Source organism: Paracoccus sp. MC1862, assembly GCF_016617715.1.
Lineage (GTDB): Bacteria > Pseudomonadota > Alphaproteobacteria > Rhodobacterales > Rhodobacteraceae > Paracoccus.
The window spans coordinates 1,117,759-1,567,396 of sequence record NZ_CP067225.1 but is presented as its reverse complement, the minus strand read 5'-3'; the positions used below and the strand labels follow the sequence as shown (position 1 = coordinate 1,567,396).

Here is a 449,638-nt window from a genome sequence, read left to right as displayed (position 1 = left end):
GCGGTGATGATCCCCATCGTCATCCAGGTCGCCCGCAAGGCCGGCATTTCCGCGTCCAAGCTGCTGATGCCGTTGAGCTACTTCACCGTGATGGGCGGCATGATCACGCTGATCGGGACCTCGACGAACCTGCTGGTGGACGGCGTCGTCCGCGCGCGCGGGATGGAGCCCTTCGGCATCTTCGACATCGCCCCCGTCGGTCTTGCCGTCACGGCGGCGGGGGCCGCCTTCATCGGGCTGGTCGGCTGGCGCCTGCTGCCCGAGCGCGGCTCGATGTCGTCCTTCCTGACCGACAGGACGCAGATGAAGTATTTCACCGAGATCGCCATCCCCCAGGACAGCAATCTCGTCGGCATGAACATCGCCGAGGTGAAGACCTTCAAGCGCGAGGATGTGCGGGTCATCGACGTGCTGCGGGGGGACGCCTCGCTCCGTCGCCAGATGGGCGAGGTCGTGCTTGAGGCGGGCGACAGGGTGGTGCTGCGCTCGGGAATGGCCGACCTGCTGGAAATGCAGCAGGACAAGGACCTGCGCGCGCTGGACAAGCTGTCCTCGGTGCAGACCGAAACGGTCGAGGTGCTGATCTCGCCCGGCGCGCGGATGATCGGGCGGCGGCTGGGCGATCTGCGGCTGCGCCGCCGCTATGGCATCTATCCCATCGCCGCGCACCGGCGGAACCAGAACATCGGCCGGCAGCTTGACGATCTGGAGATCCGGGTCGGCGACACGCTGCTGCTGGAAGGCGCGCCCGAGGACATCGCCCGGCTTGCCGCCGACATGGATCTCGTGGACGTGTCGCATCCGACCACCAAGCCCTTCCGCCGCCGCCATGCGCCCATCGCCACCGCCGCCCTTCTGGGCGTGGTGCTGCTGGCCGCGCTGGACGTGGCGCCGATCATGGGGCTGGCGTTCCTCGCCTCGGCCATCATCCTGATCACCCGCTGCGTCGATGCCGACGAGGCCTTCGGCTTCGTCGAGGCGCGGCTGCTGGCCCTGATCTTCGCCATGCTGGTGATCGGCGAGGCGCTGGACGCGACCGGTGCGGTCAACCTGATCGTGGATGCGGTGGCGCCGATGCTGTCGGGTCTCAGCCCCTTCTGTACGCTGATCGCGGTCTATTTCCTCGGCCTCGTCATGACCGAGATCCTGTCGAACAACGCCGTGGCCGTGATCCTGACCCCCATCGCCATCGAGCTTGCCCTGCAGCTTGGCCACGACCCCCGCGCCTTCGTGGTGGCGGTCATGTTCTCGGCCTCGGTCGCCTTCGCGACGCCCATCGGCTATCAGACGCACATGATGGTCTACGGGCCGGGCGGCTACAAGTTCACCGACTTCATGCGGCTGGGCATCCCGCTGGACATCGTGACGGGGATCGTGGCCTGCCTGACGATCCCGCTGATCTGGCCGCTCTAGCCGTCCGGTCCCCCGGTTTGATGGTGTTCTCTTTCCTGGGGAATGGAAGGACGCGCCACGGGCGGGGTGCGCTACTCAGGCGCCGAAGCCGGTGCGGACGGCCTGCTCGGCCTCGGCAGCCAGGGACTTGCGGTCGCGGCCCGCGACCGGGACGGGGGGATGCAGGGTCACGGTGATCCGGCCCTGCCTCGGCTCTGCCAGCACGGCCAGGAGATGCGGGGCCAGGTCCATGTCGCCCCACCACCCGTAAAAGCGCGGATCGCGTCCGGGGGGCGCCTCGTAGCGCACGCTCACCGGCTGGATCGCCAGCCCATTCGGCAGGGCGGGATCGAAAAAGGCTTGGAACAGCGTCGGCTTGAACGGAAGAACCCGCCGGCCGTCGGTGCTGGTGCCTTCGGGAAAGAACAGCAGCCGGTGCCCCAGCGCGGTGCGTTCCGTGAACTCGGCCGCCTGCGCGCGGGCAAGGCGGGGGTCGCGGGTGACGAAATGCGTATCCGTCACGCGGGTCAGGATGTTGATGCCGGGCCAGCCCGCGACCTCGGCCTTGCTGACGAAGAACACCGGGGCCGCCGCGTTCAGCGCGAAGATGTCGAGCCAGCTTGAGTGGTTCGCGACTATTGCGCCCGGACCCTTCATCGGCTGCCCGAGCCTGCGCCACCTGAACCCCAAGCACCACAGGCACAGCCGGCAGACACCCTGCACCCAGGGGCCCGTCACAGGCCGACGGCGACCGGCGGCAAGGCATTCCGCCGCCCGCAGCGGCAGGATCAGCAGCACGCCGGCCAGCAGGACCGACAGCACCGCGCTGCCCCGCAGAAGAACAAGCACCCAGCCCAGCGGTGAGGGGCGCGGGGCCGCAAGCGGCGGCTTGCCGCGCCATGTGCCGGCGCGGCGCGTGGGCCTGTCCTCGGCATCGCGCGGGCTGGTCATGCGCCCTGCCAGCGGTCCTGGTAATAGCGCCGGTGCCGGTCGGACATTGCGGCGGTATCCATCAACAGGAACACGTCCGTCGTGTTGAAATCGTGGTCGAGCCATGCGCCCTCGCCGACGACCCCGCCCAGTCGCAGATAGGCCTTGATCAGGGCGGGCATGGCTGCAATCGCCGCCTGGCGGTTCAGGCTTTCCGGCGCCACCAGGTCCATGCGCTGGAAATGCGGCGGGCGTGCCACGGGGCGCAATTCGGGGGGGGCAAGGTGCCTGTGATGCAGCCATGACAGCGCCTGCGCCAGCGGCGCGACATCGGTGCCGTGAAAGCTCGCGACGCCGAACAGGATGTCGATCCGGTTGTCCAGGACATAATCCGCCAGCGCATTCCACAGCAGGAACATTCCCGAGCCGCCGCGGAACGCCGGGTCCACGCAGGACCGGCCGAGTTCCACCAGCCGCCGGCCGGACGCCTTCAGCGGCGACAGGTCATATTCGCTTTCGGAATAATAGCGGCCGAACCGCTCGGCCACGTCGCTGCGAAGCAGGCGGTAGGCGCCGATGACGTGATCGCCCGCCGCAGGATCGCGCCGGGTGTCAACCAGCATCAGGTGATCGACCATGGCATCGAACTCGTCCCGTTCCAGCCCCGCCTCGTGATCGACCATCGGCCCGTCGCCGCCAAGCTCTTGCACGAAGACGCGATACCGCAACCGCTGGGCCGCCCGCAGATCACTGTCGTCCCCACCAAGGCGCACGGCCAGCCAGCCAGGATCAGTCTTCATCGTGGCTTTTCCGACACAGTGAAAGGACAGGAATGTTGCCTGAACAATACAGGGCACACGAGCGGCGGAAATCCGCTTGACTCAATGAGCAGTTGTAACGACTTCATGAGCGCAATCTTGAATACATTGTCAGGAGACGTGATTGACCAATTCCAGTTCGATTTGGCGCCCATCCAGCACGAGCTTGCCCATTTCAGGGAAGTTTATCGTCACCTTGCCGCCGATCCGCGACTGCACCTGTCCCACGCCCCATTCCGGTGCGGCACGGTTCCTGACCAGCATGCCGGGTTCGAGGATCTCGACAGTCATCCGCGCCCTTTCGCGAGGTTTGGGCCTCAAGGCTACCGGACGATGACCTACGTCACAATCCCGTTGAGGCAAACCGGCCCTGCAACGGGCGCAGAACTGGCCGGCCTTGTCGCGGCCCGCTTGTGCCATGATCTCGTGTCGCCGCTTGGCGCCATCGGTAATGGTGTCGAGTTGCTGGAAATGTCGGGCGAACATTCCGGCATCGCCAATTCTCCCGAACTGACGCTGATCGGCGAAAGCGTGCGCGCCGCCCGGGCGCGGGTGCGGCTTTACCGGATGGCCTTCGGTCACGCCCCCCCCGACCATCGCGTGGCCGTGATGGAAATTGCCCAGCTTGCCCATGATTACGCCCGGGGTGCGCGCCTGACCATCGCCGTCGAGGCGGGGGGCGACACCTCGCGGATCGAGGCGCGGATGCTGCTTCTGTCGCTGATGTGCATGGATACGGCGATGCCCTGGGGCGGAAACGTGACCGTCATACGCGAAGGCGCAGGATGGCGCATGCGGGGGCAGGCCTCGCGCATGCGGGCGGAACCGGGGCTGTGGCAGTCGCTGGAACCGGCCAAGGGTCCGCATCCGGCGCCCGCGCCCTCCGAAGTGCATTTCGCCATGTTGGGAACCCTGGCCGCCGAACACGGCCGCCCGATCGCCTGGTCGCTGGATGCAGAAGGCGCGGCGCTCGGCTTCTGAGCCCGTTCAGCCCCGGATCGTCCCGTCTCCGGTCACGAGATACTTGAAGCTGGTCAGTTGCTCGGCCCCCACGGGGCCGCGGGCGTGCAGCTTGCCGGTGGCGATGCCGATCTCGGCGCCCATCCCGAACTCGCCCCCGTCCGCGAACTGGGTCGAGGCGTTCCGCATCAGGATGGCGGAATCGAGCCCGCGGAAGAAGCGGTCCGCCGTGGCGTCGTCTTCCGTCAGGATCGCCTCGGTATGGCCCGAGCCATGACGGCGGATATGGTCGATCGCCTCGTCCACCCCGTCCACCAGCCGCACGGCGATGATGCTGTCCAGGAACTCGCGCCCGAAATCCTCGGGGCGGGCGGGCAGGGTGCCGGGGAGGTCGGCCAGCTCGCCATCGGCCCGCACCTCGACGCCCGCGTCCAGAAGGTCGCGGAGCAGCACGTCGCCATGCCTGTCGCGGAAGGCGCGGTCGATCAGCAGGCATTCGGCCGCCCCGCAGATGCCGGTGCGCCGGGTCTTGGCGTTCAGCACAACGCGGCGGGCCTTGGCCGCGTCGGCGGCGCCGTCGGCATAGATGTGGCAGATGCCTTCCAGATGGGCGAAGACGGGCACCCGCGCCTCGGACTGGACCAGCCCGACCAGCCCCTTGCCGCCGCGCGGGATGATGACGTCGATCAGCCCCTGCGCCCGCAGCATGGCGGTCACGGCGGCGCGGTCGCGCATCGGCACGATCTGGATCGCATTCTCGGGCAGCCCGGCGGCGCGCAGCCCCTGCACCATGGCGCGGTGGATCGCGGCCGAGGAATGGATGCTGTCGGTCCCGCCCCGCAGGATGACCGCATTGCCCGATTTCAGCGCCAGGGCGCCGGCATCGGCGGTCACGTTCGGGCGGCTTTCGTAGATCACGCCCAGCACCCCGATGGGGGTGGCCACCCGTTGGATATGCAGCCCGCTTGGCCTGTCCCATTCGGCCAGCACCCGGCCGACCGGATCGGGCTGCCGGGCGACTGCCGCGACCCCTTCTGCGATGGCCGCGATGCGGGCAGGGTCCAGCCGCAGCCGGTCCACCATCGCGGGCGGCAGGTTCTTTTCGGCGGCATGGGACAGGTCGCGGGCGTTCGCCTCCATGATCCCGGCATCGGCCTCGCGGATCGCCGCTGCTGCAGCAAGCAGGGCGTCCCGCTTCTGCCCGGAGGGGGCCTGCGCCAGCACGGCCGCGGCCTCGCGGGCAAGCGCCCCCATGCGGGCGATCAGTTCGTCGGCGGATTCGTGCATGTCGTTCATCGTCAAGCCTGACCGGGACCCGTGGTCCGGCAGAGGTGCCACAGACCCCGGCGGAAAGCCAGTGTGCGGCAAGCGGCACGACAATGGAACGGGGAAAGTGCAGGCTTCTGTTGCCAGGTGCCTGCGAACCCCGCCTTACGCGGCTAAGCGCAAGGACTTAGGTTTCGATAACTCGAACTGCTTACGCAGCCAGAGCCACCGGAGCACGGTTGTCGTTGGCAACTGTACTTTTTGCACCGATGACGGTGGTAGCTCACCGAGACAAAGCAAACAGCTTTAGACGTTCGTCGATCCTGTTTCGGCCCCATTCGCCCCCAACGAGGGATGATCTGGTGGAGCCGCCGGGTACCGCCCCCGGGTCCGATCCGCTTATTACCTGCGCGTTTATGTCCATAGTCCGGGCGAACCCGGACGGGATCAATCTAGGAGGCTGCCGGGCCGCTTGCAAGGGTCCAGGCGGACATGGCCGCCACGAGGGAACGCCGGCAGGGCCGGGGCGTTGGGCGGGCATCCAGAAGGAAAGGAAAAAACATGATCCGCACCGGACTTGCCGCCCTTGCGCTGGGCGCCCTGGCCCTGCCCGCCCTGGCCGACACGCCGCCGCCCGCCGACGCGCAGCCGCTGTCGCGCATCGTCGCCACGGTCGAGGCGAACGTGGCCGACCTCGCCTTCATCGAGGACGTGTCATGGGACGACGACGGCTACTGGGAGGTCGAATACAGGACCACCGGCGGGCGGGAGGTCGAGATCAAGGTCGATCCGGTCAGCGGCCAGACCCGCTGAGGGCCGCCCGCCGTCAGTCGCGCCACTCGATCACGATCTGGGTCTGGGTGACGATGGCGGCGGGCTTGCCATCCCCGCGTGTGATGGTGGTCTGCCAGACCATCGTCGTGCGTCCCTTGTGCAGGGGCACGCAGCGCGCCCGCGCCGTGTCGCCAATGCGGATCGCGCGCAGGAAGTTCGTCTTGCTTTCCAGCGTCGTGGTGGTCTTGCCCTCGGGCAGGTTGATCATCGTCGCTGTGCCGCCGACATTGTCGGCCATCGCCATCAGCGCCCCGCCATGCATGACGCCGTTGCGGTTCGCCAGATCCTCGGTCACGGACAGTTCAGCCACCACTTCATCGGGTTCCGCCGAGATCAGCCGAAAACCCAGCAGTTCCGCGAAAGCGGGTTGGTCGAAAGCGATCCGGTCAAGTTCGTCGCGGGTCATCGGGCTGTCCTTTCCTGTCGAGCCGCTGCGAGGAAGATCGAAGCGGCACGCAAGGTCAAGCGCCCGGCTGCAGGATCGCATCGACTGACGCGGCCAACTTGTCCACCGCCTGCGCCAGCCGCCCGTCGATCTCGGTCAGGTAGCGTGTCCAGTCCATGTAGCCGCCAAGCGGCGCGGCCCCGTCCGAGATCCCGCGCAACCCGATCATCGGCAGGCCGAAGGCGAGGCAGGCCCGGCAGACGGCAAAGCTTTCCATGTCCACCATGTCGGCGCCGATGGGATCGTAGCCCGCGCCCGACACGATCGCCGCGCCGGATGACAGCCGCGCCTCGGGGATGCCGGGAATGCGGAAGGGGAGCGGCACCTCGGCCGGCAGATCCAGGCCCGGCGTGATGCCGGCCGGAAAGCCAAGGGCCGACACGTCCATGTCGCGATAGGACACCGAACTCGCCTGATAGACGCCTGCCTGCTCCAGATGCCGCGAGCCTGCGCTGCCAAGGCAGACGACCGCCTCGGGAAGCTCGTCCTTCGCCGCCAGTCGCGCCAGCGCCACCGAGACGACCAAGGCAGCCTCGACCGGGCCGATGCCGGTCAGCAGGGGCTTGATCCGCCGGCGCAGGGCAGGGCCGTATTCCTCGGGCGCGGCCATGACGAAGAGGATGCGGTGCCCGGCGATCAGGTCGGGATGGGGCTGTGCGTCGGGCCGGGCGTCCAGCCTGACAGGCCGCAGCGCGCCCAGACCGGCCGCCAATGGCTCGGCCGGGATCTCGGCCGAAAGATGGGGGATGTCGGACATCGCAAGCTCCTGCAGTCAGTGCTGAACCCCCGATTGGCAGAAACTTCGGGCCGGGGAAAGCGCGGGCCACGCCGCGTGAAATCTCACATCCGCGCCAGCCGCAGGCCGCCGGGCTCATGCCGCTTGCCCCTGTGGCGGCCCGCCGCTAGCGTCCTGCCAAGCATCAAAACCGGAGCCTGCCCCCGTGACCATTCTGCGCACCACCGCCATCGCGCTGGCCCTTGCTGCACCCGGCCTCGCCATGGCCGCCGACCCCGATCTGACCGTCTTCGACTGGGCGGGCTTCGAAGAGCCGGTGATCTTCCAGGGCTACATGGACAAGCACGGCAACAGCCCGACCTTCGCCTTTTACGGCGACGACGACGAGGCGTTCCAGAAGCTGTCTTCGGGCTTCCGCGCCGATGTGGCGCATCCCTGCAGCCAGATGGTGTCGAAATACCGCGACGCCGGGCTGATCGAGCCCTGGGACCCGGCCCGCATCCCTGCGGTGGCGGACATCGATCCGCGCTTCCTCGATTCCGAGGTGTTCCGGGATGCCGAGGGGCTGTGGTATATCCCGACCGACTTCGGCGCCACGGCTGTTGCCTACAACACGGAAAACGTGCCGGCCGAGGATGTCGCGACCCTGCAGGTCTTTGTGAACCCGGCTTATCAGGGCCGCACCAGCTTGCCTGATTCCGCCGACGATGTCTGGGCGCTGGCCTACCTGGCGACCGGCGTGACCGACTGGACCGAGGTCACGGACGAACAGTTCCAGGCCGCCGCCGACTGGCTGCGGCAGGCGCACCAGAACGTCACGGCCTATTGGGCCGACCCGGCGGAACAGTCGCAACTGATGGCCTCGGGCGCAGTGGACGTGGCCTGGTCCTGGAACGACGCGATCCCGCTGCTGCAGGCGGAAAACTATCCCATCGGCTTCCAGCGCGAGGCGGCCGAGGGCTCCTCGACCTTCTTCTGCGGTTTCGTGAACCTGAAGGGCGGTCAGGGCAGCGACGACAAGGTCTATGATTTCATCAACGCCTGGCTTGCGCCGGAAGCCGCCAAGGGCCTGCTGGACACCATCGGCTACGGCCACACCAACACCAAGGCGCTGGCGACCGTGGCGGACGATCCCCGCGTGATTGCGAACCTCAGTCCCATCGACGGGCCGGTGCTGGCCCAGACCCCCAACGACCCCGCCCAGCGCGAGCGGCAACTGGCCGAGTTCGAAAAGATCAAGGCCGGCTTCTGAGCCGCGCTTTTCCCCAAGTGAAAGGCGGCGGCCCCATGGACCGCCGCCCTGCATGACCGTCCCACCTGCATGAGAGATGCCATGAAACGCCGCGATTTCCTGTCCACCGCCGGCATCGGTTCCGCCGCCACGATGCTTGCCGCACCGGCGCTGGCGCAGGCGCAGCCCACGGTAAGCTGGCGCCTGACCTCGGCCTATCCGAACAGCCTGGAAACGCTTTACGGCATTTCCTCGCAGCTTTCGCAGCGCATCGGCGAGATGACGGACGGCGGCTTCCGCATCCAGGCCTTCTCGGCGGGCGAGCTGGTGCCGGGCCTGCAGGCGCTGGACGCGGCCAGCGACGGCACGGTGGAATGCGCCCATACGCTGGGCAGCTACAGCATCGGCAAGGACCCGACATGGGGCTTTGAAACCGCGCTGCCCTTCGGGCTGAACACGCGCCAGCAGACTGCCTGGCTGATGCAGGGCGGCGGGCTGGAGCTGATCAACGAATTCGTGGCCTCCTCCAACGTCCGGGTCATCCCCTCGGGCAACACCGGCGCGCAGATGGGCGGCTGGTATCGCAAGGAGATCAACTCGGTCGAGGATCTGCGCGGCCTCAAGCTGCGGATCGCCGGACTTGGCGGCACCATCCTGTCGCGGCTGGGGGTGGTGCCCCAGCAGATCGCGGGCGGCGACATCTATTCGGCGCTGGAACGCGGCACCATCGACGCGGCCGAGTTCTCGGGGCCGCTGGACGACGAGAAGCTGGGCTTCCAGCGGGTCGCGCCGCATTACTACTATCCGGGCTGGTGGGAAGGCTGCGCGAATGTCGGTCTCTACATCAACCTCGACGCCTGGAACGCGCTGCCCGCGCATTACCAGGCCGCGCTTGAGGCCGCCTGCGCCGAGACGCTGACCCATTGCGTGGCCAAGTATGACAACGGCAACCCGGACGCGCTGCTGCGGCTGATCCAGTCGGGCGCGCAGCTCAAGGCCTTCCCGGACGACGTGCTGGAGGCAGCCTTTGCCGAATCGCGCAAGCTTTACGCGGAATATGCCGAAAGCAACGAGAACTTCCGCAGGATCTATGAACCTTGGTCGGCTTATTGGCAGAAGCAGCAGCAATGGCTGCGGGTGGCCGAACTGCCTTATGACTATTTCAACTCCGGTCAGGTGAACCGCTAAGGCCCGGTAGGGGGCGGGTCGCCGCCCCTCAGTCCAGCATCTGCCCGTCCTGGTCGCGCAGGTCGTTATGGATGGCGACCGCCGCGCGAGTGCCGGTCCCGATGGCGAAGCCGATCTGGTCCAGCCCCTGGACTGCGTCGCCTGCGGCATAGATGCCGGGGATGGTCGTGCGTTGACGCTCGTCGGTGACGAAGCACTGGCCTTCCGCAAGCTCGATCCCCAGCATCACGCCCAGCTCGTTGCGCGTATGGGTGCCCAGCGCGACGTAAAGCGTGTCGAAGACCAGCCGCTGCCCGTCCTCAAGCGTGACCTGGACGCAGTCGTTGTCGAAGTTCAGCGCAGACATGGGCCTTTCGACGATGTCGACGCGGGCCTCGCCGGCCTGGTCGCGCTCGTCCTCGTCCAGCCGCATCCCGGTCATCGGGATCAGGGTGATGTCGCGGCTGTAGCTGCGCAGGAACATCGCCTCGGCCAGCCCGTGGCGATTGCCGCCAAGGACGCCGATGCGCTTGCCGGTCTGCTCATAGGCGTCGCAGATCGGGCAATAGCGCAGAAGACCGCGGGCCACCGCATCGGCATGGGTGGCCTCGTCCAGCGGCGGGCGATGGTTCACGACGCCGGTTCCCAGCATGACCGTCCGGGCGCTGACGCGGCCCTCGTCAGTCTCGGCCAGGAACAACTCGCCCTCGCGCGTGATCGCCGTGACCTCTCCGGGCAGCAGCGTCGCGCCATAGCGGGTGGCCTGCTCGCGCATGTCCTCCAGCAGGTTCACACCCGTCACGCCTTCGGGATAGCCCGGATGGTTGTGCGAGCGGGGGACCATCTGCAGCCGCCCCTCGCCCTTGTCCACGACCGCCACGCGTCGATGAAAGCGGCCAAGATAGATCGCAGCCGTCAACCCCGCGGGGCCGCCCCCGACGATGAGGCAGTCCAGCGGTTCGTCGGGCAGGGGCATCCGGTCGGTCATGTTCGCCTTTCCTGGCTCAACGCATCCGCAACGCGCCGTCGATGCGGATTGTTTCGCCGTTCATATAGGCATTTTCGACGATGAACGCGGCAAGGCGCGCATATTCCTCGGGCTCGCCCAGCCTTTTGGGGTTGGTGACCTCGGCGGCAAGGCTGTCCTGCACCTCTTGTGGCAGGCTGCGCAGCATGGCGGTGCCGAAGATGCCGGGCGCGATGGTGCAGATGCGGATGCGGTTGCGGGCGAGGTCGCGGGCGATGGGCAGGGTCATGCCGGCAATGGCGGCCTTGGACGCGGCATAGGCGGCCTGCCCGCTCTGCCCGTCGAATGCGGCGATGGAGGCCGTGTTGACGATGACGCCGTTCTCACCTTCGTGCCGGTTCTTCGACATTTCGGCGGCGGCAAGGCGCAGGACGTTGAAGGTGCCGATCAGGTTCACCTCGATGGTGCGGCGGAAGCTGTCCAGCTTGTGCGGCCCATCCCGGCCCACGGTCTTTTCCCCGATGACGATGCCTGCGCAGTTCACGCAGATGTCGATGCCGCCCATGTGGCCCACCGCCTGCGCAATGGCGGCGGCGACCGAATCCTCGTCGGTGACATCGGCGCGGGCGTAATGGGCGCCCATTGCCGCCACCGCCCCGGCGCCCGCCTCGTCGCGGTCCAGCACCGTGACCTGCGCGCCGCGCTGGCGGAAATGCTGCGCGGTCGCCGCGCCAAGGCCCGAGGCGCCGCCGGTGACGATGGCGCGGGCATTCGACAGGTCCATGGTTTCCTCTCCGGAAATGAACATCTGTTCAGATGCTAGGCCGCGCCTGCGGTGCGGGCAAGCGGGTCCGTCTTAACCATCCGTCAACCATCCTGACGGTAGACTTGGCGCAAAGGGGATCCCCGATGCGCCGTGTAGTCCTGCTGATCGTTTCGTTGCTGGCCCCCTGCGCCGGGGCTGCGGGGGATGGCACATGGACCCAGTTCGACGCCTGGAAGGGCGGTGCCCAGCTTGTCACCAACATCGAGCGGGGGCGGATCGTCTGGGGCTTCGGCCTTGGCCGCGACGACGGAGAGCTGTGGTCCCGCGCCTCGGCCCTCTACACCTGGCAGGTGGGCGACGACAGCGCGCCATGGAAACTGCGCGCCGGCCCCGCCCTGAAGGCCGAGGAGATCGCGTGGTGGCAGCGCGAGGACCATCGCTGGACCCGCTGCCTCGACGCCGAGGGCGAAAGCTGCGCGCGGCTGCAGGCCGGGATGCGGCTGTCGGCGGACCGCTGGGCCGAATACGGCCGCTGGGGCACCTTCGTGATGGCCGATTACACCGCCATCGACGATGCCGCGCTGCTGGTGGGCGGGCTGACGCATATGCCTTCGGGCCTGGGTGGACAGGTGTCGGTCTGGCACGAGGCGGGCGGAGAGGTGACGCCGACGCTGATGGCCTCGGCGCCCGTGACCCGACGGCTCCAAGTCCGGCTGGGCCACAAGTTCGTCGAGGACGAGACCTTCATCGGCCTCAGCTTCTCGACCTACTGACGCGGCCCGAGCCGGGGCTAGCGCCGCAGCATCTCCGGCCCGCCGGCGATCAGCGGATCGGGCGCGCCGATCAGGGCGTGATCCTTGCCGGCGTAATCCACCCGGCCCAGAACCGCCTGCATGGCCGCGATCCGGGCGCGCCGCTTGTCGTCCGACCGGATCACCGTCCATGGCGCCACCGGCGTGTGGCTGAGCGACAGGGTCTCGCCGATCGCCGCCGTGTAGTCGTCCCAGCGCCCCAGCCCGTCCACGTCGATGGCGCTGAGCTTCCACCGCTTCAGGGGGTCCTTTTCGCGGTCGAGGAAACGGCGCAACTGCTCGGCCCGGCCCACGTTCAGCCACAGCTTGACCAGGATGATGCCGTCATCCACCAGCAGCTTTTCGAAATCCGGCAACTGGCGGAAGAACTGCGCCCGCTGCGATTCCGAGGCGAAGCCGAAGACGCGCTCGACCGCGCCGCGGTTGTACCAGCTTCGGTCGAACAGCGCGATCTCTCCGGCGGCGGGAAGGCGGGCGACATAGCGCTGGAAATACCATTGCCCCGCCTCGCGCTCGGTCGGTCTCGGCAGGGCCACGACATGGGCCGAGCGCGGATTGAGGTTTTCGCGCATCACGTCGATGGTGCCGCCCTTGCCGGCGGCGTCGCGCCCTTCGAACAGCACGACCACGCGCTTGCCGCTGGCGATCACGTCGCCCAGCATCGTGACCATCTGTACCTGCAGGGCCTCGGCCCGGTCCTCGTAGTCGCGCCGGGACATCTCGTCGCGATAGGGATAGCTCGGGTCAAGGATGTCATCCGCGTCGGCCTTCTCGATCGCGCGGCGGATGGCGGCCGGGGCCTCGTCGCGGAAATACCGGCTGATCTGGCCGACAAGGGGGTTTTCCTGCGACGGAGCCGGCTTCTTCTTCATGTCATCCGCGTCCGATGTCGTTCAGGTCGAACGGCGTGGTCTGGTAGATCTCGTTGATCCAGTTGCCGTAAAGCAGATGCGCATGGCTGCGCCAGCGGTTCGACGGGCAGCCTGCGGGGTCGTCATCGGGATAGTAATTCGCGGGCACCCCGATAGGTTTCCCCGCAGCCACGTCGCGGTCGTATTCGTCCTTGAGGGTGCCGGAATCGTATTCCAGATGGTTGAAGATATAAAGCGTGCGATGCGCCGCATCCTCGACCAGGCACGGCCCGACGTGATCCGAGGCAAGCAGCGTCGTCAGTTCGGTCCGCGCGTCTATGTCCTCCTGCCGCACCTCGGTCCAGCGGCTGACCGGGATCAGCACGTCGTCGGAAAAGCCACGCAGGTAGGGCGAGGCGGGGGCGAGGTTGCGGTGGCGGAAGCAGCCGAAGGCCTTGGCGTCCAGCAGGCGCTTGGGCAATCCGTGGAAATGCCAAGCCATCGCCATGCCGCCCCAGCAGACTCCGAAGGTGGAATGGACATGGGTCCGCGTCCAGTCGAAGACGCGGCGCAGTTCGTCCCAGTAGGTAACCTCCTCGAAGGGCAGGTGTTCGACCGGTGCGCCGGTGACGATCAACCCGTCGAAACGCTCGCCCGCGGCCTCGACCTCGGCGAAGGCACGATAGAAGGACTCCATGTGGTCGGCGGCGGTGTTCTTGGATTCGTGGTCAGACATGCGGATCAACGACAGGTTGATCTGCAGGGGCGTTGCCCCGATCAGCCGGGCGAACTGGTTTTCCGTCTGGATCTTCTTCGGCATCAGGTTCAGCAGCGCGATGCGCAGTGGGCGGATGTCCTGCCGCGCCGCGCGGTCCGGGCTCATCACCATCACGCCCTCGGACCGCAGAATGTCGAAGGCGGGCAGGTTCTCGGGCAGGGTGATGGGCATCAGTCTTCCTTTCGGTCTTGCCGGTCGATCGCGGCGGCGATCAGATCGACGAAGTCTTGCGGGCCTGCCACACGGGCGATCTCGTCGGCCTCGACGATGACGCCGCGGCGGGCCATGGCCGCATAGCGGGGCTGCCGATGGGCCAGTGCGCGGGCATAGGTCCAGCGGATGAAGGCGTCGGGATCGACGGGGCCGGGATACGTGCGGCCATAATCCTTCCATGCGGCGGCGAGGAAGGCGGGCTGGTAATACATGGGCTTTGGCGCCTGGTCGAAGCGGTGGACGAGTTCCGAGGTATGTGCCTCGGTGCCGCGAATCCAGACCGGCAGCATCAGCGCGGCCAGCGCCCGCAGCACGGGATCGTCGGGGTTCTCGGGATCGACAACCTCGCAGATGGACCCCGAGGTATCGCAGACAAAGTGGCGGTAGCCGTAGATCTCTGCCGCGCGGGTGATGAAATGGTCCGAATCCAGCATCGCGGCGATTTCGGCGGCGCGGTGCTGGTCCTGCCGGCGCTTGTAGTCGTGGAAGGGCAGGCCACCCAGCGCCGGATCGCCCGGCTTGCCGAGATAGGTAGACAGCGGCGCGAGGTTGTCGAAGGTGATGTTCGACTCGATCCTGACCGAGTCCGTCATCAGCAACTCGCGCAGCAGCGGCACCTTCATGGCGTGGCGCTTGAAGTCATCGGCGATCAATTCGCCCATGTAGCGGGTGCCGATGCGGTAATCGACGCTGTAATGGAACCACGCGCCGGACCGGCGCAGCATCGACGCGACATGGGTCTTGCCCAAGCCCGACATCCCGAACAGCATCACCCGCTTTTCCGGGGCCTGAAGCCACGCCTTGCCGCTGGAATACATCTGCCCGCCCGTCCTGATCGCAACGGGCAGTTCCTAAGGGCCGTGGGGGGAAAGGAAAAGGCCCCGCAGGGGCGGGGCCTCTGGTCGGAATGGCGGCGGTCAGAAGCTGTAGCCGACCCGGACGCCGAAGCCGATGGCGTCGTTGTCGTCCATCGTGGCGACGTAGCGCTTGTTGCCGGTTTCGCCCACGCCGAGGTCCGCATCGCCCAGCTTGGTGTAGTTGATGCCGGTCGTGACCTTGAGGTTGTCCATCGTGTAGATCGCCGCCAGCGTGATCGCCTTGCGGCCGTCGGTCGGGGCCAGCGGAGAGGCGAAGCCGTCCTCGCTCGGCTCATACAGGAACGAGACCGAGCCGGCCCAGTTCTCGGTGAACTTGCGGCCGATGCCGATGGTATAGGTGATCGTGTCCTGGACCTCGACCAGCGGGACGCCTGCCCCGATGGGGATCGGGAACAGGAAGTTGTCCACCTTGAACTCCGACCATTTCACCCAGCGGACCGAGCCGAAGAGCAGCGTGTCGGCCGCAATGCCGGTCTGGCCTTCCAGCACCCAGCTGCGCGGGGTCTTGACCGTGTAGTCGCCCCGGAACGTCGCCGGCAGGGGGCCGCCGCTTTCGGTCATCCCGAAATCATGCTCGATCGGCGAGTTGTAGGTCAGCGACACGCGGGCCGCGATCGCGGGAATCTCATAGGCCGCGCCGACCACGTAGCCGACGCCCCATTCCTTGTCGATCTCAAGATCGTAGCCGGCGGTGGCCGCGTAGCCCGCGCCGTCCAGCCTCACCCCGCCATCGGCATGCGAGGCGCGGACACCCCCGTGGACCGAAAAGTTGTTCTCGAACCTGTAGCGCAGAAGCCCCGTGTAGGTGGTCGAGTTCACTTCCACCCGCGTGCCGCCCAGGACCGGCGATCCGTCGGGCGCCAGCGGATAGCGAAGGTCCGCGCCGAAGGGCTGTTCGATGATGAGCGCGGCCGACAGGTTCTCGTTGAACTGGTGCTTGTAGGCGAGGCCGAAGAAGCCGTAGCCCTGCGCCACGTCGCGGGTGGCAGCGCCCGCCACGTCGGTGCCGCGGACCGTGGGATTCACGCCGCCGAAGCTCAGTTCCGCGTAATTTCCCGGCTCGAACAGGATGCCGAGCGACTGGGGCGCCCGCTCGATTCCGCCGGCGAAAACCGGCGCGGCGGTCAGCAGCAATGCGGCGGTCGAGATAAATGTGCGTTTCATGATCTTTCCTCCCGAAAGTCCGCCTTTGAGCGGGTTCTTGCCTATCTTCTGCGATTTTCTGCCCGCTTCGGTCAATCAGCACCGACACATGACGCGGCGTATGGGGCGCGCATCCGGGCGCTGCGTGGCGCAACCGCCACGCTTGCATCCTTGCGAAGGCCTGCGATCATGGGGCATGAGCCGCGAACGCCTGCATTTCGCCATGCCCCGCCCGGTGCCGCCCGGCCGCTTCCGCCGCGTGCCTCCGGTGATGTTCCTTGCCGTTCTGGCCGCGCTGGAACTGGGCCTTGCCTGGGTGGTCGGCGCAGGGGCCTTCGCGCTGCCCGCCGGGGCGGGGCAGATGCTGGCCGGGATGATCGCCGCCATCGCTGCCTTCGCGCTCTTCGCCTATGGCTGCAAGCTGGCGCGCCGTCCTTCGGTGATGACGGAGGAACTGGCGATCCTGCCGGGCAGGGCAGGGGTCGGCGCCGCGATGCTGTCGCTTTACCTGTTGGGGGGGCTTGTCGGGGCGACGCTCAGCATCGGCGCCGGGCGATTGCTGCTGATCCTTGGGTTTCTTCTGCATGGCTGGACAGTCGTTGCCATGCTGCCCCTGCTGCGCGACGGCCCGCCCGAGCGCCGCATGGTCTCGCCGGACTGGCACCTGAGCCTTGCCGGTCTTGCGGTGGCGGCGCAGGCCGGGATGCTGCTCGGCTGGCCCGTGCTGGCGTGGCTCGGCATGCCCGCCGCCATCGGCGTGCCGCTGATCTGGATGCTGAGCGTCCGGCAACTGCTGCGCCTGCGCGTTCCGGCCCCGCTTCGGCCGCTGCTGGCGCTGCATCTCGCGCCCGTCCCGGTGCTGGCGACCGTGCTGCTGGCGGTCGACGCGACGACCTTGGGTGCGGCGCTTGCCTGGCTGGCGCTGGTCGGCGTGCTGGCGATGCTGGCCGGGGGACGCTGGCTGCTGGCGGACGGCTTCTCGGCCTTTTGGGGCGCCCCGGCCCTTGCCCTGTCGGCGACCGCCGCCGCCTGGGTCGCCCTGTGGATGGCTGCGCCCGGCGAGGCGCATCGCCTGATCGCGGGGGTGCTGCTGGTGCTGGCCACGCTGACCGTCCTGCCGGTTCTGGCGCTGGTCCTGCGTGAATGGATGCAGGGCCGCTTGCCCGCCCGGTCCAACGCCGCGATCGCCTGAGCCGCCGCTGGACTTTTCGCCCGGCGCGTGAAAGGGGAAACTGCCAAACGAAACCCTGACAGGATCATCCCCATGCAGATTCGCGAGGCGCTGACCTTCGACGACGTTCTTCTGGTTCCCGCGGCTTCCAGCGTGTTGCCCTCGACCGCGGATGTGACCACCCGCGTCTCGCGCAACATCCGCATGAACATCCCGCTGGTCAGTTCCGCCATGGATACGGTGACGGAAAGCCGCATGGCGATCGCGCTGGCGCAGGCGGGCGGCATCGGCGTGATCCATCGCAACCTGACGCCGGAACAGCAGGCCGACGAGGTCCGCCGCGTCAAGCGCTTCGAATCCGGCATCGTCTACAACCCGATCACCCTGTCGCCCGACCAGACGCTGGCCGATGCCAAGGCGCTGCAGGAAGAATACAACGTGACCGGCTTTCCGGTCGTTGACGCGACCAGCCGCGTGGTCGGCATCGTCACCAACCGCGACATGCGCTTTGCCAGCGACGACCGGACGCCGGTGCGGGTGATGATGACCTCGGACAACCTTGCGGTCCTGCACGAGCCCGCCGACCGCGAGGAAGCCATCAGCCTGATGAAGGCCCGCCGGATCGAGAAGCTGCTGGTCACGGACGGGCAGGGCAAGCTGACCGGCCTTCTGACGCTGAAGGACACCGAGCAGTCGGTCCTGAACCCGCTGGCCTGCAAGGACGACTTCGGCCGTCTGCGGGTCGCCGCCGCCTCAACGGTCGGCGACGAAGGGTTCGAGCGGTCCTCGGCCCTGATCGAAGCGGGCGTGGATCTGGTGGTCATCGACACCGCGCATGGCCATTCCGAGGGCGTGGCGCTGGCCGTCAGCCGGCTGAAGAAGGCCTTCTCGGATGTCGAGATCTGCGCGGGCAACGTCGCGACCGCCGAGGCCGCCCGCGCGCTGGTCGATGCCGGCGCGGATTCGATCAAGGTCGGGATCGGGCCGGGCTCGATCTGCACCACGCGCGTGGTCGCAGGCGTGGGCGTTCCGCAGTTGACCGCCATCATGGACGCGGTGGCGGGCGCGGGCGACGTGCCGGTGATCGCGGACGGCGGCATCAAGTTCTCGGGCGACTTCGCCAAGGCCATTGCGGCGGGCGCCACCTGCGCCATGGTCGGCAGCGCCATCGCCGGGACCGACGAGGCCCCCGGCGAGGTGATCCTGTACCAGGGCCGCTCGTTCAAGTCCTACCGCGGCATGGGCTCGCTGGGCGCCATGGCCCGCGGCTCGGCGGACCGCTATTTCCAGAAGGACGCGGCGTCCGACAAGCTGGTTCCCGAGGGGATCGAGGGGCAGGTCCCCTACAAGGGCTCGGTGGCGGCGGTCCTGCACCAGATGGTCGGGGGCCTGCGCGCCGCGATGGGCTACACCGGCAACGCCACGATCGAGCAGATGCGCGGGGGCTGCCAGTTCGTCCGCATCACCGGCGCGGGGCTGAAGGAAAGCCATGTGCACGACGTCCAGATCACGCGCGAGTCGCCGAACTATCGGCTGGGGTGATCGACAGGCTGTCGGGATTTGAACTGGTGCTCGCCTGACCATCCGAAGGGTCAGGCCAACGCTCTCGACTGGGCGGGCAGGAACGGCGATCCGCCTGATGCTTCCTCACGCCATCATGTTGCAGCAGCCCGGCTTGGGGCTGTCCGGTTCAGTTTCCGGCCTTTCGTCGAGCAACCCGGTTCTCCGTCATCAAACGTCCTGACCGATCCGGCCCTTCGCAAGCCGCTCCGGTCAGGGCCTGACCCCGGACGTGCGATTGCTGCATCTGCTTGCCATGTCCGAGGACGGGTGACATGGCACCGCGCCCTGTCTCGAACAGGTCCTGTGCGCCCGATCCGAGGGGACAGGCCGCCACTCTGCCGGCGCTACCCGGACAGCCCCGTGGATCCGGCCTGCTGCCATGAGCGTTCGACCGTGCCGGCGGGATGCAGCCTGCTTCGGTTGCGGCCGGCCGCAACGAACCACGAGGGAAGACGGCATGAGCAAAAGCGTTCTGATCACCGGCGCGCGATCCGGCATGGGGCGGGCGACCGCGCTTCTTCTTGCCCGAAGCGGCTACCGCGTCTTTGCGGGCGTCCGCGAGGGCGAGGCGGAACTGATGGATGCGGCGCGGGCGCAGGGTGCCGGGCTGACGACCGTGCGGCTGGACGTGCAGGACCCGGCTCTCGTGCGCGAGGCCGTGGCGCAGGTGGTCGCACAGGCCGGCGGCATCGACGTGCTGGTGAACAACGCGGGCTTCGGGCTGCTGGCCACGGTGGAGGACGGCACCGACGACGAGATGATCCGCCAGTTCGACGTGAACGTCTTCGGCCTGCTGCGGGTGACGCGCGAGGTCCTGCCCCACATGCGCGCGGCGCAGGGCGGCGTCATCATCAACATCTCGTCCTTTCTCGGGCGCATGGGGCTGCCGCTGCTGACCCATTACAACGCCAGCAAATACGCGGTCGAGGGGATCACGGATTCCCTGCGGCTTGAGGTGGGGCAGTTCGGGATCAGGGTGCATTCCGTCCTTGCGGGCCTGTTCGGGACCAATTTCGTGCGCAAGGGGCTGGTGGCCAATCCCGACACCACATCGGGGGATTCGCCCTACCGCGACCTCGTCGGGCATTTCGTTCCCGTCGTGGCCGCCGCCATCAACGAAGGGCCGTTGCCCCAGCCCATCGCCGAGGCCGTGAAGGCGATCATCGAGAACGAGCAAAGCGACATCGCCGTGCCCGTCGGCGCCGAGGCGGAAAGTTTCGTGCCCCTGCGCCGCAGCCTGCCGGACAAGGAGTTCGAGCAGCGCATCATCGAAACCTTCGGCCTGCCGACCGCCGGGGCGAAAGGCGCGGCGAAGGCCTAGGCGGCTGTTCTCTGCAGGACCGCTCTCAAGGTGGGGTGGTCACAAGTGACAATACGATCTTGACCCGCGAACCGGGGACGGCACTCTGCCCGGCATGGCCATCACTCGTTCATTCGCGCCCCGGCCCGCCTGGGGGTGGTGGCTTTGCGTCATCGTCGCCGGTCTGGCCGTTGCGGCGACGTGGTTCTTCAGCCGCTCGCCCGACCTGCAGCGCGGAGCGGCGCTTTACGCCGCGCATTGTGCATCCTGTCATGGGACCGGGCTGGAAGGGCAGCCCGACTGGAAGATCCCCGATGCGGAGGGGGTCCTGCCCGCGCCTCCGCATGACGAGACCGGGCATACTTGGCATCATGACGATGCCATGCTGGCGGATTACATCCGCCGCGGCGGTCAGGCGGTGTTGGATGACATGGGGGTGCCCATGACATCTGGGATGCCCGCCTTTGGCGACGTCCTGTCGAAAGATGACATCGCCGCCATCCTTGCCTTCATCAAGTCGCGCTGGCCTGAAAGGATGCGGGCGATCCAGGCCGGACGGAACGCCGATCGGGGCCTCACCGACGCGCTTTCCAGGCCCGGACGAGAGGAAGGTCCTCTGCCCTGATGAGCACCTGATCGCGGAAACCGCCCCTTTCCGGCTTGCAGGCGGCGTCGGGTCCGACGAATGCAGGAGAGTTGACGAAAGGACGTGGTGGCGATGCCGCAATCCCCTTGGGCGCAGGGTCTTTCACAAGCTTTCCCGGGCCTCGCCGTCTCGGCGCTGGTGGCCGCGACGGCGCAGTTCCTGTCGGAACATTACGCCGCGCCGGCGATGCTGATGGCCCTGCTGCTGGGGCTGGCGCTGAACTTCCTGGGCGAAGAGGGCACGCGCACGGCGCATGGGGTGGCGCTGGCCGCGCGCATGGTGCTGCGGCTGGGCGTGGCGCTGCTGGGGGCGCGGATCTCGGTCGAGATGCTGGTCCGGCTGGGCTGGCCGCTGGTCCTGCTGATCGTCACCGGGGTCATCGCGACGATCCTGTTCGCGCTGGGGGCTGCGCGGCTTTTCGGGCGCAAGTGGCGCTTTGCCCTGCTGACGGGCGGCGCGGTCGCGATCTGCGGCGCCTCGGCCGCCATGGCGATCGCGGCGGTGCTGCCGCGCCACGAGCGGTCGGAACGCGACCTCGTCTTCACCGTGCTGTCGGTCACGATGCTTTCCGCCGTGGCGATGGTCCTTTATCCGATGCTGTCCGGCTGGCTCGGTCATGACCAGCGCACCGCCGGCGTGTTCCTGGGCGGCACCATCCACGACGTGGCCCAGGTCATGGGCGCGGGCTTCACCGTGGGGCCCGAGGCGGGCGAGACGGCGGCGCTGGTCAAGCTGATCCGGGTGTCGATGCTGGCGCCGGTGGTGCTGGTCTTCTCGCTGGCGATCAGGTCCCGGCAATCCGCGGGGCGCGGGACGGATGCGCGACCGCCGCTTCTGCCCGGCTTCGTGGTCGGGTTCCTGGCGCTGGCCGCGCTGAATTCGCTGGGGCTGATCCCCGGGTCCTTGTCCGACATCGCCGCCAGCCTGTCGCGCTGGTGCCTGCTGATCGCGATCGCCGCGGTCGGGATCGGCACCTCGCTGGGCCGGATACGCGAGGTGGGGCCGAGCGCCGTTGCGCTTCTTGTCCTTGAAACCCTGTTCCTGGGCGGCTGGGTGATGACCGGCCTGCATCTGCTGAGGTGATGCGGCTGTCCACCGCCCCCGGACAGCCCGATGCGATGAAGCCCCCATCCGCCAAGGCCGATCAGCACCGCCGCGTTCCCGGCGGTCATGACCGTCAAGCGACGGTTCGGAAGGAGTGATGCGGGGAGATGGCGTCCGTCCGGAAAGGCTGCCCGCGATGCTGCCACTCGGATGCGACGATTGTGAGGCTATGGGTGCATTTCTCCGTATGCCGCGCGGCGCTTCTGGATCAGCAGGCCGGAACGCGGCGGTCATGCCGCGGCCGGTTTCCGGCAGGGCCTTGCCGGCTTGCCGCTCGCCTTCAAGGCGATATGCTGCAGGCGCATCAACCGGGGCGCCCGATGACCTCTCCGTTTCGCCGCCGGGTGCTTTACATTCCCGGCTTCGATCCCGTCCCGCCCCGCCGCTACCGCGAGCTTTACCGCAGCGAGGGCAAGGCGCAGGCGCGCATCTCGGGCTATCGGCTGGAGTTCGGGCCGCGCCGCGACTGCACCGGCTTCGGCTGGGGCGTGACCGGGCAGTTTCCGGCCGGAACCGGGCAGGCGGATGTCGAGGTGCTGGTCTGGGCCGATGTGGTGCAGGGCTCGATGGGGCGGTCGATCCCCGCGACCTATGCCCAGCTTCTGCGGACGGTCTGGACCTATGCCGGCTCGGGCGCGCTGTTCCGGCTGATGCGGCTGCGGCGCGGCCCGGTGATCGCGGCGCTTTACCCTATCGTCGTGCTTCTGGCGCAGCTTGCGCTGGCGCTGGCGCTGGGCGGCGTCCTGTGGTGGGCGGGCGGGCGACTGGTCCATTGGCTGCCGGGACTGATTGCCGGGCTGGCCGCGGCGGGGGCGGTCCTGTGGTTCTTCCGGCGGATCGACGGCCGTGTCTTCGCCTATTACCTGATGCACGACTATGCCTTTGCCGCGCAGAACGGTGGTGCCTATCCGGCGGTGCTGGAGGACCGCATCGCGGCCTTTGCCCGCCGCATCGCCGAGGTGCTGGACGGGGACTGGGACGAGGTGCTGGTAGTCGGCCATTCCTCGGGAGCCTATCTGGCGGTGTCGGTGCTGGCGGACGTGATCCGCTCCGGGCGCTCGCGGGCAGATGGGCGGCTGGCGCTGCTGACCCTGGGCCATGTCGTGCCGATGGCTTCGTTCCTGCCGCGTGCGGGGCGTCTGCGGGCGGACCTGCGCTTTCTTTCCGCCCGGCCCGAGGCGACATGGGTGGACGTAAGCGCGCCGGGCGATGCCTGCTGCTTCGGCCTCTGCGATCCGGTGGCCGTCTCGGGGGCCGAGCCGCCCGACCGGCGCGGGCCGCTGGTGCTGTCGGCGGCCTTCTCGCGGACGCTTTCGCCCGAGACGCGGCGCGCGTTGCGGCGGCGGTGGTTCCGGCTGCATTTCCAGTATCTGCATGCCTTCGACCGGCCGGGGGACTATGACTACTTCGCCATAACGGCCGGGCCGTTGCGGCTGGGCGACCGCTATGCGGGCCGTGCCCATTCCCCCGGCCGCATCGCGCGGGCGGTCAACGACTGGCCCGGCCGCAGCAGGGGCGCGCCATGATTGCGGCGCGCTGCCCTAAAAGCGGGGGTTTCACACCCCCGCACCCCCGTGGGGTATTTTTCCAGAAAGAAGTATCCTTCGCGCAGGAGGCGTGCCGGTGATCGCCCCCAAGCCCGGCAGCACCGAGGGGCGGGGCGGCGTCCTGCGTTACGCTCTCCGCTTTCGCCGCGATCTGTTGTCGGCTCTGCCGGCGCGGCTTTACCGGGCGTGGATGGCGGATTTCCGCAGCCCCTTGCTGCGGAGCGTCGTCTGCAACGACCCGGCGCTGGTCCGGCTGGTGCTGCAGACCCGGCCGCGCGACTTTCCCAAGTCGAACCGGCTGCGCGAGGGACTGGCGCCGCTGCTGGGGCAGTCGGTCTTCGTCACGAATGGCGCCTTGTGGGAACGCCAGCGCCGCATCATCGATCCGGCCTTCGAGGGCGGGCGGCTGGGCGAAACTCTGCCGGCGATGTGGGAGGCTGCGCTGGCGGTGATGCGGCGGCTTGAGGCCCGTGCGGGTGCCGAGATCGACATCGAGCCGGAAACCAGCCATGCCGCCGCCGACGTGATCTTCCGCACCCTGTTTTCGCTGCCGATCGAGGACGAGACGGCGGCGCAGGTCTTTGCCGCCTTCCGTGCCCATCAGGACGCGCAGCCGATCGTGAACCTCGCGGCGATGGTGCCGCTGCCCCCTTGGGTGCCACGCTGGCACGGGCGGCGCACCCGGCGGACGGCGGCGACCATCCGCAGCCTCATCGCCGGGATGGTCGCGCGCCGGGCGGCCGAGATCGCAGCGGGAACCGCGCCCGACGACCTCGCCACCAAGATCATGACGACCCCCGATCCGCTGACCGGCGAAGGCTTCACCTCCACCGAAATGGTCGATCAGGTGGCGATCTTCTTCCTTGCCGGGCACGAGACCTCGGCCAGCGCGCTCGGCTGGGCGCTGTGGCTGCTGGCGGCGGCGCCCGCATGGCAGGATCGCTTGGCCGCCGAGGCGCGCGAGGTGCTGGACCGGGGGATGCCTGACCTTTCGGCAGTGTCGCGCCTCAAGACCGCCCGCGCGGTGTTCCGAGAGACGATGCGGCTTTACCCTCCGGTGCCGATGATGGTGCGGGAAACGGTGCAGCCCGAGTGCTTCCGCGACCGCGAGTTGCCGCGGGGCACGCAGGTCGTGCTGTCGCCATGGCACCTGCACCGGCATGAGCGGCTTTGGGACCACCCGGACGCCTTCGACCCCGGCCGCTGGGAGACCCCGAACGGCCGGACCTGCGCGCGTTCGGCCTATATCCCTTTCAGCGTAGGGCAGCGGGTCTGTCCGGGGGCGGGTTTCGCCATGATCGAGGGGCCGCTGATGCTGGCCACGATCTGCCGCGACCTGCGGCTGGGGCGCGGCGCGGTCGACCCGGTGCCGGTCGCCCGGCTGACCGTGCGCGGGCGCGACGGCATCCGGCTGCGGATCGGGCGGCGCTAGCGCATGATCGGCACGCCTTCGGGCTGGCGCAGGCCCATCCGCAGCCCCGCGCCGATGCGGTGCGCCAGCGCCGACCACGCCCGCGCCGTGTCCCGCGGCAGCACCCGCAGCAGCGTCGCGTCAAACAGCATCAGCCAGTCGTCAAAATGCGCGGGGCGCACGTCGCCCGCGTCCCGGTGGACCTGCATCGGATTGCCGTCATAACCCCGGTCGTAAAGGATCGCGTTGCGCCAGAAGGCGGCGATCCGGTCCTCATGCGCGGGCCAATCGGTGACATGACGGGCGAAGACCGGACCCAGCACCTCGTGCCGGCGGACGGCGGCGTAGAAGGTCTGGACGACGCGGGCAATCTGTTCGGAGGTGACGTCGAAGCGCGGCGGAATGGTCATGCGCCCCATGTGGTCCCGAAGGGCGGGCGCGGCAAGGGTCAGGCCACGGGCAGCTTCCAGCGGCGTTCCAGCGCCTCGATAGCTGCAATCCGCCGCGGGATCGGCGGGTGCGAGGCGAGCCATGCGACCGGGCGGCCGCTCATGCCCGTCAGCTTGTCCAGCCGTGACAGCAGCGCCTTCTGGGGTTCGGTGCCGAAGCCCGCCTTGACCATCAGCGCGGCGGCGAAGGCGTCGGCCTCGTATTCATCCTCGCGCGACAGCCGGGCCGCCAGCGCCGAGGCAACGAGGCCGGCGATCCACAGGCCGACAAAGGGGATGAAGCGGCCGAAGGTCGTGGCCAGCACCATGCGGACGAGGTTCTGCCCGGCGAAATCCATCATCCTCCGCCGCGCATGGCCGTGGGTCACATGGCCCATCTCATGTGCGATCACCGAGGCGAGTTCGGCTTCCGTCACCCGCCCGGCGTCAAGCTGATCGAGGAAGCCGCGCGTCAGGAACACCCGTCCATCCGGCGCGGCCAGGCCGTTGACCGGCTTGATTTCGTAGACATGCGCCTTGACCCGCCCGATCCCCATGGCGCGGCCCAGCCTGTCCAGCGCCGCCGCAAGGCGCGGGTCCTCCAGCGGGGTCGAGTTCTCTGTCAGTTGCTGGCGCAGGCGCCAGGCCGACAGCAGCCACATGGCGACGGCGTAAAGGATGATGAGCAGGATCGGCAGCAGCTTCATGCCGCCAATCTGGGCGCTGCAGGGGGGACGATCAACGGCCTAGCCGAGAACACGCATCGCCCGTGTCAGCCCTTCCAGCGTCAGCGGCATCATCCGGTTCTCGAAGATGCGGGCGATCATGCCGATGGACTGGGTATGGCCCCAGTGGCGTTCGGGCACCGGGTTCAGCCAGACGTGATCCGGCCATGTCTCGCAGAGCCGGCGCAGCCACAGTTCGCCCGGCTCGGGGTTCCAGTGCTCGTTGGCGCCGCCGGGGGCGGCGATCTCGTAGGGCGACATCGAGGCATCGCCCACCACGATCACCTTCCAGTCGCGGCCATAGCGGTGCAGCAGGTCCCAGGTCGGGATCGTCTGGTCCCAGCGGCGGCGGTTGTCGCGCCAGACGGATTCGTAAAGGCAGTTGTGGAAGTAGAAATGTTCGAGGTTCCTGAACTCGGCGCGGGCGGCCGAGAACAGTTCGTCCAGCACGCGGATGTGGTCGTCCATGCTGCCGCCCACGTCCAGGAACAGCAGCACCTTGACGGCATTGCGCCGTTCGGGCCGGGTCTGGACGTCGATATAGCCGTGGTCGGCCGTGGCCCGGATGGTGCCGGGCAGGTCCAGTTCCTCGGCCGCGCCATGCCGCGCCCATTGCCGCAGCCGCTTCAGCGCCACCTTGATGTTGCGGGTGCCCAGTTCCACCGTGTCGTCGAAGTCGCGGAACTCGCGCTTGTCCCAGACCTTGACCGCGCGGCGGTGGCGGCTTTCGTCCTGCCCGATCCGCACGCCTTCCGGGTTGAAGCCGTAGGCCCCGAAGGGCGAGGTGCCCGCCGTCCCGATCCACTTGTTGCCGCCCTGATGGCGGCCCTTCTGCTCGGCCAGCCGCTCGCGCAGCTTGTCCATCAGCGCCTCGAAGCTGCCCGCGCCCTCGACGGCGGCCTTCTCCTCAGGGGTCAGCAGCTTCTCGGCCAGCTTTTCCAGCCATTCGCGGGGCAGGGCGGCCTCGCTGACCAGAGCCTCGACGGGGATCGTTTCCAATCCTGAGAAGCTTTCCGCAAAGGCGCGGTCATAGCGGTCGATGTGGCGTTCGTCCTTGACCAGGATCGCGCGGCCGACGGTGTAGAAGTCGTCCACCGACCAGCCCGCGACGCCTGCCTGCATCGCCGCCATCAGGTCCAGCCATTCCCGCAGGGAAACCGGAACCCCGTGGCGACGCAGCGTGTTGAGGAATGGGCGGAACATCGGCCTCAGCCCCTCATGGCGCGGTCGATGAAGATCGTCGCGAACAGCCCCAGAATGGCGAAGGCCAGCGCGTGGGCCGCAGCATATTGCAGGCGGTCCTTGACGTTTCCTTGCACCCGGCGGGCCCGCAGGTCGCCCAGAAACGCGCCGAGGACAATGGCGATGATGATGATCATGAGCCGCCCCCGGCGTGCAAAGGAAAGACGATCAGCGGCTGCTGTAGGCGAATCCTGAGGGGGTGACAACCCGCCGAGCTGCAACCTGGAAGGGTTGTTTTTTTTCCAACGCAATCGAGGCGGCAAAAAGCCAATGAAGCTTGCGTAATTCTCTCCTCAAGGATGTGCACTGGTTGCATCAACCACCTGAACATGCAGGGGTTTATATAACTTTATTGTTCTGTTTGCCGAAGGCTTGAGGCATAAGCGAGCTAAGCCTGTTCGGCCGCGTGTTTACCAGTTTTCCGGTTGTCGGAGTTACCAGTATGACCTTCTGCTCCTGCCCCACGCCGGGCGGCTGTGATACGACGTTCAAAGCCATCTATCTCGGCGACGTTCACAAAGATCAGTATATCGACCAATGGGAACTCATTCCCGGCGCTGAATCCGCTGCCTGCCTGAGCGGCACGACCTTCGGGTCCGGCGACGATCCGCTTGCGGGCAACATCGTCGATATCACCGTCACCCGTGACTGGAACCGGGATGGCAAGCTGGAAGGCAACAACCTCCTGGGCCATTACGATACCTTCAGCACCTCCCCCGCGGTCGACGTGCCGCAGCGGGGGACGGACATCGTCAAGCAGGTGGACAGCTTCAGGTTCGACGGTGTTTCGCAATACAAGGCGGTCATCACCTATACGGATGGCACCTGTGCCGAGGCGCTGGTCACCGTGATCCAGGACGATCTGGGCCGCACCTTCCTTGTTCCGCCGGAAAACGGCAAGGGGGTCGAGGCGATCAATGCCAAGCCCATCGCCTCGATCGAGCTGGGAAAGGCGATCCCGGACAAGGACGGCGACTACAATTACTGCCCGCCCGACAATCTCCACCCCGTTCCCTGCTTCACCGCCGGTGTGCGGCTGGCGACGGCCAAGGGCCAGCGCCCGGTTGAAAAGCTGTCGGTCGGCGATCTGGTGGAGACGGCCGACAACGGGCTGCAGCCGATCCGCTGGATCGGCAGCCGCAGGCTGGACGCCGTGGATCTCGCGGCCATGCCGCGGCTGCGGCCGATCCGCATCCGCAAGGGCGTGCTGGGCGACCGGCTGCCCAGGCGCGACCTGCTGGTCTCGCCCCAGCACCGGATGATGGTCCGCTCGGCCATCGCGCAGAAGCTGTTCGGCACGGATGAGGTGCTGGTCGCGGCCAAGCACCTGCTGGCGCTGGACGGGGTCGAGGTGGCCGAGGACGTCACCGAGATCACCTATGTCCATGTGCTCTTCGATCGCCACGAGGTGGTCTATGCCGAGGGCGCGCAGTCCGAATCGCTTTACACCGGCGAACAGGCGCTGCGGGCGATCGGCGAGGAAGCGCATCGCGAAATCCTTGCGCTGTTCCCCGAACTGGCCGACCGGGCCGGGGCTGCGCCGGGCGCACGGATGTTCCTGAACGGCCGGCAGGGCCGGAGCCTCGCCTCCAGCCATGCCGGGCATCCGCTGCAGTGACACCGCCCGACCGTTGACGGAAACCGGGGCCCTTCGGGGCCCTTTTTCGTTCAGCCCCTGTCGCTGCAATCGATGCGGTCACTAGCGACGGGGTTGAACAGCTTCACCGTGACGATTACCTTTGATCCAACACGATTTCGGAGGGCGTTACAGATGACGCCCAGGCGTCCCGCGGGTGCGGACGCGTCCTTGGCCATTGCGGCCTCGCTTGCCGTCACCCGCCAGCCCGACGAGGGGTCGCTTTACGCGGCCCTCGATCTGGGCACGAACAGTTGCCGGATGCTGATTGCCCGCCCGACGGGCAGTCAGTTCCAGGTGATCGACAGTTTCTCGAAGCCGGTCCAACTGGGACACGGCCTCGAGGCATCCGGCCGTTTGTCGGGTCAGTCCATGACCCGGACCGTTCATGCGCTGCAGGTATGCCGGCGCAAGATCGAACAGCATGGCGTCCGCCGGATGCGGCTGGTCGCGACCGAGGCCTGCCGCCGTGCCCGCAACAGCCGCGATTTCCTGCGGCTGATCCGGCGCGAGACCGGCCTGCCGCTGGAAATCATCGCCCCTGAGGAGGAAGCGCAGCTTGCCGTGATCTCCTGCGCGCCGCTGGTCAGCCTGCGGACGGAACAGTTGCTGGTGGTGGATATCGGCGGCGGCTCGACCGAGCTGGTCTGGATCGACCTGGGCGACGTGGAACCAGCCGAGCGTCCCCGCGCGATCATGCGGCTGGCGGACGGCTTCGGCGACCGCTCGCCGGGTTCGGCGCGGGTGGTGGACTGGATCAGCGTGCCGCTGGGCGTTGCGACCCTGCGCGACCAGTTCGACGACGTGAATGACGATCCCGCGCGCTTCGCCCTGATGAGCTGGCAGTTCGAGCAGATGCTGGAAAGCTTCGCCCCCTACGCCACGGGTTCGAAGGCCGACGACAAGTTCCAGATCATCGGCACCTCCGGCACGGTGACGACCGTCGCGGCCAGCCATCTCGGGCTAAAGCGTTATGACCGCACCAAGGTGGACGGGCTGACGATGACGACGGCGCAGATTGACCGGGTAATCCAGAACTATCTCGCGCTTGGGCCCGAGGGACGTCGCACCGATCCGCGGATCGGGCGGGAACGGCACGCGTTGATCATGTCGGGCGCGGCGATCCTGCAGACGTTGATGCGGGTCTGGCCCACCAACCGCCTGTCGGTCGCCGACCGGGGGCTGCGCGAGGGGCTTCTTTACGCGCAGATGGTGCGCGACGGGGTGCTCACCTCGGACGGTCTGATGGGGGTGGCGTGATGGCGACGGGATCGGGTGGCAAGGGTCGCGGCCCCGTGCCGGGCAGCCGGGCGGGCAAGGGCACGTCGGGGCGCGGCCAACGCGACTTGCGGGTGCGGGTCAAGACGGCCAAGGGGCGCAAGCTCTCCTCGACCCTCTGGCTGGAACGGCAGTTGAACGACCCTTACGTCGCCCGGGCGAAACGCGAAGGGTATCGCGGCCGCGCCGCCTACAAGATCCTTGAACTGGATGACAAATACGGCTTCCTCAAGCCTGGGGCGCGGGTCGTGGACCTCGGCTGCGCGCCGGGCGGCTGGTGCCAGGTCGCCGCAGGCCGGGTGAATGCCTTGGGCGAGGCGCGTGGCAAGCCGCAGGGGCGTGTCCTGGGCGTGGACCTGCAGGCGGTCGATCCGATCGCGGGGGCCGAGATCCATCAGCTCGATTTCCTGTCCGATGGCGCGGACGAGCAGGTCAAGGCCTGGCTTGGGGGTCGCGCGGATGTGGTGATGTCGGACATGGCCGCCGCGTCCTCGGGCCACAAGGGCACGGATCATCTGCGGATCGTGGCGCTGGTCGAGGCTGCGGCCGATTTCGCATTCGACGTGCTGGAAGCGGGTGGCACCTTTGTCGCCAAGGTGCTGGCAGGCGGGGCCGAGCAGGGGCTGCAGGCGATCCTCAAGCAGAACTTCGCCACGGTCGCGAATGTGAAGCCGCCGGCGAGCCGGTCGGATTCATCCGAGAAATTCGTTGTTGCAATGGGCTTTCGCGGGGGCAGGGAGTCCATCGCCCAAGAGCCTGCCGTGAATGCCTCGGATGAAAGCGCCTGAAGGCAGGGCGCCGGTCGATCACGCAGGTAGCCGCGGAATGGCCGAAGGCGGCTATTTTCCCAAGCAGTTCCACAGGTGACAACAGATTTCCATGGAAAGGCGGTGCGTGCTTCGGCACGAAGAAAGGTGGAATATTCCTGGACGGAGTGACATTCGCATTCCGGGCAGGGGCCGGGTGAAATTCGCTCCTTCACAGCAGGTTTCAAACCATCTGGTCAGGCTGTGCTGGCGGTTCACGGCGGCAACCGGCTCTGATGATGTGACCGCCCCCCGACGGCATCTGATGTGCCAAGGTGGGTCTGCAACGATCCACAAAGGGGAGCGGTCATGTCGGAGATTATCACGGTCGGGCTCGATCTGGCGAAGAATGTATTCCAGGTGCATGGAACTGACGGCGCAGGACGAGCCGTTCTGCGCAAGAAGATACGGCGAGGGCAGGTGCTGGAGTTTTTCAGCCAGCTGCCCTCTTGCGTCGTGGCGATGGAAGCCTGTGGCGGCGCTCACTTCTGGGGCCGGGAAATTGGCAAGCTGGGGCATGAGGTGCGGCTGATCCCGCCGGCCTATGTGAAGCCGTTTGTGAAGCGCCAGAAGAATGACATGGCGGACGCCGAGGCCATCTGCGAGGCGGCTATGCGACCCACCATGCGCTTTGTTCCGGTCAAGAGCGAAGAGACGCAGGCGCGGCAATGGTCTTCCGGGTCCGGGAGTTGCTGATCCGGCAGCGCACGCAGGCGATCAACGCATTGCGCGGCCATCTGACCGAGTTCGGTCAGATCGTGCCACAGGGAGCGGCCAACGCTGCGCGGCTGATCGCGATCGTGGAGGATCCGGATGGCGCTCTCCCTGCTGATGCCGTCCCCACGCTGAAGGCTTTGATCGCGGCACTCACGCATCTGGAGGCAGAGATCAGGAAGCTCGATGCCGAGATCGCCCGGCGCGCCAAGGAGAATGACGTCGCCCGGCGACTGATGACGGTGCCGGGCATCGGGCCGCTGATTGCCACGGCCATCGCTGTTCTGGCGCCGCCACCCGAGACGTTCCGCAAGGCACGCGACTTTGCCGCCTGGCTTGGTCTTGTGCCTCGGCAGCATTCGACCGGCGGCAAGCAACGTCTCGGAGCAACGACCAGAATGGGCGAACGATCCCTGCGACGCCTGCTGATCATTGGCGCCAACAGCGTGGTGATCAAACGTAACGTTCACAAGGAAGCGCAGCCCGGAACATGGCTGGGCAGCCTGCTGTTGCGCAAGCCACCGATGCTGGTGCGGGTGGCTTTGGCGAACAAGATGGCGCGGATCGTCTGGGCCTTGATGGCTCGGGTGGCATCTACCAATCTCCGGTCGCAGCGGCGTAAGCCGCCGCAGATCGCGAGGACGTCGGAGCGGAAGAGGGCAAGGAGCAGTTTGGCGCAACAGTTGTGAGACGGGATCGGGAAAACCAGTGTGCAACAGAGTGCCTATGAGCACGCGGCTTTGATCTGGACCCGACCTTCGAACACCATACGGGCCCTGCGGCATGGATCGCGCCGCATCATGAGGCCGGACACATGTCAGCACCCGACAACGCGCCAAGATCAGCTTCAAAATCCCTCTTGCGCTTGGGGCGGTTACACATGTTGCACAAATCCCTTCAGTGACTCATGTCGTGAGTCAGCATGGTAGCTGGTCGACATGAGCAAACCCACACGCCTGACCTACAAGACCAGGAACTGGCCGGCCTACAATGAAGCGCTCAAGCGCCGTGGCTCGCTGACGATCTGGTTCGACCCCGAGATGAGCTGGGAGGCGGCTGCGACAGGTCGACGTGGCCGACAGCAGACCTACAGCGATGCCGCCATCCAGACTTGCCTTTCCATGAAGGTGCTGTTCGGCATGGCATTGCGGCAGACGGCAGGGTTCGTCGAGAGCCTGCTTCGCCTGATCGGCCTCGACTGGACGGTGCCTGACTTCAGCACGCTGTCGCGGCGCCAGAAGACCCTGGCCGTCAACATCCCGTATCGGGGCTCCAAGGGACCTCTGCACCTGCTGGTCGACAGCACCGGGATCAAGGTCGAAGGCGAAGGCGAGTGGCACGCCCGCAAGCATGGCGGCCCGAAGCGGCGTATCTGGCGCAAGATTCACATTGGGATCGACGAGGAAACGCTAGAAGTCCGGGCCATCGAGATCACCGGGAGCCACATCGGTGACGCCCCGGTCCTGCCAGATCTGCTCAACCAGATCCCGGCGGACGAGGAGATCGGCAGCGTTACGGCTGACGGTGCCTACGACACCCGCAAGTGCCACGATGCGATCGCCGACCGCGGCGCTCACGCCGTGATCCCGCCCCGCAGGAACGCAAAGCCATGGAAGGCTGTCACGGCCGGGGCCGCGGCGCGCAACGAGGCTCTGCGATCTGCGAAATACCTGGGCCGCACGCTTTGGCGAAGATGGAGTGGATACCACCGCCGGAGCCGCGTCGAGACGAAGATGCATTGCGTGAAACTTCTGGGGCAACGCCTCATGGCGCGGGACTTCGATCGTCAGGTCGCCGAACTTCAGGTCCGGATTGCCGTCCTGAACGGCTACACCGCGCTCGGCATACCCGTCACTGAAGCTGTGGAATGAGTCTGTCCGGGGAAAGGGGGAACAACGGCCATCAGACCATTTGTGCAACAGAGCCGCGGCAACCGGATCGTGGAACCTTCCGGTATTTTGCGTCGCCTTTGGCGTGCCTGGGAATCCGTCAGTTTCGACGAAGGGGGTGTTCTTCGGCTCTGCCTCTCCTTGCGCTGATTGCCAGCAGTCCCTTCCGTGTCTTCAGATCTCCCCCGCCATTTCCGGCGCAGCCTTGCGTCACGCATGTGCCCGGAACGCTTCTGCCGGTCGTCCCGCAAGTGCCATCATGACGCGGTTCAGATGCGCGGTTCCGGTGAAGCCGAGATCCTCGGCGATCTGGGCAAGGCTGCGGGTGCGATCCGGCAGCAGGGCCACCGCACGTTCGACCCGCAGCTTGTAGATCAGGTCCAGCGCCGAGCAGCCCCGCTGCCGGCGGCAGGCCATGTCCAGCCCACCCGCCGTCGTGCCCAGCGCCTCGGCCAGATCGGCGATGGTCCGTCCGCGACCCATCTCTCGGCCCGCGAGTTCGCAATAGGCCTCGACCAGCGCGCGGCTGTCCTGACCGGGCAAGGCGGGGCTTGCGGGTTCCGGCCGGGCAGACAGGCGGTGCAGCGTGGTCGCAATCAGTTCCAGCCGGCAGGCAGCGGTTGCGCTGGCGATGGGGTCGCGGCCGCGCATTGCCAGTGCGGCGATATCGGCCGAAAAGGCATCGCTGGCCCCGCTGCCGACCACGATGCGGTTCGGCAGCGCCAGTCGCCGGCCCATGTCGCGCTGCATCAGCAGTGCCTGACCTGCCACGCCGGGCTGGGGATCGGCGGCAAAGGCGGTGCCGGCGGGCACGAAGATCACGCTGCCGGCGCCGTGATCCACCGCACCGCTGGGCAGGATGATCCGCATCACGCCTGCCGTGACACGGATCAGGCAATGGTCCCCGCGGGTCCGGCCGCGCCGGACGCCATCCGGCCGGGCAGCGCCCCCCCAGACAAAGCTGTCGAGCGGCAGCAGCCGCAGCCCGGTTTCGGGCGGCCGCGGCCGCCCGGCATAGGGCGTGATCGGTGCTGCGGGCTGCGGCAAATTCGCCGGCGGCGAGGGCGTGAACGCATCCGGCGCATCGACAAGGCAACCGGCGGGATAAAGGCTGTCGGTAAATGTGTTCGGGTCAGCGGACATCGGCCTGCCCCCAGATTCGCTATGTGAAAATATCGCACATAAAACGTTGATAAACCATGAACGTTCCCGGAAATTCTTTAAACGTGAACGATGGTCCAGCCGCGCATCCGGTTGCGGAACCAGATGCGCTGGCTTTTCGCATATTGACGCGTCGAGATGACCGCGCGCTCCGTCGCTTCGGCCAGCGTTGCGTGCCCTTCCAGGTGGTCCTTCAGCTCGGCCGCGCCGATCGCGCGGGTCCATTGCGCGCCCGCCTGCCAGAGGGGCAGCATCTGCCGCACCTCGTCCAGCGCGCCCTGCTGCAGCATCGCGTCAAAGCGCGCGGCGATGCGCCGGGCAAGCCGGTCGCGGTCCGTCTGCAGCACGAAGCGCTGCGCCCCGCCCGCCGGAATCAGCGGCGGCGGCGTTTCGGCCTGCCAGTCGGCAAGCCCCCGTCCGGTCGCGCTCAGCACCTCCCACGCGCGCTGGACGCGGGCCGGGTTCCGCAGGTCCAGACCCGCGCGGGTGCGCGCGTCCAGCGCCTCGATCATCTCCTCCAGCCCGCCACGCGCCAGCCATGCGTCGCCCTTTGCCCGGATCTCTGCGGGGACCGGGGGAATGACGGCCAGGCCCGAGGTCAGCGCCGACAGGTAAAGCCCGGTCCCCCCTGCGATCACCAGCGGGCGGGACCGGTCCAGCAATGCCGCGACCTCGGCCAGCCAGTCTCCGACGGAATAGCTGCGCCCCGGCGCGATATGGCCGTAAAGCAGGTGCGGGGCCGCGGCTTCATCCTCGGTCGAGGGGCGCGCCGTCAGCACCCGCCAGCAGGACCAGACCTGCAGGGCATCGGCATTGACCACCGCACCGCCAATCGCCCGCGCGATCCGCAGCGCCATCGCCGACTTGCCCGATGCGGTCGGTCCCGCGATCAGGACCGGGCGGCTCGGGTCGATGACGGCGACGAGCCGTTCAATCCGCGAGGGATCGTCTGACGCGGCGGAGGCGGTGTTGATCATGCGCTCTATCTGCGTCATTTTGCCGGCCGATGAAATCCGCGGGGGCCACAGCATGACCGAAACCGACCTGACCAACCCCGCGCCACCCTCGACCGCCGCACCGCAGGCCGTCGGCTATGACCGGGTCATGCTGAAGATCTCCGGCGAGGCGCTGATGGGCGACCAGGGCTACGGGCTGCACCCGCCGACCGTCGCCCGCATCGCCAATGAGGTGAAATCCGTTCATGACCTCGGCACCGAGATCTGCATGGTGATCGGCGGCGGCAACATCTTCCGTGGCCTGCAGGGTAGCGCCCAGGGGATGGAGCGGGCGACTGCCGACTACATGGGGATGCTGGCGACGGTGATGAACGCGCTGGCCATGCAGGCGGCGCTGGAAGCCGAGGGCATCCACACCCGCGTCATCAGCGCCATCCGCATGGACGAGGTGGCCGAGCCCTACATCCGCCGCCGCGCCATCCGTCATCTGGAAAAGAAGCGCGTCATCATCTTCGCGGCCGGAACCGGGAACCCGTATTTCACCACCGACACCGCGGCCACGCTGCGCGCCAACGAGATGAACTGCGAGGTGATCTTCAAGGGCACCAAGGTGGACGGGGTCTATGACAAGGATCCCAAGAAGCATGCCGACGCGGTGCGTTACGACAACGTGAGCTATGACGAAGTGCTGCAGAAGCATCTCAACGTCATGGACGCCTCGGCCATCGCGCTGGCGCGGGACAACAACCTGCCGATCATCGTCTTCTCGCTGGACGAGCCGGGCGGCTTCTGCGGCATCCTGGCGGGGAACGGCACCTATACGCGGGTGCACGAATAGGAACCCCGGCCCGCCGCGTTCGTTCTGCCTTGAAGCCAGAAACGAGGCGGCCATGTCCGAACAGATCCCCCTTTCCGACGACGCAAGCGCGGTCGAGCCGGAACTGGATGCCGCACGGCGCGACCATACGCATGAGGTCGCGCCCGATCTGGCCTATCGGCGCCTGGGCATTGTCAACGTGATCTTCGTGGGCCCCTCGGGCGCAGGGGATCGCGAATGGGTGCTGATCGACGCGGGGCTGACCGGGACGGCGGGCCTGATCCGCAGTGCCGCGCAGGCGCGCTTCGGGGAAGGATCGCGCCCCGCCGCCATTGTCATGACGCATGGTCATTTCGACCATGTCGGCGCGCTGGAGCAGCTGGCCGAGGAATGGGACGCCCCCGTCTACGCGCATCCGCTTGAACACCCCTACCTGAACGGCAGCGCCGCCTATCCGCCCGCGGATCCAAGCGTCGGCGGCGGGCTGATGGCGCGCCTCTCGCGTCTTTACCCCAGGTCGCCCGTGGATGTCGGCGCGCGCCTGCGCCCGCTGCCCGAGGATGGCAGCGTGCCGTTCATGCCGGGCTGGCGCTGGGTCCACACGCCCGGCCACTCGGTTGGTCATGTCTCGCTCTGGCGCGACGGGGATCGCGCCCTGATCGTGGGCGATGCCTTCTGCACGACAGGGCAGGAGTCCGCCTATGACGTTGCCCTGCAAGAGCCGCAGATGCACGGCCCACCGATGTATTTCACCATCGACTGGGAAGCCGCCGAGGAGTCGGTGAAGAAGCTCGCCGCGCTGGGACCCGAACTTGCCGTGACCTTTCACGGCCAGCCCATGCGCGGCCCCGAGATGCGCGCGGCGCTGCACCGGCTCGCGCGCGAGTTCCGGGCGGTGGCGGTGCCGGAAAAGGGCGAGTATGTCGCCCGCGCCCGCCGGGCCGGGGACGGCAGCGCCTACGAGAAAGCGTAAAGCTGTCTGCAACTGCGGCGGCAGTGCACCTATACAAACCCGTCCGCAAGCGGCTATAGAGCGAAAAAACTATCTGCGAGCAGGATTATGGCCGACGAGATCGAGATCGATACGGATGACCTTGAACGCCGGATGAAAGGCGCGATGGACAGCCTGCGGCACGAATTTTCATCCCTGCGGACGGGCCGCGCCTCGGCCAGCATGATCGACCCGATTACCGTGGACGCCTATGGCTCGCCCACGCCGATCAACCAGCTTGGGACCGTGAACGTGCCGGAACCGCGCATGGTCACAATCAACATCTGGGACAAGGGCATGGTCGGCAAGGTGGAAAAGGCGATCCGCGAAAGCGGCCTCGGCATCAACCCGCAGACCAACGGCACCATCATCATGCTGCCGATCCCCGAACTGAACGAGGAACGCCGGCGCGAGCTGACCAAGGTCGCCGCGCAATATGCCGAAAGCGCCCGCGTCGCGATCCGCAACGTGCGCCGCGACGGCATGGACCAGATCAAGAAGGGCAAGTCCAAGGGCATGGCAGAGGACGACCAGAAGTTCTGGGAATCCTCGGTGCAGGAACTGACCGACAAGATGATCGCCGAGGTGGACAAGGCGCTCGAGTCTAAACAAGCCGAAATCATGCAGGTCTGACATCATGGCCGAAGCAGCGCCGGTCATCACGCCCGCCTTCGCCAATGGCGCAGCCCGCTCCCGCCATGTCGCGATCATCATGGACGGCAACGGGCGCTGGGCCAGCGAGCGGGGCTGGCCGCGCCTCGTCGGCCACCGTCGCGGGGCCGAGCGGGTCAAGCAGATCGTCCGGGCGGCGCCAGACCTCGGCGTGAACTGGCTGACACTTTACGCCTTCTCGACCGAGAACTGGAAGCGCTCGACCGAGGAAGTGCTGGGCCTGATGGGTATCTTCGCCCGCTATATCCGGCGCGAGGCCGACGCCATGGCGGCTGAGGGCGTGCGGATGCGCTTCATCGGCGGGCGCGAGCGGCTGGACCCCAAGCTGCAGGCGCTGATGGCGGGGATCGAGGCGCGGACGGCGGGCAACTGCCGCCTGAACCTGACCGTCGCCATCAACTACGGTGGCCGCGACGAGCTTGCGCGGGCGGCGGCGCGGCTGGCCGGCAGGATCGCGGCCGGCGAGATCGCAAGGCCCGGCGAGGCCGACCTTGCCGCCTGCCTCGACACCGCCGGCCAGCCCGACCCGGATCTGGTGATCCGCACCTCGGGCGAGACGCGGACCTCGAATTTCCTGCCGTTTCAGGCGGCCTATGCGGAATACGAGTTCACGCCGGTGCTGTGGCCCGATTTCTCGCCGGCGCATCTGGCCGAGATCCTCGACCGCACCAGCCTGCGCCAGCGCCGTTTCGGAGCGGCATGAGGGGCCTGCGCCCACCGCGCGTCGCGCCACAGGGCCGCTGGCCCGATCTGGCCGAGCGGCTCGGCTCGGCGCTGATCATCCTTGTTGCCGGCACCGCGCTGCTGTTGCTGCCGGTGCTGGTGGCCAGCATCGGCATCTCGGTTCTGTTCGCGGCCCTGATGTGGGAACTGACCCGCCTCGTGGTCCCGGCGCCGCAGCGTGGCCGGGTGATCGGCGTCGGCCTGCTGTCAGGCCTGGCGATGGCCCTGACGCTGCTTTGGGGATCGTGGGGGGCGCTGGCCTTCATCCTGTCCCTTGGCCTCGGCACCCGCATCGCCCGGCGCGAGCTGCGGCTTGCCTATGTCGGCTTCAGCCTGATGATGGTCTTGGCGGCTTGGGGGCTGCTGTGGATACGCATCACCTTCGGCTTGGGCGAGGCGGTCTGGATCGTGGCCCTGGTCGTGCTGTCGGACGTGCTGGGTTACTTCGTCGGCCGCAGCGTCGGCGGCCCCAAGTTCTGGCCCGCCATCAGCCCGAAGAAGACATGGAGCGGGACTGTCGCCGGCTGGGCCGGTGCGGTGCTGTTGGGGATCATCCTCGTGATCCTCGGCCGGGCCGATCCCGGCGTGATCGTGATCGGCCCGCTTCTCGCCTTTGCCGGCCAGATGGGCGATATCGCCGAAAGCTGGATCAAGCGGCGGGTCGGCGTAAAGGACAGCTCGCGCCTGATCCCCGGACACGGAGGGCTGATGGACCGTTTCGATGCGATGGCAGGATCGCTCGCCGCAGCGACGGTGCTGGGCCTGGGCAACTGGCTGCCGATCGTGGGCTGAGATGCGCAGCGTTTCCATCTTCGGCGCGACCGGCTCGGTCGGGGAAAGCGCCTTCGACCTGCTGATGCGGTCAGGCGGACCCGCGACATGGCGGACGGTCGCCCTGACCGGCGGGCGCAACGTCGCGCGGCTGGCCGAGATGGCGCGCGCCCTGCGGGCCGAGATCGCCGTGATCGCCGACGAAGCGCTGCTGCCTGATCTGCGCGAGGCTCTGGAGGGGTCGGGGGTCGAGGCCGCGACCGGCACGACCGCCATCGCCGAGGCCGCCGACCGGCCTGCCGACTGGACCTTGTCGGCGATCGTGGGCGCGGCGGGGCTTGCCCCCGGCCTGCGGGTGGTCCAGCGCGGCGGCACGCTGGCATTGGCGAACAAGGAAAGCCTTGTTGCCGCAGGCCGCCTACTGATGGGCACCGCACAGCGCAGCGGCGCCACGATCCTGCCGGTGGATTCGGAACATTCCGCCGTTTTCCAGTGCCTTGAGAATAACAGTCTCGACCGGGTCGAGCTTGTCACCCTGACCGCCTCGGGCGGCGCCTTCCGCGACTGGCCGCTTGAGCGGCTGGCCCGGGCCACGGTGGCCGAGGCGTCCAGCCATCCGAACTGGGACATGGGCCAGCGCATCACCATCGACAGCGCCTCGATGTTCAACAAGGCGCTGGAAGTCATCGAGGCGCATGAGTTCTTCGGCCTGCCGGAAGACCGCATCGCCGTCCTGATCCATCCCGAATCCATCGTCCATGCGCTTGTCGCCTATATCGACGGCGGCACGCTGGCGCATCTGGGGCCGCCGGACATGCGCCATGCCATCGGCCATGCGCTGCACTGGCCCCGGCGCGAGAAGCTGCCGTTGCCGCGGCTGGACCTTGCCGCCCTGGGCAGCCTGACCTTCCGTGCCCCCTGCGGGACGCGCTGGCCGGCGCTGGCATTGGCGCGGCAGGTGATCGCGCAGGGCGGGGCCGCTGGGGCGGTGCTGAACGCGGCCAAGGAACAGGCGCTGGACGATTTCATCACCGGCCGCATCCGCTTCACCGACATGGCGGGGGCGGTCGCGCATGCGCTTGATCTCGCGGCGGGGCGGGCGGGCTTCGGGAACAGTCCCGACAGCCTGCAGACCGTTCTGGAATGGGACGCGCAAGCGCGGCGTGACGCCGCCGTGTGGCAGGCGGCGGCATGATCGGGGAAATCGCCGGACAGATGGGCGGCTTTGCCTGGACGGTCGCCGCCTTCATCATCGCGCTGTCGATCATCGTGGGCGTCCACGAATACGGCCATTACATCGTCGGCCGCTGGTCGGGCATCCGGGCCGAGGTCTTCTCGCTAGGCTTCGGGCCGCGGCTGTTCGCCCGCCGCGACCGGCGCGGCACCGTCTGGCAGGTCGCGGCGATCCCGCTTGGCGGGTATGTCCGCTTCCTCGGGGATGCGGATGTGGCCAGCGCCACCCGCGACGGCTCGGTCGACCCAAGGCTGGCGCGGCAGACGCTGGGGGGTGCGCCGCTCTGGGCGCGGTTCGCCACCGTTGCGGCGGGGCCGTTCTTCAACTTCATCCTGGCCGCTGCCGTCTTTGCGGGCGTGGTCATGTGGCAGGGGCTTGCCACCGACCGCGTGGTGGTGGGCGAGATCGCGCCCGCGCCCCCCGGCATCACCAACGACCTGCGGCCCGGCGACGAGGTGCTGGCCGTCGGAGGACAGCCCGTCACCGACTGGGGCGCGCTGTTCCGCCTGTCCGAGACGCTGCCGCCCGCGCCGCAGCAGCAGTGGACCGTCCGCCGTGGGGGCAACGAGATCACCGTCACCGCCCCCGATGTCGCGCCACCGCGCGTCTCGGGCGTGGGGCCGCGCAGCGCCGCCTCGGCGGTGGACCTGCGGCCCGGCGATGTGATCCTGGCGGTCGAAGGCCGGCCGATCACCCGCTTCACCGACCTGCGACCGACCGTCGAGGCCGCGCAGGGCCGCCCCGTCACCATGCGCGTCTGGCGCGAGGACGCCGGAGAGGCCGATTTTGTCCTTGTCCCCCGCGAACAGGACCTGCCCCGCGTCGATGGCGGCTTCGAGAAACGCTGGCTGATCGGCGTGACCGGAGGAGAGGGCTACATCCGCCCCGCCACCCGGACGCCCAACCCGTTCGAGGCGCTGTGGATCGGCACACAGCAGACCTGGGACGTGATCTGGGGCTCGCTGACCGGGCTGGTCGCCATGGTCACCGGGCAGATCGGCCGCTGCAACCTGTCCGGCGCGATTTCCATCGCCGAGGTCGCGGGGGACGCGGCCAGCTCGGGCGCGGGCAACTTCTTCTGGCTGGTCGCGGTGCTGTCGGCGGGCATCGGTTTCCTGAACCTGCTGCCGATCCCGGTGCTGGATGGCGGACACCTTGCCTTCTACACATGGGAGGCCGTGGCGGGCCGCCCGCCGTCGGCACGCGTCATGGATGTGCTGACCCGCATCGGCGTGGCGCTGGTGCTGGCACTGATGTTCTTCGGCCTCTCCAACGACATACTTTGCCGCTGAGGCGGGGGTTTGCTTTGACAGGACAGGCGGCAGGGGTTTAATCCTGCCGCAAATGCGGCCGGGAAAACCGGCGCGATACGCCAGGCGCAAGGGACAGGTCATGTGGGATCGCAGGATGGGCGCAAGCCCGGCTATCAGGGGCACGCGGGCGCTCGTCTCGGGACTGGCGCTGACGGTCATGCTGGGGATGCCGGCGGTCGCCGCCGTTTATTCCGAGGTGCGGCTGGAAGGCGCGCAGGGCGTCGATGCGGAAACCATCCTGTCGCTTGCCGACATTCGCCGCGGCGCCGACCTGTCGCTGGGCGATCTGAATGACGCGCAGCAGCGCCTGCAGCAGTCGGGCCTGTTCGAGACGGTCGAGATCGTCCCGCAGGGCAGCACGCTGGTCATCCGCGTCAGCGAATATCCGGTCATCGACGTCATCAGCTTCGAGGGCAACCGCCGCCTGAACGACGAACGGCTGGGCGAGATCGTGCAGTCGCAGTCGCGCCGGGTGTTCTCGCCCGCGCAGGCGGAACGGGACGCTCAGACCATCGCTGCCGCCTATGCCAGCGAGGGGCGCTATGCCGCCCGCGTCGATCCCCGCGTGATCCGCCGCCCCGGCAACCGCGTGGATCTGGTGTTCGAGATCCGCGAAGGCGACCTGACCGAGATCGAGCGCATCGGATTCGCCGGCAACCGCGCCTTTTCCGACCGCCGGCTGCGGAACGTACTGGCGACCAAGCAGGCGGGCATCCTGCGGACCTTCATCCGCCGCGACGTCTTCGCCCCCGAACGGACGCAACTGGACGAGCAGTTGCTGACCGACTTCTACCGCTCGCGCGGTTACGCCGACTTCCGGGTGCAGGCCGTGGCGCCCGAGGTCGCCCGCGAACGCGACGCGTTCTTCGTCACCTACAACATCTACGAAGGCCCGCGTTACACCTTCGGCAATGTCACCGTCGTCAGCGAGGTGCCGGGCGTGTCCGCCGACGCCTATGTGGCGCAGAACCGGGTTAGGCCGGGACAGGTCTACAGCCCGCAGGCGGTCGAGAACTCGATCCAGCGGCTGGAGGCCGTGGCCTTGCAGCAGGGCGCCAATTTCCTTGCGGTCGAACCTCGGGTGACGCGAAACCCGCGCAACCAGACGCTGGACCTGACCTTCGCGCTGACCCGCGGGCCGCGTGTCTTTGTCGAGCGCATCGACATCGAGGGCAACACGACGACGCTGGACGAGGTGATCCGCCGCCAGTTCCGCACCGTCGAGGGCGACCCCCTGAACCCGCGTGAGATCCGCAACTCGGCCGAGCGCATCCGGGCGCTGGGCTACTTCGCCGACGCGCAGGTGGAAACGCGCGAAGGGTCCAGCCCGCAGCAGGTGATTGTCGATGTCAACGTCGAGGAGCAGCCGACCGGCAGCCTCGGCTTTGGCGCCAGCTATGGCGCCAGCCAGGGCATCGGCTTCAACGCCTCGCTGACCGAGCAGAACTTCCTTGGCCGCGGTCAGACCGTTGCGCTGTCCTTCTCGACCGCCAGCGGCTCGCAGGGGTTCGATTTCAGCTTCATCGAGCCGTCCTTCCTGGCCCGCGACCTGCGCGCCCGCCTGTCGGCCTGGTACCGCACGTCGGATTACGACAACGCCCGCTTCAACACGCGCAGCTTGGGAATTTCGACGGGGATCGAGTTCCCGGTCAGCGAGAACGGGCGTCTCGAACTCAGCTATCGGCTGAGCAAGGACAAGCTGTATGATGTCGATCCCGTCGGCTTCGATCCCGAAACCGGCGAATGGATCGGCTCGTCCCCGATCCTGGTGGGCGAGCAGGGCGAGCGCGTCAGCTCGGCGCTTGGCTACAGCTACAATTACGACACGCGCGGCACGGGCCTGGACCCGCTGACAGCCTGGAAGCTGCGCTTCAGCCAGGATTTCGCAGGCCTCGGCGGCGATGTGGATGCGGTCACCACGACGATGCTGGCGGGCGTCGAAAGCCGCGCCTGGCGCGAGGAAGTCGCGCTGCGGGCCGAGTTCGAGGCGGGCGCGCTGGTCATGCTGAACGACAGCGAAAGCCGCATCACCGACCGTTTCCGCGGGACCGGCCGCATCCGCGGCTTTGAATCGAACGGCTACGGTCCCCGCGACCTGAATGCGCCCTACGAGGACGCGCTGGGCGGCAATTATTTCTGGGCCGCCCGCGCGGAGGCGCAGTTCCCGCTGGGACTGCCCGAGGAATACGGGATCAGCGGCGGCATCTTCGCCGATGCCGGTTCCGTCTGGGGGCTGGACAATGTCGCCGGTTACGGCCGCGACACCAACGACCGCGACGGGGACGGCAACGTGACCGAAGCCATCGACGGCAGCGTGGATGACAGCATGAACATCCGCGCCTCGGTCGGGGTGTCGCTGTTCTGGACGACGCCCATCGGGCCGTTGCGCTTCAACCTGTCCAAGGCGATCAAGAAAGAGGACTACGACAACACGCAGCCCTTCGACCTGTCGATCTCGACCCGGTTCTGATGCGCCACGGGCTGGGGCAGGCGGGTCTGGCGGCGGCGCTGCTGGGGGCGCTGCTCGCCCCGGCGCCTGTGGCAGGGCAGGAGCCTCCGCCCGCGCGGCCCTCGCCCTTCGGCTCTGCCCGTCCTCCGCAATCCCCGGCGCCGGTTCCACCGAATGACGCGGGCGATCTTGCCGGGCCTGAACTGTCCCGGCCCGCTGCACCCGGCGGACCTCCGCCTGCCGGCCCCGGTCCCGAAAGTGGCGCGCCCCTGCGGGTGGTGCCGCCCACTCTGCCGGCCGGGGGCGCCGCCGCCGCGCTGGGCCGGGCGGTGCTGACCGTGGACCAGGAGGCCATGTACCGCCAGTCGCGCTGGGGGATGCGCGCCCAAGCCGAACTCGCGGCCCAGTCGCGGCAGGTGGCCGCCGACAACGACCGCGCCTTTGCCGATCTGGTCGCCGACGAGGATGCTCTGACGGCCGCCCGTGCCACCCTGTCGCCCGAGGAATTCCGCCAGCGCGCCGCCCGCTTCGACGAACGGGTGATGGCGGTCCGCGCGGAACGCGAGGCCGCGCGCAATGCGCTGGCGGAGATGTCCGATCTCGACCGCGCCTTGTTCGCCCAAGCGGCCGCGCCTGTGCTGGGGCGGCTGATGACGGCACGCGGCGCGCTGGTGGTGCTGGACCAGCGCACCGTGCTGATCGCCGATGAGCGCATCGACGTCACTGCCGCCACCATCGCGGCGCTGGATGCCGAACTGGGCGACGGGCGCGAGATCGTGGCCGCCGCGCTGGCGCAGGCCCGCGCGCGCGAGGAGGCTGCCGAGGAAGAAAGCGCTGCCCCCGAACCCGGGGACGCGCCCGGCGGCTCTGCGGTGGCGCCCGCCGGAACGGCGCTGGACCTGCCCGAAGGCGCGCCCGCTGCCCCGCAGGACCCGCGCTAGGCGTGGCAAAGGGATCAGGCGACCGCCCCCTTGCCTTTGCCGGGCAGAGGATCGGCCTGCTCGGCGGCTCGTTCGACCCGGCCCATCAGGGGCATCTGCATATCACCCGCATGGCGCTGCAGCGGTTCCGGCTTGACCGCGTCTGGTGGCTGGTCAGCCCCGGCAATCCGCTGAAGCCGCAGGGTCCGGCACCCTTGGGCCAGCGGATCGACGCGGCCCGTCGGCTTGCCCGCGACCCGCGCATCCTTGTCACGGGGATCGAGGCGGGGCTGGGCACGCGCTGGACCGCCGACACCATCGCGGTGCTGCGGGCGCGTTATCCGGGCGTGCGGTTCGTCTGGCTGATGGGGTCGGACAACCTGATCCAGTTCAGCCGGTGGGACCGCTGGCGCGGGATCGCGGCTCAGGTGCCGATCGGGGTGATCGCCCGTCCCGGCTCGCGCACATCTGCCCGCACCTCGCGCGCGGCCCACATCCTTGGCCCGCATCGCCTGCCCGAAGACCAGGCGGGCCGTCTGGCGGACAGGACGCCGCCCGCCTGGGTGCTGGTCAACGTGCCGATGTCGGACCTGTCCTCCAGCGCCATCCGCCACGCGCGGCTTGCCGCCCATCGAGATGGACCCGCCGCTGGCACAACCGGGGCTGCCTTGCCAAGTCTTCCGGCCATTTGATAGGCACGAAGGAAATATTCGGAGCACAAGATGGCCGAGACCGCGCGCAACCCCGCCCCCTACGACTCTGCCGATCTGGCTCTGATCAAGCGGATCATCCCGCACCGCTATCCCTTCCTGATGATCGACAGGGTCCGGGACATCGTGCCCCATGAAGGCGCGGTCGGGATCAAGTGCGTCACCTCGAACGAGCCGCATTTCCCCGGCCATTTCCCCGACCAGCCGGTGATGCCCGGCGTCTTGATCGTCGAGGCGATGGCCCAGACCTCGGCGGTCGTGGTGGGCATCAGCATGAACATGATCGACAAGACCATGCTGACCTATTTCATGGGCATCGACGGCTGCAAGTTCCGCCGCATGGTCCAGCCCGGCGACGTGCTTGAACTGCATGTCCGGGTCAAGCGCTCCGGCGGCAAGATCTGGAAGTTCACGGGGCAGGCCAAGGTCGACGGGCAGATCTGCGCCGAGGCCGAGTTCACAGCGATGATGGCGCCAGCAGATGGCTGACACCGCCATCCACCCCTCGGCCATCGTCGAGACGGGTGCGGAACTGGGGCAAGGCGTCCGCATCGGCCCCTTTTGCCATGTCGGACCCGAGGTGCGGCTGGGTGACAGGGTCGAACTGAAATCCCATGTGGTCGTCGCAGGCGACACCAAAATCGGGGCCGAAACGGTCATCTTTCCCTTTGCCTGCATCGGCGGCATCCCCCAAGACCTGAAGTTTCAGGGAGAGCGGACCCGGCTTGTCATCGGCGCCCGCAACCGCATACGCGAATATGTGACGATGAATCCCGGCACGGCCGGCGGCGGCGGGCTGACGCAGGTCGGCGATGACGGGCTGTTCATGGCAAGCTGCCACGTCGCCCATGACTGTCGGATCGGCGACCGCGTGATCCTGGTCAACAGTGTCGCCGTTGCCGGGCATTGCGTGATCGAGGACGAGGTGATCGTCGGCGGGTTGTCCGGCATCCACCAGTTCGTCCGCATCGGCCGCGGGGCCATGATCGGTGCCTTGACGATGGTGACGGCGGACGTGCTGCCGCACGCGCTGGTGTCGGGGCCGCGCGGGCAATTCGAGGGGCTGAACCTCGTTGGCCTCAAGCGGCGCGGCGCGGATCGGGGCGACATCGCGGCGCTGCGCGATCTGCTGGCGGCGCTGGCGACGGGGTCCTTCCGCGACGCCGCGCGCGCCCGGGCCGAAGGCGAGGTCACGCCGATGGAGCGCGAGGTGCTGGACTTCATCCTCGGTCCCAGCGAGCGCAGCTTCCTGAAGCCCCCCGCATGACCGGCAGGACGGCGATCATCGCAGGCGAAGGGGCGCTGCCCGGTCTTCTGGCCGAGGCGCTGGATGCCCCGCTCGTCTACGCAATGGAAGGTTTTGCGCCGCCGATCCCGGCAACGTCCTTCCGGCTGGAACGGCTGGTCCCCTTCCTTGATGGCCTTGCGGACGAGGGCGTCACCTGCGTCGTCTTCGCCGGTGCCATCCGCCGACCCCGGCTTGACCCCGAGGCTTTCGATCCGCGCACCGCGACGCTGGTGCCGCGTTTTCTGGCGGCAATGCAGGCGGGCGACGATGGCGCGCTGCGCGAGTTGATCGCGATTTTCGAAGAGTGGGATTTCGAGGTCGTGGGCGTCACTGCGATCCGCCCTGATCTTGTCCCCGGTCCGGGCGTGCTTGTGGGCGAGCCCTCCGAGGCCGACCGGGCCGATGCCGCGCGTGCGGCCGAGATCCTGAGAGTGACAGGGCCTTTGGACATCGGCCAAGGCTGCGTGGTGGTGCAGGGCCTCTGCCTCGCCTTCGAGACGCTGCCGGGGACCGAGGCGATGCTGGATTTCGCCGCCGCACATCAGGGGCTGCGGCCGGTGGCGGCAGGCGGGCGCGGGGTGCTTTACAAGGCCCCGAAGCCGATGCAAGACCGCCGCATCGACCTGCCGGCGATCGGCCCCGATACCGTCGCGCAGGCTGCCCGCGCCGGTCTGGCGGGGATCGCCTGGGAAGCCCGGGGCGTGATGCTGCTGGAGCGCGAGGCGGCAATCGACGCCGCCGAGGCTGCGGGGCTGTTCCTGTGGGCGCGGGAGTGACGGGGTATTTGGGCCAGAAAGAAGCCCCTGCCGCCTGCTGCAAGGCGACAGGCAACGGTCGATGAAGGCCTTCCTGATCGCGGGCGAGCCTTCGGGCGACCGTCTGGGCGGGGCGCTGATCGACGGGTTGCGGCAGTTGGACCCCGCCCTTGAGCTTCAGGGGATTGGCGGCGAGGCGATGGCCGCGCAGGGGCTGCGCAGCCTGTTTCCCATGGCTGAGCTCAGCCTCATGGGCATCTGGGAGATCCTGCCGAAATACCGCGCGCTCAAGCGTCGGATCGCGGAAACGGCGCGGGCGGTGATCGCGGCGGCCCCCGATGTGCTGGTGACGATCGACAGTCCCGATTTTGGGCTGCGGGTGGCGCGGATCGTTCGGGCCGCGGCGCCGCAGGTCCGCACCGTGCATTACGTCGCGCCCTCGGTCTGGGCATGGCGGGCGGGGCGGGCGGCGAAGATGGCGCAGGTCATCGACCATGTGCTGGCCATTCTTCCCTTCGAGCCGCCGCTGATGCGGGCCGCCGGGATGACCTGCGATTTTGTTGGCCATCCAGTCGTGGCCGAGCCTGTTGCGACACCTGACGAGGCCGCGGCTTTCCGCGCAACCCATGGCATTGCCGCCGAAGCGCCGCTTGTCCTGTGCCTGCCGGGATCGCGGCGCGGCGAGGTCGAACGGCTCGGCCCCCGCTTCGACGAGGCGCTGATCCGGCTGCGCGACCGGGTGCCCGAGATCCGCGTCGTGCTGCCGACCGTTTCGGGCGTCGCCGACATGCTGGGCGGGATGGCAAGGCGCTGGCCGACCGCGCCGGTGATCGTGCAGGACCAGGCCGACAAGCGCGCGGCATTCGCCGCCGCCGATCTGGCACTGGCCGCCTCCGGGACGGTCAGCCTCGAACTGGCCGCAAACCGGGTGCCGATGGTGATCGGCTATGACATGGCGCCGATCAGCCGGGCGCTGATGGGGATGCTGCTGAAGACCGATACGGTGACGCTGGTGAACCTCGTCAGCGAGACCCGCGCAGTGCCCGAGTTCCTGGGCAAGCACTGCCAGCCCGGCCCCATGGCCAGCGCGCTGCTGCGCCTGCTGGACGATCCCGACGCCCGCGCCGAACAACTGGCCGCGATGGACCTGGCGATGCAGCGGCTGGGCCGCGGAGGAGAGCCGCCCGGCTTGCGGGCGGCGCGGTCGGTGATGGCGGCGGTTACAGCGCGGCGGTGATGATCGCCTCGACCCTGTAGTCGGGGGTAGCGAGCTTCGCTTCCCCCGTCGCGCGGGCGGGGCAGTGGCCCTGCGGCACCCAGGCGTCCCAGACGGCGTTCATCTCGGCAAAGTCGGCCATGTCGGCCAGCCAGATCTGGGCGGTCAGAATGCGCGTCTTGTCGGTCCCCGCCTCGGCCAGCAGCCGGTCGACCTGCGCCAGCACCTCGCGTGTCTGCTCGGTCACGCTGTCGCCGGGATTGCCCACCTGCCCGGCCAGATAGACGACGCCGTTGTGGACGACCGCCATGCTCATCCGGGGGCCGCATTCGATCCGCTTGATTTCCGCCATGTTCACGCTCCGTTGATAAGGCGCCAGAAGAATAGCGCCGTCATGCCGAAGCCCACCACCGCGATCAACCCGCGCAGGACGCCGACGGACATCAGCCGGGCGACAGGTGCGCCGGCGAGACCCCCGATGATGGCGCCGACGGCAAGGATCAGGCAGGGCAGCCAGGCGATCTGCCCGCCCCAGGCAAAAATTCCAAGGCTGATGGTGGACAGCGCAAAGGACAGCCAGGTTTTGAGGCCGTTCATGCTGTGGATGTCCGTCATCCCCCATAGCGAGAACAGCGCCAGAAGCACGATCCCGAGGCCGCCGTTGAAATATCCTCCGTAAAGCGCGACCGGGACCATGGTGCCCGCGCCAAAGGCCGTGACGCCGTTGCGGAAGCGCGAGGCGAAGGCCCGCAGTTGCGGGCCGGCAAGAAAGATCAGCGTCGCGGCAAGCAGCAGGAAGGGCACGATGGCCGAAAACGCCTCGTTCGAGGACACCAGCAGCAGCGCTGACCCGAGCGCGCCGCCCAGCAGCGTCCACAGCGTCAGCCGCAGCACGATGTCGCGTGGAATGCGGGCAATCTCGTGCCGGAAGCCGAGTGCGGCCGCGAGATAGCCGGGCAGGGCGGCCACCGTGCTGGTCGCGTTCGCCATGACGACCGGGACACCGGTGAAGACCAGCGCCGGAAAGACGATGAAGGTGCCGCCTCCTGCCACCGCGTTCAGCATTCCGCCGAGGAACCCGGCGACGAGCAGCAGAAGATAATCGGTCACGTCGCGTCCTTGCCCTGAAGTCGGCTCAGGGTGGCTAACCTGCCCGGAAACGGCAAGCGGACTGCGCGGGTGTTTCCGAAAGGCGAAACTTCGGGTGCAGCGATGACAAGGCTTTGATGCGGGCGGAGAACTTCGTCATGTGTTGCAACCATCCAGAAATGTCACCCTTGCTGGCAATTCAGGAATGTCACCGGGCGCCACGATGCCGGCAGCCGGGCAGGGCGGAGACCTCCGCCATCGCAGCCCTGACCGGCTGCCTTGAGCGGCCGTCGGATCCAGTGCTCCGTCTGGCGTTCAGTTCGTTCTGGCTTCGACCTGCGCTCGACGTGCCTTGACCAGCAGAGGTGTGCGACCAGGTCCGACGGTGCCCTTGGGCTTAGCCTGTGTTGAAACTCTCCGCATCGGGGCCGGTGGTTGTTCGGATCTGGCGCAGCGCTTCAGAGTGTGACCTGCGGGCAAAGACGGAGTTTCCCTGCCTTCTCAGGCCCGGATTGCGGTCATGAAGCTTCGGATGCCGATCAAAGCGACGATCCGCTTGATGTTGTAGGCCAGCACGTTCAGCGCCATTTCCGTCTTCACGTTGGGCAGTCGCCTGGTCAGGAAATGGGTCGCACCCATCCACGCCTTGATCGTGCCGAACGGATGCTCGACGGTGGATCGACGAAGCGTCATTGGCTCTGACGGGCCGCGCAACCTGATCTGCGCCTCTTCGATCAGATGCTCATGCTCCCATCGTGTGATCCGGCGTTCCTTGCCGGTAGTGCAGCGTGACCTGATCGCGCAATTGCCGCATTCGCCGGTCCAGTAGCGTCGCAACTGAAGGTCGTCTTCCTCGGTGGTGTAGCGATAACTCAGCGTCTCGCCTGCCGGGCAGCGGTAAACATCTGCCTCCGGCTCGTAAGCGAAGTCGGCCTTCACATACATGCCCTTGGCGCGATTGCCTGAGGTCTCGGGGCGCGGCACGGTCGTGGTGATGCCCCTCTCATGACAGAGGAGGATCTCACGACCGCTGAAGTAGCCCTTGTCCGCGAGCGCATGCAGATCGTCTCGCTGCAGGGCATCCTTCGCGGCTTGTGCCAGGGGCGCCAGAAGGTCTCGATCATGGACCTGATTGGTTACGTCGTGCGCCACGATCAGATGGGTCTCGGTATCAACGGCCATCTGGGCATTGTAGCCGACCATCCCACTGTTTTTGGCACTGGTGGCCATGGCGCGGGCGTCGGGATCGGTCAGCGAGATCTGCCCGTCGGGGGCTTCGGCCAAAGCCCTATCCATGGCTTGCAGATACTGGATCTGTTGGCGAATGCGACCATATCGCCGGGCAAGATGCGCCACCTTCTCGGTCCGGACCTCGCCCTCCTCCTGACGGTCCACCCTGACCATCTCCTGGATATACCGCTCGACGTCAGCCTCCAGATGGGCAATGCGGCTGGCGATCTTGCCCTTGGTGAAGTTGCGGTCGCGGTTGTTCACTGCTCTGAACTTGCTTCCGTCGATAGCGACGCAATCGCCCTTGAGCGTGCCGATCCGGCGACAAAGCTCCACGAACTGCGCGCAGGTCCTGCGGATGGCAGCGCCATTGTCACGCCGGAAGTCGGCAATGGTCTTGTGGTCCGGCACCAGGCGGCCGGTCAGCCACATCAGTTCAACATTGCGACCTGCTTCACGCTCCAGCCTGCGGCTGGACGGGATGCGGTTCAGATAGCCATAGATGAACAGCTTGAGCAGAACCGCGGGATGGTAACCGGGCCGTCCCGTTCGTGCCGGAGCCGATCGAGCAAAGCCAAGGCCTGGCAGATCCAGCTCATCGACAAAGAGATCGACAACTCGAACCAGATGATCCTCACTGATCCAGTCCTCGAGACGATCCGGAAAGAGAACCGTCTGTCCGCGCTCAACACCCTTGATGAAGCCCGACATGCTGATCCCCCACAGCCATGTCAAAGTCTACCATGAGCACGAGTTTTCACACAGCCTCGGCTCATAGCGGGTGCGCTGCTTGCCGACGCGCCGCGCCCTGGGCGGGTCCTGGTCCTGCTGGGTCTGGATGAAGGCCAGCACCTCGGTCAGGCGCTTGTTCTCGGTGATCGCGGCGTGGGTGACGCGCTGCTCCTTGTCGAACATCCGGCAGGGCAGGGACACGCCCCTGGCCCGGATCTCCAGCCGGCCGTCCGGGAACTCGTAGGTGTCGACGTATGTGCCGACCAGGCCGAGCGTCAGGTGGTTCGGTTCGAGGATGATGCGCTTCCTGTCGTAGGACAGCGCCAGCTGCTGGCCGACATGGCGTTCGTCGCGCAGGCAGAAGATGTCGCGGAGCCGCTCCGGCTCGACGTTCAGGGGACGGTGCAGATCGTCCGACCGGCGCGGGATGCGGGCGAAGCGGGTATTGAAGGCCGCGATGAAGCCGGGCAGGAACGTATTGCCGGCTGCCATGTCCGCGATCCCGGCAAGCCGCAGTTCCTTGACCAGACGGTCCTGCAGGGTGCGATTGGCGCGCTCGACCCGGCCCTTGGCCTGCGAGGAATTGGCGCAGAGGATCTCGATGTTCAGCTCGTTCAGCGCCCGGCCGAATTGCGTCATGCCATGGCCGCTGCGCGCCTCGGTGCGGTTCACCCGAAACACGCTGTGCTTGTCCGAATAGAAGGCCACGGGCCGGCCGTGCTCCTGAAGGTAGCCCTCCAGCGCATTGAAATAGCTGAAGGTGCTCTCGGAGGCGACAAACCGGAGATGCATGAGCCGGCCGGTCGCATCGTCGATGAACACCAGCAACGTGCAGGCGGGGCCCCGATCCTCGAACCAGCGATGCTCCGAGCCGTCGATCTGGACCAGCTCACCCAGGGCCTCGCGCCGCAGCCGCGGCTGGTGCAGCACCCGCTGCTGCTTGCGCGAGACCCATAAACCGTCTTCGATCATCCATTTGCGCAAGGTCTCGTGCGAGATATGGATGTCATGCAGCTCGGCCAGCTTCTCGGCCGCAAGCGTCGGACCGAAATCGGCATACTGCGTCCGAACGAGTGCCAGCACCTGCTCCCGATGAAGGGCAGACAGGGCGTTGTTCGGCGCACGTCCGCGCGCACGGTGGGCCAGCCCGGCCGGGCCATCCGCCCGAAACCGCGCCAGCAGCCGAAATACCTGCCGCCGGGTCAGGCCGAGCAGGCCGGCGGCGTCTTCAACCCGCAACCGGCCAGTCCCAACCTCCGACAGCACCTCGATCCGGTTCAGCTCGCGTTCGCTCATCACCAGCCATCCCATGTTCGTCCCCCGAGGATCATGCTTCAACCGGGGGAGAGTGACATTCCTGCTTTGCTCAGCGGTGACATTTTAGCTTTGCGCGTATAGCGTGATTTTTTATAAAGAATTTTATAGTCATGCTGTTTGTTTGGTCTGGAGAGAAAGATTCAGAATTTAAAGATTCAGAATTTGTTGCAGAGCTTCCGGTGACGGGATGGAGGCTGGAGTACAGGTGAATTCAACCACCTGCGTGATTGACCACTCGGTTGATCAGTCGTCTGGCGCGAATTCTGGTGCTTGAGCATGGCTGACGAACTTACCACGTCAAGCTGACGCTGGCCGTCTGCGGCTTTGATGATGGGTTGGGTAGCCCCTTCTGACGGCACTTGTGCCACTGTGGTCCGGACGGATCAGGGGGGTATGGCTATGAAGGAAGCATCGATCATCGGCGTCGACCTGGCCAAGCACGTCTTTCAGCTGCACGGTGCCACGGCCGAGGGCGAGGTCGTGTTCCGCAAGAAGCTGTCGCGCAAGCAGTTTGTCGCCTTCATGCGGGTGCAGCCCGGGTGCTGCGTGGCGATGGAAGCATGCGCCACGGCCCATCACTGGGCACGAACCTTGATGGGTCTGGGGCACGAGGTGCGCCTGATCGCGCCGAAGTTCGTCAAGCCGTATGTGAAGAATCGGAAGAACGACATGGCGGACGCCGAGGCGATCACGGAGGCCGCCAGTCGGCCGACGATGCGCTTTGTCGAGGTGAAGACGCCGGAGCAGCAGGGACTGGGCATGATCTTCAGATTGCGGGATCTGCTGGTCGGGCAGCGGACGCAGACGATCAATGCCCTGCGCGGCCATCTCGCCGAGTTCGGGCTCGTCACTGGCAAAGGGCGAGAGAATGTCGACCCGCTGCGGTCGGCCTTGGAGCGGGACGAGGAAGCCACGGATCTCCCTGTCGCCGTTCATCACATGGCGCAGATCTGCTTTGCCCAGATCGATGACCTGTCCCGGCGCATCGCGGAACTTGAGGCAGAGATCGCGGCGGCCAGTCGGCGCTCGCGGTTCTCTGCGCGCCTGCAGACGATGCCGGGTGTCGGCCCCGTCATCTCGATGGCGCTGGCTGCCTTTGCCCCGCCGATGGAGAGTTTCCGTCGAGGGCGCGACTTCCCGGCCTGGTTGGGGCTTGTGTCCAGACAGCACTCCAGCGGCAGCAAGCAAAGGCTCGGGCGCACGAGCAAGTCCGGCCAGCGCGACATCCGGCGCCTGCTGATCATCGGCGCGATGGCGGTGATTTCCGGAGCCAAGGCTCGGCCACGGGCGGAGAACTCCTGGCTGGGCCGTATCCTCGCCCGGAAGCCGAGAATGCTGGCGGCAATTGCACCGGCGAACAAGATGGCCCGCATGCTGTGGGCCATGATCACGAAGGATGACGAGTTTCGAGGGGGACCGCTTCTGGCGCATTGATGAGGAACCAGAAGCCCCACCTCGAAAGTGCGGCAGAAGCTGAAGCTTGTATGACATCGATCGAACGGATCAGGGCTGGGAAAATCAGTGTCACATGGAGAGCTTCGAGCTCGGTCTGATGTTTTGATCCTGACCCGCGGATCCCATACCGGCCAAGGGCCATGCGCCCCGAGAAAAGGCCTGACACATGGACGCATTCGTTCGTATCATTCCGGCTGAGGCGACAGCTCGCTAAACCCGGGGCGACCCACACAGGATGTGACCGCCCCCCGACGGCATCGCTGTGCCAAGATGGATCTGCAAGGATCCACAAAGGGGAGGCGGTCTCATCAGCGATCTGCTTCCGCACTCCCCCGGCGGCGCCCCGTTCGAGATCGCGACCAGCGAGCCGGGCTTTGCCCGCGACGAGGATGTGTCCCATCCGGGCGAAAGGCTGCAAATCCCCGGCCAGCCTGCCCATCTGCGCGGTCGGGTCGAGAAGCTGCTGACCACGCCGGACGGCTGAACCCCTGACACGCCCGCCAGGAGGACCGGCAAGCGCACTGCAGCCTTCGTCGGGGGCGGGAACAATTCAGGGCGCCCAGAATAGTTGCGCCGCCACAGACCCGTCAGGAGTCCCCCATGACTGAACGCGTCAGGAATCCGGGAATTGCGCTGCGGAAAGCGGACCCGCCAGGAAGACGGGCTTGATGACGGACGAGCCGGCTCGCGGCTGGCGCGTGCGTGGGCGCAGCCAAGGATGCTGGACGCCGCAGCACTCGCCGACAAGATGGCGCGCATGGTCCTGACCATGCCTTGGCAGGAGGGACATCGCCGAGCGGCAGCCTGTTCTGTCGGCGCCGCGGGCCGGATCGGTCCACCTGATCGTCAGGTCCGCTTCGCCCCGTCGATCGCATCGAGGACCAGCCTTGCGACCGGCTCGGCCGAGGCGGGGTTCTGGCCGGTGACCAGGTTGCCGTCGCGGATGGCGAAGGGCTCGAAATCCGGGCCGGCTTCGATCCTGGCGCCCAGTTCCTTCAGCCGCGTCGTCAGCAGGAACGGGACGGCATCCTCAAGGCCCACCGCCCGCTCTTCGCTGTCGGTAAAGGCGGCCACGCGGCGGCCGGCGACGACGGGCGTGCCATCCGCGCGGCGGGCGCCCACCAGCCCGGCAGGACCGTGGCAGACAGCGGCGACGACCTTGCCGGCCCCATCGAAGTCGGCCACCAGCTTCGCCAGCGCCTCGCTGTCGGGATAGTCGAACATCGTCCCGTGGCCGCCCGGCAGGACGATGGCGTCGAAGCCAGAGGTGTCCAGCGTATCGAACCGCGGCGTATCGGCGATGAGGGATTGGAACCCGGGGTCATCCAGGGCGCGTTCGACCGAGGCGTCATTCTCGCCAGCGGGCTTCATGCTGCTCGGGTCCACCGGCACCTTGCCGCCCGCGATAGAGGCAAGCGTCACCTCGGCGCCCGCATCGAGAAAGGCGTAGAAGGGCGTCGTCAGTTCCTCAAGCCAGAGGCCCGTGGGCTTGTCGCTGCCGGTCATGGTGGCGGCAGAGGTGGCGATGATGAGGATACGCGGTCTGGTCTGCATGGGGAGATGCCTTTTTCAACGGATCGCTTGAAAGCGGGGTTTGTGGCTGCATCATCCGGTACCGGATCGAAGTCCAGCACATGGCGGACAGGGCAGGTCAGCGGGCGCGGCTTCTGTCGCAGGGCGGCGCAGCAGTCCGGCCCCATGGTCAGGCCTGCGCCGTCATTCCGGCACCTTCTGGCCGATCGTGGCGGAAACGGCGGGCTTCTGCGGCTCGCTGATCGGCGCGGCTTCCTCGCCGGTCAGCCGCTCGGCCACCTCGGCCGCAAGCGTTTCCAGCAGCCGCAGTTCCTCGTCGTCCAGTTCCCGCACCTCGTCGTGGATCAGGCACAAGGCGCCCAGCACAACGCCGTCGGCCTGCCGCACCGGTGCGGCGGCCAGCGCCCGCGCGGACCAGCGGTGCAGGATCTGGTTTTCCGACAGGTTGGGGTCGCGCTCGATGTCGGGCACCATCAGCGGCCCGGCATCGGCCAGAAGCTGCGCCGACAGGGGCGCGCCTGCGGGCAGCAGGATCAGGTCCCGCCCGTCGGTCGTCCGCGCGCCGGGCAGGTCGCGGCTCGCGCCGATCACCAGTTCATGGTCGCCTTCGAGGGCGACGATCACCGCGGTCTTCATGTCGAACACATCGGCCGCCCGGAGCGCGTAGTCGTTCAGGTCCTCGCGCAGATCGGGGTCCTCGAGCTTCACGCCCCGAAGGGTCTCGTTCCGCAGCGTGGCCGCCTGCGGGTCCTGCACGACCTCGACCCCGGCACCCGCCGTGTCCTTTGCCAAGAGGGCGATGCGCCCCACGGCCTCCTTGATCGAGGCCACCACCGCATCGGCGCCCAGGGCCTCGCGCCGCTGCTTGTCAAGGGCGTCGGCCGGCACACCCCAGAGACCGAGCACGACCTTGACCTCTGGCCAGCGGGCGCGGATGCGGCGGGTGAGGTTCCGGGCGGCGGCGTCCGGCTCGCGGCTGAAGAAGCTCAGCAGGACGACCTGCACCCCTTCAAGATCAAGCCCCGCGACATAGCGCGAGGTGACGCTGCCAGAGGCCCGCACCACCGTTGGCAGCCCGTCAAGCTGCAGGCTGTGGGCCAGCATCTCGCAGGCCTGACGGTCGATCTCCCACTTGCCGGCGATGCAGGCGACGCGGGGGGCCGCGCCTTCCGGCAGGTCGGCGGGACGTTCGTCGCGGATATGTTCCAGCAGTTCGTCCATGCCGTTCGCGATCCGCAAGCGGTGCTCGGCGCGGGCGTTGTTGATATAGTCGAGGCTGGCCTGCCGCAGCACCTCCATGCCCTCGTCGTTGTAGAACTCGGTCACGGATTCCTCCTCGATCACGTCCTCGGCGATGTCGATGGCGTCGTCGGGGTCGTTGGCGATGAGGCGCTGGTAGATGCGCGTCTCGCGACTGAGCGCGGGACTGGACCCGAGCAGCGTTTCCAGGATGGACAACTGCGGGATATAGCGGCCCACGACCAGCAGGCAGACGGTCAGCGGCGTGGACAGGACCAGCCCGATCGGTCCCCAGATCGCGGTCCAGAAAGTCGCGGCGGCGATCAGCGACAGGACCGACAGCCCCGTGCTGGTGCCGTAAAGCAGCGGCTCGATGATGTTGTTCGACACCAGTTCCAGCACGAGGATCAGCCCGGCCGTCATCAGCACCATGTTCCAGCCCGGATCGACCGCAAAGGCGAGGCTGAGCGGAAACACCGCCGACAGGATCGGCCCGACATAGGGGATGAAGCGCATCACGGCGGCCAGCGTCCCCCACAGGATCCAGCCCGGCACGCCGATTGCCCAAAGTCCCAGCGCCATCGGGATCGCATAGGTGACGTTCACCACAAGCTGCATCAGCAGGTATTTCGAGATGCGCTTGCTGGCTTCCTCCAGCGCGTCGGTAGAGCGGTAGATGTTGCCGCCCAGCATCCGCAGCAGCCGGTCGCGCAGGTCGCCTTGGTCGAGCAGGATCAGCACCACGAAGACCAGCACGATGCCCGCCGTGGCGACCGGCGCAAGCAGCGGCGACAGCCACAGCATCGCGGTCGCGAAGGGCGAGACCGGCTCGGCGATGACGCGGACCCGCTGGGGCGCAATGTCGTTCTCTTCGCCGTCTCCGACGACCTCGGCCACTTCCTGCTGGACGGTGTCCACGGTCTGCAGCGCGCCTTCCAGGAAGCCCGGCCCTTCCATCTGCGCGCCCAGGTCCTTGATCTTGGCGCGGATGGTGGACTGATAGGTCGGCAGTTCGGCGCTGAGCGAGCGCACCTGCACCGCGACCACGGTGCCCAGCGCGCCCAGCACCGACAGCACCAGCCCCATGGCCAGCGCGACCGCAAGGATGCGCGACAGCCCGTGGCGAACCAGCCACTGCACCAGCGGTCCCAGCACGAAGCTGATGAGAAAGGCGACGGCCAGCGGGATCAGAACCACCTGCCCGAAGTAAAGGGCCGCGATCAGGATGGCCGCGATCACCAGTCCCGCGGCAAGGCGCAGGACATCGGTCTGCTGAGGCTGGGGCGACGGCTCGGCGCCGGGTGTTGGAAGGGGCAGGATCACATCGGCACCGCGCGGCTGAGAGCTTGTGCAGCCGCAACGCAATGTTGAAGCAAGTGGTTCACGCGCCACATTGCAGGAAAGACGCTTGCAGAGGGACGGCCCGCCTCACGTCAGGCAGGGTCATGGACCTGGCGAACCGGATTGGCAATGTGAACGTCGTCACCATCCTCGCCGCGGCCGATGACGCCCACGGCCGCAAAGGCTTCGTTACCCACCAACTTGTCAGAGAGCGACCTGAACGGCGGCGACTTGGACGTGTATCTCTGCGGCCCGCCACCGATGGTGAAAGCCGTGCGCCAGCACCTGAATGGCGCGGGCTTGACCCCCGTCAGCTTCCATTACGAGAAGTTCAATCCGATCGAGGCCCTCACCGAGGCTGCCGAATGAGCAGGCGTTTTGCCGGCAAGGTGATGGTCGTGACCGGCGCCGCGCAGGGCATCGGCGCACGGGTGGCAGAACGCGCCGCCGCCGAAAGGGCCGAGGTGCTGGTCGTGCACCGCTCGCCCCACCGCGACGAGGTGGGGGCAATACTTTGTCGATCAGGGCATCACCAAGGTCTTCACCGTCGCCTCCCACAATGCCGCGGGCCAGCAGATGATCGCGGCGCTTGGCAACGCCTTAACGGCGGCGGGCGGCGAGATCGTGGGGTAGGGGTTCACGCCCTTCCAGAAGAGCCAGAACTTCGGCCCTATCTCGCCAAAGCGAAATCCAGCGGCGCGCAGGCGGTCCATGCCTTCAATGCGGGCGGCAAGGCAATTTCCTTCGTCGAGCAATATGACAGCTTCGGGATGAAGGAGGCGCTGCCGCTGCATGGCGCGGGCTTCCTGACTTCGCTGCTCTACGTGGACGCACAGGGGCCTGCGGCCGAGGGCGTGGTGACGGCGCTGCATTATGTCTCCACCCTTGGGAACGAGGTCAACAGGCAGTTCGCCGAGGCCTTCAAGGCCAAGGCCGGGCACCCGCCCTCGGAATACGCGGTCCACTGCTATGACGCCACCAGTGCGCTGACCGAGGCCGTGAAATCCGGTGCGACCGACCGCGAATCTCTGGGCGCTGCGCTGCAGAAGACGAGCTTCGACGGACCCCGCGGCGCGACCGCGATCGACCCTGCCACCAACAACATCGTCCAGCCGATCTATGTCTGTAAGATGGTCGCGTGCGAAGGCGTGCGCAGACCCAAAAGGTGCTGGCGGAACTGCCCGCCGCGGCCGACCCGGCCAACGGCTGCCAGATGGCGCTGATGAACTGATCCGGTGGCCTGCCTGAAGCAAACGCTTCAAGGCAGGGCCTTTCCACTTGGGGAGGATACGCCATGCAGGCCGATCTCGGCCTCCAGGTGCTGAGGAGGCTGATCGCGCTTCAGCTTCCCATGCTGATGTTTCTGATGTCGGTTGGCCTGACGGTGATCTTCCGGCTGATGCACCTCGTCAATCTGGCGCATGGCTGGCTTTGCGCGCTGGGCGCCTATGCGGCGGCGACCGCAAGGCCGCGATCGGCTTCTGGGGCGGGCTGGTGGTCGCGCCGCTGGCGGTCACGGCGCCGGGCGAGGTGCTGTATCTGGTCTTCATCCGCAAAATGCGACGGGTGGGGCTGAGGGCGCAGGTGCTGGTGACCTTCGGCCTGATCTTCGTCGTGCTGGATCTGACGCGCATCAGCTAGGGCTCGTATGCCTTGTCCGCCGCGATCCCGGCCGTGCTGGACGGGCGGCTTACGATCCTTGGCGTCGAATACCCGACCTGCCGCGTGTTCGTAATCACGCTGTGGCTGGCGATATGGGGGCGCTGGCGCTGGTCTTGGGCCGCGCCCAGATCATCGAGATGATCCGCGCGGGTGTGAACAACGATTCAATGGCCGCCTGCATGGGCATCGACGTGGGACGGATGTGCTTCTGCGACAGCTGCGACAGCTGCGCGCTGGCCGGGCTGGCGGGCGCGGCGCCGCTGCTGTCGGTGACGCCCGACATGGGGCTGAAAATCCTGATCCCGACGCTGATCGTGATCGTTATCGGAAGGCTCGGCAGCCTGAAAGGCGCGATCGCGGGGTCGCTTATCTACGGGGTCGTGCAGACCTTCGGCGCGGTGCTGTTCCCGCAACTCGCCTCGATCCTCCTCTACGGGCTTCTGACCGCGGTGCTGATCCTGCGACCGGCGGGCCTGTTCCTGGCAAAGGGCTGATCCAATGTTCCGACACATGAGCCTGCGCTTCCGGATCACGGGACTTTTCGACCGGATCGTGGCGGCGATCCCGAAACCCGCCGCCAAGGGCATGATGGCCGGCATCCTTTTCGGCTTCGCCCCGTCGGCGATGGGCGCGATCGGGACCGCGCCGCTGATCTTTGCGGTGCTGGTCGTCACCTGCCTGGTCTTTTCGTGCTGCTGCCGCGCTATGCCGTGGTCGTCATGCTGGCGGTCGGCCTGCTGCTGGCCTGGCTGATCAAGGGCGTGCCCATGGGCGATGTCCGCGCCACGCTGGCCCGGCCCGCGCTGACTTGGCCCAGATTCTCGGCCCCGGCGCTGGCGGGACTTGCGCCGCCTCTTATCCTGACCACCCTGATGGGCCAGTTCCTGCCCGGCACGGCGATCCTGCGGGCCAACGGCTATGATGTCGCCGCGCGCCCGGTGGTCGCGCTCTGGGCGCTGGCCTCGCTGCCCTCGGGGCTGTTGGGGGGATCACCACGACGCCCACCCGGACATGGGCACCGCTATGCCGCGGTGGGCGCCTGCGGGGCGTTCTTCCTGCTGGACAGGCTGCTTGCCGGAACCATCGCGCAGTTGCTGAAGCATCTGCCGGTGGCGGTGATCGCGCTGCTGGCGGGCCTTGCCCTGCTGGGAGCCATCATGAAAAGCCTTGCCGAACGCTGTTCCCCGAGGGCAGCCCGGCCGACTGGCAGGCGGGGCTTCTCGCCTTCATGGTGACCACCTCGGGCGTGTCGGTGATGGGCATCGGTTCGGCCTTCTGGGGCGTTGTCGTGGGAATCGCCGCCGTCGGCCTTTCCGCGCTGGCGGCCCGGGTGAAGCGAGCATGACGACGCATCGGACAAGGGAAACGGAAACCATGACCCAGACGACCACAGCCACCGACAATCCCTGCATCATCTGCGTGGCGATTACCGGCAGTCTGCCGACCAAGGAGAACAACCCGGCGGTGCCGATCACCATCGCCGAACAGATCGAATCCACGCAGGAGGCCTTCGAGGCGGGCGCCACCATTGCCCACTGCCATGTCCGCGACGATGACGGAAAGCCGACCTCGGACCCCGAGCGGTTCGCCCGGCTGAAGGAAGGGCTGGAAAAGCACTGCCCCGGCCTGATCGTCCAGCTTTCGACCGGCGGGCGGTCGGGTGCCGGACAGACCCGCGGCGGCATGCTGCCGCTGCGGCCCGACATGGCGTCACTGTCGGTCGGCTCGAACAACTTTCCCACCCGCGTCTACGAGAACCCGCCGGACCTTGTGGACTGGCTCGCGTCCGAGATGCTGCGCTATGACATCAAGCCCGAGATCGAGGCTTTCGACCTCAGCCATATCGTGCAGGCGGCCCGGATGGCGCAGGACGGTCGGCTCAAGGGACCGCTTTACGTCCAGTTCGTCATGGGGGTGAAGAACGCCATGCCCGCCGACGAGCCGATCTTCGATTTCTACATCGAGACGCTGAAGCGCCTGGCGCCTGACGCGCAATGGTGCGCCGCGGGGATCGGGGCGGATCAGCTGCGGATCAACGAATGGGCGGTGGCGAAAGGCGGCCATACCCGCACGGGGATGGAGGACAACGTCCGGCTGGATCGCGACCGGCTTGCGCCGTCCAACGCGGCGCTGGTCCGGCGGGTGGTCGGTCTGTGCGAGCGCCACGGCCGCCCCGTCGCGACCTGGCAGCAGGCCCGCTCGATCCTGGGGCTGCGGGACGCCGCCTGATCCGACGGCGATGTGCTGTGCCAGCCGCAGCAGCATCGCCGCCTTGCCCGTGGAAGGGCGGAGCTTGCCTTCGGTGTGGTTGCAGGGTGCGGTCCGGTCTGACTGTTGCTCCACTTTTCCGGGGCCGAGGGGTTGGATCGGGATGGCTCTGAAAATCCCGTCTTGAGCATCAGTCGGCCTGATGGCGACAGTGGGGCGCATGACAGGCTGGTCGGGGTTCTGTCAGATTATGGAACGGCTTGCGAAGGTTTCGGCACAGGGCGATCAACAGGCGACAATGTTGCGGTTCTGGCTACGTGAAGCCGCCGGAAATCTTCCGCGTGCAGGCTCGGTCATCTTCGGAAAGCCGCTGGCAGGCTGAAGTTCGACCGGGTCCAGGAGAATGGAAAATTGGTGGGGCGGGAGGGGATCGAACCCCCGGCCAACGGCGTGTAAAGCCGTCGCTCTACCGCTGAGCTACCGCCCCGCTGCCGGTTCAATGAACCGTTGGCATGAGGGTGTAAAGGGCCTGCACTTGATGAATGCAGGGGGATGGATGGCAAGGCGGACCTGCAGCAATCCGGTCTGACGCCGAACAGGGATGCCCTGCAGGCCGCGGTTGGCGCTAATGGGGCATGATCAAGGCAGATCGGTCAAGGAAAAGGACCGCCTGCGCTGGCGCGGACGGTCCTGAATGATGGTGGGCGATAACGGATTTGAACCGCTGACATCTTCGATGTGAACGAAGCGCTCTACCGCTGAGCTAATCGCCCGGTGCCGCGCTAGATAGCGTCCTCGACTAGCGACGGCAAGCCCTTTCTGCGGGGGTCGCGGCCGGTGCCCGACGCCGCGCCGGAACCTCGATGCGTATGCCGTTTTCCCGCAATTCGACCGTGCATTGCGGAAAGAGGGCAGGGCCATGGCCTTGCCCCCGTCGGTCAAGCCTCGGGGCACGGTTCGGCCACGTCTTGATGACGCCGCAGGTCCGGGCGGGAGGGGGAACCTCGACCGCCACATGGGCCGGGCTGTCGCGCTTGTGCAGGACTCTGGTGGGGACAGCACCAGCTTGCGGCGCGGGATCGGAACGAGAGCTTTCTTGCAAGTCACCTTGCGGCGATCATGACAGAACCTGTCCTTCCGGCATTCTCGAATGCGGATAAGCCCGGAACCTGCTGCACGGCGGCAAACCATCAGGGTCGGAACAGATAGTTGAGCGATACGGGTTCCACAACGGATCGGCAGTAGCCGAAGCCGCATGGAATAAACTTTTCCTGCAGCGTGCAAACGGAAACACGCGCCCGATCGGGGCGCGTGTCTGCATTTTCATCACCGCTTTCGCAGTGGGTCAGTGTGCCGTCGGGCCGCTCAGGGGAAGGTCGGCGCGCAGGGCAGCAAGGCGCTTGACCTCGGCGGCCTCGTAAGCCGCCTCGTCCCATTCCACCGGCTCGGGCATCCGCACCAAGGCGTGGCGCAGCACCTCGCGGACATTCGAGACGGGGATGAGCGTCAGCCCCTCCTTCACGTTCGCCGGGATGTCGGCCAAGTCCTTCTCGTTCTCCTCGGGGATCAGCACCGTCTTGATGCCGCCCCGAAGCGCCGCGAGAAGCTTTTCCTTCAGCCCGCCGATGGGCAGCGCGTTGCCGCGCAGCGTGACCTCGCCGGTCATGGCGATATCCTTGCGGACCGGGATGCCGGTCATCACCGACACCACCGAGGTCACCATGGCCAGACCCGCCGAAGGCCCGTCCTTGGGCGTCGCGCCTTCCGGGACGTGGACGTGGATGTCGCGCTTGGAGAACTCGGGCGGGCTGATGCCCAGTTCGGGCGCAACCGACCGGACGAAGCTTGCGGCCGCGTCGATCGATTCCTTCATCACGTCGCCCAGTTTCCCGGTCGTCTTCATCACGCCCTTGCCGGGCAGCTTCAGCGCCTCGATCTGCAGCAGATCGCCGCCCGCCTGGGTATAGGCCAGACCCGTCACCACGCCGACCTGATCCTCCTTCTCGGCCAAGCCGTAGCGGTGGCGGCGGACGCCCAAGTATTCCTCGGCCTTCTCGGGTGTGACCTCGACCGACGTGACCTTGCCCTTGAGGATCTCGGTCACGGCCTTGCGGGCCAGCTTGGCGATTTCACGCTCCAGCGACCGCACCCCGGCTTCCCGCGTGTAGTAGCGGATCACATGGGTCAGCGCCTCGTCGGAAACCGAGAACTCGCCCTTCCTCAGACCGTTCGCCTTGATCTGCTTGGGCAGCAGGTGCCCGCGGGCGATCTCGCGCTTTTCGTCCTCGGTGTAGCCGGCCAGCGGGATGATCTCCATCCGGTCCAAGAGCGGCCCTGGCATGTTGTAGCTGTTGGCCGTGGTCAGGAACATCACGTTGGACAGGTCGTATTCCACCTCGAGATAGTGGTCCACGAAAGTCGCGTTCTGTTCTGGGTCCAGCACCTCCAGCATCGCCGAGGCCGGGTCGCCACGGAAGTCCTGACCCATCTTGTCGATCTCGTCGAGCAGGATCAGCGGGTTCGTGGTCTTGGCCTTCTTCAGCGCCTGGATGATCTTGCCGGGCATCGAGCCGATATAGGTCCGCCGGTGGCCCCGGATCTCGGATTCGTCGCGCACGCCGCCAAGCGAGATGCGGATGAACTCGCGCCCCGTGGCCTTCGCCACCGAACGGCCGAGCGAGGTCTTGCCGACGCCGGGCGGGCCGACGAGGCAGAGGATCGGGCCCTTCAGCTTGTCCGAGCGGTTCTGCACGGCAAGATACTCGACGATCCGTTCCTTGACTTTTTCAAGGCCGTAGTGGTCGGCGTCCAGCACCCGTTCGGCGGCCGCAAGGTCACGCTTGGTGCGCGACTTGACGCCCCAGGGCAGCGACAGCAGCCAGTCGAGATAGTTGCGGCTGACCGTGGCCTCGGCCGACATCGGCGACATCGACTTCAGCTTCTTCAGCTCGGCCTGCGCCTTTTCGCGCGCCTCCTTGCTGAACTTGGTCTTCTCGATCTTCTCTTCCAGCTCGGCGAGTTCGTTCTGGCCTTCGTCGCCATCGCCCAGCTCGCGCTGGATCGCCTTCATCTGCTCGTTGAGGTAATATTCGCGCTGCGTCTTCTCCATCTGGGTCTTGACGCGCGACTTGATCTTCTTCTCGACCTGCAGGACCGACATCTCGCCCTGCATCAGGCCATAGACCTTCTCAAGCCGCTCGGCGACGTCCAGCGTTTCCAGCAGTTCCTGCTTGCGGGCCACGTCGATCCCGAGATGCCCCGACACGAGGTCGGCCAGCCGGTGGGCGTCGCGTGCCTCGGCAACCGAGGTGACGGCTTCCTCGGGGATGTTCTTGCGGACCTTGACGTAACGCTCGAACTCTTCCGCAACGGTGCGGATCAGGGCGATGACGCTTTCGGCGTCGCCCTCGGTCTCGGCCAACGGTTCGGCAGAGGCCTGGAAATAGTCCTCGTTGGCAACGAATCCGGTGATCCGCACACGCTTCTGCCCCTCGACCAGCACCTTCACGGTGCCATCGGGCAGCTTCAGCAGTTGCAGCACATTCGCCAGCACGCCGGTCGTGAAGATGCCGTCGGTTTCCGGCTCGTCCACCGAGGCGTCCTTCTGGGCAGCCAGAAGGATCGGACGGTCCGCTTCCATCACGGCTTCCAGCGCGCGGACCGATTTTTCGCGGCCCACGAACAGCGGCACGATCATGTGGGGGAAGACCACGATGTCGCGCAGCGGAAGCACCGGATAGGTGGCCTGGGTCGTGTCGTTCATGAAGTATCCTTTCGTGCCCGGACCGGCGGCCCCCATAGAACAGGCAGCGCGCCGGGCCTGCTTGGGACATATCTAGGAACCGCAGGCTTCTGCTGCAATGGCCCATCCGGGGACGCTGCGTTCCGACTTTCGGGGCATTTTATCGACAAGGACGAGACTCAGCGGGGAATCACGATCTCGGCCCTGAGCCCGCCCAGCCGGGCCTCGCTCAGGCGCAATTCGCCCCCGTGGGCGCGGGCGATGTCGGCGGCGATGGCAAGCCCCAGCCCCGCCCCCTGTCCCCGGTCCTGGTTGCGGGCCGCATCCAGCCGCACGAAGGGCCGGACCGCTTCCTCGCGCCGCTCGGGGGGGATGCCGGGGCCGTCATCCTCGACCGCGATGCGCAGGCTGCGCGAGGTCAGGACGGCCTCGACCTCGGCCCGAGAGCCGTAGCGCACGGCGTTGCCGACCAGGTTCCCGACCGCGCGGCGCAGTGCCTGCGGACGGATGACGGCGGTGGCGTCGGCGCTGTCCGAAGCAAAGCGGGTCAGCCTGACCGGCTGGCCGCCGCGCTGCGCGTCGCCCACGATCCCGTCCAGGAAATCGCGCATCGCCACCGTCTCGGGTCCGCCGTCCTGCGCCTCGGTCCGCGCGTGGTCCAGGAAGGCGTCGATCATCGTCCCCATCTCGGCCACGTCGCGTTCCATGTCGGCGATCTCGTCGCGTTCCGGGGGCAGGTCGGGGCCGAGCATCGACAACCCCAGCCGCAGGCGCGTCAGCGGCGTGCGCAAGTCATGGCTGATCCCCGACAGCATCATCCTGCGCTGCTCGTTCTGCCGCTCGATCCGTGCCCGCATCTCGACAAAGGCGCGGCCGGCGCTGCGGACCTCTGACGCACCAGCGGGGCGATAGGGCTTGACCTGCCCCCGCCCGTAGGCGTCGGCCGCATCGGCCAGCCGCCGGATCGGCCGCAACTGGTTGCGCAGGAAGACCGAGGCGATGGCCGTCATCAGCAGCGACGTCGCCACCATCAGCACCAGCAACTGGTGCGGGTTGGAAGGCGTCAGCCGCCGCCGCGGCAGTTCCAGCAGGAAGGGGCGGGGGCCGCCGACCAGCACCCTGACCCGCCGCAGGTCCCACAGGTCCACAGCCTCGACCGCAGGCAGGCGCCGGTGCATCTCGGCGATCACCACCCGGCCCGAAAAGTCGTAGAACCGGCGCCGCTCCTCGATGCCCCCAGGCGGGGGCAGTTCCAGCGTCAGGCCCAGTGGCACCGCGATCTCCTGCCCGGCGATCAGCGCCTGTGGGCCGTCGGGGGCAGACAGCACCCGGTCGGTGACCAGCGCGACCTCGGCCGCGGCGGTTTCCACCATCTGCTGCGTCACATCCTCGAAATGGCGTTGCAGGAACATGACCGTGACAACCAGCGTGATGACCACCACCGGCAGGAACAGGATCAGCGCCGCTCGTCCGTAAAGGCCGCGCGGCAGAAGATGCTTGAGCCAACTGGAAACCATGCTTGCCTCGCTTGCGTCCGGCCCGGCGCCGGTCCAGCCTAGGGGGATGAGCGAGACAGCGAAAGTGCGGGTGCTGCGTGCCCCCAACCCGTCGGCCATGACCGGACCGGGGACCAACAGCTTCCTGATCGGCGAGGAGGAGGTGGCCGTCATCGACCCCGGCCCCGACGATCCGGCGCATATCCGGGCGATCCTCGACACGGCCGAAGGGCGGATCTCGCATATCCTGCTGACCCACGCGCATCTGGATCACTCGGCCGGGGTCGCGCGGCTGGCACAGGCGACCGGAGCGCCCGTCTTTGCCTTCGGCCCTGCCATCGCCGGCCGCTCTCCGACCATGGAACGCTTGGCCGCGACCGGGCTGGTCGCAGGCGGCGAAGGCATCGACACGGCCTTCCAGCCCGACATCACCCTGCGCCATGGCGAGGTCCTGCAATCCTCGGACTGGACCATCGAGGCCCTGCACACCCCCGGCCACATCGGCAGCCACCTGAGCTTCCGCCTGGACGACGCGATCTTCTGCGGCGACCTGGTGATGGGATGGAGTACGACGCTGATCTCGCCCCCCGAAGGCGACCTGGTGGATTTCCTGCGCTCGCTGGATCTGCTGGGGCGGCTCGCCCCGCGTATCCTCTACCCTGCCCACGGCGATCCGGTGGCCAATCCCCCACAGCGGCTTGCAGAGCTTGCCGCCCACCGCCGCGCCCGCAGCGCCCAGATCATGGCCGCGCTGAGCCTTGGCCCGCAGACCGCGCGTGACCTTGCCGCCCGCATCTACGACATCCCCCCCGCCCTGGTGCCCGCCGCCGAGCGCAACGTGCTGGCCCATCTGCTGGCCTTGTGGGACCTGGGCGCGGTCCTCTGCGAAGGCCCGCCTGCCGCAGGTGCGGTCTGGCGCATCGCCTGATGGCGAACGGATAAAATTCTTCCCGAAGCCTCTGGACGCCCCCGAACGCGGGTGCTAGATGCCCTCCCGTGTTCCGGCGTAGCTCAGCGGTAGAGCAGTTGACTGTTAATCAATTGGTCGTAGGTTCGATCCCTACCGCCGGAGCCAAAATCCAGACAACTTCAACGTATTACGATGCGAATGAAGTTTGTGTGTTGATTTCCACTCGGAACTGACCCGGGTTTTCCATCGAGAACTGACCCACCCTCAGGTTATGTTTCGTGGGTTAGGCTTGGGTCAAGGCATGGCCGGCCTCCTTGGTTTTCCTGGCTGCTGCGGCTGAGCTTGCCTTGAAGCGGAAGCTGTCGTTTCCGGTCTCCAGGATGTGGCAGCGGTGGGTGAGGCGATCGAGCAGCGCGGTGGTCATTTTGGCATCGCCGAAGACGGTGGCCCATTCGCTGAAGCTCAGGTTGGTGGTGATGACAACGCTGGTGCGCTCATAGAGCTTGCTCAGAAGGTGGAAGAGCAGCGCACCGCCTGAAGCGCTGAACGGCAAGTAGCCCAGTTCGTCCAGGATCACGAGATCGAGCCGGGTCAATCCCTCCGCGATCTGGCCCGCCTTGCCCTTGGTTTTCTCCTGCTCGAGGGCATTGACGAGTTCGATGGTGGAGAAGAAGCGGACCTTCCGGCGGTGGTGTTCGATGGCCTGGATGCCCAGGGCGGTTGCGACATGGGTCTTGCCGGTGCCCGGCCCCCGATCAGCACGACATTCTGCGCGCCGTCGATGAACTCGCAGCGGTGGAGCTGGCGCACCGTGACCTCGTTGATCTCGCTGGCAGCGAAGTCGAAGCCCGAGAGATCCTTGTAGGCCGGGAAGCGCGCGGCCTTCATGTGATAGGCAATGGAGCGCACTTCGCGTTCCGCCAGTTCGGCCTTCAGCAGCTGGGACAGGATCGGCACGGCTGTCTCGAATGCCGGCGCCCCCTGTTCGATCAGGTCGGTGACGGCCTGGGCCATGCCGTGCATCTTCAGGCTGCGGAGCATGATGACGATGGCGCCGCTGGCGGGATCATGACGCATGGCGGTCTCCGATCTGCGCCCGCAGGTCGTCATAGCGTTCGACATTGGCCTTCGGCTCATGGCGCAGGATCAGCGCCTCCGGTGTGTCGATGTTCGGGCCGCCGGTCGTCTTGCCATCGATCAGCCTGTGCAGGAGATTCAACACATGGGTCTTGGTCGCGACGCCTTCGGCCAGGGCCATTTCCACAGCAACCAGCACAGCCTGTTCATCATGCTGCAGGACCAGCGCCAGGATATCGACCATCTCGCGATCGCCACCGGGTCGTCGCAGCATCTGGTCCTGCAACTGTCGGAAGGCCGCGGGCAGTTCCGCGAAGGGCGCACCGTTCCTGAGGGCACCCGGCTTGCGCTGGATGACGGCCAGATAATGCCGCCAGTCATAGATCGTGCGAGGCGGCAGGTGATGGGACCGCTGGATCACCCGCCCATGTTCGCACAGGATCTGTCCCTCGGCGGCAACCACCAGCCGATCCGGGTAGACCCTGAGGCTGACAGGACGGTTGGCAAAGGACGCCGGCACGCTGTAGCGGTTGCGCTCGAAGCTGATCAGGCAGGTGGGTGAGACACGCTTGCTCCGCTCGACGAAGCCGTCGAAGGCAGGCGGCAGCGGCATCAGCGCGGCCTGTTCTTCGGCCCAGGCGTCGGCGACGGTTCCGGGCAGAACCCCGTGCGGGATCTCGCGCCACAACTCCAGGCAGCGCCGTTCCAGCCAGGCGTTCAGCGCCGCCAGGTCAGGAAAGTTCGGCATCGGCTGCCACAAACGAGGCCGGGCATCCTGAACGTTCTTCTCGACCTGTCCCTTCTCCCATCCCGCGGCAGGATTGCAGAACTCCGGCTCGAAGACATAGTGGTTGGTCATGGCGAGGAAGCGGATGTTGACCTGCCGTTCCTTGCCGCGGCCAACGCGGTCAACCGCTGTCTTCATGTTATCGTAGATGCCGCGACCCGGCACGCCGCCAAAGACGCGGAACCCGTGCCAATGGGCATCGAACAGCATCTCGTGGGTTTGCAGCAGATAGGCCCGAACCAGGAAGGCCCGGCTGTGTGCCAGCTTGATGTGGGCGACCTGAAGCTTCGTGCGCTCCCCGCCCAGAACCGCGTAGTCCTCGCTCCAATCGAACTGGAACGCCTCGCCCGGACGAAAGACCAAGGGGACGAAGGTGCCGCGGCCCGTCGTCTGCTGCTCGCGCTGCCGGTCCATCCGCCATTGCCGGGCGAAGGCCGCGACAAGGCCGCGACCCGGCCGTAGGAGCCGGTGAAGCCGAGCGCCACGAGGTCGGCATGGAGTTGCTTCAGCGTCCGGCGCTGCTTGCGTGACTTGCCGGCTTCCGTCTTCAGCCACGCCGCCAGCTTCTCGGAAAACGGATCGAGCTTGCTCGGCCGATCAGGCGTCGCGAACCTCGGCTCGATGGTCCCAGCGCTCAGATACTTCCTGATGGTGTTGCGCGACAGGCCGGTCCGCCGTGCGATCTCCCGGATCGGCAGCTTCTCCCGCAACGCCATGCGTCGGATGATGTTCAAAAGTCCCATGTGGATCACTCCATTACCCCCGCCGCGCTCCGCTTTGGGGAAGGTTCACATGGGTCAGTTCTCAGTGGAAATTACGCCCCTACCCGGGTCAGTTCCGGGTGGAAATCAACACTTGTGGCCATAGGTGGCTACGTCGTTGCCATGTCGCCGCCTGTGGAGGCGCTCATGCGCAAGATGGCGACGCTGCCGCGGACCGGACGTGGAGCCGTCGTCTTCATCGGCGTCCTCAGCATCGGGCTTTCACTGATCAACTGGGGCATCGCACTGATCTTCTGTGGTCTCCTGGTCAAGCAGATTGCCCGCCGCCCGGACATGCGCCTCGACTATCGTGCAGCCGGCGCGGCCGCGTATCTTTGCCTTGGTTGCGGCTTTACGCTGGGGATCTCTTCCTCAGCGGCACAGTTGCAGGCCAACTCCTCCAGTATTCCCGAGTCGTTGATGCCGATAACAGGTGTGATCGGATTCGATCAGACCATCCTGACATGGCAGAACATTCTGGTTGTCGTGATCATCACCATCGTCTCGTCGCTGGTCTGCTATTACTCGACGCCGGGAGCGGGGAAGGAAAAGACCGCGGAGGACCTCGGCGTGTCCCTGGAAATGGAGCGTGTTGAAACCAAGCGTCCGACTCGCCCTGGTGACTTTCTCGAGCACAGCCCGATCCTGACAATCCTTGTTGTCGCCCTTGCAAGTGGATGGGCCTTCAAAACCTTTTCATCGGGCAACCCGCTGATCACGATCTCCGGCCTGAACACCTACAACTTCGTCTTCCTCATGCTAGGGATCCTGCTGCACTGGCGTCCTCGGAACTTGATCGATACGTTTTCCCGTGCCATGCCCAGCGCCGCGGGTGTCCTGCTGCAGTTCCCCTTCTATGCGGGGATCGCACAGATCCTGACCAAGGTTACGAACGCACAAGGAGATTCCCTTTCCGACAGGATCTCGCACTGGTTCGTCGGCATCTCGTCAAGTGAGATCGGATTTTCCTATGTCGTCGGGATATATTCGGCCCTGATGGGCTTTTTCATTCCCTCGGCCGGCGGCAAGTGGATCATCGAAGCGCCTTATGTCATGACTGCGGCCAACGAGATAGGCGCTCATCTTGGCTGGACGGTCATGGTCTACAACATCTCCGAGACACTGCCGAACTTCATCAACCCATTCTGGATGCTTCCGCTCCTTGGCATCCTTGGCCTGAAATCGCGGGATCTCATCGGATATACATCGGTGCAGTTTTTCGTTCACGTCCCGATCATGCTGACGCTGGCTGCCGTGTTGATGCCGACATTCACTTATCTGCCGCCGCAGATGCCTTGACGGCCCGACTACGCATTGTTAGCGAAGGTGAAATCTCGTCTCAATACTGTGTTGTCAGACGAATGCGAACTCGTCTTAATGTTTGCAGCGGGACCAGCCTTTAGGCGATGCCCAACTGATGCCACTCGGCGAGAGCGGCGCCTCGGTTGGTCTTGTGGTGCTGGCGCTTGGAGAGGCTGCGGTCCTGGTTGAAATGGTTCGAGACGGAGGCCTGGACGGCGACGAACATCTGGAGGCTGCGCATGCGGCGGAAGCGGAGCATGGCTAGTTCTCGTCGCCTGAATGGCAGATATAAATTTTCGACGCGATTGTTCGCGTGCCGCTCCGAGTGCTCGGCCTTGAATTCGCGGCTGAACTCCCGTCTCGTCATTTGTGATCTCCAGTCCCTTGATCACGATCCTATTACCGTGCCCACGAAACCGGCAGCAGGTCATCGAGCGTGAGCTTGTCCCCGTTCATGGCCGACAAAATCAGACGCGGCGGCATGATGTCACCCAGAACAATCCTGGAGTCGCGAATTCCTATGTCCCGCCAGAAGGCTTTGACCTTCAGGCTTGGCTCGCACGATCCTTCGGTGTCTCGCGCCAGGATCCTATGGCGTCGAGTGGCGGTTTGCCTGCTGACCTTCCCCCCGGAAGCTTTCTCGCTGTGATGTAGAGTCTGCCCCCGCTGAAGGAGCAGAGGCGATGAGGAAAAGCCGCTTCACCGAGGCGCAGATCATCGGGATGATCAAGGAACAGGGTCAACGCACTGCGTTGACGGGACGGCGACGGCGGAGGTGTGCCGCAGGCACGGGCTCAGTCCGGCGACATGTCTCGCAAGCTGAAGGCACGATATGGCGGGATGGATGTGTCCGACGCAAAGCGCCTGAAGCATCTCGGGGACGAGAATGCCAAGCGGAAGCGTCTTCTCGCGGATGCCATGCTCGACAACGTCGTGCTGAAGGATCTGCTGGGAAAGAGATGACGACGCCAATGGCGCGGCGGGATGCGGCGCTCCGGGGGATGCGGGATCACGACCTTTCGCAGCGCCGGGCCTGCGCCCTGGTTGGTGTCGATCCGAAGACGGTGCGGCGCGAGCGGCCGCCCGACAACCCGGAAATCCGCAAGGCGATGGCCAAGATCGCCGAGAAGCGCCGCAGGTTCGGCTATCGCCGGATCGGCATCCTGCTCGAGCGCAAGGGCATGACCATGAACCACAAGAAGCTCTGCCGCCTGTATCGCGCGGAATGCCTGTCGGTCCGGCGCAGGCGTGGCCGCAAGCGCGCCCGTGGGAGCCGATCGCCAGTGCCGGAGGCCTTGCGCCCCAACCAGCGCTGGTCGATGGGCTTTCGTGTCGGACACCTTCGGAGCATCGCGCCGGTTCCGCGTCCCGGCCGTGAACGACGATTGCTGCCGTGAGAACCTCGCCCTGGTCGCCGACACCAGCCTCTCCGGCGCCCGCGTCGCGCGGGAGCGGGACGCGCTGCTGCGGCTCTACGGCAAGCCCGAGACCATCGTCAGCGACAATGGAACCGAGTTCACCAGCAAGGCCATTCTCAGATGGGCCAAGGACAACGGCGTCGCCTGGCATTACATCGATCCGGGCAAGCCCCAGCAGAATGGCTTCATCGGAAGCTTCAACGGCAGCCTGCGCGACGACTGCCTCAATGAGGAGATCTTCGGCAGCCTGGCCGATGCCCGCTGCAAGCTGGTCCTGTGGCGCTACGACCACAACAACGTCAGGCCGCATTCCTCGCTGGGCGGAATGGCCCCGGCAGACGCGCGCCGGGCACTTGAGCAATCCGTGAACTCCACGCCCGGCGCGCTTGCCCAGCTCGAAACCGACCAATACCAAACCCAGGGACTCTCGTCATGATCGAGAGAGGCCCAGAGGGAAGGTCAATCCCCGAAGTCGCCGGCGAGGTGCAGAACATGTAATTCCATCCGGCCCAGACAATGACAGAAGAATCAGATGCGGCATTACTGTCCGCTTTACCGGTGGCGGTATCGACAAAATGTGCAATCACCTGTTCCGCTGGAGCGACAAGGTGCGAACCATCGCCCCGGAGGCACTGCGCGCCGCTTGGCGCACTCGGATCGACGCGGCCAAACGAGTCCTTGATGGCTGATGAGACCTGACAATGCTGATGATCCGGCGGCAGGCAGATTTCGTCTCGGACCGGCCCAAGCGCTTCCTCGCTTGTCGCTCCTCCGATCATCTGTTTCAGGGGATGAACGATCAGTCGTTGAATGGCGCTGTCGTTCTCCAGTGAGTTCAGGGGAACCGTGAAGAACCACTCCGGAGCATCTGCAGGCCGCCAGCGCAGACCGTCGGAGTGGTATCTTACGCCCACACCATCTTCGTCCATGTTCTCGGCCTCGCCTCCGACGTTTGGAAAATTCTTACTAAAGTAGAACGGTCCCTCATTTGAACCCACATATCCGACCAGAACCTTGGCGCGTTTTCCATGATACCATTCGAGTTCGGACGTATTGCTGGATTTCTGAAATCCGATCGAGATCCAGCCGAATGTCTTCGCTTTCCAGTGGTCGCTTTTTCTGAGTTTGAAATAGTTCCCCCTCAGTCTCGGGCCCAATCTGGACCTTTCCCGGTTCTGTTCCGGTCTTCTGAGAGCGATGCTCACCAGGAAGGAGACTGGATATGGCAGCGACACGCAGCGAGGAGTTCAAGCGGGATGCGGTGCGCATCGCGCTGACCAGCGCTCTGACCCGGGACCCGGGGTCAGGTTGCGTCTGATCTGAGGATCGGGCTTTCGCCCTTGGGCAAATGGGTTCGGGCTGTCGCCGAGGAGGCCGGGGCTCCTGAACAGGACGCCGGTCCGGCTCGCGCGAGAATGAGCGTCTGCGCAAAGGGAACCGCATCCTGCGGGATTTGAGCCGGATCAGGAAACAGTCCGGGGGACTGTTTCCCGACGATTGAGTTCATGGCTGACTATCGCGGCAGCTGACGCGCAGGCGCCTGTGCCAGCTGATGGGGGGGAGAGATCGCGGGCTTCGGGCGTGGAAGCGCCGGCCGCCGCCATATCGCCGAGGGCCCGACATGGTGCTCCTGGCACATATCCGCGATCAGCACCGGTCAAATCTGGGCCGCTACGGTCGGCCTCGCATGACCGAGGAACTGAACGAGCTGGGTCTCGGTGTTGGCCAGTGTCGTGTCGGGCGCGTTCGTCGGAAAACAGTCCCCCGGACTGTTTTCTGACCCTCCTCACTGCGCCAGAACGGCATCCGGGTCGTTCGCAGCGAGCGGCGTTCAAGCGCACCACCGACAGCGATCAGGCCTTCAACATCGCGCCGCACCTGCTGCGAGCCAGGACTTCACCGCGAGGGGGCCGAACCAGAAATGGGCCGGCGACATCCGCCTCATGTCTGGACGCGTGAGGGTTGGGTCTATCTGGCGGCCATCCTTGACCTTTTCTCGCGACGCGGGGTCGGCAGGGCGATCAGGTCGCCTTGGCGACGGCTGAAGCAGGATCTGGCCCTGCGGGCGCTGAACATGGCCATTGCCCTGCGCAGGCCCCCGCCAGGATGCGTCCACCACACGGACCGCGGGTCGCAAACACTGTGCCCATGATTGCCAGAAGATCCTGCGCAGGCGCGAGATGAAGCCATCAATGAGCGGCAAGGGCAATGGTTATGACAACTCGGCCCTCGGGAGCTTCTTCAAATCGCTGAAGGCTGAACTGGTCTGGCGCCGCGACTGGCCCACCCGGCGCGAGGTCGAAATCGCCCTCTTGGAATACATCAACGGCCTCTCACAACCCGCGCCGCAAACACTCGGCACTGGACTGGAAATCACCCGTGGCCTTCGAACAAAGGGCTGCCTGACATGAGCACCTGACCGGAACAAAACCGGGACAGGTCCAGACAGCCCACGAGGGCTACGCGCCGCTATCGCTATTACGTCTCCAACCGGCTCATCTCAGGGCCGCCCGATTCGACCGCCTGGCGCCTGCCCGCGGCGATGCTGCAGACCGGTATCGCAACAGGTATCCGTACGCACTCCGCCCGGCTCCTGCACGAGCACAGGTTGCTCGCCGAATCCGGTATTCTTCGCTACCGCTCGGCTGAAGAACAATTGACGGCAAAGCGGATGCAGAGGCGCGACTGCTTGGATTGATCGCCGAGGGCCAGATCGCCTCCGACCGTCTCGCCCTCCGCTTGTCCTCCGGCGCTGTGGCGGCGCTCTGTGGCTTGGAGCCGGACGACCTTTGTCCCGACGCTCTGGACCTGGCCCTTGCCGTTTCTCTCTGCCGGCGTGGCGCCGGCGCCAAGGTGGTGATCGGTGAGTTCGCCCGTCAGCCGGACCCGAAGCTGGTCGGTGCGCTGATCCGCGGGCATCGCTGGCTCGGTGCCCCGCGTCAGGGCTAGGATCTCGGCCGGCTGGCGCTTGATCCCGGCATCTCCGCCGGCTGTCTGCGCGGGCATCTGCAGCTGGCCTTTCTCGCTCCCGCGATCCAGAGCGCGATCCTCGACGGCACACAGCCCGAGCACCTGACCCTGCACAGTCTGACGCGGCCTGAGATGCCGCCGGACTGGGATCAGCAGTATCCGCGCACCCGTATCTTCCCCGTCTGATCCGCTTCCCTGTTCCTCTCTGCCGCGTCCCTGATCGGGCGGAGCTTGTTCCCTGATGCTGCGTCACCAATTCCCTGTTCCTGCGGGCAGGGAATTCCCGTGCTAAGCCGTTGAAAACTGGAGATCAAACAGCTGCCTGATCCCGCGCCGCCTGCGCTTCTCTCGACAAATTCCCTGTAAATTCCCTGTAAACGGCTGCGGCGGCCGAAAACCGCACGACCGAAAACCCCTCCTGAGACGGGCGCGGGAGATGCGGAGATATCAGGGAGAAAGCCGCGTCTTGGTGCGCGGCGGACCTGCACAAGCCACGGAAATAGCGCAGGTCTTCCTGCGCCTCAGGCGTGAGGTAACGTCAGGTAAGGATGACTTGCTGTGCTGTCAGACAAATGCGAACTCGTCTTAACACTACTCTGCCAGGTTTTGTGGTAGTTCGGGGTGGTGCTCACGGGAGGTGCCGTGATGAGAGCAACCACAAGCCACTGGCGGGCTGCCTATGAGGCTTGGCTCGCACCTTTCCTAGCTCGGCTCGGCAGGGTCGAGCAGCGCCGCTGGGCACCGGTGTATCTTCAGGGGCTGCTCGGGCCGGGCGAGCGCAAGAGCGTCGAGCCAATGGCCGCTCGCGTAGCGCCCGGAGACGTTCAGCAGCTTCACCACTTCATCTCCACCTCGCCTTGGCGCTGTGAGCCGCTCGAGGAGGAGCTGGTGCGGGCCGCCGACCGGCTCGTCGGTGGTCCAGAGGCTGTGCTGATCATCGACGACACCGCCCTGGTCAAGCAGGGGCGACACTCGGTGGGGGTTGCGCGCCAGTATTGCGGCCAACTGGGCAAAAAGGCCAACTGCCAGGCCTTGGTCTCGCTCACGCTGGCGCGCTGCGAGGTTCCGGTCTGTGTGGGCCTGCGTTTGTTCCTGCCTCGCGCCTGGGCCGAGGACGCAGGGCGGCGCGCCCGTGCCGGTGTGCCAGAGGCGATCCCCGGCCGGCCCAAATGGCGGATCGCCCTGGACGAGATCAGTCGCATCCAAGTGGCTGGAGCGCGCTTCGGCGCTGTGCTGGCGGATGCCGAGTACGGCAAGGTGGCAGACTTCCGGCAGAAGCTCTCGGAGCAGGGTCTCACCTGGGCGGTGGGCATTCTGCCGACCCAGACGGTCTATCCTGCCGACGTCATGATTGCTCCGGCTATGAAGGTGGCAGAGTAGTGCTAAGCCGCGGCCCCTGCCGCTTCCCGGCATGGGCAGAGACCGTCGTCGGGCTGGATCGCATCAGCTTGCTTGATCCCGGGCTCGTCCAGCGATAATGCCGCTTGCACAGGAGGCGTGGCAGAGTGGTTTAATGCACCGGTCTTGAAAACCGACGTGGAGGGAACTCCACCGTGGGTTCAAATCCCACCGCCTCCGCCACTCGCCCCAGCGAACGCGTTCTCCCAGCTTAGCTTCGGCTGGGTTTTTGCATTGTTTTAGCACTACTCTGCCACCTTCATAGCCGGAGGTGATAGGGCACGGGCTTGCGGCAGTGGGGACAAAGCCGTGCAAAGGCGCTGAGTGTGGCCGCGAGTTGCCGACGCACCTGCGGCAAGGATGGGGTTGGGGGCGGCCCCGGTCTGGTGGGGGTTTTTTTCTCCAAGCCGCAGATGCTGGAGAAAGGCAAAGGCGATCATCGTCATGAGCGCATGATGGTGCAGGCCCCGCCAACTGCGGCCCTCGAAGTGATCGAGGCCGATCTCCCCTTTCATCTGCTGGTGCATCTGCTCGCAAACCCATCGACGCTTGATCAGCGCCGCCAGGCTCTCCAGAGCGACATCCTCCGCATGATTGCTCAGGTAGTATTTGCGCTCCCCGGAGGTCCGGCGCTCGCACACCAGCCAGGCGGTCTCACCGGGCAGGCGCCGGTTGCGCGAGATCACCGGACCATCGGCCACCCGGACCCGGAGCGCGGCAAAGTCGGCCCTGAGATCGCCTTTGGTGCCGCGCCGCCACGACAGGGTCCGCCAGCATTCGTTCGGCAGGGCGGCCACGACGGCCTGAACGCTGTAGGTCCGGGTGGAAGGCACCGGATGCTTGGGTGGCCGACCGGTCCGTCGCTTCATAGCCGGAGCAATCATGACGTCGGCAGGATAGACCGTCTGGGTCGGCAGAATGCCCACCGCCCAGGTGAGACCCTGCTCCGAGAGCTTCTGCCGGAAGTCTGCCACCTTGCCGTACTCGGCATCCGCCAGCACAGCGCCGAAGCGCGCTCCAGCCACTTGGATGCGACTGATCTCGTCCAGGGCGATCCGCCATTTGGGCCGGCCGGGGATCGCCTCTGGCACACCGGCACGGGCGCGCCGCCCTGCGTCCTCGGCCCAGGCGCGAGGCAGGAACAAACGCAGGCCCACACAGACCGGAACCTCGCAGCGCGCCAGCGTGAGCGAGACCAAGGCCTGGCAGTTGGCCTTTTTGCCCAGTTGGCCGCAATACTGGCGCGCAACCCCCACCGAGTGTCGCCCCTGCTTGACCAGGGCGGTGTCGTCGATGATCAGCACAGCCTCTGGACCACCGACGAGCCGGTCGGCGGCCCGCACCAGCTCCTCCTCGAGCGGCTCACAGCGCCAAGGCGAGGTGGAGATGAAGTGGTGAAGCTGCTGAACGTCTCCGGGCGCTACGCGAGCGGCCATTGGCTCGACGCTCTTGCGCTCGCCCGGCCCGAGCAGCCCCTGAAGATACACCGGTGCCCAGCGGCGCTGCTCGACCCTGCCGAGCCGAGCTAGGAAAGGTGCGAGCCAAGCCTCATAGGCAGCCCGCCAGTGGCTTGTGGTTGCTCTCATCACGGCACCTCCCGTGAGCACCACCCCGAACTACCACAAAACCTGGCAGAGTAGTGTTAGAGCGCCTAACAAAACCTTCTGATCTGGTTGAGGCAGATGAGGGCGCAGCCGAGGATTACGAAGGCCTCGTGGATGTCGGCGCGTCGCTCATAGCGGATAGTCAGACGGCGGAAGCGGTTGAGCCAGGCAAGCGTTCGTTCGACGACCCAGCGGTGGCAGCCCAACCTCTCGCTGCTGTCCACTGTCCGCCGAGCAATGCGGGGCATGATCGCGCGGGCGCGGCATTCGGACCGGCAACGATGGTTATCGTAAGCCTTGTCGGCGTGGAGCTTGTCGGGGCGCTTGCGCGGGCGGCCGCGACCGTGGCGCACGCCCGGCACGGCATCGAGGGTGGGCGCCAGCATCAGGCTGTCATGCCGGTTGGCTGGACTCAGGCGCACCCCGAGCGGGGTGCCTCTCCGGTCGACCACAAGATGGCGCTTCGTGCCTGGTTTGCCGCGATCCGTCGGGTTCGGGCCGATCTCGGTGCCCCCCTTTTGGCCGCCACGGCGGCGCTGTCGAGGGAGGCCCGGCTCCAGTCCAGATGTCCGGCATCCGATAGGCGCTCCAGCAGCATGCGGTGGAGCCCAGCCCAGATGCCGGCCGCTTGCCAGTCCCGCAGCCGGCGCCAGCAGGTCATGCCGGAGCAGCCGAACTCGCGCGGCAACATCTCCCAAGGGATGCCGGAGCGGAGCACGAAGAGGATGCCGGCCAAGGCCAGCCGGTCATCGCAGCGGGGACGGCCGCCCTGGGGCTTGGGCCGCGGCCTCGGCAGCAACGGCTCCAGCGCCGCCCACAGATCATCGGATACAAGGGGCTTGCTCATGTCCCCTAACGCACGAGAGGCGGTTTTGTTAGGCGCTCTTAGTGTTTGCAGCAGGGCCGTCTTTCAGGCGGCACCGAGCGGTGACGTCCCAGATGATGGTGTAGCTGGCGGTGGCCATCGGGTTTCTCGGTAGGGTCGGGTTGCTGAGCCAACCTGAACCGAGGGATGCCCCCCGATGACCAAACCGATGATGGACCTGCGCGCGCTCGTCGAGAAGAGCGGTGATGCGGACCCGGCTCGCGCGAGATGATCAGCTTTGCTGCCGAGCGGCTGATGGAGCTGGAGGTTGGCGCCAGGACTGGCGCCGAGTATGGCGAGAAAAGCGGCTTGCGGCTGGCGCAGCGCAATGGCTACCGCGACCGGGAATGGCGGACCCGTGCGGGCAGCGTCGAGCTGCGCATCCCGCACCTGCGGACCGGCTCCTACTTTCCCTCTTTTCTCGAGCCGCGGCGCTCGGTCGAGAAGGCGCTGACGGCCGTGATCCAAGAGGCCTATGTTCACGGAGGCTCGACGCGATCGATGGACGACCTCGTGCAAGCCATGGGCGGCACCGGCATTCGAAGAGCCAGGTCAGCCGTCTGTGCGAAGAGATCGATGAGCGGGTCGATGCCTTCCTCACTCGGCTGATCGAGGGGGGCGGCGTATACGCCGACGGCCCTACCTCTGGATCGACGCGACCCACCTCAAGGTGCGCCAGGGCGGTCGCATCGTCTACGCGGCCGTCACCATCGCGGTGGGCGTGAATACCGACGGGCGGCACGAGGTTCTGGGCATGGCGATCGGCGCGTCCGAGGCCGAGGCCGAGCCGTTCTGGACCGAGTTCCTCCGTGACCTCGTGCGCAGGGGTCTCGGCGGCGTGAAGCTGGTGGTCAGCGATGCGCATGCGGGCATCAAGGCCGCGACCGCGCGAGTCCTGTCCACTACCTGGCAGCGCTGCCGCGTCCATTTCCAGCGCAACGCTCTTGCCCATGCCGGAAAGAGCAGCCGCAGGGTGGTCTCCGCCTTCATCGCCACGGCCTTCGCCCAACCGGACCACGCCACGGCCAAGGCTCAGTGGCGGCTGGTAACGGACCAGATGCGCCCCAAGCTGCCGAAGCTGGCCACCCTCATGGACACGGCGGAGGAGGATGTGCTGGCCTACATGACATTCCCTGCCCAGCACCGCGCCAAGTTGCATTCGACGAATCCGATCGAGCGTCTGAACGGCGAGATCAAGCGGCGCACCGACGTCTTTGGCATCTTCCCGAACGAGGCTTCGATCCGCAGGCTCGTCGGCGCGATCCTGATGGAGCAGACCGAAGAATGGACCGTCCAGCGCGGCCGTTACCTGACGCTGGAAACGCTCGCGCCCGTCTGCGATGATGTCATGGTCAGCCTGCCTGCTGCGCAGAGCGACTGACCTGCTCGGCCCGCACCAGAGCGCGAGGCCCGCCACCAGCTACACCACGGGCGGGGATACCAAATCACCAGAAGCGCACCGTCTCGTGGCTGATCTCGATGCCGCGCTCGTGCAGCAGGTTCTCGACGTTCGTGAGTGAGAGTGGGAACCGGACGCAGAGCACCACGGCCAGTCGAATGACCTCAGGCGAGTCTTGAAGCAGCGGAAGGGACCACGCTGGTTCATGCCGGAAGGATAGGGCGGTCACTTCCGCTCGCGCAACCCGAGTTTGTCTGACAGTGCCCAAGCGAGCGATCAGACCGACAGCACCGAGTTATCGAAGCCGCCGTTTCGCCAAGCCTCCAACGCGTGGGCCAGCATGGGTCCCGGCACACCATCCGGGTGACCCTGGTAAAGCCCGGCGCGGGCCAGACGCTGCTGAAGCGAGAGCAACGTGTCACGGCTCCAGTTCTGCCCCTGTTCCGTCAGTTCGCGCAACAGGCTGCCGTCGTCGGAGGCCACTCCCAGCAGCAACTGGACCGCCGCGAAGGCGGGGTTGCGGGCCGTGCCGCGGCCCTCGTCCAGCAGTATCGCCGCCGCGCGATAGCCTCGAGGCTCGCCCTCGCGCGCTGCGCGCTCGAACAGGGGAAGGGCATCGGCGCGATCGCCGAACTGCCCTTCCTGCGCCAGTACCCCGAGGTTGAAGGTGGCGATGGCTGATCCGGCTGCCGATGCCTGCTGCATCAGGGCGATGCCACGCGCGCGATCCGCAGGGTTCGGACCTCCTTCCAGCAGCGCAACCGCGAGATTGATCGCTGCATCCGCACTGCCTGCGGCCGCCGCACGCTCATACAGGGCGTGCGCGCCCTCCGGGTCTTGCGCGATACCGTCGCCGCTTTCCTTCAATAGTGCCAAGCTGACCATGGCGCGCAGATCCCCCCGCTCGGCCGCCGTAGAGTAAAGTTCGACTGCCCGCTTCCGCAGACCGGCCGCAGCGAAAGCTCGGGCCAGGAGCGCCAGGTATTTCGCCTGACGGGGATCAAGCCGCATCGCCTCCTCGCAAGCCGCAATCGCTTCGGCTGCATTGCGGGCCAGCAACTCGAAGGGCACGCCCGGAGTCGTCTCGGTCCCGTCGCGGGGGTGGGTCCCCAGCAACTCGCACTGGCGTGCAGGACCGGGCCGGGTTTCGGTCCCAAGCTCTGCCAGCATCCGGCCTGCCTCGGCGGCATGCGGTCCTTCGGGATAGTTGCGGGCGTAGCTTTCGAACAGCGGCGCCAGACGGCTCCGCTGCGCGAGTTGCCAAAGCTGCTCGCCGCCTTCCTGATCCGGCTCCATGCTGCGACGTGCGGTGGTCAGATCGCCCGCATTCTGCGACAGCAGTGCCAGAACTTCATTCACATGGGTGCCGTCGGGATAGCGCTGGACGTAGAGACGCAGCAGTGAGGGGTCGACCGTGCGCGCTGCCACTTGATAGAGGATCGTTTCAGGCGTGGCGGTGGGGGGCGCGTCGTCGAAACGGAACTGCCGTGTCAGCGAGGAGCTTTCCCACGGGATCTGCTGGCCTCCGGTCCGTGCAATCACATCCTTCCGCACGGAGATCATCATCTCGCTGATGTCCTGGGCCGGCGTCCTGACATGGCTCAGCAGGGCTTCCGTGAAGGTCCCGTTGCGCCCTTCGCCATCATAGGCCACGGAGTCGGGTTGGGTCGCATAGGCAATCAGGAAATCCGCCGCGCTGCCGACGCGGGCTAGGCCGTCGCCGTCGGGCAGGCGCAGCGGATTGTCGCGGCAGGCGTCCAGCAGCACGATCTTCAGCCCGGGACTGGCCGACATGATGTCAAGGACACCATCCAACCGCACAGTCTGATCGATCGCCTGTTCGGGACGCGTCATGCGGAAATCCAGCGGCACCAGATAATTCCGGTCGGCAACCTGGAAGGCATGCCCGGCATAGAAGAACAGCGCCACATCCGCCGCCTTGGCCGCCACGCCGAAACGGGCGATCAGTTCTTCCATCTGTTGACGGTCGCGGTCAGTCCCCAGAATGACCTGGAAGCCCAGATCCTCCAGCGTTGCCGCCATGTCATTCGCGTCGTTGAGCGTGTTGTCCAACACGGGCACGCTGACATAGGCGGCGTTCCCGATGACCAGCGCGACGCGAGAGGCTGCCGCGGCCGGCCCGGCCATCAGCAGGACAAGGGCCAGAGACGCGAGGACGGCAGAGAAGAGGCGGCCGGGACTAAAGCCCGACCGCGCGCGCAAGCGTTGCATCGGCCTTGTCAACCGTGGCTAGAATGAGGCCCTCTTGCCGTGCATGTGCCCGGGCAAGCTCGGGATCCTCGACCCGCAGCAGTTCGATCTGCTTGACGATCTCGGTGCGGGCCGTGGTGATGGCGCGGCGGGCTTCGGTCAGGGCCTGCTGGCGGATGGCCCGGCGCTCGGGTTCGGATCTCGCGCCGGCAAGGCGGTTCAGCGCCCGGCTCCGCGACGCTTCGATATCCGTGCTGGCCGCGCGCAGGACGGCCGAGACGGTCTGCAACGACGGCGGCAGTTCGGCCGAAAGCTCGTCCAAGGCGCTGGAATAGCGATTCAGCGCGCGCGAAAGGCAGGCCAGCATGTCCTCGGTCTGGCCTTCGTTCTGGCTGCAGGCGTCGATCATCGTCCCGATTTCCTCGGACAAGGCCGCAAGACGGGTCGATGCGCCTTGCGGATCGGTGATGATCGGCAGGTTCCGGCCAAGGGACACGGGAACTGCAGCGGCGAGGGGGTAGATGGACAACTCGTCCGGGAAGTTCGGCGGAGGCGCGGGACGCACGGTTTGGGTCGGGCTTGGGTTCGATCCGCCGCTGACACGACCTGGAGTCAGTATCTGCAACCTGCCCGGCGCATAGGAGATATCATAGTTAGCTTCAGCCTCGCCATTCATCCTCGCGTCGGAGGCATCGATCCGATAGCTGCCGGGCGGGCTTCCTATCCTGCCATCGCTGGCCAGTCGGACACTGGAAATGACGTCGTCCTGCGCAAGGGTACCTTCGGAAAGACGCCAATCCAGGACCGGCGTCAGACCAAAGGGAATGACGCTGCCTTGCCCTTCGATGGTGATTGGACGCGGCGTGATCGTGAGGGCGCCGGGTGTGTAGGTGATGCGATAGTTCGTCTCGGCCCCGTCGCTCATGCGCGCATCCGAGGCGTCGATGCGGTAGGTGCCGACCCTGCTCTTGAAGGCGGTGCCGGGGCTGGTCAGCCGGACGCTGGTGATCTCGTCGCCCTGCACGAGGGTGCCGGAAATCAGGCGCCAGTCCAAGACAGGTGTTTCACCATAAACGCTTTCGCTGTCTCGGGCGCCTACTGCAATGCCCAACAAGGTGATCGGGCGCGGCGTGATGGTGAGGGCGCCGGGTGTGTAGGTGATGCGATAGTTCGTCTCGGCCCCGTCGCTCATGCGCGCATCCGAGGCGTCGATGCGATAGGTGCCCACCCTGCTCTTGAAGGCGGTGCCGGGGCTGGTCAGCCGGACGCTGGTGATCTCGTCGCCCTGCACGAGGGTGCCGGAAATCAGGCGCCAGTCCAAGACAGGTGTTTCACCATAAACGCTTTCGCTGTCTCGGGCGCCTACTGCAATGCCCAACAAGGTGATCGGGCGCGGCGTGATGGTGAGGGCGCCGGTCTCGTAGGTGATGTTGTAATTCGTTGTCACATCGCCGCCCTGGCCGGCGATCACGGCATCGCTTGCGGTGATGTCATAGGGTGAGCCTGCCACCCGTGCCCGTGCCGGGGCCCCGTCACTGGCCAGTCGCACCGAGGAGAGGGTGTCTGCGTATCGCAGGCCTCTCGGTGTCACGTCGTCGTTAGAGAAGCGCAGTTCGCGCCCGTAAAGCTTGGTCTGGTCGCGTGCCGTAACCGTCAGTGCCGCGCGCCGGATGGTCAGGCGCGCGTCGGAACTGACAATGCTATAGGTCACGCCGCCCGGCGAGGTGACGGAACCGGCCGCCCCGATGACGTAGGTTCCGGCGTTGCGCGCGCCCACCGGCAAGCGGAATATGTCTCCGACGGGCGGCAGGTCGCCGGGCGCGGCAAAGACATAGCGACCCAGTCCCCGGACAGTTCCACCGGGCGTGGGCAGTGCGTCGCCATAGGTCACGGATACGGACGTCGGGATGGCCCACAGCACCGGGTCGAGGCTGTAAAGCCGGGGATAGGCGTCGCTACCCCCGGGCGCCCAGACCCTCTGGAAATCCCAGGCGGCCAGCCGCCGGAAGCCGGTGGTGTCCTGCAGCTCTGCGGTGGTCAGCCCGGTGCCTCCCGCCGAAGTGGACTGGCCGGTGGCGTCGCGGTCCCAGAAGGACAGAGCAACAGTCCCCTCGTTGTCGGCTGCCACCAGACCGCCTTGGATCAGGGATCCACTGGCACCCGTGCCGGTGAGGCGCCCCGCGGCATAGGATTGGCGGATGCTGCCCTCATTGTAGGCGATCAGCCCACCCAGCCGCGCATCCCGCGTGCCGGCAAAGGCAACCGGCGCCAGCGAATAGGAATCCACGACCGTGCCGATATTCCTGCCGACCAGCCCGCCGATGTCCAGGGGTCCCGGGGCTCCGTCCAGCGTGGCCGCCACGCTGCCAGAGGCCCGCGCACGTTCGATCCGGCCCGAGTTCCCGCCGGCAAGGCCGCCCGCCAGAAACCATCCACTGCCGGAAAGGCTGATGGCGCGGGTCGAAAAGACGTCGCTCAGAAGGCCCGCGTTCGTGCCCGCCAGCCCGCCGACCGTGGCAACGGAGCGGGTTTCGGGCAAGTCCGTCAGGACAAGGTCAAGCAAGCCGGTGCTGAACGAGGAACGCACAATTCCCGCATTGGTGCCTATCAGCCCTCCGGCCTGCACGACCCCCGGAGTGTTCAGATCTATGGCCGTATCTGCCGAAGACCGCAGGATCGTGCCCCGGTTGTCTCCGATCAGCCCGCCTGCCACGAGTGCCGGGGATATGTCGTCCGCGTCCTGGGTGACGCTGATCGTGCCTGTGGCAGTGACGCCCTCCAGCGTGGCCCTGTTCACGCCTGCCAGCCCGCCGATCACCCAGTCGCCCACCCCGGTCTGGGCAAGGGTGGCCTGGGCGGTCGAATTGCGGATCGTGTCGCCGGCCTGAGCCGTTCCGACAAGGCCTCCGATGACAGAAGCCAGGGCGATATCGTCGAGTTCCGACAATCCGTTGAACGCCGATGCGATGCGGCCGGCATGGCTGCTATCCTCCATCGTCAACTCGCCGAGCGAACGTCCCAGCACGCCGCCGATCAGGACGGCATCGCCCGGCCCGTCGGCCTCGCCCGAGACTGACAACTCGACGCGAGACTGGGCATTGGTGATGCGACCATTTCCAAAGGCCCCGGCGATGCCACCGAAGGTGCCACCTGTGAAGACCTCTACGCCCAGGTTCGCCGTGAGGGTGCCAGTGACAAGGACGTTCTCGATCAGGTTGGGCCGCTCGCCCGCGATTGCGCGTCCGACGACCCCGCCCATCACGGGAAAGAAGGCGTCCGCGGCCCTCAGATCGATGTCGAGCAGGCGCAGGTTCGCGATCTCGGCGCCAGCAATGGTGCCGAGCAGTCCTCCCGTGTCGCTGAAGATGGTCTGGGTCAACCCGCTGATCGCCCGGCCCCTGCCGTCGAGGCTGCCCGTGAAGGGCGCCTCTTCGGTGCCGATGGGGGTGAATCCGGCGCCAAAATTCCAGGCGCCTGTGCTGCCGGCAGGAATGTCGGCGCCCAGGGCATAGTGGGCACCGGAGTAACCGGCCGAGCCCATCCCGGCCAGCCCGTAAGCATCCGCGATCACGTATCTGTCCGCGACCGTCCCGGACCCACCCTGGGCGCGCAGGAAGCCCGCGCCCTCCTCGATAAAGAAATCGGCGGCGGAAAAGCCTGGCAGGCTGCCCGCGTTCTGCCGCCACTGCGATCGCCCGGTCAGCTCGAAGCTGTCGACCCTGACGCTGTCGTCTGCCGTGACCAGAGGGGCCTGCAGGGTCAGGATGCCTTCGGAGCCAACGATCGGCGCCCTGAGGGCAAGCGCATTCTCGGCGGAGATGTCCAGACCGCCAGCGCTGCTCCATGTCAGGGCACCGTAGATGTCGATGTCGCGCCCGGCGCTCAGACGCGTCTCGCCGGGCCCGCTCCAGGACATGGCGTCATCGATCAGGATGTTGTTTCCTGCCGAAACGGCCAGGCCGTTGGCGTCCCTCCATGTCAGGGCACCGGCGATGTCGATGTCGCGTTCGGCGCTCAGAAGTGTCTCGCCGGGGCCGCTCCAGGACATGCCGTCATCGATCAGGATGTCGTTTCCTGCCGAAACGTTCAGGCCGTTGGCGTTGCTCCATGTCAGGGCACCGGCGATGTCAATGTCGCGCCCGGCGCGCAGAAGCGTCTCGCCCGGCCCGCTCCAGGACATGCCGTCACCGATCAGGAGGTCGTTTCCTGCAGAAACGTTCAGGCCGTTGGCGTTTCTCCATGTCAGGGCAACGGCAACGTCGATGTCGCGGCCGGCATTCAGGAACACTCGACCGGGCCCGTCCCAGGAAAGCGGCTGATTGACCAAGAGATCGTTCGAGGCGCTGAGTTCGAACCGGTTGATGTCCAGCCCCTCTCCGGGAGGAAAGGTAAAGCGCAGCGCCGTATCCACGACGATGTCGCCCGCATCGTTTCCGCCCCCCGCCGTCGACAGCACATAGCTGCCGGATCGCGCCAGCAGGGCATAGATCGTCGTATCAAGCACATGGGTGGGATCAGCGGGATTGTAGGTCCCGTTGCTGACGATGCGGAAGTTTCGTGGGTCAAACAGCACTGTCCCGGCCCGTCCTTCCGGTGCGCCGAGAAACACCTCCGAGCTGCGGATCGCCAGGTGGCCCTTGCTGGAAATCTCGGCAAAGCCGCCGTTGCCCCCGTAATCGCCCCCGCGTACCGAAACGCTGCCGCCGAAATGGGTCAGTGTATCCGACCAGACGATGATCCGCCCGCCGTCGGCATGCCCGAGCCCGTCTGCGACAAGACGGGTGCCCGCACCGATCGAATTGTGCTGTGCATGGGGCAGGGCACCCTTCTCCTGATAATCGCCGCCGATGCGGATGAGGCCGCCGCCAGCGGTCCCGCTGACGTCCAGAAGCGCACCGGCCAGTTCGATTTGATGGCCCGTGATGGTGATCTCGCCGCCGCGCTGGGGGCGTGCCATCGGCGGATCGGATTGCGTCATCCGGGGCAGCGCGGGCGCCACAGCCGCCGGCTTGCGGGTGCCGGTGGCGCGCACCTGTCCCGTCACCTTGACCTTGCCGCCACCTCCGCCACCCAGGACCACGCGGCCCGACCTGCCCGACACGGTCCGCGCCTCGGTCACGCCCGAAAGGTTGATCGCGTTGCGGGCCGCGTCGCGTGCCGTCGCGGCCCGGATCTCGATCGTGCCGCCGTCGGCCGAGACATGACCCGTCTGTTCGACCAGAGCCTGCAATTCGTCGCTCTGCTCGGGCGGCAGGGCCACCGACAGGAAGTCGTCTCCGCTCAGGTTCAGGGTCGCCCGTCGTCCCGCGCCCATCCCGACCGAGCCCAGCGGGACACGGATCACGCCGGAATTGCTGACTTGGCCGCCCAGCAACGCCGCATAGCCGCCGGGGATGATGTCGATGCGCCCCTCGTTCGCCACCCGCCCGGGGCGGTCGCCCGAGAAGGTCAGGCGGCCCGCCATGAAGTCGTCGTTCCTGATGTCCAGCGACGAGCCGACGAACCCCCCGGTTGCGATCCGGCCACCCGGGCCGACCACCATGCCGTTGCGGTTGACCACGAAGACCTGACCGTTGGCACCCAGAAAACCATCGATCCGCGTCGGCCGGTCGCCGGTCACGCGGTTCAGCAGGGCCGAGTCGCGCCCTGGCTGGTTCACCCGGACCGACGCACCCGTCCCGATATCGAAGCTGCCCCAGTTGATGATGGCGCGGCCGCTATGCTGGTCGACGCGCATGTTGTGGCGACGGGGGGTCGTGACCGTGACCTCGCCGCCGACGACACTGGGGTCGCTGGGCAGCGATTGTGCGACCGCCTCGTCCGGCACCAAGGCGCTGCAGGCCAGAAGCGCCGCCCACAAGCGGCGCCTGTGCCTAGAAGCGGTAGGAGCTGACGATCGTGAACCGTTCTGGGTCATCGTCATCATCGTCCCTGTTCCCTATGCCATATTCGAACCTGACGGAGGCGGACGAGTAGTTGGGATCGCGGAGAAGCTGGACATCGACACCGATTCCGAAGGAAGTGGCATTGATGCTGGACGCCTCGTCCAGGGTCGGGCTTTCCAGATCGACCATCCCCACGGCGGCAAACAGGTAGGGACTGACGATCAGCGGGCTGCCTGCGCGCTGGACGGGAAAGTTGCGGGCGACTTCGCTGCGGACGAACCAGCCGGAATCTCCCGTCAGGTCGCCCAGGTCGAAGGCGGACAGCCCTTCGGTCGAGGCTATGCCGAATTGTTCGCTGGACAGCAGGGGCGTGCCGAATGACGTTTGCGCCTGTCCCGCCAGCGACAGGCTCCAGTCTTGGCGGAAATCGCGAGCGTAGCTGAAGGACAGTTCCAGCTTCTGGAAGTCCGCGTCGGCTCCCCCGGTCGAAAGCGGCCTGTCAGGGGTCGCATCGCTTGCGGAACGCGCGCCCAACGCGTCAAGTCCGACTGACAGAATTGCCCCCGTCCGAAGCACGCTGCTGTCCGACAACTGCCAGTTGCCCTCGCCCGTCAGGCGCAGGACCCGCGTGCGATCCTCGTAAAGGGGAATGTCGCCTGCAATGGTTTCCAGATCCTGCCGGTCTTGCTGAATGTCCAATGCCGCCGTGACCGAGATGTTGCGCTTGACCGACCGTATCACCGGATAGAACAGCCTGAACGACAGGCGGTTGAAGTCGGAATCCGTGGCCACGGCGCCGGTGTCCGGACCGGTTCGGGAATTGGCCCCCTCGACGCCGAAGGTCAGCCCGTTGGTCCCCACCGGGAAGATCGCGCCGGCGGCAAGGGTGCGCAGCTTCGGCCCGTCGCCAAAGTAGCTGTCCGATCCCAGCCTGGGGTTGCCAGAAGCGCGCACGTAGAACACCTCGCCCCGGCCGAGATGATTGTTGAATTCGAGGCCCGTGCTGAAGTTCACTCGGCCCAAGTCCTTCGAGAAGCTGTTGTCCAGCCCGACGAAACCGGTGACCGAGCGGAACTGAGGGTTCAGGATGACGACGGTACCGCCGGGGCGGGCGCCCGTCGACAGCGCCGATCCCAGGGACACGCCAAACATGTCCCCAGCCAGCAGAAGCCGCCGCTCGATGTCGGGCAGGCGCAGCGATGGTCGGTCGACCAACGGCGTGGTCAAGGCATCAAGCCGGGCCCGCAGCGGCTCGGGCACCGTACTGGTATCCACCCGTTCGACAAAGCCGTTCACGACCGTCAGGCGCAGCGAGCCGCCGTCCTCCAGGGTCTGCTCGGGGATCACGACGCGCGACAGGACATAGCCCATGCGCGCATAAGCCGCCTCGAGATCCGAGGCGGCGGCGAAGATGTCGGCCACCACGATCCGTTTGCCCGTCAGCCGCTCGCGCAGGGCCCCGACTTCGGCCTCGCTGCCGGGCAGGGCGCCTTCGACCCTGACATCGGCAAGCCGGATCGTGAGCGACTCGGACCCGGGCGGCGGCGCGAGGCCGGGCGTACCGCTGAAGACCAGCGATCCGGTCATACGCTGCATGGGCGGCTGATAGCTGTCTTGGGTAACCTGCGCGGCTGTCTGTGCCAGTGCCGTGCCCGCCAGCAGACCCGCGCCAAGCAACCCCATCATCAGGGTCGACCGAGAAAGGGGGATGCTGTGCGTCGAGAAGGCCACGGGCTTACCTCTCAAGCTGTCAGGTAACGCCGATGTTATCACAATCTCCGGCCCACGCCTAATGATTCATGGGCACTGCGCCGCAGCCTCCGGCAGCCTGCGCGGCGGGCTCAACTCAGGGCTTGGAACTCGACGCGGCGGTTCTCGGCCGCAGCCGGATCGACGGGATTCGCCAGGAACCGCCTGCCCATTCCAAGCGCCTGCAGGCGCGTCTCAGCGATGCCGCAATCGCGGATCAGCCAGCGACGAACCTCTTCGGCCCGCAACCGTGACAGGTTCTCGTTATAGCTGTCGCTGCCCTTCGCGTCCGTGTGACCAACGATGCGGAACAGGCCCACATCGGATTGCCGCATGATCGAACACATTCTTTCCAGTGCCGGACGCTGATCCGGGGCGATGCTCGCCGAGTCGAAGGCAAAGCGGATGGCGACATTCACCTGCAACTCGGGCGCGAACTGGGCGAAGACGACCGTGCCGCCCGTATCTTGCGTTGTCCCAGCCAAGGTCGCCTCGGACCGGATCGTCTCTGCTTCGGCGGCCGCCGCAGGGGCGGCGGGATCGGGCGGCACGACGATCATGTCCAGACCCCGGGTCTTTTGACCGCTCAGGGTAGTCCGGTACATGTCCCGCTGCGCCTCGAAGCGCTGCAGGATCTGCGCGTCGGTCAACTCCTGTGCGGAAACCGGCACGGCGAGGAAGCACAGAACGACAGACAGCACCTGAGCAGGCAACGACATGGCAACCACCATGAAAAAACTGCGCCTCGGTGAATGAATTCTACGCTAGAATGGAGACGCTTTCAATTGATCCGTTCCGATAGGGGATCGATGCCGTGCTTGCGAAGGATCATCCGGTGAGCGGCCGCGCGGCCCGCGGTGAACTACGGGCCAGGGGGGCGGGGCTGACCCATCGTGGCCAAGTCCGCGACCGGAACGAGGATGCGATCCTGGTAGACCTCTCAGGCCGGGTCTGGGCGGTTGCCGACGGCATGGGCGGGCATGCCCTGGGGGCCTATGCGTCCGAACGGGTGATCGCGGCGCTGGAAACCATCCGCGACGACGAGGAAGCGGCCCCGGCCCTGGCTGCGCGACTTGCGCAGGCCGATGCCGACATCATGGCGCGCGGCCGGGACGAGGGACGGACGATCGGGGCAACGGCGGTGGCCGCCGTCATCCGGGAGGGGCGGGCGACCCTTGCATGGGCCGGGGACGCCCGCGCCTATCTGCTGCGGGACGGTCGCTTGGTCCGGCTGACGCGCGACCATTCCGTCGTGCAGGAGCTGGTCGATGGGGGCAGCCTGACGCCCGAGGGAGCACGGACCCATCCGCAGGCCAATGTCGTCACGCGAGCCGTGGGAACGGGGGGCGAGCCCGAATTCAAGGCGCTTGCGCTGGCCGGGGGGGACCGGCTGATGCTCTGCTCGGATGGCTTGACGCATGTGCTGCCCGACGCCGCGCTGACCGAGGCGCTGAATGCAACCCTTCCCGATGCCGCGCCGGAAAAAGGAACGCCCGCCGATGCCGCCTGCGCCCGGCTGTTGCGCCAGACGCTCGCCGAAGGGGCGCCCGACAATGTTTCAGTCATCGTCATCGACATCTCGGCACAATGACAAGGGGCGGCGTCCCGCCACGCCGGCGCGTGCCCGGCCGGTGCCGCGCGCCTTGCGCCCCGCGCCCGCCGGTACCTTGGCCGCGCCGATCATCGTCGCAATCGGCGTTGTCATCGGCGCCATCGCCTTTGCGGTCACGACATGGCTGCTGGACAGCGCCGACCAGAGCATCGAACTGCGCCTGTCGCGGCAAGAGGTCGAACTGGCAGCCCTGCGCGAGGAGCTTGCGGCAGCCCGGACCGAAAGGCTGGGCCTGCGCGCCGATCTGGCGCAGTTGCGCGACGATCTCAGCCTCGTGGCAAACCGCGCTCCGGTGGTGCCCGCGGTTCAGCCTGGGCCCTCTGTCGATCCCGTGCCATCCGATCTGGGCGACGAGAACTTCGAGCAACCCCCGACCGAGGCCCTGACTGAACAGATGAAGCTGGCCAAGGCCCGTTTCAACAAGGGCATCACCCAGCCGCGCAATTCTACCATGCTGGCAATTCTGGGGCAGCCGCGTAACAGCTATGGCACGTCCTGCCAGCCGGTGACCAATCCGCGCCTCAAGGCGCTGCTGCAGACGCGGCAGGTGGGGCCGATCACCGTCACCATGCTGACCCCGGCGCTCGACAGCCTGGAGCGGGTGCTTGCCCGGCTGAAGGAAAGCGATCCCGACATCCATGCCAAGCTGGGCACGGCCGGCGCGCTCTGTGCCCGGTTGATCCGGGGCTCGAACCGTTCGATTTCGAACCACTCCTGGGGGACGGCCATCGACATCACCCTGGAAGGACAGCTCGATCCCTTTGCAGATGGGGGCACGCAATTCGGCCTGTTGATCCTGGCCGAGTACTTCAACGAGGAGGGCTGGTTCTGGGGTGCGGCCTACAACAGCCGCGAGGATTCCATGCATTTCGAGGTCGGCGAGGAGATGCTGCGGAAATGGCAGGCCGAGGGGAAGCTGTAGGCGCTCCAATCGAGCGGCTGGCCCGGCCGGTCTTGGCCTATGCCGACCGCTTGCCGGTGGTGGCCGAGGACAGGGGCGCGCTGGTCGCCCAAGCCCGCGTACTGCTGGAACGGTTCGAGACCGACGCGCTGCGCCATGGCCTGCCGCCGCAGGCGGTGGCCGCGGCACGCGGCGCGCTGGCGCTGCTGCTGGAGGATGCCGGCGCGGCCAACCTCGCGCTGTCCGGCTGGCAGGGAGCCGCCCGGAGCCTTGGGGCAATCGACAGTGTCGCCCTGGCCGAGATCCTGCGGCGCGGCGGGCCGGGGTTGGACCCCGTGCGTGCGCTGATCGACGACTGCCTGGCACGGATCGAGGCCCGCCGGCAGGTGCTTGACCGCGACCTGCCGGCGGGCTGGTGGGGGATGGTGGCCGTTCTGGTCGGAGCATGGATCATGGTGGCCGTCGGATGGGCGTTCTGGGTCGAGAGCACGCAGGGACGGGCGCTGGAGCGGATCTTTCAGGCCGAACTGATCGCGGCGGGTCTCGATCGCGATGCGGTCTTTCCCGATCTCGCCGCCCGTCTGGATCGTGTGGACCTTGCGGCTCGGCAGGTTGCGGCCGGTATGTCCGAGGTTCGGCTGAGGCCTTGGGCGGGTCTGACGGGTCGGGATGCCGGCCGCCGCGCCGCCGCGACGCTGGCCGAGTTGCGCGCCCGTCATCTTCCAAGGGTGCTTGGGATAGCCATCGGGATGGCACTGGCCAGCGAGGGCGAGCCGGCGGCCGCTTATGACACGGTGCGTGCCTGGTCCGTGCTCTCCGGGGCGATGGACTGGCACCCTTCGTGGCTGGCCGGCTGGGCCGAGGATCGCGCGGCGGCCCAGCCGGTGCTTACGGGCCTTGCCCCGCATGTTCTGGCCCTGCTTACCCGCCCGGAAACCAAAATCCCGGGACCGGACGCCGAGTTGCTGGCCCAGGCGCGCGATCTTGCGGCCGAGGCGCCCGAGCCGGTTCGCGCCTATCTGGAACTGAGCCGGTCGCCGCAAGCGGCTGCCCTGCCGGCGTGGTCCCCGCTCGACGCAGTGCCGGCGCTGGGCACAATCGCCGAGCGGCGATCGGGGCGGGCCATTGGAACACCTCTGCCGGGGCTTTATACCGCTGCCGGCTGGGACATGGCGGCCTCTCGCGGCGCAGGCCTTGCGGTCGAGGCGGCACGCAGGGCCGCGGAACGGCTGTTCTCCGATCCTCTCCTGGTTGCCAATGACAGTCCCGATCAGGTTATGGCCCTGCTACAGGCGGCCACCCTGGACCGATGGGAGGCCTGGCTTGCCGACCTGCGGCTGCGCTCGTTCGACGATCGTCGGCGGGCGGTGCTGGTGTCGGGGGCGCTGGCGCAGCCTGACTCTCCGCTGAAGGCGCTGATTGCCGAGGTGTGGCGGCAGGCGGGCGGCACGGACCGCACGCGTCCCCATCCCCTGCAACTGGCCATCGCCGTGCGGTTCGGCCCCGAGATCCAGTATGTCGAGACTGGCCGGATTGCCCGGATCGCGGCGCGGTTCGCCGAACTGAACGTGGCGCTGGGCGCGATGGACAGCGATGCCGCGGACGCGCAGCGGCGCCTGCTGACGGCGCAGGGCCGGGTGCGGTCGATCGAGGCGCTGCGCGACGCCCCGCCCCTGATCGGACGGCTGGTCGAGGACACCTTTGCCGAGAGCACCGCGGCCGAGGTCAGCGATCTGACCAATCCCGTGACCCGCGCATGGCAGACCCAGGTGCTGCCGCTTTGCGCGTCGGCACTGGCGGGCCGATTTCCCTTTTCCGAAGGTCCGGATGCCGATCCCGCGGCCGTGGCGGCACTGCTTGGTCCAGGCGGCGGCATCGACCGTTTCCTGGGTGCCCATGCCGACCTGCTGGATCGCGAGGCCGCAAGCTGGCGCTGGAAGCCCGAGGCCCGCTTGGCCGGTCTGGACCCTGACAGCGCCGTCTTCCTTCAGCATGCGCTGGCCGTGGGGGCGGCGCTTGCGCCAGGCGCGCGGATCACCGCCGCGGCGCTGGCCGAACGCGGCCGCGCCACGCTGGTCCTGGGCGGACAGGGCGGACCGCTAGGGGCAGCGGGCGAGAACCTGCTTCTTGACTGGCCAGGACCACGAGCGGCCGAGGGCATCAGCGTCGATTTCTCGACGCCCGAGGGAGCGGCGCGTCTGGAGCAACCCGGTCCCTGGGGGCTGCTGCGCCTGCTGAGCCCCTTGCGGTTGCGCGAACGCGACGGGGGCCTGCGCTTCCTGATCGACCTGCGCATCGGGGGCGCCCGGCTGTTTCTGGAAATGACCTTCGACCGTCCGGCCAACCCCCTGTCCACCCGACAGCTGGCCCGGGGCCTTGCCTGTCCGCAGGTGCTGTAATCATTCGCTACTTCGCCCGCCTTGCGGCATACTGGACCCAGAGATCCGGCAAGACCTGCGGTCTCGGTCCCGGGTCCGGCCGCAGGAGGTCAGCATGTCATCCGCCCGCGAGATCACCGTCGCCATTCCCGCCATCAGCGAGTCCTTCAGCTTTGAGCGCATGGAGGGCGAGGAGGAGGTCTCGACCCCCTTCGCCTTCGATCTGCGCATTTCGGCCAAGACGCTGGACCTGAAGGCCGCGAGCGTCCTGGGGACTCGGGCCACCATCACCGTGGCCGGGCCCGAAGACAGCGAGCCGCGGCATTTCGACGGCCATGTCGCCGAGTTCGGGCTGGCCGAGATCCGCGACGACTTCGCCTTCTACCGGCTGCTGCTGCGCCCGGCTCTGTGGTTCGCCAGCCTTGCGACCGACAACCGCATCTTCCAGAACCTGTCGGTCCCCGACATCATCGAGGAGGTGCTGCGCGCCTATCCCGATGTCGTCACGGAAAAGCGGCTGGATGGCAGCTATGCGCCGCGGGACTATTGCGTGCAATTCGAGGAGAGCGACCTCGACTTCCTCCAGCGGCTGATGGAGGAGGAGGGGATCTTTTATTTTTTCGAGCATTCCGAAAACGGCCATGTCGCCGTGCTGGCCGATGCCAATGCCGCGATGAAGCCTGCGCCAGGCGCCGACGAGATCGCTTATGAGCCCGACAGCCCGACCGCCCCGCGCGAGGGGGACTACCTGACCGGCTGGGTGCCCCGGGCCTCGGTGCGGATCGGTGCATTTGCGCAGACCGATTACGATTTCCTTAAGCCCTCGGCGGACCTCCTGATCAAGGCCAGCAACCCCGAGGGCCATGTCGGCGATCGACGCGAAGTTTATCTCTATCCCGGCCGCCATCTGGACGTCGGGCGCGGCGACCGGCTGGCCGGCATTCGGCTGGAGGAGGCGCAGGCCGGGTTCGAGCGGGTCCGGGCCGAGGGGACCGCGCGCCCCTTGGGCCCCGGGCGGCGCTTCACCCTCGCCGGTTTCCCGCGCGAGGCAGAGAACGCGGCCCATCTGGTGCTGCGGGCCAGCTATCGGATGTGGGACGAACAGGTGCGCGCCGGACAGCGCGCGCGTGCGGACGACGGCGACCCCCTTGGCTACCGCGTCACCCTGACATGTGCGCCCGCCCGCATCCTTTTTCGGCCCGAACGGCGCACGTCGCGGCGGCCCATGCGTGGGCCGCAGACCGCGGTGGTCGTCGGCCCTGCCGGGGCCGAGATCCATACGGACGAGCACGCCCGGGTGAAGGTGCAGTTCTTCTGGGACCGCAAGGGGGCCCGCGACGCCCATTCTAGCTGCTTCGTGCGCGTCAGCCAGAGCTGGGCCGGCTCGGGCTGGGGTTTCATCCAGATCCCCCGCATCGGGCAGGAGGTGATCGTCGATTTCCTCGACGGCGATCCCGACCGCCCTATCATCACCGGCCGCGTCTACAATGCCGAGCAGATCCCCCCCTATGGCCTGCCCGGCAGCGCCACGCAGTCGGGCTGGAAGTCGAGCAGCTCTCCGGGCGGAGGAGGCTGGAACGAGTTGCGCTTCGAGGACAAGGCGGGTGCCGAGGAGGTATATTTCCAGGCCCAGAAGGACCATAACGAACTGATCAAGAACGACGAGACCCGCAGCATCGGCCATGACTGGATCGAGGATGTCGTCAACGACGCCACGCAATCCGTCGGCAACGACCGGCGCGAAAGCGTGGGCAACGACAAGTTCACCAGCGTCAAGGCGAACCGCACCGTTTCCATCGGCGCGGACGACACCGAGACGGTCGGCGCCCATCGCAGCCTCGATGTCGGCGCCACCGAAACGATCCATGTCGCGGCAAGCTCGACGGAAAGCATCGACGGCACCCACACCCAGACAGTGGGCAGCACCCAGACCGTCACCGTCATGGCGGCCCGCGTGGACAGCGTGATCGCCAGCGAAACCCGCAGCGTCGGGGCGGCGCAGACCAACACCATCGTCGGGCAGCGGGCCGTGACCGTGATGGCGGGGCAGACGCATGCGATCACGTCGGACGACGGATGGACCATTGGCGGCAACCGCACGGTCGGCGTGACAGGCAACGAGAGCGTCTCGATCACCCGCAACCGCGGGGAAAAGGTCGGCGGCGACGCGGCGCTGGAAATCACCGGCAAGCGGGCGACGCAGGTCGGCGGTGACGAGGGCCATAAGGTCACCGGCAAGATGGCCTTGGACGTAGGCGCTACGCTGGCGATCGTCGCGGCCGAGTCGATCGCGATCACCTGCGGCTCATCGGCCATCGTGCTGAAGAATGATGGCACCATAACCATCGAGGGCAAGGACATCACCGTGAAGGGATCGGGCGCCATCAACGTTCAGGCCCGTGGCGAGACGACGATCAAGGGATCGAAGATCAATCTGAACTGAAGACTGCGGCCAGCGCCTGCTCTGGCCCCCAGGGGTCGGCCGGAACCGGAGCAAGGCCGCGTCGCCACAGCAGCAGCGGCGGACCATCTTCAGGCGCGCCATCGGGCAAGGGCAGACGCTCCAGGGCCCTGCCCAGCGCCTCGGGCTCCGCTTCCGCCGTGGCGGCCAGCGCGGCCTCGCACCAGGGCTCCAGCGCCGGCACGCCGGGCAGGGCGTCGGCCAGCAGGAACAGGGCCAGGGGAAACGGCCGCCCAATCCGGTCCGCCGAGGGCAGGACCAGCCCCGCCGCGGCGCGCTTCCCGCCCTCGATCCGCAGCCGCAGCCCGCCTTGCGGCCAGTCGGTACGGCGGGCGAGATGGGCAGATGCCCAGGCGTCCCAGCGGCGTCGAAAACCCCCGGGCAGGCCACGGCCGACGAAATCGCCGCGAACCGGCAGTTTGCCCCAGAAGCCTGCCTGTGTGTTCAGAAGGTGTCCGGGCATCGGAAAGCCCCGAACATCCCGAGGTCGAACGGGTTTTCGACCGAAGCCGCCCGAAGTTCGAAGCTTGCGGCATAAGGACCTACGGCAAGACGCAGGCCGAAGACTTCGGGTTGCGCTGTCGGCGCAAGCCCGGCCTTCCGGATCAGCCGCAACCAGGCCCAGGCGCCGGTTTCGGTGATCAACGCTTCGCCTGATCCGTCCAAGGGAGTGAAGCTCAGCGAGATCAGGTTGGTACCGTCCTTGCCGGGCCAGGTCATCGGCACGGGGCGAGTGGGGTTGTTGAAGTAGACGATGCTTTGACCGTCCACGTCCAGCGTGACCCGTGCGGCGTTCGGGGTCAGGTCCTTGGCCTCCAGCGTGAAGGCCAGGACCGGACCCGCGCCGCCGGGAAACAGGGCGTCCCGCAGCGTGCGCGCCTGTTCGAAGGGCGCCAGAGTGCGGGCGTTCAGGCCCAGATCGGTCCGCCAGCGCCAAGGCCGCACGCTTGTGTCCACATAGGGGGCCAGCGTGTCGTTGGTGAAGCTATCGAAGCGGCCGCCGGGGCCGAAAAGCTGCTGGAAATCACTTACGGTCACGTCGATGATGGCGCCGGGGTCAAAGGGATAGCGCCCCGCCGTCGCCATGCGGCAGAAGGGCAGCACATCGGCCCGGAAGCGTGCATTCAACTGGGCGACGATCGCCTCGCGCGTGACGCTGATCGTATCGCCGGCAATCGAGGCAAGCCATGCGTTCACCGGGTCGGGAAGGGTGGCCGCGACATTCCGCAGGTCTCCGGTCAGTTGCGGCAGGCCGCCCCGCGACAGCAACGCCGCCTGCGGATCGGGGCTTGCCTGGACGCTCAGCAGTTCCTTGGAGAGGGCGCCCAGAGCGGCCTCCGCATCCGTGATCAGGGGCGGCTTGCCGTCCACCTCGGTCACGATCGCCTTCAGCGGCGCGAAATGGCGGGCGATCTCGGCGCCGGGCGGCGGGGGGGCGGCCCCGCCCCGGTCCCCGGCCACGTCTGCGACCTTGGTGCCGATCTTCGCGGCTTTGCCCAGGCCAAGTCGGCCGGCCATCTTCTTCAGCACGCCGGGATCGATCTCCGGGGCGCTGCCTTCCTCGGGCGGGCGGGTCAGGTCGGTCTCGGCGACCACAGCGTTCAAGAGCCTCTTCAGCGTGCTGTCGGGACTGGCGAGATCCTTGAGACTGGCGGTCGCGGTCGCCAGGTCCGGGATCGGCGCCAGCCGCACGTCGCGCAGGAAGCTGTCCCACTGGCTGATGAAATCATCCTGGTAAAGCTTCATCATGTCCGCTTGCAGCGTCTCGGCCGAGGCATCCGAGCTTTCCGCACATCCCCCGGCAAAGACCTCGCGGTCGTGCAGAGCCGCCTCTGCAGTCACCGGCAGCAGCGGCAGGACCGCAGCATGGAAACCCTGCCAGGTAAAAACCCCCGGAATGCCCTGCCGCAGGGTCTGGCCGGACAGCCGCGTCAGGACCTGCGTCGCCATCGGACCGGCTTTTTCTGCGGGAATCCACACGGGCAGGCCGGTGATCTCGGGCTCGGACCTCAGGCTGCGATAGGCGCGCACCGACAGCGGCACGGTGCAGATCGTCTGCAGGGCGGCCTCGACCAGTTCGGGATCAGCCGCGATGCGCGTCTCGTCGGTTCCCAGACGCTCCAGCGCGGCCAGTTGATGGGCGCGGGCGGCCTCGGTCGGAAACAGCGGCTCGGCGGCAAACCCGGGCAGAACCTGCTGCCACCAGTCTGCCAGCCAGACCCTGTCATAGGGTCCCAGCCCGGTCAGCATCTGATAGGCCTTCGTCGCACCCAGCAGGAAATCGGGATCGCGGATCTGTCGCCACATGGTTGCTTCAAGAAAGGCGACCATGCGCGGCTCGAGAAGGTTCCGGAGACCCCGCTCGTAGGCAAGATCGCTCGCGCGCGCGATCTCGGCCATCGCCGAGGGGCCGATCAGCGCCAAGGGTCCCCCCGGCACCTCGGCCCGCGCGGCCGCGATCCGGGTCACCGCGTCCAGCGCCACGGGAAGGTCGAGGGGCTCGGTTGGAGCCTGGCGCGAGGCGGCGTTGGCCAGCCGTCCGGACAGGTCGGCGAATAGGCTTGCCTGGTCGGCGACCGCGCCGGATTGGCGGGTGAAGTTGACCAGGAAGGCCAATCCCGCCAGCAGGACCAGCAGCGCCGCCACCGCCGCCGAGCCGCGCCAGATCCATGTCCGGCGCTCTTCGGCCCGGGGATCGAACAGCGCCAGCCCCGCCTCGCCGAAGATCACACCGGCCAGAAGATCGTGCAGGAAGAACGACCGCCGCTCGCCCAGCGCACGATGGATGGCCGGCGCCGGGGCCAGGCCGAAACCTGCGGCAATTCCCGCCACCATCCGGTCAAGGGGCGATCCCTCCTGCGTGGCCGAGGTCAGATAGAAACCGCGCAGCCAGGGCGCTTGCTCATAGCGGCTTTCCCCGAAGGTGGTGTCGATCAGCAACCGCAGGCGCGGCTCCAGGCGTTCGAACTCGGCCGGGAAGCGGAAGATCGCGGCGCGCTCGGGCAGGTCGGCATCCTCGGCCAGCCGCGCATCCAGGCGGCCTTCGAGCACGATTCCGAGGCTGCGGAACTCGCGGACGATCGCCTCGGGTTCGGGCTGCTGGTCCACGGCCAGGGTGGCGCCCCAGACCTGCGCCCGTTCGCGCGAGTTCAGCGCGCCGAAGAAGGCCTCGAAGCCGGGCAACCGGTCGGCCTTGGTCAGCATCAGGTAGACCGGAAGCTGCATCTGCAGCCGTTCGCCAATTTCGGTGAGGCGCTTGCGGATTTCGCGCGCATGATGGCGCAGAGCGTCTTCGGGGCCCAGAATCTCGTCCAGCGACAAGGCCACGATCACCCCGTTCAGCGCGCGCCGGCCGCGATGCTTCTTAAGCAGGTCCAGAAAACCCGCCCATTCCGCCGCGTCGCGCTCGGGCTCGCTGGACTGGTCGGTATAGCGGCCCGCAGTATCGACCAGCACCGCCTCTTCCGTGAAGAACCAGTCGCAGTTGCGCGTGCCCCCGACGCCTTTCAGGTCGTCGTCCAGGGCGATGGGAAACTTCAGCCCGGACTGGCGCAGCGCGGTGGTCTTGCCGGTGCCGGGAGGGCCGATGATGACATACCAGGGCATCTCGCGCAGGAAGCGTCGCTTGCCCAAGCGCGAACGGCCCAGGGTGGCCAGGATGTCCTGGAACTTGCTGCCGATCTCGGCCGCGGCATCGGGGGTCGGGGACGCGGGCGCGGGCGGGGCCAGTTCGGTGACGAACATCCGGTTGCGCCGTGCGGCGCGCATCTGCCCGATCAGCAGGATGACCAGCCACAGGACAAGGATCGTGCCCATGACAATGGCGCGCACTTCCGCGCTTTCCAGGGGAACGGCACCGCCGATCGAAACCAGCGGCCCGTAGAACCACACCCCGGCCGCCAGCAGGGCAAGGCCCAGGAAGGTCCACAGTCCGCGTGAGAGCAAAAAGCGGAACATGGCCTTCAGGACACGCATATCACTGCCTCTTCTCGATCCGGATCTCGATCCGGCGGTTGCGGGCGCGACCCTGCGGGGTGGTGTTGTCGGCCACCGGCTCGGCGTCTGCGCGGCCGGCGGCGCTGAGCAGCTCGGGCGGAACGCCGGCGGCCGCCAGGGCCTTGGCGATGTTCTCGGCTCGGGCCTCGGACAGTCCCTGGTTCGAGGCGAAGGGGTTCGAGCGCTGCACCGGCACGTTGTCCGTGTGGCCGCTGACCGCCACTCCGCCGATCCGGTGCAGATTGGCGACGATGGTCCGGCCGATCGCGTCAATGAGCGGCTGGTAGGTGGGATTGATCACCGCCTTGGCCGAACGGAACAGTTCGGGATCGCTGGCCTGCACGACAAGCACGGCAAGCCCCGGTGTCTCGCGTCCCTGCAGGGCGGAGCGCAGCGCCGTTGGCACGGCGCGTTCGAACTCCGGCAGCAGGGGGTCGACAACGGGGCCGGTCAGGACCAGGGGCTCGGCGTCGGTTCGGCGCAGCGGCCGGAAGATGGGGGCACGATCGGGCGGCGGCAGGGCCGAAGCCTGCACGAACAGTTCCTGCGCCTGATGCGACAATCGCATGGAGAGGCCGGCATGGATGGCCAGCGCCAGTGCCAGCGCCGTCAGCCACAATGTCCACAGCGGTATCGTGAACCTCCGAGGCACGTCAGGCGCCTCTACCCCTGCACCGTGAGGCGCAAGGGGCGCCGCCTCGCGCTCGGGGTCGCGCAAAAGCCGGGCGATCTGGCTCCGCAACGCCACAAGCGCGCCTTCGCCCGCACTGCCTTGGACGCGATACTTGCCGCGAAAGCCCAGGCACAGGCAGAGCCAGGCAAGTTCCAGCAGGTCGCGTTCGGCAACCGGATTGCGCATCAACGTCTCCAGCCGGTCGAAGAAGCGGGTGCCGGCATCGACCTCGCCGCTCATCTGCGTGACCAGCGGCTGGCGCGGCCAGCCGCTTTGTCCTCCCCAAGGCGTATTGAGCGCGAGATCATCCAGCAGCGCCGCGACGAACCAGGCGCCCTGATCGGCGCGGGCCAGTGGCATCCCCGCCGCGACCGAGGCCTCCCGTCCCTCGATCAGCACGGCCTGAAGTCGCGCCCGCAGCGCCTCGGGTCGGTCAGGAGGATTGGCCCGCTCGAGTTCGGGCGCGAGTTCAAGGAGCGTTGCATGCGCGGCGACCAGCGGATTGGGATGGGCCCGTCCGCGCCGCGCGCGCGGCGCGGCGTCGGAGCCCGCCTGCCATGAGGAACCGGTCGCCTTCCATCCGGCGGCGATCGGAGGCTGTGCCTCGGCAAGTGGCCGGCCCGCGCCGATGGGGCGGATGCGGGTGCGTCCGGGGTCGCCAAGGCCGAAGGGATCGTCCTGATGGCCCATTGCCGCCCTCCTATCTGCTGATCGCGTAGCAGTCGATCTCGGGCTCGCGTTCCAGCTTGCCCGAAACGCCCAGCACGAAGCCGGGCGATGTCTGCAGCCGCGCCCAGTGCTCGGACTTGCGATCCAGTTCAAGGCACAGCCGGTCGCCGTCGTAAGGGATCTCGCGCGGCTGCGAATGCAGCGGCTTCAGCGGGATGCCGGGCAGGCGCGAGGTCCAGAGCGTCTCGAATTCATCCGCCGCGCCAACGGTGACCTGCCGCGTGAACAACTGCATCAGTCCTTCGTCCGACATCTCGGAACCCACGCGCAGCACGATCCGACAGGTCCGCAGCATGTCGGGGTTGTCGATGCGGACCTTCCAGACGTTCTGGGCGTGGCGCGCGACTGGCAGGGCGCGGGACTTCGGCTCAACGTGGCGGAGCGACAGGATCAGCGAGCGCAGCGCGTCGGTCAGTGCCGCAAAGGCCGGCTGCGGATTGGCATGGTCGTAGTCGGGCAGGGGCGACAGCCCTCGCGTGGACGACCCATAGGTTGCCATCTGTCCGGCAAGTCCGGCGAGTTCCGCGAACAGGTCGGACGGATGCGCCAGATCTTGCGCCAGCAGGTGCTGCAGCCGTGGCCGCGCGGCATTGGCCAGTTCAAGGATCAGCAGGTTTTCGACTGAGCGGCCGGCGCCGCCCAGCACCATGGCCCCCTGCGCCTCGATGATGCGATCGAGCCCGGTCACCAATTCCTTCAGCAGCCCCGCATACCAGGGTGCAGCGCTCACCGTCAGCGCCGGCGGCAGCCAGCCCTCGGACAGGGCGACATGGCCATCGGCCGCCAGTCCCTCGATCCCGGCCAGTGGCAGGGTTATCGCCCCTTGAGTCGGTTCGCCCGGCAGGATCAGTCGCATGTTCAGACGGGCGATCTCGACCTCGGCAGGCTCGGCTCCACCGCGGATCTCGTCGGGCAGGGTCGTCCATTCGCCGCGCCAGCGCGCCCCGCCCGCCTCGGCATGGGCAGGATCGACCGCAGGGACGCCCGGCTGCCGGGGCGCGACCCCGAGCAGCACCGCGCCCGCGGGCGTTGCGCGCGCCACCGTCGCGGGCGCAGGCGCGGGGCAGTCGGCGGGGATGCGGAAGGCCGTGCCGTCGGGCAGGATGCCCTCGGCCTCGGTCAGGCCGACCTGCCCCGCGTCCAGCGCAGCCGCATCTAGCCGCAGCGTGACGAAGCCCCAAGCCTGCCGTGGCTGCGCGCGCAGCACCATCCGCAGACCGCCCTCGATATGTCGGTCCTGCTGCTGGAAATGCTGCGGCCGCAGGAACAGGCCCTCGGACCAGACGACGCGACTGCCTTCGGCCATGAGCTTTTCCTTTCAGGCCGGAGCCATCATCACGCCTTTTGGCCCGACCGTCACGGCAAAGCTGGCCTTGTCGGTGGGCGAGACGGCGGCCTTGGCCCGTACCGTCTTCCCGGCCGGGTCTCGATAGCCGCCCACCACGCCGACAGCCGTGGTCGAGGGGTCGAGGACCAGGGTCTTCGAAGCCGTCCCGCCCGGCGCCAGCGCGACGGTTTCGACCTTGACCAACTCGGCCCCAAGCGCCGTGGCGGGATCCTGCAGCGACAGCGCGTTGGCCGCGTCGAAGGCGGCGGTGCCGCGCAGCTGCAGGATCTGCAGCGTCAGCGGACGGTCGTCGCCACCGGGGCCGGGATTCGCCCCCGCCTGCCCCGATATGGCCAGATCGACCGAGCCCGGGGGCTTCGGCCCGCCGCCGCAGGCCGAGGTCAGCGCCAGGGTGGACAGCCCGCCCAAGGTGGCGCGGCGCGAAAGAAGACGGGGCATGGCGGTCATGGTTCCCTCCGGTCTGGTGTTTCGTAGGTGTCGCGGAACTCGGGGCCGACCTCGCCAAGGAAACGATCCTCGGCGGCGCGGGCCGTCTCGGCCCAGCGCGCGGCATAGGCTTTCCACAGCAGGGCGGGGCGTCCCCCCGCCAGCAGCGCGCGCAGTTGCCCCGTATCGGCCAGTTCGGCCTCGATCGCCTCGGGCGAGAAGCGGTCGATCATTCGCCGCAGGGCAGCCTGCATGGCCTTCCAGCTTCGCATCCGGTGGTCGGCCAGGTCGCGGAAGGCCTCGGCGATGGCGGCGTCCGGGTCCAGATAGCCCGGGCCGCGCGGCGCGACGAGGGCCGCCACCTGTTCCTCGGCCAGAGCAAGGAACTTCAGCGGGTTCACCTGCTGCGCTCCGATCAGCGTGGGCGCGACGCGCAGCGCCGCCTTTTCCTCAGATCGCGCGCGCAGGAGAGCCACCAGTCCTTCGGTCATCATGCGATAGCGGCGACCGAGTGCCTCAAAGTCCGGCACATCCGTCCCGTTCGGGTCCAGGCCCGCACCGCGCAGGAAAGCCGCCGCAGCCGCAGCCGACGCAGGCGTCGGCGCCTCGGGCTCCCGGTCCTGCAGATCGGTGACTGGCGAGACCCGGTCCCCCGGCTCGGTTGTCTCGGACCCCGACTTGACCGGCGGGGGCCCCCAGTCCCACTCGATGCCCCCCTTGGCCGCTTTCTCTGGCGGCGGTTCCCGCGAGGTGGTAAGGGGGTCCAGGGTGAAGGGATCATCAAGGCCCGGCAGCGTTGCCTCGGGAGTCCGGTTCTGCACAGGGATCGGGTGCTCGAAGGGGGGGGGCAAGTCCGCGGGGCGGGAAACGGGTGGCGGCACCTCCTGCGGATCGAAGAACGGATCGCGGCCGACGCCTGAATCCCGGGGCGCCTCAGGTGCCTGACCGAACTGGCCAAGCTCGACCCCGAGGATCAGGTCCCCCATCCGCAGCCTCATCCCGTCACGAAGCGAGGCCGAGCGCCCCTGGCCCAGCGGCTGCGGCCCCTCGTCAAGAAAAAGCCCGCCTGAACTGGTGTCGGTGACGGTGCAGCCGCGGTCGGTGACCTCTACCACGCAATGATGGCGCGAGACGAACATCCCCGGATCCTCAAGCCGCCAGTCGCAGTCCTCGCCCCGCCCCAGCACCGCCCGCCCGGACTCGAGCCGGAACGTGGCGAGCGGCTGGGGAACCGGGCTGGAGAGGACGGCAAGACTGAGGGTCATCGCAGGGCCTGCCTTTCATCCAGCGACATCACCAGATCACCCCGGTTTCCCGCCTTGCCCCCCGCAAGCCAGGCGGTGCGGCCAAGGGTCGGGCCTTCCCCCAGCAGGGAAGCAGGGATTTCACCCCCCGCCAGGACAAGGCGCAGATCGAAGCCGGTCTCCTCGCCCATGACGAAGCGCAGGACGTTGCAGAGAGCCTGTTGCGCCGAACCCTCGCCGGCCAGCGCCAGATAGTGCCCCAGCGTCAGCGGGCCCACTTGGATCTCCGCCCGCCCTTGCGGCTGGTAGATGCGCGGACCCAGGACGGCACTGCGGCCCAGACCGGCGTAGGCCAGCCCCAGACGGCTACTCAGGCCCGCAGGGATGGTTTGCCAGCAAGGCGTGAACTCCACCACCTGGACGGACGCGTCGAGCAGGTCGGACAAGACCTCCTCCAACCGCTCGGGGTTGCGTATCTCGCTGGCGAGGCTGGTGGCATGACGGAGTACAAGGTCAGGGTCGTCCAGCGCCTCGGTGATCCCCGGTAGGCCGATGCCCGCCAGAGCGGCGAGCATGATGGTCACCTGTCCACGGCCGCCATGATCGGCGGCGACGGCAGGCTGCGCCTCGGCGAAGGCGCGATAGTGGAATGCGATCATCCGGTGCTGCAGCAGGTTGCAGAATTCGAGAAAGGTGCGGTCGGCGCCGGGTTCCGGCGAGGGATCGCCCGGAAACCAGCGTTCGGACATGCGCTCAAGGATGCGGCGGCTGAGATGCAGAGGCATCGGACCCTCGGGGCCGAACAGCCCGGTGATCTCGACCGCGATCCAGGCAGGAGCGTCGCTTCGGCCGGGGTCCCATCCGGCGATCTCGCAAGCGGCAGGACCGAGCCGGATCTGCTGCCCCAGCCGGGCGGGCTCCTGCGCCGGGCCACCCGCCCGCCCGAAGTGGCGCTCGGGGGTTTCCAGCCACCGCATCAGCTCGAAGGCCTCGATGTCGGGCGGCGGGTTCGGTGTGGTGCTGTCCGGGGTCAGATCCGGGCGCGACAGCCGGGCCGCATCGGCCATGACATCTCCTCCTGTTTGCGGACAAGCCGGGTGCGCGTGCGGACAAAGGCATTGACCGAAGCATACCGAGCGAACAGCCGGTCCAGCAGCGCGGACAGCAAAAAATGGCTTGCGCCGGCCAGCAGGGTTTCGTCGATGTCCAGCGTGATCTCGGTGCCCCGTCCGAAGGCGAGCGGGCCGGGCAGGGCCAGCCGTTCGATCACCGGCCGGCTGGACACAGACGCAACCGCACGAGCGTGGCGGGCCAGCGCCGGATCGCCGCGGTCGGCGTAAAGCGCCAGCAGTGCATTCAGCGGCGCGCCCCCGCGCCCGGCCTCGGCCAGCGAAAGGTGGCTGGACGACAGTTGCGCCACCAGCCGCCATGCGGTGTCGTCCCCGGGGGCCCTGGTTGCGCCCGCATCCGCCGCGGTCAGCGCCGGCTGCGGGCGACGCATAGGGGCGATCAGATCGACGCGCAGGATCGGCTCTCCGCCCTCGGGGGTCAGGCGCGGCGTGTCGTCCAGGATCGGCAGGTCGCGGTTGGTGCAAAGCGCGCGGATGTCCAGCCGCCGGGGCATGGCGCCGGCGCTCTGCGAGACAGAGATCCACAGGTCGTCGCCCGCATAGGAGCTGCGCATCTGGCCGCGGCTGATCTCGTCGGTGGCAGGGCGGCGGGGGCGGCGTTCGGCCCACCACAGCGGGGCTTCGCCGGTGCGGGCCCGCGGCGCATGGACAGGGCAGAGAAGTCCCGAGTCCCCCTCGCGGTCGGCATCGGCGACACGGAGCAGGCGATAGATCTCGAAATCGCGGGTCCGGGCGCGGTCGGCATGGACCGGGTGGGCGGTCGCGCGGGGGTCGAGATCGACGAAGTTGCATTCCTTTTCGAACAGGTTGACCAGCGGCGTCGCGAAAAGCCGAAAGTCGCCCGCGTCCAGACCGGCCAGTTGCGGTTCGGGCCGCGACAGCAGCACGGCAAGGTCAAGCGCCACGCCGGGACCGCATTGAGCCGCGGCCGGGGAAATCTCGTTCAGACGCAGAAAATGAAAGCGCTCGGGCATCAGGAAATAATCCCGCAGCAGGCGAAATCCCTCGAAGCTCTGCCGGACGCGGGGGGTAAGGCCCTCATCATCGGCAACGCCGACCATGGCCGGCAGCGCAATGGCCTGCCCCGCCGCGCCGGGCCGCGCCGGGTGGGCGACCGCAGCGATGGCGCTGCCGTGGACCGCGTCGAACAGCGCGGCCGCGCGGGGACTTCCGGCGAAGCACAGGTCCAGCCGGTCGAGCGTCAGGGCGGAGAGGGACGTGGGCCCGGCGCCGCGCAGGATCAGGCGGATCGCGGCCTCGGCCCGGCTGGCTGGCACCCCGAGGCCCGCGGCGGCCAGAGCGCCGCGATCGGGAAGATACTCTGCCGCTTCCAGCGCGATCGGCCAAAGGGTGACATCCTGTGCCGTGGTATAGGTGGCGCGCGTGGTCAGCCCTTCGCGCATGACGGCGCACAACCGGCTGCCGCGGGGCACGCGGTGGCCTGCGGGCATGGCCTGGACCTGGGGGCCGGGCTGCAGCACGCCCATGCCCATGGCGGGCGCCGGCGCGGCAAGATCGGGCCACAGCGCCTCCAGTACGCCCGCCGTGAACCGCCGGCCCTCGGCCTCGATTTTCAGCGCCGTGCGCGCCGCCAGGAAAGCCACGCCTTCGAGCAGCCGCTCGACATAGGGATCGGGGCAGGGCACTGAATCCAGCGACAGGTTGCGGGCCACGTTCGGATGCAGCGCCGCGAATTCCGAGGCGAGCCCCCGGATATGGTCCAACTCGGCCTCGTAGGCGGCAAGGAAGGCGCGGTCCATCAGCCCTCCTCCAGCGCCGTCGCGGCGGCGCCCGTGTCGAGGTCGATGGTGGTCAGCAGGCGCAACCTTTCCGGCACCGGGGCCATCAGCAGCAGTCCCTCGATGCGGATGCGCAGGCCGACGCGGGCGCCGGGTTCGACCGTGACGCGGATGCTGTCGCGGCGCAGGCGGGGCTCGAACAGGGCCAACACCTCGCGCAACTCGCAGGCCAGCGCCTCGTGATCGAAATCGCTCGCCCGTCGCCCGGCAAAGGCGGGCACGCCGTAGTTCAGGACCGAGGCCCGGACATGGGGAAAATCGACCAGCATCTCGGCGGGATCCTCGGCCCCCCCGGCCATCCCGCGCGGGGCCATGCGGCGCTCCATGTCCGTCAGCAGATAGCGCACCTCGAACCGCTCGACCCCGAACAGGTCCTCGACGTCGCGGCGCACCGCCTCGCGCAACTGCTCGGGGGTCACGAAGACGCCCCGGTCCTGAAGCACCGTGCGGCGGTTGCGCAATTGCGCCAGGGCTGCCCAGTCCCGCGCGTCCTCGGGGGCAAGCCCCTGGGCATCGCCTCCTGCAGACAGCGCCTCCAGCCGTTCGGCGCCGATCCTGGGCCGCAGCGTGGCCTCGAGGCGGGCTATCTCGGCCGCAAGGCCGGGCAGGTCGTCGATCAGCCGGTCCCACAGGCTCGGCTGCACCGCCTCGCGCCGTCCACGCGGGGGCAGGGCGGTCCGGGGGCGTTCGTCCAGGGGTGGGCCGGGCATTTCGGCACTCCTGCGGGCGCGGCGGTCACTTGGCCGCCATCAGGTCGTATTCGACCTCGTGCTCGTCACCCTTCGAATGGTCGTCGGCCTGCAGAACATACTTGATCTTGATCTTCTCGAACGAGATCCCGACCTCTTCCGAGATCAGGGCGGCCGAGTCTTCCGAAGGCGAGTCCTGCTTCATGTCATAGCCAGAGATCAGGCAGTTGCTCATCGTGATCGTCAGGTAATCCAGATGCGCCTCGCCGGAATCCTTGCGGGCGGTGAAGACGATCTCGGGGAAGGCCTTGCCCTGCATGCAGGCCAGCGCGAGATAGGGCGAGGCGGCGTCGTACCACTTGCGCAGCGTCAGGTCGCTGACCGTCGCACGCCCGCGCACGCGACCGGAGCCGGTCGCGGCCGAGCTTTTCTGCGCGGCGTTCAGGCTGACGCCCCAGACGTCGATCTCGCCCTCGTGGTCGGCTCGTCGGGATTCGCCGTCGATGCCGTCGATCTTGAGGTATCCGGTGAAGGCCATGACAATGCTCCTGTTCCGGCAGGCTGGGGTTCAAGGGTGGCGGGTCCCCGCGGGGGCCGCGTCGGAGGTCCGGCGTCGCCAGGCCAGGAGCGCGGGCCGGGTGGCCCGGCGCGAGAGTGTCACGCGCCCTTGACCGAGGGCAGTTCCGACACCAGCCGCAGCGAGGCATTGATCCCTTCGAGCTGGTAATGCGGGCGCAGGTAGAAGCGGGCGGCGTAATAGCCGGGCCGGCCCTCGACGCTGTCCACCTTGACCTCGGCCTTGGCGAGCGGTCGCCGCGCCTTGGCCTTGTCATCGGCCATCGCGGTGTTCGCCAGGACATAGCGGTTGATCCATTCGGACAGCCACACCTCCATGTCGGCGCGTTCCTTGAAGGTGCCGATCTTGTCGCGGGCGATGGCCTTGAGGTAATGGGCGAAACGGCAGACCGGCAGCAGATAGGGGAGGTTCGCCGACAGCCGTTCGTTCGCCTGGGCGTCGGGATCGACCAGCCGTCCGGCCCTTGCCTCGCAATCCTGCAGGGACTGGGCACCCAGGAAGGCCGCGACATCGGTGTTCTTGCGATGCAGGATCGGCATCAGCCCGAGCCTTGCCAGTTCGAGTTCGCGCCGGTCATCGATGGCGATCTCGGTGGGACATTTCATCACCACCGATCCGTCGTCGCCGGGGAAGGTATGCACCGGCAGGTTTGTCACCGCGCCGCCCGATTCCACGCCGCGGATCTGGCTGCCCCAGCCATACAGCTTGTGGCTGCGGTTGATGTTCACCCCCATCGGGAAGGCCGCGTTCATCCAGACGTAATGGTCGTGCCGGCCGTCGATCTCCTCGCGGAAGTCGAAGCCCTTGACCGGGATCGTGTCGGGGCCATAGGGCAGCCGGGCCAGAACCCGCGGCAGCGTCAGCCCGATGTAACGCGCGTCCTCGCTTTCCCGCAGGCTCTGCCAGGCCGCGTAGTCGGGGGAAGAGGTCACCATCTTCAGGTCCTGCGGATTGGGCAGTTCCTGCCAGCTTTCCATGCGGAACAGCCGCGGGGAAGCGGCGGCGATGAAGGGCGCATGGGCCGAGGCGCAGATTCCCGACAGACTCCGCAGCAAGCCCACGTCGCGAGGGTGATGGCTGAATTCGTAGGTCCCGAGGACGGTGCCGAAGGGCGCGCCGCCGAAGCTGGAATACTCCTCGGTATAAAGCTTGCGGAACATGGGGGACTGGTCCCACATTTGTCCCTCGAAGTCCTCGAGCTGGTCGGCAAGCTCGTCCTTGGTGATGTTCATCACCCGGATCTTCATCATGTTGTCGGTTTCGGTGTTGTTCACCAGATAGTGCAGCCCGCGCCATGTGCCCTCCATCGCGCGGACCTCGGGGGCGTGCAGCACCTCGTTCATCTGCATCGTCAGAAGCTGGTCGATCCCGGCGATCAGCGACTTGATCGAGCGCACCGCATTGCCGCTGATCGTGGCGCTGCCCGCCTTTTCCCGTGCGGCCAGCGCGAGGTTGGCGACCAGCTCGCGCAGCTTGGCGCTGTCGTCCTCCCTGACGCGGAAATCCTTTTCCAGCAATGCGCCGAATTCGTCCAGGTCGACGGCTTCGACCTCGGCGGCGGTGTCGGCGGCCTTGAGTTCCTGTTCGGCCATGGCTCAGCTCTCGGACTTGTCGCCGCCCATCGCCTGTTCGGCGATGCGGGCCAGCAGGGGTTCATCGTTCAGAAGCTGGGCAATGCGCTTTTCGGCGCTGGACTTGCCGTCCATGTAGCTCAGCAGTTCCTCGAGTTTGCGGCGCATCTTCAGCAGTTCGGCCAGTTCGGGGATCTGCTCGGCTATGCGGTCCGGGGTGAAGCCTCCCATGTCGCGGAAGGTCAGATCGACGAACATCTCCTCGTCGGGTGCCTCCTGGCCGGGCTTGCCCGGCAGGCGGTTGGGGACGCGTGCGGTCACGCGCGGAGAGAGCGCCTCCATGAAGGACCGGAAGCGGCCGGCATCCACCTCGACGAAGCTGCGTTCGGCCGGCGGCTTCTGCGCCTCGCGCGACGTCGACTGGCCCGCCAAGTCCGCCATGACGCCCATGACGAAGGGCAGCTCGATCGTGGTCGGGCTGCCGTAATGCTCGACATCATAGGAGATTTGCACCCGCGGCGGGCGATTGCGTTCGATGACCTTTGACTTGCTCTCGCTCATTGCGGCTACTCCCTCTTGCGGCGGGTCCAGCGGTGTCGGGTCCATTGATGCCGCTCAGCGGCCCTTGTCCTCGGTGACGCCGGCGACATTGCGGAATTCCTTCATCCCTCCGGGGGCAAGTTCCTCGATCAGTTCCAGAAAGTTCATCGACACCATCCTCTTCATGCGTCGTGCCAGATGCGGCAGCGGCGAGGCCGGTTCGTTGCGTTCGTAGAAGTCTATGACGAGGTCGAGGCAGGTCTCGACCTCGCGGCGTGATGACAGCCGGGCGGGCAGGCCCATCGGCTGAGCGCAGGCACTGACCGGCATCTGCGCCGGTGCCGGCCCGACATTCTCCGGTTCTGCCGCATTGCCCGGGCTGCCGGAGGCGGGGGCAAGCTGGGCGGCCGGACTGGCCAGCGCCGCCTGCATCCGCTGCAGCATCTGGCGCAAGGCGGCAAAGCGGGTTGGGGGCTCGTCCCCGATGCGGGCGGCCAGCGCGGTCTCGAGCCGGGCAAGCGCCGCCAGCGCGGCATCCAGGCCCGTTTCCAGCACGGACACCGCTTCGGGCTCGAGGTCGCGCGAGGCGCGGCAGGCGGTCATCACCCGCGCCACCCGGGCCTCATGGCGCGCCGCGCGCTCGGCCTGTTCGGCCGGAGATAGCCCGGTCTTGCCCTCGGCCGCCAGAATGGCCTGGCTGACGGCGCCCGCGGCGAGATCCCCTCCCGAGACGACAGGCAGGCCGCGGGGCGCCAGCATCGTGTTGAAATCCAGATCGCCCAGGATCCCCGCATCGGAATTCTCGATCTGATACAGGGCATTGATGCGCCGCAGCGCCGACTCGCGCGGGAACTTGCCGTCGCGCAGGGCGGGATGAAGGTTGTCCCACCAGTCCTCCAGCGCGCCGCCCAGCAGGTTCAGCCCTTCGGCCAGCCCGGCGGGACCGTCGAGGTTGGTCATGATCCGCGCGGCGATGACCAGCAACCGCAGATCGCGCCCTGCCTCGGCCAGTGCCGCCGCATCCTCGAGCAGCTTCGCCCACTCCAGCGGCACGTCGCCGGTGTTGCCCTTGGCCACCTGCGCCGCCCTGACTGCCCGCGAGGCCCCGTCCAGCGCCCGCTCGAGCGCCAGAAACCTCGTGTCGTTGCGAAGATCCAGCCCGGCTGAGTCCGGGACGGACAAGGGCGCGAGAAACATGGCCGAAACCTTTATGTGCAAGGCCGTGTGTGCAGTTCCCCAAGCCTGCCGATCATCCCATGAATCAGGCTGTTACGCAATGAGTCCTGCAGAGTATCGAAACACGCCCTACTGTCGGGGACGGAGATCCAGCGCCCGGAAGGTGGCCGCCAGCACAAGGTCGGGCCGCGCGGCGCGGCGGGCCGCCACCGCCTCGGCGAACGAAGCCGCGGACTCGTCGCCGGGCCGCCGTTCGGGGAAGAGCGGCCCTTGGCTGATGAGGGCGAACAGCCCCGCCTTGCCGAAGTCCTTGTCGTTCACGGTAAAGCCGGCTCTTCCCCTGACTGCCTTGACCTCATCGGCAGTCCACAGCGCCCGGACGATGTGGAGTGCACCCGACGCCTGCCCGATCCGGTCGAGCCGCGTCTCCTCATCGGCAAGAGTGGGTCGCAGGGGGTAAACCTTTCCTGAATATGCAAGGGCAAGCCAGAGTTCGGCTCCCGGGGTCGCGGCCAGCGCCGTGGGAATAAGCACGTCGGCGACGGGATTGTCGCCGGGATGATAGATGCCGGTCAGCGAGGGTTCGGGACGGCGTGCCTCGGACAGGCGAATGGTGACGCCACCCTCCGGCAACCCGGCCAGGGCGGCCTGGATCCGGCACAGCTCCGGGTCCAGCGTCTCGATATCCAGCCGAAGCGTCCGTGCGCCAACCAGCGGACCTAGATCCCCGGCCAGCGCGGCTTCCGCGCCCGCGTCGGGCAGCGTGCCCGTGATCGTGACGCTGCCATCGTCCGGTACCCCGGCGTTAGGAATGTCGCTGGTCAGTGCGCCGCAAGCCGCATGGCGCGCCGACACCGCCTCGATCTCGGCAGCGGACAGCAGGACCGGTGCGGTCAGGTCCAGGCGCAGGGTCATGCCCGATTGGTGCGCCCAACTCTCCAGCCTCTCGGCAATGATGTCGCGTTCCTGGGTCGAGGCGGCACGCCCTGCGATCTCGACGGTGAGGTCCGTGACCGAGACGATCCAGTCCTCCAGTCCTTCCAGTTCCGGGAAAAGCCGCTCCATCGCTGTGGCCCAGCCCGGCGCCGGCATGCCGCGCGCCTCGGCCAGTGCATCCGGAGGCAGTGGGGCGCCGGTCGCCGACGCGACGGCACCCGCGATCCGGCCTGCCGTGGCCGTGTTGGGGGCATGTCCCGACAGGCGTGGCGCCGGGCTGGACGCGGCCTCGAGCCGCCAGGGCGCGGCCAAGGGCAGGTCGGGCCCGACAAGCGGCCGCACAAGGAGGATCGTGGCCGCCACCAGCAGGACCGCCGCCAGTCCGGCAAGCCACGCCCGGCCCAGTCCCCCGCCTTTCCGCGCGCGCTTGGTGCCCCGATCCCCGGTCGTGCTGCGTCCGCCGCGCGCCGGCGCCTGGGGCTGACCCTTGAGCAGCGAATCCAGCCGGGCCAGCACGGCGGTGGCCGAAGGGGCGCGGTCCGCCAGCTTCGGGGCAGACAGCCAGAGGATCAGCCCGGCCAAGGGCTCGGGCAGGCCAGACACGTCCAGTGGCTCGGACTTGCGGCGGATCATCTCTCCGGGCGTGGACCCGGCAAAGGGAATCTCTCCGCGCGCGGCGGCGGCCAGCGTCGCGCCCAAGGCGTAAAGGTCGCTGGCCGGCACGGCCTTGCCTTCGAACTGTTCAGGCGCGGCATATTCGTACTTGCCGGCGAACTGGTTGCCCACCACCGAGCGCGCGCGGCTGAAGGTGTCCTTGGCTATGCCGAAGTCGATGATCGTCGCGCCCTCGACTCGGTTATCGCGCAGGATGATGTTGTCGGGCGACAAGTCGCGGTGCACGACTCCATGGACGTGGGCGGCGGCGAGGCCCTCGGCCACGCGGTGCGCGATGATCAACAACTCGCGCGGGCTCAGCCTTCGGGCGTTCATGACCTCGGACAGGGCCGGACCGTCGATGAAGTCCATCACCAGGAACATATTTCCCTCGGCGGTGCGGGAGCATTCGCTGTAGCGCACCACGGCATCGTGGATGATGTTGCGCATCGCCTCTTCGCGGCGCATCAGTTCCAGATAGCCTTCATCGCCCGCGAACTGCGCCGACAATGCCTTGATGGCCACGATCCTGCCGGTCACGAGGCTGCACGCGCGATAAACCTCGCCCGTGCCGCCGCGGCCCAGGACGCCCTCGACAGTCCAGGTGTTGTTCAGCACCTGACCCGGGCGGAAGATGTCCCCAGGCAGAGACGGGATCATGATGGCGGCCCTTTCGCCCCTGCGTCCCGGCTTCGCGGTCCCGCGAAAATGTTTCCGGATGCAGCGGTTTTGAAATACACTTTCCGCAGGAACAGTTTTCTCTCGGCACCCGCCTCGCGCAAGCCCTGTTTCATTGCGTCGGCTTTTTGCTCTGCAGTTCTTTCGTCCCCTGTCCAAGGATGGCCGGAATGACGACCGTGACCCCCCGTATCCTTCCCCCTGGCTCGAGAGAGACCGTCAAGCGCAAGGAACTGGTGGGCCGGCTGAACCCGCTTTGCCTGCGGGCCTTTTCCGACGCGGCGCGAAAGGCCAAGTCCCGCGGCAATCCCTATGTCGAACTAGCTCATTTCATCGCTGCACTGGCAGAGCGGCAGGATTCGGATCTTGCCCTGATCGGCGCGGCGGCGGGCGTCGATGCGGCCCGTCTGGAGGGGGATCTTGCGCGTGCGCTGGACGCGCTGCCGCGCGGGGCAAGCGCGGTCGAGGAGTTTTCCGACCACATCTTCCATGCCATCCAGGAAGGATGGACCCGAGCCGCGCTGGAACGCGGCACCGATCAGGTGCGATCGGCCGACATCCTGATCGCCTGTCTCAAGACCCCTGCGCTGGAATCGCTGCTGCTGCGGATCAGTCCCGAACTCGGCCGCATCGACGCGGACCTCATGGCGCCGGACCTGCCCGGCATTGTCGCAGCCTCTGGCGAGGCGGAGCCCCCGGCGCTTGCCACTGCAGAACCGGTGGCGGCGCGGCAGGCCGACGGAGCCTTGGCGAAGTATGCCACCAACCTGACCGAACGGGCGCGGGCCGGCAGGATCGATCCGGTCGTCGGGCGCGACCCCGAGATCCGCCAGATCATCGATATCCTGATGCGGCGGCGGCAGAACAACCCGATCCTGACCGGCGAGGCGGGTGTCGGCAAGACCGCCGTGGTCGAGGGCTTCGCCCAGCGGCTGGCGCGGGGCGACGTGCCGCCGCAGCTTGCCTCGGTCGATCTGTGGCTGCTGGACATCGGATTGATGCAGGCCGGCGCCAGCGTGAAGGGAGAGTTCGAGAAGCGGCTGAAGGCGGTGATCGACGATGTCCAGTCTTCGGTCAGGCCGGTGATCCTGTTCATCGACGAGGCCCATACCCTGATCGGCGCGGGTGGCGCGGCGGGCACCGGGGACGCCGCGAACCTGCTGAAGCCCGCGCTTGCGCGGGGCGAGTTGCGGACCGTCGCCGCCACCACATGGGCCGAATACAAGCAGCATATCGAAAAGGATCCCGCGCTGACCCGCCGCTTCCAGGTGGTCCGCATCGAGGAGCCGTCGGAAGCCGCCGCGATCGAGATGCTGCGCGGAATGGCCGGCGTGCTCGAGGCGCATCACCGCGTCGAGATCCTGGACGAGGCGATCGGCGCCGCGGTGGCGCTGTCCCATCGCTACATCCCGGCGCGGCAGTTGCCGGACAAGGCGATCAGCCTGCTGGATACAGCCTGCGCCCGCGTCGCCGTCAGCCAGCACGCCACGCCGGCCGAACTTGAGGATCTGCAGCGCCGCCTGCAGGCGCTGGAGATCGAGGCGGGAATCATCGCGCGCGAAACCGCCGTGGGCGTGGACACCGCAAAGCGGCAGGCGGCCAATGACGCGGCCCGCGTAGCGGCGGAAGCCGACCGCGATGCCGCGGTCGAGCGATGGAAGGCGGAGAAGGCGCTGGTCGCGGATATCCTGCGGCTGCGGGCCGAGTTGCGCGGCGAGGGCGTGGCCCTGGACGGGGTGACGCCGGAACAGCGTGCGGATGGGTCGGAAGCGGGGGGCGAAAAGGCCGGGGTGCCGCCAGACGCCTCGCCCGCCCCTCTGCCAACGGAAGATCCGGGTCTGGACGGGCAGGGGGCCACTTCCCCCGACCCGGCGGCGCGCCTTGCGGATCTGCGCGCGAAGATGTCCGAGCTGGCCGGCAGGCAGGGCGAGCGGCCGCTGATCCTGCCCTCGGTGGACCGGCTGGCGGTGGGGGCGATCGTGCAGGACTGGACCGGAATCCCGGTCGGCCGGATGCTGGCCAGCCAGACCGAGCGCGCGCTGGGCCTGGCCGCGCTTCTGGCCGAGCGGGTCGTGGGTCAGGACCACGCGATGGAGGCCATCGCCAGCCGAGTCCAGACCGGTCTGGCAGGCCTTGGCGCGCCGGAAAAGCCGGTCGGCGTCTTCATGCTCTGCGGTCCCTCGGGCGTCGGCAAGACGGAAACCGCGCTGGCGCTTGCCGACGCGCTTTATGGCGGCGAGCAGAACCTCATTTCGATCAACATGAGCGAATTCCAGGAGGCGCATACCGTCTCGACCCTCAAGGGCGCGCCGCCCGGTTATGTCGGCTACGGCAAGGGCGGGGTGCTGACCGAGGCGGTGCGCCGCCGTCCCTATGCGGTCATCCTGCTGGACGAGGTGGAAAAGGCCCATCCGGATGTCCACGAGATCTTCTTCCAGGTGTTCGACAAGGGCAGCCTCGACGACAGCGAAGGGCGGCGGATCGATTTTCGCAACACGCTGATCCTGATGACCTCGAATGTCGGCACCGACGAGATCATGGCCCTGACGGATGCCGGCCATGCGCCGGTCCGCTTCGACCAGATGGCGGCCGCGCTGCGCCCGCCGCTGCTGAAGGTCTTTCCCCCGGCCTTGCTGGGGCGTCTGGTGACAGTCCCCTATCTGCCGCTGTCGGACGCCATGATCGAGACCATCGCCAGCCACAAGCTGCGCGCCATCGCCCGCCGCCTGCACGAAGCGCATGGGGCCGAACTGGTGGTCGGTGATGGTGTCATGGCGCAGATCCGCGCCCGCTGCACCGAGGTCGAGTCCGGCGGGCGGATGATCGACGCGATCCTGACCGGGACCCTGCTGCCCGAACTCAGCCGCCGGGTGCTTGAGGCGCGACTTGAAGGCCTCGGTATCGCTCGGGTCACGGTCACGGGCGGGACCGACGGCTTCGCTTACGATCTGGGCTGAACACCATGCAGATCCTCGACCAGACCCGCTTTCCCCATCAGATGGGCGCGGGAATGGACGTGGCGGGCCGCAGCTTCATGACGCTGACGATCAAGGGGAGCTTCGCCTTTCCCGACCGCGAGGGCGATCCGCCGCGGCCGCTGGAAATGCAGAGGCCGCTTGTGATGGCCGACGAATACACCGGCGCCCCCGGCTTTTCGGCGCCGCTATGGGAAAGCGACTTCGCCTTTCGCAAGCCCGCCTGCGACGTGGTGCTGAACGGCGCGGCCCATGCGCCCGGCGCCCGGCCGGTCGAGCGGCTGCGCGTGGGACTGGCCGTAGGGGGCTGGTCCAAGCAGTTCGACGTGGTGGGCCAGCGCGAATGGCGCACCATTGGCCCGGCGATCACGGCGACCCGGCCATATCCCTTCACGCGGATGCCGTTTTCCTATGACACCGCGTTCGGCGGCCCGGACCGCAGCCGCCCGCCCGGTCCGGACGTGCCCGTCTATGCCGCAAATCCCGTGGGCCTGGGCTTCGCGACCGCGAAAGGCGGCGATCCGGCGGGACTGGCGCTTCCCAATACCGAGGCGCCGGGAGAGGAGGTCGTCTCGCCCTATGGCAGCAGCTACCGGCCGATGGCGCTGGGCCCTTACGGGCGCGGCTGGCCGCTGCGCCTGCCCTTTGGCGGGACCTACGACCAGAACTGGGTGGACAATATCGCGCCCTTCCTGCCTCCCGACTTCGACGAGCACTACTACCAGATGGCGCCACCCGACCAGCAGATCACCCCACTTGCCCCGTTCACTCCGGTTGTTCTGGTCCATCTGACTTCGCGCGGGCGCGAGGCATTCCGGCTTCCCGACACCCGCCTGCCGATCCGGATCTGGCGCGGGACGGACGTCTGCCTGGAGGGCCAGCCGTTGCCCGACAGCCTGCTGATCGATGCCGAGGCGCGCGTCTTCATGCTGGTCTGGCGCGTCAGTGTGCCTGTCCGCCGCACCTTGGCTGAGTTCTCGCGCGCCTGGATCGGTCCACCGACCGAGGCCATGCTGCGGGCCGAGCGCGAGGGCCGGGGCTACCTGCGCCTGTCCGCCGTGCTCGGGGAGGAGGCCGAGCCATGATAGGTGTCCGCGCAGCCGGGATGGTGACGGCGGTGGGTCTGGACTGGGCCTCGTCGGCCGCCGCCATCCGCGCCCGTCTGGACGGCTTCGCCGAGACTCGCTTCGTCGCCGGGGGCGGCTGGCGGATCGGCGCGGCGGTGCCGCTGCCACGCAACTGGATCGGTCCGCGACGCATGGCGCATCTGGCCGCCGGGGCACTGGCTGACATCCTGCGTCAGGAGCCCGCGGCGCGGGATGCGGCGCTCATCCTGTGTCTCGCCGAGGAAACTCGCCCCGGCCGACCGGTCACCGATCCAGCCGCACTGCTGCGGATGCTGGCCGCGATCCTGCGCCTGCCCGAGCGGCGCACGCATGTGGTCCAGCATGGCCGGCCCTCGGGCTTCGTGGCGCTCGACCAGGCACGGCGCGTGATCGCCGGGGGACAGGCGGGTCAGGTGATCGTGCTGGGCATCGACAGCTACCTGACCGGCCCCGCCATAGCCCATTACGCCGGGCTCCAGCGGTTGCTGGAGGAGGGCAATGCCGACGGATTCATCCCCGGCGAGGCCGCGGCGGCCGTCCTGCTGGGACCGGGCGGCCCGTTGCGGCTGACCGGCCTGGGGTTGGCACGCGAGGTGGCATACCTCGGCAACGGCAAGGATAAGGACGGCGAGGACCTGCCCCTGCGCGGCGACGGCATGGCGTCCGCCTATCGCGCCGCGCTGGCACAGGCGGAAACCGATCTGGCCCATGTGGAATACCGCATCTCGGACCTGACCGGAGAGCAGCACTTCTTCAGGCAGGCCGCGCTGATGACCCTGCGGCTTGAACGGGGACGCAAGGCCTTCCAGGACCTGTGGAGCCCGGCAGAGAGCCTTGGCAATGTCGGCGCAGCAGTGGTGCCGGTGATGCTGGGCATGGCGCTGGCCGCCGCGCGCAAGAGCTATGCCCCCGGCTCGCCCGTGCTGATCGAGGCCTCGGGCGATGACGGCGCCTGCGGAGCGGCGGTGCTGCAAGAGGCGCGTGGCCCGATGCGACACGCGTCCATCGAGGACCGCTTCCGCGCGGAGGCCGCGCCATGAGCGGCGTCTTCGCCAACGGGCTGGAGATCAGCGGCAAGGCGGTGAACGCGAAGACCATCGCCGCCTTCCCCGACACCTGCTTCACCCCGCCCGAGAACCCCGCAACACCGCCAGGCGTGCCAGTTCCCTATCCGAGTTTCGGCATGGCCTCGGATACCGAGAACGGCAGCGGGACGGTGTTCATCGGCGGCAAGACGGTGAACATAAAGAACAAGTCGGATGAGGCGAAGACCTCGGGCACAGAGGCAGGCTGCGCGGCGAAGAAGGGTATCATCACCTCGAAGAACACGGGGAAGAAGTACTTCCACGCGTGGTCCAACGATGTGAAGTTCGACGGCGAGCCGGTGATCCGGTTCTCCGATCTGGCGACGCATAACCATGCCTCTGATCCGGGGCAGACGCCGCCTTTCCCCGAGATCTGCGCGGTCAATCCAGCCTTCGCCGACTGCGTGACGCTGCTCAATAAGCTGGACATGCAGTTGCACGAACATGGCAAGAAGACCTGCACGCATCCCGATCAGTCGGAGCATCCGCTCGAAAACCAGATGATGCAGAAATCGCGGGGCGGAATTAATTATGCCGCCTTTCCGGGATATCATAAGGACAAAGCGCCCTGCATCTGCATGCGTTCCTACAACCTGAACCCGGACGGCAGCCCCAAGAGTGGCGCGGGCAGCATGAAGGGGGCGCCGCATCCGATGAAGACCAAGGCCAACCGCGACCTGCTGAAGAAGACAGCCAAGCCGACCGTGCGCGAGTCGCTGGATGTGACCAAGCAGGCGTACGGTGATCACCATGACAAGCTGCAGCCCCCCAATGCCTCGAAAGATGAAAAGAAGGCCGCGCTGGAGTGCATCGAAGTGGTGATCGTGGCCTATCTGCAGAGCGTAGCCAAACCCAAGCAGAATGCCGATGGCACGACCAGCCAGCCATCGACGCAGGAGATCCTGAACACGCCGCTGAGGAGTTGAGAATGACCGATACCGACACCCCTTCGGACAATCCGCTGGACGACCTCGACCCTTCCGAGGTCCGCATCGAGACCGTCGACGCCTTCCATCTTGGCGGCACGCGCTACAGCGCAAGTTTCGAGCTGACCGATGTCGATTGCGAGTTCTCGCGCTCGTTCCTGCTCGACATCGACTTCGGCGAGACGCTGACCTTCACGATACGGCTGCAGATCGAGGACGCGATCAACTCGCATGCCACACTGGTCCCGGACCGACATGTGGTACTGGAACTGGGCGGGCTGGTCCATGACCTGACGCCGGCGGGTGACAGCGTTACCGCATTGCCCGAGGGGGTGCTGCGCCGGGTCTGGCATCTGGAGGGCGGCCCGCAATTCGTCTTTGGTGATCACGGCGTCGCCTATATCCGCGAGGTAGGCGCGGGCTGGAATTTGATCCAGCCCTACGATCTTGCGGTATTGCGCGATATACACGGCACCTCGGCCGGCGACGTGCATGCCTGCGGTCATGGCGGTTTGCTGCTGCGGCTTGAGGGGCGCGCTTGGGTGCCGCTGGAGATCCCGGACCAGCGCAATCTCTATGCGCTGGAGGTTTCGGCCGATGGCGCGCTGCATTTCGGTGGTGCTGGGGGCACCGCCTATGCGCTGGTCGCGGACGAGTTGATCGCGCTCGAGGCCGAGCCTTGGGACTATTTCGGGATACGCAGCTTCAAGGGCCGGCGCTACTGGACCGACCCCAGCTATGGCATCAGCGTGCAGGAGGGCCGCGCGCTGCGCCCGTTCCGCAACCTGGGGCAGGGCTTCTTTATGCATGCCTCGGCCGAGAAGCTGGTGATCTCTGGTTGGAAGGAGGTCTTCGTCTTCGACGGCCAGAATTGGGAGGGGTTCGAGATGGGCTATGACGGCAACATCTTCCTGCGCCGACTGGATATGGCGGATTACGGCGGCTGATCGAGGCAGCGGGTCAGATACCCCCTGACCCGCTCCCAATCCAAGTCCGCCACCCGCACCTTCTCCGCTCCCGGCTGCAACATCCGCACCACGAACAACTCCCCCGCCTCGGGGTATTCCGCGAACCGCGCCTCCGCCACCCGCAGCCCCTCGGCGCCAGCCACGCGCAACCCGTCCAGATGCGCCTCCAGCCGCTCCAGCAGCCGGGCAATGCGCAGGGCGTCCATTTCCGGGTTCTCCTCGGGGAACAGCATCGCCCGGTCATAGACCGTCCACAGGAACGCCGCCTGCTCGGCGTGTTGGCGCAGGATCTCGGGCAGGACGGGGGCAGGCGGGTACATCAGTTCAGGTTGATCGAGCCGCCCCGGATGCGGTTCGCGGCCGAGGCGTGGCTGACCAGATAGCTGCCGCGGATGGTGATGTGACCGTCCGCCTCCATCACGATCGATGCCTTGCCGCATCGAAGTTCGATCCGTTCGCGCGCGGTGATGCGCAGCGGCTCGCCGTCGCGGACGACGATCGTGCCTTGGGGGAGGGGGGTGACGATGCGGCCGATCACCAGTGGGCGGCTGGCGTCCCCGTCCTCGAAGAGAAGGGCGAGTTCGGCACCGATGTCCTCGGGTTCAAGGCGCACGAGACTGCGTGCGGGGATGGCTTCCGGCGACAGGTTGCCGGCAAAGACGACCAGTGGGCTTCCCTGCTCCAATCCCAGCAGCATCCCGATCACCACGCCGTCGCGAGCAGCCTCGCCGATCATGCCGCGTTCTCCTGTCCGGCAGATCCGAACATAGCACAACGATGAGGGCATTTCACCAGCGATCCTGGCTAAGATCCGCCTCACCAGTCTTGGGGAGTGTCGAGGTACCCGGTCTTCAGAGCGCAGAACGGCGTCAGTGATGGACCTCCTCATGCGTTGTCAGAGGAATGCGAACTTGTGTGCTGCCAGACGAATGCGAACTCGTCTCAGTGTTCGCGGTCGGGCGGGCCCTCAGGCCGCGCCGAGCTGCCGCCACTCAGCGAGAGCGGCGGCTCGGTTGGCCTTGAAGTGCTGACGACGAGAGAGGCTGCGATCCTGGTTGAAGTGGTTTGAGACGGAAGAGCGGACGGCAGCAAAGAGATGTAGCGTCTTCATCCGCCGGAAGCGGAGCATGGCCCGCTCTCGTCGCCGGAACGGCAGATGCGAGTTCTCGACGCGATTATTCGCATGTCTTGCCGAGTGCTGTCGGGCGCCTGCGCCGAGTTGCCGAAGGGCTGCCCCGTAGGAGCGCAGTCGGTCGGTGACGATCTGCTCTGGCCGGCCGTACCTGCGCATCAGTTTCCTCAGGAACTTCAGCGCTGCCTTAGAGAGTGTCCGGTCTTCTGTGTATGACTGACCCGGTCCATGCTTCCTGAGAGGAGCAAGGACGATGACGATTTCCAACGAGTTGCTGGACGAGTTGCTGAAGGGCTGCAAGCGGCCCGAGGATTTGCTCGGCGATGCCGGGCTGATGAAGGAGCTGAAGGTCCGGCTGATGGAGCGGATGCTTGGGGCCGAACTGACCGCGCACCTGGGCTATGAGGCCGGGGCCGAGCCGCCGCCCGACCAGGCCAACCGCCGCAATGGCACCGCGACGAAGCGGGTGAAGGGCTCGGATGGCGAGGTGCCGCTGGCGGTGCCGCGCGACCGGGACGGCAGCTTCGAGCCCGAGCTGGTCAGGAAGGGCCAGACCCGGATCGACGGAGTGGATGACAAGATCATCGGGCTCTATGCTGCCGGGCTTTCGGTGCGCGACATCCAGGCGCATCTCGAGGATCTCTATGGGCTGCGGGTGTCGCCCGACCTGATCAGCCGTGTCACCGATGCCGTGCTGGAGGAGGTCCGGGACTGGCAGCACCGGGCGCTGGACCGGATGTATCCGATCGTCATCTTTGACGCCCTGCGCGTCAAGATTCGCGATGCCGACAGCCGGATGGTGCGGAACAAGGCGGTCTACATCGCCCTGGGCGTCACGCGGGAGGGCGAGCGCGAGGTTCTTGGGCTTTGGATCGCCGACAACGAAGGTGCCAAGTTCTGGCTGTCGGTGATGAACGAGCTGCGCAACCGCGGCGTCCAGGACATCCTGATCGCCGTTGTGGACGGGTTGAAGGGCTTCCCGGAGGCGATCACCGCCGCCTTCCCGGAAACCACGGTCCAGACCTGCATCGTCCACCTGATCCGGCACTCGATGAACTTCTGCAGCTGGAAAGACCGCAAGGCGGTGGCCGCCGACCTGCGCCCGATCTATGAGGCCCCGACTGCCGAGGAGGCCGCCCGCCGGCTCGATGACTTCGAGGGGACATGGGCCGGAAGATACCCGTCCATCGCCCCGGCCTGGCGACGGGCCTGGGCCGAGGTGATCCCGTTCTTTGCCTTCAGCGCCGCGATCCGGAAGATCATCTACACGACCAACGCCGTGGAATCGCTGAACCGGGTGTTGCGGAAAACCCTGAAAACCAAGGGCTCGTTCCCGACCGAGGAGGCCGCAACCAAGCTGATCTTCCTGGCCATCCGCAACTTCGAGAAGGGCGGTCGCGCTGTCCGGGACTGGGTTGCCGCCCGCAATCAGCTGGCCATAATGTTCGCCGGCCGCCTCGACGCCTGACCGTATCTGAAAACCGCATGGGCCCGGTCAGATACACAGAGTTTCAGACACTCCCCTGCCTTACGATCGCGGGTCTTATCGCGGGTCTTGGTGACGACGGATTCCAGCACCTCGCCCTCGTGGACGACGGCCCGCCAGAGGTAGTGGGTGCGTCCGTTGATCTTCACGAAGACCTCGTCCAAGTGCCACTTCCATTGTGGACCAGACCGCATGGCCGAAGCACGCATTCTACGGATCTCGGCGGCATAGAGTGGCCCGAACCTGTGCCACCAGAAGCGGACGGTCTCGTGGCTCACGTCGATGCCACGCTCATGCAGCAGGTCCTCGACGTTCCGCAATGATAGTGGAAAGCGGACATACAGCATCACAGCCAGGCGGATGATCTCGGGCGAGGTCTTGAAATAGCGGAAGGGACTGCGCTGGGTCATGCCGGGCAGGGTAGGGCGGTCAAGGTCTCGCCGCCAGCCGGTTCCTTTGACAGCGCCCGCTGTCGCCAAGCGGATCCGGGAAATCTGCGAGATGCGTGTCCGGTATGGCTACCGCCGGGTCCATGTCCTGCTCGACCGCGAAGGCTGGGGCATCAACATCAAGAAGGTTTACTGAATTTACAGGGAGTTGGGGCTTCAGTTCAGGAACAAGACGCCGAAGCGGCGGGTGAAGGCCAAACTGCGCGACGACCGTGTCGAGGCAGTCGGCCCGAACGAGGTGTGGGCAATGGACTTCGTACATGATCAACTGGCAACGGGCAGGAAACTGCGCGTGCTGGCGGTCGTTGACACGTTCTCGCGCTATGTTCCCATTCTCGATGTGCGTTACAGCTATCGCGGCGAAGACGTGGTGGCGACCCTCGAGCGGGTTTGCCGGAAGATCGGCTATCCGAAGACGATCCGGGTCGATCAGGGCAGCGAGTTCGTCTCGCGAGACATGGACTTGTGGGCCTATCAGCGCGGCGTTGTTCTCGACTTCTCCCGGCCAGGGAAGCCGACCGACAATGCGTTCATCGAAGCGTTCAATGGCCGGTTCCGGACCGAGTGCCTAAACCAGCATTGGTTCCTGACCCTTGCCGATGCGGCAGAAAAGCTGGAGGCTTGGCATAGATACTACAACGAAGAGCGGCCATACGGTGCGATCGGCAACAAGGATCTGATCACGCTGACGAAATCGGGGGACGTCACCAGCCCGTCACCCTGAGCGAAGCTGGAAGACTCTGCCTTCAGGCGGTAGAACGTTGGGGAGCAGCGTATTTGCTGTCAAAGCTCGAACACAAACATGCGGAAGTCAGGCGAGCGTGTGAATACGTCGACAAAAATCGCGCTTGGAATGGCCACGAGGGTCGCGGCGGTTACAGCGATCCCGTCGGCACCGTAGTCTTCAATCGCCATCTCACTGGACAGGGCCAGGATGCAGGGCTCACCGGGCCCCAACTCAAACGGGGGCGGACTGCGCCCATTTTCAGGTGGTCGCTGGACACTTACCGTCCCGGAGAGAACCACCAGCACGTTTTCTGCCGACTGACCCGGGGCAAAGACCTGCCCGCCGGCCGGCACCGACACGATCGTCGATCCTGTCTCCAGATCGGCACGGATATCCTTAGGCAAGCGCGACAGCAGCCTGAAGCGGTCGATCCAGCTTTGCGTCGTCCGCTCTGCCGTCAGATCCTGATCATCTGCTGTTCCTCTTGCTGGCGGCCGGGTCGTTTCACTGCCCTCGGCGTCGGACTTGTTCTGCTCGATCTCAAAGGCGACCTGTGCCGTTGGCTTTAAGGCGGACTTGAACAGTGCAAGTCCCAACTACCGCGCCTTACATCTGCCGGTGGATCAGGCCATCTGCCCTCCCGCACCCGCTGCTCCAGCACATCCTGTTCCTGGCGGTCCTCTGACACCTGCCATGCCGGAAGCGAGAAGACGGTCATCAGCTTCATGTCGTAGAAGGTCAGCCAATACCCGTTCGTCTCGATGCTCTCGGTCAGGTCTTTTCGTTCCTGCACATGAGACGGAGCCAGTCTGGCCAGCTTCTTTCGCGATTTCTCGATCTCGCACTGGAACGAACCCAGGTACGCCCACATCCGCTCCCACTCGACTTTCTGCTGCCGGTCAGCAGGTCCGCGGATGATCATGTTCCCGGTCGCGCGGTCGCGGACGATATGATCGGGGTTGGGGATGATGTCATCTTCGGACAAGCCGAGTTCCCGGCATCGATCCCGGCTGGCCAGCTGGCCGTTGCGCAGGGCAATCAGGGCCTGATCATGCTCTGCCTGCCGTGCCGCCTCCTGCATGTCGAGGTCGCGCTGCAGCGCGATGACCTGTTGCTGGGCACGGACATTGCCTTTGACGGCTTGCACCCCCAGCGCCCGCATCGCGGCTTGGGCAATGGACAGAACCTCAGGTTCGCTTGTCCCCCGGATCTCGACCTCTCGCTCCAACTCCCGGCGCAGCATGTCATTCAGGGTATTGCTCGAGAACTTCGACTTGTTTTTGGCCCCGCGAGGCCGACCGGCTGGATTGCCCGATTTGCCCTTCTGGAAGCGCCTGTGCTTCGGCGGCTTGCCATAGCCCACTTCGTAATCGCCGTTCGTGGGCGTTCTGGGCGCATCCGTCATGAGATGAGCCGCCTGATGTCATCATCCGCGGCGCTGACCGCCTCCGTGCTTCGCGGCGAACTGCTTGCCGCAGCTGGGGCCGGGCGGTCGATCAGCACGGCCTCGTCATGAGCCCAAGCCTCATAGCGGGTCAGGATGATGTCACAGTACTGTGGATCGATCTCGCAGAGATGTGCCCGCCGGCCGGTCTTCTCGGCGGCAATGAGGGTCGAGCCGGAGCCTCCAAAGAGATCAAGGACGATCTCGCCGCGTGCCGAGACGTCCCGGATAGCATCCACGATCATCTGAACCGGCTTCACGGTCGGGTGCAGCCGAAGCTCCTCCAGATTGGCGCCGCGATACTGCCACACGTTCGTCCGGTAGCGCCCATGCTGGCCGAGTTCAAAGCTGTTGGTGTGAGACGCCGTTCCCTGCTTGTAGGCAACGATCAGTTCATGGCGCGAGCAGTAGAAGGTCCCCATGCCGCCACTGTCCTTGGCCCAGACGATCAGGTTCTTGAGTTCGCTATAGATGCCCTGAGCCGCGGCCATGATCTCACCCATGTGGCGCCAGTCCATGCAGATGAAGTGGATCGCGCCGTCTTCTGCATGGGCGACGAGGTTCGAGAACACCCGGCGCAGGAAGTCCGTGAACTCGGAGGCCGTCATCTCACCCGACGCCATTGCGAACTCCCGGTGCCGGATCGCCCCCTTGCCGCTGACATGGCCGTCGATCGGAACATTGTAGGGCGGATCGGTGAACACCATCCGGGCCTGCTCACCCTTCATGAGCCGGCCGACGACACCCGGATCGAGACTGTCGCCGCAGATCAGGCGATGGGGACCGAGCGCCCAGACGTCGCCCGGCTGCACCCGGGCCTCGACATCCTTCGGGATGGCGTCGTCGCGCGGGTCCTGGTCGGCTTCGGGCTCGGCTGCATCGATCAGCGCATCGATCTCGGCGATCTCGAAACCGGTCACGCCAAGGTCGAACCCGGCATCAATGCTCGCCAGTGCCGCCAGCTCTTCGGCAAGCAGCTCTTCGTCCCAACTGGCATTCAGCGCGAGCTTGTTGTCGGCCAGCACATAGGCGCGCTTCTGGGCCTCGCTCATGTGCTCGATGAAGACGCAGGGAACCTGGGCAAGGCCGAGGAGCTTTGCGGCCTCGACACGTCCATGTCCGGCGAGAATGGTGCGCGTCTCATCGATCAGGACGGGGTTGGTGAAGCCGAACTCGCGGATGCTGTCGGCGATCTGCCGCAGCTGCTTGCGGGAGTGCTTGCGGGCGTTTCTGGCCCAGGGCTTCAACTCGGCGGGCGGGAGATGCTCAATCCGTGGGGTTTTGGTCATCGTTCAGCCTCTCCTCCCTTGCCCATGCCGCGATGGCCTCCCGGTCGCAGAGACGCGCCCACAGGAAGAGCAGATCGCCATCGGATATCCCATGAGCCGTCGTTCTGTCGCCAATGAGGCTGGGAGGCCTGGCCACTGAGCTCCCAGTCTGGTTGCCGCTGTCGTGCATCGCCCAGAAAACTGTGGTTAAATCGGTGAGGCGGACGCCGGATTGACCACGAAGCTCCTCGCGACACTTGGCGAGCACCTGCTTCAGCTCCTGGAAATCGCCGGAGCTTCGGCTGCGATCGGCAAACTCGGCCACCACGGAAGAGAGCAGGAGCAAGGAGTCACGAACCGCAGGGGCTGCCCGGTTGCGTCGGGCGTCATCGAGAAAGGCTGGGCCGACCTGTCGCCACCGTGCCCGGAGCCGTGCAAGATCCTTCTCCCGCGTCACGTCACAGGCCCGCAGGACAGCCGTGAGGGTCAGGGCATCGTTCTCCGCCAGTGCACAGGCGGCCTTCCTCAGAAGGGCCTCATCCTCCGCCTTGTAGGGCGCGGAGCCAGCCGGGCGGCCCGGCGGTCGCTTCGATGGCTTGTATGAGTAACAAGAGGTGCTCATAGATCCAGTATGTGGCTGAGGCCCGGCGCTGGCTACAGGATAATATCTGTCTGCGGAGAAAAATCCTACAAGACGGGCAGGTCTCTCGATGTTGCCGTCGGGATCGTCTCCCTCCGACTGGACTTCCGGCCGACGCCGAGCGTGACTGACTGCACGCCCGGACCATCGCCGGGCTCTCTCCGGTACCAGCGACCGCAACGGTCACCACAGCCGGAAGAACCCGATGTCCCAGTCCCAGACCGCTCCGGCCGCAGCGCCGCGTACCGCCGCCTCGGTTGCCAGCCTCTCCAGTCTCGACCGTGCCGGGCTTCTTGGGCTCTGGCAGGAGCTCCACGGCGGCCGACCGCCACGGTCCATGAGCCAGCCGCTCCTGCGCAAGGTGCTGGCCTTCGATCTTCAGCTCGGCACCGTCGGCGGCTGGCCCCCGGCCCTCGCCGAGCGGCTCGAACACGCAGCCCGTTCGGACAGTCGCCCGAAGGCGGCAGTTCCGGTCGCCGGGGGGCGGCTCCTGCGCGAATGGAACGGCACCACCCATGTCGTGGAGATCAGAGCGGAAGGATACTTCTGGAACGGTCGCCCATGGCGCTCGCTCTCGGCCATTGCCCGCGAGATCACCGGGGCGCAGTGGTCGGGTCCGCGCTTCTTCGGGCTTGATGGGACAGGGCAGGACGCAGGGCAGAAGAGGCGGCGGACATGAGCTCGCCGGCCCCGGTCCGCTGCGCCATCTACACCCGCAAGTCCACGGAGGAGGGGCTCGATCAGGGCTTCAACACCCTCGACGCCCAGCATGAGGCCTGCGCCGCTTACATCGCGAGCCAGAAGCACGAGGGCTGGAGACTGGTGAAGGACCGCTTCGATGACGGCGGCTTCTCGGGCGGCAATACCGACCGGCCGGCGCTGCAGCGGTTGCTCGCCGAGGTCGACGCGGGCCGCATCGGCATGATCGTGGTCTACAAGATCGACCGCCTCACCCGCTCGCTTGCCGACTTCGCGCGTCTCGTGGAACGGCTGGAGGCGAAGGGCTGCTCGTTTGTCTCGGTGACGCAGGCCTTCAACACCTCGACCAGCATGGGGCGGCTGACCCTGAACGTGCTCCTGAGCTTTGCGCAGTTCGAGCGCGAGGTTGCGGGCGAGCGCATCCGCGACAAGATCGCAGCCTCGAAACGACGGGGATTGTGGATGGGCGGCACGCTGCCCTTGGGCTACGACCGCCACCCCGATGCGCGCGAGCAGGTGCTGGTGGTGAACCCTCTTGAGGCCGAGCAGGTGCAACGACTCTTCAATCTCTACGAGGAGACCGGCTGCCTCACGGCCCTGACGGACCAGGCAAAGGCGCTCGGAATGTGCACCAAGGCGCGCCGCAATCGCATGGATGAGGAGGTGGGTCAAAGACCCTTCGGGCGCGGGCAGCTGTATTATCTGCTGACCAATCCGGTCTACATCGGTCGCGTCCGGCATCGCGGCATGGACCACCCCGACCGGCATCCGCCGATCATCGGAGCGAAGCAGTGGCAGCGGGTGCAGGAGCGTGCCGGGCGGATGCGTGGGCAGGAAACTGCGGAGGGCAGCGCCTCCTCTCCGCTCATCGGCAAGCTGACCGATGAAGCCGGCGACCGCCTCACTCCGACCCAGACCACGAAGGGTTCGCGCCGCTATCGCTATTACGTCTCCAACCGGCTCATCTCCGGTCCGCCCGATCCGACCGCCTGGCGCCTGCCCGCGGCGACGCTGGAGACCGGGATCGCAACCGGCATCCGTGCGCACTTCGCCCGGCTCCTGCACGAGCACAGGTTGCTCGCTGAACCCGATCTTCTGCGCCACGGCTCGGCTGAAGAGCAATTGACAGCGAAGATTTTTGACGCGAGCGGCAAGTCCGAAGCGGAGGCGCGGCTCCTAGGACTGATTGAGGAGGGTCGGGTCGCGACCGACCGTCTCACGCTTCACTTGTCCTCCGGCGCTGTCGCAGCGCTCTGCGGTCTGGAGCCGCACGACCTCTGTCCCGACGCCCTGAGCCTGACCCTTGCCGTCTCCCTCTGCCGGCGTGGCGTGGGAGCAAAGGTGGTGATCGGCGAGTTTGCCCGGCAACCGGATCCGAAGCTGGCCGGCGCGCTGATCCGCGCCCACCGATGGCTCGGTGCCCTGCGTCAGGGCGCGGATCTGGGTCGGCTGGCCCATGACTCCGGCATCTCCGCCGGCTGCCTGCGCGGGCATCTGCAGCTGGCCTTTCTCGCTCCTGAGATCCAGAGCGCGATCCTCGACGGCACACAGCCCGAGCACCTGACCCTGCACAGTCTGACGCGGCCTGAAATGCCGCCGGAGTGGGATCAGCAGTACCGCCGCACCGGCATCTCCCCGGCTTGATCCGCTTCCCTGTTCCTCTCTGTTGTTTCCCTGATCGGGCGGCGCCTGTTCCCTGATGCTGCGCCACCAATTCCCTGTTCATGCGGGCAGGGAATTCCCGTGCCAAGCCGTTGAAAACCGGTGCTCAAACAGCTGTCTGATCCTGCCCCGACTGAGCTTTGCCTGATATTTTCCCTGTAATTTCCCTGTAAACGCCTGCGGCAGGCGAAAACCGTACGACCGAAAACCCCTCCTGAGACGGGCACGGAAGATGCGGGGATATCAGGGAGAAAGCCGCGTCTCAGTGCGCAGCGAGCCTGCACAAGCCACGGAAATAGCGCAGGTCTTCCTGCGCCTCAGGCGTGAGATGAAGTCAGGTAAGATGACTGGCTGGGGCGGTAGGATTCGAACCTACGGTACACGGTACCAAAAACCGATGCCTTACCACTTGGCCACGCCCCAGCAGTGCGGGGGTGTTTAGCGGTGCCTCACGGGGCGCGCAAGAGGGCGCGCACAAAAACTTGTGCCGGCCTGTACGGACGGTTATCGGCGCCGGATGAAACAGGTGGATGTCGTCATTCTCGGGGCGGGGGCGGCCGGGTTGTTCTGCGGGGGCAGCCTTGCGGGGCACGGGCTGCGGGTCGTGGTGCTGGATCATGCCCGTGCGCCGGGCGAAAAGATCCGCATCTCGGGCGGGGGACGGTGCAATTTCACCAATCTTGCGACCCGGCATGACACCTTCCTGTCGGATGTGCCGCGATTCTGCGCCTCGGCCTTGGCCGGGTTCAGGCCCGAGGATTTCGTCGCGCTGGTGAACCGCGCCGGAATCGCTTGGCACGAGAAGGCGCAGGGGCAGCTTTTCTGCGATGGACGCGCCACCCAGGTCGTGCGGATGCTGGTGCAAAGGATGGGACCGGCCGAGCTGCGGCTGGGCGTTGCCGTGACCGGCATCCTGCCCGGTGAACGGCTGCGGGTCGAGACCTCGGCGGGACCGATCGAGGCCGCGCATGTCGTCGTCGCGACCGGGGGCAAGTCGATTCCGAAGATGGGCGCGACGGGGATCGGCTATGACATTGCCGCAGCCACCGGGCACCGGGTCGTGGATACGCGCCCCGGGCTGGTGCCGCTGACCTTTGCCCGGCAGGACCTGGAACTCTCGGCGCCGCTGGCCGGGGTCGCGGTCGCGGCCCGCGCTTCGCTGCCGGCGCTGAAGGCGCCCCGCCGCAAGGCGATCAGCTTTGACGACCAGTTGCTGTTCACCCACCGCGGGCTTTCCGGCCCGGCCATCCTGCAGATCTCCAGCTACTGGCGGGCAGGGGAGGAACTGGCCCTGGACCTGCGTCCACAGAACGGGATCGCGGCGGCGCTGAAGCTTGCGCGGCGCGAGGGAGGCCGGGTTCAGGTTGCAACGGTGCTGGCCCGGATGCTGCCCGAGCGGCTTGCCGCCGCCATCGTCGATGAGGCGGGCCTTGAAGGCGCGCGGCTGGCCGATCAGCCCGACGTGCGGCTGGGCGCGCTGGCCGACAGGGTCCATGGCTGGCGCATCCGGCCCGTGGGAACCGAGGGTTATCGCACCGCCGAGGTGACGGTGGGCGGCGTGGACTGCCGCGATCTCGATGCCCGCAGCCTGCGCTCGCGCCATGTTCCGGGCCTGTATTTCATCGGCGAGGTCGTGGACGTGACCGGCTGGCTGGGCGGTTACAATTTCCAGTGGGCCTGGGCCTCGGGACATGCAGCGGCCAGGGCGATTCTCGGCGCGCCGATGGCCGCCGCGTGATATGATCGCGCCGCACCGGCGGGTGCCGGTGTTCGACGGGCGGGCCTGCTGCCTGTCCGCCCTTCGCCCGGCCGGCTTCGCGGACCGGGCGTCGCGTGTCACCGCGAGGGTGGAGACCGATCATGAATCCGAACAAGGAATTGTGGGAGAAGGGCGACTTCTCGAAGCTCGCCGAGACCATGCGCGGCAGCGCGGATCAACTGGTCGAGGAACTGGGCATCACGCCGGGGATGAAGGCGCTGGATCTTGCCTGCGGGGACGGCGGCACGGCGCTGCCCATGGCGCGGCGCGGGGCCGAAGTGCTGGGCGTGGACATCGCCCGCAACCTCGTGGCCGCGGCGCAGGCGCGGGTGGCGGCCGAAGGGCTGACCAACATCCGCATCATTGAGGGCGATGCCTGTGATCTGTCGGCGCTGCCGGACAACGCCTTCGATCTGGTGCTCAGCGTCTTTGGCGCGATGTTCGCGCCCTGCCCGCAGGAGGTCGCGCGCAGCATGGTCCGGGTGGCCAGGCGCGGCGGGCGGATCGTCATGGGCAACTGGATTCCGAACGATCCGACCATGCCTGCCCAGATCCTCAGGATGATGCAGGAATACGGCCCGCCGCCGCCCGAGGGGTTCATCCCGCCAACGGATTGGGGGATCGAGGCGAAGGTGATCGAGCGATTCGGACAGGCGGGCATCCCGCATGAGGCGATCGCCATGCAGCCGTCCATCAAGGAGTTCCGGCTGGATGGCCCGCCCTCGGCCCTGCTGGAGATCTTCCTCAAGTATTTCGGCCCGGTGATCCGGGTGTTCGAATGGCTCGGGCCGGGGCCGCGCGCCGATGAACTGCGCGGCAGGATGCTCGCGCTGATCGAGCGCGAGAATCAGGGGGAAGACGGCAAGACCCTGATCCGGGCGCGCTATCTGCTGGTGACGGTGAAGGTGCCGCAGGTTTCCTAGGGATCAGCCCATCACCGGGTCGGACTTGGCCAGTTGGTCAAAGCGCATCAGGCTGGCGATCAGCGCCGGCATCCGGTCCAGCGGCACCATGTTCGGCCCGTCCGAGGGGGCACGGTCGGGATCCTCATGCGTCTCGATGAAGACACCTGCCACGCCGATGGCCACCGCTGCCCGCGCCATCACTGGCGCGAACTCGCGCTGCCCGCCCGACGATCCGCCTTGGCCGCCCGGCTGCTGGACCGAGTGGGTCGCGTCCATGATCACTGGCCAGCCCGTCCGCGCCATGATCGGCAGGGACCGCATGTCCGCGACCAGCGTGTTGTAGCCGAAGCTGACGCCGCGTTCGGTCAGCAGGATGCGGTCGTTGCCGGTCGAGGCCACCTTGTCGGCCACGTTGCCCATGTCCCAGGGGGCAAGGAACTGGCCCTTCTTGACGTTGACCACCGCGCCCGTGCGGCCGGCGGCCAGCAGCAGGTCGGTCTGGCGCGACAGGAAGGCGGGGATCTGGATGATGTCCGCGACCTCGGCCGCGCGCAGGGCCTGCGCCTCGTCATGCACGTCGGTCAGCACCGGGCAGCCGATCCGGTCGCGCACGGCGGCCAGCATCGCAAGCCCCTCGTCGATACCCACGCCGCGCTTGCCCGACAGCGAGGTGCGGTTCGCCTTGTCGTAGCTGGCCTTGAAGACGAAGCCCGCGCCCGCCGTGGCGCAGGCTTGCGCCAAGGGTTCGGCGATGGACAGGGCGTGGTCCAGCGTTTCCAACTGGCAGGGACCGGCGATCAGGACCAGCGGCAGGTCGTTGCCGAATGTCACGTCCCTCACGGCGACGTGGCGCGGGGCGGTGCTCATGACGACACCTGTTCGCGCAGGATCGAAGCGGTCAGCGACATCATCAGATAGATCCCCGAGAAGATGAGAAAGGCCACGATCGTGTTCTGCAGCGCCTTGGGATAGGTCGCTGCGTCGGGCGGAACCGGAGCCACCGACAGCGAGAGATAGCGCACCTGCTTGTTCGCCTCGACCCGCGCGGCCTCCATCTGCGTGGCGGCTGCCGCCAGCAGTTGCTGCCGGGTGGCGAGGTCGCTTTCGGCGATCCGCAACTGCCCCGTGATCGCCGCCAGCGAGGCGCGGTTGCCGGTATTCTCGGTCAACTGGGCGCGGGTTTCCGCGATCATCTGCTCGATCCGGCTGATGTCGCCCTCGACGCCCTGCACCCGGCTCTGGTTCGGGCGGGGGTTGGACTGAAGCTGCCCCAGTTCCAGCCGCTTTTCGGCCAACTGGGTTTCAAGCGTGCTGATCCGCCCCATGACCGCGCCGCTTTCGGCCATCGGGTCCAGCACCCCAAGCTGCACCTGCAGTTCCTGGATGCGGTCCTGCGACTCCTGCACCTTCCGCTCGGCATCCGCATAGCTTTCGGCGGCACCCTTCATCTGGTCGTCGCGCAGGCGGGCGGACATCTGGTCCACCTGCCCCTCGGCATAGCGGATCAGCGCCAGCGAGAACTGCTCGGACAGTTGGGGGTCGGGGGCAATCACCTCCATGTTGATGACGCCCTCGGTCGGGTCATAGCCGATCTTCACCGACTGATCGTAAAGCTTGTAGGCCTGTTCCGAGGTGGCATCCTCGGGCAGGCGTAGCAGTGCGTCGACCGCCGGGTCCTGGAAGGCGCGGGTGAAGCCCAAGTCGTCGTCCAGCCGCAGCATCGCGCCCCGCGATGTCAGGTAGCTTTGCACCGACACGCTGTCGGGGTTGGTGGCCATGGGCGAGGCGCCCAGCAGGCCCGCCGATTCGCCGCCGAAGCCGCCATCGGCGGTCTGGATCAGGAACTGCGAATGGGTCGCGTAAAGCGGCGTCGCCTGGGTGAAGTAGTACCAGCCCGCGATCAGTGTCGGCAGGCCCACGAAGAAGGCCAGCCGCGCCATCAGGAAGGCCAGCCGCTTGCGGCGGCGGCGGGCGATGTCGCGCTGGATGCGGTAGATTTCCGCCGCGCGGCGTTCCTCGGTCAGCGCCTCGCGCGAGGGCAGTTCGGGACGCCGTGGCGGGCCGACCTCGCCGGGCGGGGGGAGGGGCACGATCTCGCGGCTGCGGCTGCGCTGGGGCCTTCCACCCGGCACGGTGGCCGGGGCGAGAGGCGAGGGCGCGGCCTGCGCCTCGTGGCCCGCGTCCGACAGGATCTTGCCGACCGCGCCGCGGTGGAAGGGGTCGATGCCGCGTTGGCGCAGGCGCAGCACGGCCTCGTATTCCGAGGAAACCTCGATCTCGTGCATGGCGGCGATGCGGGCGGCCATGCGCAACTGGCGCGAGGTCAGGTTCTCGGCCCGGATCGCGGCCAGCGCCGCGGCATCCGCTTCGGCCCCGGGTCCCGCGGGCGCGTTCGCCGCCTGTGGCGGGGTGGCCGCGTCGGCCCCCGGAAAGCGCATGCTGCCGAAGCCGTCGTCCGTGTCGGCAAAGGGCATCTCGGCGCCGGGCTGACCCTGATCTGCGGCCGGTCCCGCCGGTCCGGCCGGGCGGCCGCCCTTGTGCACCTCGACCCTGACGCCCGTGCGCGCAGGCTCTGCCTCGGCGCGGCGCGGGGCGGCATCCGGGCGGACGGCCGACCTTGCCGCTTCGCGGGCGGCGGCGATAGGGGATTCGGACGGGCTGAGATGAAAGCGGCGGACCTTAGGCGGTGTAGTCATAATACTGTTTGGCCTCGTCCAGGGAATCGAACATGTAAAGACGCCCGTCGCGCAAGACGCCCGCGCGGCGGCAGAATTTTTCCAAGGTGGCGGGCTGGTGGGACACCACCACCACGGTTGCGGTCTTCAGCCGGTCATAAAGCACGCTGCCGGCCTTGCGGTTGAATTCCACGTCGGTCGATCCCGGCATCCCCTCGTCGATCAGGTAGATGTCGAAATCCAGCGCCAGCAGCAGCGAGAATGTCAGCCGCGAGCGCATCCCCGAACTGTAGGTGCCGACCGGCTGGTCGAAATATTCGTCGATGTCGCAAAGCCAGCGGCAGAAGGCCGAAACGTAATCGGGGTCCAGCCCGTAGATCCGCGCGATATAGCGCGCGTTCTCGTTGGCCGAGAGCTTGGGGATCACCCCGCCCATGAAGCCTAGCGGGAAGGACACCCGGCAGTCCGCCCGGATCGTGCCCTCGTCGGGCTTTTCCAGCCCGCACATCATGTTGATGATGGTGGTCTTGCCGGTGCCGTTGGGCGCGAGGATGCCCAGCGACTGCCCCAGTTCCACCCGAAACGAGGCCTGGTCAAGGATGACCTTGCGCTGCGTTCCGGTCCAGAACGACTTTGAAACGTTGTCGAATTCCAGCATCCGGCGAAAAGGCGCATGAGACATCGGGCGCCAGCCGCCCGCTTTCAGGGACCGAACATAGGGCGCAGACGCCCTTATGTCCAATCATACGCAGCGGATCGTGAGAATGCGAGGTGTTATCGTCCCGCCGCGTTCCTATCTGAACCCGCATGACCGACCTGTCCCCGCCCCAAGACCTGCCCGTCGCCGCCGAGTTGCGCGGCTGCCGCCTTTGTGCCGACCGCTTCGCCCTGACCGCGACGGCCCACGCGCCGCGTCCCGTGGTCTGGTTCGCACGGGGCGCGCGGGTGCTGGTGGCCAGCCAGGCGCCGGGGATGCGGGTGCATCACTCGGGCCGGCCCTTCACCGATGCCTCGGGCCAGCGGCTCAGGTCCTGGATGGGGGTGGACGAGGCCACCTTCTACGACCGCGCGCGCGTGGCGATCGTGCCGATGGGCTTCTGCTTTCCGGGCTATGATGCCAAGGGGTCCGACCTGCCGCCGCCCCCGGTCTGCGCGGCGACATGGCGGGCGCGGGTGCTGGAGGAGTTGCAGCCCCGCGTCACCCTGCTGATCGGCGGCTACGCCATCCGCTGGCACTTGGGCCTGCGGGACGTCACCGCCGCCGTGGCGGGCTGGCGGGACCATGCGCCGCGGGTGTTTCCCTTGCCTCACCCGTCCTGGCGGAATACCGGTTGGCTGAAACGCAACCCGTGGTTCGAGGCCGAGCTGGTGCCCGAACTGCGCCGCACGCTGGCCGAGGTGCTGTGACGACGCCCCAGACCGAACTCGACCGCCTTTGCGCGCATGTGCCCTTCCACGACGCGGACCCGGTCCAGCGCGCGGCGGTCCTGCGGCGGCTGGCCGATACGGAACTGCACGCCGCCCTTGTGTCCGAGCCTGCGGGCGACCGGGCCGAGTTGCGGATGTTCGACCTGCCGGGCGGCGCGGTGGCGCTGGCCTGCGACGACGATGCGGCGCTTGCCGGGTTCCTCGGCGGGCCGGTCGCCCATGTTTCGCTACCGGGCCGGATTCTGGCGCGGGAACTGGCCGAGGCGGGGTTGGGGCTGCTGGTCAACCCCGGCCGCCCGTCCGAGATGCTGCTGGACGCAGGTGCGCTGGGCTGGCTGATCGCGGCCCTGGCCGAGGCGCCCGAGGCGGGCGAGGCTGCCCCCCGCCGCCTGACCGCGCCCCGCCCCAATGCGGTCGGGACGGTGGCCGAGCCGCTCGCCACCCGGCTGGGCGACATGGCGGGGATGGTGGCAGGCGCGGCGCTGGTGGGCGTGGACTGGCAGGACGGGCGGCAGGGGCACCTGATCGTCGTGGCCGGCGCCGGCAACCCCGACAGGCCGGCGATTGCCAAGGCGCTGGCGGAACTGATCGCCTTTTTGCCGCCGGTCGAGGGCGGCGTGGATGTCACCTTCGAGGACCTGCCGCTGCCGCAAGGCGCCGTGCGGATCGAGGCGGTGGCCGTGCCGAAACCCGAACCCAAGCGCCGCGATCCCGACGCCCCGCCCCGGCTGCGCTGACGCCTCACGTTACGGCAGCGTTGCTGTCCTTGCACAATCCTGACCAAATCAAATCGCGCTTCTGGCTGCGCTGACCTTCTCGCATTTCAGCCAAGCTGCCGCCTTTTGCTCTTGGCGATCTCGGCACGCTTGCTGCTTTCATGCGGTCGTTGTTTGGCGCTGACCGTTAGTAGCCCCGTGTCCGGTCCACCAGATGCAGCAGGGGCCGCCCCTCCATGGCGCGGCGCAGGTTCTCGGCGGCGACCGGCGCGGCAGTCGCAGGGCGGGTGTCGGCGGCGATATGCGGGGTCACCGTCACGCCCGGATGCGCCCAGAAGGGATGGCCGGGCGGCAGCGGCTCGGTGCGGAAGACGTCCAGCACGGCATGGGCCAGCCGCCCCTCGTCCAGCGCGGCCAGCAGCGCCTCGTCGTCCAGCACCGTCCCGCGTCCGGGGTTCAGCAGGAAGGCCCCTTGCGGCAGCATCGCCAGCCTCTGCGCATCCAGCAGGTTCCACGTCCCGGGCGTGTCGGGCAGCAGCGAGATCAGGATCTCCGCCCCCTCCAGCGCCTGCGGCAGCGCATCCGCCCCCAGCACCCGAATCCCCGGAACTGCGCGGCCCGAGGCTGACCAGCCCGTGACGGGAAAGCCCGCGCCCTGCAGCTTCTCGGCCACCGCCCGCCCCAACTCTCCCATCCCGAGGATCGTGACCGGGCGTTCCGAGGCCAGCGGCGGCACCAGCCCGTTCCGCCACTGCCCGTCCTGCAGGTAGCGGTCCATCCCCAGATGCAGCCGCATGGTCCAGCCGAGGCACCATTCCGCCATCCCCTGCGCCAGCCCCGGATCGACCATCCGGCACAAGGGCTGGGTCAGCGTCTTGTTGCCCACGATCCGCTCGACCCCGGCCCAGAGGCTTTGCACCACGCGGGCGCGGGTGAAGGGGCGGAAGTCCATCGGCTCGCCCGTGTCGGGGTAGCCCGGCGCATAGATCAGCGCGTCGAAGCTGGCCGGGTCGCCGTCGCGGCAAAGCTCCATCTCGGGGCAGGCGGCGCGCAGGGCGGGGGACCATTCGTCCCAGAGGCGCGAAGGGGCGGCGAAGAAGACGCGCATCACCGGGGCCTGTTCACGTGGGCGGATTGCACAAGGCCGAAGGCCATCAGCAGGATCATCAGTTGCGTGCCGCCATAGCTGACCATCGGCAGGGGCACCCCCACGACCGGCATCAGGCCCATGACCATCCCCATGTTGACCGCGAAATACAGAAAGAACGTGCCCCCGATCCCCAGCGTCATGAGGCTGGCGAAACGGTCGCGGTTGGTCATCGCCGAATAGATGCAGAAGGCGATGATGAGGGCGTAAAGCCCCAGCAGCGTGATCGAGCCGACGAAGCCGAATTCCTCGGCCAGCGTGGTGAAGATGAAGTCGGTGTGCTTTTCGGGCAGGAAGTTCAGCCGGCTCTGCGTGCCCTGCATGAAGCCCCGCCCCGACCAGCCCCCGGACCCCAGCGCGATCTGCGCCTGGGTGATGTTGTAGCCCGCCCCCAGCGGGTCGGTGGTCGGGTCAAGGAAGGTGTCGATGCGCCGATACTGGTAGTCGTGCAGCAACTGCCATTCCGTCCCGCGGCTGCGCATGACCGCGAAGACCAGCCCGCCCACCGCGCCGATCACGGCCGCGAAATACCACAGGCTGACGCCCGCCACGAACATCATGATGCCGCCGCCCGCGACCAGCATGACCGAGGTGCCAAGGTCCGGCTGCGCCAGCACCAGCCCGGTCGGCAGCAGGATCAGCGCGACCGGGATCAGCACCCACAGCGGCCGCGACACACGGGCAAGGTCCAGCCAGGCGTAATAGGTCGCCAGCACCAGCACGAGCGCGATCTTGCTGATTTCCGACGGCTGCAGCTTGATCGGCCCGATGTCCAGCCATCGCTGCGCCCCCATGGCATTGTGGCCGACGATGTCCACGGCCAGCAGCAGCCCGAGACAGACGACATAGGCCGCGACCGAGATCGAGCGCCAGAACCAGACCGGGGTGAAGGCCAGCGCGATCATGGCGACGAAGCCGACGGCGAAGCGTTCCACCTGCGGCTCGACCCAGGCCTCGGCCCGGCCGCCCGCGACCGAATAGAGCATCAGGAATCCGGTCGAGGCCACCGCTGCCAGAAGAAGGGTCAGCGGCCAGTTCAGATGCAGGATCTTGCGCCAGCCGGCCGGCGCATGGTCGGGCTTGTAGTCGAGATAGCTGCTCATGCCGCCCGCCTCATGCCCGCGCCCGCCCGGTGCCCGCCTGCGCCACGGGCGAGGGTGCAAGCCGCATCCGGCCCAGCATCTCGGCGATGCCGTCGCGCTGTTCGGACGGATAGGCGTCAAGGGGGGGCAGGCCCCCGGCCAGCGCGTAAAGCAGGATGTCCCGCGCGATGGGTGCCGCCACCGCCGAGCCGCCGCCGCCATGTTCCACAACGACCGACACCGCATAGCGCGGGGCATCGAAGGGCGCGTAGCAGACGAACAGCGCGTGGTCGCGGCGGTTCCAGGGCAACTGGTCGTTGCGGATGACGCCGCGGGCGCGTTCGGCCGCGGTGATGTTGCGGACCTGGCTGGTGCCGGTCTTGCCCGCCATCCGCCATTCCGCCCGCTGGATGCGCGCCCGCGCGGCCGTGCCGCTGCCGCCGTTCATCACCGCATCCATCCCGGCGCGGGCCGTGGTCAGATGCGCCGGCGACAGCCCCAGATCGGCAAAGACCGGATCGGGGGCGACCATGCCTTCCACGGCGCGGACGAGGCGCGGCCTGACCTCCAGCCCCGTCGCCACCCGCGCGGTCATCACCGCCAGTTGCAGGGGCGAGGCCAGCACATAGCCCTGCCCGATCGAGGCGTTGATGCTGTCGCCGACATGCCATTCCTGATCGTGGCGCGCCCGCTTCCAGGCGCGGTCGGGGGCGATCCCTTCGGCAATGGCGGACATGGGCAGGTCATGCCGCACCCCGATGCCCAGCCGCCGCGCCATGGCGGCGATGCGCTCGATCCCGATCTTCTGCGCCAGTTCATAGTAGTAAACGTCGCAAGACCGTTCGAGGCTGGCCACCGCCGCGACCGAGCCATGGCCGCCCCTGCTCCAGCAATGAAAGCGGCGGCCCGCGACCGTCGTGTGGCCGGGGCAGTGATGGCGGGTGCGGCTGTCGATCAGGCCTGATTCCAGCCCCGCCAGAAGCGTGACCATCTTGAAGGTCGAGCCGGGCGGATAGACACCCTGCACCGTCTTGTCGGCCAACGGCCGGTGGTCATGTTCCATCAGCGCCCTGTAATCGGCGCCGGAAATCCCCCGCACGAACAGGTTGGGGTCGAAGACCGGCGACGAGGCGCTGGCGAGGATGTCGCCGTTGCGCACATCCATCACCACGGCGGCGGCGCTTTCCTCGCCCAGCCGCTGGACGGCGAAGTTCTGCAGGCCCGCGTCCAGCGTCATCTGCACCGTCTCGCCCTGCTGGCCCTCGATCCGTTCCAGCTCGCGCATCTCGCGGCCGGCGCTGTTGACCTCGACCCGGCGGGTGCCGGCCTTGCCGCGCAGCCGGTCCTCCAGCTTGGCCTCGACCCCCAGCTTGCCCAACTGGAACTCGGGCAGCATCAGCACGGGATCGGGGTTTTCCATCTTCGACAGGTCATAGTCGGAGACCGGCCCGACATAGCCCAGCACATGGGCGAAATCGCCCGCGCGGGGATAGCTGCGCGACAGGCCCGCCTCGGGCGTCACGCCGGGCAGGGCAGGCGCGTTGACGGCGATGGAGGCGAACTGATCCCATGTCAGGCGGTCGGCGACGATCACGGGGGTGATGGCGCTGCGCTTGTCGATTTCCGCCAGCAGCGCGGCCACGGCGGTGTCGGTCATCGGCACAAGCTGCCGCAGCCGGGCAAGCACCAGCGCGGGGTCGCCCGCCTCTTCTTTCGTGATGGTGGCGCGGTAATTGGCCTCGTTCCCGGCGATGACGATGCCGTTGCGGTCGTGGATCAGGCCCCGCGCGGGCGGCAGCAGCCGGATCTTGATCGAGTTGCCGTCGGACAGCAGCCGGAACTCGTCGGCGCGGTCCAGTTGCATCGTCTTCAGCCGCCAGCCCAGCGTCGCCACCACGGCGGCCTGGATCGCGCCCAGCATCAGGGCGCGGCGGCGGATGCTGCTGCTGCTGTCGGAAATGTCGCGGGCGGATTTCTTCATGGCTCAGCCGAGTTCAAAGGCGCCGCGCCGGCTGCGGCGCAGCCCGAGGGCCGACAGCATCCCGGCGACAAGGGGATAGGCGCCGATCGTGGCGATCAGGCGCAGGACATCCTGCCCCGGCGGCGGCAGCGGCGCCAGCGTCGGAGGGACAAGGAACACAGTGCGGATCACCCGCTCGGCCAGCACCATCAGACCCATCAGCATCGCCACGCGCAGCCATTCAACCAGAAATCCCTGGTCGCGCCAACGCTGCTGTCGCTGCCGCGCGACTTCCGTCGCCATCACGGCGAGGGCCGCGCCAAGGCCGGGGGGCTGCAGGGTCAGGATGTCGGCGATCAGCATGACGGCGGCAATCGCCAGAACCGGCACCTGTTCGGGCCGCCGCAGCACCCAGGCGAAGGTCAGGGCGAGAAGCCAGTCCGGCCCCGGCCACCCGATCCGGCCCGGCGCAAGCGGCAGCAGCGCAACGACGATCAGCGCCAGCGAGGCCAGCAGATACAGGGTCAGGCCCAGAAGCTGGCGGTGGCGGTAGGGAACGGGCATGGCTCAGTCGCTCGCCTGCGCTTCGCGGTCGGCCTCGGGCGCGGGCGACAGGGCGGGGACGGGGGCGGTCGCCAGCGCGGCGGCCTGGTCGGTGGGGGTGGGGGCGGGTTGCGGCAGTTGCGGGCCGATCATCCCCGGCTCGGGCGGCAGGATCAGCACGCCGCTGTCCACCAGTTGCTCGGCCGGGTGGCTGCGCAGGACGCGCAGGAATTCCAGCCGGCCGTAGTCCGCCGCCAGCCGCACCCGCATCCGCCGGTCGGTGGTCTGGACGGCCTGCCCCACCAGCAGCCCCGGCGGGAACAGCCCGCCGTCACCGGATGTGATCACGCGGTCGCCGGGGCGGATGTTTTCCGGGCTTTCCATGAAATCCAAGTAGGGCAGGGCGGTGTTGTCCCCCGTCAGCAGCGCCCGCTGCCCCGAGGGCTGGATCGTCACCGGCAGGCGCGAGGAGGGGTCGGTCAGCAGCATCACCCGGCTGGTGGTTTCCCCCACACCCGAGATGCGGCCGACAAGGCCCAGCCCGTCCATCGTGGCCCAGCCTTCGAGGATGCCGTCGCGCGCCCCGCGGTTCAGCAGCACCGACTGGCGGAAGGCGGTGCCGCTGTCGGCCAGCACCACGCCCGAGACCCCCGTCAGCGCCGGGTCCAGCCGGACGTTGTTCTGCGCCAGAAGCTTGGCGTTTTCCTGTTCCAACTGGACCGCGGCCTCTTTCCAGGCGCTCATCCGCTGCAATTCGCGCCGCAATTCCTGGTTCTGCTCGTAGAGCCGCTGGTAGGACTGGAAGCTTGCGACCATGCGGCTGGCGGCCGTGACCGGCACCATCGCCCAGTCCATCGACGGCAGGAAACGGTCCACGACGGCCGCGCGCATCCGCTCCGCCCGCGGGCTGTCGATGCGCCAGAAGACGAAGACCGCCATCAGCACCATGACCAGCAGCGCCACGAGGATGCGGCGCACCGGCCTGGCATAGTCATAGCCGCGGCGGGCCATTCAGGCCGCCTCAGCTGTCGTAATCGATGACGTGGCGAAGCTGCTTTTCGTATTCCAGCGCCTTGCCGGTGCCCAGCGCCACGCAGTTCATCGGCTGGTCGGCAAGGCCGACCATCAGCCCCGTCTGCTCGCGGAGCGCAAGGTCCATCTCGCCCAGCATCGCGCCGCCGCCGGTCAGCATCACGCCCCGGTCCACGATGTCGGCGCCAAGGTCGGGGGGCGTCGCTTCCAGCGCGATCATCACCGCGTCGCAGATCTGCTGGACCGGCTCGGCCAGCGCCTCGGCGATCATGGCCTGGGTCAGTTCGACCTCTTTCGGGACGCCGTTCAGCAGGTCCCGGCCGCGCACCATCAGGGTGGCGCCGCGCCCGTCATCGGGCATCCGGGCGGTGCCGATCGAGGTCTTGATCCGCTCGGCCGTGCTTTCGCCGATCAGCAGGTTGTGGTGGCGGCGCAGGTAGTTGATGATCGCCTCGTCCATCCGGTCGCCGCCCACGCGCACGCTGCGGGCATAGACGATGTCGCCCAGCGACAGCACCGCGACCTCGGTGGTGCCGCCGCCGATGTCCACGACCATGCTGCCGGTGGGTTCGGTGATCGGCATCCCCGCGCCGATGGCCGCGGCGATGGGTTCCGCGATCAGCCCGGCGCGGCGGGCGCCCGCCGACAGGACCGACTGCCGGATCGCCCGCTTTTCGACGGGGGTGGCGCCATGGGGCACGCAGACGATGACCTTGGGCTTGGACAGCGAACCGCGCCGGATCGCCTTCTTCATGAAATGCTTGATCATTTCCTCGGCGCTGTCGAAATCGGCGATGACGCCCTCGCGCATCGGGCGGATCGCCTCGATGCTGCCGGGGGTGCGGCCCAGCATCAGCTTGGCATCCTCGCCCACGGCCAGGATCTGCTTCTTGCCGTCCTTGACGTGATAGGCCACGACCGAGGGCTCGTTCAGGATCACGCCCTTGCCCTTGACGTAGATCAGCGTGTTCGCGGTCCCCAGATCGATCGCGATGTCGGTCGAGAACAGACCGAAGAATGCCATGGTGAAGTCCCTTCCGTGCCTGCCCGGCCCCGCTTTTCGTTCTGCCCGACCTTGATGGGTCGGCGGCGGCCGCGGCCCCATATAGGCAACCGCGCAACTTCGGGAAAGCGGATTCACGCATAAGGTGAGACCGGTCGGCTGGCGCTTGTGCTAGGCTTTCCCCCACGGGTTCCAACGTAAAGGAGAGGACGCATGGCGAAGACGGTGCAACAGATGCTCGACGCGGCGAATGCCGTTGTGCCCAAGGTGGACACGACCGAGGCGCGGCGGCTGGTCGAGCAGGAAAACGCGCTGCTGGTCGATCTGCGCGACTCGGCCGAGATCGAAAAGACCGGCAGGCTGAAGGGTGCGGCGGCGGTGTCGCGCGGGATGCTGGAGTTCCGGGCGGATCGCGAAAGCAAGTATCACGACCCGGCCTTCGACCCGGCGCGGCCGATGGTGCTTTACTGCGGATCGGGTGGACGCGCGGCGCTGGCGGGGCAGACCCTGACCGAGATGGGGTATCACAGCGTCTACAACCTCGGCGGCTTCCAGCAGGCGGCCGATGCCGGGATGGAAACCGAGCAATAGAAAGGGGCGGCCTGCGCCGCCCCGTCCGGTTCAGTGGGAATACATGCTGACGGCCTTGGTGTCGGCATCGGGCGCGGTCTTTTCACGCCGCACCTTCAGCCGGTTCAGCGCGCCGACATAGGCTTTCGCGCTGGCGAGGATCGTGTCGGTATCCGCCGCCTGCCCGGTGGCGATGCGGCCGTCCTCCTCCATCCGCACGCTGACGGTGGCCTGGGCGTCGGTGCCCTCGGTCACGGCATGGACCTGGTAAAGCTGCAGCCGCCCGTGGTGCTGGAACATCGCATCGACGGCGTTGAAGGCCGCGTCCACCGGGCCGTCGCCCTGCCGCGTCTCTGTCTGTTCCCGGTCGCCCACGACCATGGTCAGGGTGGCCATCGCGGGCTCTCCGCCGCCGCAGACCACGCGCAGCTTCTTCACCTGCAGGTAGTCGCTGTCGGTATTGGCGCTGCTGTCCTGCATCAGCGCGACGAGATCGTCGTCATAAACCTCTTTCTTGCGGTCGGCGAGATCCTTGAAGCGCACGAAGACATCGTTCAGCTGGTTCGCGCTGATGTCATAGCCAAGGTCGGCCAGCTTGGCGCGCAGCGCGGCGCGGCCCGAATGCTTGCCCATGGCGATGTTGGTCTCGTTCAGCCCGATGTCGGCGGGCTTCATGATCTCGAAGGTCTCGACGTTCTTCAGCACGCCGTCCTGGTGGATGCCGGATTCGTGCAGGAAGGCGTTCTTGCCGACGATGGCCTTGTTGAACTGGATGGGGAAGCCCGAGACCTGCGCCACCCGGCGCGAGATGCCCATGATCTTCTTCGTGTCGATGCCGGTCGTGAAGGGCATGATGTCGTGGCGCACCTTCATCGCCATCACCACCTCTTCCAGCGCGGTGTTGCCGGCGCGCTCGCCCAGACCGTTGATGGTGCATTCGATCTGCCGCGCACCCGCCTCGACGGCGGCGAGGCTGTTCGCGGTCGCCATGCCAAGGTCGTCGTGGCAGTGGGTGGCAAAGATCACGCTGTCGGCGCCCGGCACCCGTTCCAGCAGCATGCGGATCAGCGCCGCCGATTCGCGCGGCGCGGTGTAGCCGACGGTGTCGGGGATGTTGATCGTGGTGGCGCCGGCCTTGATGGCGATTTCCACCACGCGGCAGAGATAGTCATGTTCCGTCCGCGTCGCGTCCATCGGCGACCATTGCACGTCCTCGCAGAGGTTGCGGGCATGCGTCACCGTCTGGTGGATGCGGTCGGCCATCTCGTCCATCGTCAGGTTCGGGATGGCGCGGTGCAGCGGCGAGGTGCCGATGAAGGTGTGGATGCGCGGCCTGCGCGCATGGCGCACCGCTGCCCAGGCGCGGTCGATGTCGGGGATCTGGGCGCGGGCCAGCCCGCAGATGACCGAGGTCTGCGCCTGCTTCGCGATCTCGCTGACGGCGGCGAAGTCGCCCTCGGACGCGATTGGGAAGCCCGCCTCGATCACGTCCACGCCCATCTCGTCCAGCATCTGGGCGATTTCCAGCTTTTCGGCATGGGACATGGTCGCGCCCGGCGACTGCTCGCCGTCGCGCAGGGTGGTGTCGAAGATGATGACGCGGTCGGGATCGCGGGTGTCGGTGGTGGTCATGGTGCTTCTTTCTGGCTGTCGGGGGAAGAAGCCGGGCGCTGCGCTTGACTGAGCGGCGGCCCGGCGGACCCGCTCAGCGCAGCGTAAGAAGCAGCAGACCGCGGAGATTCACGACCAAACGGGCGCCCGGCTGGGTGCCGGCGTCGATCGTCGTGGCCATGGGCATGATCCGCGTCATGGCGGCGACTATACCCGCCCCTTCGCGGTTGAAAAGGGGAAAGCGCGACTTTTCGCCTCAGCCCCGTCCCGGACCCCGCGCGCCGACCCGCGGAAAGTCGATCGCCGGGCAGCGGTTCTGCACCACCGTCATCCCGGCGGCACGGGCCTTTTCCGCCGCACCCTCGTGCATGACGCCGATCTGCATCCAGACCGTCTTCAGCTCCGGCAGGCAGGCCAGCGCCTCGTCCACGACCGGCGGCACGGAATCGGACCGGCGGAAGATGTCCACCATGTCCACGGCCTCCGATTCGGGAATGTCCGAAAGCGAGGCATAGGTCGTCTCGCCCAGAATCGTCTCGCCCGCATGGCCGGGGTTCACTGGAATGATGCGATAGCCCATCTCCTGCAGGAAGCGGGCGACGCCATGGCTGGGCCGCTCGGGCTTGGGGGACAGCCCAACGATTGCAATGGTCTGGGTCTCGGATGCGATGCGGGCGATGTCGGCTGCGGTCATGCTGCGTTCCCCTTGGGCTTTCCGTTTCATGGACAGGCCATGCTTCAAATGAAAAAGCGCCCGGTCGAAACCGGGCGCAAGTCGCGGAACGAGGGACAGTGATCTGAACGAGACCGTTCCGTGGTCAGGTTCATGATGTAAATGTGCATCATTCCGCCGAAGTTCCAACCTTCTCGCGAAAACGTGAAGATTCTATCTACCTATGCGTTTCCACTGGCTGGCGGCGCGGTCCAGGACGCCCTGCGGGTCGTCGCCAAGCCGCCGCCGCGCCTCGGGCGAGCTGGTCAGGTAAAGCGTCCGGCCGATGACGACGAACAGATCCGGCTGGCCGGCGCGACGCTCTCCTTCCGACAGGGCCACGGGGCAGTTGCCGCCGAAGGCGGGGGCATAGGCGCGGGGATCGGCCTCGAAGGCAGCGCGGTTGGCCTCATTGGCAAAGCGCCATTCATGTCCCTTCCAGTGGGTCGAGATCGAGGGCTCGCCGCCCACCACCCGGCCCGCATCGCGCAGGCTGACCGCGTCCATGCCGCCCAGCGCCTGCGCCTCTGCCGGGGCCAGCGGCGCGGCGGCCATGGCGGCGGCGGCAAGCAGCGCCAGAAGCGGCCGGGCAGGGCGCGGCGGTCGCCGCAAAGCCGATCCGATCAGGGAAACAGGCCGGGACTGCAAATGACGATCGACAAAGGACATGCGGTCGATGTCGCATCGCGCAGGCCGCCGCGCAACGCCGCGCCGCCCCGGCTCGCCGCAACGTGACGAGCCGTGCGGCCACCTCGCAACAGTCGCGCGTGACGTGATCAACCTGTGCTTGCGGCATACAGCGCAATGGCCGCCGCGTTCGACACGTTGAGCGAGCCGAAGCCGGCGGCGAAAGGTATCCGCACCACCCGGTCGCAGGTTTCGCGCGTCTTTTCCCGCAGGCCCGGCCCCTCGGCGCCCAGCACAAGGCAGATCGCGCGACCCGGCAGATCCGCCAGCGCCTCGGGCAGCGTGGCATCGCCCGTGCCGTCCAAGCCGAGGACGACATAGCCCATGTCCTTTAGCTCGGTCAGCGCTTCGGCAAGGTTCGTGACCCGCAGGTAGGGCTGGCGTTCCAGCGCCCCCGAGGCCGTCTTGGCCAGCGCCCCGGTTTCCGGCGCGGCATGGCGGGCGGTGGCGACCACGGCCCGCGCCCCGAAGACCTCGGCCGAGCGCAGGATCGCGCCGACATTGTGCGGATCGGTCACCCGGTCCAGCGCCACGACCAGCGGGCGGGTGCCCTCGGGGCCTTCGGTAGCGACATCGGCCAGCTTGCCCCATGCCAGCGGCCTGACCTCGACCGCAGCACCTTGGTGGACGCTGTCGGGGGCCAGCGGCACCTCGCGGTCGAAAACGCGGGCATCGACGATCTCGGGGGTCATTCCCGAACCCGCCACGGCATCCGCCAGCCGGTCGGCGGCGTTGCGCGTCAGCACCAGCCGCAGCCGCGTGCGGGCCGGGTTCATCAGCGCGTCCCGGACCGCGTGCAGCCCGAACAGCCACAGCGTTTCGGCCGCGGCGGCGCGTTTCGCGCGTTCCTTGTCGATGACCCATGTGGGCTTCTTCGGCCGGGCGGGGCGGGGGGGATTGGTCATGCGAACTCCTGTCCCACGGGTGATTGCAGCGGGTGTGGGCGGGATGCAAGCGCGCCCGTGCGGAAGCGCTTGACCAGCGCCCGCGCCGGGGCTAATCACCCCCGGCGTCGGGCGACGTGCTGCAAGGTGCGGCAGCGGACTGTAACTCCGCCGGGGAGACCCATGCCTGGTTCGATTCCAGGGTCGCCCACCACTTTCCTTTCAATAGGTTAGTGGTGTAGCGCACCCCCTGCTTGGCTGTGTAAGCACGAGGGTGTAAGCGCTTTGTAAGCATTCTTCTTAGAAGAATCACGAAACAGTGAGAAGCCGAAGCATCCGAGCTGACGAGCAGGGCGCGGGCTTCGGGTCACAGGTTGGTGTTGCGGGTGTCGTATGGGAGAGAGACCATCCTGAACGAACTATGCGCGACAGCCCAGTTCGACGCGCAGTCTCACTGATCGGCAACATCTTCTTCAGCGCCATGCGCCGGATGATGTTCAAGAGTCCCATAAGGATCACTTCACTGTCCTCGTCGCCCACCGTGCTAGGGAGAAGGGTCACATGGGTCGCATCTCATGGGAGATCAGGCGCCGTCTGGAGCGAACCCTTCAGGCTGGACCACAGGATCCTGAGAAACTGATACGCTGAACGGGCCTTGATCGGAGAAGGCTCATGAAGTCACGAGGTCTCTACCGTCGGCATTCAGTGCCGTTCAAGCTGCAGGTCTGCCAGGACATCCGCGCCGGGGTAATCGGCTGGCGCGATGCGCGGCGCACCCACCAGATCTCCGCCAACCTTATCCAGCTATGGCTGACGCAGGTCGACCGCGGCGAGTTGAATGATGAGGAGGCCGAAGCCAGCGTCATAGCCGACTGTGGAACCCGGATCTCCGCGCTCGAGCGCAAGGTTGGTCAGTTCACGATGGAACTGGATCTTGCGAAAAAACATCGTGCGTGCCGACCGTGAACGGGGTGCGCTCACGGAGCTTGCTCGAGACGGGTGGAAGAGCAGTGAACCGCCCGAGGCATGGAAGGACAGAAACCATGCGCGAAGATCAGCGGATCACGTGCCGATGGACAAAGCCCTGCCCAGTGATTTGGTCATAGATCGATAGGGCAGGATGAGCCTTTGGTTGCCAGCTCCGGCCGAACTCGATTGCGCAGGCTGCCGGGACAGCCGGAAAGATAGACAGATCGACGTCCATTCCGTGCTGGTCTTGGATTACGTCAAATGTCTTGCCGACGAGCTCCCGGAACTCGGCCAGATCGGCCTCGTTCCGAAGCTCGCTTGCCCCGAGACGGCTGCTCCGGATCTCCCAGATGGAGATCTCCTCTCCCTCCAGCGCGCTCAAGACGCGGTTATCGGACACGCCGGCCGTCACCGAAAGCTTGAGGACCACCTTCTTCGGGCCCTGCTTGCCGGGTGAGCAGATGAAATTTAGCGGCGGACGATCATTCGGCCAGGTCCAGCCCGGCTTGGGCTCTCGATGTCGACCATAGACCGAAACGGCGGACAGATCCGACATGAGACGACCGAGCTCCATCAGCACCGGCATCGGAGCAAAGCCGAAAACGGCAAGGTGCTCGAGGTCGCCATGGCTCTGATGATGTGACCGCCCCCCGACGGCATCTGATGTGCCAAGGTGGGTCTGCAACGATCCACAAAGGGGAGCGGTCATGTCGGAGATTATCACGGTCGGGCTCGATCTGGCGAAGAATGTATTCCAGGTGCATGGAACTGACGGCGCAGGACGAGCCGTTCTGCGCAAGAAGATACGGCGAGGGCAGGTGCTGGAGTTTTTCAGCCAGCTGCCCTCTTGCGTCGTGGCGATGGAAGCCTGTGGCGGCGCTCACTTCTGGGGCCGGGAAATTGGCAAGCTGGGGCATGAGGTGCGGCTGATCCCGCCGGCCTATGTGAAGCCGTTTGTGAAGCGCCAGAAGAATGACATGGCGGACGCCGAGGCCATCTGCGAGGCGGCTATGCGACCCACCATGCGCTTTGTTCCGGTCAAGAGCGAAGAGACGCAGGGCGCGGCAATGGTCTTCCGGGTCCGGGAGTTGCTGATCCGGCAGCGCACGCAGGCGATCAACGCATTGCGCGGCCATCTGACCGAGTTCGGTCAGATCGTGCCACAGGGAGCGGCCAACGCTGCGCGGCTGATCGCGATCGTGGAGGATCCGGATGGCGCTCTCCCTGCTGATGCCGTCCCCACGCTGAAGGCTTTGATCGCGGCACTCACGCATCTGGAGGCAGAGATCAGGAAGCTCGATGCCGAGATCGCCCGGCGCGCCAAGGAGAATGACGTCGCCCGGCGACTGATGACGGTGCCGGGCATCGGGCCGCTGATTGCCACGGCCATCGCTGTTCTGGCGCCGCCACCCGAGACGTTCCGCAAGGCACGCGACTTTGCCGCCTGGCTTGGTCTTGTGCCTCGGCAGCATTCGACCGGCGGCAAGCAACGTCTCGGAGCAACGACCAGAATGGGCGAACGATCCCTGCGACGCCTGCTGATCATTGGCGCCAACAGCGTGGTGATCAAACGTAACGTTCACAAGGAAGCGCAGCCCGGAACATGGCTGGGCAGCCTGCTGTTGCGCAAGCCACCGATGCTGGTGCGGGTGGCTTTGGCGAACAAGATGGCGCGGATCGTCTGGGCCTTGATGGCTCGGGGTGGCATCTACCAATCTCCGGTCGCAGCGGCGTAAGCCGCCGCAGATCGCGAGGACGTCGGAGCGGAAGAGGGCAAGGAGCAGTTTGGCGCAACAGTTGTGAGACGGGATCGGGAAAACCAGTGTGCAACAGAGTGCCTATGAGCACGCGGCTTTGATCTGGACCCGACCTTCGAACACCATACGGGCCCTGCGGCATGGATCGCGCCGCATCATGAGGCCGGACACATGTCAGCACCCGACAACGCGCCAAGATCAGCTTCAAAATCCCTCTTGCGCTTGGGGCGGTTACACATGTTGCACAAATCCCTTCAGTGACTCATGTCGTGAGTCAGCATGGTAGCTGGTCGACATGAGCAAACCCACACGCCTGACCTACAAGACCAGGAACTGGCCGGCCTACAATGAAGCGCTCAAGCGCCGTGGCTCGCTGACGATCTGGTTCGACCCCGAGATGAGCTGGGAGGCGGCTGCGACAGGTCGACGTGGCCGACAGCAGACCTACAGCGATGCCGCCATCCAGACTTGCCTTTCCATGAAGGTGCTGTTCGGCATGGCATTGCGGCAGACGGCAGGGTTCGTCGAGAGCCTGCTTCGCCTGATCGGCCTCGACTGGACGGTGCCTGACTTCAGCACGCTGTCGCGGCGCCAGAAGACCCTGGCCGTCAACATCCCGTATCGGGGCTCCAAGGGACCTCTGCACCTGCTGGTCGACAGCACCGGGATCAAGGTCGAAGGCGAAGGCGAGTGGCACGCCCGCAAGCATGGCGGCCCGAAGCGGCGTATCTGGCGCAAGATTCACATTGGGATCGACGAGGAAACGCTAGAAGTCCGGGCCATCGAGATCACCGGGAGCCACATCGGTGACGCCCCGGTCCTGCCAGATCTGCTCAACCAGATCCCGGCGGACGAGGAGATCGGCAGCGTTACGGCTGACGGTGCCTACGACACCCGCAAGTGCCACGATGCGATCGCCGAGAGCTATGGCTGAATTTGGGTGACGCGGCTTGATCAGGCGGCGCGGTGTTGATTTCCACTCGGAACTGACCCGGGTTTTCCATCGAGAACTGACCCACCCTCAGGTTATGTTTCGTGGGTTAGGCTTGGGTCAAGGCATGGCCGGCCTCCTTGGTTTTCCTGGCTGCTGCGGCTGAGCTTGCCTTGAAGCGGAAGCTGTCGTTTCCGGTCTCCAGGATGTGGCAGCGGTGGGTGAGGCGATCGAGCAGCGCGGTGGTCATTTTGGCATCGCCGAAGACGGTGGCCCATTCGCTGAAGCTCAGGTTGGTGGTGATGACAACGCTGGTGCGCTCATAGAGCTTGCTCAGAAGGTGGAAGAGCAGCGCACCGCCTGAAGCGCTGAACGGCAAGTAGCCCAGTTCGTCCAGGATCACGAGATCGAGCCGGGTCAATCCCTCCGCGATCTGGCCCGCCTTGCCCTTGGTTTTCTCCTGCTCGAGGGCATTGACGAGTTCGATGGTGGAGAAGAAGCGGACCTTCCGGCGGTGGTGTTCGATGGCCTGGATGCCCAGGGCGGTTGCGACATGGGTCTTGCCGGTGCCCGGCCCGCCGATCAGCACGACATTCTGCGCGCCGTCGATGAACTCGCAGCGGTGGAGCTGGCGCACCGTGACCTCGTTGATCTCGCTGGCAGCGAAGTCGAAGCCCGAGAGATCCTTGTAGGCCGGGAAGCGCGCGGCCTTCATGTGATAGGCAATGGAGCGCACTTCGCGTTCCGCCAGTTCGGCCTTCAGCAGCTGGGACAGGATCGGCACGGCTGTCTCGAATGCCGGCGCCCCCTGTTCGATCAGGTCGGTGACGGCCTGGGCCATGCCGTGCATCTTCAGGCTGCGGAGCATGATGACGATGGCGCCGCTGGCGGGATCATGACGCATGGCGGTCTCCGATCTGCGCCCGCAGGTCGTCATAGCGTTCGACATTGGCCTTCGGCTCATGGCGCAGGATCAGCGCCTCCGGTGTGTCGATGTTCGGGCCGCCGGTCGTCTTGCCATCGATCAGCCTGTGCAGGAGATTCAACACATGGGTCTTGGTCGCGACGCCTTCGGCCAGGGCCATTTCCACAGCAACCAGCACAGCCTGTTCATCATGCTGCAGGACCAGCGCCAGGATATCGACCATCTCGCGATCGCCACCGGGTCGTCGCAGCATCTGGTCCTGCAACTGTCGGAAGGCCGCGGGCAGTTCCGCGAAGGGCGCACCGTTCCTGAGGGCACCCGGCTTGCGCTGGATGACGGCCAGATAATGCCGCCAGTCATAGATCGTGCGAGGCGGCAGGTGATGGGACCGCTGGATCACCCGCCCATGTTCGCACAGGATCTGTCCCTCGGCGGCAACCACCAGCCGATCCGGGTAGACCCTGAGGCTGACAGGACGGTTGGCAAAGGACGCCGGCACGCTGTAGCGGTTGCGCTCGAAGCTGATCAGGCAGGTGGGTGAGACACGCTTGCTCCGCTCGACGAAGCCGTCGAAGGCAGGCGGCAGCGGCATCAGCGCGGCCTGTTCTTCGGCCCAGGCGTCGGCGACGGTTCCGGGCAGAACCCCGTGCGGGATCTCGCGCCACAACTCCAGGCAGCGCCGTTCCAGCCAGGCGTTCAGCGCCGCCAGGTCAGGAAAGTTCGGCATCGGCTGCCACAAACGAGGCCGGGCATCCTGAACGTTCTTCTCGACCTGTCCCTTCTCCCATCCCGCGGCAGGATTGCAGAACTCCGGCTCGAAGACATAGTGGTTGGTCATGGCGAGGAAGCGGATGTTGACCTGCCGTTCCTTGCCGCGGCCAACGCGGTCAACCGCTGTCTTCATGTTATCGTAGATGCCGCGACCCGGCACGCCGCCAAAGACGCGGAACCCGTGCCAATGGGCATCGAACAGCATCTCGTGGGTTTGCAGCAGATAGGCCCGAACCAGGAAGGCCCGGCTGTGTGCCAGCTTGATGTGGGCGACCTGAAGCTTCGTGCGCTCCCCGCCCAGAACCGCGTAGTCCTCGCTCCAATCGAACTGGAACGCCTCGCCCGGACGAAAGACCAAGGGACGAAGGTGCCGCGGCCCGTCGTCTGCTGCTCGCGCTGCCGGTCCATCCGCCATTGCCGGGCGAAGGCCGCGACCCGGCCGTAGGAGCCGGTGAAGCCGAGCGCCACGAGGTCGGCATGGAGTTGCTTCAGCGTCCGGCGCTGCTTGCGTGACTTGCCGGCTTCCGTCTTCAGCCACGCCGCCAGCTTCTCGGAAAACGGATCGAGCTTGCTCGGCCGATCAGGCGTCGCGAACCTCGGCTCGATGGTCCCAGCGCTCAGATACTTCCTGATGGTGTTGCGCGACAGGCCGGTCCGCCGTGCGATCTCCCGGATCGGCAGCTTCTCCCGCAACGCCATGCGTCGGATGATGTTCAAAAGTCCCATGTGGATCACTCCATTACCCCCGCCGCGCTCCGCTTTGGGGAAGGTTCACATGGGTCAGTTCTCAGTGGAAATTACGCCCCTACCCGGGTCAGTTCCGGGTGGAAATCAACAGGCTTACGCCGCTGCGACCGGAGATTGGTAGATGCCACCCCGAGCCATCAAGGCCCAGACGATCCGCGCCATCTTGTTCGCCAAAGCCACCCGCACCAGCATCGGTGGCTTGCGCAACAGCAGGCTGCCCAGCCATGTTCCGGGCTGCGCTTCCTTGTGAACGTTACGTTTGATCACCACGCTGTTGGCGCCAATGATCAGCAGGCGTCGCAGGGATCGTTCGCCCATTCTGGTCGTTGCTCCGAGACGTTGCTTGCCGCCGGTCGAATGCTGCCGAGGCACAAGACCAAGCCAGGCGGCAAAGTCGCGTGCCTTGCGGAACGTCTCGGGTGGCGGCGCCAGAACAGCGATGGCCGTGGCAATCAGCGGCCCGATGCCCGGCACCGTCATCAGTCGCCGGGCGACGTCATTCTCCTTGGCGCGCCGGGCGATCTCGGCATCGAGCTTCCTGATCTCTGCCTCCAGATGCGTGAGTGCCGCGATCAAAGCCTTCAGCGTGGGGACGGCATCAGCAGGGAGAGCGCCATCCGGATCCTCCACGATCGCGATCAGCCGCGCAGCGTTGGCCGCTCCCTGTGGCACGATCTGACCGAACTCGGTCAGATGGCCGCGCAATGCGTTGATCGCCTGCGTGCGCTGCCGGATCAGCAACTCCCGGACCCGGAAGACCATTGCCGCGCCCTGCGTCTCTTCGCTCTTGACCGGAACAAAGCGCATGGTGGGTCGCATAGCCGCCTCGCAGATGGCCTCGGCGTCCGCCATGTCATTCTTCTGGCGCTTCACAAACGGCTTCACATAGGCCGGCGGGATCAGCCGCACCTCATGCCCCAGCTTGCCAATTTCCCGGCCCCAGAAGTGAGCGCCGCCACAGGCTTCCATCGCCACGACGCAAGAGGGCAGCTGGCTGAAAAACTCCAGCACCTGCCCTCGCCGTATCTTCTTGCGCAGAACGGCTCGTCCTGCGCCGTCAGTTCCATGCACCTGGAATACATTCTTCGCCAGATCGAGCCCGACCGTGATAATCTCCGACATGACCGCTCCCCTTTGTGGATCGTTGCAGACCCACCTTGGCACATCAGATGCCGTCGGGGGGCGGTCACATCATCAGAGCCCGGGGGCGTGGTCCGGCAGGCTTGCGGATGTGGGGATCGGAGCCAGGCGAGCCATGGTGGAACTCGTCGCCGCGGCTGTGGGGCAGCAGGAGGCTTTCGCCGCGCTCCCCGACACTGGCCAGCTCCCGCGAGAGATCGGTGATCCCGTGCACCACCAGATGCACCACCTCGCCCTCGCGCTGGACGCGGGCCTTCACCGCGATCATGGGGGCGGAGAGGACGATACGGCGGTGAGCCTCGAAGACCTTGGTCCAGACCACGAGATTGGCGATGCCGGTCTCGTCCTCCAAGGTGATGAACATCACGCCCTTCGCGGACCCGGGACGCTGGCGGACGAGGACAATGCCGGCGGTCTCGAGCCACTGGCCGTTGCGGGCGTTCATGGCCTCAGTGCAAGGAATGATCCCGCGCCGACGCAGGTCCGCGCGCAGGAGGGCCACCGGGTGGTCGCGCAAGGAGAGGCCGGTGCGGGCGTAGTCCTCGACCACCTCGCGGCCCCGGCGCATGGGGCGTAGGGGTATGCTGGGCTCGTCAGCCTCCGGGACGGTCGTGCCTTCCCGCGCGGCGGCCGCAAAGAGCGGCAGCTCGGTCTCCCCCAAACCCCGGATGGCCCAGAGCGCCTCGCGGCGGGCAAGCGCGAGGCCGGGCTTGAGGCCATCGGCCTCGGCAATGCGGGTCAGCGCGGCCACCGGCACATTCGCGCGGCGCCAGAGATCCTCGACGGAAGCGAAGGGCTGGTCGGCGCGGGCGGCGATGAGAGCGGCGGCGTGGGCATTGGCCAGGCCCTTCACCATCCGCAGGCCCAAGCGGACGGCGAAGCGGGTCTCGTCGCCGGCCGGTTCCAGCGTGCAGTCCCAGCGGCTCGCGTTGACGCAGAGGGGGCGGATCTCGACGCCGTGGTCGCGGGCATCGCGCACGATCTGGGCCGGGGCGTAGAAGCCCATCGGCTGGGAGTTCAGCAGCGCCGCGCAGAAGACGTCGGGGTGCCAGCACTTCAGCCAGGCCGAGGCATAGGCGATCAGCGCGAAGCTTGCCGCGTGGCTTTCCGGAAAGCCGTAGGAACCGAAACCCTCGAGCTGGCGGAACGTGCGCTCGGCGAAGTCGGGATCGTAGTTGCGTTCGATCATCCCCGCGACGAGCTTGTCGCGGAAGGCCGAGACCCCGCCGGTGAACTTGAAGGTCGCCATGGACTTGCGGAGCATGTCGGCCTCGCCCGGCGTGAAGCCCGCGCAGACGATGGCGACGCGCATGGCCTGCTCCTGGAACAAGGGCACGCCGAGGGTCTTGCCGAGAACCTTTTCCAACTCCGGCGTTGGGTATTCGACCGGCTCCTGCCCCGCGCGCCTGCGCAGGTAGGGGTGGACCATGTCGCCCTGGATCGGACCCGGCCGCACAATCGCGACCTGGATGACGAGATCATAAAGGGTGCGGGGCTGCATCCGCGGCAGCATCGCCATCTGCGCCCGGCTTTCGATCTGGAAGGTGCCGAGCGTGTCGGCGCGCCGGATCATCGCATAGGTGCGGGGGTCCTCGGGCGGGATCGTCGCCAGGTCGTGCCGGATCCCCTTGTGATCGGCCAGGAGGTCCAGTCCCCGCCGCATGCAGCTGAGCATGCCGAGTGCCAAGACATCGACCTTCATGAAGCGGAGCGCGTCGATGTCGTCCTTGTCCCATTCGATGATCTGGCGATCCGCCATCGCCGCCGGCTCGATCGGGACGAGATCGTCGAGCCGGTCCTGGGTCAGCACGAAGCCGCCCGGATGCTGGCTCAGGTGCCGCGGCGCGCCGTGCAGTTGGGCCGCGAGGTCCAGGGTCAGGCGGATGCGGCGATCGGCCGGGTCGAGGTTCAGCTCGCGGATCTGGGCGTCGGTGACGCCCTCCGCCGACCAGACCCATATTTGCGAGGACAAGGCCCGGATCAGGTCCTCGGGCAGGCCCAAGGCCTTGCCGACGTCCCTCAGTGCCCCCTTGGCGCGGTAGCGGATGACGGTGGCGCAGAGGGCGGCACGGTCGCGGCCGTAGTTCTTGTAGACCCACTGGATGACCTCCTCGCGGCGCTCATGCTCAAAGTCGACATCGATGTCCGGCGGTTCGTGCCGCTCCTCGGAGACGAAGCGCTCGAAAAGGAGGTCGTTGCGGCCGGGATCGATGGAGGTGATGCCGAGGACATAGCAGACGGCCGAGTTCGCGGCCGAGCCGCGTCCTTGGCAGAGGATGCCGCGAGAGCGGGCAAAGCGGACGATGCCGTGGACGGTGAGGAAGTAGGGAGCATAGGCGAGCTTGCCGATCAACCCGAGTTCGTGGGTCAGCCTGGCGGTGACCTCCTCGGGGATGCCCTCGGGATAGCGCTCCCTTGCCCCCTCCCAGGTGAGCCGTTCCAGCGTCTCCTGCGGGGTGAGCCGCGGGTCGTCCCGCTCCTCGGGATACTGGTAGGCCAACTCATCCAGCGAGAAGCGGCAGCGTTCGGCGATCTCGAGCGTGCGGGCGAGGGCTTCCGGGTAGCGCGCGAAGAGGCGGTGCATCTCGGCCGGGGGCTTCAGGTATCGGTCGGCATGGCGCTCGCGCCGCAGGCCCAGGGCCTCGACGGTGGTGTTGTGGCGGATGGCGGTCACCACGTCCTGGAGGATGCGGCGCCCCGGTTCGTGAAAGAGGACGTCGTTGGTCACCACGCTCGCCACCCTCATGCGGGCGGCCAGCGCCGCCAGCTCGTGCAGCCGCAGCTGGTCGTTGGGGCGGCGGCGCAGGGTCAGGGCCAGGTAGGCCCGGTCCCCGAAGGCCTCGCGCAGGCGGCGCAGGCGCATCCCGCAGGCCTCGTCGGCCAGGTCCGGCACCAGGACGGCGATCAGCCCCTTGGCATGGGCTTCCAGGTCCGGCCAGTCGAGCCGGCAGCGGCCCTTGCCCGCTCGCCCCTTGCCGAGGGTCAGGAGACGGCAGAGGCGCGCATAGGCGGCCCGGTCGGTCGGATAGGCCAGCACCGACATGCCGCAGGCCAGGTCCAGCCGGCAGCCCACGACGAGCCGCACGCCGGTGGCCTTCGCCGCCTCGTGGGCGCGCACGATCCCGGCCAGGGAGTTGCGGTCGGTCACCGCCAGGGCCTCGAGGCCCATGGCGGCGGCGGTGGCGAACAGCTCCTCGGCCGAGGAGGCCCCGCGCAGGAAGGAGAACTGCGAGGTCACCTGCAGTTCTGCATAGCGCGGCCCGCTCATCCGAAGACCCCGTGGAGGAACCAGCGCTGCGAGCCGGTGGCGAGATCCTCGCCGTCGCCGGCGCGGTAGATCCAGTAGCGCTCGCCCGCGTCGTCCTCGACCCGGAAGTAGTCGCGCACCGCCGTCCGCTCGACATCGCGCGTCCACCATTCCCCGAAGATGCGTTCCGGGCCGTCGGCCCGCCGCACGCGCCGCCGCACGCCCTTCCAGGAGAACCACGCGGGCGGGTGGTCGGGCAGGAGCGCCATGGTCTCGATCGCTTCGGGCCGGGGCAGGAGGCGCGCAGGACGGGGCCAGTGGCCCGGCCACCCGTCGCCCGTCTCCTCCGCCAAAGCCGGGATGCGGCGCACGGACCGCTCGGGCACGTCGCTGGGGACGGACACGATGCGGTAGACGGCCCCCGCACCGACGCGGTTCACCAGGGTGTCGATCAGCCCGGCCAGATCGGGCGCAGGCTCCTCCAGCAGGCTCGCGGCCTGCCGGGCCTCCAGCGGCTCCGCCAAGGTGGCGGCCAGCACCATGATCTCGATGCCATAGCCCGGGTCGAGGATCTCGATGCGGGCGCAGAGGAGCCGGGTGAGGCGGCCGGGGTCGCGGACCGGCCGGGCGAGGCCGACACGCACCGTCTGCAGGTCGTTGTCGATCCGGTAGCAGAAGAGATCGAGCCGGCGGGCGCCCAGGCCGCGTTCCTCCATCTGTGCGCACAAGGCCAGGACGAGCTTGCCGATATACCTGGCGATGGTCTCGGCGGCGGCGATGGGTTCGGCGAAGACGCGGCGCACCTCGACGAGGCCTTCGGGTCGGACCGGCTCGATGGGCTCAGATGCCACGCCCAAGGCCTGGTCGATCCTGCGCCAGAGGCCCGGACCGAAGCGGCGCGCCAGGGGCGCGCGGGGCTGCCCCAGCAGGTCGCCGATGCGGGTGAAGCCCAGGGTGTGCAACCCGGTGACCGTGGCCGGCGGCAGCCGCAGCGCCTGGAGGGGCAGAGGCGCCAGTGCAACCTCGGCGGCCCCGGGGGCCGCGACGAGGGTGGGGGCGGCGGCATGCCGCGCCAGCGCATGCGCGGCGCCCCAGGTGTCGGCGACCGCCGCACGGGCGGTGACGCCAGACATCACAAGCCGCCCCACCAGCGCCTCCAGCATCGCCGCCTCGCCGCCCTGCAGGTGGTCTGCCCCGGTCGTGTCCAGGACGATCCCGTCGGGCGGATCGGCGGCCACCATCGGGGAGAGGCGCTGCATGACCCACAAGGCCAGGCGCTCGAGGCTGGCGGCATCTGCCGCGGGGTCGGCGGGCACGACGACGAGGCCGGGCACCAGGGCCTGCGCGGTGGCAATCGGCATACCGGCATGCAGGCCCAGATCTTGCGCGGCGGCGTTTGCCGCCGTTACCACCCGACGGTTGCCCACCCGGCCGGCCACGACCAGGGGCGCGTCATCCGGCGCTGCGTCCCCAGCGGTGCGCCGCAGCCGGTCCGTCGGCCAGTTCGGCAGGTAGACCGAGGCGACCCGTCTCATCGCAGCCCTCCAGTTCGACATCAAAGCTCTCGCCCGCCCGCGCCCGGATCAGCTCGACGAGCCAGCGCGGCCGCCCCAGGCCGGGCACCGGCAGGGGCGCCGAGGGCAGCACGGAGATCCGCCAGCGCGTCATCGCCGCCGTGGGCTGGCCGAAGTCACTGGCCTCCGCCGGACGCCGCCAGCGCCGCAGGGCGATGCCGAGCGTGCCGCCCTCGCGCGCCGCCAGGTGCAGCCGCCTGGAGGCGGTCATCGGCAGGCGCGGCGCCTCGGCCACGACTGCCGCCAAGCCGCCGTGCCGCAGCCCTTCCTCCATGCAGGCAAGCACGTCCCGTTCGTCCCCCGCCTCGACATGGATGACCCGGCCGGGCGGCAGGCCCGCCTGCGCCAGACCGGGGGCGAAGAGGTCCGCCTGGATCACGCACCAGAGCACCTGACCAGGCAGGCGTGCCGCGATCCCGGCGGCAAAGCAGGCCGCCGCCGCGCCGTCCACCGCGCCGTTGCCGCCCCCCGCCACCTCGTGCAGGCAGCCCAGTGCCAGGCCGCCACCTGGCAACCTGCGATCAAGGTCGGGAAGGCCGAAGGGGAGAACGCCCTGCACTCGCCCACCCGCACCCTCGATCCGGGCGATCTGCGCACGCAGTTGGGCGAGGGCAGGGGCTGAGGACATGTGCAGAAAGGCTCCACGGGAAGGGAAAGAACAACATCAATGTTCTTTGTTTGTTCCACGGAGGGAGCCCATGTCAATGAGAGCGACGGGGCCCATGCAGTGGCATACTGTCACGCTGATCCCGGCTCTGATGATGTGACCGCCCCCCGACGGCATCTGATGTGCCAAGGTGGGTCTGCAACGATCCACAAAGGGGAGCGGTCATGTCGGAGATTATCACGGTCGGGCTCGATCTGGCGAAGAATGTATTCCAGGTGCATGGAACTGACGGCGCAGGACGAGCCGTTCTGCGCAAGAAGATACGGCGAGGGCAGGTGCTGGAGTTTTTCAGCCAGCTGCCCTCTTGCGTCGTGGCGATGGAAGCCTGTGGCGGCGCTCACTTCTGGGGCCGGGAAATTGGCAAGCTGGGGCATGAGGTGCGGCTGATCCCGCCGGCCTATGTGAAGCCGTTTGTGAAGCGCCAGAAGAATGACATGGCGGACGCCGAGGCCATCTGCGAGGCGGCTATGCGACCCACCATGCGCTTTGTTCCGGTCAAGAGCGAAGAGACGCAGGGCGCGGCAATGGTCTTCCGGGTCCGGGAGTTGCTGATCCGGCAGCGCACGCAGGCGATCAACGCATTGCGCGGCCATCTGACCGAGTTCGGTCAGATCGTGCCACAGGGAGCGGCCAACGCTGCGCGGCTGATCGCGATCGTGGAGGATCCGGATGGCGCTCTCCCTGCTGATGCCGTCCCCACGCTGAAGGCTTTGATCGCGGCACTCACGCATCTGGAGGCAGAGATCAGGAAGCTCGATGCCGAGATCGCCCGGCGCGCCAAGGAGAATGACGTCGCCCGGCGACTGATGACGGTGCCGGGCATCGGGCCGCTGATTGCCACGGCCATCGCTGTTCTGGCGCCGCCACCCGAGACGTTCCGCAAGGCACGCGACTTTGCCGCCTGGCTTGGTCTTGTGCCTCGGCAGCATTCGACCGGCGGCAAGCAACGTCTCGGAGCAACGACCAGAATGGGCGAACGATCCCTGCGACGCCTGCTGATCATTGGCGCCAACAGCGTGGTGATCAAACGTAACGTTCACAAGGAAGCGCAGCCCGGAACATGGCTGGGCAGCCTGCTGTTGCGCAAGCCACCGATGCTGGTGCGGGTGGCTTTGGCGAACAAGATGGCGCGGATCGTCTGGGCCTTGATGGCTCGGGGTGGCATCTACCAATCTCCGGTCGCAGCGGCGTAAGCCGCCGCAGATCGCGAGGACGTCGGAGCGGAAGAGGGCAAGGAGCAGTTTGGCGCAACAGTTGTGAGACGGGATCGGGAAAACCAGTGTGCAACAGAGTGCCTATGAGCACGCGGCTTTGATCTGGACCCGACCTTCGAACACCATACGGGCCCTGCGGCATGGATCGCGCCGCATCATGAGGCCGGACACATGTCAGCACCCGACAACGCGCCAAGATCAGCTTCAAAATCCCTCTTGCGCTTGGGGCGGTTACACATGTTGCACAAATGGTCTGATGGCCGTTGTTCCCCCTTTCCCCGGACAGACTCATTCCACAGCTTCAGTGACGGGTATGCCGAGCGCGGTGTAGCCGTTCAGGACGGCAATCCGGACCTGAAGTTCGGCGACCTGACGATCGAAGTCCCGCGCCATGAGGCGTTGCCCCAGAAGTTTCACGCAATGCATCTTCGTCTCGACGCGGCTCCGGCGGTGGTATCCACTCCATCTTCGCCAAAGCGTGCGGCCCAGGTATTTCGCAGATCGCAGAGCCTCGTTGCGCGCCGCGGCCCCGGCCGTGACAGCCTTCCATGGCTTTGCGTTCCTGCGGGGCGGGATCACGGCGTGAGCGCCGCGGTCGGCGATCGCATCGTGGCACTTGCGGGTGTCGTAGGCACCGTCAGCCGTAACGCTGCCGATCTCCTCGTCCGCCGGGATCTGGTTGAGCAGATCTGGCAGGACCGGGGCGTCACCGATGTGGCTCCCGGTGATCTCGATGGCCCGGACTTCTAGCGTTTCCTCGTCGATCCCAATGTGAATCTTGCGCCAGATACGCCGCTTCGGGCCGCCATGCTTGCGGGCGTGCCACTCGCCTTCGCCTTCGACCTTGATCCCGGTGCTGTCGACCAGCAGGTGCAGAGGTCCCTTGGAGCCCCGATACGGGATGTTGACGGCCAGGGTCTTCTGGCGCCGCGACAGCGTGCTGAAGTCAGGCACCGTCCAGTCGAGGCCGATCAGGCGAAGCAGGCTCTCGACGAACCCTGCCGTCTGCCGCAATGCCATGCCGAACAGCACCTTCATGGAAAGGCAAGTCTGGATGGCGGCATCGCTGTAGGTCTGCTGTCGGCCACGTCGACCTGTCGCAGCCGCCTCCCAGCTCATCTCGGGGTCGAACCAGATCGTCAGCGAGCCACGGCGCTTGAGCGCTTCATTGTAGGCCGGCCAGTTCCTGGTCTTGTAGGTCAGGCGTGTGGGTTTGCTCATGTCGACCAGCTACCATGCTGACTCACGACATGAGTCACTGAAGGGATTTGTGCAACATGTGTAACCGCCCCAAGCGCAAGAGGGATTTTGAAGCTGATCTTGGCGCGTTGTCGGGTGCTGACATGTGTCCGGCCTCATGATGCGGCGCGATCCATGCCGCAGGGCCCGTATGGTGTTCGAAGGTCGGGTCCAGATCAAAGCCGCGTGCTCATAGGCACTCTGTTGCACACTGGTTTTCCCGATCCCGTCTCACAACTGTTGCGCCAAACTGCTCCTTGCCCTCTTCCGCTCCGACGTCCTCGCGATCTGCGGCGGCTTACGCCGCTGCGACCGGAGATTGGTAGATGCCACCCCGAGCCATCAAGGCCCAGACGATCCGCGCCATCTTGTTCGCCAAAGCCACCCGCACCAGCATCGGTGGCTTGCGCAACAGCAGGCTGCCCAGCCATGTTCCGGGCTGCGCTTCCTTGTGAACGTTACGTTTGATCACCACGCTGTTGGCGCCAATGATCAGCAGGCGTCGCAGGGATCGTTCGCCCATTCTGGTCGTTGCTCCGAGACGTTGCTTGCCGCCGGTCGAATGCTGCCGAGGCACAAGACCAAGCCAGGCGGCAAAGTCGCGTGCCTTGCGGAACGTCTCGGGTGGCGGCGCCAGAACAGCGATGGCCGTGGCAATCAGCGGCCCGATGCCCGGCACCGTCATCAGTCGCCGGGCGACGTCATTCTCCTTGGCGCGCCGGGCGATCTCGGCATCGAGCTTCCTGATCTCTGCCTCCAGATGCGTGAGTGCCGCGATCAAAGCCTTCAGCGTGGGGACGGCATCAGCAGGGAGAGCGCCATCCGGATCCTCCACGATCGCGATCAGCCGCGCAGCGTTGGCCGCTCCCTGTGGCACGATCTGACCGAACTCGGTCAGATGGCCGCGCAATGCGTTGATCGCCTGCGTGCGCTGCCGGATCAGCAACTCCCGGACCCGGAAGACCATTGCCGCGCCCTGCGTCTCTTCGCTCTTGACCGGAACAAAGCGCATGGTGGGTCGCATAGCCGCCTCGCAGATGGCCTCGGCGTCCGCCATGTCATTCTTCTGGCGCTTCACAAACGGCTTCACATAGGCCGGCGGGATCAGCCGCACCTCATGCCCCAGCTTGCCAATTTCCCGGCCCCAGAAGTGAGCGCCGCCACAGGCTTCCATCGCCACGACGCAAGAGGGCAGCTGGCTGAAAAACTCCAGCACCTGCCCTCGCCGTATCTTCTTGCGCAGAACGGCTCGTCCTGCGCCGTCAGTTCCATGCACCTGGAATACATTCTTCGCCAGATCGAGCCCGACCGTGATAATCTCCGACATGACCGCTCCCCTTTGTGGATCGTTGCAGACCCACCTTGGCACATCAGATGCCGTCGGGGGGCGGTCACATCATCAGAGCCCAGTGGCCAACGTCCAGTTCGAAGCCGACGCCGGCCTGACCGTCCGCTAAGGGCCGACCGGCACGGTGGGAGCCGGTCGTCCAAGCGATTACAGGTCGATCCCCTCCGAGAGGGAAAGCGCATCCTCGATGTCGACGCCAAGGTAGCGGACCGTGCTGTCCATCTTCGTATGTCCCAGCAGCAACTGGACTGCGCGGAGGTTACCTGTCTTCTTGTAGATCTGCGCCACCTTGGTTCGTCGCATGGAATGCGTGCCGTAGGCGCTCGGTTCCAAGCCAATCGACGAGACCCAGCCCCTTACGATTCTGGCATACTGCCGGGTCGAGAGGTGCGGGCTGCCATGGATCCGGCTCGGCCAAAGGAACTCGAGGCCGATCATCTCGGGGTCGCGGATCCAGCGCTCGAGGGACAGCCTGGTGGACTCGGTGATCTCGAACCGGACCGGCTTGCCCGTTTTGCTCTGGGTCATCGACGCGCGTTCCCTCACACGACCGGCGGCGAAGACATCGCGGACGCGGAGGCCTACGAGGTCGCAACCGCGGAGTTTGCTGTCGATGGCCATGTTGAACAGTGCGAGGTCACGTGCGTTGCCTGCCATCTCGAGGCGGACCCTGATGGACCAGACGTGCCGCGGCATGAGGGGCCGCTTCTGGCCGATGATGCGGCCCGTGTTCCAGGCGACGCTCGGTCGGCGGGCAGCAGGAATAAGGTCGGTGGACATGGGTATACCTCCTGGCCACCGGACCCGCCCGTCTTCGGTTACTCCGACCGCGACAGGATACCACGCGGGGCAAGATGTCCTCGCGTCGGGCGGAAAGCTGTCTGACGGCAGTGCGGCACGGCGGCCGCAGCATGGACACAGAGCGGACATTAGCCGCCGCCGCGGCAGCGTTTCACCGGAGCGACGCACGGGGCGGAAGCCGCTCGTCGGCGGTGCAGCGATGGCGAGCCATGACTTGGAATGGAGCGCATACTCAACAAAGCCAGTCAGCCGCATCCTGACTGCCAGCAAGAAGTTAGGTGACGCCCCTAGCTGCGCTCTGTTGCGCAAATCGACTAACGGGGGCGCCTCCCCTCCCCGCCGACGGCCTTATCCCACACCCTCTGTGACGGGTGTGCCGAGCGCGGTGTAGCCGTTCAGGACCGCGATGCGGAACTGGAGTTCAGCGACTTGGCGATCGAAGTCTCGGGCCATGAGGCGCTGACCCGGCAACTTTACACAATGCATCTTCGTTTCGACGCGGCTTCGGCGGGGTATCCGCTCCATCGTCGCCACAGCGCCCGGCCCAGGTAGTTCCACGCGCGCAGGGCCTCGTTGCGCGCCACGGCGCCGGCCGTGACCGCCTTCCTTGGCTTTGCATTCCGACGGGGCGGAACAACGGGTGAGCACCTCGATCCGCAATACCAGGTGACCGCCAAGACAATCGTCGGCAAACGGACCGGACGCCGCGCTCGAGGGATGCAGGAATCTGCGGCCGGTGCTACAATCGCCCGCATAGCAGGCGAGCCACGGTGATGAAGCTCCCCCAGACGCGCTATGCCCGGAGCGGCGACCTGCGGATCGCCTACCAGGCGGTGGGTCAGGGGCCCATCGATCTCGTCTTCGTGCCCGGATTTCTCTCGAACATCGACCTTCACTGGGAGGATCCGGGCTATGCTCATCTGCTGCGCCGCTTGTCGGGATTCACCCGGCTGATCCAGTTCGACAAGCGTGGCACGGGCCTGTCGGACGGGGTTGATCCTGCCCATCTTCCCGACATTGAAACCCGCACGGATGACGTGCGGGCGGTCATGGACGCGGCCGGAAGCGGGCGGGCTGCGCTTCTCGGCGCGTCCGAGGGTGCACCCCTGTCGCTGCTTTTTGCAGCGACCCATCCTGAGCGGTTGCGGGCGCTCGTGCTCTATGGCGGCTATGCCTGCTTCCACCGCTGGGTGAAGGACACCGAGGTGGTCGAGCGCTTCGTGACGCAGGCCGAAACGAGTTGGGGCCAAGGCAGGACGCTGCGGAACTTCGCCCCTGGGCGGGCGGTCGATCCCGAGTTTCAGGCTTGGTGGGCGCGGTTCGAAAGGTTGTCCTGCAGCCCCACCGCGGCGATCGCGCTGGCGCGTATGAACGCAGCCGTCGACCTGCGGGCAATCCTGCCCCGCATCCGGGTGCCAACCCTGATCTTGCACCGCCGTCACGACGCGCGCGTGAACCCCGAGGCGGCATCATACCTGGCACGGCATATCCCCGGTGCGGCGTTGCGCTGGCTGGAGGGGCGCGATCACCCGATCTGGACCGGTGACACGGACGCCGTCGTCGATGCCATCGAAGAGTTCCTGACCGGCACCACGCCATCGACTATGCCCGAGCGGAGCCTTGCGGCTCTCCTCGCCCTACGGGTGACGGGCGCATCCCGGCGGGCGCTTCTGGATGCTGAACTCTCGGAGCGCACTGCCGGATTGGACGCACGCCTTTCAGACGAGGCGCGATGCTTTGGCGGTTCCGTCGTCGCATCAGGGCCCGAGGGACGGCTGCTGCGCTTCGACGGGCCCTCGCGCGCGCTGGGTTGCGCCCAGATCCTGAACGATCTCGCGCGCTCGCTGGGGATCGGACTTGGTCAAGGCGTGCATGTGGGCGAGGTCCTGCCCGGCGAGGGCGCCGCCTCTGGCACCATGGCGCGCATCGCCCTTGCCATGGCCGGGCAGGCGGGCCCCGGCATGGTGCTGGTCTCGACCGTCGCCGCAGAGGTTGCGTTCGGCGCAGGCCAGCATTTCGCCCCGTCGGGAGAGGTTCGGATCGACGGCGCGTTTCTGACGGTCGAACGGCTCGTCCCCGAGCAGCATCTCGAGCCGGCGCGCCGCGTTCAGCGCTGCGACCCCGACCTCGCGCATCTCACCCAACGCGAGCGCGAGGTGCTCGCGCTGGTGGCCGAAGGGCTCAGCAACCACGAGATCGCCGGACGGCTGGAGCTTTCCGCGCACACAGTCAAGCGGCACGTTGCGAACATCCTTCTCAAGCTCGGCCTGCCCTCGCGCGCCGCCGCCGCCGCCCTCCTGGCGCGCAGCGAGCGGACCTGAGACTGGCCCGATCGGGCCATCGTCGTCATGGCCCTTCCGGCGCAAGCGGAACCCGGACCGCTTGGAGCAGGCTGCCTCCAACGCCGTCGTTCTCGCTGATCTCCGGCCCGACGCGGCGCCCGCGATGGAGGCTTGCCATGACCCGAATTCTCATCCTTGCCCTGATCGGCGCTGCGCTCCCGGCCGTGGCTCAGGAGGCCACCGACATGATCAAGAGCGCGGAGTCCGCCGCGCCGGCCGCGGTTGCCGCCGGGGCCACGATCCACGGCTTCGACGAGAGTGGCGCGATGACCACGCTGCGTGAAGGCAGCAACGGCTGGTGGTGCATGCCCGACAACCCCGTGACACCCGGCCCCGACCCGATGTGCGGCGACGCAAACGCGATGGAGTGGGTGATGGCCTGGATCAACAAGGTTGAGCCGCCAGCGGACCGGATCGGCTTCATCTACATGCTGGCCGGCGGAACGGATGCCAGCAACACCGACCCCTATGCCGCGGGACCGACGGAGGGCAACAACTGGATCGAGACCGGCCCGCACGTGATGATCGTGAATGCGGGTGACGCCATGTCGGGCTACTCCGAGGAGCCCAGCCCCGACACGACGATGCCCTACGTCATGTGGGCCGGCACGCCTTATGCCCATCTCATGATCCCGGTCGAATAGACATTCGGCTGCGGAGGCCTATTCCGAGGAGGATGCCATGCAGGGCACGACAACCGAGCACGTAAGCGCCGAGGGCCTGAAGCAAGCCATCGAGAACCGCGATGCCCGTCGGCTTGCCAGCTTCTACGCCGATGATGCCGAGGTCCGGATGATCGATCGCAACAACCCGCCAAGCCATCCGCGCGTGGTGCGCGGCCGAGCCGCCATCACGACCTACTGGGAGGACATCTGCTCGCGCGCCGTGACCCATGCAGTGGATTTCGCCGTCACCGAAGGTGACCGGCTGGCCTTCACTCAGTCCTGTGCTTATCCCGACGGCGCCAAGGTCTTCTGTATCGCGACGGTGGAACTCGGAGACGGAAGGATCGCCCGGCAGACGCTCGTGCAGGCCTGGGACGAGTGAGCTGCGCAAACCGGCGGAATACGACCGCGCCGGTGGCCTGATGAGCGGCTTCTGCAGCGCACCCGGGCGCACCATAGACCGCCCCGTCATTGGTCGGCTCCCTGTCAACGCCACCTGACACTCCTGGGTGCGAAGGAGCTGGCCACTGTCGCGCTCTTTCCTCAGGAGCGAAACGATGAAGTAGGGGCCTTAGCTGACTTCGGATGGGCGTTGGACGAATAATCGCTCTCTCCGCGTTGCGGCCGGACAGTGCTGCAGGGAACACGAAGGTCGGCTTCGGGGAAGTCGCACTGCGAGGCGAGGCTCGGGACGACCGTCGGCAATGGGCCGAGTCGCGCACTGCACCTGCATTCGCTGTGGCCGTCGCTAATGTCGCCAATGGGCCCCTCTCGTTGATGCTGCCAATGCCGAGAAAGGCTTCAGTGCGGGACCCAGTCGCCGCTCGTTGCGCCACCGCATCGACGATCCAAGCTGCAGCTCCTTGACCCTTGAACCGCTTTACCTCAACGTCTCATCATTCTTTGAGGGATTGATTCGATGAACGAGCCTCAGGCTCTGGCCGCCTTCGCAGCCCTGTCCCAGGACACGCGGCTGCGTGTCGTGCGGCGGTTGGTGCAGGCCGGTCCTGACGGCATGGCGGCCGGAGCGATCGGGGAAGCTCTCGGCGGCGCCAGCACCTCGCGACTGTCGTTCCACCTGAGCCATCTCGAACATGCCGGACTGATCCAGTCCCGGCGCGAGGGGCGCTTCATCATCTACAGTGCTGTCTATCCCGCCCTGGCCGGGCTCGTCGGCTTCCTGATGAAGGATTGCTGCCAGGACCATCCCGAGATCTGCGCCCCTGCCGTCGCCGCGCTGGAGTGCGCCTGCAATCCTAATATGGCGGAAAGCGCCTGACCATGGATGTCGTCATCTACCACAACCCGGACTGTGGCACATCACGCAACACGCTCGCCATGATCCGCAATGCCGGTATCGAGCCGCATGTCATCGAGTATCTGAAGACGCCACCCGCCCGGGCGCTACTTGTGCAGCTGATCACCCGCATGGGCATCACGCCGCGCGACCTGCTGCGCGAGAAGGGCACGCCTTATGCCGAGCTTGGCCTGGACGATCCTTCCCTGTCAGATGAGGCGCTGCTCGACGCGATGATGGCGCATCCGGTCCTGATCAACCGTCCCATCGTGGTCAGCCCCAAGGGCGTGCGGCTCTGCCGCCCCTCGGAAGCGGTGCTGGATCTTCTCCCGCCGCAACAGGCCGCCTTCAGCAAGGAAGACGGCGAACAGGTTGCGGATGCCCGGGGCAACCGCACCCGCTCTGGCTGACCCAAGGAACATTGCCATGACCTCTGCATGCCCGGCGAGCCGGCTTTCCTTTCTAGACCGCTACCTGACGCTCTGGATCTTCGCGGCCATGGTGATGGGCGTCGTGCTCGGAACGATTTTCACCGGCCCGCCGGATGCCTTGCACGGGATGTCGGTCGGATCGACCAACATCCCGATCGCCATCGGCCTCATCCTGATGATGTATCCCTCGCTGGCGAAGGCGCGCTACGAGGAACTGCACCAGGTCTTTGCCGACAAGCGCGTGCTGGTGCTGTCACTGGTGCAGAACTGGATCATCGGCCCGGTGCTGATGTTCGTCCTGGCAGTCATCTTCCTGCGCGACCAGCCGGAATACATGACCGGGCTGATCCTGATCGGCTTGGCCCGCTGCATCGCCATGGTGCTGGTCTGGAACCAGCTCGCACGCGGCGACAACCAGCATGTCGCGGGGCTGGTGGCCTTCAACTCGATCTTCCAGATCTGTTCTTCTCCACCTACGCTTGGCTGTTCCTGACCGTGCTGCCGCCGCTGTTCGGACTGGAGGGCAGCGTCATCGACGTGGGCTTCGGGACCGTGACCGAGGCGGTGCTGATCTACCTGGGCCTGCCGTTCCTGGCCGGGTTCCTGACGCGCCGCATCCTAGTCGCCCGCAAGGGGGAGCCCTAGTATCAGCACGTGTTCCTGCCCCGGATAAGTCCGATCACCCTGCTGGCGCTGCTCTTCACCATCGTCGCGATGTTCAGCCTCAAGGGCGGCGACGTGCTGCGCCTGCCGCTGGATGTGGTGCGTATCGCCATTCCGCTGGTCCTGTATTTCGCCATCCAGTTCCTGGTGAGCTTCGCCATGGGCCGGCTGATCGCCAGGGACTATCCGCGCACCACGGCCATCGCCTTCACCGCCGCCGGCAACAACTTCGAGCTGGCGATTGCCGTGGCCATCGCGGCCTACGGCCTGGCCTCGCCGGTGGCCTTCGCCGCCGTGATCGGTCCGCTGGTCGAGGTGCCGGTCCTGATCCTTCTGGTGAACGTCGCCTTGCGGCTAGGCAGCCGGTGGTTTCCCGAAGATGTGGTGCTGAAGGAGGCCCGCGCATGATCCCCGACCTGCCGAACCTGTCGCCCGCGGCCGTCCGCCCGCCGAACATCCCGACGATCCCGCGCGCCACCCATCCCCCGCGCATCCTCCTGCTCTACGGCTCGCTGCGGGAACGCTCCTACAGCCGCTTCGCGACACTGGAGGCCGAGCGCCTGCTGCGCCACTTCGGCTGCGAGACACGCGTCTTCCATGCCAATGGCCTGCCGCTGCCCGACGATGCCGAGGCCTCGCACCCGAAGGTGCAGGAGTTGCGCGAGCTGTGCCTGTGGTCCGAGGGCCAGGTGTGGACCAGTCCCGAGCGGCACGGTGCCATGACCGGCGTGATGAAGTCCCAGATCGACTGGATTCCGCTCTCCATGGGCGCGATCCGACCGACCCAGGGCCGCACCCTGGCCCTGATGCAGGTCTCCGGTGGCTCCCAGAGCTTCAACGCCGTGAACCAGATGCGCCTCCTTGGCCGCTGGATGCGGATGATCACGATCCCGAACCAGTCCTCGGTCGCCAAGGCTTATGACGAGTTCGACGAGGCCGGGCGGATGCGGCCCTCGAGCTATTACGACCGCATCGTGGACGTGATGGAAGAACTGGTGAAGTTCACCCTGCTGACCCGGGACCTGTCGGGCGTCCTGACCGACCGCTACAGCGAGCGGAAGGAAACAGCCGCGAAGCTGGAAGCACGGGTGGGCCTGAAGGGCGCAACCTGATGGTCGCGGCCCGTCGCTGGCCGGTCATATCCGCCCTCGGCATCGTCCAGATCCTGGCCTGGGGCAGCAGCTATTATCTGATGGCGGTGCTGGCCCAGCCGATCGTCAACGACACGGGCTGGCCGCTGCCTTGGGTGGTGGGGGCACTCTCGCTTGGGCTTGCTTGTGGGGGACTGGCCTCGCCCCTTGTCGGGCGCTGGATCGCCCGGCTTGGCGGGCGCCCGGTGCTGGCGGCGGGATGCACCCTGCTGACGGCAGGTCTCCTGATCTGTGCCGCAGCGCCGGGGCTGTCGGCCTTCTATCTCGGGTGGTGCGTCATCGGACTTGGCATGAGCGCCGGTCTCTACGACCCGGCATTCGCGACGCTCGGACGGCTCTACAGGGAGCAGGCCCGAAGCGCGATCACGGCCCTGACCCTTTGGGGCGGGTTTGCGAGCACGGTGAGCTGGCCCCTTTCGACCTGGTTGCTTGAGCAGTTCGACTGGCGCGGCACAGTGGCCATCTGGGCAGCCCTGCATGCGCTGGTCAGCCTGCCGCTGATCCTGTGCCTGGTGCCCAGGGAACCGCGAGTTCCGAGCGAGGTGCACCCGGAAGGGCGGGATGAACTGCGCCTTGGCGGAGCCGAAAGATGGGCCTTCCTGGTCATGGCGGCGATCCTCGTGCTGTCTGGCCTGGCGGTCACCATGATCTCGGTGCATCTGCTCACGTTCCTGCAGGCACAAGGACTGTCGCTTGCCGATGCCGTGGCGATCGGGGCGCTGCTCGGCCCCGCGCAGGTTGTCGCGCGCGTGGTCGAGATGGCGGGACGAGGCCGTCATCATCCGATCTGGTCGCTGCTTTTTGCCTGCGGCAGCGTTGCAGCCGGTCTCATCCTGCTGGCGCTTGATCTTCAGCTCCCGGCAGTGGCCATGATCCTCTACGGCGCGGGCAATGGCGTTTTCTCGATTGCACGTGGAGCGATGCCTCTGGCCCTGTTTGGCCCAGAGCGCTACCCGGCCCTGATGGGTCGGCTGGCGCGTCCCGCACTTCTGGCCCAGGCCGCGGCACCGGTGCTTGGGGGTGCCCTGGTGGGCATGCTCGGCCCCGGCGCGGCCCTTGCCATCATCGCGGCCTTTGGGGTGGTCAACTTCGCCTTGGCGATCAGCCTGTCGAGAGTATGCTCCGCCGGTTTCAGAGGCGCACGCAGCTAGGCACGCCTCTTCCGTGCCTGCGAATATGGCACAGGCTGGGGGTGGACGAATGGGAGCTAAGGGCGGAAAGCGGACGTTCGCTGTTGCGGCATTGCCCTCCCAGCATCTTGCGGAAGCGGACCGTCATCCTCGGAGATGCACGCACGCAGAGTTCCGGTCCGCTCACTGCACTGGCAAAGCAACCGCTGAAATGCGAGCGCAAGACTGAGCCCTATGCGTCCCGGGCAGGATCCGGGGCGCGCGGCCTCGGGCGCAGGACTTCGAGAGCATCGTCGCCGACATCTGGACTGGCGGATGGGGGCCATCTGCCGGTTTCACCCGGGACATTGCGGGTCTCAGACCCACGTTAACGGCTACCGGTCGCCACGAGGAGAGACTAAAAATGAACCCTGATTTCGCCTAGGTCCGATCTGCACCGGCTGGGCGCGCCTGGTTTTCAGGACCACAGGCGGGGCGCCCGCCAGCGCGCTTTTGGCCCGCTCTCCTGGCTAACCAATTTTCTCTGACTGAGTTCGGGGATCTGGTTCGCGTGCCAGCCATCGCCGGGCATCTCGTCATCGGCGCCCATTGTCGGGCTCTCCATGCGGCCAAGCGGAGTATTCCGGAGGGTCGCTACAGATGTGGGGTCCAAAAGTCGGCATTGCATCGCTCTCCTGGAGCAATTTTGTAAGCTGACGAAGCGATGACAAACTATTCTCGCAGCGCTGGTCGCCACGCCTTACCCGGCGGACGGGGAGCGCCTGGCCGCCACCAAGAGCACCGCAAGCAGGGCGAGCAAGCCCTGTGGAACGACAAGCGCGAGGTGTTCGGAGTTGAACAGTCCGGGGACGCGACGCTCGAAGCCGCCATCGCCACCCACGTAATTCCACAGGAAAAAGGTGGTCAGTGTCGCAGATCCCACCGACACGAGGGCGGAGCGCGTCGTAAGCGGAGTCACCAGCAGTTTCCGTCCCATCCAGGCGAGCAGAACGATCAGGAGGGCGCCGCCGAGCCAGGCAGCCAGCAGAATGGTCATGGCCTGTGGGCCTCCAATGCATGTCCGCTAGGGCCGGCAGGCGAGCTAACCGTGCCTCGATACCAATCCATGGTTAAGGCAGGGCGCGGCGCCACCCGCCGAATGCCCCCTGCAGCGGATGACCCATAGCCAAGCTGGATCGACCCTTCGGCTGCATGCGCTGCCAGTTCTGAGGACCTCAACTTGAGGCGCTCCAGTCGCGGGACCGCTTCGCCGCTTCACGCCGAGCATTCGTCGCAGTGATGCGGCCCTCCCGCGCAATCAGTTCGGCCCCGAGGGCCCTCCTGGTGCCGGCCTCGTCAAGCGAGGGCTCATTGGCCTCGAAGGCCAACTTGATCCGCGCCTCGACACGTGCGGCGGTCGCCTCGGCGAGCACCGGGCGGTGGAACAGCACGCGCCACCTCCGGCTCAAGTTCTCCGCTATTTCAGCAGCCATCGCAGGACCTCCTTGGCACCGCGTGGGCGCAGGGCGCGGATATCTTGAAGATGGGGATCGGCCAGCGCGGTTACATCAGCTGGGCACCGCCGATTGCAGAACCTCTGATGAATGCGCGAGAGAATCGTCTCCCAGGAAGCAGATGCTTCATCCCGTAGACCAGTAGCTGCCTTTGGTTTCGCCCCCCTCCTGGGACAGGCAGTGCCGTATGCCTGCCTTGGAGACTTCCGTTATCGGGCCGAAGGATCGGCAAGGCTGCCGCCATGGCGGATGACCTGGGAGGAGGTGACGAACAGGCACCGGCGTCGCCCATTAGCCGATATGCCGCATCGAACAGCCGCTATACTGTTAGCCAACGACCCAGCTCCGCGAAACCGGAACAGCACACCAGGACAACTCGGGATGGCTCTGGCAACACAATACGAGAAGCTGCTCGGGATCGGGGCACTGCTCGTGCTCGTGCTCGGCTGTTTCCTGGTGATCTCGCCCTTCCTGACGCCGATCATGTGGGCCGCCGTTCTGTGCTGGTCCACCTGGCCCGTCTATCGCCAGTTCGAAAGAGCCCTCGGCGGCAGGCGAGGTTCCGCCGCCGCCCTGATGACCCTCACCGCCTCGCTGGTCATTGTCGCACCCTTCGCCCTTCTGGTGGCGGCACTGGCCGAGAGCGTAGGCGACCTTGTCCGCGTGCTTGGGCGGGTGGTCGAGGAAGGACCGCCCGGGCCGCCGGCCTGGATCGGCGATTTCCCGATCGTTGGCGAGAGCATTGCCAGCTACTGGCAAGGCCTTGCGCTCGATGCGCCCGCCTTTCTTGCCGCGCTGAGACGCTTCACCGGGCCCGCTGCCGACGTTGCGATGGCAGGCGGAGCTTTCATCGGAGTTGGTCTTCTCGAACTCGCCTTCAGCGTCTTCATCGCGTTCTTCTTCTATCTGAACGGCCGTCAGATTGCGGCGTATGTGCGCCGGAGCACCGAGCGGATCGCTGGACACCGGGCGCGGCGCCTGCTGAAACTTGTCGGCGCGACGGTTCAGGGCGTGATCTTCGGTCTGGTCGGAACCGCCCTTGCACAGGGCCTGTTGGCGGCCTTGGGCTTCTGGATCGCCGGCATCGAGCCAGCCCTGCTGCTGGGCTTTCTCACGTTCGTTCTGTCGTTTCTTCCCGGCGGGCCGCCGTTCGTATGGGCCGGGGTCGCAATCTGGCTCATCGTCCAGGGCGACTTCTGGTGGGGCATGTTCGTCGTGGCCTGGGGGGCGCTGCTTATCAGCACCATCGACAACGTGCTGAGACCTTACCTTCTCTCCCAGTCCAACGATCTGCCGGTCGTGCTGGGCTTCTTCGGGTTCATCGGAGGCATCCTGGCCTTCGGATTCATCGGCATCTTCGTCGGTCCCGCGCTTCTGGCCGTGGGCTACAGCCTCTTTCTGGAATGGGCGAACACACCAGACGAGCAGGCTGAACCCTGACAGTTGACAAGGTTCCGCTCGATTGCATGTCCGGAAACTCAGGTATCTTCCGCGGACTGAGGGGCATCACGCAATGCTGACTGTGCGCCGTGTGCTTCGCGCCAGCAGGCACCGACCGCAATGGGAACTGCCATGCTCGAAGGGTGCGGACGACAGTTGGCAATGGCCGGGTCAGGTCCGGAGATCACCTTCAGCGTCGTCTGCCGGGGGCCTTCGTCGTCTTGTTCCCGCGTGGCCCGGACTGGACGGGGGTGTTGCTCCGGTTCTCCTCCTGGAGCTTGCGCCAGCGATCGACCCGCACCCGATCGAGCGTTCCGGCGGCAACTGCCGCCTGAACCGCGCATCCCGGTTCATGGGAATGGGTGCAATTCCCGAAGCGGCAAAGGGGCGCAAGCTCGGCAATCTCGGCAAACAGCAGGTCCAAGCCTGCGGAGATGTCACTGACATGCAGCGTCCGGATGCCGGGCGTGTCGATCACCCATCCACCACCGGCAATGGCATGGAGCGAGCGCGACGTGGTCGTGTGGCGCCCCTTGGCGTCCGCCTCGCGGATGCTGCCGGTCAGCTGCGCCTCTTCCGGTGCCTTCGCGGCAAGCGTGTTGAGCAGCGAGGATTTCCCCACTCCCGACGAGCCGACCAGGGCGACTGTCTGACCGGTGCCGCACCACGGCGCCAGCACCAGCGCCGCATCCGGCGACCTGGCATTCAGCGTCACGACATCCAGCCCGCGTTGCAGGCCCGTCACCTGCTCCCGGTAAGGTCCGGCATCCGCCACCTGATCCGCCTTTGTCAGAACGATCACCGGCGTCGTGCCGGCCTCGTTCGCAAGTGCCAGATAGCGCTCGAGCCGCGCAACATTGAGGTCGTCGTTGCAGGAGGTGACGATGAGAAGCGTGTCCACGTTTGCCGCGATCAACTGCGGAAACCGGCCACCCTCGGTGCGCCGTTGCAGCAGGGTCTTCCGCGCCAGCCGGCGGACGAGCATCCGGGTTTCCGGCTCCACCAGGACCCAGTCACCGACCGCGTGATCCGCCGTGTTGGCGTGGACGGGCAGCTTCAGCCGCACGGGTCCTGAAAGGGACTCGGCAGTCATGCGGGCCCGATGAACGGTCGCGATGCGCATCCTCGCGAAAGCGGTTTCCGCCGGGTCCAACTGATCGTCGAAGAACGCCGACCATCCGAGCGCCGCCAGGGACCGAGAGTGATACGAAGAATGGGTCACAGCCGGTTCAGTGAACCCGGCCTGTGCCGGATGCAAGGCCGGCCTTGCACAGGCAATGTAGGGGCGCGCCTGGCTGGACAAGAACCTCGTGGCTGAGGATGCCGCGGAAATGAGGCGGCCCGCACCAGAATACGCAACGCCCGAGCAGTCGATTTCATGACTTGTAAAGGAGACGGAACATTTTCTACCGGCAAAGGCCAAGATTTTAGGATTGACATGGAAGATCGTTACATCTATAGGAGCTAGGTCGATATTTGCTTGCCGAGCTTTGGTTGTTGCGCGATTGGCACCGCGCCCTGAACAGACCTCCCTTTCAAAAATCGCTATCCCCGTCCGTGACGCTTTTGCGCCACGGTCAGTCAACATGCCTCTGAAAGGGTTCATCATGACCACCGGCACAGTGAAATGGTTCAACGGCACCAAGGGTTTCGGCTTCATTCAGCCTGACAATGGCGGCGCGGACGCATTCGTCCATATCTCCGCTGTCGAGCGCTCCGGAATGCGTGAAATCACCGAAGGCCAGAAGCTCAGCTACGACATGGAACGCGACAGCAAGTCGGGCAAGATGTCGGCCTGCAACCTCCAGGCTGCCTGAATTGGCGTCTGCTTTCCTTGCGCAGGAATGCAACCGCGTTCCTGAGAGCAGGACACCGATGAAGGTCAGGCAATTTGCCTGACCTTTTTTCTTGCCGCTCGATGACACGAGCTTTCGGAGGTGAATGGCCATGACACCGACCCACAGCAGGCTGCGCCAGCAGGCGGAGATCGCCTTCGCCAAGGCCCAGTCGCAGTTCCTGGCGCGAGAGCGAGCCGTCGCGGAACTCGACGATACCGCAGCTGCCCGCAAGGAAAAGACCTCGCGGCTCAGGACAGCTCGCCTGGCAAGGGAAGTTGAAGACCGCGCGAGGGCCCCACGGCCCGCGCCGCAAAACGCGCCACAAGGGTCTGACCTTCAGGCCAACCACACTTCAGACAGGATACAGACTTGAGAACCGCGAAAACCAACGATCTTGCCGACCGCCGCAGCGCCGCTGCCGATGCGAAAGCCGCGCTCCTTCGCGCTTACCAAGCCACAAGGGACGCTGCCGAACCCATGCGCCTTGCGCGCCAGGAAGAGCTTCTGGCGATCGCCGTCGCGCGGGACGAGCGGCGCGAGGAGCGGGATCGGATAAAGTCCGAGGTGCGGGAGCGGCAGCAGGAGCAGGCGCGCGCTGAGGCCGAGGAGGCGGCATATCAGGATGCCGCTGCTGTTGCTGCCAGAGCCAAGATCGAGGCGCGTGAGAAGGATGACAGCCTGATCGCCCAGGTCATCAAGGATGATGCCGCACGCAAGGCCGACCGCGACCGCCGCTATGCCAATCGCAAGGCACGCCAGCAGTAGGGGTTAGTTTGTGCGTTGGGTTCCTGTGCCCGAGCTTCGGCATCTGGAACTCGCCACGGGCCAAGTCCCAAGCGTTCACCCCCTCGAACTGCTAGGTCCTGTCTGACGGCCTGAGGGTCCGCAGGTATTGGCGCAGGAAGGCGAGCTTCAGCATAGCGCCAAAGTTGACGGCGAGCTTCTCATGTCGGGTCGCGATGGAGCGGGAGCCTTTCAGCCATCCGACGCAGCGCTCGATCGCATTGCGCATGCGGTAGAGATCTGGGTCGAAGCGTCGCGGGCAGCCCCTGCCCATGTTGCCGCCTTGGCGGGATGGGATGACCGGCCGGATCCGGCGTCGGCGCAGGTAGGCGAAGACGGGTCGGCAGCTGTAGGCCTTGTCGCCCGCGAGATACTTGGGACGGGTGCGGGGGCGCCCTCGCAGGCCCGGGAGGCGGACGGTTTCCAGGGTTCGCTCGAAGGCGGACATCTCGTGCCGCTGCCCCGGGGTGAGCGTGAAGGCGAGCGGCGGGCCGGACCCGTCGGTCACCAGGTGGATCTTGGTGCCGATGCCCCCTCGCGACAGGCCGAGCGCATGGTGCTCCCGCTCCTCGGAGGCCCCTTTTTACCCGCTCCTGTGGCCGAACGGCTGGCCCGGATCGAGGTGCTGTCGATGCACCACAGGCCCAGGTCGATCAGACCTTCGACATTCAGCGTAAGCCGCAGGCGATCCAAAAGCCTGTCGAACAGCCCCTCGCGTCGCCAGCGGCTGAAGCGCTCGCAGACGGTCTGCCACGGTCCGTAGCGTTCCGGCAGGTCTCGCCACTGTGCGCCTGTGGCGAGCTTCCACATCAGCCCGTTCACCACCTGCCGATGGTCCCGCTAGCAGCCGCCACCACGCGGATCCGCACGGGGCATGAGGTCCGCAATCAACTCCCGCTGCGCATCGCTGAGTTCGTGCCGTCGCATTGCAGACCTCCGCCATGGTGACGTTCACCAAGGCAACTGCCCACGCCTCCTCTCGTTGCAGCGGCCGTCAGACAGGACCTAGCTGTCCGCCCGCAAGAAGAACTTCCTTCATACAGACGCGGCGGGTTTAACCCCGCCGCGCCGCCCTCACCCATATGGGACTACAGATACCAGTCACAGGGCGTTAACCGGACCTTGCTCTGTCACCCGGGGAGGATTCCTGACCTGCGGCGGGAAGATGACATTTGCTCCATTATCCTCCCATCCATACAGTCTGGTCCGGGTCTCATGGGAGACTCCGGTGAGCCTGGACTGCAATCGGTCGCGCTCCGGCGTGATGGAGGAGATTACCGGGACAGACTGACCCTCGAGCTTGCGGGAACCATTGGGCGCCGCGCCAGCTTCGGCCTCACACGAGCGGGCGAGGCACGCACCCGCCGGCCACGCCAGGGAGCCTGCCTTGCCCGACTATCTCACTCAGTTCCTGTCCGCCGATATCGGCCTGCCGCTGCTGGCCAGCCTGATCACCGGGGTGCTGATCGGCATTGACCGCGAGGTGCAGGGCAAGCCCGCCGGGCTGCGGACGCATGCCCTGGTGTGTCTCGCCGCGACCCTGCTGACGCTCGCCGCGGCGCAGCAGGAGCTGTGGACGCTGAAGCTTGTCCCCGGCACGCAGATCGTGTCGGACCCGACGCGCATGGCGCATGGCATCCTGACCGGGATCGGGTTTCTGGGTGCGGGAGTGATCTTCCGCGAAGGCCCCTCCGTCCACGGGCTGACGACGGCCGCCTCGTTGTGGATCAGTGCCGCGCTCGGGATCGTCTATGGCGTGGGGATGTTCGGGCTCGCCCTGATCGGCACGGCCGCGACGCTGCTGGTGTTGGTCGGGCTGCGGATTCTCTATGCGGTGCTGCCGCGCAGCAGTGGCCTGCGGCTGACAGTGGCCGTCCGTGATGAAGAGGGGCTCGACGTGGCCGGGCTGCGCCGACTGTTGCAGACACATGGCCTGCCTGACCAACCCCTCAGCCAGAGCTACGACGCGCAGGCACGAAGCACCACGTTCACCGCACGGACCTGGGGGGCCAGCCTTGCGGACCGTGACCGGCTGGCCGAGGCGCTGCGCGCTCATCCGGCAGTGCTGGGTTTCACCCTGATGCTGGCCGAAGACGCGGGGGCACCCGAGGTCGGAAGCTGAGGTGATGCATCAGTTGGCATGTCAGTGGCTAATCTGGTGCTGCGCCGACTGACCGCTCTCGGGAAAGCTGCAGTGCAGCACGGGAGAGGAGTGACCGCCGGGCACCAGTCCAAGTGCTCGTCAGAGTCAACTGACTTGCGAATGGCAGCCTCGGCCTTGGCTCCTCGGAATGTGTCGCCTTAAACTTTCTCTCGAGCCCTTGACTGAGGGTCTAAGACGGGGGCTGCTGCGGTAGCCATTTTGCGGTAGTTCATTCCATTGTGATCTCGACTGTCTGGTGCTCCGACGCGCTCTGCGAGTTGATGGTCGGAACCCGCAAGCCCGGAGACGAACCATGAGATCCCTTGGCGCCCTGTCGGCAATGGCAGCCGTCACCGCGGCGCTGATCGCAACGCCGGCGATGTCGGATCCCGGTCACGGCAAGGGGAACGGAGGACGAGGCGAGCACGCCCGTGCCGCGCACCATTGCCCGCCCGGCCTGGCCAAAAAGAGCCGGCCCTGCGTGCCGCCCGGAGCGGCCCGAAAGGATGACAAGCGCTACTATCCCCACGTGGGCGATGTGCTTCGGGTCGGCGACTACGTGGTTGTCCGAGATCCGCGGCGGCTGAACCTCGCGATCCGCGATGACTGGCGCTACTATCGCGATGGCGACCGGGCCTACCGGGTGGACCGCGACACCAGGAAGGTCCTTGCCGTCATCGAACTGATCGACGCCTTCACGAACTGAGGCAGGCCGGGCGGGCGCCTGCAGCAGGCGTGTTGCGATCCGGGGTGTGACCCTGCGGCGCCTCTTGTGATCCGGCTGGGATCACCCGCCGCCCGGTCCCTGCAGCCCGGGCGGCGGGATGGCATCTGCATCGGGGTCGCGGCCGTGCTTTCGGTCGATCAGGCGCATGATGGGCGTGACTGTCAGCCCGTGCATGAGGATCGAGATCAGGATCACCAGCCCTGCGATGGCCCAGAGGCGCTCGGGCCCCGCGACCTCCATGTGGTTCAGCCCGTAGGCCAGATAGTAGATCGAGCCCACGCCGCGGATGCCGAAGAAGGCAATGGTCAGCTTCTCGCTCCAGGACGCCCTGAGCCCAGCCAAGCCGATCAGCCCCGTTACGGGGCGGATGACCAGAAGGATGACCAGCGCCGCGGCGAGGTCCTGCCAAGCCAGCCCCGCCAGCAGACCCTTGGCCACGGCGCCCCCGAACAGCAGCAGAAGCACCATCATCGCCAGGCGCTCGACCTGTTCGGTGACGTCATGCATCTCGCGGTGGAAGTCGTGGCCGCGGTGGGCCGCGCGGAAGGTCAGGGCGGTGACGAAGACCGACAGGAAACCATAGGAGTGGATGATCTCGGTCAGCCCGTAGGACACGAAGGTGGCGGAGAGCGCGATCAGCCCGTCGCCGGTCTGCGCGAGCTTCGTCTCGGCCGGGATCCGGAAGGTGAGCCAGCCGAAGGCGCGGCCGATGAGGTAGCCGCCCGCGACGCCGGCGCCGATCTCCCAGAGGACGTTGTAGCTTAGCCACTTCAGCGCCCAAGGCTCTCCCGTCGTGCCCGCGAGGGCCAGGGCGATGGCCAGATGGACAAAGGGGAAGGCGGCGCCATCGTTGATGCCCGCCTCCGAGGTCAGGCCGAAGCGGACCTCGTCCTCCTCGCCCGTCCTGGGCGGGCCGACCTGCACGTCGGCGGCGAGGACCGGATCGGTCGGTGCCAACGCCGCGCCCAGGAGCAGCGCGAGCGGCCACGCAAACCCCAACCACGTTCCGGCCAGCAGGGTGATGGCACCAATGCTGAGGGGAAGGGTGACGAGGATCAGCCGCCAGGTCACCTGCCAGCGGTGCAGCCCGAAGACCCGGTCGAGCTTCAGCCCGGCCCCCATCAGCGCGATGATGACGACGAACTCGCTGAACCGTTCGGTGATCTCGGGATAGGCCAGCGGCGAGGGTTCCAGCCTGGCCCCCGGGAGCGAGAAGAGCGCCGCCCCCAGGCCGATGCAGACGACGGGCAGTGACAGGGGCAGCCGCCGCAGCGCCAGCGGCAGCCACGCCACCAGCGCAATCAGGAAGCCCGCGCCGGTCAGGATAAGGATATACGGGTCGGGTTGAAGCAGCGGGATCATGGCACCACGCGGGTCAGGGGTTCAGTCGTGCCGACAGCGGGCCTACTCAAACTGGAGGAACCTCAGTCGATGCTGATCGCCATGCATGCGTCAAGATCGGCGTTCAGTGGCCGCCGCCCCGGTGCCAGCGCGGCAGCCCGTGGGGATCCTTACAGTCCCGAAATGCCGATCGTGCCGGTGCCACTTGAACCTATGCCGCATTGCGGCCCCAGCCTTCCCGGTCTTCCCAGTCCTGTCCCATCTTCCTCCTTCTCGGATAGTGAGTGTGGAAAGGAAATCTGGTGCTGTCCCAACCCGTGCCGCTTCGCGGTGTTCCGACGAAGCTCGCGGCGCCACATGTGAATGGCCGGTGTGAGAAAGCTGCCATGCAGCATGCGATCAGACACGAACGGCAGCAATGGGCCGACTGCGCTTGGCAAAGGCACGAGGGCTGACGACGTAGGTGGGCATATTCAGGCGGAAGCGGGTCAGGCAGGCAGGGGGTGGATCATGGCGCGGGGGCGGCCGGCCTCTTCCCAAAGGAAAGCCAGCGTGATCGGCAGGCGGAAGCGGCGCGGGCCGGCTGCGCCGGGGTTCAGCCAGAGGGTGCTGCTGGTTTCCACAATGCCGGGCTTGTGTGAGTGGCCCGAGATCACGACGTTCCACCCCTCGGCTCCTGCATCAGCCTGCAAAGCCTTGCGGTCATGGATCATGTGGATCCGCAGGCTTCCGATCGTGAGGCTCACCGTTTCGGGCAGAGCCTCGGCCCAGGGGTCGCGGTCGATGTTGCCGCGGATTGCCGTCACCGGGGCAATGCGCGCCAGTGCGTCAAGATGGTTGGGATCGCCGATGTCGCCCGCGTGCAGGATGTGACCCACGCCTTCGAGAGCCTCCAGCGCTTCGGGGCGGAGCAGACCGTGGGTATCGGAGATGACGCCGATGCGCTCGCCCTGAGAGGACTGGCGGAGTGGTTGCATAGGGCGCTCCTGTTGGTCATCGCACGCCGGTGGCGTGTCAGCCCGTCAAGGTGACGACGTTGGTGCCGCGGCGGGCCGCGACAACGGTATGCTCGGATTGCACAACCGCCGCTAGCTGGCTGGCGAGAAACTCATCCTGGATGTCTTCGATGAGGGCGGTCATCTCGGCGTCCGTCGGTCCAGCGCCCGAAGACGTCGCGCGGTAGTAAAAGGCGCTGCGCGGCAGGTTCATTGAACTGGCCCCCGTTTCGACCGGACACTCAGGCATGACCATGGAGGCTTAGGCATATGCCTGAGCACGTGCTTATGTCTGAGATCGAGATCATCACCGACGGCGGTCGCCGTCGCCGCTGGAGCGCGGCCGAGAAGCTCCGCATTGTCGAGGAGACGCTGGACGAAAGAGCCAGCATCTCGGTGGTGGCCCGCCGCAATGGCGTTGCGCCGAACCTGCTCTATCGTTGGCGTCGCCTGATGCTCGAAGGAGGGAGTGTCGCTGTGGCCGAGGATGATGACGTCACCAGCAACAGGGTCGTCCGGCAGTTGGAGGACCGTATCCGGGAGCTTGAACGCCAGCTTGGCCGCAAGACCCTGGAGGCCGAGATCCTGCGCGAGGCCCTGGACAAGGCACGCTCAAAAAAACCGACCTTGCTGGCGCGGTCGCCGCTCAGGGACGATTTCCAGTGAAGGTCGTGGCCGACACCCTGGATGTGGCCCGTTCCAACCTGGTCGACCGGCTGCAAGGCAGGACGAAGCCGCGTCGGCGCTATCACAAGGCGCAGGACGCGGCGGTGGTGCCGAAGATCACGGCGCTGGTTGCGGCGCGGCCGACCTATGGCTACCGGCGGATCACCGCGATCCTGAACCGGCAGCTTCGATCGGAGGGGCTGGCACCAGCCAATCACAAGCGGATCTACCGGATCATGAAGGCTCACAAGCTGCTGCTGGCGCGGAAGTATTCCGAGCGGCCCGAACATGTTCACGACGGCAAGGTCATCGTGATGCGCTCGAACCTGCGCTGGTGCTCGGACGGGTTCGAGTTCACCTGCTGGAACGGCGACATCCTCCGCGGCGCCTTCATCATCGACGCCCACGACCGTGAGGTCATCGCCTGGCGCGCCGTCGTGAATGCCGGGATCAGCGGGTCCGACATCCGTGACATCATGCTCGAAGCCGTCGAACGCCGCTTCGGCACATACCGCGCGCCCTCGGTGATTGAGATGCTGTCCGACAACGGCTCCCCTTACATCGCCAGGGACACGCAGGTATTCGCCCGCCAGCTCGGGCTGAAACCCTGCTTCACCCCAATCCAGAGCCCGCAAAGCAACGGCATCTCGGAGGCTTTCGTAAAGACGCTGAAGCGCGACTACGTCCAGGTGACGCCGCTGCCCGATGCCCAGACCGTCCTCGGATTGATCGGAGGCTGGATCGAGGACTACAACAACAACCACCCGCACTCAGGGTTGAAGATGCGCTCGCCACGCGAGTTCATCGCAGCTCAAACCGCAACCGCCTGAGTGTCCGGCGAAACGGGGGCAAGACCATTCATGGCTTTGCAGGCATAAGCCTAAGCCTCCATGATGAGGCCTGCGTGTCCGGTCCAAAGGGGGGCCAGTTCAATGACGTTCAAAAGTCCCACTCTTGAAGGCTGTGGGATGCGTCCTCGGCCATATACTACATAGGGAACATAACCGGGACTATTTCGATACCTGGTTCAATTTAGGTAATTTCATATACCAGATTTATACCTGGTTTGTTTTATGCGTAATTTAGCATTGCAGGATGATGCCCCGAAGGAGAGAGTGAGCAGGCCCAATCCTCTTGGGTGTATGGATCGAGGGTTCGTTGCAGATGGTTATTGCATCGCATAGGCGTGTTCTGCCTTCCCATCTGCCCAGGGAGCCAGAACATGATCAATCCACATGACAAGCTTGTGCAGGGTGAATTCTGTTTTTGCCGTCGGTGGCTTTGACCTGCGCACTATGCTGCTGGACCCGGTTCCGGGAAATAAGTAAAGGACTGGGGTGACCTAATTCGTGATAAGTAAAGGCCCTCATGCTTCTTCTGGTCTCACAGGCTATGCCTACCCATAGCCGGCAGACATCTAGTCGTCTTGCCTGACGTCGTTGCCGCTGTGCTGATAATATGAATATCCCTTGGAACTGCATATTATCGGACAGGATAAACAATTCCGTTCACAGAGCCTTCCGTCGCGCTGTGACAGTATGAGCTGCTGCCATTGCTGAAGCATACCAGCGGAGGGATCGTCCAACTTACTCACCTGCGCCTAAAGACTAATGTCCACTGTGGGAACCGCTGCTGTGCAGGTGACTGCCCCGGCTGCGCGTAAGTAATCTTCTAGGAGGTGCCGTCCACCACCGCGTAAACTGTTTTTTGAGGAGGGGGCGGCGGAACAATAGAACGGCTAGGGTCGGTTGGAGACCACGCTGCCGAGAAGCCACTGCGTTCCTTCCTCATGGTCGCCGAAGACTTTCCGCGGCAAATCGAACCGACTATTGATCTGGAGAAAAAGGTTGAAAGTAGGCCAGCCACCTCATGCGCATTCTCCACACTGCGGACATCCATCTTGGCCACAGCCTCAACGGTTGGTCCCGGGAAGCCGAGCACCGGATCTGGTTCCAGCGACTGGCCGATGCCATCGAGCAACACGAGGTCGATGCGCTGCTGATCGCCGGCGACGTCTTCGACGGGCTGAACCCATCGGGGGAATCCCAGAGGCTCCTCTACGACGGGCTCGTCGAGTTCCGCAGCCGTCGGCCCCATCTCACCACGGTGATGATCGCCGGCAACCATGATCCGGCCTACAGGCTGGAAGCCCCGGGCGCGCTCATGGCCGGGATCGACGCCCATGTGCTCGGCACGGTGCGGCGCCGGGCGGATGAGATCGAGTTCGACCGCCACATGGTGCCGTTGCGCTGCTCTGCGGGCGAGATCCGGGCCTGGGCCGTGGCCATTCCCTTCCTGCGCCCCGCTGACCTGCCCGGCCTCAGCTTCGCGGATGCCGAAAGCGAGGGCTCACCGATCATCCGTGCCGCGGCCGAATTCCACGAGGCCATGGCAGATGCCGCACGCGCGACCTGTGGTGAACTGCCCCTGATCGCCATGGGACATCTCCACTGCGCCGGCGCGCGCGAGAGCGAGGGCGCCGAGCGGCGCATCCCGATTGGCGGCGAACATGCCGTGCCGGTCTCGGTCTTTCCCGAATGCTTCGCCTATGTGGCGCTGGGACATCTGCATGGTCCCCAGAGCCTCGATGGCGGCCGGATCCGCTATCCCGGCTCCTGCTTTCCGCTTTCCGCAAGCGAGATCGGGCACAGGCACGGGGCCACGCTGGTCGAGATCGGCGAGGATGGCATTACCCACCACCATATCGAGATCGAGCGGCCGGCAGCCTTCCACCGGATCAGCGACATTGAGCCCGCTGATCTGGCGGGCGCCATCGAGGCCCTTGATCTCGATCCGGACCTGCCGCGCGACCTCCAGCCCTTTGTCTATGTCACGCTGAAGGCGATGGGTCCGGCTGCCGTCGTCCTGCAGAATGCCGAGAACCTGCTTGCCAACCATCCCGTCCGCCCGGCCTCCATCCGGGTCATCCGGGAGGAAATCGAAGCAGAAGACGGCAACCAACTGCCCGGAACGCTTGCCGAGGTGAGCCCCGAGAGCCTCTTCCTGCCGGCCTTCCTGCAGGCCAACCAGATCGAAGCCGAGGATCGCCACATCCTGGCCTTCCGCGACGCCGCCAACCGGAGCGAGTGACCCATGCAGATCCTGGCCATTCGCGGCGAGAACCTCGCCAGCCTCGCCGAGCGTTTCGAGATCGACCTGACGGCGGAGCCCCTCCGCTCCGCCGGACTCTTCGCCATCACCGGCGAGACCGGGGCAGGCAAGTCGACGATCCTCGACGCCATGTGCCTTGCGCTTTTCGATGACTGCCCGCGGCTCAATGGCGGCGGTGTCGATGACGAGGTGCCGGACATCTCCGGCGTCGCGGTCAGGTCCAAGGACAGCAAGGGCATTCTGCGGCGCGGTGCCAGCCTGGGCTGGGCCGAGGTGGATTTCATCGGCCTCGATAGCGAGCACTACAGGGCCTACTGGGCGGCGCGGCGCGCCCATAACCGCGCGGACGGGCGCCTGCAGAACGTGGACCGCCGCCTGACCAGGCTCTCGGACGACCAGGTGCTCTCGACGCAACTGACCACCGTCAACAACGAGGTCGTCCGGCTGGGCGGCCGGACCTTCGAGGAGTTCCGCCGGACCGTGCTGCTTGCCCAGGGCGACTTTGACGCTTTCCTGCGCGCAGGCACGGCCGAGCGGGCCGCGACCCTGGAGAAGGTCACAGGCACCGAGATCTACAGGACCATCTCGAGGACTGTCTACGATAGGGCTGCCGCAGCGAAGGCGGCGCTGGAGACTCTGGAAGCGCGCCGGGGTGAGCGGAAGGTCCTCAGTGACGAGGAACGGGCCGGACTTGCGGCTGAGAACGCGGAACTGTCCGCCGCGCTTCAGGCTGACCAGGAGCAGCTCGCGGGCGTTCAGGCCGACCTGCGGCGCCACGCCGAGATCGAGACCGCCCGCCAGCGGCGCGATGCCGCCACCAGCGCCGCCGAAGCCGCGCTGCAGGCACAGGCCGGAGCCGCCGCGGACAGGGCCCGGCTGGAGGAGATCGACAAGGGCCTGCCGCTGCGCGACCGCAATGATGCCGTGGCGCAGTGCCGGCGCGATGCTGCCGGTGCCGAGGCGACGCTGAAACAGGCAGACATCGACCTGACCAAGGCTCAGGACGACTTGCAGGCAGCCCAGTCTGCCAAAGAGGCGGCCAGCAAGGCCCATGACGAGGCCGAGGCAGGCTTCAAGGGCTTTGGACCGGTCTGGACCGAAGCTTCGCGGCTCGACAGCGCCATTGAAACTGCTGCGTTGGAGCTGGCGGAGGCGGAAAGGCTGGAGGGCGCGGCCAAGGCCGAGCAGCAGAGCCGGTCGGCCACGCTCCGGTCACTGGGAGAGGAAGAGAAGGCGGCCCGCAGCAACCGGGATGCGGCCATCTCGAAGCTGAAGGACATGGCCGGGATCGAGCCGGTCGCGGCATCCTGGACGGACATCTCCGACTGCTTCGGCCGGAGGAATGCCCAGCGCGTTGAACGCGAGGCTGCCGAGGCGGCTCTCGAGGAGCAGAAGAAGCGCCAGCAGAAGGCCGCGGACGAGCACACGCTGCTGCAGGAGAAGGACCGAGAGGACCTCGCCGCCATCCAGCTCCATGACGAGCGGATTTCCGAGCTCACCACGGAGATCGAGGAGATCGAGAAGGCCGAACCCGCGCAGGAGGATGGAAGGCTGGGCAGGGCCGGAGACCATCTCGCCGGCATGCTCCGCGAGGCGCGCGACCTGCAGCGTGCCAGCGGGGAAGCCGCAACGGCGGCGGCCCAGCAGAAGGATGCCTTGGCCCTGGCCGGGGCAGAGGCTGCGCGTCTGGAGCAGATCAAGGAGAAGGGACTGAAGGCTGCGGGCGCCGTCGAGGCACTCCGGAAGCCCCTCGAGCGCGCCGAAGATGCGGCCTCGGCGGCCGCGGCGCAGATGAGGGCCGGTCTTGAGCAGGGTGAGCCTTGCCCTGTCTGCGGCGGGACCGAGCATCCCTTCCTGGCCGATCCCGGCCGGGCCGCGGCCGCCGAGGCCCTGCGCCTGGAGATGCAGGCCGCCCGCAAGGCACATGAGGATGCCAAGCAGGAATATGTCGAAGCCGGCCGAGCCAAGGCAGAGCACGAGGCCCGCGCGGCCCAGGCCCGGAATGCCGTGGTTGCCGCGGAGAGCCGTGCCGAGACGGCGCGCAAGGCCCTGGCTGCTGCGGCGGATAAGCTGGCAACAATGGATGCCGGGATCGCAGAGCCCGGTGATGGCTGGACGATCCAGGCGATCGAAGCCCTGCAGGCCAGTATCTCCGCCCGCCGGTCCGAGCTTCAGGAGGCCATCCGTAAGAGCACCCGGCTGCGGCGCAGCAGCGACGGGGAGCGCAGGACCCGCGATGTCTTGGCGGCCGGCCGGGACAAGCGTGCCGTCAGCATGGCGCAGCTCGCCCGCGACATCGCCGATGCCGAGCGGCAGATTGCCGTGCAGGAGGAGAAGATCGGCCAGGCCGGGATGATCATCGCCGGCCTTGATGACAGGCTCGCCCCCTGCCTGGATGTCCTCGGGCTCGAGGCTCCCTCCCTCGATGACCCGCAGCCGGGATCCAGGAAAGGCTGAAGGCCATGGTTGGGGCTTGGGATGCCAGCTGCAAGGCGCGGGATAAGGCCGAGAAGCACTTGGCCGAGCTGGGACCGAAGATCGCGAGCGCAGGGGCCTCGTGCGAGGCTGCGACCCAAGGCTTGGAGAAGGCCAGCGCCATGGCCAGCGGCCGGCGCGATGCTTTGGCCGGGCTGAAAAGCGAGCGGTCGCAGCTCCTTGATGGCGAGGAGACCGGCGCCCATCGCACCCGCTGGAACAATATCCGGCTGGAGGCGCAGGACGTGCGCGACGGCGCCGTCACGGCCCTGTCGGAAGCCGCCACGAAGCTCGCCACCGCCACTTCGCGGCAGGAGGGCGTGACCGCGGCCCTGGAAGATGCATGGCGGCGCGTCACCGCGGCCGAGAGCACCCTTGCCGAGGCCCTGCAGTCCGCGGGGCTCACGCCGGAGCGGCTCGCGGGCATCCTTGCCATGCGGTCCGAGGAGATCCGGGCACTGCGGCAGAAGCTGCAGGAGCTCGACCAGGCTGTCACCCGCACGGCGACGACGGCGCATGACCGCAGCCTGGACTACACGGCGCTGCTGGAAGCCGGGGTGCCGGAGCGCGATGCCGAGACGTTGCGTGCAATCTCCGGCGAGATCGAGACCGCCCAGGCCGCCCGGCGCGAGCGCATGGGCGCGATCAGCAACATGATCGTCACCGATGACCTGGCGCGCGCCAGCCTAGCGGATCTCGACCGCCAGATCGAGGCAGCGAAGCTGGAAAACGACACCTGGACGGCAGTGAACCATGCCGTTGGCTCGCGCTCAGGCGACAAGTTTGCCCGGATCGCCCAAGCCGTGACGCTGGGCATGCTGGTCGAGCGGGCCAACCAGCATCTTGCCGAGCTGAAGCCGCGCTATCGCTTGGCGCAGGCCGAGGGCCTGGCGCTGCATGTGATCGATGCCGACATGGCCGGCGAGGTGCGATCGACGCGCAGCCTCTCGGGCGGCGAGCGCTTCTTCGTCTCGTTGTCTCTCGCCCTGGCGCTCTCGCGCATGGGTGGGCAGGGCGGGATGCCCACAACCCTCTTCATCGACGAGGGCTTCGGCTCGCTCGATAGTGAAAGCCTCGATCTTGCGATCAATGCCCTGGAGCGACTCCAGAGCCAAGGGCGGACGATCGGCGTCATCAGCCATGTCGCGGCGATGAAGGAACGCATACCCGTTCAGGTGAAGGTCATGAGCCGGGGGAGCGGCCGGAGCACGGTCACCTTGGCCGCTGCCTGACGTCCTAAGTAGGACGCTAGGCTGACGTAGCCCACAGCCGGCAGGTTAGATGGTAACTCAGGCGGCTTGAACGTTTGCCTCAATGTAGGCGGCAATGTCGGTAATCCGATACCGAACGCCGCGGCCTATCTTAACATAAGGAATGCGGCGTTCAGCCCAGCGATCACGTTCGAGCCATTTCTTGGATACTCCGAGAATATTAGCGGCTTCCTCCTGAGTAACAAGGACCGGAAGCATTGCAGTCTTCGGGACGAGGTCGCCCTGCGCCATTTGCCGTCTCCTTCTATCGAGTATTCAATCTAAGTTCATATTAGGAGGGGGTCGCGGGAGAATGCAAATTGAAAGTGCGACGATTTTTCCAGGTTTATTTCAGGTTTATTTCAGATTTACTGTGGTATTTTGTTCAGGTTTCTTGGGTCGCCCGCCCTGCGCCAAGTCTGGGCAGCGGGCAGTGATTTCTTTCCAAACGGCTTGGAAGGTCTCGTATTTCTCGTTAGGCAGGTAGGTCTCGCGCACCCATTTTCGAGTCGGCCGCACCGTTCCTTCATGATAAATCGCGATAACCTCGTCGGCGATGTCATTTATTGTGAGCTTTTCACGCCTCGGACGATCTCGGCCATAAAGAGTCGTCAAAAGTGGACCATATGCACCCTCGTCGACGACAACCGGGCAGAAGAGGTAAGCTCCATACTTTACTTGCTTTTCCTCTAAAGTTTCCAGCTGCTCATAGCGGTCGGTGCATCCGTCGAGTCTCTCCATCCCCCATGTCGCCGACCCGACTGTGCAATCCATCAGGTTGATGCAGGCGCCCATCTCGATAGAAGTATCGGGGCACTGTATTAGTGCCTCGGAGGCGAGCACTACAAATCCATTTGGCATTAGGACGCCAAGTTGATCATTATTTGCCCATTCTTTTAGTTTGTGCCATACTAGGCGATTTGATTTCTTTATGTGATGAAGATAAGGACTCTTTTCTTCGGCATCCGTGATATCTGAGAATTCTACCACTTCAGCTTCGCGATAAATACCTCTAATTCCTAAAACAACTTCCTTTAAAGAAATCCATCCGGGAACATAAAACATTACACGTCATCCTTCTTAATCGGACGCAGGATGTGATCCTCGATCTTTTGTATGGCCTCTTGGAGTTCTTCGATCTCCACTTCGACATAGTCAGCGGTCACGTCGTTTCCGCTGATGTGGTTCGTCAGCTGCTTAATCTTGTAGATCGAGATATCCAATTTGCTTGCAACGCTGGAGAAGGTGCGTCTTAGATCATGAGCAGTGACGTCGATACCGGTCAACGACGCCATGCGACGGAAGGCTGGCCGCAGGTCGCTCGGAAGCTCACCGCTTATACTACTAAAGACATACTCAGGACCGGCGCGGCCTTTCCTGTTCTCGAGTAGGATCTTCAGTTCACGGGGCAGGGGAAATTCATGGTCTAGGCGGTTCTTTGTATCTGGGAAAGTCACCTTGCTCTGTCTGAAGTCGATACTGGACCAGCGAAGCGGGGGATAATTGTCCGGCTTCGATCCAAAGAGTTCTCCGATCCGGGCCCCAGTGAGCAGCAAGAAAAGTAGTGCATCGCGCATCTCGGCGCCATGCGGAAGGTCGTCTAAGCCAGTCTTCACGGCGTCGACCCATTCGGGAATTCTTGCATCGGGGATCCTGCCTTTAGCGGGACGCACGTCAGCCCACTGGTTGAGCCGGTTCAGCCTGGTGACAGGATTTACCTTGAGGATAGGGGGCTCGCCCTCGTCCACATCGGCTATGACATTGTTTATGACCGCTCGCAGGTAGCGAAAGGCGAGGTTGGCCTGCGCCGGTGATGCCCGGGTGACCGAGGCGTGGCGCTCCTTAACCATGCTCTCAGTGATCTCGACTAGCGGCTTGTCGAGCCAGTCCCCGAACCGGCGCTGCATCACGACCCGCACGTCGCGCTTCGTGCGCGCCTTCTTCTCGCCTCCCTTACCGACTCCCTTTTTCTTGGGGGCCGCGATGTAGGCCTCCATGGCGTGACGAAGCGTCTGGCCTCGACGTGCTTCTTCTTGCCTCACGGCAACTGGATCGACTCCCTGCGCGAACTCACCCGCGAGAATAAGCGCTTTCTTGCGCGCAGACTCTGGCGTCATGTCGTCAGCACGGGCGATAGTTATACGCCTGGTCTGGCGTCCTACCCGGCGTTGCATCACGTAGGACTTCGTCCCACCAGGCGCGATTCGCAGACCGAAGCCTCGTATCTCTGTGTCCCAGATGAGCACTTGCTTGCCTCCCTCGGGAATGCCAGGCAGCGTTGCGATGCTGGCTTTGGTGAGTTTCATCCGGTTGTCAGCCATGATCACCGTTTTGAGCTTGTAAGCGTATTGTAAGCACCAGAGGTAGAAGTTCCGGCGACTAGTGACGGACACTTAGAACAGGATTCTCTAAGGAATCAATCGAATGTCTGCTTACAGCAAGAACTTAGAAGTATGTGGTAATCACATGCAGCGGACTGTAACTCCGCCGGGGAGACCCATGCCTGGTTCGATTCCAGGGTCGCCCACCATTCTCCCTTTTCAGGCCGGGCAGATGGTGGCCGCTGATCGCCACAAAAGGGGATGCAGATGACGGACAGCACCGATCGCAACAGCCGCCAGGCCGAACGCGAGGCCCGCAAGGCCCGGCGCATCGCCGAACGCGAGGCGGTGCGGGTCGAGCGGCAGGCGGAACGCGCCGCGCGCACGAAGCCCGCGGACAAGGACCGCAAGGCCGCTGCGACGCCTCCGCCGGACACCGCCCTTGAAAGTGCCGACGCCAGCCCTGTCACGCCCGAGTTCGACATCCTCATCGTCGCACAAGGCGGAGGGATCGACCGGCAGGCCGCGATCCTTGCCGCCAGCCTGCGCCGCAACGCGCCGGGTTTCCGCGGCCGCCTGATTGTCGCCGAACCGCAGCCGGAAGGCGCGTGGTCCGGCACCGACCCGCGCATGTCGGCCGAGGCCCGCGCCGCGCTTGACGCCCTTGGTGCCGACATCCGCCCGCTGATCGCCCGCGACTTCGGCCGCAGCTACCCTTACGGCAACAAGATCGAGGCGCTGGCGCTGCTAGACCCCGGCCGGCCCTTCCTGTTTCTCGACAGCGACACGCTGATCCTCGGCGACATCGGCGCGCTGCCCTTTGATTTCGCCCGGCCTTCGGCCTCGATGCGGCGCGAGGGAAGCTGGCCCCAGCCCCCGGCCTATCGCCAGACCTACGCCTCGATCTGGCGCTCGCTTTACGACCGTTTCGGGCTGGACATGGACGGCGCGCTGGACCTGACCCAGCCCGATGAGCATTGGGAGCGGTTCCTTTACTTCAACGCCGGCTGGTTCTTCGGCGCGGACGGTCCCGAATTCGGCCGCCGTTTCCGCGACTGGGCGGTGGCCGTCCGCGACGATCCGGGCGAGGCGCTGGCCTGCCAGTCGCTGGACCCTTGGCTCGACCAGGCGGTGCTGCCGCTGGTGATCCACAGCTTCGGCGGCGGCCGCCCCGGCCCGGAACTGGCCGGACTGGACGGCGAAGTGACCTGGCATTATCGCAACCTGCCCCTGCTTTACGCCCGTGGACCCCAGCGCGCCATCGACGAGTTCGAGGCCATCGCCGCCATGCCCGGGATCGCGCCCCTGCTGTCGGGCTGGCAAGCGGCCGAGCGGTTGATCGGCGATGGCACCGGCCGTCGCAAGATCCGGCCGATGTTCACGGACACTCCGCCGCTCGCCCCGGAACGCGGCATCCGCAGGCGGCTGAAGCAGGCCGAACTCTGGTTCGACTGACCGGGGTTTCGAACGGTTGCAAATATCCCGGGCTTCCGAGCGCCCGGACCATCCGGCGGGTTGTTTTCAGGGAGGAAGGCCCCCGCCGCGGCGCGGTCCCGACGCGGCGGGGGCAGCGCCCGCTGCGGTCCTGCCGTTGCACCCCCGCATCCTCTTGCGCTAAGCCGAGCCGTCCTTCGACAAGGAGCCGACCATGCCCGATACAGACATCTCCCGCCGCGCCACCGTTGCCCGCAAGACGGCAGAAACCGACATCACGGTGACTGTTGATCTGGACGGGCGCGGCCGGTCCCGCAGCCGGACAGGCGTGGGCTTCTTCGACCACATGATCGACCAGTTGGCCCGCCATTCGCTGATCGACATCGACCTGCAGGCCACGGGCGACCTGCATATCGACGACCATCACACGGTCGAGGATTGCGGCATCGCGCTGGGGCAGGCGCTGGGACAGGCGCTGGGCACCAAGCGCGGCATCCGCCGCTACGGCAGCTTCCACCTGGCGATGGACGACGCCCTGATCCGCGCGGCGCTGGACCTGTCCGGGCGGCCCTTCCTTGTCTGGAACGTGCCCTTCTCGGCGCAGAAGATCGGCAGCTTCGACACCGAACTGGTGCGCGAGTTCTTCCAGGCGCTGTCCACCCATGGCGGCATCACCCTGCATGTGGACCGGCTGCACGGGCTGAACGCGCATCACATCGCCGAGGCCACCTTCAAGGCCGTGGCCCGTGCCCTGCGCGAAGCGGTCGAGCCGGACCCGCGCATGGGGGACGAGCTGCCCTCGACCAAGGGGGCGCTTTAAGATGCGCGTGGCCCTGATCGACTATGAAAGCGGCAACCTTCATTCGGCGGCCAAGGCGGTGGCGCTGGTCGGCGCGAAACGCGGCGCCGAGGTTCAGGTCACGTCCGACCCCGAGGTGATCGCCCGCGCCGACCGGATCATCCTGCCGGGCGACGGCGCCTTTCCCGCCTGCCGGGCGGCCTTCGACGCCGTCCCCGGCCTGCACGAGGCGCTGGAGCGGGCCGTGACGCAGCGCGGCGTCCCCTTTCTGGGCATCTGCGTCGGAATGCAGATGCTGGCGGACGAGGGGCTGGAATACCGCCCGACCCCGGGCTTCGGCTGGATCGCCGGCCGGGTGGAACGGATCGCCCCTTCGGACCCCCGCCTGAAGGTGCCCCACATGGGCTGGAACGACCTGATCCTCCACCGCCCGCATCCGGTGTTGGACGGCGTGCCTTCGGGCGGCCACGCCTATTTCGTCCACGGCTGGCATTTCGTCACCGAGCGCCCCGAGGACCTGGTCGCCTCGGTCGATTACGGCGGCCCCGTTACGGCAGCGGTGGGCCGCGACAACATCCTGGGCCTGCAGTTCCACCCCGAGAAGTCGCAGGCGCTGGGCCTTCGCATCCTCGGCAATTTCCTCGACTGGAGACCCTGAGCGTGGCCACGGGGCTTTTCCCCTTGGCTCACTCGCGGGGGGTTCCGGCAAGGAAGATTGAAGGGAGAGGTCAGCGGTCCGGCATGGCAGCGCGCAGCGACTCACTGCCCTCGGACTCGATCGGCTCGCCGAAGCGGCCAAGCATACGGGCCATGATCTGGTCCCGCGACTGGCGGTAAAGCGCCAGCTTCGCCTCGCGCGCCTCGGTGATCCCCGAGGGGTCCATGATCGGCCAGTATTCCACGTCCAGATGGAAATGCCGCGTCAGTTCCAGCGACTGGTGCTTGCTGGCGGGCGACAGCGCCACGATCAGGTCGAACTGCCCGAGGTCGTCGCCCCAGTCGCGCATGTCCTCGAAGCTGCGGGTGCGGTGGCGTGACAGCTCGATCCCGATCTCGTGGCAGACGGTGATGGCGAAGCCGTCGATCTCCATGTCGTTGTGAACGCCCGCCGACTGCACATAGGCCTGGCGCCCATAGAACTTCTTCATCATCCCCTCGGCCATGGGCGAGCGGATGGCATTGTGATCGCAGCAGAACAGGACCGAGTTCGGGATACCTGTCTTGGCCTCCACGGGGGTTATTCCGCCACCAGCGCGCAGATCAGGGTGAACAGTCGGCGCGAGGTGTCGATGTCCACCCTGGCCTTGCCGTCGAGCCGTTCCTGCAGGGTGCGCGCGCCTTCGTTGTGGATGCCGCGCCGGGCCATGTCGATGGCCTCGATCTGCGCGGGCGGAAGGCGCTTGACCGCGTCGAAATAGCTTTCGCAGATCTGGAAATAATCCTTCACCACCTGCCGCAAGGGACCCATCGCCAGGTGGAACTCGGCCAGCCTTTCGCCGGCTTCCGAGGACAGCTCGAACACCAGCCGCCGGTCGCGCACCGCCAGCAGCAGCGCATAGGGGCCATCCGGCGCGGGCTGGTCGGGGCGGCCGGGCAGGGCGAGGCTGTTGTCTTCCAGCAGGTCGAAGATAGCGACACGACGCTCCTGCTCCATCTCGGGTGTGGCAGGGGGCAGGGCGGAATCGTCGATCTCGACGCGGATCAGGCGATCGGTTGTCATCGGGCGTGCCCCTTGCTGCGCTGCCCCTGTGGGCGGGTGCCAAGATCACGGCAAGCGCGGGATCATTCAAGCGGGAAACACGTCAGCCCCGGTTCAGCGTGGCCAGCCGCGCCTCGATGGAACGGGCATGGGCGGAAAGCCCCTCGGACAGGGCCAGCCGGACCGCCGCCGGCCCGATGGCCGACAGCGAGCCGGGGTCCAGCCGCGACAGCGTCGTGCGCTTGAGAAAATCCATCACCGACAGCCCCGAAGAAAACCGCGCCGAGCGGGCGGTCGGCAGGACGTGGTTCGGCCCGCTGACATAATCGCCCGCCGCCTCGGGCGTCCAGCCGCCCAGGAAGATGGCGCCGGCGTGGTTGACCTGAGCGGCCAGTGCGTCCGGATCGTCCACGCAAAGCTCCAGATGCTCGGGGGCTATACGGTCTGACAGCGCCGCCGCCTCGGCCAGATCGCGGGTCACGATCACCGTGCCGTGGTCGCGCCAGCTTGCGCCGGCGATGGCGGCGCGGGGAAGGGTGGGCAGCAGCCGCTCGACCTCGGCTGCGACGGCCTGCGCCAGCGAGGGGTCCGGCGAGATCAGGATCGCCTGCGCGTCCGCGTCATGTTCCGCCTGCGCCAGCAGGTCCAGCGCCAGCCATTCCGGGTTCTGCGCCCCTTTCGCGATCACCAGCACCTCGGACGGCCCGGCGATGCTGTCGATGCCGACGCGGCCGAAGACCTGCCGCTTGGCCGCTGCGACATAAGCGTTCCCCGGCCCGGTGATCTTGTCCACCGGACGGATCGTCTCGGTCCCATAGGCCAGCGCCGCGATCGCCTGCGCCCCGCCGATGCGGTAGATTTCGTCCACCCCGGCCAACCGGCAGGCCAGCAGCACCAGCGGATTCACCTCGCCCCGCGGTGTCGGCACGCAGACCACCAGCCGCTCGACCCCCGCCGCCTGTGCAGGAATCGCATTCATCAGCACCGAGGAGGGATAGCTTGCCTGCCCTCCCGGCACATACAGCCCCGCCGACGAAACAGGCGTCCAGCGCCAGCCCAGCCGCGCGCCCGCCCCGTCGGTCCACATCGCGTCCTCGGGCACCTGCCGCGCGTGATAGTCGCGGATGCGCCCGGCCGCGAGTTCCAGCGCCGCGCGATCCTCGGATGACACCTGCGCCGCCGCCGCCTCGATCTCGGCCGGGGAAAACCGCAGCCCTTCGGCCGTCAGCTCCAGCCTGTCGAAGCGCGCGGTCAGTTCGACCAGCGCCGCATCCCCCCGCGCCCGCACATCCGCGATGATCGCGGCCACGGCGTCGCCCACATCGGCGGCATCCTCGCGCTTGGCCGACAGCATGGCGGCGAAGCGCGCCTCGAAATCGGCGTCGGTGGTGGACAGGAAGACGGGCATGGTCAGTCCTTTCGGCGGCTTGGCCCGCCAATTACCGTCCCGCGCCCCGGCTCTCAAGCCGATGCCCGCGACTTCTTTCTGGCCCGAATACCCTGGGGTGAGCCGCCAGCGGCGGCGAGGGGCGAAGCCCCTTCCTTCACTCGTGCCGCGGCATCTCGCCCGAGACCGCCCGATGCGGCCGGGTCACGTCGCGCAGATCGACGCACAGGCACTCGGCGTCGATGGCGATGGTCCCGTCGCCCGCGAAACTCAGCGTCACGACCCCGGTGCCGTCCTCGCCCGACGTCCAGGCCACGTCCAGCAGTGACATCACCGTGCCCGGATCGCCCCGGTCGATGCCATCATGCCGCACCCGCAGCACGTCCGAGATCACCAGAAGCGAGCGCACCCGCTCGAAGGGCCGCCCCTCGCGCCGCGCGGCCTCGGCATCCTCCCAGCGGAAGCGGGTCAGCAGCAGGCTGAAGCGCCGCGCCTTCCCGTCATGCGCCATGTCGCCGACCGTCAGCACCGCGTCCTGCACCAGCGTGGCAAGGATGCGCAGGTCGTCGGCGTCCTCGGCCCGGATGGCGACAGGGCCTGCGGGATCGGCGTCGGCGTAGCTGGCGTCAGTCATGGGCTGGCTGCTCCTTGATCCGTTCGATATCCGCGCCCACGGCGCGCAGCTTGCCCACGACCTTCTCATAGCCGCGATCCAGATGGTAGACGCGGTTGACCACCGTCTCGCCTTCCGCCGCCAGCCCCGCGAGGATCAGGCTGACGCTTGCCCGCAGGTCCGTCGCCATCACCGGCGCGCCCCGCAGCTTTTCCACGCCGGTCACGCGGGCGTGCCCCCCATGGACCTCGATCCGCGCGCCCATGCGGGCCAGTTCGGGGGCGTGCATGAAGCGGTTCTCGAAGATCGTCTCCTCCAGCACGCTGACGCCATCCGCCGTGCAAAGCAGCGCCATCATCTGCGCCTGCAGGTCGGTGGGGAAGCCGGGGAAAGGCTCGGTCACGACATCGACCGCGTTGACCCGCCCGTTCCGGCGGCTCACGGTCAGCCCACGCTCGGATTCGGTCACGCTGATCCCGGCCTCGTCCAGCTTTTCGCAGAAGGCCTGCACAAGTTCGATCCTGCCGCCGAGGCAGGTCACCTCGCCGCCGCAGATCGCCGGCGCGAGCATATACGTTCCCAACTCGATCCGGTCGGTCACGACGGGATGGGTCGCGCCCCCCAGACGCTTCACGCCCTGCACGGTGATGGTGGAGGTGCCCTCGCCCTCGATCTCGGCCCCCATCCGCCGCAGGCAGCGGGCGAGATCGACGATCTCCGGCTCGCGCGCCGCGTTGTTCAGGACCGTCGTGCCCCGTGCCAGAGTCGCCGCCATCAGCGCGTTCTCGGTCGCGCCCACGGACACCAGCGGAAAGTCGATCACCGCGCCCTTCAAGCCGCCCGCCGGCGCCTTGGCGTGGACATAGCCGTCGCGCAGGTCCAGATCCGCCCCCATCGCCTGCAACGCGCGCAGGTGCAGGTCCACCGGCCGCGCCCCGATGGCGCAGCCGCCCGGCAGCGAGACGACCGCGTGGCCATCCCGCGCCAGCATCGGCCCCAGCACCAGGATCGAGGCCCGCATCTTCCGCACGATGTCATAATCGGCGGTATGGCTGGTCAGCGCATGGCTGGACAGCGCCAAGACCTGCCCGTCCTGCAGGCCGGCCACCTCGGCCCCCAGCGAGCGCAGCAGCGCCGTCATGGTGCGGATGTCGGACAGCCGCGGCGCGTTGGTCAGCGTCAGCGGCTCATCCGTCAGCAGGGTCGCAGGCATCAGCGTGAGACAGGCGTTCTTCGCCCCCGCGATCGGAATCTCGCCGTTCAGCGGCCCGTTGCCGCGCACCAGAATCGTGTCCATCAGTCCTGCCCGTGCCCCTTGTGCGGGTTCGTCCCCGTCTCTGCGTTGTCCCCGGCTCCTGCGGGGTCCGACCTGTCGTCCCGTTCATCCGCAGCCCGGCTGCGCGCCTGCGCCTTGCGCCGCGCGAGGTTGGCGCGCAAGGCCGCGCCCAGCCGGGCCTCGCGGCTGTCTGCGGGATGGGAAGGGCGATCCTTGCTCATCCGGCCCTGTTAATTGCCGGGGGCCGTCCCGTCCAGCAGCCGCCGCGCAGGATCATGGCGGATTTCCGCGACTACCCCCTTGCGCCCCCGAGAGCTTGGGTCTAAATCGCCCCGCACGGCGCTGCGGTAGCTCAGTGGTAGAGCACACCCTTGGTAAGGGTGAGGTCGAGAGTTCAATCCTCTCTCGCAGCACCATCGCTTTCTCGGCAATTTCTGAAAGCCCTTGCGTCACCGGGCCTTGTGCCGTTTCTGGTGCCAGAACAAGGGCTGCGACATGACCGGACAAGTCCGTCATCCGAAGGTCGCGGGTGGAAGATTCTACGCCCGGATTGCTGTCCCGAAGGCGCTTCAACCAATTATCGGCAGGACAGGGCTGATACAGCCCATCGGCGGCGAGTGGAGCGGGGCCGTGCGGTTGCTGCCAGGGGCGGTTGCCGAACCCCGACGTCTGATCACCAAGCCCGAGCGGCAGGCCGGGCAGTCTGCGGAGGTTGCGCGATACCTGATTGTGCCAGCGCAGCTTGCCGCCTCGCACCACGCCCGGCATGATCGCCTTCATGATTTGGCTTGAAACGATCCGCGCCATGCGTCCGTCATGATTGATTGTTGCGGGCCAGAAAACGGAACACGAGGCAGGTGACGTCTGCGACGTGCCGCTGCATCCTCGGCTTCTTGAACTTGGATGCCAGACCGCCGAAGTTCGTTGTTCAGACTGGACGCTCAGGTTGGCAAGCCATGTGCGCGATGTCGGCGCCGCAGTCATGGGCACCTTCCCCGGCCCCTGGGCGTCCGGCTGGCAGGGCTGTTGTCAGCCTTCCATCAACCCGCGAATCCGCTCGTGCAGCGCCCGGCTGACAGGGATGCCGTCGCGCAGGTTGCGGGCGCGCTCGGCATGGCGGCGGCTGCCGGGAAGGCGGGCGCCCTGGTCCTCGATCGCGTCCAGCACGCTTTCGGCGGCGGCGAGATCGTCAGGCGTGGACAGCAGCGCGGGATCGAAGGCGATGATCAGCTCGCCATGGCAAGGGGCGGCATTCTGACCCGCATCGAACTCGGCCGACTGCCGGCTGGTGCGGTCGCCGATGAAGGGGCCTGCCATCAGCTCGATCATGGTGGCGAGCGCCGAGCCCTTGTGGCCGCCGAAGGGCAGCATTGCGCCGGACAGCACCTCGGCAGGGTCCGTCGTCGGGCGCCCCTCGGGGTCGAGGCCCCAGCCTTCGGAGATCGCCTTGCCCGCCTGCCGGTGCAGGGCGATGTCGGCGCGCGAGGCCGCCGTGGTGGCGAAGTCGAACACATAGGGCGGCTTCCCGGCCCGCGGCCAGGCGAAGGCCAGCGGATTGGTGCCCAGCACCGGCCTCGTGCCGCCGGCCGGGGCGACCCAGTCATGGGTGGGGTTCATCGACAACGCCACAAGCCCGCTTTCGGCGATCTCCTCGACCACCGGCCAGAGCGCCGTCGAGTGAAAGCCGTTGTTGACCGCCAGCATGGCGATGCCCAGCGCCCGCGCGCGCTCGATCAGGGCAGGCAGGCCGGCCAGGGCGGCGGATATGGAAAAGCCGAAGCCCGCGTCCACCCGGACGACTGCCGGCGTGACGGGGGTGACGAGGGCAACGGCCTCGCGGTCAAAGGCCGGATGGCCCATCGTCTCGAGCGTTCCGGGCAGGCGTTGCAGCCCGTGAGAAAGGCTCCCGTCGCGCTGGGCCTTGGTCAGTATTCCTGCCATGGCCGCCGACTGATCCTGTGACAACCCGTGAAAGGTCAGGAAGTCATGGGCAAGCCGGTATGTCTCGGCCTCGGAAAGCCGTATCTCGTCGGTCAAGGTCGATCATCCTCCATAACGGCTCATATTGCCAAGGTGCCGCGCGGGATGCCAGTTCACCCGGACAGGGGCCTGCCTTCGGCGCGGGTTCCGCCCGGCTCTGCTTGGGAACAGTTGAAGGACCGAGTTCATGGACATGCCCCTGTCATCCCGCCTTGGTCCTGCCTGGAACCGCCGGGGCGCCCTGTTCATGTGCCTCGCCATGGCGGGCTTTTCGGTCGAGGATGCGCTGCTGAAGCTCGCCGCGGGCAGCCTGCCGGTCGGGCAGGTGCTGATGACCTTCGGCGTCTTCGGGGTGATCGCATTTTCGGCCTGGGCGATAGGGTCGGGCGAGCCGCCCGTCAGCCGCGCCATGCTGCGGCCGGCGATGATCCTGCGTTCATTGTCCGAGATCGTCGGGCGGCTGTTCTTCATGCTGGCGATCGCGCTGACGCCGCTTTCGACCGCCTCGGCGATCCTGCAGGCGACGCCGCTGGTGGTCATGGTCGGCGCGATCGTGATCTTCGGCGAAAGGATCGGGCCGCGGCGCTGGCTGGCGGTCGCTGTGGGGCTGGCCGGCGTGCTGATGATCCTGCGTCCCGGCGCGCAAGGCTTCGGGTCGCTGTCGGTGCTGGCCGTTCTTGCCATGCTGGGCTTCGCGGGGCGTGACCTCGCGACCCGTGCGGCGCCGCCCGCGCTGTCCTTCCGGCAGCTCGGGGTGCTGGGCTTCATGATGCTGATCGTGGCGGGGCTGATCGCCCTGCCTTTCGGGCCGGCGCCGGTCCGGCCCGATGCGGCCACATGGTTGGGTCTCGTGGCCGCCTCGGTGGCGGGGATCGGCGCCTATACCTCGCTGACCATCGCCATGCGGACCGGAGAGGTCGGCGCCGTCACGCCCTTCCGCTATACCCGCCTCGTCTTCGCGATGATCGCCGGGATCATGGTCTTCGGCGAGCGGCCGGACCTGTGGACCGTCACCGGCTCGGTCCTGATCATCCTGGCCGGGATCACGGCCCTGCGGCTGAACCGCAGGGGCAATGCAGCCGCATGATCGGGCGGAGGGTCAGTGCCCCCATCGAAGGGAACTGCCGAAGGCAACCTGAAGGCCGAGCCTCTCGCAAACGACATCCCGCCACCACGGGAAAGGCGACGCCCTGCCGTTCCCGGCCGCCTTGGACAAGGTGCAGCGATTTCAACCGAAGAGCAGCCGTCGATGGGATCCCGTCGCCTCGCCTGGAACCTTCCTTTGGTGGCGATTGCAGTGGCAGCCCTGTCCGGCTGCGGCATGTGCAAAATGCATGGAGCGTGCCATGTATTTCCAATCCAACCGCTCCAGCCGGGATGGCATGGCGGCGGTCGGCAGCGTCGTGATGAACCGGGTCGCATCCCGCCAGTATGTCCGACCTGCCGGCGTCGGTTTCGAGGTGAAATTCGATCTCACCACGGTGATGCGCGCACCAGCCGAGTGAGCGCCTTCGTTTCGACGTGATGCCAAGCCCAAGGGCATTGCAAGGGGTGACAGTGCCTGCACCCTGCTTCCGGCATCTGGCCGCGAAGGGTCAGCCCGCTTCCCGGTCGAGCGCCTGGCCGCAGAACCCCTCCCGAAACTCCTCAAATGCTGCGTCCCGACCAGGCGCTCCAAGCGCAGCATACTTCTGCCGCAGGTCAACCGATGCTGCCGTGGGAAGCCGCCCGGCAGTTTCAACGGCCATTGGCCTTGTCACAGCCTTGCTCCAGTCCCGGTTCACCTTTCAGGGCGATGTATCAGCCTTCATGTGAACGCAGTGGCTGGTTCCAGAGCGATCCTCGCCGAACAAAGGCATCGACGTGCAGATCACTCCAGACAATCCGCTTTCACGCCTGAGCCGGTGCGCCCATGTGCGGTCCGCCCGCCGCCCTTGATGATCCGGCGCCTCGCGAAAGGGCCTGTCAGATGTGGTCATCAAGGCCCGAGGCCACCGCCTCGACCGCTTGCTCCAGCATCATGTCACACCGGTTGAGCTGCTCGCGCGAGACGAATTCGTCGGGCTTGTGGCCCTGCTCCATGAAGCCCGGCCCGCAGATGGCGGTGGGGATCTGCAGGCCGTCATGGAACAACCCGGCCTCGGTGCCGAAAGCGACCTTGATCGTCGGGTCGTTGTCGCCCGTGATCCGGCGCAGGAACCGGATCGCGGGGGAATCCTTGGCGGCGTTCAGGCCCGGATAACGGGACACGGCGGTTATGGCGATGGCGGCCTCGGGAAAGCTGTCGCGGTATGGCGCCACGATCCCGGCCGCATCCTGTTCGATCCTCGCGAGGATCGGATCAGGGTCGTCCTGGGCGATGTTGCGGATCTCGAAGTCGATCTCGCAGCGGTTCGGGACGATGTTCAGCGCCGTGCCGCCGGTCATGATCCCGGCGTGGATCGTCGTGTAGGGGATGTCGTAGCCGGGATCGCGCGGGCCGTTGCCGGCGATGTCCTCTTGCCGGGCCTGAAGCGCGGCAATGAACGCGGCACCCAAATGCAGCGCGTTCAGCGCCTGCGGGGCCAGCGCCGAATGGCCGTCGCGTCCGTGGCAGCAGGCGCGGAAGGCGGCCTTGCCCTTGTGGCCGGCGGCGATCCTCATGCCCGTCGGCTCGCCGATGAGGCAGAGCGCGGGGCGGTCGGGGCGGGCGGCCAGCGCCTCGATCATGCCGCGGACGCCCAGGCAGCCGATCTCCTCGTCGTAGGACAGGGCAAGGTGCAGGGGCGCCCGAAGATCCCGCCCCGCCGCCATCAGCGCAGCGCGCACCGCCGCGGCAAGAAAGCCCTTCATGTCCGCCGTGCCGCGCCCGTGAAGCCGTCCGTCCACCTCGGTCAGCGTGAAGGGATCGGTCGTCCAGTTCTGGCCCGTGACCGGCACAACGTCCGTGTGGCCGGACAGGACAAGGCCCCCCGGCCCCTCGGGGCCGACCGTCACCCACAGGTTCGCCCGCGATCCGTCGGGATGGGCGAAACGCTCGACCCGCGCGCCTGCGGGAACCAGCAGGTTTTCGACGTGATCCAGCAGCGCCAGGTTCGACTGGCGCGAGATCGTCGGGAAAGACACCAGGTCGCGCAGGATCTCGACTGTCGAGGGGACGGGCATGGGAGGCTCCGGGCTGATGCAGGGGCCATTGCTTCCGCAGCAAGGGTCGAAGTGCAAGCCGCCTTAGGAACAGCCTAACCAATGCGACGCCAGATCGTGGTTTTCGGCCTGTGCATCGCGCGGTTACATCCTTTGGGGCCATGAAGGACGCAGGGATGCCGGTTGAGACGACAGACACGCTTGTGATCGGCGCCGGGCAGGCAGGGCTCGCGATGAGCGAGCATCTGACGCGGGACGGAGTGCCGCATCTGGTGCTGGAACGGGACCGGATCGCGGAACGCTGGCGCTCGGGGCGGTGGGACTCGCTGGTCGCGAACGGGCCTGCCTGGCACGACCGCTTTCCCGGCATGACCTTCGACGAGGTCGATCCCGGAACCGGCCCCGACGACTTCCCGCACAAGGAGGTGGTGGCGGCCTATCTGGAAGCCTATGCCCGCAGGTTCCGCGCCCCCGTCCGCACCGGCGTCGAGGTGCGATCGGTCGAGCGGCTGGACGGACGCCCCGGCTTCCGGGTCGAGACCTCGCAGGGGACGTTCGAGGCGCAGCGTGTCGTCGCCGCAACCGGCCCGTTCCAGAAGCCGGTCATTCCGCCCGTGATCCCCGCCGACGCAGGCGTGGCGCAGATTCATTCCAGCGACTACCGCAACCCCGGCCAGCTTGCGCCGGGCGCGGTGCTGATCGTGGGGGCAGGCTCGTCCGGCGTGCAGATCGCGGACGAACTGCGCCGCGCGGGACGCAAGGTCTATCTGTCCGTGGGCCCGCATGACCGCCCGCCGCGCAGCTATCGCGGGCGCGACTTCTGCTGGTGGCTGGGGGTGCTGGGCAAGTGGGACATGGCCGCGCCGAAACCGGGGACCGAGCATGTCACCATCGCCGTCAGCGGCGCGCGGGGCGGCGAGACCATCGACTTCCGCCGTCTGGCGCAGGAGGGCATGATCCTCGTGGGCCGGACAGAAGGCTATGCGGACGGCAGGCTGGTCTTTGCGGACGATCTGGTGACGAACCTGAACAACGGCGACGCCAATCACGACGGGTTGCTGGACGAGGCCGACGACTATGCCCGGCGCAACGGCCTCGACCTGCCGGAAGACCCCGGGGCACGGCGCCGCTGGCCGGATGCAGACTGCATCGCCAGACCGATCCGCGAACTTGATCTGGCCGGGGCGGGAATCGCCACGGTCATCTGGGCCACGGGCTTCTCGGTCGATTACGGCTGGATGAGGATCGACGCCTTCGACGAACGCGGCCGCCCCATCCACCAGCGCGGCGTCTCGGTCGAGCCGGGCATCTATTTCCTCGGCCTGCCCTGGCAGTCGCGGCGGGGGTCGAGCTTCATCTGGGGCGTCTGGCACGACGCCAGGCACATCGCCGAGCAGATCGGCATCCAGCGCAAGTATCTCGACTATCATCAGGGCGCGGCCCAGCAGCAGCCCGACGGACAGCGCCGCGCCGGCTAGCACAGAGATTTCACAGCACCACGAGGAAGACCGCCTTGGCCCACACCCGTATCCGCAAGTTCAACACCGCCGACACCTACCCCGAGCAGAAGCTGGACAACGATCTCTGCCAGGCGGTGGTGACGCAGGGGGGCCGGACCGTCTGGCTGCGGGGGCAATGCCCGCAGAACCTCGACGATGCGCGGAACCTCGACAGCCACGATCCGGCCGAGCAGACCCACAAGGTCATGCAGAACATCCGCCAGTTGATCGAGGAAGCGGGCGGGCGGATGGAGCATCTGGTCAAGGTCGTCGTCTACATCACCGATGTTCGCCACCGCGAGGCGGTCTATCGCACCATGGGCGAATATATCCGCGGCGTGCATCCGGTCTCGACCGGGCTGGTGGTCTCGGCCTTGGCCCGCCCCGAGTGGCTGGTCGAGATCGACGCCACCGCCGTGATCCCGGAGTGAGCCGATGACCTTCTCGCTTGTCGCCCGCTGCGCCGGGACGGGGATGTTCGGCGTCGCCATCTCGTCCTCCTCGCCCGCCGTCGCGGCGCGCTGTTCCTATGCCCGCGCCGGGGTGGGGGCGGTCGCCTCGCAGAACGTCACCGATCCGACGCTGGGGCCGATGGCGCTGGATCTGATGGAAGGCGGTCTTTCCGCCGAGGACGCGATTGCCGAGGTGCGGCGCCGGGGCCGGTTCATCGAATACCGGCAGGTGCTGGCGGTGGACCGGAACGGGCGGACGGCCATTCATTCGGGGCCGAACTCGCTGGGCATCTGGACGCAGGCGCAGGCCGAAAACGTCGCCTCGGGCGGCAACCTGCTGGCCGATGACGGCGTGCCGCAGGCCATCGTGGACGGGTTCCTGTCCTCGACCGGCCACCTGGGCGACAGGCTGATCGCGGCGATGCGCGCGGGGCTTGCGGCGGGGGGCGAGGCCGGGCCGGTCCATTCCGCCGGCATGAAGATCGTGGACAGGGTCAGTTGGCCGGTCGCCGACCTGCGCTGCGACTGGACCGACACCTGCCCCATCGAGGCCGTCGCCGCGGCATGGGAGGTCTACAAGCCCCAGCTTGATGCTTATGTCCAGCGCGCGCTCGATCCCCGCGCGGCACCCTCCTACGGGGTGCCGGGCGACGAATAGCGGGCGCAGGAGCGCCTTGTCCGGCTCTGGTCTTTGACTTAGCGTGCCGGGCCGTGGCCGTCGCCGCGGTCCCCTGCGCCTGAAAGACCCGAGGAAAATGCCCGTTCGCTATACCTTGCGGCAACTGGAATACCTGGTGGCGGTGGGCGAGGCGGGCAGCATCGCCGCGGCGGCCCAGCAGGTGAACGTCTCGCCGCCCTCGATCTCGGCCGGGGTCTCGCATCTGGAAGAGGAACTGGGCGTCCAGTTGTTCGTCCGCCACCATGCGCAGGGGCTGACGCCGACGCTGGCCGGGCGCAAGCTGCTGGAACACGCCCGCATGGTGCTGCGCGAGGCGGCGGCGCTGCGCGACCTTGCGCGCGAGTTGTCCGGCTCGATCCGCTGGCCGCTGGCGATCGGCTGCATGACCACCTTCGCCCATGCCGTCCTGCCGGCGCTGCGGCGCAGCTTTGCCGAGGAATACCCCGAGGTCCGCATTTCGCAGGTCGAGGCCGATCAGGCGGAACTGTTCAGCCTGCTGCGGCAGGCGAAGATCGACGTCGCGCTGACCTATGACCTGGACCTGCCCGCCGACCTGCGCTTCTTCCCGATGATGGAGCTGCCGCCGCTGGTCGCGATGAGCGAGGATCACCCTCTGGCCCACCAGCCCGAGGTCTCGGTCGAGGAACTGGCCCCGCACCGGATGGTGCTGCTGGACCTGCCGCTGAGCGCCGACTACTTCCTGTCCTTCTTCGCCGACCGGGGCCTGCGCCCGAACATCACGGAACGGACGCGGGACATGGCGGTGCTGCGCAGCCTCGTCGCCAACGGCTTCGGCTATTCCATCGTCAACCTGCGGCCCCTGAACGACGTGGCCCCCGACGGGCGCCCGCTGCGCTTTCTGCCGCTGGCGGGCAAGGCGCGGGCGATGAAGATGGGGATGCTGGTCAGCACGGCGGTGGAACGCAGCCAGTTGCACCGGACCTTCCTTGCCAGCGCCAGCGAATGGGTCCGGCGCAACAGCCACCGCCTGTCCGGCGGCGGCCCCATGCCCGAGGATGCGTGAGCGGCCGGCGCGTCACCGGCCGCGCAGGGCTTATCGCGACAGCCAGGTGGTGAAGCGCTCGGTGATCTCGGTCTCGCGGTCCACCCAGAAGTCATGGGACGACTGCAGTGCATTCGCCATGTTGTCCTGGTTGGTGGGCAGAAACGGCTTCATCTCGGTGGTGCCATCCTCGAAGGTGCCGACCAGCGGGATCGACGACTTGCGGGCCGGGCCATAGGCGATCCATTTCGTCTGGTCCGCCAGCCGCTGGGTGCCGGTGGCAAAGCGGATATAGTCCATCGCGGCGTCCCGGTTCGGCGTCCCCTTCGGCACCGCGAACAGTTCGTATTCCTGCACCTGCCCGTCCCAGACGATCTTGAAGGGCTTGTTCTCGGCGGCGATGGCCGAGAACAGCCGGCCGTTGTAGGCGGTGGTCATGGCGACCTCGCCATCTGCCAGAAGCTGCGGCGGCTGCGAGCCGGCCTCCCACCAGACGACATGGGGCTTGATCGTGTCGAGCTTGGCAAAGGCGCGGTCGATGCCCTCGGGGGTTGCCAGCACGTCGTAAACCTCGGCCGCCGGCACGCCATCGGCCATCAGCGCGATTTCAAGGTTGATCTTCGGCCCCTTGCGCAGCCCGCGCTTGCCGGGGAACTTCTCTGCATCGAACAGGTCGGCGATGGTCGAGGGCTGCTCGTCCGTGAACTTGGTCGTGTCGAAGCCGTAGACGGTCGCGAAGACCATCGAGGCGACGGCGCAATCCGTCAGGGCGTTGGGCAGGAAGTCCTCGGCCGCGGGGGTGCCGTCAGGCGCGGGGGGCAGGGTGGAATGGTCGATCTCTTCCAGCACGCCCTCGTCGCAGAGGCGCACGGCGTCGGTATATTCAAGGTCCACCACGTCGATGGTGACGTTGCCTGCGTCCACCATCGACTTGATCGGTCCCGCCGGGTTGTCGGCCGAGGTCATGTTGACGGCGATTCCCGTTTCCGCGGTAAAGGGCTTGTTGTAGGCCTCGACCTGGCTTTTCTCGTAGGCGCCGCCCCAGCTCATCACCGTCAGGTCGGCATGGGCCGGAAGTGCCAGCGCGCAGAGCGCGGTCGCCTGAACCATCAGTTGCTTCATTCCTTGGTCCCTGTCCTTGGTCTGCTTGTTCGACCCATGTCGCGGCGCGTATCCGGGTCTTGAGGATGACGGCCATGGGCGGGCAGGCGGTCATGCTGTCCGCCCGGCCATTCCCGGATCATCCGAACTCTGGGGCCCAGGGGTAAATAAGCGTTTTCCGCAGCCTTGCTTCGGGGAAAACTAAGCTGCGCCTGTGGTCCTGCAATTGGCGCAGTGGCGTGCAGGACGCCAGGGCGAAGGCGGGACTGCCCGAAAGGCAGGCAGTCCGGGAACGGTCCCACGGGGAACCGCCCCGGTGCAGGCAAAAGCCGGGCGAATCAGCAGGGGCGGCGGATGTCCCGGCCGGTCGTGGTCCGGCGCCGCCCGGTCGCCGGGGCGATGCGGCCGGGCTTACTCGGCCGCCAGCGCAAGGCTGCGCTCGAAGCTCGCGGTGCGCTCGGCGATATACTGCATGAAGTCGTAGATCGGCCGTTCCAGATAGGACAGGTGCCCCGGCCGCGCCATCTGGGCGGACAGGCCGCGGAAGACCTTTTCGGTGCAGCCCCGGTCTTCCAGGTTCACCTCGTCCAGCAGCGCCTTGAGGCTGGCGATGTATTCCGGCGCCTTGGGGTCTTTCATGAACTCGGGCGACAGTCCGCCGCCGAAGGTGATGGCGACCTGCCCCGTGCCCTTGGGATGCAGCGACAGATACCAGAAATAGCCCGGCGTCAGGGTGATCAGATGGCTGGGATACAGCGTGATCAGCGCCGTGGTCTTGCGCCAGTGGCCGTCCAGCCGGGTGTTGTCGGGATGGGCGTTACCGATCGCCAGCGAGGCTTCCTTGGTGATCCAGTGATAGTTGAAGGCGCGCAGGCCTGGCGGGCACTCCATCTCTTCAAGCCTGGAATGGCCGCCCACGGTGTCGGCATGGCAGACCGGCAGGTGGTAACTTTCCATGAAGTTCTCGGCCAGCACCTTCCAGTTGGTGTCCCAGACATGGGTTTCGCGGAAGCACTGGACGTAGTTCTCCATCCCGTAGGGCGCGATCAGCCGCTCCAGTTCGCCCAGTTCGGACGCGACGCTGGGGCGGTCGTTGTCCAGCGTGATGTAGACCCAGCCCAGCCATTCCTCGCAGCGGATGCTGGGCAGGCCATAGTCGTGCTTGCAGAAGCCGGTGGTCTGGGCCATGAACGGCGCCCCGCGCAGCTTGCCGTCCAGCCCGTAGGTCCAGGCGTGATAGGGGCAGACGATGACGCGGGCGTTGCCCGAGCCTTCCAGCAGCGTGGACATCCGGTGCAGGCAGACGTTGGAAAAGGCGCGGACCTGACCCTCGCGGTCGCGGATGACCATGACCGGCTGGCCGGCGAGGTCGCAGGTGACGTAATCGCCGGGGTTCGCCAGCCCATCCGACCGCCCGACGCAGATCCATTCCTTGGAAAAGATCGTCTCGATCTCGCGCTGCAGGAAGGCGGGGCTGGTATAGACCGAAGGCGGCATGGCACGCGCGTCCTCCAGCGGGCGGGCGGCGGCGTCGAGCAGTTCGGCGACAGGCTGGTCCAGCGACATGGGGGCGACCTTTGTTGGCATGGCTTTGCGCCAGCTTGAACTTCCCCGAAAGAATATGAAAACTCATTTATCCTTCGCAGAAGGAAGGCAGGATATGGTCCGTTTCACGCTTCGCCAATGCGCCTATTTCCGCGCGGTGGCCGAGCAGGGGGGCATCGCGCAGGCGGCGCGGGTGCTGAACATCTCGCAGCCCTCGGTGGCGCAGGCGATCGACAAGCTCGAGGACGTGACCGGCCTTGTCCTGTTCGAGCGGCATCATGCGCGCGGGCTGACCCTGACGCTGCAGGGGCGGCTGTTCCTTGACCATGTCAGGCGCCTTGACGACGACGCCCGGCAGATGGAACGCGAGGCGCTGGCGCTTGCTGCCGGAACCTCGGGCGAGATCCGGCTGGGCGTCTTCTGGACGCTCGCGCCCTTCTATGCCGCCGGCCTGATCCGCAGCTTTGCCGAGGCTGCGCCGGGCATCGCGATCCGGCAGCAGGAACTGTCGCTGGTGCAGCTTGCGGATGGGCTGCGCGAGGGTTCGCTGGATTTCGCCCTGACCTATGACCAGGGGGCGCCTGCCGGGGGACTGGCGTTCAGGCCCCTGGCCGAATTGCGGCCGATGGCCGTCGTCGGCAAGGATCACCCGCTGGCCGGACGCGATGCGGTCGATCTGTCGGAACTGGCCGACGCGCCCTACGTGATGTTCGACGCACCCGGCAGCCGCAGCTATTTCGAGGACCTGCTTGCCGCGGGCGGCATCTCTCCGCCCATCGCCTATGCCTCGACCTCGATGGAGGCGGTGCGCTCTGCGGTTGCGGCAGGCTTCGGCTTTACCCTGCTGGTGATGCGCCCGCCATCGCCCCTGACTTATGACGGCGGCGAGGTCAGGACGCTGCAGATCCGCGACGACCTGCGGCCGCTGCGGGTCGTCCTCGCCTTTCGCGCGGTGGCCCATGCTGGAAAGATCGCCCAGCGCTTCGCCGACCACGCCGTTGCCTATTTCGAGACGCGCAATCTTCGAGGCTCATGAACCGGCGCCACCTGGCGGGGCGAAGGTCGGGCGGAGGGCAGAAAGAAGCCAGTCGCCGGGCATGAGGCGACGGAACTGCAGGCCGACTCGGGCCTGAACGAAATGGCGGGCAAGGCGGAATGATGGAAAGCTGGTGGCGGCCTTTCCTGCACGACCTCAGGCCGAAGAAACTGCACGCCGGGCGGACCCGGTCCTGCCGCAGGCTCGGGCGTGAAGCGAGATTCTTCTGCTGGCCTGGTGTGATCTGTCGCAACTGGAGACGATCGCCATCGCCACCCGGCGGTTCGCAGGGTCCGGCAGGGATACGTCGTTGTCCTTCAGCGCCCTGACGCAAGGTTCCCGCCTCTTGGGGTTGCTGACGGGGGGATGGGACCCGATCCCCGGACGGACCCGGACGGGCGTGTGCTGATCATTTGCACGGGGCTTCCGATGATCGATCGGGCGCTGTCGCTGTCGGCGCACGGCCACCGAGGGGGCTTGGGCCTGTTGCGGCGCGGCCTGCAGCCGGGCCAGCATGGCTTGGCCGTGCCCCGATCCTGTGACCGGGTGATGTTCCGCCAAGCGCCCCGGTCAGCGCCCTGTTCCGCTGGGTGGCTTCGGGTGATGGGGGGCGGCTTCCTGTCGGTCCATGCGGGCGGGGTGGGGTGACCGCCCGGGCGCGGCTGCCCGGTCACGCCGGGTGCATCGAGGGTTCCCGCCCCGCGTATCATCGACTGCCGCGGCATCTGCCGGGATGCGGTGCGCAACGGCTGGCCGCTGATGCGGGCGATGGTCGAACGGGGGGGCGGGTCCGGCTCGACCCGTTGCGGATCGGTTTGACGTCGCAATGGACTGCACCATCCATGACCACGAGGAACAATGTATCGAGGGCCTGTTTGCCATCGGTCCGACCTGACCCGCGGGCTTCTGGGAGATCCCCGGCATCCGCGAGCAACTCGCTGCGCTGGCGGCACGGATCGAGGAACGACAACGCGGATGACGGGCGGCAAGGCGGTCCTTTGTCGGACCTGCCGAAGAAGCTCGGTGGCAGGGCAGATATGTTCTGGATGCCTTCAGCATCCCTTCAACGGTGGCCAGAACTGGCAGTCAGAAGAGCCGATTGAACGGGGTGCGTGCTCATGGCAGGCATCGCGGCAGAGCCACGACGAAGGCAGGATTCTTCAGCCGGCCTTGACCTCGAAATTCAGGAAACGACATCGAGAAACGCTCTGCTGCAGAAATCGCTGTCACGCTGCATCGGGGATGGATTCGGGAGGTATTTCCTGCCTCGCGGCAGCGGTGTTGCGTGCTGAACGGTGGGGTGTTGCGCCGGGTAAGTTGTTGTAAAAGATTTGGAAAGAACCGAATGGCGGGTGCCGGGGCCGTGTTGCGGATTGACTTTGCGAACGGTCTCGGGTACACATTCGACATGCTGGAAGAGGTGGGCAAGCGGCCGGGTCGGTGAGACCTCGGGCCGCTTTTTCGTTTCTTGCTCGTGCGGACAGGCACCGGGGGCAGGGCATCACATAACATGGACATGAGTTTCGAGCCGGGGGACGGACCCTTGGCGGGACCGTTCGTTGCCGGGGGGGACGACGGGGCGCTTGGCGCGGGCGAGGCGATCGACGTCGCGGGCGAGATGTTTCGCGAAGTGGCCGAGGAGCTGCACAGGCTGAGGATCGGGCTGCGGGGCGGCAGCACCGATGACGTCAAGGACACCGCGAGGCTGGTGCGCGACCTGCGGGCCGCGACCCAGCTGGTGCTGGAGGAAAGGAACCGAGTTGACAAGCTTCGCAAGGAAGTCGCCGGAGATGTCGGGGCCGGCCGCCTCGACCTTGCCGCCGCACGAGACGAGATCGGGCGCCGCCTGGCTTGCCTCCGCCGGGCCGGAGGAGGTTGACGCCTTTATTTCCGGGCTGTCGGACAACGCCTTGGCCAGCCTGCCGTGGCTGTTCGAGTTCTGGGCCTTGCCGCACCAGTTGCCCCCCGCGGGCGACTGGAAGTCCTGGGTGATCATGGGCGGACGCGGGGCGGGGAAAACCCGCGCCGGGTCCGAATGGGTGCGCGCTCAGGTCGAAGGGGCGACTCCCGAGGCTTTGGGGCGGGCGCGGCGCGTGGCGCTGGTGGCCGAGACCTTCGATCAGGGGCGGGACGTGATGGTGATGGGGGACTCGGGGATTCTGGCCTGCTGTCCGCCGGACCGGCGGCCCGTGTGGGAGGCGGGGCGGCGGCGGCTTGTCTGGCCGAACGGGGCCACGGCGACGGTTTATTCGGCGCATGAGCCGGAGGCTTTGCGCGGTCCTCAGTTCGACGCGGCCTGGGTGGATGAACTGGCCAAGTGGAAGAAGGCCGAGGAAACCTGGGACATGCTGCAGTTCGCGCTGCGGCTGGGGGAGAACCCGCAGCAGGTGGTCACGACGACTCCGCGCAACGTGGGGGTGCTGAAGGCGATCCTGCGGAACCCGTCCACGGTGGTGACGCACGCGCCGACGGATGCGAACCGGGCCTATCTGGCGGAGAGTTTTCTTTCCGAGGTTCAGGCGCGCTATGCCGGGACCCGGCTGGGGCGGCAGGAGCTTGAGGGCGTGCTGCTGGACGACGTGGAAGGTGCGCTGTGGACGACCTCCATGCTGGAAGGGTGCCGGGTGGATGCGGCGCCTGCCATGGACCGGGTGGTGGTGGCAGTGGACCCGTCGGTGACGGCGGGGAAGTCCAGCGACGAATGCGGGATCGTGGTCGCGGGGGTCGTCTGCGAAGGGCCGCCGCAGGAGTGGCGGGCGTTTGTGCTAGAGGATGCCTCGGTGCGGGGCGGGCCTTTGGATTGGGCGCGAGCGGCGATCGCGGCGGTTGAGCGGCACGGGGCCGAGCGGCTGGTGGCCGAGGTCAACCAGGGCGGCGATCTGGTGGAAAGCGTGATCCGGCAGGTGGACCCTCTGGTGCCGTTCCGGGCGTTGCGCGCGGGCCGGGGCAAGGGGCTGAGGGCCGAGCCGGTGGCGGCGCTGTATGAGCAGGGGCGGGTGAAGCATCTGCGATCCGGGGCCTTGGGGGCGCTGGAGGACCAGATGTGCCGGATGACGGTGCGCGGTTATGAGGGGCGCGGCTCGCCTGACCGGCTGGATGCGCTGGTCTGGGCGGTCCACGAGTTGATGATCGAGCCGGCGGCGAGCTATCGGCGGCCTCAGGTTCGGGGGCTGTAGCGCACCTTGCTGCGCGGCTGAATGTGTAACGAGGCCAGAAAGAAGCCTTCTGGGTTTCGGCAGGATCGAAGGGGTCGTCCGTGGGGGCGGCCCTTTTTCATTGGATCAGGAGGCACGCATGGCGATGCGGTGGTTCGGGCGGCGCGGGCCGCGGGAAGACATGGGCGCCCCTGAAGGGGCCGCCGAAGAAAGGGTGGCGCCGGTCGCGGCGGTGGTCGAGGCCAAGGCGAGCGCGGCCGGGAAGGTGATGGCGGCGCAGGGGGCTGGGCGGGCGCTGTGGGGCGCGCGGGACATGGGGGCGCTGACGCGGGGCGGCTTTGTCGGCAACCCGGTGGGGTTCCGGGCGGTGAAGCTGGTGGCCGAGGCGGCGGCGGCGGTGCCTCTGGTCTGCCAAGACGCGGAGCGGCGCTATGAGGTGCATCCGGTGCTGGACCTGATGCGGCGGCCCAATCCGGGGCAGGGCCGGGCCGAGCTGTTCGAGGCGCTGTTCGGGCAGATCCTGCTGTCGGGGAACGGGTTTCTGGAGGCGGTGGATGTGGGCGCCTCGGGTCTGCCGGGAGAGCTGCACGTGCTGCGGTCGGACCGGATGAGCGTAGTGCCGGGGGCGGATGGCTGGCCGGTGGCCTATGAATACGCGGTCGGCGGGCGGAAGCATCGCTTCGACATGACCGGCTCGCCCGATCCGATCTGCCACATCCGCAGCTTTCATCCGACGGATGACCATTACGGGCTGTCGCCGATGCAGGCGGCGGCGGTGGCGGTGGATGTCCACAATTCGGCCAGCGCCTGGTCGCGGGCGCTGCTGGACAACGCGGCGCGGCCGAGTGGGGCGATCATCTACAAGGGCGCGGACGGGCAGGGGGTGCTGAGCCCCGACCAGTATGATCGGCTGGTCAGCGAGATGGAGCAGCATCATCAGGGTGCGCGCAATGCCGGGCGGCCGATGCTGCTGGAAGGCGGACTGGACTGGAAGCCGATGGGGTTCTCGCCCTCGGACATGGAGTTCCACGAGACCAAGCTGGCTGCGGCGCGGGAGATCGCGATGGCCTTCGGGGTGCCGCCGATGCTGATCGGGATACCGGGGGATGCGACCTATGCCAATTACGCCGAGGCGCACCGGGCCTTTTACCGGCTGACGGTGCTGCCGCTGGCGACTCGGGTCGCGGCGGGAGTCGCCTGGTGGCTGTCCGAGCATCTGGGGGTCGAGATCGACCTCAAGCCCGATCTGGACCAGGTTCCGGCGCTGGCCGAGGAGCGGGACCAGCATTGGGCCAGGGTCGGGGCGGCGGGCTTCCTGACGGATGCCGAGAAACGGGCGGCGCTGGGGCTGCCTCCGGTCGCGGGGGGCTGAGATGGAGGGGTCGAAGTTCATCGACCGCCGCTCGGTCTGGCACGAGCAGAAGCTGGAGGCGCAGGAGCGGATCATGGCGCTGCAGTTCGGGCAGGTGGACAAGCGGCTCGAACGGATCGAGGCGCTGATCGAGGGGCTGGAGGGGCGGCTGTGGATGACGGTCTACGGCGTCATCGCCGTGATCCTGACGCAGGCGGTCCAGTCGATCCTGCAATTCGCGGAAAAAGGGGTCTGAGGGATGCGGATGGACGATCTGGGGCTTGAGCTGAAGTTCGCGGGCGGCGCGCCCGTGCTGACCGAAGACCATGTGATCGAGGGCTACGCCAGCCTGTTTGGGGTGGCCGACCAAGGCGGCGACATCGTGGCGGCTGGTGCCTATGCGGCGAGCCTGGCGCGGCTGGCGGCGCGTGGGGACAAGGTGCGGATGCTGTGGCAGCACGACCCCGGCCAGCCCATCGGCATCTGGGAGGAGATCCATGAGGATGGACGCGGGCTGTGGGTCCGGGGGCGGCTTTTGCCCGAGGTGGCGCAGGCCCGCGAGGCGGCGGCGTTGATCGCGGCGGGGGCCATCGACGGGCTGTCGATCGGCTATCGCACCGTGCGGGCCGAGCGGGACCGCGAGGGCCGGAGGGTGCTGACCGAGGTCGAACTGTGGGAGGTCTCGCTCGTGACCTTTCCGATGCTGCGCGAGGCCAAGGTCGGGCGGAAGTCCGAGGATCAGGGTGACGAGGCCGGCGCGCTGGCCGAGGCGCTGCGGGCGGCCTCGGCCGCGCTGCGGGGCTGACACAAGGGATCGCGGCCGGGCGGCGGGAGGGCGGGGCTGGTGAGGCGTCCCGGACCCGCCGCCCTTGCGCTGCGAAGGAACCGGCCGGGCCATGCGCCCGTGCCGACGGCAGGCGGTCGGGACGCTGCGACCGCTTTTTCTGACGAGGAGAGACGGCGATGACCGAGGTGGATGCCGCGGGCGGGAGCGCCATGCCCGCAGGACTGAAGGGCGCGATGGCCGAGTTCGTGCATGAACTCAGGGCCTTCCGCGAAAATGTCGATGAAAAGCTGCAAGCACAGGACAAACGCATGACCATGCTGGACCGCAAGACCGCCTTCCGGGGCCGCTCGCCCCTGTCGCAGGCCGCCGAGATCGAGGCGCCGCACCAGAAGGCCTTTGCCGCCTATCTGCGCCGCGGCGACGACACCGGCCTGCGCAGCCTGGCGCTGGAAGAAAAGGCCATGGCCTCGGGCACGGACGGGGGCTACCTGGCCGTGCCGACCATCTCGGAAGCCGTGCAGGAGGTGCTGCGCACCACCGGCTCGCTGCGGTCGCTGGCGACGGTCGTGCAGGTCGAGGCCTCGGCCTACGAAGTGCTGATGGACAAGACGGACATCGGCGCGGGATGGGCCTCCGAGATCCCGGCCACGGTCGAGACCGACACGCCGCAGGTCGAGAAGATCTCGATCGGCCTGCATGAGCTGGCTGCGATGCCGAAGGCCACCCAGCGCCTGCTGGATGACGCCTCGTTCGACCTGGAAAGCTGGCTGGCCGAGCGCATCGCCGAGAAATTCGCCCGCGCCGAGGCGGCGGCCTTCATCAGCGGCAATGGCGCGGACAAGCCGCGCGGCATCCTGAGCGTGCCCTCTGCCCCCAACGCGGCGGCGAACGAGACGCAGGTGGGCTTCGTGGCCACGGGGGCGGCGGGCGATTTCGCCGCAGCGGCCCCGGCCAATGCGCTGATCGACATGGTCTATGCGCTGGGCGCGGGCTACCGGGCGAACGCAGCCTTTCTGATGAACAGCCGCCTGGCCGGCATGGTGCGCCGGATGCGCGACGGCGACGGGCGCTACCTCTGGTCGGACGGGCTGTCGGCGGGCGAGCCCGCGCGGCTGCTGGGCTACCCGGTGCTGATTTCCGAGGACATGCCGAACCCCTCGCCGGGGTCCAAGTCGGTCGCCTTCGGCGATTTCCGCAAGGCTTATACCATCGCCGAGCGGCCCGACCTGCGCATCCTGCGCGACCCCTACTCGGCCAAGCCGCATGTGCTGTTCTACGCGACCAAGCGCGTCGGCGGCGCGGTCGTCGATCCCCGCGCCTACAAGCTGCTGCACATGGGTAGCTGAGGACGCGGGGTGCGGGGTCGCGGCGGGCTGCCGGCCAGACCGGCACAGCCACTGTCCGCGCGCGCTGTGGCCTGCGGCCGCGCCGCGGCCCCGCCTTTTCACCAGCGGTTGCTATTGGAACGGGAGGTTTCAGGAATGTTGCTCGTCGAGGAAACCGCACCGGCACAGGCGTCGCTGCCCGTCGCCGCGCTGCGGGGCCACCTGCGGATGGGGTCGGGGTTCGAGCCGGTCGAGGATGCGACCGAGGATGCGGCGCTGGCGGGCTTCCTGCGCGCCGCCATCGCCACGGTCGAGGCGCGCACCGGCAAGGTGCTGCTGACGCGGGTGTTCCGTCTGCGGCTGGAGGACTGGCGCAATCCCTGCGGTCAGCCGCTGCCGCTGGCCCCGGCGCTGTCGGTCGAGTCGGTAGAGATGACCGACCATGCCGGGATCGTGACCGAGGTGCCGGCGGGCTTGTGGCGGCTGGTTCCCGACAACCAGCGCCCGATCTTGGCGCCGGCGGGGTCCAGCCTGCCGGCGGTGCCGATGGGCGGCTTCGTCACGGTGCGCTTTGCGGCGGGCTTCGGGACAAGCTGGGACCGGGTGCCGGGCGATCTGGCGCAGGCGGTGATGATGCTGGCAGCGCGATATTACGAGGACCGGGGGTTCGACGGCACGCAACTGGCGCTGCCGCATGGGGTCGGGGCGCTGATCGAGCGGTGGCGGGCTGTGCGGACCCTCGCGGGCCGAGGGGGGCGGGCATGAGCGCGCCCCGGGCGACGATACCGCTGGTGCTGGAACGTCCAGAACGGGTGGCGGACGGCATGGGCGGCTATCGGATGGAATGGCGGGCGCTGGGCATCCTTTACGCGCAGATGCGGGCGGGCTCGGGCGCCGAGCGGCAGGGCGAGGTCGGGGCGGAAAGCGTTGTGCCCTGGCGGATCACGGTGCGCGCGGCGCGGGCGGGCGATCCGCGCAGGCCGGTTGCGGGGCAGCGGTTCCGCATGGGCGGGCGGGTCTTCCGCATCGAGGCGGTGGCTGAGGCGGGTTCCGCCGGGCTGTGGCTGGACTGCCGGGCAAGGGAAGAGGGGCTGACATGAGTTTCCACGCATCCGTGGCCTTGCAGGCTGCGGTCTATCAGGCGCTTCGGGCTGACGTGGCGCTGGCCGAACTGGTCGGTGACGCGATCTTCGACGCGATGCCTGCGGCGCCTCCCAGCGGCACTCATGTGGCGCTGGGGCCCGAGGATGTGGCCGACGCGGGCGACATGACAGGGGGCGGGGCGCGGCACGATTTCATCGTGTCGGTGCTGTCGGGGGCTGAGGACACCGGCGGCTTCGGCCCGGTCAAGGCGGCCGCGGGGGCGGTCGTCGAGGCGCTGGAGGACGGCGCGCTTTCGCTTTCGACCGGCCATCTGGCCGGATTGTGGTTCGTCAGCGCGCGGGCGCGGCGGGCGGATGGCGGCTCGGGCCGCCGCGTGGACATGACATTCCGCGCGCGGATCGACCTGGGCCTGAAGGTGGCATGAGGAGGACTGGGTGATGGCGGTGCAGAACGGGCGCGACCTGCTGATCAAGATGGACATGACGGGCGACGGCAGCTTTGCCACGGTGGCCGGGCTGCGGGCGACGCGGCTGGCCTTCAACGCGGAAACGATCGACGTGACCTCCGTCGCCAGCGAGGGCGGCTGGCGCGAGTTGCTGGGCGGCGCGGGGGTGCGGTCGGCCTCGATTTCCGGGTCCGGGGTCTTCCGCGACGAGGCGACGGATGCGCGGGCGCGGCAGGCTTTCTTCGACGGCGAGGTGCCGCGCTTTCAGGTGGTGATCCCGGGGTTCGGCACGGTCGAGGGACCGTTCCAGATCACCGGGCTGGAATACGCTGGCAGCTATAACGGCGAGGCGACCTATGAGCTGTCGTTGGCCTCGGCCGGGGCGCTGAGCTTCCTGGCCGTGGCAGTGGTCGAGCCGTGAGCGTGAACCCGCATCGGGGCGAGGTGGCGGTGGTGCTGGACGGCCAGCGCCATGTTGCCCGGCTGACCTTGGGCGCCTTGGCGGCACTGGAAGGCGAGTTGGGCTGCGACAGCCTGCTGGGCGTGATCGAGCGGTTCGAGAGCGGGCGGTTTTCCAGCCGCGATGTGATCGCCGTTCTGGTCGCGGGGCTGCGAGGCGGCGGCTGGCAGGGCGAGGTGCCCGATCTGATGGTGGTCGAGGTGGATGGCGGGCCGGTGGGCGCGGCGCGGGTCGCGGCCGAGCTGATCGCGCGCGCCTTCCACGGGGCGGCATGAGCGGCGCGGGCGGCGGGGAGGCTGCCCGCGCTGGGGGGGGACTCGACTGGCCGGGGCTGATGCGCGCGGGGCTGCGCGGGCTGGGGCTGAGGCCGCGCGAGTTCTGGGATCTGACGCCGGCGGAACTGGCGCTGATGCTGGGGATCGAGTTCGGCGCGGGCGCGATGACGCGCGGGCGGCTGGGCGACCTGATGGCCGAGTTTCCCGACGGTTGAGGAATGGAGAAAGCGGATGGCGGACAGGGACGGCTTCGGCCGCGACGGGCTCGATCGTCTGGGCGAGCGCCTGGACCAGTCGGGCCGGATGACGGCGGCCTTCGAGGCGGAGCTTTCGAGGCCGGGACAGGTCATGGGGCAGACGGGGCGCGAGGTGTCCTCGCTGACTTCGGGCTTTGGCGGGGGCTTGCGTCGCGCCTTTGAGGGCGTGGCGTTCGACGGGGTGAAGCTGTCGGACGCGCTGAAGGGCGTGGCGCAAAGCATGGCGGACACGGTCTTTGCCGTGGCGATGCGGCCCGTGCAGCAGGCGATGGCGGGAGCGCTGGCGCAGGGGGTCAGCGGTTTCGTTGGCGGGGCGCTGCCCTTTGCGGATGGCGGGGCGTTTTCGCAGGGACGGGTTATGCCCTTTGCCAAGGGCGGCGTCGTGAGCCAACCCACGCATTTCCCCCTGCGCGGGGCGACCGGGCTGATGGGCGAGGCGGGCCCCGAGGCAATCATGCCGTTGCGGCGCGGCGCCGACGGGCGGCTGGGCGTGGCCGCGGCGGGGGGCGGACGGGCGGTGAACGTCACCTTCAACGTGACGACGCCGGATGTGGCCGGGTTCCAGCGCAGCCAGAGCCAGATCGCGGCGCGGCTGGGGCGGGTGATCTCTCGCGGCGAGCGGAACGGGTGAGCGGGGGCTTCGCCCCTGCTGCCCTTCGTCCTGCCTTGCTGGAAACGGCCTTGTGGGCCGTTTTCCGGCGCTCGGAAGCCTTGGGGTATTTGGGCCAGAAAGAAATACAGGTCGTAAGGAGTGGTGGCGACGATGGCATTTCATGAGGTGCGGTTTCCGGCCGATCTGTCCTTTGGCTCGATGGGCGGGCCCGAGCGGCGGACCGAGATCGTGACGCTGACCAACGGATTCGAGGAGCGCAACAGCCCTTGGGCCCATTCGCGCAGGCGGTATGACGCGGGGGTGGGCTTGCGCAGCCTCGACGATATGGCGGCGCTGATCGCCTTCTTCGAGGCACGGGGCGGGCAGTTGCATGGGTTCCGGTGGAAGGACTGGACGGACTGGAAGTCCTGCCTGCCGAGCCGGGCGGTCGCGTTCGACGATCAGGTGATCGGGCGGGGCGACGGGAACACCGTCGAGTTCCGGTTGAGCAAGCTTTATCGCTCGGGCGCGGCGGCGTATCGGCGACCCATCGTCAAGCTGGTCGAGGGCACGGTGCGGATGGGCATCGGCGGGGTCGAGAAGTTCGAGACGATCGACTTCACCTGCGATCATCAGACGGGCGTAATTGTGATGAAGGACGCACCGATGATGGATGCCCCCGTCACGGCGGGATTCGAGTTCGACGTGCCGGTGCGCTTCGACACCGACCGGATCGCGGTGTCGGTGGCGACATTCCAGGCCGGCGACGTGCCGCAAATCCCGGTGATCGAGGTGCGGATATGACCGCGACCACGATTGCGCGGGCTTGGGCGGTGAGCCGTTCGGACGGGCTGCAGCTGGGGTTCACGGACCATGATGGCGTGCTGTCCTTCGAGGGGATCGCGTTCCGGCCCGAGGCGGGGCTGACGGCGCAGACGCTGGTGCAGGGGCTTGGGCTGGCGGTGGACAACACCGAGGCGCAGGGGGTGCTGTCGGATGATTCCATCACCGCAGAGGACTTGGCGGCAGGCCGCTGGGACGGCGCCGAGGTGCGGCTGTGGGAGGTGGACTGGACCAATGTGGCGGCGCGGCGGTTGGTGTTCCGCGGCTCGCTGGGCGAAATCACCTTTGCGGCGGGCGCTTTCCGGGCCGAGCTGAGGGGCTTGGCCGAGGCGCTGAACCGGGCGCAGGGGCGGGTCTATCATCCGCGCTGCTCGGCGCTTCTGGGGGACGGCCAATGCCGGTTCGACCTTGGGCGAGAAGGCTTCCGGGCCGAGGGGGTCATCGAGTCGCTGGACGAGGGCGGTGCTCGGCTGAGGCTGCGCGGGGTGCCGGCCCATGCCTCAGGGTGGTTCGAGCATGGGCGGATTGCGTTTCTGGACGGCAGGGTGCGGGGCCTGACGGGGGCGGTCAAGATCGACCTCATGCCCGCGCAAGGAGTGCGGGAAGTCGAGCTTTGGGCTGCTCCCGGTGCGGCGCCCACCGTGGGGAACCGGGTGCGGCTGACGGCGGGATGCGACAAGAGGGCCGAGACCTGCCGGGGGAAGTTCCTAAACTTCCTCAACTTCCGGGGCTTTCCGCATCTGCCGCCCGAGGACTGGCTGATTGCGCCGCAGGCAAACAGGGGGCGGAGATGAGCCGGCGAGCGGTCGAACTGGCGCGGGGATGGATCGGGACGCCTTACGTGCATCAGGGCTCGGCCCGGGGGGCGGGGGCGGATTGCCTGGGACTGGTGCGGGGCGTCTGGCGCGGGCTCTACGGGACCGAGCCGGAAGCCGCGCCGCCCTATACCGCTGACTGGGGCGAGACGGGAAGGGGCGAGCCCTTGCTGGCGGCGGCGCTGCGGAACCTGGTGGCGGTGGCGCCGGATGCCCCCGAAGCCGTGGGCGAGGTACTGCTGTTCCGTATGAGGGACGGAGCGGTCGCCAAGCATCTGGGTATCCGTGCGGGAGTGGGCGAGGGGGCGAGCTTCGTTCACGCTTATGACCGGCACGGGGTGGTCGAAAGCCCGCTCTCCGCCCCGTGGCGGGCGCGGATCGTGGCGCGGTTCCGATGGCCCGGGCCGTGAGGCGGGCCTGAGGGCCGGCATTTCAAGAGACATGGGAGAAGGCGATGGCGACCATCCTTTTGGCGGCGGCCGGCTCTGCCGTGGGCGCGGGCTTCGGCGGCACCATGCTGGGGCTGACCGGGGCCGTCATCGGCCGCGCGGTGGGCGCGACGGTCGGTCGCGTGATCGACCAGCGGTTGCTGGGCGGCGGCGCGCGGTTGGTGGAAACGGGGCGCATCGACCGGCTGCGGCTGCAGACGGCGGGCGAGGGGACGGCGATTCCGCACGTCTGGGGGCAGATGCGGGTGCCGGGGCATGTCATCTGGGCCTCGCCGGTGACCGAGATCAGCCGGTCGCAGGACGCGGGGGGCAAGGGATCAGGTCCGCGCGTGACCGAGATCAGCTATCGGCTGAGCCTGGCCATCGCGCTCTGCGAGGGGCCGATCCTGTCCGTGGGGCGCGTCTGGGCGGATGGCGAGGAGGTCGCGGCGTCGGACCTGAACCTGCGCGTCTATCGCGGGGACGAAGCGCAGTTGCCCGACCCGGTGATCGCCGCGCATGAGGGCGAGGCCGCGCCTGCCTATCGCGGCATCGCCTATGTGGTGCTGGAGGACTTGGCGCTGGAACGCTGGGGCAACCGCGTGCCGCAGATGAGCTTCGAGGTGACGCGGGGCGTGAAGGGCGCGGCTTCGCTGGCCGAGAACGTGCAGGCGGTGGCGCTGATCCCGGGAACCGGGGAGTATGCGCTGGCGACGCGACAGGTTTCGATTGATCTGGGGCTGGGGGAGACTCGGATTCTCAACCGCAACACGCCGATGGGAGGGACTGATTTTCAGGTCTCGCTGGCGACGCTGGGGCGCGAGTTGCCGAAGGTGGGGTCGGTCTCTGTCGTTGTGTCGTGGTTCGGGGACGATCTGCGGGCCGGTAACTGCACCGTGCGGCCAAAGGTCGAGCAGACCGAGATCGACGGCGAGGAGATGCCGTGGCGCGCGGGTGGAATCAAGCGCGCCGAGGCAGCGACCATCGCGCGGAAGGAGGGGCGGTCGATCTACGGGGGGACTCCGGCTGACGGGTCGGTGGTCGAGGCGATCCGGGCAATCCGCGCCTCGGGGCGGGCGGCGGTGTTCTATCCGTTCATCCTGATGGAGCAGATGGCGGGGAACGGGCGGCCTGACCCCTGGACGGGGAACAAGGATCAGCCGGTCATGCCCTGGCGGGGGCGGATCACGAGTTCGGTGGCTGCGGGGCGCAAGGGCTCGCCGCAGGGGACTGCGGCGGCGGATGCCGAAGTGGCGGCGTACTTCGGGACCGCTTGCGTTGCGGATTTTGCCGAGAAGGACGGGCGGATCGTCTATTCGGGGCCGCAGGAGTGGGGCTATCGCCGCTTTATCCTGCATTATGCGCATCTGTGCCGGATGGCGGGCGGAATCGACGCCTTCCTGATCGGGTCCGAGATGATCGGGTTGACGCAGATCCGGGGGGCGAGCGGTTATCCGGTGGTCGCGGCCTTGCGGCGGCTGGCGGCCGAGGTGCGTTCGATTCTCGGGCCAGGGGTGAAGCTGGGCTATGCGGCGGACTGGTCCGAGTATTTCGGCCATCATCCGGGCGGGGGCGAGGCGGTGTTCCACCTCGATCCGCTGTGGGGCGACGAGAACATCGACTTTGTCGGCATCGACAACTACATGCCGTTGTCGGACTGGCGCGAGGGCGAGGGGCACCTCGACGCGCATTGGGTCGATATCCGCAATGTCGATTACCTGCGGACCAATGTCTGCGGAGGCGAGGGGTTCGACTGGTATTACGCCAGCGACGAGGATCGGCTGACGCAACTGCGGACGCCGATCACGGACGGGCAGGGCGAGCCGTGGATCTGGCGCTACAAGGACCTGAAGGGTTGGTGGTCGAACTGGCATTACGACCGTGGGCCGGATGGTGCGCGGTCGGCCGAGCCGACGGCCTGGGTGCCGGGGTCGAAGCCGATCTGGTTCACGGAATACGGCTGCGCGGCGCTCGACAAGGGGACGAACCAGCCGAACAAGTTCCTTGATGCCATGAGCAGCGAGGCGATGCTGCCTTGGTTTTCCGATGGGCGGCGGGACGATGCGATCCAGGCGGCCTATGTCGAGGCGGTCACGTCATACTGGGCCGATCCGGCGAACAATCCTGCCATGAAGGTCGGGCGGATGGTCGAGTTGTCGCGCGCCCATGTCTGGGCCTGGGACGCGCGGCCCTATCCGGCGTTTCCGGCGCGGGACGACCTGTGGTCGGACGGGCTTGCCTGGGAGCGGGGGCATTGGCTGAACGGCCGCGCGGGCGCGGTGCCCCTGGCCGATGTGGTGCGCGACATCTGCGAAGGGGCGGGGGTCGCGGCCTATGACGTGAGCGGGCTGCATGGGGTCGTGCGCGGCTATGCTGTCAGTGGGCCGGAGAGCGGGCGGGCGGCGTTGCAGCCGCTGATGCTCGCGCATGGGTTCGACGCGGTGGAACGCGACGGCGTGCTGCGCTTTGTCATGCGCGACGGGCGGGTGGATGCGGTGCTGGCCGAGGGCGAGCTTGCCGTCGCCGAGGAGTTGGGCGGGTTCGAGATCACTCGCGCCCCTCTGGCCGAGATGGTGGGGCGCGTGCGGCTGAGCCATGTCGAGACGGGCGGCGACTATGGCGCGCGGACGGCCGAGGCGGCCTTGCCGGACGGGCAGGTCCTCTCGGTGTCGGACAATGACCTGCCGATGGTGCTGACGTTGGCTGAGGGGCACGCGGTCGCATCGCGCTGGCTGGTCGAGGCGAAAGTGGCGCAGGATGCGGCGCGGTTCGCGCTGCCTCCGTCGCGGGCCGGTCTGGGGCCGGGCGATGTGGTGCGGCTGGCGGATGGCGCGGGGGCCGGAGACCGCTGGCGCATCGACCGGGTCGAGCGTGCCGGTGCGACTCTGGTCGAGGCGGTGCGGGTCGAGCCGGGGGTCTATCGGCCTGCGCCCCATGTGAGCGAGGGATTGCGCGGGAAGGCGCATGTCCCGGCGGGGCCGGTCTGGCCGGTCTTCTTGGACCTGCCGATGATGCGGGGGACCGAGGTGCCTCATGCGCCGTGGTTGGCCGCCACGGGGACTCCGTGGCCGGGGGCGGTGCGGGCCTGGGTGTCGTTCGAGGAGGACAGCGGCTGGCAGCCGAACGTGATCCTTCCCTCGCGCGCCGTCATGGGGGTGACACTGGGCGCGCTGCCTGCGGCGAGGCCGGGGGTTCTGGACCGAGGGCCTGCGCTGAGGGTGCGGGTGAAGGGGGGCAACCTGCGGTCCATCGGCCGCAATGCCCTGATGGCAGGGGGCAACGTTCTGGCGATCGGCGACGGCTCTCCGGGGAACTGGGAGTTGATGCAGTTCTCTGACGCGAAGCTGGTGGCGCCGGGCGAGTGGGAAATCTCGGGGCGGCTTCGGGGGCAGGCGGGGACGGATGCGCTGATGCCGGCGGAATGGCCGGCGGGCAGCGTGGTCGTTCTGATGGATGGCTCGCCCAGGCAGGTCGACCTGGACCCGGACGCGCGGGGGCAGTTGCGCCACTGGCGGATCGGGCCGTCGAGCCAGTCGCCGGATGACGAGAGCTATCGGCAGCGGTCGCTTGTCGTCGTGGGCGCTGGTTTGCGGCCGTTGTCGCCCAGTCACCTGTCGGTGAAGGACCGCGAAGTGACGTGGGTCCGGCGCACCCGGACCGGGGGCGATGGCTGGGATGCGCCCGAGGTGCCGCTGGGCGAGGCCTATGAGCGCTATGTCGTGCGGCTGGTGCGCGGCACGACCCTGCTGCACCGCGAGGAGGTCGCGCGGCCTGCCTGGGCGATCCCCGAGAACGTCTGGGCGCACGCGGCGCAAGGGGGCAGCTTCGCCATCGAGGTGGCGCAGCTTTCCGAAATCTACGGGCCGGGCCCGTCTGTCAGGAGGAACATTCATGTCTGAACAGGCAACGCTGCGTTGCGGGCTGCCGCTGTTGCAGCCCGCTCAGGCGCAGAAGCATGTCACGGTGAACGACGGGCTGATGCGGCTGGACGGGTTGGTGAACCTGGTGCTGCAGAGCGTCTCGGTGGCCAGCCCTCCGGTCGCGGTGACGGACGGGCAATGCTGGGCGGTGCCCTTTGGCGCTGGGGGCGCCTGGGCGGGGCAGGCGGGGCGCATCGCCATCGGCGCCAACGGCGGCTGGGTCTTTGTCCCGCCTTCACGCGGGCAGCGGGCCTTTGTCGTGGACCAGGGGCTGAGCGCGCTGTGGGACGGTGCGGCCTGGCTGCCGGGCGCGCTGACGCTGGGCGCCGCAGGCGGCGGCTTCAACGCCGGCATCACCACGGGCGAGGTCGAGATCACGGCGGGAGCCGGCTTGGGCACGGGCTTGTTCATCCCGGAGAACGTGCTGGTTCTGGGCCTCACTGGGCGGGTCATCAAGCCTATTACGGGCACGTTGACCAGCTGGATGATCGGGGTGGCGGGGGCGACGAACCGTTATGGCTCGGGGTTGGGATTGCCGCTGAATTCCTGGTCGCAGGGGCTGCTGTCGGCGCCATCCGCCGTCTATGCGGCACAGGAACTGCGGCTGACCGCAACCGGGGGCAACTTCGCCGGCGGGCGGGTCCGGCTGGCGGTGCATTGGCTGGCCCTGCGCGTGCCCGATCCGGTCTGAGGCTTTTCGTCGCCCTCAACCTGCCCTAAATGGATAGGGGCGACGAAAGGAACCGTGACATGGACGGACAGCCCTATGCCGACAGTCCCGAGGTGGTACACGCCTCGGTCTGGCACCAGATCCAGCGCGAGGCCGCCGAGGCGGCGGCGACAGAGCCGCTGCTGGGGGCGCTGATTCATGCGGGGCTGCTGCACCACCGCACCTTCCCGGCGGCGCTGGCCTATCGGTTCTCGCTGAAGCTCGCGTCCGGCGAGATGAGCGAGCAGATCCTGCGCGAGATCGCCGACGACGCCCACCGGCGCGAGCCCGCGCTGGCTGTCGCGGCCGAGGCCGACCTGCGCGCGGTTTACGAACGCGACCCTGCCTGCCACCGGCTGATGCAGCCGATGCTGTTCTTCAAGGGCTTCCAGGCGCTGCAGGCTTACCGGATCGGGCATTGGCTATGGGATCATGGTCGCCGCGACATGGCTTATTTCGTGCAGATGCGCTGTTCCGAGGTCTTCGGCGTGGATATCCACCCGGCTGCCCGGATCGGGACCGGGGTGATGATCGACCACGCCCATTCCATCGTGATCGGCGAGACGGCGGTGGTCGGCAACGACGTGTCCATGCTGCATTCGGTGACGCTGGGGGGGACCGGGAAAGAGGACGGCGACCGCCACCCCAAGATTGGAGACGGGGTAATGATCGGGGCCGGAGCCAAGGTGCTGGGCAATATCTCTGTGGGGCACCACAGCCGCATTGCCGCGGGCTCGGTCGTGCTGACCGAGGTGCCGCCCTGCAAGACCGTCGCCGGGGTGCCGGCGCGGATCGTGGGCGATGCGGGATGCAGCACGCCCTCGGACACGATGGAGCAGATCCTCGGGCTGGAAGGGATTGTCTAGGCGGCCCAGCGGTGGGCGGCGCTGCCGGTGAGGTCGGCCAGAGTGGTGTTTTCCGCAGCGAGCCGGGCGTCGAGGCCGCGCGCGATGCGATCGGCCAGCGAGAAACCCTGGTAGATCAGGGCGGTATAAAGCTGGATGGCTGAGGCGCCGGCCTCAATCTTGGCCCACGCTTGCTCGACCGAGCCGATGCCGCCGACCCCGATGATCGGCAGGCTACCGCCAAGGTGGCGGTAGAGGCGGGCGAGCATTTTCGTGGAGAGGTCGAACAGGGGGGCGCCCGAGAGGCCTCCGGCTTCGCCTGCGTGGCGCGAGGTCAGGCCGCCGCGGGTCAGCGTCGTGTTGGTGGCGATCGCGCCGTCGATGCCGCTGCCCTTCAGGACGGCGGAGAGTTCGACAAGCGCCTGTTCATCGAGATCGGGGGCGATCTTGACGAAGACGGACGGTTGCGCGCCGGAGGCATCGCGGGCGTCGAGGACGCCCCGAATCAGGGCTGCGAGGGCGCGGGCGCCTTGCAGGTCTCGCAGCTTTTCCGTGTTGGGAGAGCTGACGTTGATTGTCAGGAAGTCGGCCACCGGCGCGGCGAGGCTTGCGACATGGGCGAAGTCGGCGGCGCGGTCGGCGCTGTCCTTGTTGGCACCAATGTTGAGGCCGACGGGGACACCAGGGGGACGGTTTGCGAGGCGGGCACAGATCGCATCCGCGCCCTCGTTGTTGAAGCCGAAGCGGTTGATGATCGCGCGGTCCTCGGTCAGCCGGAACAGCCTCGGTTTCGGGTTGCCTGATTGGGGGCGGGGGGTGGCCGCGCCGACCTCGACGAAGCCGAAGCCCGCGCGGGTCAGGGGGCCGACGACGCGGGCGCTCTTGTCGTAGCCGGCTGCGAGGCCCACCGGGTTGGGCATGTTCAGCCCGGCAACGCGCGTCTCAAGGCGCGGCGAGGTGAAGGGCTGGCCCGGCAGGGGCACGAGGCCGGTCGCCAGCGCCTTCAGCGACAGATCATGGGCGCGTTCGGGGTCCAGACGGTGAAGGGCGGCGAGGCCCGCACGTTCGATCAGCCTCATGCCAGTTCCCCCGGCTCGTGGCCTTGCGGTCCCAGCGGGACGGGGCGGTGCCATCGGACGTCGGACAGCCGCAACTCGCGGTAAAGATGCGGGAACAGGGCGCGGCTGCGTGACGGTTCCCACCGCAGGTCGGGGGCGAGCGCCTCGGCGTTGCAGGCGAGGAGGGCGAGGTTTTCCTCGCCCGCGAAATGCTTGGCGAGGGTGGTGGCAAGCTGCTCGGCCGTCGAGAAGTGGATGTAGCCGTCCGCCACGTCCACCGGCGCGCCCGCGCTGCGGCCTTCGGCCTGCAAAGCGACCCATTCATCGGCGCGCAACACCTTGTAGATCAGCATGTTTCCTCAAGCGGCAGGGCCGCCAGCACGCCTGCGGCAATGCGGCGGTCAAGGTCGTTTTCCGGGCCTTCGTTCCACGGGCAGAAGCGCAGGCGGAAGGCGGACAGGCGGGGCGCCGGGTCAACGGCGGGATAGCCGATGCGGTCGAGCATGGCTGAAAGCGGCCCGGTCATGGACGATGCGGCTGGTGCAAGGGCAAGGCCGGTGCGGCCGAGGCGGCCCCAGTCGAAACGCGGGCCGGGGTCGGACTTGCGGCCCGGCGCCATGTCGGAATGGGCGATCACCCGATGCGGCGGGATGGACCAGCGGGCCATGATCGCAGCAAGCAGGGCCTCCAGCGCCGTCATCTGCGGATGCGGAAAAGGGCGGTCGCCGGGGTTCGCAAGCTCGATGCCGATGGAGTGCGAGTTCACGTCCTCGCGGTCCTGCCAGTTTCCGGCGCCGGCGTGCCAAGCCCGGCGGTCCTCGGGGACCAGCGACTCGGTCGTGCCGTCGGCGTCAATCAGCCAGTGGGCCGAGACCTCGGCTGCCGGATCGCAGAGCCGGGCGCGGGCCGAGACGAAATCGGCCATGCCAGTGTAGTGGATCACGATCAGGTCGGGCCTCTGCGCGCCGCGCCGTTCCCCGTGGTTGGGCGAGGGGAAGCTCATGCGCGCAGCGCGCCCGCAGCGCGATGGATCATCGCGGCAGCGGCACCGTCGCCGGGCGGAAGCTGCAGGCGTTGCCGTCGCCGTCCGGGTCGAGGCCAAGGGGATCGCGCTGCGGTCCTCCCTCTCTGCGGAAGGCGCTTTGGGCTGCGGCGGGCGTCGGATAGGCCGAGCAGTCGCCGGTCACGTCGGCCGTGCGGGGATAAAGCGGCTGGACATTGGTGGACAGTCGGCGCGACTGCACCGGCGCCACGGTCGCGCTTGACGGGGTGGTGACGACCACCGGACGAGGCGGCATCGGCGGCGGGGTCACGACCGGCTGCGGCAGCACCGTCCGCTCGCTGGGCAGCACCGCGCGGCTGCTGGGCAGCGAGGGCGGGCGCGGATCGATGGCGGGCGCCCCGCGCATCTGCACGCGACGCACCGGGGTCGAGGACGGCGTCACCGCGCGTTCAAGGATCTGGACGGGCGAGGGGCCTGCGATCTCGGCCGCAGTCAGGGCGCGGGCGGGCAGCGCGACGGGGATCACGCGCGGCGGTTCGGCCCGGTGGCCGGTCAGCGCAAGCTCGCGCGCGCGCAGGTAGTCGCCGTAAGGCGTTGCAAAGGCCTTGTAGTTCGGGTTCCAGCCCTGGTTCTCGCCCGAACAGGCGGCAAGGACGAGGAGAGGGATCAGGATCAGGGCGCGCATTCAGGTCTCCTCGTGGGGCGTCAGGCCCGAGCTTACCACCAGCGTTGGGGCTTGGCGACAAATCCGGCCGCGCGTTCCAGAACGGCGCCGTGGTTGAGCAGGTTCCCCTCGTCCCACGGACGGCCGATCAGTTGCAGGCCAAGAGGCAGGCCCTGCGCGTCGAGGCCGACCGGGACCGCAAGACCCGGCAGGCCGGCAAGGTTCACCGTGACGGTGAAGATGTCGTTGAGATACATCCTGACCGGATCAGCGTCCTTCATCTCGCCCAATCCGAAGGCGGCCGATGGGGTGGCGGGGGTGAGGATTGTGTCAATGCCCTCTGCGAAGGCTTGGTCGAAGTCGCGCCGGATCAGGGCGCGGACCTTGCGGGCGCGGTTGTAATAGGCGTCGTAGAAGCCTGCCGACAGCACATAGGTGCCGATCATGACGCGGCGCCGGACCTCATACCCGAAGCCCTCGGCGCGGGTCTTTTCATACAGTTCGGTGATGCCGTCGCCTTGGCCCAGCTTTGCCCGGCAGCCGTAGCGGACGCCGTCATAGCGGGCGAGGTTGGACGATGCCTCGGCGGGGGCGATGACGTAATATGCGGGCAGGGCGTATTTCGTGTGCGGCAGGCTGATGTCCACGATCTCGGCGCCGGCGTCGCGCAGCATCTCGGCGCCCTGCTTCCACAGCGCCTCGATCTCGGCGGGCATCCCGTCCATGCGGTATTCGCGGGGGATGCCGATGCGACGCCCGCGGATGTCGCCGGTCAGGGCAGCTTCGTAGTCCGGCACGGGGCGGTCGGCCGAGGTCGAATCCTTCGGATCGACCGAGGCCATCGCGCCCAGCATGATCGCGGCGTCGCGGACCGTCTTGGTCATCGGCCCGGCCTGGTCAAGCGACGAGGCGAAGGCGATTGTGCCCCAGCGGCTGACGCGACCATAGGTCGGCTTCAGCCCCACCGTCCCGGTGAAGGCCGCGGGCTGGCGGATCGAGCCGCCGGTGTCGGTGCCCGTCGCCGCAAGGCAGAGGTCCGCTGCGACCGCCGCCGCCGAGCCGCCCGAGGAGCCGCCCGGCGTCAGTTGCCGGTCATCCGTCTTCCACGGGTTCACCGCATTGCCATAGACGCTGGTCTCGTTCGACGAGCCCATGGCGAATTCGTCCATGTTCAGCTTGCCGAGCATCACCGCGCCCGCATCGAACAGGTTCTGGGTGACGGTCGATTCGTATTCCGGGCGGAAGCCTTCGAGGATGCGGGACGCCGCCTGCGAGGGCACGCCCTTCGTGCAGAACAGATCCTTGATCCCCACCGGAATCCCGCACATCGCCGGCGCATCGCCTGAGGTGAGCCGTTCGTCCGCCGCCGCCGCCTGCCGGCGCGCGATCTCGGGCGTGTGGTGGACAAAGGCGTTCAGCGCGCCAGCGCCATCGGCGGCGGAAAGGCAGGCGTCGGTCAGTTCGGCCGCCGTAATCTCGCGCGCGCGCAGGCGGTCGCGGGCATCCGTGATGGTCAGTTGGTTCAGGCTCATTCCACCACCTTCGGCACGGCAAAGAACCCCTCGCGGGCGTCGGGGGCGTTCTTCAGGATCGCTTTCTGCATATTGCCGTCCGTCACCACGTCCTCGCGCCGCTTTAGCCGCATCCGTTCGACGCCGGTCATCGGCTCGACGCCCTCGACATCGACCTCGTTCAACTGCTCCATGAAATGCAGGATGCCGTTCAGCTCGGCGGCGAGCGCGGGCAGCGCCTCGTCCGCGACCGCGATCCGCGCCAGATGCGCGACCTTGCGGGCCTCGGCTTCGGTGATGGACATGCGGGTTCCTTTCGCTTGGGCGCGGGTTTACCGCCGGTGGACCGGCCCTGCAAGCCGCGCTAGCCTGCCTCCCGAAACGCAGGAGGGGCAAGGATGAAACTGACTTGGCTGGGCCACGCGGGCTTCCGTCTGGAAATCGAGGGTGCCGTGATCCTGATCGATCCGTGGCTGACCGGGAACCCCGTGTTCCCCGCGGACCGGCGCGACGAGGCGGTGCGCGGCGCCACCCACATCCTGCTGACCCACGGCCATGGGGACCATACCGGCGACGCCGTGGCGCTGGCGAAGGAACTCGGCGTCCCTGTCGTGGGCATCGCCGACCTGATCGGCTACTGGGGCGAGTCCGAGGGGCTGGAGGGCATCGGCTTCAACAAGGGCGGCACGGTGGACCTGAACGGGGCGAAGGTGACGATGGTCAACGCCAGCCATTCCTCCTCGCTGATGGTGGACGGCAAGCCGGTCTATGCGGGGCACGAGTCGGGCTACATGATCCGGGGCGAGGGGCGGACGATCTACGTCTCGGGCGACACCGACATCATGGCGGACATGGCGTGGATGGCGGAACTGCACCGCCCCGAGATCGGCATCCTCTGCGCCGGCGGCCATTACACCATGGACATGGAGCGCGCGGCTTGGGCGGCGAAGCGGTATTTTGACTTCAGGACGGTCATTCCCTGCCACTACGACACCTTTCCCTTGCTGAAGCAGGACCCCGAGGTGATGCGCCGCGCCCTGCCGGGCGTCGATGTGCTGACGCCCGAGGTGATGGAGACGGTCGAGCTTTGAACCTGCGCCGCTTGGCCGCAGTGTGCCTGCCGCCATCCTGCGCCATGCTGGCCCTGTTCCAAGGGGAATGAGGTCGGCATGACGCAATCCATCATCTCGCGCCGGAAGCTGCTGGTGGCTGGCGGGGCGCTGGCGCTTGCGGGCTTTGCGGCTCCGCTGCGGGCGGGGAAGCCCGCGCTTCATGTCCTCAAGGACCCCGATTGCGGCTGCTGCACCGCCTGGGTCGATACATTGCGGGCCGAGGGGCTTGAGGCCACGGTCGAGGTGGTCAGCCTCGCGCAACTGCACCGCGTCAAGCGCGAGGGCGGCATCCCGGCGGAGCTGTCCTCCTGCCACACCGCAGAGGTCGAGGGCTACCTGATCGAGGGCCATGTGCCCGCCCGCGACATCCTGCGGCTGCTGGATGCGCGCCCGGACGCGATCGGGCTGACGGTGCCCGGGATGCCCTGGGGCTCGCCCGGCATGGGACCGGAATCGGAACGCGAGGCTTACGACGTCCTCCTGATCCGCCGCGACGGCGGGACCGAGGTCTTCGCGCATTACGCCGCCGCCTGAGTCTCAGCGCACCGAACGGATGGTGTCGCCAGGAAGGAAGGTCGGGGACAGGGCGATGATCCCGTCCTCGGGGCGCGGGTCCTTGCCCGCGACGATCCGCGCCGCCCGCCGGCCGATGTCCAGCCGCCGCGCGTCCGTCGTCGCCAGCCGCATCGGCAGCCCGTCCAGCAGATCGACGCCGTTGAAGCCCGCAAGGCCCAGCTTTCCCGGAATGTCGATGCCGCGTTCGCGCGCCCAGATCAGCCCGCCCGCGCCGATCAGGTCGTTGGAGTAATACAGGAAATCCAGCTCCGGCTCGCGCGCGAGGATGCGTTCCGTCAGTTCGCGCCCCTTCGCCAGCGACGAGCCGCCCTGGTAGTATTCCCGCGCAACCAGCGCCACGCCCGCCGCCTCAAGCGCCCGCTCGAACCCCGCGAGGCGTTTGCGCGCCCGGTGATCCTCGGGCATGTGGGTGCCGATGAAGCCGATGCGGCGATAGCCGGCGGCAAGAATATGGCCCGCCATCTCGGTCCCGGCGCGGTCGTGGCTGATGCCCACGGCGGTGTCGACGGGGGTGCCGTCCACGTCCATGATCTCGACCACCGGGACGCCCGCGCCTTCCAGCATCGCCCGCGAGGCCCGCGAATGTTCCAGCCCGGCGAGGATGATCCCCGTCGGCCGCCAGCTTATCATGTCGTAAAGCACCGCTTCCTCGCGCGCGGGACCGTAGTTGGTGACACCCACGACCGGCTGCAGCCCGGTGTCGTCGAGTTCCGCCGAGATCCCCCCCAGCACGTCGGGAAAGACCAGGTTCGACAGCGAGGGGATCACCACCGCGACCAGGTTGACCCGCTGGCTGGCCAGCCCCCCCGCGATCTTGTTGGGCACATAGCCCAAGGCGCGGGCCGCGTTCAGCACCTTTTCCCGCGTCGCCGCCGACACGTCGCCGCGGTTGCGCAGCACCCGGCTGACGGTCATCTCGCTGACCCCCGACGCGAGCGACACGTCACGAAGCGTCAGGGGACGGCGGCGGGGTCGGGATGCGGTCATGGAGGTGTCACCTGCGCGATCTGTCTTCCGTTAGCGCATGACAACCCCCTTCCGCAACCTTGCCTTCACGCGCGGCCTTGTGCGAGAAGGCAGGCGAGACCCCGTGGCTCAACTGGATAGAGCAGCCCCCTCCTAAGGGGCAGGTTGGAGGTTCGAATCCTCTCGGGGTCGCCAGACATCGCGGCGGATGCCGGCTTTCTCAAGGGTCTTTGGTCCGCTTCTTGCAGCATCTTTGGAAAAGATGCCTGTTTTCCCGGAATGGATCGTGAGCCTGCGTGCAGATTCCTTGCAGGACGCGGAAGCCTGTTCGGCGAGTTCTACGATGGAAACGGAAAAACCCCGGCCTGCCGGAAGGCGCAACCGGGGTCGGTGTTTCCGACAGCAGAGTATGCGTTTCATGCCTCCGCGCCCTCGATCGTCCCTTGGGGTTGGAACACATCGGCGGACGACGGCCCGCGTGAAGCTGGGGCGCAGCGCTGCTTGAGTATGATCTGGGTGTCCGGGCCGAGACAGGCGCCCGTGCGGGCGCGCAGCCCGACATGGGCGCCGGGGCCTTGCGCCACGGATGCGTCTCAAGAGGGCACGTCGCACCCCTGAGACGCAGGGCCGGTGCGTCAGCCCATCCGTTCCGATGCGTGCGAACCGGGCGAAGGGGGGAAGACCACCGTCTTGTTGCCGTTCAGGAACACCCGGCCGTTCACATGGGCATGCACCGCACGCGACAGGACCGCGGCCTCGACGTCGCGGCCGAGGCTCACGTAATCTTCGGGCGACTGCGCATGGGTGACGCGCACGGTATCCTGCTCGATGATCGGGCCTTCGTCGAGATCGGCGGTGACGTAATGCGAGGTCGCCCCGATCAGCTTCACCCCCCGCTCATAGGCCTGCTTGTAGGGATTGGCACCCTTGAACGAGGGCAGGAAGGAGTGGTGGATGTTGATGATCCGGCCCGACATCTTCCGGCACATCGCGTCGGACAGGACCTGCATATAGCGCGCCAGCACGATCAGTTCGGCCCCGGTTTCCTCGACCACCTCCATGATCCGGGCCTCGGCCTGAGGCTTGTTCTCAGGCGTGACCCGGATGCAGTGGAAGGGGATGTCGTGGTTCACGACGACCTTCTGATAGTCCATGTGGTTCGAGATCACCGCGACGATGTCGATCGGCAGCGCCCCGATCCGCCAGCGATACAAGAGGTCGTTCAGGCAATGGCCGAAACGCGAGACCATCAGGATGACCTTGCGCTTGCGGGCCTCGTCGAAGAACTCGGCCTCCATCCCCAGCCGGGACGCCACGGGCGCGAAGCCCTCGTGCAATTCCGCAAGCTGCTTGCCGGTCTCGCTCTGGAAGCTGATCCGCATGAAGAAGCGGCCGGTATGGGCATCGTCGAACTGGGCGCTGTCGGTGATGTTGCAGCCCTGTTCGGCAAGATAGCCCGCGATGGCGGCGACGATGCCGCGGGTGGACTGGCAGGTGACGCGAAGGGCGTAGCGGGACATGGGTTCTCAAGCCTCCGGGGGGTTCGGGGGAAGGATCAGGCGGTAAGGCCTTGCGGTTCGGCAAGCCCGTTGGCGCGGCAGCAGGCCGTCAGGGTGTTGGCCAGCAGGCAGGCGATGGTCATCGGGCCGACGCCGCCGGGAACCGGGGTGATCGCACCGGCGACCTGCACCGCTTCGTCGAAATCGACGTCGCCGACAAGGCGGGCCTTTCCGTCCCGCTCGACCCGGTTGATGCCGACGTCGATGACGGTTGCCCCCGGCTTGACCCAGTCGCCCCGGATCATTCCGGGGCGGCCCACGGCGGCGACCAGGATATCGGCGCGGCGGCAAACCTCGGGCAGATCGCGGGTGCGGCTGTGGGCGATGGTCACGGTGCAACTGTCGCCAAGCAGCAGTTGCGCCATCGGCTTGCCGACGATGTTCGACCGGCCGACGACAACGGCGTTCAGCCCCGACAGGCTGCCATGCAGATCGCGCAGCATCATCAGGCAACCCAGAGGCGTGCAGGGCACCATCGACTTCTGCCCCGTGCCCAGCAGGCCGACGTTCAGAACGTGGAAGCCATCGACGTCCTTGGCCGGGTCAAGGCGGTTGATGATCATTTCCGAATCAAGGTGATCGGGCAGGGGCAGTTGCACAAGGATGCCGTGAACCGCCGCATCGGCGTTCAGCCGGTCGATCAGCGCGATCAGATCGGCCTCGGGGGTGTCGGCGGGCAGGCGATGTTCGAAACTGCCCATCCCGACCTCGCGCGTCTGGATGCCTTTGTTTTTGACATAGACCGCCGAGGCGGGGTCCTCGCCCACCAGCACCACGGCGAGGCCGGGGGTGAGGCCGTGGTCGGAGTTGATCCGGGCGACATGGGCCGCCACCTTCTCGCGGATGCCCTGCGCAAAGTCGCGGCCGTCGATGATCTTCGCCGTCATGCCGCCACCTCGACCTGCCGCGAGATCGCGGTTTCCAGGGCGTGCCACAGCGACCCGGCAGCCGAGCGCATGCCGATGACCGCCAGCCGGTCCGGGGCGCGGCGGATGACAAAGACGCCGAGATGCTCCAGCCCGGTGCGGGCGGCGGAACCGGGCTGAAGCCGCTGCGGATCGAGGTTCACGAGCTTGGCCAGCAGATCGGTGATCGGCCGCTCGCCTGCGGACGAGCGGATCTCGAAGGCGACAAAGCCGTCGGTCTGCTCGGTCACGGACGCATCCGGGCAATCGGCGGCGACCCGGGCCGCGAAGTCGCTGTCCGCCAGCCCGTGCCCCTCGATCATCCACTGGTCTGGCCCGGTCCAGAAGGCCGAGACTTCCCCGGCCGCGGTCCAGCCGCCGGGCGCGGGAAGGCTCAGCCCCAAGGGCGAGGGCTGGGCCGCATCCCGCCGCCGCGCCACCGAAGCAAGCGCCAGTTCCGGGTTCTCGCGGATGCTCAGCGCGCCATGGCGCGCCTCGGCCGGCGCGGAACCGCCGGTGGCGCAAAGAGGGGAAAGGTCAGGCACGCGATCAGGCACGGAGGCGTTCTCCTTCGGGGTCGATGAAATGGGGACTGGTGACGCGCACCCGCACAGTCTGGTTCTGAAGCGGGTTGGCCGCAACGATCACCTCGCCCATGCGCGCCGCGCCGTCTTCCAGGAAGCCGAGGCCGATGCCGTGGCCCAGATGCGGGCTGTGCGCGCCCGAGGTGATCCAGCCCTGATCGGTCCCGGTGTTCCGCTCGGCCCCTTCGGTGAAGAGATGCGCCCCCGCGACCAGCGGCTCGGCCGGATCGACGGGCTGCAGGCCCACCAGTACACGCCGGTCATCGACCAGCCCGGCCCGGCGCGACATGACGGCGCCGATCGAGTCCTTCTTCGTGGAGACCATCCGCCCCAGCCCCAGCATCTGCGCGGTGGTCTGACCGTTCAGCTCGTTGCCCGCCGCATGGCCCTTTTCGATCCGCATGACGCCAAGCGCCTCGGTCCCGTAGGGGGTGGCGCCAAGGTCCGCGCCGGTTTCCACCAGCCGCGCCATCAGCGCGTTGCCATAGCGGGCGGGCACCGCGATCTCGTAGGCCAGTTCGCCCGAGAACGAGATGCGGAACAGCCGCGCGCGCAGCCCCCCGCAGACGGTCAGGCTGGCGCAGGCCATGAAGGGAAAGGCCTCGTTCGACAGGTCGAAGCCGTCCACGACACGTTCCAGCAGGCGGCGGGCATTCGGCCCGGCGACAGCGATCTGCGCCCAGGCGTCGGTGGTCGAGATCAGTTGCACGTCCAGGTCCGGCCACAGGCACTGGCGGCAGAACTCCATGTGGCGGTAGATCGTGCCCGCATTGGCCGTGGTCGTGGTGACGACGTAATGCCTGTCCGCCAGCCGGGCGCAGGTGCCGTCGTCCCAGACGATCCCGTCCTCGCGCAGCATCAGACCATAGCGGACCATGCCGACCTTCAGGCTGCCCATGGCATTGGCATAGAGGCGGTTCAGGAACTCGCCCGCATCGGCGCCCTGCACATCGACCTTGCCCAGCGTCGTCACGTCGCAGATGCCGACGCCCTTGCGGGTGGCCAGCACCTCACGGTCCACCGTCTCGCGCCAGTGGCTTTCACCGGGCTGCGGGAAATATTGCGCGCGCATCCACTGGCCGACCTCGACGAAGACCGCGCCCTGGGCGGCGGCCCATTCATGCGTCGGCGTCAGACGGCGCGGCTTGAAATGCCCGCCGTTGTCGCCGCCCCCCAGCGCTGACAGCGCGACGGGGGTATAGGGCGGGCGGAAGACCGTGGTGCCGGTCTGCGGGATGGTCTGGTCGGTCAGTTCCGCCATGACCGCCAGCGCCGTCACGTTCGCCGTCTTGCCCTGGTCGGTCGCCATCCCCAGCGTGGTCCAGCGCTTGAGATGCTCGACCGAGCGCATGTTTTCCAGATACGACAGCGCGATGTCCTTGACGGTCACGTCGTTCTGGAAATCCACCCAGGCGCGGCCCTTGCCGGGGACATGCCACAGGGGATGCAGGTTCAGGCCCGCATCCTCGGCCCGCGGCAGGCCGGGCAGGGGGGCGTCGATGCCGAGATCCGCCAGCGCGTCCCGCGCGGCCTCGGCCCCCGACCGCAGCGCGGCGGCGGTCGAGCCATGCCCGGCGGCGGCCCCGGCGGCGACCAGCCCCTCCGGCCCGTCGGGGGGCGGCAGGAAGGCTTGCGCCGCCTCGTCCCAGACCGGGCGGCCCCGGTGGTGCGAGGCCAGATGCACGTTCGGGTTCCACCCGCCCGAGACGCCGAGCGCGCCGCAGTCCAGCCATTCGGCCCGCCCGTTCCGCGTGACCTGAACCGCGCGCAAGCCGTGACGGCCCTTGCTGTCCGTGACCATGGCGCCCGCGAACAGCGGATAGTCGCCCTGCGCTGTGGCATTGGCACGCGGGTCGATCACGCCCGCGATGCTGATGCCCTTGCCCAGCAGGTCCAGCGCCGTCCGGTGCCCGTCGTCGTTGTTGGTGAAGATCGCCACCCGGTCGGCGGGGGCCGCGGCGTAGCGGTTGGCATAGGCCCGCAGCGCCCCCGCCAGCATCACGCCGGGGCGGTCGTTGTTGGCGAAGGGGATATGCCGCTCGGTCGCGCCGGCGGCCAGAACGGCGCGGCGGGCGGTGATCCGCCAGAGCGTCTGGCGCAGCTTGCCGGGGGCGGGAAGGTGGTCCGACACCCTTTCGAGCGCGCCATAGACGCCGGAATCGAAGACGCCGTAGACCGTGGTGCGGCGCATGATCCGCAGGTTAGGCAGGCTGGAAAGCTCGGCCTCGACCGCGGCGATCCACTCGGTCGCGGGGGCGTCGTTCAGCGGATGGGCTTCCGCCAGCAGCCGCCCGCCCAAGCGGAAGTCCTCGTCGGCAAGGATCACCCGCGCGCCCGCCCGCGCCGCCGTCAGGGCCGCCGCCAGACCCGCCGCGCCGCCGCCGGTCACCAGCAGGTCGCAATGCAGGAAGCCCTTGTCATAGGCATCGGGGTCGGGCTGGCCCGACAGCCGCCCAAGCCCCGCCGCGCGGCGGATGGCGGGTTCGTAGAACTTCTCCCAGAACTTCTGCGGCCACATGAAGGTCTTGTAATAGAAGCCCGCCGCGAAGAAGGGCGAGAACCAGTCGTTCACCGCCAAGAGGTCGCGTTTCAGCGAGCCGACATGGTTCTGGCTGCGCGCCTGAAGCCCGTCGAACAGTTCCACCACGGTGGCGCGGGTGTTCGGCTCGGACCGCGCGCCGCTGCCGATCTCCACCAGCGCGTTCGGTTCTTCGGACCCGGCGGTGAAGATGCCGCGCGGGCGGTGATACTTGAAGCTGCGGCCGACTAGCCCGACGCCGGTCGCCATCAGCGCCGAGGCGAGCGTGTCGCCCGGATGGCCGGTGAAGTCCTTCCCGTTGAAGCTGAAGCGCAGCCTGCGCGAGCGGTCTATCAACCCGCCGGATAGCCGGGTCATGCCGCACCCCCTTTCGCGCGCAGTGCCACGTCACGGGCAAGCTCGGCGCCCAGAACCTCATGGGTCAGGGTGTTGCGGGTGACGACCAGCCACGAGCGGTCGCCCTGTTCGTGGAACCAAAGTTCGCGATGCACGCCGGCCGGGTTGTCGCGCAGATAGACGTAATCGTGGAACGCGGGCTGCGCGCCCTCGGCCATGCCGTCGGGGCGGTCCAGCAGCGAGGCCGAGCCGAGGCAGAAGAACTCCTGCGCGTCGCGCGGGCCGAGAAGGGGGTGGGGGATAAGCATGTCAGGCTCTCAATGCAGATTGGGCGAGGCGCCCATGCCTTTTTCGTCGATCAGGTAGCCGCGCTCGAAGCGGTCCAGCCGATAGGCCTTGGCGGTGTCATGGGGTGTGTCGGTCGCCAGCAGATGGGCGAAGCAATAGCCGCTGGCGGGCGTCGCCTTGAAGCCGCCATAGCACCAGCCTGCGTTCAGGTAGAGGCTCTCGACCGGGGTGCGGTCGATGATGGGCGAGCCGTCCATCGACATGTCCATGATCCCGCCCCAGACCCGCAGCAGCCTTGCGCGCCCGATCATCGGCATCAGCGCCATGCCGGATTCGGCCACGTCCTCGATCACCGGCAGGTTGCCGCGCTGCGCGTAGGAGTTGTAGCCGTCGATGTCGCCGCCGAAGACCAGCCCGCCCTTGTCGGACTGGCTGACGTAGAAATGCCCGGCGCCGAAGGTGATGACCCCCGGAATGGTCGGCTTCAGCCCCTCGGAGACGAAGGCCTGCAGGACATGGCTTTCGATCGGCAGCCGCATCCCGGCCTGTGACATGACGCGGCTGGACGATCCCGCGACCGCCACGCCGACCTTGCCCGCCCCGATATAGCCGCGCGAAGTCTCGACGCCCTTCACGCGCCCGTTCTCGATACGGAAGCCCGTGACCTCGCAGTTCTGGATCAGGTCCACCCCTGCGAGGTCCGCGCCCCGCGCATAGCCCCAGGCGACGCCGTCATGGCGCGCAGTGCCGCCACGGCGCTGCAGCAAGCCGCCCTTGATCGGGAAGCGGGCGTTGTCGAAATTCAGAAAGGGGGTCATCCGCCGCACCTGGTCGCGGTCCAGTAGCTCCGCATCCGCCCCAGCCAGCAGCATCGCATTGCCCCGCCTGCGGTAAGCGTCGCGCTGGCCGTCGCTGTGGAACAGGTTCAGGATGCCGCGCTGGCTGACCATCGCGTTGAAGTTCAGAAGCTGCTCCATGTTCTCCCAGAGCTTCATGGAGAACTCGTAGAACGGCTCGTTCCCCGGCAGCAGGTAGTTGGAACGGATGATCGTCGTGTTGCGGCCGATGTTGCCGGACCCCAGCCAGCTTTTTTCCAGCAGGGCGATGCGGGCCTGCCTGAAGGTGGTGGCGAGGTAATAGGCGGTTGCCAGCCCGTGCCCGCCGCCGCCGACGACGACATAGTCATAGGCGGGCCGGGGGTCGGGGTTGCGCCACAGAGGGCGCCAGCCGCGATGGCCGCTCAGCGCCTCTTTGACAACCCGGTAAGCCGAATAGCGCAAGTCGGATCATCCTTAAGTCAGCAGGGTCTGCGAGGTTCGTAGCGCGGCGCGGCGCGCGCGGCTTGCACAGTGCGGACATATTCTTGTCCACCTCGGACGCGCGTGTTACTGGCGCGCCATGCGGATCGGTTTCATCCTGACGCCCGATCATGGGCTGATGTCGGTCGCCTCGGCGGTCGAGCCGCTGCGGGCGGCCAACCACCTGGCGGGCCGGTCGCTTTACCATTTCCAGTTCCATTCCGTCGCTGGTGGCTTTGCTGCCTCGTCCTCGGGCGGGGGCTTCGACACGCAGCCGCTGGCCGACGCCGCGGACGCCGGGCTGGACCTCGCGATGGTCGTCTCGGGCGGCAATCCGATGCTGCACGACGATCCCGCGCTGATGCGGGGGCTGCGCGGGCTGGCGCAGAAGGGGATGCGGCTGGGCGGGATTTCCGGCGGCTCGGCGCATCTGGCCAAGGCGGGGCTGATGGCGGGGCGGCGCTTCACCGTCCATTGGACCCATATCGACGCGCTGCAGGAATACGGCCCCGACCTGCTGATCGAACGCGCCCTCTATGTCATCGACCGCGACCGCTATACCTGCGCGGGGGGGGTGGGCGCTATGGACATGATGGGGGCGCTGATCGCCCGCGAGCATGGGGCGTCGTTCGCCCGTGAGGTCAGCGATTGGTTCATCCACCCCCGCCTGCGCACGGCCGACGAGCCGCAGCAGCCCGGCGCGGGACAGCGTTTCGACCTGCACCACCCGGCGCTTGAGGCGGCGGTGGAACTGATGGCCAGCCACCTTGCCGACCCGCTGGCGCCCGAGCAACTCGCGACGCTGTCCGGCGCCAGCGCCCGGCAGTTGCAACGCCTGTTCGCGGCCCGGTTCGGGCAGACGATGACGGGTTTCTACCGCGATCTGCGGCTGGCCAAGGCGGATGAATTGCTGCAGCAGACCGCGCTGCCGGTGCTTGAGATTGCGGTGATGACCGGGTTTTCCAGCGCCGCCCATTTCACCCGCTGCTTTGCCGACAGATACGGCACGCCCCCGGGCCGCAGGCGGCGGGCGGCGGAAGCGGTCTCTCGCCCGCCCGTCAGAGCACCTGGTTGAGAAAATCGCGCGTCCGCGGGTCCTTGGCGCTGGTGAAGAACTCGGCGGGCGGGCCGTGTTCGACGATCACGCCGCGGTCGGTGAAATAGATGTGGTCGGCGATCTCGCGGGCAAAGCCCATCTCGTGGGTGACGAGGATGCAGGTCATGCCCTCGGCGGCCAAGTCCTTGATCGTGACCAGCACCTCCTTGACCGTTTCCGGGTCCAGCGCCGCCGTCACCTCGTCGAACAGCATCACGTCGGGCCGCATCGCAAGCGACCGGGCGATGGCCACCCGCTGCTGCTAGCCGCCGGACAGCTCGCCGGGATAGTGATCCTCTTTCCCTTCCAGCCGCACCTTCTTCAGCAGGGCGCGGGCGCGGGCCTCGACCTCGGCCTTGTCCTCCTTCAGCACCTTGACCGGCGCCATCATCACGTTCTGCAGGGCGGTCTTGTGCGGGAACAGGTTGTATTGCTGGAACACCATCCCGACCTTGCGCCGCAGCGCCAGCTTGTCGAGTTTCGGGTCATGCACCTCCTGCCCCTCGACCTGGATCGAGCCGCCCTGGATGTCGTTCAGCGCGTTGATGCAGCGGATCAGGGTGGACTTGCCCGACCCCGAGGGGCCGATGATGCAGACCACCTCGCCCTTCATCACGTCGAAGCTGATGCCGCGCAGCACCTCGACCTGGCCGAAGGACTTGCGGACGTCGCGGATGCGGACGATGGGCTGGCTCTTGGTCCAGTTCGTCATCGGGAACCTCTCAGGTCTTGACGGCGAACCGCCGCTCCGGCCGCATCGTCAGGCGTGCGATCGGATAGCAGCAGGCCAGGAAAAGCAGCAGGGCGAAGCCGTAGAAAGACATCGGAAGCTCGGGATAGTTGCCCCCGGCCTCCATCGCCTGACGGGTCAGGCTGATGACCTCGTTCACGCCCAGCAGCGAGGCCAGCGGCGTGGACATGGCCATGGTCGCATACCAGTTCATCCACGGCGGCAGCATCCGCTTGACGCATTGCGGCAGGATGATCTGCCAGATGGTCTGCTGCCGGGTGAAGCCCAGCGATTCCGCGCCCTCCCACTGGGCGGTTGGCACCGACTGGACCGCGCCGCGCACCACCTCGGCGATGTTGGCCGACACCGGCAGGGCGAGGCCGATCACCACCTTGATCCAGCCGGGCAGGGGGATCGTCATGCCGAACGTCTGCACCTGAAAGGGCAGGCCCAGCAGGACGATGAACAGCAGCACCAGCCACGGCACGTTGCGGAAGAAGGTGACATAGACCTGCACGATGCCGCGCAGCACCCGGTTGCGCGAGATGAGGCCCATCCCGGCCAGCCCCCCCGCCATGGTCCCCAGCAGCATGGCAAGAACCGAGATCAGGACGTTGAAGAGGAACCCCTGGGTCAACAGGAACGGCGCCCAGCGGATCACCGCCTCGAAGGCCGAGGCGGCGTCGCGGCCGGACTGCGCCATGACCGCGAAGGGAAACAGCGCGGCAAGCGCCAGCAGCCAGGCCGCGGGGATCGAGGCGATCCAGCGCAGCATGAAGAAATCGTCCCAAGCCGGCCCGCGCGGGGCTGAAGGGCAGCAGCACCGGCAGCGCACCCCTGACCGGCGCCATCGGAACGGGGGTCTTACGCGCCATAGCCGGGAATCCTCATCCTGCGTTCCCATGTGCCCATGCCGGCCGAGACGATGCCGACCAGGCCCAGGTAGAGGACCAGCATCAGCAGCATCGTCGGGTTCTGCGCTGACGGATAGTCGTTCCAGATCGACACCGACTGGTAGAGCAGTTCGGGCACCGCGATCGCATAGGCCTGGTTCGTGGTCTTGACGAGGTTGACCAGGTTCGCGGTCAGCGCCGGCATCGAGATGCGCAGCGCAAGCGGGAAGACGACGTTGTTGCAGGTCATCAGCCGGGACATCCCCAGCGATTCCGCCGCCTCGCGGGTGGAATCGGGCACCGTCACCGCCCGCCCTGTCCCGGCGCGGGGTCGTGGCCGGGCTGGCCTCGGCGGGACTTGCGGCGGCGGGACTGGCCGCGCCGCATGTCGCGGCGGCATCGTCGCGCGAATGGTCGATGATCGCGATGGAGCATTTTCCCCCCTACAACCACCTGAAGGGCGGCGAGCTTGTCGGCCTCGACATCGACATCCTGACCGACGCGGCCCGCGATCTGGGCATAACGATGCGGATGCTGCCGCTGCCTTGGCAGCGGGCGATCCTCTCGTTCGAGACGGGCGCCGCGGACGGGCTGTTCCAGTTGACGCCGACGCCCCGGCGCATCCGCCATTGGCACATGACGGGGCCGATGCGGATGACGCGGCTGGTCTTCATGGTCCCGGCCGGATCGGGGCTGGCGGACATCGGCGGCCTTGGCGGGCTGTCCGGGCAGGTCGTGGGAACGGTCAACGGCTTCACCTATGGCGCCGCCTTCGACGAGGCGCGCGGCTTCATCCGCGAAGGCTCGATGGACGACGAGACCAGCCTGCGCAAGCTGCTGCTCGGCCGCGCGAGCGTGATCCTCGGCGGCGAGGCCAACCTGGTTCATGCGGCCGACAGGCTGAGGGTCCGGGACCGGGTGCGCATCCTTCCGACCCCGCTTGCGGAACAGCCGCGCTATGCCGCCTTCCGCCGCGATCCCGCCGGGGCTGGGAAAGCTGCGCTTCTGGGGACGGTCCTGCGGCAGATGACGGACGATGGCCGCGTGGACCGCATCCTGCGGCGGCATCGGCCGGGATGAGCGTGCCCCGGCGCAGCAGCGGCGGCATCGCGCGCAAGATCGCGCTGGCCAGCATCATCATCAGCGTTGCATCAGGCATCGGGCTGGGCGGGATCAGCGCTTATGGCGATTTCCGCCGCAGCTTCGCCTCGGCGATCGAGAACTCGGAACGCCTGCTCCGCGCCGCGCTGCCGCAACTGGAAAGCGCCTGCTGGGACCTGGACCTCGTGGCCACGCAGACGACGCTGGACCGGCAGGCCGAGGCGCCGCTGGTCCATTCCCTGTCCCTGCGGGATCTCGTCTTCGCGCCCGACGACCTGCGGACGGTCAACATCGGCCCGCTCGCGGCGCAATCCGACCTGGCCGCGGAACCCCGGTCGGCGCTGGGCCGGCTGGTGCCGCGGGACTGGCTGTCGGGGCGGCTGGAATTCGATCTCTCGGCCCCGCGCTCGCCCGAGCCGATCGCCCGGCTGAACGTCGATCTGTCCTTTGCCGGGCTTTACGACGAGCTGGGCCGCCGCGCGATCAGCGTCGTCGCGGTCACGGTCCTGCAGGCGCTGCTGATCGCGGGCATCCTGTTCGTGCTGATCCGCAGCCTCGTCATCCGCCCGCTGAATTCGTTGAGCCGGGCGGCGCGGACGCAGCGCGAGGGCGGGGGCTCCCGCCTGACCGGCAGGGCGGCCGGGCTGCTGTCCGAGGGACGCGACGACGAGATCGCCAGCCTCGCCCGCGACTTCACCCTGACCGTGACAAGAATGGAGCGTTACCGCGACAACCTGCGCGGAGAGGTGGAGCAGCGCACCGCCGAACTGGTGCTGGCCCGCAACGACGCGCTGGCGGCGTCCCGCGCGAAATCGGCGTTCCTCGCGAACATGAGCCATGAATTGCGCACGCCTCTGAACGCGATCACCGGCCTGCCGGAACTGCTGCTGGCCGAACGGCTTCCCTCGGCGGTGCAGCGCCATGTGCCGGACATGCGCAGCGCCGCCCGGCAACTGCTGGGCAGCATCGACACGGTGCTGGACCTGTCCAAGCTGGAAGCCGGGCGCATGATGTTCGAGCATGTCCCCTTCGCCCCCGAGGAGGTGTTCGACGAGCAGCACCGCCGGGGCGGTGCCCCGCGCGATGTAGTCGCAGGCGCCGGCGGCGAAGCCTTCGGTCTCGTCCTGCGGCGCGTCGAGGCTGGTCAGGAAGATCACCGGAATCCGCGAATGCTGCGGGTCCACCTTGATCCGCCGGCAGAGCGCGTATCCCGCCATCTCGGGCATGTGGACGTCCAGCTTCGCCAGATCGGCCCGCCCGCCCGCCGCCAGCCAGTCAAGCGCATCGCTGGCGCTGGTATGGGCGATCACGTCATAGCGGCCGCGCAGGATGTCGTGCAGCCGCTGGATGTTCGCGGGCATGTCGTCCACGACCAGAATGCGCGCCCGTTCCGTTCCGGCCTCATCGTCCGGGGTGGGCGAGCCGCCCTCGTTCCCGGCACCTTCCTCCTGCGTTCCGCCGATCATCTGCGAGGCCCGCGCAAGGCTTTCGAGGCTGGCCGAGACCGCCTCGTGATACGGGCGGCTCCAGTCGCGCAGGGTGGTCGCATTGGCGTTGCGCTGGAACAGCGACAGGCCGAGATGGGTTTCCAGCGCCCTGATCTGGCGGCTGACGGCCTCGCGGGTGACGTTCAGCTCGCGCGCGGCCTCGGAAAAGCTGCCCAGCCGGGCTGCGGCTTCAAAGGCGACGATGCTGGTCAGGGGCGGAAGGTTGCGCTTGAGCGACGTCATGGGCCTGATCCTGCGAGGATGCTTTTGAAGCAACCTGCCACCTTTATCCCGGGCGGCGGCCGCCTGCACCCTCTGCGCCGTCCTCCGTCACGCCTCGTTCAGCAGGGCGGCCCGCCCGACCGGCTGGTTTTCATGCGCCATGGTGTAGATGCGATCGAGGAACGCGCCCGCGTCGGGGCCGCGCACCGCCAGCTTGCCCAGCGTCGAGACGTCTAGCATCCCCCCGCCTTCGCGTACGAGGCGGACCCCGTCGGCGACCACCCCGGCAGAGTCGCCGCAACAAAGCGGCCGCCACCACAGGGCTGCCGGGATCATCTTCGCGCCTGCCGCGTGGTGCCAGCCGTCCATCGGCGTCAGCCGGTCATGGCTGTGCCGCGGACCGGCCGGCAGCCCAGCTTTTCCGGCCCGAAGGACAGGCGCGAGGTCGTGACCCCGATCTGCGCCACGCTGCGGCCAGCGAGGTGCATCGACGCCGGAAGGCCCGTCAGCGGAAAGCTCTGGCTTTCCTCATCAAAGCCCAGCTTCGCCCCGGCATGCAGCCGAAGCTGGTAGCCGGGGGTGGTGTCCGCGTCGATCAAGGCAAAGTCGCAGTCCAGCAGCTCAGGCCCGGCAGGGGATTCAACGCGCAGCGACTTCACCCGGCGGTTGCCGCGGGTTCCATGCGCCACGGCGATCGTCGCGCCCTCCACGATGCGCAGGCCCTCGGCGCGCAGTTCGGAAACCATTGCCTCGGGCAGCCGGGCCGCTTGCGGGATCACCACGACCGCGACGGGAACCCCGGCATCGTCCAGATCCAGCGCGGCCGCCGCCCCGTGCGGTATTCCGGCGAAGATCACCGCGCGGCTGCCGGGGGGGACCCCGTCATGCCGCAGCAGCCGCTGGACGGCCAAGGCTGTCACGATGTTGGGCAGGTCGTTGTTGCGAAAGACCAGGGGTTGGTCCTGCGTGCCCGCCGCGATGACCACCTGCGCGGGCCGATGCGGGAAAGCAGGTCGCCCTGCAGCACGGGGATGAAGTTGTCCGTGAACCAGCCGTTGCAGGTCGCCCCCAGCAGGACGCGCAGGGCCTCGCGCTGCCGCTGCAGCAGGTCGCCCGCATGGCGGCCCTGGGTCAGGGCGCCGCCGGTTTCCGGCTCGGAATCGACCAGAACGACCTCGACCCCTGCCTGCGCGGCTGTTCGCGCCGCCGCCATGGCGGCCGGACCGGCGCCCACCACGAGGACGTCGCAATGAAGGTTCTGCTTGCGGCAATCCGCCGGGGGCAGGGCGGTGGCGATGCGGCCCAGGCCCGCCGACTTGCGGATCAGCGGTCCCCAGTAGCACAGCCAGTCGGCCTTCCGAGGGCCGAAGAAGCTGCGGTAGTAGAAGCCCACCGGCATGAAGCCGCCGGAGCGGTCCAGCGCGCTGTTCAGGTCGCGGTCGGCCGGCGCGTTCGGCTCGGACCCGATCTGGACCAGCGTGTCGGCGTCCTGCCCGGCCATGGTCAGGGGGCCGCGCGGGCGGTGATACTTGAACGACCGCGACATGACCCAGCGGCCGGACCCCAGCAGCGCGCTGGCCACCATGAAGCTCGCGCACCGTCTGCGGATCGACGACCTCGATGCGGATTCCGGCGTGCCTGGCCATCTCGGCCGGCAGGTGAAAGCTGCGCATCGTCGCCTTGGAATGGGCCAGCGTCAGTTGTCCGCGCTGCGAGAACATGACGTTGAAGCCGAGGTCCAAGGACATGGTCTCGTGAAGCGCGAGGGCCTCCTTGCAGAAGCGGATCAAGGGCTGCGTCAGGTGGTTCGACCGGATCGTCGTGGTGTTCCGTGCCGTGTTGCCGCCGGCGAGATAAACCTTTTCCAGCACCGCGACCGACCGGATGCCGTGATGGTTCGACAGGTAACAGGCCGCGGCCAGCCTGTGCCCGCCGCCGCCGATGATGACCACGTCATAGGACGGTTTCAGCTCCGGCGTCGGCGGCAGGGCGCGAAAGGGTCTGTGCGTCGAGGACAGGCCATATCCGAGCAGTGCAAACGGCATCGGGCGCTTCTTCCCGTTGCGGGCCGATGGCGGCGGGGGCAGGCGCGTCTCAAGCAACGGATACTGCCCGCAGACCCCGTTTCCGTTATGGCTGCCCAATTGCAGCAGAGAGGCCCAAACGCGAACTGCCCCATCTGGTCCAGCTTCAGGCCTTCGCGGCGGCGGCCCGGCATCTCAGCTTCACCCGCGCCGCGGACGAGCTGAACTGCACTCAGGCCGCCATCAGCCAGCGGGTGCGCAGGCTGGAACTGAGTTCCGCCGGAAAGGCGTTCCTGCCGGGGATCATGCAGGCGCTGGACATCGCCGAGGCGGCGACGCGCGGCCTGACCGGACGCAGTCTGCACCAGGCGTTGACGGTTTCCGGGCCGATCTCGTTCCTGAACCTGTGGCTCGGCCCACGCCTGCCCGGCTTCCTTGCGCAGCATCGCGGGATTGCCCTGCAGTTGAACAGTTCGATCTGGACCGATCCGAACAGCGAGCTTGCCGACCTGAGCTTCGGCATCATGGACCCGGCCTGTCTGCCGTCCGGGACAGTGGTTCTGTGCGGAATTCGCTGGTGCCGGTCGGCGGGCCGCAGCAGGCGGGCAGGGCGGACGTGGATGAGCTGCCGCAGATCGAGGTGCAAGGGCGGCATTCGCTGTGGGACCTGTGGTGTCAGGGCATGCGCCGCGAGCGCCGCCCCCGGCTGCCGCCCATCCGCGTGGACAACGCGCTGTCGGCGGTCGAACTCGCCGCCGCGGGGGCGGGCGTGACGGTGATCTGCCCCAGCTATGCGGAACGGCCGGTGGCCGAGGGGCGACTGGCCGCGCTGCTGGGCGGGGGCGTCCCGGCCCCGCTTGTCCTCGGGATGAGCCGGAACCTGCACCGAAGGGAAACCGCCGCGGTCCGCGATTTCATGGCCTGGGTGTCAGTGTGCTTTCCGGTTGTCGAGGGTCAGGCCGCGCACGCCCGGAAGGGCGGGCGACTGGCCGGAAAGAACCCGCACGATGCGCTTCCTGGTCAGGTGGTCGTGATTCACGGCCAGCCGGTCCGGCCGCCTACCTGACGGCCGCCATCAACTGGATCTCGACCGGGGCGCCGCCTGGCAGCGAGGCGACGCCCACCGCCGCGCGGCTGCAGATGCCCGCGTCGCCAAGCTCTTGCCGCAGGAAGGCCGAGGCCGCGTCGGCCAGCCGGGAATGGGCGGTGAAGCCGGGTTCCGCGGCGATATAGACCGTCATCGACAGGATGGCATCCAGTTCCTCGCCCGGCTGCAGCAGGCTTCGCGCCGCGCGCAGGGCGTTGCTGCAGGCCAGGACCACGGCTTCGTGATTCTGCTCGACAGCCGCGTCGCTGCGGACCGGCCCCGGATAGGCCAGCCTGCCGTCGATGCGCGGGGTCATCCCCGCAGTCACGATCAGCTTGCCGCTGCGCCGGGCGGGGACATAGTCGCCCTGCGGGACCGGGGCGCCGTGGGCGGGCGCGGCGATCACGCGCGATACCGGTCCACGAGCGCGGCGATGCGTTTGACCGCGGAGACGGCCGCCGCGTGGTCCTGCGAGAAGTTCAGCCGGACCGAGCCGGGCGTTTGGGGGCTGAACTCGGTGCCGGGCGTGACGATCACATTGCCATGCAGCCGCAGCGCCTTGACGAACTCGGCAGGCCGGATGGACAGCGCGGGCAGGCCGGGGAACAGGTAGCTGCCCGCCTGCGGCACCCGCACCGAACAGCCGGGGATGTCCCGGAACAGCGCCACCAGGTCGTCGCGGATCGCCTGATGCCGGCGGATGCGGTCGGCCATCCAGCCCTCGGGCTCGTTGAACCAGGTCCGCAGCACGGCCTGGGCGTAGCCCGCCGCCCGCAACGAGACGATCGCCTGCAGCTTTTCCATCCGCGCGATGATCTCGGCCGGGCCGAAGGCCACGCCCAGCCGGTAGCCGCTGAGCGATTCCGTCTTGGACGGCCCCATGATGGTCACGACGTTTTCCGCCGCCCGGTTCGCCCGCAGATGGGTATAACTTGCGCCTTGGTAAAGCAGCCGCGAATAAAGCTGGTCCACGATCACGGTCGCGCCGTAGCGGGCGGCAAGAGCGGCGATGCAGTCGATTTCCTCGGCCGAATAGACGACGCCCGCCGGGTTGTTCGGGTTCGAGAACAGGAACAGCTTTGCCCCGTCCCTGAAGGCCGCTTCCAGTTCGTCGAGGTTCAGCCCGGCCTCGTGTTCGGCCGCGCCCGAACAGGCGATCCGGACGGGCACCATCTCGCCCTCGAAGAACTCGACCAGCTTGCGGTTGGCGAAATAGTCGGGCTGCACGATGGCGACCTTGTCGCCCCGCGCCACGGTCGAGGCCACCGCCAGGAACAGCGCCCCTTGGGTGCCGGGGGTGATGATCAGCCCGTCCGCCGCATCGACCGGGGCGCCGGTGAAATCCGCCAGCCTGGCGGCCAGCGTCTCGCGGATGTCCGACCGGCCGCGATATTCGGTATAGGCCTGCGCCCCGCCTTCCTCGACGCCTGCCGCAAAGGCCTGAAAGGCGCCGGGGGTGGGGGCGTGGGCATCGACATCGCCATGCGAGAAATCGACAACGGGGCCGTCCAGCGGCTCGCCCCGCAGGAAGTCCGCCCCGCGGGACTGGCGCACCTCCTGGCCGGGGGCGTTGTCGGTCGCGAGTCTGAGGAACTTGTCCTGGATGGTCATCTGCGGTCTCCGGAAGCCTGTGTCGGAGAGGACATATAGCGGCCGGGCAGAGACAAGGGAAACCTGCTTTCCTGCCTTCAGATGACAGGAAAACTCATGGGTACAAGGTTTCCTGAAACCTTCATTACCGTTGCCGACTGCGGTTCGATCGCCGAGGCGGCACCGCGCCTGAACCGCATCCCCGCCGCCCCAGCCCGGCGCCTGCTGGCGTTGGAGCAGGACCTCGGCCATCCCCTTGTCATGCGCTCGGGCCGGACCATCCAGCCCACGGCCAAGGGGCTGGCGATCCTGGGTCACGCCCGCGTGCTGGTGGAAGGGACGCGCGACCTGCGCGCGCTTGCCGCGCAGGACGTGCCCACCGGGCAATTGCGGCTGGGGGGACCGCGACTGCGCTGACGGGATTGCTGCCCTCGATCCTCATGGACCCCGGCGCGGGCTATCCCGCCCTTGGGTATTTCGTGCAGCCGGCCTCCTCGGCCGACCTTTATCATCGCGTGCTGGAGGGCGAGCTGGACGCCGCGATCATCGTGCGCCCGCAATTCGCCCTGCCCAAGACGGTCGGCTGGCTGACGGTGCGGAACGAGCTGCTGGCCTTCATCACCCCGCAGGACGCCGCCGGGGAGGACCCGCATCTGGCGATCGCACAGTCGCGCTTCATCCGCTGCGACCGCAACCAGTGGGGCGGGCAGCTTGTGGACAGGTATCTGCGCGGTCCCGACCTGACGGTTCGGGAATGGCCTGAACTCGACGCGCTGGATGCCATCGCCGCTTCGGTGGGCAAGGAATCGGGGGTTGCCATCGTGCCTGACTGGGCACCCCCCTTGGCCCGAGGGGCTGCGAATACGCAAAAGGCTGCTTCCGGGCGGCTACATATGTCGCACCGGCGTCATCTGGCATCTTTCAGGGGCGCGTCAGGCCGCGATCCGCGCCTTTGTCCGCGCCTGCAGCGGGATGGGGCGCATCGCATCTGCAGGCAGGATCCAGGCAGCCGATGCAACCTGTCGCGGGATCTGTGCCCGCAGGACAAGCGGAGGGTTCGCGGCGGTCGGCCTGTCCGTTGCGGGTTCCGGTCTTGCTGCTGCCGATCATCCTTGCGGCGCCCTGGCATTGCTTCTGGCACGGCTACCCATTCTGGCGGATGCCGCAGATGGTCCCGTCAAGCCGGTGCCGGATATGCGGGGAGTGACGGCAAGGAGCGCCCGATCGGGCCGCAGACGAAAGGGGCGCGGAGTCTTCTCCGCGCCCCTTGTGTTGTCCGGGTGCCGGGAAGCTCAGGCCTCGCCCATGCCCTCGGCGGGCTGGGGCGCGGCGCCCGAGCGGGCCTTTTCCTCGATCCGGCGGCCGATCTCGGCGTCGACGGATTTCCAGTAGTCGAAGGCGCGGCTCAGCACCGGCTCGCGGACGCCGCCCGCCAAGCTGCCGGCGACGGTGTTCACCAGCGCCTCGCGCTCGGCGTCGTTGAAGACCTCGCGCACCATGATGCCTGGCTGGGTAAAGTCGTCGTCGTCGGGGCGCAGGGTATAGGCGCTGCGGACCATGTCGCCGTCGGCCTGCCAGCCGTTGTCCACCGCGCCGGTCTCGTCCGACCACGGGCGGCCTTCGCTGTTGGGCGCATAGGTCGCCGCCGAACCCGAATGCAGATAGGGCATCGGCCCGTCGAACTGGTAGGTGTTCACCGGCACCTTCGGCTGGTTCACCGGAAGCTGGTGGAAGTTCGCGCCGATCCGGTTCCGCTGCGCGTCGTTATAGGCGAAGGCGCGGCCCTGCAGCATCTTGTCGGGCGAAAGCCCGATGCCCGGCACGGTGTTGCCCGGCGAAAATGCCGCCTGCTCGATCTGGGCATGGAAGTTTTCCGGGTTCCGGTTCAGCGTCATGACGCCGACCGGGACCAGCGGGTAATCCCCGTGCGGCCAGACCTTGGTCAGGTCGAAGGGGTTGATGCGGTAGGTCCTGGCTTCCTCGTAGGGCATGATCTGCACCGACAGATCCCACTGCGGGAACTCGCCGTCCTGAATCGCGTCGAACAGGTCGCGGCGGTGGAAGTCGGCGTCATGGCCCGACATCTGCGAGGCTTCCTCGTCGGTGAAGAACTTCATCCCCTGGCGGGTGTGGAAGTGGTATTTCACCCAGAAGCGGTCGCCTGCCTCGTTCACCCACATGTAGGTGTGCGAGCCGTAGCCGTTCATGTTGCGCCAGCTGCGCGGCAGGCCCCGAGGACCCATCAGGTAGGTCACCTGATGCGCGCTTTCCGGGTTCAGCGTCCAGAAGTCCCACTGCATGTGGTTGTCGCGCAGCCCGCTGGCCGCCAGCCGGCGCTGGCTGCGGATGAAATGCGGGAACTTCATCGGGTCGCGGACGAAGAAGACGGGCGTGTTGTTGCCCACGAGGTCATAGTTCCCCTCGGAGGTGTAGAACTTGAGGCTGAAGCCCCGCACGTCGCGCCAGGTGTCGGGGCTGCCCTGCTCGCCGGCAACGGTGGAAAAACGGGCCAGCATCTCGGTCTGCGCGCCCTTCTGGAACAGCGCGGCCTTGGTGTATTTCGATACGTCCTCGGTCGTCTCGAAGGTGCCGAAGGCGCCCGAGCCCTTGGCGTGGGGCAGGCGCTCGATGGTCTTCTCGCGGTTGAAATGCGCCATCTGTTCCAGGAAATGCACGTCATGCAGGACCAGGGGGCCGTCCGCGCCGACCGTCAGGCTGTGGCGGTCGCTGACGGCGGGCGCGCCTGTGGACATGGTCGAGGGAAACTTGCCGCGCTGGGTGTCATCGGACATCTCGTCTTCTTCCTTCTTTCGTTTGGCACTTCGGCTCTGCCACAGCAGATAGTTGAAAACCTGCGCAATTGCGAGGTTGCAGGCCCGGAAAGCGGCCATGCACGGCACGGTCAACTGGCCGTGGCCACAGGATCCAGCGGCCGGCAACCGCGGGCCGCGAAGACCGCTTCGTTTCGATACACGGCAATGTTTACGATTTCCGTCGGAGGAGCAAGCCGGGCAGGTCCGGAAAGACCCGGCAGGGCCGCCGCGTCATCCCGCCCGGACCTGCCGCAGCCTTGATGGACGACTGACGCATCCTGCTGATGTCCTTTGGGGGCAGATGCAGGGAGACAACGGACGCCCGGCGCGACTGACAGTTTCGGTTGCAGGATGACAAAGCTGCTTGCACTACGGTCGGGCAGGACAAGAGGCGCGCCGTTTCCGCCCGGCACTGCCGGGAAGGGATCGGTTGCGGAGGTCAGATATTCCAGACCATGGGGAACGAGGATCGTCGCTACGGGTTGCCCGCGCCAGACAGGCGACAGTCCATCCTGCATGGCGAGAGGCTGGTGCGGCAGCGGGAGCCCTGCTGCGGAGTCAGGGTCCGGGCGACACCCGTCCAGCGGGACATGGTGGCAGGGGCGGAGCATTCGACTGGGCAACCATCTGGTCGGCCCGTGGAACCGCCTGCCCTTCCTGCGGGCGAGGGGGCAGTCGAGGGCCTCCTTGCTGCTCGGTCTGGGTCCGGGCGATGCCAGCCTGCCGGGGCACCGGTCGCAGTATTCAGGCCGCCAGCCGCTTGGTCGGCTGGCGGAATTGTCTGCTCTTCCTGCGGGCAGGGATCAGGCGAAGAACTGCGCCCCGTTGGCGCTGATCGTCGAGCCCGAGATGAAGCCAGCATCGTCAGATGCAAGGAAGACAACGCAGCGGGCGATTTCCTCGGGCTCGCCCAGGCGGCCGACGGGGATCTGGGGGATGATGCGCTCGTTCAGCACCTTTTCATCGATGGCCCGCACCATCTCGGTCCCGATATAGCCAGGCGCCACGACGTTGACGGTGATGCCGGCACGGGCGCCTTCCTGCGCTAAGGCTCGGGTGAAGCCGATGTCGCCCGCCTTCGCGGCTGAATAGTTCGCCTGTCCGGCCTGGCCCTTCTGGCCGTTCACCGAGCTGATGTTGACGATGCGGCCGAACTTGCGGTCGCGCATCCCGTTCCAGACCCCGTGGGTCATGTTGAACACGCCGGTCAGGTTGGTGTCGATGACCTCTTTCCACTGCTGGGGGGTCATCTTGTGGAACATCGAGTCGCGAGTGATGCCGGCATTGTTCACCAGAACGTCCACCGGGCCGATCTCGGATTCGACCTGCCGGATGCCCTCGGCGCAGGCGTCATAGTCGGCGACCGACCACTTGAACGTCCTGATGCCGGTTTCGTCGGTAAAGGCCTTTGCAGCCTCGTCGTTGCCGGCATAATTGGCCGCAACCTCGTAGCCCGCCTCCTTGAGCGCCTTCGAGATCGCCGCGCCGATCCCGCGCGAACCCCCTGTAACCAAAGCGACCTTCGCCATCATCCCCTCCAACACTTGGCAAGTAATCCTCTTGCGTCCAAGGGTTATGAGAGGAAAGAATGTTACGCAAGGCCTTGGTCGAACTTTTGCCGGAAGCCTCAGCGCTGTGCCGCCGCATTCGGCGCGCGCCAGGGCGGAGAGATCGTCGGCGCGCCGAAATAGAAGCCCTGCAGGCAGTCGATTCCCAGCCCGATCAGGAAGGCGGCGTCATCGGCAGTTTCCACCTGCTCGGCCACGGTGAACATGTCGAAATGCGCGGCGATCGACATCAGTGCGCGGGTCAGCACCTGGTTGTCGGGATGCTCGGCGATCTCGCGGATGAACTGGCCGTCGATCTTGATGAGGTCGAAGGAGAAATCCCGCAGGTAGCGGAACGAAGTATAGCCCGCGCCGAAGTCGTCCAGCGCGAAGCAGACCCCGGCCTGCTGCAGTTCGCGCATGAACTGGCGGACCTGATCGGGCAGGCCCATGGCCGAGCTTTCGGTGATTTCCAGGATCAGCCGCTCGGCCACCGTTGAATTCTGCGCGATCCCTTGGCGCAGAACCCGCAGCCAGTCGGGGTAGCCGATGGACCGCGCCGACATGTTGATGGACAGCCGCAGCCCCGGTTCCTCGGACAATGAGCGCAGGCCCAGTGCCAACGAAAGGCAGTCTATCTGCCGCCCGAGTTCGCCCAGTTCCGCCAGCGGCATGAAGTCGCGCAGGGGCACGATCCGGCCGGTTTCGTCGATGATGCGGATCAGCCCCTCGTGGAAGGCGGGCTGGTCGGTGCGGCTGGCCTGCACGATGGGCTGGAAGGCCAGCACCGCATCGCCGCGTTCGACGGCGCGGCGCACCGTCGCCATGGTCAGCCGCGACTGGTGATCGACCGCGAAATCCAGCGGAGAGGCATGGCCTGCGGGCTTCCGGTCGTCAGTCTCGAATCGCATCGCTGTCCCCTTGTCCTCGAAGCGACTGTGACAAGGATGAGCAAACAAATCGTAAATGCCAGACAGGATCTGGCAAGAAGATTAACAGGTTACTCTGCCAGCATCTGGTCCACCAGCGCCAGCGCGGCGGGCGAGGACCAGTCGGCGTCCCCGCTCATCCTTGCGACCTCGCGGCCCTCGGCGTCGATCAGCACCGTGACCGGCATCGCCATCACCCCGAAGGCGCGGGCGAGCCGCATCTGGGGATCGGTCAGCGTCGGCAGGTCCGTCACGCCCGATTCCTCGAAGAAACGGTGGATCGCGGCGGCGGTGTTGCGGCCCGAGGCGACGGTGAGGACCTCGAAATCCTCGCCGCCTCTGGCCTTCTGCAGCGCGTCCAGCGCGGGCATCTCCTCGCGGCAGGGCGCGCACCATGTGGCCCAGAAGTTCAGCAGCACGACCTTGCCCTGCCAGTCGGCAAGCCGGTGGCTGCCGCCGTCGAGATCGGTGAACTCGACATCCGGCACGGGCGCGACCTCGGATTCGACCAGCTTGGGAAGGCCCGCGTCGCGCGCGGCCTGCCAGTCCACCGGCCCCGCCACCCCTGCGTTTGCAGCAAGGGCAAGGGACGTATAAAGGGCGAGGACACGCAGCATATCACCTCCAGGACCGACCATGACCGACACGCCCGAGACACCCACGGCCAACACCATGTGGGGCGGGCGCTTTGCCGCAGGTCCCGACGCGATCATGGAGGCGATCAACGCCTCGATCGGTTTCGACCGGCGGCTCTACGCCCAGGATATCCGGGGCAGCCGGGCCCATGCGGCGATGCTTGCCGCACAAGGCATCATCAGCCCTAGCGATGCCGACGCCATCCGGGAAGGGCTGCTCACCGTCTTGTCAGAGATCGAGGGCGGGCAGTTCCGGTTCCAGACGGCACTGGAAGACATCCACATGAACGTCGAGGCCCGGCTGAAGGAACTGATCGGCGAACCCGCGGGTCGCCTGCACACGGCGCGGTCGCGCAACGACCAGGTGGCGACGGACTTCCGCCTGTGGGTGCGCGACCAATGCGACGCGGCGGTGGAGGGCCTGCGGGCGCTCATCCGGGTGCTGGTGGACCAGGCGGAGGCCGGGGCGGATTGGGTGATGCCGGGCTTCACCCATCTGCAGGTGGCGCAGCCGGTGACATGGGGGCATCACATGATGGCCTATGTGGAAATGCTGGGCCGCGACATCGGGCGCTTTGCCGACGCCCGCGCCCGGATGAACGAATCGCCGCTGGGGTCCGCCGCGCTGGCGGGCACGGGGTTCCCCATCGACCGGCACGCGACGGCCGAGGCGCTGGGCTTCGACCGGCCCACGGCGAACAGCCTCGACGCCGTCAGCGACCGCGATTTCGCCTTGGAGTTCCTGAGCGCCGCCGCGATCTGCGCCACCCACCTCAGCCGGCTGGCCGAGGAGCTGGTGATCTGGTCCTCGGCCCAGTTCCGCTTTGTCGCCATGTCCGACCGCTGGTCCACCGGCTCCAGCATCATGCCGCAGAAGCGCAACCCCGATGCCGCCGAACTGATCCGCGCCAAGATCGGCCGCATCCTGGGGGCGGCGGTCGCGCTGTTCACGGTGATGAAGGGGCTGCCGCTCGCCTATTCCAAGGACATGCAGGAGGACAAGGAACAGGTCTTCGACGCCGCCGACACGCTGATGCTGGCCCTGGCCGCGATGACCGGCATGATGTCCGACCTGACCGTGAACCGCGACCGGCTGGAGACGGCGGCCTCAAGCGGCTTTTCCACCGCCACCGACCTCGCCGACTGGCTGGTGCGGGAAGCCGGCTTGCCCTTCCGCGACGCCCACCACGCGACCGGCGCTCTGGTCGCAACGGCCGAGGCGCGGGGCGTCGATCTGCCCGAACTGACGCTGGAGGAGATGCAGGCCGTCAACCCGGCGATCACATCTGCTGTGTTCGGTGTTTTGGGCGTTCACAACTCGGTTGCCTCGCGGCAATCCTACGGGGGAACCGCGCCCGATCAGGTGCGCGCCCAGGTTGCGCGCTGGCGCAAGGTGATGGAGGAATGGTGAAGGGACTCGCATTCGCCGCCGCGCTGGTCCTGTCGGGCTGCGGCGTGGACGGCCCGCCCGAGGCGCCGCGCGCCGGTCCCGCCCCGGGCGTGAGCATTTCGGGCGATGCCACCATGGGCGTCATCTTCACGCCCTGACCATCCGGCCGGGCAGGGGGTCGCCCTTGCCCGGCCTGCCATCCGCGACACGCCGGAACGGCGGCGCGGCTTTCCCCAAGCGGGCGCAAGACCCGCGCAACGAGCAGACGAGGCAAGACATGATCGCACGACTGACGATGATCGCCCTGGCGATGGCGGCCCTTTCGGCTTGCGCCGGCTCGGGCGGGTCCGGCGGGGACGACGGCGAGGTGATGATCCAGCAGGGCACCTACACCTACAACCCGAACCAGCGCCATGCTCCGGTGTCGCTGTCGGGCGCCGACCTGATCGGGCTGGAACCGACCTGACCGCAGCCCATGGCCGCGCACGATTGCGTGCGGCTGAACCGGCCGGCGGCCCGCACCATCGCGCGGCCTTTGCAAAGGCGTCCATGCTGGCGCAATATCGTGACCTCGGGGATCACGACATGGAACGGCATGGACCACTTCAACACCAAGGACGGCGCGCTGCACGCCGAGGACGTGTCGCTGGCCGAGATCGCGCGCGCAGTCGGCACCCCGGTCTATGTCTATTCCACCGCCACCCTGACGCGGCATTTCAACCTGTTCCGGCAGGCGCTGGACTGGACCGAGCATCTGGTCTGCTTCGCGGTCAAGGCGAACTCGAATATCGCGGTGCTGAAGCTGCTGAGCGACCTCGGGGCCGGGATGGATGTCGTGTCGGGCGGTGAATACGCCCGCGCCCGCGCCGCCGGCGTGCCGGGCGAGCGGATCGTCTTTTCCGGCGTCGGCAAGACGCGCGAGGAGATGGCGCAGGCCATCCGCGGCGGCATCCGCCAGTTCAACGTGGAAAGCGAGCCGGAGCTTGAGGCTCTGTCAGAGGTCGCGCAATCGCTGGGCGCGACGGTGCCGATCGCGGTGCGGGTGAACCCGGACGTGGATGCGAAGACCCACGCCAAGATCGCCACCGGCAAGTCGGAAAACAAGTTCGGCATCCCCATTTCGCGGGCGCGCGAGGTTTATGCGCTGGCGGCCTCGCTGCCGGGGCTGCAGGTCGTCGGCATCGACATGCATATCGGCAGCCAGTTGACCGACCTCGACCCCTACCGGCAGGCCTATGCCAAGATGGCGGAACTCTGCCGCGCGCTGCGGGCGGACGGGCACCAGATCACGCGGCTGGACCTCGGCGGGGGCTTGGGCATCCCCTATCGCCGCGACAATGCCGCGCCGCCCTTGCCGCTGGAATACGGGCAGGTGGTGCGGGAAACCGTGGGCGACCTTGGCTGCGAGATCGAGATCGAGCCGGGCCGCAACATCGCCGGCAACGCGGGGGTGCTGCTCTCCTCGGTGATCTGGCTGAAGCGGGGCGAGGGGCGGGACTTCCTGATCGTGGACGCCGCCATGAACGACCTGATCCGGCCCGCGATGTATGACGCGCATCACGACATCGTGCCGGTGCGGGAATACGCGCCCGGCACCGACCTTGCGCCCGTGGACGTGGTCGGCCCGGTCTGCGAGACGGGCGACACCTTCGCCCGCGGCGTGGAACTGCCGCCGCTGGACGAAGGGGATCTGGTCGCCTTCCGCTCGGCCGGGGCCTACGGCGCGGTGATGGCCTCGGAATACAATTCGCGGCCGCTGGTGCCCGAGGTGCTGGTCTCGGGCGACCGCTTCGCCATCATCCGCCCCCGTCCCACGATCGAGGAGATGCTGGCCCGCGACCGCATCCCGGACTGGCTGTGAAGGGCCGCCCCCTCCATATCGACGCGCTGCCCCCCGCCGCCCGGCGGGCCGTGGCGCTGACATGGGCGGGGATGTGGTGGGAACGGCTGGCCCGCGCTTTCTGGGTGCCGGTGACGCTGGCGATGCTGGCCGTGGCCGCGCTGGCGCTGGGGCTGGTGGCGGCGCTGCCGCCTGCCGCGCTGGGCTGGGTATCGGTCCTGTGGGCGCTGGCCTTCCTTGCCGCGCTGCTGGCCGGGTGGATGCGCTTCCGCCGGCCCGTGCGGGCCGAGGCGCTGGCGCGGGTGGACATGCGGATCGCGGGGCGGCCGCTGTCAGTGCTGGGCGACCGCATGGCGCTGGGCGGGCCGGGGGCCGAGGCGCTGTGGCGCGCCCATCTGGACGCCGCCCGCAAGGCCGCCGCCCAAGCCCGCCGTGCCACGCCCGACGCGGGGCTGCCAAGGCGCGATCCCTTCGCGCTGCGGCTGGTCGGGCTGACCGCGCTGGCGATGGCGCTGCTGTTCGGGGGCGCGGGTCCGGTCGGGCAGGGCCTCGGCGCGCTGGCGGCAAGCTGGGCGCCCAGCCCCCGCGGGCCTGACGAGCCGGTGGCGACCGGCCCTGCATGGGAAGGCTGGGCGGAACCTCCGCGCCACACCCGCCGCCCGACGATCTACCTCAACGCGCTCAAGGGCGACGCGCTGACGGTGCCCGAGGGGACGGTGCTGAGCTTCCGCCTTTACGGGCAGGGGCTTGGCGTCGAGCAGGACGTGGGCGCTGCCGTCGAAAGCCCGCCCGACGCGCCGCGCTTCACCGCGCAGGAGAACGGCATCGTCAGCGTGGCCGGGCGCAGTTTCACGCTCACCGTGGACCCCGACGACGCGCCATCTGTCCAGCTTGCGGCGCTGGCGGAACGGCGGGCCGATGGCCGGATGGCGCAGGGCTTTGCGGCCGGGGACGACCACGGCATCGCCTCGGGGCTGGCGACGATGGACCTGGACCTGCCCGCCGTGGACCGCCGCTTCGGCTTGGTTCCCGACCCCGAGCCGCGCGAGGCGCTGGTGCTGGATTTGCCGCTGCCCGCTGCAGGCCAGCGCCGGCAGGTCGAGGGCACGATCACCGCCGACCTCGCCCGCCACCCCTGGGCGAACCTGCCGGTGCTGGTCCGGCTGCAGGTTCAGGACGGCATCGGCCAGTCCGCCGAGACCGCCCCCACCGCGATGATCCTGCCGGGGCGGCGCTTCTTCGATCCGCTCGCCGCCGGGCTGGTGGAAATGCGCCGCGACCTGCTGTGGTCGCGCGAGAACGCCGCCCGGTCCGCCCGGCTGCTGCGGGCGATGGTCTGGCGGCCCGGCCGCAACATCCCCCCGGAAGCCGCAGCCGCCATCGTTGCCGCCGTGCAGACGCTGGAGGCAGGCCCGCTGTCCCCCGAAGCCCGCGACAAGCTCGCCGATGCGCTGTGGGACGCGGCGATGCAGATCGAGGACGGCGGCCTTGGCGATGCGCTGGACCGGATGCGGCAAGCGCAGGAACGGCTGTCCGAGGCGATCCGCAACGGCGCCAGCCCCGACGAGATCCAGAAGCTGATGGACGAGCTGAAGGCCGCGACCGATGACTACACCCGGATGCTGGCCGAGCGGGGCGAGGACCCGGCCGCGCGCTTCGACCGCTCGGAACAACAGGGGCAGGCGGTCACAGGCGACCAGATCCAGCAGATGATGGACGAGATCCAGCGCCTGATGAACGAGGGCCGCATGGCCGAGGCGCAGGAGTTGCTGGAGCAGTTCAACCGCATGATGGAGAACATGCAGGTCCGTGAAGGCCAGGGGGGCGGAGAGGGCAGCCCCGGCGGCCGCTCGATGGAGCAGTTGGGCGACACGCTGCGCGAACAGCAACGGCTGGCCGACGAGGCCATGCGCGAGGCGCAGCGCGATCCCTTCGGCCAGAACCCCTTCGGCCAGCAGCCGGGCGAAGGCGAGCAGCAGGGCCAAGGCCAACAAGGCCAGCAGGGCGGCGGCCAGGGCGGCGAAGGCCAGGACGGGCAGGGTTCGCTCGCCGACCGCCAGCGCGGGCTGCGCGAGGACCTCGGGCGCCAGCAGGGGCTTCTGCCCGGCCAGGGCACGCCCGAGGGCGATGCCGCCCGCCAGCGGCTGGACGAAGCGGGCCGGGCCATGGAAAACGCCGAGCGCGCCCTGCGCGGGGGCGACCCGGCCGGCGCGATGGAAGGGCAGGCCGATGCCATCGAGGCAATGCGCGAAGGCATGCGGGCGCTGAGCGATCTTGCCCGTTCGCAACAGGGCGAGCAGGGGCAGGCGCAGGACGGCGAAGGCAACCAGCCCGGCCAGCAGGGCCAGTCGCGGGCAGATGGCGGCGAAGGGTTCAGTGATCGCGCGACACTTGACCCGCTGGGCCGCCAGACCCGCGGCCAGGGCAGCAACGTGACCACCGGCGAGCCTCTGGCCGAGGGCGAGCGGCAGGCCAACCGCGCCCGGGAACTGCAGGACGAGATCCGCCGCCGCAGCGGCGACGCCGACCGGCCGCGGGTGGAGCGTGACTATCTGGGGCGGCTGCTGGACAGGTTCTGACCGGACGATCGAGGGGGCGGAGCGATACTTGAGCCACGGGCCGCAAGGCGGCCCCCGGCATCCGCCATAACGGGACGAGGCCACAGGTGTCCGGGTCCGAACACAAGTCTGGATCGTGCTGCGACTGAGTGCCACAGGAGTATCAGGGCGACCCTTGGGCCGCAGCCGGAAGATTGCTCCAGCACCTGCTGTCGCCGGAATGATGTCACCAGGCGTCCGGGTCCGGAGCACATGAGTGGCTCATGTTCTGACCGAATGCCAGGCGAAGCGAGGGGTGGGGGGCGAGGGATTGGTGGCCAGCCGGAAGGCTGCTCGGGCATCGGCCGTTGGTGCGACAACGCAGGGGCCGAGGTCTTCCCGTGCCGTCAGGCCGCCTCTCCCGCCAGGCCGGACGCCCTGCGTTGAAGTCCGGTCCAGCCGTCCCGTCTTTCTCCGCTTGGATGTATCCTGAAGTCCCTGTTTGCAGAGGTTCTACTCGCCCCGCAGAAGATCCCGCAGGCTGCCTGCGGCGGCTCCGCCTTGCTCGGCCAGCCAGTCGCGGCCACGATCGACCTCGCTCCGCCAGCCATCAAGGGCCGCTCCGGGTGCCCCCTGATCCGCCACCCGCGGCGCAAGCGCGTAGAGTGCCAGCACCAGCAGCGCGATGATCGCGGCGGTGCTGAAGCCTGCCGCATAACCCCGACGGCGCGGAACGCCCCCTTTCCGCGCCGCTGGGACCGGCTGTGCCGCGCCGGAGGAAGGGGCGACCCGGTCCCGACCTTCGCGCAGGCTTTCGACCGTGGCCTCCGGGCGAAGCCGACGTGGCGCCTCGCCTAGGGGCGCGCGCAGGTCTTCCGCATCGGGACCCTTGCCCGGTCCGACCCCGCCGTGATCGGCGGCAGCGCCTTCCGGTGCGGCATCCGACCGGTCGCGGCCGGCCGGGGGCGCGCTTGCGGAAGACGCCCCGAGGTCGGAAACCGGATGAACGGCAGTCGTCCCCTTGCCCGCGTCGGCGCCAGGCTCAACCTCCTGCGCATGGGCGTCGGGCACATCGCCCGCCGGATCGGCCTTTGCTTCCGGCACACCGCCCGAGGACGCGGCAATGACGGTGCCGCGCGGTTCCTGCCGGCCCGTCCCCTGCGCATCGGTGCTGCCGTCCAGGGAAGACGGCGCAGGGTCCGGCCCCGGCCCGCCAAGTTCTGCCGCGATCGCCGCGGCGCGTTCGGCCGCGCGCTGGGTCCGGCGCTCGGAGGCACGGACCTCAAGCTCGCGCGCGGCTTCCTCGCGCAGGATGCCGATCACCGATTCGCTCAGGCGGCGGCTGAGTTGCGGCCGCGCCCCGGCGTCGAAATCCTCGGCATCGGGCATCGCCCGCCAGACGTGATCGCAGGCGGAACATTCCACGTCGCGCCCGGCCAGGGGGACCGCGCCCGCGTCGATTTCGTATTGCGCGTTGCAGCGCGGGCAGATCAGCCGCATCGCATGGCCCCCGTTTCGCCTGCGCCGCTGGTTTTCATCGGCGCGCGGACGTTCTATCAACGCCGCGTTCGGCCGCCAAGCGCGCCGCGGGCCAAGGAGGGCGGACGTGATCGAGATGCGGGATGTTGGCTTCGCCTACCCTCGGGGAGAGGCGCTGTTTCAGGGCATCACGCTCAGCCTGCCGCGCGGCTCGTTCCATTTCCTGATCGGCCCCTCCGGTTCCGGCAAGACCACCTTCCTGCGGCTCTGCATCGCCGACCTGCTGCCGACCTCGGGGACGCTGTCGCTGTTCGGCGAGGATGCGGCGGCGCTGGGCCGCGACGCCATTGCCAGGCTGCGCCGCCGGATCGGGTTGGTCCACCAGGATACGCAGTTCCTCGACCATCTGCCGGTGGCGGAAAATATCGCCTTGCCGATGACCATCGCGGGCGAGCCGGTGGACATGGCGGCGATCCGTGACCTCTTGGCCTGGGTGCAGATGACGCAGGCCGCCCGCGCCCTGCCGCCGTCGCTGTCGGGGGGCGAGCGGCAGCGGGCGGCGCTGGCCCGCGCGGTGATCCTCTCGCCGGACGTGATCCTTGCGGACGAGCCAACGGGCAACCTCGACTGGGACATGTCGCTGAGGCTGCTGCAATTGCTGATCGAGTTGAACAAGTCGGGCAAGACCGTGCTGATTGCCACCCATGATCTGAACCTCGTGCGCGCCGCCAGGCAGCAGGTGTCGGCCCGCGTGCTGCGGATCGGCGGCTGCCGCATCCAGGCGGCGGGGGCCGAGCTGTGAGCGGGCCGAATCGTTCCGACTGGCGGGCAAGGTTCCGCCGCGCGCGCCCGGTTCGCGCCGACCTGCAGGCGCTGGATTTCGGCACGCTCTGGCGGTCGCTGGCCGGGCGCGAGGCGGGGCTGGGGGACCGGATCGTGCCGCCTTCGGGCGTGACCGCGAAGCTGACGGCCTTCGGCGCGGGGGTGATGGCTTTCCTTGCGGTATTCGCGCTGGCGCTGTCGCTGGCCACGGGGCGGCTGGCCGACCGCTGGGCCGAGGGGCTGGCGCAGACGGTGACGATCCGCGTCTCGGCCCCGACGGACGAGATCGAGGCGCAGACGGCCACGGTCCGGCAGGTGCTGGAAACGACGCCCGGCATCGCCGAAAGCCACCTGCTGGACGCCGCCGAGGTCGAGGCGCTGCTGGAACCCTGGTTCGGTCCAGATGTCCCCGTCGATGCGCTGCCGGTGCCCCGGCTGGTGCAGGTCACGACCGCACGCGGCTTTGACGCCGAGGGGCTGCGGCTGCGGCTTGAGGCCGAGGCGCCGGGCGCGGTGCTGGACGACCACACCCGCTGGCGCCAGCCGCTGGTCTCGGCGGCCTCGCGGCTGCGGGTGCTTGGCTGGCTGTCGCTGGTCCTGATCGGGGCGGCGGGTGCGGCCATCGTCACGCTGGCGGCACAGGCGACGCTTGCCGCGAACGGGCAGGTGATCCGGGTCATGCGGCTGATCGGCGCCCGCGACCTGACCATCGCCCAGGCCTTCGTCCGCCGCCTGACCCGCCGCGCCGCGTTGGGGGCGGCGGGGGGGACAGCGCTGGGGATGCTCGCCATCTTCGCGCTGCCCGACATGCAGGCGGCGGGGGGCTTCCTGACTGGCCTCGGCTTTTCCGGCTGGGGCTGGCTCTGGCCGCTGCTGATCCCGCCGGTGGGTGCGCTGGTGGGCTTCGTCGCGACCCGCGCCGCCGCGCTGCGGATGCTGCGCGAGGTCCGCTGATGCCGCCGCGCCGTATCGAGCAACCCGGCTGGGCGCTGCTGCCCGCGCCTGCCGGCAGCACTTTCGGCGAGAGTCGTTCGGTTGAAAATATCCAGGACTCCCGGGCGCCGGGAGAACGGTCCGGTGGACCGTTCTTGGCGAGCGAGGCCCCGGAAGTGGCGAACAGGGCAGAGCGCCGGCCCGGCGCCGATCCGCGCTACGAACCCCGCCCCCTGCCGCTCCTCTGGCCGCTCAGAATGGTCGTGTTCTACGTCTGGATCGCCCTTGTCACCATCTTCATGGGCCTGTGGTGGTGGCCGAAGATCCGGCGCAACCCGCAGAACGCTCATGTCCTGCCCATCGCCTGGACCGGGCGCCTGCTGGCCGCGGCCCGCGCGATCCTCGGCGTCTCGGTCGAACTGCGGGGCACCCCCCCCGTGCATGACTGCATCATCGCGGCCAAGCACCAGAGCTTCCTCGACATCCTCGCCATCGCCCATGCGGTCCCGCAATGCGCCTTCATCATGAAGCGCGAGGTGCTGCGGGTGCCGATCATGGGCCATTACGCGCGGCTGGCGGGCTGCATCCCCATCGACCGCACCCGCGGCTCCGAGGCGATGCGCCAGATCATCGCCGGGATTCAGGCCTCACGCGCCTCGGCGGACGGCCTGGGCCAGCTCATCATCTACCCCGAGGGCACCCGCACACGGCCGGGCGAGCGGCGCAGCTACAAGCACGGCGTCGGCACTATCCACCAGGCGACCGGGCTGCCGGTCCACCCGGTGGCTGTCAACTGCGGTATGTTCTGGCCCAGGGACGGGCTGCGGATCAGGCCCGGACGTGCGGTGATCGAGTTCCTCGATCCCGTGACCGTCACCCTGCCCGCCGCAGAACTGGTGGCCCGGGTGGAGGAAAAGGTCGAGGCCGCCTCGGATCGGCTGATGGCGGATGCCGGGCTTGCGCTGGACAAGCAGGGCGGGGCTGCATAGCTCTCGATCCAGCCGCTGGAAGGAACGCCCATGCCCCCGATCATCGAGATCGACCACCTGTCAAAGCAATATGCGGGCGGGACGAAGGCGCTGGACGATGTCAGCCTGACCATCGAGCAGGGCGAGATCCTCGCACTGCTGGGTCCGAACGGAGCGGGCAAGACCACGCTGATCTCGATCATCTGCGGGCTGGTGGTCCCGACCGGCGGCACCGTCCGGGTGGGCGGCCATGACATCCGCACGGATTGGCGCGCCGCCCGCCGCCTGATCGGCCTTGTGCCGCAGGAAATCGCGCTGGAACCCTTCGAGACCGTCGCCAACGCGGTCCGCTTCACCCGCGGCCTTTACGGCGAGGGGCCTGACGAGGCCTATGTCGAGCAGGTGCTGCGCAGCCTTGCCCTGTGGGACAAGCGCGACGCGCCCACGCGGGCGCTGTCTGGCGGCATGAAGCGGCGGGTGCTGATCGCCAAGGCGCTGTCGCACCGGCCCAAGGTGCTGTTCCTCGACGAACCGACCGCCGGCGTGGACGTGCATCTGCGCCGCGAGATGTGGGCCGTCGTCAGCGAGTTGCGGGCCTCGGGCGTGACGATCATCCTGACCACCCATTACCTCGAGGAAGCCGAGGAGATGGCCGACCGCATCGGCGTCATCGACAAGGGCCGCCTGCTGCTGGTCCGCCCCAAGGCCGAACTGATGGGCGAGTTCGGGCGCAAGCACCTGACGGTGGAACTGGACCCCCCGTTGTCCGCGCTGCCCCAAGGCTGGGCCGAGGACGATATCACCCTTTCCGAGGACGGCCGCAGGCTCGGCTATGCCTATGATGCGCGGGCCGAGCGCACCGGCATCGGCCGCCTGCTGGCCGACCTGAACGCGCGCGGCCTCGGCATCCGCGACGTCGCCACCAAGCAGTCCTCGCTGGAGGAGGTGTTCATGTCGCTTCTGGAATCCGGCGCGGGAGAGCCGCGATGAACTGGGGGTCCGTCCGCGCGATCTACCGCCACGAGATGTCGCGCTTCTTCCGCACCATCTGGCAGTCGCTGGCATCCCCGGTGCTGTCCACGGTCTTGTATTTCGTGGTCTTCGGCGCGGCCATCGGCGGGCGCATCCAGTCGGTCGAGGGCGTGCCCTACGGCGCCTTCATCGTGCCGGGGCTGATGATGCTGACAGTGCTCCAGCAGTCGGTGTCCAACGCCAGCTTCGGCATCTTCTTTCCCAAGTTCTCGGGCACGATCTACGAATATCTCGTGGCCCCCACCGGCTGGGTCGAGGTCACGCTGGGCTTTGTCGGCGCCGCCGCCTCCAAGGCCATCCTGATCGCGCTGGTGATCCTGCTGACCAGCTTCTGGTTCGTCGGCGTCCATATCGTCCATCCCGTCTGGATGGTCGCCTTCCTTGTCCTGACCTCGACGGCCTTCGCGCTTCTGGGCTTCATCCTCGGCCTCTGGGCCAGGAACTTCGAGCAGTTGCAGATCGTGCCGATGATGATCATCACGCCGCTGGTCTTCCTGGGCGGGGCCTTCTACTCGGCATCCATGCTGCCGCCCTTCTGGGAACAGGTGGCCAAGCTGAACCCGGTCCTTTACCTCGTCTCGGGCTTCCGCTGGTCGTTCTTCGACCTTGCCGACGTGCCGGTGGGGGTCTCGCTGGTGGCGGTCGCGCTGATGATCGTCGTGCTGCTGGCCGCGATCCGCTGGATCTTCCTGACCGGCTGGCGCCTGCGCGAGTGATCTTTCCGCCGCGCTTAACCAAGCCTTAACCCTTGGCCATTAATCCTTTGTGAAAACAAGGGGGCAGCCATGGCGAAGCTTTATGACGCGAGCATCCTTACGGGGCCGGAAACGCTGGACGCGGCCGCCATCTTCCCGGAAGGGCGGACGGGCGAGGGCTATGCCTACAAGCCGACGCACCACATCTCGGCCAGCCTTGATCCGCTGGAGGTGGTTCAGGCGGCGCCGGGTTTCCTTTCGGTGGATGACATCATCATCCTGAATGATGTCCGCTACAGCATCTCTCTTATCCGCCGAGGCTTGATGTACACCGACTTCAGCGGGCCGGAGGGTGTCACCGGCGGCAATGTTGACGCGCTGGTCCTGTCTCTGACGGGGACTTCCGATGCGCCGAAGGCCCAGCTCTGGCTGCCCATTGACGGTGCCGCCGTCGATTGGAGCGGAGAACAGGGCAAGGCCATCCAGTTCATTTATATCGGATCGACCGAGGCCGTCCGGCAGGTTCCCTGGGGTGAAATCGACGGCGACGACGATTTCAGCGTTGACGTCACCTGCTTCGCCACCGGCACGCTGATCGAGACGGCCGAGGGGCCGCGCCCGGTCCACCGGCTGCGGGTGGGCGACCTGATCCGCACCCGCGACCATGGCCTGCAGCCCCTGCGCTGGCTGGGCGGCAGGCGGCTTTCGGCGGCAAGCCTCGTGGCAAACCCCGGGTTGAACCCGATCCGCATCGCCGCCGGTGCCTTGGGGCCGGGGATGCCGCTGCGCGACCTCATCGTTTCCCCGCAGCACCGGATCCTGGTCCGCTCGACCATCGCGGAACGCATGACCGGCTCGACCGAGGTGCTGATCGCCGCTGTCCACCTTGTCGGCCATCCGGGGATCGACTGCGTTCCGGCGCAGGACGGCATCGGCTACTGGCACCTGATGTTCGACCGCCACGAGATCGTCTTTGCCGAAGGGGCCGAGGCCGAATCGCTTTACCTGGGGCCGATGGCCGTGGCCTCGATGACCGATGCCGCGCTGCGGGAACTGCGGGCGCTGTTCCCCGACCTGGTCGCCCCGCGCCACGACGATCCGCCGCCCATGGCAAGGCCGGTGATGCGCGGCAAGCCCGTGGCAAGGCTGATCGAGCGGCAGGTCCGCAACTTCAAGCCGCTGGTCTCGGCGCCGGCCTGAGCCTTACCGGCAAAGCCGGGTCTGGGGGTCGAGCCGGACATATTCGCGGGCGCTGATGCTCTGGATCTTCAGCGAATGGCGCCATTCGCTGTCCCAGCGTTCAAGGATGCCATTGCGGTAGTGCATCGCCATCAACTGGTCCACGATGGGCGGGATGATCTGCGTCCCCGGCAGGCGCGGCGCGTGGAAGCCGACCGAGGCATCCGGCGCAAGGCAGGCATTCGGCAGCGTGATCAGCATCGTGCAGGCCGAGTTGCAGAGGCCGGTGATGCGGACCGGGCGGCCCGAGGCCTCAAGCTCGTTTCGCCGGGCGATCATCTGCAGGACATTGCCGCCCCGGTTGTTGTGGATGACGACGGGTTCCGTCGTGGCGGCGACCTGCAGCGGCTGGGACGCGGTCGCGACGGTGGCGACGGTGGCGGCGGGCGGTTGCGCGGCGCAGGCAGGCAGGGCGAACAGCGCGAGGACAGCGGCACGGCGGAAATGGCGAGGGATGATCTGCATGGCAGCATCATGCCCAGCGGCGGCGGAAATGAAAATCCACGGGATGTTGCTGGGGCCAGGCTCGTGGATCACGACCGCGCCAGCGGCGGGCGGGCCGCGTAGCCCCGCATCCTGCCCGCCGTCCGGCGCTGCCGCGACCTTGTGCCTCGCACATAGACGCCCCGCAGGCTGCCCGCCCCGCAGGCACCATCCGCGACAACGCCGCGTCGTGGCGCTTTGCGTTCGGCCTGTCCGTCGCTATATGGCGGCGCATGAGCCTGAACCCTCCCAGCCTTCGCCCGGACCTCGCCCCCGCCCTTCGCCTTGACGACGCGCCAGCCCGCGCGGCTGCGGGGCGCGCGGGGCAGCCCACTATCGGCATGGTCAGCCTCGGCTGCCCCAAGGCGCTGGTGGACAGCGAACGCATCCTGACCCGCCTGCGGGCCGAAGGGTATGCGATCAGCCCTGCCTATCAGGGCGCGGATGCCGTGATCGTGAACACCTGCGGCTTTCTGGACAGCGCCAAGGCGGAAAGCCTTGAAGCCATCGGCGAGGCGCTGTCGGAAAACGGCCGGGTTATCGTGACCGGCTGCCTCGGGGCGGAACCGGAATACATCACCGGCGTCCACCCCCGCGTTCTGGCGGTGACGGGACCGCATCAATACGAGCAGGTGCTGGACGCGGTCCATCTGGCCGTGCCGCCCGCGCCGGACCCGTTCATCGACCTGCTGCCGGCGTCCGAGGTGCGGCTGACGCCCCGCCACTATGCCTATCTGAAGATTTCCGAGGGCTGCAATCACGCCTGCAAGTTCTGCATCATTCCCGACATGCGCGGTAAACTGGTCAGCCGCCCGGCCCATGCCGTGATGCGCGAGGCGGAAAAGCTGGTCGCCAGCGGCGTGCGCGAGCTGCTGGTGATCTCGCAGGACACCTCGGCTTACGGTGTGGACCTGCGTCACGCCGAGGAGCGGGGCCACCGCGCCCATATCACCGACCTTGCCCGTGATCTGGGTTCTCTGGGCGCATGGGTGCGGCTGCATTACGTTTATCCCTATCCCCATGTCCGCAACCTGATCCCGCTGATGGCCGAGACGGCGGCCAGGGGCGCGGGGGTGCTGCCCTATCTGGACATCCCCTTCCAGCACGCACACCCGGACGTGCTGCGCCGCATGGCCCGGCCTGCCGCGTCAGCCAAGACGCTGGACGAGATCGCTGCCTGGCGCGCCGCCGCTCCGGGGATCACGCTGCGGTCCACCTTCATCGTCGGCTATCCGGGAGAGACCGAGGCCGAGTTCCAGCATCTGCTCGACTGGCTGGACGAGGCGCAACTGGATCGCGTCGGCTGCTTCCAGTATGAGAACGTGCGTGGCGCGCGGGCCAACGACCTGCCCGACCATGTGGCCCCCGAGGTCAAGCAGGACCGCTGGGACCGCTTCATGCAGAAGGCGCAGGCGATTTCCGCAGCGAAGCTGGCCGCCAGGGTCGGCACGCGCCAGCAGGTCATCGTGGACAGCGTGGACGAGGGCGGAGCCACCTGCCGCACCATGGCCGACGCGCCGGAAATCGACGGCAACCTGTTCATCGACGAGGGCTTCGAGGCGCTTTCACCCGGCGACACCCTGACGGTCACGGTGGACGAGGCCTCGGATTACGACCTCTGGGGCCGGCCATAGGGACGGACCCTCGGGCTATCGGTTTGACCGGCTGCGGGATATGGGCGAAAGACGGGTGAAACCGTCTGCGCCGGGGGTTTTGTCGCGGTGGCCGGATCGGGCGCGACCGCGCCGAAGGCCGGGGCCGGGCGGACCCTGAACGTGGTGAAGCTGCGCCGTGACTGTTCTGCCGAAATGGGACCCCGAGGGCGCCCCGAAAAAGCCGCAGATCGTCGGTATCGGGGCGCAGAAGGCCGGCACCACCTGGCTGGGGCAGATGATCGCCCAGCATCCGCAGGTCTGGCTGCCGCCCTTCAAGGAAGCGCAGTTCTTCAACCACCGCTTCGTGCCGGAACACCGGCAATGGCTGCCCTGGCATTTCAGGCGCGCCCGCCAGAACCAGGAAAAGCGCTATGCCGGCAAGGGGCAGGAGATGCCGCCCGAACTCGACGCCTGGCTCAAGCGGATCACCACGGGCGAGATGTTCACCAACCGCTGGTACAAGCAGGTCTTCGCCCCCGCGCCCGAGGGCACGATCCCCTGCGACATCACCCCCGAATATTCGACGCTGCCCGAGGAGGGGGTCGATTTCGTCGCCGATTTCCTGCCGAAGGGCCGCTTCATCTACATCATCCGCCACCCGGTCGATCGCGCGATCAGCCAGTTGAAGATGAACCTCACGCGCAAGAAGAAGCACCCCAAGGGCGTCGAGGCATGGCTGGCCGAGATCGACGACCCGGTGCTGTATGACCGCGGCGATTACGCGACCTATGTGCCGCGCTGGACCTCGCGGCTGCCGCAGGACCGGCTGCTGATCCTGCCCTTCGGCCAGATCGCCAGGGACCCCGAGGGCTTCATGCGGCGGATCGAGGGCTTCTGCGGCCTTGACCCCTTCGGCTATCGCGATCTCGGGGCCAAGGTCTTCGCCGCCAACGGCGAGCTTTCGGTCCCGGCCGAGGCCCGCGCGAAGATCCGCGAACGGCTTGAGCCGCAGTTCGCCTTTATCGAGAAAACCTTCGGCAAGGAGTTCTCGGCCCTGATCCGCTGAAGCGGTGGACAGGATTTCGGGCTTCGGCTCTACTCGCCGCAAGGACGAGGGAGAGGAGACCCCATGACACGACACTGCCTGGCCGCCCTGATGGGCGGGCTGCTGCTGGCCGCGCCCGCTTTCGCGCTGGACGAGATCGTAGAGAAGAAAAGCTTCACCCTGACGGATTTTCGGACGCTCGGCGGCGAGACGATCCCCGAGATGACGCTGGGCTATGAAACCTATGGCGCGCTGAACGAGGCGAAGGACAACGCGATCCTGATCACCCATTTCTTTTCCGGCAACTCTCACGCCGCTGGGAAATACGCGGAAGATGACGCGGCGCCCGGCTATTGGGACGCGATCATCGGGCCCGGAAAGCCCATCGACACGGACAGGTATTTCGTCGTCTCTGCCGATACGCCGGTGAACCTAGCCGCGAAAAGCCCCACCGTCATCACCACCGGCCCCGCGACCGTGAACCCGGCCACGGGCGAGTCATGGGGCATGGACTTCCCGATCCTGACCATCGGCGATTTCGTGGAAACCCAGCACGGGCTGATGCAGCAGTTGGGGATCGAGCGGTGGCATGCCGTCATGGGTCCATCCATGGGCGGGTTGCAGGCCTATGACTGGGCGGCGCGGCATCCCGACAAGCTGACGCGGGTGATCCCCGTGATCGCCTCGGGCTGGGCCGATGCGGACCTGATCGCATGGCTGGACATCTGGGGTGCGCCGGTGCGGTTGGATCCCAACTGGAACGGCGGCGACTATTACGAGGGCACGCCGCCCGACGCGGGGCTGGCGCAGGCGCTGAAGATCGTGACGCTGCACGCGAACTCGGCCGAATGGACCAACGGCACCTTTGGCCGCGACTGGGCCGAGGAAGGGGCCGATCCCGCCGCCGCGATGGAAAACGAGTTCGCCGTGGTCAAGACGCTGAACGACGGCGGCGCCGCGCGGGCCGCGAGTTCGGACGCGAACCACCTGCTTTATCTGATCCGCGCCAACCAGCTTTTCGTCGCCGGCGGGGCAGGGGGCGAAAGCGTCTATGACGGCCTCACGGCCATCGACGTGCCGGTGATGCTGATCCACACCGACGAGGATCTGGTCTTCCCGGGTAACGCCGTGCGAGAGACCGCCGCGATCATCAAGGCCGACGGCACCCCCGTCGAGATGGTCGAACTGGAAGGCACCCGCGGCCACCTGGACGGCGTGGTGAACATCGCCCAGGCCGGCGAGCAGATCCGCGCCTTCCTCGACCGCGACCTGACCCAGTGAGTCCAAGCGGCGCCCGCGTGGCGCCGCTTACATTCGCCCCGCCGGTGGCCTAGATAGCCCGCAACAAGCGAACAGGAGCGGCTCATGGCCTCGTATCAGTATGTCTATCACATGGACGGCCTGTCCAAGACCTATCCCGGCGGAAAGAAGACCTTTGAAAACATCCGCCTGAACTTCCTGCCCGGCGTCAAGATCGGCGTCGTCGGCGTCAACGGCGCGGGGAAATCGACCCTGCTGCGGATCATGGCCGGCATCGACAAGGACTTCTCCGGCGAGGCCTGGGCCGCCAAGGGCGCGACCGTGGGCTACCTGCCGCAAGAGCCGCAGCTTGATCCCGCCCTGAACGTGCGCGGCAACGTGATGGAGGGCGTCAAGGCCAAGCAGGCCAAGCTCGACCGCTATAACGAGCTTGCGATGAACTACTCGGACGAGACCGCCGAGGAGATGGCGAAGCTTCAGGACGAGATCGACGCCGAGAACCTGTGGGATCTGGATTCTCAGGTGGATGTCGCGATGGAGGCCCTGCGCTGCCCGCCCGACGACGCCGACGTGGACACGCTGTCAGGCGGCGAACGCCGCCGCGTGGCGCTGTGCAAGCTGCTGCTTGAAGCGCCCGACATGCTGCTGCTGGATGAACCGACCAACCATCTGGACGCCGAAACCATTGCCTGGCTGCAGAAGCACCTGATCGAATATCCCGGCACGATCCTGATCGTGACGCACGACCGCTATTTCCTGGACGATATCACCAGTTGGATTCTGGAACTGGACCGCGGCCGGGGGATTCCCTACGAGGGCAATTATTCTGCCTGGCTGGAACAGAAAGCCAAGCGGCTGGCGCAGGAAGCCCGCGAGGACAAGGCCAAGCAGAAATCGCTGGAACGCGAGCTGGAATGGATTCGCGCAGGCGCCAAGGCCCGGCAGGCCAAGCAGAAGGCGCGGATCAACGCCTATAACGAAATGGCGTCCAAATCCGAGCGCGAGAAGGTGGGCAATGCCCAGATCATCGTCCCGAACGGCCCCCGCCTAGGCAGCAAGGTGATCGAGGTCGCCGGGCTGACCAAGGCCTTCGGTGACAAGCTGCTGATCGAGGGTCTGGATTTCAGCTTGCCACCCGGGGGGATCGTCGGCGTGATTGGCCCCAACGGCGCGGGGAAATCCACCCTGTTCCGGATGCTGACCGGTCAGGAAAAGCCCGATGGGGGCGAGATCATCTTCGGCGACACCGTTGCGCTGTCCTATGTGGACCAATCGCGCGACGCGCTGGACCCCAACAAGACTGTGTGGGAGGAGATCTCGGGCGGCGCCGAGCAGATCGACCTGGGCGACGCGCAGATGAACTCGCGCGCCTATGCCAGCGCGTTCAACTTCAAGGGCGGCGACCAACAGAAGAAGGTGGGCCTGCTTTCGGGCGGCGAACGCAACCGCGTCCACATGGCGAAGCTGCTGAAATCCGGCGGCAACGTCCTGCTGCTGGACGAGCCGACGAACGATCTTGACGTGGAAACCCTGCAGGCGCTGGAAGCGGCGCTCGAGGATTTCGCCGGCTGCGCCGTCATCATCTCGCACGACCGCTTCTTCCTCGACCGCCTCTGCACGCATATCCTTGCGTTTGAAGGCGACGCGCATGTCGAGTGGTTCGAGGGGAACTTCGAGGCTTATGAAGAGGACAAGGTGCGGCGGCTGGGGCCGGATTCAATCGAGCCGAAGCGGGTGAAGTACAAGAAGTTTACGCGGTAGCCGCGCAGGAGTATTCCTGGTACTCAGATAAATAGCGGGGTTCGAAAATGAAGATTTTCGTAAGCTATGCGGGAGATGGCAAGGAAGTCGGCCGGCGCATTGTGGCGCAATGCAATGGCAGTAATATTGATGCCAATGCGTATGATCTCAGGATCATGAGTCATGGACGTCCTGACCTAGATGGGTTCATAGAAAATGAACTTCAAAAATTCGAGATGGTCATTGTCGTTTGGTCGAAGGAGTACGCCGAAGACCCTTGGCTGCAAAGAGAGCTTTTTTCCATCCTCGCAATCGAGCGAGAACGCCGTCGTTCATTTGTGATTCCTGTCTGCGTAGACAAGCATCCGCTCCACGCGCTCCTTACAGGGAAAGCGGAAGTCATAATCGAAGACGAGATTGTCGATGGGATCAATGAAGTCGTACGCCGAATCCCGTTAGAAGATCAGATATTCGTGGTTATGGCTCTTGGTGATCCGGAGTTGAACTCCATATTCAAGACAGTAATAGTCCCGACAGGCGCCAAGTTCGACTTTGCTGTCAAGCGAGTAGATGAGAAAGAAGATAGCGAATCCATCTCACAGGAAATATTCCGTCTGATAAGAAATTCATCAATAATTCTATGCGATATAACAAATGATCGACCGAATGTTTACTTTGAGACGGGGTATGCGTTGGGCCTTAATAGGCAGATAATCCTTACTTGCCGTGAGGGCACCTGACCTCACTTTGATGTGCAGGATTTGCATGCAATACGATGGACTACAGGAGTTGACTTGCAAGAGAAGCTTGAACGCCGTTTGCAAGCCATTAGAAATCGAAGGCTTCTAGCTTCCTAGAAGTCTTGTACATTTTTTTGGTTAGAGGCAAGCTAAGAGTTACGTGCTGCCGCTGCCGCAATGCCGAGTGCATAGATTTAGGCGCACTACTTTTTACTGCTCCTTCTGCTCCTTCTGCTCCTTACACCGGCCACTTCTCTAATCAGTCGAAAAGCCGCCGCAACCCCTACTAGCCCCGCGACGCCTTAGCTGGCGCGCAGATTCGCGTTGGTTGCATCTAACAAGCATAAGGTGCGCGCTTTGCACGCGCGATCTTAGATGCAAACGCTTCGTCGGATCACCGGCGTGGCGCTCACATCACGACATGACCTGCCGTGCCTTCGACCCGCACCCGGTCCGCCCGGATGGCCTGGCAGGAGTCGCCCCCTGATCCGGGGTCGTGACCACCGGCTGGGGCGTGGGCGTCGTGGTTGCGGCGGATTGGGCCAGGACCGGCGAGGCGGCGAGGACGCAGGCCGAGGCGAGGCTGAAGATCGTCAGGCGGGGCATGGCGGTTCCTTTCCGGCAGGAGAGAGGGTCGATCATGCACCCGAATCACTCGATCTCCAAACGTTCACCGCACCTTCCCCTTCCACCCCGGCGGGCGCTTCGCCACCCAGTCGAAGAACCGCCGCAGTTCCGTATGGGCGCGCAGGGCCTCCACCGTCGCGTAGTTGCGGGCCAGTTCCGTCTCGCTCAGGGTGCGATGGGTCGTGGAATGGCAGACCTGGTGCAGCAGCACCGTCTCGCCGCCCTTGCCGCCGCGCAGCTTCGGGATCAGGTGATGGCGGCTCTGTGGCACGCCGGGCGGGATCGGGCGCAGGCAGAGGGGGCAGGCGGGCACCGCCTCGGGTTCTCGGATCGACGGGGCGGATCTGCGCGGCATCTGTCCTCCGGGGCAGCCCCCCGGGACTGGAGGCTTCGTGATTTCCCTGTGTCACCCAACGTTCCTACCGTGGCGACGGACCACGGAAAGGACGCCCATGCCCAGTCGCCGCGCAACGCTCGCCCTTCTTGCCGCAGCAGTGGCTTCGCCCGCCTTGGGTCAGGGCGACCGGCCGAACCCGATGCGCGAGGAGCTGCGCGAGGCGCTGGAGCGCGACCGCAACGGCATCGTGCTGGGCAACCCGCAGGGCAACATCACGCTGACCGAGTTCTTCGATTACAACTGTCCCTTCTGCAAGAAGATCGTCCCCGGGATGCAGCGGCTTATCGGTTCCGATCCGCAGTTGCGGGTTGTGTTCCGCGAATGGCCGATCTTCGGCGAGGGCTCGGATTTCGCGGCGCGCGCCTCGTTGGCTTCGCTGGATCAGGGGAAATACTGGCAGCTTCACACCAGCCTGATGGGAATGCGCGACCGCGCGGCCGAGCCGTCGGTGATGCGGGTTGTCCGCCGTCTGGGGCTGGACGAGGCGAAGCTGCGCGAGGATATGTATTCCGATCGGGTCGAGGATCACATCGCCCGCTCCTTCATGCTGGCCGAGCACATGAGCCTGCTGGGCACGCCCACCTTGATCGCGGGCGACGAGGCGCTGTTCGGGGACCAGAGCTTTCAGGATCTCACGGCTCTGGTGGCGCGGGCGCGGCGGACCCTGGGGGTGGCGGCAGGGTGACGAAGACCGGCCCCGAAGGCGTCGGCACGAAGGCGCCCGAGACGCCGAAGGCGGCGGTCAACCGCGCAGGCGACAGGACCTCGGTGGGCGTGCCATCGGCGACGATGCGGCCTGCGTCCATCAGCACCAGCCGCTGGCAATAGCGCGCAGCCAGTGCCAGGTCGTGGATCGAGGCGATCACGGTGCGGCCCTGCCGGGCGAGGCTGGCGAACAATTCCATTACGGCGAACTGGTGCGCGGGGTCGAGGCCCGCGACCGGCTCATCCGCGAGAATCAGCGGCGTGCGCTGCGCGAGCAGGCGGGCGATCAGGGCGCGGGCAAGTTCCCCCCCCGAAAGCTCGGTCGCGCGGCGCTGCGCCAGGTGGGTGACGTCCAATGCGGCCATCGCCTCTGCCACGGCGGGGCCGTCCGCACGGCGGTCGGGATCGGCGCGGCGGCCGAGGCGCACCAGCGCCTCGACGGGGATGGGCCACGCGATCTCGCGTACCTGCGGCAGCCAGGCGGCGCGGCGGGCGCGGCGGGCGGGTGGCAGGGCGGCGAGGTCGGATTGACCCTCGGCGGAGATCAGCCCCAGCGCCGCCCGCATGAGCGTTGTCTTGCCGGCGCCGTTGGGGCCGATCAGACCGACGAAGCTGCCCGCCGGCACGGTCAGGCTGACGCGCTCCAGAAGCGCCCGGCCCTCGGGCGCAACGGTCAGGTTGTGCAGGGTCAGGCTCATCGGCCGGCCTGCGTGCGCCAGATGAGGTGCAGGAAGACCGGGGCACCCACCAGCGCCATCATCACCCCCAGCTTGAGGTCGCGTTCGGGCAGGATCAGCCGCACCGCCACATCCGCCGCCAGCACCAGCGCCGCGCCCCCCAGCGCGGATGCGGGCAGCAGGCGCGACGGCATCGCGCCCACCGCGCCGCGCAGCAGATGCGGCACCACCAGCCCGACGAAGCCGATGGCGCCCGCCACCGCCGTCGCGGCCCCCACCGCAGCCGCCGCGCCCAGCACCACTGTCAGCCGCAGCCGCGACAGGTCGACGCCCATCGAGGCTGCGGCTTCCTGGCCCAGCGACAGCGCATCCAGATCGCGCCCGGTGCGGATCAGCGCGGCCCAGCCCAGCACCATCAGCGGCGCCGCTGTCAGCACATGCCCCCAACTTCGGTCGGCCAGCGAGCCCATCGTCCAGAACATGATGTCATAGGCGGCGAAGGGATTGGCCGAGAGGTTCAGCACCAGCGCCGTCAGCGCCCCCGCCAGCGCCGAAACGGCGATGCCGCCGAGGATCAGTCCGAGGCCCCCGCCCGCGATCCCTCCGCTGCGGCCCGCAAGGCCGAGGATCAGCGCCACGCCCCCCAGCGCGCCGGCCAGCGCTGCGAGGGGGACGCCAAGGCCCAGCACCGAGACACCTGCCTGAATGGCGATCACCGCCCCCAGCGCGGCCGAGGTGGAAATGCCGATCAGCCCCGGCTCGGCCAGCGGGTTCCGCAGATAGCCCTGCAGCGCCGCGCCCGACAGGCCGAGGCTGACGCCGACCATGATGCCCAGCAGGGTGCGGGGCGCGCGGATTTCCCGCAGGACGATGCCCAAGGGTCCCTCTCCGGTCCACAGCGCGGAAAGACTTGCGCGGGGGCCGGCGCCTGCCGGGCCGGTCAGCAGCGACAGAAGCGCCAGCCCCGCGACCAGCGCGGCAAGGCCGCCGAGAAGCCGCACGTCGCGGCTCACCGCAGCGCCTCGACTTCGGCCGACAGCATCGCCAAGGCTTCCAGCGAGCGGGGCAGGGCGCAGGTCCACAGCGCGTCGGGAACCCGCAGGACATGGCCGCTCAGATTGTCCAGCGCGGGATGGTCCAGCACCTCTTCGGCCCGCGAGGCGGCGGGATAGGGGGTGCCGGTCACGATCAGGTCGGGGTCGGCCATGACCAGTTGCTCAAGCGTGATGAAGCCGGAACTTTCCATGCCCAGCCCGTCCGCCACCAGCGCAAAGCCCGCCTTGCGCATGATGTCACCGGCCAGCGTGTCGCCGCCGACGGAATAGCCGTTCGCGCCCCAGGTCGCCGCCGTGGGCGCGTCGGGTCCGGCCTCGCGGGAAAGCTCGGCCACGTCCCGGTCGAAATCCGCGATCATCGCCGCTGCCGCCTTGTCGCGGCCCAGCGCGGCCCCGACCTGGGCAATCGCATCCCGCGCCTCGACCAGAGAGGTCGGCGGCGCGACCTCGACCACCGGCACGCCCAGCCGGTGCAGCATGGCCACCGCCGGTCCGCCGAAGTTTCCCGCCAGCACCAGATCGGGCTTGAGCAGGTAGATCTCTTCGGCCCGGCCCCGGTTCACGGGATAGTGCATCGCCTCGTCGGCCATCGCCGAGGCGCGCGGGTCGCGGGCGACGTGGGACACCGAGATCACCTGCCCCGGCGCGGCCAGCGCCATCGACAACTGATCGGTGCAGAGGTTCATCGAGACGACGCGGGCGGGCAGCTCGGCCCCTGCGGGCAGCGCCAGCAGCACGGCCAGCGCCGCCGCAAGGGCCGGGCGCCTCACCATCGCGTCTCGATCCCCAGCCATCCGGCGCGGCCGGGCGCGGCATAGCCCCAGGATTCCTGGTAATCCTTGTCGAACAGGTTGGTGATGCGGGCCGACAGCCGCGCGGTTTCGGTCATGTCGTAGCTGGCGGCAAGGTTGACCGTGGTGAAATCGGGCAGTTCGCGCGTCTCGAAGCTGCCGAAGGGCAGGGTGTCGGCCATGTCGCGGACATGGCGCAGGTCGGCCGCCACCCAGCCGCGCCCGCCGAATGTCTGCAGGCTTGCGTTCAGCGCAAGCTCATGCCGGGGCCGCCGGGTCTCTATTGCGCTGTTCGGGCTTTCCGCGTCGAGGTAGGTATAGGCCGCGCCCAGCGTCAGCGCGTCGGTCACGTCCTGGCGGATTGCCACTTCGATCCCCTCGCGCCGACTTTCGCCCGTTTCGTTGTAATAGTTGGTGCCGTCGGGCAGCGGCAGGAAGCTGTAGGTGATCTCGTCCTGCAGCTTCTCGCGGAACCAGGTCACGTCGATCACGCCGCGCCCGTCCGGCAGGCTGTATTCCACGCCGAGATCGATGCTGCGGTTCTCCTCGGGCTTGAGGTTCGGGTTGCCGATGCTGCCGAAGCCGCCGAGGATCTGGTAATATTGCGGATGCAGCAGCCCCGTCCCGGCCGAGGCATGCAGCCGCCAGGGCGTGCCCTCGATCCGCCAGGACAGGCCTGCGTTCCAGGTCGTCTTGGATTCGAAATCCGAACTGTCGTCATGCCGCAAGCCAAGCTGCACATCGACACCGTTGGCAAAGGCGCCCCGATATTCCAATGCCCCCGAGGTCGTGTCGCGCCGGTTCTCGGCCACGCCCGAGGCGTTGTCGCTGATCCGGTCCAGCGCGAAGGCCAGCGTCTGCTCCGCCGTGTCCACCGCGCCGTCCAGCCCCAGTGTCGCACGGTATTTCAGCGCCCGCCGGCGTGCCCGCGTCTCGGTCCCGTCGCTCTGGTCAAGCCGGAGGCGCGTGTCCTCCCATGACAGGCGATGGTTCAGGCGGCCGTCCAGCGTATCGAGGCTGCCCCAGACGGTGCCGAGGCGCTCGTCGCGCTCCGCATCGGCGTCGCTGTCCACCACGTAATCTTCCACGCGGGAGGCCAGAAAGTCGGTGTCGTCGTAGTCGTAACGTTCATCAGCGCGGCGCGCGGAAAAGCCGAGGCTCAGCGTTCCGGTCGCCTGCCACTCGCCCGAAAGGCTCAGCGTGCCCCGGCGAAGGCCATCGCGATCGCCATCGCCGCCCGAAACGTCATGGCCCCGGTCGTCGCGCCAGGACCAGTCGCCCTGCAGCCGCCAGCGGTCGGTGACGATGCTTTGCCCCAAGCCCGCCGCCGCGCCGTTGCCAAGCTCGACCCGCGCATGGCCGCCGGTTTCGCTGGCCTTGCGGGTGATGATGTTGATGACGCCCGAGGCGGCGGAGGAGCCGTAATAGACCGACTGCGGGCCGCGAAGGACCTCGATGCGCTCGACATCCCCGATGTCGAGGCCGCTGAGGTAATAGGGCTGGTCGCCCGCGGCCGCGCTGACGCCGTCGATCAGGATCAGCGTGTGCCGCCCCTCGCCGCCCCGGATGCGGACCGAGGTCAGCGCGGCGCCGGTGCTGTTGACCGACACGCCCGGCAAGCCGCGCAGGGCGTCCTGCACGGTCGAGACGCCGCGCCGGCGCAGGTCCTCGGCGTCAAGCACGGTGGCGGCGCGGCCATAGGCGGCGGCCTCGACGGGCGAGAAGCCGCCGGACAGGATTACCGGGTCGAGCGTCAGCGAGTCCTGCGCAAAGGCCGGAAGGGCAAGGACCAACGCAAGCGGCGCGGCGGTCAGGCGAAGGGTGCGGATGGTGTCGGACATGGTCGGTCCCCGTGGTCGCGGGCGCATGGGCCCGCAGGATTGGCGTGGGTCCGGGGGACGGATCGACCCCGCGGACAGTGGCAATCACCGCTGCGGGACAAGCCGCTTCGCTGGCGCACCCCGCACCATCGAAAGGGTGTCGCCGAGCAGGTCTCCTGGCTTGCGGGTCACAGCAGACGCCGGCCTTCCCGGGGGATGTCCCCAGTGGCAGTTCGGCGCCGCTCTCCGCGCACAGTTGCGGGGGCAGCCACGGCCTCGGCCCGAAGGCCGTCCCGTGTTCCCTTTGAATCCGGCGGGGCCGGAACTCGGACGAGCGGCACTTACGCCCGCGGGCGGGCGGGCGTCAATGGCCGTGCGGCCGAGCCAGATCCTCTGGGCGGTCGATGTCATGGGCGGCGCCGGGCGGCAGGGGGATCAGCCTCGCGCCCGTCAGCAGGTGGCGTGCGCCCCGGTCGCCCTGAATTTCCGCTGCGGCTGCGAACATGGCGCGGGGCAGGCAGGCGGGAACTCCGGCACGAGGCCCGTCGGGCGCGACATAGGCGCTGGCCGCCGCAAGGTCCGGGGTGCAGGCACGGATCAGCGCGGCGAGATGGGCAGATGGCACCGCGGGCATGTCGCCCAGGACGACCAGCGCCTTGTCGGCGCACGCGGCGGCGAGGCCGAGCCGCAGGCTGTCGGACATGCTTTCGGCACTGTCGGCCATGACGATGCGGAACCCCGGCAGCAGCGCCGCCACCCGCCGGTCGCGCAGGACGGCGATCAACTGCGCCGCGCCGATCCGTCGCAGCGCATCGGCTGCATGAACCACCACGGGGGCGCCATGCCAGTCGGCCAGCAGCTTGTTGCCCGCGCCAAAGCGGCGGCCGTGGCCGGCCGCCAGCAGGATGCCCGCAACCTCTGGTGCCGTCATCGACATGCCCTCCGCGTTGCCCCAAAGGATAGCATGTGCGAAGCCGGCCGCGACCCGATCCGCAAGGGAAGGAGCCGCAATGCTTTCGCAGGACGCGCCAACACGGGTGCAGGGCAGCGTGGCCGAGGTCTTTCTGGCCTTTCTCAAGCTCGGGCTGACCTCGTTCGGCGGCCCGATCGCGCATCTGGGCTATTTCCGCGACGAGCTGGTGGTCCGCCGCAGATGGCTGACCGAAGCAGCCTATGCCGATGTCGTGGCGCTCTGCCAGTTCCTGCCCGGCCCCGCGTCCAGTCAGGTGGGCTTCACGCTGGGCCTGATGCGCGCCGGCTGGGGCGGGGCCATCGCCGCTTTTCTGGCCTTCACGCTGCCCTCGGCGGTCCTGCTGGTGACGCTGGCGCTGACCGCCGGGCGGATCGAGGGGCCGCTGATGGCGGGCCTGCTGCACGGTCTGAAGATCGTGGCCGTGGCAGTGGTGGCCCAGGCGGTCTGGGGGATGGCGCGCAGCCTTTGCCCGGACCGGGAACGCGCCGCCATCGCCGTGGCGGCGGTTGTGCTGCTGGCCGTCGCGCCGGGGTCGGTCGGGATGGTCGCGGCGATCCTTCTGGGGGCGCTGGCCGGGCTTGCCCTCGGCCGCGGACGCGCGGCCGAGGGCGTGATGCCGACCGTTCCGGTGTCGCGCCGGGCCGGAGTGGCGGCGGCCTCGGCCTTTGTCCTGCTTCTGGTGGGGCTGCCGCTGCTTGCCGGCATGGGGCAGGGCTTCGCGCTGATTGACAGCTTCTATCGCGCCGGATCGCTGGTTTTCGGCGGCGGCCATGTGGTGCTGCCGCTGCTTCAGGCGGAAACGGTCGCGGCCGGCTGGGTCAGCGAGGATGCCTTCCTTGCGGGCTACGGTGCCGCGCAGGCGGTGCCGGGGCCGCTGTTCACCTTTGCCGCATGGCTGGGCGCGGTGATGGAACCCCGGCCGAACGGCATTCCCGGCGCCGTCATTGCGCTGCTGGCGCTGTTCCTGCCAGGGTTCCTGCTGCTGATCGCGGCGCTGCCCTTCTGGGACCGGCTGCGGCGGCGGTCATGGGCGCAATCGGCGATGCAGGGGGCGAATGCCGCCGTGGTCGGCATCCTCGGCGTGGCCCTTTATGATCCGGTCTTCACCGGCGCCGTCGGCAACCGGGCCGATTTCGCGCTGGCGCTCGCCTGCTTCGTCGCGCTGGTGGCATGGAAGGCGCCGCCCTGGGTCGTGGTCGTTGCGGGCGCAATCGGCGGCGCGCTTCTGGTGGCCTGAAGGTGCTGGCCTTCCGGCGCGGGGCGTGGTCTGACTGTCGTCTGCGCTGCCCCGGTTCAATATGTTCGACCTGCCCGACCTTCTGCTTGCCGATCCGCTTCAGGCGCTGGTTCCCGGCGCGGTGCTGGCCATCCTGACCGGCGTCGAGGGGCCGCATTACCGCCGCCCCGGCACCGTCATGGCCTTCCTGCCGGACGGGACCCGTGTCGGCCAGATCACCTCGGGCTGCATCGAGGGCGATCTTGCCATCCACGCCGAAAGGGCCGCCGCCGACGGCCGCTCGCGCCGGTTGCGCTATGGAGAAGGGTCGCCCTTCGTCGATCTGCGCCTGCCCTGCGGCGGCGGCATCGACATCGCGCTGGTGCCGCTGGCAGATGTCTCGGCGGTGCGGCAGGCGCTTGCCCTGCGCGCCGCGCGGCAACCCTCGCGGCTGCTGATCGAGCCGGATCGCGCCACGGTCACGCTGACGGATGCCGACGCGGCCCCTGGCATCGCCCTGCCACTGCGCCCACCCCTGCGGATCGAGGTCGCCGGCACCGGCGTCGAGGCCGCGAGTTTCGCCGCCCTCGCCCATGCCGCAGGCTACCCGGTGCGGCTGCTCTCGCCCGACGAATCTACCCGCGCCTCCGCACAGGCCCGCGGCGTCGAGGCCCGGCCGCTTTCGCCACTGACCACCGACCAATGGACAGCCGTGGTCCTGTTCTTTCACGACCACGAGATCGAGCCGCCCATCATCGCCGAGGCACTGTCCGGTCCGGCCTTCTACATCGGCGCCCAAGGCAGCCTGCGGGCGCACAACGCCCGTCGCACCGCGCTGGCGGAACTTGGCGTGTCCGAGGTTGCCATGGCCCGCCTGCGCGGACCCATCGGCGTCATCCGCTCGGCCCGCGATCCCAAGGTGCTGGCGCTGTCGGTGCTGGCCGAGATCGTGGCCGAGGACGCTGCCCGCACCGCTCAGGCGCTCATGCCCAGTCCCACGGCACGGTGAACTCTCCCAGCTTGCTTTTCACGGCGGCCTCGTCGGTCTTCGGACCCTTCGCGATGCGGGCGGTCAGGCCGTTCCTGCGGTCCTCGACCACCTCGGCGACCGAGGCGCCCGTCCCTTCCAGCGCCGCCGACAGCACGCGGGTGATGGCAAGCTTGCGCAGCGCGGGCTTGAAGACCTTGCCCACCGCCGTGGTCGGAAGCTCGGGCAGGATCTCGACATGCTTGGGGATCGCCGCGCGTTCGTGGATATGCGTCTTGGCATGCCCGCTCAGGGCATCGACCCCGACAGTTGCGCCGTCGCGAAGCTGGACATAGACGCAGGGCAGTTCGCCCGCGAAGCCGTCGGGCTGGCCGATGGCGGCGGCGCCGACCACGTCGGGATGCGACAGCATCCCTTCCTCGATCACCGCCGGGTCGATGTTGTGGCCGCCCCGGATGATCAGATCCTTGGCCCGGCCCGTGATCCACAGGTAGCCGTCCGCGTCGATCCGCCCGAGGTCGCCCGTCCGCAGGAAGCGGCCTTCCGCGAAAAGGTCGCGGTTCTTGTCCGTCTCGGTATAGGTCGAGCCCTCGATGACGCCGGGGTTCGCCACGCAGATCTCGCCCACCTCGTCGGCGCCGCAATCCTCGAAGCCTGCGGGCGTGCGGCGCAGGATGCGGACATGGGTGTAGGGCAGGGGAAGGCCGACCGAGCCCACCTTCTTCAGCCCGTCCACCGGGTTGCAGCTGACAAGGCAGGTGGCCTCGGTCAGCCCGTAGCCTTCCGCGATCTCGACCCCCGTGGCCTGCTTGAAGCGGTTGTAAAGCTCGACCGGCAGCGCGGCCGAGCCGGAAATCGCCGTCCGCAGGCTGGAGACGTCGGCGTTCACCGGCCGCTGCATCAGCGCGGCGATGGCGGTCGGCACGGTGATGAGGAACGTCGCCTGCCAGCGTTCGACCAGCTTCCAGAAATTGTCCATCACGCCGTCGCCGCGATAGCCGGCAGGCGTCGGCATCACCATGGACGCGCCCGAGTGGATGCAGGACATCAGGATCGGGTAGGCCGCGAAGACATGGAACAGCGGCAGCGGGCACATCAGCACGTCTTTTTCGTCAAACAGCAATGAGCCGCCGAGAAAACCGTTGTAGATCATCCCCGAATACTTGTGCTGGGCGATCTTGGGCATCCCGGTGGTGCCGCCGGTGTGGAAATAGGCGGCGATGCGGTCGGCCTGCACATCCTCGAACATCAGCCGGTCGTGCGGCTGGGCCGAGGCGCAGGCCTCGAAATCCAGCACCCGCGCCTTGTGCCTGACGACAACGCGCGGACGCAGGAAGCGGACGAGGAACCGCTTGAGGCCGGAAAGGTAGTCGGCCAGATCGACCTGCAGCACGGTTTCCACATTCGGCGCCAGTTCCAGCGCCGCCGCCGCCTTCTGGGCGACGTCCGACCGGGGCATCGACTTCAGCGTGACCAGCACCCTGGCGTTCGTTTCGCGCAGGATGCTGGCGATCTGCGCCGGTTCCAGCAGCGGATTGATCGGGCTGACGATCCCCGCCGTCGCGCCCGCCACCAGCACCACCGGCGTTTCCAGGCAGTTCGGCAGCAGGTAGGCGACGGTATCGGTGGGACCCACGCCGAGGCTGCGGAACAGGTTCGCCGCCTCGGTCACCCGGTCGTGGAACTCGGTCCAGTTCAGGGTGCAGGCCCGGCTGCGCGGGTCCGAGAAAAGCTGGAAGGCCAGCGCCGGGCGCAACGGGTGGCGTTCGCGCGTCCCTGACAGGAAGCCGTAGATCGTCTTCGGCAGCGGCCGGTCCGCATAGGGCATCTCGGCCTCGATCCGGTCCCGGTCGGCAATGCTGACAAAGCGCGACATCGGCTCTCCCCCTTCCGCAGTTTCGCACACCGAACATGGGCCGAAACCTGCCGAGGCGGCAAGTTTTCAGCGGCGGGAAGGCGCGGGAACGCCGCGTCATCGGGCCTTTGTTTAGATACTGTGCAATCTGAAGTTGCACAATCTATGCAAGCATGTCTTTGTGGCTGCGGAATCCAAGAGCACGAATTCTAGTTAACCGGAGGTTAACCATGAAGAAAACAATCGTGACGCTGGCTGTTGCTCTGCTTCCTGTAGTTGCATGGGCCGATCCCGTCCAGATCCGGGCCGCGGCCCCCGGACAGGCGCAATGCGTTGCCACCAGCCCCGGCGAGAATGCCGCGGCGGCCGAGGCCACCAGCCGGCAACGCGCCGCGGGCCGGCTTCCGGCGCTGCGCCCGAACGACAAGCTCGCCCGCGCCGCCGCGCAGCACGCCTGCGACATGGCCCGGCGCGGGGTGATGGCGCATGGGGGCAGCCGCTCCTCCGGCCCGTCCCAGCGGGTGAAGGGCGCGGGCTACCGTCCAAGGATCACGGCCGAGAACATCGCCGCCGGTCCCTTCGACCTTGCAACGGTTCTTGCCAGTTGGAACGCCTCGTCGGGTCATCTGGGCAACGTCATGCTGCCGCAGGTGCGTGATTTCGGCATCGGCCGCGCGGTCGGTTCGGACGGACGGACGGTGTTCTGGACCGCCGTCTATGCCGCGCCGGGCTGAAATCCGGCAAGCCGCGTCGCTTCCGGGAAGATCACGGGGCAAGCAGCTCGGGAAGGCGCTTCATACCGGCAAAGGCAATCACGACCAGATGCCCGGCCCGCCCAGGATGCGCGACGCGGCCTCGAGGTCACAGACCGGCCGGGCCGGAGGCTTGCAGACGACATAAAGGTTGTTGGTCCACTCGACGCCCGAACGCTGATGGCACGAGATGATGTCATACCCCGCCAGCGCCAGCATCTTCAGGAAAAGCTCCCGCGTCGGTTCCCATCCCAGAAGGGGGCTGGGGTTTTCCGCGTATTTCCGCTTTCGGTTGGTCATGGTGAGGTCCGGAAGATCGGTGGCTTGGGTCGAGACGACATGAAGCGCGCCCCCGCAGCCCGCGGCATAATCAAGGAACAGTTGCGGATGCCGGAAGTGATAGACCAGTCCCAGCCACAGGGTCACGTCCCTGCGGTCCATCCTGTGCACGTCAAAGGCGCTGCCGTTGACCGCCTGAACCGGCAGGAGGCTGCGGGATTCCAGATACAGCTCGGCCTGCCGGTGGTAGCGTTCGCCTTTCTCCAACAGGGTGACGCCGGATGCGCCAAGCTCGGCCAGTCCGATGCCGATTCCACCGGCATTCGACCCCACATCCAGCAACGACTTGCCTGCGATGCCGCCGGGTATCCACCCGGCGATCTCTGCGGCCTGCTGCCGGGGATTCCATCGTCCCGGCGAAAGGATGCCGTTTCCGAAATCCAGCGTCTGAAACCAGGGACCGAGATCCGCGATGCGCTGGGCCATGGACATATTTATTCTCCGGTAATCTGCGAGGATTCCCATCGGGCAGTCCTTGCCCGCCGAGAATCCGCCTGAAAGGTGGTTTGTCCGAAGCTTAGGAATGTCTGCTCGGGACCGTCAACGGGTTCGCACAGGGTTCGGCGGGCTGAACAGCTTGCGCCCCTACGGACAAGCATGAGGATTCCTGTGGCGAGAACTGCCCGGACACCCCGGGCGAGCTGTTTCCCGTTCATCCCGGCCGGGTAAGGATGCCCGCCTGCGGGCGGCCCCGCTGGCTTCCGGCCGCCTGAGAGTTCCCGCGGCCAAGACGCCGCATCCCGGCTGCGTGGAGATGCGAAAGCGCCGGTCCATCCATCTGGACGAACCGGCGCTTTTCAGTCTGAAACTGGTGCCGCAGAAGGGACTCGAACCCCCGACCCCATCATTACGAATGACGTGCTCTACCAGCTGAGCTACTGCGGCGTGGGGCGCGGACTACCACCTATCCTCGGGCAGGAAAAGGGGGTTCAGCGCGATTCCCGCTGACCTTCCGGCAAGGGCTCGACGTCCGGGCGCACCGGCGGCTCGCCCGAGGGGGCGTCCATCACCTCGACCGTGACCGTCGTGGGCGGTTCCGGCTCGGGCTGCGCGGCCGGTTCGGCGACGGAAGGCTCGGGCATGGTCGGGGCTGCGACAGGCGGCTGGGGTGCCACGGGGGCCGGATCAGAGGCAGGCGGTGCCTGGCGATGCGTCACGGTGACCGAGGGGGCGTAGTCCGAATCCCGTTCCACCATGCCGGGGGCCACGGGGCGCGGGACCGGGCGGGGTGCCGGCAGTGACGTGACCTCGGCGGCCTCACCCGGCTCGGGCGCGTGGCGGAGGCGGCCGACGATCAGCGGCAGCATCTCGACGCCGTTGCCAGCCGTGACCATCTGCGCCGCGACCGGCGGCTCGCGCCAGGTCAGGGTGTCGAAGCCGTGGCAACTGTCGCAGACCGGCGACCATTCGGCCATGATGTTGTGGCAGTTGTCGCAGACCCACTGCGGCCCGCGGCTGGCGTTCATCGCACGCGCAAGCCAGCCGCGCACCACGCTGTCATCCGCGCCCGAGCCGCGTTCCACCGCCGCCATGATGGCGATGGAACGGACGGTCGGATGGGTTTCCGCCAGATCGCCCAAAGCGCGGCGGGCGGCAGGGAAGTCCTCGGCCGCCAGCGCCAGCTCCGCTTGCAGAAGGCGCGATTCCTGGTGGTCGGGGTTCTGGCGGATCAGGTCCTCGAACCGCCGCATCCGCTGGGCGGGCGTCTCGTCGGGGACGATCTCGGCATAGGCGGCGGCCAGCGCGGGATGCGGCTGCGCGCCCCAGGCCTTCTGCAGCAGGCGGCTGGCGTTGCGGGTGTCCTTCTGCGCGAGGTAGCTGCGCGCGGCCAGCACGGCGGCCGGCACCAGGTCGGGTGAGGCGCGGTTGGCGCTGATCGCGGCCTCGCGGGCGCTGATGGAATTGCCATGCGCCAGCACCTCGGAGGCTTCCTGCAGCGCCAGCACCGCGTCGCGGCGGAGCGCCACGTCCTTGGGCAGCGCGCCCTGACGCCGCTTGTCCTTCAGCGTGGCCCGCGCGCCCTTCCAGTCATGCTCGCGCGTCTGCAGGCCCAGCAGGGTGTCCTGCACATCCGCATGGCCGGGCTTGATCGCATAAGCCTTTTCCGCAAGCCGCAGCGCGGTCGCCGTGTCGCCCATGGCCAGCCGCTGCTGCATCAGCCCGCGGACGCCGACAAAGCGGGTGCGGTTGTCGGCAAGCATGGTGCGATAGACAGATTCGGCCTGCGCGGCGTCGCCGGCGGTTTCGGCCGCCTGCGCGGCCAGCAGGTTCGTCAGATGCGGCTGGTCGAGGTATTTCGCGGCGCGGACCGCATGATCCTGTGCGGCACGGCCCTCGCCCGAGGCCACGGCCAGCATCCCCTCGGCCAGCGCCTTGTAGCCCTTGCGCTCGCGCGCGCGGTCGAAATAGCGGTCGATGGCGGTGCGGTCGCCCATCAGGAAGTGCAGGAAGGCCCAGACCAGCCGCAGGATCTGGACGACCAGCCAAGCGAAGAACAGCAGCAGCACCGCCGCGATCGCCGCCTGCACGGGTCCCAGCGTGTATTCGACCCCGTTGAACTGGATCAGCAAGGGCGCGCCGTGTTCGGCCAGGTACATCGCCCCCAGCGCCGCCGCCAGCACGACGGCGAAGAAGAACGTGACCTTCAGAAGCGTGAGAAGCATCGGCAGGAACCTCAGTTGGACGGGGCTGCGGCACCGGCGTCAGCCGGCGGCGGGGCGGGCTGGCCCAGGGGAACGGTTGTGGTGATGACCGGCGGCGTCGGCCGCAGGTCCGGCGCGTCTTCGGCCTGCGCGGGCGCGTCTGCGCCGGCGGGCTCGGCTGCGGGTTCGTCTTCGGCGGGTTCAGGCTGCGCGGATGCCTCCTCCTGGCCTGCGGCGGGTGCGGCAGGCTCGGGTGCGACCAGCGCCTCGACGGCGGAATGCGCGTCGGCATAGGCCTGTGCCTGCGCGGTCCATTCCGCCATGGCAGGGCGCGCAGGCTCGGGCAGGGCGGCAAGCTCGGCCAGCGCCGCCCGGATCTCGCCGCGTTCAACCGCGGCCCCGGCGCGGGACAGCACGGCGTCGGCGTCGTCCCCTTCGCGCGGCGCGACGGAACGGGCACCCGTCTGGGCGCGCAGGAAGTTCCCGAGGAAGCTGCCCTGTCCCTGCACGGTTTCGGCCTGCAGCGCGTCGCGCAGCGCGGCCCGCGCCGCAGGCGGGAAGCCCGCCACGAGTTCGTCCAGCGTCGGCACCTCGACCATCAGGGCGGGGGGCGGGGTGACACCCGCTTCCGCAAGCTGGCTCAGCGCGGCGTCGCGCGGGGCGCCGGTCTGCAGCGCCTCGCCGATGGCGGCGGCGGCGGCGGCGGCCTGCGCGCGGCGCGCGGCCTCGTCGGCCGTGTCCGCCAGCGTGGCGGCGCGGGATTCCACCTCGGCCAGACGCGCCTCGGCCTGTTCGGCAACCATGCCGATGCGCTGGGTCGCGGCCACCACATCCGCCGCAAGCGTGTTCAGCCGCTCGACGGCCTCGGTGTCCACGACCGGGCGCTGCGCCAGTTCGTCAAGCCGTGCCTGGATGGGGGCGAGATCGACCGGTGGAGAGTCCCGCAGCGCGGCGACGGCCTGTTCCAGCGCCTCGATCCGGCCCGCCTGCGCCTGCAGCGCCGAATCAAGCGCGCCCGGATCGCCGGCCGGCTGCGCCGACAGCGCCTGTTCCAGCGCGTCGATGCGGGCGGCCTGCGTCTCGATCCCCTGCTGCACGGGGGAAAGGTCGATCGTCTGGCCGGGCGCCTCACGCAGTTCCGCCAGCGCCTGATCCAACGCGGCAAGCTGGCGCGCCTGCGCGGCCAGCGTCGTCTGCAGCGAGGGGTCGGGGCCGGGACCCGCCGGTGCTTCGGCCAGAAGCTGGGCGGCGGCATCCGCCCCCGCCTGCCGGGCCTGATCGATCAGCGTCTCGCCCTGCGCCGACAGGCTGGCGCCCGCCGCCTGCGTGGCGGCATCGGCCGCCGCCTGCCTCGCCGCCTCGATGGCGCGCGATTCGACAACGCCCGCCTGCCGCTCGATCTCGGCGCGGGCAGCCTCGGCTGCGGCCTCGGACAGCGCGGCGGTATCGGTGGCCGGCGCGGGGGCTGAGGGCTGCCAGGCGGGGGGCAGCCGCGGCACCGCCCAGTAGGCCGCGCCCGCGCCCAGGGCCGCCGCGACCACGCCGCCAAGGAACAGGGGCGCGAAGCCGCCCCGCCGCTGCACGGGCGCCGGTGGCTCGGCGGGGCGGGCTGCCGGGGCAGGGGCGTTCGGCCCGCGCTCCTTGTCACCGTGCGCCACCGCCGGGATGCCAGAGGATGTTTCCGGCGATCCCGCCGCCGTCCCGCTTTTCGGGGCCGGGCCGGCGCCGTCGCCGGCCGTCGCCCCGGCGCCGGTCGAAAAGGGGGGATTCGCGGCGTCGCCGGTCACGGGTTCGGACATGCCGGCCGCCACCACGTCCGGCCGCGCCAATGCAGCCGACGTGGGGTCGCCTGACGAACCCTCGACCCTGTTTCCCGCCACGATCCTGTCGGTTCCGCCAGAAACCGGACGTACTGCAGCCGTCCGCCGCGCCATCGCGGGGCGGTCGCCGCCTTTGCCGACCAGCGCCGAATCGATCAGCGGCGCGGCGGGGCGTTCGGCCGCGTCGGCCGATGGCGCCGGCGCCTCGCGCGAGGGCACGGCCGAGCCGGGGACGGCGGGCGCGCGGCGGCCGGTCGGTGTGGCGTCGTCGGGGCGGTCGGTCATGTGGCGGCGATCCCTTGCAGCTCCGGGGGACAGGCGCCCGCCGGTTCGGTCGAAAACCCAGGTAGAGGACGCGCCACGGCGGGCGCGATGGCGCCAACCCTAGACGGCGGCGTCAGCGCGCTCAACCCGCGCTGAAGGGCTCGCGTTCCGTATCCGTCACCGCCCGGATCGCCCGCAGGATGCTCTCGGCATCGGGCTGGTCCGCGACGACGCACCGGACCGGGCCTTCAGGCCAGGCCGCGCGCCACGCGGCCTCGGCCGCCGCGCTGATCGGCACGATCCGCAGGGGGGCGCCCGGCGACCCCCGCGCCGCCTCGGCCGCAAGTCGGGCACTGCGCGGCGAAAACAGCGGCAGAATCACCGGCGCCGTGCCTTGCAGCAGCGCCAGCGCTTCGGGCGAAGGCGGCAGCGGCAACTGGTCGTAGACCACCATCCCCGGCGCCGGCAGGCGGGCCGCGACATGGGCGCCATGGGGGTGCAGCCAGCCGGGGCCGAGATCGTCGATCAGCGGAATCAGCCGGGCCGCGTCGCCCGGACCTTCGCGCACGTCATAGCCCGCCTTGCGCGCCTGTTCCGCCGTGCGCGGGCCGACGCACCAGGCGGGACGGCCCCTTCCCGGCCCGGCGAAGCGGACGCCGTTTTCCGAGGTGAAGACCAGCCCAGTCGCGTCCCGCACCGCCGCCCCGTCATGCGGCACCCCGACGATCCGCAGCAGGGGGGCGATCACATGCCGCAGGCCCAATGCCTCGACCTGCGCGGCAAAGCGGCGGGCGGCGGCTTCGGGGCGGGTGATCAGCACCACGGGTGCGGGCTCTTGCATGGCGTTTCCTCGGGACGGGTGCTAACCCCCGATAAGCCGCAGCAGCCCCGCGATTTCAACCATGACCCTCACCGTCCTCGGCATCGAGAGCAGTTGCGACGACACCGCCGCCGCCGTGGTGACGGGCGCGCGCGAGGTGCTGTCCTCGGTCGTGTCCGGCCAGACGGCGCTGCACGCGGGTTTCGGCGGCGTGGTCCCCGAGATCGCCGCCCGGGCGCACGCCGAGCGGCTGGACCTCTGCGTCGAAATGGCGCTGGAACAGGCGGGCGTCGGGCTGCGCGATCTGGATGCGATTGCAGTGACGGCAGGGCCGGGGCTGATCGGCGGGGTCATGGCCGGGGTGATGCTGGCCAAGGGGCTGGCTGCGGGCACGGGGCTGCCGCTGGTCGGCGTGAACCACCTTGCCGGGCACGCACTGACGCCGCGGCTGACCGACGGGATCGGCTTCCCCTACCTGATGCTGCTGGTCTCGGGCGGGCATTGCCAGTTCCTGCGGGTATCCGGTCCCGAGGAGTTCACCCGCCTCGGCGGCACCATCGACGACGCCCCGGGCGAGGCCTTCGACAAGGTGGCGAAGCTTCTGGGCCTGCCCCAGCCGGGCGGACCTTCCGTGGAAGCCGAGGCGGCCAGGGGAGATCCCGCCGCCGTCCCGCTGCCGCGCCCGCTGCTGGACCGACCCGGCTGCGATCTCAGCTTTTCCGGGCTCAAGACCGCCGTGCTGCGGGTCCGCGATCAGGCGGTGGCGGCGGAAGGGGGGCTGCGCGACGGCCTGCGCGCCGACATCTGCGCCTCGTTCCAGCGGGCCGTGGCCGAGGTGCTGGCCGAAAAGACCCGCCGCGCTCTGGCTGAAGCCGACGTGCCGGTGGTCGCCGTCGCCGGAGGGGTCGCCGCCAACCGCACCATCCGGGCGGCGCTGGAACGGGTGACCGCCGAGGCCGGCGTCCGCTTCCTTGCGCCGCCACTGGCGCTTTGCACCGATAACGCCGCGATGATCGCCTGGGCGGGGATCGAGCGCTTCCGCTTGGGCCACCGCGACGGCATGGACCTCGCTGCCCGCCCGCGCTGGCCGCTGGACCAAAACGCAGCACCGATGCTGGGCGCGGGCAAGCGCGGGGCCAAGGCATGAGCGTCGCCGTCCTCGGCGCAGGCGCCTTCGGCACCGCGCTGGCGGTGGCGCTTTCGGCGAACGGGCCGGTGGCGCTGTGGGGTCGCCGGATCGGCTGGCGCGGGGAAAACCCGCTGCTGCCCGGCGTCATCCTGCCCGGCGGCGTCACGGCGACCGAGAGCTTGCCCGACGCCGACATCCTGCTGGTCGCCATCCCCGCGCAGGCCACGGGCGCCTTCCTGTCCGACCACGCGGCCCGGCTGGACGGGCGGGCGCTGGTCAGTTGCGCCAAGGGGATCGACCTCGCCACCGGGCGCTCGCCCGCGCGGATGCTGGCCGAGGCCTGCCCCGCGGCGACGGTAGCCGTCCTGACCGGTCCCAGCTTCGCCGCCGACATCGCGCGGGGGCTGCCGACCGCCCTGACGCTCGCCTGCGCTGATGCAATGGCGGGCCACGGGCTGCAGCACGCGCTCTCCACCCCTGTCCTGCGGCTTTACCGCACGACCGACGTGACCGGGGCGGAACTTGGCGGCGCGCTGAAGAACGTCATCGCCATCGCGGCGGGGGTCGCCATCGGCGCGGGGCTTGGCGATTCCGCCCGCGCCGCCATCATCACGCGCGGCTTTGCCGAGATGACCCGCTTTGCCGCCGCGAAGGGCGCCGACCCCGAGACGCTGACCGGCCTGTCGGGGCTGGGCGACCTGATCCTGACCGCCACATCCGAGCAGTCGCGCAACTTCCGCTATGGCCTGTCGTTGGGCCGGGCCGAGCCCTTCGACCCCCATGTTACCGTGGAAGGCGCCGCGACCGCCCGCGCCGTCGCCGCCATTGCCGCCCGCGACGGTATCGAGATGCCGATCTCGACCCTGATCGCCGGGCTTGCCGGGGGCCGCGTGGGCGTTAAACAGGCGGTGGAGCTTCTGCTCGCACGCCCGCTCAAGGAGGAATGATGCCGCTTTTCACCGTGATCTGCCGGGACAAGCCCGGTCGCCTGGACAGCCGCATGACCACGCGCGAGGCGCATCTGGCATGGCTGAACGGCTCGGGCAGGGTGCAGTTGGCGGGACCGTTCCTTCAGGACGGCCAGCCCTGCGGATCATTGCTGGTGATCGAGGCGGATGATCTCGACGCGGCAAGGGCCTGGGTCGCCGAGGACCCCTATGCGGCGGCGGATGTCTTTGAATCCGTCGAGGTCAGCGAGTGGCGCAAGGTCATCGGATGAACCGCTGGCTCTTCAAGTCCGAGCCGGAGGTGTTTTCATGGGACGACCTTGCCGCAAAGGGTGAGGCGGGCGAGGAATGGGACGGCGTCCGCAGCCATCAGGCCCGCAACCTCATGCGGCAGATGAAGCTGGGCGACCGGGGCTTCTTCTACCATTCGAACGAAGGCAAGGCCGTGGTCGGCATCGTCGAGGTGATCGCCGAGGCGCATCCCGATTCCACCTCGGATGATCCCAGATGGGAATGCGTGGATATCCGCGCGGTCGAGCCGCTGCCGCGTTCCGTGACGCTGGCCGAGATCAAGGCCGAGCCGCGCTTTGCCGACATGGTGCTGGTCAAGAACTCGCGCCTGTCGGTGCAGCCGGTGACGGATGCCGAATGGGACGCGGTGCTGGCGCTTGCGGGCGCAAGGGGGTGAGCCGATGGAACTGATGATCGTCATTGCCGCCGCCATCCTCGCTTGGGTGATCGGGGCGATCTGGTACCGGATGAACGACCGGATCTACAGCAATGCCTCGGGGTTGCAGGTGCAGAACATCGGGCATCCTTTGTCGCGGTCCGTCACGCCCTACCTGCTGGCGGGGGTGGCCTTGGTCGCCATTGCGGCGATGATCCGCATCCTGTTCGTGCGCGCCGGGATCGATGGGATCGTGGCGGGCCTCGGCTGGGGCGCGGGGATCGGGGCGGGCATCGTGGCGCCGTGGTTCTTCATCACCAACACCTATTCGCCCCGGCCGATGGTGATGACGCTGATCGACATGGGCTATGCGGTGATCGCCTGCGCCGTGGTCGGCGCGGTCATGGGCGGGGTCTGAGGGCAACGTTGCGTGCAAGGGCACGCACCCTGCGGGAGCAGGGTGCGGCAAGGGGCTGTGCCTGAGAACCACGCACCCTGCCGCGGCACCGGGCAGGATGCCGCAGCCCTGCGGGTTGCCCCAGCGCGGCCGAATGCCTACACCATCCCGGACCCAGCGCCGGAGAAAGCCTTGGCCCGAGCCCCGAAAGCCGCCATCGACCGCCCGACCACCCGCCGCATCGGGGTGCTGAGGGCGCTGTGGCCCTTCCTGCGCCCTTACCGCGCGATGATGGCCGCGGCTGCCGTCGCGCTGCTGGCCACGGCGGCGGTCAGCCTGATCCTGCCGGTCGCCGTGCGCCGCGTCGTGGACGGATTCGCCGAGAACTCGCAACTGCTTGACGAATATTTCGTCGCGGCCCTGATCATTGCGGCGGCGCTGGCCCTCGGCACGGCGCTGCGCTACGCGCTGGTGACGCGGCTGGGCGAGCGGGTCGTGGCCGACATCCGCCGCGCCGTCTTCGACCGGGTGATCGGGCTTTCCCCGGCCTTCTACGAACGGGTGATGACCGGCGAGATCATCAGCCGCATCACCACCGACACCACGCTGATCCTCTCGGTGATCTCAAGCTCCGTCTCGCTGGCGCTGCGGCAGACGGTGGTGGTGATCGGCGGGCTGGTCATGCTGCTCGTCACCTCGCCCAAGCTGACCGGCCTTCTGTTCCTGATGGTGCCGGTGGTGATCCTGCCCATCATCCTGCTGGGCCGCCGCCTGCGGGCCTTGTCGCGCGAGAACCAGGACTGGATCGCCAGTTCCTCGGGCACCGCCTCCGAGACGCTGCTGGCCGCGCAGACCGTCCAGGCCTTCACCGCCGAGGAACCCGCGCGCGCCGCCTTCGCGGGCGTCACCGAAAGCGCCTTTGCCTCGGCCGCGCGGCGCATCCGCATCCGGGCGCTGATGACGGCGGTGGTGATCTTCCTGATCTTCGCGGGCGTCGTCGGCGTCCTGTGGGTGGGCGCACGCGACGTGAACGCGGGCGCCATGACCGTGGGCGAACTGGTGCAGTTCGTCATCTACGCCGTTCTTGTCGCCGGTTCCCTGGGCGCCCTGTCCGAGATCTGGGGCGAACTGCAGCGTGCCGCCGGCGCGACCGAGCGGCTGGGCGACCTGCTGGCGACCGAGGACACGCTGCGCGATCCCGCGAACCCGGTGCCTCTGCCGCGCCCGGTCAAGGGCCGCATCGACTTCAACAGTGTCAGCTTCCGCTATCCGACCCGCCCCGACATATCGGCGCTGGATGACATCACGCTGGCGATCCGTCCGGGCGAGACGGTGGCGCTGGTCGGCCCCTCGGGCGCCGGCAAGACGACGGTGGTGCAGCTTATCCAGCGCTTCTGGGACCCCGACCGGGGCCGGGTCTGCATCGACGGCATCGACCTGCGCGACATGGCTCGCGCCGATTTCCGGCAGGCCATCGCGCTGGTCCCGCAGGACCCGGTGATCTTCGCGACCAGCGCGCGGGAAAACATCCGCTTCGGCCAGTCCGGCGCCAGTGACGCGCAGATCGAGGCCGCCGCCCGCGCCGCCAACGCCCATGACTTCCTGATGTCGCTGCCGGAAGGCTACGACACCCAGGTGGGCGAGCGCGGCGTCATGCTGTCGGGCGGCCAGAAGCAGCGCATCGCCATTGCCCGCGCGATCCTGCGCGACGCCCCGATCCTGCTGCTGGACGAGGCGACCAGCGCCTTGGACGCCCAGTCCGAGCGGCTGGTGCAGGACGCCATCGACGCACTCGCGCGGGGGCGCACGACGATCATCGTGGCCCATCGCCTCGCGACCGTGAAGAAGGCCGACCGCATCGTGGTGATGGACGGGGGCCGCATCGTGCAGCAGGGCACGCATGAGGAACTGGTGGCGCAGGGCGGGCTTTACGCGCGGCTGGCGCGGCTGCAGTTCACCGACGGGCCTGCGGCGACGCCGGTCGCGTCGGTGCCGCGGGTCGCCGCGGGCTAGATCGCCGGGAAGAACCTGCCCGCGGGCGAGAGGGTGAAGATCTCGCAGCCGTCCGCCGTCACGCCCACCGCGTGCTCGAACTGCGCCGACAGCGACTTGTCGCGGGTCACGGCGGTCCAGTCGTCGGCCAGCACCTTGGTCTCGGCGCGGCCGAGGTTGATCATCGGCTCGATGGTGAAGAACATCCCTTCCTCCAGCATCGGCCCCTTGCCGGGGCGGCCGAAGTGCAGGACGTTCGGCGGCGCGTGGAAGGTGCGGCCCACGCCATGGCCGCAGAAATCGCGCACCACCGACATCCGCTGGCCCTCGGCATGGGTCTGGATGGCATGGCCGATGTCACCGAAGGTGTTGCCGGGGCGCACGGCCTCGATCCCCTTCATCAGCGCGTCATGCGTCACCTGGATCAGCCGCTTCGCCTTAACAGAGGGCGTCCCCGCGACATACATCCGGCTGGAATCGCCGAACCAGCCGTCCAGGATCACTGTCACGTCGATGTTCAGGATGTCGCCGTCGGCCAGCCGCTTTTCGCCGGGAATGCCGTGGCAGACGACATGGTTCACGCTGATGCAGCTTGCGTGCTGGTAGCCGCGATAGCCGATGGTGGCGCTGGTGGCGCCCAGTTCCCCGACCCGGCGCTCGATGAAGGCGTCGATCTCGCCCGTGGTGGCGCCGGGCACCACCAGGTCGCCCACCTCGTCGAGGATCTGCGCGGTCAGCCGTCCGGCCGCATGCATCCCGGCGAAATCCTCGCGGGCATGGATGCGGATTCCTTCGGGGGTCACGCGGGCATCGTTCATCGAGCGGTCCTTTCACTTCCCTCACGCAGATAGCCCTCGGGTTCCACTTGTTCCAGTCCCGCGCACGGGCATTATGACGCCCGAACAGCGAGGCATGACGATGCAATCGGAAAATCCCACCGCCGCGATCCTGCTGATCGGGGACGAGATCCTGTCCGGCCGCACCCGCGACCTGAACGCCCATCACCTTGCCGGAGTGCTGACCTCGGTCGGGATCGACCTGCGGGAAATCCGGGTGGTGGCCGACGATCATCAGGTGATCGTGGCGGCGCTTCGGGCGTTGGACCGGCATCTGGGCGGCGCCTGGGACATGGTGTTCAGCTCGGGCGGGATCGGGCCGACGCATGACGACATCACTGCCGATGCCGTGGCCGACGCCTATGGCGCGTCCTTGGAAATCAACGCCGAGGCGCGGCGGATGATGGAGGAACGCTGGGCGCGGCTCGGGACCGAGATCACCGAAAGCCGGTTGCGGATGGCCCGCATCCCCGTCGGCGCGACCCTGATCGAGAACGCCGAATCCGCCGCCCCCGGCTTTTCCATCGGAGGGCTGCATGTCATGGCGGGCGTTCCTTCGGTCTTCCGCAGCATGGTCGATGCGCTGCTGCCCCGGCTGACCCGCGGGCGGCCGGTGGTCTCGGATTCGATCCGCGTCGAGCGGCCTGAATCCGAGGTCGCCGACGGCTTGCGCGAAATCGCCGTCGCCCATCCCCGGCTGTCGCTGGGCAGCTATCCCTTTCGCGAAGAGGACCGCTTCGGCACCAATCTCGTGATCCGCGGCCTCGACGCGCAAGAGGTCGCGCAGGCGAGGGGTGCCCTGATCCGGCGGCTGGGGCTGTGATCCCGCCCGGGTTCGAGGACGCATGGACCGCCACCTGGCCCGCCGCCGAATATGCGCGCGAGGGCGGGTTCCTGGTCGCACGCGGCGAAGGCGGCGGCGGCCGCGTCAGCGCGGCGCGAGCCGTGGGAGCTTGGACGGCCGACGACATCGAGGCCGCCGAGGCCCGGCATCACGCCTGGGGCCAGCCGCCGCTGTTTGCAGTGGATGACGGGACGCTGGCAGAGGCGCTGGCCGGGCGCGGATACCGCGAATCCGATCCGACGGCGATCCTGTCGGCCCCGGTCGCCCCCTTGGCCGAGCCGCCGATCCCGCCCGTCACGGCAATGGAATGCTGGCCGCCACTGGCCATCCAGCGCGACCTGTGGATGCAGACCGGCATCGGCCCCGAACGGCAGGCGATCATCGACCGTGCGCAGGGGCCGAAGGCCGCGATCCTCGGGCGGACGCAGGACCGCGCGGCGGGGATCGCCTTTGTCGCGGTGCATGGGCCGTTCGCCATGCTGCACGCCATGGCGGTGCTGCCGGAATGGCAGGGCAGGGAACTGGGCGCCTGGATGGTCCGCCGCGCGGCGCGCTTTGCCCAAGGGCAGGGCGCGCGAGAGCTGGCGATTGCGGTGACGCGGGCGAAGGCGCCGGCGCTGAGGCTTTACGACCGGCTGGGCTTCACCGAGACCGGCGGCTACAGCTACTGGCGGCGCGGCTGAGCCTCAGCCTGCGGCAAAGCGCCGGAATTCGCGCTTGAGCAGGTCAAGCTCGGCCCGCAGCAGGTCGATCTCGGCCCGCAGGTCGCCCTCCAGCCCCTCGCCCGCCAGCAGCGGCAGGTGCCCCAGCCGCAGGGCGCCGGGGCGCGGCCCCTCGACCCCCTCGCCGTCGTCGGCGATCAGCATGTAGGTCTGGACGCCGCCCGCCAGCGTCTCGGCCGGAAGTCTTGCGCGGATGCGCCACAGCCCCTCGCCCTCGGGCTCGACCTCGGCCAGCCCGACGGTGCGGCCGTTCAGGGTCAGGGCGACGCGGGCAGGCGCCTCGTCAAGCCGCAGGGCGCCTTCCCAGATACCGCCCGTCAATCCCAGCGAAGCGAATTTCCCGATCATCTGAACCTCTACATGTCGGCGCGCAGGTGGCGCGAGAAGAACAGGTCCCGGATGCGGACCGAGTTCATCTGAGGCGTCTCGAAAATCAGGTCGAGCCACATGCGTTCCAGCCGTTTTTCATTGATTTCAAGGTAATGCAGGTCGAATTCGATGGCGCGCGTCAGCACATCGCCGGGCACGAGGTCGCCCAGGTGGCGCAGCAGTTCGTCCGTGTTCGGACCATGGCCGATGTTCAGCCGCGCATAGATGCTCATCGGCCGCTCGACGCTGAGGGTGGCATCAAGGCGGATGATGTGCGACCGGGTGAGGTTGTCGAGACTGTCCGGCGGCAGGTTGATCGCCACCGAAAGGTAGCTGCCGCCGAAACCCAGCGTTTCCAGTTGCAGGCCATGGGGCGCAAGGTCGGCGGCGTTGCGGTTGGGCATCTGGCGCAGGATCAGCGCCTGCGACGGGCAATCGTGCCAGACGGCGGCCTCGTCGCCCAAATGCTGGCCGTTTCCGGGCGCGGCGATACCCGCGGGCGTGATCCGGTCGGACAAGAAGGACGGCCGCCAGCGCCAGTCGGTGCCGGGCGGCAGGTTCAGCACGTCCATGGCCCGGCCCAGACCCTCAAGCCGGAACTGGGCGCGGGACAGGAAGCGGTCGAGGCTGGCCCGCAGGCCCAGCGCATCGGCCTGGATCGCGCGCAACCGGCCGTTCGACATCCTGTCGGTGCTGGCGGCGATCGCCGCCCAATGCGTGGCCGCCCGGCCCCGCACGGCGTCTGCCAGCCACCTGCGCGGACGGAATGCCACGATGCGCCCCCTTACTGGTCCATGTAGATATGGGTTTCCGCCTGCGCCCCCGGATGCGTGACCGCGCCATAGCGGGCCGAGCCCACCAGCTTCGCGTATTTCCACAGCGCGCCCGAGGCATAGTCGGTCTTGCGCGGGCCTTGCCATTCGGCCCTGCGGCGTTCCAGTTCGTCATCCGAGAGGTCCACCGAGATCGTGCCCTCGATAGCGTTCAGCGTGATGATGTCGCCTTTCTTGACCAGCGCGATCGGTCCGCCATGGGCGGCCTCGGGACCGACATGGCCCACGCAGAAGCCGCGCGTGGCGCCGGAAAAGCGCCCGTCGGTGATCAGCGCGACCTTCTTGCCCATGCCCTGGCCCGACAGCGCCGCAGTGGTCGCCAGCATCTCGCGCATCCCCGGCCCGCCCGCCGGGCCTTCGTTGCGGATCACGAAGACGCAGCCTTCGGTGTAGGTGCGCGACTGGACGGCCTCGAAGGCGTCCTCCTCGCATTCGAAGACAAGGGCCGGGCCGGTGAAGACCTGATCCGCCTCGCTCATCCCCGCGACCTTCACGATGGCGCCGTCGGGGGCGAGGTTGCCGCGCAGGCCGACGACGCCGCCGGTTGGGGTCAGGGGCGTGGCGACGGGGTGGATGACCTTGCCGTCCGGCTCGCCCCGGATCTCGTCCAGTTCCTCGCCCAAGCTGCGCCCCGAAGCGGTGATGCAGTCGAGATGCAGCAGGCCCGCGCGGGCCAGTTCCTTCATCACCACCGGGATGCCGCCGACTTCATACAGGTCCTTGGCCACATATTCCCCGCCCGGCCGCAGGTTCACGAAATAGGGCGTGTCGTGGAAGATGTCGCAGACGTCGAACAGGTCGAAGTCGATCCCCGCCTCATGCGCGATGGCGGGCAGGTGCAGACCCCCGTTGGTGGACCCGCCGGTGCAGGCGACGACGCGGGCCGCGTTTTCCAGCGACTTGCGGGTGACGATGTCGCGGGCGCGGATGTTCTTTTCGATCAGGTTCATCACCGCCACGCCCGAGGCGTCGCAGAACTGGTCGCGGGACTCGTAGGGGGCAGGCGCGCCTGAGGAGTTGAGCAGCGCCAGCCCGATCGCCTCGGACACGCAGGCCATGGTGTTGGCCGTGTATTGCGCCCCACAGGCGCCCGAGGACGGGCAGGCGACCCGCTCCATGATGTCCAGTTCCGCGTCCGAGATCAGGCCCGCCGCGTGCTTGCCCGCCGCCTCGAACATGTCCTGCACGGTGATGTCGCGGCCCTGATAGCGGCCGGGCAGGATCGAGCCGCCATAGATGAAGACTGAGGGCACGTTCAGCCGCACCATCGCCATCATCATCCCCGGCAAGCTCTTGTCGCAGCCCGCAAGCCCCACGATCGCGTCATAGCAATGCCCGCGCATGGTCAGTTCCACCGTGTCCGCGATGGCGTCGCGGGAGGCCAGCGAGGACCGCATCCCCTCGTGCCCCATGGCGATGCCGTCGGTGACGGTGATGGTGGTGAACTCGCGCGGGGTGCCGCCGCCCTTCTTGACGCCCATCTTCACGACCTGCGCCTGCCGGTTCAGGGCGATGTTGCAGGGCGCGGCTTCGTTCCAGCAGGTGGCGACGCCCACGAGGGGCTGGTGGATTTCCTCCTCGGACAGGCCCATGGCGTAAAGATAGCTGCGATGCGCGGCGCGCGCCGGCCCTTCGGTCACGTGACGGCTGGGCAGTTTCGACTTGTCGAAGCGCGTGTTGTGCATCTGGCTGGTCCCCTCTGGCTTGGGGATGGGATAGTCGCGTGCGGCAGGGCGGGCAAGGGCAAGGGCGCTCACAGAGCCAGCCAGTAAGCCGCAACCCCGGCGAGTGTTGCAAGCCCGGCATCGCGGCGCCACCGCATGGCCGCGCCCGCCGCCGCCGCGCCCAGCAGGAAGGGGCGCAGGCTGCCCTGCGCCAGCGCCCCCCGCGCTTCGGGCAGCAGCACGGCAACGGCGATGGCGGCAAGGATGCAGGGGCCCAGCGCCTCCATCCATGCGGGGGGCGGCCTGGCACCCTTGCCGGGGTGGTCGCGCAGCAGGGGCAGGGCGCGGGTCAGATAGGTCACGGCCCCGATCACGACAAAGGCCACCCAGAGCGCGGCAGTCACCGGAACCACCGCGCAGATAGGCAGGCCAGCGCGCCGCCGGGGATCGCCAGCCTGTCATGCCCGGTCAGGACCGCCAGCGCGGCGATGGCGGCGGCCAGCGCCACCGGCACCGCGACCTCTCGCCGGATGGACCCCAGCATCAGCCCGATGAACAGCGCGGGCAGGGCAAAGCCCATCGCGGCGGCGGCCGATTCGCTCATCCGCCGCAGGGCGTCGCCCGCGGCCGCGCCGATCAGGCTGCCGCCCGCCCAGGCGGCCCAGGCGGTCAGGGCCAGCGCGATCAGCCAGCGCCCGCCGGGCCGCCAGCCATTGCCGGTCGCGGCCAGCGCGGTGGCGAAGACCTCGTCGGTCAGGCCGAAGGCGAAGACCGCGCGTTCGCCCCGGCCCGCTTGGATGCGGGGGCGCAGGACAAGGCCGTAAAGCAGGTGCCGCAGGCTTGCAGCGCCAGTCAGCAGGATCATCACGACGACCGGCATCCCGGCCGGGATCGCGGCCAGCAGGAAGGCCTGGTTCGCGCCGGAAAAGACGATGGCCGATATGGCGCCGACCTCGGCCACGCCAAGCCCGATGCCGGTTGCCGCCGCGCCGAAGGCGAAGGCCGCCGGCAGGTAGCCGATGGAGATGGGCATGGCCGCGCGCAGGCCGGCGCAGAAGCTGTCGGGAAGCTGGCTCATGGGCGGCGGCTATAGCGCGAGGATCGCGTTCAGCCTGGCCGCGCAGATCAGGTCGTTTTCGGTCAGCCCGCCCGCCGCGTGGGTGGTGAAGCTCACCTCGCAATAGCCCCAGCCGAAGCGGATGTCGGGATGGTGCCCCTGCTGCTCGGCCAGCCAGGCCGCCAGATTGGCCATCTGCGCGGCGCGGGCGAAGCCCTTGAACTGCCATCGCCGCGCGATGGCGGTTGCGTCGGGCGACAGGGTCCAGCCCTCCAGCACGGCAAGCGCCGCCTCGGCCTCGGCGCGGGTCATGGGGGGCGTCCCGCCGTCGCAGGGCACGCAATGGCGCGTGGCCAGATCGGATGCGTCGGTCATGCCTAGTCCTTTCACAGCAGCGGCGCGGCCAGCGCCAGGATGTTGTTGCGAAGCCGCCGCCACCAGGGCCAGCGCCGCACCTCGGCCAGCGTCAGGGGGCGCGAGCGGGCAACGTAGCTGCGCTGGCGTTCGTCCAGTTCTGCGGTCAGCGCATCGTCCACCACCACCAGGTTCAGTTCGTAGTTCAGCTCGAAGCTGCGGCGGTCGAGGTTGGCGCTGCCCAGCATCGCCATCCGCCCGTCCACGGTGATGATCTTGGAATGGATCAGCCCCGGCTGAAACAGCCGCATCTCGACCCCCGCCAACAGAAGCCCGTGCCACAGCCCCTCGCTGGTGGCTTTCACGAACAGTGAATCGTTCCGCTCGGGCAGGATCAGCGTGACCCGGACGCCGCGCCGCGCCACGGTGCGGATGGCGGAATCCAGTGGGGCCTGGGGGACGTAATAGGGGGTGGTGATCGTCAGATGGTGGCGTGCGCTGTGGATCAGGGTGGTGATCGTGTCCGACATCGACGCCTGCCGGTGGTCCGGCCCGGTGGCGATGACCTGCGCGATGGCGCTGCCTTCGACGGATGAGGGCGTGCCGTCCATCATGTGACCAAGATCCTGCCCGGTATAGCTCATCCAGTCGGCCAGGAAGGCCGTCTGCATCTGGCGCACGACCGGCCCCTCGATCCGCACGAGGATGTCGATCCAGGGGGCGAAGCGCGGCTTGATGGCGAATGCCATGTCGGCGCAGTTGCGGCTGCCGGTAAAGGCCACGGCGTTGTCCACCACCACGATCTTGCGGTGGTTGCGCAGGTCGAGGCGCTGGAACAGCACTTGCAGCAACGGATAGACCACGGGGTAGGCCGCATGGCAGGCGACCCCCGCCGCCCGCATCCGCCCCCACTGGGCCGAGCGGACCAGCAGCCGCGAGCCCACCGCATCGACGATCACCCGCACCGTCACGCCGCGTTCGGCCGCGCGGATCGCGGCATCGGCGATACGGGTGCCGGACCGGTCGGGCAGCCAGATGTAGAACAGCAGATGCACATGGTCGCGGGCCGCGTCTATCTCGGCGGCGATGGCGTCCAGCGCGCTGTCGTCCTCGGGCAGAAGATGCAGTTCGTTTCCGGCGACGGCCGGAAAGCCGCCCACAGCGCGGCCGCAGCGGATCACCGGCTCGGCATGGTCGGGCAGGGGGTCGAGCAGGTCGTGCCCGCCCCGCCGCCAGCGCCCGCCGAGCCGGTCGCGCACATGCCGCCGCGTCTGCAGATAGCCGCGCCGCAGCCGGATCTCTCCGAACAGCAGGTAGCCGAGGATGCCCGCCAGCGGCAGCACGACGATCACCAGCAGCCAGGCCAGCCTGACTGGAGGTTCAAGCCGCGGGCGCATCAGCACCCGGACCGACACGGCCAGCGCCGCCGCGGCATGAAGGATGATCGCCAGGTCGGCCCACATGGTCCGGCACCATGCCGAGCCCGCGCGCGATTGCAATAGCGCCCGCCCCGGCCTATTCCGGCGCGACGCCCGGATTTCGCAGGGGACCGCCATGAACTGGATCACCAACTACGTCCGCCCGCGCATCAACTCGCTGTTCTCGCGGCGGGAGGTGCCCGAGAACCTGTGGACCAAATGCCCGGAATGCGGGACCATGCTGTTCCACCGCGAACTGGCCGACAACCTGAATGTCTGCACCAACTGCGACCATCACCTGCCCATCAGCCCGCGCGCCCGCTTCACCGCGCTGTTCGACGGCGGCGTCTTTTCCGAGGTGAAGGTGCCCGAGCCGGTGGTGGACCCGCTGGGCTTCAAGGACCAGAAGAAATACCCCGAACGGCTGAAGGCCGCGCAAAGGGCATCGGACGAAAAGGACGCCATGCTGGTGGCCGAGGGAGAGATGGGCCGCACGCCCATTGTGGCCGCGGCGCAGAACTTCGACTTCATGGCAGGCTCGATGGGGATGTATGTCGGCAACGCCATCATCGCCGCGGCCAAGCGGGCGGTCGAGATGAAGCGGCCCCTGGTGCTGTTCTCCGCCTCGGGGGGCGCGCGGATGCAGGAAGGCATCCTGTCCCTGATGCAGATGCCCCGCACCACCGTCGCCGTGCAGATGCTGAAAGAGGCGGGGCTTCCCTATATCGTCGTGCTGACCCATCCGACCACGGGCGGCGTGACCGCCAGCTACGCCATGCTGGGCGACATCCAGATCGCGGAACCCAACGCGCTGATCTGCTTTGCCGGTCCCCGGGTGATCGAGCAGACCATCCGCGAAAAGCTGCCCGAGGGCTTCCAGCGCGCCGAATACCTGCTGGAACACGGGATGCTGGACCGGGTGACTCATCGCAAGAAGCTGCGCGAGGAGCTGATCTCGGTCCTGCGGATGCTGACCGGGCAATCCGCGCCCGTGGTGGCCGACCTGCCGCCGCCGGGCGTCCTGCCCTCGGCGCTGCCCGATACCCCGCCGGAACCCGAACCGGCCGAGGTGATCGCCGCGCCCGAACCGGCCGCCGCGCGGGACTGAGGCATGAGCGCCGCGACCGACGCCATCCTGCAGCGGCTGACCGCGCTGCATCCCAAGGTCATCGACCTGTCGCTGGACCGGATACGGCAACTGCTGTCGGACCTCGGCGACCCGCAGGACCGCATCCCGCCGGTGATCCATGTCGCGGGGACGAACGGCAAGGGCTCGACCCAGGCCTTCATCCGCGCGGGACTGGAAGCGGCGGGGTTGGGGGTCCACGCCTATACCTCGCCGCACCTCGCCTACTTCAACGAGCGCATCCGGCTGTCGGGGGAACTCATCGGCGACAAGATGCTGGCCGACACGCTGGCCGAGGTCGAGCGGGTGAACGCCGGCCGCCCCATCACCTTCTTCGAGGTGACGACGGCGGCGGCCTTCCTGGCCTTCTCGCGGGTGCCTGCGGATTACACCCTGCTGGAAGTGGGTCTTGGCGGGCGTCTGGACGCCACCAACGTGGTCAAGGCGCCGCTCCTGACCGTCATCACCCCCATCAGCGTCGATCACACGCAATATCTGGGCGAGACGCTGACGCAGATCGCGGGCGAGAAGGCGGGCATCCTCAAGCGCCGCGTCCCCTGCATCGTGGCCCGCCAGCCCGACGAGGCGCTTGCGGTGATCGAGGCTGCGGCCGCCCGCCTTGGCTGTCCGCTTTCGGTCGCGGGCCAGCACTGGACCGTCGAACGCGAAGCGGATGCGCTGGTTTATCAGGATGAACACGGGCTTGCGGATGTGCCGCTACCTGCTTTGCCCGGCCCACACCAGATCGGGAACGCGGGCGCCGCCATCGCCGCCCTGCGCGAATTGGGTTTCGGACAGGCCGAGGCCGTGGCGGCGATGAAAGAGGTCGAATGGCCCGCCCGGATGCAGCGGCTGACGCGCGGGCCGCTGGTCCGGGCGGCAGGGTCCTGCGAGCTTTGGCTTGACGGCGGCCACAACCCGGCAGGCGGCGAGGCGCTGGCGGCGACCTTGGCCGCGATGCCGCGCAAGCCCACGCATCTGGTCTGCGGGATGCTGAACACCAAGGACGTGGCCGGCTACATGCGCCCGCTCGCGCCGCAGGTTGAAAGCCTCACGGCGGTGTCGATCGAAGGCGAACCCGCGACGCTGCCCGCCCGGACAACCGCCGACATGGCGGAAAGCGTGGGCATTCCCGCCGCCACCGCGCCCGACGTGTCCGCGGCTGTCGCGGGGATCGTCCGCCAGCATCCGGGCGCGCGCATCCTGATCTGCGGCTCGCTCTACCTCGCGGGCCGCGTGCTGCGCGAGAACGGCTGAACCACTGCGGTCATTTCACACCCACGCCGCTTTCCCATCCGGGACCGGCCAGCAGGCTTCTTTCTGGCCCAAATACCCATGCCACGCTCACGGAGGCAGCGCCACGGCCGCATCTCCGGCAGGCGGCCCCGGACTTCACGAAGCCGGAGCGCTTCCCCAGCCCGCTCCCTGCATCTCGCGCAACCGGCTCGCCGTCCGCTCGAACTCGAAGGCGCCGCGGCCCTCGGGGTAAAGCGCCTCGGGCTCGGCGGCGGCGCTGGCGTAAAGCCGCACCTTCGCTTCGTAAAGCGCATCCACCAGCGTGACGAAGCGCTTGGCGCGGTCGTGGTTCGCGGACCCGAGCGTGGGGATGCCGTCGATCAGCAGCGCGTCGAACGCCCCGGCGATGGACAGGTAATCCGCCGGGCCGAGGGGATTCCCGCACAGATCCTCGAAGCCCGTGCGGGCCACGCTGCCGGATGCGGCGGGGATCGTCAGGCTGCGGCCATTCACCGGCAGTTCGCGCGGCGAAGGCCGGGCGTCATTCGTCAGTTCGACCCATAACTCGTCCAGCGCCTCGCGCGCGGCGGCGTCGGCCGGGGTGAACCAGACCTGCCCCGAGGCCACGCGCCCCTGCCGGTGATCGCGCGACGATTCCAGATGCAGGACATGCATCCGTTCCCGGACCAGCGCGATGAAGGGCAGGAACAACTGCCGGTTCAGCCCGTCCTTGTAGAGATCCTCGGGCACCCGGTTCGAGGTCGTGACCACCGTCACCCCGCGATCGAACAGCACCTGGAACAGCCGTCCCACGATCATCGCGTCGGCGATGTCGGTGACCTGCATCTCGTCAAAGCAGAACAGCCGCGTGCGGGCGGCGATGCCCTCGGCCACCGGGCGGACGACGTCCTGCTCGCCCCGGGCGCGGGCCTCGTTCAGCCCGGCCTGCACCTCCTGCATGAACTCGTGGAAATGGACGCGGCGCTTCTCGGCAAGGGGGGCCACATCCATCACCAGGTCCATCAGCATCGACTTGCCGCGCCCGACGCCGCCCCACATGTAGATGCCCTTGAGTTCCGGCCCCGGCGGCGGCGGATTGGCCTTCGCCCCGAAGATGCGGCCAAGCAGGCCGCCGGGCTTGCCCGCCGGATGCGGCCGGCCCAGCGCCGCCACCAGCCGGTCCAGCGCGGGCAGCACCATGCGCTGGGCTGCGTCGTCCCCGATGGCGCCTTCCGCAACGCGGCGGTCATAGGCGGCGGTGACTTGGTGCGTGACGGGATTGCTCATGGCCGAGCCGTGCCAAAGATCGGCCTCTTGCGCAAGGTGGCGAAAAGGCGGTCGCTGCCCATGAATGGATCCCCATCCCCATTCAACCCGGGATATCTGGGCGAAGAACAACAACATCGCCGAGGCACAGAACGTCCGGCCCGCAGGGCAACGGAGGCACATCAAGCGGAAACCGGCAGGCTGTTGCAGCGGCGTCCTTGCCGCTAGGTGGCCGCGATCCGGCGCAGGACCGCCCGCTTTTCCTCGTCGGCCATCCGGCCCCAGCGGGCGATCTCGTCCAGGGTCCGCAGGCAGGCGGCGCAGACCCGCGTGTCGGGGTCAAGCGCGCAGAGCTTGCGGCAGGGGCTTTCAACGCTCATGCCAGATACCGCAGCCGGTCCAGCGCGCCCTGCAGGATATAGCCCGCCGCGACCTGGTCGATGACCTCGGCCCGCTTGCGGCGCGAGGCGTCGGCCTCCAGCAGCGCGCGCTCGGCCGCGACAGTGGACAGACGCTCGTCCCAGAAGGACAGCGGCAGAGGCGTCAGCCGTTCCAGATTGCGGGCGAAGGCGCGGGTGGACTGGGCGCGCGGACCCTCGGTCCCGTCCATGTTGCGGGGCAGGCCAAGCACGATGCCGACAAGGCCGCGCTCATCCACGATCCGCAGCAGTTCTGCCGCGTCCAGCGTGAACTTCTGCCGCCGGATCACCGTCAGGGGCGTCGCCACCTGCCGCATCCCGTCGCTGACCGCCACGCCGATGGTCTTGGTGCCAAGGTCCAGCCCAGCGATGGCACCGCTGCGGGGAAGGCTTGCTGCGAAATCCTCGATGGCGGCGCAGATCATGGGGCGGGGACCAGGCCCACGGTCGCCGCCGCGCGGTCGATGATCTCCATCGCCTGCGGGGTGCCGCCGAAGATGGCCTGGGCGCGGGCCAGGATCTCGCGGGCGCGGGCTTCCTCGCCGATGCGGACCAGCGAGGTGATCAGCCGCGCCCATTCCGCCGGCGGGCCGCTGTCGGTCATCAGCCGCGCCTCGAGGTTGCGGACCATCCCGGTGATCATCTGCTGCTGTTCCTCGGGGCTCATCTCGCCGGCGGCGGCCACAGCCCCGGCATCCGGGCCGGGCAGGTCAGATCCGGCCATGGGCGGCGGCTGGTAGTTCGGCTCGCCCGCGAGCCATGAAAGTTCCGGCATCAGTTGCCGGATCGGCGCGACCCAGGGGGCATCCGCCGGGCCGGTTTCCAGCAGGTCGCGCCAGAGGCCGAAGGCAAGGTCCGGGCGGTCGTTCTGGGCATACATCAGCCCGGCCAGATAGCGCGCCTGCCCGTCGGCGGGATCGATCCGCAGCGCCGCCTCGATCTCGGCGCGCGCCTCGGCCGAGACGAAGCCCCCCGCCGCCTCGATCATCAGCGCGGCCAGGCGGACGTGGTCGGGGGCCTGCGACGCGGGGCCGCGGATGGCGATCAGCCGCTGCTGCGCGTCGCGGGCGGCGGCGATGTTGCCTAGGCGGGCCTCGTGCTGGGCCAGCAGTTCAAGGCCCTGCGGGTCGTCGGGGCGGCGCGACACGGCGTCGCGCAACTGTTCGACCAGCCGCAGGTATTCGGGATCGGCCTGCGGGGAGGGCTGCGCGGGCGCAGCCGCCTCGGCCTCGGCCTGAGAGGGCAGGGCGGCCAGCCGCTCGTCCGAGGCGGCGATGCGCGCGGCCAGCGGCAGGTCCGGCATCGCCGGCTCGCCGAGACGCCAGTAGATCGCGGTGCTGCCCGCCACCACCAGCGCCAGCGCAACGGCGGCAACCCAGGGCCGGGCGCTGCGGGACGCGGGCGCCGAAGGCTTCGCCATGGCGCGGTCGGCGTCGAGGATCTTGCGGCCGATCTCGGTCTTCAGCCGGTCGGCCTCGTCCCCGGTCAGGACGCCGCGCTTCACGTCGCGGTCCACCTCGCGCAGCTGGTCGCGGTAAACGCCCAGGTCATAGGCGGCCGCCGGCTCGGCCACGGCCTGCGCGCGCCCCATGAACGGCCGCAGGATCGCCACCGCCACCAGGACTGTCATCGCCGCCGTCAGTATCCAGAACATCGCCGCCTCTTTGCTTTGCCCGACCAGATAGGGGTTTTCCGGCACGGGCGAAAGCGCCGGGACGCCGCAGGCCGCGGCTGCGACACCGAGGGACTTGCGAAGGCAGCGCCGCCGGGCAATCATCGCCCCGCCCAGAACGCAGGCTGCGATGACGATGACCCCTTCCCGCCCCCCCGTCCCCGAGCGCCGCTCGGGCCGCTATTCGGTCTTTGCCATTGCCCGCCAGGCGATGAGCCTGCACAGCGGCTGGGGCCGCGCCTGGGGCAGCCCCCAGCCGCGCGACCGCTACAAGGTCGTCGTGGTGGGCGCGGGCGGGCATGGGCTGGCGACGGCCTTTTACCTTGGCAAGAACTTCGGCATCACCGACATTGCGATCCTGGAAAAAGGCTGGCTGGGCGGCGGCAACACGGGCCGCAACACCACCATCATCCGCTCGAACTACCTGCAGGACCCGTCTGCCGCGATCTACAACAAGTCGCTGCAACTGTATGAAACGCTCAGCCAGGACCTGAACTACAATGTCATGTTCAGCCCGCGCGGGTTGATCATGCTGGCGCAGACGGAACATGAGGTGCGCGGCTACAAGCGCACGGCCATTGCCAACCACCTGCAGGGCGTCTCGACCCGCTGGATCGACGCGGCCGAGGTCAAGCGGCTGGTCCCGATCATGAACATCGACGGCCCGCGCTATCCGGTCCTCGGCGGGCTTTACCAGGAACGCGGCGGCACCGCGCGCCACGACGCCGTGGCCTGGGGCTATGCGCGGGCCTGTTCCAACATGGGAATGCACATCCTGCAGAACTGCGAGGTCACGGGGATCGACACCACCGGCGGGCAGGTGCGCGGCGTCACCACCACGCGCGGGACCATCGGCTGCGACAAGCTGGCGATCGTGGTGGCGGGCCATTCCTCGGTTCTGGCGGAAATGGCGGGCTTCCGCCTGCCCATCGAAAGCCTTGCCCTGCAGGCGCTGGTCAGCGAGCCGATCAAGCCCTGCATGGACGTGGTCGTGATGGCCAACACCGTCCATGGCTACCTGTCGCAATCCGACAAGGGCGAGATGGTGATCGGCGGCGGCACCGACGGCTTTGTCAACTACACCCAGCGCGGGTCCTGGCACCATGTCGAGGAAACCGTGCGCGCGCTGATCGAGACCTTCCCGATGCTGTCGCGCCTCAAGATGCTGCGGCAATGGGGGGGCATCGTGGACATGACCGGCGACCGCTCTCCCATCCTGTCCACGACGCCGGTCGAGGGCATCTTCGTCAACTGCGGCTGGGGCACCGGCGGGTTCAAGGCGATCCCCGGCTCGGGCTGGACCATGGCGGAACTGGTGGCGAAGGGCGCGCCGGGACCGCTGGCCGCCGCTTTCGGGCTGAACCGCTTTGCCGAGGGGCGCTTCATCGACGAAAGCGTGGCCGCCGGGGTGGCGCATTGATCTTGCTCGGGAAACCTGCGGCGGGCCGTTGGCGTTCGATGACCGGCAAGGAGAGTCGATCATGGCAGCCCTCAACCCCACCAACCGGAACCTGTGGATCATCGCGGCCCTTGTCGCGGCCGCTGCGGCGGTGCTGGCATGGTTCCTCGACTTCGGCGCCGGCGCGCCCGCAGGCGGCATCGCCGATGTCAGCGTCGCCGAGCTGCCCGGTCCCGGCGCCTCGGACGACAGGGCGCTGGTCGAGGCCATGGCGGATGCGGGCGCGCCACCTTCCGCCGGGATGCCCGGCGGCCGAGACTGAGTCCGATGCGCGGCCCGCCCAGGCCGCGCCGCGCATCGTTTCCGCGCGGCAGCCGGGTCCTTTCCGGCCTGTCGCCCCCGCGACAAGTGAAATCTGTGCAAAGGTTGGATCATGGCACCTCCCGGAAATTCCCGCTCGTCAACCGGCGTCAATCCTTGGCTGCTGGTTCTGGCCGCGGCTGCGGTCATCCTGGTCGCGGTCCTGTTCTTCATGGCCGCCCCGGTCCCGGAACCCACGCCCCTGCCCGACAGCCCCGCGGCGCAGGGCACCGCCGGCGAGCCTGCCGGGGAAACCGGCGATGCGCCTCAGCCCGGCGCGCCCGGCGAGGCCCCGCCCAACCCCGACGTGGCGCCCGGCACCGGCACCGACACGACCCGCGGCTGACCCGGTCGCGTTCCGCAGCATGCCCCGCGCGTCCCGCGCGCGGGGCCTTTCGCGTTGCACTGTCCCGACTGGAAGGACCTGCGTTCCATGCTGACCCTGACCTGCCCCTTCTGCGGCGTCGCCGCCGAGGAAACCGAGCTTGCGCCGGGCGGCGAGGCGCATCTGAAACGCTTCGGTCCCGGCTCGTCGGACGCGGATTTTGAAACCTACCTGTTCGGGCGCCGCAACCCCAGGGGGGTGCATTTCGAACGCTGGCGCCATGTCTACGGCTGCGGCAAGTGGTTCCTTGCCGCCCGCGACACCGCGACCCTGCAGGTCTTCGGCACCTACCCGCCGCAATGCGACGGCCCGCCCGACGCCCTGATAGCCAGGATCCGCGCGGTCCGACCCGGCTGGCAGCCACCGCCCGAGCCGCTGGAGGATGACAGCGCGCCGGGGGTCGAGCGCGATCCCGCCCCGAACCCAACGCCCACGCGGGACACCATCGCATGACCAGACGCACCGCGCCCTTCCGCCTGTCCCAGGGCGGCCGCCTGATCGACCGCGCCCAGCCGCGCCGGTTCCGCTTTGATGGCCGCGGCATGGACGGGTTTGCCGGGGACACGCTCGCCTCGGCGCTGCTGGCGAATGGCCAGCTTCTGATGGGGCGCAGCTTCAAGTATCACCGCCCGCGCGGCCCGTTGGCCTCGGGCGTCGAGGAGCCGAACGCCCTTTTGGGTGTGGGCGAGGGCGCGAGGTTCGAGCCGAACCAGCGCGCCACCACCACGCCGCTTGTCGATGGCATGGTCACGGTCAGCCAGAACGCCTGGGGCAGCCTGAACCGCGACTGGGGCGTCATCAACGACAGGCTGTGGCGGTATTTTCCGGCGGGCTTCTATTACAAGACCTTTATCCATCCCCGCGCCGCCTGGAAGCGGGTGTTCGAGCCGGTGATCCGCCGCGCCGCGGGCCTTGGCCGCGCGCCGAAGCTGCCCGACGCCGACCGCTATGAGCAGGCCTATGCCTTTGCCGAGGTCGTCGTGGTGGGCGGGGGCATCGCCGGGCTTGCGGCGGCCCACGAGGCTGCGCGGACGGGCGGTCGCGTGATCCTGCTGGAACAGCAGCCCCATTGGGGCGGCCGCAGCCCGGTCGATCATCCCGACGGCACGGATCTCATCGAGGCCCTGCTGGCGGAACTGCGCGCCCTGCCCAATGTCACCCTGCGCCGCAACACCATGGCGACGGGGCTTTACGATCACGGCTACCTGCTCGCACGAGAGCATCTGGCCGACCACGAACCCCACGCAGGCATCCCGCGCCAGCGCCTGTGGCGTATCCGGGCGGGGCAGGTCGTCAACGCAGCCGGGGCGCTGGAACGGCCGCTGGCCTTCGCGGGCAACGATGTGCCGGGGGTGATGCTGGCCTCGGCCGTGCGCGACTACATCGCGGATTACGGCGTGGCGCCCGGCCGCCGCATCGCCGTGGTGACGAACAACGACGACGCCTACCGGACGGCGCTGGCGGCGCTGGATGCGGGGCTTGAGGTGCCTGTCGTGATCGATGCCCGGCCTGCCGCCGACGGGCCGCTGCCCCGCCTTCTGCGCGACCGCGGGGTGCGGATCGCGGAAGGCAAGGGCATCGCCTCGGTGCAGGGCAAGCGCGGTGTCGAGGGCCTGACGCTCTGCGCGCATCAGGGCGCCGGCGAGCCGCTGGAAACCATCGCCTGCGACGTGATCGCCATGTCGGGCGGCTGGTCCCCGGTCGTCCACCTGTGGAGCCATTGCGGCGGCAAGCTGCAGTGGCATGAGGATCAGGCGCTGTTCGCCCCCGATCCCGCCCGCCCGCCCGTGGGCGCGGACGGGCAGCCGAACGTGCGGTCGGCAGGGGCGGCCGAGGGCGACCTGAGGGTGGCCGGGCTGACCGATGCCGGACCCGAGGCGCCGATCCTGCCTGTCTGGGTCATGCCCGAGAACGCCACGCCCAAGGCGCGCTTCAAGATGTGGCTGGACTACCAGAACGACGTCAAGGTTTCCGACGTCCAGCTTGCCGCGCTGGAAGGCTATGCCAGCGTGGAACACGCCAAGCGTTACACCACGCTCGGCATGGCGACAGATCAGGGAAAGATAAGCAACATCAACGGGCTTGCCATTCTGTCCTCGACCCTGGATCAACCCATTGCCGCGACCGGGACGACGACCTTCCGCCCGCCCTACACGCCCCTGACGCTGGGAACCATCGCCGGCGAGGCGCGGGGCGAGGTCTTCCAGCCCCTGCGCCGCACCCCGATCCATGACTGGCACGAAGCCCATGGCGCCCATTGGGAACCCGTGGGCCTCTGGCGCCGCGCTTATTGCTATCCCCGTGCGGGCGAAAGCCACCGGGATGCGGTGGACCGCGAGATCCTGGCCGTCCGGGGCGGGGTGGGAACGCTGGATGCCTCGACGCTGGGAAAAATCCTTGTGAAAGGACCGGATGCGGGCCGCTTCCTCGACATGATCTACACGGGGATGATGTCCACCCTTCCGGTCGGCAAGTGCCGCTATGGGCTGATGTGTTCGGAAAACGGCTTCCTTGTCGATGACGGGGTAGCGGTCAGGCTTTCCGAGGACACATGGCTTTGCCACACCACAACCGGCGGCGCCGACCGCATCCACGGGCATATGGAGGACTGGCTGCAATGCGAGTGGTGGGACTGGAAGGTCTACACCGCCAACATCACCGAGCAATTCGCCCAGGTCGCCGTTGCCGGTCCGAAAGCGCGCATGGTGCTGGAAAAGCTGGGCGGCATGGACCTGTCCGCCGAGGCGCTGCCCTTCATGAGTTTCGCGGAAGGCCATCTGGCGGGCGTCCCCGCCCGCATCTACCGCATCAGCTTCTCGGGCGAGCTGTCCTTCGAGATCGCCGTGCCCGCCAACCGCGGGCTTGAGATATGGGAAAAGCTGCACGAGGCCGGGGCCGAGTTCGGGATCACCCCCTATGGCACCGAGGCGATGCATGTCATGCGCGCCGAAAAGGGCTTCATCATGATCGGGGACGAGACTGACGGCACAGTGATCCCGCAGGATCTGGGAATGAATTGGGCCATCTCGACGAAAAAGCACGACTATATCGGCAAGCGCGCGCAGGAACGCCGCTTCATGGCGGACCCCGACCGCTGGCGGCTGGTGGGGCTGGAGAGCCTCGATGGACGGGTGCTGCCGGACGGGGCGCTGGCCGTGGCCGAAGGGGTGAATGCCAACGGACAGCGGAACACGCAGGGCCGCGTGACCTCGACCTACTGGTCGCCGACGCTGAAGGCGCCGATCGCCATGGGACTGGTGCGGCACGGCCCCGAGCGGATGGGAGAGGTGCTGGAGTTCCCGGTGCAGAAGGATACGTTCCGTGCCCGCATCGTCGATCCGGTGTTCCATGACAAGGAAGGGGCCGCCGCGAATGTCTGACGCCTTGGCAGCCATCACCCAGGTCCACGGCCTCGGCATGATCCTGATCCGCGCCGACCTGGACCGCGCGGCCGATTCCATCGCTGCGGCGGCGGGCTTGGCGATTCCCGACAAGCTGCGCTTCACCACCGCTGGCAGCCGCTGGCTCGGCTGGATGTCGCCGGATGAACTGCTGCTGATCCTGCCCCATGCAGGGATGCCCGAGGCGCTTTCCGCCCTGGCCGATGCGCTTTCGACCGAGCATGCGCTGGTGCAGGATGTCAGCGACATGCGCTGCGTCTTCGACCTGGCGGGGCAGGCGCCCGAGCAGGTGCTGGCCAAGCTCTGCCCCGTTGATTTCGGGACGCTGCCCGAAGACGCCGTCCGCCGCACCCGCGCCGCTCAGGTGGCCTGCGCCTTGTGGCGGCAGGGGGATGGATGGCGCATCGTCGCCTTCCGCGCGATTACCGACTACCTGAGGCAGGTGCTGGAAGGCGCGGCGGCTCCGGGAACGCAACTGGACCCACGCTGAGGCAACCCTGCAAGGGGCGTCAGCAAGCGAGGACGGCAGAGCGTCAGAAAGCGCCTTCTGACCGGATGACATCCGCTTGCAAGCTGCGGATACCGCCGGCCACCCGAAAGCCCGTGGCCGGCACGAACCCGGTCCCTCGCTGATCGGCTTTGATGCCAAGAAGGCGTTGCCCCCGGTCGCTCGGCCTTCCGCCATGGACGTAGCTTGAGGTTCTTCTTCGCGCCTTCGAGACTTCAAATTGTTCAACCAACCGGCTTCTGACGAAAGCAAAAGGCCCGCCACTTGTGGCGGGCCTTCGTCATGTCGCGTCACTCACATCCGCGAGGCGACGTTTTCCCAGTTCACGAGATTCTCAAGGAAGTTTTCCAGATACTTGGGGCGGGCGTTGCGGAAGTCGATGTAATAGGAATGCTCCCACACGTCGCAGCCCAGAAGCGCCGTCTGGCCCTTGCACAGCGGGTTGACGCCGTTCTCGGTCTTGGTGATCTCAAGCCCGCCCTGGCCGTTGCGGACCAGCCAGACCCAGCCCGAGCCGAACTGCGCCACGCCCTCGGAGGCGAACTTCTTCTTGAAGTCGGCGACCGAGCCGAAAGATTCGGTGATCGCGGATTCAAGGTTGCCGGGCATCTTGCCGGGGTTCGGGCCCATCATCTCCCAGAACTGGGCGTGGTTCCAGTGCTGGCTGGCGTTGTTGAAGATGCCGTTCTGGGCGACCGCGCCTTCCTTGTAGTTGCCCTTGACGATTTCTTCGAGCGAGGCGTTTTCCCACTCGGTTCCCGCGATCAGCTCGTTCAGCTTGTCGACATAAGCCTTGTGGTGCTTGTCATGGTGATATTCCAGCGTCTCTCTCGACATCCCGCCGCTGGCCAGCGCGTCGTGGGAATAAGGCAGATCAGGCAGGGTGAAAGCCATGTTTGCAGTCCTTTCAGGGGTTTGTGCTACACGTCACGGTGTAGTCTCGCTGCCCCGACAACGCCTTGCAAGGGGAAGCGGTTCCGATCAGGACACAGGGGCCGACATCCCGCGCAAGCGTTGGCAAACCGCCCCGGCCATGTGTAGAAGGGCAGCATCGACGACAAAGGGCAGGGAAAGCGGCCGCGCATGGCGAACCAGAACGACCGTTTCATCGACGAGGTGACCGAGGATCTGCGCCGCGACCGGCTGTTCCTGATGCTGCGCCGCTATGGCTGGATCGCGCTGCTGCTGGTCGTGGCGCTGGTCGCGGGCGCCGCATGGCGCGAATATTCCCGCGCCCGCGATACGGCGGCGGCGCAGGACTTCGGCGACGCCATCCTTGCTGCCGGGGCCTCGGGCGATGCGGCTGCCCGTGCGCAGGCGCTGGCCGAGGTTCCGGCCGGCAGCGTCCGCCAGACGGTGCTGCGCGACATCCTGGCCGCCAATGCGCTGGTCGAGGCCGGAAATGTCGCGGAAGCCGCGCAGCGGTTCGACGCGGCGGCGATCAAGGCGGGCGACGACGCGGTTGTCAGGGACCTGGCCGCGCTGAAGTCGGTGATCGCGCAGGGGGCGGGGATGGACCCCGCCACCCGCGACGCCGTGCTGGCGCGGCTTTCGGCCTCCGGAGCGCCGTTCGAACTGATCGCGCTGGAACTCAAGGCTGTGGCGCTGTCGGGCGCGGGGCGCCGGGATGACGCGGTGACGCTGATCCGCCAGATCCAGCAGAAGGACGGGCTGAGCCAGCAGATGCACCAGCGGCTGGCCGAGCATCTGATAACCCTCGGCGTCGATCCCGAACCGGGAACGGACAGCCTGACCGCCCCCGATTCCACGCCCCCGGCCGGGGTGATGCCGGCGGTGGCCGGCTGAACCCTCCATCCCTCGCCTGCGCCGCCACCCGGAGCCCGAGATGACCAGACTGAACGCGCTGCTGCTGCCCCTGACCGCCCTGACCGCCCTGGCAGCCTGCCAGTCGCGCGACACGATCCTGCCCGGCGTCCGGCTTGACCCGCGCGAGATCGCCTCGGCCGAAGGCCCCGCGGTTGACGGACCCGCCGGCGTCAGTTCGACAGCGCTGAACCTGCCCGCGCCGCGTTCGGTCGAATGGACCACCCGGGCGGCGAATCCGGCGCATCTGATCCCGCATTCCGTGCTGGCCGGGACCGGGCTGCAGCCGCTGTGGTCGGCCCCCATCGGCCAGCCCTCGGGGCGGCGTCACCGCATCGGCGCCGATCCGGTTGTGGCAGGCGGGCGCGTCTTCACGCTGGACAGCCGCGTGCAGGTGGCGGCCACGGCGCTGAACGGCGGCACCGCCTGGACCCGCGACCTGACCCCTGCGACCGAGCGGGGCGACAGCGTGTCCGGCGGCGGCATCGCCTATGAGGGGGGGCGCGTCTTCGTGACCACGGCCTATGGCGAGCTTGTGGCGCTGGACGCAGGCTCGGGCGGCATCCTCTGGCGGCAGCGGGTCGAGGCGCCGATCGGCGGCGCGCCCACGGTGCAGAACGGCGTGGTCTATGTGGCAGGCCGAGATTCGACCGGCTGGGCAGTGCGGGCCTCGGACGGCAGGGTGCTGTGGACCGTATCCGGCATCAACGCGCAGTCGGGCGTGACGGGGGTGTCCGCGCCCGCGGTGGATGGCGATCTTGCCGTCTTCCCCTTCGCCTCGGGGCAGTTGCTGGCCGTCGACACCGCCACCGGCGTCGAACGGTGGAGCGCGCAGGTCGCCGGCACCCGCCGCGGCCGCGCCATCGCCTTCATCCGCGACCTGACGGGCGATCCGGTGATCGCGGGCGATGTGGTGCTGGCGGGCTCGTCCTCGGGGCGCATCGCTGCTTTCGACCGCGCGACGGGGCTGCCGCTGTGGAACGAACAGGACGGGGCGAACAGCCCGGTGCTGGTCGCCGGCGGCTCGATCTTCGCGGTCAACGACCAGGCGCAACTGGTGCGGCTGGACGCGGCGACCGGCGGGCGCATCTTCGCGGTGCCGCTGCCCTATTACAGGGCGGAACGGGTGCGGCGGCAGGACGATATCCATGTCCACTACGGCCCGGTGCTGGCGGGGGGCCGGCTGTTCGTCGCCTCATCCGACGGGGTGCTGCGCAGCTTCGACCCCCGCTCGGGCGCGCTGGTCGGGCAGGCGCCGATCCCCGGCGGGGCGGCGACCGCGCCCGTCGTCTCGGGCGGCACGATCTATGTTTCCGGCCGCGACGGCCGCCTGCACGCGTTCCGCTGATGAGCTTCACCCTCGCCATCGTCGGGCGGCCCAATGTCGGCAAGTCCACCCTGTTCAACCGCCTTGTCGGCAAGCGGCTGGCGCTGGTCGATGACCAGCCCGGCGTCACCCGCGACCTGCGCGAGGGCGACGCGCGCTTGGGCGACCTGCGCTTTGTCGTGATCGATTCGGCCGGGCTGGAGATGGTCGAGGACGATTCGCTGCAGGGCCGGATGCGGCGGCTGACCGAACGCGCGGTGGACGAGGCCGACATCTGCCTGTTCGTGATGGACGCGCGCGTGGGCGTGACGGCGGCCGACGAATATTTCGCCGACATCCTGCGGCGGAGGGCGAAGCACGTCATCCTGGCCGCCAACAAGGCCGAAGGGGCGGCGGGTGAGGCTGGCGCGACCGAAGGTTGGTCGCTGGGTCTGGGCGAGCCGCTGCGGATCTCGGCCGAGCATGGCGAGGGGCTGGAGGACCTGTATCGCGCCCTGAAGCCGCTGTCCGAGATCGTCGAATCCGAGCGTCCCGCGCCGATCACGCCCGAAACCGACGTCACCCTGACCGACGAGCAGGCGGAATCGGGCGAGGGGGCCGAGGATTGGCGTCCGAGCGAAACCCGCCCCTTGCAGATTGCGGTGATCGGGCGGCCGAACGCCGGGAAATCGACGCTCATCAACAAGATCATCGGCGAGGACCGGCTGCTGACCGGCCCCGAAGCGGGGATCACCCGCGATTCGATCTCGGTGCGGTCCCAGTTCATGGGCACCCCGGTCCGCATCTTCGACACTGCCGGGATGCGGAAGAAGGCGCGGATCACCGACAAGGTGGAAAAGCTTTCCGTGGCCGACGGGCTGCGGGCCGTGCGCTTTGCCGAGGTGGTGGTGGTCCTGCTGGACGTGGCCATCCCCTTCGAGCAGCAGGATCTGCGCATCGCCGATTTCGCGGAAACCGAAGGGCGGGCGGTCGTGGTCGCGGCGAACAAGTGGGACTTGGAAGAGGATAAGTCGCACAAGCTGAACGAGTTGCGCGAAGCCTTCGAGCGGCTGTTGCCGCAGTTGAAGGGCGCGCCTCTGGTGACGGTTTCGGCCCGGACGGGCAAGGGGCTGGACCGGCTGCACAATGCGGTGCTGAAGGCGCATGAAGTCTGGAACCGCCGCATCGGCACGGCGCGGCTGAACCAGTGGTTGACCGCCATGACCGAGGCGCATCCGCCGCCCGCGCCGGGCGGCCGCCGCATCCGGCTGCGCTACATGACGCAGGTGAAGACTCGGCCGCCGGGCTTTGTCGTCATGGCGACGCATACCGACGAGATCCCGGAAAGCTATCGCCGGTATCTGGTCAACGGGCTGCGGCAGGACTTCGACCTGCCCGGAACGCCGATCCGGCTGACCTTCCGCGACCAAGGGACGAAGAACCCCTACAAGGACAAGTCGAACAAGCGCCAGACCGGGTCGCTGGCGAAGCACAAGGACCGGCAAAAACCCAAAGGGGCGTGAACTTCTCGGCCGGACCGGGACTCTGCCCCGGACCCCGGGATATTTCAATCCGGCCCGAGGAGGGACGTTTGCGTCAGTCGATCCCGGCCATCGTCTGCAGGACGCGGACGAGTTCGGCGGCGATTCGCGGCTCGGTCAGGGCATGGCCCGATGCGGGGATCATCCGCAGCTCGGCCTTTGCCCAGCCTTGCGCGAGTTCCCATGCGCCGATCGGCGGGCAGACCATGTCGTAGCGGCCTTGGACGATCACGGCGGGCAGGTGCTCGATCCGGTGGCGGTCGCGCAGAAGCTGGTTGTCGTCGAGGAAGCAGGCGTTGACGAAATAATGGTTTTCCAGCCGTGCGAAGGTGCGCGCATAGGCCGGGGGCGCGTGCGAGGGCGCGCCGGTGTCGAGGCCCGCCAGCGCGTTTTCCCAGGCAAGCCAGGGCATCGCGTAGCGCGTCTCGACCGAGGCATCGCCGCTGAACAGGCGGCGGTGGTAGGCGGCGATGAGATCGTCCTGTTCGGCAAGGGGAATGGCCCCCTGGAAGCGCGCCCAGAGCTCCGGCCAGAACCGCCCCGCGCCGCCGCCATAGAACCAGTCGAGTTCCGACTGGCGGCCAAGGAAGACCCCGCGCAGCACAAAGGCCGAGACCGCCTCGGGCCGGTGCTGCCCGTAGGCCAGGGCCAGCGTCGCCCCCCAGGAGCCGCCGAAAAGGACGGCGGGGCCGAGGCGGAGCTTTTCGCGGATCGTGTCGATGTCGGACAGCAGATGCGCGGTCGTGTTTCTGATGACGCTCGCATGGGGAACCGAGCGGCCGCAGCCGCGCTGGTCGAACAGCACGACCCGCCAGTGATGGGGGTCGAAGAAGCGGCGCATCATCGGGCTGCAGCCGCCCCCCGGTCCCCCGTGCAGGACGATCACCGGGCGGCCATTTGGGTTGCCGCATTGCTCGACATACAGCCGGTGGCCGTCGCCGCGGTCGATCATGCGCGCGTCGAAGGGCTCGATCGGGGGGTAGAGCCGGCCATGCGAGGGTGACGCGGCGTTTCGGTCTGCCATACGGTCCATGGCTGAGATATATACCGCTCGCCGGGCCAAGGCCAATCGGCACCAGACGGAGAAGCGAGATGACCGGACAGAGCAGCATCGATGCGGGCGAGGTCGCCAAGTTCCAGGCGATGGCGGCCGAGTGGTGGGACCCCGCCGGCAAGTTCAAGCCCCTGCACATGCTGAACCCGCTGCGGCTGGACTATATCGCCGGCCAGATCACCGCCGAGTTCGGGCGCGACCGGAAAGCTCGCCGGCCCTTCGAGGGGCTGCGGCTGCTGGATATCGGCTGCGGCGGCGGGCTGGTGGCGGAACCCATGGCGCGGCTGGGGGCCGAGGTCACGGGCGCCGATGCCGCGGCCGAGAACATCGAGGTCGCCCGCGTTCATGCCGCGCAGTCGGACCTTGCCATCGACTACCGCGCGACCACGGCCGAGGCGATCCTGGCCGAAGGCGCCCGCTTCGACGTGGTGCTGGCGCTTGAGATCGTCGAGCATGTCGCCGACCCGCAGGAGTTCATCACCACCTGCGCGCGTCTGCTGCGGCCGGGCGGGCTGCTGGTCGCATCGACCCTCAACCGCACGCCGCAAAGCTTTGCCGCGGCCATTGTCGGGGCCGAGTGGATCATGCGATGGCTGCCGCGCGGGACGCATGAATGGTCGCGCTTCATCCGCCCGACCGAGCTTGGGGCCATGTTCGACGCGGCAGGCGTGCGGGTGGTGGACCGCAGCGGGATGGTCTTCAACCCGCTGGGCTGGTCATGGTCGCTGTCCAAGCGCGACCTGTCGGTGAATTACCTGATGACCGGGGTAAGGCAGTAGGGCCTACGCCTCCTCCTCAAGACGTTCGCGCAGCCGACGCAGGACGGGCAGGGCGCGGCGGACCTCGGCAGGGCCGATGTCGCGGACGATCTCGGTCAGGTGGGGCAGGAAGGCCGCCAGCGCCGCATCCCGCGCCGCCCGGCCCGACGGGCTGATCCCCACCCATTTGCGCCGCGCGTCGTTCCAGTCAGGACGGACATGGACGTGGCCGGCCCATTCCAGCCGGCCGACGGTGTTGGTCATGGCGCTGCGGTTGACGTGAAAGGCATCGGCCAGTTGGGCCGGCGTGCGTTCCTCGTTCAGATGGGCGAGCAGGTTCAGCACCGAGAAATGCGACAGTTGCATCCCGCGGGGCAGGGCGCGGGTGACAAGCGCGCGGGCCATCTGCTCGCTGACGATGACCTCGGCGAAAAGGCTCGCGGCCAGCGCGGCGGCGGATTCGGAATCGTCGCTCATGGTCCCCAGACAAGCGGGTCGTGGCGCCATGCGGGGATGCGCGCCCGCGCGTCGTCCACCTGCGCCATGTCCAGATCGGCCAGCGTGACGCCGGGCTCGGTGCCTGCGTCCGCCAGCACCTCGCCCCAGGGCGCAACGGCCAGCGAGCGGCCATAGCTTTCGCGCGGCTTCCGGTCGGGGCTGTGGGGGGCGGGATGGGTGCCCGTCTGGGCCGCGGCCAGCACGAAGCAGCCCGTCTCGATGGCGCGGGCGCGCAAAAGGACGTGCCAATGCGCCTCGCCCGTCCGGGGATGGAAAGCCGCGGGCACCGTCAGGATCTTTGCCCCCGCCCGTGCGAGGCGACGATACAGCCCCGGAAAGCGCAGGTCGTAGCAGATCGTCAGCCCCATCGGACAGGGGCCTTGCGCCACCAACGCGCGGTCGCCGGGCCGGAACGCGGCGCTTTCGCAGAAGCTCTCGCCCGCGCCGATATTGACGTCGAACATGTGGATCTTGTCATAGCGCGCAGCGATCCCGCCATCCGGCGCGATCAGGAAGCTGCGGTTGGCGAAGCGTTCCTCGGCCGGGTCGTCATGGCGCAGCGACAGCGAGCCTATGGACAGCCAGACCCCCAGTTCAAGCGCGGCGGTGCGCAGGGCGGCGAGTGTCGGGTCGCCCTCCTCGGGCAGCAGGACCGCGCGCTGGCGGTCGCGGTCGGGGGTGATGATGTTGGTGGCCTCGGGTGTCAGCAGCAGCGTCGCGCCGCCCACTGCCGCCTGACGCAGGAGATCCAGCGTGACGGGCAGGTTCGCCGCCGGGTCATCGCCGGTGTTCAGCTGGATCAGGGCCGCGCGCATGCCCTTACAGCCCCAGTAGCGGGTCCAGCTTGCCCTGCCGGTCCAGCGCATGGATGTCGTCCGAGCCGCCGACATGGGCGCCGTCGATGAAGATCTGCGGCACCGTGCGGCGGCCGTTCGCGCGCTGGGTCATCTCGGCCCGGCGTTCCGGGTCGCCGCTCACGTCGATCAGGTCATAGGCCACACCCTTTTTCTGCAGAAGCCCGCGGGCGGCATGGCAGTAAGGGCAGCTCTGGGTGGCGTAGATTTCGACGCGGGCGGTCATGGGAAACTCCTGTGAGGCGCTTGTGAATCTAGGGGCGAAACCCGCGGACTGCCAGAGCCGCCCCGAGCCTGTGCCGGATGGGAACGCAACCGCCCCGCGCATGTTCCCGGCTGTCATGCCGGCGTCGCACTTGCTTGTCAGGCAGGGCCGCGGACCCTATATGCCGGGTTTCCCCTTTCCCGCCCGAGGCTTCGATGACCGGACCGCAGACCCCCTTCTACCTGATCGACCGCGCGAAGCTTCAGGCGAACATGGACCGGATGGTGCGGCTGCGCGAACGCTCGGGCGCAAAGACGCTGCTGGCGCTGAAATGCTTTGCGACCTGGGGCGTCTTCGACCAGATGTCGCAATACATGGACGGCACCACCTCGTCCTCGCTGAACGAGCTGCGGCTGGGGCGCGAGAAGTTCGGGGGGGAAACGCATGCCTATTCCGTCGCCTGGGCCGATCACGAGATCGACGAGGCGGTGGGTTATGCCGACAAGATCATCTTCAACAGCCTCGGCCAGCTTGACCGCTTTGCCGACCGCGCAAGCGGGATCGCCCGCGGGCTGCGGCTGAACCCGCGGTTCTCGACCAGCGGATTCGACCTTGCCGACCCGGCGCGGAAGTTCTCGCGTCTGGGCGAATGGGACATGGCGCGGCTGGAACAGGCGCTCGACCGCATCAGCGGCGTGATGATCCATTACAACTGCGAGAACCGGGACTTCGACCTGTTCGCGGGCCAGCTTGACCGCATCGAATCCGAGTTCGGCGGGTTCCTGGAAAAGCTGGAATGGGTGTCCTTGGGCGGCGGCATCCATTTCACCGGCGCGGACTATCCGCTGGATGCGCTGGCCGACCGGCTCAAGGCGTTTTCCGACCGCTTCGGGGTGCAGGTCTACCTGGAACCGGGCGAGGCCAGCATCACCGGCACCACGACACTGGAACTCACGGTGCTGGACATCCTGAACAACGGCAAGGAAGTCGCCATCGTGGACAGCTCGATCGAGGCGCATATGCTCGACCTGCTGATCTACCGAGAGAATGCCAAGCTGCCGCAGGATGGCGACCACGGATACCAGATCGCGGGCAAGTCCTGCCTTGCGGGCGACATCTTCGGCGATGCGCGTTTCCCGCAGCCGCTGAAGGTCGGGGACCGCATCAGCGTCGAGGACGCGGCGGGCTATACCATGGTCAAGAAGAACTGGTTCAACGGCGTGGCCATGCCCGCCATCTGCATCCGCGAGCTTGACGGTCGCATCACGACCGTGCGCAGCTTCGGCTATGACGATTTCCGGGACTCCCTGTCCTGATTTTCCTGAAAGGAGACCGCTGCGGTGGCCAAACCCAACGTCCTCATCATCGGTGCCGGCGGCGTCGCCCAGGTCTCGGCCCACAAGGTCGCGCAATGGGCCGACGAGTTCGGCGACATCCACATGGCGAACCGGACCCAAGGCCGGGCCGACGCCATCGTCGAGGGGATCAGGGCGAAAGGCCATGCCAGTGGCCGCACGATCACGACCCATGCGCTGGACGGGATGGACAGCGCGGCGGTGGCCGATCTGATCCGCAAGACGGATGCGAAGGTCGTCATCAACGTCGGCTCGCCCTTCATCAACATGACGGTGCTGCAGGGCTGCATCGACACGGGCGCGGCCTATATCGACACCGCGATCCACGAGGACCCGGCGAAGATCTGCGAAGTGCCGCCTTGGTACGGCAACTACGAATGGAAGCGGCGCGAGGACTGCGAGAAGGCGGGCGTGACCGCCATCCTCGGCGCGGGCTTCGATCCGGGCGTCGTCAACGCCTATGCCCGGCTGGCCGAGGACGAGTATTTCGACACCATCGAGTCCATCGACATCGTGGACATCAATGCCGGCACCCACGGCCGCTATTTCGCCACCAACTTCGACCCCGAGATCAACTTCCGCGAGTTCACCGGCACGGTCTATTCCTGGCAGGGGGGCGAATGGCGCGAGAACAAGATGTTCGAGGTCGGCCGCGAATGGGACCTGCCCGTCGTCGGCAAGCGCACCGCCTATCTTTCGGGCCATGACGAGGTGCATTCGCTGGCCGCCCGCTACCCGGACGCGGATGTGCGCTTCTGGATGGGCTTCGGCGAGCATTACATCAACGTCTTCACCGTGCTGAAGAACATCGGCCTGCTGTCCGAGCAGCCGGTGACGACTGCCGAAGGGCTGGAGGTCGTGCCGCTCAAGGTCGTCAAGGCGGTGCTGCCCGACCCCGCGACCCTTGCGCCCGACTATACCGGCAAGACCTGCATCGGCGACCTCGTGAAGGGCACGCGCGACGGCCAGCCGGGCGAGGTCTTCATCTACAACGTGGCCGACCACAAGGAAGCCTATGAGGAGGTCGGGTCGCAGGGCATCAGCTACACCGCCGGCGTCCCCCCGGTCGCCGCCGCGATCCTGATCGCGCGGGGCGAATGGGACGTGAAGCGCATGGTCAACGTCGAGGACCTGCCCGCGCGTTCCTTCCTTGAACTGCTGGGCGAGATGGGCCTGCCCACCCGCGTCATCGATGCAGACGGCGACCGCCCGATCTGAGGCGGTAGCCTGAGCCTTGGGAAAGGACCGGCCCCGACGAGGGTCGGTCCTTTTCATTTCCGGGGAAAGCCGGCGGGAAAACCGATCCCCGCCAGCAGGGCCTGCGGTCCATATCCTCACGCCAAGCTGCGGCGGCCGGCGCGGAATGGGTCTTTCCGCGGTCCCCGAAGGCCCGAGATCACGCCCCCGCAAGGCGCAGGCTGCCTTCGTCAGACCCTGCCTTTTCCCCTGTTCTTTCCGGCAAGCTGTGGGAACGAAACGGATTCCTTGCCGTTCCACGGGTCCGGGCCTGTCTTGGCCAAGGATTTCCTCTGGAAGGGCGGCAATGGCGCAGACACCCCCGCAACGGCACATGTTCCCCCGCCGGAAGGCCGAGCCGAAGGGACCCTTGCCGGTGGCGAACTGGGCGGTCACCGGCATCTTCATCATCCTCGCCTTCCAGATGCTGGCGACGGCGCGGGCCTTCCTGATGCCCGTTTGCCTGGGCGTGCTGCTGTTCTTCGTCTTCGTGCCCTTCCGGCGCTGGATGGACCGGCGCGGGATCAGGCCCGGCGTCACCGCCGGCATCGTGGTGCTGGGCATCCTCGCGACCATCGGCACGCTCGGCTTCTTCATCTCGGGCCCCGCCGGCGCGCTGATCGAGGAAGCGCCCGGCATCAGCCGGCAGCTTCAGGAACGCTATGAAACCTTCCGCGAGAACTTCCGCGGCATCGAGCGCGCCGCCGAAAACCTTTCAGGCAACAGCGCCGCCGTGGTGGCGGTGCCGCCCGGGGCGCCGGGCACCGTCGCCACGGTCGAGCTTCCCGCGACCCCGCCCGGTCCCGCCGCCGCGCTGCCCAACGCGGCCAGGGACGGCACCATCGGCCAGCCCCTCGGCCAGCCGCCGTCCCAGACCATCCCTTCGGGGCTGGACGTGGTGGCGCAGGATTCGGGCACCATCGTCGCCTCCTCGACGGTCACCGATGGCGAGGCCCCCACCAACGAATTGCGGGTCGAGGTCGCCGCCCCGGCCAGCGGCACCTCGATCACCCAGATCCTCTTCGATCTCGGCCCGGCCATCGTCAGCCAGACCGTCTTCACCCTGATCTTCCTGTTCTTCCTGCTGGCCTCGGGCGACCTGCTGTATCTGCGGATCGTGCAAAGCTTTGACGCGCTGTCGGAAAAACGCGCAGCCTATGACGCGCTGCGCCAGATCGAGGCGAGCCTCGGGTCCTATCTGGGCGCGATCACGCTGATCAACCTGGGCCTCGGGGTCGCCTCGGGGCTGGCGATGTGGGCCTGGGGGATGCCCTCGCCGCTGTTGTGGGGGATTGCGGCGGCGGTGCTGAACTACATCCCCTATATCGGCGCGGCGCTGGGCTATGTCGCGGCGGCGCTGGTGGCGCTGGTGGTCTTCGACGACGGCTGGACCGCGGTCCTGGTCGGCCTGACCTATTTCGGCCTGACCGTCTTCGAGGGGCAGTTCATCACACCCTATTTCGTCTCGTGGCGGCTGCAACTGAATCCGGTCGTCGTGTTTCTCGCCGTGGCGCTCTGGGCCTGGCTGTGGTCGGTGCTGGGCATGGTGGTCGCGGTGCCGATGCTGGTGGTCATGCGGGTGCTGTCCGATCACATCCCGGCACTGGAGAAGTTCGGCAACTTCCTGGCGGGCGAGCCGCCCCCGGCGCTCGAGGAGGAGAAGGAAGAGTCATGATGAGCCACGCCCGATGCGGGCCTTGCAATGCGGCCCGCCTTCGGCTATATGAGCATCACAGCGGCGCGGGGGTCCAAACCTCGCCCACCGGATGCTTGCACGGGCCGCCCAGACGGCCCGTTTTTATTTTCAGGATCGGACAATGACCGACCTCATCGCCAAGACCGCCATCGACCGGCGCCTGGCCGAGATCATCCAGCCGGTGATCGAGGGCATGGGCTACGAACTGGTGCGCGTCCGCTTGCAGGGGGGCAAGACCGCCACGCTGCAGATCATGGCCGACCGCCCGGAAGGGGGGATCAACGTCGAGGACTGCGCCCAGATATCGACCGCCGTCAGCGCCACGCTGGACGTCGAGGACCCGCTGGAGGACGCCTATCACCTCGAGGTCTCCAGCCCCGGCATCGACCGGCCGCTGACGCGGCTCAAGGACTTCGCGACCTTCGAGGGCTATGATGCCCGGCTGGAAACCAACCAGCCCATCGACGGCCGCAAGCGCTTCAAGGGCGTGCTGGCCGGGGTGGAAGGCGACGAGGTGCTGCTGAACATCGAGGAGCAGGGCCAGACCCACACCATCGGCCTGAACTTCGATCTTCTGGCCGAGGCCAAGCTGCTGCTGACCGACGAACTGATCGCGTTGATGCTGAAGCAGCGGAAAGAGGCGGGCACGCTGCCCCCCGGTGCCGAGGCTGGCGCGGGCATCGGCGACGGACAGGCGATCGACCCCGAGGATTCGGGCTTCGACGAGATTGAAATGGACGAGGGGCCGGACCCCGAAACCGAACAAGGCGGCCCTGCCGCGACCAAGGAGTGATTGATGGCCATCACCTCTGCCAACCAGCTTGAACTGCTGCAGACCGCCGAGGCGGTCGCACGGGAAAAGATGATCGACCCCGGCCTCGTCATCGAAGCGATGGAGGACAGCCTCGCCCGCGCGGCCAAGTCGCGTTACGGCGCGGAAATGGACATCCGCGTCAGCATCGACCGCAAGACCGGCAACGCGGGCTTCACCCGCGTTCGGACCGTCGTCGAGGACGAGGAGGTCGAAAACTACCAGGCGCAGCTTTCGGTCGCTGACGCCAAGCCCTATTTCGAGCCGACGAGGGGCCAGTCCCGCTGGTTGCGCGACGGCGCCCCGCTGACGGATTTCGCCGGCGGCCCGCAGGTCGGCGACGTGTTCGAGGAGCAGGTGCCCCCGGTGGAACTCGGCCGCATCGCCGCGCAATCGGCCAAGCAGGTGATCCTGCAGCGCGTCCGCGAGGCCGAGCGCGATCGGCAATACGAGGAATTCAAGGACCGCGCCGGCACCATCATCAACGGCGTCGTCAAGCGGGAAGAATACGGCAATATCATCGTGGACGTGGGCCGGGGCGAGGCGATCCTGCGCCGCAACGAAAAGATCGGCCGCGAAAGCTATCGCCCGAACGACCGCATCCGCGCCTATGTCAAGGACGTGCGCCGCGAGGCGCGGGGTCCGCAGATCTTCCTGTCGCGCACCGATCCGCAGTTCATGGCCGAGTTGTTCAAGATGGAAGTGCCGGAAATCTACGACGGCGTCATCGAGATCAAGGCCGTGGCCCGCGATCCCGGTTCCCGCGCGAAGATTGCGGTCATCTCCTATGACAACTCGATCGACCCGGTCGGCGCCTGCGTCGGCATGCGCGGCAGCCGTGTGCAGGCCGTTGTCGGTGAGCTTCAGGGCGAAAAGATCGACATCATCCCGTGGTCGCAGGATCAGGCGACGTTCCTCGTGAACGCGCTGCAACCGGCCGAGGTCGCCAAGGTCGTCGTGGACGAGGACGGCGGCAACCGCATCGAGGTCGTGGTCCCCGAGGAACAGCTTTCGCTGGCAATCGGCCGGCGCGGGCAGAACGTGCGGCTGGCCAGCCAGTTGACCGGTCTCGACATCGACATCCTTACCGAAGAGGAGGAGTCGAAGCGCCGCCAGGCCGAGTTCAACAGCCGCACCCAGTTGTTCATGGATGCGCTGGACCTGGACGAGTTCTTCGCCCAGCTTCTGGTGGCCGAGGGCTTCACCAACCTGGAAGAAGTCGCCTACGTCGAGCTCGACGAGCTTCTGTCCATCGACGGCGTGGACGAGGGAACGGCCGCGGAACTTCAGGCCCGCGCCCGCGACCACATGGAAGCCGCCAGCCGCGCGGCCCTGGAAAAAGCGCGCGAGCTTGGCGCCGAGGACAGCCTGATCGCCTTCGAGGGCCTGACCTCCCAGATGGTCGAGGCGCTGGCCAAGGACGGCGTCAAGACGCTGGAAGACTTCGCCACCTGCGCCGACTGGGAACTCGCCGGAGGCTGGACCACGCAGGACGGCCAGCGCGTCAAGGACGACGGGCTGCTGGAACCCTTCGGCATCTCGCTGGAACAGGCCCAGGACATGGTGATGACCGCCCGCGTCATGCTGGGCTGGGTGGACCCCGACGAACTGCACCCCGTGGCCGACGAGCCCGCAACCGAGGAGGCCGGGGTGTAACGCCCCGGGATGCCGCTTGACGCGCGGGGGTCGTGAAAAGGACCGCGAGGCACCGCCGGAACGGCGCTGCCTCGTCACGGGCGAGGTTCAGCCCAAGGCCGGGCTGATCCGATTCGTCGCGGGGCCGGACGGCATGGTGGTGCCCGATCTTGCCGAGAAACTGCCGGGCCGGGGCTTCTGGGTCGCGGCAGACAGATCCGCATTGCAAAAAGCTGCCGACAAGGGGCTGTTTTCCCGCGGTGCGAAGGCCCATGTAAGAGCAGAGCCGGATCTCGTGGACGGGATCGAGGCGGCGCTGGCGCGTCGGGTGGTCGAGCTGATCTCGCTTTCCCGCAAGGCCGGCGATGCCGTGGCGGGATTCGAGAAGGTCAAGGGCTGGCTGGCCGACGGCAAGGCCAAGGTGCTGTTCCAAGCCAGCGACGGTTCGGACCGTGGCAAGGGCAAGCTGTGGACCCCGACCGGCGGACGCTGGTTCGGGTGCCTTACGGCGTCGGAATTGGGTTTGGCTTTCGGGCGCGATCATGTCATACACAGCGCGCTCGCGCGTGGAGGCCTGACCGACAAGGTTATCAGGGACGCCAGCAGACTGAACGGTCTGCGCGGGCAAATCGGCAATTCGGTTGCCGGGAAGGATTCGAGAGCGGATGAGCGATAGAGACGGAAAGAAGCCCCTGGGTCTGGGCGGCGGCACGGGCGGGCGTTCGGGCCAGGTGAAGCAGAGCTTCAGCCACGGGCGCACGCATAACGTGGTGGTCGAGACCAAGCGCAAGCGCGTCGTGACGCCCAAGCCGGCGACGGGGCCGAATCCCTTGCTGCGGCCGAACTCGCCTGCCTCGGTGGCCTCGGACCCGTCCAAGCGCCCGGCCGGGATTACCGAAGCCGAAATGGAGCGTCGCCTCAAGGCCCTTGCCGCCGCCAAGGCGCGCGAGGCCGAGGACAACGCGCGCCGCGCGGCCGAGGAAAAGGCGCGCGAGGAAGAGCGCGAGCGCCGCCGCGCCGAGATCGAGGCGAAGGAGCGCGAGGAGCGCGAGCGCGAGGAAGCCCTCAAGGCCAAGGCCGAGGAGGACGCCCGCAAGCTGCGCGAAGCCGAGCTGCGTGCCCAGAAGAAGGCCGAGGTCACGGCCAAGCCCGCCGACCGCGCCGCGACCCCCGACCGTGCCGCGGCCGAAGCCGCTGCTGCCCGGGCCGAGAAGCCCGGCGTGGCGACGGGCCCGCGCCGCACCGACCGCGACCGCCGCGATACCAGCGGCGACAGTGACGCCAAGGCCAAGGCCAAGGCCGAGGAAAACCGCCGCACCGGCCGGCTGTCCCTGACCCAGGCGCTTGCCGGGGGCGAGGGCGGGCGCGTCCGCAGCCTTGCCGCGATGAAGCGCAAGCAGGAAAAGGCCCGCGCCAAGGCGATGGGCCAGTCGCAGCGCGCCGAAAAGCAGTTCCGCGACGTGCAACTGCCGGAAACCATTGTTGTCAGTGAGCTTGCGAACCGGATGACCGAGCGTGTCGGCGACATCATCAAGTCGCTGATGAAAATGGGCATGATGGTCACGGCCAACCAGACCATCGACGCAGATACCGCCGAGCTTGTGATCGAGGAATTCGGCCACAAGGCCGTCCGCGTCTCTGACGCCGACGTGGAACAGGTCATCCACACCGTCGAGGACAAGCCCGAGGACCTGCAGCCCCGCGCCCCGATCGTCACGATCATGGGCCATGTGGACCACGGCAAGACCTCGCTGCTGGACCGCATCCGCCAGGCCAATGTCGTCTCGGGCGAAGCCGGCGGCATCACCCAGCATATCGGCGCCTATCAGGTGACGACCGAATCGGGTGCGCTGCTGACCTTCCTGGACACCCCCGGCCACGCGGCCTTCACCTCGATGCGCGCGCGCGGTGCGAACGTCACCGATATCGTCGTGCTGGTGGTGGCGGCGGATGACGCCGTGATGCCGCAAACGGTCGAGGCCATCAACCACGCCAAGGCGGCGGGTGTGCCGATGATCGTGGCGATCAACAAGATCGACAAGCCCAGCGCCAATCCGCAGAAGGTCCGCACGGACCTGCTGCAGCACGAGATCGTGGTCGAAGCGATGTCGGGCGAGGTGCAGGACGTCGAGGTCTCTGCCCATACCGGTGAAGGCATCGACGAGCTGCTGGAAGCCATTGCACTGCAGGCCGAGATCCTGGAACTGCAGGCCAACCCCGAACGCGCTGCGCTTGGCGCGGTTATCGAGGCCAAGCTGGACGTGGGCCGCGGCCCCGTCGCCACGGTTCTGGTCCAGAACGGCACCCTGAAGCAGGGCGACATCTTCGTCGTCGGCGAACAGTGGGGCAAGGTTCGCGCGCTCATCAACGACAAGGGCGAGCGCGTCAGCGAGGCTGGTCCCTCGGCCCCGGTCGAGGTGCTGGGCCTGAACGGCACGCCCGAGGCGGGCGACGTGCTGAACGTGGTGGAAACCGAGGCGCAGGCCCGCGAGATCGCGGACTACCGCAGCGAGGCCGCCAAGGACAAGCGTGCCGCCGCCGGTGCCGCGACCACGCTGCAGGAACTGATGGCAAAGGCCAAGGCTGATGAAAGCGTGGCCGAACTGCCGGTGGTGGTGAAGGCCGACGTGCAAGGCTCTGCCGAAGCCATCGTCCAGGCGCTGGAAAAGGTCGGCAACGAAGAGGTCCGCGTCCGCGTGTTGCATTACGGCGTGGGTGCGATCACCGAATCTGACATCGGTCTTGCCGAGGCGTCCAGCGCGCCGGTCATCGGCTTCAACGTCCGGGCGAATGCCCCGGCGCGGAATGCCGCGAACCAGAAGGGCGTCGAGATCCGGTATTACTCGATCATCTACGACCTGATCGACGACATCAAGGCGGCGGCCTCGGGCCTGCTGTCGGCCGAAGTGCGCGAGAACTTCATCGGCTACGCCGAGATCAAGGAAGTCTTCCGCGTCACCGGCGTCGGCAACGTTGCTGGCTGCCTTGTCACCGAAGGCGTGGCGCGTCGTTCCGCAGGCGTGCGCCTGCTGCGCGACAACGTGGTGATCCACGAAGGCACGCTGAAGACGCTCAAGCGCTTCAAGGACGAGGTCAAGGAAGTGCAGTCCGGTCAGGAATGCGGCATGGCGTTTGAAAACTACGACGACATCCGCAAGGGCGACATCATCGAGATCTTCGAACGCGAGGAAGTCGAGCGGAAGCTCTGAGCCCCGGAAAGCAGAACAGGCGGCGCGTTCCACCCACGGAACGCGCCGTTTTTCTTTGCCGCATGGGGAAAGACGAAGAAGCCGGAAGTGCTGATGTGGAGGCAGCAACCGAATCCGCCAGCATGGCGGACGGCTTGGCGGTGGTCTGCTGAAGAAATCGAGAAAATGGGTGTCCGTTCAGGGCGTCACGGCGCGGACCCGAAGACGCGTCTGATTGGGGCGCGCGGGCCAAGGGAAGTGATCCTCGGGATCAGCCTCCAGCCAGCACCTCGGCAAGCAACCCCGATGTGAAGAAAAGCGCCCTGTCCTGAAGAAAGCCCCATCCCGCGCATGTCCGGCGAAAGCATCGCCGGACATGCGCGGGATCATGGACGAGGCCGCCGGGCAAGCGGCCCCGTCATCTTTCTGCCGACCCGCTGTGCTGGCTGCCTGCCATTTCAGCGCTGGACCGGTTTTCCGACATAGGTCTGCTCGCCCACGCGAACGGCGATCTGGCCATTGCCCATGTCGCGTTCGAACATGCCTTGGACAGAGATGCAGCTACCCACGGTGATTGTGCGAATCATCCTTCAATCCTCCCGAACTTTCCGACCCCTGATGGGAACATGGCCCATATTGTCGCCAAACCGTTGATGAAAGGTTAGCGATAACTAGGCGGCGCAGCGGAAAGCCGGAAGAATGACGCAACGGCGCCACATGCGCCTGCGACGAAATGCGCAGGTCACAGCCAGTCGCGCAGGATCGGCACCAGTGGCACGTCAGCCGGCGGCATGGGATAGCGCGCAAGATCGGCGGCCCGCACCCAAGCCAGTTCCTGCCCTTCACGCGGCTGGGGCGTGCCCTGCCAGCGGCGGCAGGCATAAAGCGGCATCAGCAGGTGGAAGCTGTCATAGGCGTGACTGGCGAAGGTCAGCGGCGCGAGGCAGGAGTTCCAGGTCTCGATGCCCAGTTCCTCGTCAAGCTCGCGGATCAGGGCGGCTTCGGGGGTTTCTCCGGGATCGACCTTGCCGCCCGGAAACTCCCACAAGCCCGCCATGGGTTTGCCCTCCGGCCGCCGCGCCAGCAGCACCCGACCGTCCGCGTCGATTAGCGCGACCGCCGCGACCAGAACCATGCGGAAGCCTTCGTCCATCTTCTTCGTCCAAATATCCCGCGGGGGTTCGGGGGCGCGAAGCCCCCGGCTTCCCTTACGACCGGTAATCGGCGTTGATGTCGATGTAGCGATGCGTCAGGTCGCAGGTCCAGACCGTGCGCTTGCCGCGGCCCAGGCCCAGATCGACGCCGATCACCAGATCGTCCTGCTTCATGTAGGCGCTTACGGCGGCCTCGTCATAGCCGGGCGCCCGCCAGCCGTTCTCGGCCAGTACCATGTCGCCTAAGCGGATCGACAGCCGGTCGCGGTCGGCCTGCGCCCCGGATTTGCCGACTGCGGCGACGACCCGGCCCCAGTTGGCGTCCTCGCCCGCGATGGCGGTCTTGACCAGCGGGCTGTTGGCGATGGCCATGGCGACCTTGTGGGCGTCGGCATCGTTCGCCGCGCCCGTCACCTGCACCTCGACGAACTTGGTCGCGCCCTCGCCGTCGCGGACCACCTGCTGGGCAAGGTCGCGCATGACGCCACCCAGCGCATCCGTGAAGGCGCGGGCGGGCTTGCTGCGCAGGTCGGTGATTGCGGGGGCGTCAGACCGCCCGGTGGCCGCCAGGATCAGCGCGTCCGAGGTCGAGGTGTCGCTGTCCACCGTGATCGCGTTGAAGGTCTCGTCCATCTGCGAGGACAGGATACGCTGCAGAAGCTTCGCCTCGATCTTCGCGTCGGTGAAGAGATAGACCAGCATCGTCGCCATGTCGGGGGCAATCATGCCCGAGCCCTTGGCGATCCCGGCGATGCGGATGGTGCCGCCGTCCACCTCGATCTCGGCGCCCGCGCCCTTGGGGAAGGTGTCGGTCGTCATGATCGCGCGGGCGGCCCCGGCAATCCCGCCTTCGTCCAGATCGGCCGCAAGCTGGTCCACGATGGCGGTGATCCTCTGCGCGGGCAGCGGTTCCCCGATCACCCCGGTCGAGGAGGAGAAGACCCGCCGCGCCGGCACGCCCAGGGCGCGGGCCACCGCATCCGTGACCGCATCGACCGCGCGCTGGCCCTCGGCCCCGGTGAAGGCATTGGCGTTGCCCGAGTTCACCACGATGGCCGCGCCCTGGTCGGTATCCTGGCTGCCCGACAGCTTGTCCTGGCAGTCCAGCACGCAGGCCGCGCGGGTGGATGACCGGGTGAAGGCCCCGGCGATGGCGGTTCCCGGCGGCAGCTTCACCAGCGTCACGTCGGTGCGGCCCTGATACTTGATCCCCGCCGCGCCCGAGGCGAACTCGACGCCCGCGATCACCGGCAGGTCGGGGAAGTGTTTGGGCGCCAGCGGCGAGACGAGCACCGGCTTGGCGGATTTCCCCGCCTTCTTCCCCACGGCCTTGTCCTTGGTCTTGGCCTTTCCGGCCTTCTTCCCGGACTTCGCATCGCTCTTGTCCTTGGCCATGATCAGTTGTCCAGCAGTTCGCTGCGGCTCAGCAGCGTCGGATCGAGGCCCGGAGTCTTCTCGATCGTCGCGGCATCGACGCGGGCCTGCACCTCGGCCTCGACCTTCTGGCGGCGGACCTCGTTGGCAAGCTGGTCGCGGACGGCTTCGAACTCGGGCGGGGTCTGAGTGCGCGAATCGTTCAGCCTGATGACGTGCCAGCCGAACTGCGACTGCACCGGGGCAGAGATGGCGCCCTTTTCAAGCGCCACCACCGCGTCGGCGAAGGGCTTGACCATCATGTCGGCCGTGAACCAGCCGAGATCGCCCTTGTTCCCGCTGCTGTTGTCGGTGGACCGTTCCTCGGCGAGCGTCCCGAAATCGGCGCCATTCGCCAGCTCGTCGGCGATGGCCCTGGCCTCCTCCTCGGTCGCGACAAGGATATGGGCGGCGCTGTATTCGGTCCTGGGCTCGGTCTGGGTGCCGAAGGCCGCGTCATAGGCGGCGCGCAGTTCCTCTTCGCTCGGCTCGGGGGCGGCGACCTTTTCCAGCGTGGCGGCATACTGGTAGCCGCGGCGCTCGTTTTCCAGCACGGCCTTGTCGCGCGGGCTGGGCCACTGCGCGGCGACCTGGGCCACGGCGGCCTGCCGGATCATCTGATCCAGCATCAGGTCCCACAGCGCCGCGTCGGGCAGGCCCTCGACTGCAGAGGAATGCAGGCTTTCGCGCATCGCGATCATCTGGCCCAGCGTGACCGCCTCGCCGTTCACGGTTGCGACAACGGTATCGGCGCGGGGGGCGCCCGTGGCCTCGGCCGTCGCGGGGGGCGTTTCGGCAGGCGCCTGCGCCAGCGCGGGCGCGGCCATCAGGGCGGCGGCCATCAGGGCCGGAAGCGATTTCAGCATGGCAGGGGCATCCTTCACGAGATGGATCGCCTTGCGGCTTGGCCAGCCGGGGCGTCGGCGTTGACAGTGGGGCGGGCGGGGCCTACATCCGGCGCAACCGAAAATGCGCGCCCGCCGCCGATTTTCCGGCCTTCTGATAGGGCAAGGCCGTCGGTCGGGGCAAGTGGGGTCACGCCCGCCGCGCCAAACCTGACAGGACACCATGCTCGGCATCGGAAATCTGGCCAAGTCGATCTTCGGCTCTCCCAACGACCGCAAGGTGAAATCGGTCCGGCCGCTCGTCCAGCAGATCAACGCGCTGGAACCGCAGTTCCAGGCGATGTCGGACGCCGACCTGATCGGCAAGACGCGCGAGCTTCAGGGACGCGCCCAGTCCGGCGAAAGCCTTGACCGGCTGCTGCCCGAAGCCTTCGCCAACTGCCGCGAGGCCGCGCGCCGGGCCCTTGGCCTGCGCGCCTTCGACACCCAGTTGATGGGCGGCATCTTCCTGCACGGGGGCAATATCGCCGAAATGAAGACGGGCGAGGGCAAGACCCTTGTCGCCACCTTCCCCGCCTATCTGAACGCGTTGGCGGGCAAGGGCGTCCATATCGTCACCGTCAACGACTACCTCGCCAAGCGCGACGCCGAGTGGATGGGCAAGGTCTTCACCGCGCTGGGGATGAAGACGGGGGTGGTCTATCCCTTCCAGCAGGACGCGGAAAAGCGCGATGCCTATCGCGCCGACGTGACCTACGCCACGAACAACGAACTCGGCTTCGACTACCTGCGCGACAACATGAAGGGCTCGATCGAGGAAATGAGCCAGCGCGGCCATTTCTTCGCCATCGTGGACGAGGTGGACTCGATCCTCATCGACGAGGCGCGGACGCCCCTGATCATCTCGGGGCCTTCGCAGGACCGCAGCGAGCTTTACCGGACCCTGGACCAGTTCGTCCCGGAACTGACTGCGGATCACTATACCATCGACGAGAAGACCCGGAACGCCACCTTCACCGAGGATGGCAACGAGTTCCTGGAAAAGCGGCTGCAAGAGGCGGGCGTCCTGCCGCCGAACCAGACGCTGTATGATCCCGAATCGACCACCGTGGTCCATCACGCGAACCAGGCGCTGCGGGCGCACAAGCTGTTCCGCCGCGACCAGAACTATGTCGTCAAGGACGGCGAGGTCGTGCTGATCGACGAGTTCACCGGCCGCATGATGCAGGGCCGCCGCCTGTCGGACGGTCTGCACCAGGCCATCGAGGCGAAGGAGGGCGTGGACATCCAGCCCGAGAACGTGACGCTGGCTTCCGTCACCTTCCAGAACTACTTCCGCCTGTATGAGAAGCTTGCCGGCATGACTGGAACGGCGGCCACCGAGGCCGACGAGTTCGCCGAAATCTACAAGCTGGGCGTGGTCGAGGTGCCGACCAACCGCCCGATCCAGCGCGTCGACGAACACGACCGTGTCTACCGCACGGCAACCGAGAAATACGCTGCCGTGATCGAGGCGATCAAGGAGGCGCACGCCAAGGGCCAGCCGCTGCTGGTCGGCACGACCTCGATCGAGAAGTCGGAAATGCTGTCCGAGATGCTGAAGGCCGAGGGCATCCCCCACAACGTCCTGAACGCCCGCCAGCACGAACAGGAAGCCTATATCGTGGCCGAGGCCGGCAAGCCCGGCGCCGTCACCATCGCCACCAACATGGCCGGTCGCGGCACCGACATCCAGCTTGGCGGCAACGTGGAAATGAAGGTGCTGCAGGCGCTGGCCGCGAATCCGCAGGCCCACCCCGACGAGTTGCGCGCCCGGATCGAGGCCGAGCACGCCACCGACAAGCAGGCGGTCCTGAACGCGGGCGGGCTGTTCGTCCTTGCGACCGAACGCCACGAAAGCCGCCGCATCGACAACCAGCTTCGGGGCCGCTCGGGCCGTCAGGGCGACCCCGGACGGTCGCTGTTCTTCCTGAGCCTCGAAGACGACCTGATGCGGATCTTCGGCTCGGAACGTCTGGACAAGGTGCTGTCCACGCTGGGGATGAAGGAAGGCGAGGCCATCATCCACCCCTGGGTGAACAAGTCGCTGGAACGCGCCCAGGCCAAGGTCGAGGGGCGCAACTTCGACATCCGCAAGCAGCTTCTCAAGTTCGACGACGTGATGAACGACCAGCGCAAGGCGATCTTTTCGCAGCGCCGCGAGATCATGGAATCAGACGATGTCAGCGACATCGCCGCCGACATGCGCCACCAGGTCATCGACGACCTGATCGACGAGTTCCTGCCCGAACGCGCCTATCCCGAGCAGTGGGACAGCGCCGGGCTGAAAACCGCCGTGGTGGAACGGCTGAACATGGACCTGCCCATCGCCGACTGGGCGGCCGAGGACGGCGTGGACCGCGGGACGGTGGCCGAACGCATCCGCGAGGCGACCGATGCCTACATGGCCCAGAAAGCCGAGCAGTTCGGCCCCGACCAGATGGCCCAGATCGAAAAGCAGGTCCTGCTGCAGCAGATCGACGGCAAGTGGCGCGAGCATCTGGTGACGCTGGAACACCTGCGGTCCGTCGTGGGCTTCCGCGGCTATGCCCAGCGTGACCCGCTGTCTGAATACAAGACCGAGGGGTTCCAGTTGTTCGAGAACCTGCTGGACGGGTTGCGCGACGACGTCACCCAGAACCTCGCCCGCATCCGCCCGCTGACCGATGCCGAGCGTGAGCAGATGCTGCGCCAATATCAGGCTCAGGCGGCTGCCCAGGCCGCCGCGATGCGCCCCCAGCACGAGCAGGCCGAGGGCGGCGAGGCTTCGGCCCACGCGCCCGGGTTCGTCGAGAACGACCCCTCGACCTGGGGCAACCCGTCGCGCAACGATCCCTGTCCCTGCGGCTCGGGCGAGCGGTTCAAGAACTGCCACGGGCGGCTGGTCTAGGACCGCGCAGCAAAGGCGGGACGAGGCCGCCGCAAGACGCGGTCTCGTCCCTGCTGGACCATCGGGGACGATACCGCGTCTATTTGCCCTGCCGACCCATGATCTCCATGAGCGGCGTCTGCATGATCCCGCACTTGTCGGATTCTTTTCCTTCCCTCGTGATGATCTGTGCCAACTGCTCTTGCGTCCTCTCGCCTGTCGGCACGGGCTCTCCGGCCCATCCGCAGTTTCCGCAAACCGGTCGCTCGAAGATGACTGCGAGGTTTTCCGGGTCCATGCCTTCCTCTGGAAAGAGGCGATGAGACGCGCAGGCCGGGCACTGGCCCGGCACGCCGCGAAGATGCCGCACGCAGATCGAGATCGCCATGCCGATTGCATGAGATACTGCGTTCGTCGCAATTTCGGCGTCCGTCCATTTTCCTGACTGGGAATGCGTAAGCCAGTTCACATGGTCCCACGCCTCTTTCAATGTCGTCTTGATGAGCCGGCGCCGCTCGCGGTTGTCAGTGCCGCCCAGAAACCTGTCGAAAATCCAATCGACCCAGGCCTTGAAGTTCGAGCGTTGGGGCCTGTCCTGTTCCGGCCACGCGCAAGCATCCTGAGCGGCATGAACGAAGGCGAGAAGAATCTCACGGCACCGCACGCCGATAGCGCGGAACGCACCCGGATCGTTCGCCTGACCAAGCGCCGCCTCGCAATCCGTGACGGATCGAAGGACATCGGCGAAAGGGCGCACGCTCTCCACATCTGCTTGCCTGAGGTCGTTGCGGGGTATTCGCAGGCAGAGTCCCATGTGGAACGTGATCGCCAAGTCCATGTTCGGGAACTGGTCCTGCGAATACAGATTGGTGGGGTTCGTTATGACCCACCATCGGCCGTCGCTTGCGTGAATGTCCCAGACCGCGTGCGTGTGTCCGATAACTGACTCGGCGTAAACCTTCTGTGCGAACTTCGCCTCGGTGCCTTCGGGCGACTGCCGGAGGTAGTAATCGATAACCTCCTGCTTTTCTTCTTCTGTATATCTGAGCACTCGCCTTCCCCGTGATCTTCACTTCAGGCCGTTGGTCTCTCGCATCGATTATTGTGGGCTGGCCAGCCGGCGATTGGTCCCGCAAGGCTGTCATGGACCGGCAGCGCAAGCCATAGCTTGGCACCAAGGCGCAAATAGAGAGGCTTCGGTGGCAACCTGAGCCCAGAGGGGATCCTCGGCGGGGCGCCACTGGATTACTCATGCCTTCCTCCCGGCCGGCCCGCTGCAGCGGTTCAGGGGTGTAGCCGTCCGGCCGCCGCCGCCAGCAGCAGCGCCGCGGTGCCTGCGCGCGTCTGACGATAGACGCTCAGCTGTGCAAGCCGCGCTGCCGCCAACGGGCCCGGCGCCGTGATGGCGGCAGCGAAGCCGTCCAGCATTGCCGCGTTCTCGGGTGTAAGCACGTCGCGGGCCGCATCCAGCGCGGCCACGTTTTGCCGCAGCCAATTGCCATAGTCCCCCGCGCCAAGCCGGCCCAGCCGCGCCAGTGCGGCGCGTGGCGTGTCGTTCCGGCCCATGACATTGCCGCGATGCTGGCGATAAAGCACGGTCTGCCGAGGGTCACGGATGACCAGCCCGCCCGCGCCCGAGATCACCTGGTAGCTCCACCAGTCATGCGAGATCACCCCGGCCTCCATCGCGCCCGGTTGCGCGGCTTTCAGCAGGGTCACGCCCGCGGGATCGACCAGCATGGTGTTGCCGGGCGTGCAGGCCTGCACCAGCGCATTCGCGAATGACGCGGGGCGGCGGTAAAGCGGAGCCGGCCGCAACGGATGCAGATCCGCGTCGCAGATGGTCGTGCGGGTGACATGCAGGATGCCAAAGCCGGTCCCGGCCTGCTCTTTCGCCGCGGCAAGGGCCTCGACGCCATGCGACAGCCGGCTTGGCAGCCAGACATCGTCCTGATCGCACCAGGCGAGCGCATCGCCCGGCTCGACCGCCCCGATCATCGACAGGAAGTTCCGCGTTGCCCCTTGCCGCGGCCCCCGCAGGATCTGGATATCACGGCCGGGATGCCGAGCCGCAAAGCCCCGCACGATATGAAGCGTCTGGTCGGTCGAGCCGTCATCCGACACGATCAGCCGCCAGTTGCGATGGTCCTGCGCCGCAAGGCTGTCAAGCTGCGCCCCGATGTAGCGCCCGCCCTGATAGGTGGCGAGCAGGATCGCGATCCGCAGCGTCTTGTCCATGCGACGCGCATAGCGTTTTGCAGGGCAGGGCGCCAGCGGGACGTCATGCCGCCGACCCTTATGCCCTTGTCCGGTGCCGTGCCCCGGGACGATGCAAGGGCAATCCCGCTTCAGGCACTCCTCTCGACCAAGCGTTCAGGGCAGGGCGCTGCGGCGGTGGCTCATCTCTCCTGCCTTGCGATATCGCCGATCAGGATGCCCGAGATCTCGGGCAAGACGCCCTGGGCGGTTGCGGTCAATGTTTCCCGCAGCTTGCGAAGCTGCACCTCGGTGGTGAAGTTGCCGTCGAACCCGCCGGTGTTGGCGTAGATCAGCAACTGGCGCAGCAGCGCATCGCGCAGCTTGATCTCGTGAGCATACACCGTTTCCCGTGCGGCGGCCGGCATTTCGACCGAAAGCGCCAGGATCATCGTGCTGTCCAGCCGTCCGTCGTGGATGACCGGCACGAAGAACTGCTGGGGAAACTTGAACCAGGCGGTACCGGATTCTCCTTCGGTCTTTCCATGGCCGACCGGACTTTTCCCATGCCCGGCAGCGGGCGCGGGAGGTGATCCGTGCCCATCTGCCACGGCATTCTGGGGTGGCGCAGGGGCATCCGCCGCCTCTTGCCCGGCGGTGACCGGCACGGTTCCGCCCCCGACCGCCGTATTGGCGTCCACCGAAACGGCGGTTTCGGCAGAGCCGCCGCGCTTCAGCATCTCGCCACCTGCAGCGCCGCCAAGAAAGGCGACCGCCGACAGCACCACGGGCAACAGCTTCTTCAGCATGGGCGGCCTCAATAGGGCAGGACGATGTCGGCCAGTTGCTGGCCATAGCGGGGCTGCTGGACGTCGCTGATCTGGCCGTGCCCGCCATAGCTGATCCGGGCGCCGGCGATGCGGTCATAGGCGACCTCGTTGTCGCGGCTGATGTCGGTGGGCCGCACGAAGCCTGAAACGGTCAGTTCGCGGACCTCGTAGTTCACCCGCACCTCCTGCGAGCCCTGGATGTGCAGCACGCCATTGGGCAGCCTGTCGATCACCGTTGCCGCGACCCGCAGCGTCAGCTTGTCCCGGCGCGAGATGTTGCCAGTGCCCTTGAAGGTCGAGGCCCCCTTGGCCGAGGCGAGTTCCGCCATGCTCGCGCCCTCGGGCAGCTTCTCGTCGAGGCGCTGGGGAATGCCGATCATCTGCGGGATGCCCACGCTTTCGGACGAACTGCGCGAGCGGCCCGAGCTGTTCTGGATCTCGGCCTTGTCGTCGATCTCGATCACGACGGTCAGGATGTCGCCGCGCGCCCCGGCCCGGCGGTCGCCCACCAGCGACAACTGCTGCCCCGCCCATAGCGAGGCACCGCTGTCCGGGCGGACCTGGCCCACGGGCAGCACCGGCTCGGCCATCGCCTGGAACTCGGGCGTGGCGTGGGGGGCGCTCATCTCGGGAACCTTGCCCACGTCGGCCACCCGCCCGCAGGCAGAGGCGGCGAGAAGGCAGAGGACGAGGGGGATATGCTTCGTCTTCATGCGCGAATCCTTCAGCGCTGGGCGACGGTCAGGGTGCCGTCGGCATTGATGCGGGCCATCAGTGTGGCCCGCGAACTGAGGTTCATGACCCGGATCACGTCGCCCTCGCCGCCCGAGCCGAGGGCGCGGCCCTCGGTCTCGATGCGAAGGGCGGCGCTTTCATAGGCGAGGGTCACAAGCTGGTTGCGGCTGACCAGCGTCGGCGCGGTCAACTGCCCTGCCGAGATCGCGCGGCCCTCGTAGACCGCGGTGCGAAGCTGCTTGCCCACGGCCTCGGGGGCGTTCAGGCCCGGCCGGCCGGCGGGGGCCACCGCAAGATCCTCGGACGCAAGGATCGTGCCCGCGGGAAGGTTGCGAGTTGCGACCAGCCCTTCGGCATCCGCCATGGTCGGCAGCAGCAGCGCGAGGAACAGCAAGCTCCGCATCAGCGCACCTGCACCGTGGCGCCCAGCATCTGGTCGGCCGCCGTGATGACCTTGGAGTTCAGCTCGTATCCCCGCTGCGCCTTGATGAGTTCGGAAATCTCGCGCACCGGATCGACCGCGCTTTCCTCAAGATAGCCCTGCCTCAGCGTGCCGATGCCCTGCTCTCCGGGCACGCCGATCAGCGGCGCCCCCGAGGCCGGGGTTTCAAGGAACAGGTTCGAGCCGGTGGCCTCCAGCCCCTTTTCGTTGACAAAGCTCGCCAAGGTGATCTGGCCGAGGTTCTGCGGCTCGATCTGGTCGTCGAAATAGGCGAAAACCTCGCCCGAGCCGCTGATCGAGACGCTGCGGGCCTCGACCGGGATGGTGATGCCGGGGGCGACCGGAAAGCCGTCCGAGGTCACGATCAGCCCCTCGGCCGAGCGCTTGAGCGCGCCGTCGCGGGTATAGCCCGACATGCCCGAGGGCATCGTGACCTCAAGATAGCCCAGACCGTCGATCGCCAGGTCCAGATCGCCGCCGGTCTGCGACAATGCTCCCTGCGCCAGTGTCAGCGTGACCGCCGTGGGCCGCACGCCAAGGCCCATCTGCACGCCCGCAGGCACCATCGTGCCGTCCGCCGCCGCGATGGTGCCCGGCCGCGTGACCTGCTGATAGGCGAGATCGGCGAACTCGGCGCGACGGGCGTTGTAGCCGGTCGTCGACATGTTGGCGAGGTTCTGCGAGATGACCTCGACCCTTGTCTGCTGGGCCGCCATGCCGGTCGCGGCGATCTGCAATGCTCTCATCGGAAAGGCCTTTCTGGCGGTCAGCGGGTGGTGGCGGCGATGGCGGCGCGGATGCGCTGGTCCTCGCCATCAAGGAAGGACTGGCCCAGTTCGTAGGCGCGCTGGACCTCGATCATGCGGGCGATCTCGAGCACCGGGTTGACGTTGGATTCCTCAAGGAAGCCCTGCCGCACCACGGCCTCGGGCGCGGGCATGGCGCCCTCGGCGGCAAACAGCGTGCCGCCCTCGTGGCGCAGGCGGGTGGGATCGGGCTGGGCGAAGATGCCGACGCGGCCCACGGGCTCGCCGTCGGCCGAGATCGTGCCGTCCGGGCCGACGCCGATGTTGCGGGCGCCGGGGGGCAGGGCGATGGGCGCCTCGCCATCGTCAAGGACGCGGTGGCCGTCGGCATTGACCAGCTCGCCCTCGGCCGAGGCCATGAAGGCGCCCGCGCGGGTCAGCCGGTTCCCCTGCGGGGTCTGGACCATGAAGAACCCCTCGCGTTCCAGCGCGAGGTCGAGCTTGCCGCCGGTCTGCGCCAAAGGCGCGGGCGACAGGTCCACCTCGCGCCCGTGGGCGTTCGCCATCGACAGGGTGCTGCGGCCTCCCAGCGGGGTCATGTGTTCGGAAAACACCACCCCCTCGCGGCGGAAGCCGGTGGTCGAGCTGTTGGCCATGTTGTTGGCGACAGCCCGCATTTCCCGCATCAGCCCGGCCTGCCGGGTCAGGGCGGCGTAGATCGCGTTGTCCATGCCTCAGCCCCCCGCGACCAGGGGCAGGATCTGGTCGGCGAAGAACCCGGCCAGAGTCGAGGTCATGAAGCTCATCGTGACCCAGAAGACCGCGAGCATCAGCCCGACCTTGGGCACGAAGGTCAGCGTCATCTCCTGCACCGAGGTCAGCGCCTGGAACAGCCCGATGACGACGCCCGTGACCAGCGCGACCGCAAGCAGCGGGGCCGACATGCGGACGGCGATCCACAGGGCCTGACGGGTCACGTCGAAGATGAGGTTCTCGTCCATCAGACCGGCATCCTCAGGATTTCCTGGTATGCCTCGACGACCTTGTCGCGGATGGCGACGGCGGTTTCGAGGGCGACCTGCGCCTGGGCGATGGACTGCACCAGCGCCTGAGTGTCGCTGCGGCCCTGCATCGCGCCGATGGCGGTGGTATCGGCGGCTTCCATCACGGCGGCGAAGTCGCGGGCGGCGGCCGTCATTGCGGGGGCAGCGCCGGTGGCCGAAGGAGCGGCGGCGGCGCGGGCCTCGGCATAGGCCGAGGCGACGCGGCTGCCGGTCTGCAGGGCGGCGGTGGTCAGCGAGATCATGGCATCCCCTTTCAGCGACGGATCAGGTCCAGAAGCGACGAGGACATCTGCCGCGCCTGCTCGAACATCTTCAGATTGGCCTCGTAGCTGCGACTGGCTTCGCGCGCGTCGGCGACCTCGATCACCAGGTCCACGTTCGAGCCGAGGTAATAGCCGTCCCCGTCCGCCAGCGGATGGCCGGGGGCATAGACCTGCGGCAGTTCGGCGCGGTCGTGCCGCATCCGCCCGGCCTGCACGGTGCCAGTGTCGCGGCCGAAATCGCGTCCCGGCTCGAAGCTGACGAGCTTGCGGCGGTAGCCGGGCGTGTCGGCATTGGCGATGTTTTCCGAGATGTGGCGCAGCCTGACACCCTGGGCGCGCAAGCCCGAGGCGGCGATGGCCGTGGCGGAAAGTTCGGTCATCGTCAGCCCCTCCGCCCGGTGGCGGTCCGCAGCATCGTCATTCCCGACTGCATCACCGACAGCGACAGGTTGAACTGGCGCGAGGCATCCGCCGCGCGCACCATCTCGTCCTCCAGCGAGACGGTGTTGCCGTCAGGCGAGGGTTCGCCGCCCGCATCCACGGGCGTGCCGCGCCGGCTGCCCCACTGGCCCGCCGCGACATGGTCCGGCCGTGTCGCCCGCAGGCCGATGCCGGGTCCGCGATCCGGGTCGAAGTCGCGCAGGTCGCGGGCGCGGTAGCCCGGCGTGTCGGCGTTGGCGACGTTCATCGCCGTCACGCGATGCCGATTCGCGGCGTGCTGGCCCAGCGCCTGCGCCATCCGCATCGTATCGATCCGTGCAAACAAAGTGGGTCCTCCTGAACCGCGATAAACCGGGTCTTAACCACAGAAGGTTTAGAAACCGTTTCGAGCGGAAATTTTGCCTTGGGGGAGAAAGCCGACATGGACCGGATCGAAGCGATCGCATCGCGCATCCGCAGGCTGCGGGTCAGCCGCCATTTCGGCCGCGTCACCGCCATCCGCGCGGGCGTGGTCGAGGCGGGGGGACTGAACCACATCGCCTCGGTCGGCGACCGTGTGGCCCTTCTGGACGGAGTCCTGAGCGGAGAGGTGATCGCGCTGGACCCGCAAGCCGCGCTGATCCTGCCCGAAGGCGCAACCGACGGGCTGTCCATCGGGACGCCGGTCGAACTGCTGTTCCGTCCGGTGATCGCGCCCTGCGACGCATGGATCGGTCGCATCGTCGATCCCTTGGGATGTGCGCTGGACGGCCGTCCGCTGCGCGCGGGGCACGAAGACCGCCGTTTCCGCAGCCCGCCCCCGCCCGCCGCCTCGCGCCGCCGCCTGGGCGAGCGGCTGGACACCGGGCTTGCCGTCTTCGACACGCTGCTGCCGATCGTGAGGGGGCAGCGGATCGGGCTGTTTGCCGGCTCTGGGGTGGGGAAAACGACGCTGCTCTCGGCGCTTGCCCGCGGGGTCACGGCGGATGTCGTGGTGATCGCCATGGTGGGCGAGCGGGGGCGCGAGTTGCGCGAGTTCGTGGAAACGACGCTCGGGCCTCAGGGGATGGCGCGGGCGGTGGTGGTGGCCGCGACCTCGGACCAGTCGCCGCTGATGCGGCGGCGCTGCGCCTGGGCTGCCATGACCGTGGCCGAGCATTTCCGCGATCAGGGCCGCCACGTCCTGTTCCTGGCCGATTCAATTACCCGCTTCGCCGAGGCGCATCGCGAGATCGCGCTCGCCTCGGGCGAGGCGCCCAGCCACCGCGGCTTTCCGCCCTCGACCTCGCAGATGATCATGGCGTTGGCCGAACGGTCCGGGCCGGGGCCGGAGGGCGCGGGCGACATCACCGCGATCTTCAGCGTGCTGGTGGCGGCATCGGACATGGAGGAGCCGGTCGCCGACATCCTGCGCGGCGTGCTGGACGGGCATGTCGTGCTGGACCGCGCCATCGCCGAACGCGGCCGATTTCCGGCAGTGGATGTGCTGCGGTCGGTCTCGCGCTCGCTGCCGCACGCGGCGAGCACGGTCGAAAACGCTTTCATCGCGCGGGCGCGGGCGGCGCTGGGCCTTTATGCGGAATCCGAGCTGATGATAAAGGCCGGGCTTTATGCGGCGGGCAGCGATCCCAGGCTGGACGAGGCGGTGCGGATCAACCCCGCGCTCGACGGCTTCGTGGCGCTGAAATCGGATGATGCGCAGCAGAGTTTCCAGATGCTGGGAGACGCACTGGCAGGCCATGCGCCCAGAATGGGCTGACGGACGAAAGGTCAAGTCCGGCCGGGATCACATGAACGTTTGTTTATCGCGGAAACCGGATCGCCCGCGATCACGTTCTTGGGGAGACCGCGATCAACGGATCGTCGCGTCGAAGATTTGACACGAGCGAGGATCGCGCCCCCGATGACGACACGCCAGGACCGCGATGGAAATACCCTAGACCCCGCGAACCTTCAGGGCCGCGAGGCGGAAACCCGCATTGCCACCGATGATGTCCTGACCATCGTCGAAGAGCAAGCCCGCATTTCCGTCGAACGCCACCAGACAGGCGGCGTCCGCGTCCGCGTCGTCACCGACGAGGCGCCGGTGCTGCACCCGGTCGCGCTTGAATCCGGGCAGGTCGAGGTCACGCGCCACCCCGTCGATCGCGAGATCGAGGTGATGCCCGACATTCGCAAGGATGGCGATGTCACCATCATCCCCGTTGTCGAGGAACGGGCAGTCGTCGTCACCAAGCTGTTCCTTGTCGAGGAAATCCATATTCGCCGGACCCGCTCGACCGAAACGGTCGATGTTCCGGTGACACTTCGCCGCCAGCGCGCCGTGGTCGAGCCGCTGGACCCCGACGCGGCCGATCCCGGCCCCGTGACGGGGCAGGGCGGACTTCCCGACCACGATCTGTAAACTTGTGAGGATGTGAAAATGGCTATGGAATCCGTGAACGCCGGTTCGATGCGCAGCTTGTCGGCGATGTTCGACAGCAGCGCCGATGCTGACCGCGCCGTTTCCGCGCTGAAAGCCGCCGGCATCGCCGATGTGGTGCTGACCGGGCAGGAAAACGAAGGTTACGGCACCCGCCAGTATTCGGCCGAGGCCCGCACCGACCGCGGCTTCTTTGAATCGATCGGCGACTTCTTCTTCCCCGAGGAAGACCGCTATGCCTATGCCGAGGGCCTGAACCGCGGCGGCTATCTGGTCACGGTGCGCAACATCCCCGAAAACCAGTATGAAACCGCGCTGGACATTCTGGATAACGAGGGCGCAGTCGATCTGGACGCCCGTGAGGCCGAATGGCGGACCGAGGGCTGGACCGGCTACGGCGCCGGAGAGGTCGCGGCCGCAGGCTATGCCGGCGAGCGCAGCGCCGGCATGGACGCGAACCTGAACGCCGAGGGCAAGATCGACGTCGTCGAAGAACAGGTGACCGTCGGCAAGCGTCAGACCGAGGGCGGCCGCGTGCGCGTGCGCTCCTATGTGGTCGAGACACCGGTCGAGCAAGATGTCGAGCTTCGCAGCGAGCGTGTCCATGTCGAACGCCGCCCCGTGGACCGTCCCGCCGACAGCGCCGACTTCCAGGAACGCAGCATCGAGGCGAGCGAATATGCCGAATCCGCGGTCGTCCAGAAGGAAGCCCGCGTCGTCGAGGAGATCGGGCTGAGCAAGGACGTCGAATCGCACACCGAGACCGTGCGCGACACAGTCCGCAAGACCGAGGTCGAGATCGAGGACGAGCGCGGCCAGGTGGTGGACCGCAACAGCGACCTCGACCGTCGCTGAACCTTCATCCGGCACGGCAATGAAGGGGGCGGCATTGCCGCCCCTTTTCCGCCAAGTTTTCAGCTTGCGCCGCGCGGCGCCATATTCTTTTGTTAAGGCGGCATTTCCCGGGATTGCATCTGGCCGTGCCCCCCGACAATCAACCGCTGGAATATGCGGCGGTGTGGAAGATGGCGCTCAGCGAATATTTTATCCGTTACCTTCAGCTTCGCGACGAGTTGAGCGCGCGTGACCTGACCAAGCTGCGCTCGATCCCGACCAGGACCCGCAGCTTCGACAACGGCCAGACGATCATCGCCGCGGGCGAAGAGCCGGACGAAAGCTGCCTTGTGCTGCGCGGGATGGCGGGACGGCTGCATGTCCTGCCGGGCCGCGCCGGCCAGCGCGTCATCAGCGCGCTGCATATCCCCGGCGACTTCATGGACCTGCACGGCTTCGTGCTGTCGAAGGTCGAGGAAAGCATCCTGGCCTTCGGCACGGCCGAGGTCGAGTTCGTCGATCACGCCCATCTGGACGACGTGACGAAGAATCACCCGCATCTGACGCGGCTTCTGTGGATGACCACCGCCATCGACGCCGCCATCCATCGCCAATGGCTCGTCGCCGCGAATGCGCTGCGATCCAGCGCGCATCTGGCCCATCTTCTGTGCGAGATCTACACCCGCCTTGCCGCCGTGGGCGCGGCCCGCAACCATCGGATGACGCTGCCCCTGCTGCAGCGCGAACTGGCGAGCATCCTCGGCTATTCCTCGATCCACATCAACCGGGCGGTCCGCGACCTGCGCGACCGCAAGCTGCTGCGCTGGTCGGGAACCGAGGTCGAACTGCTGGACTGGCCGGAGCTGGTGCGGCTGGCGCGCTTCGATCCCGGCTATCTCGACCTGGAACGCAATCGGCGCTGACAGCTCACTGGCACAGCCGGAAGCCGCCCTGCCGGGCCTTGATGTCCAGGTGCAGGTGGTCGTCATGGGCAGCGTTGCTGCCCGGTCCCAGCACGGTGGCGAAGTAAAGGCAGGCCGAGCCCTGCACCGCGTTCTGGAACGCCGCGGCCAGGTCGCCGCGATCCGCGGTCGGGGCGATCTCGACCCGCGAGCCGTCGTCGAAGCCGAAGCCCGCGATGTCGATGGCATTGCCCAGCGCATGTTCCGAGATCCGCCCCCCGGTCGAGCCACCGACGACGCCCCGACAGGCATAGCCGGGCCCTGTGATGACCGAGGTCAGGCGCGGGCTGCCCGGCAGCCGGCTTGCGGCGGGAACGACCATCTCGCGCAGCCACAGGGCAAGGGCGCGGGCCGTGTCGCAGCGCAGGACCGGGCTGCCCTCGACCGTGATGCCGGGCTGGATGGCGCGCAGCTCGACCGGGCGGGCGATGCCGCAATCGCGCTGGTCCGGGTCAGTGAGGGGCGGGACCTCGGCATGATCTACCCCAAGCATGACAAGTCCCAGCCGGCAGGCTGCATGGTCGAAATCCGATTCGCGCAGGGTCTCGAATGCCGCAGGCCGGGGGGTGCCAAGAGGGATGACAGGCTGGTCGTAGGCTTCGGGCGGGATCAGGGCGCCCGAGGATGGCGGGGCCTTGTCATCCGCAGGCACCAGCGCCGGGGTTTCGGGCCTCGGGATGGGCGGGACTGCCAACGGGGGCAGCGCGCCTGATCCCGCGTCCTGCGCCATTCCCGGTTGCGCGAGGGCGGCGGCAAGCGTCAGCGACAGCAATGCCCGCCGCCCCATCCTCAGTTCACCCCCGAAGCCACGGCGCCCGCCGGAGCCGTATAGGGCTGCGGGTCCAGCGCCCCGTTTGTCGCCCCGCTCAGCGCCGAGGCGAGCGGGTCCGTTCCCTGCACCGCCATGGGCGCGGCCGCTGCCGCCACGGCCGCCTCGACCGCCACGGCCAGCGGGGTATCGGCGGCAGGGGCGCCGCCGGGCAGCACTCGCCGGGGAATGGGACGGCTGGCCGTGACCATGGCCGGGGCGGATGCCGCCGCGTCCTGCACGGCTGCGGCAATCGTGGTGCCCGCCGCATCGGGCAGGACCGCCGGTTCGACCGCGGGGGTCACATCCGCGATGGTCACGCCGGGCGGCAGGAAGTCCACCACCGTCTGCCCCGGCACCACCATCTTCGCCAGTTCCTGCGCGTCCCAGTTGGTCAGCCGCACGCAGCCGTTGCTCTGGTTGACGAAAAGCTGGGACGGATTGGGTGTGCCGTGGATGCCGTAGGTGGGCTTCGACAGGTCGATCCAGACATTGCCGACCGGGGCGTTCGGTCCCGGCGGGATCCGCAGCACCTTGTCGTTCTCGCCCTGCTTGAAGTTGATGCTGGGGTTGTAGGTATAGTCAGGGTTCATCACCGCTGCCTCGACCAGATGCGTCCCCTGCGGCGAAGGCGTGGCCGACGAGCCGACCGTCGCCGGGTAATCCGCGACCATCCGCCCGCCCGCGTCATAGGCCGCGACCCGCCGGCGTTCGGCGTCCACGATGACGCGCAGGGCGGTGGCGCGGATCGGCTTGGCGGGCACAGTGACGTTGATTGTCTCGCCCGGCGCGAAGCTGGCGCCGGGGTTCAACTGCGCCAGGAACTTCTCGTCCATGTGGAACCGCTCAGCCAGCTTCTCCAGCACCGAGGTATAGCCCATCGACGGCATCTGCGCCTTTTCGGCGTAGTCGGTCGGGATGCGGTCCACCAGCCCCTCGGCATCCGCGGGGGTGATGGTGTAGGTCGAGGTCAGGGGCGAGACCGCGTTCCGCTGCAGCAGCGCCCAGACCTGCGGGTCCAGAACGCCGTCCTGCGGCAGGCCGTGCATCCGTTCGAACGCCCGCACCGCGCTTTCGCTCATGCCGCCGCGAAAGCCGTCCACGATCCCCGGCGACACGCCCGAGCGGTCCAGAAGGATCTGCATCTTGGCCGTCAGCGCCGACTGGCCGGGCGGCAGGTCGCCCCGTCCAGGGTAGGTGGCCGCCTCGATGTCGGCCAGGGCGATGTCGGCGCGCTTGCTCTGCGCCGCCGCGGGCAGGGCGGTGGACAGCATCAGCATCGCGGCGGTCAGCATCGGCAGCAGGCGCAGGGCGGTGGGACGGGACATCCGGCAATGGCTCCTTGAAATCAGATGCTCACCACTCGCAGCAGCGGGCGGCTCTGCCAAGCCCGCGCGGGTCAATATTGGTTGACCGTGGCGGCCCGAGGCGGCGTGACCTCGCGTCGGGCTTGCGGGGGCGCGTGCCCCGCGCCTAGCCTGCCGCAGCAACGGAGGAACGGATGCCGCAAGAGAACTGCCGGATCGAGGATCGGGGCACCCATCTGGTCGTCGTCAACGACAATCCGCAGCGGCGCAATGCGCTGACCGCCGGCTTCTACAGCGGCTTGCGCGAGGCGCTGGCGCAGGCCGCGGCCGAGCCGCGCATCGCCGCCGTGATTGTCACCGGGGCCGAGGGGTTCTTCTGCGCGGGCGGCGACCTGACGGTGCTGATGACCGCACCGCAGATGACCCATGCCCAGCGCCAGGCCGCGATCGAGGACCTGCAGTCGCTGGTCCGCGCCATGATCGACTGCCCGCGCCCGGTGATCGCGGCGGTAGAAGGGGGCGCGGCAGGGGCGGGCATTTCGCTGGCGCTGGCCTGCGACCTGGTGGTGGCGGGGCGGGACGCGCGCTTCACCGCCTCTTATGTGAATGCGGGGCTGATCCCTGACGGAGGGCTTTCCGGCAGCCTGACGGCGGCGCTGCCGCCCGCGCTTGCCGCCGAGATTTGCCTGCTGGGGCAGCCGATCGGGGCCGAGCGGATGGCGGCCCTGGGCGCGATCAACGCGGCAGTGGAACCGGGCACGGCTCTGGCGGCGGCCGAGGAGATCGCGGTCCGGCTGGCGCAGGGACCGGCCGGGGCGCAGGCGGCGATCAAGGCGCTGCTGACCGGCGCAAGGGCCGCGCTGATGGAGGCGCAACTTGATGCCGAGGTCGAGCCGATGGCCCTTGCCCTGGGCTCGGCCGAGGCGGCCGAGGGGATGGCCGCCTTTCTGGGCAAGCGGGCAGCGGGCTTTGCCGCCCTGCGCCGGGGTCAGGACAGTGTCGGGTCGAACTGAAAGCCCGGCACGAAGCTGTGGCGCGCCAGGCTGACCGGCTTTGACCCGATCCACAGCACGGTTTCATTGACCAGCACCGGCGCGTCGGGCTGACAATCGAGCAGCCCGTCCGCCTCGACCTCGGCCGCGCGATGGGCCGAGACGGTGCGCTCGATCAGCGTGATCGTGACATTGAGCGCGATCCATTCATTGGCGCTGGTGGTCGTCAACACCTCCTCGGTCAGACCGGGCAGGGCGAGCATGTCGGTCCACCGCCGCTCGGCGCAGATAAGGGTGTCGTCCGCACACAGCAGCGCGCAATATTCCCGCAGGTCGGCGGCATCGCTCTGGAACAGCCGCTCGCGAATGGGAGTGGGAACGGGGCGGTCCACCCGGCCCAGAAAGTGCAGGTTGAACTTGTGGCCGCGCCCTTCCACCATGTCGCGGATCACCGGCAGCTTGGCGCGCTGGCTTGCCGGATCAAGCCCCAGCACGACGCGGGTGCCGACGCGGCGGCGCCGTTCCAGCACGCCCCGTTCCGCCAGCGAGGTCAGCGCGCGGTTGACCGTGGCCCTTGCGCTGCCGAACTCGGCCGCGAACTGATGTTCGGTGGGGATGAGCGAGCCGGGCGGATAGATCCCGTGGGTGATTCTATCCATGATCACCCCGCGAATGCCCGCCCAGGTGACCGCCCGTCCACCTGCCGGGGGTGACCCTGTGGGGCGCGCGGAATGACGTCGAAGATTTGTCATAATATTCCGATCCTTGCGGGCAAGATCATAGACCAAACTTCAGCACCGGGGAAAGCTGCCCTTAAAGATAATCAACTTTCGCAAGAGAAAGTTTAAGCCAATCTGACGTTGCGTCAATCTATGGCGGGTCTGTATTGACAAATTATTGATTTTCTTCATTCCGCTTTGGTCGGGGCTGTCTCTTGACAGTTCCAGGACGTTCCTGACGACCTTCCGTAAAAGGCTGGAAATCCGGCGTCGGCGATGGGCGGAAAGGATCACGGGTGTGACAACAAGCGACATCTCGGCGCCCCGGCCCGCGGCGCGGGTTTCGACGGGTCCGGCCTGGCCCGTGCTGATCGCGATCAGCCTGTGCCACATGGTCAACGACATCCTGCAGTCGCTGCTGTCGGCCATCTACCCGCTGCTCAAGGCCGAGTTCGCGCTGAGCTATTCCCAGATCGGGCTGATGACCTTTGCCTTCCAGGTCACGGCCTCGCTGCTGCAGCCGGTGGTGGGGATGGTCACCGACCGCCACCCGATGCCGCGGTCCCTGGCGGTGGGGATGCTGTGCAGCTTTGCAGGCGTGCTGACGCTGGCGCAGGCGGGCAGCTATCCGGTGCTGCTGACGGGGGCGATGCTGATCGGGCTGGGGTCGTCGATCTTTCACCCGGAAAGCTCGCGGGTAGCGCGGACGGCCTCGGGCGGGCGATTCGGGACGGCGCAGTCGCTGTTCCAGCTTGGCGGGAACGGCGGGCAGGCGTTGGGGCCGCTGCTGGCCGCCTTCCTTGTGGTGCCGCTGGGCCGCCCGGTGCTGGGCTGGCTGGCGTTGATCGCGCTGGGCGGCGCGGGAGTGCTGTGGCAGGTCGGGCGCTGGGCCGAGGGCCGGCGCAAGGCCGGGGCGCTGCGCGTGGCCGCGGGGCCAGTCCTGCCCGTCCGCCGCATCGCCATGGCCATCGGGGTGCTGGCGGTGCTGTCGATGACCAAGGCCTTCTACATGGCCAGCCTGACCAGCTACTACACCTTCTTCCTGATCGAGAAATTCGGGATGACCGCGCAAGCCTCGCAGGTGATGCTGTTCCTGCTGCTGTTCGGCTCGGCCGCGGGCGTCATGCTGGGAGGCATCGTCGGGGACAAAGTGGGCGCGCGCAAGGTGATCTGGTTCTCGATCCTCGGCGTGCTGCCCTTTTCGCTGCTGCTGCCGCATGTCGGGCTGGGCACGACCGCCGTGCTGACGGTGCTGGTGGGCGCGATCATCGCCTCGGCCGCGCCCGCCATCGTGGTCTTCGCGCAGGAGCTGGTGCCGGGGCGGACGGGCCTGATCGCCGGGCTGTTCTTCGGCTTTGCCTTTGGCATGGGCGGGATCGCGGCGGCGGTGCTGGGGGCGGTCGCGGACGCCCAAGGGATCGGCTTCGTCTTCAACCTCTGCTCGGTGCTGCCGGTGCTGGGACTGCTGACGGCCCTGCTGCCGCGCGAACGCGAGCTTGTCCCGGCAACCTGAGTTGCCGCCTACCGGAAATCCGCGCGGGTCCGCTGGACAAGCGGGCCGCGGCGCATGACCCTGCCCGGCGCAGGAACAACGGGGTGAGAGATGCGCTACAGCCGCGACATGCGAGGTTACGGGGCCGAGGCGCCCGATCCGAAATGGCCGGGCGGGGCGCGGATCGCTGTGCAGATCGTCGTAAACTACGAGGAAGGCGGGGAGAACTCGATCGAGCATGGCGACGCGGCGTCCGAAGCCTTCCTGTCCGAAATCACCGGCGCCCAGCCCTGGCCGGGCCAGCGCCATTGGAACATGGAGTCGATCTACGACTATGGCGCGCGGTCCGGGTTCTGGCGGCTTTACCGGATGCTCGAAGGCATCCCGGTCACCTGCTACGGGGTGGCGACCGCCCTGGCCCGCAGCCCCGAACAGACCCGCGCCATGATCGACGCCGGGTGGGAGATGGCGACCCACGGACTGAAATGGATCGACTACAAGGACGTGCCCCGAGAGATCGAGGCCGAGCACATCGCCCGCGCCGTCGAGCTGCACAGCCAGGTCACGGGTTCGCGACCACTGGGCTTCTACCAGGGCCGGGCCTCGATGAACACGGTTGCGCTGGGCTGCGAGGAAGGCGGGTTCGAGTATCTGGCCGATTCCTACGCCGATGAATTGCCTTACTGGCACGTCCACCAAGGCCGCCCGCAACTGGTTGTTCCCTATACGCTCGACGCCAACGACATGCGCTTCGCCAACGGCGGCTTCACCAATGGCGAGGAGTTCTTCCTGTATCTGCGCGACGCCTTCGACTGCCTTTACCGTGAAGGGGGCAAGGGCAGGGCGCGGATGCTGTCCATCGGCCTGCACTGCCGCCTGGCCGGGCGGCCGGGCCGGGCCGAGGGCGTGAGGCGCTTCCTCGACCACGCCCGCGCGCATGAGGGCGTGTGGTTCGCGACCCGGCTGGACATCGCCCGCCACTGGGCGGCGGCGCATCCCTTAGTGGCAAGGGAACGGCCCTCGCAGATGGACCGCGCTGGGTTCATCGAACGCTTCGGCTCGATCTACGAGCATTCGCCCTGGGTCGCCGAGCGGACGTGGGACACCGAGATGGGTCCGGCCCATGACAGCGCGGCCGGGCTTGCCGCCGCCATGGCGCGGCAGTTCCGCGCAGCCTCGGATGACGAGCGGCTTGCCGTGCTGCGTGCCCACCCCGACCTTGCCGGCAAGCTGGCCGCGGCGAAGCGCCTGACGGCGGATTCCACCGCCGAGCAGGCGAGCGCCGGTCTGGACGCCCTGACCGACGCCGAACGGACCGAGTTCACCCGCCTCAACGAGACCTATGTCGCCCGCCACGGCTTCCCCTTCATCATCGCGGTCCGCGACCACGACAAGCCGGGGATCATGGCGGCGATGGCGCGGCGAGCGGACAACGACTCGGCCACCGAGCGGGCCGAGGCCGAGCGCCAGGTCATCCGCATCGCCGAGCTGCGGCTGAAGGCGCTGCTGGGCTAGGCCGGGCCGCTGGCCGGACGCAGTCCTTGCGGCGCGGCCGGAATGGGTATTTGGGCCAGAAAGAAGCGCGCACCGGATGCACCCGGCATGCTGCCAATGCCCGAGCTTGAGGACATGGAGGGGCAGAAAGCACCCTGTATCCTTGCAGGGCAACCATCACGGTGCGGGCGCTGTGCCACTACCAAGGAACAACTTGCCTGCGATCAGGCTACGAGGGCGGGCACTACCACATCCGAGGAATGCTTGCGGCCCCTCTGCCTGTCGGGGAAAGTCGCGAAATGACCAGCAAGGACAGTGACGATGATCGACGAGACGACCCCCACCGGCAATCCCGCCCAGATCCCCGGAGAAGGCGAGGCAGCGCTCCCTCCGCCACGAGGCAGCTATGCCGGGCCGGTGGCGGGCCTGCCGCCGCAAACGGGGCTGACGACCGACACCGCCGTCTTCACCGACGCCTATGCGGTGATCCCCCGCAGCGTCATGCGCGACATCGTCACCAGCTTCCTGCCCGGCTGGACGGGGATGCGGATGTGGATGCTGGCGCGGCCGATGTCGGGATTCGCCGAAACCTTCAGCCAGTATGTCGTCGAACTGGCCGAGGGCGGCGGCAGCGACACCCCCGAGGACGACCCCGAGGTGCAATCCGCCATCTTCGTCACCGGCGGCGATCTCGACATCACCATCGGCGAGGCGACCCACCGCCTGCGCCCCGGCAACTTCGCCTATGTCCCGCCCCGTATGCACTGGTCGATCCACAACGCCACGCCCGGCAACGCGGGCTTTCACTGGTTCCGCAAGCGCTGGCAGCCTGCCGCAGGCATCATTCCCCCCGGCCCGATCGTCGCGCATGAGCATGACATCGCGCCCTCGCCCATGCCCGACACCGAGGGCGCCTGGGCCACCACCCGCTTCATGGACCCCGCCGACCTGCGCCACGACATGCACATCACCGTTGTGACCTTCCAGCCGGGCGGCTCGATCCCCTTCGCGGAAACCCATGTCATGGAACACGGGCTGTTCGTGCTGGAAGGCAAGGCCGTCTATCGCCTGAACCGCGACTGGGTAGAGGTCGGGCCCGGCGACTTCATGTGGCTGCGCGCCTTCTGCCCGCAGGCCTGCTATGCGGGCGGGCCGGGACGCTTCCGCTACCTGCTCTACAAGGACGTGAACCGCCATGCGCCGCTGTGGTTCGGCACACACGGGTCGGGGCGGGCAGGGTAGGCACTTTCGGCATCGCGGGGCACGGGGGCTGTCCGCCTCTCCTCGGGCTTCGCCTCTGACTCACCGAACACAGTCCACCGGACCCATCCGTCGGGGAAACAGCCGTGAAGACGGCTGTTTCCTGCTCCGCCTCCTGTACGGGCCTTCGCCAGTCTCGATGGCATTTTTCACCAGAAAAAAGACCCATGAGCTTCTTTCTGGCCCAAATACCCATGCGACCGTGACCCGGGCGCTTCCGCTTCCATGGGCTGGCCGCATGGCGTGGACAGGGCTAGAAAGCGATCATGAAATCGCCACAGCTACGCCCCTCGTTTCGCCATGAACGTGCCTGCATGACCGATGGCGCGCGCCTGATCTGCGGCGTCGATGAGGTCGGGCGCGGGCCGCTGGCCGGGCCGGTCACGGCCGCGGCGGTGATCCTGCCCCGCAAGGGCATCCCGCGGGGGCTGGACGATTCCAAGAAGCTGTCGCCCGCGAAGCGCGCGAGCCTCGCCGTCCAGATCAAGGACTGCGCCGACTGGGCCGTGGGCCACGCCAGCGTCGAGGAGATCGCGCAGCTCAACATCTTTCATGCCAGCCACCTCGCCATGTGCCGCGCCGTGGCCGGGCTGCGCCAGCGCCCCTGCATCGTGCTGGTGGACGGCAACCGCATCCCGCCGGACCTGAATCACCCTGCCCGTGCCATCACCGGGGGCGATGCGCTCAGCCTGTCGATCGCCGCCGCGTCCATCGTGGCCAAGGTGGAACGCGACCGGATCATGGTGGATCTGGCGCAGCAGCATCCCGGCTATGGCTGGGAAAAGAACATGGGCTACCCGACCGAAATCCATCGAAAGGCCCTGGCCGAACTGGGTCCGACCCCGATTCATAGAATCGGCTTCCCCTCCATCCACAAGATGTTGTGTCCCGAATCAGGAATAACCGGCTGATTCAGAAAAGGAATTGACGCCGAATCACCTTTGACTCATGTTGGGGCCAACAACATGAGCGGCCGCAGCGCCGCCGGTCAGAGGGCAGCAATGACGACGATAAAGGCAACGCGCAAACCCGCGCGCAACAAACCCTTGGCCCTGAACATGATCCTTGCCGGTGACTGCATCGAGGTGATGAACGGCCTGCCCGAAGCCTCGGTGGACCTGATCTTTGCCGACCCGCCCTACAACCTGCAGCTTCGGGGCGAGTTGCACCGCCCCGACAACAGCCGCGTCGATGCGGTGGACGACGCCTGGGACCAGTTCGGCAGCTTTGCCGCCTATGACCGCTTCACCCACGACTGGCTGGCCGCCGCCCGCCGGCTGCTCAAGCCCAATGGCGCGATCTGGGTGATTGGCAGCTATCACAACATCTTCCGCGTCGGCGCCGAGCTGCAGAACCAGGGCTTCTGGATTCTGAACGACGTGATCTGGCGCAAGTCGAACCCGATGCCAAACTTTCGTGGCAAGCGGCTGACCAACGCGCATGAGACGCTGATCTGGGCCTCGAAGACGGAAGGGGCAAAATACACCTTCAACTACGAGGCGCTGAAAAGCCTCAACGAAGGCATCCAGATGCGGTCAGACTGGACGCTGCCGATCTGCACCGGGGGCGAGCGGCTGAAGGACGAGGGCGGCGCCAAGGCCCATCCGACGCAGAAGCCCGAAAGCCTGCTGCACCGGGTGCTGGTCGGCACGACCAATCCTGGCGACGTTGTGCTGGACCCCTTCTTCGGCACCGGCACCACCGGCGCGGTCGCCAAGATGCTGGGCCGCGACTGGATCGGGATCGAGCGCGAAGCCGCCTACCGCGAGGTCGCAGAACGCCGCCTGTCCCGCGTCCGCCGCCTTGATGCGGCCTCGCTGGCCACTACCACCAGCAAGCGCGCCGAGCCGCGCGTCCCCTTCGGCCAGGTGGTGGAACGGGGGATGCTGCGGCCGGGCGAGGAACTGGTGTCGCTGGGCGGCCGCCACACGGCGCGGGTGCGCGCGGACGGGTCCGTGATCGGGCGCGATGTCAGGGGTTCGATCCACCAGGTCGGTGCCACGCTGGAAGGCGCTCCTTCCTGCAACGGCTGGACCTACTGGCATTTCCGCCGCGATGGGAAGATGATACCGATCGACATCCTTCGCCAGCAGATTCGAGCCGAGATGGCCGATCACGCCTGACGCAGGTTCGCCGGTGTCTCGGGCCGCAGGTTTTCCTTTGGCTGCGGGACGAACTTGCCCCGTCGAGGTAACTCGGCGGGGTTTTTTCTTTGAGAGCAGCGCAAGAGCAGACATCTACGAGAATATCGTAATTGGCAGCTTTCTGTTTGCTTGGGCAGCCGGATGGGCACCAAGAGGGAATTTCTGCCTTCCTCTGTCAATCTGCTTCAGCAAACGCCAGCGGACAAGCCTCTGGGTAATGTCCTGCTTGGCAACGCGCATAGAGCGCTTTTTGATCTAACTTGAACGCTTGGGCAACGAAGAGGGCAAGCGTATAGAGATCGGAAAGGTCAAAAAATAAAGCGTGATATTGATGGCAAGCAGGAAATGAGACGCATTTTTCGGAGGTGCATTGGTATGCGGAATCCGAAGGTTGAAAACCCGAATTTGCACTTAGAGCATCTAACAAAACCTTCTGATCTGGTTGAGGCAGATGAGGGCGCAGCCGAGGATTACGAAGGCCTCGTGGATGTCGGCGCGTCGCTCATAGCGGATAGTCAGACGGCGGAAGCGGTTGAGCCAGGCAAGCGTTCGTTCGACGACCCAGCGGTGGCAGCCCAACCTCTCGCTGCTGTCCACTGTCCGCCGAGCAATGCGGGGCATGATCGCGCGGGCGCGGCATTCGGACCGGCAACGATGGTTATCGTAAGCCTTGTCGGCGTGGAGCTTGTCGGGGCGCTTGCGCGGGCGGCCGCGACCGTGGCGCACGCCCGGCACGGCATCGAGGGTGGGCGCCAGCATCAGGCTGTCATGCCGGTTGGCTGGACTCAGGCGCACCCCGAGCGGGGTGCCTCTCCGGTCGACCACAAGATGGCGCTTCGTGCCTGGTTTGCCGCGATCCGTCGGGTTCGGGCCGATCTCGGTGCCCCCTTTTGGCCGCCACGGCGGCGCTGCCGAGGGAGGCCCGGCTCCAGTCCAGATGTCCGGCATCCGATAGGCGCTCCAGCAGCATGCGGTGGAGCCCAGCCCAGATGCCGGCCGCTTGCCAGTCCCGCAGCCGGCGCCAGCAGGTCATGCCGGAGCAGCCGAACTCGCGCGGCAACATCTCCCAAGGGATGCCGGAGCGGAGCACGAAGAGGATGCCGGCCAAGGCCAGCCGGTCATCGCAGCGGGGACGGCCGCCCTGGGGCTTGGGCCGCGGCCTCGGCAGCAACGGCTCCAGCGCCGCCCACAGATCATCGGATACAAGGGGCTTGCTCATGTCCCCTAACGCACGAGAGGCGGTTTTGTTAGGCGCTCTTAGGGCAATCCCCTGTCTGATGTTAAGCGATAGAAATATCTTTGGGTTTTTGGGAAATTTTTCGAACAAGCGGCTATACTGCTTGAAAAAGATGCCGGTGGCAGAGCCTTGGAGGCTCAACTCATCGCAGATTATTGAAAAATCCTTGCCAGTGTCTCCGGTGAGACTTCGTCTTTATCAGGTGGACTCATGGTTGGCGTCACTGAAGAGGGCAAACTGAACGTGGTGGCGACGAACGATTTCACTTATTTTCCTCGCCCCTTCCGCAGCAGGGTGAGCCAGAACGGCAGCCGAAGCGAACCTGTGATCGCGGAAACGAAGGACGTTCCATGTGATCCAGAGGACGTCCTATAAAGCGCCGCGCGGAATTGGGGTTTCACCTCGATTATAGGCTGCCCAGTCGGTCACCTCGGGATAGAACCGCCGCCGCCAGGCCCGCACCCGCGGGTTCATCCGCCGCCGCCACCATGGCGGGACCATTGCCACAAAGGTCATCGCCGGATAGCCATGGGGCAGTTGCGGCGCTTCATCCTCGGCATAGGTCTGCAGCAGGGGAAAGCGGCGGTCGGGCTTGGTGTGGTGATCCGAATGGCGCTGCAGGTTGATCAGCAGCCAGTTCGAGGCGGTGTGGCTCGCGTTCCAGCTATGGCGGGGCAGGACGCGTTCATACCGTCCGCCGCCCAGATGCCGGCGGGTCAGTCCGTAATGCTCGACGTAGTTGGTCAGTTCAAGCTGCCAGATCGCCACGAAGGCCTGGAAGGCGAACAGCAGCACCTCCTGCCAGCCGCCCAGGGCCGCTGCCAGCAGCAGCATCCCCCCTTGCAGCGCCCCATATCGCCAGAACGGATTGCGCCGGTCCCAGACCGGCCGCCCGGCCCGCGCCAGCAGCCGCTTTTCCGCCCCCCAGGCGGACCGCGGGCAATCCAGCAGCACCTGCAGGAAATAGTGGTAGAACCCCTGGTCATACCGTGCCGACACCGCGTCGCGCGGCGTCGCCACCCAGGAATGATGGACCAGCAGATGCTCGGTCCTGAAATGCGAATACAGGTTCGAGGCGAGGATCAAGTCGCCCAGCCAGCGCTCGAACCCGGGCTTCTGGTGCAGAAGCTCATGGGCATAGACCATGCCGATGGTCCCCGACATGACGCCGATGCCGAAGAAGATCCCCAGCTTCTCCCATCCGCCCAGATGCCCTGTATGGGTGACATGCCAGATCGCCCAGAAGACCACCGCCGCCTGGACCGGCCACCAGACCCAGGTGATCGCGCGATGCCAGAACAGCCGCTCGATCGGCGTCCCGGTATCGGGGTTGCTGCTGTTCAGCCCCAAGACCCCGTCCAGCGCGGTGACCATGTACCACGCATAGGCGGGCATCAGCAGGAACCACCAGCCGCCGCGCATCGTGGCCAGCACCGCCAGCGGCACCAGCCCCAGCGACATCCAGAAGGGCAGCGCGGCCCGCAACGACGACATCCTCATGCCCGCGCTTCTATCCCCGGCACCCCCGAGTCGCCACCCGCGCCGCCAGACCTGCCACAGGCGCTTCTTTCTAGCCCAAATACCCCCCCGCCGCAGGCGGTCCGGCGCATCAAACTGGACAGGCGGTCAGGCCCCATCCACGGGGTCTTGTCAGGTCGTTGACGAAGGCCAAGGGCAAGCCGATAGAAGATCCCCTGAAACATGCGGCTGCCATCTGCCAGGGGGCTGACATCCCTTTTCAACACAAGTTCAAAGGCGAAAGAAATTTCCTGACCGTCAGGGCAAATGCAGTCACCGGCCAGCATCCCGCCAAGTCACGAAGAGGGCGCAGAAGGGATCGGCGAGAGGTCGAGCAGGCGCAGCTTGATCTGGCCCGCCTCGCGGACATGGTGGAACAGGAAGGCGGCCGCGGCCTGCATGTCGCGCGCCTCGATCAGGTCGAGGATCTGCAGATGCTCGCGGCATTGCCGGGGCAGCCGCTCGCGCTCGTTGCCGATGCGGTATTCGATCAGCCGCCGCACCCGGTTCACCCGCCGCACGGCATCCAGGAAGAAGGCGTTGTTGGCGCAGCGCATAAGCATCTCGTGGAACTCGATATTGGTGCCGTAGATGGCGGCGCGGCTTGCGCTCTTGAACCCGGAAAGAAGGTCAAGCTGATGCTGGCGCGCGGTGGCGAAAGCCTCGGGATCAGGGGCGAAGCTGGGCAGCAGCAGGGCCTGCATCTCGATCGCGGCGCGGAACTGGTAGGCGTCGGCATAGGCCTTGAGCGAGTTCAGGGTCTCGCGGAACTCCCATCCGTTGCCGGGCAGCCGGTCCACCAGACCCTCGTCGGCCATCTGCTGCAAGGCGCGGACCAGCCGGCCCCGCGCGACGCCATACTGGCGCATCAACTCGCTTTCGCTGAAGCGGTCGGGAAGGCGGCCGGACAGCCGGTCCTCGGCGATCTGGAAATACAGGCTTTCCTCGTGCGAGTTCCCGCCCGGCATCTCGGGCAGGTCGGCGGCATCCATCGCAAGAAAGAAGCCGCGGTTCGGCTCGGCCCGGACGATCCCGAGATCCTCAAGCCTTTTCAGTGCCCCCACGACCGGGGCGCGGGATACGCGGAAGGCATCGGCCAGCTTCTGCGCGCCAAGATGCCGGCCTGCCGACATCTCTTCGCCGCGGACATGATCCAGCACCTGCTGCATGATCCGGGGAACAAGGCTTTCACGGGCCACGAAGTCATCCTCCCTCTCACCTGGACGAGTGCATGAATAAATTACAAAATGCAATCCAGTCCATGGACAGCGGCGTAATGCCCTGCCCGCGTTCACACTTACTCTCCCTCAACAAAACTTATTGCATTTTGTCCGAACGAGCTTCAATATTCCTGCAGACCATCAAAGGTCCAACCGGGAGGAATTCATGTCTTTTGTCACCCGCAGGCTCGCAGCGGCCTGTCTTGCCGTAATGACGGCGGTGGCGCCGGCGGCGGCGCAGGATCTGGAACTGACCATCACCGCCCCGGCGGGCGCGGGTGGGGGCTGGGACTCGGCGGCGCGCTCGCTGCAGGAAGTCATGATGAAGACCGGCACTGCGAAAAGCGTGCAGGTCATGAACGTGCCGGGCGCGGGCGGGACCGTGGGACTGGCGCAGTTCGCCCAGAACGCCAAGGGCTCGCCCGACCAGCTTCTGGTCGGCGGCATCACCATGGTCGGCGCGATCCTGACCAACAAGGCGCCGGTGAACCTGACCAACGTCACCCCCATCGCGCGGCTGACGGGCGATCCGCTGGTCGTGGTGGTGCCGAAGAACTCGCCGCACCAGACGCTGGCCGATCTGACCGCCGCCATCCAGGCGGATGTCTCGCGCACCATCTGGGCGGGCGGATCGGCGGGCGGCGCGGACCATATCCTTGCGGCGCTCATCACCCAGGCGGCGGGCGGGGACCCGTCCAAGGTGAACTATGTCGCCTATTCGGGCGGCGGCGAGGCGCTGGCCGCCATGCTGGGCGGGCAGGTCACGGCCGGGATCTCGGGCTATGGCGAATGGCAGGGGCAGATCGAATCGGGCGACCTGCGGGCGCTGGCGATCTCCTACCCGGAGCCGATCGAGGGGATCGAGGCGCAGCCGCTCAAGGCGCAGGGCGTCGATGTGGAACTGGTGAACTGGCGCGGCATCTTCGCAGGGCCGGATATTGCGGACGCCGACAAGCAGGCGCTCTCCGCCGCCATCGAGCAGACCGTGAAGTCGCCCGAATGGCAGGCGGTCCTGACCGCCCGCGGCTGGACCGACTATTACGCGCCCGCCGACGAATTCGCGGCCTTCGTCGCCTCGGAAAACGAGCGGGTCCACGCCACGCTGCAGTCCATCGGCCTGGCCGAGTGATCCGGTCCGGGCGGGGACGCTTTTCCCGCCCGTTTCTTTCAGGGGAGAGGGAAGGATGAACCTGGGACAAACTGCCCTGCATCGCCCCACGGCGATCATCGGCGTCGGCCTGATCGCGCTGGCCGCGATCACTTGGTTCGACGCGAGGGGCATGAGCATCCGCTCGAACTACGGGGTCGGCGCAGATGCAGCTTCCTATTTCGTCGCGGCCTTTCTGGCCGTGCTGGGCCTTGCGCATCTGGTCACGGCCCTTCGCCCCGGCATCACCGCCGACCACGCGGACTGGAGCGGGGTTGCCTGGATCGGGCTCGCGCTGGGCGGGCTGATCGGCTCGATCTGGCTGGGCCTCGGCTTCATCCTCGGCTCGACGCTGCTCTTTGCCCTGACCGCACGCGCCTTCGGACGGCAGGCGCTTGTCGCCGATCTGGTCATCGGCGCTGTTATCTCGACCGGGGTCTTCCTGATGTTCAACAAGCTTCTGCAACTGGCGCTGCCCATGGGCCCGCTGGAACGCCTGTTCTGAGGTCGCCATGGACGCGCTTATCCAGCTTCTGAACGGGTTTTCCATCGCCATCCAGCCGATGAACCTTGCCTTCGCGGCCATCGGCGTCCTCTTGGGTACCATGGTCGGCGTGCTGCCGGGGATCGGCCCGGCGCTGACGGTCGCGCTGCTGCTGCCCGTGACCTTCAAGCTCGACCCCGGCGGCTCGATCATCATGTTCGCGGGCATCTATTACGGCGGAATGTATGGCGGCTCGACCACCGCGATCCTGCTGAACACGCCCGGAGAGGCCGCGTCCGTCGTCACCGCGCTTGAGGGCAACAAGATGGCCCGCAAGGGCCGGGGCGGCCCGGCCCTGGCCACTGCCGCCATCGGGTCCTTCGTGGCCGCGCTGATCGCGACCATCGGGCTTGCTTTCCTCGCGCCGATCCTCGTCAAGCTGGCCGTCCGCTTCGGGCCATGGGACTATTTCGGGCTGATGCTGATCGCCTTTGTCACCGTATCGGCGACCTTCGGATCATCGCCCCTGCGCGGCCTGACCAGCCTTGCCATCGGCCTCTGGCTGGGGCTGATCGGCATCGACCAGTTGACCGGCCAGACGCGGCTGGCCTTCGGCGTCCCGAATTTGTTCGACGGGATCGAGGTCACGACTCTGGCCGTGGGCCTCTTTGCCATCGGCGAGGCGCTGCATGTCGCCTCCCGCCATGCCTTTGCGCCGGAAAAGCCGATCCCGATCAAGGGCTCGATCTGGATGACCCGCAAGGATTGGGCGCGGTCGTGGAAGCCTTGGCTGCGCGGCGCGGGCATCGGCTTCCCCATCGGCGCGCTGCCGGCGGGCGGCGCGGAAATCCCGACCTTCCTCAGCTACACCACGGAACGCAGGCTGTCGAAGCATCCCGAGGAGTTCGGCCATGGCGCCATCGAGGGCGTGGCCGGACCCGAGGCCGCCAACAACGCATCCGCCGCCGGATCGCTGGTGCCGCTGCTGACGCTGGGTCTGCCGACCTCGGCCACGGCGGCGGTGATGCTGGCGGGGTTCCAGCAATACAACATCCAGCCCGGCCCGCTGCTGTTCGTCCAGCACGCCGATCTGGTCTGGGGGCTGATCGCCTCGCTGTTCATCGCCAACATCATGCTGCTGGTCTTGAACCTGCCGCTGGTGGGGGTCTGGGTGCAACTTCTGAAGATCCCCATGCCCTGGCTTTACGCGGGCATCCTGGTCTTCGCCACGATGGGGACCATCGCCGCGAACCCCTCGGTCGTGGAACTGCTGCTGCTGTCGGCCTTCGGCGTTCTGGGCTTCCTGATGCGACGATACGATTACCCGGTGGCGCCGGTGGTCGTGGGGCTGATCCTGGGACCCATGGCCGACAGCCAGTTGCGCCGCGCCTTGCAGATGAGCCTCGGCGACCCCATGATCCTGCTGCAGCACCCCGGATCGGCCATCATGATCGCGATCGCCACGATCGCCCTGATCGCGCCCTTCGTCTTTCGGGGACTGGCGCGCTTCCGGCAGGACGAGGACTGAGACAGGGACATGCCCCCATGGGGCGCCTGTCATCACGGATAGACCATGACCCACGAGATGACCCTTCGCACCGCCGGCACCGACTGGCGCATCATCGACCTGCCCGCGGCGGCGGGCGGGCGGCTGGCCTGGATGCCGCATATCCACCGCATCCTGCTGGAAAACGTGCTGCGGACGGGGGGTGCGGACGCGCCTGCTGCGCGGGACGCGATCCTGGCGGCGCTGGACGGGCCAACGGATGCGGAAATCCCCTTCCTGCCCGGTCGGGTGCTGATGCATGACACGACCTGCGGGCCAGCGCTGGTGGACATCGCCGGGATGCGCTCGGCCTTGGCCGAGGCGGGGCACGACCCGATGCTGCTGAACCCGGTGCTGCCGGTCGATGTCTCGACCGACCATTCGCTGGCGGTAGATTTCTTCGGGGGCAGGGGGGCGATGGCGCGCAACCTTGCCAACGAATACCGCCGCAACGCCGAGCGTTACCGCTTCATGAAATGGGCGACGAACAGCCTGCGGAACTTCCGTGTGCATCCTCCGGGGACCGGCATCATGCACACCCTGAACATGGAGCGGCTGGCGACTGTGATTCAGGCCCGCGACGGCTGGCTGATGCCTGACGCCATGATCGGCACCGACAGCCACACGCCGATGGTGAACGGCATCGGCGTTCTCGCATGGGGCGTCGGCGGGATCGAGGCGGAAAGCGTCTTCTTCGGGATGCCCGTGATGCTGCGCGTCCCCGACGTGGTGGGGATGCGGCTGACGGGGCGCTTGCCCGAGGGCGTGACCGCCACCGACCTTGCGCTGACGGTCACGCAGATCCTGCGCGGCATCGACTTGGCCGACCGCTTCGTCGAGTTCTTCGGGCCGGGCGTGTCGGCCCTGTCCGCGGGCGACCGCGCCGTGATCGCCAACATGACGCCCGAGTTCGGCGCGAACACCGGCTTCTTCCCCGTCGATCAGGCGGTGCTGGACTACCTGACCGCCACCGGCCGCAGCCCGGATCATGTCGCGCGGGTGGAAGCCTACTGCCGCCGTCAGGGCCTCTGGTTCGAGGCAGAAGAAACGCCGCGTTTCTCGCAGGTGGTGGAGCTCGACCTTTCCTCGGTCGAGATCAGCGTCGCCGGCCCTCGCCGCCCGCAGGATCGCCTGCCGGCCTCGGCCACGGCAGCAGGCGCGGCCGAGGTGCGGGGAGGCTCGCCAAAGCCGGTGTCCGCAGGCGAGATGCCCGACGGTGCCGTCGCCATCGCCGCCATCACCTCCTGCACCAACACCACCGATCCCCGCCTGCTGGTCGCAGCGGGTCTGGTCGCGCGCAAGGCGCGCGAACGCGGCCTGACCCCGGCCCCTTGGGTCAAGACCTCGCTTGCCCCGGGATCGCCCACGGCACAGCGCTATCTGGAACGTGCGGGGCTGCTCGATGACCTTGAGGCGGTGGGCTTCGGCATCGTCGGCTTCGGCTGCACGACCTGCATCGGCAACTCGGGGCAACTCACCGCCCTGTCGCAAGAGGCGCTGGGGAAGGGCCGCCTGCAGGTGGCCGTCCTGTCAGGCAACCGCAACTTCCCCGGCCGCGTGCATCCGCAGCTTGAGGCAGGCTTCCTCGCCTCGCCGCCGCTGGTCGTGGCCTTCGCGCTGGCGGGCGACGTGGAACGCGACATCCTGCGGGACGAGATTGCGCCGGGCGTGCGGCTGTCCGACCTCTGGCCCACGGGGGCCGAGATCGACGCGGCGCTCGCCCGCGCCGCTGATGCGGACGACTTTGCCGCCGCCTATGACGAGGCGGAATCAAGCCGCATGTGGGCCGAACTCGATGCGCCCGACACGGCCCTGTTCCTTTGGGACGAGGCGTCCACCTACATCCGTCGCCCGCCCTTCGCCTCCTTCGACGAAGCCTCGCGGCTGGGCACCTATGCGGCGCGGCCCATCCTGATCGTGGGCGACGACATCACCACCGACCACATCTCGCCCGCGGGTGCGATCCCGGCCAAAGGCGAGGCGGGCGACCATCTGATCCAGCGCGGGCAAAATCCGCGCGATCTGAACGTCTTCTCATCCCGCCGCGGCAACTGGGAGGCGATGCTGCGCGGGTTGTTCACCAACCGCAACGTCAGGAACATGCTGGGCGAGGGCATCCCCCCCGGCTCGACCGTGCTGCCGGACGGGCAGATGCTGCCGCTGTGGCAGGCGGCCGAGCGTTACCGTGCCGATGCCCAACCCGTCGTCGTGGTCGCGGGCGAGCGATACGGCATGGGCTCGTCGCGCGACTGGGCGGCCAAGGGCGTGGCGCTGCTGGGTGCCCGCGCCGTGCTGGCGGTCAGCTTCGAGCGCATCCACCGCGCCAACCTGATCGGCATGGGCGTCCTGCCCCTGCGCCTGCCCGAAGGCGTGACCCCCGGGACGCTGGCCCTTTCCGTCCACGACCTGATCGAGATCGACGCGGGTCCCGCCACCCTCGCCCCACGCAGCCCGGTCCCCGTCCGCATCCGCCGCGCCGATGGCCGCGTCGAGGAAATCGCCGCCGCCGCCGCCATCGAGACCTCGCTGGAGGTCCAGACCCTGCGGCAAGGCGGGTTGCTGCCGCTGATCCTGCAACGCCAGGTAGAACCGGCCGCCGCCTGACGGGCGGCCGGGGAACGCGGGATCAGTGCGACATCAGCACCGGCAGGGTCGCGTTCTCAAGGATATCCCGGGTGACGCCGCCCAGCAGGTCCTCGCTGAACTTGCTGTGCTCATAGGCGCCCATGATGAGCTGCCCGGCGCCAAGATCGGCGCAGGTATCCAGGATCGTCCGGCCGATCCCGCCGGGACCGGCGGGACGCACCACCAGCTCGGCCTCGATCCCGTGGCGCGACAGCAGCAGCAGCACGTCCTGCGCGTAATCCGGCCCCAGATCGTCACCGATCCCCAGCAGCGTGACGCGGTCCTTGGTGCCGAGGATATGCATCGCATCCGCCAGTGCCCGGGCCGAGGCGCGCTTTCCGTCCCAGGCAACCACCGCCGATTCCACGATGGCGGGCGCATCATAGCCGGGCGGCACAATCAGAACGGGGCAGCCGCTGCGCAGGGCCACGACATCGGCGCGGGTGGCGAAATCGCCCGTGCGCGAGCCGGTCAGCGAGCTTCCCATCACGACGATGTCATGGCCGCGGGCGGCCTCGGCGATGCTGTTGGCGCGGTGGCCCTTGATCTCGACGAACTCGGCCCGGTCCTGCAGCCCCGCCTCGGTCACGCGGGCGGTGAAGGCCTCGCGGCGCTGCGCCGCGAAGTCGGATTCCGCCTGGTCGAGCATCCGGTCGATCTCGCGCGTGAAGAAGGGGGCGGGGCGGCTTCGCATCGGATTGGGTGCCTGCCACAAAACGGCGGTAATCCAGGCGTCGTATTTCTGCGCCATCTGGATCGCCATGCGCAGCGCCCCCTCGCCGCCTCCGTTCCCGAGATAGGTCGTCATGATGCTGCGAATGGTCATTGCCGATGCTCCTTGGAAGGCGTGGTCGCCGGGATAATGAAGCCTTGGCCGGGCGGGTTCAATCGCGCAGGCACCCGGCGGCGCCTTGCCGCAGCGGAACCCAAGCCGTTCCAGATAGTTGCGGCGGTGCAGACCGTTTTCCCCGATGGATCATGACGCATCTTTCCCTTGCCCCGGGCCGCAACTGCTGGCGGGTGGCCTCCGCCGACCGCCTGTCCCTGATCGTAGACGGGCAGGCCTATTTCCGCGCCCTGCGGCAGGCGCTTATGTCGGCACGGCACCTGGTCGTGATGATCGGCTGGGATTTCGACTTCGAGATCGAGATGCTGCCCGGCGACAGCGACGCCCAGGGGAACGCCACCGACGGGTTGCCGAACGAGGTCGGCCTGTTCCTCGACGCGCTGGTGGAACGCCGCCCCGGCCTTGACATCTACCTGCTGAAATGGAGCGGGGGCGCCCTGATCGCGCCGGGGCGGGCGATCCCGGCTTTTCGCATCAAGCTGATGTCGCCCGACCAGATCCATCTGGCCTTTGATGGCCGCCATCCGATCGGGGCCTGCCATCACCAGAAGATCGTGGTCGTGGACGATGCCCTGGCCTTCTGCGGCGGCCTTGATGTGACGGAAGGCCGCTGGGACACGCCCGAGCATCTGTCGGGCGACCCGCGCCGGCGGCTGCGCTCGGGCGAGATCGCCCAGCCCTGGCACGACGCCACCGCGATGATGACCGGCCCTGCGGCGCAGGCCTTGGGCGAGCTTGCCCGCGCTCGCTGGCTGCGCGCCAATGACGCGCCCTTGCCCGAGCCGGTGCCCGATCCCGCGCCTGCCGATCTCTGGCCCGAAAAGGTCGCCGTCGATTTCCGCGACCTGCCCGTCGCCATCGCCCGCACCGAGCCGCCCGAGCGCGACACCCCCGCCGTGGACGAGATCGAGCAGCTTTATCTCGATGCCATCGCCGCCGCCCGCCACAGCATCTACATCGAATCGCAGTATTTCGCCGCCGACAGCATCACCCGCGCCGTCGCCGAGCGGCTGGCCGAACCGGATGGCCCCGAGGTGCTGGTGGTCAACCCCGAGGCGGCGCAGAGCGCCTTCGAGGATGCGGCGATGCATGTGACCCGAAGCACGATGATGCTGGCGCTGCAGGCGCGCGACCGTTTCCGCCGCTTTCGCATGGTTTATCCGGTCAATGCCGCGGGCGAGCCGATCTATGTCCATGCCAAGCTGCTGATCGTGGACGACATCTTCCTGCGCGTGGGGTCCAGCAACATCGACCGCCGTTCCATGGGATTCGATACCGAGGCGGACGTGGCCGTGCTGGCGCGCACGGACGCCGACCGCGACCGCATCCGCACCATCCGCGCCAATCTATTGGCCGAGCATCTCGGCTCGACGGTGGACCGGGTGCAGGCGGTCATCGCGGAATGCGGCGGGCTGATCCCCGCCATCGACCGGCTGAACCCGGAAGGCCCTCGCCAGCTGGAGGTGCTGGTCCCCCGCGACCCCGGCCCGTTGGGGCGTTTTTTGTCACGCAGCCGCTTCTTCGACCCGCGCTATCGCCGCAGCGCCCGCAGCCGGCTGGGGCTGACGAACCGTCACCTGTTCATGGGCCTTGGCGCGCTGGGACTGGCAGCGGTGCTGCTGGTACGCCACCGGCGGCGCTGATCGCCGGCGGCGGAGGGGTCACAAGGCCGAGGGCACCCCCTCACCCCGCATCCCGGCCATGTACTGCCGCAGGGTCACAGCGCCGAGGATGGCGGCCCCGATCAGGGTCGAGATGATCTCGGGCGCGATCATCAGCAGCGCGGCGATGGGCAGAGCCAACCGCTCGATCTTCAGCAGCGGCCCCAGCAGCCAGTTCGTGATCGCCGCGGACAGGGCGATGATACCCAGGACCGCGCCGGTGAAGGCCAGCAGGAAGTCGGGCAGGGTGAAGGCTTCCGTTACGATCAGCAGCGAGGGCGAGAAGACGAACACGAAAGGCACCAGCGCCTTGCCCATCGACAGCCGGAAAGCCGTGTTCCCGGCCTTGAAGCCGTTGGCCCCCGCGATCCCCGCAGCCGCATAGGCGGCAAGCGCCACGGGCGGGGTCACGTCGGCCAGCACACCGAAGTAGAAGACGAAGAAATGGGCCACCAGAGGCTCGACGTTCATCATTCCCAGCACGGGGGCGGCGACGGCCACCATGATGATGTAGTTCGCCGTCGTCGGCACCCCGCAGCCCATCAGCACGCAGACCACCGCCGTCATCACCAGCGTGAACAGCAGCGACAGCGTCTCGATGCTGAACAGCTCGAACGGCAGGACCGACAGCAGCCCGTGGAACGAGATCGCCCAGTTCTGCGCGACGCTTGTGACCATGAAGGCGATCTTGAAGCCGACGCCGGTCAGGGTGACGACGCCGATCACCACGCCCACCAGAGCGGCCGCAGCGGTCACGGCCAGCGACTGCCGTGCGCCCGAGACGAAGCCCTCGTAAAGGCCGGCGGCGGTTTCCTTGAGGCCCCCGACGACGCCGGCGGCCATGACGCGCTGGATCACATAGACCACGATGCAGGCCGCGATGGCCGAGAAGGCCGACAGGAAGGGCGTGCGGCCCGACATCAGCATCCAGACCAGCAGGACCAGCGGCAGGATGGACAGCCAGCCCTCGCGCAGGACCTTGCCGGCCTTTGGCAGTTCCTCGGCCCGCAGGCCCCGGATGCCAAGGCGCTTGGCCTCAAGATGGACCTGCACCAGCACGCCGAAGAAATGCATGAAGGCGGGGACGATGGCCGCGATCAGGATCGTCCGCAGCGGGATGCCGAGGTATTCCACCATCAGGAAGGCCACGGCCCCCATGACCGGGGGCGTGATCTGGCCGCCGGTGGACGAGGCGGCCTCGACGGCGGCGGCGAAATGGCGCTTGAAGCCGATCTTGATCATCGCCGGGATGGTCAGCGCGCCGGTCGTCACCGTGTTGGCGATGGAGGACCCCGAGATCGTCCCCAGCATGGCAGAGGACACGACCGAGACCTTGGCCGGTCCCCCCGCGAAGCGCCCGGTCAGTGCGGTCGCAAGATCGATGAACAACTGCCCCAGCCCGATCTTCTGCGCCATCACCCCGAACAGGACGAAGTGGAACACATAGGTCGCGATCACGCCCAGCGCGGTGCCGTAGATGCCCTGCGAGGTCAGGTAGAGGTGGTTGATGATGTTCGCCCAGTCCGCGCCCGGATGGACCAGGATGCCGGGCATCGAGCGCCCGAAATAGGCATAGGCGATGAAGCACAGCGCAATCACCGGCAGCGGCCAGCCCATGGACCGGCGCACGGCCTCCAGCAGCGCGACCAGCAGGATCGTGCCCATGACGATGTCGATGGGCAGCGGGTTGCCGACCCGGAAGGCAAGCTGGTCATAGATCCACGGCACGTAGAAGGCGCTGACCGCCCCCCCGATCCCCAGAAGCCAGTCCGTCACCGGCACGCCGAGGATGGCGAATCCGTCCGTCTTGTGGCGGTTGCGAGCCAGCGCCGAGAAGGACAGGAAGATCACGAACAGCGACACGCCCATGTGCAGGCCGCGATGGGTCGTGGCGCGCGGGATGCCGAAGCCGGCGGTGTAGAAGTGATAGACCGACAGCAGGAACAGGATCACCCCGGACAGGATCGCGACGGGGCGCGTGACCGTGCGGAAGCGGGCCTCGGGATCGTATTCCTCCTCGAGCGCGCGCAGTTCGGCTTCGGAAAGCTGGCGGGGTGCGTCGGTCATTCTGGTGTCCTGCGTTGCGGATCAATGACAAAGGACGCGGACCGGAGACCGGCCGCGTCCTTCCGTGGGTCAGGCCCGGCTCATTCGAGCTTGCCGGCCTCCTTGTAGAAGCGTTCGGCGCCCGGATGGAAGGGGATGCCCGCCCCCTGCGTGGCGCTGTCCAGCGTGATCAGCTTGCCCTTGGCATGGCCAGCCGCGAACAGCTTCTGCGTGTTCTCGTTGTAAAGCGCCTGAGCGATGCCGTGGACCAGGTCGTCGGGCTGATCGGCGCTGGTGACAAGCTGCGCGCCGACCGAAAGCGTGCCAACATCCGCGTCCTGCCCCTCATAGGTGCCTGCCGGAACGGTGTCGGTGGCGAAGAAGCTGTAGGTCTCGCGCAGCTTGTCGGCCTCGGGACCGGCGATCGGCACCAGCGTCACGGCGTGCTGGCTGGCCAGTTCCGCGATGGCGCCCGCCGGAAAGCCGCCGACGAAGAAGAAGGCGTCCATCGCCCCGTCGCGCATCCGGTCGGCCGCCTGGTCGGGCTTGAGGTATTCGGCGGTGACGTCCGCTTCCGACAGGCCGAAGGCTTCGAGGATGATCTTGGCGTCCACAAGTGTGCCCGAGCCCGGCTCGTCCAGCGAGACGCGCTTGCCCTTGAGATCTGCGGGCGAGGCGATGCCCGAGTCGGCCCGCGCGACCAGGTGGATGCTTTCGGGGTAAAGGTTCGCGATCAGCCGCAGTTTTTCGACCGCCGGCTGGCCTTCCCACAGGCCCGTTCCGGTCTGCGCCCAGTAGGCCACGTCGGACTGGGTGAAGCCCGCCTCCATCGCGCCGCCGTTGATGCCGTTCACGTTGCCGACCGACCCGTTCGAGGCCACCGCCGTCGCCACCAGCCCCGGCACCCCGCAGGAACCCCCATCCTCGCAGGCGCGCGATCCGGGCGGGTTCGAGATCGCGTTCGCGATCAGCCCGCCGATCGGGTAGTAGGTGCCCGCGGTTCCGCCGGTGCCGATGCGGAAGAAGGACATCTCCTGCGCGGCGGATACCTGCGCGAAGGACGCGGCAAGCGCGAAAGCGGCAACCAACCCCTTGAAACTCATTCTCAATCCCCCTGTCTTCTTGCGAACGGGGGGACATTAGCCCGCAGCGCCCGGAAACGGCAACCGGGCAGGGGCAGAAATCCGTGGGCACCAAGACCTCGTTTCCGGCACCTGCCGCCCGTCAGTCCTGCGGCGCGCACCACCATGGCGCGACCTTGCGAAGCCTCGCCCAGGCCTTGTCCGCCTGCTCGCGGGCCTTGGCTTCCCGCTTCGAGGCATCTGCGGGCAGCCAGTGCTCCTCAGGACCCTCTTGCGCGTTCCGCCGCATGTTCGTCAGGTCGTTGAGCGTGCCCAGCGCGTCCTGCATCCGGGCCATGCGGCGCACCATCTCGGCCTCGGGCTTGCCGGGCCAGAGCGGACCGAAGAACTCGGACAGGTAGCGCATGTCCTTGGCCCGCTTGCGGAAATCATGCAGGTCGTCTTCGGACAGCCGGTCCAGGTGGTCGCCGAAGGCCAGCATCTCGGTCCAGGCGACCTGCAGCGCGCGCGAGGCGATCACCCGCACCGAGGCCTCGGCCAGCCGCCGGCGCCGCCCGCTGCCGGTCAGTTTCGCGCTATCCAGCAGCCGCGCCACCTCGTCCGAAAGCAGCATCCACGCCTTGCCCTTCATCTCGGCCCGCAGCGCCTTGCGCAGTTCCGCCGCCTGCCGCGCGGCCTCGTCGCCCGCGGGGCTGCCGGCCAGTTCCCCGGCGTGAACATCGGCATCCCGCAGAGGGCCGAGGGCGCGGAACCTGTCGGCAAGCGCCGATTCCAGCCGCCCGCCCGCATCCGGCGACAGCATGTCCGCGAACCCCCGCACGGTGGACCGCATCCGCCGCAGCGCCACCCGCGCGCGATGCACCGCCTCGGGATCGTCCGAGGTCAGGATCGGTTCGATCTGCGCGTCATGGGTCGCCGCGCCCTGCTCGATCAGGCGGCGGAACGCCTGCAGCCCGCTCATCTTCGCCGCCAGAGCCTTCGATTTTCTGCCTGCCGTCTTGCTGGCCGCCATGCCCGTCACCCTTTGCTCTGCCCGGAAACGCCTTGCCGCGAAGGGTAGTTGCAATCGCGCGGGTGACAAGGCACCGGCGCTGGCCGGGCGCGGTTCGGGCTGCGGACCTATACAGCCCCGTGCCCCGGCGCTATCGCTTGCCCGGACGATGCAGGCACCGCCCTGCCGGATGGTGGCGGAGGGGCCTGTGATATTCTGCGAGTTCGGCCCGAAGAACCGGCCCGCGCTGTTTCGTGGCCCGCATGCGCTGGTCACGGCCGACAGCGCGGCCGAGGTCGCCCCGGCGCTGGAACGCCTTGACCGGGCGCGCCGCGCGGGCCGGTGGATCGCCGGCTGGATCGCCTACGAGGCCGGCTACGCGTTGGAAGAGCGACTGCTGCCGCTGATGCCGCAGATGCAAGGCCCGCTGCTGGCCTTCGGGATCTTCGACCGACCCGAGGATGCCGATCTGCCTGTGCCGGACGAACAGGTCCGGCTGTCGCCTTTCCGGCCGCTGATCTCTCGGGCCGGGTATGACGCGGCCTTTGCCCGGGTGCAGGATTATATCCGCGCCGGCGACTGCTATCAGGTCAACCTGACCTTTCCGCTGGAAAGCCGGCTGGAAAGCGGCTCGGCCCTCGGGCTCTTCCATGCGCTGCGGGGGCTTCAGCCGGTCGGCTTCGGCGCCTTCGCCGATCTGGGCGGGCCGGCGCTCGTCTCGCGCTCGCCCGAGCTTTTCGTGCGGCTGGATGCCGAGGGGCTGATCGAGACGCGCCCGATGAAGGGCACGGCGCCGCGTGACCCCGACCCCCGGCGCGATGCGGAACTGGCGGCGGCGCTGGCGGCATCGGAAAAGAACCTCGCCGAGAACCTGATGATCGTGGACCTGCTGCGCAACGACATCGGCCGGATCAGCCGCATCGGGTCCGTCCGCGTGCCGGAACTGTTCACGGTCGACAGCTTCGCCACCGTCCACCAGATGAGTTCGCGCGTGACCGGCCAACTGGCCGCGCCCGCCAGCCTGCCCGCGCTGATGCGGGCGCTGTTCCCCTGCGGCTCGATCACCGGCGCCCCGAAGATCCGCGCGATGGAGATCATCCGCGAACTCGAGCCCTTCCCGCGCGGCGCCTATTGCGGCAGCCTCGGCTGGATGGCGCCGGATGGCTCGGGCTGCTTCTCGGTCGCGATCCGCACTCTGTCGGTCTGGCCGGGCGGGCGCGTGACGCTGAACGTGGGCGGCGGCGTGGTGGACGATTCCACCGCCCCCGAGGAATGGGAGGAGGCGCTGTGGAAAACCCGCTTCGCGCTGCCGCTGACGACCCCGGACTGAGGCTGATCGAGACGGCGCTGTGGGACGGCACGGCCTGCCCGCGCATCAGGGGGCATCTGGCGCGGCTTGCGGCCAGCGCCGCGGCGCTGGGCTGGCCCTGCGATGCGGATGCCGCCCGCGCCGCGCTGACCGGCGACGCAGGAATGCCCGCGCGGCTGCGGCTGACGCTGGACCGCGGCGGCTTGCTGGAGGTGACGCGCCATTCCCTGCCGCCCTCACCGGCGGAATGGCGGCTGGGGCTGGCACCGGCGCGGCTGGATTCAGGCGATCCCTGGCTGCGGCACAAGACCACGCGCCGGGCGGTCTATGACAACGCCCGCGCGGCGATGCCCGAGGGGCTGGACGAACTGCTGTTCCTGAACGAGCGCGGAGAGGCCTGCGACGGCACCATCACTACGCTGTTCTTCGACCGGGGCGCGGGGATGCGGACGCCGCCCCTGTCCAGCGGGCTGCTGGCCGGGGTGCTGCGGGCGGAACTGCTGGACGGCGGGCAATGCCACGAGGAAAGGCTGATGGCCGGGGACCTGCCGCGCGTCCGCCTGTGGGTCGGGAATGCCCTGCGCGGGCTGATGCCTGCAGTCTGGCGGGGCTGAGACAGCCCTCCGTCGCGGGCCAGCCGGCCAGAGGAAAAGGGCAGGGCTTCCGCCCCGCCCCAAGCTTGTTCAATCGCTTCGGCCCTGCATCAGTGACGGATACTGCAAGCCTTACTGCCCGCCATGGGTCACGCGGTAGATCGTGCCGTTGGCGTCGTCGCTGACCAGCAGGTTGCCGTCGGGCAGGACCGCGATGCCTGTGGGGCGGCCCCAGACCTCGGCCTCGTTCAGCACGAAGCCGGTCATGAAGTCCTCGTAGACGCCGGTGGGCTTGCCATCCTCGATCAGCGCGCGGACAACCTTGTAGCCGGTGCGGTTCTCGCGGTTCCACGACCCCCGCATGGTGGCGAAGATGCCGTGGTATTCTTCTGGAAAGGCCTCGTCGTCGTGGAAGACAAGCTGCATGGTCGAGGAATGGGCCTGCAGCAGCACCTCGGGGGTGAGGGACTTGTCGGCAAGGTCGAGGCGCTCGCCCGCATGGGCGGGGTCCTCGTTGCCGCCCGCGTAATACCAAGGCCAGCCGTAGAAGCCGCCGTCCTGAACCGAAGTGATGTAGTCGGGCGCGAGGTTCGGGCCGATGTGGTCGCGCTCGTTGCCCGTGCACCAGAGCGTGCCATCCTGTTGCACCGCCATGCCGGAACAGTTGCGCAGGCCGGTGGCGAAGTTCCGCAACTCGCTGCCGTCGGGGTTCATGACCTGCACCACGGCGCGGTTTTCCTCGTCCCCCCAGGCGGCGCCGACACCGTAGCTCTGCTCCCATGCGGTGATCTCCTCGGGCGGCTCGTCGGACATCGCGCCGGCCACGTTCGAGGCCGAGCCGATCGAGACGAAGATGCGGCTGCCGTCCGCCGTCGTGGCGAGGTCGCGGGTCCAGTGCCGCTCGGTCGGGATGTCGGGGAGGATCACCTCGGCCTCGCCCGAGGCTGTCCGGTCGCCTTCCGCGTAAGGGTAGCGGACGACTTGGTTGGCCGCCGCGACATAGACGTGCTCGGGGTTCTGCGGCGGGTGGAACAGGATGCCGAAGGGTCGGTCGAGTCCTTCAGCGAAAACCTCGGGTGTGGCGGGTGCCTGCGCGTCGGCCGGGAAGACCGAGACCCGGCCCGCCTCGCTTTCGGCCACGAAGATGTCGCCGTTGGGGGCGATGCGGATGACGCGCGGCTCGGTCAGGCCTTCGGCGAAGACCTCGACCGCGAAGCCCTCGGGCACCTGCGGCATCGTGCCTTCCGGCCGGTCGACCATCGTCGGGTTGTTCTGGAAATCCGGCGCCTCGGGGTCGTTTTCGGCGTGGCTGGGCGCGGGCAGGGCGTCTGCCGTGATGTGGCGGCGGGTGCCGGGAGCGTTGTCCTCGGCGGTGCCGAAGGCGGCCTCGCCGGTTAGAACCTCCTGAGCGTGAAGGGGTGCCAGAAGCGCGAATGTCAGCGGCAGGCTGGTCAGGATCGTGGATGTTCGCATGGGTTCCTCCCCGGAATTGCGCGGTCGATCGCTGGCAGTGCCGGGGAAAGCGCGTGGCTGGTGGGAAAGTTCCTTAGCGCGTGGCCAGCGCCCAGACCTTCCGCATCAGTCCCGGCAGGGCGTTCGGGTCGAAGCTGGCGCGGGAGGTCTGCTCTCCGCGCGTGGTTCCGGCAGGCGGGCCGGTCAGGACGCGCAGGCGCAGGTCGAAATGGGTGAAGACGTGGCGGACCTCTCCCCGGTCGGTCCAGGGGCCGGGGCCGGGCGCGGGCAGATCGGTGCCGTCCCAGCCGGTCGTCGGGAAGCCCAGCGTGCCCCCCAGCAGCCCGCGCGCGGGGCGGCGTTCCAGCAGGACGGTTCCCTCGTCCATGGCGACCCAGACTGTGCCGGTGCGGATGGGCTTGGCGGGTTTCGGCACCTTGCGGGGAAGCTCGGGCGCGATGCCTTCCGCACGGGCGGCGCAGAGGTCGATCAGAGGGCAGATGCCGCAGGCGGGGTTGCGGGGCGTGCAGATGGTGGCGCCCAGATCCATCGTCGCCTGCGCAAAATCTCCGGGCCTTTCGGTCGGCGTCAGGGTTGCGGCAAGGCCCGTCAACTCGCGCCTGGCGGCGGGCAGCGGGGTCTGGATGGCGAACAGCCGGGCGACGACACGCTCGACATTGCCGTCCACGACCGTCTCGGGCCGGTCGAAGGCGATGGCGGCGATGGCGGCCGAGGTATAGGGGCCGACGCCGGGCAAGGCGGCCAGCCCTTCGCGCGTGTCGGGGAAGCCGCCGGCGGCGGCAACCATCCGGGCGCAGGCGATCAGGTTGCGGGCCCGGGCGTAGTAGCCCAGGCCCGCCCATTCGGCCATCACCTGCGCCTCGTCGGCGGCGGCGAGCGACTGGACCGAGGGCCAGAGGGCCGTGAACCGCTCGAAATACGACTTCACCGCCGCGACGGTGGTCTGCTGCAGCATGATTTCCGACAGCCAGACGCGGTATGGGTCCATCGGCGCCGTGCCGGGCGGGGTGCGCCAGGGCAGGACCCGCGCATGGCGGTCATACCAGCCCAGCAGGCGGGGCGCGACTTCATCGCTGACGGCGGTTTCACGCAAGTTTGCCCCCTTGGTCATCGCCCCCATCTGGCATCCCGCGCGCAGAGCGTCCAGATTGGGCGCAACCCGTTCAAGGCCACGCATGACCGCCAGCTCCAAGCCCCCGCGCAAGCGCACCGCCTCGTCCGACGCCCCGCCGAAACGGCGGATGCGGGGGTTCGAGCCCGCCGCCTCGCTGGTCGCGCCCGAGGTTCGCAAGACCGCCGAAAAGCGCGGCTTCGCGGTGGCGCGGCTGCTGACGGACTGGCCCGAGATCGTGGGACCGGAAACCGCCGCCCATACGCGCCCCGTCAAGGTCAGCCACGGCAAGGGCTTCGGCGCCACGCTGACGCTGCTGACCGACGGAGCCCACGCGCCCCTGGTGCAGATGCAGCTTCCCCGCCTGCGCGAAAGGGTGAACGCGGTCTACGGCTTCAACGCCATCGCGCGGATCGTGGTGACGCAGACCGCAGCTCAGGGATTCGCCGGGGGGCAGGCGCAGTTCCGCCCGGCCCCGCAAGTCGACTCTCCTCCGCCGCCCGAGGCAATTGCCGCGGCCGATGAAGTTGCCGCCCGCTTCGACGATCCGCGGCTTGCCGAATCCATGCGGCGGCTGGTGCTTGCCCGCGCCGCGCAGGATGCCCGGAAACGGGCGATGTTTTCCCACGACCGAAAGGCCAATCCATGACCCCGACCCTCCGCAGCCTGATCTCGGCCGCAGCGCTTGCCGCGCTGGCGCTGCCCGTGGCGGCCCAGACGACCGCCCCCGCCGAGACCGCTCCGGCAGCCGAGGCGCAGGCTGCCCCGGCGATACAGCCCGACATCTGGCAAGGCGCCGAGGATGCGCCGGTCGAGATGATCGAATACGCCAGCTTCACCTGCAGCCATTGCGCGGCCTTCCACACCGACGTCTATCCGCAACTCAAGGCGGAATACATCGACACCGGCAAGGTCCGCTTCACCCAGCGCGATGTCTATTTCGACGAGCCGGGCCTGTGGGCCGGCATCCTGGCCCGTTGCGGCGGCGAGGAGAAGTTCTATCCCGTCGCCGGGATGCTGTTCGAAAAGCAGCGCGAATGGCTGGGCGCCAAGACCGGCGACGAACTGGCCGCGAACCTGCGCAAGATCGGTGCGATGGCGGGCTATTCGACCGAGCAGATGGACGCCTGCTGGCAGGACACGGCCAAGGTGGAAAGCCTGCTTGCGACCTTCCAGCAGAACGCGGTCGCCGACAAGATCGAGGGCACGCCGACCTTCATCATCGGCGGCGAAACCGTCCGCAACGCGCCATGGGAGCAGTTGAAGGCCGAGATCGACGAAAAGCTGGCCGCCGCGAACTGAGGCAAGGGGCCGCCCGCCAAGGCGGCCCTAGCCTTTCGGAAAGATACGATCCAGCGCCGCATCGAGCGGCGCCGGATCGTCGAAGGCCAGCCGCACCGGCAGAGTCAGCACCTTGGACCGGAAGCTGCGTGGCAGCCGCGCGGCATCCTTTTCGGTCGTGACAAGCTGCGCCCCCAGCATCCGCGATTCGGTTTCCAGCCGCGTGAGCATCTGGCGCGAGAAGGGCTGGTGATCGGCCAGCGCCTCGGCCCGCAGGATCCGCGCGCCCAAACCCTGCAGGGTGGCGAAGAACTTTTCCGGGTGGCCGATGCCGGCAAAGGCAAGCGCGGGCAGCCCGTCCCAGTCCATCCCCGTCATCAGGGGGGAAAGCTGCCCCGTCAGGCGCGGCACCGGCAGGTCGGGCCAGCGGGCCGAGAAACTCTCCTGCGCGGCGGGTTCCCCGATCGTCAGTACCAGATCGGCGCGTGAAAGGCCCGCAGCCACCGGCTCTCGCAGCGGGCCGGCGGGAATGCATCGCCCGTTGCCCCAGCCACGCGCTGCATCGACCACCACCAGCGACAGGTCATGCGCCAGCGAAGGGTCCTGGAAGCCGTCGTCCAGCAGGATCGCCTGCGCGCTTGCCTCGATGGCCGCGCGTGCGCCCTTGACCCGGTCGTGAGCGACAAACACAGGGGCGAAGGCCGACAGCAGCAACGGCTCGTCCCCCACCTGCGCGGCAGAATGCCGGCGTTCATCGACGCGCAGGGGGCCGGTTTCCGACCCGCCATGGCCGCGGCTGACCACATGGGCGGCGATGCCCCGCGCCGACAGTCGCTCGACCAGCGCGATCACCGTTGGTGTCTTGCCGGTGCCGCCGGCGTTCAGGTTGCCCACGCAGATTACCGGAACCCCGACCCGCAGTCGGGGGCCATGGGCCAGCCGCCGCGCAGTGGCGCGGGCGTAAATCGCGCCCAGCGGACCCAGCAGCCGGGCCGTTGCGGCAGGCGGACGGTTCCAGAAGCCGGGCGTGGTCAGCATGATCCCTCCGGCACGTCCGACAGGACGGCCTCGGCGATGCGGCGGGTGATCTCGGCGCCGGCGGTCGCGACCTCCCACGCCTGCCGGGCAAGGCGGGCGGCGGCGTCTGGGGCGCTCAGATCCTCGATGGCAGCGGGCAGGGCGCCGGCCGAGTAAAGCCGCCGCGCCCCGCCGGCCCGGTCCAGCGCCTGCCACTCGGCAAGGTTCGCCGACAGATGCGGCCCATGGACGATGGCGGAGCCAAGGCCCGCGGGCTCGAAGGGATGGCGCGCGCCGTCCGTCCCCCGCGTCAGCGTGCCCCCCATGCAGGTGACCGAGGCGAGCCGGTACCACAGCCCCAGTTCGGCGCTGTCCTCGGCCACCAGCACCTGGATGTCGGGATCGGGGTCCAGCGCCTCGTGCCGGGCGACGGTCAGGCCCCGCGCCTCGGCCGCATCGGCGATCGCGCCGGTATCCTCGGGCCGGGCGGGCGCGATGATCAGCAGCGCGCGGTGATGGTGGGACAGCAGTTGTTCCTGCGCGGCAAGGATATGCGAAACTTCGGCCAGCGGCAGGGCGGCGGCAAGCCAGACGTGGCGGTCCTGCAGCAGAGGACGCAGGGCGGCAAGCTCGCGCATGTTGCAGGGCAGCGGCGGCAGGATGGGGGCGGCGCTGCCGATCACCTCGACCCGCTGCGGGGCGATTCCTTCACGCAGCGCGGCGTCCCGCGCCGCGTCGTCGGGGACAAGCACCCGGCTGAGCCGCGCCACCGGGTCCCGCCGCGCGCCACGCCACACCCGGCGGGCCGCAAGCCCGGCCAACTGGCCCGGCCCCGCGACCAGCGTTACGGGAACGCCCGCGTCGTCGCAGGCGGCGATAAGGGCAGGCGGCAGGAGGTCGTCCGTCAGGACCAGCGCGGCAGGCGAGGCCCTGCTGACCAGCATCCTGGCGGTGCCCGGATCGGCCGGCGAGCCGGGCAGGACGCTGGGCACCGCGCGACCGCCGCGTTCGACGGCCACCGGCCCCAGTGCACCCAGCCGGACGCCAGGCCGCCGGCGGCGCAGTTCCTGGGCAAGGTCGCGCCGGTCGGAGGCCCCCCCGCATATCAGGATCAGCGGGCCGTCGCCCGGCGGCAGCACAGGATCGGAGGGCGCATCCTCGGCCCGCCCGCCCCGGATCTGCAGCCAGAAAGCCAGATCACCGATGCCGCCCATCCTGCGCCTATGTCAAAACGGATTCGTCGGGGTCGTGCAGGCGATGCAGATGGGCGATGAAGTAGCGGATCTGCGCCTGATCGACGGTCCGCTGGGCCTGTGCCTTCCAAGCGGCATGGGCCGAGGCGAAATCGGGAAAGATTCCCACGAGATGGATCGAGGCGGGGTCGCGGAACTCGTGCGAGTCGGTCGACACAAGCTCGCCCCCATAGACGAGATGCAGGCGTTGGGTCATCGGTCACCTTGCGGCTGATGTCAGGTGGAGGGCAGATACCCCGCCCGCACCCCGAGACCAAGGCGGAATATAAAATTCAAGATTTTCGGCCTTTGCCGGGAATCACTTCCTGTGCCATCTTCATCTCACGGACCCCGTTGGTCCAGGTTGAGGTTGGTTTTCCGGTTTCGCGTGTGGTGGTTGAGGGCACGCGGGGAATGTGGGGTCCCGGTCTTGTGATCGGGATCCTGCGTTTTTCCAGGCGGCAGGGGCGAGGGTGGCGTCATCCGGGCCGCTTGAATCCCGTGCGCCAAGGGCCTAGCGGGAACCGATCGTCGCGGGCGTGGCGGAATGGTAGACGCATGGGACTTAAACTCCCTGGGGCGCAAGCCCGTGCGGGTTCGAGTCCCGCCGCCCGCACCACAGGCTTATGGCAAATGATCGATTTTCGATAACTTGCTTGCGGCTGGATGTTTTCATTCAGTGCGGGCACACTCCGCAGATTGGATTCAACGGAAAGATGATCCAGGAGCGCGTCAGAGCGTTCGCCCCGAAAGGAAAAACTGTCTGATGTCATGTTGTGACAACCATTTCCAAGCCATTTCTGCATGGTAAGTCATTGTTTTTTCTAAGGCGGCGCTTCGGGTCGGCGGCGCACTTGGCCATTTTGCAAGCAAATAGTGGCCATCCCCTCGACCTCATACATTCCTGTCGATGATCGAGCGATGTCTAACTTCATGTAGGCGACAAACGCAAATCTTCCAAACGAAAAAGGCCGCCCCTACGGGCGGCCGTTCAGAATTTACCGTTGAAGGAAATCTGGCGTGGTCTTCTCAGGATCGGAGGGAGGCCGGGAGGTCTGCGGTGCTGTAAAGATCCATTCCTGCCTCGCGGCGAGAAATCGCAGGGCGCACGAAGGCGATCTTCAGCCGACGGACAACCTCCTTGTGCTCGACGCCCAGGCGAAGGGCGATCAGATGCACGGTAGTGACCCGCTCCATGAACTCGGAAGCATCCTTCCTGTCGAAGCGGCAGAACCGGTAGCCGGACGGACCCTCGATCACGACCGGCTTCAGATCCAAATCATCAGGGGCATCGACGAGAGCCCAGCCGGTGTCCACCGGCAGCCACATCATCTTGAACGCTGCGGATGCCGAAAGGTGTGCCTGAACGTGATGAATTTGCGCCTGAACCTCTATCGGGTCCACGAGCACGCCAGCGTATCCAGCAACATCGGCAAGCTGGAACACTCGCTGCAGGTATCCACCGAGGATGAGGTGCACGATGGCGTAGCAGGGCACCTTCGCCTTTTCGGCAGCCTTCGAGATCGACACCACGCCGTCCGGCGCCGTCCCGACCATCATCGCATTTCTGCGGAGTGCCACGAGGAAATCAGCGACATGGGACGCATCTGCGGCACGCTGGGTCCGCCCGGGTGCAATGCCCGGCCCTCCGCCCACGCGCGTCAATATCCGCTCGGCAAGGAGTTGGTCGGCCTGGGGACGCGTACAGTTCAGCGCTTTCGGGAGCGAGATGACGTGTATCGATCGGCAGACGGATGCGGCGATGGTCCGCCCTGCATTTGCGTCGAACACATGGTATTCGCTGAGCGCTTCATCGGCAGGCACCAGGCCGCGACTGGCGAGGAAATTCCGCAAAGTGCGCGAGTTGAGGTTAACCTCCGAGGCGAGCGAGCGCACGCTGTGGAGCCGTCTTTCCTTCAGCGTGGCGCCGAGGATCTCCTCACCAGCCGCCACCTCCATGGTGTCGAAAATATGCTCGCGCAGGATCCGTTTGATGTCCCCCGGATCCTTTTTTCCCTTTGTCGAGGAAAGCCATTCGTAGAAGCGACCAAAGACCTTGCGCCGGCCCGGCTTGGCCTTGCCGCGAAACGCCGCCTGGACCTGCTGCAGGGCATCGCGAATTCCCGCTTCGCCAGCCGCCGTGCAGGCGTAGCCGATGCGGCCGGCGCGGTCCCATCCCGACGCGTCAAGTGCGGTGAGGTTCGCTCCGGCGCCAAACGCGATCAGCGCTCCCAGCATCTCGGTCGCTCGAACGGCCTGCTCGAGGGTCTGCCCATCCAGCCATTCCGGCCCTTCCTCACCCTCGAGACGCTGCATGACGTAGGTCTGCAGCGGAGAAGGCGATCGACGCTCGCAGTTGTCGGCAAGCGCCAACAGAGCGCCGCCACGCTCCGGAACGCGCTCGGCGAGCTCGTGGAACTGATCGCTCCATTTGTTTCTTGCCAGGTGCACCAGGGCGATCTCGTGGTGCGGACAGGTTCGAACCACCCGCAAGGTCCAGGCGAGACGCCCACGACGCGTCCCGGGATTGTCACCTCCTTTGATATCGTCCTGCGCGAGGCAGGCAGGGCAGAACACGGTGTCCGGGCTCGAGAGGAACTCGGCCGTGATCTCCTCGCCGCGCAGGTCCGCACGTCGTCTCCCAACCGTCCGCGCGGTGTTGCGAAGCACAGGAGCGCTATCGATCCCGGCCAAGGCGCAGAGGCGCTGCACAGCCTCGGTGTCACCGGCGGCGAGCGCTGCGGATCTTACGCCGATGTCGTGGAGAAACGGCACCAGCCGGCCCCCGGTGTGAAGTGCGGCAAGACGGGTTGCGAATGAGACCGGCGTTTCAAACGGATCAAAGGGGAGGAATGGAAAAAGGGTAGGCATGACGCATGCGCTCTGGGTGAAGAACTGGCTCTGGTTGCGGCAGGGTCAGGCGCGGCGGGGCGCGTCGACATCGATCTGCGACCAGCGTGGCGAACGGAAGATGTTCTCGCCGGGGGCGCAGCCCTCCTGCATGTCGAAGCTACGAGCGAAATGCTCGATCTCAAGGCTGGATGCACCCTCGTGAAGTGCCACCTCGATCGAATTGATGATCTGTTCGATGCAGCGACCAAAGCGGGCACGGCCGGCATGAATGAGGCGTGCGACAAGATCGTTCTTCTCCGGTGCGGCAAGTTTCGCCTGTGCCGAGAAGGTTTCAATCAGCTTCCAGAGGATCTTCTCGTCTCCAGCCATGGTGACCGACGGCAGCTCGATCCTGGAATAGCGGCGCTTCACCTGGTCGTCGTAGGACGCAATCTGCCACAGCGTCTCGATGCCGGTCAGGATGACAATGACGGCTCCTTCACCCTGCATCAACGACTTCAAAGTCTTGAGAATATCCTCGATCTCGCGAGCCGAACCGTTCCGAAACAGGTCGTGAGCTTCGTCGATCCAGAGTACGACGGTTCCGAGCAGCTGCAGCCGATAGCGCACCTGGGTCCAGATCTCCCAAGCGTGCCTCAGTCCACGAGCCTCGGGATAGCCGGCCTGCCGAAGGATCTCCAGACCCAGCGATTTCAGGGTGGCGGGGCTGGGCACCCGCACGCCGAGCCAAGGCATCCTGCCTGCCTCAGTGGTCTGAAGGGCAGGGTGCTCGCGGAGCGCATGATCCACGAGGGAGGTCTTTCCGCCGCCTGCACCATCCACGAGGGCGATACCCCGCGTCTCGCCTGTCGACGTGAACACTACCGGTGCCGCGATCTGGCGGCCCGTATCATCTCGTTTGATGAGCCGATCGAGATGCGTGCGAAACTCGCGATCACGCGGCAACTTCACGTATTTGGAGCGCAGGCCGTCGATGACGGCATGCACTTCACTGCACTGTATCTGCGGGTTTGTAGTCACCACTTGTCCTCGATCTCAAATCCTGGGTCGTCGTCAGCGTCTCCCTTCGGAGCCGCGTCACCCAAGGGATCTGCAGTCGAAGCGGTGGGCGCGGAAACGAATCCACGAGCGTTCCGCGGTTTTTTTTTTTCGCGAGACGTCGTAACTTCGTCTGAGCCGATGTCGTCTCCCGCTCCCCCCGCCATCTCATCGCCGAAGCGTGTGTCGGGAGAAGCGAGCGGCAGGCTGCGCTCGGACATGTCGAAACCGATCAGTAGCCGCTCCTCCTCTTGCAGAATCCGCGCCTCCGACCAGTCGTCGGCGAGGAGGCCTATGCGCTTCATCGCCTGTCCATTGATCTCGTCGATGTGTCGGATTGCCTTGAAGACGATCTCTTCATCGAAGGTGACCTCATGCTTGAAGCGGATCTGGAGCTCTCGTGCGGCTGCCAGCCATGTTTGCGCCCATACGCCCTTGAAGCGATCAAACACGGCCGGCACCTCATACCACTCGCCATCGAGCTCGACCGCAATCGCCCCCAGGTCCTCACGGTACCAGCGCAGGTTTACCTCGCGCTTCTTCGTGCGCAGCATCCAGCGGGCCAATTCCTCGGAATGATAGCGGATGCCGAATACCGTAACGCCGGTCTTGGAAACGGTCCGCTTGAAGCGCGTCCCAAGAGCAAGCCGCCGACGTCGTAAGTCAGGAGCGGGGCATACGCCAAACTGTTCGATGAGGCGCCGCCAGCAGTTGGCAGGGGTTTCTCCCCCGAGCCCGGAATGGGCGCTGCGGTGATAGATGTCGACAACCCAGCGAATGATCGCAGCACACAGATCGTCTGCAGTCAGTGCAGCGCGCGCCTAGGGATCGTAGTCGCCCTTCTCGATCATGCTGCTGAACGTGCGCCCCGTAAGCCGCGGTGTGAGGCCGGTCGAGATAGTACCGAAGAACCGTTCGATGCGCGCCCGCATCTCCGGCAGCCCCGCGGGTGCATGCTCCACGCGGATGCCAAGGTCGCGCAACGCAAGTCGCACGTCGAAGGACGTGTTCTCGGTGCCGCAATCCATTACCACCAACTCGGGCGTTCCATAGTAGGCCCACGGGCTGAGTGCGCCGACAGCATCAGACCAGACACCCTTGTCGCGCAGCATCATCTCGATCGTCTGCAGGGTGGCCTGGGCGTTTGGAGCACGGCAGAGCCGCATGGCGAGGATGCAGCGCGTGGTCGCGCAGATCGCCACGGTCAGGTGCCATCGAGTCTTCTGATTGTCGAGACCCAGACGTGCCTTGTCTTCGTCGGACATGAAATGGGAGAGCCCGGAGGCAGCCGCCAGGGTCATCAGGTCGACCTTCCATGTGTCGAGTTCTACGCGCTGAAGCGGCCGCGTCAGATCCAGACCCTTCCCGACCGGCGCATACTTGTTGCGCGCACGGGCCGACCCCTCGCGGGAGAGATCGCAGCGGAATGGATCAAGTGATCTGACCGCCAATCTCACGGTTTCACGAGACGGCGAGACCAGTTCGGCCGCGCCCCGCGCGCGGCGGCTGCGGTTCTCCTCATCGAACTCCTATTGCACGTTCTCGTAGATGGTGGAGATCGACGGCTTGCGGTCGTCGAGATACCCGCCGACCACGCGGGACATGAGGGCAAGTTCGTCGGGACGGAGGCGCGATTGGCGATTGCCGCGGTTTTCGATGGCATCGTAAAGGCCGGGTAGCCCGAGTTTCACATAAGCACTGAGCCAACGCCGAACCGATCTGACACCGACCTTCGGCATGATCAGCGTGTCGGGATCGATGGCGTTTTCGTCGCACGCGCTCCGTTGAGAGCAAAACACTGCCGCTCTGACCTTGATGTCATTCAAAGCGGACTGGATGGATGCGTCGGTCCGCTTGACGCGGCCCTCCTCCTCCAGGGCGAGGAATGCCAGAACAACCGCCTCTCGGCGTTTCGCCTTGCGGTGCTTCTTTTCTCCCATGGTTGAGAGCATCTCGCTTGGGAGCTCGAGCCGCCGGCGCGCGCTTTCCGGAAGGAAAGCGTTCCGTTCGTGCGCGACGTGCCCGAGTTCGACGAGCCGCGCCATCTCGGTCCGGGAGTAGCTTTCCGCAACTCCCTGCCCGTCGGCACGAACCAGGATGTATCCCTTGTCGGTTTCGTCGACGGGCTGATACCTGGTGCCGTGAACAAGCACAGCATCATGCTTGCTGAAGGCGAAACGCGTTGTGCTCTCGCTGGGCATGAGGTCGAGCATCACGCAGCCCTCCGGCGGACAAAGGCGTCCGGTGCAATGCGTTCATGGGCCGCGAGCACGAGGTGGTGGCTACGGATCTGGCGCACGACGGCCCGGAAGCCACGGCCTCGCAGCCTGGTTTGCTCCGCCAGATCGCCGATCCGAACGGCGCCGATGATTCCGCTGACGGCACTGAGGATTGCCGCGTCCGCTTCCGGGTCGGGCACCCGGACAGCGTGGATGAGTTCGGCATTGTGAACCTCGACCGGGTCGAGGTGCTTCTCGGTCATCACGCAGACCCGGTCGGCGAACGCCTGAGGAACTTGGGACGCGATCCGACGTGCAGTCGCCTGAAACTTCGCCGTCGCCGCCTTGTGTGCGGACTTGACGATCAGCGCCACCCGACTTCCGTTTTTGGAGCGTGACCCGGAAGTCGAAGTAGTGTGTGCGCAGGACGTCCTGGTCGTCGGCCCAGCGAAATGGCAGTTGGTTTTCGAGGTCGATCACCTCGGGGCGAGCCAGCATCACCAGCGCGATCTGCATCTCGGTGTGGCTTTCGACCTCCATGGTCTTCCCGCCCCCTTCACCGAAGACGAGCGCACCGGTGAAATGGTGCTTGGAGCCCATGGTAATCCTGCGGGCGGCTGTAGGGGGTTCCGGAAGCTGCATGCCCCGGTCGAAGTTCTCGTGCATTGTCGGTTTTTCCGGTTCATGAGGCGTGGTTGGTGGGTTGTTGTCCTGATGGCGGATCAGGACTGTGTCTCTCGTTCTGGGGAAATTGATCCACCTGCGGATCCGCAAAGCGAAAACCTGCATCTTTCGCGCAAGACGTTGTCCGGTTGATAGAAATAACCGTTTACATCGTAATCTGGCGTGGCCAGGAGCGCGTTGGCTCGCGCCCCGGGAACGGTGCCACGCCTGCGCAATCAGGTGCGCAGCAGTTGCATGAGGGCGCGATCCGCTGCAATCCGATCCAAGGCCGCGTCACGTGCAGCGAGGAAGCTGTTGAGCGTTTCTTGCAGGCGCAGGAGCGTTTCGCCGCGTGCACTGTAGACCGGAATCTCGCGAACCTCACCATGCTGACCATCGTTGTCGTAGCGAGTCTCCACGAAGCGTCGTTCAGTCCCGACGACTTCTCGGCTGAGGTCGGTATCGATGATGCCGCGCAACGCCTGGAAAGAAGCGGTGTCACGGCTATCAAATGGCTGCCGCTCCGCAAGCCGACCCAGTGTCCGCGCCGCAAACCCGAAGTCGCGGATGTTGCCGCCGACGTAGACGGCGTGCGCCATTTCATGGAGCTCACGTCTGAGACGGATGGTTTCAGTCGCCAGCCCGTCGAGCGAGGGCGCGGCTACAGGGTTGATCTTCATAACAGCTCTCCAGGGTTGCCCGGCGTACTGGGGACGGGCGTCAAGGCTCGATCCCCGGGGGATCGAGAGAGATGTCAGGCAGCGATCAGGGGACCATCAACCTCGCCAGCCAGATCGCACCCCATGCTGTCGATCTCGTGGAGCAGATCCTCGAGCATGTCCGTCAGCAGGCAGATTGTCTCGACTTCGGCGGACGCGGGATGAAGCGTCGAAAAGAGGGAGATGTCGAAGTCATCCGGATCGCCCACATCATGAAGTGCAAGACACCGGTGAATGGCCGCAAGATCGCGCTTGAGGCGGCGATCGATGCAGGGGCTCCGGTCGAGATGGATGGCGCAAGATACCACCCGCGCCTCGGCAGCGGTACCGCCGAGCATCGAGGCGGCCATGGTGAGCTCATGGCCATAATCGAAGAAGAACCGGCGGACACGCTCGAGGATGTCACGGCGAACTTCAGAAGGACGAGAGTCGAACATTTGCTTCGCTCTTTTCTATACGCTGCACCAGTGCGGCAGCTTCAATGTCGCCCTCATCCTCCCTTCCTGCGGGCCTGTCTGTCGTTGCTTAAGATAAAGAATGGCCGGTTCCCCGAGGGACGAAGGGAATTTATGGAAATTGACGAAAAAAGTTCGCAGCGCCGTGGATGCGGTGCTGCCGTGCATGGCTATCTGCACATGAGTGGCTCGAGAGCCTGCGTAGATTGGTAGATTGAGGGAGAGGAGTGATGCAGATCGACCCGTTGCAGATTACAATCACACACGACGGCGACGTTTGGACTGCACGCTACGGCACTTTGACAGTGTCGTATCGGCACCAAGACAACTATGGCTACTATATTGGCACGCTCAATGAAGGACAGGTGCGAGAGTTCGCGTGGGAAGCCTTCGAGGTGGACCTGGAAGCAATGACCGCGCACCAGCGCCTGGAGCTCGTGGCGGTGCTGGGCGCCACGAGAGTGTCTGATCTTCTGTGTATGACTGACCCGGTCCATGCTTCCTGAGAGGAGCAAGGAAGATGACGATTTCCAACGAGCTGCTGGACGAGTTGCTGAAGGGCTGCAAGCGGCCCGAGGATCTGCTCGGCGATGCCGGGCTGATGAAGGAACTGAAGGTTCGGCTGATGGAGCGGATGCTCGGGGCCGAACTGACTGCGCACCTGGGCTATGAGGCTGGAGCCGAGCCGCCGCCCGACCAGGCCAACCGCCGCAATGGCACCGCGACGAAGCGGGTGAAGGGCTCGGATGGCGAGGTGCCGCTGGCGGTGCCGCGCGACCGGGACGGCAGCTTCGAGCCCGAGCTGGTCAGGAAGGGCCAGACCCGGATCGACGGAGTGGATGACAAGATCATCGGGCTCTATGCTGCCGGGCTTTCGGTGCGCGACATCCAGGCGCATCTCGAGGATCTCTACGGACTGCGGGTGTCGCCGGACCTGATCAGCCGCGTCACCGATGCCGTGCTGGAGGAGGTCCGGGACTGGCAGCACCGGGCGCTGGACCGGATGTATCCGATCGTCATCTTTGACGCCCTGCGCGTCAAGATTCGCGATGCCGACAGCCGGATGGTGCGGAACAAGGCGGTCTACATCGCCCTGGGCGTCACGCGGGAGGGCGAGCGCGAGGTTCTTGGGCTTTGGATCGCCGACAACGAAGGTGCCAAGTTCTGGCTGTCGGTGATGAACGAGCTGCGCAACCGCGGCGTCCAGGACATCCTGATCGCCGTTGTGGACGGGTTGAAGGGCTTCCCGGAGGCGATCACCGCCGCCTTCCCGGAAACCACGGTCCAGACCTGCATCGTCCACCTGATCCGGCACTCGATGAACTTCTGCAGCTGGAAAGACCGCAAGGCGGTGGCCGCCGACCTGCGCCCGATCTATGAGGCCCCGACTGCCGAGGAGGCCGCCCGCCGGCTCGATGACTTCGAGGGGACATGGGCCGGGAAATACCCGTCCATTGCCCCGGCCTGGCGCCGGGCATGGGCCGAGGTGATCCCGTTCTTTGCCTTCAGCGTCCCGATCCGGAAGATCATCTACACGACCAACGCGGTGGAATCGCTGAACCGGGTGTTGCGAAAAACCCTGAAGACCAAGGGCTCGTTCCCCACCGAAGAGGCTGCCACCAAGCTGATCTTTCTGGCCATCCGCAACTTCGAGAAGGGCGGCAGGGCCGTCCGGGAATGGGTTGCCGCACGAAATCAGCTGGCCATAATGTTCGCCGGGCGCTTCGACGCCTGACTGTATCTGAAAACCGCATGGGCCGGATCAGATACACGGAGTTCAGGACACTCCCGGGCGCCACCCGGTGACCGAACGACCTAATTTGCGAGTGTCATGGATCAAGCCCAGGTTCGCACCTTCAGACGGCTTTGATCATCAGAGCCTTGCCAAGGGGAAGATCTACGAGCGAGACCTCTTCGGATAGACCAGCACGAGATCGCCCCGAGCGGTCTCTTGCCCGGGGCGGCTTCAACACGAACTGGAAGGGGCTGCCTCACATGAGCGCCGGACCGGAACAGAAACGATGCAGGTCCAAGCCGCCGCTGGCTCAGTTCCGTTCCTGCGTTTCGCCCTCGTGCTCAATATCCGGTCGGACTGGCAGTGCGCCCGGCCAGGCGCCCTGCTGGACCATGAGCCGCGCCTGCTCCAGCAGTTCCTGCGCAAAGCGGCGCACGACAGGGGTGCTGTCGCGCGCCGGTGACTGCCACAACGCAAGCATCCGGCTCAGCACAGGATCGACGATCGGCCGGATGACCAGCCGCGAGCCCACTTGCGCCGCCTGTCCTCCCATCGCACGCGACAGGATCGTACGGCCGAGGTTCTTCTCTACCAGCGTGAGCATGGCCGACACCACGTCGATCTCGGCCACGACCACCGGCACGATGCCACGGATATCGGCCGCCTTGTCGATCAACTGCCGCAGCGCATGAATCGGCGTGGGCAGGATCAGCGGCCCTGAGAACGCCTCGGCAAAGGTGATCGGCTCGCCTGCCAGTGGCTCGCCGGGCGGGCAGATCAGGCACAACTCTTCCCGCAGGAGCGGGATTGCACGCTGGCCACGCGCCAGCGCGAGCTCGTAGGTCACGCCCAGATCGACCTCGCCGCGCCGCAGCCAGTCGCGCACATGGCCGGTGAAACCCGAGCTGACGCGCAGCTGGGCATGGGGGTGTTCGGTCATGAACCGCTCGATGAGGGGAGCGGTCAGCACCTCGGCCAGCGCGGGGGGCAGGCCCAACCTGACCATGCCGCGCAGTTCGCCGTCGCGGCCCGACACGACGCGGACCAGATCGTCGGCATCCTCGAGCAACTGACGCGAGCGGGCCTGCAGCAGCTCGCCCTGTGCTGTGAGGCTGACGCCGCGTCCGTGACGGTGCAGTAGCAGAACACCCATCTCCTCCTCCAGCGACTGGATCTGGCGGGTCAGGGCGGGTTGGGCCATGTTCAGCCGGTCGGCCGCCTGAGTGATGCTGCCGGCGCGGCAAATTTCCAGGAAGCTGCGAAGTTGTCGTAGGTCCATGATGCCTCCACAGTATCGCTGAAATGCTGGCAATGCATTTGAATTATGCGCCGCAACACGCAAACCTTTGTCAGCTTCGGCCCTGCCCACCGCAGGCCGGATGGGGAGAGTGAGATCAGTTAGCAGGCAGGCGCCACACTCGCGTCGGATGCCATGACGGCCCTGCAGGTGTTTTGGGAGGAACATCCATGAATTTCTTTAGTACAATCCGCGCCAGCACAATCGCCCTCGCGCTTGGCGTCACTGGGGCGGTGGCGCAGGAACTGCCCAATACGATGATCTGGACGGCCTATGACGTGGGCTCGGCAGGCTACGCCGAAGCCTCGGCGATCGCCGATGCTTTCGGGCGCCACGCCAACACCCGGATTCGCATCCAGCCGTCGGGCAGCGGGATCGGCCGCCTGCAGCCGCTGCTGCTGGGCCGGGCCGATTACGGCTTCCTCGCGACCGAGACCTACTTCCTGTCGGAAGGCGACTACGACTATGCCGTGCCCGAGTTCGGCCCGCAGAACCTGCGTGCGGTCGCCGGCCGTCCGGCGTCGCTGTCGATGGTGGCGGCGGGGGATGCCGGGATCGAGACGATCGCCGACGCGCGCGGCAAGCGCGCCGCTTTCGTGGTCGGCAATCCGTCGATCAACGTCAAGTGCGAAGCGGTCCTGGCGTTCGGTGACTTGACGCTGGACGATGTCGAGGTCGTGATGTTCCCGACCTATGCGGCCGCCATGAGCTCCATGACCAGGAACGAGGCGGACTTCACCTGCACCACTCCGACGACCAGCCAGCTTTACGAACTTGCGTCGTCCCCACGGGGGATCAAGTGGGTGACTCTTGACCCGAACGACCAGGAAGGCTGGGCCAAGCTGCTGGACGTTCTGCCGATCATGGGCCCATTCGAGGAAGATATCGCTGCCGGCCTTGCACCGGGCGAGAAGGTTTCAATGGCGGCCTATCGCTATCCGGTGATCGTAACTCTCGCTGACAAGTCGGCCGACGAGGTCTACGCGTTCACCAAGGCGCTGGATGAGAGCTTCGATCTCTACAAGAACGCCACCGCGACCATGCACCGCTGGGATCTGAACATCTCCGGGACACCCCCGATCGACGTTCCCTTCCACGAGGGCGCGGTCCGCTATCTGACCGAGAAGGGCATCTGGACCGACGAGTCCGAAGCCTGGAACCAGGAGCGGATCGCCCGTCTCGACGCGCTTCGCGCCGCATGGGAGGAGTTCCTGCCGGCGAACCGAGACCTGCCGCCTGAACAATTCGCGGCGCAGTGGGCCGAGGCCAAGGCGGCTCTTGGTCAGGGATCCAACTGAGGTCTGCCTCTGCTAACCGAGCCGGCGCGGGTATGCGTCGGCTCGCCGATTTTCAGGATTGGACCCGATGACCCAAGAATCAGTCACAGACGCAAAGATACCGCCGCCGGTTGGTCAGGTGACCACGGACGAGCAGCACATGCACCACAGCTCTGATCCTCCACGGCCGGCGCGCCCCTCGGGCTTCGCGCTGATCGTAGTGTATATCCTCGGCGCCGCTGGCGTGCTGCTGGCAATCAACCAAGTTTTCCTGCTCAACCTGTTCGGCTTCCAGCCGCTCGGCAACTCGTATCTTTATTATCTGATCGGCGTTTTCCTTTCGATCGCCTTCATCACGATGCCGTCCAGCCCGAAATGGGCGACGACGGTGCCGTGGTTCGACTGGGTTCTGGTGGTGCTGACCTTCGGCGCAACCCTCTATTTGGGCAATAACGGCCTGCGCATCATCCAGGAGGGGTGGGAGTTCGCCGCCCCGCTGTCGGCGGACATCGCCGCCGTGATCGTGCTGGTCGCGGCGCTCGAAGGGGTCCGGCGCGGGGGCGGTAATATCCTGCTATGCACGGCGCTGTTCTTCGCCGCCTATCCGCTGTTTGCGGGCTACATGCCCGGTTTCCTGTGGGGCACCGCCTACAGCCTGCCGGAAGCGGTGCGCGCCCATGTCCTTGGCGTCGAAAGCATCGTCGGCCTGCCCATGCAGGTGGTGGCGGAACTGGTGATCGGGTTCGTCATCTTCGGATCGGTCCTTACGATCACCAAGGGCAGCGACTTCTTCATGGACCTGGCAGCGGCGCTTCTGGGTCGCCGCCGGGGCGGGCCGGCAAAAGTCTCGGTGCTGAGCTCAGGGCTTCTGGGCTCGCTGTCGGGCAGCGTCATTTCCAATATCCTGACCACCGGCCCGTTCACCATTCCGACGATGATGCGGGTGGGCTATTCCCGAACCTACGCCGCCGCCATCGAGGCAACCGCGTCGAGCGGCGCGACGCTGATGCCCCCGGTCATGGGCACGGTCGCGTTCATCATGGCCTCGTTCCTCGGCATTCCTTACGCCGAAGTGGCAATCGCGGCCTTCCTGCCGGCGGTCCTGTTCTACGCCGCGCTGCTGTTCCAGGTCGATCTCTACGCCGCGCGCGAGGGCCTGAAGGGCCTGCCGGAGGAAGAAATCCCGCCGCTCGGGCGCACGCTGATTTCGGGCTGGCCCTACCTTCTGTCGCTCGTCGTGCTAATCTACGTGCTGATGGTCATGCGGCTGGAAAGCTACTCGCCGTATTTCGCGTCCCTTGCGATGATCATCGCCACGTCCTTCAACCCCCGGACCCGGCTGAACGCGCGCCGCGCGCTGGACCTGCTGCTCGACGTCGCAAAGAATATCGGCTCGCTGGTGGCGATCCTCGCCGGGATCGGACTGGTGGTCGGCGGTCTGTCATACACCGGCGTTGCAGGCGCCTTTTCGCGCGAACTGCTGATTCTGGCTGGCGGCAACGTGCTGCTGATGCTGATTGCCGGCGCGCTCACGAGCTTCATCCTCGGATTGGGGATGACGGTCAGCGCCGCCTACATCTTCCTGTCGATCCTGCTGGCGCCCGCGCTGGTGCAGGCCGGGCTCAACCCCATCGGCAGCCACATGTTCATCCTTTACTGGGGGATGCTGTCCTACATCACGCCGCCGGTTGCGCTGGCGTCGATCACGGCGGCGAACATCGCCAAGTCGGACCCGTTCAAGACCAGCCTGTTCACGATGCGGCTGGGCAATGCGAAGTTCATCCTCCCGTTCATCTTCATCTACGACCCGGCCCTGCTGATGCAGGGAACCTGGGCAGACGTGTTGAGCGCGCTGGTGATGGCCCTGATCGCTCTCTGGGCGCTGACGGTCGCCTTCGAAGCCTATCTCTACCGCGTCGGCATCATCAGCATGGTCGGACGGGTGCTGTTCACCATCGGCGCCATCCTCACGATCATTCCGGAATTCTACACGGATGTCCTGGGTCTCGTGGTGATCGCTATTGCGATTTTCTATGAGTGGTTCCGGGCGAAAAATCAGATGAAGGCAACGACATGATCGACAAGCGAGTGGCCGACCTGGCCTCCGCGGTGGCGCCAATCCACGATGGCGCCACCATCATGGTCGGGGGCTTCGGGGAATCCGGCATCCCCTTCGGGCTGCTCGGCGCGCTTCTGGACCACGGGGCGAAGGGGTTGACGATCATCTCGAACAACGCCGGTTCCTTTGAGACGGGAACGTCGGCGCTGCTGCGCGAGGGGCGGGTTGCGAAGGTGATCTGCTCCTACCCCCGCACCCCCGGTTCGATCTGGTTCGAGCGGCGCTTCGAGGCGAGCGAGGTCGAGCTCGAGATCGTCCCGCAGGGCACGCTGGCCGAGCGTATCCGCGCGGCCGCTGCTGGTCTCGGCGGCTTCCTGACGCCCACCGGCTACGGCACAAAGCTGGCCGAGGGCAAGGAAACGCGCGAGATCGACGGTCGCGGCTATGTCTTCGAAAAACCGCTCCACGCCGACTTCGCGCTGGTGCGGGCCGAGCGGGGCGACCGCTGGGGGAACCTGACCTTCCATGCCACGGCCCGGAACTTCAACCCCGTGATGGCGATGGCCGCGCGGCACAGCATTGCAGAGGTGCGGCATCTGAGCGATGAGCCGATTCCCCCAGAAAGCGTGATGACGCCCGGCATCTTCATCGACCGCCTGACCGAATACGGAGTGCGTCCATGAACCGCCTGAGCGACGACCAGATGGCCGCACGGCTGGCGCAGGACATTCCCGACGGCGCCTATGTCAACCTCGGCATCGGCCTGCCAAATCTCGTTGCGGCCTTCGTGCCCAAAGGGCGCGAGGTGATGTACCAGACCGAGAACGGCCTTCTCGGCGTCGGCCCCTCGCCGGCGCCGGGGCAGGAAGACCCAGAGCTGATCGACGCCAGCAAGAAGTTCGTCACAACACTGCCGGGCGCGTCCTTCTTCGATCACACCGACAGCTTCGCGATGATGCGGGGCGGGCATCTCGATATCGCGGTGCTCGGCGCCTATCAGGTGGCCGAGAACGGCGACCTGGCGAACTGGGCGACGCTGGACGAGAGCTTCCCGCCCGCGGTGGGCGGGGCCATGGACCTTGTAGCCGGAGTGCCGCAGATCTTCGCTATCATGCGCCACACCACGCGTGAGGGTAGTCCGAAGCTGCTGCGACGCTGCAGCTTCCCGCTGACCGGGGCAGGGGTGGTCACGCGCGTCTATACCGACCTCGGGGTGTTCGCCGTGACACCCGAAGGTTTCCGGGTGATCGACCTCGCCCCCGGCAACAGCCTTGGCGACGTGCAGTCCGTGACCGAGGCGCGGCTGATCGCGTGATCGCCGCGGGCACCGCCGCTGCAACCATCCAAGAATGAAGGTTATTCGGCGCGGCGCAACTGCGGCGCCGGACGCATTTCGTCTCAGATGAGCCCGGCCGCGACCGCCGCCGCCAGCGCCGCCGTCCACAGGACTAGCGCCGAGAGGCAGTAGGGCCCGTTCCAGAACAGTCCGACCCGTGCCACCGGCCGACCGATCAGAGCACCGGTATAGGCGACCGTGGTGATGAACGGCGTGAACCCCATCACGCAGGACCATGCCCCCGCCATCCCGATCCCCGCCGCCAGCTGCGACAGCCCCGGCATGTCAAGCCGGGTGACAAGGCTGCCCAGCACCGAGGCGGTGATGATCGGGTTGATGCCCGCCGCGCCAAAGCCGAACAGCGTCAGGTTCAGCAGGACGATCATCTGCCAGGGGGCAAGCTGCCAGTCCGCGATCAGCGCCTGCACCTGGTCCACGGGGACCAGCTCCAGCATCAGGACGGCCAGCAGCCCGGCCGAGGCGAAGACGCCAAGCTCTCCCGCCGCCAGCGGAAACCGCCGCAGCGTCTCGCCCAGCGCCTGGCGGATCGAGCCTGCCGGGCCGCCGGGACGCCTCCGCCCCAGCCGCGCCGCCCAGATCAGGCTGTAGACCGGCAGGCCGACCAGCAGCGCCCGCTGGAAATCAAGGCCGGTGGCGAGGTTCAGCGCAAAGACGATGACTGCCAGTCCCGCGACATGGCCCAGCATCCGCGCCACCGCGCCGCGGTCATCCGGGTCCGGCCCAACCGTGACCGGGGCGCCCGGCGTCGGGCGCGGGGCGGTCAGGCGATCGACCAGCCAGCCCCAGAACCCGAAGGCAAAGGTCAGTGCGAAGCCCAGCGGCCCGATCTGGAAATAGCTCAGCCCCGGCATCGCCAGCAGCAGCAGGTTGATGCCAAAGCCGAAGGGAGACCACAACGCCACAAGCGAGAAGCCCCGCAGCGTGGCCGTCGTCATCCGACGCAGCTTCCATTCCCGCATCCGGTCGGGGATGCCGCCGCTGCCTGCCAGCGCCTGCCGGGTCATGTCCAGAAGGATCGCCAGCCCGCCCAGGTTGATCAGCAGGCCGAAGACATGGCCCCCGAAGCTCAGCGCCCAATAGCGCCGGCTCGGGGGCTGCGAGGTCAGATAGCGTCCTGCGGCCGCGATTTCCGGCGCGGATTGCGCCACCACCCGCAGCATTCCCGTCACTGCCAGCAGGGCGGCCAGGAACGCCATCCGGTCCATCGCCTGCGTCAGTGTCTCAAGGCTGATCCCGCGCCACAGGGACAGCGCCAGCATCACCAGCGACAGGATCACCGGCACCCAGGTCACCAGCGTGAACAGGCGCCAGCAGATCAGGAAATAGACCAGCAGCGCGGCGCCGGCCATCAGGCTCAGCGCCGCGCCCTGGACGAATATCCCGGTGACCGAGACCGCGATGACGATGACGATGCAGACTTGCGCGACAAGGGCCGGAAGGCTGCGTTCATCAAGGGCCTTCATGCCGGGTCAGATCGGGTCCCATGCAAAGACGTCGCCGGACCGCTCCATCGGGATCAGGCTCGACCTGAAGGCGGGCAGCACCCGCTCGGCGATGGTTTCGGGCGTCCAGCCGCCATCCATGTGGGCCGAGCGGATCGGGCGCGGCTGGCTGAACAGGAAGATCTCGTTCAGCCGGGCCGCGAAGACCTGCCCCGTGACCTCGCGCGCCGCGTCGGACGCAAGGAACACCGCCAGCGGCGCGTTGGTTTCGGGGGTCATCCGCTTCATCCGCTCGACCCGCGCCTTTTCGGCGTCGGTGTTGGCGGGGATGGAGCTGGTCATCCGGCTCCACGCAAAGGGGGCGATGCAGTTCGAGCGGACGTTGTAGCGCGCCATGTCCAGCGCGATCGACTTGGACAGCGCCGTGATGCCCAGCTTGGCCGCCGAATAATTCGCCTGCCCGAAGTTCCCGATCAGCCCCGAGGTCGAGGCCATGTGCACATAGGCGCCGCTTTCCTGCTTGCGGAACTGCTCGGCCGCGGCGCGGCTGACAAAGAAGCTGCCGTTCAGATGCACGTCGATGACCGACACCCAGTCCGTCGGGTCCATCTTGTGGAAGATCGCGTCGCGCAGGATGCCGGCGTTGTTCACCACCGCATCCAGCCGGCCGAAATTGTCCATCGCGCAGCCCACGATCCGCTGCGCGCTGTCCCACGAGGTCACGCTGTCGGTGCTGATCGCCGCCTCGCCGCCCGCGCCCTGGATGAGGGCGCGGGTTTCCTCGGCTGGCGACGACGAGCCGCCCTCGCCGCTAAGGCCCACGCCGATGTCGTTGATGACGACCTTCGCGCCCGCCGCCGCCATGCCCACCGCGATCGCCCGACCGATGCCGCCGCCCGCCCCCGTGACGATGGCGACCTTGCCGTCCATGCCCAGATCCACGCTCATCCCGTTCTCCTCACCGCATGTCTTCGCTGAGGCCAAGCACCTGCTTGGCCACGATGTTCTTCTGGATCTCGCTCGACCCGCCATAGATCGAATGGGGCCGCGCCTGGATGAAGGCGCTGGACGGATACAGCCCCGGATCGTCGGATAAGGGGTCAAGCAGTGCCGTGTGCTGGCCCGCGATCTCGATGATGTGGTCGGTGATCTTCTGGTACAGCGCCGACAGGTTGATCTTGAGCATCGACACGTCCGGCCCCAGGGGCTCGCCCCGGCGCACCTGGTCGGCGAAGGCGGTGTAGAAGGACTTGTGGTCCTCCAACTCCATCCGCAGGCCGTTCAGCAGCGCCTTGATCTCGGGCTCGTCCTCGCGGCCGAGATGACGGACAAGCCGCTCCAGATGCGCCATCGCGCCGGTCGCCATATAGGGCGAGCCGAGGAAGATGCGCTCGAAGCTCAGAAGGCCCTTGGCGATGGACCAGCCCCTGTTCACCTCGCCCACAATGGAGTCGGCGGGGATGCGGACATCGTTGAAGAAGACTTCGGCGAATTCGTCGTGGCGGTCGAGGTTGATGATCGGGCGCACCTCGATGCCGGGGGTGTCCACGGGCATGATGAAGAAGCTGATGCCGCGCTGCTTGGGCGCGTCCGGGTCGGTGCGGGCCAGGACGAAGATCCAGTCGCCGTCGGTCCCCAGCGTGGTCCAGATCTTCTGGCCGTTGATGACCCATTCGTTGCCGTCCAGCACCGCCGAGGTCCGCAGCGAGGCAAGGTCGGACCCCGCGTTCGGTTCGGAATAGCCCTGGCACCAGATGATCTCGCCCGACAGGATGCGCGGCAAGTGCCAGGCGCGCTGTTCGTCGCTGCCGTAGCGGATCAGCAGCGGGCCCAGCATCGTCATGCCCGGATCGGGCAGGCGGGCGCAGCCGTGCCGCTCCATCTCCTCGACCATGATGAGGTGCTTGGCGGGGGACAAGCCCATGCCGCCATGCTCGCGCGGCCAGTTGGGCGTCAGCCAGCCCTGCCGCGACAGCGCTTCATACCAGGGCCGCGCCTCGTCGATATGCAGGCGCTGGTGGGGACTGCGAAGATGAGGCGGGTAGTTCTCCTCGATCCAGTGGCGGACGGTCTGGCGGAAATCCTCGTCCGACAGCGGGTTCAGGTCTTCATGCGGTTTCGGGTCGATGGCGGTCATCTCACATCCCCTTGAATTGCGGCTCGCGCTTGTCGAAGAAGGCCGCGCGGCCCTCGGTGGCGTCCTGGCTGGCCAGCAGCAGCGGCTGGATCAGCGCCTCGTAACCCAGCGCCTCATCGACGGCGCGGGCGAGGAAATCCTTGATATGGGCCTGCGGCAGCGGCGCGCGCCCCGCCGCGGCGCGGGCGAGTTCAACGGCCCGGTCCAGCGCCGCGCCGTTTGGCGTGACGTCATCCACCAGCCCTGCGGAATGCGCGGTGGCGGAGTCGAGCGGTTCCGCGGACAGCATGATCCGCCGCGCCAGCGCCGGGCCGACGCGGGCCGGCAGGCTGCCGAGCATTCCCAGATCGGGGATCAGGCCCACGCGGATAAAGGACGCAAGGAATCGCGCCCCTTCCGCCGCCACGATCCCATCGCAGGACAGCGCGACGGAGAGGCCCGCTCCCGCCGCCCAGCCCTCGACGGCGGCGTAAAGCGGCTTGGGATAGCGCACCATGCGCCGGATCAGGTCGCCATTCCGGGTCAGCCGCTCTCGCGCGCCGGCTACGGTGTCGGTACCCAGTGTCGCCAGATCGCCGCCGGCGCAGAAATTGCCTTCCGCGCCGGTCAGGACCACGGCCCGCACGCTGTTGTCGGTCTGCGCCGAGACCAGCGCCTCGAACAACTGGCCCTTGATCGCCTGGGTCAGCGGGTTGCGCCGCTGCGGCTCGTTTAGCGTCAGGACCACCACGCCGTCCCGATTGTCGCGATCCAGCGCCATCAGGCCGCCTGGGCCTGGGCGTGGCGCTTGCGGTGGGCACTGGCCGAGCCATAGCGGTTCATCAGCACCAGCGTCTTGCGCAGGAACAGGCCGATGTCGGCCTCGTCCGTATAGCCGATCGCGCCGTGCATCTGGATCGACTGTCGGGTAACGAACTGTGCGGCCTCGCTGGCGCGGGTCATCGCGCGGGACACGATGGGTCGCAGATCGCCATCCCCATCAAAGGCCAACGCGGCGTCGCGGATGACGGCGCGGGTGATCTCGATCTGCACCTTCATCTCGACCGCGCGGTGCTGCAGCGCCTGGAAGCTGCCGATGGGCCGGTCGAACTGGCGTCGGGTCTTGAGGTAGTCGAGCGTGATCTCGAACGCCCGCTCCATCACGCCCTGCAGATAGGCGGCATTGGCAAGGGTGGCCGCCTCAAGCGCCCGCGGATCGGCGAAGGGGATGCGGCGCCCCGTCACGCCGTCCAGCCGGACGCAGCCAACATGACCGCCGTCCTGCGTGCGTTCGGTGGTGATTTCGGCGTCCGATGCCGCGATCAGCCAGCCGCCTTCGGCCGTGGTGACCAGCAGCTCGTCGGCGGCGCCCGCCAGCGGCACGAAGCGCTTTTCGCCGCTGAGGCCGTCGCTTTGGACCGTCACGCCGCCGTCCATGTCGGTGCCGTCGGCGGCAAAGCTCCACGCAGGCAGGATCAGGCGCTCGCCCGACAGCGCCTCGGACGGGGCTTCCGGTCCCATCAGGTCGATGGCAAGCTGCGCTTCGATGAAGGGCTCGGGCAACAGCGCGGCGCCCGCCTCGGCGGCGAGGACAGCGTACTCCAGCACCCCCAGCCCCATTCCACCGGAGTCTTCCGGCAGGCGCAGGCCCAGCCAGCCCATCCCGGCGAGTTCGCCCCAAGCCTCGCGGTCAAACCCCGTGTCGGACTTTTCCAGCGCCCGCTGGCGTTTGAAGCCGCCTTGGCGTGGAGCAATCCCGGCGGCGCTTTCGACGAGCATCCGCAGCTGTTCCTGCCGCTCCTCGTCATTAATCCGGATCGAACTCATCCCTTCCCCCCCGTCCATGCGAAATCGAACTTGCCGTTGCCGATGGCGATCACGTCCCGCTCCACCACGCGGGTGCGGAACGAGCCGTCCTTCCAGAACTCGACGCAAAGCGTCTCGCCCGGATAGACGCTGGCGGTGAAGCGCGCGTCGAGGCCGCGGAAGCGGCTGGCGTCATGGCCGCACAGCCCCGCCAACAGCGCGTTCGCGGTCACGCCCAGCGAGCACATCCCGTGCAGGATCGGCCGCTCGAACCCGGCGCGGGCCGCCACCTCAGGGTCCAGGTGCAGGACGTTGTCGTCGCCGTTCCAACGGTAATACAGCGCCTGTTCGGGCCGCGTCTGCACTTCAACCGAGCCGTCCGGCTCAGTTTCGGGCAGCTTGTGGACCGGCTTCACGGGGCCAGTGGGGCCGCCGAAGCCGCCGTCGCCACGCAGGAAGGTGGTGTTGCGGGTCGTGGCCAGCAGCATGCCGGTCTCGGCGTCGCGCAGTTCCTTTTCGGTGTAAAGCAGCGCCCCTTTGCCCTCGCCCTTGTCGATCAGGTCGGTCACGCGGGTCTTGCCCGTGACGCGCCCCCGGTCGGGCAGGGGGGCGTGCAACGTCATCCCCTGCTCGCCATGGACAACCCGCAGCGCATCGACGCCGGTGCGCGGGTCCTTCAGCCAGAAGCCGGGATGGGCCAGCACCAGCGGCATGGTCGGGAACGGCTCGATCCGAGGCAGCCCGCCCGCAAACCGCAGCGCCGCGCGGTTCATGGGGTCGTTCCCGAGACCGAGGGTCAGCGCATAGAACGCGGCCTCGCGGGGGCCGTATTCCTGGACGACCTCGGGAATGTCGAAGTTCAGCAGGTTCTCGGGATCAATCGGCATCGGTTTCCTGGTCCAGTTCGATGACGGCGTCCAGCGCATAGGCTCCGCTGGGCAGCGCGACGACCGGGTTGAGATCGATCGAGACGAGGCGCGGCCCGGCCGCCGCGGCAAAGACCGACAGGCGCGACAGCATCCCGGCCAGCGCGTCCAGATCGGCAGGCGGGCGGCCCCGCGCCCCGGTCAGAAGCGGCGCGGCGCGGGTCGAGAGGATCATCCTCCGGGCGGTGTCCTGATCGAAGGGGCAGGTCTGCACGACCACGTCGTTCAGGATCTCGACGAAGATCCCGCCAAGACCGAAGGCGGCGACCGGGCCGAAGCTGGGATCGCGGTTGATGCCCATGAGGCATTCCACCCCGCCCGAAACCTGCCTGACCACCAGCACCCCGCTGATACGGGCGTCCGGCGCATGGGCCGCGGCGGCTGCGAGGATCGCCTCATAAGCGGCCGCGGCCTCGTCGGCGCTGGCGATGTTCAGCTTCACCCCGCCGATGTCGGACTTGTGCAGGATGTCGGGTGAGACGATCTTCATCACCACCGGATAGCCGATGCGGTCCGCCGCCTGCCGCGTACCGTCGGCGCTGGTCACGACCTCCTCGGGCGGGGCAGCGATGCCCGCACTCGCCAGCAGCGCCTTGGCCTGCGCCTCGTCGGGCGTTTCCGGCGGCAGGGCGACCGGTGCGCCGATCTCGGGGCGCGGCGCCGGGCGGGTGGCCAGCATCCGGCCCACGCGGCCCATCGCGGCAATGGCGCGGACGGCGCGGCTGGGGTCCTGGAAGACAAGGAATCCAGCATCCTCGTAGGACCGCATCACCTCGCTCGGTCCCATCGCGCACAGCACGAGCAGTCGGTCCGGATATTCTGCCCGCAGCGGCGCGAACAGACGCAAAAGCTGGGGCGCGAGATCAGCGCCGCCGGCGACATAGGTGGCGAAGCAGGCGACCGAGGCATAGCCGCCGTCGTCCAGCGCCGCCCGCATGAAGCTTTCGAACAGCGTCAGGTCGTTCAGCGCTTGCGCCGTGCAGTCCAGGGGATTGACCGCCGAAGCGATGGGCAGAAGCTCGCGCAGTCGGTCCTGGGCCTCCTGCGGCATGGGCGGCATCGGCAGGCCCGCCGCCTCTGCCTCGTCCGAGGCGACGATCCCCGCGCCGCCCGAGACGGTGATGAAGCCTAAACTGTTCTCGACCGGATAGATCCGTTGCGTTGCCGCGTAGGCGAAGTCCATCATCTCCTCAGTGTCGCGCACGCGGATCGCGCCGTGGTCGGCCAGAACCGCCTCGGCCACCTTGTCGTCGCCCGTCAGCGAAGCGGTGTGCGATGCCGCCGCGTGCGAGCCGACCGCGCTGCGTCCCGCCTTCAGCACGAAGACCGGCTTTCCCGCCGCGCGCGCGGCATCCAGCCCGCTGAGCAGCGTCCGAGGGTTGTTCAGCCCTTCCAGATAGGCGCAGATCACCTGGATCTGGTCCGACCCGGCCATCCAGCCGATCACGTCGCCCACGGTGATGTCGGCCTCGTTGCCGGTAGCGACGAGGACGCCGGTGCCGAGGCTGCGATCCCGCGCCACCGCCCCCAGATGCGCGCCATAGGCGCCCGACTGGCTGGCGATCCCCACCGTCCCGTTCAGCGGGAAGCCGGTGTCCAGCGAGGATGAAAAAGTTCCATAATACCCCAGCCCCACGTTATAGGCACCCAGGCTGTTCGGCCCCAGCAGCCGCATCCCGTGCCGCCGCGCGGCTTCGACCAGCTGCCGCTGGCCCTCACGCCCAGCCTCGCCCAGTTCGGCAAAGCCCGAGGTGAACAGCGTCACTGCCTTGCATCCACGCTGCCCCAGCGCCTCGACCGCCTCGATCGCAGCCTTGGCCGGCACTGCCACTATGCCCGCCTCCGGCGTATCGGGCAGATCGGCGACCGAGGGGAAGCACTCCAGCCCCTGAATGGTGTCGCGGTTGGGGTTCACTGGCATGATCCGACCCGTGAACCCGGCGCGCAGCATCGCCGCTATGGGGCGCCCGCCGATCCGCAGCGGCTCGCCGGAGGCGCCGATGATTGCCACCGATCGCGGCGCGAGCAGGCTGGAGAGGCCTGAAAAATCGGGCTGGCTCATCGCGTGTTCTCCGACCCGAGGAAAGCGGTGACCTGGCTGGCGAGCGTGCCGCCATTGCCATGCAGCAAGGCCACGTCGCAATTCCCGATCTGCCGCTCGCCCGCGCTGCCGCGGATCTGGCGCACCGACTCGTCGATCAGGAACATCCCATACATGCCGGGGTGGACGCAGGAGAGACCGCCGCCGTTGGTGTTCACCTTCAGCCGCCCGCCCGGCTCGATGCCACCGTTCTCCACGAAGCGCCCACCCTCGCCCTTGGGGCAGAAGCCGAGGTCTTCAAGGAACAGGATCGTGTTGATGGTGAAGGCGTCATAAAGCATGACCAGATCGACATCGTCGTGCGTCAGCCCCGCGATCTCGAACGCCCGTGGCCCGCTTTCGGACGCGGCGGTCACGGTCAGGTCGGGCATTGCAACGATCGAGCGATGCCAGTTGGCCCCCGCTGCGCCGAGGAAATAGACAGGCTTCTGCGGCATGTCCCTTGCCCGCTCAGCGCTGACCATGATGCAGGCCGCAGCACCGTCGGTGACGAGGCAGCAGTCGCCCGATGTCAGCGGGTCCGAAACCATGCGCGAGGCGAGCACATCCTCGCGCGTCAGGGGACCGCGGGCGAAAGCCTCGGGGTTGAGGTTGGCCCATGCCCGCGCGGCGACGGCGACATCGGCAAGCTGTTCGCGCGTGGTGCCGTATTCGTGCATGTGGCGGCTGGCGGCAAGCGCATAGGCGGTGATCGGGTGGCGCGGGTTGTAGGGCGTCTCGTGCCACTGCGGCTCGGACATCGACACCAGCCGCCCGCCCGCGGTGCGCTGGTTCGAGCCGTAGCAGATCAGCGCAACCTCGCAGAGCCCGGCCTCGGTGGCCAGCGCGGCCTGCAGCAGGTGTATCTCGAAGCTCGACCCGCCGACATTGGTGGAATCGAAGTATTTCGGGCGCAGGCCGAGATATTCGACCACACTCATTGACGGGAATGCGTGGCTGCTGGTGGCCGCGAAGACCGCGTCCACGTCCTTCAGCGTCAGCCCGGCATCGGCCACTGCCGCCACCGCCGCCTGTCCCAGCAGTTCCATCGCCGTGAAGCCCGGCGCCTCGCCCACCCCGGCAGTCGCCATTCCGGCGATTGCGGTGCGTCCCTTGATCGGATGTGCCATGTCTTCCCCTTTCCTGCGTTCAGACCGGATCGAAGACGACGCGCGGCGTCTCGCCCGGCTCGATCCGGGCGCGGACACGAGTGCCGATCGGCACGGTCTCTACGGCGGGCAGGGTGGACATCATGCGCGGCCCTTCGGCCAGGTCGATCAGCGCGACGTTGTGGGAGCCCTCGCGCTTGCGGTTGACGGTGATCGCATGGACGGTGCCGTCGCCGCTGGCCTCGACCCACTCCAGATCGGTCGCGCCCGAGGCGGCCACGACGCGCGGCCAGAACACATGCTCTCCTGTCGAGCGCGACCGTTGCAGCATGAACCTGCCCTGCTCCAGAAACGCCTCGTATTCGGCCTGCGGACCTCGCCGGTTATCCTGCGACATGCCGCCCCTCCTCTCGCTGTCAGTTCTTTGTCGGCCAAGCAATTGCCAGCCATCCTCCGATGGGAAGTTTTTCAGCATCCGTGCCATTCCACAAATGCATGTTCTGGATTTCAGTAATAACGTGATGGCATGGAAGGCTGCTTGGCCGCAGCGCAAACGTGCGGCGTCGCTTGAGACGTGGCAGTGAAAAAGGAGGCACGAGGCCTCATTTTCCATGTTTCATTTGCCTCAAGATGCGCAGCCATGGTCCCGGTCGATCCCAGACCCATCTTGCCCCAGAACGGGAAAGACACTCGCTTGCGTGCCGGCTGCACCTCAGTCGATCGTCACCCCCGTCAAGCGAACCATTTCCCCAAGGCGGTCCACCTCGGACCGGATGTAGTCGGCGAACTCCACCGAGGTCCTGATCGGCGCGCGCTCCATCCCCAGCCGCGCCATCAGCGCGGTCATTTCAGGCGAATCGAGCGTCGCCTGAATCGCGTCGTTCAGCGTGTCGACCACATCTTCGGGCATATCAGGCGGGCCGAGAATGCCGAAGGCGGGATTGATATCCTCGATGTCGAATCCCTGCTCGGCAAGGGTAGGAACGTCCGGCAGCACGGCTGATCTTTCTGGTGCGACGGCCAGCGCGGTGAGGGCGCCGCTTTCGATGTAGGGCATCGCCGTCATGGTGTCGGAGAAGACGAGGGAGATGTGCCCGCCCAGCAGATCCTTCATCGCCGCCGCCGTGCCCGGATAGGGAACGTGCATCAACCGGTCGTCCAATTCCCTGCTCAGCATGAACCCCGCGATGTGGGTGGTGTTGCCGGCACCGGCCGAGCCATAGCTGACCCCTTCATTGGCCTTGGCATATTCAGCGAGGCCCTTCATGTCGGTCACGCCGATGCTGGGATTGACCAGCACCACGTTGGGCATGGTTCCGGCAAGGGCGATCGGCGTCAGATCCGTGCGCGGGTCGTAGCCTGCATTGGAATAGAGCGTGGTATTGATGAGCATCGGGCCGGAGCTGACGAACAGGATCGTGTAGCCGTCGGGCTCGGCGCGCACGACGCCGAGGGTTCCGATGTTCCCGGCAGCGCCGGGCTTGTTCTCGACGATGATCGTCTGGCCCAGCTCTTCCTCCAGGCCGGCGGCGATGGCGCGCGCGATTGTGTCATTGGGCCCGCCCGCCGAGAAGGGGACGATCATGTTGATCGTCCTTTCGGGATAGTCGGCCAGGGCGGCGCCTGCCGACACCGAAACGATCGCTGCCAGGGCAATGCCCGGCAGGCCTTTGAAAGATTTCATTATCTCCTCCTCCTCACTTTGACTGATTTGAATTGCACGGCAGGAAATACCCGAAGGATTTCGGGCTTCCCCAAGTGACGCTCGAATCCTCTCGCTGTCAGGTCTTTTTCGGCCAAGCAATTGCCAGCCATCCTCCGGTGGGAAGTTTTGCAGCATCCGTACCATTCCACAAATGCATGTTCTGGATTTCAGCAATAACGTGATGGCATGGAAGGCTGCTTGGCCGCAGCGCAAACGTGCGGCGTCGCTTGGGACGGGCTCTGATGATGTGACCGCCCCCCGACGGCATCTGATGTGCCAAGGTGGGTCTGCAACGATCCACAAAGGGGAGCGGTCATGTCGGAGATTATCACGGTCGGGCTCGATCTGGCGAAGAATGTATTCCAGGTGCATGGAACTGACGGCGCAGGACGAGCCGTTCTGCGCAAGAAGATACGGCGAGGGCAGGTGCTGGAGTTTTTCAGCCAGCTGCCCTCTTGCGTCGTGGCGATGGAAGCCTGTGGCGGCGCTCACTTCTGGGGCCGGGAAATTGGCAAGCTGGGGCATGAGGTGCGGCTGATCCCGCCGGCCTATGTGAAGCCGTTTGTGAAGCGCCAGAAGAATGACATGGCGGACGCCGAGGCCATCTGCGAGGCGGCTATGCGACCCACCATGCGCTTTGTTCCGGTCAAGAGCGAAGAGACGCAGGGCGCGGCAATGGTCTTCCGGGTCCGGGAGTTGCTGATCCGGCAGCGCACGCAGGCGATCAACGCATTGCGCGGCCATCTGACCGAGTTCGGTCAGATCGTGCCACAGGGAGCGGCCAACGCTGCGCGGCTGATCGCGATCGTGGAGGATCCGGATGGCGCTCTCCCTGCTGATGCCGTCCCCAGAGCTATGGCTGAATTTGGGTGACGCGGCTTGATCAGGCGGCGCGGCTTTGGTCGGCGTCGGATTGAGCGACGCCGTCGGTGAATCTGACGCCTTCGATGAGGCGGGGCAACTGGTTTGTGCCGTTGAGCTTGCGCCATGTCTTCGATGCCGCTCTGATCAGGGTGAAGACCATCAGCTTCGCGGTCTTCTGCGACAGCGCGCCCTTCGTCCGGACGGTGCGGTGACGGACGGTGGCGAACACGCTCTCGATCGGGTTCGATGTGCGCAGATGGTCCCAGTGCTCGGCCGGGAAGTCGTAGAAGGCCAGCAAGGCCTCGCTGTCCTTGGTCAGGCACGTCACGCCACGATCGTATTTGGCGGCGTATTTTCCCTCGAAGGTCTCGATGGCCTTCCGCGCCCCGGCGCGGGTTTCGGCATGCGAGATCTCGCGCAGGTCGACGGTAACGGCGGGTTGCATGGACTTCGGAAAATGGTTGAGGATATTGGAGACCTTGTGGAACCAGCAGCGCTGGTGACGGGTGCCGGGGAAGGCCTCGTCCATTGCCTTCCAAAACCCGAGCGCGCCGTCGCCGACGGCCAGCTCCGGCGGCACGGCGAGCCCGCGGGCCTTGAGATCGACCAGCAACTCGCGCCAGCTCTGGGCACTCTCCCGCACCCCGACCTGGAAGCCGAGCAGCTCCTTTCTGCCCTCGGGCGTTGCCCCGATGATCACCAGCATGCACTCGGCCTGCGGCTCCATCCTGGCCTGCAGGTAGACGCCGTCGGCCCAGATGTGGACGTAACGGCGGGCCGAGAGATCACGGCGCTGCCAGCGGTCGTAGTCCTCCTGCCAGCCCGCCGTGAGGCGCGAAATCACGCCCGCCGACAGGTTCGGCGCGTCCGCGCCGAGCAGGGCCGTCAAGGCCTCCTGGAAGTCTCCGGTGGAAACGCCCCGAAGATAAAGCACCGGCAACAGGGCGTCGAGGCTGCGGGAGCGCCGCGCCCACCGCGGCAGGATGTTCGAGGTGAAGCGGATCCTGCTCTCGGCCGGCACCTCGGTGGCGCGGTCGCGCAGCTTCTGGCGCTGCACCGGGATCGGCCCGATGCCGGTCTGGATCAGCCGCTCCGGCCCGGTGCCGTGCCGCACGACGCGCTGGCGGCCATCAGGCAGCCGCTCGTCCGCAAACTGCGCGACGAAGCTGGTCGCCTCGGCCCTGAGCGCCGCCGCCAGCATCTGGCGCGCGCCCTCACGGGCGATCTCGGTCAGCGGATCGACAATCGAACCAGGCTGGTGAAGCGGGGTGATCGTGGTATCGTCCTTCATGGCGTATCGCTCCTTCGGGAGGTTCTGGCAGGCTTCGACACCCGCCACGATACGCCGCCTTCTGTAAGCGCGAGGCCGACGCCCTCCTGCCATTGCTGATCTGAACCGGCCATTCTCCGCGTATGCGGGTGGTGGAGGAGACCGATTTGGCAAGAGACGGCAAATTGGGCGTCTGTTTGGACGGCTCATCCGGTGGCTTGGTTTCCCGACTGGATGTGATCGAGGGGCCAAGCGGACGGCGGCAGCGCACCGAGGCGGAGCGGGCGCGGATTGCGGCTGAAAGCCTGATCTCGGGTATGCGGGTGGCGGAACTCGCCCGCAGGCACGGCACCACGCGTTGGCAGATCTACAATTGGCGCAAGAAGCTGCGGACGGGACAGTTGGTGGTGCCCGAGAGCATGGCGGGCCTGCCGATGTTTGCGGAACTGGTGGTCGAGGGCGGCGCGGCGGTTGTGCCGCAGGCCGAGGCCGCGTCCGAGTTGGAGATCGTCGTCGGCGATGTCGTGATCCGCGCCGGTGCTGACGCCAATGAGGGCCAGCTGACGCGGGCGATCCGCGCGGCTCGGGCGGCAATGTCATGATGCTCGGCCAGGGCGGACCCGTGAAGGTCTTCGTGGCGATGCGGCCGGTGGACTTCCGCAAGGGGATCGATGGCCTGGCGCTGGCGGTGCAGGAGATGTTCGGGCTCGACCCGTTCTGCGGGGCGATCTTTGTGTTCCGATCGAAACGCGCCGACCGGATCAAGCTGCTGGCCTGGGATCAGACCGGGATGGTGCTGGTTCACAAGCGGCTGGAGGGCGGGAAATTCGTCTGGCCGCAGGTGCGGGACGGGGTGATGCGGATGTCCTCCGCGCAACTCGCCGCCTTGTTCGAGGGGCTGGACTGGCGACTGGTCCGGCCGGAGCGGGCGCGTCGTCCGCTGGCAGCAGGGTGAGCGTGATGGTGCGGGAAAGCCCTGTTTTTACTGGTCATATACCGCGCTCCATGATTCACTTCACCCCATGGATGCTGCCGCTCTCGCCCGCGAAAACGCCCTGCTGAAGGCTCGCCTTGCCGAGGTTGAGGCGGTGCTCACCGAGGTGCAGGAGGCCAATCGCCGGCTGGAAGACATCGTGCGCACGGCGCAACGCGAGAAGTTCGGCAAAAGCTCCGAGAAGCTGTCGCCCGACCAGTTCAACCTGCCGCTGGAAGATGCCGAACTGGCCCAGGGCGTGCTCGAGGCGGCACAGGAAAAGGCGGAGGCCGCCCTGAGGGCTGCCAAGGGCACGCATGCGCCCCGCAAGCCCCGGCGCAACCGGGGGCATCTGCCGCCGCATCTGCCGCGGGTCGAGCGGGTGGTCGAGCCTGCCAGCATCCTGTGCCCCTGCGGCTGCGGCGAGATGGCCCGGATCGGCGAGGACGTGTCCGAGCGACTGGACGTCATCCCGGCCCGGTTCCGGGTGCTGGTGACGCGGCGCCCGAAATACGCCTGCCGGCGCTGCTCGCAGGGCATGGCGCAAGCCCATGCCCCCGAGCATGTCGTGCCCGGCGGGTTGCCCACGGAGCAGCTCATCGCCTGGATCATGGTCTCGAAGTTCGGCGACCATCTGCCGTTCTATCGCCAAGCCGGGATCTTCAAGCGGCAGGGCATCGATCTTGACCGCGGGACGCTCGGCAACTGGGTTGGCCGTGCCTGCTTCCACCTGCTGCCGATCATCCGGCACATGCAGGCCCATCTGCGCCGGGCCGATCGCATCTTCGTCGACGAGACCCGCGCGCCGGTGCTGGATCCGGGGCGCAAAACCACGAAGAGCGGCTATTTCTGGGCCGTGGTGTCCGATGATCGCGGCCATGGCGGTGTCGGTCCGCCCATCGTGCTGTTCCATTACGCCCCCGGTCGGGGCAAGGAGCATCCGCTGAACTTCCTCGCCGGGTATCGGGGCCGGTTCCTGCAATGCGATGCCTACCAGGCCTACAACGCGATGACCGAGATCGCGCGCGACAATGGTCCCTGGCGGCTGGTCTACTGCTGGACCCATGTCCGCCGCCGCTTCGTGAAACGCTTCGAGAGCGACCGCTCGCCCATCGCCGAGGAGATGTTGCGCCAGATCGCGCTGCTCTATCAGGTCGAGAAGACCGTGCGCGGCAAGGATGCGGCTGCGCGTCTCGCTGCAAGGCGCGAACATGCGGCCCCCATCATCGCCGCGCTCAAACCTTGGCTGGAGATGCAGCTGCCGCGCATCCCGCAGAAATCCCAAATGGCCGAGGACATCCGCTACGCCCTCGCGCACTGGCCCGGCCTGATCCGCTTCCTCGACGACGGCACACTCGAACTCGACACCAACCCGGTCGAGAACCAGATCCGCCCGATCGCACTTACGAGAAAAAACGCGCTATTTGCCGGCAATGAGGTCGGTGCAGAGAACTGGGCCATGCTCGCCTCGCTGGTCGCAACCTGCAAGATGTCCGGCGTGAACCCGGTCGACTACATCGCCGACACCCTTCGCGCCATCCTCGACGGTCACCCAAAAAGCGCCATCGAGGACCTCATGCCTTGGCGCATCAACCAGCCGTCAAGCATCGCCGCATAGGGCAACGATCTCGCGCTTACCGCCTTCTCAGGCCCCATCACCCAGTTTCAGCCATAGCCCCCGTCCCCACGCTGAAGGCTTTGATCGCGGCACTCACGCATCTGGAGGCAGAGATCAGGAAGCTCGATGCCGAGATCGCCCGGCGCGCCAAGGAGAATGACGTCGCCCGGCGACTGATGACGGTGCCGGGCATCGGGCCGCTGATTGCCACGGCCATCGCTGTTCTGGCGCCGCCACCCGAGACGTTCCGCAAGGCACGCGACTTTGCCGCCTGGCTTGGTCTTGTGCCTCGGCAGCATTCGACCGGCGGCAAGCAACGTCTCGGAGCAACGACCAGAATGGGCGAACGATCCCTGCGACGCCTGCTGATCATTGGCGCCAACAGCGTGGTGATCAAACGTAACGTTCACAAGGAAGCGCAGCCCGGAACATGGCTGGGCAGCCTGCTGTTGCGCAAGCCACCGATGCTGGTGCGGGTGGCTTTGGCGAACAAGATGGCGCGGATCGTCTGGGCCTTGATGGCTCGGGGTGGCATCTACCAATCTCCGGTCGCAGCGGCGTAAGCCGCCGCAGATCGCGAGGACGTCGGAGCGGAAGAGGGCAAGGAGCAGTTTGGCGCAACAGTTGTGAGACGGGATCGGGAAAACCAGTGTGCAACAGAGTGCCTATGAGCACGCGGCTTTGATCTGGACCCGACCTTCGAACACCATACGGGCCCTGCGGCATGGATCGCGCCGCATCATGAGGCCGGACACATGTCAGCACCCGACAACGCGCCAAGATCAGCTTCAAAATCCCTCTTGCGCTTGGGGCGGTTACACATGTTGCACAAATCCCAAGTGGATTCATCTCATGGATCCAGCGTAATAGTCGAGCGGCATGAGCAGACCGACGCCACCCGCCTACAAGACCAGGAACTGGCCGACCTACAACAAAGCGCTCAAGCGCCGTGGCTCGCTGACGATCTGGTTCGATCCCGGCATGACGTGGCAGGCTGCGCCGACCGGCAAACGCGGTCGCCAGCAGGATTACAGTGACGCAGCGATCCAGACCTGTCTGACGATAAAGGTTCTGTTCGGCATGGCGCTCCGCCAGACGACAGGGTTCGTTGAGAGTCTCCTGCAACTGATCGGCCTCAACTGGGCAGTGCCAGACTTCAGCACGCTGTCACGGCGCCAGAAGACGCTGAAGGTCGCTATCCCTTACCGCGGATCGGACGGCCCACTGCACCTCTTGATCGACAGCACAGGCATCAAGGCCGAGGGCTGGGTAATCAGACCCAGCTGGTCATCAGCATAAGTTATTGATTTAGTTTGTCTGTCTATAAGATGTCTATTGCTGGCTATTCAGTGTCCATTTCCCCTGCAACATGGAGCGTCCATCTTGCACTCACACAACATACGGAGACGATCCATGACACTGAACGGCAACAAGCTGCGTGCCCTGCGGGCTCAGAAAGGGCTGTCCCAGAAGGAATTAGCCCAGATGAGCGCCGTTAACCCCAAGACGATCTACAGGGCCGAAAAAGGCAGCCCAGTTGACCAGGAAACCGCTGAGTTCATCGCGGAGGCTCTGGGAGTTTCGGCGCGACTCCTGCGCGGCGACGACGCCCCTGCGCGTTCCGACGCGCTTGGAGAGGTGATCCACTTGCCCTGCCGCTCAGGCCGGCGCCTCGTCGAGAAAATGACTGGCGTCTACAACTTCACGTTCGAGGTTGATGTGGAACCTTCTGGCGCCAATATCGACGCAATCGGGGCGTTTGAGGAGCTTCTTAAACACATACTGCGAGACCCGCGAAATGCAGAAGTCCAAACCGAGGGCCGCCAAACTGATCTGAGGCTTGCCGCCAAAGCCCAGGATACGATCGCCGCGCTCGCCGAACACGGCCTGAACGCCTACCTCGGCGTCTATTCGAGCGGCTCTGTTGCGCAAATCGGCTGAAAGCCGAGGTTCCCCTTTCCCTGGACAGACTCACCCCTCAGCTTCAGTGACGGGTATGCCGAGCGCGGTGTAGCCGTTCAGGACCGCGATGCGGACCTGGAGCTTGGCGACCTGCCGATCGAAGTCTCGGGCCATGAGGCGCTGACCCAGCAACTTCACACAATGCATCTTCGTTTCGGCGCGGCTTCGGCGGTGGTAACCGCTCCATCGTCGCCACAGCGTTCGGCCGAGGTATTTCGACGCGCGCAGGGCCTCGTTGCGTGCCGCAGCCCCGGCGGTGACGGCCTTCCATGGCTTTGCGTTCCTGCGGGCGGGATCACGGCGTGGGCGCCGCGGTCGGCGATCGCATCATGACATTTGCGGGTGTCGTAGGCGCCGTCAGCCGTGACGCTGCCGATCTCCTCGTCGGCCGGGATCTGGCCGAGCAGATCGGGCAGGACTGGCGCATCGCCGATGTGGCTCCCAGTGATCTCGACGGCCCGGACCTCCAGCGTCTGCTCGTCGATCCCAAGGTGGATCCTGCGCCAGACCCGTCGCTTGGGCCCGCCATGCTTGCGGGCATGCCACTCGCCTTCGCCCTCGACCTTGATGCCGGTGCTGTCGATCAGAAGGTGCAGCGGACCCTTGGAGCCCCGATACGGAATGTTCACGGCCAAGGTCTTCTGGCGGCGGCAGAGCGTGCTGAAATCGGGCACCGTCCAATCAAGGCCGATCAGCCGTAGCAGGCTCTCGACGAACCCGGTCGTCTGGCGCAACGCCATGCCGGACAGCACCTTCATGATCAGACATGCTTCGATGGCGGCATCTCTGCAGCTCTGTTGCGGGCCACGCCTGCCTGATGGCGCAGCCTCCCAGCTCATCTCGGGGTCGAACCAGACAGTCAGCGAGCCCCGGCGCTTGAGCGCTTCATTATACGCTGGCCAGTTCCTGGTCATGCAGGTCGGCAATGTCGGTCTGCTCATGACATCGGGCTACCACCCGGGCTTCGTGAGAGGTATCCCTCATGCGATTTGCGCAACAGAGCCGGCGCGGCGCATCATGGCCGCATCAGCAAGGTGGGGCGCAGCCACGCGCGAGCAATGCTGGTCGAGGCGGCCTGGGCCGCGGCGAAGGCGCCGGGGCCGCTGTATGCCTTCTTCGTCAGGATCCGGGCGAGGCGCGGGCATCAGGTCGCGGCGGTCGCGCTGGCGCGCAAGCTGACGGTGCTTTGCTGGCATCTGCTCACGAAGGAGCAGGATTATCTCTGGGCGCGCCCGGCGCTGGTCGCCAAGAAGGCGCGCGACATGGAACTGCAAGCTGGGCTGCCGCAGAAGAAAGGCAACCGACGCGGCCCGGCCTACGCCTACAACGTGAAGGAACTGCGGGCGCAGGAGGCCGACCTGGCGCGGCAGGCCGAGAGAACCTACGAGCAGTTCGTGGCGCGCTGGAAGACGCGACCCCCCAAGGCACCGGCAAGCCCGCCGAACCCTGTCCCACGATCAGAGTAACGTCGCCTCTATCGTCCGCTGAAGGTCGGCAGACGAAAGCGATACACCGGCCGCGCGCTGCGCTACGCCGGAGGCTTCGCGCGCGGCCTTCGCGTGGCTCTGACGGGTGCGCAGGCGCCTCAACTCGGCAAGGCATCCTTGGGCGGCCCGACGACCCTTGCAGCCGATGCGTCGCGCTTCGCCACGAGGTCGCCTGCGCAAGGCAACGATAACAGGAAAGCTCGGATTCGGCTTGTCGATCTCATCCGTGCTGTGCAGCTTGGTGCGGTGCTGGGCAGGGAAGGTCATGTAGGCCAGCACGTCCTCCTCCGCTGTGTCCATGAGCGTAGCCAGCTTCGGCAGCTTGGGCCGCATCTGGTCTGCCACCAGCCGCCACTGGGTCTTGGCCGCGGCATGGTCGGGCTGCGCAAAGGCGGTGGCGATGAAGGCCGAGACCACCCTGCGGCTGCTCTTGCCGGCATGGGCCAGGGCATTGCGCTGGAAATGAACCCGGCAACGCTGCCAGGTGGTGGACAGCACCCGCGCCGTGGCCGCCTTGATGCCTTCATGCGCATCGCTGATCACCAGCTTCACGCCGGAGAGGCCGCGGCGCACGAGATCGCGCAGAAACTCCGTCCAGAACGGCTCGGCTTCGGAAGCCCCGATCGCCATGCCCAGAACTTCGCGCCGGCCGTCGGTGTTAACGCCCACTGCGATCGTCACGGCGACGGACAAGATCCGGCCGCCCTGGCGCACCTTGAGGTAAGTCGCATCGATCCAGAGGTAGGGCCATTCGCCCTCGATCGGGCGGGTGAGGAAAGCATCGACCCGCTCGTCGATTTCCTCGCAGAGCCGGCTGACCTGGCTTTTCGAGATGCCGGTGCCGCCCATGGCCTGCACAAGGTCATCCATCGACCGCGTCGACACGCCATGCACATAGGCCTCCTAGATCACGGCTGTTAGCGCCTTCTCCACCGATCGCCGCGGCTCGAGAAAGGACGGGAAATAGGAGCCAGCGCGCAAGCGCGGGATGCGAAGTTCGACACTGCCGGCCCGGGTCTGCCAGTCGCGATCACGATAGCCGTTGCGCTGCGCCAGCCGTTCGCTGCTCTTCTCGCCATAGTCGGCGCCGGTCTTGGCGCCGACCTCCAGCTCCATCAACCGCTCGGCGGCGAAGCCGATCATCTCGCGCAGCAGATCGGTATCGCCGCTCTTCTCCACAAGCGCGCGGAGGTCCATCATGGGTTTGGTCATCGGGTCTATCCCTCGGTTCAGGTTGGTTGTCGCAACCCGACCCTACCGAGAAACCCGATGGCCACCGATACCTACACCACGCCCCGGGACGTCACCGCGCGCCGCCCCAGGACACCGGCGCGGATATCCTGGCAGAGCTGCAGCTTGAACGGTGTCGAATGCCGACGGCAGGGGCCTCGTGACGTCATGAGCCTTCTCCGATCAAGGCCCGGTCAGCGTATCAGTTTTTCGGGCTCATGTGGTCCAGCCCGGGGGGTTCACTCCATACCCGGGTCAGTTCCGGGTGAAAATCAACAGTCATGGGCTTCGGATGTCCGCAAGGCTCTGTATCTGCGAGGCCGCGCGGCTTCCTTGAGGCCTCCCTCTGAATACGTCAGGATTGTGCTACCACTTGACTCGTTCCATCATAGGTTGTGCCGACATGACGAAAATCCGACACCTTGGGGCCATCGCAGTTGCGGCCATTGCCGTATTTTGCGCTACCCCGGCAGCTGCCGACGGATTCTTTCTGCAATCCGACATCGGAAGCGACACCCAAGGTGGCGTGGTGAACGTCCAGCGGGGGAACCTGAGCTTTGGGGCCAATTTCACTCGGTATGAGGGATGTTGATTTCCACCCGGAACTGACCCGGGTTTTCCATCAAGAAGTGACCCACCTTCAGGTTATGTTTCGGGGGTCAGGCTTGGGTCAAGGCATGGCCGGCCTCCTTCGTTTTCCTGACCGCTGCGCCCGATCGGCTCTCATTCTACATACAAACTGCAAGATCTGCGGATCGAGTATCCTTGGCACCCGCTGTTCGGCCGCGTCCTGCGCGCCCGTGATGGTGGTCATCGGCACGGTTCGGATTCGATCCTGGTAGAAGAACGACCCGGATTCTTCCGGACCTTGCCGCCCTGGATGTGCGATCCCGCCTACTGTGCGCGGCTGGACAGCGGACCGCCCGTTGTCGCGCTTGAAGCCTTGGAAGCGCTCGCCCGAACCTTGGATCTGATGCGTCGTGCCGAGGTTGCGTCATCCTCTGGAGCACCGATTCCAGAGGAGGATACGCATGCCTTGCCGACCCCGATCCCGTTCGCAGCCAACGCAGCTCTGCCTGGCACTGGACGACAGCCGGAACCGTCCTCCGGCGGCACCATCGACACCCGCAATTCTGGAAGCACTGGCCGAGTTGCTGCTGACGGCCGCAGAGAAGATATCGGAGGGCTCGCAAAATGATGCATGTAAAGATCACCGCTGAGCACCTCGCTCGCAGTGCGATCGTCTATGTCCGGCAATCGACGATGAGCCAGGTCCTGGTAGCGTCCACGCTGGTGGTGTAATTTCGGGGAGCAATGCGGGTGGACTTTGCGGTGAAGATTTCGCCGTCGGTTTCGCCCTGCATCGGGTGGTCACCGGGCCCGTCGGATAAGGTGGAGTTGATGGACTTCAACCTGACCGAAAGGGAACCCCCGATGACCGACGACAGACTACCGCTGGCCGAACTTGCTGCGAAGAGCGGCGATCCCGATTTCCTGCGCCTCATTGCCGAGAACGTGCTGCAGCTGATCATGGAGGCCGATGTCGACGGCCTGATCGGCGCTGGCCGCTACGAGCGCGGCGAGACCCGCCAGACCTGGCGCAACGGCTATCGCGAGCGCTCGCTCGACACCCGGCTTGGCACGCTGAACCTGAAGATCCCGAAGATGCGCTCCGGGGCCTATTTTCCTGGCTTCCTGGAGCCGCGGAAGACGGTCGAGAAGGCGCTGGTCGCCGTCATCCAGGAGGCGTGGATCAATGGCGTCTCGACGCGCAAGGTCGATGATCTGGTGCAGGCCATGGGCATGACCGGTATCTCGAAATCGTCTGTCTCCAAGCTGTGCAAGGACATCGACGAGCGGGTGAATGCCTTCCTCGGGCGTCCTCTCGCCGGCGACTGGCCCTATCTGTGGCTCGACGCTACCTACCTGAAGGTGCGCGAGGGTGGGCGCATCGTCTCGGTGGCGGCGATAATCGCAGTGGCCGTCAGCACGGACGGAAAGCGCGAGATCGTCGGGCTGCATATCGGCCCGTCCGAGGCCGAGCCGTTCTGGACCAGCTTTCTGCGCGATCTGGTGCGTCGTGGGCTGACCGGTGTGAAGCTGGTCATCTCCGATGCCCACGAAGGGCTGAAGGCCGCCATCACCCGCGTGCTCGGCGCAACCTGGCAAAGATGCCGGGTTCACGCCATGCGCAACGCGCTCGCCTACGTTCCCAAGGGCCAGCACACCATGGTCGCGGCCGCGATCCGGCAGGCCTTCATCCAGCCCGATCACGACAACGCGGTGCAGACATGGCGCCATGTCGCCGATCAGCTCCGCGCCAGATGGCCGAAGCTGGGAACCTTCATGGACGACGCCGAAGCCGACGTGCTCGCCTACATGGCCTTCCCGGCGCAGCATCGCACCAAGCTGCACAGCACGAACCCACTGGAGCGGCTGAACAAGGAAGTGAAGCGCCGCGCCGATGTCGTCGGCATCTTCCCCAACGAGGACAGCATCGTCCGCCTGATCGGAGCCGTCCTCCTCGAAGCCAACGACGAGTGGCAGCTTCAGCACCGATACATGCAGGTCGAGGCCATGGCCGACCTGAGCCCGCCAGCAAGCGAGGAGGAAAAACCGCTTCAGATTACACCGAGAGCCGCCTGATCATGACGGCCCGGAACCATACCCAAAATTACACCACGTTGACGGACGCTACCCAGGTCCTTGGCAATCTGGAGAGCCAAAAGCGGCAATACCAGATGGCCGAAGCTGCCCGCGACACAGGCTTCGCGGAGGTCCGGGTGATCGACGAAGATCTGGGGCGCTCCGGTTCCGGTCAGATCGCGCGGCCGGGCTTCCAGCGCCTGGTTGCGGAAGTGTGTGCCGGGACGGTGGGCGCGGTCTATTGCATCGAGGCTTCGCGCCTCGCCCGCAATGGCCGCGACTGGCATCACCTGATCGATCTGTGCGCCCTGACGGGAGCCTTGGTGGTCGACCCGGAGGGGGTCTACGATCCCCGCCTGATGAACGATCGGCTGCTGCTCGGGCTCAAGGGAACGATGTCGGAATACGAACTGAGCCTCCTTCGCCAGCGTGGGCTGGCAGCCCGAGACGCGAAGGCGAGACGGGGCGAGCTGCGCTTCACCCTGCCGCCGGGCTTCTGCTGGAGTGAGGACGACAGGATCGAGATGGATCCCGATGAGCGGGTCCAGCAGGCCATCCGCCTGATCTTCGCCAAGTTCCGCGAGCTTGGCAGCGGGCGGCAGGTGTTCCTGTGGCTGCGTGCGGCGGATCTCCATCTGCCGGTGGTGCTGCGTAACGGCGCCTTGCGGAAGATTGCATGGCGCAAGCCCGCCTATCACAGCGTGATGCAAGTTCTGCACAGCCCGATCTATGCTGGCGCTTATGCCTTCGGGCGGACCGGGAACCGGACAGGGGTGGTGGATGGGCAAGCGCGCAAGACCAGCGGTCACCACCGGGCGCTCGAGGACTGGAGCGTGCTGATCAAGGACAACCACGAGGGATATCTCGACTGGCGCGCCTACGAGGAGAACTGCCGCATGCTGGAAGAGAACGCGCATATGCAAAAACGCACGGCCCGCAAATCGGGACGTGGCGGACAGGCGCTGTTGTCGGGCATGGCCCGGTTGCGCGCTGCGGCAGGATGATGCGGGTGTTCTACAAGACGGGGACGGACCTGTCGCACCGTTATCAGTGCCGCGGCGATGACGGACATGTCGGGGCCGGTCTGTGCATCGGTGCCGGCGGGGGAAGTATTGATGCGCTCGTCGCGAGTCAGCTTCTCGAGGCCGTCTCCGGACAGGCCGTGCAGGCCGCCCTTCTGGCGGAGCAGCAGGTCGCCCGGGCGCAGGAGACCGTCCGGCTTGCGGTCGAGAAGGAACTCGATGAGGCCCGATATGCGGCGGAACTGGCGGAGCGGCGCTACGAGCACGTCGATCCCGCCAAACGGCATGTCGCCCGAACCCTGGAGGCGCGCTGGAACGCGGCGTTGGAGCGGGTGGCGGCGGTAGAGCACAAGCTGGCGGCACTCGGCGCGGAGATCCGGGCGAAGCCCGGGGTCAATCCCGCCGTTCTCATGCGGCTCGCCACGGATTTGCCGTCCGTCTGGAACGCGGCGGGAACCGATGCCCGCGCGAGACAACGTCTGGTCAGGCTGCTGATCGAGGAGGTCGTGATCGATATCGACGCAGAGGAGAACGAGTTCATTCTGCTCATCCATTGGATCGGCGGACGCCACACCGAGGTCAGGCTGGCCCGGCGCAAGACAGGGCGGTTCCCGCCAGGCCGCACGCTCACGGCCCCGGAGGTCCTCCGCAAACTTGCCGGACACTGGCCTGACAGGGAACTGGCAGTCACTCTCAACCGGATGCGCTGCCGCACCGAGGATGGGGAGACATGGACAACCGTTCGTGTCGCGGAATTGCGCGACAGGCTCGCGATCCCTCCCTATGATCCTGATGCAGAGGTCCCGAAGACCTTGAGCGTCGACGCTGCTGCCAAGCGGCTCGGCGTGTGCGTCGCTTCGGTTCACAAGCTGATCCGGTCGCAAACTCTGCCCGCAACCCAGATCATGTATTCCGCCCCGTGGAAAATACCGGTCGACGCGCTGGAGACCGAGGCGGTGCGGATAGAACTGCAGGAGATTGCCGCGCGTCGTCCACGGCAAGCGCTTGATAATGTTGCAAACAGGTCCATGAATCTGCCGGGATTCTAACAAACGAGGTGCATTATGAAACGTGATCGCCTGAGCTTGCCTTGAAGCGGAAGCTGTCGTTTCCGGTCTCCAGGATGTGGCAGCGGTGGGTGAGGCGATCGAGCAGCGCGGTGGTCATCTTGGCGTCGGCGAAGACCGAGGCCCATTCGCTGAAGCCGAGGTTGGTCGTGATAACGACGCTGGTGCGCTCATAGAGCTTGCTCAGGAGATGGAAGAGCAGGGCACCGCCCGAGGCGCTGAACGGCAAGTAGCCCAGCTCGTCCAGGATCACGAGATCGAGCCGAGTCAGGCTTTCAGCGATCTGTCCGGCCTTGCCCTTGGCCTTTTCCTGCTTGAGGGCGTTGACCAGTTCGATGGTGGAGAAGAACCGGACCTTCCGGCGATGGTGTTCGATGGCCTGGATGCCCAGGGCGGTCGCGACATGGGTCTTTCCGGTGCCCGGGCCGCCGATCAGCACGACGTTCTGGGCGCCATCGATGAAGTCACCGCGATGCAGTTGCCGCACCGTGGCCTCGTTGATCTCGCTGGCAGCGAAGTCAAAGCCCGAGAGATCCTTGTAGGCCGGGAAGCGCGCGGCCTTCATGTGATAGGCAATGGAGCGCACTTCGCGTTCCGCCAGTTCGGCCTTCAGCAGCTGGGACAGGATCGGCACGGCCGCCTCGAATGCCGGCGCCCCCTGTTCGATCAGGTCGGCGACGGCCTGGGCCATCCCGTGCATCTTCAGGCTGCGGAGCATGATGACGATGGCAGCACTGGCGGGATCATGACGCATGGCGGTCTCCGATCTGCGCCCGCAGATCGTCATAGCGTTCGACGTTCGCCTTTGGCTCGTGGCGCAGGGCCAGCGCCTGCGGAGTAACGATGCAAGGACCCCCGCTGGTCTTGCCATCGATCAGCCTGTGCAGGAGACTCAACACATGGGTCTTGGTCGCAACGCCCTCGGCCAAAGCCATTTCCACCGCAACCAGCACGGCCTGCTCATCGTGGTGCAGGACCAGTGCCACGATATCGACCATCTCGCGATCGCCACCGGGACGTCGCAGCATGCGGTCCTGCAACTGTCAAAAGGCCGGGGGCAGTTCCGCGAAGGGCGCACCGTTCCTGAGGGCCCCGGGCTTGCGCTGGATGACAGCCAGATAATGCCGCCAGTCATAGATCGTGCGCGACGGCAGGTGATGGGAGCGCTGGATCACCCGCTCATGTTCGCACAGGATCTGTCCCTCGGCGGCAACCATCAGCCGATCCGGGTAGACTCTCAGGCTGACGGGCCGGTTGGCGAAGGACGCTGGCACGCTGTAGCGATTGCGTTCGAAGCTGATCAGGCAGGTGGGTGAGACACGCTTGCTCCGCTCGACAAAGCCGTCGAAGGCAGGCGGCAGCGGCATCAGCGCAGTTTGCTCCTCGGCCCAGGCGTCGGCGACGGTTCCGGGCAGAACCCCGTGCGGGATTCCACGCCACAACTCCAGACACCGCTGTTCCAGCCATGCGTTCAGCGCCGCCAGGTCAGGAAAGTTCGGCATCGGCTGCCACAAACGAGGCCGGGCATCCTGAACGTTCTTCTCGACCTGTCCCTTCTCCCATCCCGCGGCAGGATTGCAGAACTCCGGCTCGAAGACATAGTGGTTGGTCATGGCGAGGAAGCGGATGTTGACCTGCCGTTCCTTGCCGCGACCGACGCGGTCAACCGCCGTCTTCATGTTGTCATAGATGCCGCGGCCCGGCACGCCGCCGAAGACGCGGAACCCGTGCCAGTGGGCGTCGAACAGCATCTCGTGGGTTTGCGAGCCGGATAGGCCCAAACCAGGAAGGCCCGGCTGTGTGCCAGCTTGATATGGGCGACCTGAAGCTTCGTGCGCTCGCCCCCCAGAGCCGCGTAGTCCTCGCTCCAATCGAACTGGAACGCCTCGCCCGGCCGAAAGGCCAACGGGACGAAGGTGCCGCGGCCCGTCGTCTGCTGCTCGCGCTGCCGGTCCATCCGCCATTGCCGGGCGAAGGCCGCGACCCGGCCGTAGGAGCCGGTGAAGCCGAGCGCCACGAGGTCGGCATGGAGTTGCTTCAGCGTTCGGCGCTGCTTGCGTGACTTGCCGGCTTCCGTCTTCAGCCACGCCGCCAGCTTCTCGGCAAACGGATCAAGCTTGCTCGGCCGCTCCGGGGTCGCGAACCTTGGCTCGATGGTGCCAGCGTTCAGATACTTCCTGATGGTGTTGCGCGACAGACCGGTCCGCCGTGCGATCTCCCGGATCGGCAGCTTCTCCCGCAACGCCATGCGTCGGATGATGTTCAAAAGTCCCATGTGGATCACTCCATTACCCCCGCCGCGCTCCGCTTTGGGGAAGGTTCACATGGGTCAGTTCTCAGTGGAAATTACGCGCCTACCCGGGTCAGTTCCGAGTGGAAATCAACAGCCGTTTCACCGAAGCCCAGATCATGGGCGTGCTGCGCCAGGCCGAGGGCGGGCTGGCTGTGCCTGAGCTGTGCCGCGAGCATGGAATCAGCAGCGCGACGTTTTACAAGTGGCGCGCCAGGTATGGCGGCATGGATGCGTCCATGATGGGCCAGATGAAGGCCCTTGAGGACGAGAACCGGCGGCTGAAGCGCATGTTTGCGGACCTCAGCATGCAGGCCGATCTGCTTCGCGAGGCGCTTGGAAAAAAGTGACGCGGCCAGCTCAGCGCCGGGAGTTGGCCGAGAAGGCGGTGGCGACGAAGGCGGCCAGCATCGCGCTGGCCTGTCGGGCGTTCGGCGTGAGCGAGACCTGTTTCCGCTACAGCCCGAAGCGCGTCGAAGAGAACGAGTTGATCGCCGACCTGCTGGTCGGGCTGACCAGGGCGCACAAGACCTGGGGGTTCGGCCTGTGCTTCCTGCACCTGCGCAACGTCAAAGGACATGTTTGGAACCATAAGCGGGTCCACCGGATCTACTGCGAGTTGGAACTGAACCTGCGCATCAAGCCGCGACGACGGCTGAAGCGGGAGAAGCCCGAAGAACTGGCCGTGCCGGAAACGCCGAACACCACCTAGTCCATGGACTTCATGGCCGACCGGCTGGTTGACGGGCGGCAGTTCCGTCTCTTGAACGTGCTGGACGACTTCAACCGCGAGGGTCTGGGCATCGAGGTCGACTTCTCGTTGCCCGCCGAACGGGTCGTTCGGTCCCTGAACCAGATCATCGAATGGCGCGGAAAGCCCCTGTCCATCAGGGTGGACAACGGCCCGGAATATGTGAGTTCCACGCTGACGACCTGGGCCGGGAAGCCGGGCATTGCCCTGACCTACATCCAGCCCGGAAAGCCCCAGCAGAACGCCTATGTCGAGCGCTACAACCGCACCGTTCGGCACGAGTGGCTGGACCTCTACATCTTTGAAACCATCGAGGAGGTGCAGGACATCGCCACCGAGTGGCTGTGGACTTACAACAACGAACGCCGGAACATGGGCATCGGCGGGGTCACCCCTGCCCAGAAACTGAAGATGGCCGCGTGAATTCTACGGCCGCACCCCGTTAAAACGGGGAAGATTACCCCAGCGCCTGACGCAGGGGCAGGTTCTCGAACGGGGCCGCGAACAGGTCCGGCTGCCGCCACTGCGCCGCCGCATTCTTGCCCTTCAGCCGCTTCGCCGCGTTGGCCAGGATCGGCGCCGGGTCCACAGGCTCATGCACGTGGAGCGAGCCGGTATCGACCTCGACGCTCGTCCGCTCCGCCTTGCCTGTCCAGTTCAGATATACGGTGCCTGCAGCCGCTTCAGCTCCTGCAGCGCGTCCCGCATCCGCTCGGTATCACTGCTGGCCAGCGCCTCGTCGATCAGCCTCTCGATCCCCGCCCGCGCGCTGTTGAAGTTCAGGACCGCGTCGAGACGCGGGTGATAGGCCCGGACCGTTTTCTCGCTATCCGGATCGAGGCCGGCATGGTCCATCCCGACCTCGGGGTTGTTCACCCGCGTCTCGCCATGGCGATAGCTCAGCACCTGAACAGGCCCATCTGCCTTGCGGGGTGTGGTTCGGCTCGTGATCACCCTTCGTTGCGGCACTGGCGACTCTTCGGTCGGTAGCAGGTCGAAGCCGCCCACCTCGTCTTCGAGGTCATCGTCCTTGTCCGGATTAGGGATCAGGAAGATTGATCCGCCGCGACCTCTGCCGCGGACGAGCAGCCCGGCACCGACGAAAATGTCCCGCGCGGCAAGGTAGTCGTCGTCTGTCATGTTCGGCACCCGCGCGCGCATTCGGGCCATCATGGCGGCGTTGCCGATGGCGGAACCGTCTTCCGGTGCAAGAGAAAGGATCAGGTCGGCCAGGATGTCGGACATCGAAAAACCGGGATGCCAAATACGTGTGCCCGAAGGCTATCGTCGCCGCTGGCACATTGTACCCCTTGGATATGCCAATCAGACATAGCCGTGACATGAAAAGCCGACTCGGGTCTTTGCCGCTCCTGCGAGGGGCGCAACTGCGGGCTGTCTGCGTGTTCCGACCGCGCGAAGGCGGATGGCCTTATTTTGACTGCGAAATGGCCATGCAAACCTCGAAATGGCCAGGAATTGGCTGTTCCAACACAAGAGCAGCGATCAACAGCTACTGGCAGCGCGAGTGACCGCAGCTTGGGCAGGTCATGCATCCCTCGATCATCCGCATCCCCGGCGTCCCGCAGGCAGGGCAGGAAGGGCCGATCGAGGTCGCGCCGCTCGCATGGGGGTCCGCCTTTAGTCCTGTCCCTTCCCCCGGCAAAAAGCCGATGGCGACCATGTGCCGCTCGATCACGCCGCCGATCGCGGCCAGGATCGAGGGAACGTAGCGGCCTTCCATCCAGGCGCCGCCGCGGGGGTCGAAGACGGCCTTCAACTCCTCGACCACGAAGCTCACGTCCCCGCCGCGGCGGAAGACGGCCGAGATCATCCGCGTCAGCGCCACGGTCCAGGCATAATGCTCCATGTTCTTGGAATTGATGAAGACCTCGAAAGGCCGCCTGCGCCCGCCGTCCTCGATATCGTTGACGGTGATGTAGATGGCGTGCTCGCTGCCGGGGAACTTGAGCTTGTAGGTCGCGCCCCCCAACGCCACCGGGCGGTCCATCGGCTTGTCCAGCAACTCGGGCGCCGAGGGCTTCTCCACCGACAGGACCGAGCCCGTAACCTCGTTCGGGCGATAGGTGGTGCAGCCCTTGCAGCCCTGATCCCAGGCCGCAAGATAGACGTCCTTGAAGGCGTCGAAGGAAATGTCTTCGGGGCAGTTGATCGTCTTGGAAATCGAGCTGTCCACCCAGTCCTGCGCCGCCGCCTGCATGGCGACATGGTCCAGCGGCGACAGCGTCTGGGCGTCCACGAACCAGTCGGGGAAGGGCGCGTCGCCCATGCGGTCGCGCCACAGCCGGGCGGCGTAATCCACGACCTCCTCCTCGGTGCGGGTGCCGTCCTTCTGCAAGACCTTGCGGGTATAGCTGTGGGCGAAGACCGGCTCGATCCCCGAACTGACGTTGCCGGCGTAGAGGCTGATCGTGCCGGTGGGGGCCACGCTGGTCAGCAGGGCGTTGCGGATGCCGTGGGCGCGGACGGCCTCGCGCACGTCCTCGTCCATCTTCTGCATGAATCCCGAGGACAGGTAGGCATCGGCATCGAACAGCGGGAAGACGCCCTTTTCCTTGGCCAGACCCACGCTCGCCAGATAGGCCGCCCGTGCGATGCGGTGCATCCAGTGGCGGGTGGCCTCGGCTGCCTCGGGCGCACCATAGCGCAGGCCGACCATCATCAGCGCGTCGGCAAGGCCCGTCACGCCCAGACCGATGCGGCGCTTGGCCTGCGCCTCGGCCGCCTGCTGCGGCAGCGGGAAGCGCGAGGCGTCCACGACGTTGTCCATCATCCGCACGGCCGTTGTGACCAACTCATCCAGAGTATCGAGATCCAGCGCGGCCTCGGGCCCGAAGGGGTCCTGCACCAGCCGCGCGAGGTTGATCGAGCCCAGCAGGCAGGCGCCATAGGGCGGCAGAGGCTGTTCGCCGCAAGGGTTTGTGGCAGAGATTTCTTCGACATAGACGAGGTTATTCATACGGTTTATCCGGTCGATGAAGATCACGCCCGGCTCGGCATAGTCATAGGTGGCGCGCATGATCCCGTCCCACAGATCGCGAGCGCGTATAGTCCTGAACACCCGGCCGCCGAAGACCAGCGGCCAGTCGGCATCGGCCTCTCGCGCTGCCATAAAGGCGTCCGTCACCAGCACCGACAGGTTGAACATCCGCAGTCTGGCGGCGTCCTGCTTGGCGGCGATAAAGTCCTCGATGTCGGGATGGTCGCAGCGCATCGTCGCCATCATCGCGCCCCGGCGCGAGCCTGCGGACATGATCGTGCGGCACATGGCGTCCCAGACATCCATGAAGCTCAGCGGCCCCGAGGCGTCGGCGGCTACCCCTTTTACCTCGGCCCCCTTCGGGCGGATGGTCGAGAAGTCGTAGCCGATTCCGCCGCCCTGCTGCATGGTCAACGCGGCTTCCTTGAGCCCGTCGAAGATGCCCGCCATGCTGTCGGGGATCGTGCCCATGACGAAGCAGTTGAACAGCGTGACCGACCGCCCCGTCCCCGCGCCCGAGATGATCCGGCCCGCGGGCAGGAAGCGGAAATCCTCGAGCGCGGCGTAGAAGCGGCCCTCCCATGCTGCCGGGTCTGCCTCGACCGAGGCGAGGTCGCGGGCCACGCGCCGCCATGTGTCCTCGACCGTGGCATCCAGCGGCGTGCCGTCGGCTGCGCGCAGGCGGTATTTCATGTCCCAGATCTGTTCGGCGATGGGGGCGGCGAAACGGTTCATCCGGGAAACCTGCGTTGGTGAAAGCGACTTCCCTCATGCACCCGGGCCGCGCCGACGGCAAGTTTCGGCGCAGCCTGACGCGTCCGCACGATCTTCATTCTTGTATAAAGCCGACAAAATCAATCAGTTTCAACTTGCCTGATTCTCATGGAGTCCCAAGATGACCCGAGCCCTTCCCCTTTCCCTTGCCGCCGTACTGCTGTCCGGCGTCGCGGCGATGGCCTCTGTCCCCGGCGAAGACCACGGCGATGGAACCAATGCGGCGGGCGTCGCCGCGCCGATCAACCTTGCCGAGCCGCGCCAAACCCCGGCGGCCGCGATGACCTATGAAATCTTCGAGGCGACCGTCGAGCATGGCGATATGCCGGAATGTCCCGCCGCGATGGCGCAGGAGGGGCGGTTCTGCCGCGTGGTGCTGCAGAACGACATGCTGCATGTTTTTGCCTTCGCCGAGGACGGCGACCAGCCGATGGTGGCCGTGGCCGAATACCCGCTGGACGCCGTCACCTTTCCGCAGTGAGGGTCAAGCGTCCTTCCTGTGCGCCTCGCGCAGGGCGCGGCGGTTGATCTTGCCGGTAGGGGTGCGCGGCAGCGCCTCGACCCGGATGAACTCGCGGGGCTGCTTGTAGCGGGCGAGGCCAGCCTCGCCGGCGGCGCGCATCGCCTCGGGCGTGGCCGGGCCGGTCCAGAAGGCGGCGATGATGGATGCGCCAGGAACCGGCAGTTCGGTCACGGCGACGTCCCCCGCGCCGGGGACCGGGACCAGCACGTCCTCGACCTCGGCCGGGGCCACGCGGAAGCCGCCCGCGTTCATCATGTCGTCGGCCCGGCCCAGGGTAGAGATCGCGCCATCCTCGGCCTGCACCGCCAGGTCGCCGGTCAGGAACCAGTCGCCCTGAAACCTTTCGGCGGTTTCCTCGGGCTGGCCGAGGTAGCCTAGGAACAGCCCCGGGTCGGTGCGATGGACGGCCAGGATGCCGGACTGACCGGGGGGCAGGGGCTCGCCGTCATCCGACAGGATCGCCACGCGGCGGCCGGGCTGCGGATAGCCCGCCGAGCCTTCCGGCGCGTGGTGCGCGGGCGAGCCCGAAAGGAAGGTCGAGCATTCCGACATTCCCATCGCCTCGTGCAGGTCGGTGCCGGTGCGGTCCTTCCACGCTCGGCGCAGTTCGGGGTCGAGCCTTTCGCCCGCCGTCAGCCCGTGGCGCAGGTCGGGCAGGGGTGCCCAGTCGGCGCGCAGCATCCGCCGGAAGACTCCGGGCGCGGCGGCGATCAGGGTGGCGCCGTGGCGGCGAGCGATCAGCGGGATCTGCTCGATGGCGGTGCCCTCGGCCGGGATCAGGGCGGTGGCGCCGGCGGTCCAGGGGTCCATCAGCCCGGTGCCCAGCGTGAAGGTCCAGTTGAAGGCGCCCGCGTGCAGCAGCCGGTCCGAGGGCTGCAGCCCATACCAGCCCTCGAACATCAGCCGCCGGGCAAGGATCGCGCGATGGGCGTGCATGACGGCGCGGGGATTGCCCGAGGTGCCCGAGGTATAGACGATGTAGGCTAACCGGTCGGCGTCGCCGCGGTCGAAATCCGCAGAGGGCAGGGCGGTCATGGCGGCAAGCTGATCGGCGGGCAGGACATTGGTCGTCCCTTCCGGCAGGGCGATGCCATCGCCTGCAATGACCAACGCGGGCTGGATGTCGGCGGCCATCTTCGTGACCTCGCGCCCCGTCAGCATGGCCGAGGTCGGCACCGGGATCAGCCCCGCCGCAATGCAGGCAAGATAGGCGACAGGGAAGGCGGGCTCATTTCCGATCCGCAGCAGCACGCGGTCGCCGGGCCTGAGGCCCCGGTCCAGCAACCCTGTCGCTGCGCCAAGCACTGCCGCCCGCAGGCGGGCATGGGACCAGCGGTCGGCCCCTGTGGCCGAGACCACCGCAAGCGCCAGCTTGTCGGGCGCCTCCAGTCCCGCCGCAAGCACATGTTCGGCCAGGTTGAAGTCCTGCGGCTTGCCGTCCTGCATGATGCGCCATCCCAACTTGTGACGCTGGAGGGGATGCGACGGAGGGACCAGAAATGCAAGACGGCCCGCGTTTCCGCAGGCCGCTATCACGCTTTCGGGGCAAAGCCCGGAGGAATCAGAGCAGGCGCAGATCCGATGCCGATGCGCGGCCGTCGCGGCCCGACTGCAGCTCGTACTCGATCTTCTGGTTGTCGTTGAGGCCCGTCAGACCTGCACGCTCAACCGCGGAAATATGGACAAACACGTCCTTGCCGCCATCATCGGGCGCGATGAAGCCAAAACCCTTGGTGGCGTTGAACCATTTAACGGTGCCGGTCGCCATGACCTTCTCTCCTTCAGTCTCCCGATGGCGAGATTGCCGATCGGGGTCGTGCAGCCCTTTCGCAGTCCGGCTGCCCCGTGAAGGGACGCGGTAGAAAGTCATGCTCACGCGGAAACAGGATGAACAAATCACCTGCGAACGCAAGCACAGAATCGTGTTCGCATTGACGCAGGGTCACGGGCGCGTGATCTCAATAGCTTGCACGCAACATCAGTCACGCAGGTCGGGCGGAGTGGCCTCGATACGCAGGGATTCCAATGCGGAATCAAGGAGTGCTGATTCGG

At 67.4% G+C, this 449,638-nt stretch carries 404 protein-coding genes, 10 tRNA genes, 1 other RNA gene, 33 pseudogenes and 1 riboswitch (2 of these 449 running past the window's edge); of the genes and pseudogenes, 220 read left to right on the top strand and 228 right to left on the bottom strand.

Annotated elements, in window-relative coordinates; all coding sequences use genetic code 11:
* A protein-coding gene (locus JGR78_RS07820) for an SLC13 family permease (protein WP_182804830.1) crosses the window boundary here: on the top strand, positions 1-1,413 show its 3' portion. It extends 366 nt beyond the left edge of the window; only the last 1,413 of its 1,779 coding nucleotides appear in the window; its start codon lies off the left edge, out of view; it ends in the stop codon at positions 1,411-1,413.
* A gap of 75 nt (positions 1,414-1,488) precedes the next feature.
* Here the strand turns inward: JGR78_RS07820 and JGR78_RS07815 are convergent, their stop codons facing one another.
* From JGR78_RS07815 to JGR78_RS07805, 3 genes are all read right to left on the bottom strand, one after another.
* Positions 1,489-2,343 carry a 1-acyl-sn-glycerol-3-phosphate acyltransferase gene (locus tag JGR78_RS07815; RefSeq protein WP_182804828.1) on the bottom strand — a complete coding sequence of 285 codons (855 nt, stop codon included), beginning with the start codon at positions 2,341-2,343 and terminating at the stop codon, positions 1,489-1,491.
* Positions 2,340-3,122, bottom strand: coding sequence for a GNAT family N-acetyltransferase (locus JGR78_RS07810; protein ID WP_182804826.1), 783 nt, complete (start codon positions 3,120-3,122; stop codon positions 2,340-2,342). The genes JGR78_RS07815 and JGR78_RS07810 overlap by 4 nt, the downstream gene beginning before the upstream one ends.
* A gap of 129 nt (positions 3,123-3,251) precedes the next feature.
* Positions 3,252-3,431 (bottom strand): DUF3553 domain-containing protein, encoded by a 180-nt coding sequence (locus JGR78_RS07805; protein WP_182791936.1) that lies wholly within the window; start codon positions 3,429-3,431, stop codon positions 3,252-3,254.
* 42 nt (positions 3,432-3,473) lie between these two features.
* Between JGR78_RS07805 and JGR78_RS07800 the strand changes: the two genes are divergently transcribed.
* The gene (locus JGR78_RS07800) at positions 3,474-4,121 is read left to right on the top strand and encodes a histidine phosphotransferase family protein (RefSeq protein WP_182791937.1); all 648 of its coding nucleotides are present in this window, start codon (positions 3,474-3,476) and stop codon (positions 4,119-4,121) included.
* Positions 4,122-4,127: 6 nt separating this feature from the next.
* Here JGR78_RS07800 and JGR78_RS07795 read toward each other — a convergent pair whose 3' ends face one another.
* The gene (locus JGR78_RS07795; protein WP_370576410.1) at positions 4,128-5,387 is read right to left on the bottom strand and encodes a glutamate-5-semialdehyde dehydrogenase; all 1,260 of its coding nucleotides are present in this window, start codon (positions 5,385-5,387) and stop codon (positions 4,128-4,130) included.
* Positions 5,388-5,492: 105 nt separating this feature from the next.
* Positions 5,493-5,848, bottom strand: a transfer-messenger RNA (tmRNA) gene (gene ssrA / locus JGR78_RS07790).
* Positions 5,849-5,927: 79 nt separating this feature from the next.
* Here ssrA and JGR78_RS07785 point away from each other — a divergent pair.
* Complete coding sequence (locus JGR78_RS07785; protein WP_182804824.1) at positions 5,928-6,179, top strand: PepSY domain-containing protein; 252 nt, start codon at positions 5,928-5,930, stop codon at positions 6,177-6,179.
* A 13-nt stretch (positions 6,180-6,192) separates the two neighbouring features.
* On the opposite strand, the gene JGR78_RS07780 is transcribed toward JGR78_RS07785, so the two are convergent.
* Together JGR78_RS07780 and JGR78_RS07775 are read right to left on the bottom strand one after the other, a co-directional pair.
* Positions 6,193-6,606, bottom strand: a complete 414-nt coding sequence (locus JGR78_RS07780; RefSeq protein WP_182804822.1) for a PaaI family thioesterase — start codon at positions 6,604-6,606, stop codon at positions 6,193-6,195.
* A gap of 55 nt (positions 6,607-6,661) precedes the next feature.
* Positions 6,662-7,402 carry a 5'-methylthioadenosine/S-adenosylhomocysteine nucleosidase gene (locus JGR78_RS07775; protein ID WP_182804820.1) on the bottom strand — a complete coding sequence of 247 codons (741 nt, stop codon included), beginning with the start codon at positions 7,400-7,402 and terminating at the stop codon, positions 6,662-6,664.
* 241 nt (positions 7,403-7,643) lie between these two features.
* On the opposite strand from JGR78_RS07775, the gene JGR78_RS07770 reads away from it, so the two are divergent.
* Complete coding sequence (locus tag JGR78_RS07770) at positions 7,644-8,633, top strand: extracellular solute-binding protein (RefSeq protein ID WP_182804884.1); 990 nt, start codon at positions 7,644-7,646, stop codon at positions 8,631-8,633.
* Between the two features lie 81 nt (positions 8,634-8,714).
* Positions 8,715-9,800 carry a TRAP transporter substrate-binding protein gene (locus JGR78_RS07765; protein WP_182804817.1) on the top strand — a complete coding sequence of 362 codons (1,086 nt, stop codon included), beginning with the start codon at positions 8,715-8,717 and terminating at the stop codon, positions 9,798-9,800.
* 28 nt (positions 9,801-9,828) lie between these two features.
* Here JGR78_RS07765 and JGR78_RS07760 read toward each other — a convergent pair whose 3' ends face one another.
* Together JGR78_RS07760 and JGR78_RS07755 are read right to left on the bottom strand one after the other, a co-directional pair.
* Positions 9,829-10,767 (bottom strand): NAD(P)/FAD-dependent oxidoreductase, encoded by a 939-nt coding sequence (locus JGR78_RS07760; protein WP_234450917.1) that lies wholly within the window; start codon positions 10,765-10,767, stop codon positions 9,829-9,831.
* A 16-nt stretch (positions 10,768-10,783) separates the two neighbouring features.
* Positions 10,784-11,530, bottom strand: coding sequence for an SDR family NAD(P)-dependent oxidoreductase (locus JGR78_RS07755; RefSeq protein ID WP_182804882.1), 747 nt, complete (start codon positions 11,528-11,530; stop codon positions 10,784-10,786).
* A 125-nt stretch (positions 11,531-11,655) separates the two neighbouring features.
* On the opposite strand from JGR78_RS07755, the gene JGR78_RS07750 reads away from it, so the two are divergent.
* On the top strand, positions 11,656-12,285 hold the full coding sequence (locus tag JGR78_RS07750; protein WP_182804815.1) for a hypothetical protein: 630 nt from the start codon (positions 11,656-11,658) through the stop codon (positions 12,283-12,285).
* Between the two features lie 17 nt (positions 12,286-12,302).
* On the opposite strand, the gene ppk2 is transcribed toward JGR78_RS07750, so the two are convergent.
* The 4 genes from ppk2 to JGR78_RS07730 form a co-directional block, all read right to left on the bottom strand.
* Positions 12,303-13,196: a polyphosphate kinase 2 gene (gene ppk2, locus JGR78_RS07745; RefSeq protein WP_182791945.1), complete on the bottom strand. Its 894-nt coding sequence runs from the start codon at positions 13,194-13,196 to the stop codon at positions 12,303-12,305.
* Position 13,197: 1 nt separating this feature from the next.
* A complete protein-coding gene (gene metA, locus JGR78_RS07740) occupies positions 13,198-14,124 on the bottom strand; it encodes a homoserine O-succinyltransferase (protein ID WP_182804813.1) in 927 nt (308 codons plus the stop codon).
* Positions 14,124-14,984: an ATPase gene (locus JGR78_RS07735; protein WP_182804811.1), complete on the bottom strand. Its 861-nt coding sequence runs from the start codon at positions 14,982-14,984 to the stop codon at positions 14,124-14,126. Before JGR78_RS07735 ends, metA begins: the two co-directional genes overlap by 1 nt.
* A gap of 99 nt (positions 14,985-15,083) precedes the next feature.
* Positions 15,084-16,208, bottom strand: coding sequence for an OmpP1/FadL family transporter (locus tag JGR78_RS07730; protein ID WP_182804809.1), 1,125 nt, complete (start codon positions 16,206-16,208; stop codon positions 15,084-15,086).
* Between the two features lie 175 nt (positions 16,209-16,383).
* Between JGR78_RS07730 and JGR78_RS07725 the strand changes: the two genes are divergently transcribed.
* The 7 genes from JGR78_RS07725 (at position 16,384) to JGR78_RS07695 (ending at position 24,950) form a co-directional block, all read left to right on the top strand.
* Positions 16,384-17,379: a tellurium resistance protein gene (locus JGR78_RS07725; protein WP_182804807.1), complete on the top strand. Its 996-nt coding sequence runs from the start codon at positions 16,384-16,386 to the stop codon at positions 17,377-17,379.
* Between the two features lie 72 nt (positions 17,380-17,451).
* Complete coding sequence (gene guaB, locus JGR78_RS07720; RefSeq protein WP_182804805.1) at positions 17,452-18,900, top strand: IMP dehydrogenase; 1,449 nt, start codon at positions 17,452-17,454, stop codon at positions 18,898-18,900.
* 478 nt (positions 18,901-19,378) lie between these two features.
* The gene (locus JGR78_RS07715; RefSeq protein WP_182804803.1) at positions 19,379-20,242 is read left to right on the top strand and encodes an SDR family oxidoreductase; all 864 of its coding nucleotides are present in this window, start codon (positions 19,379-19,381) and stop codon (positions 20,240-20,242) included.
* 94 nt (positions 20,243-20,336) lie between these two features.
* Positions 20,337-20,846, top strand: coding sequence for a cytochrome c (locus JGR78_RS07710; RefSeq protein ID WP_182804801.1), 510 nt, complete (start codon positions 20,337-20,339; stop codon positions 20,844-20,846).
* A gap of 93 nt (positions 20,847-20,939) precedes the next feature.
* Positions 20,940-21,950, top strand: coding sequence for a YeiH family protein (locus JGR78_RS07705; RefSeq protein WP_182804799.1), 1,011 nt, complete (start codon positions 20,940-20,942; stop codon positions 21,948-21,950).
* Positions 21,951-22,291: 341 nt separating this feature from the next.
* Positions 22,292-23,497 carry a hypothetical protein gene (locus JGR78_RS07700; protein WP_182804797.1) on the top strand — a complete coding sequence of 402 codons (1,206 nt, stop codon included), beginning with the start codon at positions 22,292-22,294 and terminating at the stop codon, positions 23,495-23,497.
* 97 nt (positions 23,498-23,594) lie between these two features.
* Positions 23,595-24,950, top strand: a complete 1,356-nt coding sequence (locus tag JGR78_RS07695; protein ID WP_370576407.1) for a cytochrome P450 — start codon at positions 23,595-23,597, stop codon at positions 24,948-24,950.
* Here the strand turns inward: JGR78_RS07695 and JGR78_RS07690 are convergent.
* From JGR78_RS07690 to JGR78_RS07675, 4 genes are read right to left on the bottom strand one after another with little or no spacing between them, the layout of a single operon-like run.
* Positions 24,947-25,339 carry a group III truncated hemoglobin gene (locus JGR78_RS07690; RefSeq protein ID WP_182791955.1) on the bottom strand — a complete coding sequence of 131 codons (393 nt, stop codon included), beginning with the start codon at positions 25,337-25,339 and terminating at the stop codon, positions 24,947-24,949. The genes JGR78_RS07695 and JGR78_RS07690 overlap by 4 nt on opposite strands.
* A 38-nt stretch (positions 25,340-25,377) precedes the next feature.
* A complete protein-coding gene (locus tag JGR78_RS07685) occupies positions 25,378-26,064 on the bottom strand; it encodes a M48 family metallopeptidase (RefSeq protein ID WP_182804795.1) in 687 nt (228 codons plus the stop codon).
* Positions 26,065-26,103: 39 nt separating this feature from the next.
* A complete protein-coding gene (locus JGR78_RS07680; RefSeq protein ID WP_182804793.1) occupies positions 26,104-27,285 on the bottom strand; it encodes a VWA domain-containing protein in 1,182 nt (393 codons plus the stop codon).
* Positions 27,286-27,290: 5 nt separating this feature from the next.
* Positions 27,291-27,461, bottom strand: coding sequence for a hypothetical protein (locus tag JGR78_RS07675; protein ID WP_182791958.1), 171 nt, complete (start codon positions 27,459-27,461; stop codon positions 27,291-27,293).
* A gap of 305 nt (positions 27,462-27,766) precedes the next feature.
* On the opposite strand from JGR78_RS07675, the gene JGR78_RS07670 reads away from it, so the two are divergent.
* The 5 genes and pseudogenes from JGR78_RS07670 (at position 27,767) to JGR78_RS07650 (ending at position 33,629) form a co-directional block, all read left to right on the top strand.
* Positions 27,767-28,942 carry a Hint domain-containing protein gene (locus tag JGR78_RS07670; protein WP_182791959.1) on the top strand — a complete coding sequence of 392 codons (1,176 nt, stop codon included), beginning with the start codon at positions 27,767-27,769 and terminating at the stop codon, positions 28,940-28,942.
* 153 nt (positions 28,943-29,095) lie between these two features.
* On the top strand, positions 29,096-30,220 hold the full coding sequence (locus JGR78_RS07665; protein WP_182804791.1) for a Ppx/GppA phosphatase family protein: 1,125 nt from the start codon (positions 29,096-29,098) through the stop codon (positions 30,218-30,220).
* Complete coding sequence (locus tag JGR78_RS07660) at positions 30,220-31,026, top strand: RlmE family RNA methyltransferase (RefSeq protein ID WP_182804789.1); 807 nt, start codon at positions 30,220-30,222, stop codon at positions 31,024-31,026. The genes JGR78_RS07665 and JGR78_RS07660 overlap by 1 nt, the downstream gene beginning before the upstream one ends.
* Positions 31,027-31,353: 327 nt before the next feature.
* Positions 31,354-32,380 (top strand): annotated as a pseudogene (locus JGR78_RS07655) (IS110 family transposase).
* A gap of 316 nt (positions 32,381-32,696) precedes the next feature.
* Entirely contained in the window at positions 32,697-33,629 is a 933-nt protein-coding gene (locus JGR78_RS07650; protein WP_200559301.1) for an IS5 family transposase, read from the top strand.
* Between the two features lie 228 nt (positions 33,630-33,857).
* Here the strand turns inward: JGR78_RS07650 and JGR78_RS07645 are convergent, their stop codons facing one another.
* Both JGR78_RS07645 and miaA read right to left on the bottom strand, forming a co-directional pair.
* The gene (locus JGR78_RS07645; protein ID WP_182805899.1) at positions 33,858-34,790 is read right to left on the bottom strand and encodes a helix-turn-helix domain-containing protein; all 933 of its coding nucleotides are present in this window, start codon (positions 34,788-34,790) and stop codon (positions 33,858-33,860) included.
* 77 nt (positions 34,791-34,867) lie between these two features.
* A complete protein-coding gene (miaA, locus tag JGR78_RS07640; RefSeq protein WP_234450916.1) occupies positions 34,868-35,785 on the bottom strand; it encodes a tRNA (adenosine(37)-N6)-dimethylallyltransferase MiaA in 918 nt (305 codons plus the stop codon).
* A gap of 127 nt (positions 35,786-35,912) precedes the next feature.
* Between miaA and pyrH the strand changes: the two genes are divergently transcribed.
* The 14 genes from pyrH to lpxB all read left to right on the top strand — a co-directional run bounded on the left by pyrH (position 35,913) and on the right by lpxB (position 49,644).
* Positions 35,913-36,602, top strand: coding sequence for a UMP kinase (gene pyrH, locus JGR78_RS07635; RefSeq protein WP_220495423.1), 690 nt, complete (start codon positions 35,913-35,915; stop codon positions 36,600-36,602).
* 52 nt (positions 36,603-36,654) lie between these two features.
* Positions 36,655-37,554: an MBL fold metallo-hydrolase gene (locus JGR78_RS07630; protein ID WP_182791965.1), complete on the top strand. Its 900-nt coding sequence runs from the start codon at positions 36,655-36,657 to the stop codon at positions 37,552-37,554.
* A gap of 87 nt (positions 37,555-37,641) precedes the next feature.
* Positions 37,642-38,205, top strand: coding sequence for a ribosome recycling factor (frr, locus tag JGR78_RS07625; protein WP_182791966.1), 564 nt, complete (start codon positions 37,642-37,644; stop codon positions 38,203-38,205).
* Between the two features lie 4 nt (positions 38,206-38,209).
* Positions 38,210-38,947: a polyprenyl diphosphate synthase gene (uppS, locus tag JGR78_RS07620; protein WP_182791967.1), complete on the top strand. Its 738-nt coding sequence runs from the start codon at positions 38,210-38,212 to the stop codon at positions 38,945-38,947.
* Complete coding sequence (locus JGR78_RS07615) at positions 38,944-39,759, top strand: phosphatidate cytidylyltransferase (RefSeq protein WP_182791968.1); 816 nt, start codon at positions 38,944-38,946, stop codon at positions 39,757-39,759. The genes uppS and JGR78_RS07615 overlap by 4 nt, the downstream gene beginning before the upstream one ends.
* Before the next feature lies 1 nt (position 39,760).
* Complete coding sequence (dxr, locus tag JGR78_RS07610; RefSeq protein ID WP_182791969.1) at positions 39,761-40,933, top strand: 1-deoxy-D-xylulose-5-phosphate reductoisomerase; 1,173 nt, start codon at positions 39,761-39,763, stop codon at positions 40,931-40,933.
* Entirely contained in the window at positions 40,930-42,264 is a 1,335-nt protein-coding gene (gene rseP, locus JGR78_RS07605; RefSeq protein WP_182791970.1) for an RIP metalloprotease RseP, read from the top strand. The genes dxr and rseP overlap by 4 nt, the downstream gene beginning before the upstream one ends.
* A 100-nt stretch (positions 42,265-42,364) precedes the next feature.
* Positions 42,365-44,755: an outer membrane protein assembly factor BamA gene (bamA, locus tag JGR78_RS07600; RefSeq protein WP_182791971.1), complete on the top strand. Its 2,391-nt coding sequence runs from the start codon at positions 42,365-42,367 to the stop codon at positions 44,753-44,755.
* On the top strand, positions 44,755-45,675 hold the full coding sequence (locus tag JGR78_RS07595) for an OmpH family outer membrane protein (protein WP_182805905.1): 921 nt from the start codon (positions 44,755-44,757) through the stop codon (positions 45,673-45,675). Before bamA ends, JGR78_RS07595 begins: the two co-directional genes overlap by 1 nt.
* Positions 45,676-45,677: 2 nt before the next feature.
* Positions 45,678-46,346 (top strand): nicotinate-nucleotide adenylyltransferase, encoded by a 669-nt coding sequence (locus JGR78_RS07590; RefSeq protein WP_234450915.1) that lies wholly within the window; start codon positions 45,678-45,680, stop codon positions 46,344-46,346.
* A gap of 30 nt (positions 46,347-46,376) precedes the next feature.
* Positions 46,377-46,853 (top strand): 3-hydroxyacyl-ACP dehydratase FabZ, encoded by a 477-nt coding sequence (fabZ, locus tag JGR78_RS07585; protein WP_182805907.1) that lies wholly within the window; start codon positions 46,377-46,379, stop codon positions 46,851-46,853.
* Positions 46,846-47,631 (top strand): acyl-ACP--UDP-N-acetylglucosamine O-acyltransferase, encoded by a 786-nt coding sequence (gene lpxA / locus JGR78_RS07580; protein WP_182805910.1) that lies wholly within the window; start codon positions 46,846-46,848, stop codon positions 47,629-47,631. Before fabZ ends, lpxA begins: the two co-directional genes overlap by 8 nt.
* Entirely contained in the window at positions 47,628-48,428 is an 801-nt protein-coding gene (locus JGR78_RS07575; protein ID WP_182805912.1) for an LpxI family protein, read from the top strand. Before lpxA ends, JGR78_RS07575 begins: the two co-directional genes overlap by 4 nt.
* A 61-nt stretch (positions 48,429-48,489) precedes the next feature.
* Positions 48,490-49,644, top strand: a complete 1,155-nt coding sequence (lpxB, locus tag JGR78_RS07570) for a lipid-A-disaccharide synthase (protein ID WP_182791976.1) — start codon at positions 48,490-48,492, stop codon at positions 49,642-49,644.
* Here lpxB and JGR78_RS07565 read toward each other — a convergent pair.
* From JGR78_RS07565 to JGR78_RS07550, 4 genes are all read right to left on the bottom strand, one after another.
* Positions 49,628-49,975, bottom strand: coding sequence for a RidA family protein (locus JGR78_RS07565; protein ID WP_182805914.1), 348 nt, complete (start codon positions 49,973-49,975; stop codon positions 49,628-49,630). The two genes, lpxB and JGR78_RS07565, sit on opposite strands and share 17 nt — an antisense overlap.
* A 2-nt stretch (positions 49,976-49,977) precedes the next feature.
* Positions 49,978-50,733 carry a sulfite exporter TauE/SafE family protein gene (locus JGR78_RS07560; protein ID WP_182791978.1) on the bottom strand — a complete coding sequence of 252 codons (756 nt, stop codon included), beginning with the start codon at positions 50,731-50,733 and terminating at the stop codon, positions 49,978-49,980.
* 480 nt (positions 50,734-51,213) lie between these two features.
* Positions 51,214-52,653 (bottom strand): IS1182 family transposase, encoded by a 1,440-nt coding sequence (locus JGR78_RS07555; RefSeq protein WP_200559479.1) that lies wholly within the window; start codon positions 52,651-52,653, stop codon positions 51,214-51,216.
* Between the two features lie 27 nt (positions 52,654-52,680).
* Complete coding sequence (locus JGR78_RS07550) at positions 52,681-53,985, bottom strand: ISNCY family transposase (protein ID WP_200559478.1); 1,305 nt, start codon at positions 53,983-53,985, stop codon at positions 52,681-52,683.
* Positions 53,986-54,390: 405 nt separating this feature from the next.
* Between JGR78_RS07550 and JGR78_RS07545 the strand changes: the two genes are divergently transcribed.
* Positions 54,391-55,425 (top strand): IS110 family transposase, encoded by a 1,035-nt coding sequence (locus JGR78_RS07545; protein WP_182793574.1) that lies wholly within the window; start codon positions 54,391-54,393, stop codon positions 55,423-55,425.
* 867 nt (positions 55,426-56,292) lie between these two features.
* Here JGR78_RS07545 and JGR78_RS07540 read toward each other — a convergent pair.
* Both JGR78_RS07540 and JGR78_RS07535 read right to left on the bottom strand, forming a co-directional pair.
* Positions 56,293-57,000 (bottom strand): type 1 glutamine amidotransferase domain-containing protein, encoded by a 708-nt coding sequence (locus tag JGR78_RS07540; protein WP_182793576.1) that lies wholly within the window; start codon positions 56,998-57,000, stop codon positions 56,293-56,295.
* Between the two features lie 162 nt (positions 57,001-57,162).
* Entirely contained in the window at positions 57,163-59,541 is a 2,379-nt protein-coding gene (locus tag JGR78_RS07535) for an AI-2E family transporter (RefSeq protein WP_182793577.1), read from the bottom strand.
* Positions 59,542-59,790: 249 nt separating this feature from the next.
* Between JGR78_RS07535 and JGR78_RS07530 the strand changes: the two genes are divergently transcribed.
* The 3 genes and pseudogenes from JGR78_RS07530 to JGR78_RS18420 all read left to right on the top strand — a co-directional run.
* Complete coding sequence (locus JGR78_RS07530; RefSeq protein ID WP_200559477.1) at positions 59,791-59,928, top strand: hypothetical protein; 138 nt, start codon at positions 59,791-59,793, stop codon at positions 59,926-59,928.
* 156 nt (positions 59,929-60,084) lie between these two features.
* Positions 60,085-60,192, top strand: a pseudogene (locus JGR78_RS18425) (hypothetical protein); the annotation flags it as partial.
* A 77-nt stretch (positions 60,193-60,269) separates the two neighbouring features.
* Positions 60,270-60,782 (top strand): annotated as a pseudogene (locus JGR78_RS18420) (ABC transporter substrate-binding protein); the annotation flags it as partial.
* Between the two features lie 35 nt (positions 60,783-60,817).
* Here the strand turns inward: JGR78_RS18420 and JGR78_RS18120 are convergent.
* Positions 60,818-60,982: a hypothetical protein gene (locus JGR78_RS18120; protein WP_234450913.1), complete on the bottom strand. Its 165-nt coding sequence runs from the start codon at positions 60,980-60,982 to the stop codon at positions 60,818-60,820.
* Between the two features lie 8 nt (positions 60,983-60,990).
* Between JGR78_RS18120 and JGR78_RS18115 the strand changes: the two genes are divergently transcribed.
* The 6 genes from JGR78_RS18115 (at position 60,991) to JGR78_RS07495 (ending at position 63,450) form a co-directional block, all read left to right on the top strand.
* Complete coding sequence (locus tag JGR78_RS18115) at positions 60,991-61,200, top strand: hypothetical protein (RefSeq protein ID WP_234450912.1); 210 nt, start codon at positions 60,991-60,993, stop codon at positions 61,198-61,200.
* Positions 61,201-61,301: 101 nt separating this feature from the next.
* The gene (locus tag JGR78_RS18110) at positions 61,302-61,715 is read left to right on the top strand and encodes a hypothetical protein (RefSeq protein WP_234450911.1); all 414 of its coding nucleotides are present in this window, start codon (positions 61,302-61,304) and stop codon (positions 61,713-61,715) included.
* 16 nt (positions 61,716-61,731) lie between these two features.
* The gene (locus tag JGR78_RS18415; protein ID WP_182805949.1) at positions 61,732-61,974 is read left to right on the top strand and encodes a benzoate/H(+) symporter BenE family transporter; all 243 of its coding nucleotides are present in this window, start codon (positions 61,732-61,734) and stop codon (positions 61,972-61,974) included.
* Positions 61,911-62,456 carry a benzoate/H(+) symporter BenE family transporter gene (locus tag JGR78_RS07505; protein ID WP_182805952.1) on the top strand — a complete coding sequence of 182 codons (546 nt, stop codon included), beginning with the start codon at positions 61,911-61,913 and terminating at the stop codon, positions 62,454-62,456. The genes JGR78_RS18415 and JGR78_RS07505 overlap by 64 nt, the downstream gene beginning before the upstream one ends.
* Positions 62,450-62,566, top strand: coding sequence for a benzoate/H(+) symporter BenE family transporter (locus JGR78_RS18410; RefSeq protein ID WP_182805954.1), 117 nt, complete (start codon positions 62,450-62,452; stop codon positions 62,564-62,566). The genes JGR78_RS07505 and JGR78_RS18410 overlap by 7 nt, the downstream gene beginning before the upstream one ends.
* Positions 62,567-62,595: 29 nt before the next feature.
* Positions 62,596-63,450 (top strand): 3-keto-5-aminohexanoate cleavage protein, encoded by an 855-nt coding sequence (locus tag JGR78_RS07495; protein ID WP_182805956.1) that lies wholly within the window; start codon positions 62,596-62,598, stop codon positions 63,448-63,450.
* A 391-nt stretch (positions 63,451-63,841) separates the two neighbouring features.
* Here the strand turns inward: JGR78_RS07495 and JGR78_RS07490 are convergent.
* From JGR78_RS07490 to JGR78_RS07475, 4 genes are all read right to left on the bottom strand, one after another.
* Positions 63,842-63,916: transfer RNA gene (locus tag JGR78_RS07490), tRNA-Val, on the bottom strand.
* 211 nt (positions 63,917-64,127) lie between these two features.
* Positions 64,128-64,202: transfer RNA gene (locus JGR78_RS07485), tRNA-Val, on the bottom strand.
* Between the two features lie 572 nt (positions 64,203-64,774).
* Positions 64,775-67,192 (bottom strand): endopeptidase La, encoded by a 2,418-nt coding sequence (lon, locus tag JGR78_RS07480; RefSeq protein WP_182793581.1) that lies wholly within the window; start codon positions 67,190-67,192, stop codon positions 64,775-64,777.
* 158 nt (positions 67,193-67,350) lie between these two features.
* The gene (locus JGR78_RS07475) at positions 67,351-68,688 is read right to left on the bottom strand and encodes an ATP-binding protein (RefSeq protein WP_182793582.1); all 1,338 of its coding nucleotides are present in this window, start codon (positions 68,686-68,688) and stop codon (positions 67,351-67,353) included.
* Between the two features lie 46 nt (positions 68,689-68,734).
* Between JGR78_RS07475 and JGR78_RS07470 the strand changes: the two genes are divergently transcribed.
* Both JGR78_RS07470 and JGR78_RS07465 read left to right on the top strand, forming a co-directional pair.
* Positions 68,735-69,595 carry an MBL fold metallo-hydrolase gene (locus JGR78_RS07470; protein WP_182805960.1) on the top strand — a complete coding sequence of 287 codons (861 nt, stop codon included), beginning with the start codon at positions 68,735-68,737 and terminating at the stop codon, positions 69,593-69,595.
* 72 nt (positions 69,596-69,667) lie between these two features.
* Positions 69,668-69,742: transfer RNA gene (locus JGR78_RS07465), tRNA-Asn, on the top strand.
* A gap of 118 nt (positions 69,743-69,860) precedes the next feature.
* On the opposite strand, the pseudogene istB (JGR78_RS07460) reads toward JGR78_RS07465, so the two are convergent.
* Both istB (JGR78_RS07460) and istA (JGR78_RS07455) read right to left on the bottom strand, forming a co-directional pair.
* Positions 69,861-70,654 (bottom strand): annotated as a pseudogene (gene istB, locus JGR78_RS07460) (IS21-like element helper ATPase IstB).
* A pseudogene (gene istA / locus JGR78_RS07455) lies at positions 70,644-72,184 on the bottom strand (IS21 family transposase). The pseudogenes istB (JGR78_RS07460) and istA (JGR78_RS07455) overlap by 11 nt, the downstream one beginning before the upstream one ends.
* On the opposite strand from istA (JGR78_RS07455), the gene JGR78_RS07450 reads away from it, so the two are divergent.
* Entirely contained in the window at positions 72,185-73,501 is a 1,317-nt protein-coding gene (locus JGR78_RS07450) for a TIGR00366 family protein (RefSeq protein ID WP_256435036.1), read from the top strand.
* Positions 73,502-73,601: 100 nt separating this feature from the next.
* On the opposite strand, the pseudogene JGR78_RS07445 reads toward JGR78_RS07450, so the two are convergent.
* Positions 73,602-73,823: pseudogene (locus tag JGR78_RS07445) on the bottom strand (IS6 family transposase); the annotation flags it as partial.
* Positions 73,824-74,187: 364 nt separating this feature from the next.
* Here JGR78_RS07445 and JGR78_RS07440 point away from each other — a divergent pair.
* Together JGR78_RS07440 and JGR78_RS07435 are read left to right on the top strand one after the other, a co-directional pair.
* A pseudogene (locus JGR78_RS07440) lies at positions 74,188-75,358 on the top strand (IS3 family transposase).
* 786 nt (positions 75,359-76,144) lie between these two features.
* Positions 76,145-77,328: pseudogene (locus JGR78_RS07435) on the top strand (IS3 family transposase).
* Between the two features lie 228 nt (positions 77,329-77,556).
* Here JGR78_RS07435 and JGR78_RS07430 read toward each other — a convergent pair.
* The gene (locus JGR78_RS07430) at positions 77,557-77,928 is read right to left on the bottom strand and encodes a hypothetical protein (RefSeq protein ID WP_182793958.1); all 372 of its coding nucleotides are present in this window, start codon (positions 77,926-77,928) and stop codon (positions 77,557-77,559) included.
* 609 nt (positions 77,929-78,537) lie between these two features.
* On the opposite strand from JGR78_RS07430, the pseudogene JGR78_RS07425 reads away from it, so the two are divergent.
* A pseudogene (locus JGR78_RS07425) lies at positions 78,538-79,251 on the top strand (IS701 family transposase); the annotation flags it as partial.
* A 132-nt stretch (positions 79,252-79,383) separates the two neighbouring features.
* Positions 79,384-79,473: transfer RNA gene (locus JGR78_RS07420), tRNA-Ser, on the top strand.
* Between the two features lie 62 nt (positions 79,474-79,535).
* Here JGR78_RS07420 and JGR78_RS07415 read toward each other — a convergent pair.
* Positions 79,536-80,876: an IS701 family transposase gene (locus JGR78_RS07415; RefSeq protein WP_256435060.1), complete on the bottom strand. Its 1,341-nt coding sequence runs from the start codon at positions 80,874-80,876 to the stop codon at positions 79,536-79,538.
* A gap of 65 nt (positions 80,877-80,941) precedes the next feature.
* Positions 80,942-81,741, bottom strand: a protein-coding gene (locus JGR78_RS07410) for an IS5 family transposase (RefSeq protein WP_200559300.1) whose coding sequence is annotated in 2 segments (ribosomal slippage) — positions 80,942-81,408 and positions 81,408-81,741 — 801 coding nt in all. Because the reading frame shifts where the segments join, the coding sequence is not laid out codon by codon here.
* Positions 81,742-81,916: 175 nt separating this feature from the next.
* Here JGR78_RS07410 and JGR78_RS07405 point away from each other — a divergent pair.
* A pseudogene (locus JGR78_RS07405) lies at positions 81,917-83,140 on the top strand (IS256 family transposase).
* Between the two features lie 67 nt (positions 83,141-83,207).
* On the opposite strand, the pseudogene JGR78_RS07400 reads toward JGR78_RS07405, so the two are convergent.
* The 5 genes and pseudogenes from JGR78_RS07400 to JGR78_RS07380 form a co-directional block, all read right to left on the bottom strand.
* A pseudogene (locus JGR78_RS07400) lies at positions 83,208-83,387 on the bottom strand (hypothetical protein); the annotation flags it as partial.
* A 47-nt stretch (positions 83,388-83,434) separates the two neighbouring features.
* A complete protein-coding gene (locus JGR78_RS07395) occupies positions 83,435-85,390 on the bottom strand; it encodes a caspase family protein (RefSeq protein WP_182791117.1) in 1,956 nt (651 codons plus the stop codon).
* Positions 85,359-91,229, bottom strand: coding sequence for an MBG domain-containing protein (locus JGR78_RS07390; protein ID WP_182805365.1), 5,871 nt, complete (start codon positions 91,227-91,229; stop codon positions 85,359-85,361). The genes JGR78_RS07395 and JGR78_RS07390 overlap by 32 nt, the downstream gene beginning before the upstream one ends.
* A gap of 13 nt (positions 91,230-91,242) precedes the next feature.
* Entirely contained in the window at positions 91,243-92,985 is a 1,743-nt protein-coding gene (locus tag JGR78_RS07385) for a ShlB/FhaC/HecB family hemolysin secretion/activation protein (protein WP_182805363.1), read from the bottom strand.
* A gap of 110 nt (positions 92,986-93,095) precedes the next feature.
* Entirely contained in the window at positions 93,096-93,722 is a 627-nt protein-coding gene (locus tag JGR78_RS07380; protein ID WP_234450909.1) for an OmpA family protein, read from the bottom strand.
* Between the two features lie 116 nt (positions 93,723-93,838).
* Between JGR78_RS07380 and JGR78_RS07375 the strand changes: the two genes are divergently transcribed.
* The 4 genes from JGR78_RS07375 to JGR78_RS07360 all read left to right on the top strand — a co-directional run bounded on the left by JGR78_RS07375 (position 93,839) and on the right by JGR78_RS07360 (position 100,337).
* On the top strand, positions 93,839-94,594 hold the full coding sequence (locus JGR78_RS07375) for a PP2C family serine/threonine-protein phosphatase (protein ID WP_182791121.1): 756 nt from the start codon (positions 93,839-93,841) through the stop codon (positions 94,592-94,594).
* 76 nt (positions 94,595-94,670) lie between these two features.
* Complete coding sequence (locus JGR78_RS07370; protein ID WP_234450908.1) at positions 94,671-95,537, top strand: M15 family metallopeptidase; 867 nt, start codon at positions 94,671-94,673, stop codon at positions 95,535-95,537.
* Positions 95,513-97,915, top strand: a complete 2,403-nt coding sequence (locus JGR78_RS07365) for an ImcF-related family protein (protein WP_182805358.1) — start codon at positions 95,513-95,515, stop codon at positions 97,913-97,915. The genes JGR78_RS07370 and JGR78_RS07365 overlap by 25 nt, the downstream gene beginning before the upstream one ends.
* Before the next feature lie 94 nt (positions 97,916-98,009).
* Positions 98,010-100,337, top strand: a complete 2,328-nt coding sequence (locus JGR78_RS07360) for a type VI secretion system Vgr family protein (RefSeq protein WP_182805356.1) — start codon at positions 98,010-98,012, stop codon at positions 100,335-100,337.
* On the opposite strand, the gene tagF is transcribed toward JGR78_RS07360, so the two are convergent.
* From tagF to JGR78_RS07290, 14 genes are all read right to left on the bottom strand, one after another.
* On the bottom strand, positions 100,324-100,818 hold the full coding sequence (tagF, locus tag JGR78_RS07355; RefSeq protein WP_182791125.1) for a type VI secretion system-associated protein TagF: 495 nt from the start codon (positions 100,816-100,818) through the stop codon (positions 100,324-100,326). The genes JGR78_RS07360 and tagF overlap by 14 nt on opposite strands.
* A complete protein-coding gene (tssM, locus tag JGR78_RS07350; RefSeq protein WP_182805353.1) occupies positions 100,800-104,330 on the bottom strand; it encodes a type VI secretion system membrane subunit TssM in 3,531 nt (1,176 codons plus the stop codon). The genes tagF and tssM overlap by 19 nt, the downstream gene beginning before the upstream one ends.
* A 1-nt stretch (position 104,331) precedes the next feature.
* Positions 104,332-105,714, bottom strand: coding sequence for a type IVB secretion system protein IcmH/DotU (icmH, locus tag JGR78_RS07345; protein ID WP_182805351.1), 1,383 nt, complete (start codon positions 105,712-105,714; stop codon positions 104,332-104,334).
* Between the two features lie 10 nt (positions 105,715-105,724).
* Positions 105,725-107,059 (bottom strand): type VI secretion system baseplate subunit TssK, encoded by a 1,335-nt coding sequence (gene tssK, locus JGR78_RS07340; RefSeq protein WP_182805349.1) that lies wholly within the window; start codon positions 107,057-107,059, stop codon positions 105,725-105,727.
* Positions 107,060-107,071: 12 nt separating this feature from the next.
* Complete coding sequence (tssJ, locus tag JGR78_RS07335; protein ID WP_234450907.1) at positions 107,072-107,539, bottom strand: type VI secretion system lipoprotein TssJ; 468 nt, start codon at positions 107,537-107,539, stop codon at positions 107,072-107,074.
* 5 nt (positions 107,540-107,544) lie between these two features.
* Positions 107,545-108,792, bottom strand: a complete 1,248-nt coding sequence (gene tagH, locus JGR78_RS07330; protein WP_182805344.1) for a type VI secretion system-associated FHA domain protein TagH — start codon at positions 108,790-108,792, stop codon at positions 107,545-107,547.
* Positions 108,789-109,838: a type VI secretion system baseplate subunit TssG gene (gene tssG, locus JGR78_RS07325; RefSeq protein ID WP_182791131.1), complete on the bottom strand. Its 1,050-nt coding sequence runs from the start codon at positions 109,836-109,838 to the stop codon at positions 108,789-108,791. The genes tagH and tssG overlap by 4 nt, the downstream gene beginning before the upstream one ends.
* Positions 109,802-111,661, bottom strand: a complete 1,860-nt coding sequence (gene tssF, locus JGR78_RS07320) for a type VI secretion system baseplate subunit TssF (protein ID WP_182791132.1) — start codon at positions 111,659-111,661, stop codon at positions 109,802-109,804. Before tssF ends, tssG begins: the two co-directional genes overlap by 37 nt.
* Entirely contained in the window at positions 111,661-112,410 is a 750-nt protein-coding gene (locus JGR78_RS07315) for a type VI secretion system baseplate subunit TssE (protein WP_182805342.1), read from the bottom strand. Before JGR78_RS07315 ends, tssF begins: the two co-directional genes overlap by 1 nt.
* Positions 112,411-112,435: 25 nt before the next feature.
* Positions 112,436-112,927, bottom strand: coding sequence for a type VI secretion system tube protein Hcp (locus JGR78_RS07310; RefSeq protein ID WP_182791134.1), 492 nt, complete (start codon positions 112,925-112,927; stop codon positions 112,436-112,438).
* 119 nt (positions 112,928-113,046) lie between these two features.
* Positions 113,047-114,558 carry a type VI secretion system contractile sheath large subunit gene (gene tssC / locus JGR78_RS07305; RefSeq protein WP_182805340.1) on the bottom strand — a complete coding sequence of 504 codons (1,512 nt, stop codon included), beginning with the start codon at positions 114,556-114,558 and terminating at the stop codon, positions 113,047-113,049.
* Between the two features lie 3 nt (positions 114,559-114,561).
* On the bottom strand, positions 114,562-115,098 hold the full coding sequence (gene tssB / locus JGR78_RS07300) for a type VI secretion system contractile sheath small subunit (RefSeq protein WP_182791136.1): 537 nt from the start codon (positions 115,096-115,098) through the stop codon (positions 114,562-114,564).
* 54 nt (positions 115,099-115,152) lie between these two features.
* The gene (locus tag JGR78_RS07295) at positions 115,153-116,274 is read right to left on the bottom strand and encodes an ImpA family type VI secretion system protein (protein ID WP_182805338.1); all 1,122 of its coding nucleotides are present in this window, start codon (positions 116,272-116,274) and stop codon (positions 115,153-115,155) included.
* A gap of 108 nt (positions 116,275-116,382) precedes the next feature.
* The gene (locus JGR78_RS07290) at positions 116,383-118,503 is read right to left on the bottom strand and encodes a serine/threonine-protein kinase (protein WP_182805336.1); all 2,121 of its coding nucleotides are present in this window, start codon (positions 118,501-118,503) and stop codon (positions 116,383-116,385) included.
* 188 nt (positions 118,504-118,691) lie between these two features.
* Between JGR78_RS07290 and tssH the strand changes: the two genes are divergently transcribed.
* Genes tssH through JGR78_RS07265 form a run of 5 tightly spaced genes read left to right on the top strand, consistent with a single transcriptional unit; the run spans position 118,692 to position 125,560 of the window.
* On the top strand, positions 118,692-121,478 hold the full coding sequence (gene tssH, locus JGR78_RS07285; RefSeq protein WP_182805334.1) for a type VI secretion system ATPase TssH: 2,787 nt from the start codon (positions 118,692-118,694) through the stop codon (positions 121,476-121,478).
* Positions 121,479-121,483: 5 nt separating this feature from the next.
* Complete coding sequence (locus tag JGR78_RS07280) at positions 121,484-122,581, top strand: DUF2169 domain-containing protein (RefSeq protein WP_182805332.1); 1,098 nt, start codon at positions 121,484-121,486, stop codon at positions 122,579-122,581.
* The gene (locus JGR78_RS07275; RefSeq protein ID WP_182805330.1) at positions 122,578-123,642 is read left to right on the top strand and encodes a 3-oxoacyl-ACP synthase; all 1,065 of its coding nucleotides are present in this window, start codon (positions 122,578-122,580) and stop codon (positions 123,640-123,642) included. The genes JGR78_RS07280 and JGR78_RS07275 overlap by 4 nt, the downstream gene beginning before the upstream one ends.
* Positions 123,639-124,613, top strand: coding sequence for a DUF4150 domain-containing protein (locus JGR78_RS07270; protein ID WP_182805327.1), 975 nt, complete (start codon positions 123,639-123,641; stop codon positions 124,611-124,613). The genes JGR78_RS07275 and JGR78_RS07270 overlap by 4 nt, the downstream gene beginning before the upstream one ends.
* Before the next feature lie 2 nt (positions 124,614-124,615).
* Positions 124,616-125,560, top strand: a complete 945-nt coding sequence (locus JGR78_RS07265) for a hypothetical protein (RefSeq protein ID WP_182791143.1) — start codon at positions 124,616-124,618, stop codon at positions 125,558-125,560.
* On the opposite strand, the gene JGR78_RS18505 is transcribed toward JGR78_RS07265, so the two are convergent.
* The 3 genes and pseudogenes from JGR78_RS18505 to JGR78_RS07250 form a co-directional block, all read right to left on the bottom strand.
* Positions 125,548-125,901 carry a hypothetical protein gene (locus tag JGR78_RS18505; RefSeq protein WP_182791144.1) on the bottom strand — a complete coding sequence of 118 codons (354 nt, stop codon included), beginning with the start codon at positions 125,899-125,901 and terminating at the stop codon, positions 125,548-125,550. The two genes, JGR78_RS07265 and JGR78_RS18505, sit on opposite strands and share 13 nt — an antisense overlap.
* The gene (locus tag JGR78_RS07255; RefSeq protein WP_182805325.1) at positions 125,901-126,317 is read right to left on the bottom strand and encodes a DUF6484 domain-containing protein; all 417 of its coding nucleotides are present in this window, start codon (positions 126,315-126,317) and stop codon (positions 125,901-125,903) included. The genes JGR78_RS18505 and JGR78_RS07255 overlap by 1 nt, the downstream gene beginning before the upstream one ends.
* A 231-nt stretch (positions 126,318-126,548) precedes the next feature.
* Positions 126,549-126,932 (bottom strand): annotated as a pseudogene (locus tag JGR78_RS07250) (DDE-type integrase/transposase/recombinase); the annotation flags it as partial.
* Positions 126,933-126,966: 34 nt separating this feature from the next.
* Here JGR78_RS07250 and JGR78_RS07245 point away from each other — a divergent pair.
* Positions 126,967-128,181: an IS256 family transposase gene (locus JGR78_RS07245; protein ID WP_200559389.1), complete on the top strand. Its 1,215-nt coding sequence runs from the start codon at positions 126,967-126,969 to the stop codon at positions 128,179-128,181.
* A 74-nt stretch (positions 128,182-128,255) separates the two neighbouring features.
* Here the strand turns inward: JGR78_RS07245 and JGR78_RS07240 are convergent.
* Positions 128,256-128,609: pseudogene (locus tag JGR78_RS07240) on the bottom strand (transposase); the annotation flags it as partial.
* 67 nt (positions 128,610-128,676) lie between these two features.
* Here JGR78_RS07240 and JGR78_RS07235 point away from each other — a divergent pair.
* Positions 128,677-129,372, top strand: a pseudogene (locus JGR78_RS07235) (IS3 family transposase); the annotation flags it as partial.
* 59 nt (positions 129,373-129,431) lie between these two features.
* Here JGR78_RS07235 and JGR78_RS07230 read toward each other — a convergent pair.
* Genes JGR78_RS07230 through JGR78_RS07215 form a run of 4 tightly spaced genes read right to left on the bottom strand, consistent with a single transcriptional unit; the run spans position 129,432 to position 132,433 of the window.
* Complete coding sequence (locus JGR78_RS07230; protein ID WP_182791147.1) at positions 129,432-129,971, bottom strand: Crp/Fnr family transcriptional regulator; 540 nt, start codon at positions 129,969-129,971, stop codon at positions 129,432-129,434.
* Positions 129,941-130,780 (bottom strand): DUF5681 domain-containing protein, encoded by an 840-nt coding sequence (locus JGR78_RS07225; RefSeq protein WP_182791148.1) that lies wholly within the window; start codon positions 130,778-130,780, stop codon positions 129,941-129,943. Before JGR78_RS07225 ends, JGR78_RS07230 begins: the two co-directional genes overlap by 31 nt.
* The gene (locus JGR78_RS07220) at positions 130,777-132,108 is read right to left on the bottom strand and encodes a DNA methyltransferase (protein WP_182791149.1); all 1,332 of its coding nucleotides are present in this window, start codon (positions 132,106-132,108) and stop codon (positions 130,777-130,779) included. Before JGR78_RS07220 ends, JGR78_RS07225 begins: the two co-directional genes overlap by 4 nt.
* On the bottom strand, positions 132,086-132,433 hold the full coding sequence (locus JGR78_RS07215) for a hypothetical protein (RefSeq protein ID WP_182791150.1): 348 nt from the start codon (positions 132,431-132,433) through the stop codon (positions 132,086-132,088). Before JGR78_RS07215 ends, JGR78_RS07220 begins: the two co-directional genes overlap by 23 nt.
* A 499-nt stretch (positions 132,434-132,932) precedes the next feature.
* Here JGR78_RS07215 and JGR78_RS07210 point away from each other — a divergent pair, with 499 nt between their 5' ends.
* The gene (locus JGR78_RS07210) at positions 132,933-133,406 is read left to right on the top strand and encodes a DUF2924 domain-containing protein (RefSeq protein WP_182791151.1); all 474 of its coding nucleotides are present in this window, start codon (positions 132,933-132,935) and stop codon (positions 133,404-133,406) included.
* Positions 133,403-135,070: a recombinase family protein gene (locus JGR78_RS07205; RefSeq protein ID WP_182791152.1), complete on the top strand. Its 1,668-nt coding sequence runs from the start codon at positions 133,403-133,405 to the stop codon at positions 135,068-135,070. The genes JGR78_RS07210 and JGR78_RS07205 overlap by 4 nt, the downstream gene beginning before the upstream one ends.
* Before the next feature lie 366 nt (positions 135,071-135,436).
* Here JGR78_RS07205 and JGR78_RS07200 read toward each other — a convergent pair.
* A tRNA-Gln gene (locus JGR78_RS07200) sits at positions 135,437-135,511 on the bottom strand.
* Positions 135,512-135,605: 94 nt separating this feature from the next.
* Between JGR78_RS07200 and JGR78_RS07195 the strand changes: the two genes are divergently transcribed.
* Both JGR78_RS07195 and JGR78_RS07190 read left to right on the top strand, forming a co-directional pair.
* Positions 135,606-136,826: an NAD(P)/FAD-dependent oxidoreductase gene (locus JGR78_RS07195; RefSeq protein ID WP_182805604.1), complete on the top strand. Its 1,221-nt coding sequence runs from the start codon at positions 135,606-135,608 to the stop codon at positions 136,824-136,826.
* Between the two features lie 122 nt (positions 136,827-136,948).
* The gene (locus JGR78_RS07190; protein WP_182805606.1) at positions 136,949-137,770 is read left to right on the top strand and encodes a class I SAM-dependent methyltransferase; all 822 of its coding nucleotides are present in this window, start codon (positions 136,949-136,951) and stop codon (positions 137,768-137,770) included.
* Between the two features lie 3 nt (positions 137,771-137,773).
* Here JGR78_RS07190 and kdsA read toward each other — a convergent pair whose 3' ends face one another.
* The 3 genes from kdsA to JGR78_RS07175 are packed head-to-tail and all read right to left on the bottom strand — an operon-like array spanning position 137,774 to position 141,085.
* Positions 137,774-138,619, bottom strand: coding sequence for a 3-deoxy-8-phosphooctulonate synthase (gene kdsA, locus JGR78_RS07185; RefSeq protein ID WP_182805608.1), 846 nt, complete (start codon positions 138,617-138,619; stop codon positions 137,774-137,776).
* Positions 138,616-140,448: a capsule biosynthesis protein gene (locus JGR78_RS07180; RefSeq protein ID WP_182791156.1), complete on the bottom strand. Its 1,833-nt coding sequence runs from the start codon at positions 140,446-140,448 to the stop codon at positions 138,616-138,618. Before JGR78_RS07180 ends, kdsA begins: the two co-directional genes overlap by 4 nt.
* Positions 140,432-141,085 carry an ABC transporter ATP-binding protein gene (locus tag JGR78_RS07175; RefSeq protein ID WP_182791318.1) on the bottom strand — a complete coding sequence of 218 codons (654 nt, stop codon included), beginning with the start codon at positions 141,083-141,085 and terminating at the stop codon, positions 140,432-140,434. Before JGR78_RS07175 ends, JGR78_RS07180 begins: the two co-directional genes overlap by 17 nt.
* A 149-nt stretch (positions 141,086-141,234) precedes the next feature.
* Between JGR78_RS07175 and JGR78_RS07170 the strand changes: the two genes are divergently transcribed.
* Both JGR78_RS07170 and JGR78_RS07165 read left to right on the top strand, forming a co-directional pair.
* Positions 141,235-141,834 carry a uracil-DNA glycosylase family protein gene (locus JGR78_RS07170; protein ID WP_182791157.1) on the top strand — a complete coding sequence of 200 codons (600 nt, stop codon included), beginning with the start codon at positions 141,235-141,237 and terminating at the stop codon, positions 141,832-141,834.
* A complete protein-coding gene (locus tag JGR78_RS07165) occupies positions 141,831-142,592 on the top strand; it encodes a hypothetical protein (protein ID WP_182791158.1) in 762 nt (253 codons plus the stop codon). Before JGR78_RS07170 ends, JGR78_RS07165 begins: the two co-directional genes overlap by 4 nt.
* A gap of 166 nt (positions 142,593-142,758) precedes the next feature.
* On the opposite strand, the gene JGR78_RS07160 is transcribed toward JGR78_RS07165, so the two are convergent.
* The 6 genes from JGR78_RS07160 to JGR78_RS07135 are packed head-to-tail and all read right to left on the bottom strand — an operon-like array spanning position 142,759 to position 149,359.
* Positions 142,759-143,679: a glyoxylate/hydroxypyruvate reductase A gene (locus JGR78_RS07160; RefSeq protein WP_182791159.1), complete on the bottom strand. Its 921-nt coding sequence runs from the start codon at positions 143,677-143,679 to the stop codon at positions 142,759-142,761.
* Positions 143,679-144,821 carry a rod shape-determining protein RodA gene (gene rodA, locus JGR78_RS07155; protein WP_182791160.1) on the bottom strand — a complete coding sequence of 381 codons (1,143 nt, stop codon included), beginning with the start codon at positions 144,819-144,821 and terminating at the stop codon, positions 143,679-143,681. The genes JGR78_RS07160 and rodA overlap by 1 nt, the downstream gene beginning before the upstream one ends.
* A gap of 10 nt (positions 144,822-144,831) precedes the next feature.
* The gene (gene mrdA, locus JGR78_RS07150) at positions 144,832-146,781 is read right to left on the bottom strand and encodes a penicillin-binding protein 2 (protein WP_182805610.1); all 1,950 of its coding nucleotides are present in this window, start codon (positions 146,779-146,781) and stop codon (positions 144,832-144,834) included.
* A gap of 3 nt (positions 146,782-146,784) precedes the next feature.
* Complete coding sequence (locus JGR78_RS07145) at positions 146,785-147,324, bottom strand: rod shape-determining protein MreD (RefSeq protein ID WP_182805612.1); 540 nt, start codon at positions 147,322-147,324, stop codon at positions 146,785-146,787.
* Between the two features lie 3 nt (positions 147,325-147,327).
* A complete protein-coding gene (gene mreC / locus JGR78_RS07140; RefSeq protein WP_182805614.1) occupies positions 147,328-148,314 on the bottom strand; it encodes a rod shape-determining protein MreC in 987 nt (328 codons plus the stop codon).
* A 10-nt stretch (positions 148,315-148,324) separates the two neighbouring features.
* Positions 148,325-149,359 carry a rod shape-determining protein gene (locus JGR78_RS07135; protein ID WP_182791164.1) on the bottom strand — a complete coding sequence of 345 codons (1,035 nt, stop codon included), beginning with the start codon at positions 149,357-149,359 and terminating at the stop codon, positions 148,325-148,327.
* 192 nt (positions 149,360-149,551) lie between these two features.
* On the opposite strand from JGR78_RS07135, the gene JGR78_RS07130 reads away from it, so the two are divergent.
* Positions 149,552-149,929: a rhodanese-like domain-containing protein gene (locus JGR78_RS07130; RefSeq protein ID WP_182805617.1), complete on the top strand. Its 378-nt coding sequence runs from the start codon at positions 149,552-149,554 to the stop codon at positions 149,927-149,929.
* Between the two features lie 30 nt (positions 149,930-149,959).
* Here the strand turns inward: JGR78_RS07130 and JGR78_RS07125 are convergent, their stop codons facing one another.
* The 4 genes from JGR78_RS07125 to rlmB all read right to left on the bottom strand — a co-directional run bounded on the left by JGR78_RS07125 (position 149,960) and on the right by rlmB (position 153,823).
* The gene (locus JGR78_RS07125) at positions 149,960-151,540 is read right to left on the bottom strand and encodes a 2-isopropylmalate synthase (protein ID WP_182791166.1); all 1,581 of its coding nucleotides are present in this window, start codon (positions 151,538-151,540) and stop codon (positions 149,960-149,962) included.
* Positions 151,541-151,775: 235 nt separating this feature from the next.
* Positions 151,776-152,213 carry a CoA-binding protein gene (locus tag JGR78_RS07120; protein WP_182791167.1) on the bottom strand — a complete coding sequence of 146 codons (438 nt, stop codon included), beginning with the start codon at positions 152,211-152,213 and terminating at the stop codon, positions 151,776-151,778.
* Between the two features lie 192 nt (positions 152,214-152,405).
* A complete protein-coding gene (locus JGR78_RS07115) occupies positions 152,406-152,843 on the bottom strand; it encodes a YHS domain-containing (seleno)protein (protein WP_234450906.1) in 438 nt (145 codons plus the stop codon).
* 164 nt (positions 152,844-153,007) lie between these two features.
* On the bottom strand, positions 153,008-153,823 hold the full coding sequence (gene rlmB, locus JGR78_RS07110; RefSeq protein ID WP_182791168.1) for a 23S rRNA (guanosine(2251)-2'-O)-methyltransferase RlmB: 816 nt from the start codon (positions 153,821-153,823) through the stop codon (positions 153,008-153,010).
* 109 nt (positions 153,824-153,932) lie between these two features.
* Between rlmB and JGR78_RS07105 the strand changes: the two genes are divergently transcribed.
* A tRNA-Tyr gene (locus tag JGR78_RS07105) sits at positions 153,933-154,016 on the top strand.
* Between the two features lie 458 nt (positions 154,017-154,474).
* A complete protein-coding gene (locus JGR78_RS07100) occupies positions 154,475-154,768 on the top strand; it encodes a transposase (RefSeq protein WP_200559474.1) in 294 nt (97 codons plus the stop codon).
* A gap of 88 nt (positions 154,769-154,856) precedes the next feature.
* On the opposite strand, the gene JGR78_RS07095 is transcribed toward JGR78_RS07100, so the two are convergent.
* Positions 154,857-155,480: an SAVED domain-containing protein gene (locus tag JGR78_RS07095; RefSeq protein WP_200559472.1), complete on the bottom strand. Its 624-nt coding sequence runs from the start codon at positions 155,478-155,480 to the stop codon at positions 154,857-154,859.
* Here JGR78_RS07095 and JGR78_RS07090 point away from each other — a divergent pair.
* Positions 155,479-156,507, top strand: a complete 1,029-nt coding sequence (locus JGR78_RS07090; RefSeq protein WP_200559299.1) for an IS110 family transposase — start codon at positions 155,479-155,481, stop codon at positions 156,505-156,507. The two genes, JGR78_RS07095 and JGR78_RS07090, sit on opposite strands and share 2 nt — an antisense overlap.
* Before the next feature lie 316 nt (positions 156,508-156,823).
* Positions 156,824-157,450 (top strand): annotated as a pseudogene (locus JGR78_RS07085) (IS5 family transposase); the annotation flags it as partial.
* Between the two features lie 118 nt (positions 157,451-157,568).
* Here JGR78_RS07085 and istB (JGR78_RS07080) read toward each other — a convergent pair.
* From istB (JGR78_RS07080) to JGR78_RS07055, 6 genes and pseudogenes are all read right to left on the bottom strand, one after another.
* The gene (gene istB, locus JGR78_RS07080) at positions 157,569-158,363 is read right to left on the bottom strand and encodes an IS21-like element helper ATPase IstB (RefSeq protein WP_200559304.1); all 795 of its coding nucleotides are present in this window, start codon (positions 158,361-158,363) and stop codon (positions 157,569-157,571) included.
* A pseudogene (istA, locus tag JGR78_RS07075) lies at positions 158,353-159,881 on the bottom strand (IS21 family transposase). The gene istB (JGR78_RS07080) and the pseudogene istA (JGR78_RS07075) overlap by 11 nt, the downstream one beginning before the upstream one ends.
* A gap of 114 nt (positions 159,882-159,995) precedes the next feature.
* Positions 159,996-161,024, bottom strand: a complete 1,029-nt coding sequence (locus tag JGR78_RS07070; RefSeq protein WP_200559299.1) for an IS110 family transposase — start codon at positions 161,022-161,024, stop codon at positions 159,996-159,998.
* Positions 161,025-161,088: 64 nt separating this feature from the next.
* On the bottom strand, positions 161,089-164,310 hold the full coding sequence (locus JGR78_RS07065; RefSeq protein ID WP_182806125.1) for an error-prone DNA polymerase: 3,222 nt from the start codon (positions 164,308-164,310) through the stop codon (positions 161,089-161,091).
* Entirely contained in the window at positions 164,307-165,824 is a 1,518-nt protein-coding gene (locus JGR78_RS07060; protein WP_182806127.1) for a DNA polymerase Y family protein, read from the bottom strand. The genes JGR78_RS07065 and JGR78_RS07060 overlap by 4 nt, the downstream gene beginning before the upstream one ends.
* On the bottom strand, positions 165,742-166,491 hold the full coding sequence (locus JGR78_RS07055; protein WP_182806130.1) for an ImuA family protein: 750 nt from the start codon (positions 166,489-166,491) through the stop codon (positions 165,742-165,744). The genes JGR78_RS07060 and JGR78_RS07055 overlap by 83 nt, the downstream gene beginning before the upstream one ends.
* Before the next feature lie 203 nt (positions 166,492-166,694).
* Between JGR78_RS07055 and JGR78_RS07050 the strand changes: the two genes are divergently transcribed.
* A complete protein-coding gene (locus tag JGR78_RS07050) occupies positions 166,695-167,723 on the top strand; it encodes an IS110 family transposase (RefSeq protein WP_200559299.1) in 1,029 nt (342 codons plus the stop codon).
* A gap of 309 nt (positions 167,724-168,032) precedes the next feature.
* On the opposite strand, the gene JGR78_RS07045 is transcribed toward JGR78_RS07050, so the two are convergent.
* The 4 genes and pseudogenes from JGR78_RS07045 to JGR78_RS07030 all read right to left on the bottom strand — a co-directional run.
* Positions 168,033-168,965, bottom strand: coding sequence for an IS5 family transposase (locus tag JGR78_RS07045; protein WP_200559301.1), 933 nt, complete (start codon positions 168,963-168,965; stop codon positions 168,033-168,035).
* Between the two features lie 316 nt (positions 168,966-169,281).
* On the bottom strand, positions 169,282-170,310 hold the full coding sequence (locus tag JGR78_RS07040) for an IS110 family transposase (protein WP_200559299.1): 1,029 nt from the start codon (positions 170,308-170,310) through the stop codon (positions 169,282-169,284).
* 168 nt (positions 170,311-170,478) lie between these two features.
* Positions 170,479-171,111, bottom strand: a complete 633-nt coding sequence (locus tag JGR78_RS07035) for a tyrosine-type recombinase/integrase (protein ID WP_182805837.1) — start codon at positions 171,109-171,111, stop codon at positions 170,479-170,481.
* A gap of 369 nt (positions 171,112-171,480) precedes the next feature.
* Positions 171,481-171,790, bottom strand: a pseudogene (locus JGR78_RS07030) (transposase); the annotation flags it as partial.
* A gap of 115 nt (positions 171,791-171,905) precedes the next feature.
* Here JGR78_RS07030 and JGR78_RS07025 point away from each other — a divergent pair.
* The 8 genes and pseudogenes from JGR78_RS07025 to JGR78_RS06990 all read left to right on the top strand — a co-directional run bounded on the left by JGR78_RS07025 (position 171,906) and on the right by JGR78_RS06990 (position 178,832).
* Positions 171,906-173,453 (top strand): alpha/beta fold hydrolase, encoded by a 1,548-nt coding sequence (locus JGR78_RS07025; RefSeq protein ID WP_182805835.1) that lies wholly within the window; start codon positions 171,906-171,908, stop codon positions 173,451-173,453.
* 137 nt (positions 173,454-173,590) lie between these two features.
* Positions 173,591-174,118 carry a hypothetical protein gene (locus JGR78_RS07020; RefSeq protein ID WP_182805833.1) on the top strand — a complete coding sequence of 176 codons (528 nt, stop codon included), beginning with the start codon at positions 173,591-173,593 and terminating at the stop codon, positions 174,116-174,118.
* A gap of 37 nt (positions 174,119-174,155) precedes the next feature.
* Positions 174,156-174,521 carry a nuclear transport factor 2 family protein gene (locus tag JGR78_RS07015; protein ID WP_182805831.1) on the top strand — a complete coding sequence of 122 codons (366 nt, stop codon included), beginning with the start codon at positions 174,156-174,158 and terminating at the stop codon, positions 174,519-174,521.
* Between the two features lie 537 nt (positions 174,522-175,058).
* On the top strand, positions 175,059-175,418 hold the full coding sequence (locus JGR78_RS07010) for a helix-turn-helix transcriptional regulator (protein WP_182805829.1): 360 nt from the start codon (positions 175,059-175,061) through the stop codon (positions 175,416-175,418).
* Between the two features lie 2 nt (positions 175,419-175,420).
* Positions 175,421-175,846, top strand: a complete 426-nt coding sequence (arsC, locus tag JGR78_RS07005; protein ID WP_182805827.1) for an arsenate reductase (glutaredoxin) — start codon at positions 175,421-175,423, stop codon at positions 175,844-175,846.
* A gap of 16 nt (positions 175,847-175,862) precedes the next feature.
* Positions 175,863-176,938: pseudogene (gene arsB, locus JGR78_RS07000) on the top strand (ACR3 family arsenite efflux transporter).
* On the top strand, positions 176,935-177,642 hold the full coding sequence (gene arsH, locus JGR78_RS06995) for an arsenical resistance protein ArsH (protein ID WP_182805825.1): 708 nt from the start codon (positions 176,935-176,937) through the stop codon (positions 177,640-177,642). The pseudogene arsB and the gene arsH overlap by 4 nt, the downstream one beginning before the upstream one ends.
* A complete protein-coding gene (locus JGR78_RS06990) occupies positions 177,642-178,832 on the top strand; it encodes an MFS transporter (protein WP_182805823.1) in 1,191 nt (396 codons plus the stop codon). Before arsH ends, JGR78_RS06990 begins: the two co-directional genes overlap by 1 nt.
* A gap of 718 nt (positions 178,833-179,550) precedes the next feature.
* On the opposite strand, the gene JGR78_RS06985 is transcribed toward JGR78_RS06990, so the two are convergent.
* Together JGR78_RS06985 and JGR78_RS06980 are read right to left on the bottom strand one after the other, a co-directional pair.
* Entirely contained in the window at positions 179,551-179,847 is a 297-nt protein-coding gene (locus JGR78_RS06985; protein ID WP_182805821.1) for a hypothetical protein, read from the bottom strand.
* 178 nt (positions 179,848-180,025) lie between these two features.
* The gene (locus tag JGR78_RS06980; RefSeq protein WP_182805818.1) at positions 180,026-180,259 is read right to left on the bottom strand and encodes a hypothetical protein; all 234 of its coding nucleotides are present in this window, start codon (positions 180,257-180,259) and stop codon (positions 180,026-180,028) included.
* A 426-nt stretch (positions 180,260-180,685) separates the two neighbouring features.
* Between JGR78_RS06980 and JGR78_RS06975 the strand changes: the two genes are divergently transcribed.
* Positions 180,686-181,744: an AI-2E family transporter gene (locus JGR78_RS06975; RefSeq protein WP_182805816.1), complete on the top strand. Its 1,059-nt coding sequence runs from the start codon at positions 180,686-180,688 to the stop codon at positions 181,742-181,744.
* Between the two features lie 190 nt (positions 181,745-181,934).
* Here JGR78_RS06975 and rsgA read toward each other — a convergent pair whose 3' ends face one another.
* Positions 181,935-182,966 carry a ribosome small subunit-dependent GTPase A gene (gene rsgA, locus JGR78_RS06970; RefSeq protein WP_234450904.1) on the bottom strand — a complete coding sequence of 344 codons (1,032 nt, stop codon included), beginning with the start codon at positions 182,964-182,966 and terminating at the stop codon, positions 181,935-181,937.
* Between the two features lie 385 nt (positions 182,967-183,351).
* Between rsgA and JGR78_RS06965 the strand changes: the two genes are divergently transcribed.
* The 3 genes from JGR78_RS06965 to JGR78_RS06955 all read left to right on the top strand — a co-directional run bounded on the left by JGR78_RS06965 (position 183,352) and on the right by JGR78_RS06955 (position 184,347).
* Entirely contained in the window at positions 183,352-183,561 is a 210-nt protein-coding gene (locus JGR78_RS06965) for a cold-shock protein (protein ID WP_182793655.1), read from the top strand.
* A gap of 130 nt (positions 183,562-183,691) precedes the next feature.
* The gene (locus JGR78_RS06960; protein WP_200559470.1) at positions 183,692-183,955 is read left to right on the top strand and encodes a hypothetical protein; all 264 of its coding nucleotides are present in this window, start codon (positions 183,692-183,694) and stop codon (positions 183,953-183,955) included.
* Between the two features lie 104 nt (positions 183,956-184,059).
* Positions 184,060-184,347 carry a hypothetical protein gene (locus JGR78_RS06955; RefSeq protein ID WP_371816668.1) on the top strand — a complete coding sequence of 96 codons (288 nt, stop codon included), beginning with the start codon at positions 184,060-184,062 and terminating at the stop codon, positions 184,345-184,347.
* Between the two features lie 91 nt (positions 184,348-184,438).
* Here the strand turns inward: JGR78_RS06955 and JGR78_RS06950 are convergent.
* Positions 184,439-185,292, bottom strand: a pseudogene (locus JGR78_RS06950) (IS5 family transposase).
* Between the two features lie 460 nt (positions 185,293-185,752).
* On the opposite strand from JGR78_RS06950, the gene JGR78_RS06945 reads away from it, so the two are divergent.
* Entirely contained in the window at positions 185,753-186,487 is a 735-nt protein-coding gene (locus JGR78_RS06945; RefSeq protein WP_234450902.1) for an MgtC/SapB family protein, read from the top strand.
* A 334-nt stretch (positions 186,488-186,821) separates the two neighbouring features.
* Positions 186,822-187,214 carry a hypothetical protein gene (locus JGR78_RS06940; protein WP_234450901.1) on the top strand — a complete coding sequence of 131 codons (393 nt, stop codon included), beginning with the start codon at positions 186,822-186,824 and terminating at the stop codon, positions 187,212-187,214.
* A gap of 81 nt (positions 187,215-187,295) precedes the next feature.
* Here JGR78_RS06940 and JGR78_RS06935 read toward each other — a convergent pair whose 3' ends face one another.
* The 3 genes from JGR78_RS06935 to JGR78_RS06925 all read right to left on the bottom strand — a co-directional run bounded on the left by JGR78_RS06935 (position 187,296) and on the right by JGR78_RS06925 (position 189,785).
* A complete protein-coding gene (locus JGR78_RS06935; protein ID WP_182805808.1) occupies positions 187,296-188,597 on the bottom strand; it encodes a sodium:proton antiporter in 1,302 nt (433 codons plus the stop codon).
* Between the two features lie 467 nt (positions 188,598-189,064).
* Positions 189,065-189,553, bottom strand: coding sequence for a metallophosphoesterase family protein (locus JGR78_RS06930; protein ID WP_182805806.1), 489 nt, complete (start codon positions 189,551-189,553; stop codon positions 189,065-189,067).
* Positions 189,554-189,590: 37 nt separating this feature from the next.
* Positions 189,591-189,785: a hypothetical protein gene (locus JGR78_RS06925; protein WP_182805804.1), complete on the bottom strand. Its 195-nt coding sequence runs from the start codon at positions 189,783-189,785 to the stop codon at positions 189,591-189,593.
* 56 nt (positions 189,786-189,841) lie between these two features.
* On the opposite strand from JGR78_RS06925, the gene JGR78_RS06920 reads away from it, so the two are divergent.
* The 4 genes from JGR78_RS06920 to JGR78_RS06905 all read left to right on the top strand — a co-directional run bounded on the left by JGR78_RS06920 (position 189,842) and on the right by JGR78_RS06905 (position 197,055).
* A protein-coding gene (locus JGR78_RS06920) for an IS3 family transposase (protein ID WP_182806273.1) occupies positions 189,842-191,067 on the top strand; the annotation gives its coding sequence in 2 pieces (ribosomal slippage) (positions 189,842-190,184 and positions 190,184-191,067; 1,227 coding nt in all).
* A 1,039-nt stretch (positions 191,068-192,106) separates the two neighbouring features.
* A complete protein-coding gene (locus JGR78_RS06915; RefSeq protein ID WP_182803699.1) occupies positions 192,107-193,327 on the top strand; it encodes an exonuclease SbcCD subunit D in 1,221 nt (406 codons plus the stop codon).
* Between the two features lie 3 nt (positions 193,328-193,330).
* Positions 193,331-195,805, top strand: a complete 2,475-nt coding sequence (locus tag JGR78_RS06910) for an AAA family ATPase (RefSeq protein WP_182803697.1) — start codon at positions 193,331-193,333, stop codon at positions 195,803-195,805.
* Positions 195,806-195,810: 5 nt separating this feature from the next.
* On the top strand, positions 195,811-197,055 hold the full coding sequence (locus tag JGR78_RS06905) for an SbcC/MukB-like Walker B domain-containing protein (RefSeq protein ID WP_200559469.1): 1,245 nt from the start codon (positions 195,811-195,813) through the stop codon (positions 197,053-197,055).
* A 57-nt stretch (positions 197,056-197,112) separates the two neighbouring features.
* On the opposite strand, the gene JGR78_RS06900 is transcribed toward JGR78_RS06905, so the two are convergent.
* From JGR78_RS06900 to JGR78_RS06890, 3 genes are all read right to left on the bottom strand, one after another.
* The gene (locus tag JGR78_RS06900; protein ID WP_200559468.1) at positions 197,113-197,325 is read right to left on the bottom strand and encodes a helix-turn-helix domain-containing protein; all 213 of its coding nucleotides are present in this window, start codon (positions 197,323-197,325) and stop codon (positions 197,113-197,115) included.
* 105 nt (positions 197,326-197,430) lie between these two features.
* The gene (locus JGR78_RS06895) at positions 197,431-198,138 is read right to left on the bottom strand and encodes a hypothetical protein (protein WP_182803692.1); all 708 of its coding nucleotides are present in this window, start codon (positions 198,136-198,138) and stop codon (positions 197,431-197,433) included.
* The gene (locus JGR78_RS06890; RefSeq protein ID WP_182803690.1) at positions 198,138-199,394 is read right to left on the bottom strand and encodes an integrase family protein; all 1,257 of its coding nucleotides are present in this window, start codon (positions 199,392-199,394) and stop codon (positions 198,138-198,140) included. The genes JGR78_RS06895 and JGR78_RS06890 overlap by 1 nt, the downstream gene beginning before the upstream one ends.
* Before the next feature lie 267 nt (positions 199,395-199,661).
* Here JGR78_RS06890 and JGR78_RS06885 point away from each other — a divergent pair, with 267 nt between their 5' ends.
* The 3 genes from JGR78_RS06885 to hisH all read left to right on the top strand — a co-directional run bounded on the left by JGR78_RS06885 (position 199,662) and on the right by hisH (position 202,285).
* Entirely contained in the window at positions 199,662-200,849 is a 1,188-nt protein-coding gene (locus JGR78_RS06885; RefSeq protein WP_234450900.1) for a hypothetical protein, read from the top strand.
* 193 nt (positions 200,850-201,042) lie between these two features.
* Positions 201,043-201,648: an imidazoleglycerol-phosphate dehydratase HisB gene (hisB, locus tag JGR78_RS06880; RefSeq protein ID WP_182803686.1), complete on the top strand. Its 606-nt coding sequence runs from the start codon at positions 201,043-201,045 to the stop codon at positions 201,646-201,648.
* Between the two features lies 1 nt (position 201,649).
* On the top strand, positions 201,650-202,285 hold the full coding sequence (gene hisH, locus JGR78_RS06875) for an imidazole glycerol phosphate synthase subunit HisH (RefSeq protein ID WP_182803684.1): 636 nt from the start codon (positions 201,650-201,652) through the stop codon (positions 202,283-202,285).
* 70 nt (positions 202,286-202,355) lie between these two features.
* On the opposite strand, the gene JGR78_RS06870 is transcribed toward hisH, so the two are convergent.
* From JGR78_RS06870 to JGR78_RS06845, 6 genes are all read right to left on the bottom strand, one after another.
* Entirely contained in the window at positions 202,356-202,859 is a 504-nt protein-coding gene (locus tag JGR78_RS06870; RefSeq protein ID WP_256435026.1) for a low molecular weight phosphatase family protein, read from the bottom strand.
* Positions 202,860-202,864: 5 nt separating this feature from the next.
* Entirely contained in the window at positions 202,865-203,347 is a 483-nt protein-coding gene (locus JGR78_RS06865; RefSeq protein WP_182791172.1) for a UPF0262 family protein, read from the bottom strand.
* 82 nt (positions 203,348-203,429) lie between these two features.
* Entirely contained in the window at positions 203,430-204,734 is a 1,305-nt protein-coding gene (gene hisD / locus JGR78_RS06860; RefSeq protein WP_182803682.1) for a histidinol dehydrogenase, read from the bottom strand.
* A gap of 136 nt (positions 204,735-204,870) precedes the next feature.
* Positions 204,871-205,347: a DUF2948 family protein gene (locus JGR78_RS06855; RefSeq protein WP_182803680.1), complete on the bottom strand. Its 477-nt coding sequence runs from the start codon at positions 205,345-205,347 to the stop codon at positions 204,871-204,873.
* Positions 205,340-206,623 (bottom strand): UDP-N-acetylglucosamine 1-carboxyvinyltransferase, encoded by a 1,284-nt coding sequence (gene murA / locus JGR78_RS06850; RefSeq protein ID WP_182803678.1) that lies wholly within the window; start codon positions 206,621-206,623, stop codon positions 205,340-205,342. The genes JGR78_RS06855 and murA overlap by 8 nt, the downstream gene beginning before the upstream one ends.
* Positions 206,623-206,823, bottom strand: a complete 201-nt coding sequence (locus JGR78_RS06845; RefSeq protein WP_182791345.1) for a hypothetical protein — start codon at positions 206,821-206,823, stop codon at positions 206,623-206,625. The genes murA and JGR78_RS06845 overlap by 1 nt, the downstream gene beginning before the upstream one ends.
* Before the next feature lie 120 nt (positions 206,824-206,943).
* Here JGR78_RS06845 and JGR78_RS06840 point away from each other — a divergent pair.
* Positions 206,944-207,018: transfer RNA gene (locus JGR78_RS06840), tRNA-Thr, on the top strand.
* Positions 207,019-207,097: 79 nt separating this feature from the next.
* Positions 207,098-207,394, top strand: coding sequence for a hypothetical protein (locus JGR78_RS06835; protein ID WP_182791176.1), 297 nt, complete (start codon positions 207,098-207,100; stop codon positions 207,392-207,394).
* Positions 207,395-207,631: 237 nt separating this feature from the next.
* Here the strand turns inward: JGR78_RS06835 and JGR78_RS06830 are convergent, their stop codons facing one another.
* Positions 207,632-208,639 (bottom strand): Ldh family oxidoreductase, encoded by a 1,008-nt coding sequence (locus JGR78_RS06830; protein WP_182803675.1) that lies wholly within the window; start codon positions 208,637-208,639, stop codon positions 207,632-207,634.
* A 130-nt stretch (positions 208,640-208,769) separates the two neighbouring features.
* Between JGR78_RS06830 and JGR78_RS06825 the strand changes: the two genes are divergently transcribed.
* Positions 208,770-209,669, top strand: coding sequence for a DMT family transporter (locus JGR78_RS06825; RefSeq protein WP_234450899.1), 900 nt, complete (start codon positions 208,770-208,772; stop codon positions 209,667-209,669).
* 247 nt (positions 209,670-209,916) lie between these two features.
* Positions 209,917-210,015 (top strand): annotated as a pseudogene (locus JGR78_RS18610) (cell wall hydrolase); the annotation flags it as partial.
* A 532-nt stretch (positions 210,016-210,547) separates the two neighbouring features.
* Here JGR78_RS18610 and argE read toward each other — a convergent pair.
* Positions 210,548-211,726 (bottom strand): acetylornithine deacetylase, encoded by a 1,179-nt coding sequence (gene argE / locus JGR78_RS06815; protein WP_182791178.1) that lies wholly within the window; start codon positions 211,724-211,726, stop codon positions 210,548-210,550.
* Between the two features lie 155 nt (positions 211,727-211,881).
* Here argE and JGR78_RS06810 point away from each other — a divergent pair, with 155 nt between their 5' ends.
* The 4 genes from JGR78_RS06810 (at position 211,882) to JGR78_RS06795 (ending at position 215,359) form a co-directional block, all read left to right on the top strand.
* Positions 211,882-213,183, top strand: a complete 1,302-nt coding sequence (locus JGR78_RS06810; RefSeq protein ID WP_182791179.1) for an NAD(P)/FAD-dependent oxidoreductase — start codon at positions 211,882-211,884, stop codon at positions 213,181-213,183.
* Between the two features lie 35 nt (positions 213,184-213,218).
* Positions 213,219-213,635, top strand: a complete 417-nt coding sequence (locus tag JGR78_RS06805; RefSeq protein ID WP_182791180.1) for a RidA family protein — start codon at positions 213,219-213,221, stop codon at positions 213,633-213,635.
* A gap of 4 nt (positions 213,636-213,639) precedes the next feature.
* Positions 213,640-214,314, top strand: a complete 675-nt coding sequence (locus tag JGR78_RS06800) for a DUF1028 domain-containing protein (RefSeq protein ID WP_182791181.1) — start codon at positions 213,640-213,642, stop codon at positions 214,312-214,314.
* A 97-nt stretch (positions 214,315-214,411) separates the two neighbouring features.
* Entirely contained in the window at positions 214,412-215,359 is a 948-nt protein-coding gene (locus JGR78_RS06795; protein WP_182791182.1) for a LysR family transcriptional regulator, read from the top strand.
* A gap of 30 nt (positions 215,360-215,389) precedes the next feature.
* Here the strand turns inward: JGR78_RS06795 and JGR78_RS06790 are convergent, their stop codons facing one another.
* Positions 215,390-216,460 carry an ABC transporter substrate-binding protein gene (locus JGR78_RS06790; protein WP_182791183.1) on the bottom strand — a complete coding sequence of 357 codons (1,071 nt, stop codon included), beginning with the start codon at positions 216,458-216,460 and terminating at the stop codon, positions 215,390-215,392.
* Between the two features lie 390 nt (positions 216,461-216,850).
* Entirely contained in the window at positions 216,851-218,005 is a 1,155-nt protein-coding gene (locus JGR78_RS06785; protein ID WP_182791184.1) for an aromatic ring-hydroxylating dioxygenase subunit alpha, read from the bottom strand.
* A gap of 94 nt (positions 218,006-218,099) precedes the next feature.
* On the opposite strand from JGR78_RS06785, the gene JGR78_RS06780 reads away from it, so the two are divergent.
* From JGR78_RS06780 to cysE, 20 genes are all read left to right on the top strand, one after another.
* Positions 218,100-219,020, top strand: coding sequence for a LysR family transcriptional regulator (locus JGR78_RS06780; RefSeq protein ID WP_182791185.1), 921 nt, complete (start codon positions 218,100-218,102; stop codon positions 219,018-219,020).
* A 1,516-nt stretch (positions 219,021-220,536) separates the two neighbouring features.
* On the top strand, positions 220,537-220,899 hold the full coding sequence (locus JGR78_RS06775; RefSeq protein WP_234450898.1) for a permease: 363 nt from the start codon (positions 220,537-220,539) through the stop codon (positions 220,897-220,899).
* Positions 220,811-222,196 carry a DNA-packaging protein gene (locus tag JGR78_RS06770; protein WP_182803671.1) on the top strand — a complete coding sequence of 462 codons (1,386 nt, stop codon included), beginning with the start codon at positions 220,811-220,813 and terminating at the stop codon, positions 222,194-222,196. The genes JGR78_RS06775 and JGR78_RS06770 overlap by 89 nt, the downstream gene beginning before the upstream one ends.
* A gap of 160 nt (positions 222,197-222,356) precedes the next feature.
* Entirely contained in the window at positions 222,357-223,547 is a 1,191-nt protein-coding gene (locus JGR78_RS06765; RefSeq protein ID WP_234450938.1) for a phage portal protein, read from the top strand.
* 1 nt (position 223,548) lies between these two features.
* A complete protein-coding gene (locus tag JGR78_RS06760; RefSeq protein WP_182791189.1) occupies positions 223,549-223,782 on the top strand; it encodes a hypothetical protein in 234 nt (77 codons plus the stop codon).
* A 3-nt stretch (positions 223,783-223,785) separates the two neighbouring features.
* Positions 223,786-224,331, top strand: a complete 546-nt coding sequence (locus JGR78_RS06755) for an HK97 family phage prohead protease (protein WP_182803669.1) — start codon at positions 223,786-223,788, stop codon at positions 224,329-224,331.
* Between the two features lie 158 nt (positions 224,332-224,489).
* Positions 224,490-225,659 (top strand): phage major capsid protein, encoded by a 1,170-nt coding sequence (locus JGR78_RS06750; RefSeq protein WP_182803667.1) that lies wholly within the window; start codon positions 224,490-224,492, stop codon positions 225,657-225,659.
* A gap of 135 nt (positions 225,660-225,794) precedes the next feature.
* Positions 225,795-226,403 carry a hypothetical protein gene (locus tag JGR78_RS06745; RefSeq protein ID WP_182803665.1) on the top strand — a complete coding sequence of 203 codons (609 nt, stop codon included), beginning with the start codon at positions 225,795-225,797 and terminating at the stop codon, positions 226,401-226,403.
* Positions 226,400-226,738 carry a head-tail adaptor protein gene (locus tag JGR78_RS06740; RefSeq protein WP_182791193.1) on the top strand — a complete coding sequence of 113 codons (339 nt, stop codon included), beginning with the start codon at positions 226,400-226,402 and terminating at the stop codon, positions 226,736-226,738. The genes JGR78_RS06745 and JGR78_RS06740 overlap by 4 nt, the downstream gene beginning before the upstream one ends.
* Positions 226,735-227,166 (top strand): DUF3168 domain-containing protein, encoded by a 432-nt coding sequence (locus tag JGR78_RS06735; protein WP_182803663.1) that lies wholly within the window; start codon positions 226,735-226,737, stop codon positions 227,164-227,166. The genes JGR78_RS06740 and JGR78_RS06735 overlap by 4 nt, the downstream gene beginning before the upstream one ends.
* A gap of 13 nt (positions 227,167-227,179) precedes the next feature.
* Positions 227,180-227,608: a phage major tail protein, TP901-1 family gene (locus tag JGR78_RS06730; protein WP_182791195.1), complete on the top strand. Its 429-nt coding sequence runs from the start codon at positions 227,180-227,182 to the stop codon at positions 227,606-227,608.
* Positions 227,605-227,922, top strand: coding sequence for a gene transfer agent family protein (locus JGR78_RS06725; protein ID WP_234450897.1), 318 nt, complete (start codon positions 227,605-227,607; stop codon positions 227,920-227,922). Before JGR78_RS06730 ends, JGR78_RS06725 begins: the two co-directional genes overlap by 4 nt.
* Positions 227,919-228,137, top strand: a complete 219-nt coding sequence (locus JGR78_RS06720) for a phage tail assembly chaperone (protein WP_182791196.1) — start codon at positions 227,919-227,921, stop codon at positions 228,135-228,137. Before JGR78_RS06725 ends, JGR78_RS06720 begins: the two co-directional genes overlap by 4 nt.
* A gap of 16 nt (positions 228,138-228,153) precedes the next feature.
* Positions 228,154-228,810 carry a phage tail tape measure protein gene (locus tag JGR78_RS06715; protein ID WP_182803661.1) on the top strand — a complete coding sequence of 219 codons (657 nt, stop codon included), beginning with the start codon at positions 228,154-228,156 and terminating at the stop codon, positions 228,808-228,810.
* A gap of 132 nt (positions 228,811-228,942) precedes the next feature.
* Positions 228,943-229,575 (top strand): DUF2460 domain-containing protein, encoded by a 633-nt coding sequence (locus JGR78_RS06710; protein ID WP_182803659.1) that lies wholly within the window; start codon positions 228,943-228,945, stop codon positions 229,573-229,575.
* Positions 229,572-230,408 (top strand): DUF2163 domain-containing protein, encoded by an 837-nt coding sequence (locus JGR78_RS06705; RefSeq protein WP_182803657.1) that lies wholly within the window; start codon positions 229,572-229,574, stop codon positions 230,406-230,408. The genes JGR78_RS06710 and JGR78_RS06705 overlap by 4 nt, the downstream gene beginning before the upstream one ends.
* Complete coding sequence (locus JGR78_RS06700) at positions 230,405-230,839, top strand: peptidase (RefSeq protein WP_182803655.1); 435 nt, start codon at positions 230,405-230,407, stop codon at positions 230,837-230,839. Before JGR78_RS06705 ends, JGR78_RS06700 begins: the two co-directional genes overlap by 4 nt.
* 44 nt (positions 230,840-230,883) lie before the next feature.
* Positions 230,884-234,756 carry a glycoside hydrolase/phage tail family protein gene (locus JGR78_RS06695; protein ID WP_182791201.1) on the top strand — a complete coding sequence of 1,291 codons (3,873 nt, stop codon included), beginning with the start codon at positions 230,884-230,886 and terminating at the stop codon, positions 234,754-234,756.
* Positions 234,749-235,468 (top strand): DUF2793 domain-containing protein, encoded by a 720-nt coding sequence (locus JGR78_RS06690; protein WP_182803653.1) that lies wholly within the window; start codon positions 234,749-234,751, stop codon positions 235,466-235,468. The genes JGR78_RS06695 and JGR78_RS06690 overlap by 8 nt, the downstream gene beginning before the upstream one ends.
* Positions 235,469-235,527: 59 nt before the next feature.
* Positions 235,528-236,352, top strand: coding sequence for a serine O-acetyltransferase (gene cysE / locus JGR78_RS06685; protein WP_182791203.1), 825 nt, complete (start codon positions 235,528-235,530; stop codon positions 236,350-236,352).
* On the opposite strand, the gene JGR78_RS06680 is transcribed toward cysE, so the two are convergent.
* Genes JGR78_RS06680 through gatC form a run of 6 tightly spaced genes read right to left on the bottom strand, consistent with a single transcriptional unit; the run spans position 236,349 to position 240,872 of the window.
* On the bottom strand, positions 236,349-237,410 hold the full coding sequence (locus JGR78_RS06680) for a quinone-dependent dihydroorotate dehydrogenase (RefSeq protein WP_182791204.1): 1,062 nt from the start codon (positions 237,408-237,410) through the stop codon (positions 236,349-236,351). The two genes, cysE and JGR78_RS06680, sit on opposite strands and share 4 nt — an antisense overlap.
* Positions 237,407-237,742, bottom strand: a complete 336-nt coding sequence (locus JGR78_RS06675) for a DUF952 domain-containing protein (protein ID WP_182791205.1) — start codon at positions 237,740-237,742, stop codon at positions 237,407-237,409. Before JGR78_RS06675 ends, JGR78_RS06680 begins: the two co-directional genes overlap by 4 nt.
* Complete coding sequence (locus JGR78_RS06670) at positions 237,736-238,392, bottom strand: N-acetylmuramoyl-L-alanine amidase (RefSeq protein ID WP_182791206.1); 657 nt, start codon at positions 238,390-238,392, stop codon at positions 237,736-237,738. Before JGR78_RS06670 ends, JGR78_RS06675 begins: the two co-directional genes overlap by 7 nt.
* A 28-nt stretch (positions 238,393-238,420) precedes the next feature.
* Positions 238,421-239,077 carry a hypothetical protein gene (locus JGR78_RS06665; RefSeq protein ID WP_182791207.1) on the bottom strand — a complete coding sequence of 219 codons (657 nt, stop codon included), beginning with the start codon at positions 239,075-239,077 and terminating at the stop codon, positions 238,421-238,423.
* Positions 239,078-239,109: 32 nt separating this feature from the next.
* Positions 239,110-240,588: an Asp-tRNA(Asn)/Glu-tRNA(Gln) amidotransferase subunit GatA gene (gene gatA, locus JGR78_RS06660; RefSeq protein ID WP_182803651.1), complete on the bottom strand. Its 1,479-nt coding sequence runs from the start codon at positions 240,586-240,588 to the stop codon at positions 239,110-239,112.
* Entirely contained in the window at positions 240,585-240,872 is a 288-nt protein-coding gene (gene gatC / locus JGR78_RS06655; protein WP_182791209.1) for an Asp-tRNA(Asn)/Glu-tRNA(Gln) amidotransferase subunit GatC, read from the bottom strand. Before gatC ends, gatA begins: the two co-directional genes overlap by 4 nt.
* A 93-nt stretch (positions 240,873-240,965) precedes the next feature.
* On the opposite strand from gatC, the gene JGR78_RS06650 reads away from it, so the two are divergent.
* Positions 240,966-241,658 carry a metal-dependent hydrolase gene (locus JGR78_RS06650; RefSeq protein ID WP_182803649.1) on the top strand — a complete coding sequence of 231 codons (693 nt, stop codon included), beginning with the start codon at positions 240,966-240,968 and terminating at the stop codon, positions 241,656-241,658.
* Positions 241,659-241,736: 78 nt separating this feature from the next.
* The gene (locus tag JGR78_RS06645; protein ID WP_182803647.1) at positions 241,737-242,213 is read left to right on the top strand and encodes a DUF411 domain-containing protein; all 477 of its coding nucleotides are present in this window, start codon (positions 241,737-241,739) and stop codon (positions 242,211-242,213) included.
* Between the two features lie 3 nt (positions 242,214-242,216).
* On the opposite strand, the gene JGR78_RS06640 is transcribed toward JGR78_RS06645, so the two are convergent.
* On the bottom strand, positions 242,217-243,242 hold the full coding sequence (locus tag JGR78_RS06640) for a LacI family DNA-binding transcriptional regulator (RefSeq protein WP_182803645.1): 1,026 nt from the start codon (positions 243,240-243,242) through the stop codon (positions 242,217-242,219).
* 97 nt (positions 243,243-243,339) lie between these two features.
* On the opposite strand from JGR78_RS06640, the gene JGR78_RS06635 reads away from it, so the two are divergent.
* Positions 243,340-243,416: transfer RNA gene (locus JGR78_RS06635), tRNA-Arg, on the top strand.
* Between the two features lie 440 nt (positions 243,417-243,856).
* Here JGR78_RS06635 and purU read toward each other — a convergent pair.
* The 6 genes from purU to JGR78_RS06605 are packed head-to-tail and all read right to left on the bottom strand — an operon-like array spanning position 243,857 to position 250,712.
* Positions 243,857-244,741, bottom strand: a complete 885-nt coding sequence (gene purU / locus JGR78_RS06630; protein WP_182791213.1) for a formyltetrahydrofolate deformylase — start codon at positions 244,739-244,741, stop codon at positions 243,857-243,859.
* 35 nt (positions 244,742-244,776) lie between these two features.
* Positions 244,777-245,667 (bottom strand): bifunctional methylenetetrahydrofolate dehydrogenase/methenyltetrahydrofolate cyclohydrolase FolD, encoded by an 891-nt coding sequence (gene folD / locus JGR78_RS06625; RefSeq protein ID WP_182791214.1) that lies wholly within the window; start codon positions 245,665-245,667, stop codon positions 244,777-244,779.
* Positions 245,664-246,242 (bottom strand): sarcosine oxidase subunit gamma, encoded by a 579-nt coding sequence (locus tag JGR78_RS06620; protein ID WP_234450896.1) that lies wholly within the window; start codon positions 246,240-246,242, stop codon positions 245,664-245,666. The genes folD and JGR78_RS06620 overlap by 4 nt, the downstream gene beginning before the upstream one ends.
* Positions 246,235-249,165 carry a sarcosine oxidase subunit alpha family protein gene (locus tag JGR78_RS06615; RefSeq protein WP_182803641.1) on the bottom strand — a complete coding sequence of 977 codons (2,931 nt, stop codon included), beginning with the start codon at positions 249,163-249,165 and terminating at the stop codon, positions 246,235-246,237. The genes JGR78_RS06620 and JGR78_RS06615 overlap by 8 nt, the downstream gene beginning before the upstream one ends.
* Positions 249,162-249,452, bottom strand: coding sequence for a sarcosine oxidase subunit delta (locus tag JGR78_RS06610; RefSeq protein ID WP_182791217.1), 291 nt, complete (start codon positions 249,450-249,452; stop codon positions 249,162-249,164). Before JGR78_RS06610 ends, JGR78_RS06615 begins: the two co-directional genes overlap by 4 nt.
* A 9-nt stretch (positions 249,453-249,461) precedes the next feature.
* Positions 249,462-250,712 carry a sarcosine oxidase subunit beta family protein gene (locus tag JGR78_RS06605; RefSeq protein WP_182803638.1) on the bottom strand — a complete coding sequence of 417 codons (1,251 nt, stop codon included), beginning with the start codon at positions 250,710-250,712 and terminating at the stop codon, positions 249,462-249,464.
* A gap of 118 nt (positions 250,713-250,830) precedes the next feature.
* Between JGR78_RS06605 and JGR78_RS06600 the strand changes: the two genes are divergently transcribed.
* Positions 250,831-251,805, top strand: a complete 975-nt coding sequence (locus JGR78_RS06600; protein ID WP_182791219.1) for a GlxA family transcriptional regulator — start codon at positions 250,831-250,833, stop codon at positions 251,803-251,805.
* On the opposite strand, the pseudogene JGR78_RS06595 reads toward JGR78_RS06600, so the two are convergent.
* From JGR78_RS06595 to JGR78_RS06585, 3 genes and pseudogenes are all read right to left on the bottom strand, one after another.
* Positions 251,789-252,538: pseudogene (locus JGR78_RS06595) on the bottom strand (amino acid ABC transporter ATP-binding protein). The gene JGR78_RS06600 and the pseudogene JGR78_RS06595 sit on opposite strands and share 17 nt — an antisense overlap.
* A 10-nt stretch (positions 252,539-252,548) precedes the next feature.
* Entirely contained in the window at positions 252,549-253,331 is a 783-nt protein-coding gene (locus JGR78_RS06590) for an amino acid ABC transporter permease (protein WP_182803636.1), read from the bottom strand.
* An 89-nt stretch (positions 253,332-253,420) separates the two neighbouring features.
* Positions 253,421-253,756 carry an ABC transporter permease subunit gene (locus JGR78_RS06585; protein ID WP_234450895.1) on the bottom strand — a complete coding sequence of 112 codons (336 nt, stop codon included), beginning with the start codon at positions 253,754-253,756 and terminating at the stop codon, positions 253,421-253,423.
* 26 nt (positions 253,757-253,782) lie between these two features.
* Here JGR78_RS06585 and JGR78_RS06580 point away from each other — a divergent pair, with 26 nt between their 5' ends.
* Complete coding sequence (locus JGR78_RS06580) at positions 253,783-254,529, top strand: ABC transporter substrate-binding protein (RefSeq protein ID WP_234450893.1); 747 nt, start codon at positions 253,783-253,785, stop codon at positions 254,527-254,529.
* Positions 254,526-255,542, top strand: a pseudogene (locus JGR78_RS18605) (histidine kinase dimerization/phospho-acceptor domain-containing protein); the annotation flags it as partial. The gene JGR78_RS06580 and the pseudogene JGR78_RS18605, both read left to right, overlap by 4 nt.
* A 123-nt stretch (positions 255,543-255,665) precedes the next feature.
* On the opposite strand, the pseudogene JGR78_RS18600 reads toward JGR78_RS18605, so the two are convergent.
* The 5 genes and pseudogenes from JGR78_RS18600 to JGR78_RS06550 form a co-directional block, all read right to left on the bottom strand.
* Positions 255,666-256,280, bottom strand: a pseudogene (locus JGR78_RS18600) (LysR family transcriptional regulator); the annotation flags it as partial.
* An 87-nt stretch (positions 256,281-256,367) separates the two neighbouring features.
* Positions 256,368-256,595 (bottom strand): hypothetical protein, encoded by a 228-nt coding sequence (locus JGR78_RS18595; RefSeq protein WP_370576524.1) that lies wholly within the window; start codon positions 256,593-256,595, stop codon positions 256,368-256,370.
* A gap of 38 nt (positions 256,596-256,633) precedes the next feature.
* Positions 256,634-257,179 (bottom strand): hypothetical protein, encoded by a 546-nt coding sequence (locus JGR78_RS06560; RefSeq protein ID WP_182803735.1) that lies wholly within the window; start codon positions 257,177-257,179, stop codon positions 256,634-256,636.
* Positions 257,176-257,844 carry an FAD-dependent oxidoreductase gene (locus JGR78_RS06555; RefSeq protein WP_182803628.1) on the bottom strand — a complete coding sequence of 223 codons (669 nt, stop codon included), beginning with the start codon at positions 257,842-257,844 and terminating at the stop codon, positions 257,176-257,178. The genes JGR78_RS06560 and JGR78_RS06555 overlap by 4 nt, the downstream gene beginning before the upstream one ends.
* A gap of 52 nt (positions 257,845-257,896) precedes the next feature.
* Positions 257,897-258,304, bottom strand: a pseudogene (locus JGR78_RS06550) (FAD-dependent oxidoreductase); the annotation flags it as partial.
* 26 nt (positions 258,305-258,330) lie between these two features.
* On the opposite strand from JGR78_RS06550, the pseudogene JGR78_RS18590 reads away from it, so the two are divergent.
* Positions 258,331-258,501, top strand: a pseudogene (locus tag JGR78_RS18590) (hypothetical protein); the annotation flags it as partial.
* A gap of 14 nt (positions 258,502-258,515) precedes the next feature.
* Here JGR78_RS18590 and JGR78_RS06540 read toward each other — a convergent pair.
* Complete coding sequence (locus JGR78_RS06540; protein ID WP_182791346.1) at positions 258,516-258,809, bottom strand: hypothetical protein; 294 nt, start codon at positions 258,807-258,809, stop codon at positions 258,516-258,518.
* A gap of 36 nt (positions 258,810-258,845) precedes the next feature.
* Between JGR78_RS06540 and JGR78_RS06535 the strand changes: the two genes are divergently transcribed.
* Positions 258,846-259,349, top strand: coding sequence for a LysR substrate-binding domain-containing protein (locus JGR78_RS06535; protein WP_234450892.1), 504 nt, complete (start codon positions 258,846-258,848; stop codon positions 259,347-259,349).
* On the opposite strand, the gene JGR78_RS06530 is transcribed toward JGR78_RS06535, so the two are convergent.
* The gene (locus JGR78_RS06530) at positions 259,342-259,776 is read right to left on the bottom strand and encodes a RidA family protein (RefSeq protein WP_234450891.1); all 435 of its coding nucleotides are present in this window, start codon (positions 259,774-259,776) and stop codon (positions 259,342-259,344) included. The two genes, JGR78_RS06535 and JGR78_RS06530, sit on opposite strands and share 8 nt — an antisense overlap.
* Positions 259,773-260,981, bottom strand: a complete 1,209-nt coding sequence (locus tag JGR78_RS06525) for a pyridoxal phosphate-dependent aminotransferase (protein ID WP_182791224.1) — start codon at positions 260,979-260,981, stop codon at positions 259,773-259,775. Before JGR78_RS06525 ends, JGR78_RS06530 begins: the two co-directional genes overlap by 4 nt.
* Positions 260,982-261,077: 96 nt before the next feature.
* Between JGR78_RS06525 and JGR78_RS18085 the strand changes: the two genes are divergently transcribed.
* Both JGR78_RS18085 and JGR78_RS18080 read left to right on the top strand, forming a co-directional pair.
* The gene (locus JGR78_RS18085; protein ID WP_234450890.1) at positions 261,078-261,377 is read left to right on the top strand and encodes a LysR family transcriptional regulator; all 300 of its coding nucleotides are present in this window, start codon (positions 261,078-261,080) and stop codon (positions 261,375-261,377) included.
* Between the two features lie 23 nt (positions 261,378-261,400).
* A pseudogene (locus tag JGR78_RS18080) lies at positions 261,401-261,754 on the top strand (LysR substrate-binding domain-containing protein); the annotation flags it as partial.
* 498 nt (positions 261,755-262,252) lie between these two features.
* Here JGR78_RS18080 and JGR78_RS06515 read toward each other — a convergent pair.
* The 4 genes from JGR78_RS06515 to JGR78_RS06500 all read right to left on the bottom strand — a co-directional run bounded on the left by JGR78_RS06515 (position 262,253) and on the right by JGR78_RS06500 (position 266,866).
* Positions 262,253-263,752, bottom strand: a complete 1,500-nt coding sequence (locus JGR78_RS06515) for a catalase (protein ID WP_182791225.1) — start codon at positions 263,750-263,752, stop codon at positions 262,253-262,255.
* Between the two features lie 824 nt (positions 263,753-264,576).
* Entirely contained in the window at positions 264,577-265,302 is a 726-nt protein-coding gene (phbB, locus tag JGR78_RS06510) for an acetoacetyl-CoA reductase (protein ID WP_182791327.1), read from the bottom strand.
* 98 nt (positions 265,303-265,400) lie between these two features.
* Positions 265,401-266,231 carry an EAL domain-containing protein gene (locus tag JGR78_RS06505; RefSeq protein ID WP_182791226.1) on the bottom strand — a complete coding sequence of 277 codons (831 nt, stop codon included), beginning with the start codon at positions 266,229-266,231 and terminating at the stop codon, positions 265,401-265,403.
* Between the two features lie 89 nt (positions 266,232-266,320).
* Positions 266,321-266,866, bottom strand: coding sequence for a TlpA disulfide reductase family protein (locus JGR78_RS06500; protein ID WP_182803624.1), 546 nt, complete (start codon positions 266,864-266,866; stop codon positions 266,321-266,323).
* 19 nt (positions 266,867-266,885) lie between these two features.
* On the opposite strand from JGR78_RS06500, the gene argH reads away from it, so the two are divergent.
* The 5 genes from argH (at position 266,886) to JGR78_RS06475 (ending at position 272,693) form a co-directional block, all read left to right on the top strand.
* Positions 266,886-268,295, top strand: a complete 1,410-nt coding sequence (argH, locus tag JGR78_RS06495) for an argininosuccinate lyase (RefSeq protein ID WP_182803622.1) — start codon at positions 266,886-266,888, stop codon at positions 268,293-268,295.
* Positions 268,289-268,432, top strand: a complete 144-nt coding sequence (locus JGR78_RS06490) for a hypothetical protein (RefSeq protein ID WP_182791229.1) — start codon at positions 268,289-268,291, stop codon at positions 268,430-268,432. The genes argH and JGR78_RS06490 overlap by 7 nt, the downstream gene beginning before the upstream one ends.
* 119 nt (positions 268,433-268,551) lie before the next feature.
* Positions 268,552-268,740 carry a hypothetical protein gene (locus tag JGR78_RS06485; RefSeq protein WP_182791230.1) on the top strand — a complete coding sequence of 63 codons (189 nt, stop codon included), beginning with the start codon at positions 268,552-268,554 and terminating at the stop codon, positions 268,738-268,740.
* A gap of 129 nt (positions 268,741-268,869) precedes the next feature.
* Positions 268,870-270,135 (top strand): diaminopimelate decarboxylase, encoded by a 1,266-nt coding sequence (gene lysA / locus JGR78_RS06480; protein WP_182803726.1) that lies wholly within the window; start codon positions 268,870-268,872, stop codon positions 270,133-270,135.
* Positions 270,132-272,693, top strand: a complete 2,562-nt coding sequence (locus JGR78_RS06475) for a DUF4175 domain-containing protein (RefSeq protein WP_234450889.1) — start codon at positions 270,132-270,134, stop codon at positions 272,691-272,693. Before lysA ends, JGR78_RS06475 begins: the two co-directional genes overlap by 4 nt.
* Before the next feature lie 471 nt (positions 272,694-273,164).
* On the opposite strand, the gene JGR78_RS06470 is transcribed toward JGR78_RS06475, so the two are convergent.
* Positions 273,165-274,151 (bottom strand): zinc-ribbon domain-containing protein, encoded by a 987-nt coding sequence (locus JGR78_RS06470; protein WP_182803620.1) that lies wholly within the window; start codon positions 274,149-274,151, stop codon positions 273,165-273,167.
* A gap of 106 nt (positions 274,152-274,257) precedes the next feature.
* Here JGR78_RS06470 and JGR78_RS06465 point away from each other — a divergent pair, with 106 nt between their 5' ends.
* The 6 genes from JGR78_RS06465 to JGR78_RS06440 all read left to right on the top strand — a co-directional run bounded on the left by JGR78_RS06465 (position 274,258) and on the right by JGR78_RS06440 (position 279,780).
* Positions 274,258-274,932: a cell division ATP-binding protein FtsE gene (locus tag JGR78_RS06465; RefSeq protein WP_182803618.1), complete on the top strand. Its 675-nt coding sequence runs from the start codon at positions 274,258-274,260 to the stop codon at positions 274,930-274,932.
* 71 nt (positions 274,933-275,003) lie between these two features.
* Positions 275,004-275,906, top strand: a complete 903-nt coding sequence (locus tag JGR78_RS06460) for an ABC transporter permease (protein ID WP_182791330.1) — start codon at positions 275,004-275,006, stop codon at positions 275,904-275,906.
* A gap of 155 nt (positions 275,907-276,061) precedes the next feature.
* The gene (locus JGR78_RS06455; protein ID WP_234450888.1) at positions 276,062-276,874 is read left to right on the top strand and encodes a 1-acyl-sn-glycerol-3-phosphate acyltransferase; all 813 of its coding nucleotides are present in this window, start codon (positions 276,062-276,064) and stop codon (positions 276,872-276,874) included.
* Between the two features lie 30 nt (positions 276,875-276,904).
* On the top strand, positions 276,905-277,843 hold the full coding sequence (locus JGR78_RS06450) for an ABC transporter ATP-binding protein (RefSeq protein WP_182803616.1): 939 nt from the start codon (positions 276,905-276,907) through the stop codon (positions 277,841-277,843).
* The gene (locus tag JGR78_RS06445; RefSeq protein ID WP_182803614.1) at positions 277,840-278,601 is read left to right on the top strand and encodes an ABC transporter permease; all 762 of its coding nucleotides are present in this window, start codon (positions 277,840-277,842) and stop codon (positions 278,599-278,601) included. Before JGR78_RS06450 ends, JGR78_RS06445 begins: the two co-directional genes overlap by 4 nt.
* Positions 278,602-278,670: 69 nt before the next feature.
* Complete coding sequence (locus JGR78_RS06440) at positions 278,671-279,780, top strand: Hint domain-containing protein (protein ID WP_234450887.1); 1,110 nt, start codon at positions 278,671-278,673, stop codon at positions 279,778-279,780.
* Positions 279,781-279,783: 3 nt separating this feature from the next.
* On the opposite strand, the gene JGR78_RS06435 is transcribed toward JGR78_RS06440, so the two are convergent.
* Positions 279,784-280,284 (bottom strand): hypothetical protein, encoded by a 501-nt coding sequence (locus JGR78_RS06435; protein WP_182791235.1) that lies wholly within the window; start codon positions 280,282-280,284, stop codon positions 279,784-279,786.
* 251 nt (positions 280,285-280,535) lie between these two features.
* Here JGR78_RS06435 and rimO point away from each other — a divergent pair, with 251 nt between their 5' ends.
* The 5 genes from rimO (at position 280,536) to JGR78_RS06410 (ending at position 286,682) form a co-directional block, all read left to right on the top strand.
* Complete coding sequence (gene rimO, locus JGR78_RS06430; protein WP_182803612.1) at positions 280,536-281,936, top strand: 30S ribosomal protein S12 methylthiotransferase RimO; 1,401 nt, start codon at positions 280,536-280,538, stop codon at positions 281,934-281,936.
* A gap of 157 nt (positions 281,937-282,093) precedes the next feature.
* On the top strand, positions 282,094-282,963 hold the full coding sequence (locus tag JGR78_RS06425) for a sulfotransferase (protein WP_234450886.1): 870 nt from the start codon (positions 282,094-282,096) through the stop codon (positions 282,961-282,963).
* Positions 282,964-283,026: 63 nt separating this feature from the next.
* Entirely contained in the window at positions 283,027-284,223 is a 1,197-nt protein-coding gene (locus JGR78_RS06420) for a homoserine O-acetyltransferase (protein ID WP_182803610.1), read from the top strand.
* An 84-nt stretch (positions 284,224-284,307) separates the two neighbouring features.
* A complete protein-coding gene (gene ettA, locus JGR78_RS06415; RefSeq protein ID WP_182791238.1) occupies positions 284,308-285,963 on the top strand; it encodes an energy-dependent translational throttle protein EttA in 1,656 nt (551 codons plus the stop codon).
* Between the two features lie 47 nt (positions 285,964-286,010).
* Positions 286,011-286,682 (top strand): toll/interleukin-1 receptor domain-containing protein, encoded by a 672-nt coding sequence (locus tag JGR78_RS06410; protein ID WP_182791239.1) that lies wholly within the window; start codon positions 286,011-286,013, stop codon positions 286,680-286,682.
* A gap of 414 nt (positions 286,683-287,096) precedes the next feature.
* On the opposite strand, the gene JGR78_RS06405 is transcribed toward JGR78_RS06410, so the two are convergent.
* Positions 287,097-287,288 (bottom strand): hypothetical protein, encoded by a 192-nt coding sequence (locus JGR78_RS06405; protein ID WP_182791240.1) that lies wholly within the window; start codon positions 287,286-287,288, stop codon positions 287,097-287,099.
* Positions 287,289-287,352: 64 nt separating this feature from the next.
* Complete coding sequence (locus JGR78_RS06400; RefSeq protein ID WP_182791241.1) at positions 287,353-287,664, bottom strand: HNH endonuclease; 312 nt, start codon at positions 287,662-287,664, stop codon at positions 287,353-287,355.
* Positions 287,665-287,761: 97 nt separating this feature from the next.
* Here JGR78_RS06400 and JGR78_RS06395 point away from each other — a divergent pair, with 97 nt between their 5' ends.
* The gene (locus tag JGR78_RS06395; RefSeq protein ID WP_182803607.1) at positions 287,762-288,391 is read left to right on the top strand and encodes a DsbA family protein; all 630 of its coding nucleotides are present in this window, start codon (positions 287,762-287,764) and stop codon (positions 288,389-288,391) included.
* Here the strand turns inward: JGR78_RS06395 and JGR78_RS06390 are convergent.
* The 5 genes from JGR78_RS06390 to JGR78_RS06370 form a co-directional block, all read right to left on the bottom strand.
* The gene (locus JGR78_RS06390; protein WP_182791243.1) at positions 288,339-289,109 is read right to left on the bottom strand and encodes an ABC transporter ATP-binding protein; all 771 of its coding nucleotides are present in this window, start codon (positions 289,107-289,109) and stop codon (positions 288,339-288,341) included. The two genes, JGR78_RS06395 and JGR78_RS06390, sit on opposite strands and share 53 nt — an antisense overlap.
* On the bottom strand, positions 289,106-290,101 hold the full coding sequence (locus tag JGR78_RS06385) for an iron ABC transporter permease (protein WP_234450885.1): 996 nt from the start codon (positions 290,099-290,101) through the stop codon (positions 289,106-289,108). Before JGR78_RS06385 ends, JGR78_RS06390 begins: the two co-directional genes overlap by 4 nt.
* A complete protein-coding gene (locus tag JGR78_RS06380) occupies positions 290,098-290,916 on the bottom strand; it encodes an ABC transporter substrate-binding protein (protein WP_182791244.1) in 819 nt (272 codons plus the stop codon). The genes JGR78_RS06385 and JGR78_RS06380 overlap by 4 nt, the downstream gene beginning before the upstream one ends.
* Positions 290,910-292,775 (bottom strand): TonB-dependent siderophore receptor, encoded by a 1,866-nt coding sequence (locus JGR78_RS06375; RefSeq protein WP_182791245.1) that lies wholly within the window; start codon positions 292,773-292,775, stop codon positions 290,910-290,912. Before JGR78_RS06375 ends, JGR78_RS06380 begins: the two co-directional genes overlap by 7 nt.
* A gap of 127 nt (positions 292,776-292,902) precedes the next feature.
* Positions 292,903-293,099, bottom strand: a riboswitch (cobalamin riboswitch).
* Between the two features lie 19 nt (positions 293,100-293,118).
* Positions 293,119-293,685, bottom strand: a complete 567-nt coding sequence (locus JGR78_RS06370) for an NTP transferase domain-containing protein (RefSeq protein WP_182803605.1) — start codon at positions 293,683-293,685, stop codon at positions 293,119-293,121.
* 79 nt (positions 293,686-293,764) lie between these two features.
* Here JGR78_RS06370 and chrA point away from each other — a divergent pair, with 79 nt between their 5' ends.
* Together chrA and JGR78_RS06360 are read left to right on the top strand one after the other, a co-directional pair.
* A complete protein-coding gene (gene chrA / locus JGR78_RS06365) occupies positions 293,765-294,964 on the top strand; it encodes a chromate efflux transporter (RefSeq protein ID WP_182803603.1) in 1,200 nt (399 codons plus the stop codon).
* Between the two features lie 61 nt (positions 294,965-295,025).
* Positions 295,026-295,952 carry an XdhC family protein gene (locus JGR78_RS06360; protein WP_182803601.1) on the top strand — a complete coding sequence of 309 codons (927 nt, stop codon included), beginning with the start codon at positions 295,026-295,028 and terminating at the stop codon, positions 295,950-295,952.
* Here the strand turns inward: JGR78_RS06360 and JGR78_RS06355 are convergent.
* Positions 295,927-297,807: an acyl-CoA synthetase gene (locus tag JGR78_RS06355; RefSeq protein WP_182803598.1), complete on the bottom strand. Its 1,881-nt coding sequence runs from the start codon at positions 297,805-297,807 to the stop codon at positions 295,927-295,929. The two genes, JGR78_RS06360 and JGR78_RS06355, sit on opposite strands and share 26 nt — an antisense overlap.
* A 209-nt stretch (positions 297,808-298,016) precedes the next feature.
* Between JGR78_RS06355 and JGR78_RS06350 the strand changes: the two genes are divergently transcribed.
* Positions 298,017-298,520, top strand: coding sequence for a CAP domain-containing protein (locus JGR78_RS06350; RefSeq protein WP_182803596.1), 504 nt, complete (start codon positions 298,017-298,019; stop codon positions 298,518-298,520).
* Between the two features lie 78 nt (positions 298,521-298,598).
* On the opposite strand, the gene JGR78_RS06345 is transcribed toward JGR78_RS06350, so the two are convergent.
* From JGR78_RS06345 to JGR78_RS06325, 5 genes are all read right to left on the bottom strand, one after another.
* Positions 298,599-299,342 (bottom strand): bifunctional 2-polyprenyl-6-hydroxyphenol methylase/3-demethylubiquinol 3-O-methyltransferase UbiG, encoded by a 744-nt coding sequence (locus tag JGR78_RS06345; RefSeq protein WP_182803594.1) that lies wholly within the window; start codon positions 299,340-299,342, stop codon positions 298,599-298,601.
* Positions 299,343-299,686: 344 nt separating this feature from the next.
* Positions 299,687-299,762, bottom strand: a tRNA-Thr gene (locus tag JGR78_RS06340).
* A gap of 44 nt (positions 299,763-299,806) precedes the next feature.
* Complete coding sequence (locus tag JGR78_RS06335) at positions 299,807-301,540, bottom strand: heme biosynthesis protein HemY (RefSeq protein WP_182803592.1); 1,734 nt, start codon at positions 301,538-301,540, stop codon at positions 299,807-299,809.
* Positions 301,541-301,551: 11 nt separating this feature from the next.
* Positions 301,552-303,624: a COG4223 family protein gene (locus JGR78_RS06330; RefSeq protein WP_182803590.1), complete on the bottom strand. Its 2,073-nt coding sequence runs from the start codon at positions 303,622-303,624 to the stop codon at positions 301,552-301,554.
* Positions 303,625-303,745: 121 nt separating this feature from the next.
* On the bottom strand, positions 303,746-304,444 hold the full coding sequence (locus JGR78_RS06325; protein ID WP_182803588.1) for a uroporphyrinogen-III synthase: 699 nt from the start codon (positions 304,442-304,444) through the stop codon (positions 303,746-303,748).
* Positions 304,445-304,505: 61 nt separating this feature from the next.
* On the opposite strand from JGR78_RS06325, the gene tsaD reads away from it, so the two are divergent.
* From tsaD to JGR78_RS06295, 6 genes are all read left to right on the top strand, one after another.
* A complete protein-coding gene (gene tsaD, locus JGR78_RS06320) occupies positions 304,506-305,570 on the top strand; it encodes a tRNA (adenosine(37)-N6)-threonylcarbamoyltransferase complex transferase subunit TsaD (protein ID WP_182803586.1) in 1,065 nt (354 codons plus the stop codon).
* Positions 305,567-306,499 carry an NAD(P)H-dependent glycerol-3-phosphate dehydrogenase gene (locus JGR78_RS06315; protein WP_182803584.1) on the top strand — a complete coding sequence of 311 codons (933 nt, stop codon included), beginning with the start codon at positions 305,567-305,569 and terminating at the stop codon, positions 306,497-306,499. Before tsaD ends, JGR78_RS06315 begins: the two co-directional genes overlap by 4 nt.
* Positions 306,496-306,771, top strand: a complete 276-nt coding sequence (locus JGR78_RS06310) for a YciI family protein (RefSeq protein WP_200559466.1) — start codon at positions 306,496-306,498, stop codon at positions 306,769-306,771. The genes JGR78_RS06315 and JGR78_RS06310 overlap by 4 nt, the downstream gene beginning before the upstream one ends.
* Positions 306,768-307,187, top strand: a complete 420-nt coding sequence (locus JGR78_RS06305; RefSeq protein ID WP_182791258.1) for an EVE domain-containing protein — start codon at positions 306,768-306,770, stop codon at positions 307,185-307,187. Before JGR78_RS06310 ends, JGR78_RS06305 begins: the two co-directional genes overlap by 4 nt.
* A 4-nt stretch (positions 307,188-307,191) precedes the next feature.
* Positions 307,192-307,584 (top strand): DUF1761 domain-containing protein, encoded by a 393-nt coding sequence (locus tag JGR78_RS06300; protein WP_182791259.1) that lies wholly within the window; start codon positions 307,192-307,194, stop codon positions 307,582-307,584.
* A gap of 171 nt (positions 307,585-307,755) precedes the next feature.
* The gene (locus JGR78_RS06295; protein ID WP_182791260.1) at positions 307,756-309,576 is read left to right on the top strand and encodes an ABC transporter transmembrane domain-containing protein; all 1,821 of its coding nucleotides are present in this window, start codon (positions 307,756-307,758) and stop codon (positions 309,574-309,576) included.
* Here JGR78_RS06295 and map read toward each other — a convergent pair.
* Positions 309,573-310,373, bottom strand: coding sequence for a type I methionyl aminopeptidase (gene map / locus JGR78_RS06290; protein WP_182791261.1), 801 nt, complete (start codon positions 310,371-310,373; stop codon positions 309,573-309,575). The genes JGR78_RS06295 and map overlap by 4 nt on opposite strands.
* Positions 310,374-310,473: 100 nt before the next feature.
* Between map and JGR78_RS06285 the strand changes: the two genes are divergently transcribed.
* Both JGR78_RS06285 and JGR78_RS06280 read left to right on the top strand, forming a co-directional pair.
* Positions 310,474-311,214, top strand: coding sequence for a molybdopterin-binding protein (locus JGR78_RS06285; protein WP_182803718.1), 741 nt, complete (start codon positions 310,474-310,476; stop codon positions 311,212-311,214).
* A complete protein-coding gene (locus tag JGR78_RS06280; protein WP_234450884.1) occupies positions 311,211-311,918 on the top strand; it encodes an N-acetyltransferase in 708 nt (235 codons plus the stop codon). Before JGR78_RS06285 ends, JGR78_RS06280 begins: the two co-directional genes overlap by 4 nt.
* A 3-nt stretch (positions 311,919-311,921) precedes the next feature.
* Here JGR78_RS06280 and JGR78_RS06275 read toward each other — a convergent pair whose 3' ends face one another.
* From JGR78_RS06275 to cls, 7 genes are all read right to left on the bottom strand, one after another.
* Positions 311,922-312,305, bottom strand: a complete 384-nt coding sequence (locus tag JGR78_RS06275) for a hypothetical protein (protein ID WP_182791262.1) — start codon at positions 312,303-312,305, stop codon at positions 311,922-311,924.
* An 8-nt stretch (positions 312,306-312,313) separates the two neighbouring features.
* Positions 312,314-313,099, bottom strand: coding sequence for a DUF6478 family protein (locus JGR78_RS06270; protein ID WP_182791263.1), 786 nt, complete (start codon positions 313,097-313,099; stop codon positions 312,314-312,316).
* Positions 313,100-313,110: 11 nt separating this feature from the next.
* Entirely contained in the window at positions 313,111-314,844 is a 1,734-nt protein-coding gene (gene ilvD / locus JGR78_RS06265) for a dihydroxy-acid dehydratase (RefSeq protein ID WP_182791337.1), read from the bottom strand.
* A gap of 68 nt (positions 314,845-314,912) precedes the next feature.
* Positions 314,913-315,227 carry an AzlD domain-containing protein gene (locus JGR78_RS06260; RefSeq protein WP_182803582.1) on the bottom strand — a complete coding sequence of 105 codons (315 nt, stop codon included), beginning with the start codon at positions 315,225-315,227 and terminating at the stop codon, positions 314,913-314,915.
* The gene (locus tag JGR78_RS06255; RefSeq protein ID WP_182791265.1) at positions 315,224-315,901 is read right to left on the bottom strand and encodes an AzlC family ABC transporter permease; all 678 of its coding nucleotides are present in this window, start codon (positions 315,899-315,901) and stop codon (positions 315,224-315,226) included. The genes JGR78_RS06260 and JGR78_RS06255 overlap by 4 nt, the downstream gene beginning before the upstream one ends.
* 9 nt (positions 315,902-315,910) lie before the next feature.
* Positions 315,911-316,255: a 4a-hydroxytetrahydrobiopterin dehydratase gene (locus JGR78_RS06250; protein ID WP_182803580.1), complete on the bottom strand. Its 345-nt coding sequence runs from the start codon at positions 316,253-316,255 to the stop codon at positions 315,911-315,913.
* Positions 316,256-316,266: 11 nt separating this feature from the next.
* Positions 316,267-317,697 carry a cardiolipin synthase gene (gene cls / locus JGR78_RS06245; protein WP_182803578.1) on the bottom strand — a complete coding sequence of 477 codons (1,431 nt, stop codon included), beginning with the start codon at positions 317,695-317,697 and terminating at the stop codon, positions 316,267-316,269.
* 91 nt (positions 317,698-317,788) lie between these two features.
* Here cls and accD point away from each other — a divergent pair, with 91 nt between their 5' ends.
* The gene (gene accD / locus JGR78_RS06240; RefSeq protein ID WP_182803713.1) at positions 317,789-318,760 is read left to right on the top strand and encodes an acetyl-CoA carboxylase, carboxyltransferase subunit beta; all 972 of its coding nucleotides are present in this window, start codon (positions 317,789-317,791) and stop codon (positions 318,758-318,760) included.
* Between the two features lie 3 nt (positions 318,761-318,763).
* The gene (locus JGR78_RS06235) at positions 318,764-320,035 is read left to right on the top strand and encodes a folylpolyglutamate synthase/dihydrofolate synthase family protein (RefSeq protein ID WP_182803576.1); all 1,272 of its coding nucleotides are present in this window, start codon (positions 318,764-318,766) and stop codon (positions 320,033-320,035) included.
* Positions 320,036-320,170: 135 nt separating this feature from the next.
* Here the strand turns inward: JGR78_RS06235 and zapE are convergent, their stop codons facing one another.
* The 4 genes from zapE to ccmI form a co-directional block, all read right to left on the bottom strand.
* The gene (gene zapE / locus JGR78_RS06230) at positions 320,171-321,301 is read right to left on the bottom strand and encodes a cell division protein ZapE (RefSeq protein ID WP_182803574.1); all 1,131 of its coding nucleotides are present in this window, start codon (positions 321,299-321,301) and stop codon (positions 320,171-320,173) included.
* 203 nt (positions 321,302-321,504) lie between these two features.
* Positions 321,505-321,660, bottom strand: a complete 156-nt coding sequence (locus JGR78_RS06225) for a DUF1289 domain-containing protein (RefSeq protein ID WP_182791270.1) — start codon at positions 321,658-321,660, stop codon at positions 321,505-321,507.
* Complete coding sequence (gene ruvX / locus JGR78_RS06220; RefSeq protein WP_182791271.1) at positions 321,657-322,124, bottom strand: Holliday junction resolvase RuvX; 468 nt, start codon at positions 322,122-322,124, stop codon at positions 321,657-321,659. The genes JGR78_RS06225 and ruvX overlap by 4 nt, the downstream gene beginning before the upstream one ends.
* Positions 322,121-323,353, bottom strand: a complete 1,233-nt coding sequence (ccmI, locus tag JGR78_RS06215) for a c-type cytochrome biogenesis protein CcmI (RefSeq protein ID WP_182803571.1) — start codon at positions 323,351-323,353, stop codon at positions 322,121-322,123. The genes ruvX and ccmI overlap by 4 nt, the downstream gene beginning before the upstream one ends.
* Positions 323,354-323,507: 154 nt before the next feature.
* On the opposite strand from ccmI, the gene JGR78_RS06210 reads away from it, so the two are divergent.
* The 6 genes from JGR78_RS06210 to JGR78_RS06185 all read left to right on the top strand — a co-directional run bounded on the left by JGR78_RS06210 (position 323,508) and on the right by JGR78_RS06185 (position 329,406).
* Positions 323,508-324,791, top strand: a complete 1,284-nt coding sequence (locus JGR78_RS06210) for a sarcosine oxidase subunit beta family protein (protein WP_182803569.1) — start codon at positions 323,508-323,510, stop codon at positions 324,789-324,791.
* Between the two features lie 61 nt (positions 324,792-324,852).
* Entirely contained in the window at positions 324,853-325,092 is a 240-nt protein-coding gene (locus JGR78_RS06205; protein WP_182803567.1) for a hypothetical protein, read from the top strand.
* A gap of 111 nt (positions 325,093-325,203) precedes the next feature.
* Entirely contained in the window at positions 325,204-325,476 is a 273-nt protein-coding gene (locus tag JGR78_RS06200; RefSeq protein ID WP_182791274.1) for a hypothetical protein, read from the top strand.
* Between the two features lie 87 nt (positions 325,477-325,563).
* Positions 325,564-325,968 (top strand): sarcosine oxidase subunit delta, encoded by a 405-nt coding sequence (locus tag JGR78_RS06195; RefSeq protein WP_182803565.1) that lies wholly within the window; start codon positions 325,564-325,566, stop codon positions 325,966-325,968.
* The gene (locus JGR78_RS06190; RefSeq protein WP_182803563.1) at positions 325,965-328,895 is read left to right on the top strand and encodes a sarcosine oxidase subunit alpha family protein; all 2,931 of its coding nucleotides are present in this window, start codon (positions 325,965-325,967) and stop codon (positions 328,893-328,895) included. The genes JGR78_RS06195 and JGR78_RS06190 overlap by 4 nt, the downstream gene beginning before the upstream one ends.
* The gene (locus JGR78_RS06185) at positions 328,888-329,406 is read left to right on the top strand and encodes a sarcosine oxidase subunit gamma (RefSeq protein WP_182791277.1); all 519 of its coding nucleotides are present in this window, start codon (positions 328,888-328,890) and stop codon (positions 329,404-329,406) included. Before JGR78_RS06190 ends, JGR78_RS06185 begins: the two co-directional genes overlap by 8 nt.
* A 312-nt stretch (positions 329,407-329,718) precedes the next feature.
* On the opposite strand, the gene JGR78_RS06180 is transcribed toward JGR78_RS06185, so the two are convergent.
* Complete coding sequence (locus JGR78_RS06180) at positions 329,719-330,318, bottom strand: superoxide dismutase (protein WP_182803561.1); 600 nt, start codon at positions 330,316-330,318, stop codon at positions 329,719-329,721.
* 189 nt (positions 330,319-330,507) lie between these two features.
* On the opposite strand from JGR78_RS06180, the gene JGR78_RS06175 reads away from it, so the two are divergent.
* The 3 genes from JGR78_RS06175 to der are packed head-to-tail and all read left to right on the top strand — an operon-like array spanning position 330,508 to position 334,077.
* Positions 330,508-331,230 (top strand): hypothetical protein, encoded by a 723-nt coding sequence (locus JGR78_RS06175; protein WP_182791279.1) that lies wholly within the window; start codon positions 330,508-330,510, stop codon positions 331,228-331,230.
* A gap of 40 nt (positions 331,231-331,270) precedes the next feature.
* Positions 331,271-332,596, top strand: coding sequence for a PQQ-like beta-propeller repeat protein (locus JGR78_RS06170; protein WP_182791280.1), 1,326 nt, complete (start codon positions 331,271-331,273; stop codon positions 332,594-332,596).
* Positions 332,596-334,077 (top strand): ribosome biogenesis GTPase Der, encoded by a 1,482-nt coding sequence (gene der, locus JGR78_RS06165; RefSeq protein ID WP_182791281.1) that lies wholly within the window; start codon positions 332,596-332,598, stop codon positions 334,075-334,077. The genes JGR78_RS06170 and der overlap by 1 nt, the downstream gene beginning before the upstream one ends.
* A gap of 73 nt (positions 334,078-334,150) precedes the next feature.
* On the opposite strand, the gene pip is transcribed toward der, so the two are convergent.
* A complete protein-coding gene (gene pip, locus JGR78_RS06160; protein WP_182791282.1) occupies positions 334,151-335,128 on the bottom strand; it encodes a prolyl aminopeptidase in 978 nt (325 codons plus the stop codon).
* A 59-nt stretch (positions 335,129-335,187) separates the two neighbouring features.
* On the opposite strand from pip, the gene ubiG reads away from it, so the two are divergent.
* The gene (gene ubiG, locus JGR78_RS06155) at positions 335,188-335,928 is read left to right on the top strand and encodes a bifunctional 2-polyprenyl-6-hydroxyphenol methylase/3-demethylubiquinol 3-O-methyltransferase UbiG (RefSeq protein ID WP_182791283.1); all 741 of its coding nucleotides are present in this window, start codon (positions 335,188-335,190) and stop codon (positions 335,926-335,928) included.
* Positions 335,929-335,931: 3 nt separating this feature from the next.
* On the opposite strand, the gene JGR78_RS06150 is transcribed toward ubiG, so the two are convergent.
* From JGR78_RS06150 to grxC, 3 genes are read right to left on the bottom strand one after another with little or no spacing between them, the layout of a single operon-like run.
* Entirely contained in the window at positions 335,932-336,384 is a 453-nt protein-coding gene (locus JGR78_RS06150; RefSeq protein WP_182791284.1) for a MarR family winged helix-turn-helix transcriptional regulator, read from the bottom strand.
* On the bottom strand, positions 336,381-337,220 hold the full coding sequence (locus JGR78_RS06145) for a carbon-nitrogen hydrolase family protein (protein ID WP_182803711.1): 840 nt from the start codon (positions 337,218-337,220) through the stop codon (positions 336,381-336,383). Before JGR78_RS06145 ends, JGR78_RS06150 begins: the two co-directional genes overlap by 4 nt.
* Positions 337,221-337,224: 4 nt before the next feature.
* The gene (gene grxC / locus JGR78_RS06140) at positions 337,225-337,485 is read right to left on the bottom strand and encodes a glutaredoxin 3 (RefSeq protein ID WP_182791286.1); all 261 of its coding nucleotides are present in this window, start codon (positions 337,483-337,485) and stop codon (positions 337,225-337,227) included.
* A gap of 194 nt (positions 337,486-337,679) precedes the next feature.
* Between grxC and JGR78_RS06135 the strand changes: the two genes are divergently transcribed.
* The 7 genes from JGR78_RS06135 (at position 337,680) to infB (ending at position 347,406) form a co-directional block, all read left to right on the top strand.
* Positions 337,680-338,780 (top strand): carboxynorspermidine decarboxylase, encoded by a 1,101-nt coding sequence (locus tag JGR78_RS06135; RefSeq protein WP_182803559.1) that lies wholly within the window; start codon positions 337,680-337,682, stop codon positions 338,778-338,780.
* Between the two features lie 24 nt (positions 338,781-338,804).
* Positions 338,805-340,037 (top strand): saccharopine dehydrogenase family protein, encoded by a 1,233-nt coding sequence (locus JGR78_RS06130; protein ID WP_182803557.1) that lies wholly within the window; start codon positions 338,805-338,807, stop codon positions 340,035-340,037.
* A 325-nt stretch (positions 340,038-340,362) separates the two neighbouring features.
* A complete protein-coding gene (locus JGR78_RS06125; RefSeq protein WP_234450883.1) occupies positions 340,363-341,730 on the top strand; it encodes an AI-2E family transporter in 1,368 nt (455 codons plus the stop codon).
* A gap of 142 nt (positions 341,731-341,872) precedes the next feature.
* The gene (gene rimP, locus JGR78_RS06120; RefSeq protein WP_182803555.1) at positions 341,873-342,544 is read left to right on the top strand and encodes a ribosome maturation factor RimP; all 672 of its coding nucleotides are present in this window, start codon (positions 341,873-341,875) and stop codon (positions 342,542-342,544) included.
* A gap of 3 nt (positions 342,545-342,547) precedes the next feature.
* On the top strand, positions 342,548-344,218 hold the full coding sequence (gene nusA, locus JGR78_RS06115; protein ID WP_182803553.1) for a transcription termination factor NusA: 1,671 nt from the start codon (positions 342,548-342,550) through the stop codon (positions 344,216-344,218).
* Between the two features lie 16 nt (positions 344,219-344,234).
* The gene (locus JGR78_RS06110; protein WP_182791291.1) at positions 344,235-344,873 is read left to right on the top strand and encodes an RNA-binding protein; all 639 of its coding nucleotides are present in this window, start codon (positions 344,235-344,237) and stop codon (positions 344,871-344,873) included.
* Positions 344,863-347,406 (top strand): translation initiation factor IF-2, encoded by a 2,544-nt coding sequence (gene infB, locus JGR78_RS06105; protein WP_182791292.1) that lies wholly within the window; start codon positions 344,863-344,865, stop codon positions 347,404-347,406. Before JGR78_RS06110 ends, infB begins: the two co-directional genes overlap by 11 nt.
* A 437-nt stretch (positions 347,407-347,843) precedes the next feature.
* Here the strand turns inward: infB and JGR78_RS18400 are convergent, their stop codons facing one another.
* The 4 genes from JGR78_RS18400 to JGR78_RS06090 all read right to left on the bottom strand — a co-directional run bounded on the left by JGR78_RS18400 (position 347,844) and on the right by JGR78_RS06090 (position 350,818).
* Positions 347,844-347,972: a hypothetical protein gene (locus JGR78_RS18400; RefSeq protein ID WP_255434732.1), complete on the bottom strand. Its 129-nt coding sequence runs from the start codon at positions 347,970-347,972 to the stop codon at positions 347,844-347,846.
* Positions 347,973-348,127: 155 nt separating this feature from the next.
* Positions 348,128-348,538 (bottom strand): 8-oxo-dGTP diphosphatase MutT, encoded by a 411-nt coding sequence (mutT, locus tag JGR78_RS06100; protein ID WP_182791293.1) that lies wholly within the window; start codon positions 348,536-348,538, stop codon positions 348,128-348,130.
* A gap of 55 nt (positions 348,539-348,593) precedes the next feature.
* Positions 348,594-349,934 (bottom strand): bifunctional glutamate N-acetyltransferase/amino-acid acetyltransferase ArgJ, encoded by a 1,341-nt coding sequence (gene argJ, locus JGR78_RS06095; RefSeq protein ID WP_182803551.1) that lies wholly within the window; start codon positions 349,932-349,934, stop codon positions 348,594-348,596.
* A 2-nt stretch (positions 349,935-349,936) separates the two neighbouring features.
* Complete coding sequence (locus JGR78_RS06090) at positions 349,937-350,818, bottom strand: peptidylprolyl isomerase (RefSeq protein ID WP_234450882.1); 882 nt, start codon at positions 350,816-350,818, stop codon at positions 349,937-349,939.
* 202 nt (positions 350,819-351,020) lie between these two features.
* Between JGR78_RS06090 and secA the strand changes: the two genes are divergently transcribed.
* Positions 351,021-353,726, top strand: coding sequence for a preprotein translocase subunit SecA (secA, locus tag JGR78_RS06085; protein ID WP_182803548.1), 2,706 nt, complete (start codon positions 351,021-351,023; stop codon positions 353,724-353,726).
* A gap of 79 nt (positions 353,727-353,805) precedes the next feature.
* Here secA and JGR78_RS06080 read toward each other — a convergent pair whose 3' ends face one another.
* The 11 genes from JGR78_RS06080 to JGR78_RS06030 form a co-directional block, all read right to left on the bottom strand.
* Positions 353,806-354,756, bottom strand: a complete 951-nt coding sequence (locus JGR78_RS06080; protein ID WP_182803546.1) for a hypothetical protein — start codon at positions 354,754-354,756, stop codon at positions 353,806-353,808.
* Positions 354,757-354,989: 233 nt separating this feature from the next.
* On the bottom strand, positions 354,990-355,943 hold the full coding sequence (locus tag JGR78_RS06075; RefSeq protein ID WP_182791297.1) for a glycosyltransferase: 954 nt from the start codon (positions 355,941-355,943) through the stop codon (positions 354,990-354,992).
* A 161-nt stretch (positions 355,944-356,104) separates the two neighbouring features.
* The gene (locus tag JGR78_RS06070) at positions 356,105-356,710 is read right to left on the bottom strand and encodes a hypothetical protein (protein WP_182791298.1); all 606 of its coding nucleotides are present in this window, start codon (positions 356,708-356,710) and stop codon (positions 356,105-356,107) included.
* Between the two features lie 8 nt (positions 356,711-356,718).
* Positions 356,719-357,444, bottom strand: coding sequence for a flagellar basal body L-ring protein FlgH (gene flgH, locus JGR78_RS06065; RefSeq protein ID WP_182791299.1), 726 nt, complete (start codon positions 357,442-357,444; stop codon positions 356,719-356,721).
* An 11-nt stretch (positions 357,445-357,455) separates the two neighbouring features.
* Entirely contained in the window at positions 357,456-357,869 is a 414-nt protein-coding gene (gene flgA / locus JGR78_RS06060) for a flagellar basal body P-ring formation chaperone FlgA (RefSeq protein WP_182791300.1), read from the bottom strand.
* On the bottom strand, positions 357,869-358,654 hold the full coding sequence (gene flgG, locus JGR78_RS06055; protein WP_182791301.1) for a flagellar basal-body rod protein FlgG: 786 nt from the start codon (positions 358,652-358,654) through the stop codon (positions 357,869-357,871). The genes flgA and flgG overlap by 1 nt, the downstream gene beginning before the upstream one ends.
* Positions 358,655-358,674: 20 nt before the next feature.
* Positions 358,675-359,385 carry a flagellar hook-basal body complex protein gene (locus tag JGR78_RS06050; RefSeq protein WP_182791302.1) on the bottom strand — a complete coding sequence of 237 codons (711 nt, stop codon included), beginning with the start codon at positions 359,383-359,385 and terminating at the stop codon, positions 358,675-358,677.
* Between the two features lie 3 nt (positions 359,386-359,388).
* Positions 359,389-359,655 carry a flagellar biosynthetic protein FliQ gene (locus JGR78_RS06045; RefSeq protein ID WP_182791303.1) on the bottom strand — a complete coding sequence of 89 codons (267 nt, stop codon included), beginning with the start codon at positions 359,653-359,655 and terminating at the stop codon, positions 359,389-359,391.
* Positions 359,655-359,960 (bottom strand): flagellar hook-basal body complex protein FliE, encoded by a 306-nt coding sequence (locus JGR78_RS06040; protein ID WP_182791304.1) that lies wholly within the window; start codon positions 359,958-359,960, stop codon positions 359,655-359,657. The genes JGR78_RS06045 and JGR78_RS06040 overlap by 1 nt, the downstream gene beginning before the upstream one ends.
* Before the next feature lie 11 nt (positions 359,961-359,971).
* Positions 359,972-360,361 (bottom strand): flagellar basal body rod protein FlgC, encoded by a 390-nt coding sequence (flgC, locus tag JGR78_RS06035; RefSeq protein WP_182791305.1) that lies wholly within the window; start codon positions 360,359-360,361, stop codon positions 359,972-359,974.
* A gap of 2 nt (positions 360,362-360,363) precedes the next feature.
* Positions 360,364-360,747 (bottom strand): FlgB family protein, encoded by a 384-nt coding sequence (locus tag JGR78_RS06030; protein ID WP_182803544.1) that lies wholly within the window; start codon positions 360,745-360,747, stop codon positions 360,364-360,366.
* A 96-nt stretch (positions 360,748-360,843) separates the two neighbouring features.
* On the opposite strand from JGR78_RS06030, the gene JGR78_RS06025 reads away from it, so the two are divergent.
* The 4 genes from JGR78_RS06025 (at position 360,844) to JGR78_RS06010 (ending at position 364,580) form a co-directional block, all read left to right on the top strand.
* Entirely contained in the window at positions 360,844-362,160 is a 1,317-nt protein-coding gene (locus JGR78_RS06025; RefSeq protein ID WP_182803542.1) for a FliI/YscN family ATPase, read from the top strand.
* Positions 362,161-362,304: 144 nt separating this feature from the next.
* Complete coding sequence (locus JGR78_RS06020) at positions 362,305-362,805, top strand: YsnF/AvaK domain-containing protein (RefSeq protein WP_182803540.1); 501 nt, start codon at positions 362,305-362,307, stop codon at positions 362,803-362,805.
* Positions 362,806-362,823: 18 nt separating this feature from the next.
* The gene (locus tag JGR78_RS18075; RefSeq protein ID WP_234450880.1) at positions 362,824-363,678 is read left to right on the top strand and encodes a YsnF/AvaK domain-containing protein; all 855 of its coding nucleotides are present in this window, start codon (positions 362,824-362,826) and stop codon (positions 363,676-363,678) included.
* A 125-nt stretch (positions 363,679-363,803) separates the two neighbouring features.
* Positions 363,804-364,580 carry a Crp/Fnr family transcriptional regulator gene (locus JGR78_RS06010; RefSeq protein ID WP_234450879.1) on the top strand — a complete coding sequence of 259 codons (777 nt, stop codon included), beginning with the start codon at positions 363,804-363,806 and terminating at the stop codon, positions 364,578-364,580.
* Between the two features lie 4 nt (positions 364,581-364,584).
* Here JGR78_RS06010 and JGR78_RS06005 read toward each other — a convergent pair whose 3' ends face one another.
* Both JGR78_RS06005 and JGR78_RS06000 read right to left on the bottom strand, forming a co-directional pair.
* Entirely contained in the window at positions 364,585-365,406 is an 822-nt protein-coding gene (locus JGR78_RS06005; protein WP_182803538.1) for an extensin family protein, read from the bottom strand.
* A gap of 2 nt (positions 365,407-365,408) precedes the next feature.
* Entirely contained in the window at positions 365,409-366,755 is a 1,347-nt protein-coding gene (locus tag JGR78_RS06000; RefSeq protein WP_182791310.1) for a L,D-transpeptidase, read from the bottom strand.
* A gap of 173 nt (positions 366,756-366,928) precedes the next feature.
* Here JGR78_RS06000 and JGR78_RS05995 point away from each other — a divergent pair, with 173 nt between their 5' ends.
* A complete protein-coding gene (locus tag JGR78_RS05995; RefSeq protein WP_182791311.1) occupies positions 366,929-367,747 on the top strand; it encodes an oxepin-CoA hydrolase, alternative type in 819 nt (272 codons plus the stop codon).
* On the opposite strand, the gene JGR78_RS05990 is transcribed toward JGR78_RS05995, so the two are convergent.
* Positions 367,723-368,385, bottom strand: a complete 663-nt coding sequence (locus JGR78_RS05990; RefSeq protein ID WP_182791312.1) for a GntR family transcriptional regulator — start codon at positions 368,383-368,385, stop codon at positions 367,723-367,725. The two genes, JGR78_RS05995 and JGR78_RS05990, sit on opposite strands and share 25 nt — an antisense overlap.
* A gap of 358 nt (positions 368,386-368,743) precedes the next feature.
* On the opposite strand from JGR78_RS05990, the gene JGR78_RS05985 reads away from it, so the two are divergent.
* From JGR78_RS05985 to JGR78_RS05965, 5 genes are all read left to right on the top strand, one after another.
* Positions 368,744-369,958 carry an MFS transporter gene (locus JGR78_RS05985; RefSeq protein ID WP_234450878.1) on the top strand — a complete coding sequence of 405 codons (1,215 nt, stop codon included), beginning with the start codon at positions 368,744-368,746 and terminating at the stop codon, positions 369,956-369,958.
* Between the two features lie 90 nt (positions 369,959-370,048).
* A complete protein-coding gene (puuE, locus tag JGR78_RS05980) occupies positions 370,049-371,452 on the top strand; it encodes an allantoinase PuuE (protein ID WP_182803536.1) in 1,404 nt (467 codons plus the stop codon).
* A gap of 300 nt (positions 371,453-371,752) precedes the next feature.
* Positions 371,753-372,673 carry a bifunctional allantoicase/(S)-ureidoglycine aminohydrolase gene (locus tag JGR78_RS05975; protein ID WP_182791314.1) on the top strand — a complete coding sequence of 307 codons (921 nt, stop codon included), beginning with the start codon at positions 371,753-371,755 and terminating at the stop codon, positions 372,671-372,673.
* 284 nt (positions 372,674-372,957) lie between these two features.
* Complete coding sequence (locus JGR78_RS05970; RefSeq protein ID WP_182803534.1) at positions 372,958-373,602, top strand: ribonuclease HII; 645 nt, start codon at positions 372,958-372,960, stop codon at positions 373,600-373,602.
* Between the two features lie 90 nt (positions 373,603-373,692).
* Positions 373,693-374,814, top strand: a complete 1,122-nt coding sequence (locus JGR78_RS05965) for a site-specific DNA-methyltransferase (protein ID WP_182803532.1) — start codon at positions 373,693-373,695, stop codon at positions 374,812-374,814.
* Positions 374,815-375,255: 441 nt separating this feature from the next.
* Here JGR78_RS05965 and JGR78_RS05960 read toward each other — a convergent pair.
* The 3 genes from JGR78_RS05960 to JGR78_RS05950 all read right to left on the bottom strand — a co-directional run bounded on the left by JGR78_RS05960 (position 375,256) and on the right by JGR78_RS05950 (position 378,789).
* A protein-coding gene (locus JGR78_RS05960; RefSeq protein WP_200559464.1) for an IS5 family transposase occupies positions 375,256-376,054 on the bottom strand; the annotation gives its coding sequence in 2 pieces (ribosomal slippage) (positions 375,256-375,721 and positions 375,720-376,054; 801 coding nt in all).
* Positions 376,055-376,441: 387 nt separating this feature from the next.
* The gene (locus JGR78_RS05955) at positions 376,442-377,572 is read right to left on the bottom strand and encodes an alkane 1-monooxygenase (RefSeq protein WP_182805566.1); all 1,131 of its coding nucleotides are present in this window, start codon (positions 377,570-377,572) and stop codon (positions 376,442-376,444) included.
* Between the two features lie 314 nt (positions 377,573-377,886).
* Positions 377,887-378,789, bottom strand: a complete 903-nt coding sequence (locus JGR78_RS05950; protein WP_182793385.1) for a GntR family transcriptional regulator — start codon at positions 378,787-378,789, stop codon at positions 377,887-377,889.
* 187 nt (positions 378,790-378,976) lie between these two features.
* On the opposite strand from JGR78_RS05950, the gene JGR78_RS05945 reads away from it, so the two are divergent.
* Genes JGR78_RS05945 through acnA form a run of 4 tightly spaced genes read left to right on the top strand, consistent with a single transcriptional unit; the run spans position 378,977 to position 384,591 of the window.
* On the top strand, positions 378,977-379,939 hold the full coding sequence (locus tag JGR78_RS05945) for a tripartite tricarboxylate transporter substrate binding protein (protein ID WP_182793384.1): 963 nt from the start codon (positions 378,977-378,979) through the stop codon (positions 379,937-379,939).
* A 55-nt stretch (positions 379,940-379,994) separates the two neighbouring features.
* Positions 379,995-380,462 carry a tripartite tricarboxylate transporter TctB family protein gene (locus JGR78_RS05940; RefSeq protein ID WP_182793383.1) on the top strand — a complete coding sequence of 156 codons (468 nt, stop codon included), beginning with the start codon at positions 379,995-379,997 and terminating at the stop codon, positions 380,460-380,462.
* Positions 380,463-380,469: 7 nt separating this feature from the next.
* Entirely contained in the window at positions 380,470-381,969 is a 1,500-nt protein-coding gene (locus tag JGR78_RS05935; RefSeq protein ID WP_182805568.1) for a tripartite tricarboxylate transporter permease, read from the top strand.
* 45 nt (positions 381,970-382,014) lie between these two features.
* The gene (gene acnA, locus JGR78_RS05930; protein ID WP_234450876.1) at positions 382,015-384,591 is read left to right on the top strand and encodes an aconitate hydratase AcnA; all 2,577 of its coding nucleotides are present in this window, start codon (positions 382,015-382,017) and stop codon (positions 384,589-384,591) included.
* Positions 384,592-384,613: 22 nt separating this feature from the next.
* Here the strand turns inward: acnA and JGR78_RS05925 are convergent, their stop codons facing one another.
* Positions 384,614-385,438 carry a universal stress protein gene (locus JGR78_RS05925; protein ID WP_182793380.1) on the bottom strand — a complete coding sequence of 275 codons (825 nt, stop codon included), beginning with the start codon at positions 385,436-385,438 and terminating at the stop codon, positions 384,614-384,616.
* Between the two features lie 152 nt (positions 385,439-385,590).
* Here JGR78_RS05925 and JGR78_RS05920 point away from each other — a divergent pair, with 152 nt between their 5' ends.
* Positions 385,591-387,102, top strand: a complete 1,512-nt coding sequence (locus tag JGR78_RS05920; protein WP_182805570.1) for a phospholipase D-like domain-containing protein — start codon at positions 385,591-385,593, stop codon at positions 387,100-387,102.
* Positions 387,103-387,120: 18 nt separating this feature from the next.
* Here the strand turns inward: JGR78_RS05920 and JGR78_RS05915 are convergent, their stop codons facing one another.
* The 3 genes from JGR78_RS05915 to JGR78_RS05905 form a co-directional block, all read right to left on the bottom strand.
* Positions 387,121-389,187, bottom strand: coding sequence for a TRAP transporter permease (locus JGR78_RS05915; protein WP_182805572.1), 2,067 nt, complete (start codon positions 389,185-389,187; stop codon positions 387,121-387,123).
* An 80-nt stretch (positions 389,188-389,267) separates the two neighbouring features.
* Positions 389,268-390,269 (bottom strand): TAXI family TRAP transporter solute-binding subunit, encoded by a 1,002-nt coding sequence (locus JGR78_RS05910; RefSeq protein ID WP_182793377.1) that lies wholly within the window; start codon positions 390,267-390,269, stop codon positions 389,268-389,270.
* 121 nt (positions 390,270-390,390) lie between these two features.
* Positions 390,391-391,260, bottom strand: coding sequence for a CHAD domain-containing protein (locus JGR78_RS05905; protein ID WP_182793376.1), 870 nt, complete (start codon positions 391,258-391,260; stop codon positions 390,391-390,393).
* A 187-nt stretch (positions 391,261-391,447) separates the two neighbouring features.
* On the opposite strand from JGR78_RS05905, the gene JGR78_RS05900 reads away from it, so the two are divergent.
* Entirely contained in the window at positions 391,448-392,569 is a 1,122-nt protein-coding gene (locus JGR78_RS05900) for an aminodeoxychorismate synthase component I (protein WP_182793375.1), read from the top strand.
* Positions 392,527-393,162, top strand: a complete 636-nt coding sequence (locus JGR78_RS05895; protein WP_182793374.1) for an aminotransferase class IV family protein — start codon at positions 392,527-392,529, stop codon at positions 393,160-393,162. Before JGR78_RS05900 ends, JGR78_RS05895 begins: the two co-directional genes overlap by 43 nt.
* Positions 393,163-393,273: 111 nt before the next feature.
* On the opposite strand, the gene JGR78_RS05890 is transcribed toward JGR78_RS05895, so the two are convergent.
* Positions 393,274-394,614 carry a sorbosone dehydrogenase family protein gene (locus JGR78_RS05890; protein ID WP_182805574.1) on the bottom strand — a complete coding sequence of 447 codons (1,341 nt, stop codon included), beginning with the start codon at positions 394,612-394,614 and terminating at the stop codon, positions 393,274-393,276.
* A gap of 73 nt (positions 394,615-394,687) precedes the next feature.
* Positions 394,688-395,707 carry an A/G-specific adenine glycosylase gene (locus tag JGR78_RS05885; RefSeq protein WP_234450875.1) on the bottom strand — a complete coding sequence of 340 codons (1,020 nt, stop codon included), beginning with the start codon at positions 395,705-395,707 and terminating at the stop codon, positions 394,688-394,690.
* A gap of 82 nt (positions 395,708-395,789) precedes the next feature.
* Between JGR78_RS05885 and JGR78_RS05880 the strand changes: the two genes are divergently transcribed.
* Complete coding sequence (locus JGR78_RS05880) at positions 395,790-396,374, top strand: DUF721 domain-containing protein (protein ID WP_370576544.1); 585 nt, start codon at positions 395,790-395,792, stop codon at positions 396,372-396,374.
* Positions 396,371-397,027, top strand: coding sequence for a DsbA family protein (locus JGR78_RS05875; RefSeq protein WP_182805579.1), 657 nt, complete (start codon positions 396,371-396,373; stop codon positions 397,025-397,027). Before JGR78_RS05880 ends, JGR78_RS05875 begins: the two co-directional genes overlap by 4 nt.
* 27 nt (positions 397,028-397,054) lie before the next feature.
* On the opposite strand, the gene lpxK is transcribed toward JGR78_RS05875, so the two are convergent.
* From lpxK to JGR78_RS05860, 3 genes are read right to left on the bottom strand one after another with little or no spacing between them, the layout of a single operon-like run.
* On the bottom strand, positions 397,055-398,041 hold the full coding sequence (gene lpxK, locus JGR78_RS05870; protein WP_370576545.1) for a tetraacyldisaccharide 4'-kinase: 987 nt from the start codon (positions 398,039-398,041) through the stop codon (positions 397,055-397,057).
* On the bottom strand, positions 398,038-399,237 hold the full coding sequence (locus tag JGR78_RS05865) for a 3-deoxy-D-manno-octulosonic acid transferase (RefSeq protein WP_182805583.1): 1,200 nt from the start codon (positions 399,235-399,237) through the stop codon (positions 398,038-398,040). The genes lpxK and JGR78_RS05865 overlap by 4 nt, the downstream gene beginning before the upstream one ends.
* Positions 399,238-399,244: 7 nt before the next feature.
* Positions 399,245-399,472 (bottom strand): DUF4170 domain-containing protein, encoded by a 228-nt coding sequence (locus JGR78_RS05860; protein ID WP_182793368.1) that lies wholly within the window; start codon positions 399,470-399,472, stop codon positions 399,245-399,247.
* A gap of 316 nt (positions 399,473-399,788) precedes the next feature.
* Between JGR78_RS05860 and JGR78_RS05855 the strand changes: the two genes are divergently transcribed.
* Positions 399,789-399,874, top strand: a tRNA-Leu gene (locus JGR78_RS05855).
* Between the two features lie 410 nt (positions 399,875-400,284).
* Here JGR78_RS05855 and JGR78_RS05850 read toward each other — a convergent pair.
* The 6 genes from JGR78_RS05850 to JGR78_RS05825 all read right to left on the bottom strand — a co-directional run bounded on the left by JGR78_RS05850 (position 400,285) and on the right by JGR78_RS05825 (position 405,739).
* Positions 400,285-402,126: a TniQ family protein gene (locus JGR78_RS05850; protein WP_182805586.1), complete on the bottom strand. Its 1,842-nt coding sequence runs from the start codon at positions 402,124-402,126 to the stop codon at positions 400,285-400,287.
* 45 nt (positions 402,127-402,171) lie between these two features.
* On the bottom strand, positions 402,172-403,128 hold the full coding sequence (locus JGR78_RS05845) for a TniB family NTP-binding protein (protein WP_182805588.1): 957 nt from the start codon (positions 403,126-403,128) through the stop codon (positions 402,172-402,174).
* Positions 403,125-403,841 carry a Mu transposase C-terminal domain-containing protein gene (locus JGR78_RS05840; RefSeq protein WP_256435059.1) on the bottom strand — a complete coding sequence of 239 codons (717 nt, stop codon included), beginning with the start codon at positions 403,839-403,841 and terminating at the stop codon, positions 403,125-403,127. The genes JGR78_RS05845 and JGR78_RS05840 overlap by 4 nt, the downstream gene beginning before the upstream one ends.
* A 126-nt stretch (positions 403,842-403,967) precedes the next feature.
* Positions 403,968-404,447: a DDE-type integrase/transposase/recombinase gene (locus JGR78_RS05835; protein ID WP_182793365.1), complete on the bottom strand. Its 480-nt coding sequence runs from the start codon at positions 404,445-404,447 to the stop codon at positions 403,968-403,970.
* 228 nt (positions 404,448-404,675) lie between these two features.
* Positions 404,676-405,359 (bottom strand): hypothetical protein, encoded by a 684-nt coding sequence (locus JGR78_RS05830; RefSeq protein WP_182805592.1) that lies wholly within the window; start codon positions 405,357-405,359, stop codon positions 404,676-404,678.
* Entirely contained in the window at positions 405,359-405,739 is a 381-nt protein-coding gene (locus JGR78_RS05825; RefSeq protein ID WP_182793363.1) for a hypothetical protein, read from the bottom strand. The genes JGR78_RS05830 and JGR78_RS05825 overlap by 1 nt, the downstream gene beginning before the upstream one ends.
* Between JGR78_RS05825 and JGR78_RS05820 the strand changes: the two genes are divergently transcribed.
* The gene (locus tag JGR78_RS05820) at positions 405,723-406,181 is read left to right on the top strand and encodes a hypothetical protein (protein WP_182793362.1); all 459 of its coding nucleotides are present in this window, start codon (positions 405,723-405,725) and stop codon (positions 406,179-406,181) included. The genes JGR78_RS05825 and JGR78_RS05820 overlap by 17 nt on opposite strands.
* An 83-nt stretch (positions 406,182-406,264) precedes the next feature.
* Here JGR78_RS05820 and JGR78_RS05815 read toward each other — a convergent pair whose 3' ends face one another.
* Both JGR78_RS05815 and JGR78_RS05810 read right to left on the bottom strand, forming a co-directional pair.
* Positions 406,265-406,708 (bottom strand): hypothetical protein, encoded by a 444-nt coding sequence (locus tag JGR78_RS05815; RefSeq protein WP_182793426.1) that lies wholly within the window; start codon positions 406,706-406,708, stop codon positions 406,265-406,267.
* A 74-nt stretch (positions 406,709-406,782) separates the two neighbouring features.
* On the bottom strand, positions 406,783-407,184 hold the full coding sequence (locus JGR78_RS05810; RefSeq protein ID WP_182793425.1) for a hypothetical protein: 402 nt from the start codon (positions 407,182-407,184) through the stop codon (positions 406,783-406,785).
* Positions 407,185-407,432: 248 nt separating this feature from the next.
* On the opposite strand from JGR78_RS05810, the gene JGR78_RS05805 reads away from it, so the two are divergent.
* Entirely contained in the window at positions 407,433-407,708 is a 276-nt protein-coding gene (locus JGR78_RS05805; RefSeq protein ID WP_182793424.1) for a hypothetical protein, read from the top strand.
* A gap of 14 nt (positions 407,709-407,722) precedes the next feature.
* Positions 407,723-408,937, top strand: coding sequence for an IS256 family transposase (locus tag JGR78_RS05800; protein ID WP_200559462.1), 1,215 nt, complete (start codon positions 407,723-407,725; stop codon positions 408,935-408,937).
* Positions 408,938-409,247: 310 nt separating this feature from the next.
* Here the strand turns inward: JGR78_RS05800 and JGR78_RS05795 are convergent, their stop codons facing one another.
* A complete protein-coding gene (locus tag JGR78_RS05795) occupies positions 409,248-410,216 on the bottom strand; it encodes a LysR family transcriptional regulator (protein WP_182793422.1) in 969 nt (322 codons plus the stop codon).
* Positions 410,217-410,404: 188 nt separating this feature from the next.
* Here JGR78_RS05795 and JGR78_RS05790 point away from each other — a divergent pair, with 188 nt between their 5' ends.
* The 4 genes from JGR78_RS05790 to JGR78_RS05775 all read left to right on the top strand — a co-directional run bounded on the left by JGR78_RS05790 (position 410,405) and on the right by JGR78_RS05775 (position 414,885).
* Complete coding sequence (locus JGR78_RS05790) at positions 410,405-411,532, top strand: TAXI family TRAP transporter solute-binding subunit (RefSeq protein WP_182805893.1); 1,128 nt, start codon at positions 410,405-410,407, stop codon at positions 411,530-411,532.
* A gap of 139 nt (positions 411,533-411,671) precedes the next feature.
* Entirely contained in the window at positions 411,672-413,588 is a 1,917-nt protein-coding gene (locus tag JGR78_RS05785) for a TRAP transporter fused permease subunit (RefSeq protein ID WP_182793427.1), read from the top strand.
* Complete coding sequence (locus tag JGR78_RS05780; protein ID WP_182805890.1) at positions 413,585-414,253, top strand: 3-oxoacid CoA-transferase subunit A; 669 nt, start codon at positions 413,585-413,587, stop codon at positions 414,251-414,253. Before JGR78_RS05785 ends, JGR78_RS05780 begins: the two co-directional genes overlap by 4 nt.
* Positions 414,250-414,885, top strand: coding sequence for a 3-oxoacid CoA-transferase subunit B (locus JGR78_RS05775; protein WP_182793419.1), 636 nt, complete (start codon positions 414,250-414,252; stop codon positions 414,883-414,885). Before JGR78_RS05780 ends, JGR78_RS05775 begins: the two co-directional genes overlap by 4 nt.
* Positions 414,886-414,968: 83 nt before the next feature.
* On the opposite strand, the gene JGR78_RS05770 is transcribed toward JGR78_RS05775, so the two are convergent.
* The 10 genes from JGR78_RS05770 to JGR78_RS05725 all read right to left on the bottom strand — a co-directional run bounded on the left by JGR78_RS05770 (position 414,969) and on the right by JGR78_RS05725 (position 426,090).
* Positions 414,969-416,390: a hypothetical protein gene (locus tag JGR78_RS05770; RefSeq protein WP_182805887.1), complete on the bottom strand. Its 1,422-nt coding sequence runs from the start codon at positions 416,388-416,390 to the stop codon at positions 414,969-414,971.
* Positions 416,391-416,396: 6 nt separating this feature from the next.
* A complete protein-coding gene (locus JGR78_RS05765; RefSeq protein WP_182805884.1) occupies positions 416,397-417,317 on the bottom strand; it encodes an SDR family NAD(P)-dependent oxidoreductase in 921 nt (306 codons plus the stop codon).
* 10 nt (positions 417,318-417,327) lie between these two features.
* Positions 417,328-418,506 carry an acyl-CoA dehydrogenase family protein gene (locus JGR78_RS05760; RefSeq protein WP_182805879.1) on the bottom strand — a complete coding sequence of 393 codons (1,179 nt, stop codon included), beginning with the start codon at positions 418,504-418,506 and terminating at the stop codon, positions 417,328-417,330.
* Position 418,507: 1 nt separating this feature from the next.
* Positions 418,508-419,266, bottom strand: a complete 759-nt coding sequence (locus JGR78_RS05755; protein WP_182805877.1) for an enoyl-CoA hydratase/isomerase family protein — start codon at positions 419,264-419,266, stop codon at positions 418,508-418,510.
* Positions 419,266-420,312 (bottom strand): acyl-CoA dehydrogenase family protein, encoded by a 1,047-nt coding sequence (locus JGR78_RS05750; RefSeq protein ID WP_182805875.1) that lies wholly within the window; start codon positions 420,310-420,312, stop codon positions 419,266-419,268. Before JGR78_RS05750 ends, JGR78_RS05755 begins: the two co-directional genes overlap by 1 nt.
* Positions 420,309-421,178 (bottom strand): MaoC/PaaZ C-terminal domain-containing protein, encoded by an 870-nt coding sequence (locus JGR78_RS05745; protein WP_182793413.1) that lies wholly within the window; start codon positions 421,176-421,178, stop codon positions 420,309-420,311. The genes JGR78_RS05750 and JGR78_RS05745 overlap by 4 nt, the downstream gene beginning before the upstream one ends.
* A complete protein-coding gene (locus tag JGR78_RS05740) occupies positions 421,168-423,279 on the bottom strand; it encodes an acetate--CoA ligase family protein (protein WP_182793412.1) in 2,112 nt (703 codons plus the stop codon). The genes JGR78_RS05745 and JGR78_RS05740 overlap by 11 nt, the downstream gene beginning before the upstream one ends.
* The gene (locus JGR78_RS05735; protein ID WP_182805872.1) at positions 423,276-424,427 is read right to left on the bottom strand and encodes a thiolase; all 1,152 of its coding nucleotides are present in this window, start codon (positions 424,425-424,427) and stop codon (positions 423,276-423,278) included. The genes JGR78_RS05740 and JGR78_RS05735 overlap by 4 nt, the downstream gene beginning before the upstream one ends.
* Before the next feature lie 19 nt (positions 424,428-424,446).
* Positions 424,447-424,803 carry a Zn-ribbon domain-containing OB-fold protein gene (locus JGR78_RS05730; protein WP_182793410.1) on the bottom strand — a complete coding sequence of 119 codons (357 nt, stop codon included), beginning with the start codon at positions 424,801-424,803 and terminating at the stop codon, positions 424,447-424,449.
* A 315-nt stretch (positions 424,804-425,118) separates the two neighbouring features.
* Positions 425,119-426,090 carry a tripartite tricarboxylate transporter substrate binding protein gene (locus JGR78_RS05725; RefSeq protein WP_182805870.1) on the bottom strand — a complete coding sequence of 324 codons (972 nt, stop codon included), beginning with the start codon at positions 426,088-426,090 and terminating at the stop codon, positions 425,119-425,121.
* A gap of 336 nt (positions 426,091-426,426) precedes the next feature.
* Here JGR78_RS05725 and JGR78_RS05720 point away from each other — a divergent pair.
* Positions 426,427-426,960, top strand: a pseudogene (locus JGR78_RS05720) (IS110 family transposase); the annotation flags it as partial.
* Positions 426,961-426,994: 34 nt separating this feature from the next.
* Here the strand turns inward: JGR78_RS05720 and JGR78_RS05715 are convergent.
* Entirely contained in the window at positions 426,995-428,266 is a 1,272-nt protein-coding gene (locus tag JGR78_RS05715) for an IS256 family transposase (RefSeq protein WP_200559460.1), read from the bottom strand.
* Between the two features lie 197 nt (positions 428,267-428,463).
* Here JGR78_RS05715 and JGR78_RS05710 point away from each other — a divergent pair, with 197 nt between their 5' ends.
* From JGR78_RS05710 to JGR78_RS05685, 6 genes and pseudogenes are all read left to right on the top strand, one after another.
* Positions 428,464-428,847, top strand: a complete 384-nt coding sequence (locus JGR78_RS05710) for a transposase (protein ID WP_200559294.1) — start codon at positions 428,464-428,466, stop codon at positions 428,845-428,847.
* On the top strand, positions 428,844-429,200 hold the full coding sequence (gene tnpB / locus JGR78_RS05705) for an IS66 family insertion sequence element accessory protein TnpB (protein ID WP_200559292.1): 357 nt from the start codon (positions 428,844-428,846) through the stop codon (positions 429,198-429,200). The genes JGR78_RS05710 and tnpB overlap by 4 nt, the downstream gene beginning before the upstream one ends.
* Positions 429,201-429,267: 67 nt before the next feature.
* Positions 429,268-430,836: an IS66 family transposase gene (locus tag JGR78_RS05700; RefSeq protein ID WP_182806247.1), complete on the top strand. Its 1,569-nt coding sequence runs from the start codon at positions 429,268-429,270 to the stop codon at positions 430,834-430,836.
* Positions 430,837-430,898: 62 nt separating this feature from the next.
* Positions 430,899-431,399, top strand: a pseudogene (locus JGR78_RS05695) (IS110 family transposase); the annotation flags it as partial.
* Positions 431,400-431,715: 316 nt separating this feature from the next.
* Positions 431,716-432,102 (top strand): annotated as a pseudogene (locus JGR78_RS05690) (IS5 family transposase); the annotation flags it as partial.
* 147 nt (positions 432,103-432,249) lie between these two features.
* A complete protein-coding gene (locus JGR78_RS05685) occupies positions 432,250-432,777 on the top strand; it encodes a helix-turn-helix domain-containing protein (RefSeq protein ID WP_182793408.1) in 528 nt (175 codons plus the stop codon).
* Between the two features lie 30 nt (positions 432,778-432,807).
* On the opposite strand, the pseudogene JGR78_RS05680 reads toward JGR78_RS05685, so the two are convergent.
* Positions 432,808-433,739: pseudogene (locus JGR78_RS05680) on the bottom strand (IS5 family transposase).
* A 48-nt stretch (positions 433,740-433,787) separates the two neighbouring features.
* On the opposite strand from JGR78_RS05680, the gene JGR78_RS05675 reads away from it, so the two are divergent.
* On the top strand, positions 433,788-434,264 hold the full coding sequence (locus JGR78_RS05675; RefSeq protein WP_370576477.1) for a transposase: 477 nt from the start codon (positions 433,788-433,790) through the stop codon (positions 434,262-434,264).
* Positions 434,265-434,489: 225 nt separating this feature from the next.
* Here the strand turns inward: JGR78_RS05675 and JGR78_RS05670 are convergent.
* A pseudogene (locus tag JGR78_RS05670) lies at positions 434,490-435,497 on the bottom strand (IS256 family transposase); the annotation flags it as partial.
* 1,452 nt (positions 435,498-436,949) lie between these two features.
* On the opposite strand from JGR78_RS05670, the gene JGR78_RS05665 reads away from it, so the two are divergent.
* From JGR78_RS05665 to JGR78_RS05655, 3 genes are read left to right on the top strand one after another with little or no spacing between them, the layout of a single operon-like run.
* Positions 436,950-438,161 (top strand): IS256 family transposase, encoded by a 1,212-nt coding sequence (locus tag JGR78_RS05665; protein ID WP_182805499.1) that lies wholly within the window; start codon positions 436,950-436,952, stop codon positions 438,159-438,161.
* A 2-nt stretch (positions 438,162-438,163) separates the two neighbouring features.
* On the top strand, positions 438,164-439,165 hold the full coding sequence (locus JGR78_RS05660; protein WP_200559458.1) for a recombinase family protein: 1,002 nt from the start codon (positions 438,164-438,166) through the stop codon (positions 439,163-439,165).
* Positions 439,166-439,170: 5 nt separating this feature from the next.
* A complete protein-coding gene (locus JGR78_RS05655; protein ID WP_200559456.1) occupies positions 439,171-440,232 on the top strand; it encodes a helix-turn-helix domain-containing protein in 1,062 nt (353 codons plus the stop codon).
* A gap of 13 nt (positions 440,233-440,245) precedes the next feature.
* On the opposite strand, the gene istB (JGR78_RS05650) is transcribed toward JGR78_RS05655, so the two are convergent.
* Together istB (JGR78_RS05650) and istA (JGR78_RS05645) are read right to left on the bottom strand one after the other, a co-directional pair.
* Positions 440,246-441,004 carry an IS21-like element helper ATPase IstB gene (gene istB, locus JGR78_RS05650; RefSeq protein WP_182805474.1) on the bottom strand — a complete coding sequence of 253 codons (759 nt, stop codon included), beginning with the start codon at positions 441,002-441,004 and terminating at the stop codon, positions 440,246-440,248.
* A pseudogene (gene istA / locus JGR78_RS05645) lies at positions 440,994-442,525 on the bottom strand (IS21 family transposase). The gene istB (JGR78_RS05650) and the pseudogene istA (JGR78_RS05645) overlap by 11 nt, the downstream one beginning before the upstream one ends.
* Positions 442,526-442,659: 134 nt before the next feature.
* Between istA (JGR78_RS05645) and JGR78_RS05640 the strand changes: the two are divergent.
* Positions 442,660-443,714: pseudogene (locus JGR78_RS05640) on the top strand (IS3 family transposase).
* A 34-nt stretch (positions 443,715-443,748) separates the two neighbouring features.
* Here JGR78_RS05640 and JGR78_RS05635 read toward each other — a convergent pair.
* The 3 genes from JGR78_RS05635 to JGR78_RS05625 form a co-directional block, all read right to left on the bottom strand.
* The gene (locus JGR78_RS05635) at positions 443,749-443,892 is read right to left on the bottom strand and encodes a hypothetical protein (protein WP_200559455.1); all 144 of its coding nucleotides are present in this window, start codon (positions 443,890-443,892) and stop codon (positions 443,749-443,751) included.
* Between the two features lie 56 nt (positions 443,893-443,948).
* Positions 443,949-444,536, bottom strand: a complete 588-nt coding sequence (locus JGR78_RS05630; RefSeq protein WP_200559453.1) for a hypothetical protein — start codon at positions 444,534-444,536, stop codon at positions 443,949-443,951.
* 265 nt (positions 444,537-444,801) lie between these two features.
* Complete coding sequence (locus JGR78_RS05625; RefSeq protein WP_182805476.1) at positions 444,802-447,024, bottom strand: adenosylcobalamin-dependent ribonucleoside-diphosphate reductase; 2,223 nt, start codon at positions 447,022-447,024, stop codon at positions 444,802-444,804.
* 160 nt (positions 447,025-447,184) lie between these two features.
* On the opposite strand from JGR78_RS05625, the gene JGR78_RS05620 reads away from it, so the two are divergent.
* The gene (locus JGR78_RS05620) at positions 447,185-447,544 is read left to right on the top strand and encodes a hypothetical protein (protein ID WP_182805478.1); all 360 of its coding nucleotides are present in this window, start codon (positions 447,185-447,187) and stop codon (positions 447,542-447,544) included.
* Between the two features lie 3 nt (positions 447,545-447,547).
* On the opposite strand, the gene JGR78_RS05615 is transcribed toward JGR78_RS05620, so the two are convergent.
* From JGR78_RS05615 to thrS, 3 genes are all read right to left on the bottom strand, one after another.
* Entirely contained in the window at positions 447,548-449,032 is a 1,485-nt protein-coding gene (locus JGR78_RS05615; protein ID WP_182805480.1) for a class I adenylate-forming enzyme family protein, read from the bottom strand.
* A 115-nt stretch (positions 449,033-449,147) separates the two neighbouring features.
* On the bottom strand, positions 449,148-449,354 hold the full coding sequence (locus JGR78_RS05610) for a cold-shock protein (RefSeq protein WP_182793395.1): 207 nt from the start codon (positions 449,352-449,354) through the stop codon (positions 449,148-449,150).
* A 210-nt stretch (positions 449,355-449,564) separates the two neighbouring features.
* On the bottom strand, positions 449,565-449,638 hold the 3' end of the coding sequence (gene thrS, locus JGR78_RS05605) for a threonine--tRNA ligase (RefSeq protein ID WP_182805482.1). It continues 1,876 nt past the right edge of the window; 74 of the gene's 1,950 nt are visible here — the last part of the coding sequence; its start codon lies beyond the right edge, outside the window — the gene reads right to left on this strand; it ends in the stop codon at positions 449,565-449,567.

What these genes read in the sequence shown, in the direction of transcription:
- JGR78_RS07815 (WP_182804828.1), bottom strand. Translation starts at nt 2,343, where the DNA reads ATGACCAGCCCGCGCGATGCCGAGGACAGGCCCACGCGCCGCGCCGGC.
- JGR78_RS07810 (WP_182804826.1), bottom strand. Translation starts at nt 3,122, where the DNA reads ATGAAGACTGATCCTGGCTGGCTGGCCGTGCGCCTTGGTGGGGACGAC.
- JGR78_RS07805 (WP_182791936.1), bottom strand. Translation starts at nt 3,431, where the DNA reads ATGACTGTCGAGATCCTCGAACCCGGCATGCTGGTCAGGAACCGTGCC.
- JGR78_RS07800 (WP_182791937.1), top strand. Translation starts at nt 3,474, where the DNA reads ATGACCTACGTCACAATCCCGTTGAGGCAAACCGGCCCTGCAACGGGC.
- JGR78_RS07795 (WP_370576410.1), bottom strand. Translation starts at nt 5,387, where the DNA reads ATGCACGAATCCGCCGACGAACTGATCGCCCGCATGGGGGCGCTTGCC.
- JGR78_RS07785 (WP_182804824.1), top strand. Translation starts at nt 5,928, where the DNA reads ATGATCCGCACCGGACTTGCCGCCCTTGCGCTGGGCGCCCTGGCCCTG.
- JGR78_RS07780 (WP_182804822.1), bottom strand. Translation starts at nt 6,606, where the DNA reads ATGACCCGCGACGAACTTGACCGGATCGCTTTCGACCAACCCGCTTTC.
- JGR78_RS07775 (WP_182804820.1), bottom strand. Translation starts at nt 7,402, where the DNA reads ATGTCCGACATCCCCCATCTTTCGGCCGAGATCCCGGCCGAGCCATTG.
- JGR78_RS07770 (WP_182804884.1), top strand. Translation starts at nt 7,644, where the DNA reads ATGGCCGCCGACCCCGATCTGACCGTCTTCGACTGGGCGGGCTTCGAA.
- JGR78_RS07765 (WP_182804817.1), top strand. Translation starts at nt 8,715, where the DNA reads ATGAAACGCCGCGATTTCCTGTCCACCGCCGGCATCGGTTCCGCCGCC.
- JGR78_RS07760 (WP_234450917.1), bottom strand. Translation starts at nt 10,767, where the DNA reads ATGACCGACCGGATGCCCCTGCCCGACGAACCGCTGGACTGCCTCATC.
- JGR78_RS07755 (WP_182804882.1), bottom strand. Translation starts at nt 11,530, where the DNA reads ATGGACCTGTCGAATGCCCGCGCCATCGTCACCGGCGGCGCCTCGGGC.
- JGR78_RS07750 (WP_182804815.1), top strand. Translation starts at nt 11,656, where the DNA reads ATGCGCCGTGTAGTCCTGCTGATCGTTTCGTTGCTGGCCCCCTGCGCC.
- ppk2 (WP_182791945.1), bottom strand. Translation starts at nt 13,196, where the DNA reads ATGAAGAAGAAGCCGGCTCCGTCGCAGGAAAACCCCCTTGTCGGCCAG.
- metA (WP_182804813.1), bottom strand. Translation starts at nt 14,124, where the DNA reads ATGCCCATCACCCTGCCCGAGAACCTGCCCGCCTTCGACATTCTGCGG.
- JGR78_RS07735 (WP_182804811.1), bottom strand. Translation starts at nt 14,984, where the DNA reads ATGTATTCCAGCGGCAAGGCGTGGCTTCAGGCCCCGGAAAAGCGGGTG.
- JGR78_RS07730 (WP_182804809.1), bottom strand. Translation starts at nt 16,208, where the DNA reads ATGAAACGCACATTTATCTCGACCGCCGCATTGCTGCTGACCGCCGCG.
- JGR78_RS07725 (WP_182804807.1), top strand. Translation starts at nt 16,384, where the DNA reads ATGAGCCGCGAACGCCTGCATTTCGCCATGCCCCGCCCGGTGCCGCCC.
- guaB (WP_182804805.1), top strand. Translation starts at nt 17,452, where the DNA reads ATGCAGATTCGCGAGGCGCTGACCTTCGACGACGTTCTTCTGGTTCCC.
- JGR78_RS07715 (WP_182804803.1), top strand. Translation starts at nt 19,379, where the DNA reads ATGAGCAAAAGCGTTCTGATCACCGGCGCGCGATCCGGCATGGGGCGG.
- JGR78_RS07710 (WP_182804801.1), top strand. Translation starts at nt 20,337, where the DNA reads ATGGCCATCACTCGTTCATTCGCGCCCCGGCCCGCCTGGGGGTGGTGG.
- JGR78_RS07705 (WP_182804799.1), top strand. Translation starts at nt 20,940, where the DNA reads ATGCCGCAATCCCCTTGGGCGCAGGGTCTTTCACAAGCTTTCCCGGGC.
- JGR78_RS07700 (WP_182804797.1), top strand. Translation starts at nt 22,292, where the DNA reads ATGACCTCTCCGTTTCGCCGCCGGGTGCTTTACATTCCCGGCTTCGAT.
- JGR78_RS07690 (WP_182791955.1), bottom strand. Translation starts at nt 25,339, where the DNA reads ATGACCATTCCGCCGCGCTTCGACGTCACCTCCGAACAGATTGCCCGC.
- JGR78_RS07685 (WP_182804795.1), bottom strand. Translation starts at nt 26,064, where the DNA reads ATGAAGCTGCTGCCGATCCTGCTCATCATCCTTTACGCCGTCGCCATG.
- JGR78_RS07680 (WP_182804793.1), bottom strand. Translation starts at nt 27,285, where the DNA reads ATGTTCCGCCCATTCCTCAACACGCTGCGTCGCCACGGGGTTCCGGTT.
- JGR78_RS07675 (WP_182791958.1), bottom strand. Translation starts at nt 27,461, where the DNA reads ATGATCATCATCATCGCCATTGTCCTCGGCGCGTTTCTGGGCGACCTG.
- JGR78_RS07670 (WP_182791959.1), top strand. Translation starts at nt 27,767, where the DNA reads ATGACCTTCTGCTCCTGCCCCACGCCGGGCGGCTGTGATACGACGTTC.
- JGR78_RS07665 (WP_182804791.1), top strand. Translation starts at nt 29,096, where the DNA reads ATGACGCCCAGGCGTCCCGCGGGTGCGGACGCGTCCTTGGCCATTGCG.
- JGR78_RS07660 (WP_182804789.1), top strand. Translation starts at nt 30,220, where the DNA reads ATGGCGACGGGATCGGGTGGCAAGGGTCGCGGCCCCGTGCCGGGCAGC.
- JGR78_RS07650 (WP_200559301.1), top strand. Translation starts at nt 32,697, where the DNA reads ATGAGCAAACCCACACGCCTGACCTACAAGACCAGGAACTGGCCGGCC.
- JGR78_RS07645 (WP_182805899.1), bottom strand. Translation starts at nt 34,790, where the DNA reads ATGTCCGCTGACCCGAACACATTTACCGACAGCCTTTATCCCGCCGGT.
- miaA (WP_234450916.1), bottom strand. Translation starts at nt 35,785, where the DNA reads ATGATCAACACCGCCTCCGCCGCGTCAGACGATCCCTCGCGGATTGAA.
- pyrH (WP_220495423.1), top strand. Translation starts at nt 35,913, where the DNA reads ATGCTGAAGATCTCCGGCGAGGCGCTGATGGGCGACCAGGGCTACGGG.
- JGR78_RS07630 (WP_182791965.1), top strand. Translation starts at nt 36,655, where the DNA reads ATGTCCGAACAGATCCCCCTTTCCGACGACGCAAGCGCGGTCGAGCCG.
- frr (WP_182791966.1), top strand. Translation starts at nt 37,642, where the DNA reads ATGGCCGACGAGATCGAGATCGATACGGATGACCTTGAACGCCGGATG.
- uppS (WP_182791967.1), top strand. Translation starts at nt 38,210, where the DNA reads ATGGCCGAAGCAGCGCCGGTCATCACGCCCGCCTTCGCCAATGGCGCA.
- JGR78_RS07615 (WP_182791968.1), top strand. Translation starts at nt 38,944, where the DNA reads ATGAGGGGCCTGCGCCCACCGCGCGTCGCGCCACAGGGCCGCTGGCCC.
- dxr (WP_182791969.1), top strand. Translation starts at nt 39,761, where the DNA reads ATGCGCAGCGTTTCCATCTTCGGCGCGACCGGCTCGGTCGGGGAAAGC.
- rseP (WP_182791970.1), top strand. Translation starts at nt 40,930, where the DNA reads ATGATCGGGGAAATCGCCGGACAGATGGGCGGCTTTGCCTGGACGGTC.
- bamA (WP_182791971.1), top strand. Translation starts at nt 42,365, where the DNA reads ATGTGGGATCGCAGGATGGGCGCAAGCCCGGCTATCAGGGGCACGCGG.
- JGR78_RS07595 (WP_182805905.1), top strand. Translation starts at nt 44,755, where the DNA reads ATGCGCCACGGGCTGGGGCAGGCGGGTCTGGCGGCGGCGCTGCTGGGG.
- fabZ (WP_182805907.1), top strand. Translation starts at nt 46,377, where the DNA reads ATGGCCGAGACCGCGCGCAACCCCGCCCCCTACGACTCTGCCGATCTG.
- lpxA (WP_182805910.1), top strand. Translation starts at nt 46,846, where the DNA reads ATGGCTGACACCGCCATCCACCCCTCGGCCATCGTCGAGACGGGTGCG.
- JGR78_RS07575 (WP_182805912.1), top strand. Translation starts at nt 47,628, where the DNA reads ATGACCGGCAGGACGGCGATCATCGCAGGCGAAGGGGCGCTGCCCGGT.
- lpxB (WP_182791976.1), top strand. Translation starts at nt 48,490, where the DNA reads ATGAAGGCCTTCCTGATCGCGGGCGAGCCTTCGGGCGACCGTCTGGGC.
- JGR78_RS07565 (WP_182805914.1), bottom strand. Translation starts at nt 49,975, where the DNA reads ATGGCGGAAATCAAGCGGATCGAATGCGGCCCCCGGATGAGCATGGCG.
- JGR78_RS07555 (WP_200559479.1), bottom strand. Translation starts at nt 52,653, where the DNA reads ATGTCGGGCTTCATCAAGGGTGTTGAGCGCGGACAGACGGTTCTCTTT.
- JGR78_RS07550 (WP_200559478.1), bottom strand. Translation starts at nt 53,985, where the DNA reads ATGGGATGGCTGGTGATGAGCGAACGCGAGCTGAACCGGATCGAGGTG.
- JGR78_RS07545 (WP_182793574.1), top strand. Translation starts at nt 54,391, where the DNA reads ATGAAGGAAGCATCGATCATCGGCGTCGACCTGGCCAAGCACGTCTTT.
- JGR78_RS07540 (WP_182793576.1), bottom strand. Translation starts at nt 57,000, where the DNA reads ATGCAGACCAGACCGCGTATCCTCATCATCGCCACCTCTGCCGCCACC.
- JGR78_RS18120 (WP_234450913.1), bottom strand. Translation starts at nt 60,982, where the DNA reads ATGCGCCAGATTGACGAGGTGCATCAGCCGGAAGATCACCGTCAGGCC.
- JGR78_RS18415 (WP_182805949.1), top strand. Translation starts at nt 61,732, where the DNA reads ATGAGCCTGCGCTTCCGGATCACGGGACTTTTCGACCGGATCGTGGCG.
- JGR78_RS18410 (WP_182805954.1), top strand. Translation starts at nt 62,450, where the DNA reads ATGGTGACCACCTCGGGCGTGTCGGTGATGGGCATCGGTTCGGCCTTC.
- JGR78_RS07495 (WP_182805956.1), top strand. Translation starts at nt 62,596, where the DNA reads ATGACCCAGACGACCACAGCCACCGACAATCCCTGCATCATCTGCGTG.
- lon (WP_182793581.1), bottom strand. Translation starts at nt 67,192, where the DNA reads ATGAACGACACGACCCAGGCCACCTATCCGGTGCTTCCGCTGCGCGAC.
- JGR78_RS07475 (WP_182793582.1), bottom strand. Translation starts at nt 68,688, where the DNA reads ATGGTTTCCAGTTGGCTCAAGCATCTTCTGCCGCGCGGCCTTTACGGA.
- JGR78_RS07470 (WP_182805960.1), top strand. Translation starts at nt 68,735, where the DNA reads ATGAGCGAGACAGCGAAAGTGCGGGTGCTGCGTGCCCCCAACCCGTCG.
- JGR78_RS07430 (WP_182793958.1), bottom strand. Translation starts at nt 77,928, where the DNA reads ATGCCCGCGCAGACAGCCGGCGGAGATGCCGGGATCAAGCGCCAGCCG.
- JGR78_RS07415 (WP_256435060.1), bottom strand. Translation starts at nt 80,876, where the DNA reads ATGAGAGCAACCACAAGCCACTGGCGGGCTGCCTATGAGGCTTGGCTC.
- JGR78_RS07395 (WP_182791117.1), bottom strand. Translation starts at nt 85,390, where the DNA reads ATGCAACGCTTGCGCGCGCGGTCGGGCTTTAGTCCCGGCCGCCTCTTC.
- JGR78_RS07380 (WP_234450909.1), bottom strand. Translation starts at nt 93,722, where the DNA reads ATGTCGTTGCCTGCTCAGGTGCTGTCTGTCGTTCTGTGCTTCCTCGCC.
- JGR78_RS07365 (WP_182805358.1), top strand. Translation starts at nt 95,513, where the DNA reads ATGGCAGGCCGAGGGGAAGCTGTAGGCGCTCCAATCGAGCGGCTGGCC.
- JGR78_RS07360 (WP_182805356.1), top strand. Translation starts at nt 98,010, where the DNA reads ATGTCATCCGCCCGCGAGATCACCGTCGCCATTCCCGCCATCAGCGAG.
- tagF (WP_182791125.1), bottom strand. Translation starts at nt 100,818, where the DNA reads ATGCCCGGACACCTTCTGAACACACAGGCAGGCTTCTGGGGCAAACTG.
- tssM (WP_182805353.1), bottom strand. Translation starts at nt 104,330, where the DNA reads ATGCGTGTCCTGAAGGCCATGTTCCGCTTTTTGCTCTCACGCGGACTG.
- icmH (WP_182805351.1), bottom strand. Translation starts at nt 105,714, where the DNA reads ATGGGCCATCAGGACGATCCCTTCGGCCTTGGCGACCCCGGACGCACC.
- tssK (WP_182805349.1), bottom strand. Translation starts at nt 107,059, where the DNA reads ATGGCCGAAGGCAGTCGCGTCGTCTGGTCCGAGGGCCTGTTCCTGCGG.
- tssJ (WP_234450907.1), bottom strand. Translation starts at nt 107,539, where the DNA reads ATGCCCCGTCTTCTTTCGCGCCGCGCCACCTTGGGCGGGCTGTCCACC.
- tagH (WP_182805344.1), bottom strand. Translation starts at nt 108,792, where the DNA reads ATGACCCTCAGTCTTGCCGTCCTCTCCAGCCCGGTTCCCCAGCCGCTC.
- tssG (WP_182791131.1), bottom strand. Translation starts at nt 109,838, where the DNA reads ATGGCCGATGCGGCCCGGCTGTCGCGCCCGGATCTGACCCCGGACAGC.
- tssF (WP_182791132.1), bottom strand. Translation starts at nt 111,661, where the DNA reads ATGGACCGCGCCTTCCTTGCCGCCTACGAGGCCGAGTTGGACCATATC.
- JGR78_RS07315 (WP_182805342.1), bottom strand. Translation starts at nt 112,410, where the DNA reads ATGCCCGGCCCACCCCTGGACGAACGCCCCCGGACCGCCCTGCCCCCG.
- JGR78_RS07310 (WP_182791134.1), bottom strand. Translation starts at nt 112,927, where the DNA reads ATGGCCTTCACCGGATACCTCAAGATCGACGGCATCGACGGCGAATCC.
- tssC (WP_182805340.1), bottom strand. Translation starts at nt 114,558, where the DNA reads ATGGCCGAACAGGAACTCAAGGCCGCCGACACCGCCGCCGAGGTCGAA.
- tssB (WP_182791136.1), bottom strand. Translation starts at nt 115,098, where the DNA reads ATGAGCGAGAGCAAGTCAAAGGTCATCGAACGCAATCGCCCGCCGCGG.
- JGR78_RS07295 (WP_182805338.1), bottom strand. Translation starts at nt 116,274, where the DNA reads ATGTTTCTCGCGCCCTTGTCCGTCCCGGACTCAGCCGGGCTGGATCTT.
- JGR78_RS07290 (WP_182805336.1), bottom strand. Translation starts at nt 118,503, where the DNA reads ATGATCCCGTCTCTGCCTGGGGACATCTTCCGCCCGGGTCAGGTGCTG.
- tssH (WP_182805334.1), top strand. Translation starts at nt 118,692, where the DNA reads ATGACGACCGTGACCCCCCGTATCCTTCCCCCTGGCTCGAGAGAGACC.
- JGR78_RS07280 (WP_182805332.1), top strand. Translation starts at nt 121,484, where the DNA reads ATGCAGATCCTCGACCAGACCCGCTTTCCCCATCAGATGGGCGCGGGA.
- JGR78_RS07275 (WP_182805330.1), top strand. Translation starts at nt 122,578, where the DNA reads ATGATAGGTGTCCGCGCAGCCGGGATGGTGACGGCGGTGGGTCTGGAC.
- JGR78_RS07270 (WP_182805327.1), top strand. Translation starts at nt 123,639, where the DNA reads ATGAGCGGCGTCTTCGCCAACGGGCTGGAGATCAGCGGCAAGGCGGTG.
- JGR78_RS07265 (WP_182791143.1), top strand. Translation starts at nt 124,616, where the DNA reads ATGACCGATACCGACACCCCTTCGGACAATCCGCTGGACGACCTCGAC.
- JGR78_RS18505 (WP_182791144.1), bottom strand. Translation starts at nt 125,901, where the DNA reads ATGTACCCGCCTGCCCCCGTCCTGCCCGAGATCCTGCGCCAACACGCC.
- JGR78_RS07255 (WP_182805325.1), bottom strand. Translation starts at nt 126,317, where the DNA reads ATGATCGGCGAGGCTGCTCGCGACGGCGTGGTGATCGGGATGCTGCTG.
- JGR78_RS07245 (WP_200559389.1), top strand. Translation starts at nt 126,967, where the DNA reads ATGACGATTTCCAACGAGTTGCTGGACGAGTTGCTGAAGGGCTGCAAG.
- JGR78_RS07225 (WP_182791148.1), bottom strand. Translation starts at nt 130,780, where the DNA reads ATGACGGATGCGCCCAGAACGCCCACGAACGGCGATTACGAAGTGGGC.
- JGR78_RS07220 (WP_182791149.1), bottom strand. Translation starts at nt 132,108, where the DNA reads ATGACCAAAACCCCACGGATTGAGCATCTCCCGCCCGCCGAGTTGAAG.
- JGR78_RS07210 (WP_182791151.1), top strand. Translation starts at nt 132,933, where the DNA reads ATGTCCCAGTCCCAGACCGCTCCGGCCGCAGCGCCGCGTACCGCCGCC.
- JGR78_RS07205 (WP_182791152.1), top strand. Translation starts at nt 133,403, where the DNA reads ATGAGCTCGCCGGCCCCGGTCCGCTGCGCCATCTACACCCGCAAGTCC.
- JGR78_RS07195 (WP_182805604.1), top strand. Translation starts at nt 135,606, where the DNA reads ATGAAACAGGTGGATGTCGTCATTCTCGGGGCGGGGGCGGCCGGGTTG.
- JGR78_RS07190 (WP_182805606.1), top strand. Translation starts at nt 136,949, where the DNA reads ATGAATCCGAACAAGGAATTGTGGGAGAAGGGCGACTTCTCGAAGCTC.
- kdsA (WP_182805608.1), bottom strand. Translation starts at nt 138,619, where the DNA reads ATGAGCACCGCCCCGCGCCACGTCGCCGTGAGGGACGTGACATTCGGC.
- JGR78_RS07180 (WP_182791156.1), bottom strand. Translation starts at nt 140,448, where the DNA reads ATGACTACACCGCCTAAGGTCCGCCGCTTTCATCTCAGCCCGTCCGAA.
- JGR78_RS07175 (WP_182791318.1), bottom strand. Translation starts at nt 141,085, where the DNA reads ATGCTGGAATTCGACAACGTTTCAAAGTCGTTCTGGACCGGAACGCAG.
- JGR78_RS07170 (WP_182791157.1), top strand. Translation starts at nt 141,235, where the DNA reads ATGACCGACCTGTCCCCGCCCCAAGACCTGCCCGTCGCCGCCGAGTTG.
- JGR78_RS07160 (WP_182791159.1), bottom strand. Translation starts at nt 143,679, where the DNA reads ATGCGCGTCTTCTTCGCCGCCCCTTCGCGCCTCTGGGACGAATGGTCC.
- rodA (WP_182791160.1), bottom strand. Translation starts at nt 144,821, where the DNA reads ATGAGCAGCTATCTCGACTACAAGCCCGACCATGCGCCGGCCGGCTGG.
- mrdA (WP_182805610.1), bottom strand. Translation starts at nt 146,781, where the DNA reads ATGAAGAAATCCGCCCGCGACATTTCCGACAGCAGCAGCAGCATCCGC.
- JGR78_RS07145 (WP_182805612.1), bottom strand. Translation starts at nt 147,324, where the DNA reads ATGCCCGTTCCCTACCGCCACCGCCAGCTTCTGGGCCTGACCCTGTAT.
- mreC (WP_182805614.1), bottom strand. Translation starts at nt 148,314, where the DNA reads ATGGCCCGCCGCGGCTATGACTATGCCAGGCCGGTGCGCCGCATCCTC.
- JGR78_RS07135 (WP_182791164.1), bottom strand. Translation starts at nt 149,359, where the DNA reads ATGGCATTCTTCGGTCTGTTCTCGACCGACATCGCGATCGATCTGGGG.
- JGR78_RS07130 (WP_182805617.1), top strand. Translation starts at nt 149,552, where the DNA reads ATGGCGAAGACGGTGCAACAGATGCTCGACGCGGCGAATGCCGTTGTG.
- JGR78_RS07125 (WP_182791166.1), bottom strand. Translation starts at nt 151,540, where the DNA reads ATGACCACCACCGACACCCGCGATCCCGACCGCGTCATCATCTTCGAC.
- JGR78_RS07120 (WP_182791167.1), bottom strand. Translation starts at nt 152,213, where the DNA reads ATGACCGCAGCCGACATCGCCCGCATCGCATCCGAGACCCAGACCATT.
- rlmB (WP_182791168.1), bottom strand. Translation starts at nt 153,823, where the DNA reads ATGACCAATCCCCCCCGCCCCGCCCGGCCGAAGAAGCCCACATGGGTC.
- JGR78_RS07100 (WP_200559474.1), top strand. Translation starts at nt 154,475, where the DNA reads ATGAAGTCACGAGGTCTCTACCGTCGGCATTCAGTGCCGTTCAAGCTG.
- JGR78_RS07090 (WP_200559299.1), top strand. Translation starts at nt 155,479, where the DNA reads ATGTCGGAGATTATCACGGTCGGGCTCGATCTGGCGAAGAATGTATTC.
- JGR78_RS07095 (WP_200559472.1), bottom strand. Translation starts at nt 155,480, where the DNA reads ATGACCGCTCCCCTTTGTGGATCGTTGCAGACCCACCTTGGCACATCA.
- istB (WP_200559304.1), bottom strand. Translation starts at nt 158,363, where the DNA reads ATGCGTCATGATCCCGCCAGCGGCGCCATCGTCATCATGCTCCGCAGC.
- JGR78_RS07070 (WP_200559299.1), bottom strand. Translation starts at nt 161,024, where the DNA reads ATGTCGGAGATTATCACGGTCGGGCTCGATCTGGCGAAGAATGTATTC.
- JGR78_RS07065 (WP_182806125.1), bottom strand. Translation starts at nt 164,310, where the DNA reads ATGAGCGGGCCGCGCTATGCAGAACTGCAGGTGACCTCGCAGTTCTCC.
- JGR78_RS07060 (WP_182806127.1), bottom strand. Translation starts at nt 165,824, where the DNA reads ATGAGACGGGTCGCCTCGGTCTACCTGCCGAACTGGCCGACGGACCGG.
- JGR78_RS07055 (WP_182806130.1), bottom strand. Translation starts at nt 166,491, where the DNA reads ATGTCCTCAGCCCCTGCCCTCGCCCAACTGCGTGCGCAGATCGCCCGG.
- JGR78_RS07050 (WP_200559299.1), top strand. Translation starts at nt 166,695, where the DNA reads ATGTCGGAGATTATCACGGTCGGGCTCGATCTGGCGAAGAATGTATTC.
- JGR78_RS07045 (WP_200559301.1), bottom strand. Translation starts at nt 168,965, where the DNA reads ATGAGCAAACCCACACGCCTGACCTACAAGACCAGGAACTGGCCGGCC.
- JGR78_RS07040 (WP_200559299.1), bottom strand. Translation starts at nt 170,310, where the DNA reads ATGTCGGAGATTATCACGGTCGGGCTCGATCTGGCGAAGAATGTATTC.
- JGR78_RS07035 (WP_182805837.1), bottom strand. Translation starts at nt 171,111, where the DNA reads ATGTCCACCGACCTTATTCCTGCTGCCCGCCGACCGAGCGTCGCCTGG.
- JGR78_RS07025 (WP_182805835.1), top strand. Translation starts at nt 171,906, where the DNA reads ATGAAGCTCCCCCAGACGCGCTATGCCCGGAGCGGCGACCTGCGGATC.
- JGR78_RS07020 (WP_182805833.1), top strand. Translation starts at nt 173,591, where the DNA reads ATGACCCGAATTCTCATCCTTGCCCTGATCGGCGCTGCGCTCCCGGCC.
- JGR78_RS07015 (WP_182805831.1), top strand. Translation starts at nt 174,156, where the DNA reads ATGCAGGGCACGACAACCGAGCACGTAAGCGCCGAGGGCCTGAAGCAA.
- JGR78_RS07010 (WP_182805829.1), top strand. Translation starts at nt 175,059, where the DNA reads ATGAACGAGCCTCAGGCTCTGGCCGCCTTCGCAGCCCTGTCCCAGGAC.
- arsC (WP_182805827.1), top strand. Translation starts at nt 175,421, where the DNA reads ATGGATGTCGTCATCTACCACAACCCGGACTGTGGCACATCACGCAAC.
- arsH (WP_182805825.1), top strand. Translation starts at nt 176,935, where the DNA reads ATGATCCCCGACCTGCCGAACCTGTCGCCCGCGGCCGTCCGCCCGCCG.
- JGR78_RS06990 (WP_182805823.1), top strand. Translation starts at nt 177,642, where the DNA reads ATGGTCGCGGCCCGTCGCTGGCCGGTCATATCCGCCCTCGGCATCGTC.
- JGR78_RS06985 (WP_182805821.1), bottom strand. Translation starts at nt 179,847, where the DNA reads ATGACCATTCTGCTGGCTGCCTGGCTCGGCGGCGCCCTCCTGATCGTT.
- JGR78_RS06975 (WP_182805816.1), top strand. Translation starts at nt 180,686, where the DNA reads ATGGCTCTGGCAACACAATACGAGAAGCTGCTCGGGATCGGGGCACTG.
- JGR78_RS06965 (WP_182793655.1), top strand. Translation starts at nt 183,352, where the DNA reads ATGACCACCGGCACAGTGAAATGGTTCAACGGCACCAAGGGTTTCGGC.
- JGR78_RS06960 (WP_200559470.1), top strand. Translation starts at nt 183,692, where the DNA reads ATGACACCGACCCACAGCAGGCTGCGCCAGCAGGCGGAGATCGCCTTC.
- JGR78_RS06955 (WP_371816668.1), top strand. Translation starts at nt 184,060, where the DNA reads ATGCGCCTTGCGCGCCAGGAAGAGCTTCTGGCGATCGCCGTCGCGCGG.
- JGR78_RS06940 (WP_234450901.1), top strand. Translation starts at nt 186,822, where the DNA reads ATGAGATCCCTTGGCGCCCTGTCGGCAATGGCAGCCGTCACCGCGGCG.
- JGR78_RS06935 (WP_182805808.1), bottom strand. Translation starts at nt 188,597, where the DNA reads ATGATCCCGCTGCTTCAACCCGACCCGTATATCCTTATCCTGACCGGC.
- JGR78_RS06930 (WP_182805806.1), bottom strand. Translation starts at nt 189,553, where the DNA reads ATGCAACCACTCCGCCAGTCCTCTCAGGGCGAGCGCATCGGCGTCATC.
- JGR78_RS06925 (WP_182805804.1), bottom strand. Translation starts at nt 189,785, where the DNA reads ATGAACCTGCCGCGCAGCGCCTTTTACTACCGCGCGACGTCTTCGGGC.
- JGR78_RS06915 (WP_182803699.1), top strand. Translation starts at nt 192,107, where the DNA reads ATGCGCATTCTCCACACTGCGGACATCCATCTTGGCCACAGCCTCAAC.
- JGR78_RS06910 (WP_182803697.1), top strand. Translation starts at nt 193,331, where the DNA reads ATGCAGATCCTGGCCATTCGCGGCGAGAACCTCGCCAGCCTCGCCGAG.
- JGR78_RS06905 (WP_200559469.1), top strand. Translation starts at nt 195,811, where the DNA reads ATGGTTGGGGCTTGGGATGCCAGCTGCAAGGCGCGGGATAAGGCCGAG.
- JGR78_RS06900 (WP_200559468.1), bottom strand. Translation starts at nt 197,325, where the DNA reads ATGGCGCAGGGCGACCTCGTCCCGAAGACTGCAATGCTTCCGGTCCTT.
- JGR78_RS06895 (WP_182803692.1), bottom strand. Translation starts at nt 198,138, where the DNA reads ATGTTTTATGTTCCCGGATGGATTTCTTTAAAGGAAGTTGTTTTAGGA.
- JGR78_RS06890 (WP_182803690.1), bottom strand. Translation starts at nt 199,394, where the DNA reads ATGGCTGACAACCGGATGAAACTCACCAAAGCCAGCATCGCAACGCTG.
- JGR78_RS06885 (WP_234450900.1), top strand. Translation starts at nt 199,662, where the DNA reads ATGACGGACAGCACCGATCGCAACAGCCGCCAGGCCGAACGCGAGGCC.
- hisB (WP_182803686.1), top strand. Translation starts at nt 201,043, where the DNA reads ATGCCCGATACAGACATCTCCCGCCGCGCCACCGTTGCCCGCAAGACG.
- hisH (WP_182803684.1), top strand. Translation starts at nt 201,650, where the DNA reads ATGCGCGTGGCCCTGATCGACTATGAAAGCGGCAACCTTCATTCGGCG.
- JGR78_RS06865 (WP_182791172.1), bottom strand. Translation starts at nt 203,347, where the DNA reads ATGACAACCGATCGCCTGATCCGCGTCGAGATCGACGATTCCGCCCTG.
- hisD (WP_182803682.1), bottom strand. Translation starts at nt 204,734, where the DNA reads ATGCCCGTCTTCCTGTCCACCACCGACGCCGATTTCGAGGCGCGCTTC.
- JGR78_RS06855 (WP_182803680.1), bottom strand. Translation starts at nt 205,347, where the DNA reads ATGACTGACGCCAGCTACGCCGACGCCGATCCCGCAGGCCCTGTCGCC.
- murA (WP_182803678.1), bottom strand. Translation starts at nt 206,623, where the DNA reads ATGGACACGATTCTGGTGCGCGGCAACGGGCCGCTGAACGGCGAGATT.
- JGR78_RS06845 (WP_182791345.1), bottom strand. Translation starts at nt 206,823, where the DNA reads ATGAGCAAGGATCGCCCTTCCCATCCCGCAGACAGCCGCGAGGCCCGG.
- JGR78_RS06835 (WP_182791176.1), top strand. Translation starts at nt 207,098, where the DNA reads ATGACCGGACAAGTCCGTCATCCGAAGGTCGCGGGTGGAAGATTCTAC.
- JGR78_RS06825 (WP_234450899.1), top strand. Translation starts at nt 208,770, where the DNA reads ATGGACATGCCCCTGTCATCCCGCCTTGGTCCTGCCTGGAACCGCCGG.
- argE (WP_182791178.1), bottom strand. Translation starts at nt 211,726, where the DNA reads ATGCCCGTCCCCTCGACAGTCGAGATCCTGCGCGACCTGGTGTCTTTC.
- JGR78_RS06810 (WP_182791179.1), top strand. Translation starts at nt 211,882, where the DNA reads ATGCCGGTTGAGACGACAGACACGCTTGTGATCGGCGCCGGGCAGGCA.
- JGR78_RS06800 (WP_182791181.1), top strand. Translation starts at nt 213,640, where the DNA reads ATGACCTTCTCGCTTGTCGCCCGCTGCGCCGGGACGGGGATGTTCGGC.
- JGR78_RS06795 (WP_182791182.1), top strand. Translation starts at nt 214,412, where the DNA reads ATGCCCGTTCGCTATACCTTGCGGCAACTGGAATACCTGGTGGCGGTG.
- JGR78_RS06790 (WP_182791183.1), bottom strand. Translation starts at nt 216,460, where the DNA reads ATGAAGCAACTGATGGTTCAGGCGACCGCGCTCTGCGCGCTGGCACTT.
- JGR78_RS06785 (WP_182791184.1), bottom strand. Translation starts at nt 218,005, where the DNA reads ATGTCGCTGGACCAGCCTGTCGCCGAACTGCTCGACGCCGCCGCCCGC.
- JGR78_RS06780 (WP_182791185.1), top strand. Translation starts at nt 218,100, where the DNA reads ATGGTCCGTTTCACGCTTCGCCAATGCGCCTATTTCCGCGCGGTGGCC.
- JGR78_RS06775 (WP_234450898.1), top strand. Translation starts at nt 220,537, where the DNA reads ATGAGTTTCGAGCCGGGGGACGGACCCTTGGCGGGACCGTTCGTTGCC.
- JGR78_RS06770 (WP_182803671.1), top strand. Translation starts at nt 220,811, where the DNA reads ATGTCGGGGCCGGCCGCCTCGACCTTGCCGCCGCACGAGACGAGATCG.
- JGR78_RS06765 (WP_234450938.1), top strand. Translation starts at nt 222,357, where the DNA reads ATGGGCGCCCCTGAAGGGGCCGCCGAAGAAAGGGTGGCGCCGGTCGCG.
- JGR78_RS06760 (WP_182791189.1), top strand. Translation starts at nt 223,549, where the DNA reads ATGGAGGGGTCGAAGTTCATCGACCGCCGCTCGGTCTGGCACGAGCAG.
- JGR78_RS06755 (WP_182803669.1), top strand. Translation starts at nt 223,786, where the DNA reads ATGCGGATGGACGATCTGGGGCTTGAGCTGAAGTTCGCGGGCGGCGCG.
- JGR78_RS06750 (WP_182803667.1), top strand. Translation starts at nt 224,490, where the DNA reads ATGACCGAGGTGGATGCCGCGGGCGGGAGCGCCATGCCCGCAGGACTG.
- JGR78_RS06745 (WP_182803665.1), top strand. Translation starts at nt 225,795, where the DNA reads ATGTTGCTCGTCGAGGAAACCGCACCGGCACAGGCGTCGCTGCCCGTC.
- JGR78_RS06740 (WP_182791193.1), top strand. Translation starts at nt 226,400, where the DNA reads ATGAGCGCGCCCCGGGCGACGATACCGCTGGTGCTGGAACGTCCAGAA.
- JGR78_RS06735 (WP_182803663.1), top strand. Translation starts at nt 226,735, where the DNA reads ATGAGTTTCCACGCATCCGTGGCCTTGCAGGCTGCGGTCTATCAGGCG.
- JGR78_RS06730 (WP_182791195.1), top strand. Translation starts at nt 227,180, where the DNA reads ATGGCGGTGCAGAACGGGCGCGACCTGCTGATCAAGATGGACATGACG.
- JGR78_RS06720 (WP_182791196.1), top strand. Translation starts at nt 227,919, where the DNA reads ATGAGCGGCGCGGGCGGCGGGGAGGCTGCCCGCGCTGGGGGGGGACTC.
- JGR78_RS06715 (WP_182803661.1), top strand. Translation starts at nt 228,154, where the DNA reads ATGGCGGACAGGGACGGCTTCGGCCGCGACGGGCTCGATCGTCTGGGC.
- JGR78_RS06710 (WP_182803659.1), top strand. Translation starts at nt 228,943, where the DNA reads ATGGCATTTCATGAGGTGCGGTTTCCGGCCGATCTGTCCTTTGGCTCG.
- JGR78_RS06705 (WP_182803657.1), top strand. Translation starts at nt 229,572, where the DNA reads ATGACCGCGACCACGATTGCGCGGGCTTGGGCGGTGAGCCGTTCGGAC.
- JGR78_RS06700 (WP_182803655.1), top strand. Translation starts at nt 230,405, where the DNA reads ATGAGCCGGCGAGCGGTCGAACTGGCGCGGGGATGGATCGGGACGCCT.
- JGR78_RS06695 (WP_182791201.1), top strand. Translation starts at nt 230,884, where the DNA reads ATGGCGACCATCCTTTTGGCGGCGGCCGGCTCTGCCGTGGGCGCGGGC.
- JGR78_RS06690 (WP_182803653.1), top strand. Translation starts at nt 234,749, where the DNA reads ATGTCTGAACAGGCAACGCTGCGTTGCGGGCTGCCGCTGTTGCAGCCC.
- cysE (WP_182791203.1), top strand. Translation starts at nt 235,528, where the DNA reads ATGGACGGACAGCCCTATGCCGACAGTCCCGAGGTGGTACACGCCTCG.
- JGR78_RS06680 (WP_182791204.1), bottom strand. Translation starts at nt 237,410, where the DNA reads ATGAGGCTGATCGAACGTGCGGGCCTCGCCGCCCTTCACCGTCTGGAC.
- JGR78_RS06675 (WP_182791205.1), bottom strand. Translation starts at nt 237,742, where the DNA reads ATGCTGATCTACAAGGTGTTGCGCGCCGATGAATGGGTCGCTTTGCAG.
- JGR78_RS06670 (WP_182791206.1), bottom strand. Translation starts at nt 238,392, where the DNA reads ATGAGCTTCCCCTCGCCCAACCACGGGGAACGGCGCGGCGCGCAGAGG.
- JGR78_RS06665 (WP_182791207.1), bottom strand. Translation starts at nt 239,077, where the DNA reads ATGCGCGCCCTGATCCTGATCCCTCTCCTCGTCCTTGCCGCCTGTTCG.
- gatA (WP_182803651.1), bottom strand. Translation starts at nt 240,588, where the DNA reads ATGAGCCTGAACCAACTGACCATCACGGATGCCCGCGACCGCCTGCGC.
- gatC (WP_182791209.1), bottom strand. Translation starts at nt 240,872, where the DNA reads ATGTCCATCACCGAAGCCGAGGCCCGCAAGGTCGCGCATCTGGCGCGG.
- JGR78_RS06650 (WP_182803649.1), top strand. Translation starts at nt 240,966, where the DNA reads ATGAAACTGACTTGGCTGGGCCACGCGGGCTTCCGTCTGGAAATCGAG.
- JGR78_RS06645 (WP_182803647.1), top strand. Translation starts at nt 241,737, where the DNA reads ATGACGCAATCCATCATCTCGCGCCGGAAGCTGCTGGTGGCTGGCGGG.
- JGR78_RS06640 (WP_182803645.1), bottom strand. Translation starts at nt 243,242, where the DNA reads ATGACCGCATCCCGACCCCGCCGCCGTCCCCTGACGCTTCGTGACGTG.
- purU (WP_182791213.1), bottom strand. Translation starts at nt 244,741, where the DNA reads ATGTCCCGCTACGCCCTTCGCGTCACCTGCCAGTCCACCCGCGGCATC.
- folD (WP_182791214.1), bottom strand. Translation starts at nt 245,667, where the DNA reads ATGACGGCGAAGATCATCGACGGCCGCGACTTTGCGCAGGGCATCCGC.
- JGR78_RS06615 (WP_182803641.1), bottom strand. Translation starts at nt 249,165, where the DNA reads ATGACCCGGCTATCCGGCGGGTTGATAGACCGCTCGCGCAGGCTGCGC.
- JGR78_RS06610 (WP_182791217.1), bottom strand. Translation starts at nt 249,452, where the DNA reads ATGCTTATCCCCCACCCCCTTCTCGGCCCGCGCGACGCGCAGGAGTTC.
- JGR78_RS06600 (WP_182791219.1), top strand. Translation starts at nt 250,831, where the DNA reads ATGCGGATCGGTTTCATCCTGACGCCCGATCATGGGCTGATGTCGGTC.
- JGR78_RS06590 (WP_182803636.1), bottom strand. Translation starts at nt 253,331, where the DNA reads ATGCTGCGCTGGATCGCCTCGATCCCCGCGGCCTGGCTGCTGGCGCTT.
- JGR78_RS18595 (WP_370576524.1), bottom strand. Translation starts at nt 256,595, where the DNA reads ATGATCCCGGCAGCCCTGTGGTGGCGGCCGCTTTGTTGCGGCGACTCT.
- JGR78_RS06555 (WP_182803628.1), bottom strand. Translation starts at nt 257,844, where the DNA reads ATGGTGGCCAGCGCGCTGCTGGGGTCCGGCCGCTGGGTCATGTCGCGG.
- JGR78_RS06540 (WP_182791346.1), bottom strand. Translation starts at nt 258,809, where the DNA reads ATGATGCCGAAGCTCAGGTCGGCAAGCTCGCTGTTCGGATCGGTCCAG.
- JGR78_RS06525 (WP_182791224.1), bottom strand. Translation starts at nt 260,981, where the DNA reads ATGACCATCCAGGACAAGTTCCTCAGACTCGCGACCGACAACGCCCCC.
- JGR78_RS18085 (WP_234450890.1), top strand. Translation starts at nt 261,078, where the DNA reads ATGGGTACAAGGTTTCCTGAAACCTTCATTACCGTTGCCGACTGCGGT.
- JGR78_RS06515 (WP_182791225.1), bottom strand. Translation starts at nt 263,752, where the DNA reads ATGTCCGATGACACCCAGCGCGGCAAGTTTCCCTCGACCATGTCCACA.
- phbB (WP_182791327.1), bottom strand. Translation starts at nt 265,302, where the DNA reads ATGGCGAAGGTCGCTTTGGTTACAGGGGGTTCGCGCGGGATCGGCGCG.
- JGR78_RS06505 (WP_182791226.1), bottom strand. Translation starts at nt 266,231, where the DNA reads ATGCGATTCGAGACTGACGACCGGAAGCCCGCAGGCCATGCCTCTCCG.
- JGR78_RS06500 (WP_182803624.1), bottom strand. Translation starts at nt 266,866, where the DNA reads ATGCTGCGTGTCCTCGCCCTTTATACGTCCCTTGCCCTTGCTGCAAAC.
- argH (WP_182803622.1), top strand. Translation starts at nt 266,886, where the DNA reads ATGACCGACACGCCCGAGACACCCACGGCCAACACCATGTGGGGCGGG.
- JGR78_RS06490 (WP_182791229.1), top strand. Translation starts at nt 268,289, where the DNA reads ATGGTGAAGGGACTCGCATTCGCCGCCGCGCTGGTCCTGTCGGGCTGC.
- JGR78_RS06485 (WP_182791230.1), top strand. Translation starts at nt 268,552, where the DNA reads ATGATCGCACGACTGACGATGATCGCCCTGGCGATGGCGGCCCTTTCG.
- lysA (WP_182803726.1), top strand. Translation starts at nt 268,870, where the DNA reads ATGGACCACTTCAACACCAAGGACGGCGCGCTGCACGCCGAGGACGTG.
- JGR78_RS06470 (WP_182803620.1), bottom strand. Translation starts at nt 274,151, where the DNA reads ATGCGGCTGATCTGCCCGCGCTGCAACGCGCAATACGAAATCGACGCG.
- JGR78_RS06450 (WP_182803616.1), top strand. Translation starts at nt 276,905, where the DNA reads ATGCCCCCGATCATCGAGATCGACCACCTGTCAAAGCAATATGCGGGC.
- JGR78_RS06445 (WP_182803614.1), top strand. Translation starts at nt 277,840, where the DNA reads ATGAACTGGGGGTCCGTCCGCGCGATCTACCGCCACGAGATGTCGCGC.
- JGR78_RS06440 (WP_234450887.1), top strand. Translation starts at nt 278,671, where the DNA reads ATGGCGAAGCTTTATGACGCGAGCATCCTTACGGGGCCGGAAACGCTG.
- JGR78_RS06435 (WP_182791235.1), bottom strand. Translation starts at nt 280,284, where the DNA reads ATGCAGATCATCCCTCGCCATTTCCGCCGTGCCGCTGTCCTCGCGCTG.
- rimO (WP_182803612.1), top strand. Translation starts at nt 280,536, where the DNA reads ATGAGCCTGAACCCTCCCAGCCTTCGCCCGGACCTCGCCCCCGCCCTT.
- JGR78_RS06420 (WP_182803610.1), top strand. Translation starts at nt 283,027, where the DNA reads ATGACACGACACTGCCTGGCCGCCCTGATGGGCGGGCTGCTGCTGGCC.
- ettA (WP_182791238.1), top strand. Translation starts at nt 284,308, where the DNA reads ATGGCCTCGTATCAGTATGTCTATCACATGGACGGCCTGTCCAAGACC.
- JGR78_RS06410 (WP_182791239.1), top strand. Translation starts at nt 286,011, where the DNA reads ATGAAGATTTTCGTAAGCTATGCGGGAGATGGCAAGGAAGTCGGCCGG.
- JGR78_RS06405 (WP_182791240.1), bottom strand. Translation starts at nt 287,288, where the DNA reads ATGCCCCGCCTGACGATCTTCAGCCTCGCCTCGGCCTGCGTCCTCGCC.
- JGR78_RS06400 (WP_182791241.1), bottom strand. Translation starts at nt 287,664, where the DNA reads ATGCCGCGCAGATCCGCCCCGTCGATCCGAGAACCCGAGGCGGTGCCC.
- JGR78_RS06395 (WP_182803607.1), top strand. Translation starts at nt 287,762, where the DNA reads ATGCCCAGTCGCCGCGCAACGCTCGCCCTTCTTGCCGCAGCAGTGGCT.
- JGR78_RS06390 (WP_182791243.1), bottom strand. Translation starts at nt 289,109, where the DNA reads ATGAGCCTGACCCTGCACAACCTGACCGTTGCGCCCGAGGGCCGGGCG.
- JGR78_RS06380 (WP_182791244.1), bottom strand. Translation starts at nt 290,916, where the DNA reads ATGGTGAGGCGCCCGGCCCTTGCGGCGGCGCTGGCCGTGCTGCTGGCG.
- JGR78_RS06375 (WP_182791245.1), bottom strand. Translation starts at nt 292,775, where the DNA reads ATGTCCGACACCATCCGCACCCTTCGCCTGACCGCCGCGCCGCTTGCG.
- JGR78_RS06370 (WP_182803605.1), bottom strand. Translation starts at nt 293,685, where the DNA reads ATGACGGCACCAGAGGTTGCGGGCATCCTGCTGGCGGCCGGCCACGGC.
- chrA (WP_182803603.1), top strand. Translation starts at nt 293,765, where the DNA reads ATGCTTTCGCAGGACGCGCCAACACGGGTGCAGGGCAGCGTGGCCGAG.
- JGR78_RS06360 (WP_182803601.1), top strand. Translation starts at nt 295,026, where the DNA reads ATGTTCGACCTGCCCGACCTTCTGCTTGCCGATCCGCTTCAGGCGCTG.
- JGR78_RS06355 (WP_182803598.1), bottom strand. Translation starts at nt 297,807, where the DNA reads ATGTCGCGCTTTGTCAGCATTGCCGACCGGGACCGGATCGAGGCCGAG.
- JGR78_RS06350 (WP_182803596.1), top strand. Translation starts at nt 298,017, where the DNA reads ATGAAGAAAACAATCGTGACGCTGGCTGTTGCTCTGCTTCCTGTAGTT.
- JGR78_RS06345 (WP_182803594.1), bottom strand. Translation starts at nt 299,342, where the DNA reads ATGGGAATCCTCGCAGATTACCGGAGAATAAATATGTCCATGGCCCAG.
- JGR78_RS06335 (WP_182803592.1), bottom strand. Translation starts at nt 301,540, where the DNA reads ATGCTTCTCACGCTTCTGAAGGTCACGTTCTTCTTCGCCGTCGTGCTG.
- JGR78_RS06330 (WP_182803590.1), bottom strand. Translation starts at nt 303,624, where the DNA reads ATGACCGACCGCCCCGACGACGCCACACCGACCGGCCGCCGCGCGCCC.
- JGR78_RS06325 (WP_182803588.1), bottom strand. Translation starts at nt 304,444, where the DNA reads ATGCAAGAGCCCGCACCCGTGGTGCTGATCACCCGCCCCGAAGCCGCC.
- tsaD (WP_182803586.1), top strand. Translation starts at nt 304,506, where the DNA reads ATGACCCTCACCGTCCTCGGCATCGAGAGCAGTTGCGACGACACCGCC.
- JGR78_RS06315 (WP_182803584.1), top strand. Translation starts at nt 305,567, where the DNA reads ATGAGCGTCGCCGTCCTCGGCGCAGGCGCCTTCGGCACCGCGCTGGCG.
- JGR78_RS06310 (WP_200559466.1), top strand. Translation starts at nt 306,496, where the DNA reads ATGATGCCGCTTTTCACCGTGATCTGCCGGGACAAGCCCGGTCGCCTG.
- JGR78_RS06305 (WP_182791258.1), top strand. Translation starts at nt 306,768, where the DNA reads ATGAACCGCTGGCTCTTCAAGTCCGAGCCGGAGGTGTTTTCATGGGAC.
- JGR78_RS06300 (WP_182791259.1), top strand. Translation starts at nt 307,192, where the DNA reads ATGGAACTGATGATCGTCATTGCCGCCGCCATCCTCGCTTGGGTGATC.
- map (WP_182791261.1), bottom strand. Translation starts at nt 310,373, where the DNA reads ATGAACGATGCCCGCGTGACCCCCGAAGGAATCCGCATCCATGCCCGC.
- JGR78_RS06285 (WP_182803718.1), top strand. Translation starts at nt 310,474, where the DNA reads ATGCAATCGGAAAATCCCACCGCCGCGATCCTGCTGATCGGGGACGAG.
- JGR78_RS06275 (WP_182791262.1), bottom strand. Translation starts at nt 312,305, where the DNA reads ATGATCGGGAAATTCGCTTCGCTGGGATTGACGGGCGGTATCTGGGAA.
- ilvD (WP_182791337.1), bottom strand. Translation starts at nt 314,844, where the DNA reads ATGCACAACACGCGCTTCGACAAGTCGAAACTGCCCAGCCGTCACGTG.
- JGR78_RS06255 (WP_182791265.1), bottom strand. Translation starts at nt 315,901, where the DNA reads ATGAGCCAGCTTCCCGACAGCTTCTGCGCCGGCCTGCGCGCGGCCATG.
- JGR78_RS06250 (WP_182803580.1), bottom strand. Translation starts at nt 316,255, where the DNA reads ATGACCGACGCATCCGATCTGGCCACGCGCCATTGCGTGCCCTGCGAC.
- cls (WP_182803578.1), bottom strand. Translation starts at nt 317,697, where the DNA reads ATGTGGGCCGACCTGGCGATCATCCTTCATGCCGCGGCGGCGCTGGCC.
- accD (WP_182803713.1), top strand. Translation starts at nt 317,789, where the DNA reads ATGAACTGGATCACCAACTACGTCCGCCCGCGCATCAACTCGCTGTTC.
- JGR78_RS06235 (WP_182803576.1), top strand. Translation starts at nt 318,764, where the DNA reads ATGAGCGCCGCGACCGACGCCATCCTGCAGCGGCTGACCGCGCTGCAT.
- zapE (WP_182803574.1), bottom strand. Translation starts at nt 321,301, where the DNA reads ATGAGCAATCCCGTCACGCACCAAGTCACCGCCGCCTATGACCGCCGC.
- JGR78_RS06225 (WP_182791270.1), bottom strand. Translation starts at nt 321,660, where the DNA reads ATGAGCGTTGAAAGCCCCTGCCGCAAGCTCTGCGCGCTTGACCCCGAC.
- ruvX (WP_182791271.1), bottom strand. Translation starts at nt 322,124, where the DNA reads ATGATCTGCGCCGCCATCGAGGATTTCGCAGCAAGCCTTCCCCGCAGC.
- ccmI (WP_182803571.1), bottom strand. Translation starts at nt 323,353, where the DNA reads ATGTTCTGGATACTGACGGCGGCGATGACAGTCCTGGTGGCGGTGGCG.
- JGR78_RS06210 (WP_182803569.1), top strand. Translation starts at nt 323,508, where the DNA reads ATGACCCCTTCCCGCCCCCCCGTCCCCGAGCGCCGCTCGGGCCGCTAT.
- JGR78_RS06205 (WP_182803567.1), top strand. Translation starts at nt 324,853, where the DNA reads ATGGCAGCCCTCAACCCCACCAACCGGAACCTGTGGATCATCGCGGCC.
- JGR78_RS06200 (WP_182791274.1), top strand. Translation starts at nt 325,204, where the DNA reads ATGGCACCTCCCGGAAATTCCCGCTCGTCAACCGGCGTCAATCCTTGG.
- JGR78_RS06195 (WP_182803565.1), top strand. Translation starts at nt 325,564, where the DNA reads ATGCTGACCCTGACCTGCCCCTTCTGCGGCGTCGCCGCCGAGGAAACC.
- JGR78_RS06190 (WP_182803563.1), top strand. Translation starts at nt 325,965, where the DNA reads ATGACCAGACGCACCGCGCCCTTCCGCCTGTCCCAGGGCGGCCGCCTG.
- JGR78_RS06185 (WP_182791277.1), top strand. Translation starts at nt 328,888, where the DNA reads ATGTCTGACGCCTTGGCAGCCATCACCCAGGTCCACGGCCTCGGCATG.
- JGR78_RS06180 (WP_182803561.1), bottom strand. Translation starts at nt 330,318, where the DNA reads ATGGCTTTCACCCTGCCTGATCTGCCTTATTCCCACGACGCGCTGGCC.
- JGR78_RS06175 (WP_182791279.1), top strand. Translation starts at nt 330,508, where the DNA reads ATGGCGAACCAGAACGACCGTTTCATCGACGAGGTGACCGAGGATCTG.
- JGR78_RS06170 (WP_182791280.1), top strand. Translation starts at nt 331,271, where the DNA reads ATGACCAGACTGAACGCGCTGCTGCTGCCCCTGACCGCCCTGACCGCC.
- der (WP_182791281.1), top strand. Translation starts at nt 332,596, where the DNA reads ATGAGCTTCACCCTCGCCATCGTCGGGCGGCCCAATGTCGGCAAGTCC.
- pip (WP_182791282.1), bottom strand. Translation starts at nt 335,128, where the DNA reads ATGGACCGTATGGCAGACCGAAACGCCGCGTCACCCTCGCATGGCCGG.
- ubiG (WP_182791283.1), top strand. Translation starts at nt 335,188, where the DNA reads ATGACCGGACAGAGCAGCATCGATGCGGGCGAGGTCGCCAAGTTCCAG.
- JGR78_RS06150 (WP_182791284.1), bottom strand. Translation starts at nt 336,384, where the DNA reads ATGAGCGACGATTCCGAATCCGCCGCCGCGCTGGCCGCGAGCCTTTTC.
- JGR78_RS06145 (WP_182803711.1), bottom strand. Translation starts at nt 337,220, where the DNA reads ATGCGCGCGGCCCTGATCCAGCTGAACACCGGCGATGACCCGGCGGCG.
- grxC (WP_182791286.1), bottom strand. Translation starts at nt 337,485, where the DNA reads ATGACCGCCCGCGTCGAAATCTACGCCACCCAGAGCTGCCCTTACTGC.
- JGR78_RS06135 (WP_182803559.1), top strand. Translation starts at nt 337,680, where the DNA reads ATGACCGGACCGCAGACCCCCTTCTACCTGATCGACCGCGCGAAGCTT.
- JGR78_RS06125 (WP_234450883.1), top strand. Translation starts at nt 340,363, where the DNA reads ATGGCGCAGACACCCCCGCAACGGCACATGTTCCCCCGCCGGAAGGCC.
- rimP (WP_182803555.1), top strand. Translation starts at nt 341,873, where the DNA reads ATGACCGACCTCATCGCCAAGACCGCCATCGACCGGCGCCTGGCCGAG.
- nusA (WP_182803553.1), top strand. Translation starts at nt 342,548, where the DNA reads ATGGCCATCACCTCTGCCAACCAGCTTGAACTGCTGCAGACCGCCGAG.
- infB (WP_182791292.1), top strand. Translation starts at nt 344,863, where the DNA reads ATGAGCGATAGAGACGGAAAGAAGCCCCTGGGTCTGGGCGGCGGCACG.
- JGR78_RS18400 (WP_255434732.1), bottom strand. Translation starts at nt 347,972, where the DNA reads ATGATTCGCACAATCACCGTGGGTAGCTGCATCTCTGTCCAAGGCATG.
- mutT (WP_182791293.1), bottom strand. Translation starts at nt 348,538, where the DNA reads ATGGACGAAGGCTTCCGCATGGTTCTGGTCGCGGCGGTCGCGCTAATC.
- argJ (WP_182803551.1), bottom strand. Translation starts at nt 349,934, where the DNA reads ATGGCCAAGGACAAGAGCGATGCGAAGTCCGGGAAGAAGGCCGGAAAG.
- JGR78_RS06090 (WP_234450882.1), bottom strand. Translation starts at nt 350,818, where the DNA reads ATGCTGAAATCGCTTCCGGCCCTGATGGCCGCCGCCCTGATGGCCGCG.
- secA (WP_182803548.1), top strand. Translation starts at nt 351,021, where the DNA reads ATGCTCGGCATCGGAAATCTGGCCAAGTCGATCTTCGGCTCTCCCAAC.
- JGR78_RS06075 (WP_182791297.1), bottom strand. Translation starts at nt 355,943, where the DNA reads ATGGACAAGACGCTGCGGATCGCGATCCTGCTCGCCACCTATCAGGGC.
- JGR78_RS06070 (WP_182791298.1), bottom strand. Translation starts at nt 356,710, where the DNA reads ATGCTGAAGAAGCTGTTGCCCGTGGTGCTGTCGGCGGTCGCCTTTCTT.
- flgH (WP_182791299.1), bottom strand. Translation starts at nt 357,444, where the DNA reads ATGAAGACGAAGCATATCCCCCTCGTCCTCTGCCTTCTCGCCGCCTCT.
- flgA (WP_182791300.1), bottom strand. Translation starts at nt 357,869, where the DNA reads ATGCGGAGCTTGCTGTTCCTCGCGCTGCTGCTGCCGACCATGGCGGAT.
- flgG (WP_182791301.1), bottom strand. Translation starts at nt 358,654, where the DNA reads ATGAGAGCATTGCAGATCGCCGCGACCGGCATGGCGGCCCAGCAGACA.
- JGR78_RS06050 (WP_182791302.1), bottom strand. Translation starts at nt 359,385, where the DNA reads ATGGACAACGCGATCTACGCCGCCCTGACCCGGCAGGCCGGGCTGATG.
- JGR78_RS06045 (WP_182791303.1), bottom strand. Translation starts at nt 359,655, where the DNA reads ATGGACGAGAACCTCATCTTCGACGTGACCCGTCAGGCCCTGTGGATC.
- JGR78_RS06040 (WP_182791304.1), bottom strand. Translation starts at nt 359,960, where the DNA reads ATGATCTCGCTGACCACCGCCGCCCTGCAGACCGGCAGCCGCGTCGCC.
- flgC (WP_182791305.1), bottom strand. Translation starts at nt 360,361, where the DNA reads ATGACCGAACTTTCCGCCACGGCCATCGCCGCCTCGGGCTTGCGCGCC.
- JGR78_RS06025 (WP_182803542.1), top strand. Translation starts at nt 360,844, where the DNA reads ATGGACCGGATCGAAGCGATCGCATCGCGCATCCGCAGGCTGCGGGTC.
- JGR78_RS06020 (WP_182803540.1), top strand. Translation starts at nt 362,305, where the DNA reads ATGACGACACGCCAGGACCGCGATGGAAATACCCTAGACCCCGCGAAC.
- JGR78_RS18075 (WP_234450880.1), top strand. Translation starts at nt 362,824, where the DNA reads ATGGCTATGGAATCCGTGAACGCCGGTTCGATGCGCAGCTTGTCGGCG.
- JGR78_RS06005 (WP_182803538.1), bottom strand. Translation starts at nt 365,406, where the DNA reads ATGGGGCGGCGGGCATTGCTGTCGCTGACGCTTGCCGCCGCCCTCGCG.
- JGR78_RS06000 (WP_182791310.1), bottom strand. Translation starts at nt 366,755, where the DNA reads ATGTCCCGTCCCACCGCCCTGCGCCTGCTGCCGATGCTGACCGCCGCG.
- JGR78_RS05995 (WP_182791311.1), top strand. Translation starts at nt 366,929, where the DNA reads ATGCCGCAAGAGAACTGCCGGATCGAGGATCGGGGCACCCATCTGGTC.
- JGR78_RS05990 (WP_182791312.1), bottom strand. Translation starts at nt 368,385, where the DNA reads ATGGATAGAATCACCCACGGGATCTATCCGCCCGGCTCGCTCATCCCC.
- puuE (WP_182803536.1), top strand. Translation starts at nt 370,049, where the DNA reads ATGCGCTACAGCCGCGACATGCGAGGTTACGGGGCCGAGGCGCCCGAT.
- JGR78_RS05975 (WP_182791314.1), top strand. Translation starts at nt 371,753, where the DNA reads ATGATCGACGAGACGACCCCCACCGGCAATCCCGCCCAGATCCCCGGA.
- JGR78_RS05970 (WP_182803534.1), top strand. Translation starts at nt 372,958, where the DNA reads ATGAAATCGCCACAGCTACGCCCCTCGTTTCGCCATGAACGTGCCTGC.
- JGR78_RS05965 (WP_182803532.1), top strand. Translation starts at nt 373,693, where the DNA reads ATGACGACGATAAAGGCAACGCGCAAACCCGCGCGCAACAAACCCTTG.
- JGR78_RS05955 (WP_182805566.1), bottom strand. Translation starts at nt 377,572, where the DNA reads ATGAGGATGTCGTCGTTGCGGGCCGCGCTGCCCTTCTGGATGTCGCTG.
- JGR78_RS05945 (WP_182793384.1), top strand. Translation starts at nt 378,977, where the DNA reads ATGTCTTTTGTCACCCGCAGGCTCGCAGCGGCCTGTCTTGCCGTAATG.
- JGR78_RS05940 (WP_182793383.1), top strand. Translation starts at nt 379,995, where the DNA reads ATGAACCTGGGACAAACTGCCCTGCATCGCCCCACGGCGATCATCGGC.
- JGR78_RS05935 (WP_182805568.1), top strand. Translation starts at nt 380,470, where the DNA reads ATGGACGCGCTTATCCAGCTTCTGAACGGGTTTTCCATCGCCATCCAG.
- acnA (WP_234450876.1), top strand. Translation starts at nt 382,015, where the DNA reads ATGACCCACGAGATGACCCTTCGCACCGCCGGCACCGACTGGCGCATC.
- JGR78_RS05925 (WP_182793380.1), bottom strand. Translation starts at nt 385,438, where the DNA reads ATGACCATTCGCAGCATCATGACGACCTATCTCGGGAACGGAGGCGGC.
- JGR78_RS05920 (WP_182805570.1), top strand. Translation starts at nt 385,591, where the DNA reads ATGACGCATCTTTCCCTTGCCCCGGGCCGCAACTGCTGGCGGGTGGCC.
- JGR78_RS05915 (WP_182805572.1), bottom strand. Translation starts at nt 389,187, where the DNA reads ATGACCGACGCACCCCGCCAGCTTTCCGAAGCCGAACTGCGCGCGCTC.
- JGR78_RS05910 (WP_182793377.1), bottom strand. Translation starts at nt 390,269, where the DNA reads ATGAGTTTCAAGGGGTTGGTTGCCGCTTTCGCGCTTGCCGCGTCCTTC.
- JGR78_RS05905 (WP_182793376.1), bottom strand. Translation starts at nt 391,260, where the DNA reads ATGGCGGCCAGCAAGACGGCAGGCAGAAAATCGAAGGCTCTGGCGGCG.
- JGR78_RS05890 (WP_182805574.1), bottom strand. Translation starts at nt 394,614, where the DNA reads ATGCGAACATCCACGATCCTGACCAGCCTGCCGCTGACATTCGCGCTT.
- JGR78_RS05880 (WP_370576544.1), top strand. Translation starts at nt 395,790, where the DNA reads ATGACCGCCAGCTCCAAGCCCCCGCGCAAGCGCACCGCCTCGTCCGAC.
- JGR78_RS05875 (WP_182805579.1), top strand. Translation starts at nt 396,371, where the DNA reads ATGACCCCGACCCTCCGCAGCCTGATCTCGGCCGCAGCGCTTGCCGCG.
- JGR78_RS05865 (WP_182805583.1), bottom strand. Translation starts at nt 399,237, where the DNA reads ATGGGCGGCATCGGTGATCTGGCTTTCTGGCTGCAGATCCGGGGCGGG.
- JGR78_RS05860 (WP_182793368.1), bottom strand. Translation starts at nt 399,472, where the DNA reads ATGACCCAACGCCTGCATCTCGTCTATGGGGGCGAGCTTGTGTCGACC.
- JGR78_RS05850 (WP_182805586.1), bottom strand. Translation starts at nt 402,126, where the DNA reads ATGCCTACCCTTTTTCCATTCCTCCCCTTTGATCCGTTTGAAACGCCG.
- JGR78_RS05835 (WP_182793365.1), bottom strand. Translation starts at nt 404,447, where the DNA reads ATGACCCTGGCGGCTGCCTCCGGGCTCTCCCATTTCATGTCCGACGAA.
- JGR78_RS05830 (WP_182805592.1), bottom strand. Translation starts at nt 405,359, where the DNA reads ATGCTCGACCTCATGCCCAGCGAGAGCACAACGCGTTTCGCCTTCAGC.
- JGR78_RS05815 (WP_182793426.1), bottom strand. Translation starts at nt 406,708, where the DNA reads ATGAAGATCAACCCTGTAGCCGCGCCCTCGCTCGACGGGCTGGCGACT.
- JGR78_RS05810 (WP_182793425.1), bottom strand. Translation starts at nt 407,184, where the DNA reads ATGTTCGACTCTCGTCCTTCTGAAGTTCGCCGTGACATCCTCGAGCGT.
- JGR78_RS05805 (WP_182793424.1), top strand. Translation starts at nt 407,433, where the DNA reads ATGCAGATCGACCCGTTGCAGATTACAATCACACACGACGGCGACGTT.
- JGR78_RS05800 (WP_200559462.1), top strand. Translation starts at nt 407,723, where the DNA reads ATGACGATTTCCAACGAGCTGCTGGACGAGTTGCTGAAGGGCTGCAAG.
- JGR78_RS05795 (WP_182793422.1), bottom strand. Translation starts at nt 410,216, where the DNA reads ATGGACCTACGACAACTTCGCAGCTTCCTGGAAATTTGCCGCGCCGGC.
- JGR78_RS05790 (WP_182805893.1), top strand. Translation starts at nt 410,405, where the DNA reads ATGAATTTCTTTAGTACAATCCGCGCCAGCACAATCGCCCTCGCGCTT.
- JGR78_RS05785 (WP_182793427.1), top strand. Translation starts at nt 411,672, where the DNA reads ATGCACCACAGCTCTGATCCTCCACGGCCGGCGCGCCCCTCGGGCTTC.
- JGR78_RS05780 (WP_182805890.1), top strand. Translation starts at nt 413,585, where the DNA reads ATGATCGACAAGCGAGTGGCCGACCTGGCCTCCGCGGTGGCGCCAATC.
- JGR78_RS05775 (WP_182793419.1), top strand. Translation starts at nt 414,250, where the DNA reads ATGAACCGCCTGAGCGACGACCAGATGGCCGCACGGCTGGCGCAGGAC.
- JGR78_RS05770 (WP_182805887.1), bottom strand. Translation starts at nt 416,390, where the DNA reads ATGAAGGCCCTTGATGAACGCAGCCTTCCGGCCCTTGTCGCGCAAGTC.
- JGR78_RS05765 (WP_182805884.1), bottom strand. Translation starts at nt 417,317, where the DNA reads ATGAGCGTGGATCTGGGCATGGACGGCAAGGTCGCCATCGTCACGGGG.
- JGR78_RS05760 (WP_182805879.1), bottom strand. Translation starts at nt 418,506, where the DNA reads ATGACCGCCATCGACCCGAAACCGCATGAAGACCTGAACCCGCTGTCG.
- JGR78_RS05755 (WP_182805877.1), bottom strand. Translation starts at nt 419,266, where the DNA reads ATGGCGCTGGATCGCGACAATCGGGACGGCGTGGTGGTCCTGACGCTA.
- JGR78_RS05750 (WP_182805875.1), bottom strand. Translation starts at nt 420,312, where the DNA reads ATGAGTTCGATCCGGATTAATGACGAGGAGCGGCAGGAACAGCTGCGG.
- JGR78_RS05745 (WP_182793413.1), bottom strand. Translation starts at nt 421,178, where the DNA reads ATGCCGATTGATCCCGAGAACCTGCTGAACTTCGACATTCCCGAGGTC.
- JGR78_RS05740 (WP_182793412.1), bottom strand. Translation starts at nt 423,279, where the DNA reads ATGAGCCAGCCCGATTTTTCAGGCCTCTCCAGCCTGCTCGCGCCGCGA.
- JGR78_RS05735 (WP_182805872.1), bottom strand. Translation starts at nt 424,427, where the DNA reads ATGGCACATCCGATCAAGGGACGCACCGCAATCGCCGGAATGGCGACT.
- JGR78_RS05730 (WP_182793410.1), bottom strand. Translation starts at nt 424,803, where the DNA reads ATGTCGCAGGATAACCGGCGAGGTCCGCAGGCCGAATACGAGGCGTTT.
- JGR78_RS05725 (WP_182805870.1), bottom strand. Translation starts at nt 426,090, where the DNA reads ATGAAATCTTTCAAAGGCCTGCCGGGCATTGCCCTGGCAGCGATCGTT.
- JGR78_RS05715 (WP_200559460.1), bottom strand. Translation starts at nt 428,266, where the DNA reads ATGAAGGACGATACCACGATCACCCCGCTTCACCAGCCTGGTTCGATT.
- tnpB (WP_200559292.1), top strand. Translation starts at nt 428,844, where the DNA reads ATGATGCTCGGCCAGGGCGGACCCGTGAAGGTCTTCGTGGCGATGCGG.
- JGR78_RS05700 (WP_182806247.1), top strand. Translation starts at nt 429,268, where the DNA reads ATGGATGCTGCCGCTCTCGCCCGCGAAAACGCCCTGCTGAAGGCTCGC.
- JGR78_RS05685 (WP_182793408.1), top strand. Translation starts at nt 432,250, where the DNA reads ATGACACTGAACGGCAACAAGCTGCGTGCCCTGCGGGCTCAGAAAGGG.
- JGR78_RS05665 (WP_182805499.1), top strand. Translation starts at nt 436,950, where the DNA reads ATGACCGACGACAGACTACCGCTGGCCGAACTTGCTGCGAAGAGCGGC.
- JGR78_RS05660 (WP_200559458.1), top strand. Translation starts at nt 438,164, where the DNA reads ATGACGGCCCGGAACCATACCCAAAATTACACCACGTTGACGGACGCT.
- istB (WP_182805474.1), bottom strand. Translation starts at nt 441,004, where the DNA reads ATGCGTCATGATCCCGCCAGTGCTGCCATCGTCATCATGCTCCGCAGC.
- JGR78_RS05630 (WP_200559453.1), bottom strand. Translation starts at nt 444,536, where the DNA reads ATGTCCGACATCCTGGCCGACCTGATCCTTTCTCTTGCACCGGAAGAC.
- JGR78_RS05625 (WP_182805476.1), bottom strand. Translation starts at nt 447,024, where the DNA reads ATGAACCGTTTCGCCGCCCCCATCGCCGAACAGATCTGGGACATGAAA.
- JGR78_RS05620 (WP_182805478.1), top strand. Translation starts at nt 447,185, where the DNA reads ATGACCCGAGCCCTTCCCCTTTCCCTTGCCGCCGTACTGCTGTCCGGC.
- JGR78_RS05615 (WP_182805480.1), bottom strand. Translation starts at nt 449,032, where the DNA reads ATGCAGGACGGCAAGCCGCAGGACTTCAACCTGGCCGAACATGTGCTT.
- JGR78_RS05610 (WP_182793395.1), bottom strand. Translation starts at nt 449,354, where the DNA reads ATGGCGACCGGCACCGTTAAATGGTTCAACGCCACCAAGGGTTTTGGC.